The sequence below is a fragment of the Rugamonas rivuli genome (assembly GCF_009380165.1).
Classification (GTDB): domain Bacteria; phylum Pseudomonadota; class Gammaproteobacteria; order Burkholderiales; family Burkholderiaceae_D; genus Rugamonas; species Rugamonas rivuli.
The window spans coordinates 115,344-468,590 of the sequence record NZ_WHUF01000006.1; the positions used below are offsets into that span (position 1 = coordinate 115,344).

Consider the following 353,247-nt stretch of genomic DNA (forward strand, 5'->3'; position numbering starts at 1 on the left):
AACAGACTAATTTCGAAGCCGGGTGGCGTGAGAAGAAATGGATCAACCAGCTGCCTTGCAAAACCTTCACCAAACGGGCGATTATAGACTCAAAAATGCCTGCATGGAAACGCAAAGATGCTCAAAACGACACTTTCCATGGACGGCCCTCGATAAAAACGGTATCCTACGGCACACTTCAGAAATTCCCCCAGCGCGGCTGTAGCTCAGTGGATAGAGTATTGGCCTCCGAAGCCAAGGGTCGTGGGTTCGATCCCCGCCAGCCGCACCAAAATTCCCCATGTAAATCAATGAGTTTGTTACTGGAACCATAACTTCGCCGTTTGGCAAAGATATGATTCCAGGTCGCGCCCGGGGATCTTCCCCCGGACTTCCCCAAGTTTTAGTAGGTGTAGAACATGCGCTGGATTTCCTTGCTGTCGTTGGTCCGGGTCAGGGCCAGCATCAGCAGGATGCGCGCTTTTTGCGGGTTCAGCGTATCGGAGACCACGAAGTCCAGCTCATCATCGTTGGCTTCGCCGTTGCGCGCCACGATGCCTTGGCCGACGCGGGCCGAGCGCACGATCAGCACGCCTTGCTTGCGGGCTGCGGTCAGCGAAGGCACGACCTTGGACGCCAGGCTGCCGTCGCCGACGCCGGCGTGGATGATGCCCTTGGCGCCTGCGGCCACCAGAGCGTTCAGCGCCACCGGATTGACGTTGGCGTAGCCGTAGACGATGTCGACTTGCGGCAGCGCGTCGAGCTTGCTGACGTCAAACTCGGTGTCGACGGTGTGCTTGCGGGTCGACGCGTGGTAGAAGTAAGGCTTGTTGCCCTGGAAGTAGCCCAGCATGCCCAGCTCCGGGGTCTTGAAGCTGTCCGGGGTCGAGGTGTTGGTCTTGGTGACGTCGCGGGCGCCGTGGATCTGGTCGTTCATCGCCACCAACACGCCCTTACCGACGGCTTCCTTGCTGGCCGCCAGCAGTACCGCGTTGTACAGGTTGATCGGACCGTCGGCCGACAGCGCGGTGCCCGGACGCATGGCGCCCACCAGCACTACTGGCTTGCGGCTCTTGACCACCAGGTCCAGGAAGTAGGCGGTTTCTTCCAGCGTGTCGGTGCCGTGGGTGATGACGACGCCGTCGACGTCGGACTGGGCCAGCAGCGTGTTGACGCGCTTCGCCAGCGTCAGCCAGTGTTCGTTGCTCATGTTTTCGCTGGCGATCTGGAACACTTGCTCGCCCTTGACTTGCGCCACCTTGGCCAGTTCCGGCACGGCCGCGATCAGACGATCGACGCTGACCGTGGCGGCGGTGTAACCGACGGTGGTAGTACTGGTGGCGCCGCTGCCGGCGATGGTGCCGCCAGTGGCCAGGATGGTCACATGAGCCGATGGCGTGGCGTCAGCGGCGCGGACAGCTGGAACGGCCCCGGCCAACAGCGCCAGGGCGCACAGCGCGGACAATACACGGGAAGAAATAGGAACGAACATAGAGTCTCCAAGAAAGATAAGGTAATGGACAGGGTCTGATCCCGAAAGAGGCCAGACCCCGGTGCTGCTTTGTGGGTTTTATTCGCCGGGATGTCAGAACTTATGTCGGATCCCGACCGCCAGTGCTCGCGATCCATTTCCAGCAGCCGGCGCGCTGCCGCCGCTGGAGGCATCGCCCACCACATTGGTGGCGGCCAGCTCGTTGCGGATGGTGCCGTATGAACTGTAGAGGTTGGTGCGTTTGGAAAGCGTGTAGGTATAACCCACCGCAAACTGTCGTCCGCCTTGCTGGGTCGCGGAACGGTCCTGCTTTTTCACATACGAGGCCAGCAGCTTGCCCTGTCCGAACGGCACGGAGGCGCCCAGCAGGAAGTCGCGGAAATCGCCGCCGATGTCGTTCTTTTCGGTTTCAAACGCGGCGTGCACTGTCGCGGGGCCGAAGTTGTAGCTGGCGCCCAGCAGGACCTCTTTCAGCGTATTGAAAGAAGTGACCTTCAGGCTGTCATATGCCAAGGTTCCCACCAACGGGCCCGCGGCGTAGTCGATGGAAAAAGCGATGGTACGGCCCAAGGTGCTATCGCCGGGCTGTTCGCCAAAACCATACATCACGGTGGCCGACAGTCCATTCAGCTTAGGCGTTGCATAGCTGACGGTGTTATTGGTGCGTGCCGTGCCGATGCTCATCAGATTGGTGGCGGAGCCGGTAAAGCCTGTTTCAAAGGGATCGATACCGTCCAGCGCGATGAAGATCGGGTTGCATTGACGGCCCAGGTTGATGGTGCCGGCGCTGGTAGTCAGGCCGACATAGGCATGGCGGCCGAACAAGGCGCCGTTCTGGCGCGCTTTGCCGGTGTCGAGATCGAGCCCGTTCTCCAGCACGAAGTGGGCGTTCATGCCATTGCCCAGGTCTTCCTGCCCCTTGAAGCCCAGCCGGCTGCCGGATTGCACGCCGGTGGCCAGCTTGGTGACTGCGCCATCGGCGCCCCCTGTTTCGCGGGCGATGCCTGCGTCCAGTATGCCGTAGACGGTGATGCCGGATTGCGCCGAGGCGGCGCCGGTTGCGGAGGCGAGCAAGAGACCAGCTACTAATGATGCTTTCATAAACGATCCAATAAGATTGTGCGATAGGTACAACCACGCGACCGGGCACACTGGAACGCCGCACCTGGGAAATCGAGGGCGCAGCGATACCCGCCGGACCTGCGGGAGCAAGGTCCGGGCTCGGTCAGCCGTGAGTTAGCGATGGAGTGGCGCGCAAGCGGCGCCGCCAGACAGGCGGTGCCGGCGCTTACGTCAGGAAGCTAGCCTGCGCGTTTGGGTGGGGATTACTTTGTTCATTTTTCTTTGTCTCCGTTTTATTTATAGGAAAAAGCGATTCGAAGCGCATGACTGCCATCGAATATACTTTTCACAACAGAGATAGCACTATCCGTGCCATAGGAATGGCAAGCCGGACTGTTGAACCAAGCCATTGATTACATGATGTTTTTTGAGATGGGTATGGGCCAGGAGCCGGTGCCCGAGTATGAATTGTCATACTCGGACCTCGGGCTGAATATCAAATTTCGTTGCCGCAGCCATGAGCGAGGGGAGTGCTAAACGCGCTGATCGTAAACGAATCGCCGTACCCGATCGACCGTCAGTCTGGTTGCATCCGGATGCGCGGGATTGATCAAGACGTTATCTTCCTCGTTAATGATTACGGATGGCACAACTAATAGTGCTGTTGCTCCACTGGCTAACCAGGCCGATCCGATCGCCCGGGATACCATACCCTCGGGAACCACGTCCCAGCCAACTGGCAACGGTCCGGGTGTTATTGCGCGGGCAGCCCAGATATCGTCTGGCACGTCGATGCGTACCAGGATCCGATTCCACGGCAGTGCAATACCTTGCGCAAAATGAGCGCGCGTTTCCCACGCGGCCAGCGAAATGGATGTGGAAGCGTAAGTGACATGTTCGCCTACCTGGTTCCACCGCGCCCCACTGCGGGCGGCGCCTTTTCCGGCCATATCTTCCGCAGTCCAGGAGGTTGTGTCCGAAGCGATCCGCCATAAGCTGACCGTCATGCGGCCAGTCCTCCCCTCATGCGTTCAAGCACCTGCTCGACTGCACGTTGGCCTTCGGGATTACGCAACATCTCGGCGGGCGCCTTGCCTCCCAATTCCGGAAGTTTCTCATGCACCCAATGTGCAAACCAGGCTTCAAGGTCGAAGTTTTTCGTTTGTTCGGGGTCGCCGCTCTCGTCTAACATTTTTCGCAAGGTGGCGAGCAGGCGAAGATAGCCCATGATGCGATGGCCAGCCACATCCGGCAGCGGCCTGTTTGCGGCCTCGTTGCGTACAAACGTAGTCTGGGATACGCCTGCCAAGCCCATGATTACCGAGGTAGGCTCACCACTTGCGTTGGCAATCAGTCTCACCACGTCCGTTGGAACACCAGCTTCGACCGCGTCGAACAGTTGAATTCCAGGGGCTTCACGGACGCGGGTGACGAGTGCCCTGAGCTGTCCAAGCGAGGCTTTACCGGTCCCTCTCATCGTGGGCGTTGTCATACTCCACAACGCGTGCCTTTTGGCTGGGAACATAGTGATCTGGCTGGGAGCCCCTTTCGTCGGGCGTTTTGTCAGCTGACTTTTTCTCCGACGTGGCTCATTCGGATCATCTGCGGCACTCATGGCGTCATCCATTTGGTTGAGTTGATGCAGTCAAATGGTATGCCTGAATGCCGGATTACTCAATACGCCTACGGGTGCTGAGTCACTTACGCGCCGTATGGAAGGTGATCGCGTAACCATCGGGATCAGCCGCGACAAAGAAGCGACCGAAGGGGCCATCGGCCAGTGGGCTGAGAATCGCGCCGCCCCGCTGGACGACCAGGTCGTGCAATGCATCAGCGTCGGCGCACGCGATCCAGAGTGCTATGCCGACACCGAGAGGCCCGGTTTCAGGAAGCTCACGCAGAGGCACGCGCAGCGCCAGGGGGATAGGCTCAGTCTTGAAAATCACCGCACCTGGAGGACAGTGCTCCGAGGCCTCGAAACCGAAGATGTCGAGGTAAAACTTGCGCGAGATGGCGAGGTCCCGCACTTGCAATGCAATGAAGTCGGGGCCGATTGGGGTTGTCATAGGAACTCCTATTGAGTAATATAAGGGTCCTGATGTTAATGTAAGGCCCCTGATATGTCAACAGCGAAGCAAGCAACTCGCAGCGGAGTCGACTGGATCGGCTACAACCTCAAGATCACGCAGCATCGGTTGAGGCAACGCCTGGATGCCGAACTCGCGCGGGTCGGCATCACGGCACCGCAGAACGCCGTCCTGCTTGCCGTCGCGGGCAATCCGCGCATCTCGAATGCCGAGTTAGCGCGCGCGGCGTTCGTGACGCCGCAAACCATGCAAGGAATTCTGGTCAATCTTGAACGCGGTGGCCTGATTATGCGTAGCCCGCACCCGGACCATGGCCGGGTCATCATGACTGAGCTGACATCGACGGGCCAAAAGGCCGTCGCAGAGGGGGCGAAAGCTGCGGACGCTGTGGAGCGGAAGATGCTCTCCACGCTGTCAAATGAAGAGGCGCAGCTTCTTTGCGAGCTGCTCAAGCGGTGTGCAGCTGCGCTGGATGACGAGGCCGCTACACCTACGGCTTGATGTAGGCATAGCCTTCCAGCGCCTGCAAGCGGCTGATTTCCGCCACGCCGGATGGGACGATGGTCGCTTCCGGCAGCACCTTGTCCTTGCTGAGGTTGCGCGCTTTCAGCGTGTTGTTGCAGACGCGGAACTGCACATGGCGGGCCGCCAGCTCCTGCACCACCACTTCATACGGATTGCCGTTCTTGTCCTTCTCACCGTCGAGCAGGAAATCGATGCCCCCGCCCAGCGCAACGACCACGATCTGTGCATTGGGACTGGCGTCCAGGTGGTTGCGGATGTTGCGCAAGCCGCCCATGGCGTTGCCGGCCTCGCTGAAGTGATAGACCACTTTTTCCACACGCGGCGCCTCGGCCTGCGAGGCCTGGGCGCACAGCAGCAGCAGGGGCAGCATCAAAATACGGAACAGTTTCATTTGGACTCCTTGCCAGTTTCTAGAGATTCTTTTTCCATCAGCAGATAAGTGCCATAGGCGTTGAGCCGGTTGGCCTGGCTGAAAGCCGGATAGTCCTTGAACGCGGACCAGTCGGTGCGCGCATAGGCCTCTTCAAAGGATAGCAGTTCCTGCACGGCATTGCCCATCTGTTCGCGCAGGTAGCGCAGATAGCGTTGGGTCAGCAGCATGTCCTGGCGCGGCGCGCGCGAGGCCGGGCCATGGCCGGGGATCACCACGGACGGCTGCGCATCGAGCATGCGGTCCAGCGCCTGCAGCCAGCGTTTGCTGTCCGCGTCGCCGACATACGGCAGGCGGCCGCTGAAGAACAGGTCGCCTGCGAACAGGACGTGGTCTTCCTCCACCAGCATCAGCAAGTCTTCCGGCGAGTGGGCGCCGCTGCTGTCGATCACGCGGAAGTGCAGGCCGCCCAGTTCGAAGCGCCACGGCTGGCCGTCGGCAAAGTCCAGCCAGCGGTCGGCCGACACCAGTTCCGTTTGCTCGTTCACCCACGGCGCCAGTTCGGCGCGGCGTTGCGCCAGCCGTTCGCGCGCCAGGTCCGAGCGCAGGTAGTCGCGGCCGTTGCGGTGGGCGGCGATCACCACGCCGGGCTGACGCAGGGCTTGCAGGCCGTAGAAATGGTCGGCGTGGTAATGCCCGACGATTACCAGCTTCAGCGGGGCCTTCGTCACCAGGCGGATCGCCCGCAGCATGGCGGCGCCCAGCGCCGGCGTGGCCAGCGCGTCGTACAGCACCACGCCGGCGGGGGTGACGACAAAGCCGGCGTTCGACATGAAGCCCTTGTTGGCCTGGCTGGCCATGCCGGCCTCGCCCTGGAAGTAGTAGACATGGGGACTGACCTTGACCGGCTTGAGGACGATGTCCGGCGCTGCCTGGGCCGGCAGCACCGGCAACAGCGCGGCCAGTAGCAACAGCGAGAGCAGTCGGCGGAAATGATTCATATCGTTTCCTTGGGTGAGGCGAGGGCGGCGGCTTGCGCCTGTTGCAGGCGGCCCTCCAGATAGGCGCCGTAAAAGCCAGCCTGGTCCAGACCGGGCAAGGGGGCGGCCAGCGTGCGGCCTCCGCTGCCGAGAAATAATACCGTGGGAAAGAAAGTCACATGCAGCTGGCGCAGCACTTCGGCGATGGGCTGCTGCTGTCCGGCCGCGTCGATGAGCTGGTCCACCGTATCGCTTTCCAGCTCGCGCAGCACCAGGCGCGGATCGCCTTCGCGCAGCAGCGGCGCCAGATAGTTGCGCCGCACTTCCAGGCAATACGGACAGTCCCGGCGCGACACCAGCAACACCAGCACCGCCTGTGACGCCGCCAGCGCGGCCAGTTCCGCCCGCAGATCGCGCAGCGGCGGCAACAGGGGAGAGTGTTGAGCGTCGGCCACGGCAGCTCAGGCAGCCATGCCGGGATTGCCGGCCGTGCCCACCAGCGTCGGCTGGTCGGGACGGCGCGCGCGTACCACCGGGTGGGCGCGCAGATACGTTTCCATCACGTCCCAGATCGGCGGGCCGCTGGCGCCCTCGGCCACCGGTGCCCAGCCCGCCACCTTGTAGATCTTGTCCGCATCGAGCAGCTTGCCGTTCAACCGCATGTCGCTGATGCGCCGGCCGGTGGCTGCGGCCGGCGTGCAGGTGTAGCTCATGCCGCCCACCCGCACCATGTCGCCGCCTTGCTGGTAGTAGGGATCCGGGTGGAACAGGTTGTCGCACACATCTTCCATGATGGTCTTGATGGTAGTGCCCGTCATCTCGGTCAGCGTGGTGGCCGGGTAGGTAATCGCCAGCTGGTCCATCAAATCGCCGCGCGTGATGGGGGCGCCCGGCAGCAGCGACGTGCCCCAGCGGAAGCCCGGCGAGAATGCCAGGTCTGCACCCTTGACCGCCAGTAGCCCGTCGACGATCAACTGGTCCCAGCTGCCGTTGAAATTGCCGCGCCGGTACAGCAAGCCTTCGGTGACGGCCAGCGTTTCATCCAGCCGGGCACGGAACGGCGCGCGCACCGCGTCGATGTGCGCCTGCATGGCGCGGTCGGCCGGCAGCAGATTGGAGAACACCGGCAGCAGGCGGTACTGGTAGCCCTGGATGCGCCCGTCGCGCACGTCGAAATCCAGCACGCCGAGGAACTTGCCGTTCGAGCCGGCATTGGTCACCAGCGTCTGGCCGCCCTGGTTGGACACCACCACCGGCGTCGGCACGCCATCGTGGGTGTGGCCGCCGAGAATGGCGTCGATGCCGCTGACACGGCTGGCCAGCTTCAGGTCCACGTCCATGCCGTTGTGCGACAGCAGCACCACCACCTTGGCGCCCTTGGCGCGCACTTCCTTCACCAGCGCCTGCAAGCGCTCTTCCTGAATGCCGAAGCTCCAGTCCGGCACCAGGTAGCGCGGGTTGGCGATCGGCGTGTACGGGAAAGCCTGGCCGATCACGGCCACCGGCACGCCGTTCATTTCTCGCCAGCTGTAGGGGGCGAACACGGCATCGCCGAAATCGGCCGTCACCACATTCTGCGCGACGAAATCCACCTTGCCCTGGAAATCCTTCTGCACGATTTCCTGCACCCGCTGCGCGCCCAGCGTGAACTCCCAGTGCGGGGCCATGATTTCCACGCCGAGCAGCTTGGCGGCATCGACCATGTCCTGGCCCTTGGTCCATAGCGCCGTGGCCGAGCCCTGCCAGGTGTCGCCGCCGTCGCACAGCACGGCATGCGGACGGCTGGCGCGCAGCTGCTGGACCAGCGTGGACAAATGGGCGAAGCCGCCTACCTTGCCGTACACCTTGGCGGCGGCGGCAAAATCGAGGTAGGTGAACGCGTGTGCGCGCGCCGTCTTCGGCGCGATCTTGAACTGCTTGAGCAGGGCGTCGCCCACCAGGTGCGGCGCCTTGCCGGCCGCCTCGCCGATGCCGAGGTTGACGCTGGGTTCGCGGAAATACAGAGGCCGCAGCTGGGCGTGGCAATCGGTGATGTGCAGCAGGCTGACGTTGCCGAACATCGGCACCGCATATAGCTGCTCGGCGGCGCCGGGCGTAGCCGCCAGCGCATCCTTGCCGGCCAAGGCCAGCCCGCCGGCGCTGGCGATGGCCAGCATTTGCATGAATTCGCGTCGTTGCATGGGGTAGCCCGGCTAAGGATGAATTACTGGTTGACCGGCGATTCAGGCGCCAGCAGCAGCGCCATCACATCCTGCATCTGCTTCTCCGTCAGGATGCCGGCGGCGCCGAAGCGCGGCATCACCGAGCACGCCTGGAAGGCATGCGAGTTGTAGATCTTGGCCCAGGTGTACTTCAGGATTTCCGGCGTCGGGCCGCCGCGCAGCTTGCCGTACTGCTGCAAGCTGGGGCCGATATTGCCGAAGGCGATTTCCTTCTTGTCCATCTGATGGCAGGCATAGCAATTGCCGCCGGCCGCCGTCCCTTTCGGATCGGACGATTGCAGGCCGCGCCCGTTCTGCGCGACCTTCTCGCCTTCCTTCCAGTCGCCCAGGTAGTTGCCGTCGGCCGGATAGCGCACGGCGGCCGTGGCCTGCTGCTCGATCTGCTTGCGCTGCGCCGGCTTCAGCGGGCGTTGCGCATCCTGCGAGCACAGGCGCTGCGCCTCGGTCTGCTCCAGACGGTCGACGGTGGCTTCGTTCTTGTCGCGGAACGAGGCCTTGAACGCGGCCAGGTCGGCGCTGTCCTTGGCTGCCGGCCCGGCGGCCAGTGCTGCGCCGGAGGCCAGCACGCCCAACAGGGCTGCAGTGATGAGTTTGCTTTGCATGGACACTCCGTATCAGCGTTTCAAACCCGGCGCCGCCATCACGCCGCCCTTGGCGTTGACGCCGAGGTAGGTGATCAGGTCGATGGCTGCCTGGGAGTTGTATTCCAGTTGCGGGAAGCGCTGCTGGCGGAAGCAGTCGGCCATGCGCCACTGCATGGTGCGCACCGCGCCCTGGCTGACGCGGTAAGCGGGCCAGCTGGCAAAGGCGCCACGTGCGGCGGCGGCCTGTTGCAGGTTAGGCAGGTCTTGCAGGCGGATGCGCTGGTCGTTTTTGCTATGGCAGGAGGCGCAAGAAAAATCATGCGGGCCGGCGCGGTAGAAGAACGCTTGCTTGCCGCGCGCATACGCGGCTTTTTCCTCGGCGTGCTGCTGCGGCAGGTTGATCTTCACGTCGCGCGAGGCGGCCGACACATAGGCTGCCAGCGCTTCCATGTCGGTGGCGCGCTCGCCCTGCTCGGAAAAAGGTTTGCGCACGATGTCGGCGCGCTCGATGCCCTGCAGCGTCACCATGCAATGCACCAGCCGCGCTTCGGCGTCCATCACCTTGCCCGTGTCCTTGAAGTAGCGCGGCAGCTCGGCATAGGCGCCGGCAATGACGCCCGGGCCTTTGCCCAGGTCGCAGCCTTCCAGCGTGGCCTGCTTGGGACCGCGCTTGGTGGTCCACAGTACTTCGCCCTGGCCTTCGACCAGCTCGGCGGGGTTGCCGTCGGCCAGCATGGCGCGGTATTTTGCGATCTCATCGCTGGTGCTTTGCGCGATGGCGCTGCCTGCAATGACCAGCCCCAACAGGCTGGCCCAGGTGACACGGGATAGTGGCATGGTGATGGCCTCAGGCTACGGTGACTTGATCGGTGCGGCTTTCGCCCAGATTGTCCTGCCAGCTCACGCTGACTGTGTCGCCCTTGGCGCCGCCCTTGAATTTAAAGGCGAGGTAAGGGTTTTGCGAGACCGACTGGCCCCACTGGCATTGCAGCACCACGCGCTCGCCGTGCTTGACGGTGACGTCGGTGATGTAGTGCGCCGGCACCACGTTGCCGGCCGCATCTTTGCGGATGCCGGCCTCCATCGGATGGGCCATCAGTACTTTCACTTCCGTGACGCCATTGGCGGCGTTGGCACGGATTTTCATTGGATCTGCCATGTCTGCTCCTGTCCTGATTCTGATTGGGGTCAGCCGCCGCAGCCGCCCAGCGTTACCTTGGTTTCCTTGGTCGCCGAGTACAGCTTGCCGTCGGCGGTCTTCACCACGGCCACCACGTTGGTGCTCTGGCCCATCTTGAGGCGGCTCTGCACGGAGGTGGTGGTGCCTTCCGGGATGATGAACTTGGCGGCCAGCGGGTTCGGGTTCTTTTCTACGAAGAAGTAGATTTCGCTGGTGCCGGGAATATTGGACGCCACGCTCACCGGCACCACGGCGCCGTTTTCAGCGATGTCGGGCGAGGTGATGACGATGTCCTTGCTGTCGGCCGGCGTGCCGCCGACGGCGGCCAGCGCATCGGCCAGGGACTTGGCGCTGAAGCCTTCACGGCCGGTGGCGGCCAGCGCTTGCTGGCTGCTTACCAGGCCACAGGCCACCAGCAGGCCTAGTGCCGAGCTGGTTTTCAATACGGTACGACGTGTCGGGTTCATGCAGTCTCCTGGTGGTTGCGGGTGGTCCCGTTCATTGCGCGCCGCTGGCCAGCCATTGAACGATGGCTTGCATGTCGGCTTCTTTCAATTGGCTTTGCGGCGGCATGGGCATGGCGCCCCACGCGCCGGCTCCGCCGCTGCGTATCTTGGCTTGCAAATAGGCTGCACGATCGGCGCGGCCCTGGTACTTGGCGGCGACGTCGCGCAAGGCGGGGCCGATAATTTTGTTGGTGACGCCGTGGCAGGCCAGGCATCCGTTCTTGCTTAGCACTTGCTGCACGTCCCCGCCGGCGGCGGCCTTGGCTGGAGCTGGCGCGGCGGCGGCGACAACGGCGGCAGCCGGTGCCAGCACGGCGCGCGCGGGCCGCGTGGTATCGGTGCCGCGCACGCCGCCCAGAGGACGGTTTTGCTCGGCCAGATTGCCATGCGCGTTGCGGGCGAAGTCGGGCAGGCTGGATGTCTGCTTGGCCTCGGTCGGGCAATTCGTCATGCAGGCGGTGTTGAGCACATCGGGCTTGCCCTTGATGTCCCACAGGCCGGGCTGACGCACCAGGCCATTGCGGTTGGGCAGGCGCTGCTGCACGTCGGCGATGTTGTCGTTGCTCAGCACGAAATCGGATGGCACGATGCCGCCCAGGTTCAGGATGTGTGCGGTGACGGCATACACCTCATCCGCGCTCAGCGACTTGGGCGCATCCCACGGCATGGCGCGGTTGATGTAGTCCCACAGCGTGGACAAGCGGGCCACCTTCATCAGCGTCGTGCGTTGCGGCACGCTGCCGTTGGACAGGGCCGCCACATGGCCGCTCTTGATATCGGCATCGGTGGTGCCGCCCACGATGGGCGTGAACACTTCGTTCGATTCACCGAAGCTGCCGTGGCAGCCGGCGCAGCGGTTTTCCCAGATTTGTTCGCCTTGAGCGACGGAACCGCGGCCTTTCGGCAGCCCCTGGAAATCGGCGCGCACGTCGATATCCCAGGCCTTGATTTCAGCTGGCGTGGCGGGGCGGCCGATGGCTTGCCATGGCGCGTCAGCCGCTTGCACCAGCAGGCAAGCGCCCAGCAGCGCGGCGGCGGCGAGTATCGATTTTTTCATCAGCTCACCTGCACGTTGGAGACTTCGCCATTCGGCGACACCTGCCAGGACTGGATGGCGTTGTTGTGATAAATGGAGCGCGTGCCGCGCACGGCGCGCAGCTGGTTGATCTTGGGTTGTACATAGCCGCTGTCGTCGATGGCGCGGCTTTGCAGCACGGCGTTGCTGCCATCCCACACCCAGTCGATATTAAATCGCGTCAGCGCCTTGTTCTGTACCGGCCCTTCGATGCGGGCGGTGCGCCAGTTGCGGCCGCCATCCGTGCTGACATCGACGCGCTTGATGCGGCCGCGCCCCGACCACGCCAGGCCGCTGATGTTGTAGTAGCCGCGATCGAGCAAGGTCTGGCCGCCGGATGGCGTGGTGATCACGCTCTTGCATTCCTGGATGGAGGTGTACTGGCGATGCTGCCCGTCCGGCATCAGGTCGACGTAGTGGATGGTTTCATCCTTGGTGTCCCATGGCTGGTCGCCCACTTCGATGCGGCGGAGATACTTGACCCAGCTGACGCCCTGCACGCCCGGCACCACCAGGCGCAGCGGGTAGCCGTTTTCCGGCCGCAGCATTTCGCCGTTCTGGCCCCAGGCCACGATGACATCGTCCAGCGCCCGTTCGATGGCGATGGTGCGCGTCATGCTGGAACCGTCGGCGCCTTCGGCCAGCACAAAACGGGCGCGCTTGCGGTCGATGCCGCACATGTCGAGCAGGGTCGACAGCAGCACGCCGGTATATTCCGAGCAGGCCAGCATGCCGTGCGTATATTGCACCGTCGGCAGCGCGACATTGCCCCACTCGGCGCCGGTATTGGCGCCGCATTCGATGAAGTGGATGCGCGACACGGACGGCAGGCGCATCAGGTCGTCCATGGTGAACACGCGTGGCTCGCGCACCAGGCCGTTGATCATCAGGCGGTGCTGGCTGGGGTCGATGTCATGCCAGCCCTGGTGGTGGCGTTCGAAGTGCAGGCCGCTCGGCGTGATGATGCCGAACAGTCCTTGCAGTGGCGTGAAACTGACGGAAGCCTGGCGCACGCGGGTCAGGCCCGGGCTTTCGCGGCGCAACACATTGCCCTCCCACTTGGACGGCTGTCCATAGGGCTGGGCGGCCACCGGCTGGCCCAGGGTCTTGCTGTGCGCAGGCAAGGTCAGGATGGCGTCGTCACCGGCCGCGTTCTGTGCGGCGGCAACGCCGCCCGCAGCAACGCCGGCACCCATGGCCAGGGCCTTACCCATGAAGCTGCGGCGCGCTGTACGCGCCTGTGCATGCTGGGCCTCACCGAGATGATGCTCGGGGGCTTGCAACAGCCTGCCGATAGTGCGTAGCACATCCGTCACGGCCGGTCTCCTTGTGTTTTTGTGGGGATAAGCTTAGCCTGTACAAGTTCCTCAACGCAAGAGATTTCCTGTCCCGTACTGTTGTCATAAATTTAAAAATTCAATCAGGGGAGAACACCGATGAAGTTACGCGACAAGATGGTGCTGTGCATGGCTGTAGTGTGTTGTGCTTTCCTCGTCGCGCTGGGGGTGGCGTTGACGGGCATGCAAAGCGCCCGCAACCAGTTCCAGCAATTCCTGGAAGTGGACCAGGCCTTGTTGCAGACCACCACCAACCTGTACGCGCAAGGCCTGCAAATGGGACAGGCGCTGCGCAACGTGGTGCTCGATCCGAGCAACAAGGCCGGGCTCAAGAATATCGAAGACGCCAGCAAATCCTTCGCTGAACACATGCAGGTGGCGCAAGGCCTGGTCGCGCCGCAAAGCGAGGCCGGCAAGATGTTCGCGGACGTGGCGCAACTGCGCGAAAAACAGGCCGGGCTGCAAACGAAGATCATGGCCCTGGCCAAGGACGACCAGGCCGCCGCGATCCAGGTGCTGAACAAGGATGAAACGCCGGTCTGGCGCGTCATGCGCGGCCATCTGCTGGACTTCCTCAAGGCCAAGAAGGACGACGTCAAACAGGCCGAAGCCAGTGTGATCGCCTCGACCCAGCGTACGCTGTGGATCAGCCTGGGCCTGGCGCTGGCCACGCTGGTGGCGGCCGGCCTGGTCACTTACTGGCTGGCGGCCAATGTGATGCGCCAGCTGGGCGGCGAGCCGGACTATGCGGCCGACATCGCGCGCCGCATCGCCGCCGGCGATTTCACCGAAGAGATACAGACGACCGGCGGCGATCGCGACAGCCTGCTGTCGGCCATGAAGTCGATGCAGCAAAGCCTGGCCGACATCGTGGCGCAGATCCGCAGCGGCGCCGACACCATCTCGACGGCGTCGAGCGAAATCGCCGATGGCAACCTCGACCTGTCCAACCGCACGGAGCAGCAAGCGACCTCGCTGGGCCAGACCGCCACCGCGATGGACGAGCTGACTTCCACGGTCAAGCAGAATGCCGGCAGTGCGCGCCAGGCCAGCGGCCTGGTGGCGGCGACGGCGGAGGTCGCGGTCAAGGGCGGCACGGTGGTGTCCGAGGTGGTGACGACCATGGGCGAGATCAATCAATCGTCGCGCCGTATTGTCGATATTATCGGCGTCATCGACGGCATCGCTTTCCAGACCAATATCCTGGCGCTGAATGCGGCGGTCGAAGCGGCGCGGGCCGGCGAGCAGGGACGCGGCTTTGCCGTGGTGGCGTCCGAGGTACGCAACCTGGCGCAGCGCTCGGCGTCCGCCGCCAAGGAAATCAAGGAACTGATCGGCGTCTCCGTGCAAAGCGTGGAGCAGGGCGCGCGCCTGGTCGAGCAGGCCGGCACGACGATGGACGAGATCGTGGCCGGCGTCAATCGCGTCAGCGCCATCATGGGCGAGATCGCCGACGCCAGCGAAGAACAAACCTCGGGCATCGAGCACGTCAACAACGCCATCGTCCAGATGGACCAGGTGACGCAGCAGAATGCGGCGCTGGTGGAGCAGGCCACGGCGGCGGCGCAATCGATGCAGCAGCAGGCCGCCGCGCTGGCCGGCGCCGTCAGCGTATTCAAGCTGCGCCGTTAGGCCGGCTCATTTCTCTGCATTGTCATCAATTAGTAATTTTGCAAAAGTACACTTACGACATGGAAGCTCCCAGCGGCGCGTTCTTGCGGCTGGGCTTGCAGCCCATGTGATCCCCACGCGACAGACGGGCGGACCCGGCGAGACATTTTCGTGTCCTTGCGAGACAGTGGCCGCGCAGGTGAATCGTGCGGCTGCCGGCGTAGGTAACATGAACTGTTTGCTAACTTGAAGTTGATGGGAACGATGGCAGCCTGACCGCCGCGCTATGATGGCTCGTGCGACCGGGGCTGCTGTACGTCGTAGTGCGAGAAAATCACATAATGAGCCATCTTGCAGAGACTCTGATCGGAGACACCCCATGTCGTACACCCGCTTTCACAAGAAGTCGTTGCCTACGCTGTTATCCACTGTTGTCTTGCTCGCCGTTGGGAACCATGCGGCCGCCAGCACCCTGAACCAAAACGTTTCCTGGACCATCGACCGGCCAGGCACCAGCACCGTTTATCGCGTGGTGGCCTACGGCGATTCCATCTTCGCCGGCTACAACGGCTCCGTCACCAGCGCCGCCAAATACTCGGCGCCGACGGTGGATGCGGAATACCTGTCCGCGCTGTGGAACGCCGACATCGAGAGCGTGCGCCGCACCAAGTCCGGCGCGGTCGCCTCGGACGTCTACAACAACAAGATCGTCGCCGAGCGTTCGTATATGCAGGCGAGTAACACCCGCGTGGTCGCCTTCGAAATGTGCGGCAACGACGGCCTGCAAGCCCGCACCGCCTTCAAAGGCCAATCCGGCACCTGCGACGACAGCGTGCTGACGGCGGCGGAAAGCAGCTGCAAGACCTATGTCGGGGCCGCGATGGACTACATCAACGCCAACGCCTACTCCGGCGTCAAGCTCAAGCTGGTGTCGAACCTGCACTACCCTGGCTATGCTGCAGACAACGTCCAGAGCTCGTGCAAGGATCCATCCACCGGCAAGACCGTGAACATGCAGGACAAGTTCCTGCCATCCCTGGTGCGCATCAACTTCGCGATGTGCGACCTGGCCCGCCAGAAGGGCTTTGCCTGCGCGGACAACTTCGCCCAGTACATGGGCGCGGACTATGACAGCAACGGCGACGGCAAGATCGACTCCGAAGCGCTGCGCTATGTCCCCGGCGAGAGCCAGGCCAGCTATGTCACCCGCATCACCACCACGCTGCGTTCGACGCTGCGCGACGCCAACACGCACTTCGTGTCGTCCGGCAGCAGCTACGACTACATCCAATCGGACGACACCCATCCGACCTACAGCGGCAGCACGGTAACGGCCGGCCTGTTCGGCGGCAGCACGGGCACGGGGGCGCCGCGCTACAGCTCCTTCTCCGGCGGCAAAAATCCGATCTGGAATCAGTACGGCCACGAGCGGATGGGCTGGGCGGTGTCGACCTACAACGTCGCAACGCCTTGAGGCACAGCTGAGACCATCCCTTGGATAAGCCTCCCCGCACCTGGCATCCGCGCACCGGCTATCTCGCCGTCGCGCTGGTGCTGGCCGTGATCGGCTGCGGCGTGCTGGTTTATCTGGTGACGACGCCCGACGCCAATCTGGCCGGGCCGTCGTTGCCTGCTCAGGCCGGCGCGGCGTCTGCCGCCGGGCCGCAGTCCGCGCCTGCTCCTGCGATGCAGCAGGCTGCGGCACAAGCCTCGCAACCATCGCAGCCAGCGCGCGCGCCGGAAGGCGACGCCGACCCGACGCGCGACCTGAAAAGCTACGTGGCCCGAGGCGAGAAACCAACCATGCCCGAAGTGATAGAACGCCTGCATGAGCGCGGCGTGTACTCCGGCCTCGGCGCATTTTCGCCGCCGGGCACCCGTCCGCCCAAGGTCGGGCTGGCTGTGCCCGAGGACTTCGAACTGCCGGCCGGCTACGTCCGCCACCACCAGGCCACCGACGATGGCCAGCGCATCGAAGCCATCCTGATGTTCGCGCCTGATTTCCAACTGTATGACTCCGCCCACCAGCCGATAGCCATGCCCAAAGACCGCGTCGTTCCGCCGGAGCTGGCTCCGCCCGGACTGCCGATCCGGCGCATCGTCATTCCCAAACCAGTGGACCCGGCCAGCCCCGGCCGCTGATTCGCATGCAAAAACTACTGACTTCTTCGACGGCGCGCATGGTGGCCGGCATCCTGGCGAGCGCCGCGCTGTCGGCGCTGTACGCGCGCGGCGGCGCCGGCTGGCTGCTGGGCTTCGTGATGCTGGCGCCGTGGCTGTTCACGCTCAACGCCAGCCGGACGCTGGCGGCAACGCTGGGCTGTGCCTACCTGATGTCGCTGGCTTTCACGGCGGCCGTGTTCCCCTGGTTCGGCATCGCGCTCGGACGCTACACGCAGACCGGTGCCGGCATTGGACTCGCCGTGCTGCTGCTGGCCGCGCCATTGTTCCAGCCGCAGTTCCTCGCGTTCGCGCTGGTGCGCCATGTGGCCGGACGCCGGCATGGCCCGTTGCTGCGCGCGCTGGCGGCCGCTGCTGCATGGGTAGCGGCGGAATGGCTGCTGCCCAAGCTGCTCGGCGACACGCTCGGTTATGGACTGTATCCGTCCCGGCTGATGCGCCAGGGCGCCGCCATTGGTGGCGGCGCGGGCCTGACCGTATTGCTGCTGCTTGCCAACGAGGGCATTGTGGCGGCGCTGGCGCGGCGTCGCGATGGCTGGCGCGCGATCGCCCAACCGTTCGCATTGGCCGCGCTGGGACCGCTGCTGCTGGCCGGCTACGGGCTGGCCGTGCTGCCCGACAAGGATAGCAGCGTCGTTGCCGGCAAGCCGCTGCGCGTGGGCCTGGTGCAGGCCAACCTGGTCGACTATGAAGGCATGCGCCGCCACAAGGGCGCCCGCGCTGTGGTGCAGGAAGTGCTCGCCACGCACTTCGCCATGAGCTACGACGCGGTGGTGCGGCGCCATGCGGAAGTGGTGCTGTGGTCGGAGACCGCCTATCCCACCACCTTCGGCCATCCCAAGAGCGCGGCCGGCGCGGAGTTCGACCGCGAGATCCTCGCCAACGTCCGCGCCGCCGGCGTGCCCTTCGTGTTCGGCACCTACGATATCGACAGCGACGGCGAATACAACGCGGCCGCCTTCGTGCAGCCTGGCGCCGGCCTGACAGGCTTGTACCGCAAGACGCGCCTGTTCCCGTTCACCGAATACGTACCTGAGTGGCTGGATGGGCCGCGCCTGCGGCAGCTGTTGCCGTGGACCGGCAACTGGCGCGCGGGCAATGGCGCGCGGGTCTTCCCATTGCGCCTGGCCGACGGCCGCGAGATCCCGGTGCTGCCGCTGATCTGCCTCGACGATGTCGACGCCGGCCTGGCGATCACCGGCGCCAGGCTGGGCGCGCAGGCGATCGTGACGATGTCGAACGACTCCTGGTTCAGCACCGACCCCGAGGGCGCGCGCCTGCACCAGACGGTGGCGGCGTTCCGCAGCATCGAGACGCGGCTGCCGCAAGTGCGCGTCACCACCAACGGCTACAGCGCGGTGTTCGACGCCAGCGGCAGCCAGCTGGCCGGCACGCGCATGGGCGAACCGGCGCTGGTGATCGCCGACGTTGTGCCGAGCCAGCCGGCGCCGACCTTGATGGTCCGCTGGGGCGACTGGGTCGGGCGTGCCGCCTGCGCCTTCCTGCTGTTGCTGGCGGCCAGGGCGACTATTCCATCCTGGCGTTCGGAAGGGGAGGGCGCCACGTCGCCGGCGCAGCCTGCCATGCGTTTCCCGGTGCGGGTCGCGGTGCTGCCGCCGGCGGCGCGGTTTGCCGCAGCGCTGTTGCGAGCCTTGGCGCGCGCCGGCCTGCTCGGCATCTGCGTGGCGCTGCTGTTGAACGAACCGTTGCGCACCAACACCCTGGCGCAAATTCGCTTGTTCAGCGGCCTGTTCCTCGCGCCGGAAATCGCCTCGTGGTGCGTGCTGCTGGCGTTTGCCGCGCAAGCGTCGATCGATGGCGCCGCGCTGGTGTTGACGCGGGGCGCACAGCGCATCGAACTGGCGCTCGGCGAGATTGCCTCGGTCGAGTTATGGCGCTTGCCGATTCCTGCCGCCGGCCTGGCGTTGCGGCTGGCGTCGGGCCAGCGCTGGCACTACGGGCTGGCGCTGGCCAATCCCATGGCGTTCGCCGCCGCGCTGGGACTGGAGCAAGAACAGCCGGGCGCGGTGATGGGCGTGTATGCGCGCGCCCGCCTGGCGCTGCGCCGCCGCAAGCTCGATCTGCCGCTGGCCAAGTTCGTGCTGCTGCCGCTGGCGCTGGCGATACCAGCGTTCCACCTGCATCAGCATATCGCCTACGGCAGCGCTTTCGGCGAGTACTACACCTTCGGCTTGAAGGCTTATCTCACGGCCTTTGCGTTGTGGTGGGCCGCCTGGTCCATCGGCGTCGTGCTGAGCGCGGCCTTGCTGCGGGCGGCCATCGAAGCCGGCACCTTGATGGCGGCGCTGCTGCGTCCTGCACAGGTCGTCGCAGTGCGCAGCTGGCTGGAGCGCGCCGGCCGCCTGGCGCTGTATCTCGGCCTGCCCGGGTGGCTGCTGGCGAATCTGTACGGCGCGTAATGGGCCTGGGCCGGATTAGCGGAACAACTTTTCGTTCAGGAACTCCAGGCCGGCCTCTTTCGCAAATGTCCATGGAATCAGGTCGCCGCTGGCGTCGATCAACGATTGACCCGGTTCGGCGATTTGCTTTAATGGTGGCGCCGGCGCAAACGCGACAAGTCTGGCAAGGATATTGCGGTACCCCTGCGCCGCAAACTGTGGGACGGATGCGAACGCTTGAAACTTGGAATGCATTTTTAACAGATGCACCTGGTGAGTGGCGAGATTGCCCTCGTTCGTGACCTTGCGGTGATTTAAGTAGCATTCCATCGCACGCTGGGCATCCCAGAAGGACCACACTGCGCAGACAATGATGGGCTCGTTCGTGCTCTCGGCCGGCGCGCGCGGAGGCGTCGTCAACGCTGCGTTCCAGTCCGGGGAAATGTCGTCGAGTCCAATGGCGTTCAGCACCGCACCCTGCCTGATCTTGAAGTAGGAGGGGAATATGTCTATGAACTCCTTCAAAGCCTCTCTAAAGAAGGCAATATGAACCTGATTGGTGACATATTCGTTTCCTTGCCTTAGCAATTCCTCCTTCGTTCCATTCGTTATCCCGCCGCCAGGGCCGTGGAGCTCGAATCCGCCCGCCGTTTTAGTGACGTCGCGATCCTTGTAGTGTTGAATAGGAACCACGAAGCGCCTGTAAAGATTGCCGAAGCTCTTGGGAAAATAGCGCGCAGCCAGGAGCCAGCCTGACGCATCGTCCTTATCCAGTAGGGCAGACTCGATATCACTGCTTTTAAAAATAATGGACGAGAATGGCAGGAGGTCATTGGAGCCCATCTTGTCGAGCTGCGCCACCAGGCCGTTGGTCGGCGATGTTGAATAAAATCCGACAAACACGACGCAGTGATGGGCGAGCAGCGCATCGGTGATGTCGGTTTCGTGGCCAGGCCCGACCGCCTTATCCCCATGAGCGTAGTGTTTGCAGCTGATCAGGTGCCTCTTCCCATCTTTCACGGCAATCAGATCGACGGACAGGTCCTGGCCGCGTGCAACACGCTGGATGATGTCGAAATTCTTTATCTTCTCGAAGAACTCTTCCGCGAATTTTTCGAATGCGTCCAGGCCCTCTGGTTGCACGGTTGTCGATGTCCGGCGCAGTTTGTTGCGCTCAGCGGCATTGGCGGTCGGTATTTCTCTGAAGTCGAGTATGGACATGGGCTTCCTTCTGCGGGACCGAGGTTTTCATTTTCCCGCAATTATTTATTAGATAACATTAATGTACAACATTTCGCGCGGAACACGCCAGATGCGGTTCACCAGGGCTGCTATGATGATGGCTCTTTCGCCAACATTACGAGTAGGTGGGACCATGGAATTACTGGACGCATATTTCGCGCGCATCGGCTACACCGGCCCGCGCACCCCGACGCTGGACACGCTGCGCGCCTTGCAGCAGCTGCACCCGGCCGCGATACCCTTCGAAGCCATCGACGTGCTGCTGGACCGGCCGGTGCTGCTGGCGCCGGCAGCGGTGGACGCCAAGCTGATCCACGCCGGGCGCGGCGGCTACTGCTTCGAGCAGAACAGCCTGTTCCAGCGTGTGCTGGCCGCGCTCGGCTTCGAGGTGGAACCCCTGATCGCCCAGGTACGCTGGATGGCCGGCCCCGAGTCGCAGCACCGGCCGCGCACCCACATGGTGCTGCGGGTGACGGTCGACGGCCTGCCCTGGTTGTGCGACGTCGGCTTCGGCAGCTGCGTGCTGACGGCGCCCATCCGCTTCGACCTGACCACGCCGCAGTCCACGCAGCACGAGCGCTTCCGCCTCACGCCGCAGGGCAACGAGCATCTGCTGGAAGCGCTGCTGGGCGACGAATGGATGCCGGTCTACATGATCTCCCCGGCGCCGTGCCGCGAGGGCGACTACGAGATGGCGAACTTCTACTCGTCGACCTATCCGTCCTCGCACTTCCGCCACGACCTGATTGTCGCGCGCAGCACGCCCGAAGCCCGCCACGCGCTGCTGCGCAACCGCCTGACGATACGCCGCGCGGATGGCGGAGGCGAGCGCCGCTACCTGTCGGCCGACGAACTTGAGCAGGTGCTGGCCGAGGTCTTCCTGCTGCCGGTGACGCCCGACTGGCGCCCGGTGCTCGAACGCGCGGCGGCGACGGCATGGGAGCAGCAGGGCGGCTAGCGTGCGCCGCGAAAATTTCCTTTTCGATAATCTTCCCCTATAATTGTAATATTTACATGCTTTTACGATAAGGGGAACAGATTGAAAAAATTACTGGGATTCTTCTGCGGCATGGCGCTGCTGGGCGCCGCCGAAGCCAAGGTGGTCACGTATGATTTCACCATCACCGTCCAGCACATCGCCGAGATGGACCACGGCGTCAACCCGGTCTACGTGCAATCGAGCACCCGTCCCGGCGCGCTGGTGTCGGTCGGCGAGCAGGTGCACGGCACGTTCAGCGTTAACACCGAGACCCCGCTGAGCCTGGTCTACCAGCCGCCTGCGCAGGCGAACGGCACCTGGCTGCTGTACTCCGACTCGGTGAACTACAAGAATCCGATCGACGCCGTGTTCCAGAACAGCGGCCTGCATACCACCGTGCCCGCCGGCGTCAAGGTCAACAGCACCGTGCAGGTGGCCGACAACGCCACCACCTTCAACAACGGCGATGTCTTCTCGCTGATTAACAGCGCGTCCTACAAGGGCGAGATCTACACCAACAACATCCTGCTGGGCGACAGCACCGGCGCGGTCTTCAACAGCGCCGCGATTCCCGGGGCGCTGAACTTCAGCCAGTTCGACTACGGCAGCTACGGTTTCTCGCGCATGTCGGTCGACGGCCTGTGGGTGGAAGTCGACGGCGACATCACCAGCGTGACGCTGGCGCCGCCGCCGGTCCCCGAGCCGTCCACCTACCTGATGCTGGGCGCCGGCGCCCTGCTGCTGGCGTGGCGCCGGAAAGCAAGCCGCCCCGCAAAATAAGTTTTCATCGGCGCAACACTCATTGCGGCGACCCGGAGCGCATTTGTTAGAATGAGGCTCGGATTACTGCGGTCGCCTCCCATGCCATGAGTCGTTTTTACGCGTTCCTGTTGCTGCTCGGTCTCGCTGCCGGTTCCGCCTGCGCGGCCACCGTCCAGGTGTGCGCCGACCAGGCGGAAATGCCGCCGCTGGTGTTTGCCGAACGCGCGGACGGCCATCGCAGCGACAAGGTGGTGGGGGCCAGCGTCGACCTGCTCAAGCTGATCGGCTCGCGCCACGGCTGGCAGGTCAGCGTGCAGCTGCTGCCGTGGGCGCGCTGCCTGGCGCTGGTGGCCGACCATCGCATGGACCTGGCGCTCAACGCCGGCCAGGCCGACGCCGGCGCCAAGCTGGCGCTCAGCGACGCCTACTTCACCATGCACAATGTGTACTTCTATTCGCGCCGGGCGCGGCCGCAAGGGCTGACGCTGCAAAAGCTCAGCGATGTCCACAACTACCACCTGTGCGGCCTGGGCGGCTACCAGTTCGAAGCCTACGGCATCCCCACCAGCAAGGTGGACCGGGGCGTCACCGTCGGCTACGAGCAGCTGATCGGCAAGCTGCACCTGGGCCGCTGTGACTTGTTCATCGATAGCCGCGAGACCATGGCCGGCCAGTACCTGATCAACCCCAAGCTGCGCAGCCTGCTGGTGGACGGCACCCTGGTCAGCCAGCCGCTGCCGGATTCGCCGCTGCGTCCGCTGTATTTCGCCGTGGCCGCCGGCGGCGCCGATGCCGCGAAGCTGCTGCAGAATTTGAACGAAGGCCTGGCGCGCGTGGGCAAGACGCACGAACTCGACAAGCTGCTGGCCCGCTACCTGGAACCCTAACCGACCCGCATGGAGGCTGGATGCACGCCACTTCCCATTTGAAACCGGTCACGCTGCTGGCGCTGCTGGGCTGGGCATGCGCCTTGCCCGCGCGAGCCGCGGAGCCGCCGGCCGATCCGGTGCAGCCGCTGTGGTCGCTCAACGGCTTCGGCACGGTCGGGCTGGCCCATTCGGACCAGCATGCCGGCGACTATGTGTTCGACAATCTGCAACCGTCCGGCACCGGCCGCAACCGCCAGTGGACCGGCGATGTCGACAGCCGCATCGGCCTGCAATTGACGGCCAATTTCACGCCGCAGCTGTCCGGCGTGGTGCAGCTGGTGTCCGAGTACCGCTCGAACAACCGCTACCAGCCGCTGATCAGCTGGGCCAACCTGAAGTACGCGCTGACGCCGGACCTCAGCGTGCGGGTGGGGCGCATCGGGCTGGCCAGTTTCATGGCGTCGGATTCGCGCCGGGTCGGCTACAGCAATATGACGGCGCGGCCGCCGATCGAGGTCTACCGCCTGCTGGCGCTCAAGGAAAGCGACGGCGTCGACGCCTCCTACCGCACCCATTTCAGCGGCTTCAGCAACACCACCAGCATCCTGTACGGCAAGCGCACCGTCACCAACACGCGCGGCATCGACGTCCACTCGACCGCCGTCATGGGCGTGTTCGACACGCTGGAGCGCGGCCCGCTGATCGTCCACGCAGCCTATCAGCAGCGCGACGTCGACAACCAGAATCCGCCGCGCGGGCGCTTCATGTCGCTGGGCGCGGCCTGGGATCCGGGGCCGTGGTTTGTGTCCGGCGAATGGGTCAGGGTCAGCAATTACGACGGCAAGCGCGTCCAGGCGCTGCGCGAAGCCTGGTATGTGAACGGCGGCATGCGCTTCGGCACGCTGGCGCCCTACGTCACGCTGTCCGAGTTGCGGCCGCTGACCGACACCGGCAACATTCCCGTTGCCCAGCGCACCTACGCGGCCGGCCTGCGCTGGGATGCGGCGCGCAACGTCGACTTCAAATTGCAGTGGGACCAGCTGCATCTGGGTAGCAATTCGTACGGCACCTTGCAGAACGTGGTGGCGGGCACGCCGCGCGGCGGCCATGTGAACGTGGTCAGCGTGCTGGCCGACTTTCTCTACTGATGGGCAGGCCGACCATGCGACAGACTATCTCCATCGCTGTGCTGGCCGCCGCACTGCTGGCCGGCAGCGTCTGCCGCGCCGAGGTGGTGGTGATCGTCTCGGCCCGCAATCCCGTCAAGGCCCTCAGCAGCGAGCAGGCGGCCGATTTGTTCCTCGGCGTGTCGGCGGACTTTCCCAACGGCCTGCACGCGGTGCCGATCGACCAGAGCGAAGGCTCGCCGGTACGCGACACCTTCTACCTGCGCAGCAGCGGCAAGGCGCCGGCGCAGATGAAGGCCTACTGGGCGCGCATGCTGTTCACCGGACGCGGACAGCCGCCGGTGGAGTCCGGCGACAGCGCCGCCGTCAAGCGCCTGGTGGCCGAGAACCCCAATCTGGTCGGCTATATCGACCGCAGCGCGCTGGACCCCAGCGTGCGTGCGGTGCTGACCATCCACTAGCGCGTCAATGCCCGCTGAGGTCGGCCGTATCGACCAGGCAGGCTTCGCGCACGCGCTGTACCGTGGCCGGCGACTCCATCTGGAACCACGCGTGGTGGCCGCGGTCCTTGCGCGCCGCCAGCACGGCGCGCTTGATCGCGAAGAAGGCCGCCACCGCCAGTGTCATCGGCGGTTCGCCGATTTCCTTGGCCGACAGGATGTCGCCCTCGTCCTGCGGCGCGTTCTTCGCCAGCTCCCTCGGGAACATCATGATGTTCATCTGCAGCGGGATCGATTGCGCTGCCGGCGGTTTGTACTCCCAGGTGTTGGTGGTGTACAGCGCGCCCGGCGCCGGCCGCGTGGCGCTGGCCTCGGTGCTGGACGTGGCCGGCTGGTAGCTCAGGTCTTCGCTGGTCACATAGCCCAGGCCCTGCACGAAGCCGCCTTCCACCTGGCCCACGTCCACCGCCGGATTCAGGCACTTGCCGCCGTCGTACACCACGTCGGCGCGCAGGATGGTGGTCTCGCCGGTCAGCACGTCGAGCTCGATCTCGACGCAGGCCGCGCTGTAGGTGTAGCCGGTGAAGTAGTCGACTTCCTCGCTGGCGGGCTTGCCGTCCACCAGCTTGAATTCCAGGTTGCCGTCCGGATGCTCGCCGCCCTCGATCGCCACCCGCGACTGCGCCGACAGGTTGAGCCGTTCGTTGAAAGCCATGCTGACGATGTTCTTCCAGATCATTGTTTGCGGATTGCCCGGCGTGGTCTCGGCGCGCCAGCCATCCTTGTAGTCCCAGAAGTTGATACGGTTGGCGACGCACCAGTCGTTGCCGTTGGCGGTCAGCAGGCCGAGGCAGTAGGCTTCCAGCCGCTGGCGCAATTCGCCGCAAGCCTGCTGCGCGGCCAGGCCGTTGAAGGAAGTGCCGGTGGAGGCGCCGGTGCTCTCCGGATTCGGCACCACGGCGGTGTCGTTTTCCGCCACCCGTATCATGCCGATCGGTACGTTCAGCGCATAGGCGACCACTTGCGCCATCTTGGTGTTCAAGCCCTGGCCCATCTCGATGCCGCCGTGGCGCACCAGCACCGTGCCGTCCTGCGAGTACACCTCGATCAGCGCGCCGCCCTGTTCCAGCAGCGCCAGGTTGAAGCCCGAGCCGTACTTCACCGGCAGCACCGAGATGCCGCGCTTGCGCCAGCGGTTGGCGGCGTTGAACTGCTCGACCGCCGCCGCCCGTTCGGTGAACTTGGCTTGCTCCAGCGTGTACTCCCACACTTCGCGCATGTAGCACGATTCCAGCGGCTCGGCATACGGCGTCACCTGGCCCTGCACGTACAGGTTGCGCGAGCGCACCTGCTCCGGCGTCAGGCCGACGCTGTGGGCGGCCGCCTCGATGGCGTCCTCGACGATGATGGCGCCCTGGATCATGCCGACCGTCCGCATCGAGGTGTTGGAAGTCTTGTCGGTGCGGCAGACGTCGGTGGTGCACGACCAGTTGGGGATGAAGTAGGCCGAGTCGCTGCGCAGCGCCATGCAGTCGCTGATGATGAAGCTGCAATCGTAGGTGCGGCCGCCGTCCAGCCAGTAGTCGGCCTGGAAGCCGAACAGCTTGCCGTGCGTGAGCGGGTTGCTGGCGTCGCCGATGGCGATGTTGTAGTTGCCCAGCGCCGGATGGCGGTGGCCGAACATGGCGGTGTCGACCTGGCGCAGCGCGGCCATGCGCAGCGGCCGGTTCAGCTTCCACGCGCCGACCGCGGCGATGGTGCTGGCGAAGGCCGACTGGCCGCACTTGCCGCCGTAGCCGCCGCCGATGCGGCGCACCCGCACGTCGACCTTGTTGGCCGGCAGTTGCAGCACGCGGCCGACCGCGCTCTGCACCACGTTGGCGTCCTGGGTGGAGGCGTAGACGCGCATCTGGCGGTCTTCCACCGGCTCGACGTAGCTCGACTGCGTCTCCATGTAGAAGTGGATCTGGCTGCCGACCTTCTGGCTGCTGGAGGTGCGCGTGCAGCTGACGCTGCCGTAGATGTCGCTGGCGATGGGCACGTTGGACGTGACCACCGGCTGCTTCAGGTCGGGCTGCTCGGGCGGACGCGGCGGCACCCAGTCCAGGCTGGTGCCGCTGCGGGTGATCTTCCAGATGTGCGAGTACCACGGGGCGCCTGCCGGTTTGTCGAGGAAGACCAGCTTGTTGCGCTCGGCATCGGTGTCGGGCAGTTCGATCAGCGGGGTCTCGGCCTGGAACTGGCAGAAGTGCTGTTGCAGATAGGCGGCCGCTTCCTGCGCCAGATGTTCGTTGCGCGCCACCACCATGCCGATGCACTGGCCGTAGCCGGTCAGCATCATCGGTGCGCGCGGATCGTAGCCGACAGGCAGCGCGCCGTCCGGACAATCGGCGGCTTCGATGCTGATGGCGAAGATGGGATCGTCCAGCGCCATGCCGTCGATCAGGGGGCCTGGCACGTCGATGGCGGTGATGTAGTCCTTCACCGCCGGGTACAAGGTCTTCAGCGCGGCCAGCACCTCGGCCGGCGATGCCGGGCCGCTGATGCCGGGCACGGCGTAGGTGCACGTGCCCTTGGCCACCATGCTTTGCACCGGCGCGCCGTTCATGCCGGTCGGCGGCATCGGGATGTCGTGGATGTACTGGGCCTCGCCCGTGGCTTGCAGCATGGCTTCGATTTTGACGTAGGGTACGTGCACCGGGAACTGGTCGGCATAGGCTTTGTAGGCCTGGGTGCCGCTCGACACCGGCCGTTCGCTGCGTTCGCCGGCCGAGCGCACGGCCGGCGGCACCGGCAGGCCGCGCCATTCGCACACGGCGATAAAGAATTTATACAAATACGACTCGGCCAGCTGGCGCTTGTAGGCCGGGCTGTAGCCTTCGTCGGGCAGTTGGGCGTAGTGGCTGGCGTAGCGGTCGATCAGCGCTTCCAGTTCCTGGCGCAGCACCGGCATCGCCAGCGCCAGCGCGGCGTCGTCCCAGCGCTTGCCGCGCAGCGCCTGCTCGGTGTGCGGCATGCGCGTGGCCACCGGCGACATGCCGCCGAACACCAGCGCGATGTCGGCGACGTGCTGGTGCGCATCAAGCTTGACGCGCATGCCGCTGTTGACGATGGAGTGGGCGTTGACCTCGCGCTGCGCGGTCTTGTAGGTTTGCGCGTACTCGTCGGCGCCGGTCAGGCGCACATGGTAGGACAGCAGCACGCAGCCGTCGGCATGGCGGCGCCAGTAGGCCGGCAGGTCCAGCAGCGGCAGGGTCTTGGGTTCGGCCTGCTCGGGCGCGGCCACCGTCACCGTGGCGTCCAGCGCGGCCAGCGCCGTGAACAGGTCGGAAGGGAAGGGCACGCCTTGCTCGGCGTGCGTGACCACCAGCATGGTGTTGCCGGCCAGCGTGGCGGCGTTGCGGACGATGCCGCCGGCGGTGCGGCCTGCCATGTAGGCCAGCGCCTGCAAGCCGGCATTGGGCATGGCGCTGTTTTCGGCGTCGAGGAAGTCCAGCAGCCTGGCGTACAGCAGGCCGCCGCCCAGGCGCAGCTGGTCGCCCGCGCGGCACAGCACGTGCAGTTCCGGCACGTGCGAGATGTCGATGAACACGTGCGGATTTTCCACCGTACGCGGATAGATGCCGATCGAAGTGTTGCCGCCGACCAGGCGCAGCTCGGCGCGGTCGTGGAAGTCGCGCATCAGGCCGATGGTGCTGGACACCGTCAGCGGCCGGAACCAGTGGTAGCCGTTGGCCGAGTAATGCACCGGACGCGGCGGCTTGCGCAGTTCGTCGGGGAAGGCGACCTCCACCGGCGCGGTGCGCGCCACTTCCTCGGCCGGATCGACTTCGCAGCGCATGCAGCCGGCCTCGTCGACCTTCGGATCCCAGTCGGAGGCGAAGGTTTTCTTGAAGCCGTACAGGATGGGGCGGTAGCCGGTGCAGCGGCAGATGTTACCGTCGAACATGGCCTCGATCTCCTGCTTGGTGCCGGGCTTTTCACCGCGCTGGGCCACGGCGGCCGTCATGTTCATGATCCAGCCGGGGGTGCAGTAGCCGCACTGGGTGCCGTTGTTGCGCGCCAGCCCGTTCTGCACGGTGCTGATGCAGCCGGACTTGACGCTGCCCGTGCCTTCCACCGTCGTCACCAGCATGCCGTCCAGCGAGGCCACCGGGCGCAGGCAGGAGTTGACCGAGCGGTGCTCGACTTGTCCCGTGTCCTCGTTCCAGCTCGACAGCATGACGGTGCAGGCGCCGCAACCGCCTTGCTTGCAGCCTATCTTGGTGCCGGTCAGGCCGACTTCCGGCGAGCGCAGGTAGTCGGCCAGCAAGACGGTCGGATCGACGGTCGGCAACTGCACCCGTTCGCCGTTGAGATAGAAGACCAGGTCGGCTGTTTGGGAAGTGGGCATGGAAAACTCCTGTGGCGTAAGTGGTATGGTCCAACGTGGCGAATTCGAGACAACCCAAAACAGCAGGCTGCCCGCGCAGAATACCGGCTGGCTTCCGGGGCGGACAACATAATTTTGAGCATTTTTGCCGGCATAAAAACTCACCAATTACCACGCGTTGTTTTTTTCCCTGATTGACACTGAAGAATTCACGGTGCTATAGTTAATTTAACAAGTGGAAGCGTTTCCACTCACCATAAAAACCAGGACGGACGGGCAACGACCCGGCCGCACGGAGACAGAATGACCACAGTCAGCCCCGCCTTGCCGGGCGATGAGCGCTTGCGCTTCTTGCCTACCCGCCACCCGCTGCGACAGCTGGGCCGACTGCTGGCCGTGCCGGTGCTGTTGCTGTGCGCGCACGGCGGCGCGCTGGCGCAGGGCAAGGTGCAAGCCTGGATCACCACCGGCGACCAGACTAAGCTGATGGCGCGCGGCGCCGACGCCGCCTTCCAGTCCGGCACCCGGGCCGCCACCGTCATCGAAGTCGATCCGGCTCAGCGCTTCCAGGAGATGGTCGGCTTCGGCGCCGCCATCACCGACGCCTCGGCCTGGCTGATCCAGAACCGCCTGAACCCGCAGCAGCGCGGCGCGCTGATGAACGAGCTGTTCGGCAAAGAGCCCGGCGTCAACTTCAGCTTCACGCGGCTGACGATAGGCGCGTCCGATTTCTCGCGCCACCACTACAGCTTCGACGACATGCCGCCCGGCCAGACCGATGCGGCGCTGGCGCATTTCTCCATCGAGCCCAACCGTGCCGACGTGCTGCCGGTGGTCAAGGCCGCGCTGGCGATCAACCCCAATCTGCGCGTGATGGCCTCGCCGTGGAGCGCGCCGGGCTGGATGAAAAGCACGGACAGCCTGATCCAGGGCACGCTGAAGCCGGAGGCGTACGCGCCGTTCGCCGCCTACCTGTCGCGCTACATCGGCGCGTATGAAAAGGAAGGCGTGCCTATCTATGCGCTGACCTTGCAGAATGAGCCGCACTTCGAGCCCAAGGATTATCCCGGCATGCGCGTCGAGCCGGCCAAGCGCGCCGCCTTCATCGGCGGCCACCTGGGCCCCTTGCTGGTCAAGGAGCATCCGCAGACCCGCATCCTGGACTGGGACCATAACTGGGACGAGCCCGGCTCGCCGGCCGCGGTGCTGCAAGACCCGGTCGCCAGCAAATACGTCAACGGCGTGGCCTGGCACTGCTACGGCGGCGACGTCCGCGTGCAAGCCGCGCTGCACGACCGCTGGCCCGACAAGGACACCTATTTCACCGAATGCTCGGGCGGCAAGTGGGCGCCGGTGTGGTCGGACAATCTGCAGCACTTCGCCCGCACGCTGGTGATCGGCACCACGCGCGGCTGGGCCAAGGGCGTGCTGCTGTGGAACCTGGCGCTGGACGAGAACGACGGCCCGCACCTGGGCGGCTGCAAGGATTGCCGTGGCGTCGTCACCATCGACAGCCGCGACGGCAAGGTCACGCGCAACGAGGAGTACTACGCGCTTGCCCACGCCAGCCGCTTCGTGCGCAAGGGCGCGCGCCGCATCGCCTCGACCAGCGGCTACGACCAGCTCGATACCGTGGCCTTCCGCAATGCGGACGACGGTTCGGTGGCGCTGCTGGTGGTGAACTCGGCCAAGGCGCCGCGCAGTTTTGCGGTGCGTCTGGCGCCTGGCCAGCGCAGCTTCAGCTACACCTTGCCGGCCGCCAGCGTCGCGACGTTTACCTGGAAACCCTAACAAGCGCTGTCGTGCAGATGCACGGCAGTTTTTTCAGAATAGGTGTGGAAGCGCTTCCATAAAAGGAAAAACAGATGTTCAGACTATTTGCCGCGATATTTGCTCTGCTCCTGGCCGCTTGCGGCAGCGGTGGCGGCGCAAGCAACACCCCGCCGCCGGTGACGCCGCCCGTACCGCCGCCGGTGGCCGAGATCAAGCCGACCCCGGTGACGCCGGTGCCGGTGCTGCCGCTGTCCATGCTGCATACCCAGGGCACGAAATGGTTGAAGGCCGACGGCGGCCAGGTCGCGCTCAAGGGCACCAACCTGGGCAACTGGCTGATCAATGAATTCTGGATGATGGGGCAGGGCAGCGCCGGCATCGACGACGAGTGCAAGCTGGAAGCCAACCTCGATACCCGCTTCGGCTACGCCGAGCGCCAGCGCCTGATGCAGCTGTTCCGCGACAACTGGATCACCACCCGCGACTGGGACCAGATGCAGAAGTTCGGCCTGAACGTGGTGCGCCTGCCCTTCATCTACAGCGTGGTCGAGGACGAGAAGAATCCGCGCCACCTGCGCGCCGACGCCTGGCGCTACCTGGACGACGCCATCGCCCAGGCCGAGAAGCGCGGCATGTACGTGATCCTCGACCTGCACGGCGCGGTCGGTTCGCAGGGCTGGGAACAGCACAGCGGCTGCGCCAACAAGAACCTGTACTGGACCACGCCGGAATTCCAGGACCGCACCGTCTGGCTGTGGCAGCAGATCGCCGGCCGCTACAAGGACCGCGTGGCGGTGGCCGGCTACAGCGTGCTCAACGAACCGTGGGGCACGAGCGCCGCCAACCTGGCCGCCGTCGTCAAGACCTTGTACACGGCGATCCGCGCCGTCGATCCCAACCACGTGGTGATACTGCCAGGCCACAACAGCGGCAACATCACGGCCTACGGCAAGCCGGCCGACCAGGGCATGAGCAACGTCGCCTTCGAGATGCACTTTTATCCCGGCCTGTTCGGCTGGGGCCAGACCGGCCTGCAGGTGCACAAGGACTGGCTCACTTGCAGCGGCGGCAGCAACAGCGGCGTGTGCGAGTGGGACAACAAGATCAAGGCCGTCGACACCGCCTTCTTCATCGGCGAATCCCAGCCGTGGATGGGCCTCGGCCTGGACCTGGGCGGCCAGATCGCCCGCGCCTCTTTCGATACCTACGCCAAGTACGGCTGGGCGACGACGGCGTGGAGCTGGAAGGTGGTCAGCAACGGCGGCGGCCAGGGCCAGGGCACCTGGGGCTTCGTCACCAACGCCGCCGGCGCCGCCGTGCCGGCCGTGGACTTCACCAAGGCGCCCGTCGCCGATATCGAAAACCTTTTCAAGTTGTTTGGCACCCAGGCTTATGAGGTGCACCAGCCCATGCAGGACTGGATGACCAGCAGTACCGTACCGCAGCCTTTCCGTTAGCAGCAGTTTGTTGTACCCACCCGTCTAAAACTATAAGAGAGACCCGATGATGAACAAGCAGACACAAGCCTTAACACTGACACCGATCGCCGCCGCCTGCGCCGCGCTGGCGTTCGCCGCCGCCCCGGCCTGGGCGCAGCAGGGGCCGGCCGCCGCCAGCGGCGACAAGGAAGTCCAGTCGGTGGTCGTCACCGGCATCCGCCGCAGCATTGAAACCTCGATGGCGGTCAAGCGCGACGCCGATTCCATCGTCGAAGCCATCACCGCCGAGGACATCGGCAAACTGCCCGACGTCAGCATCGCCGAATCCATCGCCCGCCTGGCCGGCCTGACGGCGCAGCGCGTCGAAGGCCGGGCGCAGTCGATCTCGATCCGCGGCCTGGCGCCGGACTTTTCCGGCACCTTGATGAACGGCCGCGAGCTGGTCTCCACCAGCAACAACCGCGGCGCCGAGTACGACCAGTATCCATCCGAGCTGATCAACGGCGTCACCGTCTACAAGACGCCGGATGCGGCGCTGGCCGGCGGCGGCCTGTCCGGCACGGTGGACTTGCACACCGTGCGCCCGCTCGACGTCCGCGAACGCACCATCGTGTTCAACGCGCGCGGCGAGCACAACTCCAACGGCAAGCTGAACTCCAACACCTCGGCCAACGGTTCGCGCCTGAGCGCTTCCTATGTCGACCAGTTCATGAACAACACGCTGGGCGTGGCCATCGGCTATGCCCACCTGGATTCGCCGGGCCAGCAGCAGGAATACAAATCGTGGTGGTGGGGCACGGACAACAAGCTGCCGCCGGGTAATGCCGACGTCGTGGCTTTGAAGGGCGCCGAAGTGACCGCCTCCTCGCGCCAGCAAAAACGCGACGGCCTGATGGGCGTGCTGGAATACCGGCCGACCAAGGAATTCCGCACCACGCTGGATCTGTACTACTCCGAGTTCACCCAGGACACCACCATGCGCGGCATGATGTGGAACTCGCACCAGTGGAGCGACGTCACCTACAACAACCCGAACATCCAGACCATAGGCGGCACGCGCCTGCTGGTGGGCGGTTCGCTGGTCAACCTGGAACCCATCGTCCGCAATGACTTCAACACCCGCAAGGATCAGCTGGGCGCGGTGGGCTGGAACAACACCTACAAGAAGGATGGCTGGACCCTGGTCGGCGACGCTTCCTACTCGACCGCCAAGCGCCGCGAGCAGGTGCTGGAAACCTATGCCGGCCTGGGCCCGGCCGGTTCCCACATCACCGACAACAATTTCCAGTTCAAGATCCCGACCGCCAGCGGCCTGCCGACCTTCACGCCCAGCCTGAACTTCGCCGATCCGCAAATCATCAAGCTGACCGACGTCGGCGGCTGGGGCAAGGATGCGGACATGCACCACCCGGTGGTCGAGGACAAGCTCGGCTCGATCAAGCTGTCGGCCAAGCGCGACCTGGAAGGCATGTTCCGCAGCCTGGAAGGCGGCGTCAACTACAGCAAGCGCGAGAAGACCCACGCCGACACCAACAACTACTGGTTCCTGAAGGATGGCCGCAAGCCAACCACGGTGTCGCCGGACCTGATCCAGCCATCCACCTCGCTGTCCTTCGCCGGCATCCCGAGCGTGCTGACCTATGACGTGCTGGGCGTGCTCAACAAGTACTACGACAAGCAGCCTGCCCGTCCCGACGACCAGGCCTTGCAGGATTGGGGCGTGACCGAGAAAGTCACGACCACCTACGCCCGCCTGGGCATCGACACCGACGTCGGCCCCTTCCCGCTGCGAGGCAACCTCGGCCTGCAAGCCGTCAGCGTCGACCAGAAATCGCGCGGCGCCACCGTCAACGCCGGCAAGCTGGGCTCGATCACCGGCGGCGCCAACTACACCGACATCCTGCCCAGCCTGAACCTGAACTTCGACCTCGGCAAATACCTGGAGACCACCAACCTGCGCTTCGGCGCGGCCAAGACCGTGGCCCGTCCGCAAATGTCGGATATGCGCGCCGGCATCTCGGGCGGCGTCGACGCCACCAGCCGCATGTGGAACGGCAGCGGCGGCAACCCGCAGCTGGAACCATGGCGCGCCAATTCCTACGACCTGTCGATGGAAAAATACATGGGCAAACGCAGCTACATCGCCGGCGCGCTCTGGTATAAAAAGCTGCAGAGCTACATCTACAACCAGCAGACCGCGTTCAGCTTTGCCGGCTTCCCGAATCCGTCGGCGGTGGTGCCGCTGCAGGATATCGGCACGCTGAACCGTCCTGCCAATGGCACCGGCGGCATGGTCAAGGGCGTGGAACTGTCGGGCGCGCTGGACGGCGGCCTGCTGTACGCGCCGCTGGAAGGCTTCGGCGTCACCGGCAGCATGTCCGGCACCGAGAGCTCCATCCATCCGAATGGCCCGGGCACCAAGGAAAAACTGCCGGGCCTGTCCGGCGTGGTGTCCAACGTCACGGTCTACTACGAGAAGAACGGCTACCAGGCGCGCGCCAGCCGCCGCTACCGTTCGGCGTATCGCGGCGAGGTGACGGGCCTGTTCGCCCAGCGTGCCTTTAGCGAGATCCTGGCCGAACGCCAGATCGACCTGCAACTGGGTTATGCGATCGAGGAGGGCCGCTACAAGGGCCTGTCCTTCCTGTTCCAGGTGAACAACCTGAACAACTCGCCTTACCAGACCCGCCAGGGCGATCCGTTCTCGGGCGGCTCGTATGCGCCCGAGCGCTACACCACCTACGGCCGCCAGTTCCTGCTGGGCCTGAACTACAAGCTGTAAGCGGCAAGCTGCCCGGCGGCCGGGCAGCGTTCTGTTATTTCGCTAACGCACGATTGAGATGGCCGGATTGCAAGGTTTGTATTTGAGCTAAACTCCTTGCTTTCCTAGCTATTCCGGCCCAGACCATGCCCAATCAATCGTCGCTGGACGAACGCGGCTTCCGCCGCATTCTGGTGCGTAACGTCACCCTTCCACTGGCCGCCGGCGTGGTCAGCGCCGGGGTGTTCGCGGTGTTGCTGGCGTATCTGCTCAACACCATGAACTGGGTCGAGCACAGCGAACGCGTGATCGGCAGCGCCAACGAAATCTCCAAGCAGATGGTGGACATGGAAACCGGCATGCGCGGCTATCTGCTGGCCGGCGAAAACGCCTTCCTCGAACCGTATGTGCTCAGCAAGCCCAAGGTCGGCGCCGGCATCGCCGCGCTGATGGCGCTGGTGGCGGACAACCCCCTGCAGGTGAACCGCCTGCGCATCATCAAGGCCCAGCAGGAGCAATGGGATCTGTACGCCCAGGAAATGATACGGCTGCGCGCCGCCAGCGGCGACGTGGCCGGGGCGATCAAGGCCGGCCGCGGCAAGCTCCAGTTCGACGAGATCCGCAGCCAGGTCGACGCCTTCGTCACCTATGAAATGCGCATGCTCCAGGAGCGCCAGGATGCCGCCAGGTCCGTCACCATCTGGGTGGCCTCGCTTTACCTGCTGCTGACGCTGGGCGTGGGCGGCATCCTGGCCTGGTTCGGCCGGCGCGAGCTGATGGGCTTGTCGACGGTGTACAACCGCGCCTTGCAGCAGCACAGCCAGCATGCGGAACTGCTGGCGCAGCAAGCCTGGCTGCGCACCGGCCAGAGCGAGCTGGCGCAGCAGGGCATCGGCCAGATGGGCCTGCCGCAGTTGTCGTCGGCGCTGCTGCAATTCATGGCGCGCTACCTGGATGTGGCGGTCGCTGCACTGTACCTGCGCGCCGACGACGGCAGCTTCCGCCGCGTGGCGTCCTACGGCGCCAGCGCCGAATGGGAGGAGCGCGAGCAGCGCCTCAAGCCCGCCGAGAGCCTGGTGGCGCAGGCTGCCCTGCAGCGCCGCCTGATCCGCCTGGACCAGGTGCCGTCCGGTTATCTGGAGCTGGCGTCCGGCCTGGGCGCCGGTACGCCGGCCAGCGTGCTGCTGGCGCCGCTGGACAACGACGGCGAAATCAACGGCGTGGTCGAGCTGGGACTGCTGCGGCCGATCTGCGCGCGCGATGTCGAGTTCCTTGAACTGGTCAAGGGCAACCTCGGCAACGCCATCGACGCCAGCCTGTCGCGCCAGCGCCTGCACGAAGTGCTGGCCGAGACCCAGCAGCTGAACGAAGAGTTGCAGGTGCAGCAGGAAGAGCTGCGCACCGCCAACGAGGAGCTGGAAGAACAGTCGCGCGTGCTGGAGGAATCGCAGGCCAGCCTGGAAAACCAGAAGGCCGAGCTGGAACAGACCAACGAGCAGCTGGCCGAGCAGGGCGTGGCGCTGGACCAGAAGAACGCCGCGCTGGGCAAGGCGCAGCTGGACCTGGAGCAGCGCGCCGCCGAACTGGAGCGCGCCAGCCAGTACAAATCGCAGTTCCTGGCGAATATGTCGCACGAGCTGCGCACGCCGCTCAACAGCTCGCTGATCCTGGCCAAGCTGCTGGCGGAAAACGCCGCCGGCAATCTGCACGAGGAGCAGGTGCGCTTCGCCAACACCATCTATTCGGCCGGCAACGACTTGCTCAACCTGATCAACGACATCCTCGATATCTCCAAGGTCGAGGCGGGCAAGCTGGAGCTGGTGCCTGAGCAGCTGTCGCCGCGCCATGTGGTCGAGGGCATGGCCATGCTGTTCGAACCGCTGGCGCAGCAGAAGAAGCTGGCCTTCCAGGTGCAGATCGCCGACGGCCTGGCCGCCCACATGACTTCCGACCGCCAGCGCCTGGAGCAGATCCTCAAGAACCTGCTGTCGAACGCGCTCAAGTTCACCAGCGGCGGCCAGATCACGCTGGCGGTGCGCCCCGACGGCGACGGCCGCATCGCCTTCGCCGTGCAGGACACCGGCATCGGCATCCGCGCCGAAGACCAGCAAGCCATCTTCAACGCCTTCCAGCAGGCCGACGGCACCACCAGCCGCAAGTACGGCGGCACTGGCCTGGGCCTGTCGATCTCGCGCGACCTGGCGCAGCTGCTGGGCGGCGGCATCGGCCTGGTCAGCGAGCCGGGCAAGGGCAGCTGCTTCACGCTGACCCTGCCGCTGGCCTGGACCGCGCCCGACCTGGCCGTGGCCGGCAGCGCCGGCTCCGTGACCAGCAGCATGGCCGCGCCGTCCGGCTGGGCGGTGGAACAGCCGGCCGACAGCGCGGCCCTGCCGTCGCCGGTGCCGTCGCCCGCCGCGCCGCGCGTGCGCGCCTTCGCCGACGACCGCGACCGCATGGCCGGCGAGGCCGGCAGCCGCAAGGTGCTGGTGATCGAGGACGACGCCACGTTCGCCCGCATCCTCTACGACCTGGCGCATGAGAAAAACTACCGCTGCCTGGTGGCCTTCGACGCCGACGAGGGCCTGGCGCTGGCGCGCGAATACCGGCCGGACGCGGTGCTGCTCGACATCCGCCTGCCGGACCGCTCCGGCCTGTCGGTGCTGCAGCTGCTGAAGGACGACGCCCAGACCCGCCACATCCCGGTGCACGTGGTGTCCGGCTCCGACAACGGCGAGGCCGCGCTGCACCTGGGCGCGATCGGCTACGCGCTCAAGCCGGCCACGCGCGAGCAGCTGATGGAAGTGTTCCGCCGCATCGAAGGCAAGCTGACGCAGAAGATCAAGCGCGTGCTGCTGGTCGAGGACGACGACCGCCAGCGCGACAGCGTGGTGCAGCTGATCGCCGACGACGATGTCGACATCGTCGCCGTCGGCAGCGGCGAGGAAGCGCTGGCGCTGCTGGCCACCACCATCTACGACTGCATGATCATCGACCTCAAGCTGCCGGACATGCAGGGCAACGAGCTGTTGCAGCGCATGGCGGGCGCATCGCTGGCGGCCTTCCCGCCGGTGATCGTCTATACCGGCCGCAACCTGTCGCGCGCCGAGGAAGCCGATCTGCACAAGTATTCGCGCTCCATCATCATCAAGGGTGCGCGTTCGCCGGAGCGCCTGCTCGACGAGGTGACGCTGTTCCTGCACAAGGTGGAGGCCGATTTGTCCAGCGAGCGGCAGGACATGCTGCGCACGGTGCGCTCACGCGACCGCGTGTTCGAAGGCCGCCGCATCCTGCTGGTGGACGACGACGTGCGCAACATCTTCGCGCTGACCAGCGCGCTGGAGCACAAGGGCGTGCTGGTGGAAGTGGGCCGCAACGGCTTCGAGGCGATCGCCAAGCTGAACGAGGTGAGCGACATCGACCTGGTGCTGATGGACGTGATGATGCCCGGCATGGACGGACTGGAAGCGACGCGCCGCATCCGCCAGGACGCGCGCTTCGCCCGCCTGCCCATCATCGCCATCACCGCCAAGGCCATGAAGGACGACCAGGAGCAATGCCTGGCGGCCGGGGCCAGCGATTACCTGGCCAAGCCTATCGACCTGTCGCGCCTGTACTCGCTGCTGCGGGTGTGGATGCCGAATGGCGAACGGAGCTAGAACCATGCAAGGGTTTGACTATGCACCATAGCGATACCGACATCGAGCTGAAAGTGTTGATGGAAGCCATCTACATGAAGTACAGCTACGATTTCCGCGACTACACCGGCGCCTCGCAAAAGCGCCGCGTGCTGCACGCGCTGCGCGAGATGGAGTGCGACAGCATCTCGGCGCTACAGGCGCGCATCATGCACGAGCCGGCCGCGTTCAGCACGCTGCTGCAATACCTGACGATACCGGTGACGTCGATGTTCCGCGACCCGACTTATTACGCCGCGCTGCGCGAACACGTGATGCCGGTGCTGCGCACCTATCCGTCGCTGAAAATCTGGATCGCCGGTTGCAGCACCGGCGAGGAAGTGTATTCGATGGCCATCCTGCTCAAGGAGGAGGGCTTGCTGGAGCGCAGCATGATCTACGCCACCGACATCAACCCGCAGTCGCTGGAGCAGGCGCGCAAGGGTGTGTTCCCGCTGGACGCGATGCGCGAGTACACGGAAAACTACCAGGCCGCCGGCGGCACGCGCAGTTTTTCCGAGTACTACACGGCGGCCTACAACGCCGCGCTGTTCGACAGCGCGCTGCGCGAGAACGTCACCTTCGCCGACCACAGCCTGGCGACCGACGCGGTGTTCGCCGAGACGCACCTGATCAGCTGCCGCAACGTGATGATCTACTTCAAGAAAAAATTGCAGGAGCGCGCCTTCGGCCTGTTCCACGAGTCGCTGTGCCACCGCGGCTTCCTGGGATTGGGCAGCAAGGAAAGCATCGATTTCTCCGCCTACGCGCCGGCCTTCGAGCCGGTGAACAAGCGCGAGCGGGTGTTCCGCAAGCGATGAGCGCGCACCTGCCCGCGATCCGCGCCGCGCTGGCCGGGCGCACCGTGGAAGCGGTGGTGATCGGTGCCTCGGCCGGCGGCGTCGGCGCCTTGCTGCAACTATTGCCGGGGCTGCCGGCTGGCTACGGCCGCGCGGTGGTGGCGCTGCTGCACCTGCCGGAGTTCCGCCAGAGCCACCTGGCCGAGGTGTTCCAGCAGCGCATGGCGATGCCGGTGCGCGAGGCGGCCGACAAGGAAGCGGTGTCGTCCGGGACGCTGTATTTTGCCGGTTCGGGCTACCATTTGTCGGTGGAGATGGACCGCAGTTTTTCCCTCAGTTGCGAGGCGCCGCTGCACTTCGCCCGCCCGGCCATCGATTACCTGATGGAATCGGCGGCCGACGCCTACGGCCCGGCGCTGCTGGGCATCCTGCTGACCGGCGCCAACCACGATGGCGCCGTCGGCATGGCCGCCATCGCCCGCGCCGGCGGCCTGACCGTGGTGCAAGACCCGGAGCAGGCCGAAGTGGCGGCCATGCCGAGGGAAGCGATACGTCTGCATCAGCCGGACCTGGTCCTGCCGCTGGACGCCATACAAACACTGCTGTTGATGCTGGAGAAGAATTGATGCAAGCCGAGCACCCGACCAAATTGCTGATCGTCGACGATCTGCCGGAGAACCTGCAAGCCTTGAACGCCATCGTGCGCGGCGAGGGGCGCGAGATCTTCCAGGCCGGTTCGGGCGAGGAAGCGCTGGCGCTGCTGTTGCAGCATGATTTCGCCATGGCCATCCTCGATGTGCAGATGCCGGGCATGGACGGCTTCGAGCTGGCCGAACTGATGCGCGGCACCGACCGCACGCGGCAGATTCCCATCGTGTTCGTGACGGCGGCCGGCAAGGAACTCAATTATTCGTTCAAGGGCTACGAGGCGGGCGCGGTGGACGTGCTGTACAAGCCGCTGGACGCGCGCGCGGTCAAGGGCAAGGTGCAGGTCTTCGTTTCGCTGTACGAGCAGCGCGAGGCGGTGCGGCGCCAGGTCGAGGCGCTGGAAGAGGCTCGCCGCGAGCAGGAGCGCACACTGGCCCAGCTGAACGCGGCGCAGACCGGCTTGCAGCGCGCGCTGGCGATGCGCGACGAGTTCATGTCCATGGTGTCGCACGAGATGCGCACGCCGCTCAACACGCTGTACCTGGAAACGCAATTGCGCAAGATGCAGCTGGAGCGCGGCAATATGGCGGCCTTCGGCGCCGAGCAGCTGCAGCGCATGGTGGCGCGCGACGACCGCCAGATCCAGAGCATCATCCGCCTGATCGACGACATGCTGGACGTGTCGCGCATCCGCAGCGGCAAGCTGTCGCTGCGGCCGGGCTGGGTGGAGCTGTCGGGCTTGCTGCGGCGGCTGGTGCAGGATCTGACGCCGCAGGCCGCCATCGCCGGCAGCAGCATCAGCCTGGATGCGGGCACACCGGTCAGCGGCTGGTGGGACGAGTTCCGCATCGAGCAGATCGTCGTCAACCTGCTGACCAACGCGCTGCGCTACGGCGCGCAGAAGCCGGTGCACGTGACGCTGCGGGTGGAGCCGGAACAGGTGCGGGTGGAGGTGCGCGACGAGGGCGCCGGCATCGCGCCGGAGCTGCAGGAGAAAATCTTCGAGCCCTACGAGCGCGGCGCCGGCAACGAGGCGCCGTCCGGATTGGGGCTGGGCTTGTATATTTCGCGCGAGCTGGCCCAGGTGCACGAGGGCACGCTGGCGGTGCGCAGCATGGCGGGCGAGGGCGCGGTGTTCACGCTGACCTTGCCGCGCCGCGACGCGCCGCCGGCCTGAGCGCCGGCCTTCAGCGCGAGCGTGCTTCCTCGCGGCGCTGGATGATGAAGGCCTTCAAGTCTTCGAAGTTGACCACGCCGCGCTGGGCGGTGTCGATATGGTCGAAGTTCTTTTCGACAAAGCCGAGCCCGGCCTTGTGCGCCTCTTCACGGCTCAGGCTGCCGCTACCGTCGAGGTCGGCTTCCTCAAAGCGTTTCTTCAGTTTTTGCATGGCCTGGTATTGCAGCACCGGGCCGGACGCGCCGTCGCGCGGCGGCTTGCGCATGGCCGGCGGAATGTAGGGATCGGGATGCATCGGCGCCGACATCATGGCCGGTGCGACCATATCCGGTTGCGGCTGCGGCGCCTGGGCGTGCGCGCAGCTGCAGGCCGCGGCGGCGGCCAGCATGGCAAATTGGAAAAGTTGCTTCATGATAGACTCCCCCGCGCCGTATTATCAGCCTGGCGCATGGCTTATTGTGCCACTGTGACGCTATTGAAGAAATTAATCAAATCCGTTTGCTGGGCGCGGCGCGCAGTGTCGTCTAGATACGTCATATGGCCGCTTGCATAATATTTGAGCACAATTTGCGGATTTGCACCGAGCCGCGCCAGGTCCAGTTCCGTCTGGTGGAAGGGCGTGGCCAGGTCGTGGTAGCCGTTCACCGCCAGGATTTTCATTTTCGGATTCAGCGTCATCGCGGCGGCCAGGTCCGGAATCGTGTCCGGCAGCTGGCGGCCGTCGTGGCTGAAGTTCCAGCGGTCGACGATGTCGTTGCTGCTGATGTAGCCGGAACGGGCGCTGTAGTGCAGCTCGCCCGCCAGGTAGGTGGCGATGCTGCTGACGAAGGCGGAATTGATCACCGTCAGCGAGGGATCGCCATCGGCCGCCAGCGCGCTGCCGTTGGCCGCCGACACGCGGGCGTCGTAGCGGCCCACCAGCTTGCCCGGCACGGCGTTGCGCTGGTAGTAGTCCGGCCCCATGTCGAAGTTCTGCTGCCAGGTCAGCGCCGGCAAGCCGGTGTAGTTGACCAGCTGGCCGATCACGGCGGCCGGCGGCGCCACTTTGGTCGCCAGGTAGGCCGAGATGGCGCTGCGGTAGTCGCCTGCTGCGAAGCTGCGCGCCTGCTGCACGTAGGCGCTGAAGTCGGTCGGCAGCGGCGTGCTGAGCTGGTAGTAGGCGCTGGTGGCGGCGTAGGTCGGGATGTAGCCCTCGCAGCTGATGGCACCCGGATCGAGCACGCCGCAGTTGCTGTTGTAGTCCATGATCGACGATTGCAGCACCAGCGCGGCGATCGGCACGCCGGCCGTTTCCAGCAGGTTGGCCAGCACCGCCGTGCGCGGCGTGCCGTAGGATTCGCCGAACAGGATCTTGGGCGAGGCCTCGCGCTTGTTGACGGCGATGTAGCGCTGCACGAAATCGCGGAAGGCGGCGGCGTCCGCGTCCACGCCCCAGAAGGTCTGGTTGGTGTTGGGCGCGATGGCTTGCGAGTAGCCGGTGCCGATGGCGTCGACGAACACCAGGTCCGACTGCGCCAGCAGGGTTTCCTGGTTGTCGACCAGTTGCGGCGCGACGATGACGGCGCTGGGGATGGTGCTGACCAGCCGGCGCGGCCCGAAGGAGCCTAGGTGCAGATAGGTGGAGGCCGAGCCGGGGCCGCCGTTGTAGAAGAAGGTGACGGGCCGCTTGGCCGGATCGGCGCCGGGCACGGTGTAGGCGACGTAGAAGAACGAGGCGGAAGCCTTGCCGGTGCGGGCGTCGGTGGCGGTCAGGTGGCCGGTGGTGGCGGTGTAGTTGAACTGCTGGCCACCCAGCTGGATATGGCTGGCGATGACGGCGGCGTTTTCATTGGGTGCGGTCAGCGAACCGCTCGCCAGGCTGGAATAGGCCAGCGTGTCGTCGTAAGAGCCGGGCACGGCCGGGGGCGCGGGCGTGAGCGGCGCGCTGGGCCCGCTGGGCGTTTCCGCCACGCTGGAGCCGCCGCCGCCACCGCAGGCAGCCAGGATCGCGGCGCAAGCGATGATCGCCGCGTCGCGCAGTGCTGGCCGCCACCCTTGCAATTTTGTCGGATATGCCACTGTGCTCTCCACCAAGCCGGGATCCCAATTATGATCCCGGCTTGCGTGAAATGCATCAGAAAATTGGCGTCACTTCGGAATCGCGCCGTCCACGCCCTGCACGTAGAAGTTCATCGACAGCAGGTCTTTCAGCGGCACCACCACGCCGGCGGCGTATTTGATGGCGCCGGACTGGTCCTTGATCGGTCCGGTGAACGGCGCGAAGGTGCCGGCCGCCAGCGCCGCCTTCTTCTCTTCGAAGGCCTTGGCCGCTTCCGCCGGGACCGCGGCGTTCAGCACCGACATCTTGACCATGCCTTCCTTCATGCCGCCGTGGTAGTCGCCGGATTTCCAGGTGCCCGCCAGCACCGCCTTGGCGGTCTCGGTGTAGTACGGCCCCCAGTTGTTGGTGGCCGCCGTCAGGTGCGCCTTCGGTGCGAACTTGGACATGTCCGAATCCCAGCCGAACGCGTACACGCCTTTTTCCTGCGCCACTTGCAGCGTGGCCGGCGAGTCGGTGTTCTGCGCCATCACGTCCGCGCCTTGCGCCACCAGGGTTTCCGCCGCCTGGCGTTCCTTGGCCGGGTCGTACCACGAGTTCACCCAGATCACCTTGGTCTTGATGCCGGGATTGACGCTCTGCGCGCCCAGCGTGTAGGCGTTGATGTTGCGGATCACCTCGGGCACGGGGAAGGAGGCGATGAAGCCCAGCGTCTTCGACTTGGTCATCTTGCCGGCGATGACGCCGTTCAGGTAGGCGCCTTCGTACAGGCGCGATTCGTAGGTGCCCAGGTTCTTGCCGGTCTTGAAGCCGGTGGCGTGCATGAACACCACGCCCGGCGTGGCCTTGGCGACTTTCTCGGTCGGGTTCATGTAGCCGAAGGAGGTGGTGAAGATCAGCTTGTTGCCCTCGGCGACCAGCTTGCGGATCACGCGTTCGGCATCCGCGCCTTCCGGCACGTTTTCGACGTAGGTGGTTTTGACCTTGACGCCCAGCTCCTTCTCCATCGCCAGGCGGCCCTGGTCGTGGGCGTAGGTCCAGCCGGCGTCGCCGACCGGGCCGACGTAGACGAAGCCTATCTTCAGCGGTTCCTCTGCGAACGCGGGGGCGGACAGGCAGATGGCGGCGGCCATGGCCAGCAGTGTGCGGCGATTCATCATGCGGTTTTCCTTTTGGTGACGGGGTTTAGAAGTGGTACTCGGCGCGGACCATCGGCGTTTTCGCCGTGGCGCCAGGGTTGTTGGTGTCGGAGTTGCCGAACTTGTTTTTCCAGAACTGGTACTCGATGCCGACCTTGAAGGTGTTCTTGCCCGCGCCGACGGCGCCGCTCAAGTCGTACATGATCTGCATGTCGATATTGGTCTCGCGCGCGGTGTCGCCGCCGAATTCGTTCTTGCCCTTGGTGCCGATGAAGTTGGCGAAGCCTTCGAACGACAGCGGGATGCCGATGTTGAACGGGATGCCCCATGCCGCGGTCAGCATCGGGTGGGTCTTGTAGGCGTAGCGCGGCGTGGCGGCGCCGGTGAAGGTGTTGTACGGCGCGTTGCTCTCCCACAGCGCGAACAGGCTGACGTCGAGGAAGCCCGGCACGTCCAGCATCAGCGTGGGGCCGGCGACGATCATGCGCTTCTTGGAGTTGTAGCCGGCGTCGGTCTTGCTGTTGAAATCGAAGCCCGCCGTGGCGCCGACGCCGCGCACCGGGCCGAAGGCCCAGCTGCTGCCGGTGACTTTGCCCAGGTCCAGCGTGTGGCGGTACAGCGCATACGCTTCATGCGCGCCGCTCTTCGCGCCGGCCGACGATGGATCCACTTCCGACGACATCAGGAAGTCGACGCTGAAGAAGTTCTTGCCGTACTTGTAGCCGGAGACACTGGACAGGTTGACGATGTTCTTGGTGATGTCGTTGTTGTTGAACGGTTCGGCGAACTTGGTGCCGTAGCGGTAGCTCAGCGAGGTGTCGCTCCAGTCGGCGGCGTGGGCTGCGCAGGCGCAGCTGGCAAGGAGGGCGAGGGCGGTGCGGGTGACAAGTGGCGACATTTTATGAACTCCATTTTTAGGACAGCACGGTTTGTAGAAACTTCTTTTGTATCCAATTCCCTAGCAATTCCCGGGCCACGCGGTTAGAAGCCGGACAGCGCCTCGGCCAGGTTCACTTTCTTGTCCTGCTCATTCAAATGCAGGCGCGCTTCGATTTCCTGCAGGTGGTGCTCGATCAAATGGGTGGCTTCCTTGACCTTGCCCTGTTCGATCAGCGTGGCCAGGTCCTGATGCTCGTCGTTCTCGCACATCGGGGCGCCCGGGGTTTCGTACAGCGCGATGATCAGCGAGCAGCGCGACACCAGCTCCGCCATAAAGCGCTGCAGCACCTGGTTGCCGGCCAGCTCCGCCAGCAGCAGGTGGAACTCGCCGCCCAATCGTATCCAGCCGGCGCGGTCGCCGGTGCGGCGGGCCTGGTCCTCCGCATGCAGCGCGGCGCGTATCTGCTTGAGCGAGGCCGGCGTGGCGTGGCGTATCACCAGCGGCACGATCTCCCTTTCGATGGCGCGGCGGGCGGCGAAGATGTCGCGCGCCTGCTCCGGCGTGGGCGAGGCGATCACCGCGCCGCGATTGGGGCGCAGCTCGATGATGTGGTCGTGCGCCAGCCGTTGCAGCGCCTTGCGCACGGTGGTGCGGCTGACTTGATACAGCTCGCAGAAATCGGCTTCGCCCAAGTGGGTACCGGGCGGCAGGCGGTGGCTCATGACGGCGTTGACGACGGCGCGGTAGATGCGCAGGTCGACGGCCGTGGTGCCGCGCTTGATGGCGGCGGCAGGCACGCCCGCAACGGCGGCTGCGGGAGCGGCCTTGCGGGGTTGGCGTTTGCCTGGTGATGGCATTGTTCGATTCTCCGTGAGGGTGGTGCTCACACTGCATAAAGCAGGAACCATGCTAGCCGCATCGTGTACAACAACTGGTAGAAAGCTGTCTTGTATTGTGTACGAAACTACTTTGTTTTGTCCTCATTTTCGAGCGTTACGCACGTTTTTGGGGAGGAAGTGTGTCATATTTAGTGCACTCTTCTGCCCAAAACGGCGCGTTTCCGGCGGGCCGTGCGTGGCATGTTAATTGCGTCTGTTTTTGTATTCAATTTGTATACGATGAGGGAAGCGCCGATGACAGAGCCGCGCCTGAAGATGCTGGGCATCTCCAAAATCTATCCTTCCGTGGTGGCCAACGCCGCCGTCGACCTGACCGTGATGCCCGGCGAAATCCACGCGGTGCTGGGCGAGAACGGCGCCGGCAAGAGCACGCTGATGAAGATCATCTACGGCGTGACCAGGCCGGACGAAGGCCAGATCATGTGGGAAGGGAAGCAGGTCCACATTCACTCGCCGCACGATGCGCGCAAGCTGGGCATCGGCATGGTGTTCCAGCATTTCGCGCTGTTCGAAACGCTGACCGTGGCCGAGAACATCGCGCTGGCGCTGGACGACCACGTGACGCCGGCCGCGCTGGCGCCGCGCATCCGCGCCGTGTCCGAACAATACGGCCTGCCGCTGGACCCGCAACGGCTGGTGCACAGCATGTCGGTGGGCGAGCGGCAGCGGGTGGAGATCGTGCGCTGCCTGCTGCAATCGCCGCGCCTGCTCATCATGGACGAACCGACGTCGGTGCTGACGCCGGACGCGGTGCTCAAGCTGTTCGAATCGCTGCGACGCCTGGCCTCCGAAGGCGTCAGCATCCTGTACATCAGCCACAAGCTCGATGAAATCCAGTCGCTGTGCGACAAGGCTACCGTGCTGCGCGCCGGGCGCGTGTCCGGCACGGCCAATCCGAAAGAGGAAAGCGCCAGGTCGCTGGCGGAACTGATGATAGGCCGCGAACTTCCCGTCTGCGTGCACCAGCCGCGTGAACCGGGCGAGGTGCTGCTCTCTCTCGACCAGCTCAATGTGCGCAGCGACGATCCGTTCGGCACGCGTTTGAAGGATGTCAGCCTGGCGCTGCGCAGCGGCGAGATCGTCGGCATCGCCGGCATCTCCGGCAACGGCCAGCAGGAGCTGTTGAAAGCCATCTCCGGCGAACGCCCGCTGGCTGCGGGCAGCGGCGCGATCCGCCTGTGCGGGCGGGACGTGGGCAAGCTCGATGCTGCGCAACGCCGCCAATTGGGACTTGGCTTCGTGCCGGAAGAGCGGCTGGGACGCGGCGCCGCACCCGAGCTGTCGCTGGCCGATAACGCGCTGCTGACCGGCTATCTGCCCGCCGCCAACACCGGCATGGTCAGGCGCGGGCTGATACAGCGCGGCGCGGTGCGCGAGTTCGCGCGCAAGGTGATCGAGCGCTTCAACGTCAAATGCGGCGGCGAGCAGTCGGCGGCGGCCAGTCTTTCGGGCGGCAATCTGCAAAAGTTCATCGTCGGCCGCGAGATCGCGCTGGCGCCGAAGGTGATGGTGTTCGCGCAGCCGACATGGGGCGTGGACATCGGCGCCGCCATGCTGATACGCCAGGCCATCATCGACATGCGCGACCAGGGCGTGGCGGTGCTGGTGCTGTCGGAGGAGCTGGATGAATTGTTCATGATGAGCGACCGCATCGCTGTGCTGGCGGATGGCCGTTTATCACAGGTGGTGGCAGCATCTGCCACCAGCATCAACCAGATCGGCGTGTGGATGAGCGGCGATTTCGATCACCAGGGAGCAGACCATGTCGCGGCTTGAACGACGTCCCGAACCTTCGCGCCGCATGATGCTGGCGTCGCCGTTGATCGCGGCGGCGGCCATGCTGCTGACCGGCTCCGCGCTGTTCTTCTTCCTGGGGCAGGAGCCGCTGCATGCCTTCTACGTCTACTTCATCAAACCGTGGACCACGCTGTACGGTGTGGGCGAGCTGCTGTTGAAGGCGACGCCGCTGATCCTGTGCGGCGTGGGCCTGGCGATAGGCTTCCGCGCCAATGTCGCCAACATCGGCGCCGACGGCCAACTGACGGTGGGCGCGATCGCCGCCGGTGCGGTGGCGCTGTACTTCGACGAGGTGCAGGCATGGTGGGTGCTGCCGCTGATGCTGGCGGCGGGCGCGCTGGGCGGCATGCTGTGGGCGGCCATCCCCGCGCTGCTGCGCACGCGCTTCAACACCAGCGAAATTCTCGTGAGCCTGATGCTGGTGTACGTGTCGTATCACTTGCTGAGCTACCTGGTGCACGGGCCGATGCGCGATCCGGCCGGCTTCAACTTCCCGCAGTCGAAGATGTTCAGCGACTCGGCCACCTTGCCGTTGCTGGTGGAAGGCTTGAGGTTGAACGCTGCCTTCATCCTGTCGCTGGTCGCGGCGGGGGCGGCCTGGTTCTTCTGCAAGCACACCTTCGCCGGCTACCGCATGCAGGTCAGCGGCATGGCGCCGGCCGCCGCGCTGTACGCGGGTTTCAGCGAGCCGCGCAATGTGTGGCTGGCCTTCATGGTCAGCGGCGCGCTGTCCGGCATCGCCGGCGTCGGCGAAGTGGCGGGGCCGCTGGGGCAGATGCAGCCGTCGGTGTCGGCCGGCTACGGCTTCGCGGCCATCATCGTCGCCTACGTCGGCCGCCTGCATCCGCTGGGCGTGGTGCTGTCGGCGGTGCTGATGTCGCTGCTGTACATCGGCGGCGAGACGGCGCAGATCGAATTGCAGGTGCCGTCGGCGATCACCGGCATGTTCCAGGGCCTGCTGCTGTTCTATCTGCTGGCCGCAGACCTGTTCATCCACTACCGTTTCAAGCCGCACCATCGCCGCTTGCCTGTCACCGCCGGAGAAACCGCATGATCAGCACCGAACTGTTAATCGCCTTCCTCGCCAGCACGGCGGGCGCCGCCACGCCGCTGGTGGTGGCCTCGATGGGCGAGCTGGTGACCGAGCGCTCCGGCGTGCTCAATCTGGGCATGGAGGGCATGATGCTGGTGGGCGCGGTGGTGGGCTTCGGCGTCACGCTGGGCACGGGGCAGATGTGGCTTGGGCTGCTGGCGGCGATTGCGGCCGGCATGCTGATGTCGCTGATCTTCGGCTTCCTGGTGCTGACCTTGCAAACCAACCAGGTGGCCACCGGGCTGGCGCTGACCCTGTTCGGCATCGGCCTGTCGGCCTTCATGGGGCGCGGGCTGGTGGGGCAGACGGTGGAGCCGATGCCGCATCTGCACTTCCCGCTGCTGTCGGATGTGCCGTTCATCGGGCCGCTGCTGTTCCGTTTTGACGCAATGGTGTACGGTTCTGTCGCACTGGTGCTGGTGGTCGGCTGGATGCTGGCGCGCACCCGCATCGGCCTGGTGATACGGGCGGTGGGCGAGTCGCCGCACAGCGCGCATGCGATCGGCTATCCGGTGATCGGCCTGCGCTACGGCACGGTGCTGTTCGGCGGCGCCATGGCTGGATTGGGCGGCGCTTATCTGTCGCTGGCGCTGACGCCGATGTGGGTCGAGGGCATGACGGCGGGGCGCGGCTGGATCGCGCTGGCGCAGGTGGTGTTCGCGACCTGGAAGCCGCGTGGCGTGATGGTGGGCGCTTATCTGTTCGGCGGCGTGACGGTGCTGCAGTTCCACGGCCAGGGCATGGGCCTGGATATTCCGTCGGAGTTTCTGGCGATGCTGCCTTACCTCGCCACTATCGTCGTACTAGTCATCATTTGCCGGAATCCGCAAGCAATCTTGTTGAATAAGCCCATGTCCTTGGGCCAAAACTTCAAGCCGGACTGAAAGATGTTGCGTTCGCACACAGGAAAATTGATCTAGATCAAAAATCTCCGGTAAAAACCTGCGGTAAACATTCCAAGCGACAATTGGTGACTTTGTCGCCTGGATAGCGCCCCTATTCTGGACTCGTTGGCCACTGGCCAAATAACGATAAAGGAACGGCCATGCGCATCAACAGTCCAATCACTCAAAACGAATACCTGATGGAAGATGGCAAGACCATCGTCTCCAGCACCGATTTGCAGGGCAACATCAACTACGCCAATCCGTATTTCATCGAGGTCAGCGGCTACACTGAGCAGGAGCTGCTGGGCGCACCGCAGAATATCGTGCGCCATCCAGACATGCCGGTGGAAGCCTTCGCCGACCTGTGGAAAACCATCCGCAGCGGCATGCCGTGGACCGGGCTGGTGAAGAACCGCTGCAAGAACGGCGACTACTACTGGGTGCTGGCCAACGTGACGCCGGTGATCGAGCAGGGCAAGCCGGTCGGCTATCTGTCGGTGCGGACCAAGCCCAGTCGCGAGCAGGTGCGCGAGGCCGATGCCTTGTACCGTCAGTTCAAGGCCGGCAATCCGCAGCGGCTGCGCATCGTCAACGGGCGCGTGGTGGCGACCGGCATCGCTGCGCGGCTGGCGGGCTTGATGCGCATGTCGCTGGCGCGCCAGATCGGCGTGGCGACGCTGTTGACCGGCGGCGTGCTGGCGTTGTTGGCCTTTGCCTTGCTGGGCCTGGGCGACGCGGGCATCGCTGCGGCGCGCAGCGGCCTGGGGGCGCTGGCGCTGTGCGCCATGCTGGGCATGGTGTGGTTCGGCCGCAGCCTGTATCTGAACGTGGCGTTGCCACTGCGGCAGGCGACGCGCGCGGCGCGCATGATGGCCGGCGGCGATTTGACTGCGGCCTTCGATGTCCAGCGCGACGACGAAGTAGGCCAGCTGCTGGCGGCACTGCGGCAGACCAATATCAACCTGCACAGCATCATCGGCGACGTGCGCGCGAACTTCGATGAGATCTCGGTGGCGACTGGCGAAATCGCCGACGGCAATCTGGATCTGTCGGGCCGCACGGAGTCGCAGGCCTCCAGCTTGCAGCAGACCGCGGCCAGCATGGAGCAGCTGACATCGACCGTCCAGCAGAGCGCCAGCAATGTCGCCAGCGCCAACCAGCTGGCCGGGCAGGCATCGGCGGTGGCGGCGCAGGGCGGCAGCATTGTGTCGCAGGTGGTGTCGACGATGGACGATATCAGCGCTTCGTCGAACAAGGTGCTGGACATCATCGGCCTGATCGACGGCATCGCCTTCCAGACCAATATCCTGGCGCTGAATGCGGCGGTGGAGGCGGCGCGCGCTGGCGAAGAGGGACGCGGCTTTGCCGTGGTGGCCAGCGAGGTGCGCAGCCTGGCGCAGCGCTCGGCCACGGCAGCCAAGGAAATCAAGGCGCTGATCGACCAGTCGATCCAGAAGGTGCAGGCCGGCACGGTGCTGACCAACAGCGCAGGCGTGACGATGAACCAGGTGATCGAATCGGTGGACCGGGTGTCGCGTGTGATGGAGGAGATTTCGAATTCCACGCGTGAGCAGAGCGATGGCATCAACCAGGTCAACCAGGCGGTGATACAGATCGACGACATCACGCAGCAGAACGCGGCGCTGGTGGAGCAGGCCGCCGCTGCCGCCGGCAATCTGGCGCAGCAGACGCGTTGCGTGTCGCAAGCGATGGCGGTGTTCAAGCTGCAGGGCGGCCTGGTGGTGCCGAAGACCACGGCGGTGGCGATAAGGGTTGCATGATATATAATTTCGGCGCGAATCCGCGCACTGTCATTCTTCTTTCCAGCCATGCTATTTGCCCGTCACTGTCGCATTCTTTTTCTCTTAACTTCGGCGGCGGCATCGGCAAGCGCCTGCGCATCGGGCACGGCGCGTATCGAATGGGTACGCGCTGAAATCGTCCCGGGCGAAGGCAAGGTCAACGCGGCGCTGTTCATGCCGGTCAAGCTTAACGGCATGGACTGCCGCGCCCAGTTGGACACGGGCGCGCCGGGTATCGTGCACTTCCATCAATCGTTCGATCGCAGCACCGCGCGGCCTGTGGTGGTCGAAGCATTGGGGATACGGCACGAAGTCGAAGGACCGCCCAATCTGGAGGCCGACCAGGGCGGCTGCCCGAAAGGCATACGGCTCTCGCTGGGCAACCAGTTCTTCGAACAAGGCACGCTCACCATCGATCTGAAGCGGGAGCAGTTGAGCTTTGCAACGGGATCGACGCTGGCGGCCGACGCCAAGGCCGTGCCGTTCTTCTATCCGCAGTGGGATGTGAATTCCTCCGGCGGCGGGCATATTGTGATTGAGTTGAGCGACGGCCAGGGCCGCAAGCGTTACGCGATGCTCGATACCGGCGCGGCCAGTTTCGGCATTTCGGCGCTGACGACCGAATCGTGGCGCCAGCTCACCGGCAAGGAGCCGGCAGCCGGCCCTGGCGTGACCAGCTACAGCGTGAGCAGCTGGGGCAAGGCGCTGCCTTGCTATCGCGTACATTCCACCACGCGGTTCGAGCTGGGCCAGGGCCAGGCGCTGGAAAACGCCGACGTGTCGTATTGCGAGGCACCGGCTTTCAAGCCCGGGCAGAAGCTGGCGGCGTTGATAGGCTTGCGCAATTTTTCAAACCACACCATCACCATCGACTATCCTGCGCGCCGCTTGCGCTTTGCCGCAGCGACGGCGGAGTAGGCGGCATGACGGGCGCGGTCAAGGTAACGCTGGCAAGGCAGGGTTGGACTTTCGATGCGCAAGCGCCGGCGACGGTACTGCAAAGCGCCGAGCGCGCCGGCGTGCGTCTGCCCAGCTCCTGCCGCAACGGCACTTGCCGCACCTGCATCTGCCTGAGCACCAGCGGCACGGTGCGTTATCTGATCGAGTGGCCGGGCCTGAGCCTGGACGAAAAGCGCGAAGGCTACATCCTGCCCTGCGTGGCCATCGCCGAAACCGACCTGGTCATCGAGGCGCCCGCCGCTTCCAGGCTCCCGGCCCCATCCGATACTGGCGCTTGAAGGCGCGGTGGAAGGCCGCTTCGGATTGGTAGCCCACCGCTTCGGCCACGTCGCCCGCCTGGCGGCCGGCGTCCAGCAGGCGCGCAGCCTGCGCCATGCGCAACTGCGTCAGCACTGCGGCCGGTGCGGCGCCTGCCGCCTGCTTGAACAGACGCGCGAAGGTGGCGCGCGACATGTGGCAGGCTGCCGCCAGTTTCTCCAAAGTCCAGTCCTGCTGCGGCGCGGCCAGCATGCCGTTCAGCGCCGCCTGTAGACGGCGTTCCGCCAGCACGGCGAACAGTCCCGGCATCGCCATCGATTGCTCCAGCCAGCCGCGTATCAGCAGCGCGAACAGGGCTGACGCCAGTTGCCGCACGATGGCTTCCGAGCCGGCGCGCGGCGCCTCGGCCTCGGCCTGCAGCATGGCGATCAGATGGTTCAGGCCTTGCGTGTCGGCGCGGCCGGCGGTGCGCACCACCAGCATGGGCGGCAGTGCGGTCAGCAAGCCATCGGCGCCGTCGTCATCGAAACGGAATTCGCCGCACAGGATGTCGGTGGCGGGGCCGTCGCCGTCGTTGCCTTCGTAGCGCAGCAGGCCTGGCGCTGTGTGCAGGGAGGAGGCTTGCGCGGGATCGCCGATGTAGAGCCGGTGCGCGCTGCCGTGCGGGAAGACGATCAGGTCGCCTGCCTGCAGCGTCAGGCCGTCGGCGCCGTCCACCAGCGCCGTGCCGCGCACGATCAGGTGGTAGGGGGCGACGCCGCTGGCGCTGGCGCCGTGGTCAAGCACCCAGGGGGCGCCGAAGTGGCAGCGCGTGTCCAGCGCGGTGCGCATCGGGTACAGCGAGAGCAGGTGGCTGAGCGTGTCCATGGCAGTCTGGTTTGAGACGAATGAGCAAATTATAGATTGATTTGAGCATTCATCATCTCATGCCGTAGGCCTAGACTGTTTCCATACCAACTCACCTGAAAGGAAACATCATGTCCCGCCTGCATACCCCTGTCGTTTCGGAAGCTACCGGCCACGCTGCGCAGTTATTCACCGCCATCAAGGGCGCGATCGGCAAGGTGCCGAACGCTTACGTCACGCTGGGCGGCAACAGCCCGATCGCGCTGGAAACCGCTTTGAACATGGATGCCGCGCTGCGTCAAAGCAGCCTGTCGGCGCAAGAAGTGGAAGTGGTCAAGCTGGCCGTGAGCCAGGATGCGCAGTGCGATTACTGCCTGGCCGCGCATACGCTGGCCGGCCGCAAGTCCGGCCTGAGCGGCGAGGCCATGCTGGCCGTGCGCCACGGCAGCTCCAGCGGCGATGCGCGGCTCGATGCGCTGGCGGGTTTTGTGCATACGGTGGCGACCACCCGTGGCGAGGTGCCGGCGGAAGTGGTGGCGACGGTCCGGCAGGCCGGCTACAGCGACGCGCAGATCGTCGACGCGCTGCTGGCGATTGCCACCATCACCTTCACCAACCTGTTCAACCGCGTCAACGCGACGCCGCTGGATTTCCCAGCCGCGCCTTAAGTTGCCGGGCCGTCGTCGCGTTTGCGCAGGCGGCTTAGCAGCGCGTCGGTCGATTCGCTGAGCGGCACGCCGTGGCGCCGCATCAGCTGGATATTCAGCACCATGTTTTCCAGCACCAGCTTGGCCGCCACGGCCAGCAGGGTCAGGTGCTTGTCTTCTTCGCTGAAGCTCTCCATCGCCTCGGCCATCTCGCACAGGTGGTTGGAGATCAGGCCGCGCAGATCGTGTTCGTCGAACGGCAGGTCGGCGAAATCGATCGGGTCTTCCTTCTCCACTTCCTCCATCAACAGTTCCAGCTCTTGCGGTGTGATCGTCATGCAGTGCTCCGTTAGTTGATGCGTTTTCATTTTATTCGAAACCGGCATAGAATCTGAATTCCCGTCGATCAAACCAATAAGCACAACGATGGCGCAACTCATTTTTACCCAGCAACTGGGCCGCTTCATGGATGTGCCGCAGGTGGAGACCGAGGCGGCCGATCTGCGCAGCGCCCTTGACGCCGCCTTTGCCGACCACCCGCGGCTGCGCGGCTACGTGCTCGACGAGCAGGGCCAGTTGCGCGAGAACGTCGTCATCTTCATCGACGGCCAGCGCACCCGCGAGCGGAAAATATTGAACGACGCGCTGGCTCCCCTATCCAAAGTCTATATCCTGCAAGCTCTCTCTGGAGGTTGACATGTCCGACCGCGCCTACATCGGCACCCGCAAAGGTCTGTTTGAAATCTACCGCACCCACGAGGCGTGGCATATCGATCAGCAGCACTTCCTGGGCGACCCGGTGTCGATGGTGCTGCCGGACCGGCGCGACGGCACGCTGTACGCGGCGCTGAACCTGGGCCACTTCGGCGCCAAGCTGCACCGGCGCGATGCGGGCAGCGACAACTGGGTGGAGGTGGCGGCGCCGGCCTTTCCCACCAAGCCGACTGACTCCGCCGATCCGGTCGAGTGGACGGTGAAGCAGATCTGGTCGCTGGCGGCGGGCGGGCCGGACCAGCCGGGCGTGCTGTGGGCGGGCACCTTGCCGGGCGGCCTGTTCCGCTCGAACGACCGGGGCGAGACGTGGCAACTGGTGGACGGGCTGTGGAACGTGCCCGAGCGCGTGCAGTGGATGGGCGGCGGCTACGACGTGCCGGGCATCCACAGCATCTGCGTCGATCCGCGCGACAGCAGGTCGGTGCTGGTCGGCGTGTCCTGCGGCGGCGCCTGGCTGACCACCGATGGCGGCGAGAGCTGGTCGCTGCGCGCGCAAGGCATGAAGGCCAACTACATGCCGCCGGAAATGGCCGACGTGCAGCAGATACAAGACCCGCACCGCATCGTGCGCTGCCCGGGCGAACCGGACAAGCTGTGGTGCCAGCATCACAACGGCATCTGGCGCTCGGTGGACAACGGCGCCAACTGGACCGAGGTGCACAGCGCGCCGCTGTCGAATTTCGGTTTCGTAACGGCCGTGCATCCCAAGGATGGCGAGACGGCCTGGTTCGTGCCGGCCGAGGCGGACAGCAAGCGCATCGCCGCCCACGCGGCGCTGGCCGTCACCCGCACCACCGATGGCGGCAAGCATTTCACCGCCTGGCGCGGCGGCTTGCCGCAGCAGCATTGCTACGATCTGGTGTATCGCCACGGCCTGGCGGTCAGCGATTGTGGGCAAATCCTGCTGATGGGATCGACCACCGGCGGCGCCTGGCTGTCGGAAGATGGCGGCGGCCAGTGGCAGACCATCTCCACCACCTTGCCGCCGATTTACTCGGTCAGTTTCGCTTAGTCGAACTTACCCGGCATAGGCCAGGAACATATCGACGGTCGCTTCGACCACTTTCTTTTGCATGGCCGCGTCCAGCGGCGGCTGGTTCAGCGTCACTTGCGGCCAGAAGGCGAAGGTTTTCAGCTGGCCCGTCAGCATATGCGGGGTCAGCGCGGGATCGGCCTTGGCCAGCTTGCCGTCGGCCTGCGCGGCGCGCAGCCAGACCACGGCTTCCTCTTCCTTGCGGGTCAGCCGCGTCACCATTTCCTGCGCCCGCTCGGGCGAGTGGATGGATTCGGCGATCGCCACCCGCGCCAGGTCGAGGAAGTAGCCGTCCTGCAGCATGGCCATCTTTCTCCACAGCAGATCGAGCAACTGGTCGCGCAGCGGAGCGGCCGGATCGTAAGGGCGCGCTTCCAGCTCCGCAAAACTATTCCACAACTCATGCAATATTTGCGCGAACAGTTCGTCTTTACTGGGGAAGTGGTTGTACACCGTGCGCTTGGAAACACCGGCGGTGGCGGCGATCTTGTCCATGCTGGTCGATTCGAATCCGCTGACGCGGAACTCGGCGATGGCGGCTTCGACGATGGCCTGGCGTTTGCGGTCGGTCAGTTTGAGGGGCGTGTTCATGGCTTTATTTTACACCGACTAGTTTACTTTTCAAAAAATAAGAACTACACTGTGTAGTGTACATTCTCAATCCAGGAGTCGCCCGTCATGACTTATCAATCCGTTACCGCTGAATCCGCCCTCGACGGCCTGTCCGTGCCCAGCGCGCCGCGCACCCGCGACGGCAAGTTCCGCAATCCGGTGAAGATGCACCAGATGGGCTTCTTCAAGTCGCTGGGCGTCATGCTGCGCTTCGCCTTCGACAAGCCGAAGGACACCGTGCCGCGCCAGGCCATCCCCGTTCATGCGATCACGCAGCAGCAGTTATTGGATGCTCCGGATCGCAGCCTGTTCCGCCTCGGGCATTCGACGGTGCTGCTCAAGCTCAACGGCCATTTCTGGCTGACCGATCCGGTGTTTTCCGAGCGCGCGTCGCCGGTGCAGTGGGCCGGGCCGCAGCGTTTCCACCAGACGCCGATCAGCATCGAAGAGCTGCCGCCGATCAAGGGCATCATCCTGTCGCACGATCACTACGATCACCTCGACTACGCCGCCGTGATGAAGCTGGCCGCCAAGACCGAGCATTTCATCACGCCGCTGGGCGTGGGCGACCGGTTGATCGCCTGGGGCATCCCTGCCGCCAAGGTGCAGCAGTTGAGCTGGTGGCAATCGACCCACGTGGCGGGGCTGAAGCTGGTGGCGACGCCGGCGCAGCACTTTTCCGGCCGTGGCCTGAGCGACCGCAACAAGACGCTGTGGGCGTCCTTCGTCATCGAGGATCGCGACGTGAAGGTGTTTTTCAGCGGCGATAGCGGCTATTTCGACGGCTTCAAGGAAATCGGCCGCAAGTATGGTCCGTTCGACCTGACGATGGTGGAAACCGGCGCCTACGATCCGCAATGGCCGGATGTGCACATGCAGCCGGAGGAATCCTTGCAGGCGCACATCGATTTGCGCGGCAAGGTGATGCTGCCGATTCATAACGGCACCTTCGATTTGTCGCTGCATGCGTGGCACGATCCCTTCGACCGCATCGCCGAGCTGGCGGCGGAACGCCGTCTGCCATTGGCCACGCCGGAAATCGGCCAGGCGCTCGATATCCGCCTGCCGCTGGCCGATGGAAAATGGTGGGAACGGGTGAAGGAACAGGAAGCGGCGATGGCCGCCGCCTGAGTCAGGCGACGACGTTGATCAGCTTGCCGATGGTCTCGCCCTGCGCGTTGATCTGCGGCTTGGGCGGCGCGGCCAAGTCGGCCGGCAGCACTTGCTGGGCACGTGAAGGTTTCTCTATCGCATTATTCAGATTCGGGGCTGGCGCCGCTTTCAACGGCGGCGCGGACGCCTGATCGCTCTCGCGCTGGCTATCGCTCAGCGTCTGCTTGTCCTTGGTCAGCTGCTGGCGGCTTTGCTCCAGCCGGTTGGCGTCCTGGCTCACGCGTGTCTGATCCGTTTGCACCTGCCTTTCGGCTTGTGCTATCGATGCCTGCAGCGCACTGACGGACGTTACGGAAGCCACAATCTAACCTCTAGGCAAAAATTCTGGACATAGCAAGGCAGAATCGTGTTGAGCACGATCAATTGCAGATTAGGCTAGAAAAACAAAAAAGGCAAGGCGAACTACGCCTTGCCTGTGAGGGAGGGATGGAACAGTTTAGAAGCGGTACAAGACCGATGCTTCCCAGGTACGGCCAAACAGCGGACGTGCGTTGATCGGACCGGTGCCGCCGGCGGTCAGGCGGGAATTGCCCTCAGTCAGCCCCAGTTCGTTGTTGAGGTTGGTGCCGCTGAGGCGCACTTCGATCTTGTCACCCAGCGAGAACAGCACGCCGGCATCGATGGTGCGGTAGGACGGCAGGTATTGCTGGTTCGCCTGGTCGGCCCAACGCTCGCCGATCGAGGTGTAGGTGGCGTAGAGCTTGGCCGAATTGCCGTCGCCGAAAGGAATCTTGTAGGTCGGCGTGAAGCGGAACTGCAGCTTGGGCTGGCGCTGGACGGTTTTGCCTGCGGTGTCAGGATTGTCGCGGTATTCCGATTTCTGGTAATCGCCGGTCAACGCCAGTTGCAGGTTTTCGATAGGGCGCACGGCCAGTTCGAATTCCACGCCGTTGCCCTTGGAACCGCTGATCGAATGCAGCTCGCGGCCGTCGGCCAGCACTTGCGAGAAGGCGATGCCGTCGAACTCGGTGTGGAAGGCGTTGATGTAGGCGCTGTACATCTGGGTCGCGGTCTTGAAGCCGATTTCGTACTGGCTCACTTTCGGTGTCGGCAGGATGCCGCGGTCGTTGACCTTAGCCTGCGTGCCGGCGCCACGCAAATCGTCGAAGGAGATGAAGGTGTGGCCGCGGTTGGCGCGCACGAACACGGCCGTATCCTTGGCCAGCTTGTAGTTGCCGCCGATGGTGAAGGAGTTGGCGCTGTCGGTGCGGCTCAGGTAGGTGTTGGAACCGTCAGGCATCGAGGTGCCGTTGTTGTACACGGTCAGCGGATTGTTGTCGGTGTCGGCTGAGGTCAGGTTGGAGATCGTGCCGCTGATCTTCTGCTGCTCATGGCGCATGCCGAAGTCGATCTTGATGCGGTCGTTGACCTTCCACTCGTCCGAGATAAAGGCGGCGGTATTACGGCCGTCATACGAGGCGACCGGCGCGTAGAACACATTGCCGTCGGTGCCGTTCTTCGACACGACCACGCCGTTGTTCAGGGTGACGTTAATCAGGCTGGCCTGCGGCACGGCGGTCATCAGGTGGCTATTGCCCAGGTACCAGACATCATGCGACGAGTAGTCGGCGAAGTAGCCGCCGACGGTGACGGTGTTGCCGTGGCCGATGTCCTTGCTGACGCGCAGTTCGTCGGTGAACGATGTCAGTTTCTTCGCCACCGACCACAGGCCGGCCTGCACCACCTGCTGGCTGCCATCGACCGCGCCGCCGTGCACATAGGTCGCCGTGCCTGCCGTGGCCAGCTTGCCGCCGGCCGCAGCGACGGTTGCCGCGTTGCCGTTGGCCGAGGCGATGGCCGCGTTCAGGTAGTCATTCATCGACAGCGGGTTGTTACCGGTGAACATGGCGTTGGTGTTGAGGTCGCCGTCGAAGCGGTTGAACTTGTTCGATACGCTCCACTCGCCGATCTTCTGGTCGAAATCCGCGCCGAACACGGTGGCTTTCAGGCCACGGCCATCGGCCAGGTCACGGTTGAGCGTCTTGCCCGGCGCGGCTTCGATGGTGAAGTTGCGCATTTCGCCGCTCATCAAGGTGCCGGTCAGCGCATTGAAGCCGGGGAATTGCGAGATCGTGTGGCCGCCGTTGCTGGAGATCAGCGGCACGCCGGTGTAGAAGGCGTTCTTGTCGTCGGTGTTGCGGACGTACATGGTCAGCTTGCCGTCGTCGAGCTTGCGGGTCAGCGTGGCGGTCAGCTGGTGGCCGTCGTCGGCAGGGAAGCCGGCGTCGCGCACGCCGTCGGTCTTGCGGTAGAAGCCGCCGACCGAACCGTACCAGCCGTCGCTGATTTTGCCGCCGTAGTACATGTCGACGCGGCGCAGGCTGCCGGTGCCGGTGGTGAAGCGCACCGAACCTTCCGGCGTGTCCGTGCCTTCTTTCAGGATGAAGTTCATCGTCGCGCCGGGCTGGGCGTTGGACCAGATGGTGGACGGGCCGCCGCGCAGCACTTCAACGCGCTCGACCGTGTCGTCCAGGCGGAAGGCCGACGAACCTTCGAAGAACGACAGCGTCGGCGGCGGGAAGATAGGGTTGCCCATCAGCTGCACCGAGACGAAAGGCGAATCGCTGCCGGACGGGAAGCCGCGCACTTCGATGTTGGCGCCGGACTGGCCGCCGGTCGATTCCGCATACACGCCCGGCACCAGTTTCATGACGTCGGCGGTGCTGCTGGGCGAGGCTTGTTTCAGTTGTTCTTCGGTGGCGGTGGTGATGGAGAAGGCCGAGTCGACCTTGCGCACGCCGCGCGCCGAGGCGACACCGGTGACGACGACTTGCTGGACTTCGGCGGCGACTTCCTTGGACGGTACGGGTTCAGTCGGGGCGGCGCTTTGAGCCTGCGCGGCGGTCTGGTTGACGAGCGTGAGGACGGCAGCCGTGACTGCGGATAACAAGAACGGATTCTGGCTTTTCATGTGGTCTGTGCTTTCTTATGGTGTAAATCGTCTCCTGGACGGCGCGCCACCAGCAAAAACAGCCTGCGGTAGTTCCATCCCCATCTTCCGCTTTTCGTGAAGATGGGCCATTGAAACAAGAAATGATATCGATGTCAATCAAAATGTTATCGATGTCATTTTCCGCGACAAACGAAAAATTTCTGTCATAATGCGTGCGCACCCCCTGTTTCCAACCTATGAGCGATCAATGCCTTCGAACAAGTCTGTAGCCCGCAAAGCCGAAACAGCATTGACGATGGAAGACCTGGCCAAGCTGGCCGGCGTCTCCAAGATCACCGTTTCCCGCGCGCTGCGCGACAGTCCGCTGGTGACGGTGGAAACCCGCGAGAAAATCCGCGCGCTGGCCAATGAGCAGGGCTACCGTTTCAACGTCAGTGCGCGCAATCTGCGCATGGGCCGCAGTTATTCGGTGGCGGTTGTGGTGGAAATGACACCCGTGCGCGGCCGGCCCATGTCCGATCCGTATCCGCTGGAGCTGTTGGGCGGCATCACGCAGGAACTGACCACGGCAGGCTACAGCGTGGTGCTGACGTCCAAGCAGTTGATGAACACGGCGCCGGTGCAGGGCGCCGACGGGTTGATCCTGCTGGGCCAGGGCTCGCACGGCGAGGCGGTGCGGACCCTGCAGCAGACCGGCATGCCGCTGGTGGTGTGGGGCGCGCCGGAGCCGGACACTGACTACATCGTGGTCGGTTCGGACAACAGAAAGGGCGGCATCAGCGCCGCCGAGCGCTTCATCGCGCAGGGCCGGCAGAAGCTGGTGTTCCTGGGCGACGTCGACCACGCCGAGGTGCAGGAACGCTGCGCCGGTTTCATCGACGCGATGGGCGGGCGGGCGACGGTGCACATCATCCGTCCCAAGGCCTTCACCTTCGAGGCGGGCTTCGACAGCATCTCTGCGCTGTTGAAAAAGAAGGGCGCCAATTTCGACGGCGTGTTTGCCGCCAGTGATTTGCTGGCCATGGGCGCGATCCGCGCGCTGGCCGAGAAGAATTTGCGGGTGCCGGAGAATGTCTCCGTCATCGGCTACGACGATACGCCCGGCGCGGCCAGTTTCGTGCCGCCGCTGACCAGCGTGCACCAGTATCTGCGCGACGGCGGCGTGTTGTTGGCCAAGAAGATGTTGGGCCTGATCGAAGGTCACCCGGTCGCATCCGAAATGCTGCCGACCACCTTGATGGTACGCCAGACCTAGTTTTCCCGTTTTCCCCTGAAAAAAGCCAAAAACGTCAAAAAACCGGCTTTTTTCAAAATTCAAACCGCTTTGAATCGCATTTTTAAGGAATACGCTGTGCAACAACACACCTATCCCCTCGAAGCCTGGTGCATCCGCGAGACCAGTTTCGACACCGACTCCCACTTTCTCGACGAAACCCTGTTCGCTTTGGGGAACGGCTACATCGGCCTGCGCGGCACCGGCGAGGAGGGCTACAGCGGCCCGGCCGGTACATCGCTCGATGGCACCTACCTGAACGGCTTCTACGAATCGGAGCCCATCCAGTATCCGGAAGCGGCCTACGGCCTGGCCAAGGTGAACCAGTTCATGCTGAACGTGCCGAACGCGAAGGGCATCGAGCTTTGGCTGGAGGACGAGCGCTTCGATCTGCTGTCCGGCTTCGTGCAGGCGTACGAGCGGGTGCTGGACTTCCGCACCGGCGTGCTGACGCGCACAGTGGAATGGACCTCGCCGCAGGGCCGCAGCGTGAAGCTGCACAGCCGTCGCCTGGTGTGCTTCGAGAACAAGCATCTGTTCGCAATCGAGTTCACGGTGACGCCGCTGAACTTCGCGGGGCGCGTGCGGCTGGTGTCGTCGCTCGATGGCGCGGTGAAGAACCAGGAAGCCGGCGACGATCCGCGCGTGGGGTCGGCGGTGTCGGGCCAGTCGCTGCACATGGTGGCGCACGAACAGAACGTCGGCTTCGCGGCGCTGGTGCAGCGTACGCACAACAGCGGCTTCATGCTGGTCAGCGCCACGGATACTGAACTGACGGGCGCCGATGCGACCATCGAAATCGCCCAGGTGGAGCAGCGCCTGACGCAGACTTACGAAGTGCAGGCGCAGGCCGGCCAGGCCATCACGCTGAACAAATACGGCAGCTACTTCTCGTCGCGCGATTACGCGGAGGCGGAGCTGATGTGGCGCAGCAAAGACACGCTGGCCACCGCCAAGGCGGGTGGCTTCGACGATTTGCGCATGGCGCAGGAGCAGTACCTGGCCGACTTCTGGCAGCAGGCCGACGTGCAGATCGCCGGTGACGACGCGCTCCAGCAAGGCATCCACTTCAACCAGTTCCATCTGCTGCAATCTGTGGGCCGCGACGGCAAGACCAACATCTCCGCCAAGGGCGTGACGGGCGAGGGCTACGAAGGCCACTATTTCTGGGACACGGAAATCTACATCTTCCCCTTCTTCCTGTATTCGAAACCGGAGATCGCCCGCAAGCTGCTGGAGTACCGCTACGCCGGCCTGCCGAAAGCACGTGAGCGTGCGCGCCAGATGTCGCATGCCACCGGCGCGCTGTACCCGTGGCGCACCATCGCCGGCGACGAGTGCTCGGCCTACTTCCCGGCGGGGACGGCGCAGTATCACATCAACGCCGATATCGCCTATTCCATCAAGCTGTACATGGAAGCGACCGGCGACCAGGAATACCTGGTCAAGCACGGCGCGGAAATCGTGATGGAGACGGCGCGCATCTGGATGGGCATCGGCAGCTATGACCGTGAAGGGCGCTACTGCATCAACCAGGTGACGGGCCCGGACGAATACACGGCGCTGGTCAACAACAACTACTACACCAACGCGATGGCGCAGATGCACCTGAACTTTGCGGCATCGATCGCGGAGCAGTTGCAGGCGCAGGTGCCGGCGGAGTTCGCGCGCATCGCCGCAGCCACAGCGTTGGCTGCTGGCGAGCCGGCCGAGTGGCGCCGCGCCGCATCGCTGATGAACCTTCCCTACGACGACGCGCTGCAAATCCACGCGCAGGACGACAGCTTCCTGTCCAAGAAAGTGTGGGATTTCGCCAACACGCCGAAAGAGAACTACCCGCTGCTGCTGAACTACCACCCGATGGTGATCTACCGCCATCAGGTGTGCAAACAGGCGGACGTGGTGCTGGCGCTGCTGCTGCTGTCCGACCAGTTCACGCTGGAAGACAAGCGCCGCGACTTCGACTACTACGAAGCGGTGACGACGCACGATTCTTCGCTGTCCTCCTGCATCTTCAGCATCATCGCTGCGGAAGTGGGCTACGCGGACAAGGCCTACGACTACTTCATGGAAACCGCGCGCCTCGACCTGGACGACACGCATGGCAACACGCACTACGGCGTGCACACGGCCGCGATGGCCGGCACGTGGATGGGCGTGGCGTATGGCTTCGCGGGCATGCGTGTGGTGGGCGGCGAGCTGCATTTCGCGCCGTCGGTGCCTAGGCAGTGGCAGCACTACACCTTCAAGATCCACTTCCGCGGCGCGCTGCTGGAAGTGCACGTTGAACCTGGCCGAGCGGACTACCGCCTGCTGCAAGGCGAGACGCTGAACTTTACCCATGGCGGCGAAGCCGTCGCACTGACGCTGTCGCAACCGACGCAATCGAGGAGCTTTGCATGAGCCGCTTTAAAGCCGTTATCTTTGACCTGGACGGCGTCATCACCGACACCGCCCACTATCACTACCTGGCGTGGAAGCGCCTGGCGGAATCGCAGGGCGTACACTTCGACCACGCCTTCAACGAAAACCTGAAGGGCATCGACCGTATGGGATCGCTGGATCTGATCCTGGCGTCGTCGAAGCGGACGTACACGCAGGAGGAAAAGCTGGCGCTGGCCGACGAGAAGAACCGCCACTACCAGGAGCTGATCGCCACCATGTCGTCGGCCGATCTGCTGCCGGGCGCGGTGCGGGCGTTGGACGTGGTGCGCGCTGCGGGCTTGCGCATCGGTCTGGCCTCGGTCAGCAAGAACGCCTTTACGGTGCTGGGGCGCCTAGGCATCACCGATAAATTCGATTACGTGGTTGATGCGGCGACCATTGCGCGCGGCAAGCCGGACCCGGAGATTTTCCTGAAGGCGGCGCGGGAGCTGGGCGTGGCGCCGGAAGACTGCCTGGGCGTGGAGGATGCGGTGGCGGGGGTGGCGTCGATTAAATCGGCGGGGATGTTCGCACTGGGGATAGGCCATCCCTTTGTGCTCACCCAGGCCGACGTGGTCATCACGAGCCTGGGCGACTTCAATCTCGAATCATACTAAATAATATAAATTATAAAAATTCGGAGACAGTATGAAGAACAATCGCATTCTATTTGCGCTATTTCTGATTTACTTTGTATTCGCGATTCTGCTCAATAGCGTGGGCACGGTCATCCTTCAGATTATCAACAACTACGGCATCAGCAAATCCAGCGCCAGTGTGCTGGAAGGGTTCAAGGATCTGCCGATTGCTGCGGTGTCCTTTCTGATCGCGTCTTTCTTGCCGCGCCTGGGCTACAAGAAGGCCATGCTGGCCGGGCTGGCCATCGTCACCGCCGCGTGCGTGGCGATGCCGGTGCTGCCGTCGTTCGCCACCACCAAGCTGCTGTTCTTCTGCGTGGGCGTGTCGTTCGCGCTGGTGAAGGTGTCGGTGTATTCGACGCTGGGCCTGATCGCGGCCGACCGCAAGCAGCACGCCAGCATCATGAACCTGCTGGAAGGCTTCTTCATGGTCGGCGTGTTGAGCGCTTACTGGGTGTTCGGCTACTTCATCGATTCGTCCGATCCGCTGTCGCACAGCTGGCTGCAGGTGTACTGGGTGCTGGCCGTGCTGTGCGCGCTGACCTTCGCGCTGCTGCTGACCACTCCCTTCAACGAGGACATGGCGGCGCTGCCGGAAGGCCGCAGCATCGCCCAGGATTTCGCGGCGATGCTCAAGCTGTTCTTCAAGCCGCTGGTGTGCGTGTTCGTCATCACGGCGTTTTTGTATGTGCTGATCGAGCAGAGCGTGGGCACCTGGCTGCCGACCTTTAACAACGAAATCCTGAAACTGCCGGCGGCGATGAGCGTGCAGGTGACGAGCATCTTCGCCGCCTGCCTGGCGATAGGCCGCTTGTCGGCCGGTGTGTTGATGCGTAAGTTGAACTGGTATCCGGTGATGAACGCCTGCGTGATCGGCATGGCGGCCATGGTGCTGCTGGCGCTGCCGTTGACGCACGACGTGGTGGCCGATCCCAACATCAGCTGGTCCAGTGCGCCGCTGGCGACCTTCCTGTTCCCGTTGATTGGGCTGTTCATGGCGCCTATCTACCCGGGCATCAATTCGGTGATGCTCAGTTCTCTGCCCAAGAACCAGCACTCGGCCATGACCGGGCTGCTGGTGATCTTTTCGGCGCTGGGCGGCACCACCGGTTCGCTGATCACCGGCTACGTGTTCGGTAACTTCAGCGGCCACTTCGCCTTTTATCTGACCTTGGTGCCCATCTCTATCGTCTTGATTATGTTGTATTTTTTCAAAAAAGCGGTAGATGACGGTGGTGGTGGTTTCGACCCGTCCGCTATAATCAGCGGTCAACATTGAGCAATTGTCTATGAACCTGGAGCGCCTCGCGAATTTACTCGGCATGTCGAAGACCACGGTGAGCCGCGCGTTAAACGGTTATCCCGAGGTGAATGGACGTACCCGTGAGCGCGTGCTGAAGGCGGCCAAGGAGAACGGCTATCAGGCCAATCCGATGGCGCGTTCTTTGGCGCTGGGGCGTACCAATGTGTTCGGGATCATCTATCCGCTGCTGCCGGCGGATTTGGGCGATCCGATGTTCCTCGACGTGGTGGCCGGCATGTCGGCCGCGCTGGAGCAGGTCAGCAAGAACCTGATCATCGCGCCGGTGTCGCCAGCGGCGGAGCAGCCGTCGTATCAGCAGATCGTGCGCGGACGGCGGGTCGACGGGCTGGTGGTCAGCCGCACGCTGGTGCGAGACGAGCGCATCGCGTTCCTGAGCAAATCAAAATTCCCCTTTGTCGCGCATGGCCGCACCGAGCTCGATGCGCCGTATGCGTGGTTCGACTACGATAATGCGGCGGGCATCCGCATGGCGATGGAGCGTCTGCTGGGATTGGGGCATCAGCGCGTGGCGCTGGTGAGCGCGCCGCTGGAATTGAACTTCGCCCGCCAGCGCAAGGACGCGTTTGTGGCGGCGATGGCGTCGGCCGGGCTGGTGGTCGATACGCGCTACCTGATCGACAATACGCTGGACCGGCGCAGCGGCTATCAGGCGATGCAGCAGTTGCTGGCATGCTCGCCGCGTCCGACGGCGGTCATCGTCGACAATCATTTGTCGGGTGTGGGCGCGGTGCGCGCGCTGCTTGATGCGGGCATCGACATCGGCAAGGAGATTTCGGTGATCGTCTGGGGCAGCATGGCGGACACGCTGGCTGGCATCGACGTCACCACGATAGACCAACCCGACGCCCACAAAGCCGGCGCCCGTATGGTCGAGATGCTGCTCGCGCTGGTAGACGGCAAACCGGCCGGCGAGCTGCAAGAGCTGTGGCAGCCGGTGCTGCTGGCTGGATCGACTATTGGGCCTGCTCAACTGAGATAACCGTCGATGCACTCGTGGCAGTGGCTTCGATTTCGAACAGCATGCCGTCCAACGCTAAACGCGGAACTGGGATCAGCGTGCAGGCTGGTGCGGGCAGGTCACCCCATGCGGCGCGCAGTGCGCTGCTGAAGATGCCTAGCCGTTCTTCGTTGTGATCGACGATCAGCGCAGTGACTTTGGCGACGTCGCTCAGCCGTGCATCGGCGGCGGCGAGCGCGGTTTGCAGATTGGCCAGCGCCTGCCGCACCTGCTCCTCAAAACTTTCCGACAGCACGCCCTCGGCATCCTCTCCGCCCTGGCCGGCGATGTAGATGATGCGCGCAGGCGCTTCGGCAATGACGACGTGGCTGTAACCATTGGGGCGTGGATCGTACAGACCGGGTGGGTTGATGAATTTCATGGCGTCCTTCAGGCAGTGAATGTGCAGACACTATAAAATCTCAACTTAACTTGAGGTCAAGGATTTTATATGGCATCCCCTCCGAAGGAACTCGGCGTCGGCGAATTGGCCGAGCGGGCAGGCGTGGCGGTATCGGCGCTGCATTTTTACGAAGCCAAGGGACTGATACATTCGGTGCGCTCCAGCGGCAACCAGCGGCGCTATGCGCGCTCCGTGCTGCGGCGACTGGCCGTGATCAAGGTGGCGCAGCGCGTCGGCCTGCCGCTAGCTGCCATCGCGCAGGCGCTCGATGCACTGCCGTCGGGACGCACACCCACAGTCGCCGACTGGCGTCGTCTATCTGCCGCATGGAAGCTGGAACTGGATGAGCGCATCAAGACGCTGACGCAATTGCGCGATCAACTCGACGGCTGCATCGGCTGCGGATGCCTCTCGCTACGCGCATGCCCGCTGCGCAACGCACAGGACACGCTGGCGCAGGAAGGCGCTGGTCCGCATTTCAGATAGCGCCGGCAAAAGATAGTTGTTAATATTCTCAAATGAAGATTTCTATCAAAAGCCTCGGCGTGGCTTGCATTGGCGCTTGCCTGCTTGCGCCGCTCCACGCGGAAAACAATGACCCTTTGTGGAAAAACGTAACGGCGCAGCTGGAGGTATCGCGACAGTGGGCCGCCGGCGTGATCGATATCGCCAGCGATGTCGACAAGGGCAACGGTGTGCAGCATGCGTTGGCGACGATGCGTCTGAGTGGATGGGACAAGCAAAAGCCGGTGTACACACTGGTCAAAGCACAACCGCCGAGTGCCAAGGGCGTCGATTTGAAATTCCTGAACGCCATCTCGGCGCTTTCCGCGTCCATGGCGGAAGACGAAACGCCCACCCGCACCGACGGCGTTCCGCTCGACGGCATTGCGTGCACGGTCTTCGCAACCCATTTCAATCAGGCCGCGAACAAGGGCGAAATGAAGCTGTGGGTAGATGCTGCATCGGGCAAGCCGCGGCAGATGGCGCTCAGTTTCCACATACCGTTCATGGCCGATGGGACCATCGTTACGCATTATGCGACTGGCGCGCAGGGACAAATTCTGCCTGCTGCTATCGACTATGACATGGAGATCCTGATCCCCTTCAGGAAGGGCAAGGCCCGCATACAGCAGACCTCTTCCGCCTGGGTGGCTCAGCCGCCGCCTGACGGCGCTCCATCGGATCGGCGCTAGAGAACGCGGGAGGCGCTGACCTGCCTCCCGCTTGCCTGCTTACATATTGCGGCGATACTGGCCGCCGACTTCGAACAGCGCCGTCGTGATCTGGCCCAGCGAGCAGACGCGCACGGCGGCCATCAGCTTTTCAAACACGTTGGCGTTGTCGATGGCGGCTTGCTGCAGTGCCGCCAGCGCTGCCGGTGCGGCATCCGCGTTACGGGCGTGGAAGTCCTCCAGGCGCGTGAGCTGCGATTGCTTCTCGTCGTCGGTGGAACGCGCCAGCTCGATGATCTGCGGCGCTTCGGTGCCGGCCTTCGGATTGCGGAAGGTGTTGACGCCGATGATGGGCAGCGTGCCGTCGTGCTTCTGGTGCTCGTACAGCATCGACTCTTCCTGGATCTTGCCGCGCTGGTAGCCGGTTTCCATCGCGCCCAGCACACCACCGCGTTCGGCGATGCGCTCGAACTCCTGCAACACCGCTTCTTCCACCAGGTCGGTCAGCTCTTCCATGATGAACGAGCCCTGGTTCGGATTCTCGTTCTTGGCCAAGCCCCATTCGCGGTTGATGATCAGCTGGATCGCCAGCGCGCGGCGTACGGATTCGTCGGTCGGCGTGGTGATCGCTTCGTCGTAGGCGTTGGTGTGCAGCGAGTTGCAGTTGTCGTAGATCGCGATCAGCGCTTGCAGCGTGGTGCGGATGTCGTTGAAGTCGATCTCCTGCGCGTGCAGCGAGCGGCCCGAGGTCTGCACGTGGTACTTCAACTTCTGCGAACGGTCGTTGGCGCCGTACTTGTCGCGCATCGCCACCGCCCACAGGCGGCGCGCCACGCGGCCAAGCACCGTGTATTCCGGGTCCATGCCGTTCGAGAAGAAGAACGACAGGTTAGGCGCGAAGTCGTCGATGTGCATGCCGCGCGCCAGGTAGGCTTCCACAAACGTGAAGCCGTTCGACAGCGTGAACGCCAGTTGCGAGATCGGGTTCGCGCCCGCTTCGGCGATGTGGTAGCCGGAGATCGACACCGAATAGAAGTTGCGCACTTGGTGGTGGACGAAGTATTCCTGGATGTCGCCCATCACCTTCAGCGAGAACTCGGTCGAGAAGATGCAGGTGTTCTGGCCCTGGTCTTCCTTCAGGATGTCGGCCTGCACGGTGCCGCGCACGTTTTGCAGTACCCAGTCCTTGATCTTGGCCGCTTCGTCGGCGCTAGGCTGGCGCTTGTTCTCTTCGACGAACTTGGCAACCTGCTGGTCGATGGCGGTGTTCATGAACATCGCCAGGATGGTCGGCGCCGGGCCGTTGATGGTCATCGAGACGGAGGTGCTCGGGCTGCACAGGTTGAAGCCGTCGTACAGCACCTTCATGTCGTCCAGCGTGGCGATCGATACGCCGGAGTTGCCGACCTTGCCGTAGATGTCCGGACGCAGCGCCGGATCGGCGCCGTACAACGTCACGGAATCGAACGCGGTCGACAGGCGCTTGGCGTCCATGCCGGTGGAGACGAGCTTGAAGCGGCGGTTGGTGCGGAAGGCGTCGCCTTCGCCGGCGAACATGCGGGTCGGGTCTTCACCCTCGCGCTTGAAGGCGAACACGCCGGCCGTGAACGGGAAGGAGCCCGGCACGTTTTCCAGCATCAGGAAGCGCAGCACTTCGCCGTGGTCTTCATAACGCGGCAGGGCCACCTTGCGGATCTTGGTGCCGGACAGCGTGTGCTGGATCAGACGGGTGCGGATTTCCTTGTCGCGAATCTTGACCACGTAATCGTCGCCGGCATACGCGGCCTGCATGTCCGGCCACTGGGCCAGCAGCTTCTTGGCGCCGCCGTCCATTTCCGCATCGCGTTCGGCGATCAGGTCGTCGAAGTCGGCGGTCTTGTGGGCGATGGCCAGCATGCGTTTCGATTCGGTCAGCTGCTGGCGTTCGCGCGCCAGCGTGACCTGCTTGCGCGTGAAGCGGTGGTAGCCGCGCACGGTGTCGGCGATCTCCGCCAAGTAGCGCGCGCGTGCCGGCGGCACGATCACGTTTTTGCCGCTGGAGAAGCGCACATCCACCGGCGCCAGCTTGCCCGGCTTGGCCTTCAGGCCGAACTGCACCAGCTTCGGCACCAGGCCCTGGTACAGCGAGGTGACGCCGTCGTCGTTGAAGCGCGATGCCTGGGTGCCGTAGACCGGCATTTCTTCCGGACGCTTGCTCCACAGCTCGCGGTTGCGCTGGTACTGCTTGGCGACGTCGCGCAGCGCGTCCTGCGAACCTTTGCGGTCGAATTTGTTGATGGCGATGAAGTCGGCGAAATCGAGCATGTCGATTTTTTCCAGCTGCGAGGCGGCGCCGAATTCCGGCGTCATCACGTACATGGACACGTCGACGTGCGGCACGATGGCGGCGTCGCCCTGGCCGATGCCGGAGGTTTCGACGATCACCAGGTCGAAGCCCGCCACCTTGCAGGCGGCGATCACGTCCGGCAGCGCCTGCGAGATTTCGGAGCCGGCTTCACGCGTGGCCAGCGAGCGCATGAAGACACGCGCCTGGCCGTTCCAAGGATTGATCGCGTTCATGCGGATACGGTCGCCCAGCAGCGCGCCGCCGGATTTGCGGCGCGACGGGTCGATCGAGATGATGGCGATGTTGACGGCGTCGCCCTGGTCGAGGCGGATGCGGCGTATCAGTTCATCGGTCAGCGAGGATTTACCGGCGCCGCCGGTGCCGGTGATGCCCAGCGTCGGCACGGCCAGGCCTTCGGCGGCGGCCAGCAGTTCGGCGCGCAGGGCAGGGGAGGCTTTGTCGTTTTCCAGCGCGGTGATCAGCTGGGCCAGTGGGCGGTGGCGGGCGGCGATGTCGCCTTCCTTCAGCGGCGCCAGCGAAGTTGGCGAGTAGTTGGACAGGTCAATGTCGCACTGCTGCACCATCCACTGGATCATGCCGACGAGGCCCATGCGCTGGCCGTCTTCCGGGCTGAAGATCTTGGTGACGCCGTAGGCATGCAAGTCGGCGATTTCGTCGGGGACGATGACGCCGCCGCCGCCGCCGAATACCTTGATGTGCGAGCCGCCGCGCTGGCGCAGCAGGTCGATCATGTACTTGAAGTATTCGACGTGGCCACCCTGGTAGCTGGAGATGGCGATGCCTTGCACGTCCTCGGCCAGCGCCGCGGTGACGACTTCGTCGACCGAACGGTTGTGGCCCAGGTGGACCACTTCGACGCCGTTCGATTGCAGGATGCGGCGCATGATGTTGATCGAGGCGTCATGGCCGTCGAACAGCGAGGCGGCCGTCACGAAACGGACTTTGTTGTTCAGGCGCGGCTGCTCGGGTACGGCGGCGATTTTTGGTGCGGATAGGTCGTTCATTTGTGTCCCTTGTATTCTTGTGTCGATCTGCGTCGTGGTTCCATTATAGGACTCAAGCTGCGCGTTGCTGGCTGAATTGCGCCAGCAGGCGTGCCTTCTCGGTGCGGAAGGTGGCGACAGCCTTTTCCTTCACGTGGCCGAAACCGCGCACTTTCTCCGGCAGGCCGGCCAGTTCCACGGCGGTGGCGTGGTTTTCCGGCGTCAGCTTGTCCATCAGCGCGGTCACCAGCTCGCGGTACTCGACGATCAGGGCGCGTTCCATCTTGCGCTCTTCGGTGTAGCCGAAGATGTCGAAGGCGCCGCCGCGCAGGCCTTTGAACTTGGCCAGCAGCTTGAAGGCGCTCCACATCCACGAACCGAATTCCGCCTTGACCAGGTGGCCCTTGGCGTCCTTCTTGGCGAACATCGGCGGCGCCAGGTTGAACTTGACCGAGAACTCGCCTTCGAACTGCTGCTTGAGCTGCTCGACGAAACGGCCATCGGTGTACAGGCGCGCCACTTCGTATTCGTCCTTGTAGGCCATCAGCTTGAAGGCGTATTTGGCGACGGCGGTGGACAGCTTGTTGCCCAGGCCCAGGGCGGTTTCTTTGGCGCGCACTTGCGACACCAGCTGTTCGTAGCTCGCAGCGTAGGCGGCGTTCTGGTACGCCGTCAGGAACTCGACGCGCTTGCCGATGACGTTCTCCAGGCTTTGCGGCATCTGCATGACGATGGCTTGCGTAGGCGTAGCCACGCGCTCGACGCGCTTCAGGTCCACGGCGGCGCGGCGGCCCCACAGGAAGCTCTTCTTGTTCGAGGCGATGCCGACGCCGTTCAGTTCAATTGCGCGCAGCAGCGATTCTTCCTTCAGCGGGATGCGGCCCTTCTGCCATGCGTAGCCGAGCATGAACAGGTTGGCGGCGATGGAGTCGCCCATCAGCGCGGTGGCCAGCTTGGTGGCGTCGATGAAATCGGCGGCGCCGGTGCCGACCGATTCCTCGATCAGTGCACGCACTTCCTCCACCGGATACTGCCAGTCGGCGTTCTGCGCGAAGGTGCCTGGCGGCTGCTCGTGCAGGTTGACGATGGCCAGCGTGCGGCCTGGACGCATCTTCGATACCGCGTCGGCGGCGCCGGCGGTCAGCATGTCGCAGCCCAGGATCACGTCCGCTTCGCCGGTGGCGATGCGTTGCGCGCGCAGGTGGGCCGGGGTCTTCGCGACTTTGACGTGCGAAGTCACCGAACCGTTTTTCTGCGACATGCCGGTCATGTCCAGCACCGACGCGCCTTTGCCTTCCAGGTGAGCGGCCATGCCCATCAGCGCGCCGACGGTGATCACGCCGGTGCCGCCGATGCCGTTGATCAGGATGTTGTACGGCTGCTCGCACGATGGCAGCGCCGGTTCAGGCAGGGCGCCGAAACCGTCGTCGGCGTTGTCCTTGGTGACGCCGGTCTTGGTCTTCTTCAGCGAGCCGCCTTCGACGGTAACGAAGCTCGGGCAGAAGCCCTTCACGCACGAGTAGTCCTTGTTGCAGGACGACTGGTCGATGGTGCGCTTGCGGCCGAACTCCGTTTCCTTCGGCAGGATGGAGGTGCAGTTCGATTGAATGCCGCAGTCGCCGCAGCCTTCGCAGACGGCTTCGTTGATGACCATGCGCTTGGCCGGGTCGGGGAATTCACCTTTTTTCCGGCGGCGGCGCTTCTCGGCCGCGCAGGTCTGGTCGTAGATCAGCACCGATACGCCGCCGATTTCGCGCAGCTCGCGCTGGACGGCGTCCATGTCCTTGCGGTCGTGCAGGCTGACGATGGATGGCAGGGCGCTGCGGTCGGTGTAGCGGTTCAGGTCTTCGGTGACGAGGGCGATGCGTTTGACGCCTTCGGCCGCCATCTGCTGGGCGATCATCGGCACCGAGGTGATGCCGTCGACCGGCTGGCCGCCGGTCATCGCCACCGCGTCGTTGTAGAGGATCTTGTAGGTCATGTTGACCTTGGCCGCAACGGCTGCGCGGATCGCCAGGTAGCCGGAGTGGAAGTAGGTGCCGTCGCCCAGGTTCTGGAATACGTGCGGAATTTTCGAGAACGCGGCCTGGCCGATCCACGGCGCGCCTTCGCCGCCCATGTGCGTGGTCAGTTTGTTGAACTCGGGGTAGATCGACGTCGCCATCACATGGCAGCCGATGCCGGCCAGCGCCAAGCTGCCTTCAGGGACTTTGGTCGAGGTGTTGTGCGGGCATCCGGAGCAGTAGAACGCTGGACGGAACGGGGTGTTGATGGCTTTCTTCAGCACCGCGTCTTTGGCGTCGAGGAAGGTCAGGCGGGCCTTGATATGGTCGCAGGTGACGGGGTCCGAGATCAGGCGCTTGACGCGCGAGGCGATCACGCGCGCCACTTGCGAAACGGAGAAGTCGGCCTTGGAGGTCAGCAGCCATTCGCCGCGTGGGGCGACCCATTCGCCTTTTTCATCGAACTTGCCGATCACGCGTGGGCGCACGTCGTCGCGCCAGTTGTACAGCTGTTCCTTCAGTTGGTATTCGACGATCTGGCGCTTCTCTTCGACCACCAGGATTTCGTCCAGGCCTTGCGCGAATTCGCGCACGCTGTCCGGTTCCAGCGGCCATGGCATCGCGACCTTGAACAGGCGCAGGCCGACGTCGGCCGCCATCTTCTCGTCGATGCCCAGTTCTTCCAGCGCTTCCAGCACGTCCAGGTAGGATTTGCCGGAGGCGATGATGCCCAGCTTGGCGTTCGGGCTGGTGATGGTGGTGTGATTGAGTTTGTTCTCGCGCGCGTAGGCCAGCGCGGCGTAGATTTTGTAGTCCTGCATCAGCGCTTCCTGATTGCGCGCCTGCTGGCCCAGCGGGATGCTGGACAGGCGTGCATTCAGTCCGCCTTCCGGCATGACGAAGTCCTGCGGGATCTTGACTTCGACGCGGAACGGATCGGCGTCGATGGAGGCCGACGATTCGACCGTGTCGGCCAGCGCCTTGAAGGCCACCGTGCAGCCGGAGAAGCGCGACATGGCCCAGCCGTGGATGCCCAGGTCCAGGTATTCCTGCACATTGCATGGATACAGGACGGGGATCATCGAGGCCGAGAACAGGTGGTCCGACTGGTGCGGCAGCGTTGACGAGTAGGCGCCGTGGTCGTCGCCGGCCACCAGCAGCACGCCGCCGTGCTTCGAAGTACCCGCATGGTTCATGTGCTTGAAGACGTCGCCGCAGCGGTCCACGCCCGGGCCTTTGCCGTACCACATGGCGAACACGCCGTCGTACTTGGCTTCGCCGATCAGGTCCACCTGCTGCGAACCCCAGACGGCGGTCGCGGCCAGATCCTCGTTCACGCCCGGTACGAACTGTACGTGGTGCGCTTCGAGGTGCGGCTTGGCCTTCCACAGGTTCTCGTCCAGGCCGCCCAGCGGCGAGCCGCGGTAGCCGGAGATGAAGCCGGCGGTGTTCAGGCCGGCGGCCTGGTCGCGCACGCGCTGCATCATCGGCAGGCGCACCAGCGCCTGGATGCCGGACAGGAAAATGTCGCCCTTGGTCGCGGTGTATTTGTCGTCGAGGCTCACGGTGGTGAGGCGGGATGTGGCGGCGGCTGCATCTCTTGCGGATGCTGCTGCGCCGTTTGCCGTGGTATCGGGCATGGCGGTGTCTCCGGTGTTGTGTCGGTTCGCGCCCAAGCTTGGAGGCGCCGGGTAGGCGCGCCAGGATCAGGCCATGGGCCGCATGGTTAGCGGCGTTGCAGGTATTTTAGGCTTAAAAAACCCGCTTTGTAGCAGAGTATGGGCGCGAGTTGACGTATACGGAAATACCGAATGCCGATGGGGGTATAAGAAAAAGTGATGGCTAGTCCGCGATGCCCTCCAGGAAGGGCAGCAAGTGCGCCAGGAAGTCGTCCGGATTCTCCTCCATCACGAAGTGGCCGGAATCGCCGATCATCGCGCCGCGCAGGTCGAGGGCGCGGCCCTGCATGGTGAGCAGCGGTGCGTCCTTGGTGGCGTGCTCGGCGCCGATGGTCAGCACCGGCATGGCCAGCGGCGAGGCGGCGCGCAGCAGGTTCTGGCGTATCGTCTCGGGGATCGCCCGGTAGTAGGCGAAGCCGGCGCGCAGCGCGCCCGGCGTGGCGTAGGCCTCGGTGTACACATCGGCGGCGACTCGGTCGCGGCGGTACGACCATTTGTCCAACATGAAGCCGATGTACTCGCGCTCCTTGCCGGCGGTGAGCGCCTCGGGCAGGTCGTGCACCTGGTTGAACATGAAGTGCCACAGGAAGATATTGTCTTCCGGCGGGACGAAGATGGGCGGCGCCGGCGCCAGGCCGGGGATCACCGCCTCGGCCAGCGCCAGCTTGCCGATCGCGCCGGGGAAATCGCTGGCCATCGCATAGCCTATCCACATGCCGATGTCGTGGCCGACCAGGTCGAAGTTGGCGTGGCCGAGTTGCGCCATGGCCTGGTGCAGGATGCAGGCGACGGTGCCGGTGTCGTAGCCGCCGGCGGGGCGGTCGGAGTGGCCGGTGCCGGGCGGGTCGACGGCGATGGCCAGATAGCCTTGCGCGGCCAGTGCGCTCATGACGTGGCGCCAGGCGTACCAGGTTTGCGGCCAGCCGGGTATCAGCAGCACCGGGCGGCCGGCGCCGGCGCTGACGCAGTGGATGCGGTTGCCGTCGACGCGCACGTAGTCGTGCGAGAAGCCGGTTTCGGGATGGTCTTGTAAATGCATGGTGTTCCTTGTGTGGTCGGGTGGAAGCATCAGGCGATGCCGAGCAGCTGCTTCATTTGCTGCGGGTTGATGGGCGCACCGGCGAAGTCGTCGAAGATCTTGTCGGTGACGGGGATGATGTGGGCGTTGATGAAGTCCACGCCCTCCCTGGCGCCGACCTCCTGGTGCTTGAGGCAGCACTCCCACTCCAGCGCGGCCCAGCCGGCGTAGTCGTACTGGGTCAGCTTGGAGAAGATGGCCTTGAAGTCGACCTGGCCGTCGCCCAGCGAGCGGAAGCGCCCGGCGCGGTTTTCCCACGACTGGTAGCCGCCGTAGATGCCTTGCCGTCCGCTCGGATTGAACTCGGCGTCCTTGACATGGAACATGCGGATGCGCTCCTTGTAGATGTCGATGAAGTCGAGGTAGTTCAGCTGCTGCAGCACGAAGTGGCTGGGGTCGTAGAGCATGTTGCAGCGCTGGTGCTGGCCGACGCGGTCGTAAAACATCTCGAAGCTGACGCCGTCGTGCAGATCCTCGCTGGGATGGATTTCGTAGCACAGGTTGACGCCCTGTTCATCGCAGGTGTTCAGCACCGGCAGCCAGCGCTTGGCCAGTTCGTCGAAGGCGGTTTCGATCAGGCCGGCCGGACGCTGAGGGAAGGGGAACAGATAGGGCCAGGCGAAGGAGCCGGAAAAAGTGCCCATCTCCGTCAGGCCCAGACGGCGCGAGGCCTTGGCCGACATCAGCAGGCGTTCGATGGCCCAGGCGGTGCGCGCCTGCGGCTTGCCGTGCAGTTCGGCCGGCGCGAAGCTGTCGCACATGGCGTCGTAGGCGGGATGGACGGCGACCAGCTGGCCGAAGATGTGGGTGGTCAGTTCGCTCAGCACCAGGCCGTGGCCGGCCAGCATGCCGGTGATGTCGTCGCAGTAGGCCTGGCTTTCGGCGGCGGTGGCGACGTCGAACAGGCGCTGGTCCCAGGCGGGCAGCTGCAATGCCTTGAAGCCGGTGTCGCTGGCCCAGGCGGCGATCGATGGCAGGTCGTTGAAGGGGGCTGCCTCGTCGCTGAATTGGGCGAGGTGCAGGCTTGGTCCTTTGATGGTACGCATTTTTATCGGCTCCTATTGTTTGTCGATCGACAAAGAATAGGGTAAATTTGTCGGGCGGTCAAGCCGGCATTTGTTCGCCGGGTGGTTGGAGCGAGCGGCTATACTGGCCGTCCTGGTGATTTTGCTGAGGTAAATGATGGCTGGTAGGCCAAGAGAATTCGACCGCGAACTGGCGCTGCAAAAGGCCAGGGACGCTTTTTGGGAGCGTGGCTACGAGGGTGTGGCCATGTCCGATCTGGTGGCGGCGCTGGGCATCGCGTCGGCGCGCATTTACGCCGCCTTCGGTTCGAAGGAGGAGCTGTTCCGCGAGGCGGTGGCGCTTTACGTGGAAGGCGAGGGCGGCTTCGCCACGCGCGCGCTGGCGCAGGAGGAGACGGCGCGCGCCGCCATCGAACGCATGCTGCGCGAAGCGGTGCTGCTGTACACCCGCAGCGGCCGGCCGCATGGCTGCATGGTGGTGTCGGCGGCGGCCAATGGCGGCATCCAGAGCGACGCTGTCATCACTTGGCTGGGGGAGTTCCGCAGCGCCCGCACCAAGTCGATAGTCGACCGTCTGCGCCTGGCCTTGAAGGCCGGCGAGTTGAAGGCCGGGACCGACGTGGTGGCGTTGGGCGATGTCTACGCCACGCTGCTGCATGGCTTGTCGGTGCAGGCGCGTGATGGCGTCGGCAAGGCGCGACTGCTGGCGATGATCGCGCCGGCGATGGCGGCGCTGGAGCTGGCCAGCCGCTAGGCGTCAGGAGCTGGTACCGCCGGCAATAGCGGTGGCCCCCGGCCAGGTGTCGCCGGCGCACAATTGCGCGCTGACCTGCTGCACCAGCCGGCTGACCGCCGCCGCCGCGTTGGTCAGCGGAATATTCTTGGAGGCGCACAACACCACCGTGCGCGAAATCGACGGGCTGTGGATGCGGTGCGAATGCATGGCGCCGCGCTCCAGCTCGTCCAGCACCGGCGCCGACGGCAGGATGGTCGCGCCCATGTCGGCCAGGATGGCGGACTTGAGGATGGCGATGGAATTGATCTCGATCACCTGGTCCAGCACCAGGCCGGCCTGGCGCGCCACGCTTTCGATGCGCGGCCGCACGCCGTGCTGCAGTCCGGGCAGGATCAGCGTGGTTTTCAGCGTCTGCGCCAGGGTGAGTGCTTGCTCGCCTTGCGCATACGTGGCGTCGGCGCGACAGATGAAGCGCAGTTCTTCTTCCACCAGCGGCGTGGTGGCGAACTGGGCCAGCTGGCCGTCGTCGAACAGCACGGCCAGGTTGACGCGGCCGGATTTGAGCTGGTCGCTCAGGTTGCCGGTCAGCTCTTCGGTCAGCTGCAGTGTGATTTCCGGGTATTGCGCGCGCGCCGCCGTCAGCAGCGGCAAGGCCAGCGCGCCGGAAATGCTGTGCGGCAGCCCCAGCGTGACGCTGCCGCTGGGGCGCTCGGCCGACTGCGCCACCGCCGAACGGGCGTCGGCCACCTGCTTGAGGATGGCCTGCGCGTGTTCGTAGAAAATCTTGCCGGCGTCCGTGCTCAGCACGCCCTGGGCGGAACGATGCAATAACTGCACGCCCAACTCTTCTTCCAGCTGGCGCAACTGTTGCGTGAGTGCCGGTTGTGCAACATGCAGCACCAAGGCCGCCCGCGACAGCGAACCGTGGTCTACTATGGCTACAAAGTAACGGAGTTGGCGTAATTCCATGGATGCTGGGGCGTTGTATTAACCTGGACAAACAAATGGTAGCACTTGTAAAACTAATCCTGACAGGAAACTATTTGTTATACTGGTATCAGCCCGTTCCGCTGCCGCCAGCCTCTTTAAAGTGGGTACCAGTATGCTAAAGAAAGTCGACTCTTCACAGCTTAAAGTGGGCATGTACATCCATGACCTGAGCTGCGACTGGATGACCCATCCGTTCGTTCGCAACCGTTTCCTGCTCACCAGCGAAGATGAAATCCGCAAGATCATCAACGCCGGCATCCACGATGTTGTCATAGACAACGCCAAAGGCATGGACGTGCAGGACGCGCCGACGCTGGACGAGGCGCAGGCTGCCACCGAACGCGAAATCGTCGAAATCGTCGCCAAGGCGCCGGTCATCACCCGCGTTTCGCTGGGCGAGGAGATGCAGCGCGCGGTGCAGATCCGCCATCAGGCCTCGACCCTGGTGCGCACGGTGATGCAGGACGCGCGCCTGGGCAAGGCCATCGAACTCGATCAGGTACAGCCGGTGGTGCAGAATATCACCGAATCCATTTTGCGCAACCCGGGCGCGCTGGTCGGCCTGCTGCGCATCAAGAACAAGGACGATTACACCTTTTTGCACTCAGTTAGCGTGTGTACGCTGCTGGTTGCGTTCTGCCGCTCACGCGGCATCGATGCCGAAACGACCCACCAGGCCGGCCTCGGCGGCCTGCTGCACGACACCGGCAAGGCGCTGGTGCCGGACGCCATCCTGAACAAGCCCGGTCCGCTGACGGACGAGGAATTCGCCATCATCAAGCGCCATCCGCAGGACGGCTACAACATCCTGCGGCAATCGCCAGAGGTGGGGCCGATTCCGCTCGACATCACGCTGCACCATCACGAGCGGCGCGACGGCAGCGGCTATCCGAGCAAGCAGGCCAACGACGAAATCAGCGAATTGGCGCAGATGGCGGCCATTGTCGACGTGTACGACGCCATTACGGCCGACCGCTGCTATCACAAGGGCATGCCGGCGGCGGCGGCGCTGCGCAAGATTTACGAGTGGAGCAAATTCCACTTCAACCCGAAGTTCGCCCAGGAATTCATGCGCTGCGTGGGGATCTACCCGGTCGGGACGATGGTCATGCTGGAATCGGGACGCCTGGGTGTGGTGATTGAGCCACACGAGACCAACTTGCTGGCGCCGAAGGTGAATGTTTTCTTCAACACCAAGCAAAACCTCTACATCAAGCCGGAAACCATCGATTTGTCGCGCGGACTGGGCTTTGGCGGCGGCGACAAGATCGTCGGCCACGAGTCACCCAGCAAGTGGAATGTCGACCCGATGCGCTTCCTGACGCTGGCCTAGAAGAATTCGGCGGTGTCGTTGGATTCGATGGCGTGCAGCAGGCCGCCGTCGACCAGCTCGTCGTAGTGGCAGGCCAGGTTGCGGCCGTGGCTTTTCGCGTAGTACAGCGCCTGATCGGCGTGTCCCAGAATGATCACCGGCGCCTCCAGCGCGCTGATGCTGACAAACCCCACGCTGACCGTCACCTTGCCCACCTGCGGGAAATCGTGGGAGGCAACGTTGGTGCGGAAGCGGTCGATGATTTTCTTGGCGTTGTCCAGGGTGGTCGAACGCAGCAGCACGACGAATTCCTCGCCGCCGAAACGGAACACGCGGTCTTGCGCGCGGAACGAGGAGGTCAGCAGGTTGGCGATCAGGATCAATACCTCATCGCCGTATAAATGGCCGAAACGGTCGTTAACGTGCTTGAAATGGTCCACATCGACCACGGCCAGCCATTGTTTTTCCTCATCGTGGTGGCTGCGGCGCTCCGGTTCGCCCGGCAGCGTGATGGCGTCCTGCTCGGTGCTGGCGGCCAGCATCTTGGCCAGCTGGTCGTCGAAGGTCTTGCGGTTGAGCAGGCCGGTCAGCGAATCGCGTTCGCTGTAGTCCAGCAGGTTCTGGAAGTTGCGGTAGACGCTGACGATGCCGCCGATGACGTGGATGGTGTCGCTGGTGTACGGGGTCGGGTTGACGATTTCCAGGCAGGTGTCGGCCTTGTCGCCCAGCCAGATCGGCAGCCACAGCGTGTGCTCGCCCGCCTCGTTGGCGACGTCGGCGCCCGATTCGTGGTTGGCGATGCACTGGGCCAGGGCCGGGATGTTCTCGATCGGTTCGCCGGGATTGTGCAGGTCCGAGGTGTCGACCATGCGCGCCGCTTCGCCGGCGCAGATGATGGCGCGCGGCCGGACGAAAATTTTGCCCCTGACTGTGGCCAGCGTCAGCACGCGGGCCTGACTGGCGCGGGCAAGCTCCTGCACCGCCGAGATCACTGAGATGTCGAGCATCGTGTGATCGCGGTGGCCGGTCATGTCCACCATGTGTTTCAGTAGGGAATCCATTTTCTTCTCTGGAAAATAATCACACAACCTTGCGTCGAGCCACGTTTTGTTCACGCCTATCAAGCCAATATCTTTGATAGTCAGGCGCACAGTGAAGCTGCAACACGGGGCCTTTCCAAAGAACAGCTAAGCAGGATAATAGCTTTTTGCAATCAAGGCAATTCATGTGTGCGAAAAAAAACATTCCTTGCAACTTATGCGACCTTTTTCCGACAGCCAAGCTGTTCCGTCCGAGCTTAATGATCAGGAAACTGATGCAGTTTGACATAAGCCAGCCGGGATGTCTGTCCCGCACGAACATTTTCATCATACCCCTAAAATGATGCCGCACGGAAAACTTGCGTCACGTCAACTCTCGGAAAACTCCGATCCGTATAGTAGGTCTTAATGGCGAGGTAGCGGCGATCCGGCAGTCCGCCGGGCCCCGCCAGGGGTACTTTTTTTCATTTCATCCGGGAGTAAATCATGAACTCGCTTATTGCAGCAGCAAAGGTGTTTGCGCACGACGAAGAAGGGATCACCGCCATTGAATATGGCCTGATCGCGGCGACGATGGTGGCGGCGGTCAGCGCCGCCTTCGTTTTGCTGGGGCCGGCGCTGAAGACCGCCTTCACTACGATCGCGACCGCCATCACCACCGCGTAAGCACCAGGCTTTCCAGCCGCAGTCGGGCTGGAAAGCCTTACGCCGGAGAAAACGCCATGTTGAATTCGATCGAAGTGATATTGATCTGCCTGGTGGCGCAAGCGGCAATTACTGACTTGGCCCTGCGCAAGATCCCGAACGTTCTGATCCTCAGCGGCCTGCTGCTGGCACTGATGCTGCATATCATGGGCGGACAGCATTGGGCACCCGTCACCGATTGGCTGGCCGGCAGCTTGGCCGGCTTTTTCTTATTCCTGCCACTGTATGCCTTGCGCGGCATGGCCGCCGGCGACGTCAAGCTGATGGCCATGGTGGGCGCCTTCGTCGGCCCGCTGGCGGCGCTGCAGGTGGCGGCGCTGGCCACGCTGATCGGCGGTGTGATGGCTTTGGTGATGCTGTTGTTCAGCGGCCGCTGGCGTGATGGCTGGCGCAACCTGGTCACGATCTGCAGGCCGCTGTTGTGGCGTTGCCTGGGCATGCCGGTGCAGCCGGTGCCGCTGGAGCCCGGCGCCAGCGTCGGCGGCATCCCCTACGGGCTGGCGATCGCGCTGGCGACGATGGCGGTTGTCGTGCTGGCGCATCGCTGATCGGCCGGCCGCTTGCCGCGCCTTTGCTGCGCGTCAATGTCCACAAAGTGCGGGCCGATAGACTTGATTCCTCAACGTAACTAATTCAACGCTGGAGACCGCCATGCTCGCTGTCGAATCGCCTTCCTCCGCCCACGATGCCGGCTCAGCCGGCGAGCTGCCGGCGCAGCCGAAATCGGTGCGCGACACCGGCTTGTCGCAGCAACTGATCGTCGAGCTGATCGCCAAGGCCATTTTCGTCGGCGGCAAAACCCATCTGCCGGTGCTGACCACGCGGCTGCACCTGTCGATCAACGTGCTGCGCGAGGTGCTGGAGTTCATGCTGGCCGAACACGTGGTCGAAGTGGCCTGGCGCGGCGAGTCGGACATCGACGTGCAGTACCAGCTGACGGCGGCGGGACGGCTGCGCGCCAGCGCCTGGATGGACCGTTGTCCCTACGTCGGTCCGGCGCCGGTGACGCTGGACGCCTATCGCGCCGTGGTCGAGCGCCAGGCCGCCCAGGTGCCGCAGTTGTGCGCCGATGAACTGGCGGCCGAATTCGCCGACGATTTCCTCAGCCCCGCCGTGCAGCGCATGCTGGGAGCGGCGATGTACGCGGGCCGCACGGTGCTGCTGCATGGGCCGTCCGGCAGCGGCAAGTCGGTGCTGGCGCGCCGCCTGGGGAGCTTGCAGCAGGGCGTGATCGCGGTGCCGCATGCGCTGGTGGTGGGGCAGGAGATCGTCCAGGTCTACGACGCGCTGCTGCATCGCGCGCCGACGCCGCAGCACCTGCGCGCATTGCGGCCGTCGCCGGAGCGCCGCAGCAGCGATCCGCGCTGGGTGCTGTGCCAGCGGCCCGTGGTGGCGCTCGACGCCGACCTCAGTGCCGACATGCTGGAGCTGCAGCCGGACAGCCATAGCGGCAGCTACCGTTCACCGCCACAGCTGAAGGCCAACAACGGCCTGCTGATCGTCGACGACCTGGGCCGGCAGCGCATGCCCGCCGCCGATCTGCTGAACCGCTTCTCGCAGGCCCGCGAACTGGAACGCAGCCAGCTGGCGCTGGCCGGCGGCTACCACTTCAGCGTGCCGTGCCACATGCAGCTGGTGTTCGCCACCAGCCTGTCGCCGGAGGCGCTGCTCGACGCATCGGCGCTGCGCCGCATCGGCTACAAGATCCCGGTCGGCCCGCTGGACGGCGCCAGCTACCGCACCTTGTTTCGCCAACAGTGCGTGACGATGGGCGTGGTGTTCGACGAAGCGGCGCTGCGCCATCTGATCGACGTGCTGCATGCGGGCAGCGGCCTGCCGCTGCTGGCCTGCTATCCGCGCGAGATCATCGGCCGCATCAGCGATTTCGCCGGCTTCCTCGGCGAGCCTGCGCGCCTCGGCGTGGCGGCGCTGGAGCAGGCCTGGATCAGCATGTTCGCCACCTGCGAACCGGCGGCCGCCGCCGGCGATGCGATCGACCAGCTGCAACGGCGCATAGCATGAACAACAAGCGCGCACTGATGATGATGGCGCTGGCTGTCGTGCTGGGCCTGGTGGCCGTGGGCCTGGCCTCGCGCTGGCTGCTGCGCCAGTCGCCGGCGTCGGCCAACAAGATCGTCGTCGCCGCCACCGATGTGAACCTGGGCCAGCGCCTGACGCCGGAGATGCTGATGACGATAGACTGGCCGGCCGAAAGCCTGCCGCGCGGCGCCATCCGCGACGGTGCGCGGCTGGTCGGGCGCGTGCTGAAAACCAGCGTGCTGCGCAACGAGCCGCTGAGCGAGGCCAAGCTGGCGCCGGCCGGCACGCTGGGCGGCCTGTCGGCGCTGATCTCGGAAGGCAAGCGGGCCATCACGGTGCGCGTGAACGATGTGGTGGGCGTGGCCGGGTTTGCGCTGCCGGGGAACTTCGTCGACATCATCGTCAACACCCAGGCCGCCGCATCCGGCAACGACAACGCGATCTCCAAGATCGTGCTGGAACGGATACTGGTGCTGGCCGTGGCGCAGGAAGTGGGACGCGACGAGACCAAGCCGCGCGTGGTCAACGCCGTCACGCTGGAGGTGACGCCGGCGCAGGCCGAGAATATCGACCTGGCGCGCAGCGTCGGCAGCTTGTCGCTGGTGCTGCGCAACCAGGTCGATCCGCGCCCCGGCGTGACGGACGGCGCGACCAAATTCAGCCTGCTCGGTATCGCCAAGGCTAGTGCACCTGCCCCCGCGCCGGCGGCAACGCCCGCCGTTGCGGACAAGCCGCGCGCGCAGCTGGCGCAGACGGCGCCGCGCAACCGCTCCTGCGTCGGCGTGATCGCCGGTGTGCAGCGCACGCAGGAATGCCTGTGAGCGCGCCATGAGGACGCTACGATACGTGCTGCTGATCGCGGCGGCCAGCCAGGCGCAGGCCGCCGCCGGCGTCCCGGCCAGCGGTGTCGCCGCTGCCGTCGCCGCGCTGGAAGCGCAGCAGCCGCAGTCGCAGCCGCAGGTGAGCCGCGAGGCCGTGGGCCTGCGCTGCAGCGGCCAGGCGGCGACGCCGGGCAACCTGACCCTCGCGCTGGGCAAGTCGACGCTGATGCGCATGCCCGAAGCGGTGCAGGCGCGCAGCGTCGGCAATCCGGCCGTGCTGCAGGCGATGCTGGTGGCGCCGGATACGCTGTACGTGGTCGGCGTCGACATCGGCAGCAGCAATATGATCGTGCAGGGCCGCAGCGGCATGTGCAATGTGATCGAGGTGGTGATCGGCGTCGATCCGGCCGCGCTGCAGAACGCGCTGGCCGCGCTGATGCCAGCGCAAAAAGACATCCAGGTCAGCGCCGCCGGCGACACGCTGGTCATCAGCGGCACCGTCGACGATGCGCAAACGGCGGCGCGCGTGCTGGACCTGGCGGCCGCGTTTGTGCGGCGCCCGGCGCAGGCGCTGGAGGCAGCCAAGGGCGACAAGGGCGGTGCGGCCGCAGCGTCGCCAGCGTCGGCGCCGTCCGCCGCCGGCGCTGGCGCGGCACGCATCGTCAACCTGCTCAACGTCGGCGCACCGCAGCAGGTGATGCTGGAAGTGAAAATCGCCGAGGTCTCCAAAACGCTGCTGGACAAACTGGAGAGCGGCCTTGCGCTGAAGTTCGGCAACGGCAGCTGGACTACCTCGCTGGCATCGGATTTTGTGTCCGGCATGCTGAAAGGACTGCTAGGAGTCGGCAAGGCCGGCGGCAACCACGCCAGCATCTCCGCCGAAAAGCAGGATGGCCTGGTACGCATCCTGGCCGAACCGACGGTGATGGCGATCAGCGGCCAGGAAGGCAGTTTTCTGTCGGGCGGAAAAATCTTCATTCCAGTCGCCCAGGACAACAACAAGATCACGCTGGCGGAGAAGGAGTTCGGCGTCGGCCTGCGCTTCACGCCCACGGTGCTGGCCGGCGGCCGCATCAACCTGCGCGTGGCGCCGGAAGTGTCGGAGTTGTCGCGCGAGGGCATCGGCATCTCGGCTGCGGGTTTTTCGGGCGGCGCCATCCTGCCGCTGATTACCACGCGCCGCGCCTCCACCACGGTTGAATTGTTCGATGGCCAAAGCTTCGCCATCGGTGGCCTGATCCGCAACACCCAGAGCGCCAACATCCACGCCCTGCCGGTGCTGGGCGAGCTGCCGGTGCTGGGGGCGCTGTTCCGCAGCACCGACTTCCAGCAGGACCGCACCGAGCTGCTGTTCGTGGTGACGCCGCATCTGGTCAAGCCGCTGCCGGAGAACTACAAGCTGCCGACCGACGACGTCACCACGCCGAGCCGCGCGCAGCTGTTCCTCGAAGGCCGAATGGAAGGGCCGCCGGCCCAAAGCACCGACCACAAATAACCGGGATACGACGATGCGACATCTACTTAGCCTGCCAATGGCATGCACGCTGGCCGCGTGCGCCCTGAATACCGCCTCCATCACGCCCACCACGCCGCAATGGGACCGCAACTTCGGCGCCGCTGCCCGCGCCACGCTGGCGCAGCAGGTCATGCATGCGGACGCGGGCCGCAACGGCGATCCGGTCGCCGGCATGGACGGCCGCTCCGCGCACGCCGCCTACGAGCGGTACCAGAAGGCCAGCAGTGAGCCGGCGCCGCAGCCGTCCGCATTCACCATCGGCGTCAGCGGCGCCAAGTAGCTGCATCACGAGGAGCGATCATGAAAGCACTGATGATCAGCAGGGACAGCCTGCTGCACGCCGAAGTCGCCGCACAAGGCTCCGCGCGCATGCCTGCGATGCAGCTGGTGGCATCGCGCAACGGCCTGCGCGACGCGGTCGAACGCCAGCTGCCGGAGATGCCGGACCTGGTGATCGTCGACGCCAGCGATGCCGCGCCGGACGAGACGGAACTGCTCGAACGACTGGGCAAGCTGTATTCCTCGTCGTCCTTCATGCTGCTGACGCGCGAGCCGCAGCAGGACCTGCTGATCCGCGCCATGCGCGCCGGCATGCGCGAGGTGCTGCAACTGCCGCTGGTGCACAGCGCCTTCCACGAAGCGATGAGCCGCATCGAAGTGGCGACGGGCGTCAGCCAGACGCGCGACGGCAAGGTGCTGGCCTTCATCTCCTGCAAGGGCGGCAGCGGCGCGACGTTTTTGTCGACCAATTTCGGTTACGCGCTGGCCGCGCTGGCCGACAAGAAGGTGCTGCTGATCGACCTGCACGGCCAGTTCGGCGACGCCACGCTGTACGTGTCGGACCAGAAGCCGACGATGACGCTGTCCGACATCTGCGCGCAGATCAGCCGCATGGACGGCTCCTTCCTCGATTCCTGCCTGGTGCACGTGGCCTCCAACTTCGGCGTGCTGGCGGCGGCGGACGATCCCAATCACGCGGTCGACATGAAGCCCGAGCATATGGACGCCATCCTGCGCGTGGCGCGCCAGCACTACGACTTCATCGTGCTCGATGTCGGCCGCCAGATCGACGCCATCTCGCTGCGCGCGCTGGACCAGGCGGACACCATCCATCCGGTGCTGCAGCTGGCGCTGCCGGACATCCGCGACGGCCGCCGCCTGCTGGACATCTTCCGCTCGCTCGGCTATCCGAGCGACCGCACACGCCTGATCGTCAACCGCTACGAAAAGGGCGGCAAGCTGCGCTTGATGGACCTGGAGCAGGCGCTGGGCGCGGACGTGGTGCACACGGTGCCCAACGACTATCTGTCGGCCACGGATTCGGTCAACCAGGGCATACCGGTGCTGCAGCTGTCGCGCAGCAGCGCGGTGGCGCGCAGCCTGGCCGAGCTGGTGGAACTGGTGACGGCACGCCGGGTCTCGGAAAGCAAAGGCCTGTTCGACCGCCTGTTCGGCCGCCACGACAACGATTGAGGAGGATGACATGAGCTTACGCGAACGGCTGGCCACTGCGGACGACAACCGCCAGGGCATCAACGGACCGCCGGGCCTGGCCGCGGCGGCCTACCTGGAGCTGAAGAAGAGCATGCATCAAACGATACTCGACCGCATCGACCTGGAGCGCCTGAAGCGGCTGACGCCGGAGCAGTTCAAGCACGAGCTGGCGCTGCTGGTCCAGCGCATCATCGAGGAAGAGCGCATCGTGCTCAATCAGCACGAGCGGCATAGCCTGGTGCTCGACATCCAGCACGAGATGCTGGGCTTCGGGCCGCTGGAGCCGCTGCTGGCCGATCCCGGCGTGTCCGACATCCTGGTCAATACCTGCGCCAGGGTCTACGTCGAACGCGCCGGCCGGCTGGAGCTGACCGACGTCACCTTCAACGACAATGCCCACCTGATGAAGATCATCGAGAAGATCGTCTCGCGCGTGGGCCGCCGCGTGGACGAGTCCAGCCCGATGGTCGATGCGCGGCTGCCGGACGGCTCGCGCGTGAACGCCATCATTCCGCCGCTGGCGATCGATGGACCTATCCTGTCGATACGGCGCTTCGCCGTCAATCCGCTGACGGTGCAGAACCTGCTCGACTACCGCAGCCTGACGCCGCCGATGATGGAGGTGCTGAAGGCGCTGGGCCAGGCCAAGGTCAACATCCTGATCTCCGGCGGCACCGGCAGCGGCAAGACCACCATGCTGAACGTGCTGTCCGGCTTCATTCCGGCGGCGGAGCGCATCGTCACCATCGAGGATGCGGCGGAGCTGCAAATGCGCCAGCCGCATGTGGTGCGGCTGGAGACGCGGCCGCCCAACATCGAGGGCAAGGGCGAGGTCAACCAGCGTTCGCTGGTGCGCAACGCGCTGCGCATGCGGCCGGACCGCATCATCCTCGGCGAGGTGCGCGGGCCGGAGGCGCTCGATATGCTGCAGGCCATGAACACCGGCCATGAAGGCTCGCTGGCCACCATCCACTCGAACACGCCGCGCGACGCCTTGTCGCGGCTGGAGAACATGGTCGGCATGACCGGCTTGAACCTGACGCCGCGGGCCACGCGGCAGCAGATCTGTTCCGCCGTCACGGTGGTGATGCAGGTGTCGCGGCTGACCGACGGCACGCGCAAGCTGGTCAGCCTGCAGGAGATCACCGGCATGGAGGGCGACGTGATCGCCATGCACGAGATCTTCCGCTACGAGCAGAAAGGCGTGGACGCGAACGGCAAGGTGCAGGGCCGCTTTTCCGCCACAGGAGTGCGGCCGCGCTTCGCCGACCGTCTGCGCATGTTCGGCGTGCCCGTGGCCGATTCGGTGTTCGATCCCGACAAGATCTACGAGTAGCGACATGGACACGCTCTTCACGGCTTTCGCGGTGCTGCTGTTCGCCGCGGTGATCCTGATGATCGAAGGCGCCTGGCTGTGGTGGTCGAGCGCCCACGGCGGCGGTGCGCGGCGTATCGCCAAGCGCTTGCGGTTGATGGCTGCGCGCGGCGAGCGTGGCGGCGAGCGGATCGACATCCTCAAGCAGCGCAGCTATAGCCGCAATCCCGCGCTGGAGAGGATCCTGCGCCGGGTCGACCGCCTGGCCTTGCTGGACCGGCTGCTGTTGCAGGCCGGCGTGCAGTGGTCGGTGTCGCAGTTCCTCTGCTGCACGCTGGCGATGCTGGCCTGCGGCCTGCTGATCCTGTCGCTGCTGTCAATGCCTGCGATGGCGGCGGCCGGCCTGCTGGCGTTGTCGCTGTCGCTGCCCTGGCTGGTGTTGATGCGCACGCGCCGCGCGCGCCTGCTCAAGCTGGAGGTGCAGCTTCCGGAGGCGGCGGACTTTCTCGGCAGGGCGCTGCGCGCAGGGCACTCCTTCGCCAACGTCATGCAGATGGTGGGCGAGGAGATGCCGGAGCCGATCGCCGGAGAATTCAAGTTCGCCTACGAGGAGATCAACTACGGCGTGCCGATGAACGAAGCCTTGCACAACCTGGCGATGCGCGTGCCGCTGACCGATCTGCGCTATCTGGTGATCGCGGTGCTGATCCAGCGCGAGTCGGGCGGAAACCTGGCTGAAGTCCTCGGCAACATCAGCCGTCTGATACGTTCCCGCCTGCGCTTGCTGGCGCAAGTGCGTGTGATGTCGGCCGAGGGCAGGATGTCGGCCTGGATATTGGGCTTGCTGCCGCTGGGCGTACTGGGCGTGATGGTGCTGGTGAATCCCGCCTACATCCGCGTGCTATGGACCGATCCGGTAGGCGTGCGGATGACGTGGTATGCCTGCGTGATGGCCTGCGGCGGCGTGCTGTGGATGCGCAAGCTGATACGCATACGGGTTTGAGGAGCGGGGCATGGACATCCGGCAGATTGTTTTCCTCGTGATCGTCTTCGCGGTGGTGGTGTGCATCGCGCTGGTGGCGCTGCTCAGTTTTTCGTCGGTGCCGATACGCGAGCGGCTCGGCGATTTCATCGGCACGTCGGAACCATCGTCGCCGGTCGAAGTGGGCTGGGTGGAGAAGGTCGCGCAGGCGGCGCAACCTTTTTCCCGCATGTCGCTGCCGGAGGAGGGCTGGGAGCGCTCGCCGCTGCGTACCCGTTTCATGAACGCCGGCTGGCGCAGCGCATCGGCTCCGTCGCTGTACTTCGCCGCCAAGACGCTGCTGGCGCTGGGGCTGCCGGCCGTGGTGGCGGTGGTGGGCGCCGCCGCGCTGCAGGGGGCGCTGAACAAACTCTATCTCCATCTGCTGCTGGTGACGGCGGCCATCGGCTACTACATACCGAACGCCGTGCTGTCGCGCAAAGCGGCCGGCCGCAGCCGCGAGATCTTCGAAAACTTCCCCGACGCGCTGGATCTGTTGACCGTCTGCGTGGAAGCGGGCCTGAGCCTGGAGCGCGCACTGGCCAAGGTGGCGGGGGAAATCCACATCAAGAGCGTGGCGCTGGCGCAGGAGCTGCAACTGGTGCTGATGGAAGTGCGTGCGGGCTTCAGCAAGGAGAAGGCCTTGCGCAACCTGGCCTTGCGCAGCGGCGTCGAGGATGTGGACACGCTGGTGGCGATGCTGATCCAGTCGGAGCGCTTCGGCACCAGCATGGGCGAATCCTTGCGGGTGCACTCGGATAACCTGCGCAGCAAACGCAGCGTGATCGCCGAGGAGGCCGCAGCCAAGATCGCGTTGAAGCTGTTGTTCCCGCTGATCTTCTGCATCTTCCCGACGCTGATGCTGGTGCTGATCGGGCCCGCTGGCATCCAGATTTACCGGATGCTGCCGACGATGCTGGGCCAATAGGAGACGATGATGAAACGCGAACTGGGCGCCGCATGCACCGGCGCATTGCTGATGGCGTGCAGCGGCATGGCGCCTGCACCTTCTCCTGTACTGGAGCCGGACACGCGCAGCTCCGCGCTGACAGCGCTGGAGCGGGCCTGCCTGCAGGCGCCGACCGATGCGTCAAGCTGGGAACAGCTGGGCGCGGCGCTGGAAGCCGGAGGAGAGCGCGAGCGGGCGGCGACCATGTTCAAGCAGGCAGCCACGCTGCGCGCCCATGACGTACAGCGCGACTACATGCTGCTGAAGGAGGGCGCGGCGCAGGCCAGGGCCGCCCTCGATGCGTCGATGCCGCGCACAGAGGTGCGGCAGATCGGCGCGGCGCTGGTGGAGGTGCTGCGCTTCGGCGCAGGTGCGCGTGTCGGTGCGAGTTCCGCTGCAAGTGCCGATGCAGTCGCCGTGGCCGCAGCCGCGCCGCCGGGCGTCCGGCTGGAGATCAGCAACGGCAACGGCATCGCCGGCGCCGCCGCGCGGCTGGCGCGCACGCTCAGCGCGGAGGGCATCAAGGCCACGCGCCTGACCAACGTCCGGCCGTTCGTGGTGCCGCTCAGCCGCATCGAGTACCAGCGCGGCCAGCAGCTGCTGGCCCAGACGCTGGCGCAGCGACTGGGCTTGCCGCTGCAGGCGCAGAGCGGAAAATCGGCCTATGCAGACATGCGCATCGTGCTGGGGCACGACGTCGTGCAGGCCCGCTATCTGAAGTAAAAAAAAACCGTCCGGGAGGAGTGACCCTCGCGGACGGTAAAAACACACCCATGTGTTTCCTGCTGCGGACTACCGCATTCCTTACTGCCAGCTGATGCTGCCCATGCCGCGGGCGCTGGCGTTACGACTGGCCGGGTTGCCGTACACCTTGGCCGAACCCATGCCCGATAACTTCATATTCGCGCTGTTCTTCGCGTACACCGACGCGCTGCCCAGTCCTGTCATGTTGACGTCCACCGTGTCGGCGAGCAGTGCCTGTGCATCGAGGCCGCCCACGCCGCCCAGGGTGGCGTGCAGTTGCCTGGTCTGGCCGGTCATTTCGATGTGGCCGGCGCCGTGCAGGTTCAGATCGACGTTGTCGCTGTTGCCGGTGTTGACGGTCATGCTGCCGACGCCGCCCAGCTTGACGTCGACGTTGCGATACTGGGTGTTGTTGACCTTCACCGAACCTGCGCCATCCAGTGTCAGGCGCAGCTTGTCGCCGCTGAAGCCTGCGACTTCGGTCGAACCGACGCCGCCCGACACGATCTGCTGCAGGTTCGGCAGCGTCAGTTCCGCGCGCAGCGACTGCTTGTTGCCGAAGCTGAAGCTGCGCATCTTGCTTGTGCCGATGTGCAGGGTATCGCCCGTCTGCTCCACCGTCACTTTTTTCAGCGCGTCAGCCTCTCCGTATAGAGTCAGCGACGCGACTGGTCCTTGCTTGACCTTGAGGCTGATGACGCCATCGAGGTCGATGTTGACGGCACGCGCATCGACGCTGCGGTTTTCGCTGATCACATCGGCCGCCAGCGCGGCGCTTGCGCCGCTGCTCAGTACCGTGGCCAGCATTGCAGCCTGCAGATATTTTTTCATGATGCGCTCCGTCGTTGTTCGAGGTTTGCTGCGGGGATTACAGTGCTGCTTTTTCCGCGGCGGTCAGGCGTTTGGCGCTGACGGTGACAACCTGCATTTTGCTGGTGTCGGCCTTGGCGGCGACTGCTGCCACTGGGGCTGCACTGTGCATGGCCGGTACGGCTGCGGTGGCGAACGAGGTGGCGCTGGCGACGACGATTGCTGCGACGAAGATGGCTTCCATGTTTTTGGCGATGTTCATTTTGAGCTCCTTGGGTTGTGTGGTTCACTGCGTTTTGTCTTGCGTTGAGTGAACTATAGACAAGGGGGCCCTGTACATCCATCGGGATGTGACGAACTGCAAAAACGAGGGGTCAGAATGCGGATTAGCGGTTTGAAACTGCGCCGCACAGCAGGTCTTGATTGCTGGCGTAGAGCTGTGTCAGCCAGGCGGAGACGGTTTTGAAGCGGGCGATGGAGCCGGCGTCGCGATGGCTGAGCAGCCAGATATCGCGCTGCACCTCGACGCCGCTGCCGATGCGCACCAAGCCCTCCTGCTGCCCCAGCAGGCAGGGCAGCAGCGCCATGCCGACGCCGGCCCGGCAGGCGCGCACCATCGTGCTCAGGCTGTTCACCTTCAATACTTTGTTCGGCTGCGGGTCCATCTGCGCCAGCCACTGCATTTCGCCGGTGCCGGCCAGCGCGTCGTCGTAGGCGATCCACGGCTGGGTGCCCCAGCAGGCGCGCGGCGTGTCGGCGAATCTGGCGTGGCCGTAGACGGCGAAGCCGAGATCGCCCAGCTTGCGCATCACCAGCGCCGCATCCTCGCCCGGCTTGCCCAGGCGCAGGGCGAAATCGGCCTCGCGGCGGGTGAAGGACAGGTTCTGGTTTTCCGCCTGCAGCGTCAACTGCAGATGCGGATGCTGCGCGTGCAGGGTGGGAACGTGGTCCAGCAGCCAGTAGTCGAACAGGAAGTCGATCGAGGTGATGTTGACCGGGCCGGCCGTGGCGTCGGCCTCCTGGGTAGAGGCTTGCAACATGCTCTGGACGTTGCCGTAGACCGCTTCGCCATGCTGGACGAAGACCTGGCCGGCGTCGGTCAGCTGGTAGCCGGTGTTATCGCGGATGAACAGGCGCAGCTTCAGGGCTTTTTCGGCGGCGGCGATGCGGCGGCTGATGGTCGAGGCATCCACGCCCAGCTGGCGGCCGGTGGCGCTCATGCTGCCGCTGCGCGCCAGCGTCAGGATCAGCGGGATGTCGTTCCAGTCGAATTCGGTATTTGAGGGCATGGAGGATGTCGTTTCGTGGGGCGGTCTGCATTTTTGCAAAGTCAGCTTGCAGGGCTGTCTGTTCCGCAAATGCACCGGCTGGCCTAAGATTCAACCCATCGCAAGGCCAAACGTGCAAAGCACTGTAGCACAGGCCCTGGTAGCCAAGCATCGACTAAAAGAGAGAAAGTGCTGTAAAAGAATTGATTGAAATAGCTTGCTATTGAATAGCGTGCGATATATATTGAGCACGTGGGCAGCACAAGAATCGCCAGTAAGAATGTAAAAACGTAGTTTCCTATTAAATCGTTAACTAATTAAAATGGAGTCCATCATGAACAAAACTACCCAAGACCAAGCAGTGAACCCATCCCGCCGCTCCGCCATCTTTGGTGGCGCCGGTGCAGCAGTCGCCGCCGTGGCGGTGCCGCTGGCCGCGTTTGCCGGGGGCAGCGCACAGGCCGCGCCGGTGATTCATGGTGGCGCAGTCAGCAAAACGGGCAGCACCATCACCACCCGCGACGGCGTCGAGATCTACTACAAGGACTGGGGCCCGCGCACCGGCCAACCGGTGATCCTGAGCCATGGCTGGCCGCTGAACGCGGACAGCTGGGAATCGGCCGCCTTCCACCTGGCCAACAACGGTTTCCGCGTCATCACCCATGACCGCCGCGGCCACGGCCGTTCGAGCCAGCCTTGGGACGGCAACGACATGGACCACTACGCCGACGACCTGGCGCAGCTGATCGAAGCGCTGGACCTGAAGAACATCATCCTGGCCGGTTTCTCGACCGGCGGCGGTGAAGTGGCGCGCTACGTGGGCCGCCACGGCACCAAGCGCATCGCCAAGCTGGGCCTGATCTCGGCCGTGCCGCCGCTGATGCTGAAGACCGCCACCAACCCGGGCGGCCTGCCGATGGAAGTGTTCGACGGCATCCGCGCCGGCTCGGTTGCCAACCGCGCCCAGCTGTACCTGGATATCGCCTCCGGCCCGTTCTACGGCTACAACCGTCCGGGCGCCAAGCCTTCGCAGGGCATCATCCAGGCATGGTATGCGCAGGGCATGCAGGCCGGCCACAAGAATACCTATGACTCGATCAAGGCATTCTCCGAGACCGACTTCCGCGAAGACTTGAAAAAGTTCGACAAGCCTACCCTGGTCATCCACGGGGACGACGACCAGATCGTGCCGATCGATGCCGCAGGCAAAGCCTCGGCCGCCATCGTCAAGCACGCCAAGCTGATCGTCTACCCGGGCGCACCGCACGGCTTGACCGATACGCACAAGGAACGGTTCAACGCCGACTTCCTGGCCTTCGCCAAGTCCTAAAATGAAGAAAGGGCCCCGAGGGGCCCTTTCTTTACATCAGCCTAGCGCTTAGAAGCAGCAGGCCAGCATCTTGATGCAGCACTCCAGGCCGTTGCAGCAATCCATGGAGCTGGCGTAGGCGCCGGCGGATGCCAGCAGGATGGCCGTCACGGCCGATGCTTTGATGATGATCGATTTCATGGTGTTTCCTTATAAAAGTAGAAGTTGTTTGCTTGATCGAAAACACTCTACCGTCAGTCGGGAGGACACCACACTTTGGTCGGCGGGGTAGGCAGGATGGCAGGGGCGGGACATTGCGCCGCCACACTGGCGGGCGGCGTAGCCGGCAGCGCGATATCGCCCAGGGCCGCCGGCATCGCTGACGGCAGGCAGTCGGCCGCCACGCACTGCGTCACGGGACAATCGGCGCTCTTGCAACAGGCATGCGCGGGCGCGGCCGCCAGCATGGAGCTGTACAGCACGAAAATCACCGCGACAAAGAGGGCCAGGACGTTACGCATCCGTCCATTGTAGCAAGCGGACGGGTGGAAAGGTTAGGGCGAGCTTAAATCCGGCCATGCTATATTTCAAATATGAAAAAGTCCCTGATGGCACTGGCGATGTTGTGCTTGGGCGTGCTCCACGGAGCGGCGCGGGGCGAAGTCGTCAACGTCTATACCAGCGCCCGCGTTGCGCCCTTGGTTATCGGTGACGGTGGCGGCATCTATCCCGACATGGTGGCGTACCTGAACCGCAAAAAACTCGGCCAGCTGAGTTTCAAATTGATCTATCTGCCGCGCAAGCGCCTGCAGCTGCAAGTGGAGCGGGGCGAGCTGGACGGCATCGTCATCGGCATGATGCCGGAATGGTTCAACGACGCGGCCGAGAAAAAATACCTGTGGACGGTGCCGTTCAACATCGACCGTTATGTGATCGTGCTACCGGCGGGGCAGGCTTACAGCGAATCCAAGCCTGGCGCGCTGAGCGGCCGCACGGTCGGCATGGCGCTCGGCTACAGCTATCCCGATCTGGAAGCGTGGGTGCGCCAGCAAGGCCTGGTCCGCAGCGACGCCATCAGCGACGACAACAACTTGGAAAAACTGCGGCTCGGGCGGGTGGACAGCGTGATGGTCGCCGAGTCGATCGCGCGCTACTACCTGAAGGTGCACGCGGTGGCAGCCGACAAATTCCAGCTGCACGAACTGCCGTCCCGCGCGACCGAGCGCCGCTTCCTGGTGCCCCGTTCCAAAGCGGCGGTCTACGACAGCATCGCCCCCGTGATCCGGCAGCTCAAGGACGATCCCGAGTGGCAGCGGCTGAAGGCCAAATACGAATAGGCCGCTGCCTCTCTCAAGCCAACCGTGCGCGGAAGAAGTCAGTCGTACGCTGCCAGGCCAGCTTGGCGGCGGCGGCGTCGTAGCGCGGCGTGGTGTCGTTGTTGAAGCCGTGCTCCACGCCCGGATACACGTGGTACTGATAGTTCGCCCCGGCATCCTTCAGCGCCTGCTCGTAGGCGGGCCAGCCTGCGCGGATGCGCTCGTCGTTGCCGGCGTCGTGGATCAGCAGGTGGGCCTTGATGCGCGCCACGTCCGCTGCCGCCGGTTGTCCACCGTAGAAAGGCACGGCGGCCGCCAGTTCCGGCAGCTGCGTGGCGAGGTAGTTGGAAATCCCCCCACCGAAGCAGAAGCCGACCACGCCCAGCTTGCCGTTCCCTTCCGGTTGTTGTTGCAGCCAGCGCGCGGCGGCGACGAAATCGGCGCGGGTCTTGGGCTGGTCCAGCTTGCCGAACAGGGCGCGCGCCTTGTCCTCGTCGCCGGGGTAGCCGCCCAGGGTGAACAAGGCGTCTGGCGCGAAGGCGATGAAACCGTCCAGCGCCAGGCGGCGGGCGATGTCTTCGATGTGCGGGTTCAGGCCGCGATTCTCATGCACCACCAGCACCAGTGGCAGCTTGCCCTTGGCGTCGGCGGGCGAGACCAGGTAGCCGCGCACCGTGCCGTTGCCCTGCGGCGAAGGCAGTTCGACGAAACGGGCCTTGATGCGGCGGTCGTCGGCGTTGACCACCGGAGCGGCGAAGCTGGGGCTGAGCGTGGCGAGCAGGCCGGCGGCCGTGGTGCCGCCCACCGCGTAGCGCGTCGCCGACGACAGGAAATCACGGCGCGTGATGCCGCCGTGTACGTACTGGTCGAACAGCTTCAATACTTCAGGGTCAAAATCGGCAGCGGTTTTGCGTGTCATGTCTCGATTCCTCAGGCAGGTGGGCGAGCGGCTAGTGTAGCGCGATGCCGTGCCGGTGGCGCTGCGCGGGGGAGGAATATTTACGCATATTCAAGTGTGGTTTTTGGATCACGTCTGGAGATCGGAGTACACGCCACGATCTGATTCGACTTAGCAAATATTGCTTGCACTGCCCGCAATAGCACGCGCATAATCGCAAAAAAAACGAATGTTCATTCATTATGGAGACAACGATGCGTACGTGTGACCGTGGTTCTGGCTCGAAATTGAAACTGACATATCTCCCCCTGGCGGTAGCGTGTGGCACGCTGCCGATTGCCGTCTGGGCCGAGCCACCTGCCTCCGAGGCTGTCACCGCACCGGTGGCGAGCGCCACCGGCGACCCGATCGAGATCGTTACCATCACCGCGCAGCGCCGCCGCGAACCGGCGCGTGAAGTGCCGCTGAGCGTGGACGTGGTCAAAGGCGAGGCGCTGGAGCGGGGCGGCTATCAGTCTTTGGGCGACCTGGCGGCACTGCTGCCGGGTGTCAATCTCAACCAGGCGGGCGGCGCCACGGGCCAGAGCCAGATCACCATGCGCGGTGTCACCACCGGGTCGCAGGTCGGTGCAACGGTCAGCATGTATATCGACGATGTGCCCTTCGGCTCCAGCTCCGCGTATGCCGGCGGCGGCTCCAGCGCGCTCGATCTGGGCCTGTTCGACCTGGCCAATGTGGAGGTGCTGCGCGGACCGCAAGGCACGCTGTACGGCGCCGGCGCGATGGGCGGCTTGATCAAGTATGCAGCAGTCGAACCCGACACCGGCGAGTTCAGCGTGACAACCACGGGCGAGCTTTCACGCAAGCAGGGCGGCGAATCCGGCCACGTGTTGCGCGCCGTGGTCAACACGCCACTCAAACCGGGCGTTGCCGCGCTGCGGGCCACGCTCTACCAGCGCGCGGACGGCGGTTTCATCCGCGACTTGAATCATCCAGGCGGCGCGTCCGATGGCTCGACCACCTCGGGCGGGCGGCTCGCCTTGCTGCTCACCCCGAATAAAGACCTGTCGTTGCGCGTCACTGCGTTAAGCCAACGCCAGCGCCGCGACGGCGCCGCTGCCGAGGACATGAACCTGGCCACGATGCAACCGGTCGATGGCCCGGATACCATGCGGCGCTTTATCGCCGAGCCGGTCGACGTGGGCAACGATCTTGTTTCGCTGGCGGTCAAGGCCGATCTGAAATGGGCCACGCTGGACGTCATCAGCGGCTGGCAGCGTTCCACCAACCATGGCCGGATGGACCCATCGGCCTTCTATGTGCCTTTGCTGGGCGCGGCCGGCATCAACGCCGCCGGCTACGCCCTGGACTATTCGTTCTACAACCGCAAGCTGACCCAGGAAGTGCGCCTGACTTCACCGCGCAGCAAGATATTCGAGTGGCTGGCCGGGGCCTTCTACGCCAGCGAGGAGGGCTCCAAGAATCAGCACATGGATCCGCTGAACGCGGCGCGGCAGCCTGTCGCGCCGCTGCTGCTCGACGCCACGTTTCCCTCCACCTTCCGCGAGGCGGCGCTGTTCGGCACCGGCACGTACTACACCAGCCAGCAGACCGACCTGTCACTGGGCGTGCGCCGCAGCCAGAACCGCCAGCATCTCGACAATCAGCTCAGCGGGCTGTTCGCGCCGGCGTCGCAGCCGGCGGTCGATTCGTCGGAAGGCGTGACCACCTGGCTGCTCACCGCCCGCTGGCGGCCCGCCGCCAGGCAAGCCCTGTACGCGCGGGTGGCCAGCGGCTACCGTCCGGGCGGCCCCTTGCCCGTGATCCGCAATCCGCTGACCGGCGAACCTTTGAACAAGCCCGCCTTCCGCTCCGACAGCCTGTGGAGTTACGAGCTGGGCTGGAAAGGCGATTTGCTGCCGAACCTGCTGGCATCGGAACTGGCGCTGTATCAGATCAACTGGAAAAACATGCAGGTGTTCAGCGGTGGCGGCGGCTTCGGCGGCATCGGCAACGCCGGCAGCGCCCGCTCACGGGGGCTGGAGTGGACCTTGCGCAGCGCGCCGATCAGCGGCTGGCGGCTGTCCTCCGCGCTCAGCGTCATCGACGCCAAGCTGCTCGACGCCAGCCCGGATCTGGGCGGCAAGGCCGGCGAACGCTTGCCCGACACGGCCCGTGTGTCGACCGCGCTGCAGGCCGACCGCGAATTCCAGCTCGGCGGCCGCGACGCCTATGTGGGCGCCACCGCGCGCTACACCGGCGAGCGCTTCAACACCTTCTCCGCCGCGCCCGGCATACCGCTGTATCGCATGCCAGGCTACGCCACCTTCGATGTGCGCGGCGGCATCGAGTTCGAACAATTCGCGTTGTCGCTGTTCATCCGCAATCTGGGCGACCGGCGCGGCCAGACCTCGGCCGACACCACCCTGAGTTCGCTGGGCGGCCCGGGCCGGATCAACCTGATCGCGCCGCGCACCTTCGGCCTGCAGCTCAGCAAGTCCTTCAAGTGAGATACGGAGTTCATACCATCATGCATATCGAAACTTTTATCGACGAGGTAATGTTCAAGCAGCCGCTGCGGATAGCCGGCCGCACCCTCAATAGCCAATCCGTGCTGCGCGTCACGGTACACGGTGGACCGCATGTGGCGCATGCCGAAGCGGCAGGTGTTTTTTACCGGGGCGAAAGCGGCGCCAGCATGCGGCGCGAGATCGACACATTGCTGCCGGACCTGCCTGCCGACTTGCTGGGCGTCTGGGGTGCGGTGCGCCAGATGGCGCCGGGCGGCGCGCGCAATGCGCTGGACTGGGCCTGCTGGCAATTGAGCGCCGCCGCGCGCGGCGAGCCGACCTACCGGCAAGCGTTCCTTGCCCGCGTGCGGCCGCTGGTCACGATGGTCACGCTGGGCGTCGCCGAGCCGCAGCAGATGGCGCAGGCGGCGCTGGCTCTTCCGTCTGCCCGGGCGCTCAAGCTGAAGCTCGATGGCGGCGACCAGGACGCGGCCCGCGTGATCGCCGTCAGAAAGGTACGGCCGGATGTCAGGCTGTCCATCGATGCCAATGAAGGCTGGTCGCTCGAACATCTCGACCGCATGATGGCGGTGCTGGTCGATAACGGCGTGGAGCTGATCGAGCAGCCATTGCCCGCGAACGCAGACGGCGCGCTGGAGCGGATGCGCGCTCCGATCCCGCTGGCCGCCGACGAATCCCTGCAAACCATGGCCGATCTGGATCGCGTCCAGGCGCGCTACCAGGTGACCAACATCAAGCTCGACAAATGCGGGGGACTGAGCGAGGCGCTGGCGCTGGCGGCCGAAGCGCGGCGGCGCGGCCTGCGCGTCATGATCGGTTGCATGGGCGGCCGCTCGATGGCGCTGCTGCCGGCGTTTATCGCGGCCCAGGGCGCCGATCTGATCGACCTCGACGCGCCCCTGTTCATGGCCAGCGACACCACGCCGGCCGCGCTGTATCACGGCGGCTGCATCAGCTATGCCGAGTCGGCGTTCAGTCCGAGCCGGTCGGCCGCAGCGGCGCCGTATAGCGCTTCACACGCACCGGTGCCCCATGCAGTTGCGTGATCAACATGCGCGCCGCCTTGAGCTTGGCGTCGTTGCAGGAGGGGACGCCGATCAGCATCTGCGCCTGCGCCGACAACAGCAGGGACATCAGCGCCTCGCCGACGGCCTGCACATCCTGCGTGCCGCCGCCGCTGGCGACGCGCGCCGCCGCCCCCAGCACTGCATCGCGCAGGCGCGTGAAGTTGCGCACCACCACCGCCTGCACCTCGGCGTTGCGGCGCGCGATGGCGGCCACTTCCAGCGCGGTGCACGCCGCCTGGCTGGCGGAACCCGGCGCCTCCAGCGCCTGCAGGATGGCCTCGACCAGACCGAGCAGCTCGCCTGCGGTGGTGCAGGCGTCGAACGGCTCGCCGTTGACGCCGGAGTCGATCAGCTGCAGCAGCACCTCTTCCTTGGAACGGAAGTGGACGTACAGGGAGCCGACCGACAGGCCGGCCTGGGTGCTGACGTCGCTCATCGTGGCCGCGTGCACGCCCTTTTTCTCGAAGACGATCTGGGCCGCAGTGAGTATCTGTTTGCGCATCGAGGCCATATGGCGCTCATCTCTTTTGGGCATGGCTGACGTTAAAAATGAATGATTATTTATTTTACTTTGAAAGAGTATGCAATGGCTAACACTGAAATCGAAAAACTGGCAGCTGTAATGAACGAATTCGCCGGCGCTGGCGCCGGTGCACCCGGCGCCATCGTCAGCGTACGGCGCGGCGGCAAATCGCTGCTGCGCGGCGGCTTTGGACTGGCCAGCCTGGAATCGGGCCTGGTCAACACGCCGTCGACCAAGATGCGGATAGGCTCGACCACCAAGCATCTGGCTTGCACGCTGGCGCTGCTGCTGCGCGACCAGGGCAAGTTGTCGATCGACGAGCCGGTGTCGCGCTGGCTGCCGGAATTGCCGCCGTCCCAGGGCCGGCGCACGCTGCGGCAATTCATGAACCACACCGGCGGCACCCGCGACTACCTCGACCTGTCGCTGCTGTCGAATGGCATGGTGCTGGCGCCGGGCGAGGCGGCGTTCGACTACCAGTGCCGCCAGCACGACGACAACTTCGCCGCCGGGGCCCAGTTCATCTACAACAACGGCGGCTATCGCATGCTGTCGATGGTCATCGAACGGGTGCTCGGCATGCCGCTGGCGCAAGCCATGGCCGAGCACCTGTTCGAGCCGCTGGGCATGCACGACACCTCGCTGTGGAGCAGCGATCTCGATCCGCTGCCGGGCAGCGCGGCCACCCACATCGCACGGCCGGACGGCAGCTTCGGCAAGGGCATCTTCCCCTCGGTGATCCTGGGCGAGGGCGGGGTCGCCTCCACGCTGGACGACATGCAGCGCTGGCTGGCGCACCTGCTGGCGCCGACCTTGTGGCCGGCCGCGCTGTCGATGGAGATGCTGGCGCCAACCGAACTGAACAATGGCCATGTCACCCCCTACGGCTTCGGCCTGATCCGCGAGCAGTGGCGCGGCGTGACGCTGGTGCACCACGCCGGCGGCGTGGTCGGCGGCAGCTGCCAGATGCTGGCGGCGCCCGAGCACGACATCCAGATCGTGGTCATCACCAACCGCAGCGACAAGGCGGCCCCGGCGCTGGCCGAACAGTTGCTGGCGGCCTTGCTGGACGAGACGCTGGAGGCGGCCGCAGCGCCGGCCGATGCGGCGCTGATCGACAGCTACGGCGGCGACTATTACTGCCGCGCCAGCGGCCGCCACTTTGCCATCGTGCTGCAGGAGGGCGTGCTGTGCCTGAAGGACTTCGGCATGCCGCTGCCGCTGCAGCAGGGCAGCGGCGATACCTTGCGCATCAATCTGCTGTCGGTGATTGTGCTGGAAGTGACGGCGTTGCGCGACGCGGAAGGCAAGGTCCACGCCATCGACGTCACCCAGCAGGGACAGCGCATGCGCTGCGAACGCGTCGTTGCCGAGGACCGGGCCGCGCTGACGCTGGCGCCGTTCGCGGGCAACTGGGTCAGCACGGAACTGGGCGCCGACATCGTCATCAAGTCCGAACCGGGCAGCATGCGGATTGCCGGCCTCTACGGCCGCAACAGTTACAAGCTGGAGCCGCTGCTGGCCGATGTCTGTCTGCTCAGCTGCGACGATCCGGCGGTGCCGCTGGCGGGCACGCTGCGCCTGGACGGCGCGGCTGGCGAACGCCGCCGGCTGGTGCTGGATACCGCGCGCACCCGTGGCCTGAACCTGGCCGAGGGGCGCGTCCATGGCTGAGCTACGTCCGCCCGCGCGCCTGATGGCGGCCGGCTTCGGCGCCGGCCCGCTCGGCGCGACGCTGGCCTCCGGCGTGGTGCCGCTGCTGTTCCTGTACTACCTGACCGAGTACGCGCAGGTGCCGGCCGGCTTCGCCGGCGTACTGCTGGCGCTGCCGAAGTTCGCCGACTTGCTGCTCGACCCCTGGCTGGGCCGGCGCGCCGACGCCTGGGCGCGCGCACTGGGCAGCCGCAGCCTGCTGCTGATGCTGATCGCGTGTGCGTTGCCGGTGCTGAGCGTGCTGATGTTCCTGCCGATGACCGACCTGGCGCTGCCGTTGCGGGTGGCGGCGTTTGGCGTGCTGCTGGTGCTGCAATCGCTGATGCTGACGGTGTTCGCCGTGGCCCACACCGCCATCGCCAGCGACATCGCCGCCGACATGGCGGGCCGCAGCACGCTGATGTCGGCGCGCGCGCTGGGGCAGACGGTGGCGGGGCTGGCGGTGTCGGTGCTGGCGCCGCAGCTGGTGTCGGGCTTCAAGACCTTCCATGGCGGCTACCTGGGCATGGCGCTGGTGCTGGGCCTGGCCTCGATTGCCGCCAGCGGCGCCTGCTGGCTGGTGGTGCGTCGCGTGCCGATGCGCGATGGCGCCAGCGGGGAAGCGTCGCTGTCCCTGCTGCCGGCGCTGCGGCGCACGCTGCGTAACCGGGCCTTTTATTGCGTGGTGCTGCTGCTGATATTGCTGGGCGCCAGCAGCACGGCGCTGTTCGCGGCCCTGCCTTACGCCAACCAGCACCTGTTGCGGGCGCAGCCGGACAATCTGTCGTTGCTGCTGACACCGATCTTCCTGTCGGTGCTGGCCGGTGTGACGGCGGCGCCGTGGCTGACGCGGCGCGCGCCGCCGCAGACGGCGCTGGGCGGCGCCCTGCTGGTGGCGCTGGCCGGGGTGTCGTGGCTGACGGCCGTGGCGCGCGGCAACGGGCAAATGATCGCCGCGTCGGTCGTGTTCGGGCTGGCGTTCGGCGTGCTGACCGTGCTGATCTCGACGCTGGCGATGGAAGCCGCCACCAAATCCTCGGGCGAGGGCGAAAGCCTGGGCATGTATCTGGGCATATTGTTTTCGGCAGAAAAACTGGGCCAGTCCCTGGGCGGCATCGTGGTTGGATTCGGCCTGGACTGGGTCGGCGGACTCGGCGCGGATGCACCGCCTGCGGCGCTGTCGCGCCTGGTGGTGGTGTGGATCGGCGCGCCGGTGTTGCCGCTGGTCGCCGCGCTGCTGATGCTGTTGTTACTGACTTCGCGCCTGCGCGCGTTCTGGCATAAGGAAGCTGTTCAATGAAAATCTTCACCTCCGCGCTGGTCACAGAGACCAACACGTTTTCCACTTTTCCCACCACGATGGAGGCGTTCGAGGAGCTCGGCATCGTGCGCGGCCCCATCACTGCCGCCGCCTTGACCGAGACCGGCGCGATCGGCGGCCAATGGCGCCGTCTGGCGCAGCACTATGGCGACGAATTGCACGAGGGCTTGTACGCGATGGCGCAACCGGCCGGCCGCGTGCCTGCGGCCACGTATGCCCAGTTGCGCGACGAACTCGTCGAACGGGTCCGGCAGGCGATGCCGCTGGACATGGCGCTGCTGTTCCTGCACGGCGCCATGGCGGCCGAAGGCGTGGACGATTGCGAAGGCGATTTGTTGCGCGCCGTGCGCGAGGTCGTCGGCGTCGGCTGCGTGATCGGGGTCGAACTGGATCCGCATTGCCATCTCAGCACCGCCATGACGACGCACGCCGATGCGATCGTGCTGATGCGCGAGTATCCGCATACCGATTTCGAGCAGCGGGCGGTAGAGTTGTTCGAACTGTGCCGCGCTGCCGCCAGCGGTGCGACCAAGCCCGTCATGGCCGTGGTCGATTGCCGCATGGTTGGCTTTTATCCCACCACGTCGGAACCGATGCGCGGACTGGTCGCCGCCCTGTACGAGGCGGAACGCCGCCCCGGCGTCCTGTCGGCCAGCCTGGTGCATGGCTTTCCATGGGGGGATGTGGCCGACGCCGGCAGCAAGGTGCTGGTGGTGGCCGACGGCGACCGCTCGCTGGCCGCGAGCGTGGCCCAGGAGCTGGCGCAGCGCTTCTACCGCTTGCGTCACGCGTTGCGGCCTACCTTGCAGAGCATCGATCAGGCGCTGGCGGCGTTGCCTGCCGGCGCGGCGCCGTTGATCGTTGCCGATGCGGGCGACAATCCGGGCGGCGGCGCGCCGTGCGACCATACGGTGCTGCTGGCGGCCCTGTTGCAACGGCCCGAGCTGCGCAGCGCGGTGGGCATGCTGTGGGATCCTGAAGCTGTCGAGCTGTGCCACGCGGCCGGGGTGGGCGCACGCTTGCATCTGCGCATAGGCGGCAAGGCCGGCCCTGTATCGGGCCAGCCGCTGGAAGTGGAGGTGGTGGTGCGGGCGACCGCCGAGCGCCATACACAACAGACCGCCGGCATGAGCGACCCGCTGGGACGGGCGGCATGGGTGCGCGCCGGCGCCACGGACATCGTGCTGATCAGCCGGCGCCAGCAAACCCTGTCGCCGAGCGCGTTCACCGGACTCGGTGTGCCGCTGCATGAGGCACGGGTGATCGCCGTGAAATCCAGCCATCACTACTACGCCGAGTTCCAGGCGCTGTCCACCGACTGCCACATCGTTGAAACCGGTGCGGCGCTGTCGATGGATTTCGCGCATCTGCCGTACCGGACGCGCGGCCGCGACTATTTTCCCGCGGTCGAAAACCCGGCGCCGGAGCTAGCATGAGCGCCGCCTCTGCAATGACGACGCGGGAACAAGCACAGGCATGGGATCGCGACGATGCGCTGGCCAGCCACCGGGCATTGTTCGATTTGCCGCCCGGCCTGATTTACCTCGATGGCAATTCGCTGGGGGCGCTACCCCGCGCCACGCCGGAGCGCGTGAGCCAGGTCGTGCGCGGCGAATGGGGACAGGGCTTGATACGCAGCTGGAACAAGGCAGGCTGGGTCGACCTGCCGCGTCGCGTGGGCGACAAGATCGCGCGTCTGGTGGGCGCGGGGGCCGGCGAATTGGTTGTGGCGGACTCGACCAGCGTGAACGTGTTCAAGACGCTGCATGCCGCGCTCGCCATCGCCAGGCAGGATCGCCCTGGCCGCCGCCTGATCGTCTCGGAGCGGGATAACTTCCCCACCGACCTGTACATCGCCGACAGCCTGGCCCGCGAGCAGGGCTGCACGCTGTTGCTGGTCGACGCCGTCGAGCAGCTGGGGCCGTTGCTGGACGATGGCGAGGTGGCGGTGCTGATGCTTACCCACGTCAACTATCGCACCGGCCGCATGCATGATATGGCGGAGCTCAACCGCCGCGCCCACGCGCAGGGCACGCTGGTGTTGTGGGATCTGGCGCATTCGGCGGGCGCGGTGCCGCTGGACCTGCATCGCGACGACGCTGATTTCGCGGTCGGCTGCGGCTACAAATATCTGAACGGCGGTCCCGGCGCACCGGCCTTTGTGTGGGTCCATCCGCGCCATGCGGGGCGTTGCACTCAGCCGCTGTCGGGATGGTTCGGCCATGCGGCGCCGTTCCAGTTCACACCGACCTACACGCCGGCGCCTGGCGTGGGGCGTTACCTGTGCGGCACGCCCGCCGTACTGGGCATGGCGGCGCTGGAGTGCGGCGTCGACACGCTGCTGGCGGCCGGCGATATGCAAGCGCTGCGCGCCAAGTCGCTCGCTTTGACGCAGCTATTTATCGAGCTGGTCGATCAACGTTGCGCCGGGCACGGCCTGGCGTTGGTGACGCCGCGCACGGTTCATTTGCGCGGCAGCCAGGTTTGCCTGTCGCATCCCACCGATGCCTACGCCATCATGCAGGCGTTGATTGCGCGCGGTGTCATCGGCGATTTTCGCGCGCCTGATATTTTGCGGTTCGGCTTCACGCCGCTGTACACGCGCTTTGTCGACGTGTGGGACGCGGTCGATAGGCTGGAGCAGGTGCTGTCGTCCGGCGCTGCGCGCGAGGCGGTGACATGAGGGCGACAGAACGCATCGTGCATGAGGAGCGGGCGCGGCTCGATTTCTCCAAGGAGATGAGCTACTCGGACTATCTGCGTCTTGATCAGTTGCTGGACGCGCAGCGTCCCTTGTCGCCGGATCACAACGAGCTGCTGTTCATCATCCAGCACCAGACCAGCGAGCTATGGATGAAGCTGTTGCTGCACGAGTTGCAGGCGGCCATAGGCTGTGTGGCGAACAATGAGCTGGACAGCGCGTTCAAGATGCTGGCCCGCGTGCGTCAGATTCTGCGGCAACTGGTGGATGCCTGGAATGTTCTGGCGACATTGACGCCGCCCGAGTACAGCGCCATCCGTCCGTATCTGTCGAGCAGCTCAGGCTTTCAGAGTTGGCAGTATCGTTGTGTGGAATTTTTATTGGGGAACAAGAACGCAGCGATGCTCAAGCCGCATGCGCATCACGCCGGCCGCCTGCTCGACGTCGAGCTGACCTACCGTCAACCATCGCTCTACGACGAGACCTTGCTGCTGCTCGAACGCCGCGGCTTTGCCATTCCCTCCGAGCATACGCAGCGTGACTGGACCGAGCCTCATGTTGCGAGCCCGGCTGTAGAACAGGCCTGGCTGGAGGTGTATCGTAGTCCCGAACGGCACTGGGATCTGTACCAGCTGGCCGAGGCGCTGGTGGATGTCGAAGAGGCATTCCGGCTGTGGCGCTTCCGTCACGTCAGCACGGTCGAACGTGTGATCGGGTTCAAGCGCGGGACGGGCGGCACCTCGGGCGTTTCCTATCTGCGCAAGATGCTCGACGTGGTGTTGTTCCCGGAGCTGTGGACACTGCGCACTGTGATGTAATGAAATACCTTTCAAACCAAAGGAGTTTTCCATGTCGTTAAATACAAGCCTGCCGTTTTCCAAGATCCGGCGTGCGGGCGGTCTGGTGTTCCTGTCCGGCGAGTTGCCGCTGAACGCGGACGGTTCCATCCCCGAGGGAGTCTCGGCACAAACCGACCTGACCTTGCAGCGCATTGGCGCCACGCTGGCGGACGCTGGCCTGACCTTGGCGGATGTGGTGCAAGTGACGGTGTACCTGAGCCATCAAGAAGACTTCGCCTCATTCAACGAGATCTATCGCCGGCATTTCAGTGCTCCCTTTCCGACGCGTACCACGGTGGTGGCCGCGCTGGTCGTGCCGTCGGCACGGGTCGAACTGACGGTGGTCGCGGCCGAACCAACCCCAAGCTGAGCGCGGCCGATGGCACAGGAGATATTGGTATTGGGCGCCGGCATGGTCGGCGTCAGTGCCGCGTTGGAATTGACGTTGCGCGGTCATGCGGTAACGCTGGTGGACCGGCGTGCGCCGGGCCAGGAAACCTCGTACGGCAACGCCGGCGTGATCCAGCGCGAGGCGGTGGAGCCGTATGGCATGCCGCGTGATCTAGGGACATTGCTGTCGGTGGCGTTGCGGCGCTCGTTGGACGTGCATTATCACGTCGGCGGATTGTTGTCGGTGTTGCCGCAGTTGTTCAGATACTGGCGCGCGTCGGCGCCGGATCGGCATCGGCAAATCAGCCGCCAGTACGCCAGCCTGATCGCACATGCGACCAGTGAGCATGAGCGCTACATGGCGTTGGCCGATGCGCAGGATCTGGTGCGCAAAGATGGCCTGCGTCTGGTGTATCGCACGCCGCAGGCATTCGACCAGGCCTTGCTGGACTCGGAGCGCCTGCAGCGCGAGTACGGTATCGTGTTTGCGCCGATGGATGGCGATGCACTGTCCGCAGCCGAGCCGGCTTTCCGTATCGCGTTGGCGGGTGCGGTGCACTGGCTGGACTCCTGGAGCGTCAGCGATCCCGGCGCGTTGGTGGAGCGATATGCGCGGCTGTTTCAGCAGCAGGGCGGGCGCCTGCTTGTCGGGAATGCGGAGAGCCTGCGCGCAACCGCCTCTGGCTGGCAGATCGACACGACGCAAGGGACGGTAGACGCCGCGCATGCGGTGGTGGCGCTGGGCCCGTGGGCCGCGCAGTTGACGCGTCGCCTGGGCTATCGGCTGCCGCTGTTTGTCAAACGCGGCTATCACCGGCACTACACCGGCGGAGCCAGTGTCAAGCTGCCGATGCTGGATGCCGAGCGCGGCTACGTGCTGTCGCCGCAACGACGTGGCCTGCGCCTGACCACCGGCGCTGAAATCGCCCACCAGGATGCCCGTCCGACCCCGCACCAGCTGACCGGTGCGGAAGCGGAAGCGCGAGGCTTGCTGACGCTGGGCGAGCCGGTGGAGGTTGATCCGTGGCTGGGGAGCAGACCTTGTTGCGCCGACATGAAACCAGTGATTGGCCGGGCGCCGCTGCATAAGGGCTTGTGGTTCAACTTCGGTCATGGGCATCAGGGCTTTACGCTGGGGCCGGCGAGTGCTCGTTTGCTGGCCGATCTGATCGAGAACCGCGCACCCTACACCGACGCGCAACCGTTTTCGCCAGCCCGATTCGGCGCTTGATGCTGCCCGCCTAGACAAAATGCAAAAAGCCCAGCCGGTAAAGGCTGGGCTTTTTGCTGGATATTGCTGGTGCCGACTGCCGGTTTCGAACTGGCCACCTGATGATTACAAATCAACTGCTCTACCAAATGAGCTAAGTCGGCGAAACTTGTACGGGGCGAATTATACGCTATTTAATTCGCGTAAGAGTAGGCCGGCCGCCCTTTTTTGGTGGCTCGTTATCGTCGTCCGGGGCGCTTGGCGCCTCGCTTTTGGCCTCGGCCGCAGGCGCAGGAACTGCCGCCAGCACCGGCGCCGGTGCGCTGGTTTCCTGCTCCGTCGGCGACTCGGCAAAGCCCAGTTGCGGTTCGAACGCCATCCCCTGGCCGTTCTCGTTGGCATAGATCGCCATCACGTTGTTGACCGGGACGTAGATCTCCCGCGACACGCCACCGAAGCGCGCATGGAAGCGGATGCTGTCGTTGTCCATCTTCAGGCCCGAGGTGGCGCCGAAGCTGATGTTGAGGACGATTTCGCCTTTTTTCACATATTCCATCGGCACCGTGGTCGAGGCGTCGACCTTGACGGCGAGGTAGGGCGTATAGCCGCTGTCCGTGCACCACTCATAAATGGCGCGCAGCATGTAGGGCTTGGTTGAGATTTCAGACATGGTATTCCAGACTGCAGTAAAACCCGGCGCGCCGCCCGCTAAGGCAGGCAAACGCGCCGATGGACTTCAAGTAAAACGGCGTGCGTCCGAATTAACGGCGCATCACCTTTTCCGACGGCGTCAGCGCTTCGATGTAGGCAGGGCGCGAGAAGATGCGCTCGGCGTACTTCATCAGCGGCGCTGCGGTCTTCGACAGTTCGATGCCGTAGTGATCCAGACGCCACAGCAGCGGCGCTACCGCCACGTCCAGCATCGAGAATTCGTCGCCCAGCATGTACTTGTTTTTCAGGAACAGCGGCGCGAGCGTGGTCAGGCGGTCGCGGATTTCTGCGCGTGCCTTGTCGTGGCTCTTGTCGTTGCTCTTGGCGCGTTCGCTTTCCAGCACGTGCACGTGGACGAACAATTCTTTTTCGAAGTTGAACAGCATCAGACGCGCACGGGCGCGCATCAGCGGGTCGGCCGGCATCAGTTGCGGATGCGGGAAGCGCTCGTCGATGTACTCATTGATGATATTCGATTCGTACAGGATCAATTCGCGTTCGACCAGGATAGGCACTTGACCATAAGGATTCATGGTCGAGATGTCTTCCGGCTTGTTGAACAAATCGACATCGCGCACTTCGAAGTCCATGCCTTTTTCAAACAGGACCAGGCGGCAGCGTTGCGAGAATGGGCAGGTTGTACCCGAGTAGAGAACCATCATTTTTATAGTTCCTTAGAAGAACAAAGGGGGTGACGCCGCGAACGGATCACCCCGGATCGATCGCCCGCCAGCGCGGGCATCGCAAAACAAGCGCCGGCCAGCCGGCGCTCTCGATTATTTAACTTCTTTCCAGAACGACGCGTTCAAGCGCCATGCCAGTATGGCGAACAGGGCCATGAACAGCACCACCGCTACACCCAGTTTTTTGCGGGTCTGCGCTGCAGGCTCCGCCATCCACTCCATGTAACCGACCAGGTCGGCCACCGCAGTGTCATATTCCAGCTTCTTCAGTTTGCCCGGCGTGACCATCTCGAAGCCGTCAAACTGATGAATCTTCTTGCCTTCCTCGTGAGGGTCGGCCACTTCCTTCATCTTGACCTTCTGCACGCCCTGCAGTTCCCACAGCACATGCGGCATCGCCACATTGTTGACCACCAGGTTGTTCCAGCCGGTCGGGCGGGTGTCGTCCTTGTAGAAGGTGCGCAGGTAAGTGTACAGATAGTCGCCGCCGCTGCCGGCGCCCGACGCTTTCGCGCGCGAAATCACCGACAGGTCCGGCGGCACCACGCCGAACCATGCTTTCGCATCTTTCGGATTCATGGTGGTGGTCATCATTTCGCCGACTTTATCGCCGGTGAACAGCAAGTTCGCCTTGATTTGCTCTTCCGTCAAGCCCAGGTCGCGCAGACGGTTGTAGCGCATCGAGGACGCATTATGGCAGTTCAGGCAGTAGTTGACGAACAGTTTGGCGCCATGCTGCAGCGCGGCCATGTTGTTCGAGCGGTCCGGCGCCTTGTCCAGCGCGATGCCGCCTTCGTTGGCCAGTGCCAGACCCGGCAGCAATGCCAGGATAGCGAGCAGTTTTTTAGGAAAATTCATGTAATGTCCTTTGTGTACTTTAGCCGAGTGGTCGATCAGTGCGCGTGGAACACTACGCGATCCGGAACCTTCTTGAACGTGCCCATGGCGCTCCACCACGGCATGAACAGGAAGAAGCTAAAGTAAAGCAGGGTGCATACTTGCGAGAACAGCGTGCGGCCTTCGGTCGGCGGCAGGGTACCCAGGTAGCCCAGCGCCAGGAAGCAGAAGAAGAACACGCCGTACACGTATTTGTGCCAGCTCGGGCGGTAGCGGATGGACTTGACCGGCGACTTGTCCAGCCAAGGCAGGAAGGCCAGGATCACCACCGAACCGCCGAAGAACACCACGCCCCAGAACTTGGCGTCCAGCACCTGCGGCAGCATGCCGATGATGGCGACCAGCGCGATCACGGCAATCGCCGTTTTCACGATGCTCGACAGGCGCGATTTCAGCCACACGAACACGACGTAGGCGGCGACGAAGAACATCAGCACCCACATGAAGTCGGCCGTGGTGGCGCGCAGCACCGAGTAGAACGCGGTGAAGTACCAGGTCGGCGCGATGTGCAGCGGGGTCTTCAGCGAGTCGCCCGGCAGGAAGTTGTTATATTCCAGGAAGTAGCCACCCATTTCCGGGGCGAAGAACACCACGGTGCTGAAGATCAGCAGGAATACCGACACGCCGAACAGGTCGTGCACGGTGTAGTAAGGGTGCGAAGGAATCGAATCGACCGGGTGGCCGTCGGCGCCCAGGTTTTCTTTCACTTCGATGCCGTCCGGGTTGCTCGAACCGACTTCGTGCAGCGCGATCAGGTGGGCAGCCACCAGACCCAGCAGAACCAGCGGGATCGCGATCACGTGGAAGGCGAAGAAGCGGTTCAGGGTGGCGTCGGACACCACGTAGTCGCCGCGGATCCACAGCGACAGGTCAGGGCCGATCAGCGGAATCGCGCCGAACAGGTTGACGATCACTTGGGCGCCCCAGTACGACATCTGGCCCCATGGCAGCAGGTAGCCGAAGAACGCTTCGGCCATCAGGCACAGGAAGATGGCGAAACCGAACAGCCAGATCAGCTCACGTGGCTTGCGGTACGAGCCGTACAGCAGGCCGCGCGTCATGTGCAGGTAGACGATGATGAAGAAGGCCGAAGCGCCGGTCGAGTGCATATAACGCACCAGCCAGCCCCACGGTACTTCGCGCATGATGTATTCGACCGAACCGAAGGCCAGGTTGGCGTCCGGCTTGTAGTGCATGGTCAGGAAGATGCCGGTGACGATCTGCAGCACCAGCACCAGCATGGCCAGCGAGCCGAAGATGTACCAGAAGTTGAAGTTTTTCGGAGCGTAGTATTTGCCCCATTGGTCATTCCACAGCTTGGTGAGCGGGAAACGGTCGTCGACCCAGCCCAGTGCTTTTTGTGCGGCCGGAGCATCGGCCGGGAATTTTGTCTCTTTGAAAGCCGCCATGATTTACGCCTCGCCTTTCTCGTCTTTACCAATGACCAGCTTGGTGTCGCTCAGGAACATATGACGCGGGACTTGCAGATTGTCCGGCGCCGGCTTGTTCTTGAACACGCGGCCGGCCATGTCGAAGGTCGAGCCATGGCATGGGCACAGGAAGCCGCCTTCCCAGTCGTCCGGCAGCGAAGGCTGCGGGCCTGGGGTGAATTTCGACGAGGGCGAGCAGCCCAGGTGGGTACAGATGCCGACCGCGACCAGCAGCTCGGGCTTGCGCGAGCGCCATTCGTTGCGGGCGTACTCGGGGGTGAATTCTTCCGGATTGCGCTTGGAATCGGCGTCGGCCACTTTGCCGTCGGTCTTTTTCAGCGATGCCACCATTTCAGGGGTACGCTTGATGATCCAGACCGGCTTGCCGCGCCATTCGACGGTTTTCATTTCGCCTGGATTGAGGCTGGAAATATCCACTTCCACCGGCGCACCGGCGGCTTTTGCGCGCTCGGACGGTTGGAACGTGCTTACCAGTGCCCCGGCGGTTGCCAGACCCACTACACCACCCGCCGCGCCTGTTGCGACGAGCAATCCGCGTCGGCCGGAATCGACCTGCTTTTCGATACTCATACAAACCCCAATCAGTCAAAGTGCGAACAAAATCCGAGAACCGAGAACAAAACCTGAAACTTGTTGAAGCACGAATATAGCTTCTAGCAACCTTAAATTATAAGGTAAGCGTGATACGAATTAAAGCAAAAACGTTGCCGTAACCCCAATTGGCGCGTTTTGCGCACCGTTTTGGACTTGATTTTTTGCGCCCCATGCCCTACTGGCGGAGCGCAAGCGATAGATATTGATGCAAGACAAATTTATAGCGTAATTCGGCCTCGAAATGCGCACGCGGCTAGCGTGTTTGGAATCTAATTGAAAGAATAGTATGATTCAGACGCAGTTTTGTTCACAAATGACCACAGCGAGGATGATAAAATGGCAATGATGCAAGAATTCAAAGAATTCGCGATGAAGGGGAATGTGGTCGACCTGGCTGTCGGTGTGATCATCGGCGGCGCCTTCGGCAAGATCGTCGATTCCCTGGTCGCCGACATCATCATGCCGCCGATCGGCAAACTGTTCGGCGGCCTGGATTTCGCCAACTACTACATCGGCCTGAACGGACAGGATCCTCACCTGAGCCTGATCGAAGCGAAAAAGCTGGGCGCGGTGTGGGCCTACGGTAATTTCGCCACCATCCTGCTGAACTTTGTCATCCTGGCCTTCGTCATCTTCCAGATGGTGCGGCTGATGAACAAGGCGCGCACGCTGAGCAGCAAGGAAGTGGCGGCGGCCGAAGCCGCGGCGCCGGCGCCGACGCCGGAAGACATCGTGCTGCTGCGCGAGATCCGCGACTCCCTCAAGAAATAACTAGGCAGCCGTCCACCGGGCGGCGGACTCAAGGCTATGCGACGACTCTGGTTATTGTTTGCGCAAACGGTGACTGTCGTACTGGCACTGTATTTTGTCTACACGGCCGTGGGGCCGGAGCGGCGGGCGCCGGTGCGCGCCCAGCAGATCGGCAGCGCCGACCATCCGGCCGTGATGCTGGAGGCGGCGCCGGGCAAGGCGCCCGGCATCGCGGTCGGCTCCTACCGGGCGGCGGCCGGGCGGGCCATGCCGGCCGTGGTCAACATCATCACCAGCAAGAAACCCAAGCGCGGCAAGCATCCGCTGCTGCGCGATCCCTTCTTCAAGAAATTCTTCGGCGACCGCGACCATGACGGCGAGGGCGACGACGACGAGTCCAGCCTGGGCTCGGGCGTCATCGTCTCCGGCGAAGGCTATATCCTGACCAACAACCACGTGGTCGAGGCGGCCGACGAGATCGAGGTGGTGCTGGCCGACGGCCGCAAGGCCGCCGCCAAGGTGGTTGGCACCGATCCCGAAACCGACCTGGCCGTCATCAAGATCGCGCTCGACAAGCTGCCGGTGATCGTGCTGGGCCAGGCCGAGCAGGCGCAGGTGGGCGACGTGGTGCTGGCCATCGGCAACCCCTTCGGCGTCGGCCAGACGGTGACGATGGGCATCATCTCCGCGCTGGGGCGCAACAACCTGCACATCAACCACTTCGAGAACTTCATCCAGACCGACGCCGCCATCAACTTCGGCAACTCGGGCGGCGCGCTGGTCGACGCCAATGGCAACCTGCTGGGGATTAATTCGGCGATTTACTCGCAGTCGGGCGGCTCGGTCGGCATCGGCTTCGCGATCCCGGTCTCGACCGCCAAGTCGGTGATGGAAGCCATCATCAAGTCCGGCCATGTGGTGCGCGGCTGGATAGGCGTGGAGACGCAGGAGATCACGCCGGAACTGGCGTCGAGCTTCGGCCTGAAGCGCCAGAGCGGCGCCATCATCGCCGGCGTGGTGCGCAATGGCCCGGCCGACAAAGGCGGCATGAAGCCGGGCGACATCCTGCTGTCGGTGGACGACAAGCCGGTGGCCGACACCAACCAGATGCTGAATGTGATCGCCCAACTCGTTCCCGGCGGAAAAGCTAAAATGACGGTCTTGCGCAAGAGCCGCGAGACCACGCTGGACATCACGGTCGGCAAGCGTCCGGCCGGCGCCAAATAAGGAACCTTAATGCATCTGCGCGACCTGACTCAATTCCTCAAGGAACTGGCGGACAATAACAACCGTCCCTGGTTCATCATGAACAAACCGCGCTACGACATCCTGCGCGAAGAATTCCTGCAAGTGGTGACGGACATGATTATCGAGCTGGGCAAGTTCGATGCGGCCGTCAAGTTCTGCAATCCGAAGAAGGCCATGTTCCGCATCAACCGCGACGTGCGCTTCGCCCACGACAAGAGCCCGTACAAGACGCGCTTCTCGGCGGCGGTGGCGCCGAACGACTTGCGCCGTCCGAGCAAGGCCGGCGGGCCGACCTACTATATGCAGATCGACGGCACCGGCAAGCTGCTGTTCGGCGCCGGCGAATACATGCCGCCGCCGTCGCGCCTGAAGGCGCTGCGCCAGCACATGGTCGACGACGCGGCCGGCTTCAGCAAGGTGTTGAAGAACAAGAAGTTGAAAGCCACCTTCGGCGACATCCAGAACGAAGGCAAGCTGATGCGCCCGCCCAAGGGCTTCGATGCCGAGCACGAGCATATCGAGTACATCAAGCTGAAGAGTTTCTTTGTCTGGACCGAGATCGACCTGCCGCTGAACAAGCCGGAGTTGCTGGTGCCTATGATCGCCAGCGGGTTGAAGGATGCGTTCCCGCTGGTCGAATGGATGCGTGCGGCGAAGGAAGAGGAAGCGGACGAAGCTTAACGCTGCACTTTTTCGTCGCGCGGGTCGCGCGCCAGCAGGCGCGAAACCATGACCTGCGGCTGGTCGCCGTCGAACAGCACGCCGGCCACCGCGTTGGTGATCGGCATGTCGACGCCCATGCGGGCCGCCAGCTCGCGCACCGCCTTCGAACACGGCACGCCTTCGGCCACATGGCCCAGCTCGTGCACGATGACGTCCAGCGGCTTGCCCTGCGCCAGCCCGAGGCCGACGCGGCGGTTGCGTGACAGGTCGCCGGTGCAGGTCAAAATCAAATCGCCCATGCCGGTCAAGCCCATGAAGGTCTCGGTATGCCCGCCCAGCGCGGTGCCTAGCCGGGTGATTTCCGCCAGCCCGCGCGTGATCAGCGCGGCGCGCGCGTTCAAGCCCAGGCCCAGGCCGTCGGCCACGCCGGTGGCGATGGCCAGCACATTCTTCACCGCGCCGCCCACTTCCACGCCGACCAGGTCCTCGCTCGAATACACGCGGATATTGCCGCCGTGGACGGCCGCCACCACGCAGTCGCGCAAGGCGGCCGAGTCGGAAGCGATGGTCAGCGCGCACGGCAAGCCTTTCGCTACCTCCTGCGCGAACGACGGTCCCGACAGCGCGCCGCCGGCCACACCGGCGCCCAGCACTTCGCGCACGATCTGGTGCGGCAGCAGGCCGGTGCCGTATTCGAATCCCTTGCACAGCCAGACCACGTTGGGAATCGCCCGCGACTTCAGCTGTTCCAGCAGCGGCCGCAGGCCGGCCACCGGGCAGGCGGCGATCAGCAGGCTGTCCGGGCCGGCCACATGGGCCAGCGCGGCGTCGAAATCGGCGGCCACCCGCAGCCCGGCCGGGAAGGGATGGCCAGGCAGGTAGGCGGTGTTTTCGCGGGCGCGCGCCATGTCCTGCAGGGCGTCGGGATTGCGGCCCCACAGCATCACATCATGGCGCTGGGCCAGCGCCATGGCGACGGCCGTGCCCCAGGCGCCGGCGCCGAGCACCGCCACCTGGCGGACGCCGCCAGCGGTTTTGTTTGGATTATCTTGCATGGGACCTCATTCGGCGCCGGGATGCGCCGCTACGGCAATTATATGCCCCAGACTTCGGAATTCTTGACGTAACCGACCAGGCCGTCGCGATGGCGCACCTTGAGCCAGCCGCCGGCGGCCGCTTCGGTCACTTCCAGCAGCACGCCTTTTTCGGCGATGAATACGGGCGCGGCGCTGTCTTCCGGCGTGGCGCGGATCTTCAGGTTGGGCGTGCGGGTGATGACGTTGCGCTTGGAGGTCAGGCCCTTGGCCTCGGTCCAGGCCAGTTCGCCGGTGACGTCGCGAACCTTCAGCCATTCGCCATAGGCCAGCACCACTTCCAGCGGTGCGCCGCGCGGCACGACGAACAGCCTGCCGCCTTTGGTCGATGGCGCGTCGTACAGGATGACGGGTGCGGCGCCCACCGTTTTGAAGTCGAACGCGTGGCTGGCGCCAACGGCCAGCAGCATGGTCAGACCAGCGATCAAACGGGGAAATGTCATGGCTTACCTTGCAGATGGACAGCGCGCAGCAGGCGCGGCATGTCGGGGTGATACCGCTGCCGGACATGGCGCCCGGCAGCGAAGTACTTCAGTAACGCTTAGTGCGTGGTCGCGGCGCCGTCGGCAGCAGCTGGTGCCTTGGCGGCATCGGCGATGGCTTGCAGACGCTGCTGGTAGAACACTTCGAAGTTGATCTCGGCCAGGTGCACTGGTGGGAAACCGGCACGGGTGATCACGTCGGCGATGTTGGCGCGCAGGTAAGGGTAGACGATGTTCGGGCAACCGATGCCCAGCAGCGGATCCAGCTGCTCGGCAGGGATGTTGCGTGCCTCGAAGATACCGGCTTGCTTGCCTTCAACCAGGAAAGCGACTTTGTCCTTGACCTTGGCGGTCACGGTGATGGTGACGGTCGATTCGAACACGCCATCGGCCAGCGGCTCGGCGCCGACGTCCAGTGCGACTTCGATGGTTGGCGCTTCCTGTTCCAGGAAGATAGCTGGGGAGTTCGGTTGTTCCAGCGACATGTCTTTCAGGTAGACGCGTTGGATTTGGAATACTGGTTGCAGGTTTTCGTCAGACATGGAACGCTTTCGTTATAGTGAAAACGAGCGGCACGGGCCGCTCAGAATAAGTTTGCTTGGTATGGAGCTCAAATCAAACGCGAGGGCAATTGTATCAAAACCATTATGGTTTCAAACTATTTCTGCGGCCCTCTCGTTGTATTTGGGGGTGATTAGCCATTTAACAAGGGGGACAGGCCGCCAGCTTGATCCAGCGCATACAAATCGTCGAAACCGCCGACATGGGTGTCGCCGATGTAGATCTGCGGCACGGTGCGGCGGCCGGTCTTCTGCATCATCAGCACGCGCTGCTCCGGGTCGAGGTCGACGCGGATCTTCTCCAGACCGGTCACGCCTTTCGATTCCAGCAGGCGCTCGGCGCGCACGCAGTAGGGGCAGACGGCGGTGGTGTACATGATTACTCGGGCAGTCATCTCGCGCTCCTTATTTGGCCAGCGGCAGGCCGGCTTTTTGCCATGCGGCAATGCCACCGTCCAGGTTGACCACGTCCGTGAAGCCGGCCTTGGCCAGTTTGGCGGCCGCCGACGAGGCGCGCGCGCCCGTCTTGCAGACCACGATCACGCTCTTGGCCTTGAACTTTTCCAGTTCCGCCAGGCGGTTGGACAACTCGTTCAGAGGAATATTCTTGGCTTCTGGCAAGTGACCAGTGGCAAATTCCGCCGCATCGCGTACGTCTACAATGGTGGCTTTGCTGCGGTTGATCAACAGCGTCACCTCTTGCGCCGAGGCGCGTTTGCCGCGCTGCGTCAGTACCGGCCACAGCAGGGCGCCGCCCGAGAGGACCACGATGGCGATGATGAAAATATTGTCAATGAAGAATTTCACGGGGTTCCAATGGTTTAAGTCAATCCGCGCATTATAAAATAGAAGCTGGAAGAGTTCTCGCAGTACCGGTATTCCGTTTCGTTCAATCCTTTTTTGAAGATAGTTCACATGTATAAAATCGTATTCATGCGCCATGGCGAGTCCACCTGGAACCTCTCGAACCGCTTCACCGGCTGGACCGACGTGGACCTGACCGAGAAGGGCATCGCCGAAGCCAAGGCCGCCGGCAAGGTGCTGAAGGAGTCCGGCTACACCTTCGACCTGGCCTACACCTCGGTACTGAAGCGCGCGATCCGCACGCTGTGGCTGGCCATGGACGAGATGGATATGATGTACCTGCCGGTCAAGAACGACTGGCGCCTGAACGAACGCCACTACGGCGCGCTGCAGGGCCTGGACAAGGGCGAAACCGCCGCCAAGTACGGCGACGACCAGGTGCTGGTATGGCGCCGCAGCTACGACACCCCGCCGCCGGCGCTGGAAGCGGGCGACGACCGCGCCTCCTTCAACGACCCGCGCTACGCCGGCCTGCAGCAGTCGCAAATCCCGCTGACCGAATGCCTGAAAGACACCGTGGCGCGCGTGATGCCGGTATGGGACGAGGAAATCGCCCCGGCCATCCGCGCCGGCAAGAAAATCATCATCTCGGCCCACGGCAACAGCCTGCGCGCGCTGATCAAGATGCTCGACGGCATCAGCGACAACGACATCGTCGGCCTCAACATCCCGAACGGCCAGCCGCTGGTCTACGAGCTGGACGAGAACCTCAAGCCTATCCGTCACTACTACCTGGGTGACGCCGACGCCATCGCCGCGGCCCAGGCTGCCGTCGCCAACCAGGGCAAGGCCAAGTAATTTGTCGCATTCATCCTTCCGAGGCTGGCGCGGCGCCGCCACCAGTGCGGCGCTGCTGCTGACATTGATGATGAACGGGGCGCAGGCCGCGCCGTTCGGCAAGACCACCGAGCGCAGCAAGCAGAAAGCGGCGGCCGAGGCCGAGCGCGCCAGCCTGCAGCAAAAGCTCAGCACGCTGAAAAAAGACATCGGCAAGACCGAGAGCGCCAAGGACGATGCCGCCGACACGCTGGCCGCGTCCGAACAGGCGATCTCCGACGCCAACCGCTCGCTGCGCGACCTGGCGCAGGAGCAGGGCGACACCAACACCAAATTGCAGCAGCTGTCCGTCGAGCACGACAAGCTGGCGGCCACGGTCGCCACGCAAAAGCAGCAGCTGGCCAAGCTGCTGCGCGAGCAATATGTGGCCGGCAATGAAGACCGCATCAAGCTGCTGCTGTCCGGCGACAACCCCAACCGCATCAACCGCGACCTGCAAATGATGTCCTACGTGTCGCAGGCCCAGGCCCGGCTGCTGGACTCGCTGCGCGCCAACCTGAAGGCGGTCGAGGTCAACCAGGCCGAGGCGCAGAACGCCAAGGACGAGCTGCAGGAAATCGCCGCCGAGGAAATGGAGCAGAAGGCCAGGCTGGAGCAGGAAAAGACCCGCCGCGCCGCGCTGCTGGCCTCGCTGTCGAAAAAACTGGCGGCCCAGCGCAAGGAAGCCGGCAACGTCGAGCGCGACGAGCAGCGCCTGACCGGCCTGGTCGACAAGCTGGGCAAGCTGATTCAGGAGCAGGCGATCGCCGCCGCCGCCGAGAAAAAACGCCAGGAACAACTGGCCGCCGCCCGCGCCGAGGCCAAAGCCAAGGCCGACGCCGAAGCGCGCGCGCTGGCCAAGGCCAAGGCGGCCGAAGCCGAACGCCAGCGCCTGGCCAAGGCCAACGCCAACAAGTCCGGCACCATCAAACCGGTGCCGTCCAAGGCGGACGCCATCGACGCCGACGAGCCGAAAGTGGCGCAACAGCCGCCGCCGAAACCGGCCGAACCGGCCAAGCCGGCGCCGCGCGACGAGGAGCCGGCACGGCCTGCTGCCAGGGCGGCCGACATCGCGCTGGCGCCGACGGTGCCTTCGGGCGCGCCGTTCGTCAGCCTCAAGGGCCAGCTGCGCGCCCCCGTCAGCGGCAAGATCGCCGCCAAGTTCGGCACCAAGCGCGGCGAGGGTCCGACCTGGAAGGGCGTGTTCATCCGCACCGGCGAAGGCGCCGAGATCCGCGCCGTCGCCGGCGGCAAGGTCATCTTCTCCGACTGGCTGCGCGGCTTCGGCAATATGATCATCGTCGACCACGGCGGCCAGTACTGGAGCATCTACGGCTATTGCGAGTCGCTGCTCAAGCGCGTCGGCGACCCCGTCAAACCGGGAGACTCGATCGCCAGTGCAGGTAACAGCGGCGGTAACGAGGAATCGGGGCTATACTTTGAGCTTCGCCATCAGGGCACGGCATTCGATCCGGCTGGCTGGGTCAAGTTTTAAGGTTCGCGGAAAAAATGGGCAACAAAGTCAAGAGCATCGGCCTGATCGGCCTGGGTATGGTGGCTGGTGTCGCCGTCTCCTTGCAGTTTTCCGCCATCGCGCAAAAAGTCACCGGCTCGCCGCTGCCGCTTGAAGAGCTGCGCCAGCTGTCCGACGTGTTCGGCCTGATCAAGACCGACTACGTCGAAAACGTCGACGACAAGAAGCTGCTGACGGAAGCCATCTCCGGCATGGTGTCCTCGCTCGATCCGCACTCGGTCTACCTCGATAAGAAAGCCTTCCGCGAAATGCGCGAGACCGTCGCCGGCAAGTTCGTCGGCATCGGCATCGAGGTCGGCATGGAAGACGGCTACATCAAAGTGGTGTCGCCGATCGAGGATTCGCCCGCCTTCAAAGCGGGCATCAAGACCGGCGACCTGATCACCCGCATCGACGGCACGCCGGTCAAGGGCCTGTCGCTGGACGAAAGCGTCAAGAAGATGCGCGGCGAGCCGCACTCCAAAGTCACCGTCACCATCAGCCGCAAGGACGAGGACAAGCCCATCATCCTGAGCATCGTGCGCGAGGAAATCCGCGTCCAGAGCGTCAAGGCCAAGATCGTCGAGCCGGGCTACGCGTGGCTGCGCATCTCGCAGTTCCAGGAGCCGACCGTCGAGGACATGGCCAAGAAGATCACCGCCCTGTACGCGCAAGACCCGCACATCAAGGGCCTGGTGCTGGACCTGCGCAACGATCCGGGCGGCGTGGTGCCGGGTGCGATCGGCGTCTCGTCCGCCTTCCTGCCCAAGGATGCGGTGATCGTATCGACCAACGGCCAGCTGCTCGACTCCAAGCAAACCTTCTACGGCCGCAGCGAGTTCTACGCGGTGCGCGGCAAGGGCGACCCGCTGGCCAAGCTGCCGGCGGCATTGAAGGACGTGCCGATGGTGGTGCTGGTCAACGCCGGTTCGGCGTCGGCCTCGGAAATCGTCGCCGGTGCGCTGCAGGACTACAAGCGCGCCACCATCATGGGCACGCAGACCTTCGGCAAGGGCTCGGTGCAGACGCTGCGCCAGCTGACCGCCGACACCGCCGTCAAGCTGACCACCGCCCGCTACTACACGCCGCACAACCGCTCGATCCAGGCGCGCGGCATCGTGCCGGACCTGATGGTCGACGAAACCGCCGACGGCGACGGCTTGAACAGCCTGCGCCTGCGCGAATCCGACCTGCAAAAACACCTGAACAACGACAAGGATCCGGCCGGCGACGGCGCCGCCCAGAAGGCCCTGAGCGCGCAGCGCGACGAGCTGGAAGACGAGCAGCGCCTGGCCAGCGTGGCCAAGAAAGCCAAGCCGGTGGAGTTCGGCTCCAAGGACGACTTCCAGCTGGCGCAGGCGATCAACCACTTCAAGGGCTTGCCGGTCAAGCTGTCGAAAGTGGAAGCGGCGCCGGCTCCGGGCGGCGAAGTCGGCGAGATCAAGTCGGACAGCAAGGCGGAAAAAAGCAGCGACAAGGGCGCCGCCAAACCCGCCGTCAAGCCCGACGTCAAACCCAAGGCCGGCGACAAGAAGCCCGCCTTGAAACAACCTCTTACCCAGTAACGGCGCGCGCCGCCGCCGGCCCAGGACGATGAACGACTCGCAACTGCTGCGCTATTCGCGCCATATCCTGCTCGACGAAATCGGCATCGAAGGCCAGCAAAAGCTGCTGGCCGCGCATGCGCTGGTGATCGGCGCCGGCGGCCTCGGTTCGCCGGCCGCCATGTACCTGGCCTCGGCCGGCGTCGGCCACATCACGCTGGTCGACAACGACACCGTCGACCTCACCAACCTGCAGCGCCAGATCGCCCACACCACGGAGCGGGTCGGCCAGTCCAAGGCCGCCTCGGCGCGCATCACGCTGCAGCAGATCAATCCCGACATCACCGTCACCGCGCTGAACGAACGCGTGGACGACGCCCGCCTGGCCGAACTGGTGGCGCAGGCCGACGTGGTGCTCGACTGCACCGACAACTTCGCCACCCGCCATGCCGTCAACCGCGCCTGCATCGCGCTGGGCAAGCCGCTGGTGTCCGGCGCGGTGATACGCTTCGACGGCCAGGTCAGCGTGTTCGATCCGCGCGGCGGCGCGCAGCCCTGCTATTCCTGCCTGTTCCCGCAGGACCAGCAGTTTGAAGATGTGGCCTGTTCCACCATGGGCGTGTTCGCGCCGCTGGTGGGCGTGGTGGGCGCGATGCAGGCGGCGGAAGCGCTCAAGCTGTTGATGGGCGTGGGCGCTTCGCTGGCCGGGCGCCTGTTGATGTTGGACGGTCTGCACATGGAGTGGACCAGTATAGCGGTGGGGCGCAACGGCGATTGCCCGGTCTGCGCGACGAAGAAAAACTAACCGAAGGAGAAGGTCTTGTTTATGAAACGCTCGTCGATGAAACGTTTTGCTGTACTGCCGCTGGCGCTGGCCGCGGCATTCGCTGCGCAGGCAGCCACCATCACCAAGTACCTGATCATCGCCGAAAACGGCAAGCAGATCGGCGAGCAGGTGGCGGAGCGCCAGGACGATGGCCTGACCAAGGTGCGCTTCATCTACAAGAACAACGGCCGCGGCCCGGAGCTCACCGAGCAGTTTCGCATGGGCGCCGACGGCCTGATGACCGAATACAGCGTCAAGGGTAACTCCACCTTCGGCGCCGTGGTCGACGAGCGCTTCGAACGCAAGGGCGGCCAGGCCGAGTGGAAGTCGACCTCGGAGCAGGGCAAGAAGGCCGTCAGCGGCCCGGCCGGCTACCTGCCGCTCAACAGCTCCTTCGAGATCGTCTCGGCCTACATCACCGCGCTGGACGCCGCGCCGGAGCACAAGCTGGCGCTGCTGCCATCGGGCACGCTGTCGCAGACCGTGCTCGATACGCTGGAGATCAGCAGCGCCGCCGGCGCCAAACAAACCGTGCAGCTGGTGGCGCAGACCGGCGTCGGCCTGTCGCCGGCGTTCTACTGGGCCACCTCCGGCACGGCAGGCAAACCCCCGCGCCTGTTCGGCGTGATCATCCCCGGCTTCGCCAGCATGCTGGAAGAGGGTTGGCAGGGCGCCGCCCCGGCATTGGCCGCGCGCCAGAAGCAGGCCGAGAGCAAGATGCTGGAAAGCCTGGCCGCCAAGCTGCAGCATCCGCTGACCGGCGTGACGCTGGTGCGCAACGCCCGCGTGTTCGACAGCGACAAGGCCACCGTCGGCGCACCGTCCGACATCTACGTGCTGCGCGGCCGCATCACCGCCGTGCTACCGGCCGGCTCGCCGTCGCGCGGCGCCGACAACACCATCGACGCCGGTGGCCGCATTGTGCTGCCTGGCCTGTTCGACATGCACGGCCACGTCGACCGCTGGTCCGGCGCGCTGAACATGTCGACCGGCGTCACCAGCGTGCGCGACATGGGCAACGACAACAAGCAGCTGCAGGCGATGCTGGACGAAACCGCCGCCGGCAAGCTGCTGGCGCCGCAGGTGGTGCCGGCCGGCTTCCTCGAAGGCGAGAGCCCGTTCAGCGCCAACAACGGCTTCATCATCAAGGACCTGCAGGGCGCCAAGGATGCGGTGGACTGGTACGCGCAGCGCGGCTATCCGCAGCTGAAGATCTACAACTCCTTCCCGAAAGCCATCCTGAAGGACACCGTGGCCTATGCCCACAGCCGCGGCATGCGCGTGTCGGGCCACATCCCGGCCGGCCTGCGCGCGCAGGAGGCGCTGGACGCCGGCTACGACGAGATCCAGCACATCAACCAGGTGCTGCTGAACTTCCTGGTCAAGCCGGATACCGAAACCCGCAACCTGAACCGCTTCCTGCTGCCGGCCGAAAAAGTCGGCGACATGGACTTCAATTCCAAGCCGTTCAAGGACTTCGTCGCCGGCCTGGCCAAGAAGCAGATCTCGATCGACCCGACCATGTCGGCCTTCGCCTTCATCCAGCAGAAGGACGGCGACGTCAACCTGCCGTACGCCGCCTTCGCCGCCAACATGCCGCCGGACGTGGCGCGCAGCTTCGCCGTGGGCGGCATGAAGATCGAGGGCGACGCCACCCTCAAGCGCTACCAGAAGTCCTACGCCAAGATGGTGGAATTCGTCGGCATCATGTACAAGGCCGGCGTGCCCATCGTCGCCGGCACCGACGACATCCCCGGCTTCACGCTGCATTCGGAGCTGGCGCTGCTGGTTAAGGCCGGCCTGACGCCGGCCCAGGCCTTGCAGGTGGCCACCCGCAACGGCGCCCGCTACACCCGCACCAGCAATGACCGCGGCAGCATCGCGGCCGGCAAGCTGGCCGACCTGGTGCTGGTGGACGGCGATCCGACCAAGGATATCGCCGACCTGCGCAAGGTGTCGGCGGTGATCACGCGCGGCTACGTCATCTATCCACAGGAGATCGACGCCGCGCTGGGCATCGCACCCTTCGTCAAGGATGCGCCGCAGGCCGCCAGAACCTCCCCGGCCGTGGCGGACATGAACGGCGGCGGCAACGACGGCGCGCTGCGCCGCATCGACGCCACCGCCCGCCAGCGCGACTGAGCCAAGTAAAACGCGGTAAAAGCCGGGCGCGCGGAGCGCCCGGTTAAGCCCTGGTTAAGCCTTCCGGCGCAAAAATCGTATTGGGGTGTCGCTGGCACCGATTCGGCCTTATACTCTGCACTCACTTTAATTTGTTATCGAATATGAAAAAACTCTCCGTCCCCCGCCGTGCCGCCGCGCGCGGCTTCACGCTGATTGAAATCATGGTGGTGGTGGTCATCATGGGCGTACTGGCCGCACTGGTCGTGCCCAAGCTGCTCAGCCGCACCGGCGAGTCGAAAGTCGCCGCCGCCAAGGTCGATATCGCCACCGTGATGCAGGCGCTGAAGCTGTACAAACTCGATAACCAGCGCTACCCGACCACCGAGCAGGGCCTGCAGGCGCTGCTGACCAAGCCGACCACCGGCCCGGCCGCCAACGGCTGGAAAGCCGGCGGCTACCTGGAAAAAATGCCGAAAGACCCTTGGGGCAATCCATACCAGTTCCTGTCGCCCGGCATCAAGGGCGAGATCGACGTGTTCTCCTACGGCGCCGACGGCGCCCCGGGCGGCACCGGCGATGACGCCGACATCGGCTCCTGGGACAACTGATCGCACGGGGACCACGGCTCATGCGCGCCGGCCGCGGGCGTGGCTTCACGCTGATCGAACTGCTGGTGGTGATGGTCATCCTGGGCATCACGCTGGGGCTGGTGTCGCTCAACGCGCTGCCGGGCCAGCAGCAGTTCCTGCGTGAGGATGCGCAGCGCGTCGCGCTGCTGCTGCAACTGGCGCGCGACGAGGCCATCGTGCGCAACCGCCAGATCGCCTTCGAGGCGGGCACGGACGGCTACCGCTTCCTGATCCGCAACGACAAGCAGTGGGACCTGGTGGTGCAGGACGACCTGCTGCGCGAACGCGAATTCAAGCACGCCCCCGTCACACTGATGCTGGACCCGCCGCCCAGCGTGCCGTCGGCCAACCTGCGCATCGTCTTCGGCCGCGAGCCGGTCGACAAACCCTTCGTGCTGACCCTCAGCGGCGGCGACGCCAGCGTCGCCATCCGCGCCGACGGCATCGGCCATTTCACGGTGGACTAGATGCGCACATCCCGACAACGCGGCTTTACTTTGCTGGAAGTGCTGGTGGCGCTGGTCATCGTCGGCACCGCGCTGGGCGCGTCGCTGCGCGCGGTCGGCAGCCTGGCGTCCAACAGCAGCGGCTTGCGCAGCGCCATGATGGCCACCTGGTCGGCCGAGAACCGGCTGGTGCAGCTGCGCCTGACGCGCCAGTTCCCGGCGGTCGGCAAGCAGACCTTCGAATGCCCGCAGGGCGACATGAAGCTGATGTGCGAAGAGGAAGTGATCGCCAGCCCCAATCCGCGCTTCCGCCGGGTGGAGGTCAGCGTCTACGACCAGGCCGCGCCGGAGCGCCGCATCATCAAGCTGGTCCAACTGGTACTGAATCAATGACGCGCCGCTTGCACCGCTTGCGCCGCGCGCGCGGCTTCACGCTGATCGAACTGCTGGTGGCGATTTCGATTCTCGCCATCGTCGCGGTGCTGGGCTGGCGCGGGCTGGACGGCATCATCCGCTCACGCGGCGCGCTGACCGCGCAGATGGAGCAGACCCGCGGCCTGCAACTGGCCTTCGCCCAGCTGCAAAGCGACAGCGCCAACCTGGCGCCGCAGACGCTGATCGGCACCCGCGCGCTGCTGCGCGCCGAAGACAACCGCATCACGCTGGTGCGCCTGGTGCTGGCCGAGAACGACGCCACGCGCTTGCAGGTGGTGTCCTACCGCGTGCGCGACGGCGTGCTGACGCGGCGCGAATCGGCCGGCACGCGCGACCTGGCGCAGCTGGACGCGCTGTGGGAAGCGGCCAACAGCGACATCGATCCGGCCGCCAGCGTGGCGCTGCAATCGGGCGTGCAGCGCATGGCGATGCGCTTCTGGACCACGCAGGGCTGGGTGCAGGCGGCCGGGGTGATGCAGGCGCCTGCCGCCGCCGGCGTGCCGAGCGGCCTTGAAGTGTCGATGGTGCTCGACGGCCAGGAAGTGCCGATGACGAAATCCTTCCTGCTGGGGGCACTGTGATGCGGCGGCGCCAGCGTGGCGTGGCCGTCGTCACGGCGCTGCTGTTGACGACGCTGGCGGTGACGATCGTCGCCAGCCTGTTCTGGCAGCAGCAGGTGCAGGTGCGCTCGATGGAGAACCAGCGCCTGCAGCTGCAGACCCGCTGGATCGTGCGCGGCGCGCTGGACCTGAGCCGGCTGGTGCTGTACCAGGACTATCTCGACTCGCAGCCGGGGTACACGCAGCTGGGCGGCATCTGGGCCACGCCGCTGGAGGAAACGCGGCTGGACGACTACATCGAACGCGAACGCGCCGAGGCGGAAAATTTCAACGCCACCCTGTCCGGCAAGATGATAGACGCGCAGTCGCGTTACAATCTTGCCAATCTGGCCGTGAACGGCAAGCCGAAGCCCGAGGAGGTGACGGTGTTCGAACGCCTGCTGACCAATCTGCGGCTCGATCCGTCGCTGGCGCAGGCGGTGGCGAAACTGGTGGCGGATGCGCAGTCGGTGCAGCCGCAGCAGCAGGGGCAGCAAAGCGTGCCGGCGAAGTCGATCGGTCTGATGCGGGTCGAAGACCTGCTGGCGGTGAGCGGCTTTACGCCGCAAACGATAGAGAAGCTGCGCGACTTCGTCATCGTCCTGCCCGTGCGCAATACGAAGTTGAACGTGAATACCGTGCCGGTCGAATTGATGTCGGCGATGATAGACAAGCTGTCGATGTCGGAGGCGGCGGCGATGGTGAACGCGCGCAAGCGCGCCTATTACCGTACCACCCCCATCTTCGACGCGCTGCCGCAGTTGACGGCGGCCAGCTTGAAGCCGATGGTGGATTACGACGTCAAGAGCAGCTACTTCCTGGCCTACAGCCGGGTGAGGCTGGACCGGGCGGCGCTGGACACGCAGTCGCTGCTGGAGCGGGCGCCGAACGGCATCACGACGGTGGTTTGGATACGGGAAAACTAGAACAGCTATGAACGACAGCGTGAACGAAAGCGAGACCCTTTGACTACACTACTTATCCGCTATCCGGCCAAGGCCAGCGTCGACAGCGGCGCGGCCCAGACCTGCCCGTTCGCGCTGGTGGGCGACGGCGGCAATCTGCTGCAACAGGGCGCGTCCGCGCTGGGCAACCTGGCGGACCTGGTGGCTTCCTCGCGGCGCGTGGTGCTGCTGCTGGCCGCCGCCGACGTCACCCTGCTGCGCGTGGTGGCGCCGCCCTTGTCGGCCGCGCGCCTGAAGGCCGCGCTGCCGGCGCTGGTGGAAGAACAGGTGCTGGGCGACCCGGCCGACTGCGTGCTGGCGGCCGGCCCGGCCGACGCCGAAGGCGGCCGCACGGTGGCGGTGGTGCAGCGCAGCTGGATCGAGGTGCTGGTCAAGGCGCTGCTGGCGCAGGGCGCGCACAACGTCTCGGTGCTGCCGGCGCAACTGTGTCTGCCGTTCCAGCCGGGCTCCGTCTCCGCCGCGCTGAGCACCGGCGACAGCGGTTTCGAACTGATACTGCGCCAGTCGCAGACCATGGGCCTGGGCCTGACGCTGCCGGCGCAGCCGCAGGCCGCGCTGCAGACGCTGCGGGCGATGGCGGGCGACGAGCCGGTCACGCTGTACCTGGCGCCGGCGCAGATGGCGCAGTTCGCGCCGCTGGTGGCGGGCATCGAGGCCGGCCACGGCATGGGACATGGCATCACACTGATGGAAGACCATTGGGCGCACTGGGTGGCCGCCTCGCGCACGGCGGGGCTGGACCTGGCGCCGGCGCTGGGCGCCAGCGGCGCCAACGCGCGCCAGTGGCAGCGCTGGCGCTGGCCGCTGCGCATCGCCGCGCTGGCGCTGCTGGTCAACGTGGCGGGCCTGAACATCGAATGGCTGCGCCTCAAGCGCGAAGCTTCCGCCATCAGCCTGTCCATGCTGCAGACCTTCAAGGCCGCCTATCCGAAAGAGGCGGTGATACTCGACCCGGCCGCGCAGATGCGCAAGAATATCTCGCTGGCCAAGGCCGACGGCGGCCAGCCGGCCGCCGATGAATTCACCGCGCTGAGCGCAGCCTTCGGCGAAGCGCTGGGCGTGTTGCCGCGCAAGGACATCATCGCCACGCTGGAGTACCGCGAACGCGCCCTGCAGATCAAGGTCAAGCCCAACACCGTCGACGCGGGCACGCTGGCGCAGTTGCGCTCCGCGCTGGCGGCGCGCAAGCTGGACCTGTCGGAAGCGACGCCAGGCACCTGGCAAATACGTCCGCTGAACGGCGCGGGCGGAGGAAAATCATGAGCAAGCTGACCCAAACGATACAAGACTACCGCGCCCGCGCCTCGGCCTTCTGGATCGAACGCACCGAGCAGGAACGCAAGTTCCTCGGCGTTGGCGGCGCCGTGCTGGGACTGGCGCTGTTTTATTCGCTGCTGGTCGCGCCGGCGCTGGATGGCGGCGCCAAGCTGCGCAAGTCGCTGCCCGAACTGCGCCAGCAGGCGGCCGAGTTGCAGGCGCTGGGACTGGAAGCGGCCGCGCTGCGCGGCCAGAACACCATCGCCCCGGCGCCGATGACGCGCGAGATGCTCAACACCGGCCTGGCCGCGCGCGGCCTGACGGCGCAATCGGTGGCCGTCACCGGCGAATACGCCAAGCTCCAGCTGAACGGCGTGCCCTTCCCGGGCCTGATCGTCTGGCTGGACGCGATCCGCACCGAAAGCCGCATCGCCGTGTCGGAAGCGAACATCAGCGCGCAGGATACCGCCGGCATGGTCAACGCCACGCTGACGCTGCGCCAGAATGCGAGCGGCCAATGACGCAAAAAGGCTGTCCATGAAGCGCGCCGTGCTATGGTTGCTGACCGTCGCGCTGAGCGTGGCGGCGACGCTGGCGGTGTTCTTCCCGGCGGCGTGGCTGGGCTCCCTGGTGGAGCAGCGCACGGGAGGCCGTTTGACGCTGGGAGACGCGCAGGGTACGCTGTGGCGCGGTTCGGCCTTTATCGGCGGCGCGGCCGGCGGCAACAGCCCGGTGACGCCATTGCTGCCGGGCCGTTTCAGCTGGAAGATTTCGCCGCTGGCGCTGGTCGGCATGGTCGACCTGCAGCTGGAGAACAGCGAAGCGCTGGCGCAGCCGCTGACCTTCAAGGGCAGCTGGTCGCAATGGCAGCTCAGTCCATCGGCGCTGCTGCTGCCGGCCGAAGGCCTGGCCGGACTGGGAGCGCCGCTGAACACCGTGGCGCCCAGCGGCACGATGCGGCTGTCGTGGACCGCGCTGGAGCTGGCGCTGGTCGACCGCCAGGCATCGATCAACGGCCGCACCACGCTGGAGATGACGGACATGGCTTCGCGGCTGTCGTCGGTGCGGCCGCTGGGCAGCTACGCGCTGGCGCTGGACTGGCATGGCCAGTCGGCGGCGCTGACGCTGAATTCCGCCAAGGGACCGCTGTTGTTGAGCGGGACCGGCAACCTGAATAACGGCCGCCTGCAGTTTTCCGGGCAGGCCGAGGCAGCAAAAGGATTTGAGGAGCAGCTGGCCAACCTGTTGAATTTGCTGGGCCAGCGCAAACCGAATAGTGAGCGCAACATCATCGCTTTAGAGTTCCACTAAGTTCAGATAAAAGTTCAGACAATGAAAAAACAGTCCGTGAGCAAATCCAATCTTCCCGCGCTGCGCCGCCTGAGCGCGGGCGCGATGCTGTGCTGCGCAACGAGCGTGGCGCCGGTCGTTGCGCCCCTGCTGGCCATGCTGCCGCTTGCTGCCCACGCCGCGGCCGACGACGCCGCGCTGAACTTCGTCGGCGCCGACATCGAGTCGGTGATCAAGGCGGTCGGCCACTACACCAACATCACCTTCGTCATCGACCCGCGCGTCAAAGGCACGCTGACGGTGGTGTCGGAGAAGCCCGTCACCAAATCGCAAGCCTTCGGCCTGCTCACTTCCGCGCTGCGCCTGCAGGGCTATGCGGTGGTCAGCGGCGACGGCTACGCCAAGGTGGTGCCGGAAGCGGACGCCAAGCTGCAGGCCGGACCGACCCAGGTCGGCGCCAGCCAGGCTTCGGCCAAGGGCGACCAGATCGTCAGCCAGATCTTCCACCTGAACTATGAGTCGGCGGCCAATGTGGTGACGGTGCTGCGTCCGTTGATCTCGCCGAATAACACCATCAACGCCAACCCGGGCAACAACACCGTGGTCGTCACCGACTACGCCGACAACGTCAAGCGCCTGGCCAAGATCGTCGCCGCGCTGGACGCGCCGGCCGTCGCCGACCTCGATGTGATCCCGGTGCGCTACGCCATCGCCAGCGACCTGGCGGCCATGGTCAACAAACTGATGGACTCCGGCGCCGGCGCCGGCGACACGGGCAAGGTCAGCGTGCTGGCCGATCCGCGCACCAATTCGCTGGTGCTGCGGGCGCCGTCGGCGGCCCGCTCCAACCTGGCCAAGTCGCTGATCGCCAAGCTCGATCAGCCGACCCAGGAACTGGGCAACGTCCACGTGGTCTACCTGAAGAACGCCGAAGCGGCCAAGCTGGCGCAGACGCTGCGCTCGGTGGTGTCCGGCGACACCTCGGCGCCCAATGCCACGGGCGTCAGCGGCGGCGGCCAGGGCGGCCAGACCCAGGGCCAGGGGCAGGGCGGACAAAGCAGCAATACCGGCGGCTTCGGCGGCAACAGCAGCGGCGCCGGCAGCAGCAGCGGCCCGACCAACCCGCTGCTGACCGGCACCGGCCAGACGCCGGGCGGCGGCGGCGGCACGGCCGGCTACATCCAGGCCGATTCCACCACCAACACCCTGATCATCACCGCGCCGGAATCGGTGTACCGCAACCTGCGCGCCGTGATCGACATGCTGGACGTGCGCCGCGCGCAGGTCTACATCGAATCGCTGATCGTCGAAGTCTCGTCCGACAAGGCGTCCGAATTCGGCGTGCAGTGGGTCGGCGCGACAGGCAACGAGAACAGCACCTACCGCGTCGGCGGCCTGCAGTCGTATTCGAGCGGCGGCAACAACATCGGCACGCTGGCCACCCAGCTGCTCAACAAGGGCACCGCGAGCACCACCGGGCCGTCGCTGCCGGGCGCAGGCCTGACCATCGGCGTGTTCAAGCAGGTCGCCGGCGGCCTGGGACTGGGCGCGCTGGCGCGCTCGCTGGAATCGGACGGCAACGCCAACGTGCTGTCGACGCCGAACATGATCACGCTCGATAACGAGCTGGCCACCATCTCGGTCGGCCAGAACGTACCGGTGCTGACCGGCCAGTTCACCACCACCTCCGGCACCAACAACAATCCGTTCCAGACCATCGACCGCAAGGAAGTGGGCCTGACGCTGAAAGTGCGTCCGCAGATTTCCGAAGGCGGCACGGTCAAGCTGGCGATCTATCACGAGACCTCCAGCGTCGACAAGACCACGCTGACGGCGGCCGCCGGCATCACCATCAACAAGCGCGTGATCGAGAATAACGTCATCGCCGACGACGGCCAGATCATCGTGCTGGGCGGCCTGATCGAAGACACCGAAGGCGACGGCGTGAACAAGGTGCGCGGCCTGGGCGACATTCCAGTGCTGGGCAATCTGTTCAAGTACCAGACCCGCAGCCGCAAGAAGACCAACCTGATGGTGTTCCTGCGCCCCGTTGTGATCCGCAACAAGGAGCAGAGCACTTCGCTGGCGAGCGACCGCTACGACTACATGCGCGCGCAGCAGGACGCGATCCAGCCGCCGGAGAGCATCCTGGTCAAGGACTATGGCCAGCCGACGCTGCCGGTGCTGAAGGATGGCGCACCGGTGGGCGGCGTGACGTTGGCGCGTCCGCTGCCTCCTGCGCCGATACCTGTGCGCGAGCCGGGCGCCGCCGAACCAGCCAAGCAGCAGTGATATGAGCAATCTCCTCCCTTACGCCTTCGCCCGCGACTTCGTGGTGCTGGCGCAGCAGAGCGACGAAGCCGAACACACGGTGGACGTGCTGGTCTGCGGCGCCACCGCGCCGGCCGCCATCGCCGAAGTGTCGCGCCGTTTCGGCCGCGTCCAGCTGAAAAGCATGCCGCGCGCCGACCTGGAAACCGCCATCGCCGCGGCCTACGCCAGCTCGGGCGGCAACGCCTCGATGGTGGCCGAGGAATTCGACGCCGACCTCGATCTGACCAAGCTGCTGCAGGATGTGCCGGCCATTGAAGACCTGCTGGAATCGTCCGACGACGCGCCGGTGATCCGCATGATCAACGCGCTGCTGACGCAGGCGCTGCGCGACAGCGCATCGGACATCCACATCGAGCCGTTCGAACAGACCTCGGTGGTGCGCTTCCGCGTCGACGGTTCGCTGCGCGACATCGTCCGTCCGCGCAAGGCCATCCATGGTTCGCTGATTTCGCGTATCAAGATCATGGCGCAGCTGGACATCGCCGAGAAGCGCCTGCCGCAGGACGGCCGCATCACGCTGCGCATCGGCGGCAAGCCGGTCGACGTGCGCGTCTCGACGCTGCCGACCGGCCACGGCGAACGCGCGGTGCTGCGTCTGCTGGACAAGGAAGCGGGCCGGCTGGACCTGAACCATCTGGGCATGAGCGAGGCGATGCTGCCGCAGTTCGATGCGCTGATCAACCAGCCGCACGGCATCGTGCTGGTGACGGGGCCGACCGGCTCCGGCAAGACCACCACGCTGTACGCGGCGCTGTCGCTGCTGAACGCGGCCACCACCAACATCATGACGGTGGAAGACCCGATCGAGTACGACTTGAACGGCGTCGGCCAGACCCAGGTCAACCCGCGCATCGACATGACCTTCGCCAAGGCGCTGCGCGCCATCCTGCGCCAGGATCCGGACGTGATCATGATCGGCGAGATCCGCGACCTGGAAACCGCGCAGATCGCGGTGCAGGCTTCGCTGACCGGCCACCTGGTGCTGGCGACCTTGCACACCAACGACGCGGCAGCGGCGGTCACGCGACTGCTGGACATGGGCATCGAACCGTTCCTGCTGTCGTCGTCGCTGCTGGGCGTGCTGGCGCAGCGGCTGGTGCGCAAACTGTGCGGCAGCTGCAAGAGCTACGACGGCCAGCAGTGGCACGCGGTCGGCTGCGAGCACTGCGGCCATACCGGCTACCAGGGCCGGGTCGGCGTCTACGAATTCCTGCAGACCACGGAGCAGATCCGCGCGCAGATCCACAACCGCGCTTCCGAGGCCGAGGTCAAGACGGCGGCGGTGGCGGGCGGCATGCAGACCATGCGCGAAGACGGCGAGCGCTGGCTGGCCGCCGGCATCACCACGCAGGCCGAACTGCTGCGTGTGACCAAAGACTAGGCGACCGACGATGCCCGCATTCCGTTATGAAGCCGTCGACGCCGGCGGCGCCACCAAGAAGGGCGTGCTCAATGCCGACAGCGCGCGTTCGGCCCGCTCCGAGCTGCGCACGCAAGGCCTGGTGCCGCTCAAGGTGGACGCCATCGCCGCGCAGGTCGACGCCGCCGGCGTGGCCAAGAGCCGCGGTTTCGGCGAGCGCCTGTCGGCCACCGAGCTGGCGCTGTTCACGCGCCAGCTGGCCAGCCTGCTGGAAGCGGGGCTGCCGCTGGAGCAGGCCTTCACCGCCTTGCTGGAGCAGGCCGAGCGACCGTATATGCGCGACCTGATCGCCTCGATCCGCTCCGAAGTGATAGGCGGCGCCGCGCTGTCCGACGTGCTGGGACGGCATCCACGCGACTTCGCCGAGATCTACCGCGCGCTGGTGGCTTCCGGTGAGCAGATCGGCCAGCTGTCGCGCGTGCTGTCGCGCCTTGCCGACTACATCGAGCGCCGCAACGCCTTGATCCAGAAGGTGCGGCTGGCCTTCACCTATCCGGCCATCGTGACGGTGGTGGCGTTTTCGATCGTGATCTTCCTGCTGACCTACGTGGTGCCGCAGATCGTCTCGGTGTTCGCCAACACCAAGCAGAAGCTGCCCATCCTGACCATCGTCATGCTGGCGGTGTCGGACTTCGTGCGCAACTACGGCATCGTGGTGGCGATCCTGCTGGTGGGCGCGTGGTTCATGTGGCGCAGGGCGCTGCAGAATCCGGCGCTGAAGCGGCGCTGGCATACCTGGCTGCTGACCGCGCCGCTGTACGGAAAATTCGAGCGCAGCCTGAACACGGCGCGTTTCGCCAGCACGCTGGCGATCACCACCGGTTCCGGCGTGCCGATCTTGCGGGCGCTGGAGACCAGCCGCGATACGCTGTCCAACGTCGCCATGCGCGAGCTGGTGGGCGAGGCCAGCGACGCCGTGCGCGAGGGCGTCAGCCTGGCGCGCTCGCTGTCGGCGCAAAAGCATTTCCCGCCCATGCTGATCCACATGATCCGCGCCGGCGAGATCACCGGCGAGCTGCCGGCCATGCTGGACCGCGCCGCCGCCGCGCAGGAAGCCGACCTGGAACGCCGCACGCTGACCATCGCCGGCCTGCTGGAGCCCGCGCTGATCCTGGCGATGGGCGTGGTGGTGCTGCTGATCGTGCTGGCGGTGCTGATGCCTATCATCGAAATTAATCAGCTGGTACGCTGACAGAGGAAGCAAGAGAATCATGAAGCGTTTGCCATTAGTCGTTACCGTTCTTGCCGTGGTGCTGTTGTCGGCGTCGCTGGCTTATTGGGGACTGCAGTTGTTCAAGCCGCAGCAGCGTGCCATCGCCGCGCCGCCGCAGCAGGCCCCCATGGCCCTGAACATCGAGGCCGCCAAGGGCCTGTTCGGCGGCCAGATCACCGTCGCCGCCGTCAGCAACTACCAGCTCAGGGGCGTGATCGCCGCGCGCGGCGAAGACAGCGCCGCCATCATCGTGGTCGACGGCCAGCCGCCGCTGGCGCTGGGCGTGGGCCGCGAGGTGGTGCCTGGCGTGACCGTCAAGGAGGTACATGACAAGTATGTGGTGCTGTCCGAGGGCGGTGCGCTCAAGCGCGTGGAGCTGGCCACCGATGCAGGCGCCGGCGCGGCCGGCGGCCAGCCGCCGTCGCTGCTGCCCGGCCCGGGCCAGCAACCCTTGCCGCCGATCGCACCGCCGACACCGCAGGCGCCGCCGCCGCAACAGCCGCCGCAGCGCTCCAGCGTGTCGCCCACCACCATTGCTCCCGTTCCCGGTTCCGACCGCACACAATAGGACATCTCCATGGTCATTCCCCGTACCCTGGCCGCAGCTTTTTGCTGCGGTTTTTTGTTGGCGGCCGCAATCGGCCTGCCTGCCGCCGCTGCGCAAACCCCGGCGTCCACCGCCACCTCGGTCGCGCCTGACGCCGCGCTCAAGCCGCGGCCCAAGGTCGCGCTGGTGCTGTCCGGCGGCGGTGCGCGCGGCTTCGCCCACATCGGCGTGCTGCGCGCGCTGCAGGAGCTGCGCGTGCCGGTCGACTTCGTGGTCGGCACCAGCATGGGCAGCGTGGTCGGCGGCGCCTATGCGGCCGGCAGTTCGGTCGAACAGCTGGAGCAGCTGGTGCGCCGCACCGACTGGAACGCCGTGGTGGCGGACCGTCCGCCGCGCGATGAGCTGGTGTATCGCCGCCGCGAGGAGGATTTGCTGCTGCCGTCGCGCATCGAGTTCGGCGCCAAGCTGGATGGCATCTCGCTGCCGCCGGCCGCCGCCGGCAACGAGGCGCTGGAGCTGGCGCTGACCCGCGTGCTGCCGCACGGCGCGCGCGACAAGCCGGTCAATCTGCTGCAACTGCCGTTCCGCTCGGTGGCCTCGGACCTGGTGACGGGCGAGCTGGTGGAGCTGAACGATACCCCGCTGTTCCTGGCGATGCGCGCCTCGCTGGCGGTGCCGGGCGTGTTCGCGCCGGTGCGGGTCAACCAGCGCTTGCTGGTGGACGGCGGCCTGGTGCGCAACCTGCCGGTCGACGTGGCGCGCGAAATGGGCGCCGACGTCATCATCGCCGTCAACGTCGGCACGCCGCTGGCGCAGGAGAAGGAGTTGATCAGCGCGGTCAGCGTGGCGCAGCAGATGCTGCAGATCCTGACCGAACAGAACGTGCAGCGCTCGCTCAAGGAGCTGCGCCCCAGCGATGTGCTGATCGCGCCCGACCTGGGCGGCATCGGCTTCCTCGACTTCGCCCGCCACGACCACGCGATGAAGGCCGGCGAGGCGGCGGTGCGCACGATGAGCGCGCAGCTGGTCAAGCTGGCGCTGCCGGAGGCGCAGTATGCGGCGTATGAAGTCAAGCGCCTGTCGGCGCCGGTGGGCATAGACCAGCCGGTGCGGCTGGCCAAGCTGGAGGTGGCGCCGAGCGGCCGCATCAATCCGAAGGAGCTGGAAGTGCAGTCCGGCCTGCAGGTCGGGCAGCTGGTCACCAACGAGCAGGCGCAGGCGGCGGGCAACCAGCTGTTCGGCCGCGGCGACCTGGCGCGGGTGGAAACCGAAGTCCATGACGACAAGGATGGCCGCAGCGTACTCATCAAGCCGACCGAGGCCGACTGGGCGCGCAGCCGCCTGCGCGTGGGCCTGGAGCTGACCAGCGATTTCACCGAGAACAACGCCTTCGAGCTGAAGGTGATGCATGTGCTGTCGTCGCTGAACGACTGGGGCGCCGAGCTGCGCACCGTCGGCCGCGTCGGCACCGAGCGCGCGGTGGGCGTGCAGTTCTGGCAGCCGCTGGGCGCGGGCTCGCAATGGTATGTGGCGCCGTCGCTGCAATACAATTCGGCGGCCATCGATATCTTCAACCAGACCGGCTTCCGCCAGGCGCGCTATGCCTACAACAGCCAGAGCGGCAGCGTGGCGCTGGGGCGCCAGCTGGGCCATTGGGGCGATATACGCTACGGCGTGTCGCGCGAGAAGCAGGTGTTCCACCAGAGCATACCGGAAGACCGCACCGAGCTCAGCGAGATACAGACCATCCAGCAGCTGAGCTTCAACATCGACAGCCTGGACACGGTGGCCTTTCCGACGCGCGGCACGCTGTTCTCGCTGGACTGGCAGCGCCTGATGCACAGCGGCTCCAGCGGCGCCGTGCCGACGCGCCAGAGCGTGCAGGGCTTGCAAGCCTTCCATGTGGACCGCTGGGCCGGCCATGTGTATGCGGAATGGTCGCGCAGCCAGGGCGGCGGGTCGGCGAACAACCTGGGCGGCTTCCTGCGCCTGTCCGGCTCGACGCCGCAGTCCATCGTCGGCGACCGTACGCTGCTGGGACGGGTGGTGATGGCGCGCAGCATAGGCGCGATGCCGGCCGCGCTGGGCGGCGATGTGCGGCTGGGCTTTTCGCTGGAGGCGGGCGGCGCGTACAGCCCGAGCAGTCCATTGCGCTGGGGTTCGCTGCACCAGGCGGCCAGCGGCTTCTTCGCGGTCGATACGCGCTTCGGCCCGCTGTACCTGGGCGCCGGCACCACCAAGGGCGGCAACAGCAGCGCCTATCTGTTCCTCGGTCCTATCTGGTAGCGGGCGCCGGCGGCGGCGCGCGGCGCAGCGCGGTGAAGGCGGCGAATTCCCACGAGCGGAAGCCGACCAGCAGCGTGAAGCCGTCGCGCTCGTGCGGCGCCAGCTTGCGGTCGCTCTGGTGCAGCCGCGCCAGTTCGCCGGCCAGCTGCTGGATGCGGCCCACCAGTTCCTCGGCGCTGGGCAGCGACAGCCGCGCGGGCAGGCACAGCAGCGTTTCGCCGGCGCCGTCGAAGCTGCCGCCGAAATAATCGTGCACCGCGTGCTCGCGGAAGAATTGCTGCACCGGGCCGTCCGGCAGCCAGCGGAAGGCGTTCGACACGCGCAGGCGGTAGCGGTTCATCGGCTTGAGTTCGATCACGCCCAGCCGGTCCAGCTCGGCCAGCAGCATGATGCATTCGGGTTCGGTCAGGTTGTAGGTTTCCAGCACCTGTTCCAGCGTCCAGTGGCCCAGGCAACAGATCGCCATCAGCAGCAGGTGGGGCTGCGCCAGCAGCGATTTTTCCTGTGTCAGCGTCAAGGCGTCCGCCTGCGGCGTGGCGTCGGCCGCGCCGCGCAACACATCCTCCATCGCCACCCCGGCCGCCTTGCAGATCTGCGCCAGCCGCGACAGCGACATATCCTGCTGGCCGAACATGCGCTTGACGCTCGATTCGCTCATGGCGATCCGTTCGGCCAGCATTTTGTAGGTGACGCCGGCGGCCCGCATCTGGGTCCGCAAGACTTGCAGCAGCAATTCCGGTGAGCTCATACCCTGCCTTGGTAAAAAAACAAAAGGTATCGTAACACGGTACCGGATGGCGTGAAAAGCAGAGCCTGGAATAATCGGGTGGTACATCGGGCGGAAGTGGGGGACACTTCGGGCACGCTGTCCCTCGCAGCAGGGATGGCACCGGATAACCCTAGAGCGGGCGCCACTACAGGCGCCCGCTGACGGTTATTTTTCCTCCGTGTCCGGCTTCAGGCTGATCCTGGCCAGCAGGCGCTTGGCCGCCTGCCGGTCGACCGACTGCGGCTTGGCATGCGGACCGGCGCCGCCGGCGCGCGCCTTGGCCGCCACCGCCACCGGATTGCGCGGCGGTTTCTGCGATGGTTCGACGCGCATCGTCATCTTCTGCCGCGTCGCCAATGCCTTGTTCGCCATGACCCCGGCTCCTTACAACACGTAGCGCGACAGGTCTTCGTTGACCGCCAGCGCATCGAGGCGCGCGTTCACGTAGGCCGCGTCGATGGTGATGAGCTTGCCGCTGTCTTCGCTGGCCGTGAAGGACAGTTCTTCCAGCAGCTTTTCCATCACGGTGTACAGGCGGCGGGCGCCGATGTTTTCGGTGCGTTCGTTGACCGAGTAGGCGATCTCCGCCAGCCGCGTGATGCCTTCCGGCGCGAACTCGATGGTGACGTTCTCGGTGGCCAGCAGCGCCTCGTACTGCTTGGTCAGGCAGGCGTCGGTACTGGTCAGGATGCGCTCGAAATCGGCGATCGACAGCGATTCCAGCTCGACCCGGATCGGGAAGCGGCCCTGCAGCTCGGGGATCAGGTCCGACGGCTTGGCCAGGTGGAAGGCGCCCGAGGCGATGAACAGGATGTGGTCGGTCTTGATCATGCCGTACTTGGTGTTGACGGTCGTGCCTTCGACCAGCGGCAGCAGGTCGCGCTGCACGCCGGCGCGCGAGACGTCGGCGCCGCCCACTTCCGAGCGCGAGGCGATCTTGTCGATCTCGTCGAGGAAGACGATGCCGTTCTGCTCGACGTTCTGGATGGCTTTCTGCTTCATCTCGTCGTCGTTGACCAGCTTGGCGGCTTCCTCGTCGATCAGCACCTTCATCGCTTCCTTGATCTTGACCTTGCGCGCCTTCTTGCGGCTGCCGCCGATGCCGGAGAACATGGACTTGATCTGCTCGGTCATTTCCTCCATGCCGGGTGGGGCCATGATTTCCATCTGCGGGCCGTTCTCGGCCAGCTCGATCTCGATTTCCTTGTCGTCCAGCTCGCCCTGGCGCAGACGCTTGCGGAAGGTCTGGCGGGTGGTGTCGACTTCCTTGGGCGCGTCCGACGGCGCGGCCTGGTGGAAGCCGAAGTCGCGCGCCGGCGGCAGCAGGATGTCGAGCACGCGGTCTTCGGCGGCATCCTCGGCGCGGGTGCGCACCTTGGCCATCTCGGCCGAACGGGTCTGCTTGACGCCGATGTCGATCAGGTCGCGGATGATGGTGTCGACGTCGCGGCCGACGTAGCCGACCTCGGTGAACTTGGTGGCTTCGATCTTGATGAAGGGCGCATCGGCCAGCTTGGCCAGGCGGCGCGCGATCTCGGTCTTGCCAACGCCGGTTGGGCCTATCATCAGGATGTTCTTCGGCGTGATCTCATGGCGCAGCGGCTCTTCCACCTGCTGGCGGCGCCAGCGGTTGCGCAGCGCGATGGCGACCGCCTTCTTGGCGTTGCCCTGGCCGACCACATGTTTGTCGAGTTCGCCGACGATTTCCTTCGGGGTCATGTTCATGCTGGTTCCAGTGTCTCGATGATGTGGTTCAGATTGGTGTAGATGCACAACTCGCCGGCGATGGTCAGTGATTTTTTGACGATTTCCGACGGCGACAGTTCCGTATTTTCCACCAGCGCCTTGGCCGCAGACTGTGCGTAGGTGCCGCCGGAGCCGATGGCGCCGATGCCGTCTTCCGGCTCCAGCACGTCGCCGTTGCCGGTGATGACCAGCGTCGATTCGCTGTCGGCCACCAGCAGCATCGCCTCCAGGCGGCGCAGCACGCGGTCGGTGCGCCAGTCCTTGGCCAGCTCGACCGAGGCGCGCAGCAGATTGCCCTGGTGTTTTTCCAGCTTGCCTTCAAAGCGGTCGAGCAGGGTGAAGGCGTCGGCCGTGCCGCCGGCGAAGCCGACCAGCACCTTGCCCTGGTAGACCTTGCGCACCTTGCGGGCCGTGCCCTTCATGACGATGTTGCCCAGCGTGACCTGGCCGTCGCCGCCCAGCGCGACTTGCTTGCCGCGACGTACGCACAGGATGGTGGTGCCGTGAAATTGTTCCATAGTTACCTCAAAGTAATGACGCAAACTGCTCAAGACTGAAAAATGGGGTTGGACCTGGAAATTACAAGTTTCAGTATTTGTGCGGATAGATGCGGGCGATGTCGGCATAGCCCAGCAGGCGCAGCAGCGCAGTGACCAGGTGGTTGACGTCGCGGAACTCGATCTTTTTGTCCAGCGGCACAAGGCTGGCGTGCAACTGGTTGGCGCAGGCGTAGTCGATGCGCGTCAGGCGCGAGCAGTCGAACACCAGGGTCTGGTACTGATCAGCATAGTGCTGGATCTGGCCGAGTAAAGGGCCGAGCTGGCCTTCCAGCTGCGGCGGCAGCATGAAGCGGTCGGGCGCGGCCGAAACCGAGGCCGCCGGCCGCTGTGCCGTGGCGGTGGCCACCTTGTGCGGCGCCACGAACGATGGCGGCGACACTTCGAAGGTGACGCAGTAATCCATGCCGGTTTCCTCGAATTCCTTCTCGCGGTTGAGCAGCTGCAGCAGTTCCAGCAGCAGCAGCCACGGCGCTTCGGTATCGTCGCGGCGGCCGATGGCGATGCCGTCGCGTATCAGCGCGGCCAGGCCGTCGGCGCCCACCAGGATCAGCTCGCGCTGCTGGGCTTGCAGCTTGCGCAGGGTGTCGAGCAGCAGCGCGCAGCCGGCCGGCTCGACCGCCGTGACGCGGCTGAACTCCAGCCGCAGCAGCGGACTGTCGACGGCGGCCAGGCGCAGGCGCTCCAGCTGGGCGGCTATGTGCGTGTCCAGCGTGCCGGCGAAGGCTTCGGTCGGCGTCAGGCCGGCCCAGCCGGGCGAGGCGGCGGCCAGCGCGGCTGGTGCGTTCCACGGCGGCGGCGAGGTTTCGAAGGTGCTGGCGTAGTCGATCGACAGGTTGTCGAAGCGGTCGCGCTGGCCGCCGACCTGGTAGAGGTCGAACAACATCCACCAGACAGTGCGGTCGCCGTTGGCCTCGGCCAGGCTGGCGCTGAGCAGCTGTTCGGCCACGGCGGCCTGGCCGTTGGCGTACAGGATGGCGATTTCCTCCACCACCGGCGCGGTTTCGGCGGCCACGGCCAGCTGCGGCAGGTCGTCGTCGCGCAGCAGCAGGGTGGTGGGGATGTCGGCCAGGGCCTGGGTGTCGGGGCCGCCGTCGGCGGTGGCGGCGGCTTTAGGCCGCGGCGGGCGGGCGGCGCGCTGGCTGCCCCAGGCGGGTTCGGGTTCGTTGAAGATGTCGAAGGTCATCGCCGATTCGATGGCGTCGATCTTCATCGCGGTGGCGCGGGCGATCTCGCGCTGGCGGGCTTGCTGTTGCTGGCGCTCGATCTCGCTGTTGGCGGCCAGGCGCGCGGCCTCGTCATCGTCGCCGGGGTTCGGCTGGGTGGCGGCCGGGGCGTCGGTCTTCTTGAAGATGGAGAACAGTCCCACGCTGATCCTCATGGTTGGCCGTAAAAAAAAGCACGCGGCTGCGTGCTTTTTTTAACGTCATCGCGAATTAATCGCCGTACAGTTTCTGCTTCAGTTCGCGGCGTTGCTGGGCTTCCAGCGACAGCGTCGCGGTCGGACGGGCGATCAGGCGTGGAATGCCGATCGGTTCGCCGGTTTCTTCGCACCAGCCGTAGTCGCCGCCATCGATGGCAACGATCGATTGCTGGACCTTTTTCAGCAGCTTGCGCTCGCGGTCGCGGGTGCGCAGTTCCAGCGCGTGTTCTTCTTCGATGGTGGCGCGGTCGGCCGGGTCCGGCACCAGCACGGTTTCGCGCAGGTGTTCGGTGGTTTCGCCGGCATTTTTCAACAGCTCTTTTTCAAGCGCTTGCAGCTTGGCTTTGAAAAAGGCCATTTGCGCCGGATTCATATAATCCTTTTCATCCATCTTCAGAATTTCTTCTTCAGTCAGGATGCGGTCGGCGGCGGCGGGGGTCGATTTATTAGTTTTGGTCATAACTTCGCTTACCTTCGATACGACAGAGTTTTCAATTAATCAGCCCGGATTTCGTGGCTATTTAGCCATCCCCACAAAACCCGGATAGTTTATACCAGACATTGTTCTAAACCGCTAATAAAGATATCTTTTGGCAGATTTTTGCCGATAAATACCATTTTGCTGCCTCGAACGTCGTTTTCTCCCCATTTGGCGCCCAAGTCGCTGCCCATGATCTGGTGCACGCCCTGGAACACGACCTTGCGGTCGGCGTCTTTCATGAACAATACGCCTTTGTAGCGCAGCATGCGAGGACCGTAGACATTCACCAGGCCGCCGAGGAACTCATCGAGCTTGGCGGTGTCGAACGGGCGTGTACTTTTAAACACAAAAGCGGCGATATCGTCGCTGTGGTGGGCGTGGTGGTGGTTGTGGCCGTGTTCCTCGTGGTGGTGGCCATGATCATGATTGTGGCCGCAGTGCTCGTCGTGCACATGGTCGTCGTCGTGGGCCTGGTCGGTTTCCAGGAAATCCGGGTCCAGTTCCAGCTTGTCGTTCAGGTTGAAGCCCTTCAGGTCCAGCACCTCGGACAGCGGGGCGCGGCCGAAATCGGCCGTGCTGATCGGTGCGCGCGGGTTGATGCGTTTGAGGCGGGCGGTCAGCGTGGCCACGTCGTCGGCGCTGACCAGGTCGGTCTTGGACAGCAGCAGCTTGTCGGCGAAACCGACCTGGCGCTGGGCTTCCTCGTGCTGGTCCAGCTGGTCCATGGCGTGGCGGGCGTCCACCACCGTGACCACGGCGTCGAGCATGTAGTGAGCGCCCACTTCCTCGTCGACGAAGAAGGTCTGCGCCACCGGGCCGGGATTGGCCAGGCCGGTGGTTTCGATGACGACGCGGTCGAAGTGCAGTTCACCGGCTTCGCGCTTCTGCGCCAGGCCGCTGAGGGCAACGATCAGGTCGCCGCGCACGGTGCAGCAGATGCAGCCGTTGTTCATTTCCACGATCTGTTCGCTGCTGTCCTGCACCAGGATCTCGTTGTCGATGTTTTCCTGGCCAAACTCGTTTTCGATGACGGCGATGCGCATGCCATGCTGCTCCTGCAGGATGCGGTTCAGCAGGGTGGTTTTGCCGGCGCCGAGGAAGCCGGTGAGGATGGTGGTCGGTATCAGTGCCATGGTGCTTACCAGTCTGGTCTAGGAGGAAACCCCAGATGGGGATCAAATGCAGGAATGCAACCGGCCGATTATGCCGGAATTTGGCCCGGGCTAGCAATTCGTCCGATTGAGCAACGTCAGTACGGGTGTGCGCTATTTCACCTTGGCGCGCGGATGGGCCTTGTCGTACACCTCGGCCAGGTGCTGGAAGTCCAGCGCGGTGTAGACCTGGGTCGAGCTGATGCTGGAATGGCCCAGCATTTCCTGCACCGCCCGCAGGTCGCCCGAGGACTGCAGCACGTGCGAGGCGAACGAGTGGCGCAGCATGTGCGGGTGCACGTGCACCGGGGCGCCGTGGGCCGCGCCATGGGCCTGCAAACGCTGTTGTATCACCCGCGGCGACACCCGCGTGCCACGCGTGCTGAGGAACAGGGCGTTGCCGCCGTCGGCGGGTGCCGGCCGCACGGCGATCCAGGCCGCCAGTGCGTCGAGCGCGGCGGCGCCGACCGGCACCACGCGCTGCTTGTTGCCCTTGCCGGTGACGATGACTTCGCGGTTGTCCAGCGCCACCCAGCCGAGGGCGTCCTTGCCGGCGGTCAAATCCAGTCCGGCCAGCTCGGATACCCGCAGGCCGCTGGAATACAACAGTTCGAACATGGCGCGGTTGCACAGCTCGGCCGGCCCGGGGGCGGTGCCGGCGTGCGGCCGCGACGGCGCCACCAGCTGCACGGCGTCGTCCACCGACAGCGCGCGCGGCAGCGTTTTGGCGCGCTTGGGGGCGCGCACGCCCTGCACCGGATTGGCCGCCAGCGCGGTCTGGCCGCCCAGCCAGTCGAAAAAGCCGCGCCAGCTGGACAGCTTGCGGGCGATCGAACGGGGATCGAGGGCGCGCGCATGCAGCTTGGCGGTCAGGCGGCGGATGGTGAAATGGTCGACTTGCTGCCAGTCCTGGCCGGCGGACAGCCCGGCCAACTCTTGCAGGTCGCGCGCGTAGGCGCTGACGGTGTGGGGCGACAGCCTGCGCTGGTCGCGCAGTTGGGCCAGGTAAGCGTCGATCCAGGCCAGTTTGCGGTCGGGATCGGCGCTCATGGCGGCGTCGCTCAGGCCAGCAGCCAGGCCAGCGCGGTGCTGGTGGTTTCGCCGATGTGGACCAGGAAATCGGTGGCCATCAGCGAAGTGAAGCGCGCCGGGTCGGCCGAACCCATGATCAGCAGGCCGAAGGCGTTCTTGTTGCCAGGCTTGCGCAGCGGGATGATGACGGTGGAGGTGATGCCGGTGGCGTCCTGCAGCCAGCGCACCGCCTCGAAATCCTTGTTGGTGCCGCAGTATGGGGCCATCAGGCTGTTGGCGAAGATGCGCGCATCTTCCGACACGCCGTTGACGAACCATTCGCCCAGGTAGTCCGGCGCGGTGTCCCAGATGCGCAGCGTGGCTTGCGGTACATCAAAACTCGACTTCAGGCCGCTGACCACGGCGTGTGGCATGGAACCCACATCTTCGGCTTCCAGCAGCACCTTGGTCCAGCGGTGGAACTTGTTGGCGATCGCTTCGTTTTCCGACGCCAGGCGCATCAGATTGCTCATGCGCAGTTCCAGCGCCTTGTACTTGTCGCGCATCACTTCCATCTGGCGCTCTTGCAGCGACACGGCGCGTCCCGTCAGCGGGCTGGCCAGTTTGATTTCCCCCAGCAGTTCAGCATGCTCTTCGAAGAAATTCGGGTGTTCGGTCAGGTATTGCGCGACGAGGGTGTGATCCAGTGGGACAGTCATTGAGGTACTTTATTTGCGAAGGTGGAAAGGCATAGCCATTCTAAACGAAAAAAAACGGACATGGTTGCCCATGCCCGTCATTCCCCAACCCAAGCGCCGGCAGTTCTTGCCGACTGCGCGGCTTAGAAGTTGTGGTGGATACCGAGGCTGTAGAAATTCAGCGTGGTAGCTGCCTTCTTGTTCGAGGCATCGACATACAGGTAGGTGCGGGCCGACAGGTTGTAGTCGTAGCCGACCGACGTTTGCTTGGTCTTGGCCAGGGCTGGGTTGCCCAGGCTGTTGTCCGGGGTCTTCTGGCCGTAGCCGAAGCGCACCAGGCCGGCGCCGACGGTGTAGTTGGCGCCCAGCAGCCATGCCTTGGTGATCGGATTGATCAGGGTGCTGCTGGCCTGGTCTTGCTTCTGGTACGAACCCATCAGTTTCAGGTCGTTGACCGGTTTGAACGACGCGCCGACCGACCACAGTTTGGTTTCGATGGCGTTTTTCTCGTAGGCGGCGTAGGCGGCGAACGGGCCGCTGGTGGCGGTGGCGCTCAGCGAGTAAGCCGTGGTCAGCGGTGCGGTGTTGGCCGGGAATTGCGGTGCGGCCGCGGTACCCTTGCCGATGATGACAGGATTGTTGTTGGCTTCCTTGGCCGAAACGGTGGCGTTGAACTGGAAGATGTCGGCGATCACCGGGGTGTTATAGAACACGGCGTTCGAGAAGCGGTTGTTCGAGTTGCCCAGCTGGCTCAGCGGATCGCTGGTGTAGCCGGCCACTTGCAGGTCGGTCTGGTAGCCGGCGATGGCTGGCATGCCGCTCCATGGTTCGAAGGCGGTGCTGGTTTCCTGGAAGGCGGTCAGGCCACGGCCCAGGCGCACGGTACCGAAGTCGCCCTGCAGGCCGACACGGCTCTGGCCCTGGAACAGCGGACGGCTGTTGGCGCCGGAAGTGTTTTCAATCGTGCCGGTGTCCGGCTCGTAGCGGATTTCCAGCTGGAAAATGGCTTTCAGGCCGCTGCCCAGGTCTTCGACGCCTTTGAAACCGAGTTTGTTGTTGTCACGCTTGCCGACCATGGTGGTGGTGCCAGTGCGTTTGGAAATGCCAGCATCTACAGTGCCATAGATGGTCACGGACGATTGCGCGTATGCGCCAGCAAATACGCCCATGAGAGCCAGAGCCACTAAAGATTTTTTCATTTGAGTTATTCCTTTATGAGTGAACATGCATACTTCCAAAGCTAGCGGGTCGCATACTTCGACCCTCGGATGATAGGAACCTTAATATCTGACCGGGTCGAACACGCTGGATTGGTTGATTATGACGGCTAGTTTTGGTCGAAAGCCAAAGAAACCGGGCTTCTTGTTGTATTTTTGAAACGCTTGATACGCAGGCCATTCCTGCCTGTTTTCCTATTATTTCCTTTCATTCAGGCATCAAAACAGCTCTAGCGTACAGGGCGGAGCGGGGTGGGGCGCTTGTGCGAAATCAAAGCCGCCCGCAGATTATTTAGGGTGTGGCGCGGATCGCACGCTACACTCATAAGTAGCAACGGTCGCCGGAACCTGCACAGACAGCGTAGCAGCACCGCCCGCTCCATGAATCGGACTAATAGTGAGACGATGGCTAATCGCGAAGAATTAGGGATCATCAGGGGGGCCCGCGCGGGAGACGCGGTATGCCAGCTGGCGTTGGGCAAGCTCTACCTGTTCGGCGGCGCCAGCTTGCCGCTCAGCCTGCCTACTGCGCTGCACTGGCTCAACCGCGCCGCCCTGCAGGAGCAGGATGAAGCCTGGATGTTGATCGGCAGCTACGTTCCTTTCGAACACGCCCAGCACTGCCTGCCGGCCGTGCTGTCCTGGTACGACCGCGCCTACGATGCCGGCGTCGAACAGGCCGGCCTGGTGCTGGCGCAACTGGTACTGAATCAAGCCGCGTCGCCGGCGGCGCGGCACGAAGCGTCGCATTTGCGCGACAAGGCGCTGCAGGCGCTGGAGACGGCCGCCCGCGCCGGCTCGGCCGAGGCGCAATGGCTGCTGGCCCACCAGGCCGGCGCGCAGCCGCCGTCGGCCGCGTCGCCGGCGCCGCAGCCGTCCAGGCGCGGCCTGGGCAGTCCACCGTCGCACCGGGCCAGCGCCCGCCAGCAGTGGCTGGCACGGGCGGCAGACAGCGGCCTGGCCGCCGCCCAGTACGCGGTGCTGGAACAAGCCTGGCACGGCGACCGTGCGGCGTTTTTACAACGGGCGCTGCCGCTGGCGCGCAAGTTGCTGGCCGACGCCCCGGCCGACGCCGAAGCGGCCCGCGCTGCCGACTGGCCGCTGGCGGCAGCCCAGCTGACCTTGCTGGCGCGCTGCGCCGAGCTGTACGACCAGCATCCCGGGCACCGTACCGAATTGCATCACTGCCGCGAACTGGCCGCCTACGGCGGCGACCGCCACGCGCAGCTGGCGCTGGGCTTGTGGTTTGCCCGCATGGACGGCGACGGCAAGCGGCAGGTGGACGGCATCGCCGCCGTCAACTTCAAGCGCGCGATACGCTGGCTGACGCAGGCCGGCGAGCAGGGCCTGGCCGAAGCCTGGTACGCCTTGTCGCGCATTTATCTGAAGCCGGAGTTTTCCCAGCGCAGCGTGGCCGAGGCCCAGGGCTACCTGGAGCGGGCGGCCGACATGGGCCATGGCCTGGCGCAGCTGGAATGCGGCATGTATGCCTGGCGCAACCGCCGCACCGACGAGAACAGCGACGTCCGCGCCGCCTACTGGCTGCAGAAGGCGGCGGCCCAGGGCTGCGAGGAAGCCGAGGCGGCGCTGGCGCGCATCGGCGCCGCGCCCAAGGCATCGGCCTGGGCCGACGCGATTCTCGGCGGCATGCCGCGTGAAGTATTGGAAAGCCAGCCCTTGCTGGCGGCGCGGCTGGAGCTGGCCGGCTTGTTCGGCCTGAGCCGGGCGGAGGCGCTGCTGCTGGATGTGAAGGCGGCCGACCAGGGCCATTGCCTGGTGGTCGACATCCGCGCCAGCTACGGCCGCAGCAAGCGGCGCCTGATCCTGCTGCGCACCGCGCGCGCGCGGCAGGCGCTGGATCGCATCGGCCGCCTGTTCGACCAGCTCGACAACGGCCCGGACGGCCCGGAAGGAAATTACCGCCAGCGCCTGTACCGGCTCAAAACCTGGGGGACGCCGGCCGAAGACCGGCTGGCGGCCTGAGTTGGCATTGGCGCCGGCTTAAATCTCGATCTCGCCTTCGAACACCGTCACCGCCGGGCCGGTCAGCAGCACCGGCTGGCCCACGCCTGCCCAGCTGATCGACAACTGGCCGCCGCGCGCATCGACGCGCACCGGGCTGTCCAGCAGGCCGCGGCGGATGCCGGCCACCACGGCCGCGCACGAACCGGTGCCGCAAGCCAGGGTTTCGCCGACGCCGCGCTCGAACACGCGCAGCCGGATGTGGCCGCGGTCGACGATCTGCATGAAGCCGGCGTTGACGCGGTTGGGGAAGCGCGGATGGTGTTCGATCAGCGGGCCGGTCAGCTCGACCGGCGCGGTGTCGACATCGTCGACCACCTGCACCGCGTGCGGGTTGCCCATCGAAACCACCGACATCAGCACGCTCTCGCGCGCGCCGCCCAGCTCCAGCACCAGCGGCCACAGCATATCGTCGGCCTGGCGCTCGCCGTGCAGGCCGTCGGCGTCGAAAGGCACGCGCTGCGGTTCCAGCACCGGGGCGCCCATATCGACGGTGATGCTGCCGTCCAGCTCCAGGCGCGGCGCGATCACGCCGGCCTTGGTTTCCACGGTGATGCTGCGCTGCGCGGTCAAGCCTTTTTCCGAGACGAATTTGACGAAGGCGCGCGAGCCGTTGCCGCACTGCTCGACCTCGCCGCCGTCGGCGTTGAAGATGCGGTAGCGGAAGTCGCAGCCCGGCTGGGTAGGCTTTTCCACCAGCAGGATCTGGTCGGCGCCGACGCCGAAGCGCCGGTCGCCCAGCAATTTCCATTGCGCGGGCGAAAAGTCGATGTGCTGGTTGATGCCGTCGATGACCACGAAGTCATTGCCGGCGCCGTGCATTTTGGTGAATTTGAGTTTCATCTGTGCCTGTGTTTACTTGGAACGCTGGTACAGCGAAGGTTCGCCGTTCGGGCGCGTCTTGAATCGTTTGTGCGTCCAGAAATATTCGGCCGGGGCTTCGCGCACGCGTTCCTCGATGAACTCGTTCATGCGGCGGGTGGCGGCGACCATGTCGGGACCAGGGTAATTGTCCCACACCGGATAGAATTTCACACGCCAGCCCTGGTAATCGGGCAGGAAGGTGGCGATCACCGGCATCACCTGGGCGCCGGTGGTGGCGGCGATGCGGGCGGTGGCGGTCAGCGTGGCCGCCTCGATGCCGAAGAAGGGCACGAACTCGGCATCCTTTTCGCCGAAGTCCATGTCCGGCAGCATGAAGTAGGGCAGCTTGTCGCGCAGCGCGCGCAGGATGGGCTTGATGCCGTCCTGGCGGGTGAACAGCTTGACCGGCTTGAAGCGGGCGCGGCCGGCGCGCAGCACCCGGTCGAAGGTGGCGTTCTTTTGCTGCACATACATAGACGAGGCGCTGGCCACCATGGCGATCGAGGCGCCGGCCACGTCCAGGCAGACGAAGTGCGGGCACAGCAGGATGGTCGGCCTGGACGTCATTTCTTCCACCGGCACCGGGCCCGGCTCGACCTTGATCAGGCGCTTCAGCCTTTCCTCCGACGCCCACCACAGGATGCCGCGCTCCCACACGCTGCGCGAATATGCCTGGAAGTGGCGGCGGGCGATGTCGGTGCGCTCGGCCTCGCTCAGCTCCGGCATGCACAGGCGCAGATTGGTCAGCGTGATATGGCGGCGCGAACGCATCACCAGGAACAGCAGGCTGCCGACGGCGTCGCCGAAGCGGCCCAGCACCGGCAGCGGCAGCCAGTGCAGCAGCCACATAATCCCCAACAGCAGCTTCATGCCTGTTCTCCCGCCGTGGGCGCCGGGCTGGGCGCGTCTATGCCGGCCGGCACCTTGTAGCGGTTGTAGCTCCAGAAATACTGGCTGGGACTGCGCGCGATCAGGCGCTCCATGGCGTGGTTGATGGTCTGGGCCTGGTCGGCGGCGCTGCCTTCCAGCGTGCCGTCGAAGGGCACGAAGCGGATCACATAGCCGCGCCCGGCCGGCAGGCGCTCGGCGTAGGTGACGATGATGGTGGCGTCGCCCAGCTGCGCCAGCTTGGCGGGCAGCGTCATGGTGTAGGCGGCGCGGCCGAAGAAGCTGGCCCACACGCCTTCGCCTTCCTGCGGCACCTGGTCCGGCAGCAGGCCGATCGGCTTGCCTTTCTTGAGGCATTTGGCCAGCATGCGCACGCCGGACATATTGGCCGGCGCCAGCAGCAGGTTGTCGCGCGCGCGGGCGCCCTCGATCAGCGGCTTCAGCGCGGCCTTCTTGGGCGGGCGGTACATCACCATCAGCTCGGTGCGCAGGGCGATTTCCTGCGCGACGATTTCAAAACAGCCCAGGTGGGGCGTCAGGAACACGATGCCGCGGCCGGCGTCCAGCTCGGCCTGGACGATGGCCCAGTTCTCGTCGCTGGCGTGGCGCGACACGCGCTCGGGCCTGGCGCACCAGATGAAGGGCAGTTCGACGATGCTCTTGCCGGCCTCGGCGATGGCGGCCGACAGGTGCTGGGAATAGCCTGCCTGCGCCAGATTGTCGCGCATGCGGCGGCGATAGGATGGCGAACTCAGGTAGACCAACCAGCCCAGCACGGTCCCCAGCGCGTGCAAAAACGGCAAGGGGAAGATTGAAAGAAATCGAAAAATTGGAACAAGCATGAGTAATTCGTCTAATAGAAGGAGATTTTGGCCTCTGTTGCCGTGCCAAAATTTTTTAAGAAGCGTAAAATACCACGTATGAAGGATCCGCTGAGTTAACAGACAACTTGCGAAGCGGAATATAAATGTCGCTAAAGCGTCGCAAGCCGTATTGGTTAGCGACAAAACATTCTCAACCAGTATCAGGAGCTTGCGATGTCAAACGATTATCTTTTCACTTCCGAATCCGTGTCCGAAGGCCACCCGGATAAAGTAGCCGACCAAATTTCCGACGCGATTCTGGACGCCATCCTGGCCCAGGATCCGAAAGCCCGCGTTGCCGCCGAAACCTTGTGCAACACCGGCCTGGTCGTGCTGGCCGGTGAAATCACCACCCACGCCAACGTTGATTATATTCAAGTTGCGCGCGAGACCATCAAACGCATCGGCTACGACAACACCGAATACGGCATCGACTACAAGGGGTGCGCCGTGCTGGTGGCCTACGACAAGCAGTCGCCGGACATCGCCCAGGGCGTGGACGAAGGCGCGGGGATTGATCTGGATCAAGGCGCCGGCGACCAGGGCCTGATGTTCGGCTACGCCTGCGACGAAACTGCCGAGCTGATGCCAGCGGCGATCCACTACGCGCACCGCCTGGTCGAGCGCCAGTCGCAGCTGCGCAAGGATGGCCGCCTGCCATGGCTGCGTCCGGACGCCAAATCGCAGGTCACGCTGCGCTACGTCAACGGCCGCCCGGTGGCGGTGGACACCGTCGTGCTGTCGACCCAGCACGCGCCGGAAATGCAGCACAAGCAGATTGAAGAAGCGGTGATCGAAGAGATCATCAAGCAGGTCCTGCCGCGCGAGTGGCTGGTCGACACCAAATACCTGGTCAACCCGACCGGCCGCTTCGTCATCGGCGGTCCTCAGGGCGATTGCGGCCTGACCGGCCGCAAGATCATCGTCGACACCTACGGCGGCGCCAGCCCGCACGGCGGCGGCGCGTTCTCGGGCAAGGATCCTACGAAAGTGGACCGTTCGGCCGCCTACGCCGCCCGCTACGTGGCCAAGAACGTGGTGGCCGCCGGCCTGGCGCGTCAATGCCAGGTGCAGGTCAGCTACGCCATCGGCGTGGCCCGTCCGATCAACATCACGGTCTACACCGAAGGCACGGGCGTGATTCCGGACGAGAAGATCGCCGCGCTGGTGATGGAGCATTTCGACCTGCGTCCGAAGGGCATCGTGCAGATGCTGGACCTGCTGCGTCCGATCTACGCCAAGACCGCCGCCTACGGCCACTTCGGCCGCGAAGAGCCGGAATTCACGTGGGAGCGCACCGACAAGGCCGCCATCCTGCGCGCTGCAGCCGGCCTGAAGTAATCGCTGTCCTCTGAATCAAAACGCCCCGGCCTGCGCCTGCAGCCGGGGCGTTTTGTCATTTGGGCCGCAGCGGTGGCGGCGGCGGTGGATTGGGCGGCAGATATTTGTCGCGCTGGTTGTCCCTGTTCATGCTTTCCTCCTGATGCCACAGTTATTTGCCCGACCGGCTGGCGTCCAATTTCTGCTGGGTTTTCACCCGCAGGCGTTCAGTCAGCAGCAGGTCGTAAGGGAATTCGGCCATATCGATCTTGTAGCGTTCCCGCAATGCCAGCAATTTTTCCTCGAAGTCCGCGATGGAGAATCCTGCGTTGATTTTCATGCGGATAATCAGCGAGTCGATGTCGGCCCGCAGCGAGGCCAGGGTGCTGACCGAGGTCGCATGAACCTTGAGCCGTTGGGCGACCGAGAGTTCCTTGGACACGATCGCGAGCAAGGCGCTGACCGAGGTAAACAAGGGCCACAAAAAAGTATAGTCGCTATTTTTCCAGAATACGAGGCCGGTGAGCGCGGCTCCGCCGGATGAGATCGCCACGGTGATCTTGGTAATGCTGTCCAGCCATACCCAGCGCGCCAGCAGCGCCGTTTCGAGATCCTCGGTATAGCTGACGTTGTACTGCAGGTGGTGGGCTTCATTCCAGATTGCATCGCGTGGGTCGGTTGCCATGGCGCGCTCCGGGCAAAAAGATCACTATAGGCTGTCGGTATATGGTCTATTTGCGCAGTCGCAAAGTAGAATTTCTTGCGCCTGTCATACGCAACGGTGCTAAAATGCGCCTTCCGAGGAGCGTTGCGACGAATCACGAATTCGCCAGGCTCGGAGTCCCAAACCGCGCTCACGTTACTTTTTTCAACACATGAAAGGAGGGCGTGATGAACGCCGTACTCAAATCCGCACAAGACTACCTGGTAGCCGACATTTCCCTGGCCGCCTGGGGCGACAAAGAAATCAAGATTGCCGAAACTGAAATGCCGGGCCTGATGGCGATCCGCGAGGAATTCGCCGCATCCCAGCCGCTGAAAGGCGCGCGCATCACCGGTTCGCTGCACATGACCATCCAGACCGCCGTGCTGATCCAGACGCTGGAAGCGCTGGGCGCCAAGGTCCGCTGGGCTTCGTGCAACATCTACTCGACCCAGGACCACGCCGCCGCCGCCATCGCCGCCGCCGGCACCCCGGTGTTCGCCATCAAGGGCGAAACCCTGGACGAATACTGGGACTACACCCACCGCATCTTCGAATGGCCAGCCGACGCTTCGGGCAACGCGGTCTACTCGAACATGATCCTGGACGACGGCGGCGACGCCACGCTGCTGCTGCACCTGGGCGCGCGCGCTGAAAAAGATATCTCGGTCCTGGCCGCACCTGGCTCGGAAGAAGAGATCTGCCTGTTCAACGCCATCAAGGCCCATCTGGCGATCGACCCGTCGTGGTACTCCAAGCGTCTGCCGCACATCCTGGGCGTGACCGAGGAAACCACCACCGGCGTGCATCGCCTGTACCAGATGCACAAAGAAGGCAAGCTGGCCTTCCCGGCGATCAACGTCAACGACTCCGTCACCAAGTCCAAGTTCGACAACCTGTACGGCTGCCGCGAATCCCTGGTCGACGGCATCAAGCGCGCCACCGACGTGATGATCGCCGGTAAAGTCGCCGTGATCGCCGGCTACGGTGACGTCGGCAAGGGCTCGGCGCAAGCCATGCGCGCGCTGTCGGCGCAAGTCTGGGTCACCGAAATCGATCCGATCTGCGCACTGCAGGCCGCGATGGAAGGCTACCGCGTCGTCACCATGGACTACGCAGCAGAACACGGCGACATCTTCGTCACCTGCACCGGCAACTATCACATCCTGACCGAGAAGCACATGCTGGCCATGAAGGACCAGGCCATCGTCTGCAACATCGGCCACTTCGACAACGAGATCGACGTCGCGTCGCTGAAGAAGTACACCTGGGACAACATCAAGCCGCAAGTCGACCACGTGATCTTCCCGTCGGGCAAACGCATCATCCTGCTGGCCGAAGGCCGCCTGGTCAACCTGGGTTGCGGCACCGGTCATCCGTCGTACGTGATGTCGTCGTCGTTCGCCAACCAGACCATCGCCCAGATCGAGCTGTTCGCCAACACCGACAAGTATCCGGTTGGCGTGTACGTGCTGCCTAAGCACCTGGACGAGAAAGTGGCGCGCCTGCAGTTGAAGAAACTGAACGCGCAGCTGACCGTGCTGACCGAAGAGCAAGCGTCGTACATCGGCGTGTCGCAAGCCGGCCCGTACAAGCCAGACCACTACCGTTATTAATCTGCCGGTATGAAGCGGGGCCGGCGGAATCGCCGGCCCTGTTTTTATCCAGTCCTTTTTTGCAGCGAGTTCACTTTATGCGTTTGGTCCTTACCTGGTTAATCAATGCAATTGCCTTGCTGGCAGTTCCCTACCTGATGCATTCCGTCGATGTCACAAGCATAGGCGCAGCCCTCGTCGCGGCTCTTGTACTGGGCCTGGTCAATACGCTGATACGCCCCGTGCTGTTGTTGCTGACGTTGCCCGTGACCGTGGTGTCGCTGGGCCTGTTCATCTTCATCATCAACGGTTTCATGTTCTGGCTGGTCGCCCAATGGGTGGACGGCTTCCACGTCGATAGCTTCGCGTCGGCGATCGGTGGCGCACTGTTGTACAGCGTGATTTCCTGGGCCCTGTCTACCTTACTTTTGAAGAAGTCAGATGGCTAATCATAATTTCAGTATCGAATTCTTTCCGCCCAAGACGGCGGAGGGTGCGGAAAAGCTGCGCATCACGCGCGCCAAGCTGTCCGAGCTCAAACCCAAATATTTTTCCGTGACCTTCGGCGCCGGCGGCAGCACGCAGCGCGGCACGCTCGACACTGTGGTGGAAATCCTGGCCGCCGGTGAAGACGCCGCTCCCCACCTGTCCTGCGTCGGCGGCACGCGCGAATCGATCCGCGAGATCCTCACGGAATTCAAGTCGCACAACATCAAGCGCATCGTCGCGCTGCGCGGCGACCTGCCGAGCGGCTACGGCGCGGCCGGCGAGTTCCGTTACGCGAACGAGCTGGTGGAGTTCATCCGCCAGGAGACCGGCGAATGGTTCCACATCGAAGTGGCGGCCTATCCGGAAGTGCACCCGCAGGCCAAGTCGCCGCAGGACGACCTGCTGGCGTTCGAGCGCAAAGTGAAGGCCGGCGCCAATGCCGCCATCACCCAGTACTTCTACAACGCCGACGCCTACTTCCAGTTCGTCGAGCAGACCCGCAAGCTTGGCATCGACGTGCCTATCGTGGCCGGCATCATGCCGATCACGAACTACACGCAGCTGATGCGCTTCTCCGACATGTGCGGCGCCGAGATCCCGCGCTGGGTGCGATTGAAGCTGGCCAGTTTCGGCGACGACAGCGCCTCGATCAAGGCCTTCGGCCTGGACGTGGTGACGGCGCTATGCGAACGCCTGCTGGCGGGCGGCGCCCCCGGCCTGCACTTCTACAGCATGAACCAGGCCGCGGCCACTACCGCGTTGTGGCAGCGTCTAGTTCCGTGATGATGCGGTCCAGCGCCACGTCGTGACCGTCGCTGTCGAACTGTATCTGCAGGCACTGGTAGGCTATCCCCAGTGTCTGCGGACGCGGTGAGCGCGCCAGCGTGCGGTCGTAGAAGCCGCCGCCGTATCCCAGCCGGTAGCCCTGCGGATTAAACCCCAGGCACGGCACCAGCAGCGCCGGCGGATACGCCTGCTGCAAGCGCAGGTCGGCCGGCACCGCCACCCCCATCGCATCCTTGACCATCGCCTCGCCGATGCGCCATTCGGCAAACTCCAGCGCCGCATGTTTTTCCACCACCACCGGCAGTAGCAGCCGCGCGCCCAGGCGCTCCAGCTCCGCGTAGGCCGGCTGCAGATCCGGCTCGTCGCGCAGCGGCCAGTACACGCCCAGCGCCGCCGGCCGCGCGGCCTGCCACCATGCGATCACCTGTTCGCCGATCTCGCGGTCCCACGCGGCGCGTGTGGAGGCATCCAGCGCGCGCCGCGCGGCCAGCAATTGCTTGCGTAAATCGGCCTTCGCCATAGGGGCCGGGGCTGGTGGTTCCGTCGTGGCGCGTGGTATTCTAGGGTCGCTGGTCATAGGTTCAGATTTTCAAGACTTTAGAGAGTTGCACATTGATTTCCGCTTTGAAATGGATAGCCGGCGCCGCCGCGATGACCGCCGTGGCATTGACCTCCCTGGCCCACGCCGACGACCTGGGTGACGACGGCCGCAGGGCGGACGACTCCTTCCTGCTGCTGCGCGACGCCGTGCGCCAGGACGACGCCTCCAAGGCCGATTTCTACGCCGCGCGCCTGGGCGATTATTCCATTCCGTCTTACGTCGATTATTATCGGCTGAAACCGCGCCTGAAAGATGCCTCGTACGCCGAAATCCGCGATTTCATGAAGCGCTACGACGGCCAGGCCATCGTCGACCGCCTGCGCAACGACTGGCTGCTGGACCTGGGCCGCAAGCGCGACTGGGCCACCTTCGACGAGCAGCTGCCGCTGTTCGTGCTGAACGACGACACCCAAGTCAAATGCTACGCGCTGCAATCGCGCGCGCTCAAGGGCCAGAAGGTGGCCGGCGAAGCGCGCGAGCTGCTCACCGCGCCGAACGGCTACGGCGAACCGTGCGCGGGCCTGATCGCCACGCTGTACCAGGCCGGCCAGTTCAACATCGACGACCTGTATGCGCAGCTGCGCCTGTCCGGCGAGTACAACGCCACCGGCCAGGCCCGCCGCATCGCCGCGCTGTTGGGCGGGAACGAGAAGAAGGCGGTGCAGGCGGTCGACCTGCCGGCCATCGCGCTGGCCAAGGGCGTGGGCAGCGGCCGTGTCGAACACGAGATCTACATCGTCGCCATCGGCCGCATGGCCAAGACCAGCACCAAGCTGGCGGTGCTGGCGCTGAACAAGGCCTCCTCCAAACTGAGCCCGCAGGAGCAGCAGGAAGCGTGGGCCGCCGTGGCGCTGCAATCGTCATATTCGCTGTCGCAGGAGACCACCGAGTACTGGCAGAAATCGAACGGCGCCGCGCTGTCTATCGACCAGATTCAATGGAAGACCCGCATCGCGCTGCGCAACGGCGACTGGAAGCAGGTGGAGAAGAACATCCGCTCCATGCCGTCGTCGCTGCGCGCCGATCCGGCCTGGGTCTACTGGCTGGGCCGCTCGCTGATGGTGCAAGCCGGTTCTATCCAGGCCACCGGCGAAGCGATGCAGCTGTTCCGCAGCATCGCCGACCAGTCCAACTTCTACGGCCAGCTGGCGCTGGAAGAAACTGGCAAGCTGATTACCATCCCGCAGCCAGGCCTGCCGATCGGCCAGTCCGAGGTCGCACCAATTGCGGCCAACCCGAACTTCCAGCGCGCCATCAAGTTCTTCAGCATGCGCCTGCGCTTCGAAGGCACGCGCGAATGGAACTGGGGCCTGCGCGGCCTGAGCGAACGCGAACACCTGGCCGCCGCCGAATTCGCGCGCCAGAACAATATCCTCGACCGCATGGTCAACACCTCGGACCGCACCCGCATCCAGGTCGACTACACGCAGCGCTTCCCGTCGCCGCACATCGATATCATGCATCCGACCACGCAGACGCTGGGCCTGGACAAGGCCTGGGTGTACGGCCTGATACGGCAAGAGTCGCGCTTCATCATGGACGCGCAATCGCACGTCGGCGCCTCGGGCCTGATGCAGGTGATGCCGTCCACCGGCCGCTGGGTCGCCAAGAAGATCGGCCTGGCCGACTTCGCGCAGGACATGCTGAGCGACGTACGCACCAACATCCTGCTGGGCGCGAACTACCTGAACATGGTGCTCGGGAATATGGACGGCTCGCAGGTGCTGGCCACCGCCGCCTACAACGCCGGGCCGGGCCGCCTGCGCTCGTGGCGTTCGACGCTGGTCAAGCCGATGGACAGCGCGGTCTTCATCGAATCGATCCCGTTCGTCGAAACCCGCACCTACGTCAAGAACGTGATGTCGAATACGACCTACTACGCGGCCCTGTTCGAAGGCCGCCCGCAATCGTTGAAGGCGCGGCTGGGCACCGTCGCGCCGCGCGGCTACACCGAACAGGAACAGCAGGAGTCGAGCTTCGGCTCGCGCTAAACACCACACCAACCTTGGACGCATCATGCAGACCACACAACTTGATCCCAGCCTGTCGCAAACCCTGGCCGCCGCGCGCGAGCCAGGCCTGACGCTCGTCATCGGCAACAAGAACTATTCGTCGTGGTCGATGCGTCCGTGGGTGGCGATGACCGCCTTCGGCATCCCGTTCCAGGAAGTGCGCGTGCTGCTGGACCAGGACGACACCGCCAACCGCATCTGCGGCTACTCGGCCAGCGGCCGCGTGCCGGTGCTGCTGGCCGGCGAGATGACGATCTGGGACAGCCTGGCGATCTGCGAATACCTCGCCGAGCAGTTCCAGGAACTGCATCTGTGGCCGCAGGACGTGGCCGCGCGCGCGATGGCGCGCTCGGTCTGCGCCGAGATGCACGCCGGCTTTGCCGACCTGCGCACCTCGATGTCGATGAACATCCGCGCCAGTTATCCGGGCAAGGGCCGCACCAACGGCACCCAGGCCGACATCGGCCGCATCAGCGAAATCTGGGAGGAGTGCCTGTCCCGCTTCGGCCACCACCAGTTCCTGTTCGGCGATTTCTCCATCGCCGACGCCTACTACGCACCGGTGGTGCTGCGCTTCCGCACCTACGGCGTATCGCTGGCGCCGGCGCTGGACGCCTACTGCCAGCGCGTGCTGGCCCATCCAGCCGTGGCGCGCTGGGTCGATGAGGCGATGGCCGAAACCGAAACGGCGCCCAAGCACGACGCCGAAATGCCGGACTGACGACCATGCAGATTTATGTAGTCGGCGGCGCCGTGCGCGATGAACTGCTTGGCCTGCCGGTCAAGGACCACGATCACGTCGTCGTCGGCGCCACACCGGACGACATGCTGGCCAAGGGCTTCCGCCCGGTCGGCAAGGACTTCCCGGTGTTCCTGCATCCGAAGACGCAGGAAGAATATGCGTTGGCCCGCACCGAACGCAAGACCGCGCCGGGCTACAAGGGTTTCGTGTTCCACACCTCGCCCGACGTCACGCTGGAAGACGACCTGGTACGCCGCGATCTGACCATCAACGCCATCGCCCGCGCGGACAACGGCGCGCTCACCGACCCATACGGCGGCAGGCGCGATCTGGAGCTGCGCATATTCCGCCATGTCTCCGAAGCGTTTGCCGAAGACCCGGTGCGCATCCTGCGCGTGTCCCGCTTCGCCGCCCGCTTCAGCGAGTTCCGCGTGGCGCCGGAAACCAATGCGCTGATGCGGCAGATGGTGGAGCAGGGCGAAGTCGATGCGCTGGTGCCGGAGCGCGTGTGGCAGGAACTGGCGCGCGGCCTGATGGAGCACAAGCCATCGCGCATGCTGGAAGTACTGCGCGACTGCGGCGCGCTGGCGCGCATCCTGCCGGAGCTGGACGTGCTGTGGGGCGTGCCGCAGCCGGAGAAGTGGCATCCCGAAATCGACACCGGCATCCACATGCTGCAGGTGATCGACTGCGCGGCGGAAGCGGGCCACGAACTGGCCACGCGCTTCGCCTGCCTGATGCACGACCTGGGCAAGGGCGCAACGCCGCCGGAGCACTGGCCGGCGCACCACGGCCACGAAGGCCTGGGCGTCAAGCTGGTGGAGCAGGTGTGCAAGCGCCTCAAAGTGCCCACGGAATGCCGCGACCTGGCCGTGATGACAGCGCGCGAGCACGGCAACGTCGGCCGCGCCTTGCAGCTGCGGCCCAACACCATCGTCACTTTGTTCGAACGCTGCGACGCCTTCCGAAAGCCGGCGCGCTTCTCGCAGATGCTGCTGGCGACCGAATGCGATTCACGCGGCCGCATCGGCCCGAGCGTCAGCTTCCGCGACGCGCCCTTCCCGCAATTGGTTTACCTTGAAACGGCACTTGCGGCGGCACGCGGCGTCAACGCCGGCGAGATCGCGCAAGGCTGCGCGGCCAACCCGCAGCGCATCCCGGAGCTGGTGCATCGCGCCCGGGTGACGGCGGTGAAAGTGGCGCTGCGTGCCGGCGACGCCGACGGCGAGGACGAAGCGGGCATGCCGATATCATGAGCTCCATCGACCTGTTCCAGAATCCGCTGCGCCGTTGGGGCAAGGATGGCAAGCGCCGTCCGACGGTGCTGGTCAAGGAGCTGCGCGAGCGCGATCGGCGGCGCATGGTCAAGCATTTCATCGGGCTGGAAGACAGCGATCGCCTGCTGCGCTTCGGCACCGTGCTGCCGGACGAGCAGGTGGAGAACTACGTCAACCGCATAGCCTTCTCGCGTGACATGGTGTTCGGCGTGTACAACCGCATGTTCAAGCTGGTGGCGGTAGGCCACCTGGCGTTCGCGCCGCGTGATGAGTCCAAGAGTGCCATCACCGAGAAGGACAGGGTGGCGGAGTTCGGCGTATCGGTCAGCCGTTCGGCGCGTGGCCTGGGCATCGGCTCCAAGCTGTTCGAACGCGCCGCCATCCACTGCCGCAACAACGATGTCGACACGTTGTACATGCACTGCCTGTCGTCCAACAAGACGATGATGCACATCGCGAAAAAAGCCGGCATGGAAATCCATCGCGACTACGGCGAGGCGGACGCCTATCTGAAACTGCTGCCGGCCAATCCGGCCAGCATGCTGCAGGAAGCGCTGGACGAGCAATTCGCCACGCTGGACTACACCCTCAAAGCCAACAAGCGCATCGCCGCAAAATGGTTCGATCGCCTCACCGGCCGAAAATAAATCTCTCTCCGTTAGAACCTTTGCTGCGCGGCCGGGTATGAACGGTCGGACAAGATACGCAACCGGCAGTAGAACCCACTAATCCCGTGTCGTCGATGACTTATTTTTGCAGCACGCAGTTGCTGGCGCCGGACTTCGCCGTCTGCTTACGCTTGCTGTTGCTCTCGCCTGCGCTGGAGGAGTGTGTGTTCAGGGCCGGGCTGCAGGAATGGATGATGCGCCAGCGACCGTCGGCGCGGTCTGGGCCCGTACTGATGTCGGCGGCGGCTTTCGGCTTGCTGCATCTGGGCTCCGGCTGGCAGCATGCGCTGGCGGTGCTGGCGCCGGGACTGGCGCTGGCGCTGCTCTACCAGCGCAGCCGAAGCTGGACTTGGTGCGCGCTGGCACACAGCGCCATGAATGCCTTTGCGATCTCTGTCTGCGGCTTATAGATCAATTTTCAGATCAAACTTCAGGAGAGTGTCATGACAGGCTTGTTATCAAGGGTATTCCGGCTGCGATGGACTGCGGTCCTGCTGGCCGGTGTGATGGGGCCGGGCGCCAACGCGGCCGATGCCTTGAACGGCAAGAGCCTGTATCTGAACGGGCCGGTGGGCGGCGGTGCTTCGTGCACCACCTGCCACGGTGCCTCGCCGGCGAATAACGTCAACAATATCCAGGCGGCGGCCAACCAGCCGTCCGTCATCCAGAACGCCATCGCCGCCAACAAGGGCGGCATGGGTGGACTGTACAACGGCAAATTCAGCGCGGCGGAACTGGCCGACCTGGCGGCCTTCATCGGCAACCCCAATGTGGTCGCGGCGCCGGCAGCCTCGCTGGCGCCGGCCAGCCTGACCTTCAGCGGCACCACGATAGGCCAGACTGCCGGTCCGCTGGCCGCCACCTTGAGCAATACCGGCAATGCCGCACTCAATATCGGCACCATCTCCATCGGCGGCGCGGCGGCGGGCGATTTCAGCGTTGCCGGCGGCACTTGCGCCAACGGCGTCGCCGTCGCGGCGGGCGCCAGCTGCACCGTGCAGGCCAGCTTCAAGCCGACGGCTGCGGGCGCACGAGCGGCTTCGCTGACCATCACGCATAACGCCACCGGCGGCAGTAGCAGCGTTGCGCTCAGCGGCACCGGCAACGCCACGCCGCAGGCCACCATCGCGCTGTCTGCGGCCAGCGTCAATTTCGGCACGCTGTTGACGGGCACTCCGTCGCTCGTATCGACCATCACGGTCAGCAACAGCGGAACGGCCGCGCTGAACTTCACTTCCATCGCGCTTGGCGGCGCCAATGCCGGCATCATCACGCAAGGCGGCAGCTGCGCCGTCGCCGCGCCGGTGCCGGCGGGCGGCAACTGCACGGTGACGCTGCAAGCGCTGCCCGTCGCTGCGGGCGCCTTCACCGCCAGCCTGACGCTGGCTTCCAATGCGTCCAACGGCAATGCGACGGTCGGCGTGTCCGGCGTGGCTGCCACGCCAGCACCGGCGTTGACGGCGACGCCGTCGGCCATCGCTTTCGGCTCGCAGACCATCGGTGCGGCCGCAGTGGCGCAAACGGTCACGCTGGCCAACACCGGCAATGTCGTCATCAGCTTCAGCAAGATCGGCTTGAGCGCGGCCAGCGCGGCCAGCTTCAGCCTGGGCGCCAGCGATTGCGGCGCAACCCTGGCGGTGGGCGCCAGCTGTGCGGTGCCGGTGCGTTTCGCTCCGACGGCGGAAGGCGCGGTATCGGCAGCGTTGGCGGTCAGCTCGAACGCGACGGCGCTGCAGGTCGGCATCACCGGCACGGGCACCAAGCAGGCCACGGCGACGCCGGTGCTGTCCGAAACCGGTCCGATTGTTTTCGCCGATACGCAGGTCGGTAGCAGCGCGGCGGCACACACGACGACACTGTCCAACAGCGGTAACGCCTCGCTGACCATCTCCACGCTGACGCTGGGCGGCAACCAGCCGGGCGACTTCGTCCTCGGCGGCAGCTGCGTGGCCGGCGGTACGGTCGCTCCCGGCGGCAGCTGCACGCTGACCACGGCGTTGAAGCCCACCGCCGCAGGCGCGCGCAGCGCAGACCTGCTGCTGGTGACGGACAGCGGCGCGCAATTCCACCTGGCCTTGAGCGGCAACGGCGTCGCCGTCGTCATCACCACGCCGTCGCTGACGATTGCGCCGCAGAGCTTTGATTTCGGTGCCGTCGTTATCGGCGCCACTTCGCCGACGCGCCGCTTCACGCTGACCAACAGCGGCAGCGCCGCCGTCACGCTGGCCAGCACCGCCTACACCGGCCCTTTCGCCGCCGTGGCGGACAGCACTGGCTGCGCGGCCTTCCCGGTCACGCTGGCGCCTGGCGCCTCGTGCGATCTGGTGGTGAGCTACACGCCGGTCAATGCAGGCAGCAACAGCGGCAGCGTGGCGATACAGTCCAGCGTCGCCGGCAGCAGCTGGACCATCGCGCTGAGCGGCCAGGGCACGGCAGGTGCGGCCAATGCCGCACCGTCGAACCGGGGTGGCGGTGGTTGCTCGGCATCGGACGACGTCAACGATCCGATGATGGTGTTCCTGGTGATCGCAGCGGCTATCGCCATCGGCTGGCGCCGTCGTCAATCGAAACGCATTGGAGGCTGACATGAAACCGATCTCGATCGCAATGCTGCTGGCCGCCGTGCTCAGTGCCGCTCCGGCCTGGGCGCTGGAAAAGGGTAGCGCCGCACCGCAGTTCGATCTGCAAGGATTGGACGGCGCGGTGAAGCTGGCCAGGCTGCAGGGCAAGGTGGTGTACGTGGACTTCTGGGCTTCGTGGTGCGGTCCCTGCCGGCAGTCCTTCCCGTGGATGAACGAGATGCAGGCCAAGTACGGCGCCAAGGGCCTGCAGATCGTCGGCGTCAACGTCGACGCCAACAGCGCCGATGCGCGCCAGTTCCTGACGACGACGCCGGCGCGTTTCGCCATCGGCTTCGATCCGCAGGGCGCCACGCCGCGCAGCTACGGCATCAAGGGCATGCCGAGCAGCGTGTTGATCGGCCCGGACGGCAAGGTGCTGCTGGAGCATTCAGGCTTCCGCGAGGCCGACCGCGCCGAGCTGGAAAGCAAAATTCAAAACGCATTGGGAGCCGTCAAATGAAAACGCTGCTGCTGATCGCACTGACCGCCGGCCTGTCCGGCTGCGCCTCGCTGGGTAATGTGCAGCCCTGGGAAAAGGGCACGCTGGCGCGCACCGAGATGACGTTTAACGACGGCCATATGTTCACACGCTTCGACGACCATATCTACACCAGCCGCGAGGCTTCGTCCGGCGGCGCCGGTGTGGGTGGCGGCGGTTGCGGCTGCAATTGAGGACCACCATGACGAGTAACGAAGACAAGGTATCCGGGCGCGGCCTGGCCGCCTCCATCATGACGGCGGCGATGCTGCTGCCCGGCGTGCAGGCGCATGCCGAAACGCCGCCGGCCAACGGCAGCATCACGCTGGGCTATTTGAACTACAAGGACAGCCAGTCCGGCCTGGACCGCATCACCGTGCATTCGCCGTCGGTGGCGATCATGGCGCCGGTGGCGGGCGTGTGGAGCATCGGCGCATCGCTGGTGTCGGATGATGTGTCGGGCGCTTCGCCGCGCTATCACACCGCCATCTCGGGCGCGTCGCACATGCAGGACCACCGCACGGCGGGCGATGCGTCGGCCACGCGCTACTTCGAACGGGGCACTGTGACCGTCGGCGCGGCCTATTCGACCGAACATGATTACGTGTCGCGCGCGTTGTCGCTGCAGGGCAGCCTGGAAAGCGAGAGCAAGAACACCACGTGGAGCGTTGGCATTGGCCACTCGGATGATCGCATCGACCCGGTCAACAAGATCGTCAGCAACGAGAAGAAGCGCACCAGCAGTCTGCTGCTGGGCGTGACGCAGGTGCTGACCGCCAACGACATCGCGCAACTGACGCTGACGCACGGCCAGGGCGAAGGCTATTTCTCCGATCCGTACAAGGCGTTCGACAATCGCCCGCGCAGCCGCAACGAGACCACGCTGCTGGCGCGCTGGAACCATCATCTGGCATCGACAGGCGGCACCAGCCGGCTGTCCTACCGCTACTACCGAGACAGCTTCGGCGTGCGCGGGCATACGCTGGGCGCAGAGTATGTGCAGCCGTTGTCGCAAGGCTGGACGGTGACGCCGGAGGTGCGGCTGTATTCGCAGAGCGCGGCCAGCTTCTACTACGATCCGGTGTACGACGCCAAGCTCGGGGCGCCGTTCCCGCCCGGGTACAACGGTAGCGGCTATATGTCGGCCGACCAGCGGTTGTCCGGTTTCGGTGCGGTGACGTTGGGGCTCAAGGTCAGCAAGCAGTTGGATAAGCTGTGGTCCGTCGACGTGAAGGCGTCGGCGTACCAGCAGCGCGGCAGCTGGCGGCTGTTCCATGACGGCAGCCCGGGTCTGGATGCGCTGCGGGCGCAGACGATACAGATAGCGATCAACCGGCAGTGGTAAAAGCAAAATGGTAGATGCAATCCACCGCACCACGTTCGAGGCCATGGCCAGCCGCTGTGAATTGCGGTTCGCCGCACCGGACGCGCACATGGCGGCGCTGCTGGCGCAGCAGGCCATGGACGAGGTGCGGCGCATCGAGACCAAGTATTCGCGCTATCGGCCGGACAGCATCGTCTCGCGCATCAACGCGGCGGCAGGCAAGCAGGCGGTGCGTTGCGACCACGAGACGATGTCGCTGATGGGATACGCGGCGGCGCTGCACGGCGCCAGCGAGGGGCTGTTCGACATTACCTCCGGCGTGCTGCGGCGGGCCTGGGATTTTCGTAAGCCCGTGGTGCCGCGCAAGGAGGTGCTGGAGCCCTTGCTGGCGCTGGTCGGCTGGGACAAAGTCGATTGCGGAGTGGAGGACGTGTCGCTGCGGCTGGCCGGCATGGAGATCGATTTCGGCGGCTTCGGCAAGGAGTATGCGGCGGACCGCGCGGCGGCGCTGCTGGCCGATGCCGGCGTGCGGCATGGCTACGTGAACTTGGGCGGCGACATGCGTTTCATTGGCCCGCGCCTGAACGGGCAGCCGTGGAGCATCGGCATCCAGGATCCGCGCGATCCGGATAGCGTGATCGCCAGCATCCCGGTCAGCCAGGGAGCGCTGGCCACCAGCGGCGACTACGAGCGCTACTTCGAATTGGATGGGCAGCGCTACTGCCACATCCTCGATCCACGTGACGGCATGCCGGTGCGTTACTGGCGCTCGGTCAGCGTGCTGGCGCCGACGGCGACTGCGGCCGGCAGTTGTTCGACTATCGCGATGCTGAAGCAGGAAGATGGTTTGAGTTTTTTGAATGCGTCGGACATGGGGTATCTGGTCGTGGACGATCAGGGGCAGATGCTGTTCAGGGATGTTTGAATAGGATGGAAATGATGAACAATTGGATGACGCGTCTGATGGCGATGCTGGTGGCGGTGCTCGCGCTGGCCACCGGTGCACGGGCGGATGATTTCCTGGAGCCGGACCAGGCTTTCCAGCTCAAGGGCGAATTAGTGGATGCGCATGCGGTGCGGCTGTCTTGGGCGATCGCGCCGGGGTATCACCTGTACCGGGATCGCTTGAGTTTCAAGGCGGACGGCGCGCAGATTGCCGCACCGGCGCTGCCGGCGGGGCTGCGCAAGTTCGACGCCAATTTCAACAAGGAGATGGAGACTTATCAGGACAGCCTGGTGGTCAACCTGCCGTTGACGGCTGCCGCTGCGTTCACGCTGCAAGTGGGTTATCAGGGCTGTGCGGATGCGGGCCTGTGCTACTCGCCGGCGACGCAGAGTTATCGCGTCGATCCGTCGGTGCCGGGCAAACTGGTGGCGGTTGATGCGCCGCCGGCGGCGATAGTGGCCACGGCTGCTGCGGCGCCCGCCCATGAAGACGATAGCTCGCTCGCCCAGCGCACGCTGCAAAGCGGCAGCGCGTGGCGTATCGGCTTGGCCTTCCTCGCCTTCGGCCTGCTGCTGTCGTTCACGCCATGCGTGCTGCCGATGGTGCCCATCCTGTCCTCGATCATCGTGGGCGAGGGCGCGGTGTCGCGTGGCCGTGGCTTCTCGCTGGCGTTGGCCTACTGCCTGGGCATGGCGCTGGTCTACACCTCGCTGGGCGTGGCCGCCGGTTTGGCTGGGGAAGGCCTGGCCGGTGCGCTGCAAAAGCCGTGGGTGCTGCTGACCTTCGGCGCGCTGCTGGTCGGCCTGGCTTTGTCGATGTTCGACGTCTACCAGCTGCAGTTGCCGAGCGCCCTGCAAAGCCGCTTGAGCGCCACCAGCGGCAACATGGGCGGCGGCCGGTTCGCCGGCGTGTTCGTCATGGGCGCCTTGTCGGCCTTGATCGTCGGCCCGTGCGTGGCAGGGCCGCTGGCCGGTGCGCTGCTCTACATCAGCCAGACGCGCAATGTCTGGACTGGCGGCTGGGCCTTGTTCTCGATGGCGGTCGGCATGAGCGTGCCGCTGCTGCTGACGGGGATCTCGGCGGGCAGCCTGCTGCCACGCGCCGGCGCATGGATGAACGGCGTGAAGAAGGTATTCGGCCTGTTGCTGATCGCGGTCGCCATCTGGATGGTGACGCCGGTGTTCCCGGTGACGGTGATGATGGCGTTGTGGGGCGTGTTCGCGCTGCTGTGCGCCGTGTTCCTGCATGTGTTCGAGCCGCTACCTGCGAAGAGCGGTGCGGGCTTGGGTGCATACGTCGGCAAGACGCTGGGGTTGGCGTTCCTGGTGGGCGGCCTGTTTGAACTGGCAGGCGCCGCCAGCGCCGGCCGCGATGTGCTGCAACCGCTGGGCCACCTGAGCATCGCCCGCACCGAGGGTGCCGCGCCGGCCGGCGATGAGATCCGCTTCAGCCGCATCAAGACCGTGGAGGAGCTGGATCAGGTACTAGCGTCGAGCACCACGCCGGTGATGCTGGACTTCTACGCCGACTGGTGCGTGTCCTGCAAGGAGATGGAGCGCTTCACCTTCTCCAAGCCGGCCGTCAGCGGCAAGTTGAAGCAGGTGCGCTTGATACAGGTGGACGTCACCGCCAACAGCGCCGACGATAAAGCGTTGATGAAGCGCTTCGGCTTATTCGGGCCGCCGGGCATCATCCTCTTCAACGGCGGAAAGGAGATCCCGAACAGCCGCGTGATCGGCTTCCTGGCGCCGGAACCCTTCGTCCAGCACCTGGGCCGCCACCTCACTTCCTGAGCGACAGGCCGCGCGGCGCTATACCAGCGGCAGCGCGGTGGTGTCCTTGATGCGCTGCAGGGCGAACGAGGATTTCACGTCCAGCACCGCCGGGTGGCGCAGCAGCGTCGCCATCATGAAGCGCGAGAAGTGATCCATGTCTTCCACGTGCACCCGCAGCAGATAATCCATCTCGCCCGTCATCGCATAGCAGGCCACCACCTCCGGCCACTGCTCCACCGACACCGCGAAATCCGCGCGCGGCGACACCGGCGCGTTCGGCGCGCCCAGCGCGCGGGCGTTGCTGTGCGCCGCCGCTTCGCTGTGCTTCTCCAGCCGCACGTTGACGTAGGCCAGCAGCCCCAGGCCGATCTTGTCCGGGTCCAGCAGCGCCACGTATTGACGGATCACGCCCGCCTCTTCCAACCGCTTGATGCGGCGCAGGCAGGGTGACGGCGACAGGGCCACCAGCTCCGCCACATCCTGGTTCGACAGCCGGCCGTCGGCCTGCAAAATTGACAAAATTTTACGGTCAGTTTTGTCTAGCGCAATTTTGGTCATAAATACCTCAATAATTCATGGTTCAGGCAATATTATTGCGCAGAACAGCGATCCGTGGGAATTGTTTGCAATTTAATGCTGGCAGACCGGGACTATACTGTGCGCTATTCAAAGAAGGAGACTCGCATGAAATTTACGCCTTGGGATAACCCGATGGGTACCGATGGTTTTGAGTTTGTCGAATACGCAGCACCCGATCCGAAGGCTCTGGGCGCGCTGTTCGAGAGCATGGGCTTTACCGCTATCGCCCGTCACCGCCACAAGGATGTGACCCTGTATCGCCAGGGCGACATCAATTTCCTGATCAACGCCGAGCAGGACTCCTTCGCCCAGCGCTTCGCCCGCCACCACGGCCCGTCCGTGTGCGCCATCGCGATCCGCGTGCAGGATTCCGCGTTCGCCTACAAGCGCGCGCTGGAGCAGGGCGCCTGGGGCTTCGATAACAAGACCGGCCCGATGGAGCTGAACATCCCCGCCATCAAAGGCGTGGGCGATTCGCTGATCTACTTGGTCGACCGCTGGCGCGGCAAGAACGGTGGCGAGCAAGGCGCCATCGGCGACATCAGCATCTACGACGTCGACTTCGTCGCCATCCCAGGCGCGGTCGCCAATCCGGTCGGCCATGGCCTGACCTATATCGACCACCTGACCAACAACGTCCACCGCGGCCGCATGAAGGAATGGGCGGACTTCTACGAGAAGATGTTCAACTTCCGCGAAGTGCGCTACTTCGACATCGAAGGCAAGCTGACCGGCCTGAAGTCGAAAGCCATGACTTCGCCATGCGGCAAAGTGCGCATCCCGATCAACGAATCGTCGGACGACAAGTCGCAGATCGCCGAATACCTGGACGAATACCACGGCGAAGGCATCCAGCACATCGCGCTGGGCACCGACGACATCTATTCGTCCGTCGAAGGCATGAAGAAAACCGGCATCGCCTTCCAGGACACGATCGAGACCTACTATGAGCTGGTCAACCGCCGCCTGCCTAACCACGGCGAGTCGCTGGAAGACCTGCGCCGCCTGCGCATCCTGATCGACGGCCATAGCAACGAAACCGAACGCGAACTGCTGCTGCAGATCTTCAGCCAGAACGTAATCGGCCCGATCTTCTTCGAGATCATCCAGCGCAAGGGCGACCAGGGCTTCGGCGAGGGTAACTTCCGCGCGCTGTTCGAATCGATCGAGCTGGATCAGATCAAGCGCGGCGTGCTGAAAGACCCAACCGCCGCATAAGGAACAAGGGTGTAAAGCCGGTAGTCCCGCACAGAACGGGGCGCAGGCCTGTGGTACCCTATAAAAAACCACATTTTTCCGCTCCGCCGTCTCCACAAGGGCCGGCGGATCGCGCGTTAAAGGGCCAATCCGGCCCTGTAGCGCATGGCTTAAAGAATAATGGAGACACAATGAACGCACCTCACAAGGGCTCGCAACTGGAGCCGGGCACGCACTCGGACAACGCGCATTCGGATAACGATATTTCACTAGACGACAAGTGGACGCTGGAACGCGGCCGGGCCTTCATGACCGGCACCCAGGCCCTGATCCGTCTACCGATGATGCAGCGCGAACGGGACCTGAAAGCAGGCCTGAACACCGCCGGCTACATCACCGGCTATCGCGGCTCTCCCGTCACCAGCGTCGACATGACGGCGATGAAAGCCAAGAAGTACCTGGACGCCCACCACGTCAAGTTCCATCCCGGGATGAACGAAGACCTGGCCGCGACCGCAGTCTGGGGCACGCAGCAAACCAATCTTTTCCAGGACGCCAAATACGACGGCGTCTTCTCCATGTGGTACGGCAAAGGCCCCGGCGTCGACCGCTGCGGCGACGTCTTCAAGCACGCCAACAACGCCGGCTCCGCCAAGAACGGCGGCGTGCTGGTACTGGCCGGCGACGACCACGCGGCCAAATCCTCGTCCACCGCCCACCAGTCGGACCACATCCTCAACGCCTGCGGCATTCCGGTGCTGTACCCATCGTCGGTGCAGGAGTACATCGACTACGGCCTGCACGCCTGGGCCATGAGCCGCTACACCGGCCTGTGGGTGTCGATGAAGTGCGTCACCGACATCATCGAATCCGGCGCCGTGGTGGACTTCGATCCAGACCGCGTCAAGATCGAACTGCCGACCGACTTCGAGCTGCCGGAAGGCGGCCTGAATATCCGCTGGCCGGACACCGTGCTCGATATGGAAGTGCGGATGAACAGCTACAAGTGGTACGCCGCACTGGCCTACTGCCGCGCGAATAAGCTGAACAAAATTATCTGGGATTCGCCGAAACCGAAGATCGGCATCATCACCGCCGGCAAATCCTACCTGGACACGCGCCAGGCGCTGGCCGACCTGGGCATCGACGAGCAGGCCGCCGCCGACATCGGCATCCGCCTGTACAAGATCGGCATGACCTGGCCGCTGGAAGCGGACGGCGTGCACGAATTCGCCAAGGGCCTGGACGAGATCCTGGTGGTGGAAGAAAAGCGCCAGATCCTCGAATACGCGCTGAAGGAAGAGCTGTACAACCTGCCGGACGGCGAGCGTCCGCGCGTGGTCGGCAAGTTCGACGACACCGGCGAATGGAGCAACAAGGGCAAGACCGGCCACGGCGACTGGCTGCTGCCGGCCACCTATGAGCTGAACCCTGCGCAGATCGCGCGCGCCATTGCCTCGCGCATCGCCCACTACTGCGCCGGCCATCCGGTGGCGCAGCGCGTGCAGGAGCGCGTGGCCTTCCTGGAAGCGAAGGAACTGGCGCTGAAAACGCTGTCGGTCAAACCGAATCCGCAGACCGACCGCACGCCGTTCTTCTGCTCCGGCTGCCCGCACAACTCGTCGACCAAGGTGCCGGAAGGTTCGCGCGCGCTGGCCGGCATCGGTTGCCACTACATGGTGCTGTGGATGGACCGCGAAACCTCGACCTTCACCCACATGGGCGCGGAGGGCGTGACCTGGGTGGGCCAGGCGCCGTTCACCAACGAGAAGCACGTCTTCACCAACCTGGGCGACGGCACCTACTTCCACTCCGGGATCCTGGCGATCCGCGCGGCGGTGGCGGCCAAGGTCAACATCACCTACAAGATCCTGTTCAACGACGCCGTCGCCATGACCGGCGGCCAGGCCTTCGACGGCCCGCTGGACCCGGGCATGATTTCGCGCCAGATCGCCGCCGAAGGCGTCACGCCTATCATCGTCGTCACCGACGAACCGGAAAAATACCCGTCCGATTACAACTGGGCGCCGGGCGTCACCGTGCGCCATCGCAGCGAATTGATGGACGTGCAGCGCGAACTGCGCGACAAGCCGGGCGTGTCGGCCATGATCTACGACCAGACCTGCGCCTCCGAGAAGCGTCGCCGCCGGAAGCGTAACGAGTACCCGGATCCGGCCAAGCGCGCCGTCATCAACGAAGCCGTCTGCGAAGGCTGCGGCGACTGCTCCGTGCAGTCCAACTGCCTGTCGGTGGAGCCGCTGGAGACGGACCTGGGCCGCAAGCGCCAGATCAACCAGTCGTCCTGCAACAAGGACTTCTCGTGCACCACCGGTTTCTGCCCGAGCTTTGTGACGGTGGAAGGCGGCGCGCTGAAGAAGCCGAAGAAGGCCGCCGTGGGCGAAGGCCCGCAGGCCGTACTGCCTACGCCTGTGCTGCCGTCGACGGAAACGCCGTACGGCATCCTGATCACCGGCATCGGCGGCACCGGCGTGGTGACGGTCGGCCAGATCCTGGCCGTGGCGGCGCACGTTGAAGGCAAGGGCGCCATCGTGCTGGACATGAGCGGACTGGCCCAGAAGGGCGGCCCGGTGATGTCGCACGTGCGCCTGGCGGACAAGCAGTCCGACCTGCACTCGACCCGCGTCGGCACCGGCAGCGCCGACCTGGTGGTGGGCTGCGACCTGATCGTCACCGCCTCCCGCGACGCCTTGTCGCGCATGGGCGAAGGCCGTACGCACGCGATGATCAACTCGACCGGTTCGTCGACGGCGGCGTTCGTGAAGAATCCGGACTGGCAGTTCCCGGACGCTTCCTCGCGTGGCGAAATCGTCAAGGCCTGCGGCAATGAGCTGGTGGACTTCGTCGACGCCGGCCAGATCGCCACCGCGCTGATGGGCGACTCGATCGCCACCAATATGTTCATGCTGGGTTACGCCTTCCAGAAAGGCCATGTGCCGCTGAGCGAAGCATCGCTGATCAAGGCGATCGAACTCAATGGCGTGTCGGTGGGCTTCAACAAATCGGCATTCAACTGGGGCCGCACCGCCGCGCACGACCTGGCGTCCGTGACCAAGCTGACCACGCCGGCCAAGGTGATCGAGTTCAAACGCATCCAGACGCTGGACGACATCGTCGCCCGCCGCGTCGAGCTGCTGACCGCCTACCAGGATGCGAATTATGCTAAACAGTATAAATCGTTTGTCGACCAGGTCCGCGCGGAAGAGGCCAAGCTGGGCAAGACCACCCGCCTGAGCGAAGCCGTGGCGCGCTACTACTACAAGCTGATGGCGTACAAGGACGAGTATGAGGTCGCCCGCCTGTACACCGATGGTGCATTCCAGCAGAAGATCGCCGGCATGTTCGAAGGCGACATCACGCTGAAGTTCCACCTGGCGCCGCCGCTGTTTGCCAAGCACGATGCCGACGGCCACCTGATCAAGCAGGAATTCGGTCCGTGGATGATGAAAGCGTTCGGATTGCTGGCCAAGTTCAAGGGCTTGCGCGGTTCGGCGCTGGACATCTTCGGCCACACGGCGGAGCGCAAGATGGAACGCGCGCTGATCGGCGAGTACCGCGATACCGTGTCCTCGCTGCTGCCGAAACTGACGGCCGAGAACCTGTCGCAGGCCGTCGCTATCGCCAGCATCCCTGAAGACATCCGCGGCTACGGCCACGTGAAGGAGCGTCACTTCAAGGCGGCCAAGCAGAAGCAAGCGGCCTTGCTGGCGGCCTTCGGCAAGCCGGCAGGCAGCCACACGCACGCGGCGTAAAACATAGCCGCAGTCCCGCAGCCGAAAAGGGCGCTCGTTTTGAGCGCCCTTTTTTATTTGCCAAAAATAGAACGAATATGTTTCCGCACGGATATAATATTACTTTTTATTTAATCCGCAGGGAGCCGCATCATCGACGCCGTCAACCACAACCAGTCTGCCGAGCTGATTGCCACGCTGGCGCAGCCCTCGTCGTCCTACAAGAACAGCGCGCGGATCGCGGTCGCCGGCTTGAGCGTCTTCGTGCTGCTGTATTTCGCGCTGGCCGGCTGGTTCCTCTACACCGGCTACCGCTTGATCTTCCTGGCCGACATCGCCGGCAAGAATGCCTTGCTCGGCTACCTGATGGCGGCTTGCGCCCTGTTCCTGGCGTTCTTCATGGTGAAGGCGATCTTCTCGGTGCGGAGCGCCAAGTTCGACGGCCTGCTGGAATTGACGGCCGAGCAGCAGCCGCGCCTCTTCGCCTTCCTGTACGACCTGGCCGACGCCGCCGGGGCGCCACGGCCGCACAAGGTATTCCTGTCGGAGCGGGTCAATGCCGCAGTGTTCTACGATCTGTCGCTGTTCAACCTGATCTTCCCCTCCAAGAAGAACCTGGAGATCGGCCTGGGGCTGGTGAATGTGCTGAACCTGGGCGAACTGCGCGCCGTGCTGGCGCATGAATTCGGCCACTTCGCCCAGCGCTCGATGGCGGTCGGGCGCTGGGTCTACGTGGCGCAGCAGATCACCGGCCACCTGGTGTCGCGGCGCGACAAGATCGACGATTTCCTGGCCGGCCTGGCCAATGTCGATATCCGCGTGCGGGCCGGCGTCGCGGTGATCCAGCTGATTATCTGGTCGATACGCTCGCTGGTGGAGACGGCCTTCCACGCGGTGGTGGTGATGCAGCGCGCGCTGTCGCGCGAGATGGAAATGCAGGCCGACCTGGTGGCGGTCTCCCTGACCGGCAGCGATGCGCTGGTGCACGCGCTGCACCGCCTGCAGGCGGCGGACGATGCGTGGGACCGCGCCGTGCAGTTCTCCTTCAGCGAGAAGTCCGACGGCAAGCCGGTGCGCGACGTGTTCGCGGTACAGACCCACGTGCTGCAACGGATGGCCGACATCCTCGACGACGACAGCTACGGCTCGGCGCCGCCGCTGCCGCAGGACGATCCGGCGCAGCACCGGGTGTTCAAGGCGGAGCTGGCGCAGCCGCCGCGCATGTGGCAAACCCACCCGCAAAACCATGAACGCGAAGCGAACGCCAAGCGCATCTACGTGGCGGCGCGCATCGACGGCACCAGCGCCTGGTCGCTGTTCGAAGCGCCGCAGCAGCTGCGCGAGCAGATGACCGCCAAATTGATGGGCAATCCCGAGCAGCCGGCACCGGAGCTGGAAGAATCGCTGCGCCGGCTGGGCAAGATATACCGGCGCGAGCATTTCAAGCAGCGCTATTGCGGCATTTACTTCGGCCGCGCACTGACGCGCCACGTGGGCAATGCCGGGCAGCTGCGCGATCCCTCGCATCCGGCCGCCGTCGACGAACTGGCGCAGCTCTACCCGGATACGCTGAAGGAACTGGTGCAGCGCCAGCGCATGCTCGACGGCGAAGCAGGGCAGCTGCGCGCGCTGATCGCCGGCGTGATGAGCGCCAAGGACGGCGTGGTGCGCCTGCGCGGCGAGGAGTTCAAACTGTCGCAGCTGCCGGCCGCCCTGAAGCGGGTGGAGGCTGAACTGGAAGAGGTGCACGGCCGACTGCGCGCGCACGATTTTTTATGCCGCAGTTGGCACCAGGGCGCGGCCGCACAATTGGGCGGCGGCTGGCGCGAATACCTGGACGGCCTGCTGGCGCTGGTGCACTACGCCGAGCATGGCGAGGCCGATATACGGGATGCGCTTGGGCTGCTGCGCAACGTCATCGCCGTCGTAACGGCCACCGGAAAAACCAAATCGGAAGAAGTGACGCAGGTGGTCAACGAAGCCAATCGCCTGCACTCGCTGTTGGAGCGCATCCACCGAAGCCGGGACAGCGTGATGATCGACCGGAAGCTGGCGGAACGGCTTGAACTGGAAGGCGGCTGGAGCGCGATGCTGGGCGATTTCAAGCTGCCGATGGCCTCGCACGAGAACATCAACGACTGGATTGCCGCCATCGACGGCTGGGTGCAGCAATTCGCCGGCGCCCTGGGCGGCTTGCGCGCCGCCGCGCTGGAGCAGCTGCTGGTGACGGAAGCGCTGGTCGCCAGGCATGCGCGGGCGCAGTCCGTGCCGCAGGCCGCTCCCGAACCGTCGCAAGCGCCGGAGAAGTATGCGCGCCATCTGCACGGCGATACGCGCCCGCGCCAGACCCGCCTGGGATGGTGGGCGCGCTTCCAGCGTGCCGACGGCATCCTGCCCGGCATGGCGCGGCTGGCGGTGGCCGGCGGCATCGTCGCCACGGTGCTGGGATTGGGCATGGTGGTCAACGACGAGGCGACGCTCCATGTGTACAACGGCCTTGGCCGCACGGTGGTCGTCAAGGTGGACGGCCACACGCATACGCTGGCGCCGTTCACGTCGGTGCACACCAGCGTGTCGCCGTTGAAGCAGCTGCAGGTCGAAGCGCGCACCGCGCAGGGGGAGCCGATCGAAACCTTCCTCGGCATGGCGCTCGATATCGGCGCCGACGGCGTCTACAACATCGCGGCTGCCGCGCCGCTGGCGATCCAGACGGTTTCCTATGGCACGGCTGTGGCGTCTCCGGTGCAGCTGCTGGGTGCACCGCGCTGGCTGGAGAGCCACGCCCACATCTTCTTCGTGAAGGCGCCGGACAGCGTCAAGACTTCGGGCGGCGCCACCACGCGCAGTGTGCTCGACGGCGGCGGCGCGCTGCCGCCCGCGCAGCAGCTGGCGATGCTAGCCGACGAGGGTGAGCGCCAGCGCCTGATCCAGCTGCGCGCGCGCTGGGACGACATGGCGCTGCCGTACGCGGTCGAGTGGCTGAAACTGACCGGCAGCGCGGCGGTCCTTGAGGCCCGCCTGAAGCTGGCGCCGGACGATCTGGTGCTGCTGCGCGCGCAGCAGGAACTGGCCGGCGACGTGCGCTCGGCCGAATTCTGCGCACCGTATCTGGCCCGCTCCGCGCAACATCCGGACAACGCCGATTTCAAATACCTCGCCTTGCGCTGTCCTCCGGATAGCCCCGAGTCGGACCGGCAGATGCTGGCTGCCTACGCGCGCTGGCCCGATCATCCATGGCTGGCTTACGCATCCTCGACGGTCATGGCGCGCAGCGGCGATCCGCTGAGCGCGATCCCGGCGCTGAAGCTGGCGCGCGCCAAACTGCCGCAGATGGCGCCGGAGATCGCACTGGACCTGGCGCGTTTGCTGCGCCTGCGCGGACAGGGCGACGATCTGAGTGCGCTGGCCGCCGATTCGCCGCGGCTGAAATGGCTGCTCGATGTGGAGCAGGAGTCGGGACTCTATTTCGCGCCGTCCCGGGCCTACCTGCATCTCCGGGCCGGGCGGCTCGACGACGCGCTGGCCAACGCCAAGTCCGACGAATGGCTGGAAGCACACGTGATGCGCCTGGTAGCCGCATCCGATGGCGCCGACGCCGAGTCCATCAAGCGGGCGCTGAACCTGCCGCTGGACCGTGGCACCGATCCGGGCACCGCGCTGCTCAACGTCGCGCTGGCGATGAAGACCGGCGCCGACATCAAGACCTACGTGGACACCAGCACCACGGTCTTTTCGGTCTACCATCCGCCGTTGCTGGCCTTCCTGCAGCAGCTGCAGCAGGGCCGCAGTCCTGAGGCGGCGGAGCAGCGCTTGTCCGGGCTGCCGGTGGAGGTGCGCGCCTATGCCTACTGCGCCGGCATTGCGCTGATCGGGCCGAAGGCGCCGGCATCCTGGCGGCGTATCGCCAACGGCGTGCTGTTTGCATCGGAGCGGCCTTACTTCAAGGCGTGAGCGGGAGCGCGATTCTCCGCATAAGCAAGGAAGAAATCATTCGTTCAGCTTTGATCCGTGGCTTGGTAAGGTGGCATCCCTTTCTTACCCCGGATCACCTCAATGAAAACAAAATTTGAATTGAAGCCGCTGGCGGCGGGAGCTATCGCCCTGCTGTGCGGGGCTGCTGGCTCCGCGCTGGCGCAGGAGGCGGCCGCAGTTACCGCTGCGCCGCCTGCCGTCGTCGTCACCGGCTCGCGCATTCCGCGCGCCAGCCTGGAAGGACCTTCCGCCGTCACCGTCATCACGGGGGAGGACATCACCAAGCAAGGCTACAAAAACGTGTTCGATGCGCTCAGCAACCTGACGCAGAACAGCGGCTTTACCCAGGGCGCCGATTTCGGCAACACCTTCACACCGTCGGCCAACACCATCAGCCTGCGCGGCCTGGGCCCCAATCACACGCTGGTGCTGCTCAACGGCCGCCGTCTGGCGGACTTCCCGATCGCCTACGAAGGCACGGTCAACTTCACCAACCTGGCCAACATCCCTTCGAGCGTGATCGAGCGCGTCGAGATCCTCAGCGGCGGCGCCTCCGCGGTCTACGGTTCCGACGCGATCGCCGGCGTGGTCAACATCATCCTGAAGAAAAAAACCACCGGCCTGGATGTCAACGTCAAAGCCGGCGGCACCTCGCGCGGCGGCGGCAGCGACCAGCGCCTGCAGCTGACCGGCGGCGACAGCTTCGGCAAGCTCAATACGCTGTTCAGCGCCGAATTCCTGGAGCGCGATCCGCTGTGGAGCCGCGACCGCGAGTTCATGAGCAGCAAGGTCGGCGTGGCGCCTTCCTCCGTGCTGGGCCGCAAAAACGTCAGCACCGGAAAATACGTCGATCCGGGCGATGCCTGCGCGGGCCTGGCCGACCTGTTCGAAGGCAGCACCGTCAAGTACACGGCCAAGGCGGGCAGCTACTGCGCCAGCCCGAAAGTGGGACCGACCTACTGGACCACCCAGACCAAGAACAGCAGCCAGAATCTGTTCGGCAGCGCCAATTACGAGCTGTCGCCGACCACCACGCTGTTCGCCGAGGCGCTGTTTGGCCAGAACCGCAGCGCCAACAACACGCGCGGCCCGTCGTGGACCTCGGCGTCGACCGCCAACGGCTACTTCTGGAACCAGAACAGCAAGGCCTACGAGGCGTGGAGCCGCTACATCTCGCCGGAGGAAATCGGCGGCGCGTCGCGCTACAACCGCAGCTGGGACGATCAGGCCAGCTCGCTGTCGGTCGGCGTCAAGGGCACGATCCCCGGCAGCAGCTGGCAGTACGAGGCGGCCTACTCGGCGTCGCTGTACAAGAGCGAGAGCCACACCCCGCGCGCGCTGGCCAACATCGACAGCTTCTTCCTGGGACCGAAGCTGGGCCTGGACGCGGACGGCGTGGCGATCTATGCGCCCGATCCGGCACGCCTGCTGAAACGCCTGACGCCGTCCGAATTCAACGGCATCACCGGCGAGTCGGTCAGCAACGACAAGTCGTGGACCAACACGCTCGGCGTGAGCGCCAACGGCGAAGCGTTCAATCTGCCGGCCGGACCGGTCAAGCTGGCGACGCTGGCGGAGCTGGGCAAACAGGGCTTCTCGAACTCGCCCGACCCGCGCATCAACCAGGGCTACTTCAATACCGTCGTCCCGTCCGACGTGACGGCCGGCACCCGCAAGCGCTATGCGCTGGGTGTGGAGGCCAGCGTGCCGCTGGTCGAGAAACTGGATGCCACCGTGGCCGCCCGCTACGACCGCTACAGCTTCGCGGGTCGCAGCGACGGCAAGCTGACCTACAACGCCGGCCTCGAATGGCGCCCGGCCGCGCAGCTGCTGCTGCGCGCCAATCACGCCACCAGTTTCCGCGCGCCGGACATGAACTACATCTTCAAGGCGCGCGGCACCGGCTACTACTCGTCAAGCACCGACTACTACCGCTGCGCCAAGGCCGGCCAGCCGCTGGACACCTGCGACTACGCCAACGTGTCGCCGGGCGCGGACTACGTGCAGACCGGCAGCCGCGACCTGCGTTCGGAAAAAGGCCGCTCGTCGGGCCTGGGCGCGGTGTGGTCGCCGAGCGCCAACTTCGATGTGTCGCTGGACTACTGGAACATCAAGATCGACGATCTGGTGACGAACCTGAGCGCCGACAAGCTGCTGCGCGACGAGGCGGAATGCCGCATCGGCGGCGACCTGACCTCGCCGACCTGCGTCGACACCATCGCCCGCATCATCCGCAATCCGCTGACGGCGCTGAACAAGCCGGGCGAGATCAAGGAGATCCATGTCAATCCGATCAACGCGGCGTCCACCAGCGTCAGCGGCATCGACGTCAGCGCCAAATATGTGCTGCGCACGCAGGCTTACGGCGTGTGGATCACGAAGGCCAACTACTCGAAGACGCTGAGCGCCAAGTCGCGCCAGTTCGCCGGCGATGCGTTGAACAACGATCTGGATGACCTGAACAACTCGGACCGGCGCGACAAGCTCAATGCCAGCCTGACCTGGAACCGGGGCGACTGGTCGAACACGCTGTTCCTGCAGCGCTACGGCAAGGTGCCCAATTCGGCGGGCACGGCCTTCCTGTCGCCGACCACGCTGGTCAACGCCAGTGTCGTCTACAACCTGAACCAGCGCACCACGCTGTCGGTGGCGGTCAACAACCTGTTCAACAAGGTCAAGCCCGACACCAGCGGCGGCTGGCCGTACTACCCGGTGGGTAATTACAGCCCGACCGGCCGCCAGGGCTGGGTAGAGCTGAATTACCACTTCGGTTCTTAAGCAGGCCGGCGCTGCGCGACCAGTTCGCGCAGCGCCGGATCGCTGATCTCGAATACCTCGAAGATGCCCAGTGCTGCCATCGCCGGCACCGCATCGATGATGTCGGCCCGCGCTTCGTCGCGGGCTTTTTCCGTGCTGTCCTGCGCCTGCAAGGTGCGGGCGTTGGCGAGGAAGGCGCCGACGGTGCCCTTCCTGACGGTGACGCCGTTGAATTCGCCGCTGTTGACGTGGTCCGGCAGTATGTCTTGTGCTCGCATGATGCAATCTCCTGTGGGTTGGTGAGGACTCCATCTTGACGGCTGCGCGGTGGCCTGGCTTGCGTGAAAATGCCATAATGTGTCGCATGCAAGCCAAACATCCCCCGGTTATCGATCCCGCCCGCGCCGATGACGGCGACGGCCCGCTGCTGTTCGCCGCGCTGTCGTCCGGCGATCTGCGGATGACGGCTGCGCACAGCCACGCGCGCGGCCAGGCCATCGGCGCCTTGAGCGGACTGCTGACGATCACCACGGAGCGCGAGCGGCTGGTGGTGCCGCCCGGGTATGCGATCTGGATACCGCCGCACCATCTGCACGGCCTCGATGCGCATGGACCGGTGAGCGCGTGGAGCGTCTACCTTGCGCCTGGCGCTTGTGCGGCGCTGCCGGCGCAGCCGCAGGTGTTCCAGGTGTCGGGTTTGCTGAGGGAGGCGGTGCTGCGCGCCAGCGCCTGGCCGGCGGCAGGCTTGATGTCCGCACCGACCCCGGCGCAGGAGCGCATCGCGGCGGTGATCCTCGACGAGTTGTCCGCCGCACCGCGCGAGCAGCTGGTGCTGACCATGCCCACCGACCGCCGCCTGCTGAAGATCGCGCAGGCGCTGACCGCCGATCCGGCCGATCCGCGTTCCTTGAACGAATGGGCCGAGTGGGCCGCCATCGCGCCGCGCACGCTGACGCGGCATTTCGTATCGGAGACCGGCCTGTCCTTCTCCGACTGGCGCCAGCGCGCGCGTCTGATGCGGGCGGTGGAGTTGCTGGCTGCCGGCCATGCCGTCACCAGCGTCGCGCTGGAGCTGGGCTACGACAGCCTGAGCGCCTTCATCGCCATGTTCCGCCGCGAGATGGGCGTGGCGCCCGGCGGATTCGCCGCCTCCCACGCGGCGGCGCTGGCGCTGCCTTAGACTTTCACCTCGGCCTTGAGCGTCGAGGCGTGGCCGGCATACTCGGTCAGCCAGTACAGCAGCGCCAGGGCGGGGAAGGCCATGCCGGTCAGCAGCGCGGCGTGCCAGCCGTGGGTGGCGTACATCCAGCCGCCCAGCGCCGAACCGAGCGCGCCGCCGGCGAAGAACAGTGCGAAGTACACGCCGTTCAAGCGGCTGCGCACCTCCGCGCCCAGCGTGAAGATGGCGCGCTGGCCCAGCACCAGGTTGGCCGCCACACCCATGTCCAGCACGATCGATGCGATCACCAGCATCGCCAGCGCGACGTTGCGCATCCCCGGAAGCTGCGGCGCCACCATCGGCAGCGCGAAGCCGATCACGCCCAGCGCCAGCGCGGCGGCGGTGGCCATCAGCGTGTGGCCGGCGTCGGCCAGGCGGCCGGCGATGGGCGAGGCCACCGCGCCGGCCATGCCGACCAGCGCGAAGATGGCGATGCCGGTCTGCGACAGGTGGAACTGCGGGCCGGCCAGCATCAGCGGGGTGACGGTCCAGAACAGGCTGAAGGCGCCGAACAGGCCGGCGTGATAGGCGGCGCGGCGGCGCAGCAGCGGCGTGCGCAGGAACAGGTGCCACAGGGACGCCATCAGCGCCGGGTAGGCGATCTTCGCGGTCGGCGCGCGCAGCGGCAGTTTGGCGCGCAGCACCAGCGCCACGGCCAGCACCACCACGGCGGCGCCGCCGAACACCACGTGCCAGTTGCTCCAGTCGGCGATCAGGCTGGCGGCAGGACGGGCCAGCATGATCCCCAGCAGCAGGCCGCTGACCACCTTGCCGACCGTGTGGCCGCGCGTGGCTTCCTTCGACAGGTGGGCGGCGAACGGCACGATGATCTGCGCCGCCACCGATCCCAGGCCGATGCCCAGCGCGGCGGTCAAAAACATCCACGCGCTGGTGCTGAACGCGGCCAGCACCAGCATGGCGGAAGTGAACAGCAGGCCGCCGACGATCAGGCGGCGGTTTTCCAGCAGGTCGCCCAGCGGCACCACGAACAGCAGGCCGAGGGTATAGCCGATCTGCGTCAGCGTGACGATCAGGCCGGCCGCTTGCGGCGACAGCCCGGTGGCGGCGCTGATCGGACCGACCAGGGTTTGCGCGTAGTACAGGTTGGCGACGATCAGGCCGGTCGCGGCGGCCAGCAGCAGCACCATGCCGGGGCTGATGTCGTCTTGTGCGGGATTGCTCATGATGGTTTCCAGAGAAGAGTGGGAATGCGCAAATTCTAGGCATAAACCTGGCAAAGATAATCAGGGCATAATGCATCCATACTTTTCACTTTATATGAACAATCATGGACAGACTGAAGGCCATGCAGACCTTTGTGCGCATCGTCGAGGCCAACAGCTACACGCGGGCCGCCGAAACGCTGAACCTGCCGCGCGCCGCGCTGACGGCGACCATCAAGAAGCTGGAAGCCTTTCTCGGCACCCAGCTGCTGCAGCGGACCACGCGCCGGCTGTCGCTCACGCCCGACGGCGCCGACTATTTCAGGAAGTGCCTGGAGATCCTGCAGGCGGTGGAGGATGCGGAAGGCGCCTTCCGCGGCCATGGCCGCAGCAAGCCGCAGGGCAAGCTGCGGGTGGAGCTGCCGGGCGCCGTCGGCCGCCATGTGGTGATGCCGCATATCCCCGCTTTCTGCCGCGAGTATCCGGAGCTCGACCTGTTCATCAGCCTGAACGAGCGGGTGGCGGACCTGACGCGCGAAGGCCTGGATTGTTCGCTGCGCGTGGGCGAGCTGCAGGATTCGGCCATGATCGGCCGGCGCATCGGCAATATGGGCTTTCTGACCTGCGCCGCACCGTCCTACCTGGCCGCGTACGGCGTGCCGCAGGCCCCGGACGATTTGCGCGCGCATCGCGGCGTGACGCATTTCTCCGGCCGCACCGGCCGTCCCTTCGATTGGGAGTACGTGGTCGACGGCCGCGTGGTGACGGTGGATGTGCCGGGCGCGATCGCCGTCACCGATCCGGACGCCTACATCATCTGCGCGCTGCATGGCATGGGCGTGATCCAGGCGGCGCGCTACCAGGTGCGCCAGCACTTGGCCAGCGGCGCGCTGGTCGAGGTGCTGGCCGCGACGCCGCCGACGCCGATGCCGATCTCGCTGCTGTATCCGCAGGGCCGCATGGCGTCGCCGCGGCTGCGGGTGTTCGCCGACTGGATCGCCGGCGTGTTCCAGGCCGATCCCGACCTGCAAACCTAAATTGTAAGAAAGATTGCTCAATTGATACCCCGACGTTGTGGCAGCATATAATTTCGCGATGAAAATCGTTCCCCTTGCCTGTGCCGTCGCGCTGTCGCTGCCTTTGCTGAGCGGCTGCGGCGGCGATGCGCCGCCGACGGCGGTCGTTCCGCCCACGCCGGTTGAGCCGGTAGTGCCGCCCAAGCCGGTTGACCCGCCGTTGCCGCCTGTGCCGCCTGTTATCCCGCCGACGCCACCCGTGACGCCGCCCATCGACGGCAGTGGCGATTGGTACCTGCTGTCCTCGCACTGCGAGAAGCCGCGCCCGAATGTCTGGTCCGACGTGCAGGGCACGCTGACCGACGAAATGAAATGGATGCGCTCCTTCTTCGACGCCAGCTACCTCTGGTACAAGGAGATCCCGGCCAACCTGAAGATGGAAGACTACAAGCGCGCGGTGGACTACTTCGCCGCCCTGAAGACGCCGGTGATCACCGCCTCGGGCCGGCCCAAGGACCGCTTCCACTTCACCTATCCGACCGACGCCTGGATCGCGCTGTCGAACAGCGGCGTTGAAATGGGCTACGGCCAGACCTGGGTGCGCAACACCGACCCGGCCGCGCCGCGCGTCTGGACGCTGACCATGGTGGCGCCGGATTCGCCGGCCGCGCTGGCCGGCCTGCAGCGCGGCGACAGCCTGGTCTCGGTCGACGGCGTCGCCATCGGCGACAGCAGCACCGAGGGCCAGGCCAAGATCAACGCCGGCCTGTTCCCGGCCAAGGCCGGCGAAATCCACCAGCTGGTGCTGAGCCGCGCCGGCACGCTGGTCACGGCCGAAGTGACGTCGCAGCAGGTGGCCAAGCCGCCGGTGCAGAACGCCAAGGTGCTCGACACCGCCAGCGGCAAGGTCGGCTACCTGCAGTTCAACGAGCACAATGCGGTGGCCGAAGGACTGCTGGTGAAGGCCATGGCGAGCTTCAAGGCTGCCGGCGTCTCCGACCTGGTGCTGGACATGCGCTACAACGGCGGCGGCCTGCTGACCATCGCCAGCGAACTGGCCTACATGATCGCCGGGCCGGGGCCGACCGCCGGCAAGGTGTTCGAGCAGCTGCGCCCGAACGACAAGACCAAGCAGGATCCGCCGCAGATGTTCCAGACCACGGCCAGCGGATACAAGTCGCCGGACCCGGTCGCGCTGGGTGCGCCGCTGCCTTACCTGGGCCTCAAGCGCGTCACCATCCTGACCACGCCCGGCACCTGTTCGGCCAGCGAGTCCGTCATCAACAGCCTGCGCGGGATCGATATCGAGGTCACGCTGATCGGCGGCGAGACCTGCGGCAAGCCGTATGCCTTCCTCCCCGCGAGTAACTGCGGCACCACCTACTTCGCGATCGAATACCAGGGCGTGAACAGCAAGGGCTTCGGCGACTACGCGGACGGCTTCGCGCCGACCTGCCGCGCGGGCGACGACCTGACGCACGCGCAGGGCGACCCGGCCGAGAGCCTGCTGGCCACCGCGCTCAGTTACCGCGCCACCGGCGCCTGTCCGGCCGCGCCGATGCGCAACCGCACGCAGGCCGGCGCCATGCAGCTGGTGCGGCCGGAAGTGAAAGAAATTTCGATCCGCGAACGCTGACGCGCCAAGCCGACTATAATTTCCCGCGTATCCGATGCCGGCGGGTTGCTCCCGCCGGGCATCGGCCATTCAACCCTTGCTGGAAGCCTGTCCATGATACGTTCCGCCATTCTGCTTGCCTTTGCCGCCACCTCTACCCTGGCCGCCGCCGCGCCAGTTGCCGCTCCCCTCAGCACGATCGCCGAACGCTCCGGCTTCCAGAACACCGGCCGCTACGACGAAGTCGTCGACCTGTGCGCGCGCTTCCAGAAGGCTTATCCGAAGCAGGTGCGCTGCTTCGAGTTCGGCCGCACGCCGGAAGGCCGGCCGATGCTGGCGCTGGCCGTCAGCCGCACCGGCGCGCTGACCGCAGAGCAGGCGAAGAAGCGCGGCGTGCCGGTGCTGCTGGTGCAGGGCGGCATCCACGCCGGCGAGATCGACGGCAAGGACGCCGGCTTCCTGGCGCTGCGCGAGGCGCTGGAGAACAAGGCCGCGCCGGGCGCGCTGGACAAGCAGGTGCTGTTGTTCGTCCCGGTGTTCAACGTCGACGGCCACGAGCGCTTCGGCAAATGGAACCGCCCCAACCAGCGCGGCCCGGTGGAAATGGGCTGGCGCACCACGGCGCAGAACTACAACCTCAATCGCGACTACGTCAAAGCCGACGCGCCGGAAATGCAGGCCATGCTGGCGCTGGTGAACGCCTGGGATCCGCTGGCCTACATCGACCTGCACGTGACCGACGGCGCCAAGTTCCAGCCGGACGTGTCGATCCAGGTCGAGCCGGTGCACGGCGGCGACGAGCAGCTCAAGCAGGCCGGCCTGGCGCTGCAATCGTCGGTGATCGCGGACCTGAAAGCGCAGGGCTCCGATCCGAAGCCGTACTACATCTCGTTCGCGGCGGACGACGATCCGGCCTCCGGCTTCGTCGACAGCATGTCGACGGCGCGCTTCTCGACCGGCTACTTCCCGATGCGTAACCGCTTCGCGATGCTGGTCGAAACCCACTCGTGGAAGGACTACCCGACCCGCGTGCGCATCACCCGCAACACCATCGTCTCGCTGCTGTCGCAGGTCGCCGCGCACGGCAAGGAATGGCAGAAGATGACGCAGGACGCCGACGTGCGCGCCGCCGCCATGGCCGGCGCCGATTTCCCGATCAGCTACCGCACCACCTTCAACGCCAAGACCATCGAGTTCCCCGGCTACGAATACACGCGCAGCCACTCGGAGGTGTCGGGCGGCCTGATGACGCACTACGACGAAACCAAGCCGCAGATGTGGAGCGTGCCGCTGCGCGACGAAGTGGTGCCGGACCTGAAGATCGCCGCGCCCAAGGGCGGCTATCTGGTGCCGCTGGCCGATGCGGCCCGCATCGGCGCCAAGCTGAAACAGCACGGCATCGTCTTCAAGGTGGTGGCGTCGGACCAGATGTCGGCCGAGGTGGAGAGCTTCCGCGCGGCCAAGGTCAAATTCGGCGCGCAGTCGTTTGAAGGCCATCAATCGCTGGCGGTGGAAGGCGACTGGGGCCGCGAGCGCCGCAGCGTGGCGAAAGGTTCGCTGTTCGTGCCGATCGCCCAGCCCAAGGCGCGTCTGGTGATGACGATGCTGGAGCCGCGTGGCGCCGACTCGTTGCTGGCCTGGGGCGAATTCAATAACGCCTTCGAGCGCAAGGAGTACATGGAGGAGTATGTGGCGGAGGACGTGGCGCGCGAACAGCTGGAAGCCGATCCGGCACTGCGCGCCGAGTTCCAGAAAAAACTGGACAGCGACGCGGAGTTCAACAAGAGCCCCGCCAAGCGGCTGGAGTTCTTCGCCCGCCGCCACGCCTCGTGGGACGAGCGCTACAACCTCTATCCGGTGCTGCGCACGGCGCAGAAGTACTAAACCGAGATATTGACGCTGGTGCTGCCACTGCCCGATTGCTGGGCGGTGGCTTCTTCCATCTTCTGCTTCATGATCTGGTTCACCTTGGCCATGATCGCGGCCTGCTCCTGCGGCGACTTGGCCGCCAGCGACTGTGGCGTCTCGCCCAGGCTTTTCAGGATCATTTCCATCATCCGTTCCGCCGGCGATTTCTTCATGTAGGAGTCCAGCTCCTGCGCGGCGGTCGGCTGCTTGGCCGCTTCCAGCGCCGCCTTGAAGTCGGCGCCGCTGTCGGTTTTCTTGCGCTGGCCGAGGGCTGCCGCGCTGGCGTCGCCAAGTGCCTTGGTGTCGATTTTCATGGTCGTTTTCCCTGTGAGTGGTTATTTACGCAATATAGCGTAAATTGCATTAGTGGAGGGAAGAAGAATGTCGGCGCCGCCCGTCACGGTTTTCGACCGTTCGGCCAGCGGCTTGCGCCGTTCGTGTGCCGGCGATGGCGGTGAGCGGAGGGCGGCGCTACGCTGGCTCATCCTCTCACCGGAGTCCGAGCCCATGCTATCGCTGAAACAGCTGAACAAAACCTACGACAACGGCGTCCACGCCATCGACCATATCAGCCTGGAGATTCCCACCGGCCTGTTTGGCCTGCTGGGCCCCAACGGCGCCGGCAAGTCCTCGCTGATGCGCACCATCGCCACCTTGCAGGATGCCGACAGCGGCACCATCCACTTCAACGGCGTCGATGTCGTCGCCGACAAGGCCGCGCTGCGCCGCCAGCTCGGCTACCTGCCGCAGGACTTCGGCGTCTATCCCAAGGTTAGCGCGCTGGAGCTGCTGAACCACTTCGCCATATTGAAAGGCCTGACCCATCGCGGCGAACGCAAGGAGGCGGTGGAGGCGCTGCTACAGCTGACCAATCTGTGGGAGGCACGCAAGCGCGCCGTGGCCAGCTACTCCGGCGGCATGCGGCAACGCTTCGGCATCGCGCAGGCCTTGCTGGGGGCGCCCAAGCTGGTGATCGTCGACGAGCCGACCGCCGGCCTCGATCCCGATGAACGCAACCGTTTCCTCAACCTGCTGGCGCGCATCGGCGAGAACGTGGTGGTGATCCTGTCGACCCATATCGTGGAGGACGTGACCGACCTGTGCCCGCGCATGGCGATGATCGCCAAGGGCAGGGTGCTGATCGAGGGCGCGCCGCAGGCGGCCATCGCCACGCTGCGGGACCGCGTCTGGCGCCGCAGCGTCAGCGACGGCGAGCTGGCCGAATACCAACAGCGCTGCACCGTGCTGTCGAGCCGCCTGGTGGGCGGCCGGCCGCAGATCAATGTGTACGCAGACAGCCAGCCGGACGAAGGCTTCCGCCGCGTCGAGCCGGACCTGGAAGACGTCTACTTCCTGCAACTGCGGGCCGCCTGAGGAGAACGCGATGTGGCAGGAATTTTTCCGTTTCGATCTGCGCTACCAGCTGCGCCAGCCGCTGTTGTGGGTACTGACCTTGCCGCTGATGGCGGCGGCCTTCCTGACCGCCGGCAGCAGCAGCTTCCGGCTGGGCGGCGGCATCGGCAACGTCCATCTGAACGCGCCGGTGGTGGTGGCCAACCAGCTGGGCGTGTTGAGCATGATCGCCATGTTCCTGGTGGCTGTGTTCATCGCCGGCGCTGTGCTGCGCGACAGCGACGCCGGCATTGCCGACCTGCTGTACGCCACGCCGATGCGCAAGCGCGACTACCTCGGCGGCCGTTTCATGGCGGGCTACGCGGCCTGCCTGCTGGTGTTCGTGCTGGTGGTGCTGGCGATGGTGCTGGGTTCCGCCACCTCCGGCGCCGATCCCGAGCGGCTGGGGCCTGTGTCGGCAGCGCCCTACCTGTGGAGCTTCGCGGTCTTCATCGTGCCCAACCTGCTGTTCGTGGCGGCGCTGCTGATGCTGCTGGCGGTCGCCGCGCGGTCGATGTTGATGGTGTATGTCGGCGTGCTCGGATTTTTCGTGCTGTGGGCGATGGCGGGGCTGCTGGCCAGCCGGCCCTCGGGTGCCGTCGTGGCGGCGCTGCTCGATCCCTTTGGCGTGCGGGCGCTGTCGCAGGCAACGCGCTACTACAGCGGCGCCGAAATGAATACCAGGCTGCCCGCCATGAGCGGCCTGCTGCTGATTAACCGCCTGCTATGGTCGGCGCTTGCCCTGGCCCTGTTGGCGGGCACTATCCGGCTGTTCAAGCCGCAGCGCGCCGGGACTGCCGCGCGCTGGAACGGAAGGTTTGCGCGCATGGTGCGCGGGCTTGCGCCGCAGGCCCCGGCCGCATCCACCGCTTCGGCGTCGGCATCGGCGTCTTCGTCTGCGGCGCGCGCACCGTGGCGTCCCGTGACGCCGCGCTTCGGCGCAGTTGCCGCGTGGTGGCAGTTCTGGGCGCTGCTGCGGCTCGACGCCGCCGGCGTGCTGAGAAGCGTGCCCTTCCTGGTGATGCTGTTGCTGGCGCTGGCCAACTTCGTCGTCAACGTCAGCGTCGGTGGCATGCGCTTCGACAGCGTGCCGTATCCGCTCACGCGGCTGATGCTCGATGAACTGAGCGATGGCATCAACTTCGTGCTGTCCATCGTGCTGCTGTTCTACAGCGGAGAGCTGGTCTTCAAGGACCGCCAGGCCAAAATCGCCGACCTGAGCGAAGCGCTGCCGGCGCCAGGCTGGCTGCCGTTGCTGTCCAAGTGCGGCGCGCTGGTCGCCGTGATCGCCGTCTTCCTTGGCGCGGGCGTGCTGGCCGCCATCGCGATGCAGGTCGTCAAAGGCGGCGCGCCATTGGAACCGCTGCTTTACCTGCAAGGGTCGCTGCTCAACGCCGGCTACTTCGTGCTGCTGGCGATGGCCTTGCTGGCGATACAGGTGCTGGTCAATCACAAGTTCATCGGCTATGCCTTGTCCATCCTGCTGGTCTGGCTCGATCCGCTGCTGGGTGCACTGGGACTGGAGCACCGCCTGTACCGCTACGCCGCGCTGCCGCAGCTGGTGTACTCCGACTTGAACGGCTACGGCGGCTTTGTCGCGGGCTGGCTCTGGTTCGCGCTGTATTGGGCGCTGTTCGCGGCGGCGCTGCTGATCGTGGCGCAGGCCTTGCAGCAGCCCGCCCGCGCCGCCGGCTGGCGCCTGCGCTGGTCGCGCGCAGCGGGCCGCCTGCGTGGCGTGGGCGGCTGGGCGCTGGCCGCCAGCCTGGCCGGCTTCGCAGTCACCGGAGGCTGGATCTACTACAACACCAATGTGCTGAACCGCTATCAATCCAGCGCCGAGCTGCTCGACGATCGCGCCGCTTACGAAAAGCTGTATCGCCAGTACCAGGGACTGCCGCAGCCCGGCATCACGGCGATCAAGGCGGATGTCGCCATCTATCCGGCGCAGCGCAGGCTGGCGATGCGCGGCAGCTACCGCCTGACGAATCGCGGCACGACGCCGATCGACACGCTGCGCCTGCAGACCGACACCGCCGCCGCCACCAGCTTCCCGAACCTGCCGCCCTACAGCGCGATCGTCGACGATCGACGCTTCGGAGTGAAAGCGATCAAGCTGAAAACGGCGCTGGCGCCGGGCGCCGCGCTGGATCTCGCTTTCGTCGTCGATGTGCGCCACGATGGCTTTACCAACAGCGGCAAGCCCGATGGCTTGAACCTGAACGGCACTTACTTCACCATCGAGAACTACTTCCCGCGCCTGGGCTACAACCCGTCGCTGGAAATCGAAGACCGCGGCGAACGGCGCCTGCGTGGCCTGGGCGAGCCGCACGGCATGCCCGACCTGGACGACCCGCGCGCCCGCTACAGCAACTACTGGAAGCAATGGGGCATCGACGCCGACTTTGTCGACTTCGACACCACAGTTTCCACCAGCGCCGACCAGACGGCGATCGCACCGGGCACGCTGCAGCGCAGCTGGGAACGGGATGGCCGCCGCTATTTCCACTACCGGATGGAGCGCCCGGTGCTGCCGTTCTTCTCCTTCCAGTCAGGCCGCTGGCAGGTGCGCAAGGAGCAGGCGGACGGCGTGGCGATCGAAGTGGATTACGACGCCCGGCACGCCTGGAACATCGACAGCATGACCGCCGGCGCGCGCCAGGCCTTGCAGTACTACGCGGCGCAGTTCGGCCCTTATCCTGACCGTCAGCTGCGCATCGTCGAGTTCCCGCTGTACCAGCAGTACGCGCGCAGCTTCCCCGGCCTGGTGCCGTTCTCGGAATCGCTGGGCTTCATTAGCGACCTGCGCGACCCGGAAGGCGTGGACCATGTGTTCTATGTCACCGCACATGAAGTGGCGCACCAGTGGTGGGGCGACCAGGTGATCGCGGCCAATGTGCAAGGCAGCGGCATGCTGACCGAATCGCTGGCCGAGTACTCGGCGTTGATGGTGATGGAGCGGCAGTTCGGCGCGGACAAGGTGCGCCATATCCTGCGCTTCGACCTGGACGCCTACCTGAGTGGCCGCGGCAAGGAACTGGGCGAGGAGCGGCCGCTGTACCGCAGCGAGAACCAGGCCTACATCGAGTACCGCAAGGGCAGCCTGGTGTTCTACCGCTTGCGCGACGAAATCGGCGAGGCGGCGCTGAACCGCGCGCTCAAGGCCTTCCTGGACAGGCACCGCTACCGCAGCACGCCGTATGCGACCAGCCGCGATCTGCTGGCCTTCATCCGCGCCGAAACGCCGGCTGGCAAGCAGCAGTTGATTACCGATCTGTTCGAGCGCATCGTCCTGTACGACAACCGCATGGTGGCGGCCGATGCGCGCCGCCGCGCGGACGGCCGCTGGGATGTGACGCTGAAGCTGCGGCTGGCGAAACTGGAAGCGGATGGCAAGGGCCGCGAGACGCAGCGCGCCTATGACGAACCGGTGGAGGTGGCGGTGTACGCAGGCGGTTCAACGCGGCGCGAGCTCTATCGCGGCAAGCATCAGCTGCGGGCGGGCGAGGCCACCGTGACGGTGACGGTCGACCAGTTGCCGGCCGAAGCGGCGCTCGATCCCCGCCAGCTGCTGATCGACCGCAATCTGGCCGACAACCGCAAGCCGGTGCAGCTCACAGCCGATTGAGTTGTTTGAACAGGATGGCGCGGCGGCGCGACATGCCGACCCTCAGGTCGCCCTGCAGCGTCAGCGCCATGCCGCCGGCCGGCGCCGGCGCGATGCCGGTGACGCAGGCGAGATTGACGATCTGGCTGCGGCTGACGCGCATGAATTTGGCGGCGTCGAGCCGCGCCTCCATTTGCGACAATGAACGCAGCAGCAATGGGCGGTGATGGTCGAAATACACGCGGGTGTAATTGCCCTCCGACTCGAACAGCACGATGTCGTCCAGCGCGACGAACCAGCAGCGTTCTCCATCCTTGATGAATACCTTGCCGTCCGGCGGCGGCGGTGGTTCGGCCGCAGCGGCGACGGGCGCTGGCAAGCGCTTTTGCAATGCCTGCGCCAACCGTGGCGGATCGACGGGCTTGAGTAGGTAATCGAGCGCACTGACGTCGAAGGCGCGGATCGCATAACGGTCGTAGGCGGTGGTGAAGATCACGGCGGGAGGCGGCTGTTCCAGCGCCGTCAGCAGATCGAAACCGCTACCGTCGGGCATTTGTACATCGAGGAAAATCAACTCCGGCGACAGGCGCGCGATCTGCTGCAGGCCTTCCTGCACGCTGGCGGCCTCGCCGACGATTTCCACCTGTGGATGTTCCAGCAGCAGGCGCCGCAATTCGTCGCGGGCCAGCCGTTCGTCGTCGATGATCAGGACGCGCATGCATTCTCCTTGGGCAGTGTCACGGTGGCGACGACCCAGCCGTCTTCCTCGGCCAGCAGGCAGCCGGCGCCGGGGCCGAACAACAGCACCAGCCGTTTGGCGGCATTGGCCAGGCCAAGACGCGTGGAGGTACTGTCGGCCGCCAGCCGCCCTTGGTTGGCGACGCGCAGCAGCACGGCGCCGCCGCCGGATTCGCGGTGTGCGGTGATGTGCACCTGGCAGGGAGCGACGCTGCGCTCGACGCCGTGCTTGATGGCGTTCTCCACCAGCGTTTGCAGCAGCATGGGCGGCAGCATCACGCCCTCCAGGCCGGGCGCGATATCCTGCGCCAATTGCAGGCGGTCTTCAAAGCGCAGCTTCTCCATGCCCAGGTAGGCTTGCAGCGCCGCCAGCTCCTCGTCGAGCCGCACGGTGTCCGCCATGCCGGCCTGCAGATTGTGCCGCATCATGCCGGACAACTGGCCCATCGCACGCGCGGCGGCCCGCACGTCCTGGAACATCAGCGCGCGGATGCTGTTCATGCTGTTGAAGAAAAAGTGGGGATTGACCTGGGCCTGCAGGGCGCGCAGTTCGGCGTCCTTGACGTGGATTTCCAGTTGCAGCTTTTCGATTTCCAGCTGCGTGGCGCGGCGCCGCGACAGCGCCAGCGTGTAGAGCAGGGTCCACAGCGCGAACAGCGCGAACCACAGCACGGCGAGGATGGCCAGCGTGGCCGCCACCTCGTCGTTGTCCTTGAGGATGGCGCCATTGCGGAACAGGAGCTCGGCCAGCAGCACCGACGCGGTCTGCACCGCGCTGAGCACCGCCAGGCCGGCGGCGATGCGCGCCAGCGGCAGCCCGCGCGGCTGCTCCAGCCAGCGGGAACGGCGCAGCCAGGCGCGCCAGCCGTGCGACAGCGCGAGCCCGGTCAGCGCGCAGAAGATTTTGGCGACCGAGAACCACAGCACGTAGACCGTAAAACCCTTGCCCCACGAGGAGTAGACACCCAGCGCCGCCAGCGCGCCCCAGCCCGCGCATTGCGCAAGCCAGTAGTCGCGGCGGCTGCCGGTCAGGGTGTCGGGCTGCATGCGGTGGCGGTCAGCCCTGTTGCAGCGGGATGATGCCGGGCACGGTGGTCGGCGTCGAACATGGCTCTTCGTCGAAGGCGATGTCGCCCAGCGGGTTGGCCTGGCCGTCGGCCTTGATGTCCTTGAAGCCGAACAGGTCGCGGTCCATCAGGTGCGACGGCACCACGGTCGACAGCGACGAGAAGATGTTCTCCACACGGCCGGGGAATTTCTTTTCCCAGTCGCGCATCAAGCCCTTGATCTGCTTGCGCTGCAGGTTCTCCTGCGAGCCGCACAGGTCGCACGGGATGATGGGGAAGCCTTTGACTTCGGCATAGCGCTCGGTGTCTTCTTCCTTCACATAAGCCATCGGGCGGATCACCATGTGCTTGCCGTCGTCCGACACCAGCTTGGCCGGCATGCCCTTGAGCTTCCCGCCGAAGAACATATTCAGGAAGAAGGTCTCCAGGATGTCGTCGCGGTGGTGGCCCAGGGCGATCTTGTTGCAGCCCAGTTCATCGGCCACGCGGTACAGGATGCCGCGGCGCAGGCGCGAGCACAGCGAGCAGGTGGTTTTACCTTCCGGGATCAGGCGCTTGACGATGCTGTAGGTGTCCTGGTTCTCGATGTGGAAGGGGATGCCCAGTTCCTTCAGGTAGGCCGGCAGGATGTGGTCGGGGAAGTTGGGCTGCTTCTGGTCCAGGTTGACGGCGACGATCTCGAAGTTGATCGGCGCGCGTTCGCGCAGCGTCATCAGGATGTCGAGCAGCGCGTAGCTGTCCTTGCCGCCGGACAGGCAGACCATGACCTTGTCGCCGTCTTCGATCATGTTGAAATCGCCGATGGCCTGGCCCACCAGGCGGCACAGGCGCTTGTGCAGCTTGTTGTTCTCCAGCGCGATCTTCTCGGCGGACTTGGTGGAGGCGGCGGCCGGTGCGGCCGCTACGTTGTCGAGTACTGCGTTCATACATTTCCCTTGATCTTGAATACTTCCACGCCCACGCCTTCGCAGTCCGGATACACGTCCGGCTTCATGGTCGATACGCGGGCCGCGCGCACGCGCGGGTGTTCCAGCATGGCGCTGACGATGTCGTCGCACAGGCTTTCCTGCAGATGCACGTGGCCGCGCGCCATCAGCTTGGCGATGGTGTCGCGCATGAAGTCGTAGTCCACCACTTCTTCCAGTTGGTCCTTGACCGGCGTGGAGACGGCCAGCGGGATGTACAGGTCGACGTTGATCAGCAAGCGCTGCTCGCCCTTTTTCTCGAACTCGTAGACGCCGATGTTGATCAACACTTCGTAGTTGCGCAGGAACAGGCGGCGGCAGTCGTTCAGTTGCGGGTGTATCAGGGCGGACAGCATAGTTTTACCTTCTTCAGATTGAATTCGTTTGGCCAGCTCATTTCGCCAAAAACATCACGTCGCGCGGCAGCGGCATCAGGTGCTGGCCGCCGTCGACCAGCAGGGTGGTGCCGGTCAGCGCGCGTGCCGTGGCAGCGTAGACCACGCTGTCGGCGATATCTTCCGGGGTGCTGGAGCGGCCCAGCGGGGTTTGCCGGTGCGCGTTGGCGAAACCGGCGTCGGTCTGGTCGCCGGACACCATGGTGATGCCGGGCGCGATGCCGACCACCCGCACCGCCGGCGCCAGCTGCTGCGCCAGCATCGTGGTGGCGGTGTGCAGCGCCGCCTTGGACAGGGTGTACGACAAAAAATCAGGATTGAGATTGTACAGTTTTTGGTCGAGCAGGTTGATTACCACGCCTTGTTCGCCCGCACCCAGGGCCGCGTGCAGCGCCTGCGCCAGGATCACCGGCGCGGCGACGTTGGCGCGCATGTGGGCGTCGAGGCGGGCGGCGGTGAAGTCGGCGGCGCTGTCGTAGTCGAACAGCGAGGCGTTGTTGACCACGCAGCGCACAGCGCCCAGCGCGGCCACCGCCTGCGGCAGCAGGGCGCGCACGGCTGCTTCGTCGGCCAGGTCGCAGCGCAGGGCGACGGCGCGGCGGCCCAGCGCCTCGATGGCGGCGGCCACTTCGCGTGCCTCGGCTTCGGACGCGCGGTAGTGCACCGCCACGTCCCAGCCGGCGCGCGCCAGGCCGAGCGCGATGGCGCGGCCGATGCGGCGGCCCGCGCCGGTGACCAGGGCGACGGGGGCTGTGGATGGATTGTGCTGTGCTGTCATGTGCTGTCTGAGTGTGAAAATGGCGGCCCGGCGTGCCGATTCGCTACAATGCCGGTTATGTCCCTACCTGTACCTTCAAGCGACGCGCTGGCCGCGTCCCACGCCCTGTCGCACCTGATCGCCGCCGAAATCTCGCGCAACGACGGCGCCATCTCCTTCGCCCGCTATATGGAACTGGCCCTGTACGCCCCCGATCTGGGCTACTACAGCGGCGGCTCCGCCAAACTGGGCAAAGATGGCGATTTTACAACCGCACCGGAGCTCACGCCGCTGTTCGGCTCGGCGGTGGCACAGGCCGCAGCCGCTATTATCGCCCAAAGCGCGCCGCAGATCCTCGAATTCGGCGCCGGCACCGGCAAGCTGGCCTTCGACATCCTGACCGAGATGGCCGTCGCCGGCGTGGCGATCGAGCGCTATTTCATCGTCGAGCTGTCCGGCGAGCTGCGCGCGCGCCAGCAGGAAAAGCTGCGCGATTTCCCGCAGGTGGTGTGGCTCGATGAATTCCCCGACGCCTTCGACGGCGTGGTGGTCGGCAACGAGGTGCTCGATGCGATGCCGGTCCACCTGATCACCCGCCACCCGGAAGGCTGGCAGGAATTGCAGGTGACGGTGCGCGACGGCCGCTTCGATTATCTCGAAGCGCCGGCCGGCCCCGAGCTGCTGGCGCAGATCGCGCTGCAGATTCCGGAGCACGACAGCCTGCCGGTCGGCTACGTGACCGAAGTACACGGCGTGGCCTGCGGCTTCATGGCCACGCTGGCGCGCATGCTGCGCAACGGCCGCGCCAACGCCGCTTTCCTGTTCGACTACGGCTTCCCGGCGCATGAGTACTACCTGGGCCAGCGCGCCACCGGCACGCTGATGTGCCACTACCGCCATCACTCGCATCCGGACCCGTTCTACTACCCGGGCCTGCAGGACATCACGGCCCACGTCGATTTCACGGCGATGGCGCTGGCGGCGCAGGAGGCGGGCGCCGAGGTGCTGGCCTATCTGAACCAGGCCGGCTTCCTGATCGGCGCCGGCGCCGGCGACCTGCTGCTGCGCACCGACCCGTCCGACGCGATGCGCTATCTGCCGCAGGCCAAGGCGCTGCAAAAGCTGCTGTCGCCGGCGGAGATGGGCGAATTGTTCAAGGTGCTGGTTATCGGCAAGAACGTAGTCTTGCCGGACGCCATCACCGCCCACGACCGCAGCCACCGCCTGTAGACTGAATGTCACAATGGTCGGAATAGCAAGGTGATTCCTTGCTTGATCGCTGAGTTTTGCCGCGCCAGATCGGCTATGATGAATGACGCGCGCTCGCTGGACAATTATTGGAACGATGGCAAAGATACACACACACTATGACAACCTGAAGGTGTCGCGCATGGCGCCGCAGGAGGTCATACGTGCCGCCTACAAGGCGCTGAGTCAAAAATACCATCCGGACAAAAATCCGGGGGATGAGAAGGCTGCGCGCATCATGGCCATTCTCAACAGCGCCTACGATACTCTGTCCGACGCCCAGCGCCGCAAGGAGCACGACGAGTGGATCGCCGCCGAGGAGTGGGAGATCGAGTGGCTGGAGAGCACCCGCCACGAGGACGGCCACGGCCACCGCGGCGCCGACAAGCACCGCCACGATGCGCCGGACCGGGCCTGGAGCCCGGAACCTGTCGACGAAAGCCCGCGTCCGCGCCGGCCCGCCGCATGGAAGTGGTGGGGCGGCCTGGCGGCCAGCCTGCTGGTGGGCTGGGTGGGCGGCGTGGCCATGGTGTCCGAACCGCACCTGCTATCGTCCGCGCTGGCCTCGGCCTGGGGCGGCAAGGTGGATGACGGCGCCAGCCGCGCGGTGCAGCGTGTCGCCGCGCGCGATCCCAAGGCCGAGATGCGCGAAGCCTGGGCCTCTACCCAGCCTTACTATCCCGAAGCGAATGGCAGCCGGCCGGCGCCGATCCGGGTGCAGGCGCTGTCGCAGGTGATCCTGCCGAATGCGGCCGCCGATTGCGAGAGCGAGACCCAGACCCTGGTGGCGCCCAACGGCGAGCCGTGGCCGACGCAGTCCGGTTACATGACCGGCTTCCCGGTCGGCAACCGGGGCGACGATATGCAGCTGATGCTCGACAACGCCGGCAACGCGTCGGCGGTGTTCATCAAGATCTACGATACGGAGCGCCATTCGAACGTGCGCTACGCCTATGTGCAGGCGCACGACAAGCTGGTGGTCGACAAGCTCTCCAACGGCAAATACGAAATCCGCTACCAGAACCTGGACGTGGGCGCCAACCAGAGCGGTTGCGCGCCGGCCAGCCGCACGGCGGCGGCCAGCACGGCCACGCCGGCCGCGCCGGTCAACAACTAAACCCTAGAACTCTTCCCACTCCGAGCCCATGTCCGCCTTCGCCTTGGCGGCGGGCTTGGGTGCGGCCGGTGCTTTTGCCTCCGGCCTGGCTGCTGCCGGCTTCGTCGCGGCGGGCTTGACTGCGGCCAGTCGCGGCGCGGCGGCCGGCGCCGCCGCCTTGACTGCCGCCGGACGGGCGGCGGGGGCGGCTGCGGCCAGTGCCTCGTCCAGCTTGAACACGCTGACCGAGGCCGACAACGTCGCCGCCTCGTCCTGCATGCTTTGCGCGGCGGCTGCCGCCTGCTCGACCAGCGCGGCGTTCTGCTGGGTCATCTCGTCCATCTGCGAAATCGCCTCGTTGACCTGTTCGATGCCCAGGCTCTGCTCCTGGCTGGCCGAGGTGATCTCCGCCATGATGTCGGCCACCTGCTGCACCGAGGTGACGATCAGGCCCATGGTCTGGCCGGCCTCGTCGACCACGGCGCTGCCGCCGTCGACCTTTTCCACCGAATCGTCGATCAGCACCTTGATTTCCTTGGCCGCCGTGGCCGAGCGCTGCGCCAGGCTGCGCACCTCCGACGCCACCACCGCGAAGCCGCGTCCCTGCTCACCGGCGCGCGCCGCTTCCACCGCCGCGTTCAGGGCGAGGATATTGGTCTGGAAGGCGATGCCGTCGATGACGCCGATGATGTCGACGATCTTGCTGGAGCTGGCCTTGATCGAGCCCATGGTGTCGACCACCTGGGCCACCAGCTCGCCGCCGCGCGTGGCCACCGACGACGCCGAGATCACCAGCTGGTTGGCCTGGCGGGCGTTGTCGGCGTTCTGCTTGACGGTGGAGGTCAGCTCTTCCATGGTGCTGGCGGTCTGCTCCAGCGAGCTGGCCTGCGATTCGGTGCGGCCCGACAGGTCCATATTGCCGGTGGCGATTTCGCCCGAGGCCTGGTTGATGGTGCCGGTGCTGCGCCGCACTTCGTGCACGGTGCGCGCCAGGCTGGCGTTCATGTGCTGCAGCGCGTCCAGCAGCTGGCCGGTTTCGTCGCCGGCGTTGACTTCGATGCGGGTGCTCAGGTCGCCGGCGGCCACCGACTTGGCGATCGCCACCGCCTCTTCCAGCGGGCCGGTGATCGAGGCCGTGATCCATACCGCCAGGCCGCCGGAGACGATCAGCGCCACCACGCCCAGCACCACCATCATGGTGCGCGAGAAGTCGATGTGGCCGGTGGCCACCTTGCCGCCGTCCTCGATGTCGCTCTTCTGCTGCTTGACCATGTCGCCGGTCAGCTCTTCCAGCGAGTCGAGCAGCGGGAAGGTTTCGCTGTTCATCAGCGCGGACGCCTTGTCGCGGTCGTCCGCCTCGACCAGGTCGGCCACCTTCAGGAAGGAGGTGTTGTAGGCGGTGCGCGCCGCCTGGATCCTGGCCAGCAGCGCCTTCTCTTCCGGCGTGTCGGTCAGCTGGGCCAGCGTGGCCAGGGCGGCGTCGATGGCCTTCTTGTCCTGGTCGATGCGCTCGTAGCTCTTGGCGCGCTGGGCCTTGTCGGTGATGACGAACAGGGCCAGCACGCGGCGCGCATCCTCGCGCGCGGCGGCGTCGATGGTGGCGGCGGCCGAGGCGCTGGGCCAGTCGCGTTCGACGATGCCCTTGGTGCTCTGGCTGATGGCGCCGAAGCGGCCGATGGCGGTGACGATCATGATGAGCATCAGCAGCACGACCAGGCCGAAGCCGGCGCCGAGGCGGGTTTTGATTTTGAAGTCGGTCAGTTTCATGGGGCGTTGGTCGGGTAGGGGGTCAGGTGGCGGTGGCGACGTCCATCAGGCCCATCTCGGCGCTGGACATCAGTTTGTCGATATTGACCAGGATGAGCATCCGTTCGTCGATGGTGCCCAGGCCTATCATGTAGTCGGAGCTGAAGGCGGTGCCCATCTCCGGCGCCGGCTTGACCTCCTCGGGCATGAGCGTGGTGACGTCGGACACCGAGTCGACCACCATGCCGACCACGCGGCCGCCGATGTTGAGGATGATGACCACGGTGAACTGGTCGTACACCGGCTCGCCCAGGTTGAACTTGATGCGCATGTCCACCACCGGGATGATGATGCCGCGCAGGTTGATGACGCCCTTGATGAACTCGGGCGCGTTGGCGATGCGGGTCACGGTCTCGTAGCCGCGGATCTCCTGCACCTTGAGGATGTCGATGCCGTACTCCTCCGCGCCGAGGGTGAAGGCGAGGAATTCCCTGCCGGCGATGTCCGATGCGCTTTCTTGCATGATTGTGGTCCTTGAAATGTTGATCTGACCGCTGATCGTCTTGGTCGCCGACAGCGCCGCAAACCTTACAATGACGGCCCTAGCGTATCAGAGTCGGGGCCCGATGACGAGCGCGGCCCGGCACCATAAGGGCGAAAAGAACACGCATGTTGCTAGCAATTTCGAAGGGGGTTGTCACAGGGGGGGAATCTGATTATGCTAGGCCTAAGACAGCCACGGGCCTAGCCCCAGGAGACGCGCATGACCGATTCCAACGCCGCAGACGACAACTGGCTGATCCAGGAGGACGAGGAAACGGCGCCGGTTGCCGGCTCCGGTTCGCCGGACCAGCGCCTGTGGCGGGTGCTGATCGTCGACGACGACGTCGATGTCCATGCCGTCACGCGGCTGGCGCTGCGCAACGTCTCCTTCAAGGGCCGCGAGCTGGAGCTGTTCTCGGCCTACAGCGGCCGCGAAGCCTACGACTTCCTGCGCGACACGCCGGACATCGCGCTGGTGCTGCTGGACGTGGTGATGGAAACCGACGACGCCGGCCTGCTGCTGGCCCGCCGCATCCGCGAGGAACTGCACAACGCCATCGTGCGCGTGGTGCTGCGCACCGGCCAGCCGGGCCAGGCGCCGGAGCAGCGCGTCATCATCGAATACGACATCAACGACTACAAGGCCAAGACCGAGCTGACCACGCAGAAGCTGTTCACCACGGTGATCTCGGCGCTGCGCGCGTACGAGAGCCTGAACATGCTCGAACGCAGCCGCATCGGCCTGGGCAAGATCCTGGCCGGCGCCACCAATCTGTACCAGATCCATTCGCTGCGCGAATTCGCTTCAGGCGTGCTGAACCAGGTCAGCGCCATTCTCGATGTCGGCGCCGACGGCGTGCTGTGCCTGATGCAGGGCGACACCGGCGTCACCAGCGTGGTGGCGGCCACCGGCGGCTATGCGGCGCTGAGCGAATCGGAACTGATGCCGACCGGCCATCCGCTGTGGCCGACCATCGCCAAGGCCTTCGCCGAAAAGAAAAGCCAGTTCGACCACCCGGCCAATGTGCTGTTCATCCACACGCAGGAAAACCGCGAGGTGGCGATTTCGGTCACGCCGCCGTGGCCGCTGGCGCAGATCCAGCGCGACTTGCTGGAAGTGTTTTGCCAGAGGATAGCGGCCGCGTTCGACAACCTGTATATGTTCGGCCAGCTGCGCAAGGCGCAGGAGGCCACCGTGGTGGCGCTGGCCGACCTGGCCGAGTTCCGCGACAGCGGCACCGGCGGCCATGTGCGCCGGGTGCAGATGCTGTCGTCGTCGCTGGCGCAGCGGCTGGCCGCGCGCGGCGCCTACGCCGACGAGCTGACGCCGCAGCTGCTCGACATGATAGGCCTGGCCAGCATCCTGCACGATGTCGGCAAGGTCGCCACGCCGGACCACATCCTGCTCAAGCCGGGCATCCACACGCCGGAGGAGCGGGCCGAGATGCAGACCCACGCGGCGGTCGGCAAATCGATCCTGGAGCGCGCCGCCAACATGGTCGACGGCGTCAGCTACCTGACCTACGGCGCCGAGATCGCCGGCGGCCACCACGAGCACTACGACGGCAACGGCTACCCCAACCAGCTCAAGGGCAAGGAGATTCCGGTCTCGGCCCGCATCGTCGCCGTGGTCGACGTGTTCGATTCGCTGCTGCACGAGCGTCCGTACAAAGACCCATGGCCGCACACCGAGGTGATGACCTACATCACCGACCGTTCCGGCAAGCAGTTCGACCCCGAGGTCGTGGCCGCGCTGCTGGACTTGATCGAGCGCGACCCGACCATCGGCCGCACGCCGGACTAGGCTGCGCGCCCACGGGCGGCAGCACGCCAGGACCATGCCATGCCTACCCATACGTCACCGTCCGACAGCGAGCTGCGCCCGGTGCAGGGGTTGGCACGGACTGCGCTGCTGAAGAAGCTCAGCGGCGACGAAGGCATGTTCGCGCTGGGGGCGTCGGTGGCGCGCGTGGTGCAGCTGGCCGATTCCGACGACCAGGGCACGCAGAGCCTGGCCTACTACGTGCTGTCGGACGTGGCGCTGACGCAGAAGGTGCTGCGGCTGGCCAACACGCCCACCTACCGCGCCGCCGGCGGCACCGCCGTCACCACCATCTCGCGCGCGATTTCCCTGCTCGGCTTCGACAACGTCAAGACCACGGCGATGGCCATGCTGCTGGTCGATACGCTGGTCAACAGCAAGCACGCGCACAGCGTGCGGGTGGAGCTGGAGGCGGCGCTGTGCGCCAGCCTGGTGGGGCGCGAGATGGCGCGCTTCAGCGTCTACCAGGGCGCCGAGGAGGCGGCCATCGGCGCCCTGTTCAAGAACATCGGCGCGCTGGTGGTGGCCTCGCACGAGCATGGGCTGTTCCGCGAGATCGCGCTGCTGACGGCGGCCGGCAAGCTGACGCAGGCGCAGGCGGCCCTGCAGGTGCTGGGCTGCAGCTACGACAGCCTGTCGGCCGCCATCCTCAACGAATGGAAGATCCCGGACGTGATCGTGCGCTCGCTGGCGCCGCTGCCGCCGGGCGCGCTGAAGCCGGCCACCGGCCGCCAGGAATGGATGCGCCAGGTGGTGTCGTTCAGCATGGAGACGGCGCGCTTGCTGGCCCGCCGCCAGGGCCCCGACAGCGCCGAGGGCAGGGCGCTGGCGCAGCGCTACGGCGCCGCGCTCAACCTCGACCATGAGCGCCTGGCGCAGATGTTTTCCACCGTCGCGCGCGACATGGACGGCTTGCTGGAAAGCCTGCAGATGGGCGGCCACGCCGATCCCGACGAGGGCGGCCCGGGCCTGCCGAGCGTGCTGGCGCAGGCGGCGATGAGCGCGGCCGAGCCGGCGCAGGGCAGCCACCCGAGCGGCAAGCCGTACAACGCGCGCGAGCAGCTGCTGGCCGGCGTGCAGGAGGTGACGCAGATGCGCGCCGGCGGCCACGGCAAGGTCAACGACATCATCCAGGCGGTGCTGGAGACGCTGTATCGCGGCATGGGCTTCCGCTTTGCCACCGTGTGTCTGAAGGATATGCGCAGCGGCCAGTACCGGGCGCGGGTGGCGTTCGGCGAGCGGCATGTGGAGCGCCAGGCCGGTTTCGTCTTCCCCACCGCCAGCAGCGATGACTTGTTCCATCTGGCGATGCAGAACAACGCCGACTTGATGATCGCCGACGCCAGCACGCCCAAGATACGGGCGCTGCTGCCGGAGTGGCACCGCCAGCTGCTGCCCGATGCGCGCAGCTTCATCGTGCTGCCGCTGGTGGTCAATTCGATCCAGCTGGGGCTGTTCTACGCGGACCGCGCGCTGCCGGCGCCGGAAGGCGTGCCGCCCGACGAGACGTCGCTGATCCGCGCCCTCAAGGGCCAGGTGCTGGTGGCGCTTACGCCGGGCTGAGGTCGGCCCCGGCCATGCTTTCGCTGCGCACCATGGCTTCGAACTGCGCCACCGGCATCGGCCGCGCGAACAGATAGCCTTGCGCTTCGTCGCAACCCTTGGCGCGCAGGAAGCTGCGCTGGGCCTGGGTCTCCACGCCCTCGGCCACCACGCCCAGGCCCAGCGAATGGGCCAGCGCGATGGTGGCGGCGACGATGACGGCGTCGTTCGGGTCGCTCTCGATATCCTTGACGAAGCCGCGGTCGATCTTGATGCGGTCGATCTCGAACAGCTTCAGGTAGCTCAGCGAGGAATAGCCGGTGCCGAAGTCGTCGATCGCCACCTTGATGCCGCGCGAGCGCAGTTCCACCAACAGCGCGCGACTGCGTTCCGGATCCTGCATCGCCGCCGATTCGGTGATCTCCAGCTCCAGCAGGGCCGGGTCGATGCCGTGGGTGTCGAGCAGGCGGTCCAGGTGGGGCAGCAGGCCGGCGCCGTGGCACTGGCGCGCCGACAGGTTGACCGCCAGCCGCAAATGCTCCAGCCCCGGCGCGCGCCACGAGGCCAGCAGGTGGCTGGCGCGTTGCAGCACCCAGTCGCCCAGCGGCAGGATCAGGCCTGATTCCTCGGCGATCGGGATGAAGCGGTCCGGGCCCACCATGCCCAGCTCCGGATGGTGCCAGCGCAGCAGCGCCTCGGCGCCGATGATGCGGCCGGACGCCAGTTCGATCTGCGGTTGCAGGTAGAGCTCGAATTCGTTTTGCTCCAGCGCCTGCCACAGGCGGTTTTCCAGCAGCAGGCGTTCGTGGGTGGCGGTGTTCATCTCGGCCGAGAAGAACTGGAAGTTGCCGCGCCCCTGGCTCTTGGCGGCGTACATCGCGGTGTCGGCGTGGCGCAGCAGGGTGCTGCCGTCTTCGCCGTCGGACGGGAACATGGCGACGCCGACGCTGGCGCCGCTGTGCACGGTCTTGCCTTGCAGGTGGTAGGGCGAGCCGAGCGAATCGACGATGCGCACGGCGATATTGGACGCCTCGTCCGGCGTCACGCTGCCCGAGGTGACGACGATGAATTCGTCGCCGCCCAGGCGGGCGATGGTGTCGACTTCGCGCAGCAGTTCCTGCAGCCGCTGGGCGACGGCGACCAGCAGCAGGTCGCCGGTCTGGTGGCCGTGGGTGTCGTTGATTTTCTTGAAGTGGTCGAGGTCGATGAACAGCACGGCCGCCGCGCCGCCGCTGCGGCGGGTCTGCGCCAGCAATTGATCCAGACGCAGGTTCAGCGACAGGCGGTTGTCGAGGCCGGTCAAGGTGTCGTGGTGGGCCAGACGGTGGATGCGCTCCTGCGCCAGCTGCTGTTCGGTCAGGTCGTGCAGGATGGCGACGAACAGGTGCTCGTCCGGCAGCTCCACTTCGCTGACCGACATCGCCAGCGGGAATTCGTTGCCGTCGCTGCGCCAGCCGGTCAGCTCGTATTCGTGGGTGACGCCGCAGGCGATCATGCGCAGCAGGCCGGCCGCGTCGAGGCCGGCGGCGTCGCCGACGCCGACCGGGATCAGGCGGTCCAGCGGCAGCGCCGTCATGTTTTCCGGCGCGTAGCCGAACAGGCGGCCGGCGGCGGCGTTGGCCGACATCAGCAAGCCGTTGCCGTCGATGGTGAGGATGGCGTCGGCGGCCTTGTTCAGAATCGCTTGCAGCCTGGCTTCGCGTTCGCGCAGGCGCGCAGTGCTGTCCTTGACCTGGGCCTGGATGCGGGCGCGCTCGCCGCTGATCAGCATCATCAGCGTGCCCAGCAGACCGGTCAGCAGCAGGCCGCAGGTCAGCACGGTCCAGCTCTGCCAGCCGCGCTGCTGTTGCAGGTAGGCGGGCGTGGGCGCCAGCGTCAGCTCGTAGATGCGGCCGCCGAAGTGCAGCTGGCGCTGAAAGTCGCCCTGCTCGGCGGCGCGTTGCAGGCTGTCGCGCACGATGTGGCGCGGGCCGTCGTCGTCCATGTCTTCGAAGCGTATCAGGAAGTGGCCGAACTCGGAGCGCCGCAGCGCCTGGTCGAGGTAGGCGTCGAACTGCATCGAGATCAGCAGCGAGCCGATGGCCTGGTGGCGGTTGTTATTGGGATAAACAGTTTGCAGCAATAGCAGGCCGGCGCTGGACTGCGAGGGGATCAGCAGCAGCGGCGCGGTGGCGGTGGGCTGGCCGGACTGGATGGCGCGCTCCAGCGCGGCGCGGCGCTGCGGGTCGGACAGCAGGTCCAGGCCCTGGTAGGCGCGGCTGGCTTCGGGTTCGATGAAGGTGGCGACGAAGTAGTGCTCGCGCTGCACGGCGGTGTGCAGCGTGCCGTCTTCGCTGCGCTGGCGGATCTCGAACCCCGGCGCGACATGGTCGCGGGCCCAGGCTTCGAAGGCGGGGCGTTCGCTGCCGGCCACCGGCGTCAGCCAGGACATCGACAGCAGCTCGGGGCGCTGGTCCAGGTAGCCGTGCGCCAGGTTGCCGAAATCCTCGGGGCTGAGCGTGCGGCGCGGATCGTTGAGCGCCTTGGCCATCGCATAGATGAAGCGCTCGTGCTCGCTGAACTGCGCTTGCAGCAGGTCGCCGGTCTGCTGGGCCTTGAGGCGGAAGGCTTGCAGCTGCTGGTTGTTTTCCCAGCGGTCGGCCTGCAGGTAGATGGCGATGAAGGCCGCCGCCGACAGCAGCAGCGGCAGGCCGACCAGCAGCCGGCGGCGCGACCACAGCGCGCGCGGGCGGCCGATGACGATCCAGGTCAGCGGCGCCGCCAGCAGGATGCCGATGGTGTCGCCCATCCACCAGGCCAGCCAGTCGAGGAAGATGCTGTCCCATTGCAGGATGCCGAGCAGGCCCATGCCGGTCAGCGAGACGGTGCTGCTGATGACGGTGACGCCGGCGGCCAGCAGGATGAAGCGCACCACGTCGCGGCCGGAGCCGATGGCGGGATCGATATAGCGGCGGAACAGGGTGCTGCCGGCCCAGGCTTGCAGCGCCGCGCCCAGCGCCGGGGCGAGGGCGCCGGCCAGCGCGGTGGCGCTGATGCCGTCCGGGCTCATGGAGGGATAGACCAGGTTGACCGCCAGCGAGCCGAGCGCCACGGCCGGCAGCAGGCCGCGCCCGCCGATCACGCAGCAGGCCAGCGCCAGGCCGGCCGGCAGGAAGATCGGCGAGGCATAGCCCGGCGGCAGCGCCAGCAGCAGGCCGAGACGGCCGGTGACGAAGTAACAGGCCAACAGGCCCACATTGGCCAGCACCAGGCTGCGCAAACTACCGCTACGGTTGTTCAACTGCGGGGCTCCAGATCTCACTATCGTCAGCCGATTGTATAGGAATTTGTGCAACGTAAAAACAACACTTGCACTTTTGCAGTCGGTGCAGTTAAAATCTCGCCCCGAAGCAGACAGTTCATCCGGATGACGCGAAATAACGTTGAGAAGGGTTGACAGGTCAAAGTAGTTGCTTCATACTCTGCGGTTCCTCGCGGAGGGGTGGCCGAGTGGTTAAAGGCGACAGACTGTAAATCTGTTCTTTCGAGTACGCTGGTTCGAATCCAGCCCCCTCCACCAAGTTTTTGCAAAAAGACTGGGTGACGCAAGTAGATGAAGTAAGAATTGAACAATCCTCGCGGGTGTAGCTCAATGGTAGAGCAGAAGCCTTCCAAGCTTACGACGAGGGTTCGATTCCCTTCACCCGCTCCAGTGTTGTTGCAATGCAGTAGTACCCCATAAGCCCTTTTAGCTCAGTGGTAGAGCACTCCCTTGGTAAGGGAGAGGCCACGTGTTCAATCCACGTAAAGGGCACCAGAATTCGCAGTATCCCGCAGTACCGCAGCATATAAACACATACGCAGCAATATCAAGACAGTCGGGCGCACGCCCGGGCAATCACACCAAATCGTTAGGAGTCTAAAATGGCAAAAGAGAAATTCGAGCGGACCAAGCCGCACGTTAACGTCGGCACCATCGGCCACGTCGACCACGGCAAGACCACCCTGACCGCTGCGATCGCAACTGTTCTGTCGAAGAAATTCGGCGGCGAAGCTAAAGCATACGACCAGATCGATGCTGCTCCAGAAGAAAAAGCACGCGGCATTACCATCAACACCGCACACGTCGAATACGAAACCTCCGGCCGTCACTACGCTCACGTTGACTGCCCAGGCCACGCCGACTACATCAAAAACATGATTACCGGTGCAGCGCAGATGGACGGCGCGATCCTGGTTTGCTCCGCAGCTGACGGCCCAATGCCACAGACCCGCGAGCACATCCTGCTGGCCCGCCAAGTTGGCGTTCCATACATCATCGTGTTCCTGAACAAGTGCGACCTGGTCGACGACGCAGAACTGCTGGAACTGGTTGAAATGGAAGTGCGCGAGTTGTTGTCGAAGTACGACTTCCCAGGCGACGACCTGCCTATCGTAAAAGGTTCGGCACGTATGGCTCTGGACGGCGACACCGGCCCAATGGGCGAGCAAGCCATCATGGCCCTGGCCGAAGCACTGGACAGCTACATCCCTACGCCAGAGCGCGCAGTGGACGGCGCCTTCCTGATGCCAGTTGAAGACGTGTTCTCGATCTCGGGTCGCGGTACCGTTGTGACCGGTCGTATCGAGCGCGGCATCATCAAGGTCGGCGAAGAGATCGAAATCGTTGGTATCACCGACACCGTCAAAACCACTTGCACCGGCGTGGAAATGTTCCGCAAGCTGCTGGACCAGGGTCAAGCTGGCGACAACGTTGGTCTGCTGCTGCGCGGCACCAAGCGTGAAGACGTACAGCGTGGTCAGGTTCTGGCGAAGCCAGGCTCGATCAAGCCGCACAACCACTTCACCGGCGAGATCTATGTTCTGTCGAAAGACGAAGGCGGTCGTCACACCCCGTTCTTCAACAACTATCGTCCACAGTTCTACTTCCGTACGACTGACGTGACCGGTTCGATCGAACTGCCAGCGGACAAAGAAATGGTTATGCCAGGCGATAACGTGTCGATCACCGTCAAGCTGATCAACCCGATCGCGATGGAAGAAGGTCTGCGCTTCGCTATCCGCGAAGGTGGCCGTACCGTTGGTGCAGGTGTTGTAGCGAAGATCATCGCTTAAGGAATACTGGTCTTACCACCAGGGGCGTCTCTGGTGGTATAATCGATATCCTTTGTAGTTTTACGTAGGGACGTAGCTCAATTGGCAGAGCGTCGGTCTCCAAAACCGAAGGTTGGGGGTTCGATGCCCTCCGTCCCTGCCACCGTTTTCAGGTGCAGGGCACCGAAAGTAAATATAAATGTCAAATCAATCCGTGCAGACCGTCAGCACGTCGAATGACAAGATTAAGGTTGCTCTGGCAATAGCCATGGTGATCGCAGGTGTGGTCGGGTTTTATTACCTGTCAGACAAACCAGCTCTCGTACGCGCAGGCGCACTTGTAGCTGGTTTGGCTTTTGCCGTTCTGCTCTTGTGGACCTCGACGACTGGCCGTGAATTCCTGAATTTCGCCAAAGAAGCCGTGCGCGAAACGAAAAAGGTCGTCTGGCCTACTCGTCGCGAAGCTACCCAGATCACGGGCATCGTGTTTGCCTTCGTGCTGGTGATGGCGCTGTTCCTGTGGGGCACGGATAAGACACTCGAGTTCCTGTTGTACGACGTCATTCTGGGCATACGAAAATAATGAGCGAAAATGTGCAAGATGAAGTGCCGGGCGAAGTTCCGGCACAAGATGCTGGCGCAGCGCCTATCAGCGTCCCAGTCAGCAACAAGCGCTGGTACGTTGTACACGCGTATTCCGGCATGGAAAAAAGCGTCCAGCGTGCACTGACGGAACGCGTCGAGCGCGCCGGCATGCAAGACCAGTTCGGCCAGATCCTGGTACCGACCGAAGAAGTTGTCGAAGTCAAGAACGGTCAAAAGTCCGTTACCGAACGTCGTTTCTTCCCAGGTTATGTCCTGGTTGAGATGGAAATGACCGACGAAACGTGGCACTTGGTGAAAAACACCAACAAAGTGACCGGCTTCATCGGCGGCAAATCGAACAAGCCGACCCCGATTCCAGCGCGCGAGATCGACAAGATCATGCAGCAGATGCAAGAGGGTGTCGAGAAGCCACGGCCGAAAGTGCTGTACGAAGTGGGCGAGCAAGTCCGCATCAAGGATGGCCCGTTCACCGATTTCAACGGCAATGTCGAAGAAGTCAATTACGAGAAATCCAAAGTACGCGTCTCGGTCACGATCTTCGGCCGCGCTACTCCGGTGGAACTTGAGTTCGGCCAGGTCGAAAAAGTATAAGCAGCACCGTTCGCCAGAACGGGCGACGGTGTAAAAACCTGACAAATCTGGCAAAGAGGAGCCCCGCCCTGCAACTGCGCATGGTGGGGCGCTACTACTCATATCCAAGATAGGAGCCATCATGGCAAAGAAAATCATTGGTTTTATCAAGCTGCAAGTGCCAGCTGGTAAAGCAAACCCATCCCCACCGATCGGTCCAGCTCTGGGTCAACGCGGTCTGAACATCATGGAATTCTGCAAAGCGTTCAACGCGCAGACCCAAGGTATGGAACCAGGCATGCCGATTCCAGTCGTGATCACCGCGTTCGCTGACAAGTCCTTCACCTTCGTGATGAAGACGCCTCCAGCAACCTTCCTGATCAAGAAGCACTCGGGCGTTGTCAAAGGTTCGCCGAAGCCACATACCGACAAAGTCGGTAAGCTGACCCGCGCTCAAGCTGAAGAAATCGCTAAATTGAAAACCCCTGATCTGACCGCTGCCGACCTGGATGCTGCTGTACGCACCATCGCTGGTTCCGCACGTTCGATGGGCATCACGGTGGAAGGTCTGTAATCATGGCAAAACTGTCCAAACGCGCAAAAGCTATCAAAGCTAAAGTTGATAGCACCAAGTCCTACGCATTCGACAACGCAGTCGCTCTGATCAAAGAACTGGCTACCGCCAAGTTCAACGAATCGATCGACGTGTCGGTACAACTGGGCGTAGACCCTAAGAAGTCGGACCAAGTCGTTCGCGGTTCCGTCGTGCTGCCAGCTGGCACCGGCAAAACCGTTCGCGTTGCTGTGTTCGCTTCGGGCGACAAAGCTGAAGCCGCTAAAGCTGCTGGTGCTGACGTTGTTGGTATGGAAGACCTGGCCGAGCGCGTCAAAGCCGGCGACATGCCTTTCGATATCGTCATCGCTTCGCCAGACACCATGCGTATCGTTGGTACCCTGGGTCAGATCCTGGGCCCACGTGGCCTGATGCCTAACCCGAAAGTCGGCACTGTTACCCCTGACGTCGCTACCGCCGTGAAAAACGCGAAAGCCGGTCAAGTTCAGTACCGTACCGACAAAGCCGGTATCATCCACGCGACCATCGGCCGCAAATCGTTCGCTGACGCAGATCTGAAGAGCAACCTGGTTGCCCTGATCGACGCACTGAACAAAGCTAAGCCAGCTACCAGCAAGGGTGTCTACCTGCGCAAGGTATCGCTGTCGTCGACCATGGGCGCTGGCGTCCGTGTTGACCAGGCTACCCTGGCTGCTTAAGTACCAGTTTAAGTCCTTGTATCGCCTTAGCGCGGTATGGGGCAGTTCTTTGGGCTGGCCGTTTCTTCGGGAACGGCCAGGCAATCAAAGACCGTTGGGCCGGGTGCATCAGGCAGGCACCTAGTTAATTGAATTTTTCACCCAACGCAGATGGTGTACCCGATCAAGTTTCGTAGTCCATTGGACTCCTAAACCTCGGACGCCGTTGTTCGAACCGATGGCAGGCAGTTTGCCCGTCATCATTTAAGGAGGTTGACCGTGGGTCTCAATCTGAATGACAAAAAGGCCGTAGTCGCCGAAGTTTCCGCAAAAGTAGCAACTGCGCAAACTATCGTCGTGGCCGAATATCGTGGCATCCAGGTTGCTCACTTGACGCAACTTCGTGCTAAAGCGCGCGCTCAAGGCGTGTACCTGCGAGTGTTGAAAAACACCCTCGCACGTCGCTCCGTCGAAGGCACGCAGTTCGCCGGCCTGGCAGACAGCATGACCGGTCCGTTGATCTACTCGATCTCGGACGATGCCGTTGCAGCAGCTAAAGTCATCGCTGACTTCGCTAAAACCAACGACAAACTGGTCATCACCGCAGGTAACTACGCAGGCAAGCAGCTGGATAAAGCAGCTGTTGCAGCGTTGGCGAGCATTCCTTCCCGTGAAGTTCTCATTTCGCAGCTGTTGGGCGTTATGCTGGCTCCGGTGTCGGGCTTTGCACGTGGTCTGGCTGCTCTGGCAGCGAAAAAATCCGAAGGTGCTCCAGCTGTTGCCGAAGTGGCCGCAGAAGAAGCGCCAGCAGCAGCCTAATCGCTGTAGCCGGATCTTTTCTCAAGTACCAATCTGATGTATTAACGAATCAAAAAATTATTGGAGTTTCAAATGGCAATTAGCAAAGACGACATCCTGAACGCAGTTAGCGAAATGTCCGTAATGGACCTGAACGAACTGGTCAAAGCTTTCGAAGAAAAATTCGGCGTTTCGGCCGCTGCAATGGCTGCTCCAGCAGCTGGCGGCGCAGCTGTTGCTGCTGCTGAAGAGCAGACCGAATTCAACGTTGTTCTGACCGAAGTCGGCGCGAACAAAGTTGGCGTAATTAAAGCAGTTCGCGAAATCACCGGTCTGGGCCTGAAAGAAGCCAAAGACGTGGTTGATGGCGCTCCTAAGACCGTTAAAGAAGCCCTGTCGAAAGCTGACGCTGAAGCCGCTAAGAAAAAGCTGGAAGAAGCTGGCGCCAAGGCCGACCTGAAGTAATCAAGTTGTACGGCGGCTAGTTAGTTAGCGCCTCGAGCCAAAGCTGCGGATTTCCTCTCGAAAGGGAGGAAATCCGGCTTTGGCTCCTTTGTCGTCCTCGTCGTATTTGTAGCGTTTTGTCCGACGCCGCAGTTTTATCGAATCAGCTGGAAATGGTAGAAGTTTCAGGTTTCGTCTGTGTGACATGCAGCCGATCTTGTTGCTGAAGTGGCTAAAAATGCACTGGCAAAACCTGAATTTTTTATCCTTTCTGTCACTCACGGAGTGTCCATGCACTACTCATTTACTGAGAAGAAACGCATTCGCAAATCATTCGCGAAGCGCGCCAACGTTCACCACGTTCCGTTCCTGCTGGCTACCCAGCTCGAGTCCTACCATAGTTTCTTGCAAGAAGACGTAGCACCGTCGACACGCAAGAACGACGGCCTGCAGTCGGCCTTTACCTCGATTTTCCCTATCGTTTCGCACAATGGCTTTGCGCGTCTCGAATTCCTGTCGTACGTCCTGGGCGATCCTGCCTTTGACGTCAAGGAATGCCAACTGCGTGGCCTGACCTTTGCGTCGCCGCTGCGCGCCAAGGTCCGTCTGGTGATCCTGGACAAGGAATCGCCGACCAAGCCGGTCGTCAAAGAGATGAAGGAACAGGAAGTCTACATGGGCGAACTGCCCCTGATGACCACCACCGGTTCGTTCGTCATCAATGGTACCGAGCGCGTTATCGTTTCGCAGCTGCATCGCTCGCCTGGCGTGTTCTTCGAGCACGACCGCGGCAAGACCCACTCCTCGGGCAAACTGCTGTTCTCCGCGCGTATCATTCCTTACCGCGGTTCGTGGCTGGACTTCGAGTTCGACCCGAAAGACATCCTGTTCTTCCGCGTCGACCGCCGCCGCAAGATGCCAGTGACGATACTGCTGAAAGCAATCGGCATGTCGCACGAGCAGATCCTGGCGAACTTCTTCGTGTTCGACAATTTCAACCTGCGCTCCGAAGGCGCGGAAATGGAATTCGTCGCCGAACGCCTGCGTGGCGAAGTCGCGCGTTTCGACATCGTCAACAAGGAAGGCAAGACGCTGGTCCTGAAGGACAAGCGTATCAACGCCAAGCACGTGCGCGATATCGAATCGAACGGCATCAAGCACATCTCGGTACCGGAAGACTACCTGCTGGGCCGCGTGCTGGCCAAGAACATCGTCGATCCTGAGACCGGCGAAGTTGTCGCGTCCGCCAACGATGAGCTGACCGAAGACGTGTTGGGCCGCCTGCGCGAAGCCAACATCTCCGAAATCCAGACCTTGTACACCAACGATCTGGACCAGGGCGCCTACATTTCGCAAACCCTGCGCATCGATGACACCGCCGACCAGATGGCCGCCCGTGTCGCGATCTACCGCATGATGCGTCCTGGCGAACCGCCAACGGAAGACTCCGTCGAAGCGCTGTTCAACGGCCTGTTCTACAGCGCCGACCGTTACGACCTGTCGGCCGTGGGCCGCATGAAGTTCAACCGCCGCATCGGCCGCGATGAACTGACCGGCGCCATGACGCTGTCGAACGAAGACGTGCTGGCCGTGATCAAGATCCTGGTGGAACTGCGCAATGGCCGCGGCGAAGTCGACGATATCGATCACCTGGGTAACCGTCGCGTACGTTGCGTCGGCGAACTGGCCGAGAACCAGTTCCGCGCCGGCCTGGTGCGCGTTGAGCGCGCCGTCAAGGAACGCCTCGGCCAAGCCGAAGCGGACAACCTGATGCCGCACGACCTGATCAACTCGAAGCCGATCTCGGCCGCAATCCGCGAGTTCTTCGGTTCGTCCCAGCTGTCGCAGTTTATGGACCAGACCAACCCGCTGTCGGAAATCACGCACAAACGCCGTGTATCCGCCCTGGGCCCTGGCGGTCTGACCCGCGAACGCGCAGGCTTTGAAGTACGCGACGTGCACCCGACCCACTACGGCCGCGTGTGCCCGATCGAAACGCCTGAAGGCCCGAACATCGGCCTGATCAACTCGCTGGCGCTGTACGCCCGCCTGAACGAATACGGCTTCCTGGAAACCCCATACCGCAAGGTCGAAGGCTCCAAGATCACCGACCAGATCGACTACCTGTCCGCCATCGAAGAAGGCCGCTACATCATCGCTCAGGCGAATGCGACCATTAACGACGCAGGCATGCTGAGCGATGAGCTGGTATCGGCCCGTGAAGCCGGCGAAACCATTCTGGTATCCCCAGAGCGCATCCAGTACATGGACGTGGCGCCGGGCCAGATCGTTTCCGTCGCAGCGTCGCTGATTCCGTTCCTCGAACACGATGATGCGAACCGCGCATTGATGGGTGCCAACATGCAGCGCCAGGCGGTACCTTGCCTGCGCCCAGAGAAGGCACTGGTCGGTACCGGTATCGAACGCACCGTGGCAGTCGACTCGGGTACTACCGTGCAGGCTCTGCGCGGCGGTATCGTCGACTACATCGATGCAGGCCGTGTCGTGATTCGCGTGAACGATGACGAAGCAACCGCCGGCGAAGTCGGTGTCGACATCTACAACCTGATCAAGTACACCCGTTCGAACCAGAACACCAACATCAACCAGCGTCCTATCGTCAAGGTAGGCGACCGTGTGGCCAAGCGCGACGTGATCGCCGACGGCGCATCGACCGACCTGGGTGAATTGGCTCTGGGCCAGAACATGACCGTGGCCTTCATGCCATGGAATGGTCTGAACTTCGAAGATTCGATCCTGATCTCGGAAAACGTCGTGAAAGACGACCGCTACACTTCGATTCACATCGAAGAGCTGTCCGTCGTTGCACGCGATACCAAGCTGGGCGCGGAAGAAATCACCCGCGACATCTCGAACCTGGCTGAGAACCAGCTGGCTCGTCTGGATGAGTCCGGTATCGTCTACATCGGCGCGGAAGTGCAGGCAGGCGACACCCTGGTCGGTAAGGTAACGCCTAAAGGCGAAACCCAGCTGACTCCGGAAGAGAAGCTGCTGCGCGCGATCTTCGGCGAAAAAGCATCGGACGTGAAAGACACCTCGCTGCGCGTGCCATCGGGCATGATCGGCACCGTGATCGACGTCCAGGTCTTCACCCGTGAAGGCATCGTTCGCGACAAGCGCGCGCAACAGATCATCGACGATGAACTGAAGCGTTTCCGCCTGGACCTGAACGACCAGATGCGTATCGTTGAAGGCGATGCCTTCCAGCGTCTGGAAAAAATGCTGATCGGCCAAGTCGTCAACGGCGGTCCGAAGAAGCTGGCCAAAGGCGCCAAGATCACCAAGGAATACCTGGCTGATCTGGACAAGTACCACTGGTTCGACATCCGTCCATCGGAAGACGCATCGGCTACCGCGCTGGAAGCGATCAAGGAATCGATCAACGAGAAGCGCCACCAGTTCGATCTGGCCTTCGAAGAGAAGCGCAAGAAGCTGACCCAGGGCGATGAACTGCAACCTGGCGTGCAGAAGATGGTCAAGGTTTACCTGGCCGTTAAACGCCGCCTGCAGTCGGGCGACAAGATGGCGGGTCGTCACGGTAACAAGGGTGTGGTTTCCCGTATCGTGCCGGTGGAAGACATGCCATACATGGCCGACGGTACGCCGGCCGACGTGGTACTGAACCCGCTGGGTGTTCCTTCCCGTATGAACGTGGGTCAGATTCTCGAGACCCACCTGGGTTGGGCAGCGAAGGGCCTGGGTATCCGTATCGGCGAAATGCTGGCCGTGCACACCAAAGCCGAAGAGATGCGCAAGTATCTGACCGTGATCTACAACGAAAACGGCCGTCCTGAAGATCTGGACCAGTTCGACGACGAAGAGATCATGAAGCTGGCGAACAACCTGAAGAAGGGTGTTCCGTTCGCTACTCCGGTGTTCGACGGCGCGCACGAATCGGAAATCCGCCGCATGCTGGACCTGGCTTACCCGGACGACATCGCTCACAAGCTGGGCATGACGCCGTCGAAGAATCAGGTCACGATGTACGACGGCCGCACCGGCGAAGCGTTCGAGCGCAAGGTCACCGTTGGCGTGATGCACATGCTGAAACTGCACCACTTGGTCGACGACAAGATGCACGCGCGTTCGACCGGTCCATACTCGCTCGTTACGCAGCAGCCACTGGGCGGTAAAGCCCAGTTCGGTGGCCAGCGCTTCGGTGAGATGGAGGTGTGGGCACTGGAAGCATACGGCGCATCGTATGTGCTGCAAGAGATGTTGACCGTTAAGTCGGATGACGTGAACGGCCGTACCAAAGTGTACGAAAACCTGGTCAAAGGCGACCACGTGATCGACGCCGGTATGCCTGAATCGTTCAACGTGCTGGTGAAAGAGATCCGTTCCCTGGGTATCGATATCGACCTGGAACGCAACTAAGACATCAAGCACGGGCCCCGCCGGTCGTTGCCGGCGGGGCAGTTTAAAGAATTCATCACTACCTGGAGTGATACATGAAAGCACTGCTCGATTTATTCAAGCAAGTACAGACGAACGAGACTTTTGACGCGATCAAGATCGGTCTCGCTTCGCCTGAAAAAATCCGTTCGTGGTCCTACGGCGAAGTTAAAAAGCCGGAAACCATCAACTATCGTACCTTCAAGCCTGAGCGCGACGGTCTGTTCTGCGCCAAGATCTTTGGCCCGATCAAGGACTACGAATGCCTGTGCGGTAAGTACAAGCGTCTGAAACACCGCGGCGTGATCTGCGAAAAGTGCGGCGTCGAAGTCACGCTGGCCAAGGTGCGCCGCGAGCGCATGGGCCACATCGAGCTGGCTTCGCCTACCGCCCACATCTGGTTCCTGAAGTCGCTGCCATCCCGTCTGGGTATGGTGCTGGACATGACCCTGCGGGACATCGAACGCGTGCTGTATTTCGAAGCATACGTGGTGACCGATCCAGGCATGACCCCGCTGAAAAAATGCCAGATCATGTCGGAAGACGACTACGCCGCCAAGTACGAAGAGTACGGCGACGACTTCACCGCCTTCATGGGCGCTGAAGGTATCCGCGAACTGCTGCGCTCGATCGACATCCACCGCGATGCCGAAACCCTGCGCGTGGAACTGAAGGAATCGAAGTCCGAAGCCAAGATCAAGAAATACGCCAAGCGCCTGAAAGTGCTGGAAGCGTTCCAACGTTCGGGCATCAAGCCTGAGTGGATGATCATGGAAGTGCTGCCGGTGCTGCCGCCGGAACTGCGTCCGCTGGTACCGCTGGACGGTGGCCGCTTCGCGACCTCGGATCTGAACGATCTGTATCGCCGCGTCATCAACCGTAACAACCGTCTGAAACGCCTGATGGAGCTGCGCGCTCCAGAGATCATCACGCGCAACGAAAAGCGCATGCTGCAAGAAGCAGTCGATTCGCTGCTGGACAACGGCCGTCGCGGCAAAGCGATGACCGGCGCCAACAAGCGTCCGCTGAAATCGCTGGCTGAGATGATCAAGGGTAAGGGCGGCCGCTTCCGTCAGAACTTGCTGGGTAAGCGCGTCGACTACTCGGGCCGTTCGGTCATCGTGGTGGGTCCGCAGCTGAAACTGCACCAGTGCGGTCTGCCGAAGCTGATGGCTCTGGAACTGTTCAAGCCGTTCATCTTCAACAAGCTGGAACTGATGGGCCTGGCTACCACGATCAAGGCCGCTAAAAAGCTGGTCGAGATTCAAGAGCCGGTCGTCTGGGACATCCTGGAAGACGTGATCCGCGAACATCCGATCATGCTGAACCGTGCGCCTACGCTGCACCGTCTGGGTATCCAGGCTTTCGAGCCGGTCCTGATTGAAGGCAAGGCGATCCAGCTGCACCCACTCGTCTGCGCGGCATTCAACGCCGACTTCGACGGTGACCAGATGGCAGTTCACGTTCCGCTGTCGATCGAAGCACAGATGGAAGCCCGCACGCTGATGCTGGCTTCGAACAACATCCTGTTCCCATCGAACGGCGAACCATCGATCGTTCCTTCGCAGGATATCGTGCTGGGTCTGTACTACGCGACCCGCGAAGCGATCAATGCGAAAAACGAAGGCATGCTGTTCCCTGACGTGTCGGAAGTCATCCGTGCCTACGACAACAAGGAAGTGGAACTGACCACCCGTATCACCGTACGTATCGTTGAGAATCCAAAAGATCCAGCGACGGGCGAATTCGTTCGCACCGTGACCCGTTACGAGACCACGGTCGGCCGCGCCATCCTGTCGGAAATCCTGCCGAAAGGCCTGCCATTCTCCGTGCTGAACCGCGCGCTGAAGAAGAAAGAGATTTCCAAGCTGATCAACACGTCCTTCCGTAAGTGCGGCCTGCGCGCGACGGTGGTGTTTGCTGACCAACTGATGCAGTCGGGCTTCCGCCTGGCGACCCGCGCCGGTATTTCGATCTGCGTGGACGACATGCTGGTACCGCCTCAAAAAGTCACCCTGATTTCGGCTGCAGAGTCCGAAGTCAAGCAGATCGAGCAGCAGTACGCTTCGGGTCTGGTGACGGCTGGCGAGCGTTACAACAAGGTAGTCGACATCTGGGGCAAGACCTCCGATGAAGTCGGCAAGGCCATGATGGACCAACTGAAAGTGGAAGACGTCATCAAGCGTGACGGCACCAAGTCCACCCAGGAATCCTTCAACGCGATTTACATGATGGCCGACTCGGGCGCCCGCGGTTCCGCAGCGCAGATTCGCCAGCTGGCAGGTATGCGTGGTCTGATGGCGAAACCGGACGGTTCGATTATCGAAACGCCGATTACCGCGAACTTCCGCGAAGGCCTGAACGTTTTGCAGTACTTCATCTCGACCCACGGCGCTCGTAAAGGTCTGGCGGATACGGCGCTGAAAACCGCGAACTCGGGTTACCTGACCCGTCGTCTGGTCGACGTGACCCAGGATCTGGTCGTCATCGAAGATGATTGCGGCACCTCGAACGGCACGCTGATGAAGGCGATGGTCGAAGGCGGTGAAGTGATCGAAGCCCTGCGCGACCGTATCCTCGGCCGCGTGGTGGTCAACGACGTCGTCAATCCGGAAACCCAGGCTACGCTGTACGAAGCCGGTACCCTGATGGACGAAGACATGGTGGAAGAGATCGAGCGTCTGTCGATCGATGAAGTCAAGGTCCGTACCCCGCTGACTTGCGACACGCGCTTCGGCCTGTGTGCCAAGTGCTACGGTCGCGATCTGGGCCGCGGCATGCTGGTCAACGCCGGCGAAGCCGTCGGTGTGGTCGCTGCGCAGTCGATCGGTGAACCAGGTACCCAGCTGACCATGCGTACCTTCCACATCGGTGGTGCGGCGTCGCGTGCGGCAGTGGCATCGTCGGTGGAAGCGAAGTCGAACGGTACCATCCGCTTCACCTCGACCATGCGTTACGTTACCAACGGCAAGGGCGCGCAAATCGTCATTTCCCGTTCGGGCGAAGTGCTGATTACCGACGACCACGGCCGTGAGCGCGAGCGTCACAAAGTGCCGTACGGCGCGACCCTGATCGTCAAAGACGGCATGGTGATCAAGGCCGGTACGGCCCTGGCAACCTGGGATCCGCTGACCCGTCCGATCATTACCGAGTACGCCGGTACGGTGCGTTTCGAGAACGTCGAAGAAGGCGTGACCGTTGCCCGTCAGGTGGACGAAGTGACCGGTCTGTCGACCCTGGTGGTAATCGATGCCAAGCGTCGCGGTTCGCTGACCAAAACCCTGCGTCCACAGGTCAAACTGTTGAACGAAGATGGTCACGAAGTGAAGATCGCCGGTACCGAACACGCTGTAGCGATCGGCTTCCAGGTCGGCGCGCTGATCATGGTGAAAGATGGCCAGGCAGTGTCCGTCGGTGAAGTGCTGGCACGTATCCCGACCGAATCGCAGAAGACTCGCGATATTACCGGTGGTCTGCCGCGCGTTGCCGAGCTGTTCGAAGCTCGTTCGCCGAAAGATGCGGGTATGCTGGCGGAAGTGACCGGTACCGTTGCATTCGGTAAAGAAACCAAGGGTAAGCAGCGTCTGGAAATCACGGACATGGACGGCAACAAGCACGAGTTCCTGATCACCAAGGACAAGCAAGTGCTGGTACACGACGGCCAGGTAGTGAACAAGGGCGAGATGATCGTCGACGGCCCAGCCGATCCGCAAGACATTCTGCGTCTGCTGGGTATCGAAGCGCTGGCGCGTTACATCGTTGACGAAGTGCAAGACGTGTACCGTCTGCAGGGCGTGAAGATTAACGACAAGCACATCGAAGTTATCGTGCGTCAGATGCTGCGTCGCGTACAGATCGTCAATGCCGGCGACACCAACTACATCGTTGGCGAGCAGGTTGAGCGTTCGGAACTGCTGGACGAGAACGATCGCGTAACCGCAGAGAATAAGATCCCTGCGACTTATGAAAACGTTCTGCTGGGTATTACCAAGGCATCGCTGTCGACCGATTCGTTTATCTCGGCCGCATCGTTCCAGGAAACTACCCGCGTTCTGACCGAAGCCGCGATTATGGGCAAACGCGATGGTCTGCGTGGTCTGAAAGAAAACGTCATCGTTGGTCGTCTGATTCCAGGCGGCACCGGTCTGGCATTCCACCGCGCTCGCAAAGAGAAAGAGCAGTGGGAAGTGGAAGAGCGTCAAGCTCTGCTGCTGGCCGAGAAAGCCTCGATGTCCAGCGGCGATGTGGAAGTGACCGAAACGGTTATTCCACACGACGGCGAAGCGTAATTCAGCTTTAGTCCCGCAAAATAAAAACGGCACCTTCGGGTGCCGTTTTTTTATTTGCGGCGTCGTTAATTAATCCGCTTCGTCGTATTAATCTGCGTCGACCAAAATATATTAAAGATGGCGGGCGGGGCGATCAATAAATCGCCAAGAATAAAATAACTTATCGGCGTCTGCTTTTGGCTTTAAATAATGGCGGCTAGGTTTAATATATTGCGCCGTCCTGGTTTTAAATGTCACGGCATGTCCGTTGGCCGCAGCAGCGGCGATGGCGCCACTTCCCGCCTGGCAGGCATATCTCCGGCACCGCTTAACTGATATCGCTCGCCGGCTGTCGTGTAGCCGGGCTCATGACTTCTCGGATGCAAGCCGATCTGGAAAACCCTACGTGAAACATGCCAGACAGTAGTGCGTTCATGCTAAGATTTGGCTCATGATCGCTCAAGCACTCTTCACCCCTGCCCAGCAAAAGCTGCTGGGCTTGCTATTTGTACGTGTCAATCAAGGATTCCACTTGAATGAGATCATGCGCCTGACCGGTTTGGGCAGCGCATCGGCCCAGCGTGAGCTCAAACGCCTGCACGAGTCGGGCGTCATCGTGTCCGAGCGGATCGGCAACGTGCGTCGTTTTAAACCCAACAAGGAATGCATCGTATTCGGGGAATTAAGCAACCTGGTCAAGAAAACCTTCGGCCTGGTCAGCGTCTTGAATTCGGCACTGGCGCCGCTGCAACATGTGCTGAATGTGGCTTTTGTTTATGGCGCGACGGCCAAGGAACATGAGGGCATGGATACGCCGGTGGAATTAATGCTCATCGGCGATAACACCAGCTATGGCGAATTATTATCCCGCCTGCCGGTTGCCGAGCGTCTGCTGCGCCGTAAAATCAATCCCAATCTGTATTCGATCCCAGACTTTAAACGCCGCCTGCGCGAACAGCAGCCATTTATTCTCCAGGTGCTGCGGGAGCAGAAGATTTATGTTTTAGGCGATGAAACTGATTTGGAGAAAGTCAGCGGCGAGGAAGTCGGCGTCAGTTAATCCAATTCCCGGCCGGTGGCCCAAGGCTGCTTTTGCGGGAAGAATAAAGAAAATCTGGTGTAATAACCGGCGCGGGATTCGCAATGTATCTTGCCGCCGAATGCCGTAATAACCCGCTGGCAAAAAGCCAAACCCATACCCGTGCCGCCGCCATTATGCCTTGTGCTGTAAAACGGTTCGAATACGTGCGGCAATACATCATCCGGTATGCCCGATCCGGTATCGGTCACTAATAATTGCTTGCTATTGCCATGGGTGAAAAAGGCAATTTCCACATCCCCCCGTCCCGCCGATTTAATAGCATGCAGCGCGTTTTTAAAAAGATTATATAAAACGTAGACCAGCAATACATCCGACCCAAAGAAAGTGAAGTCTTCGGCGGCTTTCACCACGACCTTGTCGCGCATCGAACTTTCAAACGGATAGCAGGCCAGGGCTTCGTCCACGCATTTCTTGATCGAGTGGTCGGCAAAATCGCTGCGGTTCAGCGTGCCCGCCCGGGCCGACGCCAGCATCATGTCGACGATGAAATTGGAGCGGCTGATCTCAGCCTCGATATGCTGGGTCAGCTTGCTGAGGTAATTCAGCTGCGCCGGCTGCAGCAGCGGCTCGATATGCCGGTGCTCCACCGCGCTCTGGTAGCCGGCCAGCAAGTCCGGCAGGCACTTGGCCAGCACCCGCGACTGGTTGCGGATGGTCGCCAGCGGCGTGCGCATTTCGTGGGCGATGGTGGCGGCCACCTCCATCGGGTCCGCCAGCAGGTTGTGCCGCACCATGGCCTGGGCGATCACCCCCAGGCCGGCCGCGACGAACAGCACTCCGGGCGGGTAGAACTGCACGCCGTAGTTGCACAGGTAATCGACCGAGGCGAAGAAATAGATCAGCAGGCTGACCAGGCAGTAGCGCAGCCGGGTCTTCTCGGTCGAGACGGCCAGCTGTTGCCGCTGGTACAGCAGCCACAGGCCGCGACCCACGACCAGGCCGGTCTGCGCCAAGTGCAGCGGATGCAGCGGCCCCGCCTTGGGATAGAAACCGAAGAAATACGGATACAGCCCGGCGATCACCCAGTCGGTGCTCAGCATGATGACGCCCAGCAGGCCGGCCGTCACATAGGACAGGTCCACCCAGCGGCGTTCGCTGCGCTGGGCCGTCAGTTCGGCGATGAAATGGTACAGCGTGGTCGGCAGGAACAGGATCAGCAGGTAGCCGAGCTTGGCCAGCGCCAGCGCCTCGTCCTCGTTGTTGATCTGGAACAGCACCGCCCAGGTGAACTGCCAGCAAAACGTGGTCGCGCACAGCAGGAAGAAGGTCAGGCTGATGCGGCTCACCCCGCGCGAATGCAGCACGTAAGCGCCGTAGCACAGGAACAGCAGGGAAACCACGGCGGGCAGTAGGGAGTGCATGCGCTTTTTCCACGGACTTTGGACGGTAGTCAGCAGTATTGCGTGTGTTGATCTAGCTCGCTTGGCTATCGATTAACTATTTGCGTTAAATCAAACAAGCGCAGGACAAACCCGCTTTAAGTGTTTCTGCCCGGCTTGCGGGCAAACGTACCCGGCCGCAGGCCGGGACGGTCCAACTCACTGATAGGGGAATTCTCATGTTGCTGCACGCCACCGAAGTAGAAATGTCCGCACTCTCCAATGCGACCGCCGCCAACGCCAAGCAGACTTTTACCCACGCCCTGACGATCTATCTGAAGGATTCCAACGCCTACGGCAACACCTACTTCGCGCGCTACTTCGAATGGCAGGGAATCTGCCGTGAAAAGTGGTTCTTCGATTGCATCTCGCGCGATATGCTGCAAAACGACGGCGTATTCATCACCAAGCACGCCGAGCAGGACTACCTGCAGGAGACTTTCCCATTCCAGGAAATTCGCTGCGAGTTGAATGTATATGACGTCAAAAAGTGCTCGTTTTGGCTGGAGTTCCGGTTTTATGCCGACGACAAGCCGGTCTCGGTGGGGCGCCAGCAGATCGTCTTTGCCAACCACGCCAAGCAGATCACGGCCTTGCCCGAGCTGGTAATCGCCCGCATCAAGCGCTACGCCAGGTAATGCAGAAAGGGGCGGGCCGTTGCGGTCCGCCCCCTGGCGTTTACTTCTCCGCCGCGATCCAGCGGTCGACTTTTTCCTCCAGCAGCGCCAGCGGCAGCGTGCCGTCGCCCAGCACGATGGCGTGGAACTTCGGCAGGCTGAACTTGTCGCCCAGCGCCTGGGCCGCGCGCTGGCGCAGCTCGACGATCTTCAGCGCGCCGATCTTGTAGCCCAGCGCCTGGCCCGGCCAGGCCATGTAGCGCTCGGTCTCGGTCTTGGCCGAATTGTCGTAGCCCAGCGTGTCGTGCATGTACTGGATGCTTTGCTCGCGGGTCCAGCCCTGCGCGTGCATGCCGGTGTCGACCACCAGGCGGGTGGCGCGCAGCAGCTCGTCGTTCAGGTGGCCGAAGTACTGGGCCGGATCGTCGAACAGACCCATCTCCTTGCCGAGCGTTTCCGCATACAGCGCCCAGCCTTCGATAAAGGCGTTGTTGCCGCCATATTTGCGGAAGTTAGGCAGATTTAGCTCTTGCACCAGGGCCAGGTGGAAGTGGTGGCCGGGCTTGCCCTCGTGCAGGAACAGCGTGGTCATGCCGGTGTTGCCGTACTTGGTAGGATCGTTGACCACCGACCAGAACACGCCGGGGCGCGAGCCATCGCCGGCCGGCGAGGTGTAGTGGTCCGAGGCGGTGGCGCGGCTCAGTTCAGGCTCCAGGCGCAGGTCCAGCTTGGCCTTGGGCAGCAGCGTGAACATCATCGGCAGCTTGGTGTCGAGCACGTCGTTGAGCTTGTGGTAGACGGCCTGGACTTCGTTCTCGGTCTTGAACGGATAGAACTGCGGCTGTGCAGCCACCCAGACCGGCAAGCCCGCCGCCGGGCCGGTGTAGCCCAGCTTGGGACCCAGCACTTCGAACTGCGCCTGGATGCGCGCCACTTCCTTCAGGCCGATGGCGTGGATGGCGTCCGGCGTCAGCGAGGTCGTGGTGGCTTCGGCGACGCGCGCCTGGTACCAGGCGGCGCCGTTCGGCAGCGCGCCGAGGCCGGTCGTGGTGCGGCAGGCCGGCACGTATTCCTTTTCCAGGAAGGTGGACAGGCGGGCCAGCGCCGGCATCAGTTTCTCGCCGACGGTCTTGCGGTAGGCGGCCGTCAGGCGCTGCTTGTCGGCGTCGGAGAAGGCCGCCGGCAGCTTGGTGATCGGCGTGTAGAAGATGCTGCTTTCCGGCGTGGCGCTGACCAGCTTCTGGAACTGCGGCAAGCCCGATTCCATGATGGCTTTCGGCTGGGTGATGCCTTGCTTCATGCCCACGCGCATATTGGCGATGGCCTGGTCTATCCACGCCGGCAACTGGTTGATACGGCTCAGGTAGGCGTCATATTCCTTGACCGTCCCGATGGGTTGCGACGCTTCGCCGCCGGCATAGTTGGCCAGCGTGACCGGCACGCTGTCCATCTGGTTGATCGGCAGCAGGTGCTGCGGGAAGGGCTCCATCGACAGCAGGCCGTGCAGCTCGTAGGCCAGGATGTCGTAGCTGACGCGGTCGGTATTGTTCAGCTGCGCGCGCTGCACCGCCTTCAGGCGGGTGGCGAACTGGCGGTACAGCTTGAACTGCTGGGCGCGCTTGGCGGGGGCGATGCTCATGCCCAGCTGGTCGTCGAAGCGGTTGTCGCCGTTCTCGGTGGCGCCTATCGGTTCGAAGCGGGCAACGGCGTCGTAGTATTGGTCGGCGATGGCCAGCAGGGCCTTGTGCGCGGGCGCGGCGCTGACTTGCGGCACGACGGCGGCAGGCGCGGCGGCATGGCTCGCCAGCGGCGCAAACGCCAGCATCACGGCGGCGGCAAGAGGGGCGAAAGCGGCGTAGGTGTTGCGGCGATGCGTCATATGGTTTTCCTCAAAATGTCACAAAATTGGCGCCTAGCATAAGCCATTGCGGGGCGTCGCTGGGACAAAATTTGTATCGGCGATACATTGTTCTTTTACGGAAATTTCAGATTCGAATTTGCAAACATAATTATTCGAAGGATATCGAAACCGTAGTATCCTGAGGACTCGGTGGCGCGATTCCACACCACCGCAAGGTTGCTCAAGAATTCAACCATAACAAAGCAGTACAGCCTGGCCGCTGCCTTCGGGTAGCGGCCTTTTCTATTCAGGCCGCCGTTTCGGCGAAGCGGCTTTCGTACAGCGCCGCCACCAGGTCCGATTGCGTGACGATGCCGGCGAAGCGCTGCTCCGCATCGACGATGGGAATGTGGTGGAAGCCGGAGTCGGCCATCAGCGGCACCAGGTCGACGATGGGCGTATCGAGCTGGGCCGTGGTCGGGTGCTGGCTCATGATCTGGCCGACCACCTCGGCTTTTTCCGTGTGGGTGACGCCGCTTTTGCGCAAAAATCGCTGCAGTTGATGGCGGATGCCGCGGTAGTCGTCCAAACCGCCATGCTCCAGGAAATCCGTCTGCGTGACGATGCCGATCACCCGCCGCGCGCGGTTGAGCACCGGCAGCGCCGCCACGCGGTGCGTGCGCATCTGCTGCCAGGCTTGTTCCAGGCTGGTGCCGAACTCGGCGCTGACGACGTCGCGCGACATGATATCGGCGCAGCTGATGATGCCGAAGCGGCGCTGGTAGGCGCGCTGCTCGGTCTGCATGAACAGCGATTCCAGGTCGTCGCGGCTGATGTCCAGCACCTGGTTGTACTGCTTCAGCACGGCGTCCAGGTCTTCCGGCTTGAAGCCCAGCCGCACCGTCGGCACGGCGTCCGCGGTGGCATGCGGATGCGGTTGCGCGCTTTGCTGCGCATGGGGGTAGCGGCGGCCGGTCAGCTTGTTGTAGAGCATGGCCACCACCACCAGCACCACCGTGTCGGCCAGCACCGTCAGCATCACGAAATCGAAGCCGGCCGCATGTACGGCGGGGCCGCCGATCACCGTGGTCAGCGCCACCGCGCCGCCGGGCGGATGCAGGCAGCGCAGCGCGAACATGGCGGCGATCGCCAGCCCGGTGGCCAGCGCGCCCAGCATCGGCAGCGACAGCGTGTCGCCCAGCAATTGCACGCAGGCCACGCCGACCAGCCCGCTGACGACATTGCCGCCGATGGCAGACCAGGGCTGGGCCAGCGGACTGGCCGGCAGCGCGAACAGCAGCACGGCGGAGGCGCCGATCGGCGCCACCATGAAAATCGCCGTGCCGACGGGGGCTAGCAGCAGGTGGCTGAGCAGGGCGGTGATGAACAGGCCGAGCAGGGCGCCGGCGGCGGCGCGCAACTGTTCGCGGCGGCCGGCGGTGATGGGGCTGGGCAGCCAGCGGTCGAGGAAAGCACGCATAGGCTTAATCAAGTATTTGATATGGGACAAATATTATCCCACGCCCAGCCCGCCTCTGCACTTTATTGGTGCGAAACCAGCTCCAGCGGCAAGGCCGTGGTGATCTTGATCTGCTCCATCGAAAACGCCGACGACACCCCGGTCAGCTGCGCAACCTTGATCAACTTCTTGTAAAAGCGGTCATATCCTTCAATATCGCTCGTCACCACCTTCAGCAGGTAATCGATGTCGCCGCTCATGCGGTGAAACTCCAGCACTTCCGGCAAGGCGATGACGGCGGCGGCAAAGCGCGCCAGCCATTTGTCGTCGTGCTGGCTGGTGCGCACGCTGACGAACACCGTCACCGGCAAGCCCACCTTGCGGCGGTTGACGATGGCCACGCGGCTCTCGATATAGCCTTCCTCCTCCAGCCGCCGCACCCGCTTCCAGCACGGCGTGGTGGACAGGCCGACCCGCTCGCTGAGCTGGGCAATCGACAGCGTGCCGTCGCCCTGCAATGCTGACAAAATTGCATAGTCGTAGCGATCTAGTTCATTCATTCTTCATTCTCCTTAAATTCGGCATGAACATGCTACAAGTCGTCCGTGGCAGGAGTATTTTAGTACATATATTTCGGGCCGACTGAGTAAGCTATACGTATCCAAGACACTGGCACCGATGCACGCACACTCATGACGACCGAAATCTACCTCGATGGCAACGCCACGACCGCCGTACTGCCGGCCGCCATCGCCGCCGCAGCCGACGCCATGGGCCAGCGCTACGGCAATCCCAGCAGCAGCCACGGCACCGGCCTCAAGGCCAAAGCTGTGCTCGACCAGGCCCGCGCCTGCGCGCTGCGTCTGCTGGGCGTCGGCGACGGCCGCCTGATGTTCAACAGCGGCGCCACCGAAGGCATCCAGACCGCTGTGCTGTCGGCGCTGGTCGCGCTGCGCGAACGCCGCGAACGTGGCGAAGCCATCGGCAGCCTGCTGGTCTACGGCGCGACCGAGCACAAGGCCGTGCCGGAAAGCCTGGCGCACTGGAACCGCCTGCTGGGCCTGAACCTGACGCTGCACAAGCTGCCGGTCGACCACGACGGCGCGCACGACCTGGCGCAGCTGCGCGCGCTGGCGCCGCAGGCGGCGCTGGTGTGCACCATGGCCGCCAACAATGAAACCGGCATCATCACCGATCTGGCGGCGATCTCCGCGCTGCTGGCCGAAACCGGCAGCCAGGCCTACTGGCTGGTCGATTGCGTGCAGGCGCTGGGCAAGCTGGACCTGAACCTGGCCGCCACCCGCATCGACTACGCGCCGTTCTCCGGCCACAAGCTGTATGCGCCCAAGGGCGTGGGCATGTTGTACGTGCGCGCCGGCGCGCCGTTCACGCCGCTGATCATGGGTGGCGGCCAGGAGGGCGGCCAACGCTCCGGCACCGAGAACATGGCCGGCATCGCCGCGCTGGGCGCCGTGCTGGCCGCGCTGGAGCAGGGCGACACCTTCCGCAGCCACCACCAGCTGGCCAGCTTCCGCGCCCGCCTGGCCGACAGCCTGCGCGCGGCCCTGCCCGGCGTGGTGTTCAACCACCCCTTCGACAAATCGCTGCCGACCACGCTGAACTTTTCCGTGCCCGGCCTGACCAGCCGCGAACTGATGGATGTGTTCGACGCCGCCCACGTGCGCGTCAGCTCCGGCAGCGCCTGCTCCGCCGCCAAGGCCGCGCCCAGCTACGTGCTGGACGCCATGCAGGCGCCGCTGTGGCGCAGCGCCGGCGCGATCCGCATGTCCTTCGGCCCGCTGGCCGACGAAGCCACCATCGCCGACGCCTGTCGCCGCATCGAACGCTGCGGCGCCGCGCTGCGCGCCAGCTGCCTGATCCCGTCCGAGCGCACCGCCGTGCCGCACGACGGCCTGCTGCAACTGGGCGTGGAAGGCGCGTGCAGCTGGCTGGTGCTGGACGCCGCCAGCCGCAGCTGCATCGTCATCGACCCCTTGCCGGACATGATAGGCCGCATCGAATCCTATGTACGCTGCCAGAACTACCAGGTGCAGGCCATCGTCACCACCTTGCCTGACGCCGACCGCGCGCAACTGGCCGGGGCGCTGGGCCGCCACTTCGACGTCCACGCCGCCACCGACGCCTACGGCTGGCCTGCAAGCGCCGCCGGCGCGATCCAGATTGGCGCGCACGCGCTGGCCAGCGTGGCCGACGGTGCATCGCGCCACTATCTGCTGGGCGCCATTGGGCTGGCGCCGCAGTCGGTGCGCTTCGCCTTCTGCGCGCAGCCAGCGCTGGACGTGCTGCGTCCGCTGACCTGTGCGCAGACGCTGTTGTGCCCGACTCGCGACGAGCACAACCAGTTCTGCCTCGGCATGGCCGAGCCGGCCACCGCCACCGCGCAAGCCGAGCCGCCACTGCAGCTCGACAGCGCCGCGCTGGACGCCTTCCTGCAAGCCCATCCCGATGCCCAACTGATCGACGTGCGCGAACCCTACGAATTCGCGGCCACCATCGCGCCCGGCCCCGCCGGCCGCAGCGCCCGCAGCGTGCCCCTGAGCCGCCTAGCCGAGCACGCCAGCAGCTGGCTGCAGGATGCGTCCGTGCCGCTGGTGTTCTTCTGCCGCAGCGGCAACCGTAGCCTGAAGGCCGCGCAATGCCTGCGCCGCCTGGGCCACCGCCAGGCATACAGCCTCGGCGGCGGACTCGCGCTGGCGCCGATGGCGCTGGCCGCATAGGCCGTCAACAGTTTCAACTCTTTCTTCCTTTATAAGGCCGCGCAAGCGGCCTTTTTTTTCGTGGAAATTCTGTATGTACGTCACCGCACAGTCGCGAGGCGTGCGCCCCCGTAGGATGCCTTGGCACATAATTTCCTATTCGCAGAATCAAAGCGAGGTATCAGTTGAAACAGTCCGCCCCCCTCATGCCCGCGATTACGCTGGGCTTCCGCGAAGCACCCGTCGGCTCCCTGCTGTCCGCCGAGGACGACGAAGACCTGCCCTTGCGCGCCGAACTGTTCAGCGCCGCCCAGATGGCGGCGCACGGCAAGACGCTGGCCACGCACCACGAGCTCAGCAAGCGCAGCGGCCGCGACCGTCTGTTGTCGCGGCTGGCGGAAAACGCCGCCGTCATCGACTCCACCTGCGACGCGCTGGCCGCTGCCGCCAAGGTTGGCCGCCAGATCACGCCCGCTTCCGAATGGCTGCTGGACAACTTCTACCTGATCGAAGAACAGATACGCATCGCCCGCCGCCACCTGCCCAAGAACTACAGCCGGCAATTGCCGCGCCTGGGCAAGGGCGCACCGGACGGCACGCCGCGCGTCTACAAGATCGCGCTGGAAATCATTTCGCACGGCGACGGCCGCGTCGATCCCGAATCGCTGTGCCGCTTCGTCGACGCCTACCAGGAAGTGGCCAGCCTCACGCTGGGCGAGCTGTGGGCCATCCCCATCATGCTGCGCCTGGCGCTGATCGAAAACCTGCGCCGCGTGGCCGCCCGCGTGGCCGACAACCGCATCCACCGCGACCTGGCCAACACCTGGGCCGACCAGATGACCGAGGTCGCCGACAAGAATCCCAGCGGCCTGATACTGCTGGTGGCCGACATGGCCCGTTCCAATCCGCCCATCACCAGCGCCTTCGTGGCCGAACTGGCGCGGCGCCTGCAGGGACAAAGCCCGGCGCTGACGCTGGCGCTGTCGTGGATCACGCACCGCCTGGCCGAATCGGGGCAGACCATCGAACAGCAGATCCAGGCCGAGATCCAGCAGCAGGCGGCGGAGCAGGTCTCCATCGCCAACAGCATCGGCAGCCTGCGCTTCCTCGGCACCATGGACTGGCAGGAGTTCGTCGAGACCATGAGCGTGGTCGAGCAGACCTTGCGCCAGGATCCCGCCGCCATCTACGGCCGCATGGAGTTCGCCACGCGCGACCAGTACCGCCACGCGATCGAGAAGATCGCCAAGCGTTCGCGCTACTCCGAAATCGAAGTGGCGCAGCAAGCCTTGCAGCTGGCGCAGGCGCACTACGAGGGCGGCGACGCCCGCCATGGCCACGTCGGCTTCTACCTGATCGGCGGTGGCCTGGCCGCGCTGGAAAAACAGACCGGCATGCGCCGGCCGTGGCTGGAGGCCTTGCAGCAGACGTCGCGCGCCTCGCCGCTGACTTCCTACCTGGGCGCCATCGCCGCCATCGCGCTGGTGTCGACCGCGCTGCTGCTGGAGCGCGCCGCGCACAACGGCGTGAGCGGCCCCGTGATCGTCATGCTCGGCGTGCTGGCGCTGCTGGGCAGCAGCCAGCTGGCACTGAGCCTGGTGAACTGGGTCGCCACGCTGGTCACGCGTCCGAACCCGCTGCCGCGCATGGACTTCAAGGACGGCGTGCCGGCCAACGCCCGCGCCATCGTGGTGGTGCCGACGCTGGTCTACAGCAAGGAGAACATCGCGGATCTGTGTGAGCAGCTGGAAGTGCGCTTCCTCGCCAACCGCGATCCCAACCTGATGTTCTGCCTGTTGACGGACTTCGCCGACGCCGCCTCGGAAACCCTGCCGGCCGACGCCGCGCTGGTCGAGCAGATGCAGCGCTGCGTCGGTCATTTGAACCGCAAGTACGCCACCCATCCGAACGGCGAACCGGCTTCGCCCTTCCTGCTGCTGCACCGCCCGCGCCTGTGGAATCCGCACGAAGGCGTGTGGATGGGCTATGAGCGCAAGCGCGGCAAGCTGCAGGCGCTGAACCGCTTCCTGCGCGGCGGCGCGCGCGAGCAATTCAGCCTGGTGGTGGGCGAAACGCACGAACTGGAAAGCATCAAGTACGTCATCACGCTGGACACCGACACCCAGCTGCCGCGCGACGCCGCGGCGCAGTTCATCGCCACCATGCAGCATCCGCTGAACCAGCCGCGCATCGACACCGCGCGCGGCCGCGTGGTCGAAGGCTACGGCATCCTGCAACCGCGCGTGACGGTCAGCCTGCCGAGCGAGAACGCTTCGCGCTACGAAAAACTGTGCGGCGGCGAACCGGGCATCGACCCCTATACCCGCACCGTGTCCGACGTCTACCAGGACGTGTTCTTCGAAGGCTCCTTCATCGGCAAGGGTATCTACGACGTCGACGTGTTCGAGCAGGTGCTGGGACAGCGGCTGCCGGAAAACCGCATCCTCAGCCACGACCTGCTGGAAGGCTGCTACCTGCGCGCCGGCCTGCTGAGCGACGCCCAATTATACGAAGCCTATCCGGCCCGCTACGGCGACGACGTCAGCCGCCGCCAGCGCTGGATACGCGGCGACTGGCAGCTGGCCTCGTGGCTGCTGGGCCGCGTGCCGGGCCCCAACCGCAAGCGTGAGCGCAATCCGCTGTCGCTGCTGTCGCGCTGGAAGCTGTTCGACAACCTGCGCCGCAGCCTGACCGCGCCGGCGCTGGTGCTGTCGCTGATCACCGCCTGGCGCTGGTTGCCCGAGCCGTGGCTGTGGACCGGCGCCGTGCTGGCCGTGATCTTCGTCGCGCCGCTGGTGAGCACCCTGCACGACCTGCTGCGCCGGCCCGAGGATACGCTGTGGAGCCAGCATCTGCGGGCCGCGTTGCGGCGCGGCGGCTTGCAGTTCTCGCACGCGATCCTGATGCTGGTGTTCCTGCCATACGAAGCCTGGTTCAGCCTCGACGCGATCCTGCGCAGCGCCTGGCGCATGCTGGTTTCGCACAAGCACCTGCTGGAGTGGCAAGCCTCGGCGCTGTCGCGCACGGCCGGCGTCTGGCGCACCATGTGGTGCTCGCCGGTGCTGGCGCTGTTCGTCGGCGGCGCGCTGCTGGGATGGCGTCCCGCCAGCCTGGCGCCGGCCGCGCTGTTCCTGCTGGCCTGGCTGGTGGCGCCCGCCGTGGCGCAGTGGATCAGCCGTCCGATCGAGCGCCGGCAGGCCAGGCTCACGCCGGACCAGCAGCAGTTCCTGCACCAGCTGGCCCGCCGCACCTGGGCCTATTTCGACCGCTACGTCGGCCCGGAGGACAATTGGCTGCCGCCCGATAACATGCAGGAGCATCCGGCCCACGTGGTGGCGCACCGCACCTCGCCGACCAATATCGGCATGGCGCTGCTGGCCAACCTGAGCGCCAGCGATTTCGGCTACCTCTGCATCGGCCAGATGATGCAGCGCACCGCCGCCACGCTGGCCACGATGGACCAGCTGGAACGCCATCAGGGCCACTTCTACAACTGGTACGACACGCAGACGCTCAAGCCGCTGCACCCGATCTACATCTCGACCGTCGACAGCGGCAACCTGGCCGGCCACCTGCTCACGCTGCAGGCCGGCCTCACCGGCCTGTACGACCAGCCGGTGCTGGGGCCGCATACGGTGGACGGCATCGTCGCCACCTGCCGCGTGCTGCAGGAATCGCTGGGCGGCGCGGCAACGGCGTCCGCGCCGGATGCGCCGGACGCCGCCGGCCTGCCCGAACTGAACGCCCTGCTGGCAGCGCTGGCGCCCGCGCCGGACGGCGGCAACCTGCAGCAACTGCACGCCTGGCTGGCGCGCGTCGCCGCAGCCGTCGCCGGCCTGCCGCCGACCGATACGCACGGCGAAACGGCCATGTGGTCCGCGTCGCTGGTGCAGCAATGCCAGGCCGCGCTGGACGAACTGTCCCTGCTGACGCCGTGGGTCAACCTGCCGGCGGACGCCGTGTTCGACACCAGCCTGACCCGCGTGCCGACGCTGCGCGAACTGGCCGCCATGATCGACAGCACCGCCGCCGTCCTGGCCAACGACCTCGCCCCGGCCGAACGCGATCGCCAGCTGCTGCTGGCCGGCCTGTGCGCGCAGGGCGCCGCCGCTGCGCACGAACGCATGCGCGAGTTGTCCGAACTGGCGCGGCGCTGCGGCGCCTACGCCCAGATGGAATACGGCTTCCTGTACAACACCACCACCAGCCTGCTGGCCATCGGCTACAACGTCACCGAACGCCGTTTGGACGCCAGCTACTACGACCTGCTGGCGTCGGAAGTGCGGCTGGCCAGTTTCGTCGCCATCGCCCAGGGCCAGCTGCCGCAGGAGCACTGGTTCGCGCTGGGCCGCCAATTGTGCATCGTCGCCGGCAAGCCGGTGCTGCTGTCCTGGAGCGGTTCGATGTTCGAGTACCTGATGCCGCTGCTGGTGATGCCCAACTATCCGAGCACGCTGCTCGACCAGACCTACAGCGCGGTGATCGACGCCCAGATCGACTACGGCAAGCGCCGCAGCGTGCCGTGGGGGATATCCGAATCCGGCTACAACACCGTCGACGCCAGCCTCAATTACCAGTACCGAGCCTTCGGCGTGCCTGGCCTGGGCCTGAAGCGCGGCCTGGCCGACGACCTGGTGATCGCGCCCTACGCCACCATGCTGGGATTGATGGTGCAGCCGGAAGCGGCCTGCCTCAACCTGCAGAAGATGGCGGGCATGGGCTATATGGGCCGCTACGGTTTCTTCGAAGCGATCGACTACACGGCCTCGCGCCTCCCGCGCGGCCAGAGCGCCGCCGTGATCCGCTCCTTCATGGTCCACCACCAGGGCATGGGCCTGCTGGCGCTGAGCTACCTGCTGCACGACCGCCCGATGCAGCGCCGTTTCGAATCCGATCCGCTGCTGCAATCGACGCTGCTGGTGCTGCAGGAACGCAGTCCGCAGGCGGGCGCCTTCTACTCCAACACCACCGAGATGGCGGCCGTGCGCTCCACCGCGCCGGAGCAGGCCATGCCGATGCGCGTGCTGACCCAGCACAGCACACCGGTGCCGGAAACCCAGCTGCTGTCCAACGGCCGCTATCACGTCATGGTGACCAACGGTGGCGGCAGCTACAGCCGCTGGAAGGATCTCGCCGTCACCCGCTGGCGCGAAGACAGCACGCGCGACAACTGGGGCAACTTCTGCTACGTGCGTGACATGGACGACGGCCAGTTCTGGTCGACGACCTACCAGCCGGCGCTGGTCGAACCGCGCAAGCACGAGGTGATCTTCTCCGAAGGCCGCGCCGAGTTCCGCCGCTCCGACCGCAACATCGACCTGTACACGGAAATCGTGGTCTCGCCGGAAGACGACATCGAACTGCGCCGCACCCGCATCACCAACAAGTCCGACCGCGTGCGCACCATCGAAGTGACCAGCTTTGCCGAAGTGGTGATGGCGCCTGCCGCCGCCGATGCCTCGCACCCGGCCTTCAGCAAACTGTTCGTGCAGACCGAAATCCTGCGCGACGAAAACGCCATCCTGTGCACGCGCCGTCCGCGCGGGCAGGCCGATGCCATGCCGTGGCTGATGCACTCGATGATGGTGCACGACGCCGCCGTCGCCGGCGTCTCCTTCGAGACCGACCGTTCGCGCTTCATCGGCCGCGGCAACACCGCCGCCGCGCCGCAGGCCATGCTGAGCGACGACGCCCTGAGCGGCGCCGAAGGTTCGGTGCTCGATCCGGTGGTGGCGATCCGCTACACCATCACGCTCAAGCCGGACCAGACGGCCATCGTCGACATCGTCACCGGCATGACCGAGCAGCGCGACGCCGCGCTGCACCTGATCGACAAATACCAGGACCGCCACCTGGCCGACCGTGTGTTCGAACTGGCGTGGACCCACAGCCAGGTGGTGCTGCGCCAGCTCAACGCCAGCGAGGCGGACGCCCAGCTGTACGGCCGCCTGGCCAACTCGGTCATCTATCCGAACGCCGCGCTGCGCGCCGACGCCGCCACGCTGATCAAGAACCAGCGCGGCCAGTCCGGCCTTTGGGCGTATGCGATTTCCGGCGACCTGCCCATCGTGCTGCTGCAGATCAAAGACCCGGCCAACATCGAACTGGCACGCCAGATGGTGCAGGCGCACGCCTACTGGCGCCTGAAAGGCCTGGTGGTCGACCTGGTGATCTGGTACGAAGACCAGTCGGGCTACCGCCAGCTGCTGCACGAGCAGATCATGGGGCTGATCGCCTCCGGCATCGACGCGCAAGCGATCGACCGGCCGGGCGGCATCTTCGTGCGCCTGGCCGACCAGATCGCCAACGAGGACCGCATCCTGCTGCAATCGGTGGCGCGCGCCATCCTCAGCGACAGCCGCGGCACGCTGGCCGAACAGATCAAGCGTCCCGGCCCGCCGGCCATGCGCATGCCGCCGCTGCTGGCGGACAATCGCATCGACTACGCGGACGCCGTTCCGCCGCCCGCTCCGGTGCGTGAGCTGATGCTGGAAAACGGCATCGGCGGTTTCACGCCGGACGGCCGCGAATACGTCATCACCACCAGCGCCGCGCAGCGCACGCCGGCGCCGTGGTCCAACGTGCTGGCCAATCCGCAGTTCGGCAGCGTGATCTCGGAAAGCGGCCAGGCCTACACCTGGCACGAGAACGCCCACGAATTCCGCCTGACGCCGTGGCACAACGATCCGGTCAGCGACGCCAGCGGCGAAGCCTTCTATCTGCGCGATGAGCAGAGCGGCCAGTTCTGGTCGCCGACCGCCTTGCCGGCGCGCGGCGACGGCAGCTACGTCACGCGCCACGGCTTCGGCTACAGCGTGTTCGAACACAGCGAGGCCGGCATCGCCACCGAGATGACCACCTTCGTCGCCATCGACGCGCCGATCAAGTACACGGTGCTCAAGGTGCGCAACGATACACTGGTGGCGCGGCGCCTGTCGGCCACCGGCTACGTCGAATGGGTGCTGGGCGACATGCGTTCCAAGTCCGGCATGCACATCGTCACCGAGGCCGATCCGGTCAGCGGCGCGCTGTTCGCCAAGAACGCCTACAACACCGAGTTCACCGGCCGCGTCGCCTTCTTCAACTGCGACGCCACGCTGCGCACCGTCACCGCCGACCGCGGCGAATTCCTGGGCCGTAACGGCTCGCTGGCGTCGCCGGTGGCGATGCGCCGTTCCCGCCTGTCCGGCAAGACCGGCGCCGGCCTCGATGCCTGCGCCGCCATCCAGGTGCCGTTCGACCTGCTGCCGGGCCAGGAACGCGAGATCGTCTTCGTGCTGGGCGTGGCTGGCCGCCGCAATGCCGACGCCAGCAGCCTGGTGCAAAAACACCGCAGCGCCGGCGCCGCGCACGAGGCGCTGGCCGCCGTGCACGCGCACTGGGACCAGACCCTGGGTGCGGTACGCATCGATACGCCGGAGCCGCAGCTCGACCTGCTGGCCAACGGCTGGCTGATGTACCAGACCATCGCCTGCCGCATGTGGGCGCGCAGCGGCTACTACCAGTCCGGCGGCGCCTTCGGCTTCCGCGACCAGTTGCAGGATGCGATGGCCACCATCCACACGCAACCGCAGCTGCTGCGCGACCAGCTGCTGCTGTGTGCCGCCCACCAGTTCCTGGAGGGCGACGTGCAGCACTGGTGGCATCCGCCGTCCGATCGCGGCGTACGTACCCACTGCTCCGACGACTATCTGTGGCTGCCGCTAGGTGCGTGGCGCTACGTCATCACCACCGGAGATGTTGGCGTGCTGGCAGAAAGCGCGCCTTACCTGGAGGGCCGCGCCGTTAAGCCGGAAGAGGATTCGTACTACGATCTGCCGGGCCGCTCCAGCCAGAGCGGCACGCTGTACGAGCACTGCGTGCGCGCCATCCGCAACGGCCTGCGCTTCGGCATCCACGGCCTGCCGCTGATCGGTTCCTGCGACTGGAACGACGGCATGGACAAGGTCGGCGAGCATGGCAAAGGAGAGAGCGTGTGGCTGGCTTTCTTCCTGTGCGAAGTGCTGCAGCGCTTTGCCGAAGTGGCGGACCTGATGCAGGATGTGGACTTCGCCACCGAGTGCCGCAGCGAGGCCAAAAAGCTGGCCGCCAACGTCGAACAGAATGCGTGGGATGGCGAGTGGTACCGCCGCGCCTACTTCGACGACGGCACGCCGCTCGGTTCGCACACCAACGAGGAATGCCAGATCGATTCGATTTCGCAGAGCTGGGGCGTGCTGTCCGGCGCCGCCGATCCGGTGCGCGTGCGCGGCGCGATGGAGCAGGTCAACCAGCGCCTGGTGCGGCGCGACTCGGGCATCATCCAGTTGCTCGATCCGCCATTCGACAAGGCCGGCCCCAACCCGGGCTATATCCGTGGCTATGTGCCCGGCGTGCGCGAGAACGGCGGCCAGTACACCCACGCCGCCATCTGGACCGCGATGGCCTTCGCCCGCCTGGGCGAGACCGAGCGCGCCTGGGAGCTGGCGCGCATGATCAACCCGGTGCAGCACGGCGGCACGCCGGAAGGCATGGCGCGCTACAAGGTGGAGCCGTATGTGGTGACGGCCGACGTCTACGCCGTGGCGCCGCACGTGGGGCGCGGCGGCTGGAGCTGGTACACCGGTTCGTCGGGCTGGATGTACCGCCTGATACTGGAGTCGCTGCTCGGCCTGACCCGCACCGCGACCCAGCTCACGCTGGCGCCGCGCATGCCGGCCGAGTGGACGCACTTCACGCTGACCTACCGCTACGGCGCGGCATCGTATGTGATCCGCGTGGTGAAGTCGGCGGAAGCCGCGCCGCTCATGACGCTGGACGGCGTGCGCCAGCCGGGCATGGCGATCGATCTGCACGATACGCCCGGCATCCATAAGGTGGAATTGTTCATGCCGGACTAGTTCGATTTTTAACAGAGTGTCCCATTCTGGACATTTTAGGCATCCACACCACAACGCGGCGCTTTATGCGTCGCGTTCTCTTTGTCGGTCATCTTCCTGTCATGCATAGTTGCGAGACTTTTGGATTACCAACCGCAAAGAGAGTCCCTAGTGAACAAATCGCAGACGTTGTCCCGCCTTGCCTTCATCATGCTGCTGTCCGCCGGTGTCATCGGCGCCGCCCACGCATCCAAAGCCGACCACCACGAATTCGAGGCCACGCTGCACGCGCCGTTCGCCGCCGACGGCGCCGACCAGGATCGCCCGGAAGCTCGTACCTTCAAGCTCGGTTTCGATTTCCCCTTGCTCGAACGCGAGCAGGATGTGAAGTGGCGGCTGGAGCTGGTCAGCCCGGACGGCGTGGTGGTGCAGCAGTGGCAGGGCGTGCAGCGCATCGCCGGCAAGCCGGTCGATGTCAGCATCGCCTGGGACGGCCGCGCCGACGGCTTGATCCTGACCGACGGCGTGTACGTGGCGCGCATGCAGGCCGTCACCGGCGACGACACGGTCGAACAAAGCTGGGATATTTCGGTGGGCCGCAATCCGGCCCAGTCCATGCCTGCCTTCAAGGCCTTGCCAACCTCCGCGACCTCCGCGGCCTCCGCCAAGCCTGCGCGCGCCAACGGCCGCGTAGTGCAGGGCGCGGTGGCCGCCACGGGCTCGCTGCCATACACCGTCTACCTCGGCAACCTGCACAGCCAGACCAACCATAGCGATGGCGGCGGGGCGCTGGGCAGCTGCACCGGCGCGCAGGCGCCGCAAAGCGCGGCGCTGGGACCGGCCGACGCCTACCAGTACGCGATGAACAAGGGCCTCGATTTCCTGATGGCCTCCGAGCACAATCATATGTACGACGGCTCCGACGGCACCAACGCCTCCGCCGATCCGGCCGCCGCCAAGGCGCTGTTCCAGTCCGGCCTCGCCGCCGCCGCCAACTTCAACAGCGCGCACGCCGGCTTCCTCGGCATGTATGGACTGGAGTGGGGCGTCATCAACAACGGCGGCCATATGAACATCTTCAACACCACCGAGCTGCTGGGCTGGGAGAGCAACAGCAGCGGCCAGCTGATCGCCGATACGCTGACCGCCAAGGGCGACTACGCGGGCCTGTACACGCTGATGCGCCAGCGCGGCTATGTCGGCCAGTTCAACCATCCTGAATCGTCGGGCCAGTTCCAGGTCAACGGCACGGCGCTGGGCTACACCGCCGACGGCGACCAGGCGATGGCGCTGTGCGAAGTGCTCAACACCTCCGCCTTCTCCACCAACACCAGCGAGGCCGAGACCGGCCGCAGCACCTACGAAGGCGCCTGCAACAAGGCGCTGGAGGCGGGCTACCACGTCGCCTTCTCCAGCGACCAGGATAACCACTGCGCCAACTGGGGTGCGTCCTACACCAACCGCACCGGCGTGCTGCTGCCGAACGGTACGCCGCTGACCACCGCCAGCATGATCGCCGCCATCAAGGCGCGGCGCGTGTTCGCCACCATGGACAAGACCTCGCAGCTGATCCTGACCGCCAACGGCCACGTGATGGGTGAGCGCTTCACCAACAGCGGCCCGCTCAACCTGGTCGCCAACTTCGCCAGCAGCAACGGCAAGACGGTATCGTCGGTGAAGATGTACGAGGGTGTACCGGGCCGCAACGGCACCGTGACGCAGCTGTCGGCCACCGCCAGCACCACCATCACGCCGGCCGTGGGCGAGCACTTCTACTACGCCAAGATCACCCAGAACGACGGCAACATCCTGTGGTCGGCGCCGGTGTGGGTCACGCAGGATAGCGGTGGCGGCACCACCACGCCGCCGGCGGCGACGCAGCTGATCGCCAACGGCGGCTTCGAATCGGGCGCGTCATCGTGGAGCGCCACTTCCGGCGTCATCACCTCGGATGCGGGGGAGGCCGCGCACGGCGGCAGCTACAAGGCCTGGCTGAACGGCTACGGCAGCGCCCATACCGACACGCTGTACCAGAGCGTGACGATACCGGCCGCCGCCACCAGCGCCAACCTGTCGTTCTGGCTGAAAGTGGTGTCCAGCGAGACCACCACCACCAACGCCTACGATACGCTCAAGGTGCAGGTGCGCAGCAGCGCCAACGCCGTGCTGGCGACGCTGGCGACCTATTCGAATCTGAACAAGGGGAGCACGTATGTGCAAAAGAGTTTCGACCTGTCGGCCTATAAAGGGCAGACGGTGAGGATATACTTCGAGGGTGTGGAAGGCTCGACGGTGTCGACCGCCTTCCTGGTGGATGATGTCAGCCTGATCGCGCAGTAAGGCGGCTTAGTTGGTCCACGGCTGTTCGCGCTTCCTGCCTTTGCGCGCGAACAGCAGCAGCACGCCGATACCGATCAGTATCAGCTTGTAGTTCACCGGCTCCGGCACCGACACCATGTTGGCTTTGCCGGCCGCCGGTTTTACCGCCTGCACGCTGCTGGCGGCATGTGCGGTCGCCGGCGCCGTCTCTGCTGCATATACCTGAACGCTTACTGCGGAGGCGCTCAATAACAGCGCCGCTATCTTGCTCATCAATCGCATTCCTTGCCCCTGCCAATATTCATGTGACAAGTATAATAGATTGTTAATTTTCCCGCATCCGTGCGGTAACACACGGAGCGGAACATAAAGTGCTTGACCCTACACGCCGAGGCTGGAGCCTGCGCCCAGCAGCGTGGCCACGCCCAGCACCGCGAACACCAGCGCGGCGATGCCGTGCACCAGCTTGAGCGAGACGCGGTTGGCGATCTTGTCGCCCAGGTAGACCGCCGGCACATTGGCCAGCATCATGCCGAAGGTGGTGCCGCAGACTACCGCCACCAGGCTGTCGTAGCGGGCCGCCAGCGCCACCGTGGCCACCTGCGTCTTGTCGCCCATCTCGGCGGCGAAGAAGGCGATCAGCGTGGTCAGGAACACGCCGTACTTCGCCAGCGGCATGTCGCCGTCGTCGATCTTGTCCGGCACCAGCGTCCACGCGGCCATCGCCAGGAAGGACACGCCCAGCACCCAGCGCAGGATGTCCGGCCCGAGCAGGCTGGTGATCCAGGTGCCGACGGCGGCGGCAAACGCGTGGTTGGCGATGGTGGCGACGAAAATCGCGGCGACGATCGGCAGCGGGCGGCGGAACTTGGCGGCCAGGCAGAAGGCGAGCAACTGGGTTTTGTCGCCGATTTCAGCGAGGGCGACGATGCCGGTAGAGACGAAGAAGGCTTCCATGGGTTTTGTATGTAGTACGCGGGCCGGAAACGATTAACCAATGATCCAGGCGCGACTCCGGCCCATCATGGCCGCACCTCGATCATGGTCTCGTCAAGTTTTTCAACCACCTGCACCACGGTCTGCGGACCGATTATGTTGACACAGGTTCTTGCGCCGGGGTGGCGCAAGCCGACTACTCCCCACTTACGGCCCGAATGATAGCATAGCCACACGCATGTACACATCTTCGATACATGGCTATGCTATTCTGCTTCGCGCTCCAGACCTTATTGAAAAGATCACCATGCCTATCAAGAAAACACTGTCCGCGTTCGTCCTGTCCGCCCTGGCGGCGCTGGGCGTCGCCCACGCCGACCCCCTGAGCTACGCCCGCTACGACCAGGTGCGCACCAGCGACCTGTATCTGGACCTGAAGGCCGATTTCGGCCACAAGACCCTGGCCGGCTACGCCGAGCTGACGCTGAACTGGATCGACAAGTCGGCCCGCACGCTGGTGCTGGACACGAACGAACTCAATATCGCCAAGGTGCAGGTGCTGAACCCGAACGGCCGCTGGAACGCCGCCTCCTTCATGCTCGACAAGCTCGACGCCGAGAAGGGCCGGGCGCTGCGCATCGCGCTGCCGTTCCAGCCGCAGAAGGTGCGCGTGTACTACCGCACCGCGCCGTCGGCCGCCGCGCTGCAATGGATGTCGCCGCAGCAGACCATGTCCGGCAAGCGTCCGTTCATGTTCAGCCAGTCCGAGGAAATCAACGCCCGCTCGTGGGCGCCGGTGCAGGACACGCCGGCCGTGCGCTTCACCTACAGCGCCCGCATCGAAGCGCCGACCGGCATGCGCGTGGTGATGAGCGCCGAGAACGACCAGCAATCGACCGGCGCCGGCGGCTGGAAATTCAAGATGGCGCAGCCGATTCCGTCCTACCTGCTGGCGATCGCCATCGGCGAGATCGACGTGCGCAACCTCGGCCCGCGCTCCGCTGTCTACGCCGAACCGGCGCGCATCGAGGCCGCCGCCTACGAGCTGGCCGACACCGAGAAAATGATCAGTGCCGCCGAAGGCCTGTACGGCCCGTACCGGTGGGAGCGCTACGACATGATCGTGCTGCCGCCGTCGTTCCCGATCGGCGGCATGGAGAACCCGCGCCTGACCTTCCTCACGCCGACCATGATCGCGGGCGACCGCAGCCTGGTCGACCTGATCGCGCATGAACTGGCGCACTCGTGGTCCGGCAACCTGGTGACCAACGCCTCGTGGAAGCACTTCTGGCTCAACGAAGGCTTCACCACCTACGTCACCACCCGCATCGTCGAGAAGCTGTACGGTGAGGAAGTGGCGGAGATGAATCTGCAAGTGGAGCAGGAAGAGGCGCTGGCCTCGCTGCCATCCATCCCTGCGGCCAAGCAAGCCTTGGTCACGCGCGACGCCGACACCAGCGCCGCCAGCTATACCGACAGTGGCCTGGTCTATCCGAAAGGCGCGTGGCTGCTGCGCACACTGGAGCAGCGCGCCGGCCGCGAGACCTTCGATCCCTTCCTGCGCGGCTGGTTCGACCAGCACGCGTTCAAGTCGGCCACCACCGACGAATTCGTGGCCTACCTGAAGAAGAACCTGCTGGATGCGCGGCCGGAAGTGATGTCGCAGGCGGAGCTGGACGAGTGGCTGTACGGCGCCGGCATCCCGGCCAGCGCAAAACATGCGGCCTCGCCGCGCCTGGCCGCGCTGGACGCGCAGCGCACCGCATGGCTGAAGGGCGAGCTGCCGACCAGGGACTTGAACGGCAAGAACTGGATCGCGCTGGAGTGGATGCACTTCCTGAACGATATCGACGGCAAGGCCAGCGCCGCGCAGATGCAGGAGCTGGACCAGGCTTTCGCGCTGGGCAAAAGCGGCAACAACGAAATCGCCTACCGCTTCTATCTGGCTTCCATCAAGGCCGGCTACAGCGTGCGCGAGCCGCTCAACGCCTTCCTGATGAGCGTGGGCCGCCAGAAGTTCGTGGTGCCGCTGTACACCGCGCTGCTGAAAAACCCGGCCGAAAAGGAATGGGCCAAATCGGTTTACGCCAAGGCGCGTGAACACTATCATCCGGTCACGCAAGGCTCGGTCGACAAACAATTTAAAAAATAATGATGACTAAATTCTCCCGTAATTTTGCTGCGGCGCTGCTGGTGCTGGCGGTATCCGTGCCGGCGCTGGCCGCCGCGCCGGCCTACAACCTAGATGCCGACGTCAAGCTGGCCTTGAAGACCTTCGACGTGCCAGGCATGGCGATCGCCATCGTCAAGGACGGCAAGGTCATCTCCGCCAGCGGCTACGGCGTGCGCAAGCTGGGCGACCCGGCGCCGGTGGATGGCAAGACGCTGTTCGAAGTGGCCTCCAACTCCAAGGCCTTCACCGCCGCCGCGCTGGCGATGCTGGTCGACGAAGGCAAGATCGCCTGGGACGATCCCGTCACCAAGCACCTGCCGGATTTCCAGATGTTCGACTCCTACGTCACCGGCGCGATGACGGTGCGCGATCTGCTGACGCACCGCAGCGGCCTGGGTCTGGGCGCGGGCGATCTGCTGTGGTGGCCGACCACCAGTTTCAGCACCGATGAAATCATCGCGCGGCTGCGCTACGTGAAGCCGGCCACCAGCTTCCGCAACAGCTACGCCTACGACAACCTGCTCTACATCGTGGCCGGCAAGATCATCGCCGCCAAGGCCGGCAAGCCGTGGGGCGCGGCCGTGCAAGAGCGCATCCTGGCGCCGCTGGGCATGAACGGCACCACCACCAGCGTGGCCGCGATGCTCGCCAGCGGCGACTACTCCGCGCCGCACAGCAAGATCAACGACAAGGCGGCCGTGGTCAAGCCCATGCCGGTGGAGAACGCGGTGGGCGCGGTCGGCATCAACACCAGCGCCGAGGACATCGCGCGCTGGATGAACATGCTGCTCAACGGCGGCAAGCTGGAAAACGGCACGCAGCTGATCAGCGCCAAGCAGCTGGCCGAGATGTGGTCCGAGCAGACGCCGATGCGCATCCGCGAACCCAAGCCGGCGCTGGCCGCGACCAAGCCTAACTTCTCGGCCTATGGCCTGGGCTTCAGCCTGCGCGACTACAAGGGCCGCAAGATCGCCATGCACGGCGGCGCGCTGCAGGGCTTTTATTCGACCGTGCTGATGGTGCCGGAAGAGAAGCTGGGCATCGCCATCCTGACCAATGCCGAGAACAGCCCGGCGATGGCGTCGCTGTACTGGCGCATCCTCGACCAGTATCTGAATGTGCCGGCCAGCGACTGGATACAGCTGTACGCCGACCAGGAAGCGGCGTCGCACAAGGAGGAGCTGGAGCGCCAGGGCAAGGAGACGGGCGCGCGCACCGCCAAGTCGACGCCATCGCTGCCGCTGTCGGCCTACGACGGCGAGTACGAAGACCCGTGGTACGGCAAGGTGACGATACGCGCCGAGGGCAAGAAGCACATCATGAGCTTCACCCGCACGCCGGACCTGGCGGGCGAGCTGGAACACTTCCAGCACGACACCTTCATCGTCCGCTGGAAGGAGCGCAACTTCAACGCCGACGCCTACGTGACCTTCGCGCTGAATCCGGACGCCAGCATCGAGCGCATGAAGATGGCGCCGGTGTCGATGGAGACGGACTTCAGCTACGACTTCCGCGACCTGAACTTCACGCCGGTCAAGCCGCCCAAGGCCGACAAGGCAGCGAAATAGCTACAGCGTGGGGCTGGTTGATATTTAACGAAATCCGGAGTGCTATCACGGTTAAGATTGACCGAGTTCATTGTGATAGGGAGCTACGTTGAATAAGCCAGATTCCCCACCGCTGCTGAGCGCAGGCGTACATCGAATGACGCTCTCGGAATTCGAGCGCCTGGCGGTCGCTCCTTTCCCAAACGACGACCAGCGGCAGCGCCTTTTCCTGCTATTTCAGCAGTGGGTTTCAAATCTCCAGGCAAAATATGTAAGCGCTATACTGTGGATAGACGGCTCATACCTGACCACCAAGTTTGCACCGGATGACATCGACTGCGTGATGTGGAGCCCGTCTTTTACCGTGCAGCTAAGCGATTCAGAAAAGCAGAAAGTGTTGCCGCTGATTGAACGCGTTGGTGTAGGTGCCCAGTTTGGGATTGATTTGTATATGGAAAGCCCAGCGCCAAGTCAAAAATTGAGTCGTGAGGCCTATTGGCGTGGACTATTCGGTTTTCAGCACGATGGCAAGCGTGCCAAGGGTTTTGTGGAGCTATGTATATGAGCATTGAATTCCTGAAGAAGCACGCTCAGACGCTAGCCGAGTTTGCGCGCGAAACGTCACAGCGTGCGGCCGAGAACCCCGCTGATTTCTGGCTGCAAGCGACCGCAAAAAATCAAGAGCAGGCCGCAGCGGACGCCGCGCTGGAAGTGCGGCTGGCTAGTGCCGAACAGGTCGGTGAGTTGCTCGACTTACGGTTTATCGGCCCGCAGGCAGATGGGGCGATTTCCCTGGATGCTTTTATTCGTATTGCAGAGCCGTTGCTGAAGGCCTGGAAGGCTGCGGCTTACCGTATCCGCCATGGTGCGATCGATGGGCGTATTGGCGGCGAGATAGTCGATGCCCTGAATCTGAGGCTGGCTGGATTGTCGCGAGGGTCGGCCAGAATTTCCTTAACTGGCAATGCTGCCGCCGATTTGTCGGGTGAAAGTCTGCTACATGCAACGTTGACGCAAACGTTCAATCTCCTGGCGGCAGACAATGACGCTTTTTATGACGCGGTCGATGCAATGGGCGGCCGTGCGGCCAGTCATTTTGGCGATGCGATGAAGGCGATCAGAACGGCTGGGCTGTCCGCTGAGTTTTCCTGGCAGTCGCCAACTCAGCGTTTTACATGGCAGGGAAGCACTGACGAAATCGTGCGCGTGAAGGTGTTGTTGGATGCCGTCGCGGAGCCGGAAGTTTACGATGAAAAGATTTCTGGTTCGGTATCCGGCATCACGGATACCGGACGCTTGGAAATCCGCACTCATCAAGGAAAAGTGTTGGTTAGATTTCCGCTGGATCAGACCGAGGCGGTACAGCGGCTGGCGATCAGAAAATCGGCTACGCTGCTGGTGCGGACGACCAAATACTGGAATGCTGTCGCAAAAAAAGATGTACTCAAGAGGTTGATGATAGGCTTGGTCGAATCGTAGCCTAAGCCTGCTGCTCGACCCGGTTGCGGCCGTTGCGTTTGGCGCGGTACAGCGCCAGGTCGGCAGCATGGAACAAATCGTCCAGCGCGGCGTGCGGGCCGTGCGCCACGGCCACGCCGAAGCTGGCCGTCACGCGCAGGATGTGGCCGTCGGACAGCGTCAGCGGCTCGCGCGAGATCGCCTCCCGCAGCCGCTCGGCCAGCGCGTGCGCCGCCTCCAGCCCGCAGTAGGTGGGCATCACCACGAATTCTTCGCCGCCGTAGCGCGCCACGATCTCGCCGTCGCGCAGGCTGTCGCGCACCACCTCGGCGATGCGTATCAACACCTGGTCGCCGGCGTCGTGGCCGTAGGAGTCGTTGACCGACTTGAAGTGGTCGACGTCGAACAAAATCACCGCCAGCGATTCGCCCTGGTCGCGCGCGCCGCGCAGGCGCAGGTTGCCGGCCGCCGTGAAGGCGCGGCGGTTCAGGATGCCGGTCAGGTAATCGGTGTCGGCGCGCAGCCGCAGTTCCTCGATCAGGCGCACGCGCTCCTGCTCCAGCCGTTGACGGTCCATGCTGTTGGCGCGCAGCGTCGCCAGCGCGCGCAGCATGTCGCCGATTTCGTCGTCGCGCCTGGCGCCGCTGGGCGGCATCGAGAAATCGCCGTTGCCCAGCCGGACCACGGCGCGCGTGGCGCGCAGCAGCGGCACCACCACGCGCCGCCGCACGATGGCCAGCAGCAGCGTCAACGCCAGCAGGATGGCGGCGCCCACCAGCAAGGCCAGCACCAGCTCGTGCCGCGCGGCTTCGTAGTCTTGCAGGGCTTGCGTCTGCGCCTCCTGCAGCAGCACGTCGCGCAGCGCCAGGATGGGCGCCATGCAGGGCACGTAGCGCTGCGCGAACTGGCCGGTGTCCATGCCGTAGGCGCGGCCGGCGCGGCTGGCCTGCTCGACCTCGGCGACCAGTCGCTGGCCGGCCGCGAAATACACCTCGTCCATGCGCGCCACCGCCGCCAGCACGCGCGGCTCGCTGTCGATGTCGCTGCTGGGGATCTTGATCAGCTGGCGCAGCTGTTCGATGCGGCCGCGCAGGAATTGCAGGCGCTGGTGGTCGGCCTCGGTCAGCGGCCGCGGCGCGGCCAGCGGCACCGTCAGCGCCGAGCCGAGACGGCCGGCGAACTCGCGCAGCTCGACGGTCAGGCGGGCCTTCATCAGGATGCGGGCGATGCGCGGATACACCTGTTCCGAGGCGCGGGTGTAGCTGGTGACGGCGTTCAGCGCCAGCGGCACCAGCTGGAACATGCGTTCGATGGCGGCGTCCAATCGTTCCGGCGTGCGCTCGGCCGGCGGCAGCGCGGCCAGCTGGTCGACCGTCAGGCGGGCCGCGCCCAGCGCGTCGTACAGCGGCGCCAGCGCGGTGGCGGGACCGGCGTCGGCGGCCAGGTCCTGGCGCAGTTGCGCCAGCGCCAGGTCGGTGTCGGCGCGGGCGCGCAGCAGCCGGGCATGGCGGGCCGGATCGGCCGGCAAGTGGTCGCCCAGCACGGCGTTGACCGGGCCTCGTTCGTAGGAGAGTTTTTCAGCGGCGACCATGGCGCGCTGCATCAATTGCAGCGTGTGGTGGCCGGTGCCGGCTGCGCGGTAGTGTTCCCATTCGCCCCACAGCAGACGGCCCAGCATGCCGCACACCAGCAACGCCAGCACGGCGCTGGCCAGGGTGAATAGTCGGGTTAGTCTCATTGCTGCCAGCCTGCATTTCAATTTGCTAGGTAGCAATATGCCATAAAGCCGGGCGGCTGTGGTTGTTGGGGCGGCGGCGGGGGGAAATGAGACGCCGGCAGGCGGCTAATGGTACGATGGCGCCCGCGCGTCACGGCAGGGGTGTTTGTTTTGATGCAAAGCTTGAATGATTAATAATTGAGGGATGAAGAAGATGTCTATGCAACGAGTTATGCTGCGCTCCAAGCTGCACCGTGTGACGGTCACGCAGGCTGACCTGAATTACGAGGGTTCCTGCGGTATCGACCAGGATCTGCTGGATGCGGCCGATATCTGGGTCAACGAGAAGATCGAGTTGTACAACGTGAACAATGGCGAGCGCTTTGCTACCTACGCCATTCCGGGCCTGCGCGGCACGGGCGAGATCTCGCTGAACGGCGCCGCCGCGCGCCGCGCCCAGCTGGGCGACCTGCTGATCATCTGCACCTACGCGCCGATGACCGAAGATCAGGCCCGCGACTACAAGCCGAAAGTCGTTTTTGTCGATGACAAGAACAAGATCAAGGGCATGAAGTAAGCCTTTGAACAAAGAGAGCCGCCGCCCCAAGGGCCGGCGGCTTTTTTTACTTGGACATGCCGTCGTTGCGCAGCAGCTGCGACATGTACTGCGGCGTGATGCCCAGGAAGGATGCCACCACCTTCTGCGAGATGCGCTGCTCCAGCCCCGGATACTCGCGCCGGAAGGCGCTCAGCCGCCCCTGCGCCGGCGAGGCGCTCAGGTACAGCCTGCGGCTCTGGTCGATGATGCCGCGCTCCGACACCCGCAGATAGTAATCCCGCAACAGGCTGTTGCTCATCGTGAGCTTGCTGATCTCCAGCCAGTCCAGCCGGTAGCCGTGCACGGCCGTCTCCGCCACCACGAAATTGAGCGCCGGCTCGTCCTCGCGCGCGCGCAGCAGGTCGTCGTGCGCCGCCGCCGGCTCGCCGTCGGTCAGGAAATGCAGCGTCACCTCGTTGCCGGTCTCGGTGATGAAACCGGTGCGCGCCACGCCGCTGTGCAGCCACACCACGCTGTTGGCGACGACGCCGATGCGCTGCAGGTACTCGCCCTTGCGCATGCTGACCGGTACCGCCAGCGGCGCCAGCATGCGCGTCACCTCGTCATACATGTCAGCCGTGACTTTGTATCTCCGGGCAACAATATCCCGGTACTTTGCTCTGTGGTCTAAGAATGCCTGGTTCATTTTTCGTGGTGTTTTTCGTTCCGGCATGTAAATGGCCGTACATAAGTCCCGGAAGTGTAAACGTTTTCTCAGTCCTTAACGCAATTTTTGTTGTGATTTGGAATGTAAATCGAAAATATATTTCAAACTTAAACCAGTTGAATGGCGGCTGAAATCGGCGTTACCATAGGCAACTAATCAGCCACGGGAGACAGCCATGAAAATCACCGATCTCAGCATAGGACGCCGCCTGTCGCTGGGCTTTGCCGTCATCCTCGCCATCCTGATACTGAACACCGGGCTGGGCATCTACCGCCTGCAGGGCGTGGCCGAATCCACCCGCGCCATGATGGAACTGCCGCTGGCCAAGGAACGTCTGATCGCCGACTGGTACCGCGTGGTGTTCGCCGGCATCCGCCGCACCACCGCCGTGGCCAAGAGCGCCGATCCGGTGCTGGCCACCTTCTTTGCCGAGGAAGCCAAGAATTCCACCGCCTACGCCCAGGGCCTGATCAAGAAGATCGAGGAACTGGCCACCGACGACGACAAGGCCCTGATGGCCGATCTGGTCAACACCCGCAAGGCCTACGTCGCCGGGCGCGACGGCGTCATGAAGGCCAAGGCCGCCGGCGACGCCGACGTCGCCACCAGGCTGCTCGACGAGACCTACATCCCGGCCGCCAAGACCTACGAAGCGATGCTGCAAAAAATGCTGGATCATCAGCGCAAGGAAATCGATGCCGCCGCCGCCCGCATCGACCAGGTGGCCAAGGACAGCCGCAACCTGCTGGTGGCGATGGCGGCGCTGGTGGTGGCCTTCAGCGTGGCGTTCGCGTGGTGGCTGACGGCCGGCATCACCCGTCCCATCAACGAGGCGGTGGCGCTGGCCGAATGCGTGGCCGGCGGCGACCTGGTCGACCACAGCAACCGCGCCGCCACCGGCTACAGCCAGGACGAGCCGGGCAAGCTGCTGCAGGCGCTGCACCGCATGTCGGGCGGCCTGGTGCGCATCGTCAGCGACGTGCGCAACGGTACGGACGCCATCGCCACCGCGTCCTCGCAGATCGCCGCCGGCAACCTCGACCTGTCCTCGCGCACCGAACAGCAGGCCAGTTCGCTGGAGGAAACCGCCTCGTCGATGGAAGAGCTGACCAGCACCGTCAAGCAGAACGCCGAGAACGCGCGCCAGGCCAACCAGCTGGCGGCGTCGGCCTCGGATGTGGCGCAGCGCGGCGGCGCCGTGGTGTCGGACGTGGTGCAGACCATGGCCTCGATCGACGAATCGTCGAAGAAGATCGTCGACATCATCGGCGTCATCGACGGCATCGCCTTCCAGACCAATATCCTGGCGCTCAACGCCGCCGTGGAAGCGGCGCGCGCGGGCGAGCAGGGCCGTGGCTTCGCGGTGGTGGCGTCCGAGGTGCGCAACCTGGCGCAGCGTTCGGCCAGCGCCGCCAAGGAGATCAAGGCGCTGATCGACGATTCGGTGGGCAAGGTGGCGGCCGGTACGCGCCTGGTGGGTCAGGCCGGCAGCACGATGGAGGAGGTGGTGTCGAGCATCCGCCGCGTGACCGACATCATGGCCGAGATCAGCACCGCCAGCAGCGAGCAGACCAACGGCATCGAGCAGATCAACAATTCAATCACGCAGATGGATCATGTGACGCAGCAGAACGCCGCGCTGGTGGAGCAGGCCGCCGCAGCGGCCGATGCGATGCAGGAACAAGCCGCCAAGCTGGCCGACGCCGTCAGCATCTTCAAGCTGGGCGACGCCGCGCCACGGTGGCCGGCCGTGCAGGGGCGCGGCGGTGCGCGCCCCATGCTGGCTCCAGGTGGCTGAAACCAGCTAAACGGTTTACGCTTTTTCCGGCGAGCCGATGAAGCGGTAGATCGCCGCGCCCAGCAGTGCGCCGACGATAGGCGCAACCCAGAACAGCCACAGCTGGCTGGTGGCCCAGTCGCCCACGTACAGCGCCACGCCGGTGCTGCGCGCAGGGTTGACCGAGGTGTTGGTGACAGGGATGCTGATCAGGTGGATCAGCGTCAGGCCCAGACCGATAGGCAGCGGTGCGAAGCCTTTCGGTGCGCGCTCGTCGGTGGCGCCCAGGATAATCAGCAGGAACATCATGGTCATGACCACTTCCGTCACCAGCGCGGCCAGCAGCGAGTAGCCGCCTGGCGAATGCGCGCCGTAGCCGTTGGAGGCGAAGCCGCCCATGACGTCGAAGCCGGCCTTGCCGCTGGCGATGGTGTACAGCACGCCGCCGGCGACGATGGCGCCCAGCACCTGGGCGACGATGTAAGGCAGCAGCTTATTGGCCGGGAAGCGGCCGCCGGCCCACAGGCCGATCGATACCGCCGGGTTCAGGTGGCAGCCAGAGATGTGGCCGATGGCGTAGGCCATGGTCAGCACCGTCAGGCCGAAGGCCAGCGACACGCCCAGCAAGCCGATGCCGACGCCCGGGAAGGCCGCCGCCAGCACCGCGCTGCCGCAGCCGCCCAGTACCAGCCAAAACGTTCCAAAAAATTCCGCGCCATATTGTTTCATATTGTTTTCCCCTGTGTTTACTGATGTTTCTTGATAGTCAATTTTGCATAGTTTCTATGCAACGTTGGCAATCTACCCGGGATAGGCGCAAATGTCGAGTGCAGAGTTTTCAACCGGCCGGCAAACGCAGCAGCAAGCGGCTGCGCGCGCTGTCGTCCAGCGCGGCCAGCGTGCCGCCCTGGACCTGCGCCAGCAGGCGGGCCGCGTACATGGGCAGCGCCTGCTCGTCGTCCGGTCGTCCGGCCTGGCCCTGCAGGCAGGCGCGCTGCGCGGCCGGCAGCACGCCGGCGTATTCCAGCGTCAGCGCCCAGTGGCCGCCGTCCAGCGTCGCGCCCAGCACGATGGAGGTGCCGGCCGGCGTGTGGGCCGCCGCGTTCAGCGCCAGGTGCTCGAACAGCATGTGGCACAGCGTGCCGTTGGCCAGCAGCGTGGCCGGCTGCGCCGGCAGCATCACCGGATGGCTGGCGGCGACGGCCGAGGTGGCGCGCGCCAGCAGCGGGTTGAGCGCCACCTGCTCGGCGTGCGGGTGACTGGCGCCCTGTTCGATGCGGCACAGTTCCAGCGACAGGCTGGCGAGCCGCAGCGCGCGCCGCGCCGCCTCGTCCAGCACGGCCATGCGCTCGCGCTGCGGCGGCGCCAGCGTGGGATCGGCTAGCAGCCGCGCGCTGGCATCCAGCACTTCGGCCAGCGGCGCCGCCAGGTCGTAGCGGCTCAGGCGTTCGACTTCCTCGCGCAGATGGGCGTTGTCGGCCACGGCCGCGTTCTGCCGCCGCAGTTCGGCCATCATGCCGGCCAGCCGCAGATGGGTGCGCAGGCGGGCCTTGAGGATGGTGGGATCGACCGGCTTGGTCACGTAGTCCACCGCGCCCAGCTCCAGGCCGCCGACGATGTCCTCGGCCTGGTCCTTGGCGGACAGGAAGATCACCGGGATGTCGGCGGTGGCCGGATCGGCCTTGAGCCGGCGGCATACTTCGAAGCCATCCATCTCCGGCATCATCACGTCGAGCAGGATGATGTCGGGCCGGTACACGGGAATGATCTCCAGCGCCTTCTTGCCGGAGATCGCCACCTTCACGCCGTAGCCGTCCTCGGCCAGCATGCCGGCGATGACCTTGATGTTGGTGGCGATGTCGTCCACCACCAGCACGGTCGCTTCGCGCAGCCGTTCTTCCAGCGGGCGCTCCAGGCCGATCAGCGGCGCCGGCGCAGGCGCAGGGACGGGCGCGGCCGGCATGGCGGCGCGGCGCACGGCGGCACGCTTGACGGCGGCGTCGCCGCGCGACTGGAACATCGCCTGCAGCTTGCTGTGGAAGGTCGCCAGCGTGAACGGTTTGATCAGGCAGTCGGTCACGCCGGCCTGGGCCGCCGCGCGCAAGCCGTCGCGGTTGGCCTCGCTGGGCAGCAGCATGAAGGGCAGCTCGGCATCGGCCAGGTTGGCGCGCACCCACTGCAACAGCTGCAGGCCGTTCATGCCGGGCATGTCGAGATCGGAAATGACGGCGGCGATCGGCCGCTCGTTGAGGATGCGGCACGCTTCCTCGCCGCTGCCGGCCAGGAACACGTTGACGAAGCCGAGGTCGGCAAGGATGCCCTTGACCACGGAGCGCATCTGCTGGTTGTCGTCCACCACCAGCAGCGGCAGCGACAGGTCGATATTCAAAGCGGGCATAGGCAGGTTCCAGCGTGATAGTCAGGCGCCGCCGGCGGGGCGCCCGGGGCGCGGTTGCGCGGGTGCAACAGATGCGCGGAGAGCGGGCGCACCAGCCACCATCTTAAACGTAAATTATTTCCCATCGGAAGCTAATTGAAGTGTTGTCGCGTAAAACACAGATACAATTAATACGCCACCTACATTGTGGCGCAGGCCAAGTTTCTGAGATACAGTTGGACTCCACGGCATCCCTATCGAGAGTGCCGGGAGACTACAGTGGGGTGGCGTCCAGTGAAGAACAATAGCGGCTTCGACAGCAAAATTCTGGTCCCCTTCGGCCTGGCCGGCGGGGGCGCGTTGGGAACGATGGTCGCGGGTTGGAGCGCCTGGGGCTGGTACACAGTCCTGTGGTCGGCCCTGCTGCTGGCGGCTGCCGCGTGGTGCGCGCGCGGCGCCGGCGCCGCCGCGCTGGGCGGCGGCGAGCAAGCCATGATCGACGACTACCTGGCCGCGCGCGAACGCTTCGGCGACGCCGTGCTGCCGATCTGGTGCCGCCACATAGAAAATTCCCGCAACCAGATGGAGGAAGCCGTGGCCGACCTGGCCGGGCGCTTCTCCAACATCGTCGACAAGCTCGACGACGCGGTCCACGTGTCCAGCCATGATGGCGGCAAGGGCGGCGGCAAAGGGGCTGGCAACTCCATGACCGAAATCTTCTCGCGCAGCGAAACCCAGCTCGGCTCGGTGGTGACGTCGATGAAGTCGGCGATGTCGTCCAAGCACGCGATGCTGGCGCAAATCAAGGACCTGGAACGCTTCACCCGCGAACTGCGCGACATGGCCGAAGGCGTGGCCAGCATCGCCGCCCAGACCAATCTGCTGGCGCTGAATGCCGCCATCGAAGCGGCGCGCGCCGGTCCCGCCGGGCGCGGCTTCGCCGTGGTGGCGCAGGAAGTGCGCAACCTGTCGAGCCGCTCGGCCGAGACCGGCCGCAACATCTCCAACCGCGTCGGCCTGATCAGCAGCGCCATCCTGGCCGCCAGCCAGGCCGCCGAACAATCGAGCGAGCAGGAAGACAAGTCGATGCAGTCGGCCGAAGGCATGATCGAATCGGTGCTGGGCGACTTCCGCACGATGACCGACGCGCTGGTGCAATCGGCCGAAAAGCTCAAGCAGGACAGCATCGGCATCCAGGGCGAGGTGGGCGAGGCGCTGGTGCAGCTGCAGTTCCAGGACCGCGTCAGCCAGGTGATGGCGCACGTGCGCGAAAACATGGAGCTGCTGCCGGCGCTGCTGCGCGACAACCGCGACCGCTACACCGCCGACCAGGTGCTGGAAGCGCTGGACCCGCAGCCGCTGCTGCACGAACTGCAAAAGACCTACGCCATGGCCGAGGAGCACGCGGTGCACGGCGGCGACAGCCACGCGGCGCCGGTGGCCGCGGCGGCCGACGAGATCACTTTTTTCTGATGTGCTAGCGAGGTAAAGAACATGGCAAAAACCATCATGGTGGTCGACGATTCGGCTTCCCTGCGACAAGTGGTCGGCATCGCGCTCAAGGGCGCGGGCTACGAGGTGATCGAAGGCCGCGACGGCGTCGACGCGCTGTCCAAATGCACCGGCCAGAAAATCCATCTGGTGGTGTGCGACGTCAACATGCCCAACATGGATGGCATCACCTTCGTCAAGCAGTTCAAGCAGCTGCCGCTGTACAAGTTCACGCCCGTCATCATGCTGACCACCGAGTCGCAGGAAAGCAAGAAGGAAGAGGGCAAGGCGGCCGGCGCCAAGGCCTGGGTGGTCAAGCCGTTCAAGCCGGAAGTGCTGCTGGGCGCCGTCGCCAAACTCGTCATGCCATAACCCCACGGAGGACGTCATGTCCGATCAAACTGGAGCAGCAGTCGCTCGCATCGCCCTCGACGGCGAGATGACCATTTATCGCGCGGCCGACCTGAAGACCACGGTGCTGGAAGCGCTGCGCAAGACCCAGGTGCTGGAGATCGACCTGTCCGGCATCACCGAGCTCGATACGGCCGGCCTGCAGGTGCTGATGCTGGCCAAGCTGACCGCCAACGCCGACCAGCGCGAACTGCGGCTGCTGCAGCACAGTCCCGCCGTGGTGGAGATCTTCGACATGCTGGACATGGGCGCCTTCTTCGGCGACGCCCTGCTGATACACACCTGATCACCTACCTGCCGCATCCATCTGTTTCTTTTTGTTCCGAGGGCATGCCATGAACCTGGACGAAGCACTACAGACCTTTATCACCGAAAGCCGCGAGCTGCTGGAAGAGATGGAAAACGCGCTGCTCAACGTCGACATCGCGGGCGACCAGAGCGAGGCGATCAACGCCATCTTCCGAGCGGCCCACACCATCAAGGGATCGGCCGGCCTGTTCAGCCTGGACCACATCGTCGCCTTCACCCACGTGGTCGAGAGCCTGCTCGACGAGGTGCGCGACGGCCGCGTGGTGCTCAACGACGAGATGATCGTGCTGCTGCTGTCCTGTTGCGATTACCTGTCCGGCATGACCGACGCGCTGGCCGCCGGCCGCCTCGACGCCGACCCCGACACCGCGCCGGAAGGCGAGATGCTGCTGCAACAGCTGCGCCGCCACATGGCGGGCGGCCACGCCGAGGAAGCCCAGGCCGCCGACGCGCCGCTGGCGGTGCACGCCGAGCCGGGCGTCGAACGCATCGACCAGGAGCGCGGCGACAGCGACTACTGGCACATCTCGCTGCGCTTCGGCCGCGGCGTGCTGCAGAACGGCATGGACCCGATCGCCTTCCTGCGCTACCTGGCCAAGCTGGGCAAGATCGTCGGCATCGCCACCGTGCCCGACGCCATGCCGCCGGCCGAGGAAATGGACGCCGAGCTGTGCTATCTGGGCTTCGAGATCGCCTTCGACAGCGCGGCCGACCGCGAAGCCATCGCCGGCGTGTTCGAGTTCGTGCAGGACGATTGCGAGATCCGCATCATCCCGCCGCACAGCAAGGTGTCGCACTACGTCGACCTGATCCGCGCCTTGCCCGAGCAGGCCGCGCGGCTGGGCGAGATCCTGGTGCGCTGCGGCAGCGTCACCTCGCACGAGCTGGAGGGCGCGCTGCACCAGCAATCCCATCCCGACAACCCGCAGGACGAGGTCGTGCCGCAGCAGCTGGGCAGCATCCTGGTCGGCGCCGGCAGCGTGCCGCCGGTGGTGGTGGAGGCCGCGCTGGCCAAGCAGAAGCAGGTCAGCGAGCAGAAGGCGCAGGAAAGCCGGTCTATCCGCGTCGATTCCGATAAGCTGGACCGCCTGATCGACCTGGTCGGCGAACTGATCATCGCCGGCGCCCGCGCCAACATGATAGGCCAGCATATCCAGAACACCGAGCTGCAGGAATGCACCTCGACGCTGTCCGGTCTGGTGGAGGAAGTGCGCGACGCCGCGCTGGAACTGCGCATGGTGAAGATAGGCGCCACCTTCAACCGCTTCCAGCGCGTGGTGCACGACGTCGCGCGCGAGCTGGGCAAGGACATCGGCCTGATCGTCGACGGCGAGGATTCGGAGCTGGACAAGACCGTGGTCGAGAAGATCGGCGATCCGCTGATGCACCTGGTGCGCAACGCCATGGACCACGGCATCGAGCCGGGCGATGTGCGCGTGGCCAACGGCAAGCCGGCCAAGGGCATGATCAAGCTGAACGCCTTCCATGAATCGGGCAGCATCGTCATCGAAGTCAGCGACGACGGCGGCGGCCTGCGCAAGGAAAAAATCCTGGCCAAGGCCGTCGAACGCGGCCTGGTGGACGCCGACCGCAAGCTGACCGACAGCGAAATCTACAACCTGATCTTCGAGGCCGGCTTCTCGACCGCCGAGAAGATCACCAACCTGTCCGGGCGCGGCGTCGGCATGGACGTGGTCAAGCGCAACATCACGGCGCTGCGCGGCAGCGTCGATGTCTCCAGCAAGGAGGGCGCGGGAACCACCGTCACCGTGCGCCTGCCGCTGACGCTGGCCATCATCGACGGCTTCCTGGTGCAGGTGGGCAGCTCGGTGTTCGTCATCCCGCTGGACATGATCGAAGAGTGCATCGAATACGCCACCGAGCCGGGCCAGGACTACTGCAATCTGCGCGGCCAGGTGCTGCCCTTCGTGCGGCTGCGCGAGCTGTTCCGCATCGACGGCGCGGCCACGCGGCGCGAGAGCATCGTCGTGCTCAAGCTGGGCAACCACCGCGCCGGGCTGGCGGTCGACACCCTGCTGGGCGAATTCCAGACCGTGATCAAGCCGCTCAGCCCCATGTTCAGCGAAGTCAAATGCATCAGCGGCTCGACCATCCTGGGCAGCGGCGAGGTGGCGCTGATCCTGGACGTGGCCGCGCTGATGCAGGCCGTCAGCGGCAAGGGCGTCGTCGCGCTGGCCGCCTAACTTCGGAGAGGACAATATGAATACAGCCGCAGACCATGTGGTGACGTACGGGAGCAGCGCCATCGTCGCGCTGCAAAGCGGCGCCGCCCTGCCCAGCCAGTTCCTGACCTTCATGCTGGGCGAGGACCAGTACGCGGTCGGTATCCTGCACATCAAGGAGATCATCGAGTACGGCAGCCTGGCCACGGTGCCGATGATGCCGGCCTGCGTGCGCGGCGTGATCAACCTGCGCGGCGCCGTGGTGCCGGTGATGGACCTGTCGGCGCGCTTCGAGCGCGCGCCCAGCGTGATCGGCAAGCGCAGCTGCATCGTCATCGTCGAAGTCGACAACGGCGACGGCGACGGCAAGCAGGTGCTGGGCATGCTGGTCGATTCGGTCAACGCGGTGGTGGAGATCGCCGCCGGCGACATCGAGGAGGCGCCGTCGTTCGGCACCCGCATCCGGCCCGACTTCATCGCCGGCATCGGCAAGGTCAATGGCAAGTTCGTGATCCTGCTCGACATCGAGCACGTGCTGTCGAGCGAGGAGATAGTCGAGATGGCGCGCGGCACCGTCGCCACGCACCACAACTGAAGCGGCGGCCGCCATGCCAGTCGTTACCATCACCGAGCGCGAGTTCACGCAATTCCAGCGCTTCATCTACGAGGCGGCGGGGATCTTCATGGCCAACGGCAAGCAGGCGCTGGTCAGCGGACGCCTGGCCAAGCGCCTGGCGCACTACCAGCTGGAGAGTTACGGCGACTATCTGCGCCTGCTGGAAAGCCGCGCCCAGCCGGCCGAGCTGCAAGTGGCGGTCGACCTGCTGACCACCAACGAAACCTATTTCTTCCGCGAGCCCAAGCACTTCGCGCTGCTGCGCGACCTGGCCGTCGAAGCGCGCGAGCGCCGCCAGACCATGCGCGTGTGGAGCGCCGCCAGTTCCAGCGGCGAGGAAACCTACAGCATCGCCATGGTGATGGCCGACGTGCTGGGCGACGCCGCGTGGGAGGTGCTGGGCACCGACATCAGCACCCGCGTGCTGGAGCGCGCCCGCTGCGGCCACTATCCGATGGAGCGCGCCAGCCAGATGCCGCAGGCCTACCTGAAACGCTTCTGCCTCAAGGGCCAGGGCAGCGAGGCCGGCACCATGCTGATCGAACGGGCGCTGCGCCAGCGCGTGCAGTTCCGCCACCTGAACCTGAACGAACCCTTGCCCAAGCTGGGGATGTTCGACGTGATCTTCCTGCGCAATGTGATGATTTACTTTAACCTGGAGACCAAGCGCCAGGTGGTGGCGCGGCTGCTGGCGCAGCTGCGGCCGGGCGGCTACTTCCTGATCGGCCACTCGGAAACGCTGAACGATATCAACGACACCGTGGTCGCGGTGGCGCCGTCCATCTATCGCAAACCATGATCGCGACGCTGACCATGGCCGACTCCAAGCTGATCGATATCTTCCTGATGCCCGGCGATTATTTCGTCGGCGACGAACGGTATCGGGTGCGCACGTTGCTGGGCTCCTGCGTGTCGGTCACGCTGTGGCATCCGGCCATGCGCATCGGCGCCATGTCGCACTTCCTGCTGCCGGGGCACGGCCGCCGCAAGGCCCACGACAAGCCCGGCATCTACGGCGCCGACGCCATGAAGCTGCTGCTGGAAGGCCTGGCCCATCATGGCGTGCCGCTGATCCAGTGCCAGGGCAAGATCTTCGGCGGCGCCGCCATGTTTCCGCGCAACGCCAAGGTGCGCGACATCGGCATGCAGAACGGCGACTACGCGCGCAGCACGCTGCAGCAGCACGGCATACACGTGGTGTCCGAAAGCCTGTTCGGCGAAGGCCACCGCCAACTGATCTTCACCATCCGCAGCGGCGAAGTCCTGAGCCGCCAGGTCCCGCCCGAAACGGCGGTCGGCGGCCCTGCAGCGCAAAACAAGGAATAGGCATGAGTGGAATAAACGTCATGATCGTCGATGATTCAGCCGTGGTGCGCCAGGTGCTGAGCAGCTTGCTGAACGCGGCGCCGGGCATCTTCGTCGGCCACGCGGTCGCCAATCCGCTGCTGGCGATGGAGCGCATGAAGGTGCAATGGCCGGATGTGATCGTGCTTGACGTCGAGATGCCGAAGATGGACGGCATCACCTTCCTGCGCAAGATCATGAGCGAGCGGCCGACGCCGGTGGTGATCTGCTCGACGCTGACCGAGAAGGGCGCGCAGACCTCGGTGGAGGCGCTGTCGGCCGGCGCGGTGGCCATCATCACCAAGCCGCGGCTGGACCTCAAGCAGTTCCTGCACGACTCCGCCGACGAGCTGGTGTCGGCCGTGCGGGCGGCGGCCGGCGCCCGCGTCGGCAAGCTGGCCAACCGTCCGGCGCCGCCGCCGGTGACGGCCAAGCTGAATGCGGACGCGGTGCTGCCGCCGTCCGACCACCGGCCGATGACCACCACCACCGAGCGCGTGGTGGCGATCGGCACCTCCACCGGCGGCACCCAGGCGCTGGAAGAGGTGCTGACCGCGCTGCCCCGGGTCTCGCCCGGCATCGTGGTGGTGCAGCACATGCCGGAAAAATTCACCGCCGCCTTTGCCGCGCGCCTGGACAGCGTGTGCGAGGTGCGCGTCAAGGAGGCGGCCAACAACGACCGCGTGCTGCAGGGCGTGGTGCTGATCGCGCCCGGCGGCAAGCACATGCTGCTGCGCCGTAACGGCGCCCAGTATTTCGTCGAGGTGGTGGACGGCCCGCTGGTCAACCGCCACCGGCCGTCGGTCGATGTGCTGTTCCGTTCCGCCGCGCGCGCGGCCGGCGCCAATGCGCTGGGCGTCATCATGACCGGCATGGGCGACGACGGCGCCGCCGGCATGCTGGAGATGCACAAGGCCGGCGCCCGCACCGTGGCGCAGGACGAGGCCAGCTGCGTGGTGTACGGCATGCCCAAGGAAGCGGTCAAGCGCGGCGGGGTGGAGCGCTCGGTGCCGCTGAACGCGATCTACCGCGAAATCCTGCAGCAGCTGTCCTACTGACCGCCGCCATGGCCACCGACACGCTCACCGAAGCCGCCACCGATCCCACGCTGGCGCCTGCCCGCGCATGGGCCGGCCAGCGCGTGCTGGTGGTGGAGGACAGCGCGGTGCAGCGCGGCTATCTGGCCGGCCTGCTGCGCGAGCTGGCCTTCGGCGAGGTGCTGGAGGCGGCCGACGGCAACGAAGCCTTGCAGGTGCTGGAGCGCCTGGGCGGCGACGCGATCTTCCTGGTGCTGACCGACCTGGAGATGCCGGGCATGGACGGCATCGAGCTGACCTGCCAGCTGCGCGAGCGGCGGCTGGCGCAGAACCTGATCGTGGTCAGCGCGCGCGATCCGCGCCTGCTGGAGATCATCGAGAGCATGGATTTCGACGATGCCTGCATGGACTTGCTGGGCACCTTGCTCAAGCCGGTGCAGGCGGACGCGCTGGCGCAGCTGCTGGCGCGCGCCGGCCGCAAGGCGGTCGTCAAGCCGGCCTGCGCGCCGCCGGACATGCCGGGCGCGGACGAGTTGGCGCGGGCCGTGGCGCAGCAGGAGTTCATCCCCTATTTCCAGCCCAAGGTGGCGATCCGTAGCGGCCAGCTGAAGGGTCTGGAGGCGCTGGCGCGCTGGCGCCATCCGACGCGCGGGCTGCTGTCGCCGCTGCACTTCATCGACGCAATGGAGGGCACGCCGCTGATGGAGGAGTTCACGCTGGGCATGGTGCGCCAGGTGCTGGAACGCCTGCAGGAATGGACCCAGTCCGGCCTGCCGCCGCTGACGGTGTCGGTCAATCTGTCGGCCGACAACCTGGCCGAACGCGGCTTCATCGACCGCCTGACGGCGCTGGTGATGGCTTCCGGCGTGGCGCCGTCTTCGCTGGTGTGGGAAGTGACCGAGACCAGCGTGATGCGCCAGCTGTCGCACGCGCTGACCAATATGGGGCGGCTGCGGCTGATGGGCTTCGGCCTGGCGATGGACGATTTCGGCATCGGCTATTCGTCGATGCAGCAGTTCGCCCGCTGCCCGTTCACCGAATTGAAGATAGACCGCGCCTTCGTCAACGGCGCGTCGCAGTGGCCGAACCGCCACGTGGTGCTGAAAAGCGCATTGGACCTGGGGCAAAGCCTGGGCGTGGCGACCGTGGCCGAAGGCGTGGAGACGCTGGAGGACTGGCAGCTGCTGCGTGAGCTGGGCTGCGACCTGGCGCAGGGCTATCTGCTGGCCAGGCCGATGCCGGCCGAAGAGTTGGTGGGGTGGATCAGGCAGGACCGGCGCAGGCTGCGGGCGCTGGCGGAACAAGCGTAGTCAAAAAAATATCCGATAAGTCGCATCTCTGGGGGGAGTCATCATGTTGTCTACTTTAACGGTTCGGGCCAAGATCCTGATCTTGCTGGTGGTGGCGGTACTGGCGCTGGTGGTGGTGGTGTTAATCGCCTTCATGGGGTTGAAGCAGGAAGGCGCGATGCTGACCCAGATAGGCAAGAACCGCATGCCGTCGGTGCAGGCGTTGCAGCAGATCAGCGAGGGCCAGACGGCGCTGCGCTCGGCCAGCCGCTCGATCGACACCACCGCGGCCTATCCCGAGGAAGCGGACAACGTCGCGCATGAAATCAAGCGCAAGCAGGAGATCTGGGGCGACGTCGACAAAGCCTGGAAAATCTACGACGCGCTGCCGCAGGAAACCGAGGAGGCGGCGGTCTGGAAGACCTTCGTCAAGCAGTGGGAAACCTGGAAGGCGCGCGACGCCATCATCAACGATCTGGCCGGCCAGATCCTGCGGGCCGATAGCGCCAAACGCAAGGAGCTCTACGCCACCCTGCACAAGACCCTGCAGGAAAACCGTCCGGCCTTCCACGACGCAGAGGAAAGCCTGAACAAGCTGGTGGCGCTCAACATCGGCTACGGCGAGGGCGACGTCAAGAATGCCGACGAATCCTCCTCCCATGCGCTCAGCCTGATGTACACCGCGTCCGGCGTGGCGCTGGCGCTGCTGGTGTTCATCGGCCTGCTGATCCTCAACGGCATCATGAAGCAGCTGGGCGGCGATCCATCGTATGCGGCGGACATCGTGCGCCAGGTGGCGGACGGCGACCTCAGCGCCGACGTCGCGCTCAAGCCCGGCGACACCACCAGCCTGCTGGCGGCGATGAAGGGCATGATAGAAAAACTGTCGCACGTGGTGCAGGAAGTGAACAACGGCGCCGAGGCGCTGGCCAGCGCCTCCGAGGAAGTGAGCGCGACGGCGCAGTCGCTGTCGCAGGCCGCCAGCGAGCAGGCCGCCGGCACCGAAGAAACCAGCGCCTCGGTGGAGCAGATGACGGCCTCGATTTCGCAGAACACGGAAAACGCCAAAGTCACCGACGGCATCGCCAGCAAGGCGGCGCTGGAAGCGGCCGAGGGCGGCGATGCGGTCAGGTCGACGGTGGCGGCGATGCAGCAGATCGCCAAGAAGATCAGCATCATCGACGACATCGCCTACCAGACCAATCTGCTGGCGCTGAATGCGGCCATCGAGGCGGCGCGCGCCGGCGAGCATGGCAAGGGCTTCGCGGTGGTGGCGGCCGAGGTGCGCAAGCTGGCCGAACGCAGCCAGGTGGCGGCGCAGGAAATCGAACAGGTGGCGTCGAGCAGCGTCGAGCTGGCGGAGAAGGCCGGCCGCCTGCTGGACGAGATGGTGCCGAATATCCGCCGCACCTCCAACCTGGTGCAGGAGATCACGGCGGCGTCGGAAGAGCAGTCGGCCGGCGTCGGCCAGATCAACTCGGCCGTCACGCAACTGAGCCAGACCACGCAGCAGAACGCCTCCAGTTCCGAGGAGCTGGCCGCCACCGCCGAGGAGATGAGCGGCCAGGCCGAGCAGCTGCAGCAGACCATGTCCTTCTTCAAGCTGGCCGGCGTGTCGCGCCCCATCCGCACCGCGGCCGCGCCGCGCAAGCCGGGCAAGCCGTCCGCGCGCACCGGCGGCCGCATGGCGACGACCGGCGTGGGCGGCAACCGCCGCATGACGGAAATGAGCGAACCCGACGAATCGCACTTCGTCAAATTCTGAACGACAAGGGAGGCACTATGCTGCGCCAACTGAAGATCAGTACCTATCTGGGCCTGTCGTTCGGGTTTATCGTCGTGCTGCTGATCGGCGGCATCATGCTGGGCATCTCCAAGCTGGGGGCGATCAACGACTTGAACAATGTCGTCATCCAGGACCGTTATCCGAAAGTCGTGCTGACCTATAAATGGATCGGCGACGTCAACCTGATCGCGCGCTCGCTGCGCAACGCCATCATCTTCAGCGACAGCAAGACCGTCAACCAGGAGCTGGACCGCATCGCCACGGCCGACGGCCGCATCGCCGACATCACCAAGAAGCTCAAGGAAATCGTCCGCAACCAGAAGGGCAAGGACTTGCTGGCCAAGACGCTGGCCGCCGAGGACCAATACCTGGCGGTGCGCGCCGAGTTCATCGCCCTGGTGCGCGCCGGCCATGCCGACCAGGCCCGCCCCATCCTGATCGAAAAGCTGCGGCCGGTGCAGAGCGCCTATTTCGGCGCGCTCGATGCGATGAACGATTACCAGGCCGAGGCGATGGCGGTGGCCGACAAGGAAACCGACGAGCAATACGACAGCGCGCGCACGCAATTGATCGCCACCGGCGCCGTGGCGGCCGTGATGGCCTCGCTGCTGGCCTTCCTGATCGTGCGTGGCCTGATGCGCCAGCTGGGCGGCGAGCCGGCCTACGCGGTCGACGTGGTGCGCGCCGTGTCCGATGGCGATCTGAGCGTCGAGGTGCGCTTGCGCGCCAACGACAGCACCAGCCTGCTGGCGGCGATGAAGGGCATGACGGAAAAACTGTCGCAAGTGGTGCTGGAGGTGAACAACGGCGCCGAGGCGCTGGCCAGCGCCTCCGAGGAAGTGAGCGCGACGGCGCAGTCGCTGTCGCAGGCCGCCAGCGAGCAGGCCGCCGGCACCGAGCAGACCAGCGCCTCGGTGGAGCAGATGACGGCTTCGATCTCGCAGAACACGGAAAACGCCAAAGTCACCGACGGCATCGCCAGCAAGGCGGCGCTGGAGGCGGCCGAGGGCGGCGAGGTGGTCAAGTCGACGGTGGCGGCGATGCAGCAGATCGCCAAGAAGATCAGCATCATCGACGACATCGCCTACCAGACCAACCTGCTGGCGCTGAACGCGGCCATCGAAGCGGCGCGCGCCGGCGAGCATGGCAAGGGCTTCGCGGTGGTGGCGGCCGAGGTGCGCAAGCTGGCCGAGCGCAGCCAGGTGGCGGCGCAGGAAATCGAGCAGGTGGCGTCGAGCAGCGTCGAGCTGGCGGACCAAGCCGGCCGCCTGCTGGACGCGATGGTGCCCAATATTCGCCGCACTTCCAACCTGGTGCAGGAGATCACGGCGGCGTCGGAGGAGCAGTCGGCCGGCGTCGGCCAGATCAACGCGGCCGTCACGCAGCTGAGCCAGACCACGCAGCAGAACGCCTCCAGTTCCGAGCAGCTGGCCGCCACCGCCGAGGAAATGAGCACCCAGGCCGAACAGCTGCAGCAGACCATGGCCTTCTTCAAGCTGGCCGGCATGCCGCAGCCTGTCCGCACAGCGACGGTGGCGGTGGCGCGCAAGCCGGGCAAGCCGTCCGCGCGCACCGGCGGCCGCATGGCGACGACCAGCGCTGCCGGCAACCGCCGCATGGTGGAAATGAGCGAACCCGACGAATCGCACTTCGTCAAATTCTGAGAGAGGCGGCGATGAATACCATGATCCGATCCGAACCGAAGCAGCTGGCCGCCGCGACCCCGTCACAGTTCCTCAGCTTCATGCTGGGGCAGGACATGTTCGCCATCGGCATCCTGGCGGTGCGCGAAATCCTGGAGTACGCCGGCGTGACGCCGGTGCCGCAGATGCCGCCCTGTATCAGCGGCGTGATCAACCTGCGCGGCACGGCGGTGCCGGTGCTGGACCTGGCGCGCAGGCTGGAGCGCGAGCCTTCGCCGATCGGCAAGCGCACCTGCATCATCGTGGTCGAAGTCGAGAGCGACGACGGCCCGTTCGTGATCGGCATCCTGGTCGACGCGGTCAATGCGGTGCTGGATATTCCGCCGGCCGATATCGAACCGGCGCCCAGCTTCGGCGCCCAGGTGCGCGCCGAAATGCTGCAGGGGATAGGCAAGGTGCAGGGGCGCTTCGTGCTGCTGCTGAACGTGCAACACGTGGTATCGGCCAGCGAGATCGCCGCGTTGGCGGCCGGCGGCGCATTGCCGCAACATTCGTAACACTTACCGGGAGTCTTACATGCTTGCCACGATAACAGTCAGGACCAAGATCCTGACGCTGATCGCTGTCGCCGTCCTGGCGCTGCTGCTGGTGATGGTGATCGCTTTCCAGGGGTTGAAAAAAGAGAGTGCGATGCTGGCCGAAATCGGCAAGAACCGCATGCCGTCGGTACAGGCGCTGATGGCCATCAATGAAGGCAAGACCGCGATCCGTTCCGCCAACCGCGGCGCCGACGCCATCGCCATGTACCCCGAGGACACGACGGAAATCGCCCAGCAGGTCAAGCGCCGCGGCGAAATCTTCGGCGAGATCGACAAGGCCTGGAAGATCTACGATGCGCTGCCGCAGTCCAGCGAGGAGGCCGCGCTGTGGAAAACTTTCGTCAAGCAGTGGGATACGTGGAAGCAGAAGGACGCCGAGTTCGGCGACATCCTGAAGCAGATCCATGGCGCCGAAACGGCCAAGCGCAAGGAATTGTTCGCCGCCCTGCATGGCAAGCTGAGCGCCAACCGTCCGGCCTTCCACGATGTCGAGGACAGCCTGGACAAGCTGGTGGCGATGAACGTCAAGTACGGTGACGACGCCGTCACCCAGGCCGATGCCGCGTCGGCCGCCGCGCTGACCAGCATGTACGTGGCTTCCGGCGTGGCGCTGGCCTTGCTGGTGTCGCTGGGCCTGCTGATCCTGAACGGCATCCTGCGCCAGCTGGGCGGCGATCCCGGTTATGCGGCCGAGATCGTGCGCCAGGTGGCGGACGGCGACCTCAGCGCCGACGTCGCGCTCAAGCCCGGCGACACCCGCAGCCTGCTGGCGGCGATGAAGGGCATGATAGAAAAACTGTCGCAGGTGGTGCAGGAGGTGAACAACGGCGCCGAGGCGCTGGCCAGCGCCTCCGAGGAAGTGAGCGCGACGGCGCAGTCGCTGTCGCAGGCCGCCAGCGAGCAGGCCGCCGGCACCGAGCAGACCAGCGCCTCGGTGGAGCAGATGACGGCCTCGATTTCGCAGAACACGGAAAACGCCAAAGTCACCGACGGCATCGCCAGCAAGGCGGCGGTGGAGGCGGCCGAAGGCGGCGAGGCGGTCAAGTCGACGGTGGCGGCGATGCAGCAGATCGCCAAGAAGATCAGCATCATCGACGACATCGCCTACCAGACCAATCTGCTGGCGCTGAACGCGGCCATCGAGGCGGCGCGCGCCGGCGAGCATGGCAAGGGCTTCGCGGTGGTGGCGGCCGAGGTGCGCAAGCTGGCCGAGCGCAGCCAGGTGGCGGCGCAGGAAATCGAGCAGGTGGCGTCGAGCAGCGTGCAGCTGGCGGAGAAGGCCGGCCGTCTGCTGGACGAGATGGTGCCCAACATCCGCCGCACCTCCAACCTGGTGCAGGAGATCACGGCGGCCTCGGAAGAGCAGTCGGCCGGCGTCGGCCAGATCAATTCCGCCGTCACACAGCTGAGCCAGACCACGCAGCAGAACGCTTCCAGTTCCGAGGAGCTGGCCGCCACCGCCGAGGAGATGAGCGGACAGGCTGAGCAGCTGCAGCAGACCATGTCCTTCTTCAAGCTGGCCGGGGCCGGGCACCGTCGTCGTGGGTAGTACGCCACAGGTGAGTATTGGTGAGATTTGCAGCGGCGGATTGGTTCACAATGCATCGTGGACCTCCCCGTCGACTGGAGAAATCTCTCATGTTCAAGCAGATGAAAATGGAGACCCGGCTGCATGCCGGATTTGGCGCCATCGTGTTGCTGGTGGTGCTGCTGGGCGTAATCGCCTTCGCTAAGCTCAGCTCGCTTCACGAACACTGGACCGAGTTCGAGACCATCACGCTGGCGCGCAAGAACGCCGTGCTGGAGGGCGTCACCGCCCACGGCCACGCGGTGCGCCACTTCAAGAACTACATCCTGCGCGGCGGCGACAACAACGTGCAGTTCCGCGCCGACCTGGCGGCCATCGACAAGGAGATGGCCAACTACAAGGACGGCGGCGGCCTTACTCCCGACGAGCAGGCGCTGTTGAACGAGGTGCTGGCCGGCACCAAGGCCTACGCCGACAGCATGAGCAAGCTGGAAGCCATGCAGGAGAAGGGCGTGACGGCGGTGGAGATGGACAAGGCCATCAAGGGCGCCGACGAGGCCATCTCGGCCGCCTTCCGCAAGCTCCTCAAGGTCAACGACAGCGAAACCAAGGGCGAATCGGCTGCCATGACGGAAGTGACCGATTCCGCCAAGCGCCTGATCCTGGCGATGGACGTGCTGATCGCCGTGCTCGGCTGTGTGCTGGCGGTGTGGCTGGCGCGCAGCCTGTCGGGCATCGTGCGCGAAGTGCAGGTCGTGGTCGGCAGCCTGGCCGGCGCCTCGCAGGAAGTGAGCTCGACGGCGCAGTCGCTGTCGCAGGCGTCCAGCGAACAGGCGGCGAGCGTGGAGGAAACCAGCGCGTCCATCGAGCAGATGACGGCGTCGATCGCGCAGAACACCGAGAACGCCAAAGTCACCGACGGCATCGCCACCCAGGCGGCGGTAGACGCCGCGCGCGGCGGCGAGGTGGTCAAGGCCACGGCGGCGGCGATGAAGCAGATCGCCAGCAAGATCGGCATCATCGACGATATCGCCTACCAGACCAATCTGCTGGCGCTGAACGCGGCCATCGAGGCGGCGCGCGCGCACGAACACGGCAAGGGTTTCGCGGTGGTGGCGGCCGAGGTGCGCAAGCTGGCCGAGCGCAGCCAGGTGGCGGCGCAGGAAATCAGCAAGGTGGCGTCGGACAGCGTGGAGCTGGCCGAGCAGGCCGGCGTGATGTTCGATGCGCTGGTGCCCAACATCCGCAAGACGTCGGACCTGGTGCAGGAGATAGCGGCGGCGTCGGAAGAGCAGAGCTCCGGCGTACGGCAGATTAACAGCGCGGTGATTCAGCTGAGCCAGACCACGCAGGTCAACGCGGCCAGCTCGGAGGAGTTGGCGGCCACGTCGGAAGAGATGAGCGCCCAGGCCGAGCAGCTAGGCCAGTTGATGGCGGTGTTCAAGCAGTATGCGGTGGAGGATGCGCCGCGCGTGTCGCCGCTGCGGCGCGCGGCGGTGCTGAAGCCGGGCGCGGCCCGCGCGGCCCGCTCGCCGCGCAAACTCGATCTGGTGGCCGACGGTGCGCCGGACGAGAACAAGTTCACGCGGTTTTAACGTTACGGCTTGACGAACTTCAGCGTCATACGGTCGCTCTCGCCGATGGCCTTGTACATCTCGCGGTCCGCGTCCTTGTTGGCGTAGGTCGGCGGCAGCGCCCAGACGCCGCCTTTGTGTTCGCCGTTGTCCTTGGCGTTGGCGTTGACTTCCGACTTGTCCGCCAGCTTGAAGCCGGCCGCCTCGGCCAGGCCGATCACATACTTCTCGTGCATGTAACCGGTGCTGGCATCCTTGTCCTGCACCTTGGAGGCCGGCAGGCGGTGCTCGACCACGCCGAACACGCCGCCTTTCTTCAGGCTGGTGTAGACGCTGCCGAACAGCGTTTTCAGGTTGTCCGGACCGGTCTCCATCCAGTTGTGGATGTTGCGGAAGGTGAGCACCATGTCGACGCTGCCGGCCGGCGCGAACTCATACTTGCGCGGCGGCGAGAACACGCCCAGCGCCACCTTGTTGTACACCTCCGGCTTGGCGTTCAGCCGCGCCATGTAGCGCTCCGCACCCTTGCGCTCGTTGGCGTCCGGCGAGGCCAGGTCGTTGCCGGCGGCGATCAGCTTGCCGTGGTCGCGCAGGTAGGGCGCCAGGATCTCGGTGTACCAGCCGCCGCCCGGCGCCAGCTCGACCACCGTCATGGTCGGCTTGATGCCGAAGAAGCTCAGCGTTTCGTAGGGATGGCGGTAGACGTCGCGTTCGACGTTGGCCGGCGTGCGCGATGGCGCGGCGATGGCGGCCTTCAGCGCGGCGTCTTCGGCGGCGATGGCGCCGGCGGCGCTGAACAGCATGGCGGTGGTGGCCAGGGCGGCAAGTACGGTTCGTTTCATGCAGAGTCTCCTGAGGGTTCGTATGTGTGGACGATGCGCGCTTGCTCGCCCTGCGCGATCATGGTCCAGGCCGGCGGACAGGTCAAGCGAATTGGGACGACGCTCCGCCGCACCGTGACGGAGCGCCGCGCACCGCTGCAGCGCAGCATTTCCATCGCCCTCCGCAAGCGGACACTCGCGGACACTCGCGGACAGTCCGGCGGACACTTAAACGGACACTCCAGCCATGCCGTTCGCCGCAAAAGCAGCGGCTTTCAACATGATTACTCGTGGCACAAAATTTGCCTATCTCGTTCCTTAATCCGGCGCTAATATTGCTAAACCGGCGGAAACGGCGGCGGATATTCAGGTGTAGTGCAAAGCAACGAGCGGTAACGAAGTAGTTCCAGCTAGAAGAGCAAATAAAAAGCAGAACCCCGGGCGACCGGCCCGCAATCTAATCCTTGCTGTTACGTTTTTGGAGATACGATGGAACGACGTGCATTCCTCAATGTTAGTAGTCTGGCCCTGGGCACGATGCTGCTGCCCGCCTTCGGTCGCGCAATCGCGGCGGAAGAACTGCTCAAGCCAGTCGCCCTGCAATTCAAGAAAATGCTGGCCGATACCGCGCTGACCGCGGCGACCCAGGCCGGCGCTTCCTACTGCGACGTACGCGTAGGCCGCTACCTGAACCAGTTCATCACCACCCGCGACCTGAACGTCGAGAACGTGGTCAACACGGAATCGGCCGGTGTCGGCGTGCGCGTGATCGCCGGCGGCGCCTACGGCTTCGCCGCCACCAACGACATGACGCCGGACGGCGTCGCCAGCGCCGCGCGCCAGGCCGTCGCCATCGCCAAGGCCAACGCCAAGCTGCAGACCGAGCCGGTCATCCTGGCCCCGGTCAAGGGCGTGGGCGAAGTGGCGTGGGCCACGCCCATCGTCAAGGACTGGCGCACCGTCGCCATCAAGGAGAAGGCCGACCTGCTGATCGCCGCCAACAAGGCCGGCATGGAAGGCGGCGCCAGCTTCATGCAGTCGCTGCTGTTCCAGGTGAACCAGCAGAAGTACTTCGCCTCCACCGACGGTTCCTACATCGACCAGGACCTGCACCGCCTGTGGATGCCGGTGTTCGCCACCGCCGTCGACCAGAAGACCAACAAGTTCCGCTCGCGCCAGGGCTTGTCGTCGCCGGTCGGCATGGGCTACGAATATCTGGACGCCCGTCCGGAGCACAAGATCAAGGCGGCCGGCGGCGTGACCACGCTGTACACCAAGTCCTACGACCTGATCGAAGATGCGCGCGCGGCCGGCAAGCAGGCCAAGCAGAAGCTGACCGCCAAGTCGGTCGAGCCGGGCAAGTACGACCTGGTGCTGTCGCCGGAACACATGTGGCTGACCATCCACGAATCCGTCGGCCACCCGACCGAGCTCGATCGCGTGCTGGGCTACGAGGCCAACTACGCCGGCACCAGCTTCGCCACGCTGGACAAATGGCAGTCGAAGAAATTCAAGTACGGTTCGGACATGGTCAACATCGTCGCCGACAAGACCACTCCTGGCTCGCTGGCCAACGTCGGCTACGACGACGAAGGCGTCAAGTGCAAGCGCTGGGACATCATCAAGGACGGCATCCTGGTCAACTACCAGGCCACCCGCGACCAGGCCCACATCATCGGCGAGAAGGAATCGCACGGCTGCTCGTACGCGGACAACTGGAGCAGCGTGCAGTTCCAGCGCATGCCCAACGTCTCGCTGCAGGCGGGCAAGAAGAAGCTGACCCCGGACGAGATGGTCAAGGACGTCAAGAAGGGCATCTACATCGTCGGCGACGGTTCCTTCTCGATCGACCAGCAGCGCTACAACTTCCAGTTCGGCGGCCAGCTGTTCTACGAAATCAAGAACGGTAAGATCGGCGAGATGCTGGAAGACGTGGCCTATCAGTCGAATACCCAGGAGTTCTGGAATGCCTGCGCCGGTCTGTGCGACGAGCGCGATTGGCGCATGGGCGGTTCCTTCTTTGACGGCAAAGGCCAGCCTTCGCAGGTGTCGGTGGTGTCCCACGGCGCCAGCACGGCGCGCTTCAACGGCATCAACGTCATCAACACCGCACGCAAAATCGGCTAAGCCCTGGAGACCACGAGATGAAGAATTTGAGTCAAGACGAAGCAAAACGTATTTGCGACAAGGTGCTGTCGCTGTCGAAGGGCGACCAGTGCGAGGTGAACATCACCGGCAGCCGCAAGGGCAATATCCGCTACGCGCGCAACGCCGTGTCGACCGCCGGCTTGATCGAGGACACGCAGCTGATCGTGTCGGTCGCCTTCGGCAAGAAGCAGGGCATCGCCACCATCAACGAGTTTGACGACAAGTCGCTGGAAAAAGCCGTGCGCCGCGCGGAAGACCTGGCCCGCCTGGCGCCGGAAAATCCGGAGTTCGTGGCCACGCCGGCCAAGCAGCAATACAAGGCCAGCGACACCTTCTCGCAGAAGACCGCCGACATCGATCCTGAATTCCGCGCCCAGGTCGCGGCCTACAGCATCGAGAACAGCAAGAAGAACAAGCTGGTGGCAGCGGGCTTCTTCAGCGACACCTCGTCCTTCACCGCCATCGCCAACTCCAACGGCGTGTTCGGCTACCAGCAGGACACGGGCCTGGACTTCACCGTGACCGTGCGCACCGAAGACGGCCGCGGTTCGGGCTGGGTCAAGCGCAGCGTCGGCGACGTCAGCAAGTTCGACGCGCGCGAAGCGTCCAACGTGGCGATTGAAAAGGCGCTGCGCTCGGTGGACGCCAAGGCGCTGGAACCGGGCCGCTACACCGTGATCCTGGAACCGGCCGCAACCTCGGACCTGCTGGGCTATATGTTCAACGGTTTCGATGCGCGCCAGGCCGACGAAGGCCGCAGCTTCCTGTCGAAGAAGGGCGGCGGCAACCGCCTGGGCGAGAAGCTGTTCGACGAGCAGGTCAACGTCTGGACCGACCCGTGGGACAAGGATGTGGCGGTGCTGCCGTGGGACGGCCAGAACATGCTGGCCCGCGAGCGCATGGACATCATCAAGGGCGGCAAGATCGCCAACCTGGATTACTCGCGTTTCTGGGCGCAGAAGCAGGGCAAGCGCGCCGTCGGCTCGCCGGGCAACATCATCATGGCCGGCACCAACAAGTCGACCGAGGAGCTGATCGCCAATACCAAGAAGGGCGTGCTGGTTACCCGCACCTGGTACATCCGCATGGTCGATCCGCAGTCGGTGCTGCTGACCGGCTTGACGCGCGACGGCACCTTCTACATCGAGAACGGCAAGATCAAGCATCCGATCAAGAACTTCCGCTTTAACGAAAGCCCGGTGACGATGTTGAACAACATCGAGGAACTGGGCCGGCCGGAGATCCTGTCGGGTGACGAGTCGCAGTACCAGCTGCTGATACCGGCGATGCGGGTACGCGACTTCAACTTCACGTCGCTGTCCGACGCGGTTTAAAGCACCAAGGGGCCGGACTAGTTCCGGCCCTGTTACATTTTTCAGGGAGTTAATGTGGAACGACGTTCATTTCTAAAAGTTAGTGCGGCCGCCGGTGGCAGCCTGCTGATACCGGTCTTCGGCAACGCCATCGCGGCCGAAGAGCTGCTCAACCCCGTAGCCGTGCAGTTCAAGAAATCGCTGGCCGACGCCGCGATGAACGCCGCCACCAAGGCCGGCGCCAGTTACTGCGACGTGCGCATCGGCCGCTACCTGAACCAGTTCCTCACCACGCGCGACCTGAACGTGGAAAACATCGTCAACACCGAATCCTCCGGCGTCGGCGTGCGCGTGATCGCCAACGGCGCCTACGGCTTCTGCTCGACCAACGTCATGACGCTGGATTCGGTGGCAGCCGCCGCGCGCCAGGCCGTCGCCATCGCGCGCGCCAACGCCAAGCTGCAAACCGAGCCTGTGGTGCTGGCGCCTGTCAAAGGCGTGGGCGAAGTGGCGTGGGCCACGCCGTTCAAGAAGGACTGGCGCACGGTGCCCATCAAGGAAAAGGCCGAGATGCTGATCGCCGCCAACAAGGCCGGCCTGGACGCGGGCGCCAGCTTCATGTCGTCCAACCTGTTCCAGGTGAACCAGCAGAAGTACTTCGCCTCCACCGACGGCTCCTACATCGACCAGGACATCCACCGTCTGTGGTCGCCGCTGACCGCCACCGCCGTCGACAAGGCCACCAACCGCTTCCGCACGCGCGACGGTTTGTCGTCGCCGGCCAGCATGGGCTATGAATTCTTCGATGCGAAAGAGTCCAACAAGGTCAAGGCCGCCGGCAACGTCACCACGCTGTACAAGGGCGCTTACGATCTGATCGAGGATGCGCGCGCCGCCGGCCGCCAGGCCCGCGAAAAGCTGACCGCGAAAACCGTCGAACCGGGCAAGTACGATCTGGTGCTGTCGCCGGAACACCTGTTCCTGACCATCCACGAATCGGTCGGCCACGCCACCGAGCTGGATCGCGTGCTGGGCTACGAGGCCAACTACGCCGGCACCAGCTTCGCCACGCTGGACAAGTGGAAGAGCAAGAACTTCAAGTACGGTTCGGAGATGGTCAACATCGTCGCCGACAAGACCACCCCGGGCTCGCTGGGCTGCGTGGGCTACGACGACGAAGGCGTGGCCTCCAAGCGCTGGGACCTGATCCGCAACGGCATCCTGGTCAACTACCAGGCCACGCGCGACCAGGCGGCCATCATCGGCGAGAAGGAATCGCACGGCTGCTCCTACGCGGACAGCTGGAGCAGCGTGCAGTTCCAGCGCATGCCCAACGTGTCGCTGGAAGCGGGCAAGAAGCCGCTGACGCCGGACGATATGGTCAAGGACATCAAGAAGGGCATCTACATCCTGGGCCGCGGCTCGTACTCGATCGACCAGCAGCGCTACAACTTCCAGTTCGGCGGCCAGCTGTACTTCGAGATCAAGAACGGCAAGATCACCAACCAGCTGGAGGACGTGGCTTACCAGTCCAACACGCAGGAATTCTGGAACGCCTGCTCTGCGCTGTGCGATGAACGCGACTGGCGCATGGGCGGCTCCTTCTTCGATGGCAAGGGCCAGCCTTCGCAGGTCAGCGCCGTGTCGCACGGTTCGCCGACCACGCGCTTCAACGGCATCAGCGTCATCAACACCGCTCGCAAGATAGGATAAACAATGAAGATGCTGAATCAGGAAGAAGCAAAACGCATTTGCGACAAGGTGATGTCGCTGTCCAAGGCCGACGAATGCCGCGTGCAGATCAGCGGCGCCCGCAACGGCAATATCCGCTACGCGCGCAACGCGGTGTCGACCGCCGGCCTGACCGAGAACACGCAGCTGAGCATCAGCGTGGCCTTCGGCAAGCGCCAGGGCACGGCCTCGATCAATGAGTTCGACGACAAGTCGCTGGAAAAAGCCGTGCGCCGCGCCGAAGACGTGGCGCGCCTGGCGCCGGAGAATCCGGAGTTCCAGCCGGCGATCAAGAAGCAGGAATACAAAACCTCGGCCACCTACAGCGAGGCCACGGCCGCCATCGATCCCGAATACCGCGCCGAAGTGGCTGCCGCCAGCATCAACGCCTGCCGCAAGCAGGGCCTGGTGGCTGCGGGCTTCTTCAGCGACACCACCGGCTTTGAAACGGTGGCCAATTCGAACGGCGTGTTCGGCTATCAGACGCTGAGCAATCTGGGCTTCACCGTCACCACCCGCACCGAAGACGGCCGCGGTTCCGGCTGGGCCACGCGCTCGGCCAACGATGCGAAGAAGTTCGATGCCCGCGAGGCGTCCGAGATCGCGATCGAGAAAGCGCTGAAATCGGTGGAGGCCAAGGCGCTGGAGCCGGGCCGCTACACGGTGATCCTGGAGCCGGCGGCGACGTCGGAAATCATCGGCCGCATGTTCGGCGCCTTCGATGCGCGCCAGGCCGACGAAGGCCGCAGCTTCCTGTCGAAGAAGGGCGGCGGCAACCGCCTGGGCGAGAAGCTGTTCGACGAGCAGGTCAACGTCTGGGCCGATCCGTGGGACAAGGATGTGCCGGTGCTGGCCTGGGACGGTTCGTCGATGCTGGCGCGCGAGCGCACGGATGTCATTAAGAACGGCAAGATCGAATCGCTGGACTACACCCGCTACTGGGCGGAGAAGCAGGGCAAGCGCGCTGCGGGCCGTCATGGCAACATGATCATGGCGGGCGGCGGCAAGTCGACCGAGGAGCTGATCGCGTCGACCAAGAAGGGCGTGCTGGTCACGCGCACCTGGTACATCCGCATGGTCGATCCGCAGTCGGTGCTGCTGACCGGCTTGACGCGCGACGGCACCTTCTACATCGAGAACGGCAAGATCAAGCATCCGATCAAGAACTTCCGCTTCAACGAAAGCCCGGTGTCGATGCTGAACAATATCGAGGAGCTGGGCAAGCCGGTGGTGATCGGCGGCGACGAAGTGCGCTTCCAGATGCTGATCCCGCCGATGAAGGTACGCGACTTTAACTTCACCTCCTTGTCGGACGCGGTTTAAAGGCGAGGTTGTGGCCAACTACGATTTTTATTTCACCCGCCTGACTTACGAGTCGGGCGACTGGGATGTCGATATCCGCATGCCGAGCAACGTGCTCAACTCGCTGGTCGAATACACGACCTTGCGGGTTGATCCCGTTGAGCGCATCGTCGCGCTGTCCGATCCGAAGATGCTGGAGGCGCCGTTCTGCTATTTCGCCGGCCACAAGCTGGTGCAGTTCACGCCGGCCGAGCGCAAGAACCTGGAGCGCTACATCAAGGGCGGCGGCTTCCTGTTCGTGGACGACTGCAACCACGATATCGATGGTCTGTTCGCCAAATCGTTCGAGGCCGAAATCGCCCGTATCTTCGGGCCGAAGGCGCTGCACAAGATACCGAATACGCATCCGGTGTATTCGAGCTTCTTCCATTTCGACGGTCCGCCCAACACCAGCGTGGAGCTCAACGGCTGGGGCGACGATCTGGTGCACGACTACCTGAAGGCGGTGGAAGTCGGCGGCCGCGTGCGGCTTTTGTACAGCAACAAGGACTACGGCTGCGAGTGGGACTACGACTTCCGCAACAAGCGGTGGCTGGTGGTCGATAACACCCGCTTCGCGGTCAATATCATTCAATATGCGTTGGGAGCTTGATCTTGGATAGTGCAATCGCCTGGAGCGAAAATGAAATCGGCGCGCTGAGCGCCAAGGTGGCGGCGCTGAAGGCGAGCATGTCCCGTGTGATCATCGGGCAGGAAAACGTGATCGATTCGCTGATCATCTGTTTGCTGGCCGGCGGCCATGCGCTGGTGGAGGGCGTGCCGGGACTGGGCAAGACGCTGCTGGTGAAGTCGCTGTCGCAGGCGACGGACATGGACTTCCACCGCGTGCAGTTCACGCCGGACCTGATGCCGTCGGATATCGTTGGCACCGAGATCCTGGAAGAAGACCATGCGACGCGCAAGCGCGAGTTCCGCTTCCAGCAAGGGCCGGTGTTCACGCAGGTGCTGCTGGCGGACGAGATCAACCGCGCGCCGCCGAAGACGCAGTCGGCGCTGCTGGAGGCGATGCAGGAACGCAGCGTGACCTTCGCCGGGCAGACGCACAAGCTGCCCAAGCCTTTCTTCGTGCTGGCGACGCAGAATCCGATCGAGCAGGCCGGTACTTATCCGCTGCCGGAAGCGCAGCTGGACCGCTTCCTGCTGCGCATCGACGTGGTGTATCCGACCGAGGAAGAAGAGATCGCGATGGTTTCCGCCACCACCCACGCCGGCCTGAAAGATGCGGACCCGGTGATGGACGTGGAGACCCTGCTGCGCTTGCAGCAGCTGGTGCGCGACATCGAGATCGGCGACCATCTGCTGGCCTATGCGACGCGCCTGGTGCGCGCCACGCGCCCGGCGTTGACGACGGTGCCTGCGGTGAAGAAGCATGTAGGCTGGGGCGCGGGACCGCGCGCGGGGCAGGCGCTGGTGCTGGCCTCAAAGGCGCGCGCGCTGATGCACAACCGCCTGGCCGTCACACGCGAGGACATCGCCGAGATGCTGCTGCCGGTGCTGGCGCATCGCGTGATCCGCAACTTCGAGGCGGAAGCGGACGGTGTAGCGATTGCCGACATCCTGCTGGCGCTGCGCGAGCATATACGCCCGGAATAACAGGCCGCGATGCAATCGACCTTTAAACCGTCCGCCGCCACCATGACGGCGATGATGGCGCAGACCAAGGATTTGGAGCTGGTGATCCGTCACGTGCTGGCGGGGCTGGGCCATGGCCTGCATGCGGGCCGCGAGCGCGGCGCCGGCGTGGAGTTTTCCGAGTACCGGGCCTATGCGCCGGGCGACGAGTGGCGCCGCGTGGACTGGAAGCTGCTGGCGCGTGCGGACCGCTACTTCGTCCGCGAGGCGGAGCGCGACAGCCATGTCGCCACCTGGCTATGGCTGGACGCCAGCGCGTCGATGGCGGAGCCCAGCCGCGATATCAACGGTGTCGACAAGCTGTGGTTCGCGCGCACCGTGCTGGCCTGTGTGGCGGCCATCGCGCAGCGGCAGGGCGACGCGTTCGGGCTGGTGGTGTGCAGCGGCGGCAAGGTCGAGTTCACGCAAGCCTCACGCGGACCGCGCCAGTTGCAGCGCGTGCTGGCGCAGCTGGCCAAGGCCAAGCCGGAAGGCAGTCTGCCAAGCGCCGAGGTGCTGAAGGCGAACCTGCATTTCGCGCGCTCGCCGAGTTTGATATTCGCGGCCAGCGATTTCCTGGACTGGCCGTCGCCGCTGAGCGAGGCGCTGCTGCGCTTGCGCAGTCTGCGGCATGACGTGCGCCTGCTGACGTTGCGCACGCAGGCGGAGGTGGATGCCAGCTTCCGCGCCGGTGCGGCGTATCGCGATCCCGAGTTGAGCGACGGCCTGCATCGTATGACCAATGCGGACCGTGACAGTTACAGGCAGCAGAGCCGTGCGCACTTCGATGCGGTGGCGACCAGCTGCCGTCAAAACAATATCGTCCACTACGAGGCGCGTATCGAGCAGCCTTTGGGCGGCGTGCTGCGCAGCTGGTTGCAGCTGGCGGGAGCGCGCGCAAAATGATGATGGGTTGTCGATGCTGAGTTCTTATCCATTCTGGTGGCTTGCGTTGCCGGTGTTGCTGTTGCCGGTGTGGTGGCATCGCCAGAAGCGTCAACGTCTGAAGGCCGAGCCGCTGGCGACGGCGCGCTTCCTGCCGTCGGCCGCGCCGGAGCAGCTGCGCGTGTGGCAGTGGCGGGATCGCCTGCTGTTGCTGGTGCGCTGTCTGATGCTGGTGGCGTTGATCGCCTGGCTGGCGGCGACCATCTTCCCGTGGCGCGGCGATACCGTGCTGCTGGATGCTGGCGCCGACAAGGCGTGGGCGGAGCAGCAGATCGCCGCCGCCGGCATGGGCGCGGCGCAGCGCATCGAGCTGCCGCCGCATGGCCTGCAATGGCTGCGCCAGCACGAACGCGATTGGCGCCCCGGCGCGCGTCTGCTGATCGTCGCCCGCGCCGACCAGGTAGCGATGCCGGCCCGCGTGCCGCAATTCAGCCACCAAGTAGACATGCGTACCAAGCTGCTGACCGCCGCTGCGCCGACCGCTGCAGCGTCGGCGCCGACGCCGGCCGGACGCCACATCGTGCTGGCGGGCGCACAGGAGCAGGGCGTCGCGTGGCGCTCGCTGTTCGCCGCCTTCGACCGCGCTGGCGACGGCGCGATCCGCTACACGCTCACTGCCGAACCAAGCGCCAAGACCGAATTGATCGTCTGGGACTTCACCGCCGCGCCACCCGCCGGCTGGCACGCCCCGCACTGGTGGCTTACCACCGCAACCGCCTTCCCCGAACTGGCCAACGCCTCCACGCTGACCATCAACGGCCTCACGCTGAAATACGCCGACTCCCCGCGTGGCCGCCTATGGCTCTCCGACGCCTGGCCCCCACGCGACGCCGACACCGCGCGCTCCATCTACGAAACCTGGCAGCAGCTCAAAGCCGCCCCCGCACCGGCCTACCCGATGCCATCGCAAACCCTGGCCGCCGCCCGCAGCGCGCCGCCCGCCATCACCGACGCCAAGCCCGCCACCTGGCTCGCGCTAGCCCTGCTCGCGCTGTTTTTACTCGAACGGATACTGACCCATGTACGGCGAAACTAAAACCCTGCGCCGCCGCCTGTGGACCGCCGTGCTGCGCCGGCGCGTACCGCAATGGCTAGCCGCGCTGGCGCCGCTGGTCATCGCCCTGATCCTGCTGCACGCCGCCCGCCCACTGGTGATCGCCGCGATACTGCCATGGACCGTCTGGGTCGCCGCAGACATCTACCGCTGGCGTTGGCGTCTCAAGCGCGAGTGGACCTCCTGGCTGGACGCCGCCATCCCCGCACTGGAAGACAGCAGCACCCTGCTGGCCGCCGACGCTACCACGCCCATCGCCAAGCTCCAGCAGGAACGCCTGCGCGCCCGCCTGGCCTCCGCGCTGGGCGACGACGACTACCGCAGCATCGCCCGCACCCGCGTGCGCGTCGGCATCCTGCCTGTGCTGCTCAGCCTTGCCGCAGCAGGCGCCGCATGGGGCTACCACGGCAAGCAGATCGCCACCGTGCCAGCCTCAGACAGCCAGACAGCAAAAGCCATCGTCGACGGTGAAATCTACCTGAGCGTTACGCCGCCGGCCTACACCGGCGTCAAGTCATTCGAAACCGCCGCCCGCGACCTCCAGGTGCCGCAATTCTCCGAAGTGCGCTGGTGCGTGCGCAATCCGAGCGGCGCGCAGCCTGCGGTGGAACTGGGCGACGGCCAGACCCTGCCCGTCACCGAAGCCTGCGCCGTCAAGCGTGTCGAAGAATCGCTGTTCTGGCGCGCACGCGGCAAGAACGGCACGCGCTACAACATCCGCGTCACGCCCGACCAGGCGCCGCAAGTCACCATCATCGAACCGACCGAGTTGATACACATCCTGTCCAAGGATGCCAAGACCGTGCAGATCGCCGTCACCGCCCGCGACGACTACGCCATCGTCCGCGCCAGCCTGCACATGACGCTGGCGCGCGGCAGCGGCGAGAACATCCGCTTCAGCGACCGCGAAGTGCCGCTGCCGCAATCGCCGGACCCCAAAGTCCGCAACTGGAAAAAGCAGTGGACGCTGACGGAACTGGGCATGGAACCCGGCGACGAGTTGTACTTCTTCGTCCGCGCCACCGACAACTCACCTGATAATCCGCACACCACCCAATCGCCGACCTACACGCTGCGCCTGCCTGCGCCGGAAGCGGAGAGCCTGGAATCGACCGCCTTGCCGTCCATGGCCAAGCCCGAGAACCTGCGCAGCCAGCGCCAGATCATCATCGACACCGAACAGCTGGTGGCCGATATGCAGGCCCACCCCAACATGCCCGCCGCCACAGTGCGCGCCCGCAGCGAAGCCATCGCCTCGGACCAGGCCAAGCTGCGGCTGCGCTACGGCCAGTTCCTCGGCGAGGAATCGAGCCTGTTCGGCGACGAGCATGACCACGAAGGCGAGGAACACCACGGCGCCAGTCCGGTATTCGGCAGCGAGATGTCGGTGCTGAAGGAGTTCGGCCACGCGCACGACCAGGAAGACAACGCCACCATCTTCGACCCCAAGACCAAGGCGGTGTTGAAGCGCGCCTTGTCGGCGATGTGGGATGCCGAGAAATCGCTGCGTGCGATAAGCCCCAAACCCGCGCTGCCACCCGAGTACAAGGCGCTCGACGCGATCAAGGAACTGCAGGCGGCGGAGCGCATCTACCTGCACCGCACGGCCTTCGTTCCTCCCGCTTTGAAGGAAGAGAAGCGCATGAGCGGCGACATCGTCGGCGTGTTGAGCTACAAGCGCGCGCAAGGTGCGGCGGACAACACGGTGCCGGCTGAGGTGCGCGAACTGGTGCAGGCCCTGTCGCAGGACGGCGCGTTGCCGGCCCTGTGGAGCAAGGCGGCGCGTGACACCATCGTCGCCCGCATCGTCGACCAGGAACAGAAATTGAGCGCCCAGCGCGCAGTGCAGGATGTGCAGGATGGCTGCGCCGCCTGCCGTGGTGAACTGCGGGCCTGGTTGCGTGGCACGCTGACGGATGCACCGGTGCTGCTGCAGGCGCGGCCTTCGACGGATACGCCGTTCCGTCAGGCCTGGAGCGGCAAGGAGCAACAGAAATGATGGACATGGATTTCACAGCCGCTGTCGTCACCGCGCCGGCAGTCGTACCACTTGCCGCGCTGGCAGCCGGAATGGCCGGCGCCGTGCTGTATGGCCGCAAGCGCAAATGGATAGACGCCGCATTGATCGTCGCGGCGTCGGCATCGCTGGCCGTCGCGCTGGCGGATATCCGTTTGCCTCAAGCGGGCGACAACATTGTGGCCGTGGCGACCGATGCATCCGGCGGCATCAGCGACGTGTCCTTGCTCGCGATTCCGCGTGCGCAGTCGATCGCATTGAGCGGCGACGGCCTGCGCGAGGCGGAGTGGCGCGATCTTCCAGCACGCCGCGTGCAATGGAAGCCAGCCGCCGCCGATCTGCTGTGGCTGGACTTTCCGCGCTCGATGTCGCTCGGCCGCATCTTCACGCTGACGGTGCGGCGCGGACAGGCGCAAGCCGGTTGGCGCTTGCAGCTGCTGGCCGAGAACAAGCAGGTGCTGGCGGATTCCCAGATCGCCGCCACGGCTACGTCGCAACTGAGCGTTCAGTGGCTGCCGCCGGTGGCGGAGGCCATGGTGTTGCAGGCACGCTTGCTCGACGGCGCCGGCAAGGTGATTGCGCAAGGTCCGGTGCCGTTGCAGGTGAAGGACGCGTTGCCATTGCAGATACAGGGCCGCTTCGATGCCCCTTCGTTCGATGCCCGTGCCTTGAACCAGCTGCTGGCCGACGGCAGCGCGATACTGGACTGGAACGTTACGCTCGGCAAAGCCGTGGCGCGCAGCGAGACCGCGCGCGCACCGTTGACGGCGCCGAATGCGGTGTTTGTCGATGCGGCGTATGTCGAGCATATGAACCCGTCGGCACGCAGCGCCTTGCTGGCGCAGACGCGGCAGGGCGTGCCGTTAGTTGTACTGGGTTCCAACGCCGCCGATGCGGGGATGTGGCAGCGCGAGTTCGGCCTGCGTCTGCGTCCGCAATCGCCGACCACGGAGAAGGAAGATACGCGCCAGTTCACCGTCGCCGGTGCTGTGCTGGCGATGCCGCCTGCGGGGCTGAATCCGGACGATAACACCGCCGCGCCTTGGTCCGTCGTGGCGCGTGATGGCAAGAAGCTGCCGTGGCTGTGGCAGCGCGATTTGCAGCAAGGGCGCGTGGTGTGGGTGGGCGTGTCGGACTGGCACCGTTATGCGATCAGCTCACCGCAGGCATTGGCCTTGTGGTGGCAAGGTGCGATGGACAGCATCGCGCTGGCCAGCGTGCAGAAGACGGGCTGGCAGATGGTCGATCCGATGCCGTTACCCGGCTTGCGCAGCGAGATTTGCGCGCAGGGAGTGAAGGCTGGCACGGCGTTGGACGTGATGGGCGCCGCGCAGCTTCAGTTGCAGCCGCGCGCGGACAAGGCGGAAGCGGCATGCGCCGCGCTGTGGCCGCAGAAGGCCGGATGGATGACCTTCAAGGCGGCCGGCGTCGCGGAGCCGGGCTTGGAGTATGTGTATGCCCGCACCGATTGGCCGGCCTGGCAGAGGGCGCTGCGCCGCGACGCCACCGCGCTGTACGCCGCACGAGCGGGTGCCCCGGACCGCACCGTCGAAGCCGCCCAGCCACCAAGCCGTCCGGTACCGGTTGCACCGTTCGCCGTATTGTTCGCGTTGTCCATGCTGGGCCTGTGGTGGCGCGAGCAGCGTCGCTGACTTGCCTAGCGTGTGAGCCAGCTGGAAACCGCCTTGACGTAACGCGGCATGATCACATACACCATCAGCCACACGGTCAGCGCGGACGCGGACAGCTGCACCAAGGCCGATGGCAGGCCCCAGCTGCCGGTCAGCATGCGCAGGACGGCCGGAACCATTTGGGTCAGCGGATAGATGGCCGACAGCGTCAAGAGAAACTGTTTATACGGTTTCGCTTGCGGGCCGGTATAGGCTGGCGTGAACCACAATCCCATGCCCGCCCGTACGCGCTCCTCGCGCAGCAGCAGCGGCCGAAGCTCCTCCACCAGTTGGCGGCGCCGTTCCGATCCCACCCAGTCCTGCAACTGCGCGTGGGTGTCGAAATGCACCAGCAAAGTGTAGGTCGTATCGCGGCCCTTCGGCCGCATCACCGCGACACCCTGGAAGCCAGTGTAGCGTTGGCATTCCAGGGTGACGTTGGCGACCCAGGCTTCGTACTGCGTCCTGGCCGCCGGCGCCACCGCGTGCTGCACCAGCAGCGCGGCCTGGTCTGCCGCGCCCTGGCTCATAGGTTGGTGAAGGCGATGTGCTTGGACTCCAGGAAGTCGTCGATCGACGTCATGCCGTTCAGTCGCCCCTGACCCGACTGCTTGTAGCCGCCTTCCTCGAACTCATCGAACACCTGCGCCCAGTCGTTGATCCAGATCGTGCCAGCCTTGATCTTGCGGGCCACGCGCAACGAGCGTTTGGTGTCGCGCGTCCAGATGGCTGCGGCCAGGCCGTACTCGCTGTCGTTGGCCAGCGCCAGGGCTTCCTGCTCGCTGTCGAACACCTGCAGCGTCATCACCGGGCCGAAGGTTTCCTCCTGCACGATAGGCAGCTTGGCGTCGCAGACTTCCAGCAGCGTAGGGCGGTAGAAGGCGCCGGCGGCAAGCGGGCCTTCGTTGACAGGGCCGCCGCGCAGCAGTACCTTGGCGCCGGCAGCGATGGCACGGTTCACCACCGCATCGACGCGCGCCACGTTGGCCTTGTCGATCAGCGGGCCCATGTCGCTGTCCGCATCGGCGGCAGGGCCGACACGCACCGCCTCCAGCCGTGCCGCGAGACGCTCGCGCACCTGTTGCGCGATGTCGCGGTGCACCAGCAAGCGCGAACTGGTCATGCAGAACTGGCCAGCGAACACGGTCAGCGATTTCTCGATTACCGGCAGCGCCGCATCCAGATCGGCATCGTCGAACAGCAGGTGCGGCGTCTTGCCGCCCAGTTCCAGGCCGAAGCGCTTGAGCTGCTGCGCGCCCACGGCCGATATGGCCTGGCCGGTGCGGGTGGAACCGGTGAAGCTGATGACGGGAACGTCCGGCGACGCCACCATCAGCTTGGCGCCTTCCGCGCCGGACTCGGTGAACATATTGATCACGCCACGCGGCAGCGATGGCGCTTCCGACATGATGCGCGCCACCAGCGCGTTGACCTGCGCCGTCTGGCTCGGCATCTTGATGACCACCGTGGTGCCCGCCGCCAGCGCAGGCGCCAGCGAGCGTACCATCAGAATCACCGGTGAATTCCACGGCACCATTATGCCGGCCACGCCGACCGGCTCGCGCAGCAGCACGGAGACCGCGTTGGGGCGCGGCGAACCGCTGCGGCCCAATTCGGTGCGCGCCAGCGCGCCCGCGAAGCGCAGCTTGGACGGCACCATGTCGACTTCAAAGCCGGCTTCCGGCTTGATCTTGCCGTTCTCCGTTGCCAGCAGTTCGATCAGCGTTTCGCGGTGGCGTTCGAAGGATGCCGCCAGTTCTTCCAGCACGCGGGCGCGCAGGATCGCGTCCTCCGCCCAGGCGCTCTGTTCGAAAGCCTGGCGGGCTGCCGTGATGGCCAGCGCCGCTTCGTGTGCGCCGCCGTCGGCGTAGGTGCCGATCACGCCGCCGGTGGCGGGGTTGTACGACTCGCGGATATCGTCGGAGCTTAGCCATTCGCCGTTGATCCAGTGACGGGCCAGCGTGTTGTGTTCAGGTTTGTTCATGATCGTTCTCGGTGAGGTCAGAAGAAACGCGCGGCCGCGTGTTCGGCGATCGCGATGGTGGTGATGTTGGTGGCGACCGACACGGTGTCCGGGAAAATCGAAGCGTCCACCACGCGCAGGCCGGTCACGCCGCGCACGCGGCATTCGAGGTCCAGCACCGCATGTGGATCGCCATCGAGGCCCATCGGCACGGTGGATGTCGGATGGTGATAGGTGTCCAGCGTGCCGAGCATGGAGCGTTCGATGGCGCTGTCATCCTGGGCATCCGCGCCCGGCGCCAGCTCGCTGTGCACCAGCGCGGACAGCGGAGCGGTCTGGCCCAGCTTGCGCGCCAGCTTCACGCCTTCCAGCAGGCGCGCGCGGTCGCCCGCGTCGGCCAGGAAGTTCAGGTCGATAGATGGTGCGGCCAGCGGATCGCGCGTGGTGATGCGGAACTTGCCTACCGATTGCGGCAGCGTCAGCGCCACCGCCAGCACGAAGCCCACTTTGGTGGGGCTGAATTCATGCGGGAACAGGTGGGTGGCGGTGATGTGCAGATCCAGCTCGCCAGGCTTGGCCAGGCTGCTGCGGGTCCACAGCTTGGCGCCGATGGCGGGCGACTGTGCGCCGATGGTTTCCGGCTTGGCGGCGTAGGCGTTGTAGTAGAACGGGTGGTCCTTCAGGCGCTGGCCCACCGGCAGGTCGGCCACCGACGGAATGTCCAGGGCTTCCAGTTCTTTCGCGGGACCGACGCCGGAGCGCAGCAGGATGGCCGCGCTGCCGTAGGTGCCGGCGCTGAGCACCACTTGCTTCGCTTTGATGACCTGACCATCTGCCAGGCGCACGCCGACCGCTTGCGTGCCGTCGAACAGTACGCGGTCGACCGTGACGCCACCCTGCACGCGCAGGTTGGCGCGGGCGCGCACGCTGTTGCCAAGGTAAGCCATGCCGGTGTTGACGCGCACGCCGTTGACGACGTTCATGCGGTACGGACCAACGCCGTGCGGGTCCGCGCCGTCGAAATCGGAGACGGCCGCGTAGCCGGCGGCGAGGGCCGCGTCGGTGAAGGCTTGCTGCATCGGCGTGGTGTCCGCACGCGTCAGCTGGCGCACCGGCAGCGGGCCGCCCTGGCCGTGCAGGTCGGTGGCGCCGCCGTCGCTGTCTTCCAGCCGTTTGAAGGATGGCAGCAGATCGTCATAGGACCAGCCGGGCAGGTTCCAGTTCTGGAAGTCGCTGGCGCGGGCGCGGATGGCGACGGCGCCGTTGATGCCGGAGCTGCCGCCCAGGACTTTGCCGCGCAGGGCGCCGACCGGATGGCGGATGTAGCCTGGCTCGGTCTTGTAGCCCCATTCGTGATCCTGGTCGCCGCCTAGCCGGTCGCTGCTGCTGATGACTGCGGGGTAGTCCCATGCCGCGTGGGCCGGGCCGGCTTCCAGCAGCAGCACGCTGCGGTCGGGGCGTTCGCTCAGGCGCGAGGCCAGCACGGCGCCGGCCGAGCCGCCGCCGACCACCAGGATGTCGACGATGTCGTTCAAAACTTTTAGGGAAGAGAGGGAAGTCATGGCTGTGGTGGAGGTCTGTGGTTAGCCGAACAGTTTGGCGGCGGTCTGGGCGACGACTTCGCCCTGGTGGCGGGCGCCGGCCAGGTCGATGGCGCTGGGCTGGCGCGAGCCGTCGTTGCCGGCGATGGTGCCGGCGCCGTACGGCGAGCCGCCGACGATTTCCGCCGACGTGGATTGGCCTGCGTGCGTGTACGGCATGCCGACGATGACCATACCGAAGTGCAGCAGGTTGGTGATCACGGAGAACAGCGTCTGCTCATGGCCGCCATGCTGGGTGCCGGTGGAGGTGAAGGCTGCGCCGACCTTGCCCGTGAAGGCGCCGCGCGCCCACATGCCGCCGGTCTGGTCGAGGAAGGCCGCCATCTGCGACGCCATGCGGCCGTAGCGGGTGGGCGTGCCGATGATGATGGCGTCGTAGTGTTCCAGCTCGGCGGCGGTGGCCACCGGTGCGATCTGGTCCAGTTTGAAGTGGCCGCGCTGCGCCACTTCCACCGGCACCGTTTCCGGCACGCGCTTGACATCGACCGTGGCGCCGGCCGCACTGGCGCCTTCGGCGATGGCATGCGCCATCTGTTCGAGATGTCCGTAGGACGAGTAGTAAAGTACCAAAACCTTGGCCATGAAAATTCCTGTGTCAGTTATTGGGAGATGCCGGCCGCTTGCAGGATCACCTGCGCCACCTCGGCCGGGTGCGAGCGGTGCGCGACGTGGCTGGCTTGCAGGCTGGTGGTCTTGGCCTTGATGCGGCTGGCCAGCACGCGTTGCAGCTCGGGCGGGATCATGCGGTCCTGCTCACTGACGATGTAGAACGACGGCTTGGTGGTCCAGGCGGCGGTGCTGATGCGGTCTTCGAAAGCCTTGGCCTGGATCGCGCCTTGGGTGGCGGCCATCACTTTGGTGACGTCGGCCGGCAGGTCTTGTGCGAAGGCGGTGCTCATGCCCTTGGCCGTCAGCGACAGGTAGTCGTGCGCGTCCTTGACGAATTCGCGCTGGCCTTGCGATGGCGGGTAGTCCTTGCCCAATTCGCCGGTGCTTTGGCCGCTGCCCGGCGCGAAAGCGGCGACATACACCAGCGCCGCTACTTTGGCGTGGGTGCCGGCTTCGGTGATGACGCTGCCGCCCCACGAGTGGCCGACCAGGATCACTTTGCCCGGCGCGGCGTCGATGGAGCGGCGGGTTGCTGCGGCGTCGCCGGCCAGCGAATCGAGGCTGTTCTGCACCGCTTGTACGTGCAGGCCTTTGGCTTGCAGCAGCGGGATCACTTGCGCCCAGTCGGAGCCGTCGGCGAAGGCGCCGTGCACCAGTACGACCGAGGTAGGTGCAGCGGAGGTCTGGGCTTGTGCGCCCAGTGCGGAAGTGGCCAGTACGGCCGTGGCGATTGCTTTACGCAGCATGTTTGTTCTCCTGATGTGATGGTGACTGTGGTGGTTGTGGTGGGTAGTGCTTCGGTAACTGCTTAACGTCTGCGGCTTGCGGCCAGGCGGTAGACCGCGCTGCGCACCGGGACCATGGGATCGTCGGACAGCATCAGTCCATCGATCAATTGGCCCGGGTCCAGCGCCAGGTCGCGCGCGGCCTGGACCTGGTCGTCGGCCAGCGCCGTGATTCGCAATTCGCCGAGGTCAATCTCGGCGCGCGCATCCGGCCCGCTGTGCGGCCAGGCGATGGAGCCGTCGGCGCTGTTGTCCCCAGGGCCGGCCAGCTGGAACTTCAGCCGCATGGAGACCGGCCCTTGCGCCAGCCGCGTTGCCAGTTCGTCGGCCAGATAGCCGTCGGCCAGCGCCGGCAATTCGTGGTCCGGCACGAAGGCACGGGCCAGCATCGGATCGATGCGGTAGCGGCCCATGGTCAGCGCGCCGTCGGCGGCGGCCAGCAGGAAGGCATTGACGCCGAAATAGGGCAGCGATGCATAGCTGCGCGGCGCCGGCTTCGGCGTTTCCAGGTAGTGGCGCGCACTGTCGTGGGCCGCGAGGAAGCGCTCCAGCGGCGCGGCATCGGGTGCGGTTTCGGAGACCGAGGCCGCAATCGCTTGCAGGAATTCGAGGAACTGCTGCGGCGTCCCCACCGGGAAGCCGTCGAAGGAATGGGCCACGATGTCCGTCTCCGCGCCGCCCTCCAGATGGAAGCGGATACCCAGGCCACGCGGGCTGGCCATGGGATCGCCGTCCGGCGTCTGCGGCACGCCGCTGAAATTACTGAACCTTAGCGTGACCGGCACCGACTGTCCCTGCAGATGCGCTGCGCGGCTCAAGCGCCCGGCTGCGCTGCTGGCGATGAAGGAGCCGCTGGCCACGATGCCTTTCGCATGCGTGGCGCGCTGCCCGGGGTGGCGGCCGAAGGTGGCTTGCAGCGCAGCCAGCAGGCCTTCCAGCAAGGCGTCACCGCTTGCGTGTTGGTCGCTCATGGCGCTGCCTCAGGATGCCTTGAAGGTCTGGTCCTGGCGGTCCACCCAGGGCTGGAACTTCTCGGCCGGCCAGTTCGGATCGACGTGGGAGATGCGGTCCACGCATTTCCAGACGCCGCCGCGTTTTTCGAACTTGTCGAAGTAGGTGCCGGTCGACAGGAAGCCTTCGCCGCCTTCGCGCCAGGTGACGACCCAGTTCCATTCGACGGTGGCGGCGTCGCCCGCACCCCGGATCACGAAGGTGCCCAGCGAGTGGCGCATGCGCTGCATCGGGAACACGCTGTGGGCGTAGTCGTAGAGCTGCTTCATGCCGGCCGGCCCGTCGAACACGTTCTGGCGGATGTCGTTCACGGTGAAGCGCGCTTCCGGCCAGTACAGCGACGCGTACAGCTCGGCGGAGGCGCGGCTGGCGTCGTTGTCGATGTAGCGCTGGTGCAGATGGAGCTGTTCGAAGATTTCGAAGCGGTCGATGGTCGACAGTGGGGCGGTCATGGTGAAGCTCCTTGCGGTGGGTGGTAGGGAAAAGCGAGCTCATTCTAGATTTGTATAGACAAGTGTCGGTAGTCCGTGGAAACTGTCAGCTCCTTCCCATGCGTGGAACAGTGCAGCCGCTGCCTGCGTGCTATAGTCCCGCCCGTTTTTTTGATAACTCTTCTTAACAACTTCCCTCGCTTATGCTTGACCTGAACGACCTTCAATACTTTGTGATGGTGATCGACCACGGCGGCTTCAACCCCACGGCGCGGGCGCTGGGCATACCCAAATCAAGCCTGAGCCGTCGTATCGCGCTGCTGGAAGAGCGGCTGGGCGTGCGCCTGATCGTGCGTAACACGCGCAGCTTCAAGGCGACCGAGGTGGGCCAGAACTACTACACGCATTGCCGCGCCATGCTGTCTGCCGCCGCCGCCGCAGAGGAGTCGGTGGCGATGAGCAGCAACGAGCCAGCCGGCCTGCTGCGCCTGACCTGCCCGATCGCCTTGCTGGAGGAGTGCGTCGGCCTGATGATCGTGCAGTTCATGCTGCAGTACCCGCGCGTGGAAGTGCAGCTGGAGGCCAGCAACCGCAGCGTGGACGTGGTGGCGGAAGGCGTGGACATCGCGCTGCGCGTGCGCGTGCCACCGTTCGAGGATTCGGATTTGATTTCACGCGAGCTGTCGCAGCGCGTACAGCGGCTGGTGGCCAGCCCGGAGCTGTTGCAGCGCCTGGGCGCGCCGACAACGCCGGAGGATCTGGCGCGCTTCCCCAGCGCGCATCACGGCAAGGTGCAGCGCGACTACAGCTGGACGCTGCATCACCAGAGTGGCGCGAGCAGCACGGTGCGGCACCGCCCGCGCCTGGCGGTCAACGATATGCGCATGCTGCGCCTGGCCGCGCTGCGCGGGGTCGGCATCGTGCAGCTGCCGAGCGCGCAGGTGCACGACGACCTGGCGCAGCGGCAGCTGATCGAGGTCTTGCCCGGCTGGGCGCCGAAGACCGAAGTGATCTACGCGGTGATGCCGACCCGGCGCGGCATGCTGCCGGCCACGCGCTTGCTGGTGGATTTTCTGGCCGAGCGTTTCATGCTGCTTGACGATCCGTTCCGCGGCCCGGCCGGTGGCGCGGCTTGCCAGATCGGCCCGTCCTCACCGCAGCCCTGACGCCCAGCGGACGATGCGCTCCGCGACTGCCGGATCGCTGGTGGTGTCGAGCGCCATCGATTGCATCGGCGGCATGTCGGGCGGCGTGACTTTGTAGAAGTGGTTCAGCTCCGGGAAGCGGGCCAGTTCCGTCGGCAGATTGCGCCGTCCCTCGTGCAGACGGGCCGCGTGCGCCGGCGGCACCGAGCCATCGCGCCCGCCCTGCACGATCAGCACCGGCTGGCGCACGCGCGCCAGTTCGGCCACGGGGTCGAAGCGGTCGGTGCTGCGCAGGTAGGCCAGGCTGAATGCTGGCATGGTCGCCAGCATCGCCGTTTGCGGATCGGCCTGCGCGCCCGCAGGCAAAGGCTCGCCGGCGCGGATGGCGGCGATGGTGCGGTCGAACATAGTCATATCGGAGCTGGCTCCCGGCGGCGCCATCGCGGCCACCTGGTCGCGCAGCAGGCTGAGGATGGGCAGGGCAGGGCCGGACAGCATGACCACGCCGTCGATGGCCTTCGCGTCGGCGCCGCTGGCCAGCAGGGAGGCCACCAGTGCGCCTTCGCTGTGACCGGCCACGATGAGAGGACGGGCCGGCGCGGCCTTGTGCAGCAAGGCCAGGCCGGCGGCGGCGGCTTCGGTGCGGGTCGCGAAGTCGGCGTGGCGGGCGGCGGCTTGCGCGTCCACGGTGCGCGAGCCGGTGCCCGGGCCGATCTTCGCCATGCGCAGCACGGCGAAGCCACGCTCGCCCAGCTGCGCTGCGAGGTCGGCGTACAGGTGGGGCTTGAGCTGCATGGACGGGTAGTTGCCGTCCACGTCGCTGAAGAGTGAGCCCGGCAGCAAAAGCACCGCGCCCCGCGCAGGCCCGGACGGGAAGGTGAGGCGGCAGACGATTTCCACGCCGGCGACGGTGACGATGTCGTCCTGTTCGCGCAGCGAGGCCGCGCCGGCAGCCGGCGCGAGGATTGACAGGCTGAGTGCACCGGCCGCCGCGGCGGCCTTGGCTATCTGTTGAAGCTTACGCATGATGTCCCTTTCCTTGGTGATGAGTGCACCAAGTTTTGGGTATCACGTTACGTCAGAGTCAAGCGGTGAAAGACTTGTTCGAGCGTCGTCGTGCCAGCCCATTCGACCGCGTTGGGATCGCTCTTGATGTCGATATGCGAGTCATTGAGGCTGCGCGTCATTTCGGTGAAGCCGGCAAGAGCGGCTTTTGAAAAATGGGCATCCGCCAGAGCGTTGGGCCATTCGGCTTCCGGCAGCACCGCCACGTCGACAGGCTTCCGGAGCGCGGCTGAAATAACGGCGGCGACATTGTTCGGGGCGTAGTCCTTGGGCCCCGAGAGTGTGACGATGCTGGTCCCTGTTCTTTCTTCTTGCAGCAAGGCCGCTGCGGCGCTGCCGACATCTACCGTCGCCACCATCGGGATCGCACGCTGTGCCGGCGCCAGAAACGTCGGCAGCGTGCCGCTGCGCATGGCGTGTCCGACCATCGGCATCCAGTTCTCCATGAAGTAGGCTGCGCGCAGGAAGGTGGTGGGGATACCGGTTGCGCCCAGGCGCTGTTCGAAGCTGCGGTTCATCCCTATCCATCCTGTTCCGCTATCACGGTCGGCGCCGACCGAGGAGAGGGCCACCAGCCTGGGCACGTTCGCCGCCACCGCAGCGCGCGCCGTGGTATCTGCTATCACGTCTGCGATCTCGAACAGGTCTTCACGGGTGTACTGCTGCGGGCTGACGACGTAGGCGCCCTGGACCTGGCTGAACGCCTTGGTCATCGAGGCCAGGTCGGTCAGGTCGGCCACGGCGACCTCTGCGCCGCGTTCGGCCCACGGTTGGCCTTGGGCCGGGTCGCGCACCACGACGCACACAGCCTGGCCTGCGCGCAGCAGCGCATCGGCGGCAGCGGCGCCGGTGCGGCCGGTCACGCCGAATACTACGTAAGGGAGGGGGAAGTAAGCAGTCATACAGAAATCTCCTATTCAGATGAGCCTGAATGGTGCATGATCGCTCGACATACATAAATGGCATGAAAGTCATAGTCAACATGCACCAAGTGGATTTGTCTACAGTCGACCTCAATCTGTTGAAGCTGTTCGAAGCGCTCGTTCGGGAGCGTAGCGTCACGCAGGCGGGCCTCCGCCTGGGCTTGAGCCAACCGGCCGCCAGTCGCGCGCTGGGGCGGCTGCGCACGATGCTGGGCGATCGCCTGGTGGTGCGCGGCAAGCTCGGTCTGGAACTGACGCCGCGCGGTGAAGCGCTGGCAGGTCCGGTGGCCAAGCTGCTGGACGATGCGCGGGGCATCGTTTCGCCTGCCGTCTTCGATCCCGCGTCTGCGACGGGGCGCATCACGATCGCCGCGCACGATCACCTGAGCCTGATGGTCCTTGCCGGGTTGATGGCGCGCTTCGAGCGCCATGCGCCTGCGCTCAGTCTGCATATCGCGCAACCGGTCGGGGACAATGTGCGGCTGATCGAGCAGGGCGGCGCGGATCTGGCGCTGGGCATTTTTGATGCGCTGCCAGGCAGTTTGCATCGGCGCAGTCTTTATACCGACAGCCTGGTGTGCGTGGTGAGGTCCGGTCATCCCGTTGTGGCAGAGGGGCTTGGTCTGGAGCGTTATGTGAGCTTGCGCCACATTGCCGTGACCATTTCCGGAGTGGGAGAGAGTGCGGTTGATGTTGCGCTGTCTGCGCAGGGGCTCACTCGCCACGTCGCGCTGCGAGTGCCCCATTTTCTTGCCGGTGCGATGCTGGTGGCGGACAGCGACATGATACTCACGCTGCCCAGCCGCCTGGCGCGCTTGCTTGCGGAAAGGCTGCCGCTCGCGCTGCTGGATTTGCCGCTACAGGTCGCGCCCTTGTCGCCAGCGATGATCTGGCACGAACGCTTTCATCGCGACCCTGCCCATGTCTGGGTTCGGCAGCAGCTGGTCGACGCTGTCGCGGCGTTCAATACGGCCGGGTAGCTGCTAGTCTCCCGTCACCACTTCTGCCAGCCCACCACATACGCTGGCGCTGGCTGGGTGCATTGCGGATCGACGACAGGTTTCATCGCCACGCGCTCGAACGGCAGCACGCCCGTCCACACCGGCCAGCTCATGTCTTCCTCGTCGTCCTCCGGCGGGCCGGAGCGCACCTTGCAGGCCGCTTCGTCCAGCGCGATGCGCATCACCGTGGTGGCCGCGAATTCCTTGTCCGAACCCGGACGGATCTCCGCTTGGCGGCCCGGCACCAGCTTCTCCATGAACGCCGCCATCGTGCCGCGCCGCTCGGCTTCGTCAGCCACCACTTCGAACCGCCCGTAGATCATCGCTGACCGGTAGTTCATCGAATGATTGAACGCGGAACGCGCCATCACCAGGCCGTCGAGGTGCGTGATGGTCACGCAGGTCTCGCTCTCCGTCAAACGCTTGAGCATGCGGCTGCCGTTGGAGCCGTGGATGTACAAGTGATTACCCTCGCGCCAGCAGGCGGTCGGGATGCAGTGCGCTCCCTTCTCGTCGGCGAAGGCGATGTGGCACAGATAGGCGTCATCGATGATCGCGTGCAGCGTGGCGGTGTCGTAGTGCGCGTTGGTCGGAATGCGGCGGACGCGGGTGCGTTCGCTCGGTGCGGCGTGGTTTGCTGGTTCGGTCATGATCTCCATCCAAAAAGGTTGAGGCCGAAATATAGTCGCTGCATGGCTCCTGCAACAGGTCCAGAAATATTAATTTTGATAGGGCCAGCGAGCAGCCGATGTGATTATCTGTGCATTTCTGCCGTGCGCCACCCTGTAGACTGGGGGCGCCGCGCGTTCGCGGCGACTCGATCACCAACGCCGTGGAAGCCATATGAATGTCAATGCCAGGATACTCGTCGCCGCATTTGCCGGAATGCTGTTCCATTTTGCGCCGGCCCGGGCGCAAGCCGATGCGCGCAGCTACGCCGTGCTGTCCTTGATCGGCAACGCGATCCACGTCGACACCGTGCGCGCCTCGGTGGGCGTGCGCGCGCCGGGGGAAACCCACCACGTGCTCGATATCCCCGACCAGGTTTTCGATACCACCGTGCTGCTGGCGGCCAATGCGTCGATCGGGCAGCTCCAGCCCGGCGCGAAAATCGTGCTGATGACGACCCAGGACGCGGAGCTGTACAAGGCGCAGAACGCGATGTTCGAACGGCCCGAGGCCAACCAGGCCAATCGCGATTACCTGCTCGATCTGCTCAAGGACCGCGGCGTGAGCCACCTGGTGCTGGTGACGAAGCAGCGCGACAACGCGTACTTCAAACTGACCAACGGCTCGACCGGTACCGGCCAGCTGGAGGGGCTCGGTTTCTACATCGACGACACCACGCTGTTGCGCGGTACCGAGTCGTCGATCTCATCGCGCGGCATGCTGGGCCCTTTTGCCTACGTCAAGGCGCGGCTGCTGGACGCCCGCACGCTGGCGCCGGTGGGCGAAGTCAAATCGAACCAGTCATCGATCGTGGTCCGCCCGTCTAGCGAGGCCAGTGGCATGGAGATCTGGGACACCATGGCCAGCGCCGAGAAAGTCGATCTGATCAACTGCCTGCTGCGCGATGCCGTCAAGGCCGCGATGGCGCCGTTGCTGGCCAAGTAGCCGGCGCCGTGCCGATGCGCGGCGATGACGCGTCGGGAACGGGGATCGCCATATAATGACGGGCTGGCTCCGGAATATGCTCCGGAAAAGCAGCTTTTCATGGAACCAAGAATGGATATCGCCCTGCTGATCGACGGCTATGCCGACCAGAACCGCCATCGCGGCTGGCCGCGCCAGCGCCTGCTGCACGAATGCCTGCGCGCGGCGATCCGCAGCGGCACGCTGGCGGCGGGCACGCGGCTGGCCGCCTCGCGCGCGCTGGCCGAGGAACTGGGCCTGGCCCGCAACACCGTGCTGTACGCCTACGAGCAGCTGGCCAGCGAAGGCTACGTCACCACCGACCGGCGCGGCACCGTGGTGGCCGCGGTGGCGCCGGACCGCAAGCCTGCGGCGCAGCGGCACGCGGCCACGCCGCAGGCCGGCCTGTCGCAGCGCGCGCTGGCGCTGCGGCCGCAGCCTGGACCGGCCGAGATGATGGGCGCCTTCGTGCCCGGCGTGCCGGCGCTCGACCATTTTCCGCTGACGCTGTGGCGCCGCATGCTGGAACGGGCCTGGCGCGCGATGACGGTGGAGCAGCTCAACTACGGCGACCCGGCCGGCGAGCCGCTGCTGCGCGAAGCCATCGCCGACCACCTGCGCGCCGCGCGCGGCGTGGTGTGCGACGCCGCCCAGGTGTTCATCACCGACGGCACGCAGAGCAGCCTGGATCTGTGCATGCGCGCGCTGGCCGATGTCGGCGACACCATCTGGATCGAGAACCCCGGCTACGGCGGCGCGCTGGCGGCGGCGCGCGCGGCCAGCCTGAACGTGGCCGGCATCGACATCGACGACGACGGCATGGTGGCCAGCGCCGACGACTGGCTGCTGCGCCCGCCGCGCCTGGTCTACACCACGCCGTCGCACCAGTATCCGGTGGGCGGCGTGCTCAGCCTGCGCCGCCGGCTGGCGCTGATCGCCGCCGCGCGCGAGGCCGGCGCGCTGGTCATCGAGGACGACTACGACAGCGAATTCCGCCACGACGGCGCGCCGCTGCCGGCCATGCAGGGCCTGGCGCCGGACGCGCCGGTGGTCTACCTGGGCACCTTCAGCAAGACCATGTTCCCGTCGCTGCGGATCGGCTTCGTGGTGGTGCCGCCGTGGCTGGCCGAGTCCTTCGCGCAGATGCGCGCGCAGTCGTCGGCGCGCGGGCGCGTGGCGGAGCAGCTGGCGCTGGCGGAGTTCCTGCGCAGCGGCCAGTTCGCCCTGCACCTGCGCCGCATGCGGCGGCTGTACCGGCAGCGGCGCGACGCGCTGGTGGCGGCGCTGGAACAACATCTGGGATCGGTGGCGACGGTGCACGGCGGCTCGGCCGGCATGCACCTGGCGCTGCGCTTCACGCTGCCTGAACTGGACGACCACGCGATCAGCGCGCAGGCGCTGGAGCACGGCATCGTCGCCGAGCCGCTGAGCGGCAAGGATACGCAGGGCGTGTCGGGCTGGAGGGGATTGATGCTCGGCTACGCACAAGTGCCGGCCGAGCGGATGGAGGGACTGGTCAAACAGTTGGCGGCGATACTGCACCTGGCGGCCTTCGCCGCCAACCGTTCAAGACGACATTAAAACGCGGTGTCGGCGCGCACGTACATCGAGCGGCCGTTGACGCCGATCGGGCAGGTTTCCCAGCAGCGGGTGAAGCCCAGTTTCGGGAAGTTGCCGCCGTTGGTCCACTCCGACGGCAGCTGGTTGAACAGATTGTTCACGCCGATGCTGAAGAAGGTGCGCTTGGTGTAGGCATAGCGTACCGAGGCGTCGACCAGCCACTTGGCATCCCACTTCTGCAGCGGGCTGAAGTTCTCCGCTTCCACTTCGCCGTAGTAGTTGGCGCGGGTGTTGAGGTTCCACTGGCCGGCGGTGTAGTCGGCGGCGATCACGTGGTGCTTGCGCGGCTGGCCGTGTTCGATCAAGGTCACTTGCGACTTGTCGAACAGCTGCTCGCCGGTCAGCACCGAGGAGGTCGAGTGGCGCTTGGTGACTTCGGTTTTATTGAAGCCCAGCTGGCCCGACAGCACCAGCGTCGACGCCGCGAACTTCGACGTATGCTCGGCCACGATGTCCAGGCCGCGCGTGCGGGTGTCGACCGCGTTGGTGAAGAACTGCGCCTGGCCCACGGCAAACGGCTTGAGGATGTTGGCGATCGGGCCGCCGCCGGCTTCCGGCGCGATCTCGCTGGAGAACACGATGCGGTCCTTGATCTTGATCTCGTACAGGTCGGCGGTCAGCGACATATTCTTCGCCGGACGCAGCACCATGCCGACGCTGCCGCTGGTCGAGGTTTCCTCTTTCAGCGGGGCGATGCCGAAGGCCTTGGTGACGGCGCTGCCCTGGCGCGCGGTCAGGGTTTCGGTCAGCACGCCGTTGTTCAGGTTGGTCGAGACCGAGCTGTAGAACTCCTGCTGCACGCTCGGCGCGCGGAAGCCGGTCGACAGGCTGCCGCGGAAGCCGATCTGCTTGGTCGGATCGAAGCGGGCGCTCAGCTTGCCGGTGACGGTGCTGCCGAAGTCCGAGTATTTTTCATAGCGCACGGCGCCGGCCAGGGTCAGGGTGTCGACCGGCTTGGTTTCGGCGTCGAGGAACAGCGCGATGTTGTGGCGGCCCGAATCGACGGCGGTGGCCGGCGTGTAGCCGGGGAAGCCCTGGATGCCGGAGGCGGCGGTGGCGCCGCTCGGGGTGGTGATGGCGATGGCCGGGTTGTTGGTGCGGCCGTACTGGTAGGAGACCGGGTCGCCGGCGACGATCTGGTAATGGTCGGCGCGGTACTCGAAGCCGGTGGCCAGGAACACGCTGCTGTCGCCGAACTTGACCGGGCCCTTGACGTCGGCGTTGAAGGTCAGCTGGTTGAACTTCAGCGTGCCGGTGTTGGCGTCGCGCGGCGATTCGCCGTAGATGGTGCCGTCGGCCTTTTTCTCGTACCAGTAGCTGACGTTGACGCTGTCCGCTTCATGGAAGCCCAGCTCGCTGGCGCCGTAGTTGATGCTGACGTCGGCCTTCCAGTCGTTCGGCAGGTCGCGGCGGTAGCCGAAGGCGAACGAGGCATCCTTGATGTCGGTGTGGATGGACGGCAGGTAGCCGTTCGGCGCCAGCGATGGAATGGTGCGGTCGTCGCCGGCCGAGCGGAAGAAGCCGTAGGAATCGCTCTTGCGCTTGGAGATGCCGCCGAAGGCGTAGAACTCGCTGGCCTTGTCGATCGGCAGCGCGGCGTTCCACCACAGATAGCCGTCCTTGGTGTTGCTGTCGCCGATGTGCTGGGTCACGCGCGGCGGACCCGGCTGGGTGCGCAGCGAATCCGGGCCGGCGCGGTTGGTTTCGCCGCGCTTGCGCGCTTCGGCGGTCAGGTTGATGAAGCCGCCGTCCTGGCCCAGCGCGAAGCCGGTGTTGGCGGTGCCCGAGTACAGGTCGCCGTCGCCTTCGGAGGTGGTGCCGTAGCTGCCGCTCAACTGGGTCTCGTTGACTTGCGACTTCAGCACGATGTTGATCACGCCGGCGATCGCGTCCGAGCCGTACTGGGCGGCGGCGCCGTCGCGCAGCACCTCGATATGGTGGATGGCGCCCAGCGGAATGGCGTTGATGTCGGTGCCGGCCGAGCCGCGGCCGATGGTTTGCTGCACGTTCACCAGCGCCTGCTGGTGGCGGCGCTTGCCGTTGACCAGCACCAGGACCTGGTCAGGCCCCAGCGAACGCAGCGTGGCAGGGCGGATCGAATCGGTGCCGTCGCTGATGAAGGTGCTGGAAAAGTTGAACGACGGGTCCAGCGTCTGCAGCAGCTTGCCCAGTTCCAGCGGGCCGGCGGTCTGCATGTCTTTCAGGCTGATCAGGCCGACCGGGGCCGAGGTGTCGAGCGCGGTCTTGGCCACCGAGCGCGAGCCCAGCACGACCACGGTCTGTTCGGGGGCCGGCGCGTCGGCGGCGGCGGTCTGGGCGCTGGCCTGGCCGGCGGCCAGCAGCAGAATGGCGCTGGCTACCAGCGTGCGTTTGAAGTGAGGTGCTCTTGTCATGTATCTCTCTCGTTTTAGTGGACGCACACGCGGATAGCGGCGTCGAGAAAAATACTAGCTTGGCGGCTGAGTGTGCTGCAACGCGGCATGCACCACATTGTTGCGAAATATGCACATTTGACAATATTGCGTGCGTTATACGACGACTTGGCGTAATCTGGCCGACGGGCTGCTGCAAAACGGTGCAATATTGTGGTGCGCACGCATCAAACCGGCGCCTGGGCCCCATCCTATTGCTGGTCCAGCATCCACCCCTTCAAGCCGTTGACCCAGGACTTGGCCGGCAGGTTCAGGCTCTTCTTGATGGCGCCGGCGCGCTCGTACAGCACGCTGAAATCGAGCACCGGCGACTGCTTGAAGGCGATCACCACGATGTTGGCGTCGTGCACCTCGGGCAGCCAGACCACGGCGTCGAACACCAGTTCCATCGCCTGCAGGTTCTTGTCGTAGTTGGCGAAGTCGCCGAACACATTGGTGGTCATGATGCCGCCGTCGCGCAGGGTGTCGAAGCAGGCCTGGTAGAACTCGGGCGAGTCCAGCACCGGGCCGCGCGCCTCTTCGTCGTACAAGTCCACCTGCAGGATGTCGACGCTGCCATGGTTGGCCGGGTCGAGCACGAAATCCATGGCGTTCATTTCCATCACGTTCAGACGGGCGTCGTTGGGCGGCAGGCCGAACTGCGCGTGGCAGATGGCGATCACATTGGGGTTGAGCTCGACCGCCGTCACGCGCGCGTCCGGCAGGCGGCGGTAGCAGAACTTGGTCAGCGCGGCGCTGCCCAGGCCCAGCTGGACGATGTGGCGCGGCTGGTCGTTGAACAGCAGCCACATCATCATCATCTGCACGTATTCCAGCTCGATGTGGTCGGGCTTGGCGAGCCGCATCGCGCCCTGCACCCAGGAGGTGCCGAGGTGCAGGCTGCGCACGCCCTGGAATTCGGTGATGGTGGCGGGCGGATGGCCGGGGGCGTCGAAGCGGGAGGGGGAGGTGTTGGCGAGTGACATGGCGCTAGTTTACCAGCCCGCCCGGCCGCGCGTGCGGCGTAAAAAAAGACGCCGCAGCGTCTTTTTAAGGGGCGTGGCGCTCAAGACTTGCGGCGTCGCGCAACCAGGCCCACCAGCGCCAGGCCGCCCAGCAGCATGCCGTAGGTGGCGGGTTCCGGCACGGCCGAGGTGATGTCCAGCGTGCCGGCATAGCTGGCGTGGCCGATATCGTTGCCGATGATGGTCAGCGTGATCAGGCCGTTCACCGGTACGCCGAAGAACACGCTGCCCGAGACGAAGCCATTGAAGATCGGCAGCGGCACGCCGTTGATGTCGGCCCAGCTGAAGTTGATCATGGTCGGCGACGGTGGCGAGAAATTGGCCAGGTTGGCGAAGAAGCCTTGCGCCGTGCCTGGCAGGCCGGAATAGGAGAAGGTGTAGGTATCGACGAAAGACAGGCCGTCGATATGCGACGTGCCGAACGGAACGGTCCAGTTGGACGGGCCGCCGGCCATGGCGACTACCGCTGGCGCGTAATTGTTCGCCATCGCCCCCCCTGCCGCGGCCGCCATTAAGCCGGCTGCCAATATTGATTTTAATTTCATATTATCCCCGCGAAATGTAAGACTTGATTCATGAAACCCCCGGACTACCGGACCAAATTACGCCTGGGGATTTTCGATGTCAATCGGCTATTTTTTTATCGCGCGGGCAAGAATCATAGGGCGCGGCTAACTCCCGGGCTGAACAATGGAAAATTGCAAATAGTCAATTTCCGTTGTGCAAAATATCAACATAATTTCAATTTAGTAATGACGCTTTAGTTGCTGATTGCCGACACCGGCAACACCAGCGTGACGGTCAGGCCGCCGCCGTCGCGGTTGGCCAGCGTGATGCGGCCGCCGTGGGCTTCGGCGATTTCGCGCGCCAGCGCCAGGCCCAGGCCGGTGCCGCTGCGCTTGGTGGAGTAGAACGGCACCAGCGCATTGGTCAGCACGGTGTCGCTCATGCCGGGGCCGCGGTCGAGCACGTCGATGCGCACGGCGTCGTGCAGGCGCCGCACCTCCAGGCTGACCTGGCTGGCCGGCGAGCCCGATTCGTGGGCGTTCTTGAGCAGGTTCAGCAGCGCCTGCTCCAGCTGCGAGGGATCGAAGGCGCAGGGCTCGGCGGGCGGCTCGCCGGCGATGGTGAAGTCGACCTGGGCCGCCAGCTGGGCCAGGAAGGCCGGCCACGATTGCAGCTCCAGCCGCGGCGCCGGCAGCTTGGCGAAGCGCGCATAGCCGAGGATGAAGCTTTCCAGGTGGCGGGTGCGCTCCTCGATGGTGGCGAGGATTTGCGGCAGCCGTTCGGTCTGGCCGCGCCGCACCAGCTCGGCGCCGGAGTGGGCCAGCGAGGTCAGCGGCGCCAGCGAATTGTTCAGCTCATGGCTGATGACGCGGATGACTTTTTTCCAGGTCTGCACTTCCTGCCGGCGCAGCTCCATGGTCAGCTGGCGCAGCAGCAGCAGCTCGTGCTTGCGGCCGTTCAGGTTGAAGCTGCGGCGGGCCAGGTGGTAGACCTCTTCCTGGTCGAGCGCTTCCTGGCCCTCGCCGCCGGCCTCGCGCGTGGTGAACAGGCCGTCGCCGCCGCGCGCCATCGCTTCGCGCAGCGCCGGCGAGGCTTGCGCCAGGATGTCGTCGAGGCGGTGGCCTTCGAGCCGGCGGCCCTGGTGCAGCAGCTGGCGCGCGGCGATGTTGGCGTAGACCACGGGGCCGGCCTCGCGCACCAGCAGCATGGCCACCGGCGTGTTCTGCACCATGGTGTCGAGCAGCAGTTCGCGCTGCACCAGGTCCAGGCGCTGCTGGCGCAGCACGTCGCCCAGCGTGTTGTGGGCCGCCACCAGGTCGCTGAGCTCGTCGTTCTGCGGCCAGTGCAGGCTGAACGAGAAGTCGCCGTCCTGGTAGCTGGTGACGGTGCCGGTCAGCGCGCGGAACAGCGACAGCATGTATTCGAGCTGGGCGCGGATGGTGATGATGGAAATCGGCAGCACGCACAGCAGGCAGACCGCCAGCACCATGCCGGGATGGGCGGGGAAGAAATGGGTCAGCGTCAGCGCGATGAGGATGCCGACCGTCAGCAGCGTGCCGACCAGCGCCGTCCAGCGCGTCAACAGCGACAGGCGCATGCCTGTTGGGCGCATGCCTGTCGGGCGCATGCCTTGCGGGCGCGGGCGTACCGGCGGCGGCGTGGCGCCCATCAGGGACGGGCGATGCCCAGCCGCTCCATGCGGCGGTACAGCGCCTGGCGCGACAGGCCCAGCTCGGCGGCGGCCTGGGCCACCACGCCGCCCGCGCGGCTCAGCGCCAGGCCGATGGCGTCGCGGTCGGGTTCGCGCGCGCCGTCTTCCAGCACGGCGCCGGCCGCGGCCGGCAGGCCGAGGTCGCCCACTTTGATCAGGTCGCCCGTGGCCAGCAGGCCGGCGCGCGCCATGACGTTCTTCAGCTCGCGCACATTGCCGGGCCACGGATGGGCCAGCAGCGCCGCCTGCGCCGACGGATGCAGCTGCAGGTGTTGATGGGCGCCGAGGAAGTGCCGGGCCAGCGGCAGGATGTCGGCCGGGCGGCCGGCCAGCGGCGGCAGCCGCAGCTCGATCACGTTGAGACGGTAGAACAAGTCTTCGCGGAAGCTGCCGGCCCGTATCATCGCTTGCAGGTCGGCGTTGGTGGCGCTGACCACGCGCACCTTGACCTGGCGCTCACGGTTGGAACCGAGCCGTTCGAAGCGGCCGGTCTCCAGCACGCGCAGCAGCTTCATCTGGCCGGCCAGCGGCAGGTTGCCGATCTCGTCGAGGAACAGGGTGCCGCCGTCGGCCGCCTCGAACTTGCCCTCGCGCGCCTTGGAGGCGCCGGTGTAGGCGCCGGCGTCGGCGCCGAACAGTTCGGCCTCGATCAGCTCGGCCGGCAGCGCGCCGCAGTTGAGCACGACGAAGGGGCCGTCGCGCACGGCGGAATTGGCCTGGATGATTTCGGCGATGCGTTCCTTGCCGGTGCCGTTGGGGCCGGAGATCAGCACCGGCACGTCGGCGCGCGCCACCTGGCAGGCCAGGTGCACCACGCGCTCGGTGGCCGGGTCTTGCCACACCATGCCGCGCAGGTCGTAGCCGCGTTCGAGCTCGCGCCGCTGGCGCAGCTCGGTCTGCAGGCGCTGCTGCAGCGCGCGCTTGGTCTGGCCCAGCTCGATCAGATTGTGGACCGTGGCGATCAGGCGGTTGTCGTCCCAGGGCTTGGCCAGGTAGTCGGCGGCGCCGGCCTTGACCAGGTCGACCGCCGCGTCCAGGTGGGTCCATGCGGTCAGCAGGATCACCGGCAGTTCGGGATGGCGTTCGCGGATGGCGCGGAACAGCGCCGTGCCTTCCTCGCCGGACGTGGTGTCGGCGGTGAAGTTCATGTCCTGCAGCACCAGGTCGACGCTGTGGCGTTCCAGCATGTCCAGTCCGGCTTCGGGGGAGGCGGCGCGCAGCGCGTCGATGTCGTGCAGCGAAAACAGCACTTCAAGCGCGATGGCGACGGCGGCGTTGTCATCTATGATCAATACGGTAGGCATGCCGTAAGCATAACATTGTCGCGGCATGCCCGGTGTGGCAAACATCGTTGGAACGCTAGGCGCTGCGGGTGGCGGTGGCCGGCGAAATCGACGCCGCGCGCCAGGCCGGGCCGTACACGGCGGCGATGCCCAGCGCCCAGAACACGCCGGCGCCGGCGATCAGGTAGCCGGCCGGCAGCCGCGCCATTTCCAGCTGGCTCACCAGCAGCTGGTTCAGGCCCAGCGCCAGCAGCACGCCGGCGCCGACGCCGACGCTGGTGATCATCACGTTCTCGGTGATGAAGTAGCGCAGGATGTCGAGCCGGCGCGCACCCAGCGCGCGCCGCACGCCGATCTGCTTGCGGCGCTGCGTGACCCACAGGCTGGCCATGCCGACGATGCCGCTGGAGGTGATCAGCAGCAGCAGCACGCTGACCGTCACCAGCATCCACGCCAGCGCGTTGTCGGCACGGTAGCGGTCGCGGCGCAGTTCCACCATGGTCTTGACCTTGACGATCACCGGCGTCGGCGACGAGGCGCGCAGCGCCGCCTCGGCCTCCTTGACCACGCGGTCCAGCTGGCCCGGCTCGGCGCGCAGCGTGTAGACGCTGGCGTCGTCGCCGGTCAGGCGGGTTGGCACCATGGTGGAGAATTCGCCGCGCTCGCCGATCTGGGCGTTCGGCGATTGCAGCCGTTCGACCACGCCGACCACGCGCGCGTCCCTGGCGTCGTCGCCGACCCCGAAGTAGAAGGTCTTGCCGACGAAGCTGGCCGCGCCCGGCCACAGTTTCTCGCCCTGCTGGCGGGTGATGATGGCGACCTTGGGAAACTCGTTGCTGGTGTTCTCGTCGACCTCCAGCACCTCGGCGGGCAGGAAGTCGCGGCCGTCGACCAGTTGCAGGCCCCAGGTCTTCACCAGCGAATCGGCGGTGACGAAGGTGCTGGTGGTGAGGGTGGACTTGAATTGCTTGCGGTCGGTCGCCACGCCGGTGTAGTTGCCCGAGCGCGACAGCGGCATCTGCGAGGTGGACGCCACCGAGAGCACGCCCGGCACCGCGCGCAGGGTGTCGGTTTCGCGGTGCTGCGCCGCCAGCTGTTCCTGGTGGTTGCCTTTTTGCAGGCGGCGCACTTGCACGGTGAAGACATCGGCTTCGTTGGCGATGCCGCTGGCGCGCGCCGACACGGCCTGGCGCACCTGCACGATGTGCAGCGCGTTGGCCAGGATGCCGAGGCTCAGCGCGACCTGCACGGCCACCAGGATGGGGCCGGTCTTGTTGCGCAGCAGCGCAGACAGGATGGGACGGATTTCCATGATGATTCCTTATTGGGATTTGAGTTGCATGGCGGGCGTGACCTGGCAGGCGCGCCAGGTCGGCAGCAGGCCGGCCAGCACGGCCGACAGCACCGCCATCGCGAAGGTGGTCAGCAGCATGATCCAGTCCATATGGGCCACCACCGTCAGCGCCGTCGACTGCATCGCGATCAGCGCCAGCGCGCCGAAGGCCAGCGCCAGGCCGAGCACGCCGCCGACCAGGCCGACCACCGTGGTCTCGATCAGGAATTGCTGGAAGATCTCGCGGCGCGAGGCGCCCAGCGCGCGGCGGATGCCGACCTCGGCGGCGCGCACCGAGAACTTGGCCAGCAGCAGGCCTATCGTGTTCACCAGGCACAGCACCAGGAAGCCGAACGCCAGCCAGGCCGACAGCTTGTTGTCGTTGCCGACCACCTTCATGAAGTCCAGCCATTCGCGCACGTCGTACAGCCGGTTGGCGGCGTTGCGCTTCAGGCGGCCCAGCTTGCGCTGCTCGGCGGCGTAGCTGTCGAGGTAGTTCTGCAGGCTGGCGCGGTCGCTGGCGCTGCGGGTCTCGAACCAGAACTGGATCCAGGTGCATTCGGAATCGATGAAGGCCTGGTAGCCGGGGCCGATGTCGTCGGTGCAGCTGGTGCTGCCGTTGCGCTGTATTTCATTGCGGATCGCCGTGGTGAACGGCACAAACATGTCGTCCTCGTCGCTGAAGGCGCCGTCGGCGCTGCCGATGATGCGGTGGAAGCGCGGCACCACGGTCCATTTGTCGAGCACGCCGACGATCTGGTATTGCTTGCTGCTCAGGGTGATGCGCTTGCCGACCGGGTCGGTGTCGCCGTAGAGCTTGTCGGCCAGCTTGCGGCCCAGCACCACGACGTTGGCGGCGGCCTTGTCGTCGGCGGGGCTCCAGGCCTGGCCGTGCCGGAAGGGGGCGTCGAACATATTGAAGTAGTCGCTGGCCACGGCCAGGCCGCGCGTGGTGAACACGCCGATGTCCTTGCGCTCCGGCTCGACCGCCACGCTGGCGCCGTAGATGGCCGTGGCGCGTTCGGCCGCTTTGCTGTTGAGGAAGTTCTTGGCGTCGGTGTAGCTCAGCTGGTTGTCGTTGGGCTCGTCGCCGGGCTTGTAGCTTTGCGGCGGGCCGTTGTCGACCAGCGGCACGAACAGGCGGTCGCTCTTGTGCGGGATCGGGTCGCCCGACATCACGTGCAGGATGGTCAGCGTGGCGACGCTGGCGGCCACGCCGACGGCCAGCGTCAGCACCATCAGCGCGGTCAGGGCCGGGTTGCGGCGCAGGCTGCGCAGGCCCAGGACGAAATAGTATTGGAACATATGGCGCTCCTTATGCGACATGGGTTTTGCCGTCGGCGTGGGCGTTGGCGTCGAACAGCGACGGCGCCTTGCGCACCAGGTCCGACACCTGGCCGTCGATGATGTGGACGTTGCGCTGCGAGCGCACCGCCAGCTCGGGATCGTGCGTCACCATCAGGATGGTCGTGCCCTGGGCGTTGATCTCTTCCAGCAGCTCCATCACGCCGCGCGCCATCTGGGTGTCCAGGTTGCCGGTCGGTTCATCGGCCAGCAGCAGTTTCGGCGAGCCGGCCAGCGCGCGCGCGATCGCCACGCGCTGCTGCTGGCCGCCCGACAGCTCGGCCGGGTAGTGCTTCATGCGCGAGGCCAGGCCGACCTTGGCCAGCGCGTCCTCGATGCGCTCCTTGCGCTCGGCGGCGTTGAAGCCGCGGTAGCGCAGCGGCACGTCGACATTGTCGAACAGCGACAGGTCGGGGATCAGGTTGAAGCCCTGGAAGATGAAGCCCAGTTTTTCGTTGCGCAGGCGCGAGCGGGCGTTGTCGTCCATGCCCTTGACGTTGATGCCGTCGAGGATGTACTCGCCGTCGGTGAATTCTTCCAGCAGGCCGGCGATGTTGAGGAAGCTGGTCTTGCCGGAACCGGAAGGGCCGGTGACGGTGACGAACTCGCCCTGCTTGACGTTGATCTCGAAGCCGCGCAGCGCGTGGGTTTCGATCATGTGGGTACGATAGACTTTGCTCAGGTTTTGCATGCGCAGCATGGAGGGCCTCTGGGAAAAAAGTTATTGGTTGATCGAGACGCGTTCGGCGTTCTCGAAGGTTTCGGTGCCGGAGATGACGACCTTGTCGCCCTGTTTCAAACCGCCGAGGATCTCCACTGCGGAGACGCTGGTGGCGCCCATCTTGATCGGGGTGCGGATGGCGATGCCGTCCCGGACTACATAAGCGAAGCGGCCGCCTTCGGATTCCACAAACGGGCCGCGCTGTATCATCAGCGTGTTGGGTTTCTCGTCGATCAGCAGGCGCGCCGTGACGCGCTGGTTCTGGCGCAGCCCGGCCGGCTGGGCGTTGCTGAAGCGCACCCGCGCCAGCACCTGGTTCTTCACCACCTCCGGCGACAGCGCCGACAGCTTGGCGACGGCGGTGCCGGTGCCGTAGTTGACTTCGGCGTTCATGCCCAGGCCGATGTCGGACACATAGGTCTCCGGCACTTCCAGCTCGACTTCCAGGCGCGACAGGTCGACCAGCGTCATCAGCGGCGCATTGGCCGGCACCACGCTGCGGTTGGCCACCGACAGCGTGCCGATGAAGCCGTCCACCGGCGCGCGCACGGTCAGCTCGTCGACGCGGCGCTGGGCGTTGGCCAGCGACAGGCGCTGGCGGTCCAGCTCATTGATCTTGGTCTTCAGTTCCAGCGCGACGTTGTCGCCTTCCAGCTCGGCCGCCTGGCCGGCGTGCTTGGCGCGGATCTCGGCCGAGTTCAGCGCGTCCTTGGCCTTCTGGTATTCGATCTTGGCGATGATGCCTTCGTTGGAGACGGCGTTGTAGCGCTCCAGCGTGCGCAGCGCGGACAGGCGGTCGATCTCGGCGGTGTCGGCGTCGCGGCGGGCCAGCAGCTTCTGCTTGCGGGCCAGGATCTGCTGGCGCGCGACTTCGGCTTCCAGCTGCAGATAGCTCGATTGCTCGCGCTTGAGCGCATCGGTCAGGTCGGGCGATTCCAGCACCGCCAGGATGTCGCCTTTCTTGACCGTGTCGCCGGCGGCGGCCTTCAGCGTCACCGTCGCCGGCGAGGCGGAGTACAGCGTCGGGCTGATGGCGGCGACGATGCGGCCGTTGACGGCGGCGTCGCGTATCAGCGTGCCGCGGCCCACTTCGGCGATGCGCAGGCGCGAGATGTTGACCGAGTGGTCGCTGCCGCGCCACGAGTGGAGCACGGCGTAGGCCACCGCCACCAGGGCGATGGCTCCGACGGCGAAAACGAGGCGGCGCTTGACGGCATGCCCTTTCGGGGTGGCGATGACTGCATCTTGATTGGAGGTGTCGCGTATCATGGTCGTATCGATGTGTAGAGATATGCAACATTATGCAGAAAGCGTGCCAGCTTGTAAGGCATTGATTTTATTGAATATTGCAGTTTTCGTTCATTGTCCGTACGCCTGTCCGGGCGTCCGGGCTGTCCGCCCGCGCTTGATAAAGTGTCAAGCGTGACCATCTGTGGCGCTGTCGCCCCCACCCGAGTACCGAATGAGCCTGCTTTCCAGCCTGACCCGCCTCCTGTTGCCGGCCGAAGCGCCGGTCGTCGATTATCCCTTCGTGCCCAGCGACGTCGCGCTGTACCGGCGCACCGCCCACCCCGACGCCGACGCGCTCGACGAGCAAACCTGGGACGACATGCTGCTGCCGCAGTACAGCGCGCAGCTGGCGCGGGAGACCAGCATCTTCGGCCAGCAGGAACTGCACCGGCGGCTGCATGCAGATGGCGGCGGCGTGGCGGCGTCCGCCGTCCGCGTGCGGACACTGGCGCAGGACGCCGGACAACGGCAGCAGCTGCACGCCGCCTGCACCGGCCTGCGCCGCGCCGACCGCGAGATCAGCGTGGCGCTGTTCGGCGCCGAGCCTGCGCCGGCGCCGCGCTGGACCGGGCTGCTGCCGTGGCTGCCTCCGGCGCTGCTGCTGACGGTGGTGCTGGCGCTGGCCACCGGCGTGGTCGCGCTGTGGGGCGTGGTGCTGGGGCTGTGGCTGCTGTTGACGGTGGTGCAGGTGCACTACCACGAGGCGGTGGAGGAGTGGACGCGCATCCTGGCCACATTGCAGCAGATGCTGCGCGCCCACAGCCTGCTGGCCGCGCTGGACGATCCGCTGACCGCCGGCCTGCGCGAGGACGCGGCCCGGGCGGGCAAGCTCAATCGCCGCATCGCGCAGTCGGCGGTCGGCAACCTGCCGGGCATGCGCGAGTACCGCGACTGGCTGTGGCTGATGAATGTGCGCCACTACTTCGCCAGCCGCGACGCGGTGCGCGCCGAGCTGGCGCTGCTGCGCTCCAGCTTTGAGCGGGTGGCGGCGCTGGAGGCCGACCTGGCGCTGGCCCGGCACCTGGCGCAGACGCCGCGCTACTGCTGGGCCGAGCAGGGCGGCGCCGTGGCGCTGGAGCAGGTGGTGCATCCGCTGCTGGCGCAGGCCGAGCCGCTGACGTTCGCGCTGGCGGGGCAGGGCGCCTTTATCTCCGGGCAGAACGGCATCGGCAAGAGCACCTTGCTGCGCACGGTGGGGCTGAACCTGATCCTCGCGCGCGCCTTCGGCTTCTGTTATGCGGAGCGGGCCGTCACGCCGCTGCTGCCGGTGTATTCGAGCATGCAGAGCGAGGATGCGCTGGAAGGCGGCGAGAGCCTGTACATCGCCGAACTGCGCCGGGCGCGCGAGCTGCTGGCGCTGGCCGAGCGCGCGCCGGCCGTGTTCATCATCGACGAGATCTTCCGTGGCACCAATCACCTGGAATCGATCTCGGCGGCGGCGGCCGTGCTGCACACGCTGTCGCAGCGGGGCACGGTGATCGTCTCCTCGCACAACCTGGTGCTGGCGCCGCTGCTGGAAGACCGCCTGGCGCCGTGGTGCGTCAGCCGCGTGGGCGATGGCTTGCGCGTGGCGCCCGGCGTGCTGCAGGAAACGAACGGTATTTCGCTGCTGGCGGCGCGTGGTTTCGATCAGGCGATCTCGGCCAAGGCCGGACGCGTGTTCGATTGGCTGAGCACGCAGGCGCATAGCCCCGTATCCCGGGCGGGCGGTTTTTTCGATTGAGTTATTTAAAAAGTAAGGTTAGTATATTTGAATTGCATATAAGTAAAAATTGGTTTCTTATAAAGAGACCAATGCATGCAATGTCCTGAAACTTAACCATACTTTTGAGGGCAATACCCATGTCGTCCACGACTTTCGAAATCGAAAAGCTGTACATTGAATTCTTCAATCGCCCTGCCGATGCCGGCGGCCTGCAGTTTTACGTCAATGCAGTCAACAACGGCGCGACCATCACCCAAGTCGCCCACGCCATGGAAAACTCGGCCGAGTACAAGGCGAACTTCACGACGCAGTGGTCCACCGGTGTGGACAGCAGCGTCGACCATGCTTTCATGAACATGTTCGACCACCATGCCAGCATGCAGGAACTGAACGTATGGGGCTATAAATTCATGGACGCCCTGGTCAACCACACCCCGACCTCCGACGTCATCATGCAAATCGCCGATGCCGCCACCGGCGCCGATCTGCAGCATCTGATGCAGAAAGTCACCAACGCCCTGCCAGTGCAACTGGTGGGCGTGCAATCGCACGAAGTGCACGACGTCGCCATCGCCTAAGCTGGCCGGCATCCGCAACCGGATCCAGGCAATCCGGTTGCGGAGTTGATTTCCCCAAAAAATTGGCCTATGATTTCTGTAATGACAGAAATTAAGGAAATTCCATGACGCTCGCGCCGACCATCCAAAAGTACATCCTGCACTGGGGGGAGATGGGCACGCGCTGGGGCGTCAACCGCACGGTGGCGCAGATTCATGCGCTGCTGTTCCTGTCCAACCGCCCGCTGCCGGCCGAGGAGATCGCCGACACGCTGACCGTGGCGCGCTCCAACGTCAGCAACAGCCTGAAGGAGCTGCAAGGCTGGGGGCTGGTGCGCATCGCCCACATCGCGGGCGACCGCCGCGACCACTTCGTCGCCTTGCAGGATGTGTGGGAAATCTTCCGCGTCATCGTCGAAGAGCGCAAGAAGCGCGAGATCGACCCCACGCTGACCGTGCTGCGCGAATGCGCGCTGGAAGCCGGCAACGATCCCGCGCTGGAACAGGCCACCAAGGTCAAGATGGACCAGGTGCTGGCTTTCCTCGAAATGCTGACTGCCACCTACGGCGACTACAAACACCTGCCGCCCGCCACCATGCAGCGCTTCCTGAAAATGGGCGGCAAGGTGGCGAAGCTGCTGGGAGGCGACTGACATGAGCGCGCTGACGCTGTACTACGACGGCCACTGCGGTTTCGCCCGCAACCGCTATCGCATCTCCGGCTGGCTGGGCCATCCGGCTTGTGCCGATGGCGTGTGCGCTTACAAGCATCCTTTGCGCTAATTTTTTCACTTGATATTTCTGTTTTTACAGAAATCACGGACAACATCATGACGACGAGAACCTGGCTGGTGCGGTGGATCTACATGACGGTGGCGGCGCACTTGGTGGTCGGCGTGCTGCTGCCGCTGTGTGCGGGGGCGGCTGTCACGGAAGGCTACCGTCGCGGCATCGAGGACTTCTTCTTCGGCGCGGATGCGCCGGCCGCCGGCAAGGCGCTGCATGTGTGGTGGATCTCGCTGTTCGGTCCCACGGTGCAGGCGGCGGCGATCTGGATGGCCGGCCTGGCTGTCATCGGCGACAAGCAGCGCAACGCCTTTGCCTGGGCCATGCTGATCCTGGGCCTGCTGGTGTGGGCGCCGCAGGACATGTTGATCTCGGCGCGCGCGCATTGCTGGATCAATGTGTGGATCGATACGCTGGCGCTGGCGGTCATGCTGCCGCCGCTGCTGTGGCTGTGCAAATTCGACCTGGCGTTCAAGCATGGAAAGACAAAGGCATGATGATCCCCTCCGAAGGTGAGCTGTTCAAGAAAATCCTGGGGCCGGAATGGTGCCGGCTGCATCCCGATATCCAGGCCCGCTTCGACAAGAATCCGGCGCCGGGCAAGCCGCTGAACTACACCGGCCGCCTGAGCGAGCTGACCTGCTCCGGCATCGGACGGGTGCTGGGCTACCTGACCATGCCGCTGATTCAGGGCGCGCTGATGCCGTACAACGACGCCGATTTCCCGGTCGATATCCAGGTCTATTCGAAGCCGGATTGCGCGTCGATCTTCAAGCAGCGCATTTACCGGCTCAACGGCCGCAAGCCGGTCATGTTCACTTCCTTCATGGCGGAGAGCCGCAAGGGCGAGGTGCTGGAGTATGTCGGCATGGGGCTGGGCATGAAGCTGGTGCTGGACGTCCGCGACGGCAATTTGCATTTCGAAAGCGACGGCTACTTCTGGCAGGTGCTGGGCGTGCGCATTCCGCTGCCGGGCGTGCTCACGCCGGGCAAGACCTATCTTTGCCACCGCAATAACAACGCCAACCAATTCGACATCCGCATCGAGATCCGCCATGCGCTGTTCGGCACGACCTTCACGCAGGCGGGCGTGTTCCGGGAGGTGATCGCATGAATACCCATTTGCTGGCGCTGCAACTGATGGCTTTCCAGGGCTGCCTGGGGGCCTTCGACACGCTGTACCACCACGAGCTGACCGAGGCCTTGCCCGGCCGCGCCACCGCACGCCGCGAGCTGGCTATCCACGCGGTGCGGGCGACGATCTACAGCGCCTTGTTCATCGGCCTGGCCGGGTGGGCGTTCCACGGCGCGTGGGCGCTGGTGCTGCTGGCCGTGTTCACGATAGAGATCGTGCTGACCCTGTGGGACTTCGTGGTCGAGGACCGCACGCGCCTGCTGCCGGCGACCGAGCGCGTGACCCACACCGTGCTGGCGATGAACGGCGGCGCCTTCATCGCGCTGCTGGCGCTGAACACGCCCGGGTGGTGGGCGATGCCGACGGCGTTGGCGTGGCAACCGCATGGCGGCTTGAGCGTGTTTCTGGCGCTGTGCGGCGTGGGCGTCGGCTTGTCCGGCGTGCGGGATGCGTTTGCCGCGCGGGCCATTGGCAGGTTGGCGTTGCGCGAGCAGGCGAAGGTCAACTTCGGCGGGGCGGATCGCAGTTTCCTGATCACCGGCGCCACCGGTTTTATCGGCCAGCGCCTGGTGCATGCGCTGCTGCGTGACGGCCACCGCGTGACCGTGCTGACCCGGCAAGCGCGCCAGGCGGCGTGGCTGTTCGATGGCCGCGTCGATTGCGTGGGCAGCATGGCGCAGTTGCCATCGTCGCGCCGTTTCGATGTGGTGATCAACCTGGCGGGTGCGCGCATCCTGGGCTGGCGCTGGACGGCGGCGCGGCGGGCGGCGCTGCGCGCCAGCCGTGTCGGACTGACGGACAAGCTGGTGGCCTGGATCGCCGCCGCCGAACACAAGCCGGCGTTGATGGTATCGGCATCGGCCATCGGCTACTACGGCATCCAGCGGCGAGGCGACGATGCCGTGCTGACCGAGGGCGACGCGCCGCAGCCGATGTTCATGTCCGACCTGTGCCGCGAATGGGAGCAGGCGGCGCAAGGCGCGCTAGCCCATGGCGTGCGGGTGGCGTGCACGCGTTTCGGACTGGTGCTGGGCACGCAGGGCGCGCTGCCGATGATGCTGCTGCCCATCAAGCTGGGGCTGGGTGGGCCGCTGGGAGGCGGTGCGCAATGGCTGTCGTGGATACACGTTGACGACGTGATCGGCGGCATTGCGCATCTGTGCCGCACGGGCGGGGCCGGCGTCTACAACTTCACCGCGCCGGAGAGCCTGACGCAAGCGCGGTTCAGCCGCGTGGCGGCTGGCGTGCTGCGTCGTCCGTGCGGATTCCCCACGCCGGGCTGGCCGATGCGGCTGGTGCTGGGAGAGCAGTCCGACTTGCTGCTGGAAGGCCAGCGGGTCGCCCCTGCGCGGCTGCTGGAGGAAGGCTATGCATTCCGCTATCCGCACCTGGACGGCGCGCTGCGCAACCTTGAATAACTGACGGAGTAGGCATGAGAGTACTGATACTTGGGGCGACAGGGTTGATTGGCGTCCATGTGCTGCGGGCCTTGCGCGCTGACGGCTGCACCGTGATTGGCGCCAGCCGCCACCGTCCCGCCGATGAGCGCCCCGAAGACTGGGTCGAGATGGACTTCGGCAGCATGGCCAATGAAGGCGACTGGCTGCCAGTGCTGGCCGGTGTGGATGCGGTGGTCAATTGCGTCGGCATCATCCGCGAAGTGCAGGCCGGCGATTTCGACCGCCTGCACCGCGCCGCGCCGGTGGCCCTGTTCGCGGCTTGCGAGCGCCTCGGCGTGCGGCGCGTGGTGCAGATGTCTGCGCTGGGCAGCCACCCGGACGCGGCTACAGGCTACTGGCGCAGCAAGGGCGCGGCGGATGCCGATCTGCTGGCGCGTGGGCTCAGCGCTACCATCGTCCGGCCGTCGCTGGTGTATGGCGAAGATGGCGCCAGCAGCGTCATGTTCCGCATGCTGGCGACCTTGCCGCTGCTGATGCTGCCGAAGGCACATGAGGCCAAGGTGCAGGCGATCCACGTCGACGACCTTGCGGCTGTGGTGCTCAAGCTGGTGACGATGGAGGGTGAGGCGCCGCGTGTGCTGGCGGCGGTCGGTCCGCAGGCGACGACGATGGCCGGCTATCTCGGCGCGCTGCGCGGCGGCATGCAGGCAGCGCCGTCGTTGGTGCTGGATTTGCCGATGCCGATAGCGCGGCTGGTCGCGCGCGCGGCGACGTTGATGCCATCGAGCGCGCTGACGCCGGAATCGCTGCGGATGCTGGCGCAAAGCGCCGACGGCGGCAATACCGCCGACGCGGCTCCCGTTGCCGCGCTGCTGGGGCGTCCGCTGCGCGATCCGGCGCGGTTCACGCGGCCGGCGCTGCGCATCGCCGCAGCGTGGTCGTGGGCCGAGCCGCTGGTGACGATGGTGGTCGCCATGCTGTGGTTGATCACCGCGTGGGTCTCATGGTTCGGCTGGCCGCATGCGGAAAGCGCGGCCTGGCTGGCGGCCTGCGGCGTGCCGACCGGCCTGCAGGAGCCGATGCTGCTGGCGGCCAGCCTCATGGATGCCGGCGTCGGCGTGCTGCTGTTGCTGCGACCGCGCCGCTGGCTGTGGGCGGCGCAGCTGGCGCTGGCGGGCGGCTACACCGTCATCATGAGCGTTTGCCTGCCTGCGTTCTGGCTGCATCCGTTTGGCCCGCTGAGCAAGAACCTGCCCTTGCTGGCGTTGATGTTCCTGATGTGGAGAGTGAGTAAATAATGGACTACCTTGCGATCAAATGGCTGCACATCCTGTCGGCCACGCTGATGTTTGGCACCGGCTTCGGCACGGCGTTCTATATGTTCTTTGTCAACCGCAGCGGCAATGTGCAGGCGATGGCAGTAGTGACGCGGCTGGTCGCCAAGGCCGACTGGTGGTTCACCACGCCGGCCGTCATCATCCAGTCGCTGTCGGGTTTGTGGATGATCCATCTGGCAGGCTTCCCGTTCACGTCGACGTGGATAGTTTGGTCGATAGCGTTATACGTTTTGGCCGGCGCTTGCTGGCTGCCGGTGGTCTGGCTGCAACTGCGGATGCGCGACATGGCGGTGGCTGCCGCGCACAGCGGCGAAGCGCTGCCTGCGCGCTATTGGCGTTACGAGAAAGTCTGGACCGCGCTCGGCTTCCCGGCCTTCGCCGGCTTGTTGGTGGTCTATTGGCTGATGGTGCATAAACCTGCCTGAACGCCTATCGTATCCAGGGCTTGAGCACGCGGCGCGCGGGCTGGGTGACGGTGGCTGCCACTGCGGCGTCGAGCAGGCCGCGCCGCTTCAGCAGGCGCAAGGCGATCTGCACGGCCGACTTGGACAAGCCGGTTTCGGTGGCGATGGTCTGCAGGCTGGCGACGATGGTGTCGCGCCTGGCGCGCGTGCTCTTGCCGAGCAGGTAGAGATAGACGACGAAGGCCGCCGGACTGCGGTCGTGGCCGACCAGGTCGGGCATCAGTACGTTGAGGACGTAGGGATCGAAGTGGTCGCTATGCATGGTACTCATTACTGTAGCACGGAATACTATAGCGGGCGGACTGGCGCCGGTAGAATGTGCCATCGTCATCCACACAGGAGCATGCCATGATCACCATGGTGAAATTTGTCGGCATCCCGGTCAGCGACCAGGACCGCGCGCTGAAGTTCTACACCGAGCAACTGGGTTTCGAGATCGCCACCGACCAGCCGATGGGGCCGGGCCAGCGCTGGATCGAGCTGCGCATCGCGCATTCGCAGACGCGGGTGGTGCTGTTCACGCCGGACGGCCATGAGGACCGCATCGGCACCTTCTTCAACGGTTCGCTGGCCTGCGACAACGTCGAAGCCACGCACCGCCAGCTGAGCGCGCGCGGCGTGGAGTTCGTCGAGCCGCCGACCAGGCAACCGTGGGGCACCTTCGCCAAATTCCGCGACCCGGACGGCAACACCTTCGTGCTGTCGTCGAGCTGACCCCGCTCCGCCCGCTTACTTCTCCTGCTTCAGCGGCTTGCCCTTGTCGATCACTTCGCGGCAGTCGCCCTTTAAGCTGGCGTTGTCGTAGTTGCTCCAGCCGTAGCTGTCGACGTAGCGCTTGTGCTGCTTGAACTGCTTGCTGATGAAGCTCCATTCCAGGCGCTCGTCGTCGTACTGGATATCGCCCAGGTCCAGCAGCGTGTGGAAGATGTTTTCCGTCGCCAGCCGCGCCTTGCGGTGGCGCACCAGCTGCTTCACCTTTTCCGGATAGCGCGTCCTGTACTCGTCCGAGTACCACACCAGCGCCGGCACGTGGAATTCGAACTGCGTGTTGTGGCCGTGGAAGGCGAGGTTGCAGCTGTTGTCGTACAGCGTCTGGCCGTGGTCAGCCACGTAGACCATCGAGGTCAGCTGCTGCGTATCCTTCAGCTGGTGGATCACCTGCGACAGGAACCAGTCGGTGTACAGGATGGAGTTGTCGTAGCTGTTGTTGAGCTGCGGCTTGATCTTGGTGTCGGTGTAGACCGGCTTGTCGACGCCCAGCAGCGACGGCTGCCATTTGTCGAATTCCTTCGGGTAGCGCTGGCTGTAGTTCCAGTGGTTGCCCAGCGTGTGCAGCACGATCAGCTTCTTCGGCGCCGGATCGGCGATGGCGTGCTGCAGCGGCTCCAGCAGGATCTGGTCGAAGTTGGAGTTGTTGGTGAAGCCGCCCAGGTTCATGAACTGGATCACGTTCGCTTCCTTGGCGAACACCGACACCGGCGTGTCGAACTGGCCGAACGAGATCTGGTTCGACAGCCACCACGTCTTGAAGCCCGCCTCTTTATAAGCGGTGAGGAAGGATTTCTCCGAGAAGCCGTCCTTCAGGCTCTGCATGGCCGGCTTGCGCGAGATGATCACCGGCACCGACAAGCGCGTCGCCGACACGGCCGTGATGACGTCCGGCAGCGTGACCAGGTTGGCCTCCTGCTTGAGCAGCGGGGTGGTGTCGCGTTCGTAGCCGTTGATGCCCCAGCGGTCGTAGCGCGACGATTCGCCGATCACCATGATGACGATTTCCGGCGTGTCGTTCTTTTCCGGCTGATGCGCCTTGAAGCTGAAGCTGCTGCTGCGCTCGCCCAGGTCGGCCAGGTATTCGCGCTCTTTATAGAAGTCGACGCCGCGCGCGGTCAGGCCGAACGGCCACGACGAGGCGAAGTTGTCGAAGCCCAGCGGCGAGCGCATCCACCACGGCAGTTGCGACCACTGCCAGCCGGTGCGGCCGGCGCCGGCGATGGCGGCGTGTTCGGGCGAGCTGTCCTCTTCGGCATCCTCTTCTTCCTCGGCCTCGTCGGACGCGCTGTCGGCCGAGCCGGCCGAGGCGGTGATGCCGACATGGCTGAGCGCCGAACTGAGCGCCGATCCGATGGCCGAGCCCAGCGCCGAGCCGGCCGGCCTGGCGCCGCTGGCGGCCGCCACCGTCTTTTGCGCCGCCGGCTTGGCGCGCACGCCGAATTCCCAGCCGTAGCTCCACAGCGCCACCCCGGCCGCCAGCAACAGCAGCGCGGCCCAGCGCGACTTGCCGCGCCAGGCCAGCGCCGGGCTGCGGCGGGCGGCGACCTGCACCGCGATCCACCAGAAAATCACCAGCAGCATCACCGCGCCCATCAGCCACACTTTGCGGCCGAGGAATTCCAGCGCCTCCTTGGGGCTGGTCTCGGCGATGATGCCCAGGTGGTGGGTGGAGATGCCCTGGCCGTAGTAGAGGAACAGGTAGAGCTCGGTCGGCAGCGCCAGGAAGGCCGGGATCAGCAGCCAGTGGAACCAGGCCGGCCGCTGCAGCACGCTCCAGGCCGCGACCCAGGCCAGCAGCTCGACCAGCAGGATGTGGCTGAGCTCCGGCACTTGCCGTCCCAGCAGCAGGGGCACGCAGGGGACCAGCGACAGCAACAGATAGCTTGCAAGGACGAACAGGGGGGCGGGGCGCAGCAAAGGTCGCATAAAGAAGAGGCGTTGGATATTGTCTGCTATTATCAAGCGTTTCTTGACCTTTCAGCTAGTGTTTGCTTGCCCCGCGGGGCCGCATTCCGCCGCGAAATAGATTGACTGGTGCCCAGACCACGTCTATACTCGCGAGTTCTCAATTTATTCTGCACATCGTATACGCTGTTTCAGGCCGCTCCTCGCGAGTGGCTATTCGCGCCTCCGTTGTGCCTGTAAGTCGGGACTAGGTTTTAGTCGCCGGACTCCGGTCCGGGTTATTAATGTTGTAATTTTGTTGGGTTTATAACGATGCCAACCATCAATCAACTGATTCGCAATCCACGCGTCGCTCTGACCGTGAAAAGCAAATCGCCGGCGCTGGAAAACAGCCCGCAAAAGCGCGGTGTTTGCACCCGTGTGTACACCACCACTCCTAAGAAGCCTAACTCGGCTCTGCGTAAAGTGGCCAAAGTGCGTCTGACCAACGGTTTCGAAGTAATTTCGTACATCGGCGGTGAAGGCCACAACCTGCAAGAGCACAGCGTTGTTCTGCTGCGCGGCGGTCGTGTAAAAGACTTGCCAGGTGTGCGTTACCACATGGTTCGCGGTGCACTGGATACCCAGGGCGTTAAAGACCGTAAGCAAGCTCGCTCGAAATACGGTACCAAGCGTGCCAAGCAAGCCAAGAAGTAATCTGCATTAAAAGTTTTCGCTCAGTGGCAACATACTAAGTGAATGTAATCGACCGCAATTGGTCGAGTAAGTGGATGGCTATGATGGCCCTCCGCGAGAGTGCGAATCCCATATCTGCGCACCTCAACTGAAGATTGAAAGGAATTGATATGCCACGTCGTCGTGAAGTACCCAAGCGCGAGATTCTGCCGGATCCAAAATTCGGCAACACGGATGTCGCGAAGTTCGTGAACGTTCTGATGCTGTCCGGTAAAAAATCGGTCGCAGAAAACATCATCTACGGTGCCTTCGAGCACATCGCCGCCAAGTCGGGCAAAGACCCGCTGGAAGTGTTCGCAACCGCGATCAACAACGCCAAGCCACTGGTTGAAGTAAAATCCCGTCGCGTCGGTGGTGCAAACTACCAGGTGCCGGTTGAAGTGCGCCCAGTGCGTCGTATGGCTCTGTCCATGCGTTGGCTGCGTGAAGCTGCAAACAAGCGCAGCGAAAAATCCATGCCACAACGCCTCGGCGGTGAGCTGATGGAAGCGGCTGAAGGCCGCGGCGGTGCGATGAAGAAGCGTGATGAAGTGCACCGTATGGCAGAAGCGAACAAGGCGTTCTCGCACTTCCGCTTCTAATCAAATCGGCCGGGCCCTTCGTGGTCTGGCTGTTATCTGTTGTTCGAGGCCGGGCTCATTTTTGTCAGCAAAAATGGCGCTCGGTTTTGTCCATTAAAAGATTTAGGAATAATTATGGCCCGCAAGACCCCCATCGAGCGCTACCGCAATATCGGTATCTCCGCTCACATCGATGCAGGTAAGACCACCACCACCGAACGCGTTCTGTTCTACACGGGCGTGAACCACAAGATCGGTGAAGTTCACGATGGCGCCGCCACCATGGACTGGATGGAGCAGGAACAAGAGCGCGGCATTACCATTACCTCGGCAGCGACGACCTGCTTCTGGAAAGGTATGGCTAACAACTTCCCTGAGCACCACATCAACATCATCGACACCCCGGGCCACGTTGACTTCACCATTGAAGTTGAACGCTCGATGCGCGTGCTGGATGGTGCTTGCATGGTTTACTGCGCAGTGGGCGGTGTACAGCCACAGTCGGAAACCGTATGGCGTCAGGCCAACAAGTACAAAGTGCCACGTCTGGCCTTCGTCAACAAGATGGACCGTACCGGCGCCAACTTCTTCAAGGTCTACGAGCAGATGCGCGCTCGCCTGAAGGCGAACCCGGTCCTGATCCAGATCCCTATCGGCGCTGAAGAAAACTTCAAAGGCGTGATCGATCTGGTCAAGATGAAAGCCATCCTGTGGGACGAAGCATCCCAGGGCATGAAGTTCGACTACGTCGAGATCCCAGCTGAGCTGGCCGAGTCGGCAGCCGAGTGGCGCGAGAAGATGGTTGAAGTCGCTGCTGAAGCGTCCGAAGACCTGATGAACAAGTACCTGGAAGAAGGCGACCTGTCGGAAGCCGAGATCAAGAAAGCGCTGCGCGAACGCACCATCGCTTCCGAAATCGTTCCTATGATGTGCGGTACCGCCTTCAAGAACAAGGGCGTACAGGCCATGCTGGACGCGGTCATCGAATACCTGCCGTCGCCACTGGACATCGACGACGTCGGCGGTACCGACGAGGACGAACAGCCAACCACCCGTAAAGCATCGGACGACGAGAAGTTCTCGGCGCTGGCTTTCAAGATCATGACCGACCCGTTCGTCGGCCAGCTGGCCTTCTTCCGCGTGTACTCGGGCGCCATCAATTCGGGCGACACCGTGTACAACTCGGTCAAAGGCCGCAAAGAGCGTCTGGGTCGTATTCTGCAGATGCACGCTAACCAGCGCGAAGAGATCAAAGAAGTGCGCGCCGGCGACATCGCCGCTGCGGTTGGTCTGAAAGACGTGACCACCGGCGAAACCCTGTGCGATCCGACCTCGATCATCGTGCTGGAGCGCATGGTCTTCCCAGAGCCGGTGATTCAACAGGCTGTGGAACCAAAGACCAAGGCTGACCAGGAAAAAATGGGTCTGGCACTGAACCGTCTGGCTCAGGAAGATCCTTCGTTCCGCGTGAAAACCGACGAAGAGTCGGGCCAGACCATCATCGGTGGTATGGGCGAGCTGCACCTGGAAATTATCGTTGACCGTATGAAGCGCGAATTCGGCGTGGAAGCGACCGTCGGCAAGCCACAGGTTGCATACCGCGAAACGATCCGCAAATCGTGCGAAGAATCCGAAGGCAAGTTCGTCAAGCAGTCGGGTGGTCGTGGTCAATACGGTCACGTGGTTCTGAAGATCGAACCGCAAGAACCAGGCAAGGGCTTCGAATTCGTTGACGCGATCAAGGGCGGTACCGTTCCTCGCGAATACATCCCTGCGGTGGAAAAAGGCGTGCGCGGCACCCTGAACACCGGCGTTCTGGCTGGCTACCCAGTGGTCGACGTCAAGGTAACGCTGTTCTTCGGTTCGTACCACGATGTGGACTCGAACGAAAACGCGTTCCAGATGGCCGCTTCGATGGCGTTCAAAGAAGGCTGCCGCAAAGCGTCGCCAGTTATTCTGGAGCCGATGATGGCTGTGGAAGTGGAAACGCCGGAAGACTACGCCGGTACCGTGATGGGCGATCTGTCGTCCCGCCGCGGTATGGTGCAGGGCATGGACGAGATCCCAGGCGGCGGTGGCAAGATCATCAAAGCTGAAGTGCCTCTGTCGGAAATGTTCGGTTACTCGACCACCCTGCGTTCCGCAACGCAAGGTCGCGCTACCTACACGATGGAATTCAAGCACTACTCGGAAGCGCCTAAGCACGTTATCGACGCGATCGTTACCGCTAAAGCTAAGTAATTTGTATCTATTGCTGCCGGGGAGATCCTCCGGCAGCAAATTTAAAACATTGTTCTAAGGAAGAATAAAATGGCAAAAGAGAAATTCGAACGGACCAAGCCGCACGTTAACGTCGGCACCATCGGCCACGTCGACCACGGCAAGACCACCCTGACCGCTGCGATCGCAACTGTTCTGTCGAAGAAATTCGGCGGCGAAGCCAAAGCATACGACCAGATCGATGCTGCTCCAGAAGAAAAAGCACGCGGCATTACCATCAACACCGCACACGTCGAATACGAAACCTCCGGCCGTCACTACGCTCACGTTGACTGCCCAGGCCACGCCGACTACATCAAAAACATGATTACCGGTGCAGCGCAGATGGACGGCGCGATCCTGGTTTGCTCCGCAGCTGACGGCCCAATGCCACAGACCCGCGAGCACATCCTGCTGGCCCGCCAAGTTGGCGTTCCATACATCATCGTGTTCCTGAACAAGTGCGACCTGGTCGACGACGCAGAACTGCTGGAACTGGTTGAAATGGAAGTGCGCGAGTTGTTGTCGAAGTACGACTTCCCAGGCGACGACCTGCCTATCGTCAAAGGTTCGGCACGTATGGCTCTGGACGGCGACACCGGCCCAATGGGCGAGCAAGCCATCATGGCCCTGGCCGAAGCACTGGACAGCTACATCCCTACGCCAGAGCGCGCAGTGGACGGCGCCTTCCTGATGCCAGTTGAAGACGTGTTCTCGATCTCGGGTCGCGGTACCGTTGTGACCGGTCGTATCGAGCGCGGCATCATCAAAGTCGGCGAAGAGATCGAAATCGTTGGTATCACCGATACCGTCAAAACCACTTGCACCGGCGTGGAAATGTTCCGCAAGCTGCTGGACCAGGGTCAAGCCGGCGACAACGTTGGTCTGCTGCTGCGCGGCACCAAGCGTGAAGACGTACAGCGTGGTCAGGTTCTGGCGAAGCCAGGCTCGATCAAGCCGCACAACCACTTCACCGGCGAGATCTATGTTCTGTCGAAAGACGAAGGCGGCCGTCACACCCCGTTCTTCAACAACTATCGTCCACAGTTCTACTTCCGTACCACCGACGTGACCGGTTCGATCGAACTGCCAGCGGACAAAGAAATGGTTATGCCAGGCGATAACGTGTCGATCACCGTCAAGCTGATCAACCCGATCGCGATGGAAGAAGGTCTGCGCTTCGCTATCCGCGAAGGCGGCCGTACCGTTGGTGCAGGCGTTGTTGCTAAAATCATCGCCTAATTTTTAAGCGCTGATGTAAAGCAGGGCCGACAAGGTGTGATACCATGTCGGCCCTGTTGTACGAAAACCGTTCTTTTAAATATTGCTGACGCTACATAGTTGTCAGTTCGCTCTTTTGAGGAAATATCATGTCCGCACCAAACCAGAAAATCCGTATCCGCCTGAAAGCTTTCGACTACAAGCTGATCGACCAGTCCGCACTGGAAATCGTTGACACCGCTAAGCGCACCGGCGCCGTTGTCAAGGGCCCAGTCCCACTGCCAACCCGCATCCAGCGTTTCGACGTTCTGCGTTCGCCACACGTCAACAAGACCTCGCGCGACCAGTTCGAGATCCGTACCCACCAGCGCCTGATGGACATCGTCGACCCAACCGACAAGACCGTTGACGCACTGATGAAGCTGGACCTGCCAGCTGGTGTTGACGTCGAAATCAAACTGCAGTAATCGTTTTTACGCCGGCGGGCGGGGGATACCCCCTTTCGCCAGCTGATGATGGGGCCGGGCCTGTCCGCAAATGCGGATGCGCCCGGCCCCATTGTCGTTTACTGTTCCCCAAAGCAATCTTGCCAACCGTGCATGGCTGCCTGGGCGGCAACCGTTCCAAAAAACAACACCTTCGCCAATAAACTAACCAAACGGTAATAAATATCGCATTTTGGCTTTTCAACGCACCACCAATGTGCGAAATTTACGGCAGACGTGAAAAGCTAGGTTCATCTTACCCCCGATGGGCGATAGCGAACGCGCAGATTAAATAACCACATCTGGGAGCAGTTCTTGAATAAACCACTTTTTAAAAAAAGTGCGATCGCTATCGCATTGACCGTCGCTTTCTCACAGCACGCCATCGCTCAGCAAGCCGCTGAAGCCGAACCTAAACTCCAACGCGTTGAAATCACCGGTTCGAGCATCAAGCGCACCGATATCGAAGCCGCCGCCTCGGTGCAAATCCTGAACCGCGACGATATCGAACGCACCGGCGAGCACACCGTGCTGGGCCTGCTGCGCTCCTCTTCCGCCACCAGCACCAGCCTCAACTCGGCTACGCAGGGCTCGGGCGGCTTCGCGACCGGTTCGTCCGGCGTCAGCATGCGCGGCCTGGGCAAGGTGTCCACGCTGATCCTGGTCAACGGCCGCCGTATCGCTCCTTACGGCCTGTCCGACGGCGCGCAGGAAAACTTCACCAACCTGGATGCGATCGCGACCGAAGCGGTCGAACGCATCGAGATCCTGAAAGACGGCGCCTCGGCAATCTACGGCTCCGACGCTGTCGCCGGCGTGATCAACATCATCCTGCGCAAGGACTACGAAGGCGGCAAGGTCACGGTCAACTACGAGACCGCCGACGGCTTCCAGGACGCCCGCAACCGCAGCGCTTCGGCGATCTACGGCTACGGCGACATCGACAAGCAAGGCTTCAACACCTACCTGACCTTCGAAGGCTACAAGCGCGATGGCTACACCATGGGTGAAATGCGCAACAAGTACCCAAGCTGGTACCGCCAGACCCCTGGCCACTCGACCTGGGATGCCAAGAGCACCTATTCGCCGACTGGTAACTATTTCTTCAACAGCGCCAAGATCGTGCCGGTCGCCGGCTGCCCGGCCGACCAGATCGACCCGGCTGACAAGCTGTGCAAATGGGACGCGCTGCCGTACACCGGCCTGACCACCAACAACAAGCGCTACGCTGCAGTGAGCAACACCCACTTCAAGATCGGCGCCAACATCGACGCCAACTTTGAAATCACCACCGCTGGCGCCACCAACGATTACATCGTCGCACCACTGAGCTCCAACAATGGCGGCACCACCACCGGCACCAGCGTCTGGTACAACGTCTTCGGCGGCAAGATGGTCGGCCCGTTCTCGTATCCGAAGCTGCCAGTTGGTAACAACGGCAACTCCAACACGACCCCGATCGAGCTGCGCGCGCGCCTGATGGACACCGGCGATGGCTTCAACTTCAACCGCACCGAGTCCGACCAGACCCGCGCGATGCTGGCACTGACCGGCACCATCGGCGATTACGACTGGAAATCGGCGGCCGGCTACATGACCTCGTCGGCCACCAAGGCCACCCGCGCTGCCAGCGCCAAGGGCTACACCGACGCGATCGTCAACAACACCTACAAGTTCGGCCAGAAAAACGATACCGCCCTGCTGGAATCGATGTTCCCGGTCCGTACCACCAAAGGTAAATCGAAGATTTCGTTCTTCGACGCTACCGTGTCCGGTGCTGTTGCCCAGCTGCCAGCTGGTCCTCTGAGCGTTGCGGTCGGTACCGACCTGCGTCGCGAATCGTATGAGATGAAGAGCTCGGACAACGTCCTGAACGGCGACCTGGTCGGCATCTTCGGCCTGCAAGTCAAGGATACGGTCAGCCACTACGCCGTGTTCTCCGAAGCGACCATCCCGGTCGTCAAATCGGTGGAACTGAGCGCCGCGCTGCGCGCCGACAAAACCAGCGGCAGCGAAGCCCACGTTTCGCCTAAGCTGGGTGTGAAGTTCAACGCTACCGAGACGCTGCTGCTGCGCGCCACGGCTGCCGGCGGCTTCCGTGCACCGAACATCGTTGAATCCGGTAACGGCCTGGGCCGTAGCTCGGTTGCCACCAACGTCAACGACCTGCGCCGCTGCCCTACCGCTACCGCGCTGAACGACCTGGTCCAGAAGTCGCCAACCGCGACCACCTCCGACAAGGCCCTGTCCAACACCTTCCGCAACAACGACTGCCTGGGCTCGCTGCCTAGCTTCGTGGCGTCCAATCCGGACCTGAAGCCTGAAACCTCGCGTTCGTACACGCTGGGCATGGTATTCGAGCCGGTCAAGAACTGGACCCTGGCGCTGGACTACTACAACATCGAGCGCAAAGACGAAATCGGCAGCCGCGCGGTTGGCGACATTCTGAAAGGCGAAGCTTCGCTGCCAGCCGGTCAACTGCTGCGCACGGATAACACCGCTGCCGACAACGAGTTCATCGCACTGGCCAAGAAGTATGCGCCTGCCACCACCGTCAACTTCGGCGGCGTCGGCAAGCTGGGCCTGGTGTACAACCCGTACGTCAACAGTGGCAAGACCCGCGCTTCGGGCTTCGACTTCGACATGGCTGGCCGCATCAAGATCCAGAACGTCGGCGAACTGCGCCTGAAGCTGGAAGGTACGTACGCGCTGAACTACCAGTCGTTCATCGTGGCTGACAATGCCTACGGCATGAACGCCGCCGGCAACTACGACATCGGCGCACGTCTGCGTACCAAGCTGCGCGCTTCGATGAAAGTGGGTGCCTTCGATCACGGCGCCACCGTCAACTACTACGGTGGTTACAGCCTGAACAGCGACGACAGCCTGAACTACTGCGTCACCAGCAATGTCAGCGCCGCCAACATGCCAGCTTGCGAACGCGTTCGCAGCAACACCACGCTGGATTACAACCTGGCGTACTCCGGCATCAAGAACGTGAAACTGGCCCTGTACATCAATAATCTGTTGAACCAGGACTCGCAAGTGAACTATCGCGACACGTTCACCACGCCGCAGTTCCGCACTTTCGGCGCCAGCGCTTCGTACTCGTTCTAATCGCTTAGAACTGGCAGTCTGAAAAACCAGGCACTTCGGTGCCTGGTTTTTTTTCGTCCGCTGCCGCTGGACAGATGCGCGCCATGGCGCTAGAGTCGCTTGCTAAAAACTCAACCGGACACACCATGCTCGCTGCGCTGGACCACCACCTGCTCGATGACTCCGCCCGCGCGGGCTTGCGCGGCTGGCCGCGCTTCGCGATGGAGTTCCTGTACTTCGGCGTGAAGGAGGCGCGCGCCTGCCTGTTCGTCGGCCTGTTCTTCGGCGCCGTGCTGCTGGTGCCGCGCGCTGGCGTGCTGGGCCTGCCGCGCTACGATGCGCTGCTGGTCCTGGCGCTGGGCATACAGGCGTGGATGGTGTGGTCAGGACTGGAGAGCTGGGATGAATTGAAGGCGGTCAGCCTGTTCCACCTGGTCGGCTTTGCGCTGGAGGTGTTCAAGGTGTCCGGTTCCATCCAGTCGTGGAGCTATCCGGACTTCGCCTACACCAAGCTGTGGGGCGTGCCGCTGTTCTCGGGCTTCATGTATGCGTCGATCGGCAGCTACATCATCCAGGCCTGGCGCCTGTTCGACCTGCGCATCCGCCATCATCCGCCGTACTGGATGGCGGTGCTGATCGCCGTGCTGATCTATGTGAACTTCTTTACCCACCACTACCTCGGCGACTATCGCTGGTATCTGGCGGCCTGCGCGCTGGGCCTGTACGCCCGCACCACGGTGGTGTTCCGGCCGCTGGACCGCGAACGCCGCATGCCGATGCTGCTGGCCTTCGTGCTGATCGGCTTCTTCATCTGGCTGGCCGAGAACATCAGCACCTTCTGGGGCGTGTGGCGCTATCCCAACCAGCTGGGCGCGTGGTCGGTGGTCCATGTCAGCAAGTGGAGTTCGTGGTCGCTGCTGGTGGTGATGACCTTCACCATCGTCGCCCACCTCAAACATATCAAGGCCAGCATCCACGTGCCTGAGCAGTGAACGCCGGCCTGCGGGATATTGCCCGGGTCAGGACTGGCCGGCTTTGCGGCGACGGGCTACGGCGCCGAGCAGCAGCAGGCCGGCGGCCAGCATCGCATAGCTTTCCGGCTCGGGGACCGGCAGTGGCGGCGTCGTGTCGATGACGGTGGAGCCGCCTCTGATGTCAAATCTCAGATTGACCGTCATTGCGGCGTCGCTGACGTTGGCGTAAGAGAGCCAGAAAGACTCGCTGCGGCTGTCTGCGGGAGCCGCGCCCTTGAAGCCGGAGTCCAGCTGGTATCCGCTCCACAAGTGGTCGTCAGCGAGCTCGACCGAGGCCTTGCCGAACGCGGTGAACAGCTCGCCGGCGTCGGCGGACTTGCCGACCCACGTCGACGCCTGGCCGCTGACGGTCAACATCGAATGGGCGCCGACGGTGAAGGTATACCACTGGGCCGCGGAGGCAAAGGCCTCGGCGCGCGGCCCCAGGTCGCTATAGAGCTTGGACTGGGCGACGACCTCGCCCAGCAGGCCGACTTGGGCGGAGGCGTTGTTGGCGCCGTAACTCATCGTCGCCGCGACTTCTCCCGGTTGATTGATGGATTTCCAGCTGGTCTTGTTGAAGGTGTCGCTGTAGATGCCGCCACGAGCGTTGGCCGATATGAAGCGGCTCTGGTACCAGGCGGCGACGCCGTCGGAGGGCGTGAGGTCGATCACGCCGACGGCGATATTGGTGAGGCTGGCGCCGGCGGTGGCGCTGGGTGTTGCGGCGGCGTGCAGCGCGGTCATTACCAGCAGCGCGCCGGTTACGGCCAATCGTAGGATTTTCATGGTGTCCTTTGAGGTCATCGGGAGTTAAGCGGCGTTCCGGTCTTGGGCCTGGCGCCGGGCTTGGCGACGGCGCACCAGCGGCACCGCCATCAGGCCGGCCAGCAGCAGTGCATAGGTATGTGGCTCGGGAACCTGTTGCGCATGTTCATAGCTGGTGTCGCCGAACACTCGCACCACCAGATCCTGGGCGCTGTCACCGGTATTGGCGTACGCCACCATAAAGTCGCGTTCCTTGCTGGCCACGGTGTTGCCGCCCCACGCAGAGCTGTACTGTTGGAACAGATAATGCGGGTAGGGCGGGCCGCCGGCCGGACTGATGTAGACGTAGGAGCTGACCGTGCCGTAGATGCGGTCAGGGTCGGGGTCGCCGTAGCGGCTGTCGGAAGTCAGCACATGCCCGCTCAGCGTCAGCGCCGAATGCGCGCTCACGGTCACGTGGTAGAAGATACTGCCGTAGGTGTATTTCTGGCCCGGCGGCTCGCTGGAAGCCTGGCCACCCCGGACCGTGATGGCGTCCAGGACGCCGTCGGCGCCGGCGCTGACCGTGGCGCCGACCAGCCAGGTGTCGGTCGATGTCAGGGTGTAGCCGGCGGCCTGGCTGTCGCTCGGCGTGAGGTCGATGACGCCCAGCTGCAAGTGGCTGAATGCCGCCGTGCCCGAGGCGCTGGCGCTGTTGGCGGAGGCGCTGAAGCAGCACAGCAATAGTGCGCTGGCCAGCAATGGCTTGGTCAATCGTGAGAGGGGATGCATGGTGTCCTTTCGAGGGAGAAGCAGGGGAGGCGCCCGGCAGGCGAGCGCTATGCAATGTTATCATATTTGAATTATGAAAAAGAAAATATATTCAATTGAACAATGCAGCACCCCATCCGCTGCGAACGCCCGCCGCGGCGCTGAAATTCAGCACGGCACAAACCCGACATACCTCGTATTAAGTTGTTGCGTCAAGGGTCTTTTCGCGCTACACTAGCCGGCTTCGGTATGGATTCGCCTTTTTTATGGTCCGTACTAATTTTGTAGTTCAACATATCCCCGCCCAATCGTAGGTGGGAATTGGAGAAAAAATGAGCCTTGGCCTTCTCGGTCGCAAGGTTGGTATGATGCGCATCTTCACCGATGACGGGGATTCGATCCCAGTCACCGTGTTGGACGTATCGAACAACCGTGTTGCGCAAATCAAAACTCCTGAAACTGACGGTTACTCCGCAGTTCAGGTCGCATTCGGTCAACGTCGCGCTTCCCGCGTAACGAAGGCTGTTGCTGGTCATCACGCTAAAGCTGGTGTTGAAGCCGGTACTCTGCTGAAAGAGTTCCGCGTTGACGCTACCAAAGCTGCCGAACTGAAAGCTGGCGACGTAGTTGCTGCTTCCCTGTTCGAAGTCGGTCAGAAGATCGACGTTCAAGGTGTCACGATTGGTAAAGGCTACGCCGGTACCATCAAGCGTCACCACTTTGCTTCGGGCCGTGCTACCCACGGTAACTCCCGTTCGCACAATGTTCCAGGTTCCATCGGTATGGCGCAAGATCCAGGCCGCGTGTTCCCAGGTAAGCGCATGACCGGTCACCTCGGTGACGTCACCCGCACTGTGCAGAACCTCGAAATCGCCCGTATCGATGCCGACCGCCAGCTGCTGCTGGTCAAAGGCGCGATCCCAGGTGCGAAAAATGGCCAGGTCGTTGTATCGCCTGCTGTCAAAGTTAAAGCAAAGAAGGGAGCTTAAACGATGGAACTCAAGCTCTTGAACGCTCAAGGTCAAGCCGCCTCTAACGTTGCCGCCGCCGACGCAGTTTTCGGTCGTGACTACAACGAAGCCCTGATCCACCAAGTCGTCGTTGCTTACCAAGCCAATGCTCGCAGCGGCAACCGTAAACAAAAAGACCGTGAAGAAGTCCACCACACGACCAAGAAGCCATGGCGCCAAAAAGGTACCGGCCGTGCTCGTGCTGGTATGTCGTCGTCGCCACTGTGGCGCGGCGGTGGTCGCATCTTCCCGAACTCGCCTGACGAGAACTTCACCCACAAAGTGAACAAGAAGATGTATCGCGCAGGTATCTGCTCGATCCTGTCCCAGCTGGCTCGTGAAGAGCGCCTGGTGGTTGTCGAAGATTTCGCTATCGAAGCGCCAAAAACCAAGCTGCTGTCGCAAAAGCTGACCGGCATGGGTTTTGAATCGGTTCTGATCATCACCGACGTCGCCAACGAAAACCTGGAACTGGCATCGCGCAACCTGCCTAACGTCCTGGTGGTTGAACCACGTCACGCAGATCCAATGTCCCTGGTGTTCTACAAGAAGATCCTGGTCACGAAAGCTGCACTGGCCAAGATTGAGGAGATGCTGGCATGAGCGCATTGAAATTTAGCGAAGAGCGCCTGATGAAGGTACTGCTGGCTCCGGTCATTTCCGAGAAGGCCACCATGGTCGCGGAAAAGAACGAACAGATCGTGTTCCGTGTTACCACCGACGCGACCAAGCCAGAAATCAAAGCCGCTGTTGAACTGCTGTTCAAAGTGGAAGTGGAATCGGTGCAGACCGTCAACCGCGAAGGTAAGCAGAAGCGTTCCGGTGCCCACACCGGCCGCCGCAACCATACCAAGCGTGCTTTCGTGTGCCTGAAACCTGGCCAGGAAATCAATTTCTCCGAGGAGGCTAAATAATGGCACTCGTTAAGATGAAGCCAACCTCCCCAGGCCGTCGCGGCATGGTGAAAGTTGTGAACCCGGACCTGTACAAAGGTCGTCCGTTCGCAGCCCTGGTTGAGAAAAAATCGAAAACTGCTGGTCGTAACAACAACGGCCACATCACCACCCGCCACATCGGCGGTGGTCACAAGCAGCACTATCGCCTGATCGACTTCAAGCGTCAGAAGGATGGCATTCCAGCGAAAGTGGAACGTATCGAATACGATCCAAACCGCACCGCGAATATCGCCCTGCTGTGCTACGCCGACGGCGAGCGCCAGTACATCATCGCCACCAAAGGCATGAGCGTTGGCGACACCGTGATGAACGGTTCGGAAGCGCCGATCAAGTCGGGCAACTGCCTGCCGATCCGCAACATCCCAGTCGGTACCGTCATGCACTGCGTCGAAATGCTGCCAGGTAAGGGTGCCCAGATGGCCCGTACCGCCGGCGCCGGCGTGGTCCTGATGGCCCGCGAAGGTACCTACGCTCAAGTGCGTCTGCGCTCGGGTGAAGTACGTCGCGTGCACATCGAGTGCCGTGCAACCGTGGGTGAAGTCGGCAATGCCGAACACAGCCTGCGTAAAATCGGTAAAGCCGGTGCGATGCGCTGGCGCGGTGTTCGTCCTACCGTTCGCGGTGTGGTCATGAACCCGGTCGATCACCCGCACGGTGGTGGTGAAGGTAAAACTGCAGCTGGTCGTCATCCAGTGTCGCCTTGGGGCCAACAGACTAAGGGTAAGAAGACCCGCAGCAACAAGCGTACTTCTTCCATGATCGTCTCGCGCCGCGGCAAGAAATAAGGGGTAGCACATGACTCGTTCATTGAAAAAAGGGCCGTTCTGTGACGCCCACCTGGTGAAAAAAGTCGAAGCCGCGCAAGCTGCCAAAGACAAAAAGCCAATCAAAACCTGGTCCCGTCGTTCGACCATCATGCCTGACTTCATCGGCCTGACGATCGCTGTTCACAATGGCAAGCTGCACGTGCCGGTGTACGTCTCCGAGAACATGGTTGGTCACAAGCTCGGTGAATTCGCGCTGACCCGCACGTTCAAGGGCCATGCCGCTGACAAGAAGGCGAAGAAATAATGGAAACCAAAGCAATCCTCAAGGGTGTGCGCTTGTCGGATCAAAAAGGTCGCCTCGTGGCTGACCAGATCCGCGGCAAGAAAGTTGACGCTGCACTCAACATTCTGCAATTCAGCCCAAAAAAGGGCGCGACCATCATCAAGAAAGTGCTGGAGTCGGCTATCGCCAACGCCGAGCACAATGACGGCGCGGACATCGACGAACTGTTCGTGAAAACGATCTACGTCGAAAAGGGCCCGATCCTGAAGCGCTTCACTGCACGCGCTAAAGGCCGGGGCGATCGTATCTCGAAACAATCGTGTCACATTTACGTGACCGTCGGCAACTAAGGAGCTAAATATGGGTCAAAAAATTCACCCAACCGGCTTCCGCCTGTCGGTTACCCGTAACTGGGCATCGCGTTGGTACGCGGGCAACAGCAACTTCGCTTCGATGCTGAACGAAGATCTGAAGGCACGCGCTTACCTGAAGACCAAGCTGAAAAACGCTTCGGTCGGCCGCATCGTCATCGAGCGTCCAGCCAAGAACGCACGTTTCACGATCTACAGCTCGCGTCCGGGCGTGGTCATTGGTAAAAAAGGCGAAGACATCGAAGTACTGAAGTCGGCGCTGACCAAGATCATGGGCGTTCCTGTCCACGTGAACATCGAAGAAATCCGCAAGCCGGAAATCGACTCGCAACTGATCGCCGATTCCATCGCTCAACAGCTGGAAAAACGCATCATGTTCCGTCGCGCCATGAAGCGCGCGATGCAAAACGCCATGCGTCTGGGTGCCCTGGGCATCAAGATCATGTCGTCGGGTCGTCTGAACGGTATCGAAATCGCTCGTAAAGAGTGGTATCGCGAAGGCCGTGTGCCACTGCACACCCTGCGCGCCGATATCGACTACGGCACCAGCGAAGCTTCGACCACCTACGGCATCATCGGTGTGAAAGTATGGGTTTACAAAGGCGACCGCGCTCCTAACGGCGACGCTCCAGTGATCGATACCCCACCGGACGAGAAAAAGCCACGTGGCCCACGTCGTGACGACGGCAAACCAGCTGGCCGTCCGCGCCCAGCCGGCGCCGGCGCCAAGCCAGCCGCTCCAGGCGCTCGTGTACGCACTGCCGCCAAGCCGGCCGAGAAAGCAGGAGAATAATCATGCTGCAACCAGCACGCAGAAAGTATCGTAAAGAGCAGAAAGGCCGTAACACCGGCATTTCGCACACCGCCGGCACTTCGGTGTCGTTCGGCGAGTTCGGTCTGAAAGCCGTTGCCCGTGGTCGTATCACGGCACGCCAGATCGAGGCAGCACGTCGCGCCATGACCCGTCACATCAAACGTGGCGGCCGTATCTGGATTCGCGTGTTCCCGGACAAACCGATCTCGAACAAGCCTGCCGAAGTCCGTATGGGTAACGGTAAAGGTAATCCGGAGTACTACGTCGCTGAAATCCGTCCAGGCAAAGTCCTGTACGAAATGGATGGCGTCGCAGAAGAACTGGCGCGCGAAGCATTCCGCCTGGCCGCTGCCAAACTGCCACTGGCGACCACCTTCGTGGTCCGTCAAGTTGGTCAATAACAGGAGTGAAATATGAAAGCATCTGAACTCCGCGGCAAAGACCAGGTAGCTCTGCAAAAAGAGCTGAATGACCTGTTGAAGGCGCAATTCGGCCTGCGTATGCAAACCGCTACGCAGCAGCTGAGCAATACTTCGCAGCTCAAGAAGGTACGTCGCGATATCGCACGTGTAAAAACGGTAATGAACACGAAGGAAGCCAAATGACCGAACCAGTAAAGTCGCTCAAGCGCACCCTGATCGGTAAAGTGGTGTCCGACAAGATGGACAAAACCGTTACCGTTCTGATCGAACGTCACGTCAAGCATCCTTTGTACGGCAAGATCATCGTCCGCTCGAACAAGTATCACGCGCACGACGAGACCAACCAGGTGAAAGCCGGTGACACGGTGGAAATCGTGGAAGGTCGTCCGATCTCCAAAACGAAGGCATGGACCGTGACGCGCGTGGTGCAAGCCGCGCAAATCGTTTAATTGAAGTTTTCGCCTCCGGTCTTCGGGCCGGGGGCGATTTTCAATTAGTTCTTGCAAGCCCGCGAGTTGTATGTAATACTTGCGGGCTTCGTTCATGTAACGCCGCAAAGTGTCTGGCCACAGACGCAGAACCGTGCGGTCAGTAGCAGTACGAAGGTCAAGCACCCAAACAGTGGGCCCAGCAGGGCACTCTGGCGGGACCAAGACTGACCGCGGGTCCGCATTGTGTGGATTCTTCGGCTTAAGTTGGGAAAGAGAATACTATGATTCAAACTGAAAGCCGGCTCGAAGTGGCTGACAATACCGGTGCCAAAGAAGTAATGTGCATCAAGGTATTGGGCGGCTCCAAGCGCCGTTATGCAGGCATTGGCGACGTGATCAAGGTAACCGTTAAGGTTGCTGCGCCACGTGGTCGTGTCAAAAAAGGTGAAATTTATAACGCCGTGGTAGTGCGCACCGCTAAAGGTGTTCGCCGCCAAGACGGTTCCCTGGTGAAGTTCGACGGCAATGCCGCCGTTCTGTTGAACGCCAAGCTGGAACCGATCGGTACCCGTATTTTTGGACCAGTGACGCGCGAGCTGCGCACTGAAAAGTTCATGAAGATCGTGTCCCTGGCACCGGAAGTCCTGTAAGGAGTCGTAATGGATAAGATTCGTAAAAACGACGAAGTCATCGTTCTGACCGGGAAAGACAAGGGCAAGCGTGGCGTCGTTCAGCAGCGTATCGATGCTGAGCATGTCGTGGTTGAAGGCGTCAACGTCGCTAAAAAAGCGACCAAGCCTAACCCAATGACTGGCGTACAAGGTGGTATCGTCGATAAGACTATGCCGATTCACGTGTCCAACGTTGCATTGTTCAATGCAGCGACTGGCAAGGCAGACCGTGTCGGTTTCAAAGAAGTGGATGGCAAAAAAGTCCGCGTCTTCAAATCGTCCGGCGAAGTAGTGAAGGCTTAAGAAATCATGGCACGTCTCCAAGAATTCTATAAAGAAAAAGTCGTCGCCGACCTGACCGCGAAATTCGGTTACAAGTCGGTGATGGAAGTTCCACGTCTGACCAAGATCACCCTGAACATGGGTGTCGGTGAGGCCATCGCGGACAAGAAAGTCCTCGAACACGCTGTGGGCGACCTGACCAAGATCGCTGGCCAAAAGCCAGTGACCACCAAGTCGCGCAAAGCTATCGCGGGTTTCAAAATCCGTGAAGGCTACCCGATCGGTACCATGGTCACCCTGCGCGGCGCTCGTATGTACGAGTTCCTGGATCGCTTCATCACCGTGGCTCTGCCGCGCGTGCGCGATTTCCGCGGTGTGAATGGCCGTTCGTTCGATGGTCGTGGCAACTACAACATCGGCGTCAAAGAGCAGATCATCTTCCCGGAAATCGAGTACGACAAGATCGATGCGCTGCGTGGTATGAACATTTCGATCACCACCACCGCCAAGACCGACGACGAAGCGAAAGCTCTGCTCGCCGCCTTTAAATTCCCGTTCAGGAACTAAGAAGATCATGGCAAAACTCGCACTGATTAACCGTGAGCAGAAACGCGTCGACCTGGCAAACAAGTTTGCCGCCAAGCGCGCTTCGCTGAAGGCCATCATTGATGACCAGTCGAAGTCGGAAGAAGAACGTTACGAAGCGCGCCTGAAACTGCAAGCGCTGCCACGTAACTCGGCTCCGACCCGCCAGCGTAACCGCTGCGCCGTCACCGGTCGTCCACGCGGCACCTTCCGTAAATTCGGTCTGGGCCGTATCAAGCTCCGTGAATTCGCCATGCGTGGTGAGATCCCGGGTATGACTAAAGCAAGCTGGTAATAGGAGAATATGCAATGAGTATGAGCGATCCTATCGCCGATATGCTGACCCGCATTCGTAACGCCCAAGGCGTGCAAAAGACGACCGTGGCCATGCCATCGTCGAAAGTTAAAATTGCGATTGCCAACGTCCTCAAGGACGAGGGTTACATTGAAGATTTCGCCGTAGCCGAAGCTGGTGGCAAAGCGGAACTGAAAATCGGTTTGAAGTATTATGTTGGCCGTCCCGTCATTGAGCGCCTTGAGCGCGTGTCCCGTCCGGGCCTGCGCGTCTACAAGGGCAAAGACGAGATCCCTACTGTGATGAATGGCTTGGGTGTGGCGATCGTGTCGACTCCGCAAGGCGTCATGACTGACCGCAAAGCACGCGCTACCGGTGTCGGCGGCGAAGTTATTTGCTACGTCGCATAAGGAGTTAGACATGTCTCGTGTAGCTAAAATGCCAATCGCTGTGCCAGCTGGCGCTGAAGTCGCCATCTCCGCAGCAGCGATCACCGTCAAGGGCCCTCTGGGCGTCCTGACCCAGGCCCTGAACGGCCAGGTCACGGTGGAAAACAATGCAGGAACCCTGAGCTTCGTCGCCGCTAATGACAGCCGCGAAGCCAATGCCATGTCCGGTACGCTGCGCGCACTGGTCAACAACATGGTCACTGGCGTGACCAAGGGTTTCGAGAAAAAGCTGAACCTGGTCGGTGTGGGTTACAAGGCGCAAGCGCAAGGCGACAAGCTGAATCTGTCGCTGGGCTTCTCGCACCCTGTCGTGCACTCGATGCCAGCCGGCGTCACCTGCGCTACCGCAACGCCGACGGAGATCATCATCAAAGGGATCGACCGTCAGCAAGTGGGCCAAGTGGCTGCTGAAGTTCGCGCTTACCGCTCCCCTGAGCCTTACAAGGGCAAGGGCGTCCGTTATTCGGACGAAGTGGTTAAGATTAAAGAAACCAAGAAGAAGTAACTAGGGGCTGACGATGGACAAGAAAGAATCACGTCTGCGCCGCGGACGCCAAACCCGGATCAAGATCGCGCAACAGAAAGTGAACCGCCTGTCGGTACACCGCACCAATCTGCATATCTACGCGAACCTGATCTCGCCGGATGCCAAAGTACTGGTATCGGCCTCCACGGCAGAAGTCGAAGTGCGCAACGAACTGGCTGGCAAATCGGGCAAGGGTGGCAATGCTGCCGCCGCTGCCCTGGTCGGCAAGCGCGTCGCAGAGAAAGCACTGAAAGCAGGGATTACCGAAGTCGCGTTCGACCGCTCCGGTTTCCGTTACCACGGCCGTGTGAAGGCGCTGGCAGAAGCCGCGCGCGAAGCCGGTCTGAAGTTCTAAGGAACGATCATGGCAAAAATGCAAGCAAAAATGGCAAGCGACAAGCCGGATGACGGCATGCGCGAAAAAATGATCGCGATCAACCGCGTGACCAAAGTGGTCAAGGGTGGTCGTATCATGGGTTTCGCCGCGCTGACCGTAGTTGGTGACGGCGATGGCCGCATCGGCATGGGCAAGGGCAAGTCGAAGGAAGTACCGGTTGGTGTGCAGAAGGCAATGGAAGAAGCCCGTCGCAACCTGATCAAGGTCTCCCTGAAGAACGGCACCCTGCAGCACACCGTTACCGGCCGTCACGGCGCATCGAAAGTGATGATGTCGCCTGCGAAACCAGGTACCGGCGTTATCGCTGGCGGCGCAATGCGCGCTATCTTCGAAGTAATGGGCGTGACGGACGTGGTGGCGAAATCCACCGGTTCCTCGAACCCTTACAACCTGGTACGCGCCACGCTGGATGGTCTGGCAAAAATGAGTACTCCTGCTGAGATTGCTGCTAAACGCGGCAAATCGGTAGAAGAGATCCTGGGCTAAGGTGAACGACATGGCAAAAACCCTGAAAGTACAACTGGTCAAGGGCTTGATCGGCACCCGCGTAGATCACCGCGCCACCGTGCGTGGCCTGGGCCTGCGTCGTGTGAATTCCGTGCGTGAGCTGGAAGACACCCCTGCAGTGCGCGGCATGATCAACAAAGTCTCGTACCTCGTTAAAGTAGTTGCGTAAGCCCTCGGGCTTACACACGGAGAAATCATGGAACTGAATACCATACAACCAGCCGATGGCGCTAAGCACTACAAGCGTCGCGTCGGCCGCGGTATCGGCTCCGGTCTGGGTAAAACCTCGGGCCGTGGTCACAAAGGTCAAAAATCGCGTTCGGGCGGCTTCCACAAAGTCGGTTTCGAAGGCGGTCAGATGCCTCTGCAACGCCGTCTGCCTAAGCGCGGTTTCAAGTCGCTCAACGCCACCTTCAAAGCTGAAGTGCGCCTGTCCGACCTGAACAACCTGGCGGTCGGCGATGTCGACATCCTGGTGCTGAAACAAGCTGGCGTTCTGAGCGTGCTGGCACGCGACGTACGCGTCATTCTGTCCGGCGAGATCACCAAAGCGGTGAACCTCAAAGGCCTGAAAGTGACCGCTGGCGCGAAAGCCGCCATCGAAGCAGCCGGCGGCTCGGTAGCCTGAGTTGACCGCTAACAGCTTGATCGGAGCGAAAATTGGCGACTAATCCACAATTGGCTAAAAGTGCAGCAGCTGGTTTCCCTTGGGGCCGGCTCTGGTTCTTGCTTGGCGCATTGGTGGTTTATCGTATCGGCGCTCACATCCCGGTTCCCGGGATCGATCCGGTACAATTGGCCTCGCTGTTCAAGTCGCAAGAGGGCGGCATCCTGGGCATGTTGAACATGTTCAGCGGTGGCGCTCTGGCGCGCTTCACAGTCTTTGCGCTGGGTATCACGCCTTACATCTCGGCCTCGATCATCATGCAACTGGTGTCGATCGTGTCCCCGCAGATGGAAGCGCTCAAAAAAGAAGGCGAAGCTGGCCGTCGCAAGATCACCCAGTACACCCGGTATTTCACGGTGGTGCTGGCTACGTTCCAAGCGTTGGCCATCGCAGTCGCACTGGAGTCGCAAGCAGGTCTGGTGCTGGATCCAGGCTATGCATTCCGTTTCGTGACGGTCGTTACGCTGTTGACCGGAACCATGTTCGTGATGTGGTTGGGCGAGCAGATTACCGAGCGCGGTCTCGGTAACGGTATCTCGATCATCATTTTCGCGGGTATCGCAGCCGGTTTGCCGGGCGCGCTGGCGGGCTTGGCCTCGTCGGTGAGCAACGGTTCGATCGGTGCCTTCTCCGCGATCATCATCATGATCCTGGTTGTGGCGGTGACGTTCTTGGTGGTATTTGTGGAACGTGGCCAACGCAAGATTCTGGTGAACTATGCGAAACGCCAGGTGGGTAACAAGATTTACGGTGGACAAACGTCGCACCTGCCATTGAAGTTGAATATGGCCGGCGTGATCCCACCGATCTTCGCTTCGTCGATTATCTTGTTCCCAGCAACGATCGTGGACTGGTTTACGAAGGGCGCCGATACGGCCAACCCGGCGGTCCGGTTCCTGAAAGATTTGGCAGCATCGATGGGGCCAGGCGAGCCCATCCACGCACTGTTGTACGCCATTGCGATCGTGTTTTTCTGTTTCTTCTATACAGCGCTGGTCTTCAACAGCAAAGAAACAGCGGATAACTTGAAGAAGAGCGGGGCCTTTGTGCCAGGGATCCGTCCCGGTGAGCAGACTGCCCGTTACATCGACAAGATCCTGACACGTTTGACACTGGCTGGCGCCATCTACATCACTTTGGTGTGTTTGTTGCCGGAATTCATGCAAGCCGAGTGGAAAGTACCGTTCTATTTCGGCGGCACTTCTCTGTTGATTATTGTGGTTGTTACCATGGATTTCATGGCGCAAGTGCAAAACTACGTGATGTCGCAGCAATATGAATCGCTGCTGCGCAAAGCAAATTTCAAGGGCGGAATTCCGACGCGATAAGCGCGGTAAACATACCGAATGGCAAAAGACGACGTCATACAGATGCAGGGCGAGATTCTTGAGAATCTCCCGAATGCAACATTTCGAGTGAAGCTGGAAAACGGACACGTGGTGCTCGGGCATATTTCGGGTAAAATGCGGATGAACTATATCCGCATTCTTCCTGGCGACAAGGTGACGGTAGAGCTGACACCTTACGACCTGAGCCGTGCACGCATCGTGTTCCGGACCAAGTAACTATAAATCGAACCAAGAAGAGAGAGCAAAATGAAAGTTAACGCCTCAGTCAAGCGGATCTGCCGCAACTGCAAGATCATCAAGCGCAAGGGCGTTGTTCGCGTAATCTGCGTCGAACCACGTCACAAGCAGCGTCAAGGTTAATAACCGTTATTTATCGAGGAATAACGAATGGCACGTATTGCAGGGGTTAATATCCCCAATCATCAGCACACCGTTATCGGCCTGACGGCCATCTACGGTGTAGGCCGTCCACGCGCAAAGTTCATCTGCGCCGCAACGGGTATCGCGACCAATAAAAAGGTCAAGGATCTGGACGACAGCGAACTGGAAAAGCTGCGCGATGAAGTAGCTAAATTCATCGTCGAAGGCGATCTGCGCCGCGAACTGTCCATGAACATCAAGCGTTTGATGGATCTGGGTTGCTACCGCGGCATGCGTCACCGTAAGGGCCTGCCGGTCCGCGGTCAGCGCACCCGCACCAATGCACGTACCCGCAAGGGCCCGCGCAAAGCCGCTCAATCGCTCAAGAAATAATCTAGGGAAATCACATGGCTAAGCAACAAAGCAGCGCAGCAGCAGCGCGCGTACGCAAGAAGGTCAAGAAGAACGTTGCCGAAGGTATCGCACACGTTCACGCTTCCTTCAACAACACCATCATTACCATCACCGACCGTCAGGGCAACGCTCTGTCGTGGGCGACCTCCGGTGGTGCTGGCTTCAAGGGTTCGCGTAAATCGACCCCGTTCGCAGCGCAGGTTGCGGCTGAAGCAGCTGGTAAAGTCGCAGTTGAATGCGGCGTGAAGAACCTGGAAGTGCGTATCAAGGGCCCTGGTCCTGGTCGTGAATCCGCAGTGCGCGCACTGAACAACCTGGGCATCAAGATCACCGAGATCCAGGACGTTACCCCAGTACCGCACAACGGCTGCCGTCCTCCAAAACGTCGTCGTATCTAAGAGTCCGGTCGGCGGCGAAGTTCGCTTCGCCTCCTTCCGACTTGCAGAAATCGCTGGAGCAGGAGACCGGAAACGGTTATACTGCCCGGCTGTTGTCGCCTGTCGAACACGGTTCGGCGGGTTATTCGCATTTTTAGCCACCGTCTGGCCCACCCTGAGGATCAGACTAGCGCCTAACCATCGTTGCGATGGCTGGGGCGTTATTATTTAAAAAAAGGAAGCATCGTGGCACGTTATATCGGACCTAAAGCAAAACTCTCCCGTCGTGAAGGTACTGACCTGTTCCTGAAGAGCGCACGTCGCTCGCTGGACAGCAAGTGCAAACTGGACGTCAAACCAGGCCAGCACGGCGTGAAATCGGGTGCCCGCACCTCGGACTACGGCAACCAACTGCGCGAAAAGCAAAAAGTCAAGCGTATGTACGGCGTTCTGGAACGTCAGTTCCGTCGCTACTTCGCTGAAGCCGACCGTCGCAAAGGCAACACCGGCGAAACCCTGCTGAAGCTGCTGGAAACCCGCCTGGACAACGTTGCATACCGCATGGGCTTCGGCTCGACCCGCGCTGAAGCGCGTCAGCTGGTATCGCACAAAGCGTTCACCGTGAACGGCCAAGTGGTCAACATCGCTTCGTACGTGGTCAAAGTCGGCGACGTCATCGCTGTTCGTGAAAAATCGAAAAAGCAAGTGCGTATCGTTGAAGCGCTGTCGCTGGCTGAACAAGTTGGCATGCCAGCTTGGGTGTCGGTCGATGCCAAGAAAATGGAAGGTACCTTCAAGTCCCTGCCAGAGCGCAACGAGATCGCCAACGACGTCAACGAATCGCTGATCGTCGAACTGTACTCGCGTTAATCTGTAGTCTAGTCGTAAAAAACCCGCCCACTCGCTCGAGTGGGCGTTTTCACTGATGCCATCAGCCTTATCGGCCTAACGCGCCGAGGGTATTGAAGAGGACACCACATGCAAAACAGTCTGTTGAAGCCACGTATTATCGATGTAGAGGCGCTGGGCGCCGGCCACGCTAAAGTAGTGATGGAGCCGTTCGAACGCGGCTATGGCCATACATTGGGTAATGCGCTGCGCCGCGTACTGCTGTCGTCGATGGTGGGCTACGCGCCGACCGAAGTGACGATCGCGGGCGTTGTACACGAATACTCGTCGCTCGACGGCGTGCAAGAAGACGTCGTTGACCTGCTGCTGAACCTGAAGGGCGTGGTCTTCAAAGTCCACAACCGTGACTCCGTCACCCTGACCCTGAAAAAGGAAGGCGAAGGCGCCATCCTGGCTTCGGACATCGATCTGCCACACGATGTGGAACTGATCAATCCGGACCACGTGATCGCTCACCTGACCGCCGGCGGCAAACTGGACATGCAGATCAAAGTCGAAAAAGGCCGTGGCTATGTGCCAGGTAACGTACGCCGCCTGTCCGAAGACACCAACAAAACCATCGGCCGCATCATTCTGGATGCATCGTTCTCGCCAGTGCGCCGCGTTTCCTACTTCGTCGAGTCCGCTCGCGTGGAACAGCGTACCGACCTGGACAAGCTGATCATCAACATCGAAACCAACGGCGTCATCTCGCCGGAAGAAGCGATCCGTCAATCGGCCCGCGTGCTGGTTGATCAACTGAATGTGTTCGCCGCCCTGGAAGGCACCGAAGCCGCTGCCGAAGCGCCTTCGCGCGCTCCGCTGGTCGATCCTATCCTGTTGCGTCCAGTGGACGATCTGGAACTGACCGTGCGTTCGGCCAACTGCCTGAAAGCCGAAAACATCTACTACATCGGCGACCTGATCCAGCGTTCGGAAAACGAACTGCTGAAGACGCCGAACCTGGGCCGCAAGTCCCTGAACGAAATCAAGGAAGTTCTGGCATCCCGCGGTCTGACCCTGGGCATGAAGCTGGAAAACTGGCCGCCTGCCGGCCTGGAAAAGTAATTTGTCGTACCCGCCCGGCACATGTTGTGCCGGGCGTTATCCCTAGAACCGGTCCGCGCTCGCCGTCAAACGTGAGCGATCGAAGAACTCGGATTTAAACACCTGAAAGGAAGTACCATGCGTCACCGTCACGGCCTCCGTAAACTGAATCGTACCTCGTCCCACCGTCTGGCAATGCTGCGCAACATGACCGTTTCCCTGCTGCGTCATGAAGCCATCAAAACCACGCTGCCAAAAGCTAAAGAGCTGCGCCGCGTAGTTGAGCCTATCCTGACCCTGGGCAAGACCGACACCCTGGCTAACAAGCGCCTGGCATTCTCCCGTCTGCGCGATCGTGAAATGGTTCTGAAGCTGTTCGCAGAACTGGGCCCACGCTACGCAAACCGCAACGGCGGCTACCTGCGCATCCTGAAAATGGGTTTCCGTGTTGGCGACAACGCTCCTATGGCTTACGTTGAGCTGATGGACCGTCCAGAAGTCACCGACATCGACGCAGCGCCAACCGCTGAAGAGTAATCTTCGCCGTTGTCACCGTGTGATTGGAAAAAGCCAGGCTCTGCCTGGCTTTTTTTATTTCAGGCGCCGCTCGCCGGCCGCCTTGAACTCGGAGCCGGCGTTCCAGGTCGGCGTCGCGCCCTGGGCGATGTCCAGCCCCACCTGGAACAGCAGCTGGATATCCTGCACGCCGCCGCGGAAGTCCCAGTCGCTGCGGACATTGTCCGTCACCTGGTGGTAGTCGTGCGCGACATAGCGGTCCACCACATCGTGCGCGTAGCTGTCCGGCTGGTCCAGGAAGCGGCTGCGCGCCTTGGTGTACAGCACCGGCACGCCCACCCGCGCGAACTCCAGCTGGTCGGCGCGGTAGAAGCTGCCCAGCTCGGGCCGCGAGTCTTGCTGCATGCTGCGGCCCTGCGCGGCCGCATGTTTGGCCAGCAGCGCGTCGATGCTGGAGTGGCCCGAGGTCACGTTCTCGATCTGCGCCGTCCGGCCCCAGGCATTGATGCCGTCGATATTGATGTTGGCCACCGTCTGCTTGAGCGGGTGCAGCGGATGGGCCGCATAGTATTTCGCCCCCAGCAGGCCGCGCTCCTCGGCCGTGGTCGCCACGAACAGGATGGAGCGCTTGGGCGCCTTCGGCAGCGCCTTGTAGGCCTTGGCCAGCGCCAGCAGCGCAGCAGTGCCGGAAGCGTTGTCCAGCGCGCCGTGATAGATCTGCTGCGTGCGCGTGCCCGGCAGGCGAGTGTCGATGCCCAGGTGGTCCCAGTGCGCGCTGTAGACCACATACTCGTGCTTGAGCTTGGGATCGCTGCCTTCGATCAGCGCCACCACGTTGTTCGAATCGATAGTGCGCGCCGTGTTGTCCACCTTGAAGTCGGCCGTACCCTTCAGGCTGACGGGGCGGAACTCCTTGCTCAGCGCCTGCTGCTTGAGCGTGTCGAAATCGTAGCCGGCGGCGGCCATCATCTGCCTGGCCTTGTCCAGCTGTATCCAGCCCGGCACCGGTGGCGCATCGGGATCGTCTCCATCGTGCAGCAGGCTGAACTGTTCACCGTTGCCGCCGCTGCGCACCACGTCCCACGGATAGGCCGCCGGCTTGGTCTCGTGGATGATGATGGCGGCCGCCGCGCCCAGCCTGGCGGCGATCTCGTACTTGTAGGTCCAGCGGCCGTAGTAAGTCATGGCCTTGCCCTTGAACATGGACGGATCCAGCTGCGACGGGTCGTGCGGATCGGGGATGGCCGGATCGTTAATCAACATCAGGATGGTCTTGCCGCGTACGTCGACACCCTTGTAATCGTCCCAGCCGTACTCGGGTGCCTGCACCCCGTAGCCGACGAACACGATCTCGGAATTGTTCACGCCGACGCTGGTGGGCTGGCTGGTCGAGTGGGCCACGTAATCTTCGGGGAAGTTCAGCGCCACGGTCTGGCCGCCTATCGTGTAGCGGAAGCTGGGCGTGGGCGTCAGGCCGCGCATCGGCACCGGCTGCACCCAGCTGCCGTTGGGATGGCCCGGCTTCAGGCCCAGCTTGCGGAACTGCTGCTCCAGGTAGGCCACGGTTCTGGCTTCGCCCGCCGAGCCCGGCGCCCGGCCTTCGTATTCGTCGGACGCCAGCGTCTTGATGTGCTCCATCAAGTCCTGTGTGGTGATGGCCGCCAGGGCCTTGGCGGGCGCCTGGGCGCAGGCGCTGCCGGCGGCCAGCGCCAGGGCGGAAAACAGCAGGGGGCGGATCGCGGCCATCGGGTGCTCCATCGAAAGTGGAAAAGCCGAGTTTAGCAGGCTTAAGGCCCGGTTCAGGCGCAAACAGCAGGCCCGGTGTACTATGCTGGTGCTCGTTTCGTCGAAAGAAAACACATGCTTCGTATCGCCCGCCTTTTACTGCCGCTGCTGTCGTTGATCGCCATGTTGATGGCCCGTCCCGCGCTTGCCGACGATGGCTTCCTTGAGCCCGACCAGGCCTTCAAATTCTCTGCCCGCATGGTCGACGGCCGCACGCTGTCGGTCAGTTTCCAGATCGCCGACGGCTACTACATGTACCGCGAACGCTTCAAGTTCAGCGCGGTGGGCGCCAAGCTGGGCGCGCTGTCCATCCCGGCCGGCACGGTGCACTTCGATGAAACCTTCGGCAAGAATGTCGAGACCTACCGCAAGAGCGTCACCATGACGTTGCCGGTGGAGGGCGAGGGCCCGTACACGCTGATGGCGGTCGGGCAGGGCTGCTCGGACAAGGGCCTGTGCTATGCGCCCCAGGATTACAAGATCCAGCTGACGAGCAGCGGCGCGGTGCCGTTGCCTGCCGCGCCCGCCGGCGCAAAAACCACCGCCGCCGCCGCGCCTGCCGGCGCCTCGGTCAATGCCGCTGCCGCGCCGCCGATCGCGCAGCCGGCGGCCAGCGCTCCTG

At 64.4% G+C, this 353,247-nt stretch carries 316 protein-coding genes, 6 tRNA genes and 2 riboswitches; of the genes, 208 read left to right on the top strand and 114 right to left on the bottom strand.

What is annotated here, in order from left to right; translation table 11 throughout:
* The first annotated feature begins 195 nt into the window (after positions 1–195).
* A tRNA-Arg gene (locus tag GEV01_RS22100) sits at positions 196–271 on the top strand.
* 111 nt (positions 272–382) lie between these two features.
* Here GEV01_RS22100 and GEV01_RS22105 read toward each other — a convergent pair.
* The 5 genes from GEV01_RS22105 to GEV01_RS22125 all read right to left on the bottom strand — a co-directional run bounded on the left by GEV01_RS22105 (position 383) and on the right by GEV01_RS22125 (position 4,599).
* The gene (locus GEV01_RS22105; RefSeq protein ID WP_152807690.1) at positions 383–1,471 is read right to left on the bottom strand and encodes a type II asparaginase; all 1,089 of its coding nucleotides are present in this window, start codon (positions 1,469–1,471) and stop codon (positions 383–385) included.
* A 93-nt stretch (positions 1,472–1,564) separates the two neighbouring features.
* Complete coding sequence (locus tag GEV01_RS22110) at positions 1,565–2,545, bottom strand: porin (protein ID WP_235914513.1); 981 nt, start codon at positions 2,543–2,545, stop codon at positions 1,565–1,567.
* Between the two features lie 521 nt (positions 2,546–3,066).
* Complete coding sequence (locus GEV01_RS22115) at positions 3,067–3,540, bottom strand: RES family NAD+ phosphorylase (protein WP_152807692.1); 474 nt, start codon at positions 3,538–3,540, stop codon at positions 3,067–3,069.
* The gene (locus tag GEV01_RS22120) at positions 3,537–4,148 is read right to left on the bottom strand and encodes an antitoxin Xre/MbcA/ParS toxin-binding domain-containing protein (protein WP_235914516.1); all 612 of its coding nucleotides are present in this window, start codon (positions 4,146–4,148) and stop codon (positions 3,537–3,539) included. The genes GEV01_RS22115 and GEV01_RS22120 overlap by 4 nt, the downstream gene beginning before the upstream one ends.
* A gap of 82 nt (positions 4,149–4,230) precedes the next feature.
* Complete coding sequence (locus tag GEV01_RS22125; protein ID WP_152807694.1) at positions 4,231–4,599, bottom strand: VOC family protein; 369 nt, start codon at positions 4,597–4,599, stop codon at positions 4,231–4,233.
* A 54-nt stretch (positions 4,600–4,653) separates the two neighbouring features.
* Between GEV01_RS22125 and GEV01_RS22130 the strand changes: the two genes are divergently transcribed.
* Positions 4,654–5,121: a MarR family winged helix-turn-helix transcriptional regulator gene (locus GEV01_RS22130; protein WP_008443694.1), complete on the top strand. Its 468-nt coding sequence runs from the start codon at positions 4,654–4,656 to the stop codon at positions 5,119–5,121.
* On the opposite strand, the gene GEV01_RS22135 is transcribed toward GEV01_RS22130, so the two are convergent.
* The 10 genes from GEV01_RS22135 to soxC are packed head-to-tail and all read right to left on the bottom strand — an operon-like array spanning position 5,111 to position 13,378.
* Positions 5,111–5,536, bottom strand: a complete 426-nt coding sequence (locus tag GEV01_RS22135; protein ID WP_152807695.1) for a DsrE family protein — start codon at positions 5,534–5,536, stop codon at positions 5,111–5,113. The two genes, GEV01_RS22130 and GEV01_RS22135, sit on opposite strands and share 11 nt — an antisense overlap.
* Positions 5,533–6,516, bottom strand: a complete 984-nt coding sequence (locus tag GEV01_RS22140; RefSeq protein WP_152807696.1) for an MBL fold metallo-hydrolase — start codon at positions 6,514–6,516, stop codon at positions 5,533–5,535. Before GEV01_RS22140 ends, GEV01_RS22135 begins: the two co-directional genes overlap by 4 nt.
* Positions 6,513–6,950, bottom strand: coding sequence for a thioredoxin domain-containing protein (locus tag GEV01_RS22145; protein ID WP_328595594.1), 438 nt, complete (start codon positions 6,948–6,950; stop codon positions 6,513–6,515). Before GEV01_RS22145 ends, GEV01_RS22140 begins: the two co-directional genes overlap by 4 nt.
* Positions 6,951–6,956: 6 nt before the next feature.
* Entirely contained in the window at positions 6,957–8,675 is a 1,719-nt protein-coding gene (gene soxB / locus GEV01_RS22150; protein WP_152807697.1) for a thiosulfohydrolase SoxB, read from the bottom strand.
* Between the two features lie 23 nt (positions 8,676–8,698).
* Positions 8,699–9,319 carry a sulfur oxidation c-type cytochrome SoxX gene (soxX, locus tag GEV01_RS22155; RefSeq protein ID WP_152807698.1) on the bottom strand — a complete coding sequence of 207 codons (621 nt, stop codon included), beginning with the start codon at positions 9,317–9,319 and terminating at the stop codon, positions 8,699–8,701.
* A gap of 12 nt (positions 9,320–9,331) precedes the next feature.
* Positions 9,332–10,138 carry a sulfur oxidation c-type cytochrome SoxA gene (gene soxA, locus GEV01_RS22160; protein WP_152807699.1) on the bottom strand — a complete coding sequence of 269 codons (807 nt, stop codon included), beginning with the start codon at positions 10,136–10,138 and terminating at the stop codon, positions 9,332–9,334.
* A 10-nt stretch (positions 10,139–10,148) separates the two neighbouring features.
* Entirely contained in the window at positions 10,149–10,460 is a 312-nt protein-coding gene (soxZ, locus tag GEV01_RS22165) for a thiosulfate oxidation carrier complex protein SoxZ (RefSeq protein ID WP_008443707.1), read from the bottom strand.
* Positions 10,461–10,489: 29 nt separating this feature from the next.
* Positions 10,490–10,948, bottom strand: a complete 459-nt coding sequence (soxY, locus tag GEV01_RS22170) for a thiosulfate oxidation carrier protein SoxY (RefSeq protein WP_152807700.1) — start codon at positions 10,946–10,948, stop codon at positions 10,490–10,492.
* A gap of 31 nt (positions 10,949–10,979) precedes the next feature.
* Entirely contained in the window at positions 10,980–12,044 is a 1,065-nt protein-coding gene (locus GEV01_RS22175) for a c-type cytochrome (RefSeq protein ID WP_152807701.1), read from the bottom strand.
* The gene (soxC, locus tag GEV01_RS22180; protein ID WP_328595595.1) at positions 12,044–13,378 is read right to left on the bottom strand and encodes a sulfite dehydrogenase; all 1,335 of its coding nucleotides are present in this window, start codon (positions 13,376–13,378) and stop codon (positions 12,044–12,046) included. The genes GEV01_RS22175 and soxC overlap by 1 nt, the downstream gene beginning before the upstream one ends.
* A gap of 120 nt (positions 13,379–13,498) precedes the next feature.
* On the opposite strand from soxC, the gene GEV01_RS31435 reads away from it, so the two are divergent.
* The 4 genes from GEV01_RS31435 (at position 13,499) to lnt (ending at position 19,611) form a co-directional block, all read left to right on the top strand.
* The gene (locus GEV01_RS31435) at positions 13,499–15,031 is read left to right on the top strand and encodes a methyl-accepting chemotaxis protein (protein ID WP_152807702.1); all 1,533 of its coding nucleotides are present in this window, start codon (positions 13,499–13,501) and stop codon (positions 15,029–15,031) included.
* A gap of 358 nt (positions 15,032–15,389) precedes the next feature.
* The gene (locus GEV01_RS22190) at positions 15,390–16,484 is read left to right on the top strand and encodes an SGNH/GDSL hydrolase family protein (protein ID WP_152807703.1); all 1,095 of its coding nucleotides are present in this window, start codon (positions 15,390–15,392) and stop codon (positions 16,482–16,484) included.
* Positions 16,485–16,504: 20 nt separating this feature from the next.
* Positions 16,505–17,152 carry a hypothetical protein gene (locus GEV01_RS22195; RefSeq protein ID WP_152807704.1) on the top strand — a complete coding sequence of 216 codons (648 nt, stop codon included), beginning with the start codon at positions 16,505–16,507 and terminating at the stop codon, positions 17,150–17,152.
* Positions 17,153–17,157: 5 nt separating this feature from the next.
* Positions 17,158–19,611, top strand: coding sequence for an apolipoprotein N-acyltransferase (lnt, locus tag GEV01_RS22200; RefSeq protein WP_235914518.1), 2,454 nt, complete (start codon positions 17,158–17,160; stop codon positions 19,609–19,611).
* Between the two features lie 15 nt (positions 19,612–19,626).
* Here the strand turns inward: lnt and GEV01_RS22205 are convergent, their stop codons facing one another.
* The gene (locus tag GEV01_RS22205; RefSeq protein WP_152807705.1) at positions 19,627–20,811 is read right to left on the bottom strand and encodes a restriction endonuclease; all 1,185 of its coding nucleotides are present in this window, start codon (positions 20,809–20,811) and stop codon (positions 19,627–19,629) included.
* 154 nt (positions 20,812–20,965) lie between these two features.
* Here GEV01_RS22205 and GEV01_RS22210 point away from each other — a divergent pair, with 154 nt between their 5' ends.
* The 5 genes from GEV01_RS22210 (at position 20,966) to GEV01_RS22230 (ending at position 25,030) form a co-directional block, all read left to right on the top strand.
* Entirely contained in the window at positions 20,966–21,790 is an 825-nt protein-coding gene (locus tag GEV01_RS22210) for an arylamine N-acetyltransferase family protein (protein ID WP_152807706.1), read from the top strand.
* 81 nt (positions 21,791–21,871) lie between these two features.
* Positions 21,872–22,591: a PEP-CTERM sorting domain-containing protein gene (locus GEV01_RS22215; RefSeq protein WP_152807707.1), complete on the top strand. Its 720-nt coding sequence runs from the start codon at positions 21,872–21,874 to the stop codon at positions 22,589–22,591.
* 86 nt (positions 22,592–22,677) lie between these two features.
* Complete coding sequence (locus tag GEV01_RS22220; RefSeq protein ID WP_152807708.1) at positions 22,678–23,460, top strand: substrate-binding periplasmic protein; 783 nt, start codon at positions 22,678–22,680, stop codon at positions 23,458–23,460.
* Between the two features lie 20 nt (positions 23,461–23,480).
* A complete protein-coding gene (locus GEV01_RS22225) occupies positions 23,481–24,590 on the top strand; it encodes a porin (RefSeq protein ID WP_152807709.1) in 1,110 nt (369 codons plus the stop codon).
* Positions 24,591–24,604: 14 nt separating this feature from the next.
* A complete protein-coding gene (locus tag GEV01_RS22230; RefSeq protein WP_152807710.1) occupies positions 24,605–25,030 on the top strand; it encodes a type 2 periplasmic-binding domain-containing protein in 426 nt (141 codons plus the stop codon).
* A 4-nt stretch (positions 25,031–25,034) separates the two neighbouring features.
* Here GEV01_RS22230 and GEV01_RS22235 read toward each other — a convergent pair whose 3' ends face one another.
* Positions 25,035–29,402, bottom strand: coding sequence for a molybdopterin cofactor-binding domain-containing protein (locus GEV01_RS22235; RefSeq protein ID WP_152807711.1), 4,368 nt, complete (start codon positions 29,400–29,402; stop codon positions 25,035–25,037).
* Between the two features lie 282 nt (positions 29,403–29,684).
* On the opposite strand from GEV01_RS22235, the gene GEV01_RS22240 reads away from it, so the two are divergent.
* The 7 genes from GEV01_RS22240 (at position 29,685) to GEV01_RS22270 (ending at position 41,653) form a co-directional block, all read left to right on the top strand.
* Positions 29,685–31,172, top strand: a complete 1,488-nt coding sequence (locus tag GEV01_RS22240) for a glycoside hydrolase family 30 protein (RefSeq protein ID WP_152807712.1) — start codon at positions 29,685–29,687, stop codon at positions 31,170–31,172.
* 74 nt (positions 31,173–31,246) lie between these two features.
* Positions 31,247–32,611 (top strand): glycoside hydrolase family 5 protein, encoded by a 1,365-nt coding sequence (locus GEV01_RS22245; RefSeq protein WP_152807713.1) that lies wholly within the window; start codon positions 31,247–31,249, stop codon positions 32,609–32,611.
* Positions 32,612–32,660: 49 nt separating this feature from the next.
* Positions 32,661–35,375, top strand: coding sequence for a TonB-dependent receptor (locus tag GEV01_RS22250; protein WP_152807925.1), 2,715 nt, complete (start codon positions 32,661–32,663; stop codon positions 35,373–35,375).
* A 125-nt stretch (positions 35,376–35,500) separates the two neighbouring features.
* Positions 35,501–39,010 (top strand): response regulator, encoded by a 3,510-nt coding sequence (locus GEV01_RS22255; RefSeq protein WP_152807714.1) that lies wholly within the window; start codon positions 35,501–35,503, stop codon positions 39,008–39,010.
* Positions 39,011–39,030: 20 nt separating this feature from the next.
* On the top strand, positions 39,031–39,849 hold the full coding sequence (locus GEV01_RS22260) for a CheR family methyltransferase (protein WP_152807715.1): 819 nt from the start codon (positions 39,031–39,033) through the stop codon (positions 39,847–39,849).
* The gene (locus GEV01_RS22265; protein ID WP_152807716.1) at positions 39,846–40,454 is read left to right on the top strand and encodes a chemotaxis protein CheB; all 609 of its coding nucleotides are present in this window, start codon (positions 39,846–39,848) and stop codon (positions 40,452–40,454) included. The genes GEV01_RS22260 and GEV01_RS22265 overlap by 4 nt, the downstream gene beginning before the upstream one ends.
* Positions 40,454–41,653, top strand: coding sequence for a hybrid sensor histidine kinase/response regulator (locus GEV01_RS22270; RefSeq protein ID WP_152807717.1), 1,200 nt, complete (start codon positions 40,454–40,456; stop codon positions 41,651–41,653). Before GEV01_RS22265 ends, GEV01_RS22270 begins: the two co-directional genes overlap by 1 nt.
* Before the next feature lie 10 nt (positions 41,654–41,663).
* Here the strand turns inward: GEV01_RS22270 and GEV01_RS22275 are convergent, their stop codons facing one another.
* The 5 genes from GEV01_RS22275 to GEV01_RS22295 all read right to left on the bottom strand — a co-directional run bounded on the left by GEV01_RS22275 (position 41,664) and on the right by GEV01_RS22295 (position 46,567).
* Positions 41,664–42,065, bottom strand: coding sequence for an EF-hand domain-containing protein (locus GEV01_RS22275; RefSeq protein ID WP_235914520.1), 402 nt, complete (start codon positions 42,063–42,065; stop codon positions 41,664–41,666).
* Between the two features lie 41 nt (positions 42,066–42,106).
* The gene (locus GEV01_RS22280; protein WP_328595596.1) at positions 42,107–43,711 is read right to left on the bottom strand and encodes a S10 family peptidase; all 1,605 of its coding nucleotides are present in this window, start codon (positions 43,709–43,711) and stop codon (positions 42,107–42,109) included.
* A gap of 69 nt (positions 43,712–43,780) precedes the next feature.
* Positions 43,781–44,851, bottom strand: a complete 1,071-nt coding sequence (locus GEV01_RS22285; RefSeq protein ID WP_152807718.1) for a BMP family ABC transporter substrate-binding protein — start codon at positions 44,849–44,851, stop codon at positions 43,781–43,783.
* Between the two features lie 25 nt (positions 44,852–44,876).
* Entirely contained in the window at positions 44,877–45,728 is an 852-nt protein-coding gene (locus GEV01_RS22290) for an outer envelope protein (protein WP_152807719.1), read from the bottom strand.
* 83 nt (positions 45,729–45,811) lie between these two features.
* On the bottom strand, positions 45,812–46,567 hold the full coding sequence (locus GEV01_RS22295) for a GntR family transcriptional regulator (RefSeq protein WP_152807720.1): 756 nt from the start codon (positions 46,565–46,567) through the stop codon (positions 45,812–45,814).
* 276 nt (positions 46,568–46,843) lie between these two features.
* Here GEV01_RS22295 and GEV01_RS22300 point away from each other — a divergent pair, with 276 nt between their 5' ends.
* The 6 genes from GEV01_RS22300 (at position 46,844) to GEV01_RS22325 (ending at position 53,426) form a co-directional block, all read left to right on the top strand.
* Positions 46,844–48,385, top strand: a complete 1,542-nt coding sequence (locus tag GEV01_RS22300; protein WP_152807721.1) for an ABC transporter ATP-binding protein — start codon at positions 46,844–46,846, stop codon at positions 48,383–48,385.
* Positions 48,372–49,460 (top strand): ABC transporter permease, encoded by a 1,089-nt coding sequence (locus GEV01_RS22305; RefSeq protein WP_070271547.1) that lies wholly within the window; start codon positions 48,372–48,374, stop codon positions 49,458–49,460. Before GEV01_RS22300 ends, GEV01_RS22305 begins: the two co-directional genes overlap by 14 nt.
* Entirely contained in the window at positions 49,457–50,383 is a 927-nt protein-coding gene (locus GEV01_RS22310; RefSeq protein WP_152807722.1) for an ABC transporter permease, read from the top strand. Before GEV01_RS22305 ends, GEV01_RS22310 begins: the two co-directional genes overlap by 4 nt.
* 161 nt (positions 50,384–50,544) lie before the next feature.
* Positions 50,545–52,167 (top strand): methyl-accepting chemotaxis protein, encoded by a 1,623-nt coding sequence (locus tag GEV01_RS22315; RefSeq protein WP_152807723.1) that lies wholly within the window; start codon positions 50,545–50,547, stop codon positions 52,165–52,167.
* Positions 52,168–52,215: 48 nt separating this feature from the next.
* Positions 52,216–53,106: a hypothetical protein gene (locus GEV01_RS22320; protein ID WP_217428474.1), complete on the top strand. Its 891-nt coding sequence runs from the start codon at positions 52,216–52,218 to the stop codon at positions 53,104–53,106.
* A 5-nt stretch (positions 53,107–53,111) separates the two neighbouring features.
* Positions 53,112–53,426, top strand: coding sequence for a 2Fe-2S iron-sulfur cluster-binding protein (locus GEV01_RS22325; protein WP_152807725.1), 315 nt, complete (start codon positions 53,112–53,114; stop codon positions 53,424–53,426).
* Here the strand turns inward: GEV01_RS22325 and GEV01_RS22330 are convergent.
* Positions 53,371–54,273, bottom strand: a complete 903-nt coding sequence (locus GEV01_RS22330; protein WP_152807726.1) for an AraC family transcriptional regulator — start codon at positions 54,271–54,273, stop codon at positions 53,371–53,373. The genes GEV01_RS22325 and GEV01_RS22330 overlap by 56 nt on opposite strands.
* Positions 54,274–54,383: 110 nt before the next feature.
* Between GEV01_RS22330 and GEV01_RS22335 the strand changes: the two genes are divergently transcribed.
* Complete coding sequence (locus tag GEV01_RS22335) at positions 54,384–54,920, top strand: carboxymuconolactone decarboxylase family protein (protein WP_152807727.1); 537 nt, start codon at positions 54,384–54,386, stop codon at positions 54,918–54,920.
* Here GEV01_RS22335 and GEV01_RS22340 read toward each other — a convergent pair.
* A complete protein-coding gene (locus GEV01_RS22340; RefSeq protein ID WP_008443796.1) occupies positions 54,917–55,237 on the bottom strand; it encodes a hypothetical protein in 321 nt (106 codons plus the stop codon). The genes GEV01_RS22335 and GEV01_RS22340 overlap by 4 nt on opposite strands.
* Before the next feature lie 88 nt (positions 55,238–55,325).
* Between GEV01_RS22340 and GEV01_RS22345 the strand changes: the two genes are divergently transcribed.
* Together GEV01_RS22345 and GEV01_RS22350 are read left to right on the top strand one after the other, a co-directional pair.
* Complete coding sequence (locus GEV01_RS22345; protein WP_152807728.1) at positions 55,326–55,595, top strand: ubiquitin family protein; 270 nt, start codon at positions 55,326–55,328, stop codon at positions 55,593–55,595.
* Position 55,596: 1 nt separating this feature from the next.
* Positions 55,597–56,685 (top strand): WD40/YVTN/BNR-like repeat-containing protein, encoded by a 1,089-nt coding sequence (locus GEV01_RS22350; RefSeq protein WP_152807729.1) that lies wholly within the window; start codon positions 55,597–55,599, stop codon positions 56,683–56,685.
* Positions 56,686–56,691: 6 nt separating this feature from the next.
* On the opposite strand, the gene GEV01_RS22355 is transcribed toward GEV01_RS22350, so the two are convergent.
* Complete coding sequence (locus GEV01_RS22355) at positions 56,692–57,297, bottom strand: TetR/AcrR family transcriptional regulator (RefSeq protein WP_152807730.1); 606 nt, start codon at positions 57,295–57,297, stop codon at positions 56,692–56,694.
* 87 nt (positions 57,298–57,384) lie between these two features.
* Here GEV01_RS22355 and GEV01_RS22360 point away from each other — a divergent pair, with 87 nt between their 5' ends.
* Positions 57,385–58,449 (top strand): MBL fold metallo-hydrolase, encoded by a 1,065-nt coding sequence (locus GEV01_RS22360; RefSeq protein ID WP_152807731.1) that lies wholly within the window; start codon positions 57,385–57,387, stop codon positions 58,447–58,449.
* A 1-nt stretch (position 58,450) separates the two neighbouring features.
* Here GEV01_RS22360 and GEV01_RS22365 read toward each other — a convergent pair whose 3' ends face one another.
* The gene (locus GEV01_RS22365) at positions 58,451–58,711 is read right to left on the bottom strand and encodes a hypothetical protein (RefSeq protein WP_328595597.1); all 261 of its coding nucleotides are present in this window, start codon (positions 58,709–58,711) and stop codon (positions 58,451–58,453) included.
* 216 nt (positions 58,712–58,927) lie between these two features.
* Positions 58,928–61,402: a TonB-dependent receptor gene (locus GEV01_RS22370; protein ID WP_152807732.1), complete on the bottom strand. Its 2,475-nt coding sequence runs from the start codon at positions 61,400–61,402 to the stop codon at positions 58,928–58,930.
* Positions 61,403–61,631: 229 nt separating this feature from the next.
* Between GEV01_RS22370 and GEV01_RS22375 the strand changes: the two genes are divergently transcribed.
* The 5 genes from GEV01_RS22375 (at position 61,632) to GEV01_RS22395 (ending at position 68,022) form a co-directional block, all read left to right on the top strand.
* Positions 61,632–62,639 (top strand): LacI family DNA-binding transcriptional regulator, encoded by a 1,008-nt coding sequence (locus GEV01_RS22375; RefSeq protein ID WP_008443810.1) that lies wholly within the window; start codon positions 61,632–61,634, stop codon positions 62,637–62,639.
* A 96-nt stretch (positions 62,640–62,735) separates the two neighbouring features.
* Positions 62,736–65,060: a glycoside hydrolase family 65 protein gene (locus tag GEV01_RS22380; protein WP_328595598.1), complete on the top strand. Its 2,325-nt coding sequence runs from the start codon at positions 62,736–62,738 to the stop codon at positions 65,058–65,060.
* On the top strand, positions 65,057–65,698 hold the full coding sequence (gene pgmB / locus GEV01_RS22385) for a beta-phosphoglucomutase (protein ID WP_152807734.1): 642 nt from the start codon (positions 65,057–65,059) through the stop codon (positions 65,696–65,698). The genes GEV01_RS22380 and pgmB overlap by 4 nt, the downstream gene beginning before the upstream one ends.
* Positions 65,699–65,729: 31 nt before the next feature.
* Entirely contained in the window at positions 65,730–66,998 is a 1,269-nt protein-coding gene (locus GEV01_RS22390) for an MFS transporter (RefSeq protein WP_152807735.1), read from the top strand.
* 10 nt (positions 66,999–67,008) lie between these two features.
* Positions 67,009–68,022: a substrate-binding domain-containing protein gene (locus tag GEV01_RS22395; protein WP_152807736.1), complete on the top strand. Its 1,014-nt coding sequence runs from the start codon at positions 67,009–67,011 to the stop codon at positions 68,020–68,022.
* Here GEV01_RS22395 and GEV01_RS22400 read toward each other — a convergent pair.
* Positions 67,997–68,422 (bottom strand): RidA family protein, encoded by a 426-nt coding sequence (locus GEV01_RS22400; RefSeq protein ID WP_152807737.1) that lies wholly within the window; start codon positions 68,420–68,422, stop codon positions 67,997–67,999. The two genes, GEV01_RS22395 and GEV01_RS22400, sit on opposite strands and share 26 nt — an antisense overlap.
* A 69-nt stretch (positions 68,423–68,491) precedes the next feature.
* On the opposite strand from GEV01_RS22400, the gene soxR reads away from it, so the two are divergent.
* Together soxR and GEV01_RS22410 are read left to right on the top strand one after the other, a co-directional pair.
* The gene (gene soxR, locus GEV01_RS22405) at positions 68,492–68,929 is read left to right on the top strand and encodes a redox-sensitive transcriptional activator SoxR (RefSeq protein WP_152807738.1); all 438 of its coding nucleotides are present in this window, start codon (positions 68,492–68,494) and stop codon (positions 68,927–68,929) included.
* 32 nt (positions 68,930–68,961) lie between these two features.
* Positions 68,962–69,639, top strand: coding sequence for a hypothetical protein (locus GEV01_RS22410; protein ID WP_152807739.1), 678 nt, complete (start codon positions 68,962–68,964; stop codon positions 69,637–69,639).
* A 39-nt stretch (positions 69,640–69,678) separates the two neighbouring features.
* On the opposite strand, the gene icmF is transcribed toward GEV01_RS22410, so the two are convergent.
* The 4 genes from icmF to GEV01_RS22430 form a co-directional block, all read right to left on the bottom strand.
* Positions 69,679–72,969 (bottom strand): fused isobutyryl-CoA mutase/GTPase IcmF, encoded by a 3,291-nt coding sequence (gene icmF, locus GEV01_RS22415; protein WP_152807740.1) that lies wholly within the window; start codon positions 72,967–72,969, stop codon positions 69,679–69,681.
* A 52-nt stretch (positions 72,970–73,021) separates the two neighbouring features.
* Positions 73,022–76,591, bottom strand: a complete 3,570-nt coding sequence (locus tag GEV01_RS22420) for an indolepyruvate ferredoxin oxidoreductase family protein (RefSeq protein ID WP_152807741.1) — start codon at positions 76,589–76,591, stop codon at positions 73,022–73,024.
* Between the two features lie 202 nt (positions 76,592–76,793).
* Positions 76,794–77,669, bottom strand: a complete 876-nt coding sequence (locus GEV01_RS22425; protein ID WP_152807742.1) for an alpha/beta fold hydrolase — start codon at positions 77,667–77,669, stop codon at positions 76,794–76,796.
* Positions 77,670–77,698: 29 nt separating this feature from the next.
* Positions 77,699–78,754 (bottom strand): sugar phosphate isomerase/epimerase family protein, encoded by a 1,056-nt coding sequence (locus tag GEV01_RS22430; RefSeq protein WP_152807743.1) that lies wholly within the window; start codon positions 78,752–78,754, stop codon positions 77,699–77,701.
* Between the two features lie 136 nt (positions 78,755–78,890).
* On the opposite strand from GEV01_RS22430, the gene GEV01_RS22435 reads away from it, so the two are divergent.
* Positions 78,891–79,487 (top strand): TetR/AcrR family transcriptional regulator, encoded by a 597-nt coding sequence (locus GEV01_RS22435; RefSeq protein WP_152807929.1) that lies wholly within the window; start codon positions 78,891–78,893, stop codon positions 79,485–79,487.
* A gap of 3 nt (positions 79,488–79,490) precedes the next feature.
* On the opposite strand, the gene GEV01_RS22440 is transcribed toward GEV01_RS22435, so the two are convergent.
* A complete protein-coding gene (locus tag GEV01_RS22440) occupies positions 79,491–80,438 on the bottom strand; it encodes a LysR substrate-binding domain-containing protein (RefSeq protein WP_152807744.1) in 948 nt (315 codons plus the stop codon).
* Positions 80,439–80,571: 133 nt separating this feature from the next.
* Here GEV01_RS22440 and GEV01_RS22445 point away from each other — a divergent pair, with 133 nt between their 5' ends.
* Positions 80,572–81,792 (top strand): HD-GYP domain-containing protein, encoded by a 1,221-nt coding sequence (locus GEV01_RS22445; protein WP_152807745.1) that lies wholly within the window; start codon positions 80,572–80,574, stop codon positions 81,790–81,792.
* Here the strand turns inward: GEV01_RS22445 and GEV01_RS22450 are convergent.
* Entirely contained in the window at positions 81,789–82,832 is a 1,044-nt protein-coding gene (locus GEV01_RS22450) for a GGDEF domain-containing protein (RefSeq protein WP_008443834.1), read from the bottom strand. The genes GEV01_RS22445 and GEV01_RS22450 overlap by 4 nt on opposite strands.
* 465 nt (positions 82,833–83,297) lie before the next feature.
* Between GEV01_RS22450 and GEV01_RS22455 the strand changes: the two genes are divergently transcribed.
* From GEV01_RS22455 to GEV01_RS22505, 11 genes are all read left to right on the top strand, one after another.
* A complete protein-coding gene (locus GEV01_RS22455) occupies positions 83,298–83,477 on the top strand; it encodes a Flp family type IVb pilin (RefSeq protein ID WP_152807746.1) in 180 nt (59 codons plus the stop codon).
* 56 nt (positions 83,478–83,533) lie between these two features.
* Positions 83,534–84,064, top strand: a complete 531-nt coding sequence (locus GEV01_RS22460) for an A24 family peptidase (protein ID WP_152807747.1) — start codon at positions 83,534–83,536, stop codon at positions 84,062–84,064.
* A 103-nt stretch (positions 84,065–84,167) separates the two neighbouring features.
* Positions 84,168–85,538, top strand: a complete 1,371-nt coding sequence (locus GEV01_RS22465) for an ATP-binding protein (RefSeq protein WP_152807748.1) — start codon at positions 84,168–84,170, stop codon at positions 85,536–85,538.
* On the top strand, positions 85,535–86,377 hold the full coding sequence (cpaB, locus tag GEV01_RS22470; protein WP_152807749.1) for a Flp pilus assembly protein CpaB: 843 nt from the start codon (positions 85,535–85,537) through the stop codon (positions 86,375–86,377). The genes GEV01_RS22465 and cpaB overlap by 4 nt, the downstream gene beginning before the upstream one ends.
* A gap of 7 nt (positions 86,378–86,384) precedes the next feature.
* Complete coding sequence (locus GEV01_RS22475; protein ID WP_152807750.1) at positions 86,385–87,872, top strand: type II and III secretion system protein family protein; 1,488 nt, start codon at positions 86,385–86,387, stop codon at positions 87,870–87,872.
* Positions 87,873–87,885: 13 nt separating this feature from the next.
* On the top strand, positions 87,886–88,173 hold the full coding sequence (locus GEV01_RS22480; RefSeq protein ID WP_152807751.1) for a hypothetical protein: 288 nt from the start codon (positions 87,886–87,888) through the stop codon (positions 88,171–88,173).
* A 20-nt stretch (positions 88,174–88,193) separates the two neighbouring features.
* On the top strand, positions 88,194–89,366 hold the full coding sequence (locus GEV01_RS22485) for an AAA family ATPase (protein ID WP_152807752.1): 1,173 nt from the start codon (positions 88,194–88,196) through the stop codon (positions 89,364–89,366).
* A gap of 10 nt (positions 89,367–89,376) precedes the next feature.
* Positions 89,377–90,723, top strand: a complete 1,347-nt coding sequence (locus GEV01_RS22490; RefSeq protein WP_152807753.1) for a CpaF family protein — start codon at positions 89,377–89,379, stop codon at positions 90,721–90,723.
* Positions 90,724–90,727: 4 nt separating this feature from the next.
* Positions 90,728–91,705, top strand: coding sequence for a type II secretion system F family protein (locus GEV01_RS22495; RefSeq protein WP_152807754.1), 978 nt, complete (start codon positions 90,728–90,730; stop codon positions 91,703–91,705).
* 10 nt (positions 91,706–91,715) lie between these two features.
* Positions 91,716–92,651: a type II secretion system F family protein gene (locus GEV01_RS22500; RefSeq protein ID WP_152807755.1), complete on the top strand. Its 936-nt coding sequence runs from the start codon at positions 91,716–91,718 to the stop codon at positions 92,649–92,651.
* Between the two features lie 9 nt (positions 92,652–92,660).
* Positions 92,661–93,395, top strand: a complete 735-nt coding sequence (locus tag GEV01_RS22505; protein WP_217428476.1) for a LytR C-terminal domain-containing protein — start codon at positions 92,661–92,663, stop codon at positions 93,393–93,395.
* An 81-nt stretch (positions 93,396–93,476) separates the two neighbouring features.
* Here the strand turns inward: GEV01_RS22505 and GEV01_RS22510 are convergent, their stop codons facing one another.
* From GEV01_RS22510 to GEV01_RS22520, 3 genes are all read right to left on the bottom strand, one after another.
* Positions 93,477–94,247 carry a GIN domain-containing protein gene (locus tag GEV01_RS22510; RefSeq protein WP_152807757.1) on the bottom strand — a complete coding sequence of 257 codons (771 nt, stop codon included), beginning with the start codon at positions 94,245–94,247 and terminating at the stop codon, positions 93,477–93,479.
* Between the two features lie 37 nt (positions 94,248–94,284).
* Positions 94,285–94,488 (bottom strand): hypothetical protein, encoded by a 204-nt coding sequence (locus GEV01_RS22515; RefSeq protein ID WP_008443885.1) that lies wholly within the window; start codon positions 94,486–94,488, stop codon positions 94,285–94,287.
* A 124-nt stretch (positions 94,489–94,612) separates the two neighbouring features.
* Positions 94,613–95,515, bottom strand: a complete 903-nt coding sequence (locus tag GEV01_RS22520) for a LysR family transcriptional regulator (RefSeq protein ID WP_152807758.1) — start codon at positions 95,513–95,515, stop codon at positions 94,613–94,615.
* A 313-nt stretch (positions 95,516–95,828) separates the two neighbouring features.
* Between GEV01_RS22520 and GEV01_RS22525 the strand changes: the two genes are divergently transcribed.
* Complete coding sequence (locus tag GEV01_RS22525) at positions 95,829–96,824, top strand: alpha/beta fold hydrolase (RefSeq protein ID WP_152807759.1); 996 nt, start codon at positions 95,829–95,831, stop codon at positions 96,822–96,824.
* Between the two features lie 48 nt (positions 96,825–96,872).
* Here the strand turns inward: GEV01_RS22525 and GEV01_RS31345 are convergent, their stop codons facing one another.
* Together GEV01_RS31345 and GEV01_RS22530 are read right to left on the bottom strand one after the other, a co-directional pair.
* The gene (locus GEV01_RS31345) at positions 96,873–97,004 is read right to left on the bottom strand and encodes a hypothetical protein (protein WP_268878370.1); all 132 of its coding nucleotides are present in this window, start codon (positions 97,002–97,004) and stop codon (positions 96,873–96,875) included.
* A 53-nt stretch (positions 97,005–97,057) separates the two neighbouring features.
* Complete coding sequence (locus GEV01_RS22530; protein ID WP_152807760.1) at positions 97,058–97,324, bottom strand: hypothetical protein; 267 nt, start codon at positions 97,322–97,324, stop codon at positions 97,058–97,060.
* Between the two features lie 72 nt (positions 97,325–97,396).
* On the opposite strand from GEV01_RS22530, the gene GEV01_RS22535 reads away from it, so the two are divergent.
* Positions 97,397–98,140 (top strand): substrate-binding periplasmic protein, encoded by a 744-nt coding sequence (locus tag GEV01_RS22535; protein ID WP_152807761.1) that lies wholly within the window; start codon positions 97,397–97,399, stop codon positions 98,138–98,140.
* A gap of 13 nt (positions 98,141–98,153) precedes the next feature.
* Here GEV01_RS22535 and GEV01_RS22540 read toward each other — a convergent pair whose 3' ends face one another.
* A complete protein-coding gene (locus GEV01_RS22540; protein ID WP_152807762.1) occupies positions 98,154–99,038 on the bottom strand; it encodes a dienelactone hydrolase family protein in 885 nt (294 codons plus the stop codon).
* Between the two features lie 266 nt (positions 99,039–99,304).
* Here GEV01_RS22540 and GEV01_RS22545 point away from each other — a divergent pair, with 266 nt between their 5' ends.
* Both GEV01_RS22545 and GEV01_RS22550 read left to right on the top strand, forming a co-directional pair.
* Positions 99,305–101,527, top strand: coding sequence for a TonB-dependent receptor (locus GEV01_RS22545; RefSeq protein WP_175023181.1), 2,223 nt, complete (start codon positions 99,305–99,307; stop codon positions 101,525–101,527).
* Between the two features lie 20 nt (positions 101,528–101,547).
* A complete protein-coding gene (locus tag GEV01_RS22550) occupies positions 101,548–102,594 on the top strand; it encodes an enolase C-terminal domain-like protein (RefSeq protein WP_152807764.1) in 1,047 nt (348 codons plus the stop codon).
* Here the strand turns inward: GEV01_RS22550 and GEV01_RS22555 are convergent.
* A complete protein-coding gene (locus GEV01_RS22555) occupies positions 102,521–103,150 on the bottom strand; it encodes a TetR/AcrR family transcriptional regulator (RefSeq protein ID WP_152807765.1) in 630 nt (209 codons plus the stop codon). The two genes, GEV01_RS22550 and GEV01_RS22555, sit on opposite strands and share 74 nt — an antisense overlap.
* A gap of 51 nt (positions 103,151–103,201) precedes the next feature.
* On the opposite strand from GEV01_RS22555, the gene GEV01_RS22560 reads away from it, so the two are divergent.
* Genes GEV01_RS22560 through GEV01_RS22590 form a run of 7 tightly spaced genes read left to right on the top strand, consistent with a single transcriptional unit; the run spans position 103,202 to position 111,312 of the window.
* A complete protein-coding gene (locus tag GEV01_RS22560) occupies positions 103,202–104,812 on the top strand; it encodes a serine hydrolase domain-containing protein (RefSeq protein ID WP_175023185.1) in 1,611 nt (536 codons plus the stop codon).
* Positions 104,805–106,130, top strand: coding sequence for an MFS transporter (locus GEV01_RS22565; RefSeq protein ID WP_152807767.1), 1,326 nt, complete (start codon positions 104,805–104,807; stop codon positions 106,128–106,130). Before GEV01_RS22560 ends, GEV01_RS22565 begins: the two co-directional genes overlap by 8 nt.
* Entirely contained in the window at positions 106,127–107,587 is a 1,461-nt protein-coding gene (locus GEV01_RS22570) for a M81 family metallopeptidase (RefSeq protein ID WP_152807768.1), read from the top strand. Before GEV01_RS22565 ends, GEV01_RS22570 begins: the two co-directional genes overlap by 4 nt.
* A gap of 14 nt (positions 107,588–107,601) precedes the next feature.
* Entirely contained in the window at positions 107,602–108,834 is a 1,233-nt protein-coding gene (gene kynU / locus GEV01_RS22575; protein ID WP_152807930.1) for a kynureninase, read from the top strand.
* Positions 108,831–109,670, top strand: coding sequence for a tryptophan 2,3-dioxygenase (gene kynA / locus GEV01_RS22580; RefSeq protein WP_152807769.1), 840 nt, complete (start codon positions 108,831–108,833; stop codon positions 109,668–109,670). Before kynU ends, kynA begins: the two co-directional genes overlap by 4 nt.
* A gap of 31 nt (positions 109,671–109,701) precedes the next feature.
* Positions 109,702–110,061 carry a RidA family protein gene (locus tag GEV01_RS22585; RefSeq protein ID WP_152807770.1) on the top strand — a complete coding sequence of 120 codons (360 nt, stop codon included), beginning with the start codon at positions 109,702–109,704 and terminating at the stop codon, positions 110,059–110,061.
* A 9-nt stretch (positions 110,062–110,070) separates the two neighbouring features.
* Positions 110,071–111,312, top strand: a complete 1,242-nt coding sequence (locus tag GEV01_RS22590) for an NAD(P)/FAD-dependent oxidoreductase (RefSeq protein WP_152807771.1) — start codon at positions 110,071–110,073, stop codon at positions 111,310–111,312.
* 67 nt (positions 111,313–111,379) lie between these two features.
* Here the strand turns inward: GEV01_RS22590 and GEV01_RS22595 are convergent.
* The 6 genes from GEV01_RS22595 to petA all read right to left on the bottom strand — a co-directional run bounded on the left by GEV01_RS22595 (position 111,380) and on the right by petA (position 115,603).
* Positions 111,380–111,455: transfer RNA gene (locus tag GEV01_RS22595), tRNA-Thr, on the bottom strand.
* Positions 111,456–111,481: 26 nt separating this feature from the next.
* Positions 111,482–111,961: a ClpXP protease specificity-enhancing factor gene (locus GEV01_RS22600; RefSeq protein ID WP_008443911.1), complete on the bottom strand. Its 480-nt coding sequence runs from the start codon at positions 111,959–111,961 to the stop codon at positions 111,482–111,484.
* Positions 111,962–112,052: 91 nt separating this feature from the next.
* The gene (locus GEV01_RS22605) at positions 112,053–112,664 is read right to left on the bottom strand and encodes a glutathione S-transferase N-terminal domain-containing protein (RefSeq protein ID WP_008443913.1); all 612 of its coding nucleotides are present in this window, start codon (positions 112,662–112,664) and stop codon (positions 112,053–112,055) included.
* 114 nt (positions 112,665–112,778) lie between these two features.
* A complete protein-coding gene (locus GEV01_RS22610; RefSeq protein ID WP_152807772.1) occupies positions 112,779–113,543 on the bottom strand; it encodes a cytochrome c1 in 765 nt (254 codons plus the stop codon).
* Positions 113,544–113,578: 35 nt separating this feature from the next.
* A complete protein-coding gene (locus tag GEV01_RS22615) occupies positions 113,579–114,991 on the bottom strand; it encodes a cytochrome b (RefSeq protein WP_116993703.1) in 1,413 nt (470 codons plus the stop codon).
* Positions 114,992–114,994: 3 nt separating this feature from the next.
* Positions 114,995–115,603, bottom strand: a complete 609-nt coding sequence (petA, locus tag GEV01_RS22620; protein ID WP_008443934.1) for a ubiquinol-cytochrome c reductase iron-sulfur subunit — start codon at positions 115,601–115,603, stop codon at positions 114,995–114,997.
* 360 nt (positions 115,604–115,963) lie between these two features.
* On the opposite strand from petA, the gene mscL reads away from it, so the two are divergent.
* The 3 genes from mscL to GEV01_RS22635 are packed head-to-tail and all read left to right on the top strand — an operon-like array spanning position 115,964 to position 118,306.
* A complete protein-coding gene (gene mscL / locus GEV01_RS22625) occupies positions 115,964–116,398 on the top strand; it encodes a large conductance mechanosensitive channel protein MscL (protein ID WP_008443937.1) in 435 nt (144 codons plus the stop codon).
* 36 nt (positions 116,399–116,434) lie between these two features.
* Positions 116,435–117,604 carry a Do family serine endopeptidase gene (locus GEV01_RS22630; RefSeq protein ID WP_152807773.1) on the top strand — a complete coding sequence of 390 codons (1,170 nt, stop codon included), beginning with the start codon at positions 116,435–116,437 and terminating at the stop codon, positions 117,602–117,604.
* Positions 117,605–117,613: 9 nt separating this feature from the next.
* Complete coding sequence (locus GEV01_RS22635; protein ID WP_152807774.1) at positions 117,614–118,306, top strand: DUF2461 domain-containing protein; 693 nt, start codon at positions 117,614–117,616, stop codon at positions 118,304–118,306.
* Here GEV01_RS22635 and GEV01_RS22640 read toward each other — a convergent pair.
* The 5 genes from GEV01_RS22640 to GEV01_RS22660 form a co-directional block, all read right to left on the bottom strand.
* Positions 118,303–119,343, bottom strand: a complete 1,041-nt coding sequence (locus GEV01_RS22640; protein WP_152807775.1) for an NAD(P)H-dependent glycerol-3-phosphate dehydrogenase — start codon at positions 119,341–119,343, stop codon at positions 118,303–118,305. The two genes, GEV01_RS22635 and GEV01_RS22640, sit on opposite strands and share 4 nt — an antisense overlap.
* Before the next feature lie 38 nt (positions 119,344–119,381).
* Positions 119,382–119,825, bottom strand: coding sequence for an SH3 domain-containing protein (locus GEV01_RS22645; RefSeq protein WP_152807776.1), 444 nt, complete (start codon positions 119,823–119,825; stop codon positions 119,382–119,384).
* 98 nt (positions 119,826–119,923) lie between these two features.
* Positions 119,924–120,406: a protein-export chaperone SecB gene (gene secB / locus GEV01_RS22650; RefSeq protein WP_008443948.1), complete on the bottom strand. Its 483-nt coding sequence runs from the start codon at positions 120,404–120,406 to the stop codon at positions 119,924–119,926.
* Positions 120,407–120,558: 152 nt separating this feature from the next.
* Entirely contained in the window at positions 120,559–120,819 is a 261-nt protein-coding gene (gene grxC / locus GEV01_RS22655) for a glutaredoxin 3 (RefSeq protein ID WP_070271488.1), read from the bottom strand.
* A 10-nt stretch (positions 120,820–120,829) separates the two neighbouring features.
* Positions 120,830–121,231 carry a rhodanese-like domain-containing protein gene (locus GEV01_RS22660; RefSeq protein WP_328595599.1) on the bottom strand — a complete coding sequence of 134 codons (402 nt, stop codon included), beginning with the start codon at positions 121,229–121,231 and terminating at the stop codon, positions 120,830–120,832.
* Between the two features lie 108 nt (positions 121,232–121,339).
* Here GEV01_RS22660 and gpmA point away from each other — a divergent pair, with 108 nt between their 5' ends.
* From gpmA to GEV01_RS22750, 18 genes are all read left to right on the top strand, one after another.
* Positions 121,340–122,086, top strand: coding sequence for a 2,3-diphosphoglycerate-dependent phosphoglycerate mutase (gene gpmA / locus GEV01_RS22665; RefSeq protein WP_152807777.1), 747 nt, complete (start codon positions 121,340–121,342; stop codon positions 122,084–122,086).
* Positions 122,087–122,153: 67 nt separating this feature from the next.
* Entirely contained in the window at positions 122,154–123,599 is a 1,446-nt protein-coding gene (locus GEV01_RS22670; RefSeq protein WP_152807932.1) for a murein hydrolase activator EnvC family protein, read from the top strand.
* Between the two features lie 14 nt (positions 123,600–123,613).
* A complete protein-coding gene (locus tag GEV01_RS22675) occupies positions 123,614–125,182 on the top strand; it encodes a S41 family peptidase (RefSeq protein WP_152807778.1) in 1,569 nt (522 codons plus the stop codon).
* 28 nt (positions 125,183–125,210) lie between these two features.
* Complete coding sequence (locus tag GEV01_RS22680) at positions 125,211–125,966, top strand: HesA/MoeB/ThiF family protein (protein ID WP_152807779.1); 756 nt, start codon at positions 125,211–125,213, stop codon at positions 125,964–125,966.
* Positions 125,967–125,987: 21 nt separating this feature from the next.
* Complete coding sequence (locus GEV01_RS22685; RefSeq protein WP_152807933.1) at positions 125,988–128,129, top strand: amidohydrolase family protein; 2,142 nt, start codon at positions 125,988–125,990, stop codon at positions 128,127–128,129.
* Positions 128,130–128,272: 143 nt separating this feature from the next.
* On the top strand, positions 128,273–128,719 hold the full coding sequence (gene gspG, locus GEV01_RS22690) for a type II secretion system major pseudopilin GspG (RefSeq protein ID WP_152807780.1): 447 nt from the start codon (positions 128,273–128,275) through the stop codon (positions 128,717–128,719).
* A 20-nt stretch (positions 128,720–128,739) separates the two neighbouring features.
* Positions 128,740–129,207, top strand: a complete 468-nt coding sequence (locus GEV01_RS22695) for a GspH/FimT family pseudopilin (protein ID WP_008443966.1) — start codon at positions 128,740–128,742, stop codon at positions 129,205–129,207.
* Positions 129,208–129,579: a type II secretion system minor pseudopilin GspI gene (gspI, locus tag GEV01_RS22700; RefSeq protein ID WP_070271480.1), complete on the top strand. Its 372-nt coding sequence runs from the start codon at positions 129,208–129,210 to the stop codon at positions 129,577–129,579.
* Complete coding sequence (locus tag GEV01_RS22705) at positions 129,576–130,202, top strand: PulJ/GspJ family protein (RefSeq protein ID WP_152807781.1); 627 nt, start codon at positions 129,576–129,578, stop codon at positions 130,200–130,202. The genes gspI and GEV01_RS22705 overlap by 4 nt, the downstream gene beginning before the upstream one ends.
* A complete protein-coding gene (gspK, locus tag GEV01_RS22710; protein ID WP_152807782.1) occupies positions 130,202–131,146 on the top strand; it encodes a type II secretion system minor pseudopilin GspK in 945 nt (314 codons plus the stop codon). Before GEV01_RS22705 ends, gspK begins: the two co-directional genes overlap by 1 nt.
* A 39-nt stretch (positions 131,147–131,185) precedes the next feature.
* Positions 131,186–132,448: a type II secretion system protein GspL gene (gene gspL / locus GEV01_RS22715; RefSeq protein WP_152807783.1), complete on the top strand. Its 1,263-nt coding sequence runs from the start codon at positions 131,186–131,188 to the stop codon at positions 132,446–132,448.
* Positions 132,445–132,963, top strand: coding sequence for a type II secretion system protein GspM (gene gspM, locus GEV01_RS22720; protein ID WP_070271476.1), 519 nt, complete (start codon positions 132,445–132,447; stop codon positions 132,961–132,963). The genes gspL and gspM overlap by 4 nt, the downstream gene beginning before the upstream one ends.
* 16 nt (positions 132,964–132,979) lie before the next feature.
* Positions 132,980–133,753: a type II secretion system protein N gene (locus GEV01_RS22725; protein WP_152807784.1), complete on the top strand. Its 774-nt coding sequence runs from the start codon at positions 132,980–132,982 to the stop codon at positions 133,751–133,753.
* Between the two features lie 21 nt (positions 133,754–133,774).
* Positions 133,775–136,024 (top strand): type II secretion system secretin GspD, encoded by a 2,250-nt coding sequence (gene gspD, locus GEV01_RS22730; RefSeq protein WP_152807785.1) that lies wholly within the window; start codon positions 133,775–133,777, stop codon positions 136,022–136,024.
* 1 nt (position 136,025) lies between these two features.
* A complete protein-coding gene (gene gspE, locus GEV01_RS22735; RefSeq protein WP_152807786.1) occupies positions 136,026–137,447 on the top strand; it encodes a type II secretion system ATPase GspE in 1,422 nt (473 codons plus the stop codon).
* A 10-nt stretch (positions 137,448–137,457) separates the two neighbouring features.
* Complete coding sequence (gene gspF, locus GEV01_RS22740; RefSeq protein ID WP_152807787.1) at positions 137,458–138,678, top strand: type II secretion system inner membrane protein GspF; 1,221 nt, start codon at positions 137,458–137,460, stop codon at positions 138,676–138,678.
* A 19-nt stretch (positions 138,679–138,697) separates the two neighbouring features.
* Complete coding sequence (locus GEV01_RS22745; RefSeq protein ID WP_152807788.1) at positions 138,698–139,267, top strand: type II secretion system protein N; 570 nt, start codon at positions 138,698–138,700, stop codon at positions 139,265–139,267.
* A gap of 9 nt (positions 139,268–139,276) precedes the next feature.
* Entirely contained in the window at positions 139,277–141,532 is a 2,256-nt protein-coding gene (locus tag GEV01_RS22750; RefSeq protein WP_152807789.1) for a patatin-like phospholipase family protein, read from the top strand.
* Here GEV01_RS22750 and GEV01_RS22755 read toward each other — a convergent pair.
* From GEV01_RS22755 to GEV01_RS22800, 10 genes are all read right to left on the bottom strand, one after another.
* A complete protein-coding gene (locus tag GEV01_RS22755) occupies positions 141,522–142,280 on the bottom strand; it encodes a helix-turn-helix domain-containing protein (RefSeq protein ID WP_152807790.1) in 759 nt (252 codons plus the stop codon). The two genes, GEV01_RS22750 and GEV01_RS22755, sit on opposite strands and share 11 nt — an antisense overlap.
* A 186-nt stretch (positions 142,281–142,466) precedes the next feature.
* Positions 142,467–142,673 carry a hypothetical protein gene (locus tag GEV01_RS22760; RefSeq protein WP_152807791.1) on the bottom strand — a complete coding sequence of 69 codons (207 nt, stop codon included), beginning with the start codon at positions 142,671–142,673 and terminating at the stop codon, positions 142,467–142,469.
* Positions 142,674–142,685: 12 nt separating this feature from the next.
* The gene (hslU, locus tag GEV01_RS22765; protein WP_175023187.1) at positions 142,686–144,026 is read right to left on the bottom strand and encodes an ATP-dependent protease ATPase subunit HslU; all 1,341 of its coding nucleotides are present in this window, start codon (positions 144,024–144,026) and stop codon (positions 142,686–142,688) included.
* On the bottom strand, positions 144,023–144,565 hold the full coding sequence (gene hslV, locus GEV01_RS22770) for an ATP-dependent protease subunit HslV (RefSeq protein WP_008443993.1): 543 nt from the start codon (positions 144,563–144,565) through the stop codon (positions 144,023–144,025). Before hslV ends, hslU begins: the two co-directional genes overlap by 4 nt.
* A gap of 70 nt (positions 144,566–144,635) precedes the next feature.
* Positions 144,636–145,985 (bottom strand): STAS domain-containing protein, encoded by a 1,350-nt coding sequence (locus GEV01_RS22775; RefSeq protein WP_152807792.1) that lies wholly within the window; start codon positions 145,983–145,985, stop codon positions 144,636–144,638.
* Positions 145,986–146,040: 55 nt separating this feature from the next.
* Positions 146,041–146,487, bottom strand: coding sequence for an RNA polymerase-binding protein DksA (dksA, locus tag GEV01_RS22780; protein WP_008443997.1), 447 nt, complete (start codon positions 146,485–146,487; stop codon positions 146,041–146,043).
* A gap of 89 nt (positions 146,488–146,576) precedes the next feature.
* Positions 146,577–147,641: a CobW family GTP-binding protein gene (locus GEV01_RS22785; protein WP_152807793.1), complete on the bottom strand. Its 1,065-nt coding sequence runs from the start codon at positions 147,639–147,641 to the stop codon at positions 146,577–146,579.
* 132 nt (positions 147,642–147,773) lie between these two features.
* Positions 147,774–148,709: a tyrosine recombinase XerC gene (locus GEV01_RS22790; RefSeq protein ID WP_152807794.1), complete on the bottom strand. Its 936-nt coding sequence runs from the start codon at positions 148,707–148,709 to the stop codon at positions 147,774–147,776.
* A gap of 11 nt (positions 148,710–148,720) precedes the next feature.
* Positions 148,721–149,389, bottom strand: a complete 669-nt coding sequence (locus tag GEV01_RS22795) for a DUF484 family protein (protein ID WP_152807795.1) — start codon at positions 149,387–149,389, stop codon at positions 148,721–148,723.
* A gap of 122 nt (positions 149,390–149,511) precedes the next feature.
* Entirely contained in the window at positions 149,512–150,567 is a 1,056-nt protein-coding gene (locus GEV01_RS22800) for a porin (protein WP_152807796.1), read from the bottom strand.
* 423 nt (positions 150,568–150,990) lie between these two features.
* Here GEV01_RS22800 and GEV01_RS22805 point away from each other — a divergent pair, with 423 nt between their 5' ends.
* Complete coding sequence (locus GEV01_RS22805) at positions 150,991–152,568, top strand: SEL1-like repeat protein (protein ID WP_175023189.1); 1,578 nt, start codon at positions 150,991–150,993, stop codon at positions 152,566–152,568.
* Between the two features lie 18 nt (positions 152,569–152,586).
* Here GEV01_RS22805 and dapF read toward each other — a convergent pair whose 3' ends face one another.
* Genes dapF through GEV01_RS22820 form a run of 3 tightly spaced genes read right to left on the bottom strand, consistent with a single transcriptional unit; the run spans position 152,587 to position 155,201 of the window.
* Positions 152,587–153,450 carry a diaminopimelate epimerase gene (dapF, locus tag GEV01_RS22810; RefSeq protein ID WP_152807798.1) on the bottom strand — a complete coding sequence of 288 codons (864 nt, stop codon included), beginning with the start codon at positions 153,448–153,450 and terminating at the stop codon, positions 152,587–152,589.
* Between the two features lie 12 nt (positions 153,451–153,462).
* Entirely contained in the window at positions 153,463–154,341 is an 879-nt protein-coding gene (locus GEV01_RS22815; protein WP_152807799.1) for an LpxL/LpxP family acyltransferase, read from the bottom strand.
* The gene (locus tag GEV01_RS22820; protein WP_152807800.1) at positions 154,338–155,201 is read right to left on the bottom strand and encodes a lysophospholipid acyltransferase family protein; all 864 of its coding nucleotides are present in this window, start codon (positions 155,199–155,201) and stop codon (positions 154,338–154,340) included. The genes GEV01_RS22815 and GEV01_RS22820 overlap by 4 nt, the downstream gene beginning before the upstream one ends.
* Positions 155,202–155,396: 195 nt before the next feature.
* Here GEV01_RS22820 and metK point away from each other — a divergent pair, with 195 nt between their 5' ends.
* Positions 155,397–156,563: a methionine adenosyltransferase gene (metK, locus tag GEV01_RS22825; RefSeq protein ID WP_152807801.1), complete on the top strand. Its 1,167-nt coding sequence runs from the start codon at positions 155,397–155,399 to the stop codon at positions 156,561–156,563.
* 151 nt (positions 156,564–156,714) lie between these two features.
* Here the strand turns inward: metK and GEV01_RS22830 are convergent, their stop codons facing one another.
* Positions 156,715–157,227, bottom strand: coding sequence for a hypothetical protein (locus tag GEV01_RS22830; protein ID WP_152807802.1), 513 nt, complete (start codon positions 157,225–157,227; stop codon positions 156,715–156,717).
* Between the two features lie 109 nt (positions 157,228–157,336).
* Positions 157,337–157,405: riboswitch (S-adenosyl-L-homocysteine riboswitch) on the top strand.
* A gap of 28 nt (positions 157,406–157,433) precedes the next feature.
* Here GEV01_RS22830 and ahcY point away from each other — a divergent pair.
* The 3 genes from ahcY (at position 157,434) to metF (ending at position 160,112) form a co-directional block, all read left to right on the top strand.
* Positions 157,434–158,861, top strand: a complete 1,428-nt coding sequence (gene ahcY, locus GEV01_RS22835; protein WP_152807803.1) for an adenosylhomocysteinase — start codon at positions 157,434–157,436, stop codon at positions 158,859–158,861.
* Between the two features lie 77 nt (positions 158,862–158,938).
* Positions 158,939–159,289 (top strand): phage holin family protein, encoded by a 351-nt coding sequence (locus GEV01_RS22840; protein ID WP_026334838.1) that lies wholly within the window; start codon positions 158,939–158,941, stop codon positions 159,287–159,289.
* On the top strand, positions 159,282–160,112 hold the full coding sequence (gene metF, locus GEV01_RS22845) for a methylenetetrahydrofolate reductase [NAD(P)H] (protein ID WP_116993742.1): 831 nt from the start codon (positions 159,282–159,284) through the stop codon (positions 160,110–160,112). Before GEV01_RS22840 ends, metF begins: the two co-directional genes overlap by 8 nt.
* Here the strand turns inward: metF and GEV01_RS22850 are convergent.
* On the bottom strand, positions 160,081–160,635 hold the full coding sequence (locus tag GEV01_RS22850) for a 5-formyltetrahydrofolate cyclo-ligase (RefSeq protein WP_152807804.1): 555 nt from the start codon (positions 160,633–160,635) through the stop codon (positions 160,081–160,083). The genes metF and GEV01_RS22850 overlap by 32 nt on opposite strands.
* Positions 160,636–160,727: 92 nt before the next feature.
* On the opposite strand from GEV01_RS22850, the gene GEV01_RS22855 reads away from it, so the two are divergent.
* The 11 genes from GEV01_RS22855 to dsbD all read left to right on the top strand — a co-directional run bounded on the left by GEV01_RS22855 (position 160,728) and on the right by dsbD (position 172,577).
* The gene (locus GEV01_RS22855) at positions 160,728–162,707 is read left to right on the top strand and encodes a lytic transglycosylase domain-containing protein (RefSeq protein ID WP_152807805.1); all 1,980 of its coding nucleotides are present in this window, start codon (positions 160,728–160,730) and stop codon (positions 162,705–162,707) included.
* Positions 162,708–162,732: 25 nt separating this feature from the next.
* On the top strand, positions 162,733–163,449 hold the full coding sequence (locus tag GEV01_RS22860) for a glutathione S-transferase family protein (RefSeq protein WP_152807806.1): 717 nt from the start codon (positions 162,733–162,735) through the stop codon (positions 163,447–163,449).
* A 5-nt stretch (positions 163,450–163,454) separates the two neighbouring features.
* On the top strand, positions 163,455–164,726 hold the full coding sequence (locus GEV01_RS22865; RefSeq protein ID WP_152807807.1) for a multifunctional CCA addition/repair protein: 1,272 nt from the start codon (positions 163,455–163,457) through the stop codon (positions 164,724–164,726).
* Positions 164,723–165,394 carry a GNAT family N-acetyltransferase gene (locus GEV01_RS22870; RefSeq protein ID WP_152807808.1) on the top strand — a complete coding sequence of 224 codons (672 nt, stop codon included), beginning with the start codon at positions 164,723–164,725 and terminating at the stop codon, positions 165,392–165,394. Before GEV01_RS22865 ends, GEV01_RS22870 begins: the two co-directional genes overlap by 4 nt.
* 95 nt (positions 165,395–165,489) lie before the next feature.
* Positions 165,490–165,825, top strand: a complete 336-nt coding sequence (gene mrtJ, locus GEV01_RS22875) for a JDVT-CTERM system glutamic-type intramembrane protease MrtJ (RefSeq protein WP_152807809.1) — start codon at positions 165,490–165,492, stop codon at positions 165,823–165,825.
* A 33-nt stretch (positions 165,826–165,858) separates the two neighbouring features.
* Entirely contained in the window at positions 165,859–168,000 is a 2,142-nt protein-coding gene (locus tag GEV01_RS22880; RefSeq protein WP_152807810.1) for a choice-of-anchor D domain-containing protein, read from the top strand.
* Position 168,001: 1 nt separating this feature from the next.
* Entirely contained in the window at positions 168,002–168,496 is a 495-nt protein-coding gene (locus GEV01_RS22885) for a TlpA family protein disulfide reductase (RefSeq protein WP_152807811.1), read from the top strand.
* Entirely contained in the window at positions 168,493–168,708 is a 216-nt protein-coding gene (locus GEV01_RS22890; RefSeq protein ID WP_152807812.1) for a DUF4266 domain-containing protein, read from the top strand. Before GEV01_RS22885 ends, GEV01_RS22890 begins: the two co-directional genes overlap by 4 nt.
* An 8-nt stretch (positions 168,709–168,716) precedes the next feature.
* Positions 168,717–169,859, top strand: coding sequence for a DUF3570 domain-containing protein (locus GEV01_RS22895; protein ID WP_152807813.1), 1,143 nt, complete (start codon positions 168,717–168,719; stop codon positions 169,857–169,859).
* 7 nt (positions 169,860–169,866) lie between these two features.
* A complete protein-coding gene (locus tag GEV01_RS22900; RefSeq protein ID WP_152807814.1) occupies positions 169,867–170,763 on the top strand; it encodes an FAD:protein FMN transferase in 897 nt (298 codons plus the stop codon).
* Positions 170,764–170,774: 11 nt separating this feature from the next.
* A complete protein-coding gene (gene dsbD / locus GEV01_RS22905; protein ID WP_235914528.1) occupies positions 170,775–172,577 on the top strand; it encodes a protein-disulfide reductase DsbD in 1,803 nt (600 codons plus the stop codon).
* Between the two features lie 18 nt (positions 172,578–172,595).
* Here the strand turns inward: dsbD and GEV01_RS22910 are convergent, their stop codons facing one another.
* Entirely contained in the window at positions 172,596–173,117 is a 522-nt protein-coding gene (locus GEV01_RS22910) for an Lrp/AsnC family transcriptional regulator (RefSeq protein WP_008444048.1), read from the bottom strand.
* 126 nt (positions 173,118–173,243) lie between these two features.
* On the opposite strand from GEV01_RS22910, the gene hppD reads away from it, so the two are divergent.
* The 4 genes from hppD to GEV01_RS22930 all read left to right on the top strand — a co-directional run bounded on the left by hppD (position 173,244) and on the right by GEV01_RS22930 (position 184,834).
* Positions 173,244–174,356, top strand: coding sequence for a 4-hydroxyphenylpyruvate dioxygenase (gene hppD, locus GEV01_RS22915; RefSeq protein WP_008444050.1), 1,113 nt, complete (start codon positions 173,244–173,246; stop codon positions 174,354–174,356).
* Positions 174,357–174,526: 170 nt separating this feature from the next.
* The gene (locus GEV01_RS22920) at positions 174,527–178,105 is read left to right on the top strand and encodes an indolepyruvate ferredoxin oxidoreductase family protein (RefSeq protein ID WP_152807816.1); all 3,579 of its coding nucleotides are present in this window, start codon (positions 174,527–174,529) and stop codon (positions 178,103–178,105) included.
* A 231-nt stretch (positions 178,106–178,336) separates the two neighbouring features.
* On the top strand, positions 178,337–182,035 hold the full coding sequence (locus GEV01_RS22925; RefSeq protein WP_217428477.1) for a M48 family metallopeptidase: 3,699 nt from the start codon (positions 178,337–178,339) through the stop codon (positions 182,033–182,035).
* A gap of 102 nt (positions 182,036–182,137) precedes the next feature.
* The gene (locus tag GEV01_RS22930) at positions 182,138–184,834 is read left to right on the top strand and encodes a TonB-dependent receptor domain-containing protein (RefSeq protein WP_152807818.1); all 2,697 of its coding nucleotides are present in this window, start codon (positions 182,138–182,140) and stop codon (positions 184,832–184,834) included.
* On the opposite strand, the gene GEV01_RS22935 is transcribed toward GEV01_RS22930, so the two are convergent.
* Positions 184,831–185,091 (bottom strand): hypothetical protein, encoded by a 261-nt coding sequence (locus GEV01_RS22935; RefSeq protein WP_152807819.1) that lies wholly within the window; start codon positions 185,089–185,091, stop codon positions 184,831–184,833. The genes GEV01_RS22930 and GEV01_RS22935 overlap by 4 nt on opposite strands.
* 77 nt (positions 185,092–185,168) lie before the next feature.
* Here GEV01_RS22935 and GEV01_RS22940 point away from each other — a divergent pair, with 77 nt between their 5' ends.
* Positions 185,169–185,993, top strand: a complete 825-nt coding sequence (locus GEV01_RS22940) for an AraC family transcriptional regulator (RefSeq protein ID WP_152807820.1) — start codon at positions 185,169–185,171, stop codon at positions 185,991–185,993.
* Here the strand turns inward: GEV01_RS22940 and GEV01_RS22945 are convergent.
* Positions 185,990–187,216 (bottom strand): MFS transporter, encoded by a 1,227-nt coding sequence (locus GEV01_RS22945; protein ID WP_152807821.1) that lies wholly within the window; start codon positions 187,214–187,216, stop codon positions 185,990–185,992. The two genes, GEV01_RS22940 and GEV01_RS22945, sit on opposite strands and share 4 nt — an antisense overlap.
* 104 nt (positions 187,217–187,320) lie before the next feature.
* Here GEV01_RS22945 and GEV01_RS22950 point away from each other — a divergent pair, with 104 nt between their 5' ends.
* From GEV01_RS22950 to GEV01_RS22960, 3 genes are all read left to right on the top strand, one after another.
* Entirely contained in the window at positions 187,321–188,232 is a 912-nt protein-coding gene (locus GEV01_RS22950) for a LysR family transcriptional regulator (RefSeq protein ID WP_152807822.1), read from the top strand.
* Between the two features lie 58 nt (positions 188,233–188,290).
* A complete protein-coding gene (locus GEV01_RS22955; protein WP_152807823.1) occupies positions 188,291–189,847 on the top strand; it encodes a S41 family peptidase in 1,557 nt (518 codons plus the stop codon).
* 93 nt (positions 189,848–189,940) lie between these two features.
* The gene (locus tag GEV01_RS22960; RefSeq protein WP_152807824.1) at positions 189,941–191,710 is read left to right on the top strand and encodes a M14 family metallopeptidase; all 1,770 of its coding nucleotides are present in this window, start codon (positions 189,941–189,943) and stop codon (positions 191,708–191,710) included.
* Here GEV01_RS22960 and GEV01_RS22965 read toward each other — a convergent pair.
* Positions 191,707–192,048 carry a hypothetical protein gene (locus GEV01_RS22965; RefSeq protein ID WP_152807825.1) on the bottom strand — a complete coding sequence of 114 codons (342 nt, stop codon included), beginning with the start codon at positions 192,046–192,048 and terminating at the stop codon, positions 191,707–191,709. The genes GEV01_RS22960 and GEV01_RS22965 overlap by 4 nt on opposite strands.
* 193 nt (positions 192,049–192,241) lie before the next feature.
* On the opposite strand from GEV01_RS22965, the gene GEV01_RS22970 reads away from it, so the two are divergent.
* Positions 192,242–193,108 carry an ABC transporter ATP-binding protein gene (locus GEV01_RS22970; protein WP_152807826.1) on the top strand — a complete coding sequence of 289 codons (867 nt, stop codon included), beginning with the start codon at positions 192,242–192,244 and terminating at the stop codon, positions 193,106–193,108.
* Positions 193,109–193,118: 10 nt separating this feature from the next.
* Complete coding sequence (locus GEV01_RS22975) at positions 193,119–196,751, top strand: M1 family aminopeptidase (RefSeq protein WP_152807827.1); 3,633 nt, start codon at positions 193,119–193,121, stop codon at positions 196,749–196,751.
* Here GEV01_RS22975 and GEV01_RS22980 read toward each other — a convergent pair.
* The 5 genes from GEV01_RS22980 to GEV01_RS23000 are packed head-to-tail and all read right to left on the bottom strand — an operon-like array spanning position 196,738 to position 200,673.
* Positions 196,738–197,448 carry a LytR/AlgR family response regulator transcription factor gene (locus tag GEV01_RS22980; RefSeq protein ID WP_152807828.1) on the bottom strand — a complete coding sequence of 237 codons (711 nt, stop codon included), beginning with the start codon at positions 197,446–197,448 and terminating at the stop codon, positions 196,738–196,740. The two genes, GEV01_RS22975 and GEV01_RS22980, sit on opposite strands and share 14 nt — an antisense overlap.
* Positions 197,436–198,515, bottom strand: a complete 1,080-nt coding sequence (locus GEV01_RS22985; RefSeq protein ID WP_152807829.1) for a sensor histidine kinase — start codon at positions 198,513–198,515, stop codon at positions 197,436–197,438. The genes GEV01_RS22980 and GEV01_RS22985 overlap by 13 nt, the downstream gene beginning before the upstream one ends.
* Positions 198,516–198,525: 10 nt before the next feature.
* Complete coding sequence (gene ttcA, locus GEV01_RS22990) at positions 198,526–199,461, bottom strand: tRNA 2-thiocytidine(32) synthetase TtcA (RefSeq protein WP_152807830.1); 936 nt, start codon at positions 199,459–199,461, stop codon at positions 198,526–198,528.
* On the bottom strand, positions 199,458–199,856 hold the full coding sequence (locus tag GEV01_RS22995; RefSeq protein WP_070359386.1) for a dihydroneopterin aldolase: 399 nt from the start codon (positions 199,854–199,856) through the stop codon (positions 199,458–199,460). Before GEV01_RS22995 ends, ttcA begins: the two co-directional genes overlap by 4 nt.
* A gap of 37 nt (positions 199,857–199,893) precedes the next feature.
* The gene (locus GEV01_RS23000; protein ID WP_152807831.1) at positions 199,894–200,673 is read right to left on the bottom strand and encodes an SDR family oxidoreductase; all 780 of its coding nucleotides are present in this window, start codon (positions 200,671–200,673) and stop codon (positions 199,894–199,896) included.
* A 57-nt stretch (positions 200,674–200,730) separates the two neighbouring features.
* On the opposite strand from GEV01_RS23000, the gene GEV01_RS23005 reads away from it, so the two are divergent.
* Together GEV01_RS23005 and GEV01_RS23010 are read left to right on the top strand one after the other, a co-directional pair.
* The gene (locus tag GEV01_RS23005) at positions 200,731–201,882 is read left to right on the top strand and encodes a class I SAM-dependent methyltransferase (protein ID WP_152807832.1); all 1,152 of its coding nucleotides are present in this window, start codon (positions 200,731–200,733) and stop codon (positions 201,880–201,882) included.
* Between the two features lie 115 nt (positions 201,883–201,997).
* Positions 201,998–203,017 (top strand): J domain-containing protein, encoded by a 1,020-nt coding sequence (locus tag GEV01_RS23010; protein ID WP_152807833.1) that lies wholly within the window; start codon positions 201,998–202,000, stop codon positions 203,015–203,017.
* Between the two features lie 3 nt (positions 203,018–203,020).
* On the opposite strand, the gene GEV01_RS23015 is transcribed toward GEV01_RS23010, so the two are convergent.
* On the bottom strand, positions 203,021–204,763 hold the full coding sequence (locus GEV01_RS23015; protein WP_152807834.1) for a methyl-accepting chemotaxis protein: 1,743 nt from the start codon (positions 204,761–204,763) through the stop codon (positions 203,021–203,023).
* 22 nt (positions 204,764–204,785) lie between these two features.
* Positions 204,786–205,265: a chemotaxis protein CheW gene (locus tag GEV01_RS23020; RefSeq protein ID WP_152807835.1), complete on the bottom strand. Its 480-nt coding sequence runs from the start codon at positions 205,263–205,265 to the stop codon at positions 204,786–204,788.
* A 240-nt stretch (positions 205,266–205,505) separates the two neighbouring features.
* Here GEV01_RS23020 and GEV01_RS23025 point away from each other — a divergent pair, with 240 nt between their 5' ends.
* Both GEV01_RS23025 and GEV01_RS23030 read left to right on the top strand, forming a co-directional pair.
* Positions 205,506–207,089 carry a DUF3369 domain-containing protein gene (locus GEV01_RS23025; RefSeq protein WP_152807836.1) on the top strand — a complete coding sequence of 528 codons (1,584 nt, stop codon included), beginning with the start codon at positions 205,506–205,508 and terminating at the stop codon, positions 207,087–207,089.
* A gap of 39 nt (positions 207,090–207,128) precedes the next feature.
* Positions 207,129–208,670 carry an HDOD domain-containing protein gene (locus GEV01_RS23030; RefSeq protein ID WP_152807837.1) on the top strand — a complete coding sequence of 514 codons (1,542 nt, stop codon included), beginning with the start codon at positions 207,129–207,131 and terminating at the stop codon, positions 208,668–208,670.
* On the opposite strand, the gene GEV01_RS23035 is transcribed toward GEV01_RS23030, so the two are convergent.
* Positions 208,657–211,929 (bottom strand): EAL domain-containing protein, encoded by a 3,273-nt coding sequence (locus tag GEV01_RS23035; RefSeq protein WP_152807838.1) that lies wholly within the window; start codon positions 211,927–211,929, stop codon positions 208,657–208,659. The two genes, GEV01_RS23030 and GEV01_RS23035, sit on opposite strands and share 14 nt — an antisense overlap.
* A 195-nt stretch (positions 211,930–212,124) precedes the next feature.
* Here GEV01_RS23035 and GEV01_RS23040 point away from each other — a divergent pair.
* The 14 genes from GEV01_RS23040 (at position 212,125) to GEV01_RS23105 (ending at position 227,135) form a co-directional block, all read left to right on the top strand.
* A tRNA-Tyr gene (locus tag GEV01_RS23040) sits at positions 212,125–212,208 on the top strand.
* 58 nt (positions 212,209–212,266) lie between these two features.
* Positions 212,267–212,340, top strand: a tRNA-Gly gene (locus GEV01_RS23045).
* A 30-nt stretch (positions 212,341–212,370) separates the two neighbouring features.
* Positions 212,371–212,445, top strand: a tRNA-Thr gene (locus tag GEV01_RS23050).
* Positions 212,446–212,552: 107 nt separating this feature from the next.
* Complete coding sequence (gene tuf, locus GEV01_RS23055) at positions 212,553–213,743, top strand: elongation factor Tu (RefSeq protein ID WP_152807839.1); 1,191 nt, start codon at positions 212,553–212,555, stop codon at positions 213,741–213,743.
* A gap of 66 nt (positions 213,744–213,809) precedes the next feature.
* A tRNA-Trp gene (locus GEV01_RS23060) sits at positions 213,810–213,885 on the top strand.
* Positions 213,886–213,921: 36 nt separating this feature from the next.
* Positions 213,922–214,305, top strand: coding sequence for a preprotein translocase subunit SecE (gene secE / locus GEV01_RS23065; RefSeq protein WP_152807840.1), 384 nt, complete (start codon positions 213,922–213,924; stop codon positions 214,303–214,305).
* A complete protein-coding gene (nusG, locus tag GEV01_RS23070) occupies positions 214,305–214,919 on the top strand; it encodes a transcription termination/antitermination protein NusG (protein ID WP_152807841.1) in 615 nt (204 codons plus the stop codon). The genes secE and nusG overlap by 1 nt, the downstream gene beginning before the upstream one ends.
* Positions 214,920–215,040: 121 nt before the next feature.
* Positions 215,041–215,472 (top strand): 50S ribosomal protein L11, encoded by a 432-nt coding sequence (rplK, locus tag GEV01_RS23075; RefSeq protein ID WP_008444110.1) that lies wholly within the window; start codon positions 215,041–215,043, stop codon positions 215,470–215,472.
* Positions 215,473–215,474: 2 nt separating this feature from the next.
* Positions 215,475–216,170: a 50S ribosomal protein L1 gene (gene rplA / locus GEV01_RS23080; protein ID WP_070272341.1), complete on the top strand. Its 696-nt coding sequence runs from the start codon at positions 215,475–215,477 to the stop codon at positions 216,168–216,170.
* Between the two features lie 258 nt (positions 216,171–216,428).
* Positions 216,429–216,968, top strand: coding sequence for a 50S ribosomal protein L10 (gene rplJ, locus GEV01_RS23085; RefSeq protein ID WP_070359471.1), 540 nt, complete (start codon positions 216,429–216,431; stop codon positions 216,966–216,968).
* 72 nt (positions 216,969–217,040) lie between these two features.
* Entirely contained in the window at positions 217,041–217,412 is a 372-nt protein-coding gene (rplL, locus tag GEV01_RS23090; RefSeq protein ID WP_008444126.1) for a 50S ribosomal protein L7/L12, read from the top strand.
* 270 nt (positions 217,413–217,682) lie between these two features.
* On the top strand, positions 217,683–221,789 hold the full coding sequence (gene rpoB / locus GEV01_RS23095; RefSeq protein WP_152807843.1) for a DNA-directed RNA polymerase subunit beta: 4,107 nt from the start codon (positions 217,683–217,685) through the stop codon (positions 221,787–221,789).
* Between the two features lie 74 nt (positions 221,790–221,863).
* Entirely contained in the window at positions 221,864–226,096 is a 4,233-nt protein-coding gene (gene rpoC / locus GEV01_RS23100) for a DNA-directed RNA polymerase subunit beta' (protein WP_008444130.1), read from the top strand.
* A gap of 430 nt (positions 226,097–226,526) precedes the next feature.
* Positions 226,527–227,135 carry a helix-turn-helix domain-containing protein gene (locus GEV01_RS23105; RefSeq protein WP_070359397.1) on the top strand — a complete coding sequence of 203 codons (609 nt, stop codon included), beginning with the start codon at positions 226,527–226,529 and terminating at the stop codon, positions 227,133–227,135.
* On the opposite strand, the gene GEV01_RS23110 is transcribed toward GEV01_RS23105, so the two are convergent.
* Positions 227,132–228,538: a sensor histidine kinase gene (locus tag GEV01_RS23110; RefSeq protein ID WP_152807844.1), complete on the bottom strand. Its 1,407-nt coding sequence runs from the start codon at positions 228,536–228,538 to the stop codon at positions 227,132–227,134. The two genes, GEV01_RS23105 and GEV01_RS23110, sit on opposite strands and share 4 nt — an antisense overlap.
* Before the next feature lie 197 nt (positions 228,539–228,735).
* Between GEV01_RS23110 and GEV01_RS23115 the strand changes: the two genes are divergently transcribed.
* Entirely contained in the window at positions 228,736–229,194 is a 459-nt protein-coding gene (locus GEV01_RS23115; RefSeq protein WP_152807845.1) for an acyl-CoA thioesterase, read from the top strand.
* Between the two features lie 40 nt (positions 229,195–229,234).
* Here GEV01_RS23115 and GEV01_RS23120 read toward each other — a convergent pair whose 3' ends face one another.
* The 3 genes from GEV01_RS23120 to GEV01_RS23130 all read right to left on the bottom strand — a co-directional run bounded on the left by GEV01_RS23120 (position 229,235) and on the right by GEV01_RS23130 (position 233,032).
* A complete protein-coding gene (locus tag GEV01_RS23120; RefSeq protein ID WP_152807846.1) occupies positions 229,235–231,052 on the bottom strand; it encodes a DUF885 domain-containing protein in 1,818 nt (605 codons plus the stop codon).
* Between the two features lie 268 nt (positions 231,053–231,320).
* Positions 231,321–232,493, bottom strand: coding sequence for an HPP family protein (locus GEV01_RS23125; RefSeq protein WP_152807847.1), 1,173 nt, complete (start codon positions 232,491–232,493; stop codon positions 231,321–231,323).
* A 62-nt stretch (positions 232,494–232,555) separates the two neighbouring features.
* Positions 232,556–233,032 carry an Lrp/AsnC family transcriptional regulator gene (locus GEV01_RS23130; RefSeq protein ID WP_070272348.1) on the bottom strand — a complete coding sequence of 159 codons (477 nt, stop codon included), beginning with the start codon at positions 233,030–233,032 and terminating at the stop codon, positions 232,556–232,558.
* Positions 233,033–233,164: 132 nt separating this feature from the next.
* Here GEV01_RS23130 and GEV01_RS23135 point away from each other — a divergent pair, with 132 nt between their 5' ends.
* The 3 genes from GEV01_RS23135 to GEV01_RS23145 all read left to right on the top strand — a co-directional run bounded on the left by GEV01_RS23135 (position 233,165) and on the right by GEV01_RS23145 (position 246,387).
* Complete coding sequence (locus tag GEV01_RS23135) at positions 233,165–235,210, top strand: aminotransferase class V-fold PLP-dependent enzyme (RefSeq protein ID WP_152807848.1); 2,046 nt, start codon at positions 233,165–233,167, stop codon at positions 235,208–235,210.
* Positions 235,211–235,395: 185 nt separating this feature from the next.
* Complete coding sequence (locus GEV01_RS23140; RefSeq protein WP_152807849.1) at positions 235,396–244,068, top strand: GH36-type glycosyl hydrolase domain-containing protein; 8,673 nt, start codon at positions 235,396–235,398, stop codon at positions 244,066–244,068.
* Positions 244,069–244,218: 150 nt separating this feature from the next.
* The gene (locus GEV01_RS23145) at positions 244,219–246,387 is read left to right on the top strand and encodes a CehA/McbA family metallohydrolase (protein WP_328595601.1); all 2,169 of its coding nucleotides are present in this window, start codon (positions 244,219–244,221) and stop codon (positions 246,385–246,387) included.
* A gap of 6 nt (positions 246,388–246,393) precedes the next feature.
* On the opposite strand, the gene GEV01_RS23150 is transcribed toward GEV01_RS23145, so the two are convergent.
* Complete coding sequence (locus GEV01_RS23150; protein ID WP_235914530.1) at positions 246,394–246,639, bottom strand: hypothetical protein; 246 nt, start codon at positions 246,637–246,639, stop codon at positions 246,394–246,396.
* Positions 246,640–246,747: 108 nt separating this feature from the next.
* Positions 246,748–247,323, bottom strand: coding sequence for a TMEM165/GDT1 family protein (locus GEV01_RS23155; RefSeq protein ID WP_070359405.1), 576 nt, complete (start codon positions 247,321–247,323; stop codon positions 246,748–246,750).
* An 11-nt stretch (positions 247,324–247,334) separates the two neighbouring features.
* Positions 247,335–247,519: riboswitch (yybP-ykoY riboswitch) on the bottom strand.
* Positions 247,520–247,609: 90 nt separating this feature from the next.
* On the opposite strand from GEV01_RS23155, the gene GEV01_RS23160 reads away from it, so the two are divergent.
* The 4 genes from GEV01_RS23160 to GEV01_RS23175 all read left to right on the top strand — a co-directional run bounded on the left by GEV01_RS23160 (position 247,610) and on the right by GEV01_RS23175 (position 252,501).
* A complete protein-coding gene (locus GEV01_RS23160) occupies positions 247,610–249,454 on the top strand; it encodes a M1 family metallopeptidase (protein WP_152807851.1) in 1,845 nt (614 codons plus the stop codon).
* Positions 249,454–251,043, top strand: a complete 1,590-nt coding sequence (locus tag GEV01_RS23165) for a serine hydrolase (RefSeq protein WP_152807852.1) — start codon at positions 249,454–249,456, stop codon at positions 251,041–251,043. The genes GEV01_RS23160 and GEV01_RS23165 overlap by 1 nt, the downstream gene beginning before the upstream one ends.
* Before the next feature lie 88 nt (positions 251,044–251,131).
* On the top strand, positions 251,132–251,587 hold the full coding sequence (locus GEV01_RS23170) for a DUF6932 family protein (RefSeq protein ID WP_217428478.1): 456 nt from the start codon (positions 251,132–251,134) through the stop codon (positions 251,585–251,587).
* Complete coding sequence (locus tag GEV01_RS23175) at positions 251,584–252,501, top strand: hypothetical protein (protein ID WP_152807854.1); 918 nt, start codon at positions 251,584–251,586, stop codon at positions 252,499–252,501. Before GEV01_RS23170 ends, GEV01_RS23175 begins: the two co-directional genes overlap by 4 nt.
* Position 252,502: 1 nt before the next feature.
* On the opposite strand, the gene GEV01_RS23180 is transcribed toward GEV01_RS23175, so the two are convergent.
* The gene (locus GEV01_RS23180) at positions 252,503–254,218 is read right to left on the bottom strand and encodes a GGDEF domain-containing protein (RefSeq protein WP_152807855.1); all 1,716 of its coding nucleotides are present in this window, start codon (positions 254,216–254,218) and stop codon (positions 252,503–252,505) included.
* Between the two features lie 199 nt (positions 254,219–254,417).
* Between GEV01_RS23180 and panD the strand changes: the two genes are divergently transcribed.
* The gene (gene panD / locus GEV01_RS23185; RefSeq protein WP_152807856.1) at positions 254,418–254,774 is read left to right on the top strand and encodes an aspartate 1-decarboxylase; all 357 of its coding nucleotides are present in this window, start codon (positions 254,418–254,420) and stop codon (positions 254,772–254,774) included.
* A 46-nt stretch (positions 254,775–254,820) separates the two neighbouring features.
* Here panD and GEV01_RS23190 read toward each other — a convergent pair whose 3' ends face one another.
* Positions 254,821–255,366: a Crp/Fnr family transcriptional regulator gene (locus GEV01_RS23190; RefSeq protein WP_070272356.1), complete on the bottom strand. Its 546-nt coding sequence runs from the start codon at positions 255,364–255,366 to the stop codon at positions 254,821–254,823.
* 271 nt (positions 255,367–255,637) lie between these two features.
* Between GEV01_RS23190 and GEV01_RS23195 the strand changes: the two genes are divergently transcribed.
* The gene (locus GEV01_RS23195; protein WP_152807857.1) at positions 255,638–257,260 is read left to right on the top strand and encodes a methyl-accepting chemotaxis protein; all 1,623 of its coding nucleotides are present in this window, start codon (positions 255,638–255,640) and stop codon (positions 257,258–257,260) included.
* 15 nt (positions 257,261–257,275) lie between these two features.
* Here the strand turns inward: GEV01_RS23195 and aqpZ are convergent, their stop codons facing one another.
* Complete coding sequence (gene aqpZ / locus GEV01_RS23200; protein ID WP_043479666.1) at positions 257,276–257,968, bottom strand: aquaporin Z; 693 nt, start codon at positions 257,966–257,968, stop codon at positions 257,276–257,278.
* A gap of 109 nt (positions 257,969–258,077) precedes the next feature.
* Positions 258,078–259,637 (bottom strand): response regulator, encoded by a 1,560-nt coding sequence (locus GEV01_RS23205; RefSeq protein WP_152807858.1) that lies wholly within the window; start codon positions 259,635–259,637, stop codon positions 258,078–258,080.
* Positions 259,638–260,405: 768 nt separating this feature from the next.
* Here GEV01_RS23205 and GEV01_RS31550 point away from each other — a divergent pair.
* The 14 genes from GEV01_RS31550 (at position 260,406) to GEV01_RS23275 (ending at position 275,447) form a co-directional block, all read left to right on the top strand.
* Positions 260,406–261,089, top strand: a complete 684-nt coding sequence (locus GEV01_RS31550) for a methyl-accepting chemotaxis protein (protein ID WP_408014836.1) — start codon at positions 260,406–260,408, stop codon at positions 261,087–261,089.
* A 21-nt stretch (positions 261,090–261,110) separates the two neighbouring features.
* Positions 261,111–261,479 (top strand): response regulator, encoded by a 369-nt coding sequence (locus GEV01_RS23215; RefSeq protein WP_008444158.1) that lies wholly within the window; start codon positions 261,111–261,113, stop codon positions 261,477–261,479.
* Between the two features lie 16 nt (positions 261,480–261,495).
* Complete coding sequence (locus GEV01_RS23220; protein WP_152807859.1) at positions 261,496–261,804, top strand: STAS domain-containing protein; 309 nt, start codon at positions 261,496–261,498, stop codon at positions 261,802–261,804.
* 49 nt (positions 261,805–261,853) lie between these two features.
* A complete protein-coding gene (locus GEV01_RS23225; RefSeq protein ID WP_152807860.1) occupies positions 261,854–264,031 on the top strand; it encodes a chemotaxis protein CheA in 2,178 nt (725 codons plus the stop codon).
* 16 nt (positions 264,032–264,047) lie between these two features.
* Positions 264,048–264,605, top strand: coding sequence for a chemotaxis protein CheW (locus GEV01_RS23230; RefSeq protein WP_175023191.1), 558 nt, complete (start codon positions 264,048–264,050; stop codon positions 264,603–264,605).
* Between the two features lie 13 nt (positions 264,606–264,618).
* Positions 264,619–265,425 (top strand): CheR family methyltransferase, encoded by an 807-nt coding sequence (locus GEV01_RS23235; RefSeq protein WP_152807861.1) that lies wholly within the window; start codon positions 264,619–264,621, stop codon positions 265,423–265,425.
* Positions 265,422–265,952 carry a chemotaxis protein CheD gene (locus GEV01_RS23240; protein ID WP_152807862.1) on the top strand — a complete coding sequence of 177 codons (531 nt, stop codon included), beginning with the start codon at positions 265,422–265,424 and terminating at the stop codon, positions 265,950–265,952. The genes GEV01_RS23235 and GEV01_RS23240 overlap by 4 nt, the downstream gene beginning before the upstream one ends.
* A gap of 2 nt (positions 265,953–265,954) precedes the next feature.
* Positions 265,955–267,028 carry a protein-glutamate methylesterase/protein-glutamine glutaminase gene (locus GEV01_RS23245; protein WP_152807863.1) on the top strand — a complete coding sequence of 358 codons (1,074 nt, stop codon included), beginning with the start codon at positions 265,955–265,957 and terminating at the stop codon, positions 267,026–267,028.
* 8 nt (positions 267,029–267,036) lie between these two features.
* Positions 267,037–268,317, top strand: a complete 1,281-nt coding sequence (locus GEV01_RS23250; RefSeq protein WP_152807864.1) for an EAL domain-containing response regulator — start codon at positions 267,037–267,039, stop codon at positions 268,315–268,317.
* Positions 268,318–268,360: 43 nt separating this feature from the next.
* Positions 268,361–270,061, top strand: a complete 1,701-nt coding sequence (locus GEV01_RS23255) for a HAMP domain-containing methyl-accepting chemotaxis protein (RefSeq protein ID WP_152807865.1) — start codon at positions 268,361–268,363, stop codon at positions 270,059–270,061.
* Positions 270,062–270,078: 17 nt separating this feature from the next.
* Entirely contained in the window at positions 270,079–271,746 is a 1,668-nt protein-coding gene (locus GEV01_RS23260; RefSeq protein ID WP_152807866.1) for a methyl-accepting chemotaxis protein, read from the top strand.
* Positions 271,747–271,757: 11 nt separating this feature from the next.
* Positions 271,758–272,282 carry a chemotaxis protein CheW gene (locus tag GEV01_RS23265; protein ID WP_152807867.1) on the top strand — a complete coding sequence of 175 codons (525 nt, stop codon included), beginning with the start codon at positions 271,758–271,760 and terminating at the stop codon, positions 272,280–272,282.
* Positions 272,283–272,301: 19 nt separating this feature from the next.
* Positions 272,302–273,873 carry a methyl-accepting chemotaxis protein gene (locus GEV01_RS23270; RefSeq protein WP_152807868.1) on the top strand — a complete coding sequence of 524 codons (1,572 nt, stop codon included), beginning with the start codon at positions 272,302–272,304 and terminating at the stop codon, positions 273,871–273,873.
* A gap of 89 nt (positions 273,874–273,962) precedes the next feature.
* Positions 273,963–275,447, top strand: coding sequence for a methyl-accepting chemotaxis protein (locus tag GEV01_RS23275; RefSeq protein ID WP_152807869.1), 1,485 nt, complete (start codon positions 273,963–273,965; stop codon positions 275,445–275,447).
* 2 nt (positions 275,448–275,449) lie between these two features.
* Here the strand turns inward: GEV01_RS23275 and GEV01_RS23280 are convergent, their stop codons facing one another.
* Positions 275,450–276,268 carry a class I SAM-dependent methyltransferase gene (locus tag GEV01_RS23280; RefSeq protein WP_152807870.1) on the bottom strand — a complete coding sequence of 273 codons (819 nt, stop codon included), beginning with the start codon at positions 276,266–276,268 and terminating at the stop codon, positions 275,450–275,452.
* A 468-nt stretch (positions 276,269–276,736) separates the two neighbouring features.
* Between GEV01_RS23280 and GEV01_RS23285 the strand changes: the two genes are divergently transcribed.
* The 10 genes from GEV01_RS23285 to GEV01_RS23330 are packed head-to-tail and all read left to right on the top strand — an operon-like array spanning position 276,737 to position 290,080.
* Positions 276,737–278,374: a TldD/PmbA family protein gene (locus GEV01_RS23285; protein ID WP_152807871.1), complete on the top strand. Its 1,638-nt coding sequence runs from the start codon at positions 276,737–276,739 to the stop codon at positions 278,372–278,374.
* Positions 278,375–278,391: 17 nt separating this feature from the next.
* Positions 278,392–279,729, top strand: coding sequence for a TldD/PmbA family protein (locus GEV01_RS23290; protein WP_152807872.1), 1,338 nt, complete (start codon positions 278,392–278,394; stop codon positions 279,727–279,729).
* 54 nt (positions 279,730–279,783) lie between these two features.
* Positions 279,784–281,421 (top strand): TldD/PmbA family protein, encoded by a 1,638-nt coding sequence (locus GEV01_RS23295; protein ID WP_328595603.1) that lies wholly within the window; start codon positions 279,784–279,786, stop codon positions 281,419–281,421.
* A 3-nt stretch (positions 281,422–281,424) separates the two neighbouring features.
* On the top strand, positions 281,425–282,762 hold the full coding sequence (locus GEV01_RS23300) for a TldD/PmbA family protein (protein WP_070272373.1): 1,338 nt from the start codon (positions 281,425–281,427) through the stop codon (positions 282,760–282,762).
* Between the two features lie 10 nt (positions 282,763–282,772).
* Entirely contained in the window at positions 282,773–283,393 is a 621-nt protein-coding gene (locus tag GEV01_RS23305) for a DUF4159 domain-containing protein (protein ID WP_008444191.1), read from the top strand.
* A 2-nt stretch (positions 283,394–283,395) separates the two neighbouring features.
* Positions 283,396–284,394 (top strand): AAA family ATPase, encoded by a 999-nt coding sequence (locus GEV01_RS23310; RefSeq protein ID WP_152807873.1) that lies wholly within the window; start codon positions 283,396–283,398, stop codon positions 284,392–284,394.
* 9 nt (positions 284,395–284,403) lie between these two features.
* Positions 284,404–285,318 carry a DUF58 domain-containing protein gene (locus GEV01_RS23315; RefSeq protein ID WP_152807874.1) on the top strand — a complete coding sequence of 305 codons (915 nt, stop codon included), beginning with the start codon at positions 284,404–284,406 and terminating at the stop codon, positions 285,316–285,318.
* A 13-nt stretch (positions 285,319–285,331) separates the two neighbouring features.
* Positions 285,332–286,393: a BatA domain-containing protein gene (locus GEV01_RS23320; protein WP_152807875.1), complete on the top strand. Its 1,062-nt coding sequence runs from the start codon at positions 285,332–285,334 to the stop codon at positions 286,391–286,393.
* Complete coding sequence (locus GEV01_RS23325) at positions 286,377–288,410, top strand: DUF4175 family protein (RefSeq protein WP_152807876.1); 2,034 nt, start codon at positions 286,377–286,379, stop codon at positions 288,408–288,410. Before GEV01_RS23320 ends, GEV01_RS23325 begins: the two co-directional genes overlap by 17 nt.
* On the top strand, positions 288,407–290,080 hold the full coding sequence (locus tag GEV01_RS23330) for a hypothetical protein (RefSeq protein WP_152807877.1): 1,674 nt from the start codon (positions 288,407–288,409) through the stop codon (positions 290,078–290,080). Before GEV01_RS23325 ends, GEV01_RS23330 begins: the two co-directional genes overlap by 4 nt.
* 5 nt (positions 290,081–290,085) lie before the next feature.
* Here GEV01_RS23330 and GEV01_RS23335 read toward each other — a convergent pair whose 3' ends face one another.
* The 7 genes from GEV01_RS23335 to GEV01_RS23365 form a co-directional block, all read right to left on the bottom strand.
* Positions 290,086–290,628: an antibiotic biosynthesis monooxygenase gene (locus tag GEV01_RS23335; protein ID WP_152807878.1), complete on the bottom strand. Its 543-nt coding sequence runs from the start codon at positions 290,626–290,628 to the stop codon at positions 290,086–290,088.
* The gene (locus GEV01_RS23340; protein ID WP_152807879.1) at positions 290,625–292,082 is read right to left on the bottom strand and encodes an aldehyde dehydrogenase family protein; all 1,458 of its coding nucleotides are present in this window, start codon (positions 292,080–292,082) and stop codon (positions 290,625–290,627) included. The genes GEV01_RS23335 and GEV01_RS23340 overlap by 4 nt, the downstream gene beginning before the upstream one ends.
* A gap of 17 nt (positions 292,083–292,099) precedes the next feature.
* Positions 292,100–293,623 (bottom strand): GMC family oxidoreductase, encoded by a 1,524-nt coding sequence (locus tag GEV01_RS23345; protein ID WP_152807880.1) that lies wholly within the window; start codon positions 293,621–293,623, stop codon positions 292,100–292,102.
* Between the two features lie 21 nt (positions 293,624–293,644).
* Entirely contained in the window at positions 293,645–294,244 is a 600-nt protein-coding gene (gene wrbA, locus GEV01_RS23350) for an NAD(P)H:quinone oxidoreductase (RefSeq protein WP_152807881.1), read from the bottom strand.
* Between the two features lie 17 nt (positions 294,245–294,261).
* Positions 294,262–295,017: an alpha/beta fold hydrolase gene (locus tag GEV01_RS23355; protein WP_152807882.1), complete on the bottom strand. Its 756-nt coding sequence runs from the start codon at positions 295,015–295,017 to the stop codon at positions 294,262–294,264.
* Positions 295,018–295,079: 62 nt separating this feature from the next.
* Entirely contained in the window at positions 295,080–296,027 is a 948-nt protein-coding gene (locus tag GEV01_RS23360) for a catalase family peroxidase (protein WP_152807883.1), read from the bottom strand.
* Between the two features lie 9 nt (positions 296,028–296,036).
* Complete coding sequence (locus GEV01_RS23365) at positions 296,037–296,519, bottom strand: nuclear transport factor 2 family protein (RefSeq protein ID WP_152807884.1); 483 nt, start codon at positions 296,517–296,519, stop codon at positions 296,037–296,039.
* Positions 296,520–296,701: 182 nt separating this feature from the next.
* Here GEV01_RS23365 and GEV01_RS23370 point away from each other — a divergent pair, with 182 nt between their 5' ends.
* On the top strand, positions 296,702–297,664 hold the full coding sequence (locus tag GEV01_RS23370) for a LysR substrate-binding domain-containing protein (protein ID WP_152807885.1): 963 nt from the start codon (positions 296,702–296,704) through the stop codon (positions 297,662–297,664).
* Here GEV01_RS23370 and GEV01_RS23375 read toward each other — a convergent pair.
* Both GEV01_RS23375 and GEV01_RS23380 read right to left on the bottom strand, forming a co-directional pair.
* A complete protein-coding gene (locus GEV01_RS23375; protein WP_152807886.1) occupies positions 297,650–298,669 on the bottom strand; it encodes an alpha/beta hydrolase in 1,020 nt (339 codons plus the stop codon). The two genes, GEV01_RS23370 and GEV01_RS23375, sit on opposite strands and share 15 nt — an antisense overlap.
* Positions 298,670–298,716: 47 nt before the next feature.
* Positions 298,717–299,610, bottom strand: a complete 894-nt coding sequence (locus tag GEV01_RS23380) for an NmrA family NAD(P)-binding protein (RefSeq protein ID WP_152807887.1) — start codon at positions 299,608–299,610, stop codon at positions 298,717–298,719.
* A gap of 62 nt (positions 299,611–299,672) precedes the next feature.
* Here GEV01_RS23380 and GEV01_RS23385 point away from each other — a divergent pair, with 62 nt between their 5' ends.
* The gene (locus GEV01_RS23385) at positions 299,673–300,611 is read left to right on the top strand and encodes a LysR family transcriptional regulator (protein ID WP_235914533.1); all 939 of its coding nucleotides are present in this window, start codon (positions 299,673–299,675) and stop codon (positions 300,609–300,611) included.
* A 14-nt stretch (positions 300,612–300,625) separates the two neighbouring features.
* Here GEV01_RS23385 and GEV01_RS23390 read toward each other — a convergent pair whose 3' ends face one another.
* Entirely contained in the window at positions 300,626–301,282 is a 657-nt protein-coding gene (locus GEV01_RS23390) for a pyridoxamine 5'-phosphate oxidase family protein (protein ID WP_008444217.1), read from the bottom strand.
* A gap of 193 nt (positions 301,283–301,475) precedes the next feature.
* On the opposite strand from GEV01_RS23390, the gene GEV01_RS23395 reads away from it, so the two are divergent.
* Together GEV01_RS23395 and pdxR are read left to right on the top strand one after the other, a co-directional pair.
* The gene (locus tag GEV01_RS23395) at positions 301,476–302,246 is read left to right on the top strand and encodes a hypothetical protein (protein WP_152807889.1); all 771 of its coding nucleotides are present in this window, start codon (positions 301,476–301,478) and stop codon (positions 302,244–302,246) included.
* 111 nt (positions 302,247–302,357) lie between these two features.
* Complete coding sequence (gene pdxR, locus GEV01_RS23400; RefSeq protein WP_152807939.1) at positions 302,358–303,845, top strand: MocR-like pyridoxine biosynthesis transcription factor PdxR; 1,488 nt, start codon at positions 302,358–302,360, stop codon at positions 303,843–303,845.
* Here pdxR and GEV01_RS23405 read toward each other — a convergent pair.
* From GEV01_RS23405 to GEV01_RS23445, 9 genes are all read right to left on the bottom strand, one after another.
* Positions 303,842–306,277, bottom strand: a complete 2,436-nt coding sequence (locus tag GEV01_RS23405) for a TonB-dependent receptor plug domain-containing protein (protein ID WP_152807890.1) — start codon at positions 306,275–306,277, stop codon at positions 303,842–303,844. The genes pdxR and GEV01_RS23405 overlap by 4 nt on opposite strands.
* 230 nt (positions 306,278–306,507) lie before the next feature.
* Positions 306,508–307,281 carry a spermine/spermidine synthase domain-containing protein gene (locus tag GEV01_RS23410; protein WP_152807891.1) on the bottom strand — a complete coding sequence of 258 codons (774 nt, stop codon included), beginning with the start codon at positions 307,279–307,281 and terminating at the stop codon, positions 306,508–306,510.
* 80 nt (positions 307,282–307,361) lie between these two features.
* The gene (locus tag GEV01_RS23415; protein ID WP_328595604.1) at positions 307,362–307,865 is read right to left on the bottom strand and encodes an FxDxF family PEP-CTERM protein; all 504 of its coding nucleotides are present in this window, start codon (positions 307,863–307,865) and stop codon (positions 307,362–307,364) included.
* 215 nt (positions 307,866–308,080) lie between these two features.
* Complete coding sequence (locus tag GEV01_RS23420) at positions 308,081–309,439, bottom strand: sensor histidine kinase (RefSeq protein ID WP_235914536.1); 1,359 nt, start codon at positions 309,437–309,439, stop codon at positions 308,081–308,083.
* A gap of 56 nt (positions 309,440–309,495) precedes the next feature.
* Positions 309,496–310,842 (bottom strand): sigma-54-dependent transcriptional regulator, encoded by a 1,347-nt coding sequence (locus tag GEV01_RS23425; RefSeq protein ID WP_152807893.1) that lies wholly within the window; start codon positions 310,840–310,842, stop codon positions 309,496–309,498.
* A gap of 55 nt (positions 310,843–310,897) precedes the next feature.
* Entirely contained in the window at positions 310,898–312,133 is a 1,236-nt protein-coding gene (locus GEV01_RS23430) for an ABC transporter permease (protein WP_152807894.1), read from the bottom strand.
* A gap of 9 nt (positions 312,134–312,142) precedes the next feature.
* A complete protein-coding gene (locus GEV01_RS23435; protein WP_152807895.1) occupies positions 312,143–313,459 on the bottom strand; it encodes an ABC transporter permease in 1,317 nt (438 codons plus the stop codon).
* Between the two features lie 10 nt (positions 313,460–313,469).
* Positions 313,470–314,198 carry an ABC transporter ATP-binding protein gene (locus GEV01_RS23440; protein WP_008444242.1) on the bottom strand — a complete coding sequence of 243 codons (729 nt, stop codon included), beginning with the start codon at positions 314,196–314,198 and terminating at the stop codon, positions 313,470–313,472.
* A 21-nt stretch (positions 314,199–314,219) separates the two neighbouring features.
* Positions 314,220–315,488 (bottom strand): efflux RND transporter periplasmic adaptor subunit, encoded by a 1,269-nt coding sequence (locus tag GEV01_RS23445; RefSeq protein WP_152807896.1) that lies wholly within the window; start codon positions 315,486–315,488, stop codon positions 314,220–314,222.
* A gap of 193 nt (positions 315,489–315,681) precedes the next feature.
* On the opposite strand from GEV01_RS23445, the gene GEV01_RS23450 reads away from it, so the two are divergent.
* The 9 genes from GEV01_RS23450 to GEV01_RS23485 all read left to right on the top strand — a co-directional run bounded on the left by GEV01_RS23450 (position 315,682) and on the right by GEV01_RS23485 (position 322,854).
* The gene (locus GEV01_RS23450) at positions 315,682–317,232 is read left to right on the top strand and encodes a MutS-related protein (protein ID WP_152807897.1); all 1,551 of its coding nucleotides are present in this window, start codon (positions 315,682–315,684) and stop codon (positions 317,230–317,232) included.
* Positions 317,233–317,351: 119 nt separating this feature from the next.
* Positions 317,352–317,792 carry a DUF4214 domain-containing protein gene (locus GEV01_RS23455; RefSeq protein WP_152807898.1) on the top strand — a complete coding sequence of 147 codons (441 nt, stop codon included), beginning with the start codon at positions 317,352–317,354 and terminating at the stop codon, positions 317,790–317,792.
* Between the two features lie 104 nt (positions 317,793–317,896).
* A complete protein-coding gene (locus GEV01_RS23460) occupies positions 317,897–318,424 on the top strand; it encodes a GbsR/MarR family transcriptional regulator (RefSeq protein ID WP_152807899.1) in 528 nt (175 codons plus the stop codon).
* Position 318,425: 1 nt separating this feature from the next.
* A complete protein-coding gene (locus GEV01_RS31350; protein ID WP_268878371.1) occupies positions 318,426–318,554 on the top strand; it encodes a hypothetical protein in 129 nt (42 codons plus the stop codon).
* 47 nt (positions 318,555–318,601) lie between these two features.
* The gene (locus GEV01_RS23465) at positions 318,602–319,054 is read left to right on the top strand and encodes a cell division protein (RefSeq protein ID WP_152807900.1); all 453 of its coding nucleotides are present in this window, start codon (positions 318,602–318,604) and stop codon (positions 319,052–319,054) included.
* Positions 319,051–319,671: a DUF4166 domain-containing protein gene (locus GEV01_RS23470; protein WP_152807901.1), complete on the top strand. Its 621-nt coding sequence runs from the start codon at positions 319,051–319,053 to the stop codon at positions 319,669–319,671. The genes GEV01_RS23465 and GEV01_RS23470 overlap by 4 nt, the downstream gene beginning before the upstream one ends.
* Positions 319,668–321,110, top strand: coding sequence for a TIGR01777 family oxidoreductase (locus tag GEV01_RS23475; protein ID WP_152807902.1), 1,443 nt, complete (start codon positions 319,668–319,670; stop codon positions 321,108–321,110). The genes GEV01_RS23470 and GEV01_RS23475 overlap by 4 nt, the downstream gene beginning before the upstream one ends.
* A 14-nt stretch (positions 321,111–321,124) precedes the next feature.
* Positions 321,125–322,390, top strand: a complete 1,266-nt coding sequence (locus GEV01_RS23480) for an SDR family oxidoreductase (RefSeq protein WP_152807903.1) — start codon at positions 321,125–321,127, stop codon at positions 322,388–322,390.
* Complete coding sequence (locus GEV01_RS23485) at positions 322,390–322,854, top strand: DUF2269 family protein (RefSeq protein ID WP_152807904.1); 465 nt, start codon at positions 322,390–322,392, stop codon at positions 322,852–322,854. Before GEV01_RS23480 ends, GEV01_RS23485 begins: the two co-directional genes overlap by 1 nt.
* A 4-nt stretch (positions 322,855–322,858) precedes the next feature.
* Here GEV01_RS23485 and GEV01_RS23490 read toward each other — a convergent pair whose 3' ends face one another.
* Positions 322,859–323,164, bottom strand: a complete 306-nt coding sequence (locus GEV01_RS23490; protein WP_217428479.1) for a helix-turn-helix domain-containing protein — start codon at positions 323,162–323,164, stop codon at positions 322,859–322,861.
* Between the two features lie 77 nt (positions 323,165–323,241).
* Here GEV01_RS23490 and GEV01_RS23495 point away from each other — a divergent pair, with 77 nt between their 5' ends.
* Complete coding sequence (locus GEV01_RS23495; RefSeq protein ID WP_152807905.1) at positions 323,242–323,607, top strand: VOC family protein; 366 nt, start codon at positions 323,242–323,244, stop codon at positions 323,605–323,607.
* Positions 323,608–323,622: 15 nt separating this feature from the next.
* On the opposite strand, the gene GEV01_RS23500 is transcribed toward GEV01_RS23495, so the two are convergent.
* A complete protein-coding gene (locus GEV01_RS23500; RefSeq protein WP_152807906.1) occupies positions 323,623–325,590 on the bottom strand; it encodes a phosphoethanolamine transferase in 1,968 nt (655 codons plus the stop codon).
* Positions 325,591–325,881: 291 nt separating this feature from the next.
* Between GEV01_RS23500 and rpsL the strand changes: the two genes are divergently transcribed.
* The 7 genes from rpsL (at position 325,882) to GEV01_RS23535 (ending at position 334,917) form a co-directional block, all read left to right on the top strand.
* A complete protein-coding gene (rpsL, locus tag GEV01_RS23505; protein WP_008444270.1) occupies positions 325,882–326,265 on the top strand; it encodes a 30S ribosomal protein S12 in 384 nt (127 codons plus the stop codon).
* Positions 326,266–326,414: 149 nt separating this feature from the next.
* Positions 326,415–326,885: a 30S ribosomal protein S7 gene (gene rpsG, locus GEV01_RS23510; protein ID WP_008444271.1), complete on the top strand. Its 471-nt coding sequence runs from the start codon at positions 326,415–326,417 to the stop codon at positions 326,883–326,885.
* 114 nt (positions 326,886–326,999) lie between these two features.
* Positions 327,000–329,105 (top strand): elongation factor G, encoded by a 2,106-nt coding sequence (gene fusA, locus GEV01_RS23515; protein ID WP_152807907.1) that lies wholly within the window; start codon positions 327,000–327,002, stop codon positions 329,103–329,105.
* Between the two features lie 69 nt (positions 329,106–329,174).
* A complete protein-coding gene (gene tuf, locus GEV01_RS23520; RefSeq protein WP_152807839.1) occupies positions 329,175–330,365 on the top strand; it encodes an elongation factor Tu in 1,191 nt (396 codons plus the stop codon).
* 128 nt (positions 330,366–330,493) lie between these two features.
* A complete protein-coding gene (gene rpsJ, locus GEV01_RS23525) occupies positions 330,494–330,811 on the top strand; it encodes a 30S ribosomal protein S10 (RefSeq protein WP_005663509.1) in 318 nt (105 codons plus the stop codon).
* 375 nt (positions 330,812–331,186) lie between these two features.
* Positions 331,187–333,946, top strand: coding sequence for a TonB-dependent receptor plug domain-containing protein (locus tag GEV01_RS23530; protein ID WP_235914537.1), 2,760 nt, complete (start codon positions 331,187–331,189; stop codon positions 333,944–333,946).
* Positions 333,947–334,071: 125 nt separating this feature from the next.
* Positions 334,072–334,917 carry a DUF817 domain-containing protein gene (locus tag GEV01_RS23535; RefSeq protein ID WP_152807909.1) on the top strand — a complete coding sequence of 282 codons (846 nt, stop codon included), beginning with the start codon at positions 334,072–334,074 and terminating at the stop codon, positions 334,915–334,917.
* Positions 334,918–334,944: 27 nt separating this feature from the next.
* Here the strand turns inward: GEV01_RS23535 and GEV01_RS23540 are convergent, their stop codons facing one another.
* Entirely contained in the window at positions 334,945–335,727 is a 783-nt protein-coding gene (locus GEV01_RS23540) for a PEP-CTERM sorting domain-containing protein (RefSeq protein WP_235914539.1), read from the bottom strand.
* Positions 335,728–335,751: 24 nt separating this feature from the next.
* Positions 335,752–336,477, bottom strand: coding sequence for a PEP-CTERM sorting domain-containing protein (locus GEV01_RS23545; protein ID WP_152807910.1), 726 nt, complete (start codon positions 336,475–336,477; stop codon positions 335,752–335,754).
* Between the two features lie 311 nt (positions 336,478–336,788).
* Here GEV01_RS23545 and rplC point away from each other — a divergent pair, with 311 nt between their 5' ends.
* From rplC to rplQ, 28 genes are all read left to right on the top strand, one after another.
* Positions 336,789–337,445, top strand: coding sequence for a 50S ribosomal protein L3 (gene rplC / locus GEV01_RS23550; RefSeq protein ID WP_008444287.1), 657 nt, complete (start codon positions 336,789–336,791; stop codon positions 337,443–337,445).
* 3 nt (positions 337,446–337,448) lie between these two features.
* The gene (gene rplD / locus GEV01_RS23555; protein WP_008444290.1) at positions 337,449–338,069 is read left to right on the top strand and encodes a 50S ribosomal protein L4; all 621 of its coding nucleotides are present in this window, start codon (positions 337,449–337,451) and stop codon (positions 338,067–338,069) included.
* The gene (gene rplW, locus GEV01_RS23560) at positions 338,066–338,380 is read left to right on the top strand and encodes a 50S ribosomal protein L23 (RefSeq protein ID WP_008444291.1); all 315 of its coding nucleotides are present in this window, start codon (positions 338,066–338,068) and stop codon (positions 338,378–338,380) included. The genes rplD and rplW overlap by 4 nt, the downstream gene beginning before the upstream one ends.
* Positions 338,380–339,207, top strand: a complete 828-nt coding sequence (gene rplB, locus GEV01_RS23565) for a 50S ribosomal protein L2 (RefSeq protein WP_008444293.1) — start codon at positions 338,380–338,382, stop codon at positions 339,205–339,207. The genes rplW and rplB overlap by 1 nt, the downstream gene beginning before the upstream one ends.
* A 10-nt stretch (positions 339,208–339,217) precedes the next feature.
* Complete coding sequence (rpsS, locus tag GEV01_RS23570) at positions 339,218–339,493, top strand: 30S ribosomal protein S19 (RefSeq protein WP_008444295.1); 276 nt, start codon at positions 339,218–339,220, stop codon at positions 339,491–339,493.
* Positions 339,490–339,822 (top strand): 50S ribosomal protein L22, encoded by a 333-nt coding sequence (gene rplV / locus GEV01_RS23575; protein WP_176362469.1) that lies wholly within the window; start codon positions 339,490–339,492, stop codon positions 339,820–339,822. Before rpsS ends, rplV begins: the two co-directional genes overlap by 4 nt.
* A 10-nt stretch (positions 339,823–339,832) precedes the next feature.
* The gene (rpsC, locus tag GEV01_RS23580; protein ID WP_008444300.1) at positions 339,833–340,636 is read left to right on the top strand and encodes a 30S ribosomal protein S3; all 804 of its coding nucleotides are present in this window, start codon (positions 339,833–339,835) and stop codon (positions 340,634–340,636) included.
* Positions 340,637–340,638: 2 nt separating this feature from the next.
* Complete coding sequence (rplP, locus tag GEV01_RS23585; RefSeq protein ID WP_008444302.1) at positions 340,639–341,058, top strand: 50S ribosomal protein L16; 420 nt, start codon at positions 340,639–340,641, stop codon at positions 341,056–341,058.
* Between the two features lie 12 nt (positions 341,059–341,070).
* Entirely contained in the window at positions 341,071–341,262 is a 192-nt protein-coding gene (rpmC, locus tag GEV01_RS23590; protein WP_008444304.1) for a 50S ribosomal protein L29, read from the top strand.
* A complete protein-coding gene (gene rpsQ, locus GEV01_RS23595) occupies positions 341,259–341,528 on the top strand; it encodes a 30S ribosomal protein S17 (protein WP_008444314.1) in 270 nt (89 codons plus the stop codon). Before rpmC ends, rpsQ begins: the two co-directional genes overlap by 4 nt.
* A gap of 263 nt (positions 341,529–341,791) precedes the next feature.
* On the top strand, positions 341,792–342,160 hold the full coding sequence (gene rplN, locus GEV01_RS23600) for a 50S ribosomal protein L14 (RefSeq protein WP_008444317.1): 369 nt from the start codon (positions 341,792–341,794) through the stop codon (positions 342,158–342,160).
* Between the two features lie 9 nt (positions 342,161–342,169).
* The gene (gene rplX, locus GEV01_RS23605; protein ID WP_008444319.1) at positions 342,170–342,484 is read left to right on the top strand and encodes a 50S ribosomal protein L24; all 315 of its coding nucleotides are present in this window, start codon (positions 342,170–342,172) and stop codon (positions 342,482–342,484) included.
* 6 nt (positions 342,485–342,490) lie between these two features.
* A complete protein-coding gene (rplE, locus tag GEV01_RS23610) occupies positions 342,491–343,030 on the top strand; it encodes a 50S ribosomal protein L5 (RefSeq protein WP_008444321.1) in 540 nt (179 codons plus the stop codon).
* 7 nt (positions 343,031–343,037) lie between these two features.
* Positions 343,038–343,343 carry a 30S ribosomal protein S14 gene (gene rpsN, locus GEV01_RS23615; RefSeq protein ID WP_008444324.1) on the top strand — a complete coding sequence of 102 codons (306 nt, stop codon included), beginning with the start codon at positions 343,038–343,040 and terminating at the stop codon, positions 343,341–343,343.
* A gap of 14 nt (positions 343,344–343,357) precedes the next feature.
* Positions 343,358–343,753: a 30S ribosomal protein S8 gene (gene rpsH / locus GEV01_RS23620; RefSeq protein ID WP_008444325.1), complete on the top strand. Its 396-nt coding sequence runs from the start codon at positions 343,358–343,360 to the stop codon at positions 343,751–343,753.
* 10 nt (positions 343,754–343,763) lie between these two features.
* Positions 343,764–344,297 carry a 50S ribosomal protein L6 gene (gene rplF, locus GEV01_RS23625; RefSeq protein WP_008444327.1) on the top strand — a complete coding sequence of 178 codons (534 nt, stop codon included), beginning with the start codon at positions 343,764–343,766 and terminating at the stop codon, positions 344,295–344,297.
* 13 nt (positions 344,298–344,310) lie between these two features.
* The gene (gene rplR, locus GEV01_RS23630; protein WP_008444329.1) at positions 344,311–344,673 is read left to right on the top strand and encodes a 50S ribosomal protein L18; all 363 of its coding nucleotides are present in this window, start codon (positions 344,311–344,313) and stop codon (positions 344,671–344,673) included.
* Between the two features lie 9 nt (positions 344,674–344,682).
* Positions 344,683–345,201, top strand: coding sequence for a 30S ribosomal protein S5 (gene rpsE, locus GEV01_RS23635; protein ID WP_008444331.1), 519 nt, complete (start codon positions 344,683–344,685; stop codon positions 345,199–345,201).
* A 10-nt stretch (positions 345,202–345,211) separates the two neighbouring features.
* The gene (rpmD, locus tag GEV01_RS23640; protein WP_152807911.1) at positions 345,212–345,391 is read left to right on the top strand and encodes a 50S ribosomal protein L30; all 180 of its coding nucleotides are present in this window, start codon (positions 345,212–345,214) and stop codon (positions 345,389–345,391) included.
* A gap of 27 nt (positions 345,392–345,418) precedes the next feature.
* Complete coding sequence (gene rplO / locus GEV01_RS23645; RefSeq protein ID WP_008444334.1) at positions 345,419–345,850, top strand: 50S ribosomal protein L15; 432 nt, start codon at positions 345,419–345,421, stop codon at positions 345,848–345,850.
* Between the two features lie 32 nt (positions 345,851–345,882).
* Positions 345,883–347,217, top strand: a complete 1,335-nt coding sequence (gene secY / locus GEV01_RS23650; protein WP_008444335.1) for a preprotein translocase subunit SecY — start codon at positions 345,883–345,885, stop codon at positions 347,215–347,217.
* Between the two features lie 18 nt (positions 347,218–347,235).
* Positions 347,236–347,454, top strand: coding sequence for a translation initiation factor IF-1 (infA, locus tag GEV01_RS23655; RefSeq protein ID WP_005663428.1), 219 nt, complete (start codon positions 347,236–347,238; stop codon positions 347,452–347,454).
* 30 nt (positions 347,455–347,484) lie between these two features.
* Positions 347,485–347,598, top strand: a complete 114-nt coding sequence (gene rpmJ, locus GEV01_RS23660) for a 50S ribosomal protein L36 (RefSeq protein WP_005663407.1) — start codon at positions 347,485–347,487, stop codon at positions 347,596–347,598.
* 27 nt (positions 347,599–347,625) lie between these two features.
* Positions 347,626–347,991, top strand: a complete 366-nt coding sequence (gene rpsM / locus GEV01_RS23665; RefSeq protein WP_008444337.1) for a 30S ribosomal protein S13 — start codon at positions 347,626–347,628, stop codon at positions 347,989–347,991.
* A 14-nt stretch (positions 347,992–348,005) separates the two neighbouring features.
* A complete protein-coding gene (gene rpsK / locus GEV01_RS23670) occupies positions 348,006–348,410 on the top strand; it encodes a 30S ribosomal protein S11 (protein ID WP_008444339.1) in 405 nt (134 codons plus the stop codon).
* 225 nt (positions 348,411–348,635) lie between these two features.
* A complete protein-coding gene (rpsD, locus tag GEV01_RS23675) occupies positions 348,636–349,259 on the top strand; it encodes a 30S ribosomal protein S4 (RefSeq protein WP_008444341.1) in 624 nt (207 codons plus the stop codon).
* Positions 349,260–349,367: 108 nt separating this feature from the next.
* Positions 349,368–350,345 carry a DNA-directed RNA polymerase subunit alpha gene (locus tag GEV01_RS23680; protein WP_008444343.1) on the top strand — a complete coding sequence of 326 codons (978 nt, stop codon included), beginning with the start codon at positions 349,368–349,370 and terminating at the stop codon, positions 350,343–350,345.
* A 117-nt stretch (positions 350,346–350,462) separates the two neighbouring features.
* Positions 350,463–350,861 (top strand): 50S ribosomal protein L17, encoded by a 399-nt coding sequence (gene rplQ, locus GEV01_RS23685; RefSeq protein WP_008444345.1) that lies wholly within the window; start codon positions 350,463–350,465, stop codon positions 350,859–350,861.
* 54 nt (positions 350,862–350,915) lie between these two features.
* On the opposite strand, the gene GEV01_RS23690 is transcribed toward rplQ, so the two are convergent.
* The gene (locus GEV01_RS23690) at positions 350,916–352,586 is read right to left on the bottom strand and encodes a M28 family peptidase (protein ID WP_152807912.1); all 1,671 of its coding nucleotides are present in this window, start codon (positions 352,584–352,586) and stop codon (positions 350,916–350,918) included.
* A gap of 114 nt (positions 352,587–352,700) precedes the next feature.
* Here GEV01_RS23690 and GEV01_RS23695 point away from each other — a divergent pair.
* Positions 352,701–353,247 (top strand): protein-disulfide reductase DsbD N-terminal domain-containing protein (locus tag GEV01_RS23695; protein ID WP_217428482.1); only part of this gene is annotated, 547 nt, incomplete at its 3' end.

What these genes read in the sequence shown, in the direction of transcription:
- GEV01_RS22105 (WP_152807690.1), bottom strand. Translation starts at nt 1,471, where the DNA reads ATGTTCGTTCCTATTTCTTCCCGTGTATTGTCCGCGCTGTGCGCCCTG.
- GEV01_RS22115 (WP_152807692.1), bottom strand. Translation starts at nt 3,540, where the DNA reads ATGACGGTCAGCTTATGGCGGATCGCTTCGGACACAACCTCCTGGACT.
- GEV01_RS22120 (WP_235914516.1), bottom strand. Translation starts at nt 4,148, where the DNA reads ATGAGTGCCGCAGATGATCCGAATGAGCCACGTCGGAGAAAAAGTCAG.
- GEV01_RS22125 (WP_152807694.1), bottom strand. Translation starts at nt 4,599, where the DNA reads ATGACAACCCCAATCGGCCCCGACTTCATTGCATTGCAAGTGCGGGAC.
- GEV01_RS22130 (WP_008443694.1), top strand. Translation starts at nt 4,654, where the DNA reads ATGTCAACAGCGAAGCAAGCAACTCGCAGCGGAGTCGACTGGATCGGC.
- GEV01_RS22135 (WP_152807695.1), bottom strand. Translation starts at nt 5,536, where the DNA reads ATGAAACTGTTCCGTATTTTGATGCTGCCCCTGCTGCTGCTGTGCGCC.
- GEV01_RS22140 (WP_152807696.1), bottom strand. Translation starts at nt 6,516, where the DNA reads ATGAATCATTTCCGCCGACTGCTCTCGCTGTTGCTACTGGCCGCGCTG.
- soxB (WP_152807697.1), bottom strand. Translation starts at nt 8,675, where the DNA reads ATGCAACGACGCGAATTCATGCAAATGCTGGCCATCGCCAGCGCCGGC.
- soxX (WP_152807698.1), bottom strand. Translation starts at nt 9,319, where the DNA reads ATGCAAAGCAAACTCATCACTGCAGCCCTGTTGGGCGTGCTGGCCTCC.
- soxA (WP_152807699.1), bottom strand. Translation starts at nt 10,138, where the DNA reads ATGCCACTATCCCGTGTCACCTGGGCCAGCCTGTTGGGGCTGGTCATT.
- soxZ (WP_008443707.1), bottom strand. Translation starts at nt 10,460, where the DNA reads ATGGCAGATCCAATGAAAATCCGTGCCAACGCCGCCAATGGCGTCACG.
- soxY (WP_152807700.1), bottom strand. Translation starts at nt 10,948, where the DNA reads ATGAACCCGACACGTCGTACCGTATTGAAAACCAGCTCGGCACTAGGC.
- GEV01_RS22175 (WP_152807701.1), bottom strand. Translation starts at nt 12,044, where the DNA reads ATGAAAAAATCGATACTCGCCGCCGCCGCGCTGCTGGGCGCTTGCCTG.
- GEV01_RS31435 (WP_152807702.1), top strand. Translation starts at nt 13,499, where the DNA reads ATGAAGTTACGCGACAAGATGGTGCTGTGCATGGCTGTAGTGTGTTGT.
- GEV01_RS22190 (WP_152807703.1), top strand. Translation starts at nt 15,390, where the DNA reads ATGTCGTACACCCGCTTTCACAAGAAGTCGTTGCCTACGCTGTTATCC.
- lnt (WP_235914518.1), top strand. Translation starts at nt 17,158, where the DNA reads ATGCAAAAACTACTGACTTCTTCGACGGCGCGCATGGTGGCCGGCATC.
- GEV01_RS22205 (WP_152807705.1), bottom strand. Translation starts at nt 20,811, where the DNA reads ATGTCCATACTCGACTTCAGAGAAATACCGACCGCCAATGCCGCTGAG.
- GEV01_RS22210 (WP_152807706.1), top strand. Translation starts at nt 20,966, where the DNA reads ATGGAATTACTGGACGCATATTTCGCGCGCATCGGCTACACCGGCCCG.
- GEV01_RS22220 (WP_152807708.1), top strand. Translation starts at nt 22,678, where the DNA reads ATGAGTCGTTTTTACGCGTTCCTGTTGCTGCTCGGTCTCGCTGCCGGT.
- GEV01_RS22225 (WP_152807709.1), top strand. Translation starts at nt 23,481, where the DNA reads ATGCACGCCACTTCCCATTTGAAACCGGTCACGCTGCTGGCGCTGCTG.
- GEV01_RS22230 (WP_152807710.1), top strand. Translation starts at nt 24,605, where the DNA reads ATGCGACAGACTATCTCCATCGCTGTGCTGGCCGCCGCACTGCTGGCC.
- GEV01_RS22235 (WP_152807711.1), bottom strand. Translation starts at nt 29,402, where the DNA reads ATGCCCACTTCCCAAACAGCCGACCTGGTCTTCTATCTCAACGGCGAA.
- GEV01_RS22240 (WP_152807712.1), top strand. Translation starts at nt 29,685, where the DNA reads ATGACCACAGTCAGCCCCGCCTTGCCGGGCGATGAGCGCTTGCGCTTC.
- GEV01_RS22245 (WP_152807713.1), top strand. Translation starts at nt 31,247, where the DNA reads ATGTTCAGACTATTTGCCGCGATATTTGCTCTGCTCCTGGCCGCTTGC.
- GEV01_RS22250 (WP_152807925.1), top strand. Translation starts at nt 32,661, where the DNA reads ATGAACAAGCAGACACAAGCCTTAACACTGACACCGATCGCCGCCGCC.
- GEV01_RS22255 (WP_152807714.1), top strand. Translation starts at nt 35,501, where the DNA reads ATGCCCAATCAATCGTCGCTGGACGAACGCGGCTTCCGCCGCATTCTG.
- GEV01_RS22260 (WP_152807715.1), top strand. Translation starts at nt 39,031, where the DNA reads ATGCACCATAGCGATACCGACATCGAGCTGAAAGTGTTGATGGAAGCC.
- GEV01_RS22265 (WP_152807716.1), top strand. Translation starts at nt 39,846, where the DNA reads ATGAGCGCGCACCTGCCCGCGATCCGCGCCGCGCTGGCCGGGCGCACC.
- GEV01_RS22270 (WP_152807717.1), top strand. Translation starts at nt 40,454, where the DNA reads ATGCAAGCCGAGCACCCGACCAAATTGCTGATCGTCGACGATCTGCCG.
- GEV01_RS22275 (WP_235914520.1), bottom strand. Translation starts at nt 42,065, where the DNA reads ATGAAGCAACTTTTCCAATTTGCCATGCTGGCCGCCGCCGCGGCCTGC.
- GEV01_RS22285 (WP_152807718.1), bottom strand. Translation starts at nt 44,851, where the DNA reads ATGATGAATCGCCGCACACTGCTGGCCATGGCCGCCGCCATCTGCCTG.
- GEV01_RS22290 (WP_152807719.1), bottom strand. Translation starts at nt 45,728, where the DNA reads ATGTCGCCACTTGTCACCCGCACCGCCCTCGCCCTCCTTGCCAGCTGC.
- GEV01_RS22295 (WP_152807720.1), bottom strand. Translation starts at nt 46,567, where the DNA reads ATGCCATCACCAGGCAAACGCCAACCCCGCAAGGCCGCTCCCGCAGCC.
- GEV01_RS22300 (WP_152807721.1), top strand. Translation starts at nt 46,844, where the DNA reads ATGACAGAGCCGCGCCTGAAGATGCTGGGCATCTCCAAAATCTATCCT.
- GEV01_RS22305 (WP_070271547.1), top strand. Translation starts at nt 48,372, where the DNA reads ATGTCGCGGCTTGAACGACGTCCCGAACCTTCGCGCCGCATGATGCTG.
- GEV01_RS22310 (WP_152807722.1), top strand. Translation starts at nt 49,457, where the DNA reads ATGATCAGCACCGAACTGTTAATCGCCTTCCTCGCCAGCACGGCGGGC.
- GEV01_RS22315 (WP_152807723.1), top strand. Translation starts at nt 50,545, where the DNA reads ATGCGCATCAACAGTCCAATCACTCAAAACGAATACCTGATGGAAGAT.
- GEV01_RS22320 (WP_217428474.1), top strand. Translation starts at nt 52,216, where the DNA reads ATGCTATTTGCCCGTCACTGTCGCATTCTTTTTCTCTTAACTTCGGCG.
- GEV01_RS22325 (WP_152807725.1), top strand. Translation starts at nt 53,112, where the DNA reads ATGACGGGCGCGGTCAAGGTAACGCTGGCAAGGCAGGGTTGGACTTTC.
- GEV01_RS22330 (WP_152807726.1), bottom strand. Translation starts at nt 54,273, where the DNA reads ATGGACACGCTCAGCCACCTGCTCTCGCTGTACCCGATGCGCACCGCG.
- GEV01_RS22335 (WP_152807727.1), top strand. Translation starts at nt 54,384, where the DNA reads ATGTCCCGCCTGCATACCCCTGTCGTTTCGGAAGCTACCGGCCACGCT.
- GEV01_RS22340 (WP_008443796.1), bottom strand. Translation starts at nt 55,237, where the DNA reads ATGACGATCACACCGCAAGAGCTGGAACTGTTGATGGAGGAAGTGGAG.
- GEV01_RS22345 (WP_152807728.1), top strand. Translation starts at nt 55,326, where the DNA reads ATGGCGCAACTCATTTTTACCCAGCAACTGGGCCGCTTCATGGATGTG.
- GEV01_RS22350 (WP_152807729.1), top strand. Translation starts at nt 55,597, where the DNA reads ATGTCCGACCGCGCCTACATCGGCACCCGCAAAGGTCTGTTTGAAATC.
- GEV01_RS22355 (WP_152807730.1), bottom strand. Translation starts at nt 57,297, where the DNA reads ATGAACACGCCCCTCAAACTGACCGACCGCAAACGCCAGGCCATCGTC.
- GEV01_RS22360 (WP_152807731.1), top strand. Translation starts at nt 57,385, where the DNA reads ATGACTTATCAATCCGTTACCGCTGAATCCGCCCTCGACGGCCTGTCC.
- GEV01_RS22370 (WP_152807732.1), bottom strand. Translation starts at nt 61,402, where the DNA reads ATGAAAAGCCAGAATCCGTTCTTGTTATCCGCAGTCACGGCTGCCGTC.
- GEV01_RS22375 (WP_008443810.1), top strand. Translation starts at nt 61,632, where the DNA reads ATGCCTTCGAACAAGTCTGTAGCCCGCAAAGCCGAAACAGCATTGACG.
- pgmB (WP_152807734.1), top strand. Translation starts at nt 65,057, where the DNA reads ATGAGCCGCTTTAAAGCCGTTATCTTTGACCTGGACGGCGTCATCACC.
- GEV01_RS22390 (WP_152807735.1), top strand. Translation starts at nt 65,730, where the DNA reads ATGAAGAACAATCGCATTCTATTTGCGCTATTTCTGATTTACTTTGTA.
- GEV01_RS22395 (WP_152807736.1), top strand. Translation starts at nt 67,009, where the DNA reads ATGAACCTGGAGCGCCTCGCGAATTTACTCGGCATGTCGAAGACCACG.
- GEV01_RS22400 (WP_152807737.1), bottom strand. Translation starts at nt 68,422, where the DNA reads ATGAAATTCATCAACCCACCCGGTCTGTACGATCCACGCCCCAATGGT.
- soxR (WP_152807738.1), top strand. Translation starts at nt 68,492, where the DNA reads ATGGCATCCCCTCCGAAGGAACTCGGCGTCGGCGAATTGGCCGAGCGG.
- GEV01_RS22410 (WP_152807739.1), top strand. Translation starts at nt 68,962, where the DNA reads ATGAAGATTTCTATCAAAAGCCTCGGCGTGGCTTGCATTGGCGCTTGC.
- icmF (WP_152807740.1), bottom strand. Translation starts at nt 72,969, where the DNA reads ATGAACGACCTATCCGCACCAAAAATCGCCGCCGTACCCGAGCAGCCG.
- GEV01_RS22420 (WP_152807741.1), bottom strand. Translation starts at nt 76,591, where the DNA reads ATGCCCGATACCACGGCAAACGGCGCAGCAGCATCCGCAAGAGATGCA.
- GEV01_RS22425 (WP_152807742.1), bottom strand. Translation starts at nt 77,669, where the DNA reads ATGCATTTACAAGACCATCCCGAAACCGGCTTCTCGCACGACTACGTG.
- GEV01_RS22430 (WP_152807743.1), bottom strand. Translation starts at nt 78,754, where the DNA reads ATGCGTACCATCAAAGGACCAAGCCTGCACCTCGCCCAATTCAGCGAC.
- GEV01_RS22435 (WP_152807929.1), top strand. Translation starts at nt 78,891, where the DNA reads ATGGCTGGTAGGCCAAGAGAATTCGACCGCGAACTGGCGCTGCAAAAG.
- GEV01_RS22440 (WP_152807744.1), bottom strand. Translation starts at nt 80,438, where the DNA reads ATGGAATTACGCCAACTCCGTTACTTTGTAGCCATAGTAGACCACGGT.
- GEV01_RS22445 (WP_152807745.1), top strand. Translation starts at nt 80,572, where the DNA reads ATGCTAAAGAAAGTCGACTCTTCACAGCTTAAAGTGGGCATGTACATC.
- GEV01_RS22450 (WP_008443834.1), bottom strand. Translation starts at nt 82,832, where the DNA reads ATGGATTCCCTACTGAAACACATGGTGGACATGACCGGCCACCGCGAT.
- GEV01_RS22455 (WP_152807746.1), top strand. Translation starts at nt 83,298, where the DNA reads ATGAACTCGCTTATTGCAGCAGCAAAGGTGTTTGCGCACGACGAAGAA.
- GEV01_RS22460 (WP_152807747.1), top strand. Translation starts at nt 83,534, where the DNA reads ATGTTGAATTCGATCGAAGTGATATTGATCTGCCTGGTGGCGCAAGCG.
- GEV01_RS22465 (WP_152807748.1), top strand. Translation starts at nt 84,168, where the DNA reads ATGCTCGCTGTCGAATCGCCTTCCTCCGCCCACGATGCCGGCTCAGCC.
- cpaB (WP_152807749.1), top strand. Translation starts at nt 85,535, where the DNA reads ATGAACAACAAGCGCGCACTGATGATGATGGCGCTGGCTGTCGTGCTG.
- GEV01_RS22475 (WP_152807750.1), top strand. Translation starts at nt 86,385, where the DNA reads ATGAGGACGCTACGATACGTGCTGCTGATCGCGGCGGCCAGCCAGGCG.
- GEV01_RS22480 (WP_152807751.1), top strand. Translation starts at nt 87,886, where the DNA reads ATGCGACATCTACTTAGCCTGCCAATGGCATGCACGCTGGCCGCGTGC.
- GEV01_RS22485 (WP_152807752.1), top strand. Translation starts at nt 88,194, where the DNA reads ATGAAAGCACTGATGATCAGCAGGGACAGCCTGCTGCACGCCGAAGTC.
- GEV01_RS22490 (WP_152807753.1), top strand. Translation starts at nt 89,377, where the DNA reads ATGAGCTTACGCGAACGGCTGGCCACTGCGGACGACAACCGCCAGGGC.
- GEV01_RS22495 (WP_152807754.1), top strand. Translation starts at nt 90,728, where the DNA reads ATGGACACGCTCTTCACGGCTTTCGCGGTGCTGCTGTTCGCCGCGGTG.
- GEV01_RS22500 (WP_152807755.1), top strand. Translation starts at nt 91,716, where the DNA reads ATGGACATCCGGCAGATTGTTTTCCTCGTGATCGTCTTCGCGGTGGTG.
- GEV01_RS22505 (WP_217428476.1), top strand. Translation starts at nt 92,661, where the DNA reads ATGAAACGCGAACTGGGCGCCGCATGCACCGGCGCATTGCTGATGGCG.
- GEV01_RS22510 (WP_152807757.1), bottom strand. Translation starts at nt 94,247, where the DNA reads ATGAAAAAATATCTGCAGGCTGCAATGCTGGCCACGGTACTGAGCAGC.
- GEV01_RS22515 (WP_008443885.1), bottom strand. Translation starts at nt 94,488, where the DNA reads ATGAACATCGCCAAAAACATGGAAGCCATCTTCGTCGCAGCAATCGTC.
- GEV01_RS22520 (WP_152807758.1), bottom strand. Translation starts at nt 95,515, where the DNA reads ATGCCCTCAAATACCGAATTCGACTGGAACGACATCCCGCTGATCCTG.
- GEV01_RS22525 (WP_152807759.1), top strand. Translation starts at nt 95,829, where the DNA reads ATGAACAAAACTACCCAAGACCAAGCAGTGAACCCATCCCGCCGCTCC.
- GEV01_RS31345 (WP_268878370.1), bottom strand. Translation starts at nt 97,004, where the DNA reads ATGAAATCGATCATCATCAAAGCATCGGCCGTGACGGCCATCCTGCTG.
- GEV01_RS22530 (WP_152807760.1), bottom strand. Translation starts at nt 97,324, where the DNA reads ATGCGTAACGTCCTGGCCCTCTTTGTCGCGGTGATTTTCGTGCTGTAC.
- GEV01_RS22535 (WP_152807761.1), top strand. Translation starts at nt 97,397, where the DNA reads ATGAAAAAGTCCCTGATGGCACTGGCGATGTTGTGCTTGGGCGTGCTC.
- GEV01_RS22540 (WP_152807762.1), bottom strand. Translation starts at nt 99,038, where the DNA reads ATGACACGCAAAACCGCTGCCGATTTTGACCCTGAAGTATTGAAGCTG.
- GEV01_RS22550 (WP_152807764.1), top strand. Translation starts at nt 101,548, where the DNA reads ATGCATATCGAAACTTTTATCGACGAGGTAATGTTCAAGCAGCCGCTG.
- GEV01_RS22555 (WP_152807765.1), bottom strand. Translation starts at nt 103,150, where the DNA reads ATGCCCAAAAGAGATGAGCGCCATATGGCCTCGATGCGCAAACAGATA.
- GEV01_RS22560 (WP_175023185.1), top strand. Translation starts at nt 103,202, where the DNA reads ATGGCTAACACTGAAATCGAAAAACTGGCAGCTGTAATGAACGAATTC.
- GEV01_RS22565 (WP_152807767.1), top strand. Translation starts at nt 104,805, where the DNA reads ATGGCTGAGCTACGTCCGCCCGCGCGCCTGATGGCGGCCGGCTTCGGC.
- GEV01_RS22570 (WP_152807768.1), top strand. Translation starts at nt 106,127, where the DNA reads ATGAAAATCTTCACCTCCGCGCTGGTCACAGAGACCAACACGTTTTCC.
- kynU (WP_152807930.1), top strand. Translation starts at nt 107,602, where the DNA reads ATGACGACGCGGGAACAAGCACAGGCATGGGATCGCGACGATGCGCTG.
- kynA (WP_152807769.1), top strand. Translation starts at nt 108,831, where the DNA reads ATGAGGGCGACAGAACGCATCGTGCATGAGGAGCGGGCGCGGCTCGAT.
- GEV01_RS22585 (WP_152807770.1), top strand. Translation starts at nt 109,702, where the DNA reads ATGTCGTTAAATACAAGCCTGCCGTTTTCCAAGATCCGGCGTGCGGGC.
- GEV01_RS22590 (WP_152807771.1), top strand. Translation starts at nt 110,071, where the DNA reads ATGGCACAGGAGATATTGGTATTGGGCGCCGGCATGGTCGGCGTCAGT.
- GEV01_RS22600 (WP_008443911.1), bottom strand. Translation starts at nt 111,961, where the DNA reads ATGTCTGAAATCTCAACCAAGCCCTACATGCTGCGCGCCATTTATGAG.
- GEV01_RS22605 (WP_008443913.1), bottom strand. Translation starts at nt 112,664, where the DNA reads ATGATGGTTCTCTACTCGGGTACAACCTGCCCATTCTCGCAACGCTGC.
- GEV01_RS22610 (WP_152807772.1), bottom strand. Translation starts at nt 113,543, where the DNA reads ATGAATTTTCCTAAAAAACTGCTCGCTATCCTGGCATTGCTGCCGGGT.
- GEV01_RS22615 (WP_116993703.1), bottom strand. Translation starts at nt 114,991, where the DNA reads ATGGCGGCTTTCAAAGAGACAAAATTCCCGGCCGATGCTCCGGCCGCA.
- petA (WP_008443934.1), bottom strand. Translation starts at nt 115,603, where the DNA reads ATGAGTATCGAAAAGCAGGTCGATTCCGGCCGACGCGGATTGCTCGTC.
- mscL (WP_008443937.1), top strand. Translation starts at nt 115,964, where the DNA reads ATGGCAATGATGCAAGAATTCAAAGAATTCGCGATGAAGGGGAATGTG.
- GEV01_RS22630 (WP_152807773.1), top strand. Translation starts at nt 116,435, where the DNA reads ATGCGACGACTCTGGTTATTGTTTGCGCAAACGGTGACTGTCGTACTG.
- GEV01_RS22635 (WP_152807774.1), top strand. Translation starts at nt 117,614, where the DNA reads ATGCATCTGCGCGACCTGACTCAATTCCTCAAGGAACTGGCGGACAAT.
- GEV01_RS22640 (WP_152807775.1), bottom strand. Translation starts at nt 119,343, where the DNA reads ATGCAAGATAATCCAAACAAAACCGCTGGCGGCGTCCGCCAGGTGGCG.
- GEV01_RS22645 (WP_152807776.1), bottom strand. Translation starts at nt 119,825, where the DNA reads ATGACATTTCCCCGTTTGATCGCTGGTCTGACCATGCTGCTGGCCGTT.
- secB (WP_008443948.1), bottom strand. Translation starts at nt 120,406, where the DNA reads ATGTCTGACGAAAACCTGCAACCAGTATTCCAAATCCAACGCGTCTAC.
- grxC (WP_070271488.1), bottom strand. Translation starts at nt 120,819, where the DNA reads ATGACTGCCCGAGTAATCATGTACACCACCGCCGTCTGCCCCTACTGC.
- gpmA (WP_152807777.1), top strand. Translation starts at nt 121,340, where the DNA reads ATGTATAAAATCGTATTCATGCGCCATGGCGAGTCCACCTGGAACCTC.
- GEV01_RS22670 (WP_152807932.1), top strand. Translation starts at nt 122,154, where the DNA reads ATGATGAACGGGGCGCAGGCCGCGCCGTTCGGCAAGACCACCGAGCGC.
- GEV01_RS22675 (WP_152807778.1), top strand. Translation starts at nt 123,614, where the DNA reads ATGGGCAACAAAGTCAAGAGCATCGGCCTGATCGGCCTGGGTATGGTG.
- GEV01_RS22680 (WP_152807779.1), top strand. Translation starts at nt 125,211, where the DNA reads ATGAACGACTCGCAACTGCTGCGCTATTCGCGCCATATCCTGCTCGAC.
- GEV01_RS22685 (WP_152807933.1), top strand. Translation starts at nt 125,988, where the DNA reads ATGAAACGCTCGTCGATGAAACGTTTTGCTGTACTGCCGCTGGCGCTG.
- gspG (WP_152807780.1), top strand. Translation starts at nt 128,273, where the DNA reads ATGAAAAAACTCTCCGTCCCCCGCCGTGCCGCCGCGCGCGGCTTCACG.
- GEV01_RS22695 (WP_008443966.1), top strand. Translation starts at nt 128,740, where the DNA reads ATGCGCGCCGGCCGCGGGCGTGGCTTCACGCTGATCGAACTGCTGGTG.
- gspI (WP_070271480.1), top strand. Translation starts at nt 129,208, where the DNA reads ATGCGCACATCCCGACAACGCGGCTTTACTTTGCTGGAAGTGCTGGTG.
- GEV01_RS22705 (WP_152807781.1), top strand. Translation starts at nt 129,576, where the DNA reads ATGACGCGCCGCTTGCACCGCTTGCGCCGCGCGCGCGGCTTCACGCTG.
- gspK (WP_152807782.1), top strand. Translation starts at nt 130,202, where the DNA reads ATGCGGCGGCGCCAGCGTGGCGTGGCCGTCGTCACGGCGCTGCTGTTG.
- gspM (WP_070271476.1), top strand. Translation starts at nt 132,445, where the DNA reads ATGAGCAAGCTGACCCAAACGATACAAGACTACCGCGCCCGCGCCTCG.
- GEV01_RS22725 (WP_152807784.1), top strand. Translation starts at nt 132,980, where the DNA reads ATGAAGCGCGCCGTGCTATGGTTGCTGACCGTCGCGCTGAGCGTGGCG.
- gspD (WP_152807785.1), top strand. Translation starts at nt 133,775, where the DNA reads ATGAAAAAACAGTCCGTGAGCAAATCCAATCTTCCCGCGCTGCGCCGC.
- gspE (WP_152807786.1), top strand. Translation starts at nt 136,026, where the DNA reads ATGAGCAATCTCCTCCCTTACGCCTTCGCCCGCGACTTCGTGGTGCTG.
- gspF (WP_152807787.1), top strand. Translation starts at nt 137,458, where the DNA reads ATGCCCGCATTCCGTTATGAAGCCGTCGACGCCGGCGGCGCCACCAAG.
- GEV01_RS22745 (WP_152807788.1), top strand. Translation starts at nt 138,698, where the DNA reads ATGAAGCGTTTGCCATTAGTCGTTACCGTTCTTGCCGTGGTGCTGTTG.
- GEV01_RS22750 (WP_152807789.1), top strand. Translation starts at nt 139,277, where the DNA reads ATGGTCATTCCCCGTACCCTGGCCGCAGCTTTTTGCTGCGGTTTTTTG.
- GEV01_RS22755 (WP_152807790.1), bottom strand. Translation starts at nt 142,280, where the DNA reads ATGAGCTCACCGGAATTGCTGCTGCAAGTCTTGCGGACCCAGATGCGG.
- GEV01_RS22760 (WP_152807791.1), bottom strand. Translation starts at nt 142,673, where the DNA reads ATGGCGAACAAGGCATTGGCGACGCGGCAGAAGATGACGATGCGCGTC.
- hslU (WP_175023187.1), bottom strand. Translation starts at nt 144,026, where the DNA reads ATGAACATGACCCCGAAGGAAATCGTCGGCGAACTCGACAAACATGTG.
- hslV (WP_008443993.1), bottom strand. Translation starts at nt 144,565, where the DNA reads ATGGAACAATTTCACGGCACCACCATCCTGTGCGTACGTCGCGGCAAG.
- GEV01_RS22775 (WP_152807792.1), bottom strand. Translation starts at nt 145,985, where the DNA reads ATGAGGATCAGCGTGGGACTGTTCTCCATCTTCAAGAAGACCGACGCC.
- dksA (WP_008443997.1), bottom strand. Translation starts at nt 146,487, where the DNA reads ATGACCAAAACTAATAAATCGACCCCCGCCGCCGCCGACCGCATCCTG.
- GEV01_RS22785 (WP_152807793.1), bottom strand. Translation starts at nt 147,641, where the DNA reads ATGGCACTGATACCGACCACCATCCTCACCGGCTTCCTCGGCGCCGGC.
- GEV01_RS22790 (WP_152807794.1), bottom strand. Translation starts at nt 148,709, where the DNA reads ATGAGCGCCGATCCCGACCGCAAACTGGCCTGGATCGACGCTTACCTG.
- GEV01_RS22795 (WP_152807795.1), bottom strand. Translation starts at nt 149,389, where the DNA reads ATGACTGTCCCACTGGATCACACCCTCGTCGCGCAATACCTGACCGAA.
- GEV01_RS22800 (WP_152807796.1), bottom strand. Translation starts at nt 150,567, where the DNA reads ATGAAAAAATCTTTAGTGGCTCTGGCTCTCATGGGCGTATTTGCTGGC.
- GEV01_RS22805 (WP_175023189.1), top strand. Translation starts at nt 150,991, where the DNA reads ATGGCTAATCGCGAAGAATTAGGGATCATCAGGGGGGCCCGCGCGGGA.
- dapF (WP_152807798.1), bottom strand. Translation starts at nt 153,450, where the DNA reads ATGAAACTCAAATTCACCAAAATGCACGGCGCCGGCAATGACTTCGTG.
- GEV01_RS22815 (WP_152807799.1), bottom strand. Translation starts at nt 154,341, where the DNA reads ATGAAGCTGCTGTTGGGGATTATGTGGCTGCTGCACTGGCTGCCGCTG.
- GEV01_RS22820 (WP_152807800.1), bottom strand. Translation starts at nt 155,201, where the DNA reads ATGCTTGTTCCAATTTTTCGATTTCTTTCAATCTTCCCCTTGCCGTTT.
- metK (WP_152807801.1), top strand. Translation starts at nt 155,397, where the DNA reads ATGTCAAACGATTATCTTTTCACTTCCGAATCCGTGTCCGAAGGCCAC.
- GEV01_RS22830 (WP_152807802.1), bottom strand. Translation starts at nt 157,227, where the DNA reads ATGGCAACCGACCCACGCGATGCAATCTGGAATGAAGCCCACCACCTG.
- ahcY (WP_152807803.1), top strand. Translation starts at nt 157,434, where the DNA reads ATGAACGCCGTACTCAAATCCGCACAAGACTACCTGGTAGCCGACATT.
- GEV01_RS22840 (WP_026334838.1), top strand. Translation starts at nt 158,939, where the DNA reads ATGCGTTTGGTCCTTACCTGGTTAATCAATGCAATTGCCTTGCTGGCA.
- metF (WP_116993742.1), top strand. Translation starts at nt 159,282, where the DNA reads ATGGCTAATCATAATTTCAGTATCGAATTCTTTCCGCCCAAGACGGCG.
- GEV01_RS22850 (WP_152807804.1), bottom strand. Translation starts at nt 160,635, where the DNA reads ATGGCGAAGGCCGATTTACGCAAGCAATTGCTGGCCGCGCGGCGCGCG.
- GEV01_RS22860 (WP_152807806.1), top strand. Translation starts at nt 162,733, where the DNA reads ATGCAGACCACACAACTTGATCCCAGCCTGTCGCAAACCCTGGCCGCC.
- GEV01_RS22865 (WP_152807807.1), top strand. Translation starts at nt 163,455, where the DNA reads ATGCAGATTTATGTAGTCGGCGGCGCCGTGCGCGATGAACTGCTTGGC.
- GEV01_RS22870 (WP_152807808.1), top strand. Translation starts at nt 164,723, where the DNA reads ATGAGCTCCATCGACCTGTTCCAGAATCCGCTGCGCCGTTGGGGCAAG.
- mrtJ (WP_152807809.1), top strand. Translation starts at nt 165,490, where the DNA reads ATGACTTATTTTTGCAGCACGCAGTTGCTGGCGCCGGACTTCGCCGTC.
- GEV01_RS22880 (WP_152807810.1), top strand. Translation starts at nt 165,859, where the DNA reads ATGACAGGCTTGTTATCAAGGGTATTCCGGCTGCGATGGACTGCGGTC.
- GEV01_RS22885 (WP_152807811.1), top strand. Translation starts at nt 168,002, where the DNA reads ATGAAACCGATCTCGATCGCAATGCTGCTGGCCGCCGTGCTCAGTGCC.
- GEV01_RS22890 (WP_152807812.1), top strand. Translation starts at nt 168,493, where the DNA reads ATGAAAACGCTGCTGCTGATCGCACTGACCGCCGGCCTGTCCGGCTGC.
- GEV01_RS22895 (WP_152807813.1), top strand. Translation starts at nt 168,717, where the DNA reads ATGACGAGTAACGAAGACAAGGTATCCGGGCGCGGCCTGGCCGCCTCC.
- GEV01_RS22900 (WP_152807814.1), top strand. Translation starts at nt 169,867, where the DNA reads ATGGTAGATGCAATCCACCGCACCACGTTCGAGGCCATGGCCAGCCGC.
- dsbD (WP_235914528.1), top strand. Translation starts at nt 170,775, where the DNA reads ATGATGAACAATTGGATGACGCGTCTGATGGCGATGCTGGTGGCGGTG.
- GEV01_RS22910 (WP_008444048.1), bottom strand. Translation starts at nt 173,117, where the DNA reads ATGACCAAAATTGCGCTAGACAAAACTGACCGTAAAATTTTGTCAATT.
- hppD (WP_008444050.1), top strand. Translation starts at nt 173,244, where the DNA reads ATGAAATTTACGCCTTGGGATAACCCGATGGGTACCGATGGTTTTGAG.
- GEV01_RS22920 (WP_152807816.1), top strand. Translation starts at nt 174,527, where the DNA reads ATGAACGCACCTCACAAGGGCTCGCAACTGGAGCCGGGCACGCACTCG.
- GEV01_RS22930 (WP_152807818.1), top strand. Translation starts at nt 182,138, where the DNA reads ATGAAAACAAAATTTGAATTGAAGCCGCTGGCGGCGGGAGCTATCGCC.
- GEV01_RS22935 (WP_152807819.1), bottom strand. Translation starts at nt 185,091, where the DNA reads ATGCGAGCACAAGACATACTGCCGGACCACGTCAACAGCGGCGAATTC.
- GEV01_RS22940 (WP_152807820.1), top strand. Translation starts at nt 185,169, where the DNA reads ATGTGTCGCATGCAAGCCAAACATCCCCCGGTTATCGATCCCGCCCGC.
- GEV01_RS22945 (WP_152807821.1), bottom strand. Translation starts at nt 187,216, where the DNA reads ATGAGCAATCCCGCACAAGACGACATCAGCCCCGGCATGGTGCTGCTG.
- GEV01_RS22950 (WP_152807822.1), top strand. Translation starts at nt 187,321, where the DNA reads ATGGACAGACTGAAGGCCATGCAGACCTTTGTGCGCATCGTCGAGGCC.
- GEV01_RS22955 (WP_152807823.1), top strand. Translation starts at nt 188,291, where the DNA reads ATGAAAATCGTTCCCCTTGCCTGTGCCGTCGCGCTGTCGCTGCCTTTG.
- GEV01_RS22960 (WP_152807824.1), top strand. Translation starts at nt 189,941, where the DNA reads ATGATACGTTCCGCCATTCTGCTTGCCTTTGCCGCCACCTCTACCCTG.
- GEV01_RS22965 (WP_152807825.1), bottom strand. Translation starts at nt 192,048, where the DNA reads ATGAAAATCGACACCAAGGCACTTGGCGACGCCAGCGCGGCAGCCCTC.
- GEV01_RS22970 (WP_152807826.1), top strand. Translation starts at nt 192,242, where the DNA reads ATGCTATCGCTGAAACAGCTGAACAAAACCTACGACAACGGCGTCCAC.
- GEV01_RS22975 (WP_152807827.1), top strand. Translation starts at nt 193,119, where the DNA reads ATGTGGCAGGAATTTTTCCGTTTCGATCTGCGCTACCAGCTGCGCCAG.
- GEV01_RS22980 (WP_152807828.1), bottom strand. Translation starts at nt 197,448, where the DNA reads ATGCGCGTCCTGATCATCGACGACGAACGGCTGGCCCGCGACGAATTG.
- GEV01_RS22985 (WP_152807829.1), bottom strand. Translation starts at nt 198,515, where the DNA reads ATGCAGCCCGACACCCTGACCGGCAGCCGCCGCGACTACTGGCTTGCG.
- ttcA (WP_152807830.1), bottom strand. Translation starts at nt 199,461, where the DNA reads ATGAACGCAGTACTCGACAACGTAGCGGCCGCACCGGCCGCCGCCTCC.
- GEV01_RS22995 (WP_070359386.1), bottom strand. Translation starts at nt 199,856, where the DNA reads ATGCTGTCCGCCCTGATACACCCGCAACTGAACGACTGCCGCCGCCTG.
- GEV01_RS23000 (WP_152807831.1), bottom strand. Translation starts at nt 200,673, where the DNA reads ATGACAGCACAGCACAATCCATCCACAGCCCCCGTCGCCCTGGTCACC.
- GEV01_RS23005 (WP_152807832.1), top strand. Translation starts at nt 200,731, where the DNA reads ATGTCCCTACCTGTACCTTCAAGCGACGCGCTGGCCGCGTCCCACGCC.
- GEV01_RS23010 (WP_152807833.1), top strand. Translation starts at nt 201,998, where the DNA reads ATGGCAAAGATACACACACACTATGACAACCTGAAGGTGTCGCGCATG.
- GEV01_RS23015 (WP_152807834.1), bottom strand. Translation starts at nt 204,763, where the DNA reads ATGAAACTGACCGACTTCAAAATCAAAACCCGCCTCGGCGCCGGCTTC.
- GEV01_RS23020 (WP_152807835.1), bottom strand. Translation starts at nt 205,265, where the DNA reads ATGCAAGAAAGCGCATCGGACATCGCCGGCAGGGAATTCCTCGCCTTC.
- GEV01_RS23025 (WP_152807836.1), top strand. Translation starts at nt 205,506, where the DNA reads ATGACCGATTCCAACGCCGCAGACGACAACTGGCTGATCCAGGAGGAC.
- GEV01_RS23030 (WP_152807837.1), top strand. Translation starts at nt 207,129, where the DNA reads ATGCCTACCCATACGTCACCGTCCGACAGCGAGCTGCGCCCGGTGCAG.
- tuf (WP_152807839.1), top strand. Translation starts at nt 212,553, where the DNA reads ATGGCAAAAGAGAAATTCGAGCGGACCAAGCCGCACGTTAACGTCGGC.
- secE (WP_152807840.1), top strand. Translation starts at nt 213,922, where the DNA reads ATGTCAAATCAATCCGTGCAGACCGTCAGCACGTCGAATGACAAGATT.
- nusG (WP_152807841.1), top strand. Translation starts at nt 214,305, where the DNA reads ATGAGCGAAAATGTGCAAGATGAAGTGCCGGGCGAAGTTCCGGCACAA.
- rplK (WP_008444110.1), top strand. Translation starts at nt 215,041, where the DNA reads ATGGCAAAGAAAATCATTGGTTTTATCAAGCTGCAAGTGCCAGCTGGT.
- rplA (WP_070272341.1), top strand. Translation starts at nt 215,475, where the DNA reads ATGGCAAAACTGTCCAAACGCGCAAAAGCTATCAAAGCTAAAGTTGAT.
- rplL (WP_008444126.1), top strand. Translation starts at nt 217,041, where the DNA reads ATGGCAATTAGCAAAGACGACATCCTGAACGCAGTTAGCGAAATGTCC.
- rpoB (WP_152807843.1), top strand. Translation starts at nt 217,683, where the DNA reads ATGCACTACTCATTTACTGAGAAGAAACGCATTCGCAAATCATTCGCG.
- rpoC (WP_008444130.1), top strand. Translation starts at nt 221,864, where the DNA reads ATGAAAGCACTGCTCGATTTATTCAAGCAAGTACAGACGAACGAGACT.
- GEV01_RS23105 (WP_070359397.1), top strand. Translation starts at nt 226,527, where the DNA reads ATGATCGCTCAAGCACTCTTCACCCCTGCCCAGCAAAAGCTGCTGGGC.
- GEV01_RS23110 (WP_152807844.1), bottom strand. Translation starts at nt 228,538, where the DNA reads ATGCACTCCCTACTGCCCGCCGTGGTTTCCCTGCTGTTCCTGTGCTAC.
- GEV01_RS23115 (WP_152807845.1), top strand. Translation starts at nt 228,736, where the DNA reads ATGTTGCTGCACGCCACCGAAGTAGAAATGTCCGCACTCTCCAATGCG.
- GEV01_RS23120 (WP_152807846.1), bottom strand. Translation starts at nt 231,052, where the DNA reads ATGACGCATCGCCGCAACACCTACGCCGCTTTCGCCCCTCTTGCCGCC.
- GEV01_RS23125 (WP_152807847.1), bottom strand. Translation starts at nt 232,493, where the DNA reads ATGCGTGCTTTCCTCGACCGCTGGCTGCCCAGCCCCATCACCGCCGGC.
- GEV01_RS23130 (WP_070272348.1), bottom strand. Translation starts at nt 233,032, where the DNA reads ATGAATGAACTAGATCGCTACGACTATGCAATTTTGTCAGCATTGCAG.
- GEV01_RS23135 (WP_152807848.1), top strand. Translation starts at nt 233,165, where the DNA reads ATGACGACCGAAATCTACCTCGATGGCAACGCCACGACCGCCGTACTG.
- GEV01_RS23140 (WP_152807849.1), top strand. Translation starts at nt 235,396, where the DNA reads ATGCCCGCGATTACGCTGGGCTTCCGCGAAGCACCCGTCGGCTCCCTG.
- GEV01_RS23150 (WP_235914530.1), bottom strand. Translation starts at nt 246,639, where the DNA reads ATGAGCAAGATAGCGGCGCTGTTATTGAGCGCCTCCGCAGTAAGCGTT.
- GEV01_RS23155 (WP_070359405.1), bottom strand. Translation starts at nt 247,323, where the DNA reads ATGGAAGCCTTCTTCGTCTCTACCGGCATCGTCGCCCTCGCTGAAATC.
- GEV01_RS23160 (WP_152807851.1), top strand. Translation starts at nt 247,610, where the DNA reads ATGCCTATCAAGAAAACACTGTCCGCGTTCGTCCTGTCCGCCCTGGCG.
- GEV01_RS23165 (WP_152807852.1), top strand. Translation starts at nt 249,454, where the DNA reads ATGATGACTAAATTCTCCCGTAATTTTGCTGCGGCGCTGCTGGTGCTG.
- GEV01_RS23175 (WP_152807854.1), top strand. Translation starts at nt 251,584, where the DNA reads ATGAGCATTGAATTCCTGAAGAAGCACGCTCAGACGCTAGCCGAGTTT.
- GEV01_RS23180 (WP_152807855.1), bottom strand. Translation starts at nt 254,218, where the DNA reads ATGAGACTAACCCGACTATTCACCCTGGCCAGCGCCGTGCTGGCGTTG.
- panD (WP_152807856.1), top strand. Translation starts at nt 254,418, where the DNA reads ATGCAACGAGTTATGCTGCGCTCCAAGCTGCACCGTGTGACGGTCACG.
- GEV01_RS23190 (WP_070272356.1), bottom strand. Translation starts at nt 255,366, where the DNA reads ATGTATGACGAGGTGACGCGCATGCTGGCGCCGCTGGCGGTACCGGTC.
- GEV01_RS23195 (WP_152807857.1), top strand. Translation starts at nt 255,638, where the DNA reads ATGAAAATCACCGATCTCAGCATAGGACGCCGCCTGTCGCTGGGCTTT.
- aqpZ (WP_043479666.1), bottom strand. Translation starts at nt 257,968, where the DNA reads ATGAAACAATATGGCGCGGAATTTTTTGGAACGTTTTGGCTGGTACTG.
- GEV01_RS23205 (WP_152807858.1), bottom strand. Translation starts at nt 259,637, where the DNA reads ATGCCCGCTTTGAATATCGACCTGTCGCTGCCGCTGCTGGTGGTGGAC.
- GEV01_RS31550 (WP_408014836.1), top strand. Translation starts at nt 260,406, where the DNA reads ATGCTGGCGCAAATCAAGGACCTGGAACGCTTCACCCGCGAACTGCGC.
- GEV01_RS23215 (WP_008444158.1), top strand. Translation starts at nt 261,111, where the DNA reads ATGGCAAAAACCATCATGGTGGTCGACGATTCGGCTTCCCTGCGACAA.
- GEV01_RS23220 (WP_152807859.1), top strand. Translation starts at nt 261,496, where the DNA reads ATGTCCGATCAAACTGGAGCAGCAGTCGCTCGCATCGCCCTCGACGGC.
- GEV01_RS23225 (WP_152807860.1), top strand. Translation starts at nt 261,854, where the DNA reads ATGAACCTGGACGAAGCACTACAGACCTTTATCACCGAAAGCCGCGAG.
- GEV01_RS23230 (WP_175023191.1), top strand. Translation starts at nt 264,048, where the DNA reads ATGAATACAGCCGCAGACCATGTGGTGACGTACGGGAGCAGCGCCATC.
- GEV01_RS23235 (WP_152807861.1), top strand. Translation starts at nt 264,619, where the DNA reads ATGCCAGTCGTTACCATCACCGAGCGCGAGTTCACGCAATTCCAGCGC.
- GEV01_RS23240 (WP_152807862.1), top strand. Translation starts at nt 265,422, where the DNA reads ATGATCGCGACGCTGACCATGGCCGACTCCAAGCTGATCGATATCTTC.
- GEV01_RS23245 (WP_152807863.1), top strand. Translation starts at nt 265,955, where the DNA reads ATGAGTGGAATAAACGTCATGATCGTCGATGATTCAGCCGTGGTGCGC.
- GEV01_RS23250 (WP_152807864.1), top strand. Translation starts at nt 267,037, where the DNA reads ATGGCCACCGACACGCTCACCGAAGCCGCCACCGATCCCACGCTGGCG.
- GEV01_RS23255 (WP_152807865.1), top strand. Translation starts at nt 268,361, where the DNA reads ATGTTGTCTACTTTAACGGTTCGGGCCAAGATCCTGATCTTGCTGGTG.
- GEV01_RS23260 (WP_152807866.1), top strand. Translation starts at nt 270,079, where the DNA reads ATGCTGCGCCAACTGAAGATCAGTACCTATCTGGGCCTGTCGTTCGGG.
- GEV01_RS23265 (WP_152807867.1), top strand. Translation starts at nt 271,758, where the DNA reads ATGAATACCATGATCCGATCCGAACCGAAGCAGCTGGCCGCCGCGACC.
- GEV01_RS23270 (WP_152807868.1), top strand. Translation starts at nt 272,302, where the DNA reads ATGCTTGCCACGATAACAGTCAGGACCAAGATCCTGACGCTGATCGCT.
- GEV01_RS23275 (WP_152807869.1), top strand. Translation starts at nt 273,963, where the DNA reads ATGTTCAAGCAGATGAAAATGGAGACCCGGCTGCATGCCGGATTTGGC.
- GEV01_RS23280 (WP_152807870.1), bottom strand. Translation starts at nt 276,268, where the DNA reads ATGAAACGAACCGTACTTGCCGCCCTGGCCACCACCGCCATGCTGTTC.
- GEV01_RS23285 (WP_152807871.1), top strand. Translation starts at nt 276,737, where the DNA reads ATGGAACGACGTGCATTCCTCAATGTTAGTAGTCTGGCCCTGGGCACG.
- GEV01_RS23290 (WP_152807872.1), top strand. Translation starts at nt 278,392, where the DNA reads ATGAAGAATTTGAGTCAAGACGAAGCAAAACGTATTTGCGACAAGGTG.
- GEV01_RS23300 (WP_070272373.1), top strand. Translation starts at nt 281,425, where the DNA reads ATGAAGATGCTGAATCAGGAAGAAGCAAAACGCATTTGCGACAAGGTG.
- GEV01_RS23315 (WP_152807874.1), top strand. Translation starts at nt 284,404, where the DNA reads ATGCAATCGACCTTTAAACCGTCCGCCGCCACCATGACGGCGATGATG.
- GEV01_RS23320 (WP_152807875.1), top strand. Translation starts at nt 285,332, where the DNA reads ATGCTGAGTTCTTATCCATTCTGGTGGCTTGCGTTGCCGGTGTTGCTG.
- GEV01_RS23325 (WP_152807876.1), top strand. Translation starts at nt 286,377, where the DNA reads ATGTACGGCGAAACTAAAACCCTGCGCCGCCGCCTGTGGACCGCCGTG.
- GEV01_RS23330 (WP_152807877.1), top strand. Translation starts at nt 288,407, where the DNA reads ATGATGGACATGGATTTCACAGCCGCTGTCGTCACCGCGCCGGCAGTC.
- GEV01_RS23335 (WP_152807878.1), bottom strand. Translation starts at nt 290,628, where the DNA reads ATGAGCCAGGGCGCGGCAGACCAGGCCGCGCTGCTGGTGCAGCACGCG.
- GEV01_RS23340 (WP_152807879.1), bottom strand. Translation starts at nt 292,082, where the DNA reads ATGAACAAACCTGAACACAACACGCTGGCCCGTCACTGGATCAACGGC.
- GEV01_RS23345 (WP_152807880.1), bottom strand. Translation starts at nt 293,623, where the DNA reads ATGACTTCCCTCTCTTCCCTAAAAGTTTTGAACGACATCGTCGACATC.
- wrbA (WP_152807881.1), bottom strand. Translation starts at nt 294,244, where the DNA reads ATGGCCAAGGTTTTGGTACTTTACTACTCGTCCTACGGACATCTCGAA.
- GEV01_RS23355 (WP_152807882.1), bottom strand. Translation starts at nt 295,017, where the DNA reads ATGCTGCGTAAAGCAATCGCCACGGCCGTACTGGCCACTTCCGCACTG.
- GEV01_RS23360 (WP_152807883.1), bottom strand. Translation starts at nt 296,027, where the DNA reads ATGAGCGACCAACACGCAAGCGGTGACGCCTTGCTGGAAGGCCTGCTG.
- GEV01_RS23365 (WP_152807884.1), bottom strand. Translation starts at nt 296,519, where the DNA reads ATGACCGCCCCACTGTCGACCATCGACCGCTTCGAAATCTTCGAACAG.
- GEV01_RS23370 (WP_152807885.1), top strand. Translation starts at nt 296,702, where the DNA reads ATGCTTGACCTGAACGACCTTCAATACTTTGTGATGGTGATCGACCAC.
- GEV01_RS23375 (WP_152807886.1), bottom strand. Translation starts at nt 298,669, where the DNA reads ATGCGTAAGCTTCAACAGATAGCCAAGGCCGCCGCGGCGGCCGGTGCA.
- GEV01_RS23380 (WP_152807887.1), bottom strand. Translation starts at nt 299,610, where the DNA reads ATGACTGCTTACTTCCCCCTCCCTTACGTAGTATTCGGCGTGACCGGC.
- GEV01_RS23385 (WP_235914533.1), top strand. Translation starts at nt 299,673, where the DNA reads ATGAAAGTCATAGTCAACATGCACCAAGTGGATTTGTCTACAGTCGAC.
- GEV01_RS23390 (WP_008444217.1), bottom strand. Translation starts at nt 301,282, where the DNA reads ATGACCGAACCAGCAAACCACGCCGCACCGAGCGAACGCACCCGCGTC.
- GEV01_RS23395 (WP_152807889.1), top strand. Translation starts at nt 301,476, where the DNA reads ATGAATGTCAATGCCAGGATACTCGTCGCCGCATTTGCCGGAATGCTG.
- pdxR (WP_152807939.1), top strand. Translation starts at nt 302,358, where the DNA reads ATGGATATCGCCCTGCTGATCGACGGCTATGCCGACCAGAACCGCCAT.
- GEV01_RS23405 (WP_152807890.1), bottom strand. Translation starts at nt 306,277, where the DNA reads ATGACAAGAGCACCTCACTTCAAACGCACGCTGGTAGCCAGCGCCATT.
- GEV01_RS23410 (WP_152807891.1), bottom strand. Translation starts at nt 307,281, where the DNA reads ATGTCACTCGCCAACACCTCCCCCTCCCGCTTCGACGCCCCCGGCCAT.
- GEV01_RS23415 (WP_328595604.1), bottom strand. Translation starts at nt 307,865, where the DNA reads ATGAAATTAAAATCAATATTGGCAGCCGGCTTAATGGCGGCCGCGGCA.
- GEV01_RS23420 (WP_235914536.1), bottom strand. Translation starts at nt 309,439, where the DNA reads ATGCGCCCAACAGGCATGCGCCTGTCGCTGTTGACGCGCTGGACGGCG.
- GEV01_RS23425 (WP_152807893.1), bottom strand. Translation starts at nt 310,842, where the DNA reads ATGCCTACCGTATTGATCATAGATGACAACGCCGCCGTCGCCATCGCG.
- GEV01_RS23430 (WP_152807894.1), bottom strand. Translation starts at nt 312,133, where the DNA reads ATGGAAATCCGTCCCATCCTGTCTGCGCTGCTGCGCAACAAGACCGGC.
- GEV01_RS23435 (WP_152807895.1), bottom strand. Translation starts at nt 313,459, where the DNA reads ATGTTCCAATACTATTTCGTCCTGGGCCTGCGCAGCCTGCGCCGCAAC.
- GEV01_RS23440 (WP_008444242.1), bottom strand. Translation starts at nt 314,198, where the DNA reads ATGCTGCGCATGCAAAACCTGAGCAAAGTCTATCGTACCCACATGATC.
- GEV01_RS23445 (WP_152807896.1), bottom strand. Translation starts at nt 315,488, where the DNA reads ATGATACGCGACACCTCCAATCAAGATGCAGTCATCGCCACCCCGAAA.
- GEV01_RS23450 (WP_152807897.1), top strand. Translation starts at nt 315,682, where the DNA reads ATGAGCCTGCTTTCCAGCCTGACCCGCCTCCTGTTGCCGGCCGAAGCG.
- GEV01_RS23455 (WP_152807898.1), top strand. Translation starts at nt 317,352, where the DNA reads ATGTCGTCCACGACTTTCGAAATCGAAAAGCTGTACATTGAATTCTTC.
- GEV01_RS23460 (WP_152807899.1), top strand. Translation starts at nt 317,897, where the DNA reads ATGACGCTCGCGCCGACCATCCAAAAGTACATCCTGCACTGGGGGGAG.
- GEV01_RS31350 (WP_268878371.1), top strand. Translation starts at nt 318,426, where the DNA reads ATGAGCGCGCTGACGCTGTACTACGACGGCCACTGCGGTTTCGCCCGC.
- GEV01_RS23465 (WP_152807900.1), top strand. Translation starts at nt 318,602, where the DNA reads ATGACGACGAGAACCTGGCTGGTGCGGTGGATCTACATGACGGTGGCG.
- GEV01_RS23470 (WP_152807901.1), top strand. Translation starts at nt 319,051, where the DNA reads ATGATGATCCCCTCCGAAGGTGAGCTGTTCAAGAAAATCCTGGGGCCG.
- GEV01_RS23475 (WP_152807902.1), top strand. Translation starts at nt 319,668, where the DNA reads ATGAATACCCATTTGCTGGCGCTGCAACTGATGGCTTTCCAGGGCTGC.
- GEV01_RS23480 (WP_152807903.1), top strand. Translation starts at nt 321,125, where the DNA reads ATGAGAGTACTGATACTTGGGGCGACAGGGTTGATTGGCGTCCATGTG.
- GEV01_RS23485 (WP_152807904.1), top strand. Translation starts at nt 322,390, where the DNA reads ATGGACTACCTTGCGATCAAATGGCTGCACATCCTGTCGGCCACGCTG.
- GEV01_RS23490 (WP_217428479.1), bottom strand. Translation starts at nt 323,164, where the DNA reads ATGAGTACCATGCATAGCGACCACTTCGATCCCTACGTCCTCAACGTA.
- GEV01_RS23495 (WP_152807905.1), top strand. Translation starts at nt 323,242, where the DNA reads ATGATCACCATGGTGAAATTTGTCGGCATCCCGGTCAGCGACCAGGAC.
- GEV01_RS23500 (WP_152807906.1), bottom strand. Translation starts at nt 325,590, where the DNA reads ATGCGACCTTTGCTGCGCCCCGCCCCCCTGTTCGTCCTTGCAAGCTAT.
- rpsL (WP_008444270.1), top strand. Translation starts at nt 325,882, where the DNA reads ATGCCAACCATCAATCAACTGATTCGCAATCCACGCGTCGCTCTGACC.
- rpsG (WP_008444271.1), top strand. Translation starts at nt 326,415, where the DNA reads ATGCCACGTCGTCGTGAAGTACCCAAGCGCGAGATTCTGCCGGATCCA.
- fusA (WP_152807907.1), top strand. Translation starts at nt 327,000, where the DNA reads ATGGCCCGCAAGACCCCCATCGAGCGCTACCGCAATATCGGTATCTCC.
- tuf (WP_152807839.1), top strand. Translation starts at nt 329,175, where the DNA reads ATGGCAAAAGAGAAATTCGAACGGACCAAGCCGCACGTTAACGTCGGC.
- rpsJ (WP_005663509.1), top strand. Translation starts at nt 330,494, where the DNA reads ATGTCCGCACCAAACCAGAAAATCCGTATCCGCCTGAAAGCTTTCGAC.
- GEV01_RS23535 (WP_152807909.1), top strand. Translation starts at nt 334,072, where the DNA reads ATGCTCGCTGCGCTGGACCACCACCTGCTCGATGACTCCGCCCGCGCG.
- GEV01_RS23540 (WP_235914539.1), bottom strand. Translation starts at nt 335,727, where the DNA reads ATGAAAATCCTACGATTGGCCGTAACCGGCGCGCTGCTGGTAATGACC.
- GEV01_RS23545 (WP_152807910.1), bottom strand. Translation starts at nt 336,477, where the DNA reads ATGCATCCCCTCTCACGATTGACCAAGCCATTGCTGGCCAGCGCACTA.
- rplC (WP_008444287.1), top strand. Translation starts at nt 336,789, where the DNA reads ATGAGCCTTGGCCTTCTCGGTCGCAAGGTTGGTATGATGCGCATCTTC.
- rplD (WP_008444290.1), top strand. Translation starts at nt 337,449, where the DNA reads ATGGAACTCAAGCTCTTGAACGCTCAAGGTCAAGCCGCCTCTAACGTT.
- rplW (WP_008444291.1), top strand. Translation starts at nt 338,066, where the DNA reads ATGAGCGCATTGAAATTTAGCGAAGAGCGCCTGATGAAGGTACTGCTG.
- rplB (WP_008444293.1), top strand. Translation starts at nt 338,380, where the DNA reads ATGGCACTCGTTAAGATGAAGCCAACCTCCCCAGGCCGTCGCGGCATG.
- rpsS (WP_008444295.1), top strand. Translation starts at nt 339,218, where the DNA reads ATGACTCGTTCATTGAAAAAAGGGCCGTTCTGTGACGCCCACCTGGTG.
- rpsC (WP_008444300.1), top strand. Translation starts at nt 339,833, where the DNA reads ATGGGTCAAAAAATTCACCCAACCGGCTTCCGCCTGTCGGTTACCCGT.
- rplP (WP_008444302.1), top strand. Translation starts at nt 340,639, where the DNA reads ATGCTGCAACCAGCACGCAGAAAGTATCGTAAAGAGCAGAAAGGCCGT.
- rpmC (WP_008444304.1), top strand. Translation starts at nt 341,071, where the DNA reads ATGAAAGCATCTGAACTCCGCGGCAAAGACCAGGTAGCTCTGCAAAAA.
- rpsQ (WP_008444314.1), top strand. Translation starts at nt 341,259, where the DNA reads ATGACCGAACCAGTAAAGTCGCTCAAGCGCACCCTGATCGGTAAAGTG.
- rplN (WP_008444317.1), top strand. Translation starts at nt 341,792, where the DNA reads ATGATTCAAACTGAAAGCCGGCTCGAAGTGGCTGACAATACCGGTGCC.
- rplX (WP_008444319.1), top strand. Translation starts at nt 342,170, where the DNA reads ATGGATAAGATTCGTAAAAACGACGAAGTCATCGTTCTGACCGGGAAA.
- rplE (WP_008444321.1), top strand. Translation starts at nt 342,491, where the DNA reads ATGGCACGTCTCCAAGAATTCTATAAAGAAAAAGTCGTCGCCGACCTG.
- rpsN (WP_008444324.1), top strand. Translation starts at nt 343,038, where the DNA reads ATGGCAAAACTCGCACTGATTAACCGTGAGCAGAAACGCGTCGACCTG.
- rpsH (WP_008444325.1), top strand. Translation starts at nt 343,358, where the DNA reads ATGAGTATGAGCGATCCTATCGCCGATATGCTGACCCGCATTCGTAAC.
- rplF (WP_008444327.1), top strand. Translation starts at nt 343,764, where the DNA reads ATGTCTCGTGTAGCTAAAATGCCAATCGCTGTGCCAGCTGGCGCTGAA.
- rplR (WP_008444329.1), top strand. Translation starts at nt 344,311, where the DNA reads ATGGACAAGAAAGAATCACGTCTGCGCCGCGGACGCCAAACCCGGATC.
- rpsE (WP_008444331.1), top strand. Translation starts at nt 344,683, where the DNA reads ATGGCAAAAATGCAAGCAAAAATGGCAAGCGACAAGCCGGATGACGGC.
- rpmD (WP_152807911.1), top strand. Translation starts at nt 345,212, where the DNA reads ATGGCAAAAACCCTGAAAGTACAACTGGTCAAGGGCTTGATCGGCACC.
- rplO (WP_008444334.1), top strand. Translation starts at nt 345,419, where the DNA reads ATGGAACTGAATACCATACAACCAGCCGATGGCGCTAAGCACTACAAG.
- infA (WP_005663428.1), top strand. Translation starts at nt 347,236, where the DNA reads ATGGCAAAAGACGACGTCATACAGATGCAGGGCGAGATTCTTGAGAAT.
- rpmJ (WP_005663407.1), top strand. Translation starts at nt 347,485, where the DNA reads ATGAAAGTTAACGCCTCAGTCAAGCGGATCTGCCGCAACTGCAAGATC.
- rpsM (WP_008444337.1), top strand. Translation starts at nt 347,626, where the DNA reads ATGGCACGTATTGCAGGGGTTAATATCCCCAATCATCAGCACACCGTT.
- rpsK (WP_008444339.1), top strand. Translation starts at nt 348,006, where the DNA reads ATGGCTAAGCAACAAAGCAGCGCAGCAGCAGCGCGCGTACGCAAGAAG.
- GEV01_RS23680 (WP_008444343.1), top strand. Translation starts at nt 349,368, where the DNA reads ATGCAAAACAGTCTGTTGAAGCCACGTATTATCGATGTAGAGGCGCTG.
- rplQ (WP_008444345.1), top strand. Translation starts at nt 350,463, where the DNA reads ATGCGTCACCGTCACGGCCTCCGTAAACTGAATCGTACCTCGTCCCAC.
- GEV01_RS23690 (WP_152807912.1), bottom strand. Translation starts at nt 352,586, where the DNA reads ATGGCCGCGATCCGCCCCCTGCTGTTTTCCGCCCTGGCGCTGGCCGCC.